Annotated in this window: 418 protein-coding genes, 1 tRNA gene, 1 other RNA gene, 2 pseudogenes and 4 riboswitches; of the genes and pseudogenes, 63 read left to right on the top strand and 359 right to left on the bottom strand. The window is 35.3% G+C overall.

Features of this window, described 5'->3' with window-relative positions; translation table 11 throughout:
- Positions 1-143: 143 nt before the first annotated feature.
- The gene (locus LC095_RS02950) at positions 144-410 is read right to left on the bottom strand and encodes a phosphocarrier protein HPr (protein WP_026562603.1); all 267 of its coding nucleotides are present in this window, start codon (positions 408-410) and stop codon (positions 144-146) included.
- A 683-nt stretch (positions 411-1093) separates the two neighbouring features.
- Here LC095_RS02950 and cspD point away from each other — a divergent pair.
- Complete coding sequence (gene cspD, locus LC095_RS02945; protein ID WP_026562601.1) at positions 1094-1294, top strand: cold-shock protein CspD; 201 nt, start codon at positions 1094-1096, stop codon at positions 1292-1294.
- Positions 1295-1371: 77 nt separating this feature from the next.
- Here cspD and LC095_RS02940 read toward each other — a convergent pair whose 3' ends face one another.
- Complete coding sequence (locus LC095_RS02940) at positions 1372-1563, bottom strand: hypothetical protein (RefSeq protein WP_026562600.1); 192 nt, start codon at positions 1561-1563, stop codon at positions 1372-1374.
- 199 nt (positions 1564-1762) lie between these two features.
- Here LC095_RS02940 and LC095_RS02935 point away from each other — a divergent pair, with 199 nt between their 5' ends.
- Entirely contained in the window at positions 1763-2029 is a 267-nt protein-coding gene (locus LC095_RS02935) for a DUF2564 family protein (RefSeq protein ID WP_226526716.1), read from the top strand.
- A 44-nt stretch (positions 2030-2073) separates the two neighbouring features.
- Here LC095_RS02935 and LC095_RS02930 read toward each other — a convergent pair whose 3' ends face one another.
- Together LC095_RS02930 and LC095_RS02925 are read right to left on the bottom strand one after the other, a co-directional pair.
- The gene (locus LC095_RS02930) at positions 2074-2250 is read right to left on the bottom strand and encodes a zinc-finger domain-containing protein (protein ID WP_216774135.1); all 177 of its coding nucleotides are present in this window, start codon (positions 2248-2250) and stop codon (positions 2074-2076) included.
- The gene (locus tag LC095_RS02925) at positions 2243-2920 is read right to left on the bottom strand and encodes a ribonuclease H family protein (protein ID WP_226526715.1); all 678 of its coding nucleotides are present in this window, start codon (positions 2918-2920) and stop codon (positions 2243-2245) included. Before LC095_RS02925 ends, LC095_RS02930 begins: the two co-directional genes overlap by 8 nt.
- Before the next feature lie 192 nt (positions 2921-3112).
- Between LC095_RS02925 and LC095_RS02920 the strand changes: the two genes are divergently transcribed.
- Both LC095_RS02920 and LC095_RS02915 read left to right on the top strand, forming a co-directional pair.
- Positions 3113-3499: a reverse transcriptase-like protein gene (locus LC095_RS02920; RefSeq protein ID WP_226526714.1), complete on the top strand. Its 387-nt coding sequence runs from the start codon at positions 3113-3115 to the stop codon at positions 3497-3499.
- Positions 3500-3537: 38 nt separating this feature from the next.
- Positions 3538-4434, top strand: coding sequence for a DMT family transporter (locus LC095_RS02915; RefSeq protein WP_226526713.1), 897 nt, complete (start codon positions 3538-3540; stop codon positions 4432-4434).
- A gap of 68 nt (positions 4435-4502) precedes the next feature.
- On the opposite strand, the gene LC095_RS02910 is transcribed toward LC095_RS02915, so the two are convergent.
- On the bottom strand, positions 4503-4769 hold the full coding sequence (locus LC095_RS02910) for a DUF6123 family protein (protein WP_226526712.1): 267 nt from the start codon (positions 4767-4769) through the stop codon (positions 4503-4505).
- 171 nt (positions 4770-4940) lie between these two features.
- Here LC095_RS02910 and sspL point away from each other — a divergent pair, with 171 nt between their 5' ends.
- Positions 4941-5081: a small, acid-soluble spore protein L gene (gene sspL / locus LC095_RS02905; protein WP_226526711.1), complete on the top strand. Its 141-nt coding sequence runs from the start codon at positions 4941-4943 to the stop codon at positions 5079-5081.
- 89 nt (positions 5082-5170) lie between these two features.
- Here the strand turns inward: sspL and LC095_RS02900 are convergent, their stop codons facing one another.
- The 10 genes from LC095_RS02900 to LC095_RS02860 all read right to left on the bottom strand — a co-directional run bounded on the left by LC095_RS02900 (position 5171) and on the right by LC095_RS02860 (position 14293).
- Entirely contained in the window at positions 5171-6070 is a 900-nt protein-coding gene (locus LC095_RS02900) for a 5'-3' exonuclease (protein WP_226526710.1), read from the bottom strand.
- 174 nt (positions 6071-6244) lie between these two features.
- Positions 6245-6379 carry a hypothetical protein gene (locus LC095_RS26715; RefSeq protein ID WP_264144522.1) on the bottom strand — a complete coding sequence of 45 codons (135 nt, stop codon included), beginning with the start codon at positions 6377-6379 and terminating at the stop codon, positions 6245-6247.
- Positions 6380-6500: 121 nt separating this feature from the next.
- Positions 6501-6767, bottom strand: coding sequence for a DUF2533 family protein (locus LC095_RS02895; protein ID WP_226526709.1), 267 nt, complete (start codon positions 6765-6767; stop codon positions 6501-6503).
- Positions 6764-6949, bottom strand: coding sequence for a hypothetical protein (locus tag LC095_RS02890; protein ID WP_226526745.1), 186 nt, complete (start codon positions 6947-6949; stop codon positions 6764-6766). Before LC095_RS02890 ends, LC095_RS02895 begins: the two co-directional genes overlap by 4 nt.
- A gap of 53 nt (positions 6950-7002) precedes the next feature.
- Positions 7003-10611 (bottom strand): dynamin family protein, encoded by a 3609-nt coding sequence (locus LC095_RS02885; protein ID WP_226526708.1) that lies wholly within the window; start codon positions 10609-10611, stop codon positions 7003-7005.
- Between the two features lie 356 nt (positions 10612-10967).
- On the bottom strand, positions 10968-11519 hold the full coding sequence (locus LC095_RS02880) for an isoprenylcysteine carboxyl methyltransferase family protein (RefSeq protein WP_226526707.1): 552 nt from the start codon (positions 11517-11519) through the stop codon (positions 10968-10970).
- Positions 11519-12619 carry a type III polyketide synthase gene (locus LC095_RS02875; protein ID WP_226526706.1) on the bottom strand — a complete coding sequence of 367 codons (1101 nt, stop codon included), beginning with the start codon at positions 12617-12619 and terminating at the stop codon, positions 11519-11521. The genes LC095_RS02880 and LC095_RS02875 overlap by 1 nt, the downstream gene beginning before the upstream one ends.
- 321 nt (positions 12620-12940) lie before the next feature.
- A complete protein-coding gene (locus LC095_RS02870; RefSeq protein ID WP_226526744.1) occupies positions 12941-13468 on the bottom strand; it encodes a GNAT family N-acetyltransferase in 528 nt (175 codons plus the stop codon).
- 78 nt (positions 13469-13546) lie between these two features.
- Positions 13547-13954, bottom strand: coding sequence for a VWA-like domain-containing protein (locus LC095_RS02865; RefSeq protein WP_226526705.1), 408 nt, complete (start codon positions 13952-13954; stop codon positions 13547-13549).
- A 123-nt stretch (positions 13955-14077) separates the two neighbouring features.
- A complete protein-coding gene (locus LC095_RS02860; protein ID WP_226526704.1) occupies positions 14078-14293 on the bottom strand; it encodes a methionine aminopeptidase in 216 nt (71 codons plus the stop codon).
- Between the two features lie 234 nt (positions 14294-14527).
- On the opposite strand from LC095_RS02860, the gene LC095_RS02855 reads away from it, so the two are divergent.
- Positions 14528-14974 carry an SHOCT domain-containing protein gene (locus tag LC095_RS02855; protein ID WP_226526703.1) on the top strand — a complete coding sequence of 149 codons (447 nt, stop codon included), beginning with the start codon at positions 14528-14530 and terminating at the stop codon, positions 14972-14974.
- A 97-nt stretch (positions 14975-15071) separates the two neighbouring features.
- Here LC095_RS02855 and LC095_RS02850 read toward each other — a convergent pair whose 3' ends face one another.
- The 3 genes from LC095_RS02850 to LC095_RS02840 all read right to left on the bottom strand — a co-directional run bounded on the left by LC095_RS02850 (position 15072) and on the right by LC095_RS02840 (position 16113).
- Complete coding sequence (locus tag LC095_RS02850; RefSeq protein WP_034333065.1) at positions 15072-15269, bottom strand: hypothetical protein; 198 nt, start codon at positions 15267-15269, stop codon at positions 15072-15074.
- A gap of 157 nt (positions 15270-15426) precedes the next feature.
- Complete coding sequence (locus tag LC095_RS02845) at positions 15427-15684, bottom strand: HPr family phosphocarrier protein (RefSeq protein WP_226526702.1); 258 nt, start codon at positions 15682-15684, stop codon at positions 15427-15429.
- A 96-nt stretch (positions 15685-15780) separates the two neighbouring features.
- Entirely contained in the window at positions 15781-16113 is a 333-nt protein-coding gene (locus LC095_RS02840; protein ID WP_226526701.1) for a hypothetical protein, read from the bottom strand.
- A gap of 469 nt (positions 16114-16582) precedes the next feature.
- Here LC095_RS02840 and LC095_RS02835 point away from each other — a divergent pair, with 469 nt between their 5' ends.
- The 3 genes from LC095_RS02835 (at position 16583) to LC095_RS02825 (ending at position 17927) form a co-directional block, all read left to right on the top strand.
- Complete coding sequence (locus LC095_RS02835) at positions 16583-16783, top strand: cold-shock protein (protein ID WP_026560151.1); 201 nt, start codon at positions 16583-16585, stop codon at positions 16781-16783.
- A gap of 360 nt (positions 16784-17143) precedes the next feature.
- Positions 17144-17461: a TM2 domain-containing protein gene (locus LC095_RS02830; RefSeq protein ID WP_226526700.1), complete on the top strand. Its 318-nt coding sequence runs from the start codon at positions 17144-17146 to the stop codon at positions 17459-17461.
- 313 nt (positions 17462-17774) lie between these two features.
- Positions 17775-17927: a hypothetical protein gene (locus tag LC095_RS02825; protein WP_226526699.1), complete on the top strand. Its 153-nt coding sequence runs from the start codon at positions 17775-17777 to the stop codon at positions 17925-17927.
- A gap of 187 nt (positions 17928-18114) precedes the next feature.
- On the opposite strand, the gene LC095_RS02820 is transcribed toward LC095_RS02825, so the two are convergent.
- From LC095_RS02820 to LC095_RS02750, 16 genes are all read right to left on the bottom strand, one after another.
- Complete coding sequence (locus LC095_RS02820; RefSeq protein ID WP_226526698.1) at positions 18115-19428, bottom strand: nucleobase:cation symporter-2 family protein; 1314 nt, start codon at positions 19426-19428, stop codon at positions 18115-18117.
- The gene (xpt, locus tag LC095_RS02815) at positions 19425-20018 is read right to left on the bottom strand and encodes a xanthine phosphoribosyltransferase (RefSeq protein ID WP_226526697.1); all 594 of its coding nucleotides are present in this window, start codon (positions 20016-20018) and stop codon (positions 19425-19427) included. Before xpt ends, LC095_RS02820 begins: the two co-directional genes overlap by 4 nt.
- Before the next feature lie 271 nt (positions 20019-20289).
- A riboswitch (purine riboswitch) is annotated at positions 20290-20391 on the bottom strand.
- Between the two features lie 99 nt (positions 20392-20490).
- The gene (locus LC095_RS02810; protein WP_226526696.1) at positions 20491-21996 is read right to left on the bottom strand and encodes a carboxypeptidase M32; all 1506 of its coding nucleotides are present in this window, start codon (positions 21994-21996) and stop codon (positions 20491-20493) included.
- Between the two features lie 128 nt (positions 21997-22124).
- Positions 22125-24047, bottom strand: a complete 1923-nt coding sequence (locus tag LC095_RS02805) for an ATP-dependent DNA helicase (RefSeq protein ID WP_226526695.1) — start codon at positions 24045-24047, stop codon at positions 22125-22127.
- A 169-nt stretch (positions 24048-24216) separates the two neighbouring features.
- The gene (locus tag LC095_RS02800) at positions 24217-24429 is read right to left on the bottom strand and encodes a hypothetical protein (RefSeq protein WP_226526694.1); all 213 of its coding nucleotides are present in this window, start codon (positions 24427-24429) and stop codon (positions 24217-24219) included.
- A gap of 202 nt (positions 24430-24631) precedes the next feature.
- Positions 24632-24811: a hypothetical protein gene (locus LC095_RS02795; RefSeq protein WP_226526693.1), complete on the bottom strand. Its 180-nt coding sequence runs from the start codon at positions 24809-24811 to the stop codon at positions 24632-24634.
- Positions 24812-24879: 68 nt separating this feature from the next.
- The gene (locus tag LC095_RS02790; protein WP_226526692.1) at positions 24880-26022 is read right to left on the bottom strand and encodes a THUMP domain-containing class I SAM-dependent RNA methyltransferase; all 1143 of its coding nucleotides are present in this window, start codon (positions 26020-26022) and stop codon (positions 24880-24882) included.
- A 164-nt stretch (positions 26023-26186) separates the two neighbouring features.
- Positions 26187-26578: RNase P RNA component class B (gene rnpB / locus LC095_RS02785), an RNA gene on the bottom strand.
- A gap of 67 nt (positions 26579-26645) precedes the next feature.
- The gene (gpsB, locus tag LC095_RS02780) at positions 26646-26945 is read right to left on the bottom strand and encodes a cell division regulator GpsB (RefSeq protein ID WP_226526691.1); all 300 of its coding nucleotides are present in this window, start codon (positions 26943-26945) and stop codon (positions 26646-26648) included.
- A 102-nt stretch (positions 26946-27047) separates the two neighbouring features.
- Positions 27048-27608, bottom strand: coding sequence for a DUF1273 domain-containing protein (locus LC095_RS02775; protein ID WP_226526690.1), 561 nt, complete (start codon positions 27606-27608; stop codon positions 27048-27050).
- Between the two features lie 177 nt (positions 27609-27785).
- Complete coding sequence (locus LC095_RS02770) at positions 27786-28067, bottom strand: spore coat protein (RefSeq protein ID WP_026560162.1); 282 nt, start codon at positions 28065-28067, stop codon at positions 27786-27788.
- Between the two features lie 90 nt (positions 28068-28157).
- Positions 28158-28253, bottom strand: coding sequence for a hypothetical protein (locus tag LC095_RS27225; RefSeq protein WP_394184262.1), 96 nt, complete (start codon positions 28251-28253; stop codon positions 28158-28160).
- Between the two features lie 123 nt (positions 28254-28376).
- A complete protein-coding gene (locus LC095_RS02765) occupies positions 28377-29642 on the bottom strand; it encodes a ribonuclease H-like domain-containing protein (RefSeq protein ID WP_226526689.1) in 1266 nt (421 codons plus the stop codon).
- Positions 29626-31917, bottom strand: coding sequence for a DEAD/DEAH box helicase (locus LC095_RS02760; RefSeq protein ID WP_226526688.1), 2292 nt, complete (start codon positions 31915-31917; stop codon positions 29626-29628). Before LC095_RS02760 ends, LC095_RS02765 begins: the two co-directional genes overlap by 17 nt.
- Entirely contained in the window at positions 31907-32062 is a 156-nt protein-coding gene (locus LC095_RS02755; RefSeq protein WP_226526687.1) for a hypothetical protein, read from the bottom strand. Before LC095_RS02755 ends, LC095_RS02760 begins: the two co-directional genes overlap by 11 nt.
- A gap of 20 nt (positions 32063-32082) precedes the next feature.
- The gene (locus tag LC095_RS02750) at positions 32083-32580 is read right to left on the bottom strand and encodes a PTS glucose transporter subunit IIA (RefSeq protein WP_226526686.1); all 498 of its coding nucleotides are present in this window, start codon (positions 32578-32580) and stop codon (positions 32083-32085) included.
- Between the two features lie 108 nt (positions 32581-32688).
- Here LC095_RS02750 and LC095_RS02745 point away from each other — a divergent pair, with 108 nt between their 5' ends.
- From LC095_RS02745 to LC095_RS26710, 5 genes are all read left to right on the top strand, one after another.
- On the top strand, positions 32689-33171 hold the full coding sequence (locus LC095_RS02745) for an Hsp20/alpha crystallin family protein (protein ID WP_226526685.1): 483 nt from the start codon (positions 32689-32691) through the stop codon (positions 33169-33171).
- 360 nt (positions 33172-33531) lie between these two features.
- The gene (locus tag LC095_RS02740; RefSeq protein ID WP_226526684.1) at positions 33532-33717 is read left to right on the top strand and encodes a hypothetical protein; all 186 of its coding nucleotides are present in this window, start codon (positions 33532-33534) and stop codon (positions 33715-33717) included.
- 6 nt (positions 33718-33723) lie between these two features.
- Complete coding sequence (locus tag LC095_RS02735) at positions 33724-33972, top strand: sigma-G-dependent sporulation-specific acid-soluble spore protein CsgA (RefSeq protein ID WP_226526683.1); 249 nt, start codon at positions 33724-33726, stop codon at positions 33970-33972.
- Between the two features lie 20 nt (positions 33973-33992).
- Positions 33993-34253 (top strand): hypothetical protein, encoded by a 261-nt coding sequence (locus LC095_RS02730; protein ID WP_226526682.1) that lies wholly within the window; start codon positions 33993-33995, stop codon positions 34251-34253.
- Positions 34240-34371 (top strand): hypothetical protein, encoded by a 132-nt coding sequence (locus LC095_RS26710; protein ID WP_264195884.1) that lies wholly within the window; start codon positions 34240-34242, stop codon positions 34369-34371. Before LC095_RS02730 ends, LC095_RS26710 begins: the two co-directional genes overlap by 14 nt.
- 159 nt (positions 34372-34530) lie before the next feature.
- Here LC095_RS26710 and LC095_RS02725 read toward each other — a convergent pair whose 3' ends face one another.
- On the bottom strand, positions 34531-34980 hold the full coding sequence (locus tag LC095_RS02725; protein ID WP_226526681.1) for a YppG family protein: 450 nt from the start codon (positions 34978-34980) through the stop codon (positions 34531-34533).
- 176 nt (positions 34981-35156) lie between these two features.
- Here LC095_RS02725 and LC095_RS02720 point away from each other — a divergent pair, with 176 nt between their 5' ends.
- The gene (locus LC095_RS02720) at positions 35157-35321 is read left to right on the top strand and encodes a hypothetical protein (RefSeq protein ID WP_169908195.1); all 165 of its coding nucleotides are present in this window, start codon (positions 35157-35159) and stop codon (positions 35319-35321) included.
- Between the two features lie 24 nt (positions 35322-35345).
- On the opposite strand, the gene LC095_RS02715 is transcribed toward LC095_RS02720, so the two are convergent.
- Together LC095_RS02715 and LC095_RS02710 are read right to left on the bottom strand one after the other, a co-directional pair.
- Positions 35346-35726, bottom strand: a complete 381-nt coding sequence (locus LC095_RS02715) for a YppE family protein (protein WP_226526680.1) — start codon at positions 35724-35726, stop codon at positions 35346-35348.
- 55 nt (positions 35727-35781) lie between these two features.
- Positions 35782-36033, bottom strand: coding sequence for a hypothetical protein (locus LC095_RS02710; protein WP_226526679.1), 252 nt, complete (start codon positions 36031-36033; stop codon positions 35782-35784).
- A gap of 174 nt (positions 36034-36207) precedes the next feature.
- On the opposite strand from LC095_RS02710, the gene LC095_RS02705 reads away from it, so the two are divergent.
- Positions 36208-36306 (top strand): hypothetical protein, encoded by a 99-nt coding sequence (locus LC095_RS02705; RefSeq protein WP_034332300.1) that lies wholly within the window; start codon positions 36208-36210, stop codon positions 36304-36306.
- Between the two features lie 65 nt (positions 36307-36371).
- On the opposite strand, the gene LC095_RS02700 is transcribed toward LC095_RS02705, so the two are convergent.
- Positions 36372-37355: a DUF2515 domain-containing protein gene (locus LC095_RS02700; RefSeq protein ID WP_226526678.1), complete on the bottom strand. Its 984-nt coding sequence runs from the start codon at positions 37353-37355 to the stop codon at positions 36372-36374.
- 137 nt (positions 37356-37492) lie between these two features.
- On the opposite strand from LC095_RS02700, the gene recU reads away from it, so the two are divergent.
- Positions 37493-38083 carry a Holliday junction resolvase RecU gene (gene recU / locus LC095_RS02695; RefSeq protein ID WP_319005750.1) on the top strand — a complete coding sequence of 197 codons (591 nt, stop codon included), beginning with the start codon at positions 37493-37495 and terminating at the stop codon, positions 38081-38083.
- 73 nt (positions 38084-38156) lie between these two features.
- A complete protein-coding gene (locus tag LC095_RS02690; protein WP_413467445.1) occupies positions 38157-40826 on the top strand; it encodes a PBP1A family penicillin-binding protein in 2670 nt (889 codons plus the stop codon).
- An 84-nt stretch (positions 40827-40910) separates the two neighbouring features.
- On the opposite strand, the gene LC095_RS02685 is transcribed toward LC095_RS02690, so the two are convergent.
- From LC095_RS02685 to LC095_RS02605, 17 genes are all read right to left on the bottom strand, one after another.
- The gene (locus LC095_RS02685; RefSeq protein WP_226526675.1) at positions 40911-41447 is read right to left on the bottom strand and encodes a YpoC family protein; all 537 of its coding nucleotides are present in this window, start codon (positions 41445-41447) and stop codon (positions 40911-40913) included.
- Positions 41437-42102 carry an endonuclease III gene (gene nth / locus LC095_RS02680; protein ID WP_226526674.1) on the bottom strand — a complete coding sequence of 222 codons (666 nt, stop codon included), beginning with the start codon at positions 42100-42102 and terminating at the stop codon, positions 41437-41439. The genes LC095_RS02685 and nth overlap by 11 nt, the downstream gene beginning before the upstream one ends.
- A gap of 33 nt (positions 42103-42135) precedes the next feature.
- On the bottom strand, positions 42136-42840 hold the full coding sequence (locus tag LC095_RS02675) for a DnaD domain-containing protein (protein WP_226526673.1): 705 nt from the start codon (positions 42838-42840) through the stop codon (positions 42136-42138).
- Positions 42841-42971: 131 nt separating this feature from the next.
- Positions 42972-44264 (bottom strand): asparagine--tRNA ligase, encoded by a 1293-nt coding sequence (gene asnS, locus LC095_RS02670; protein WP_226526672.1) that lies wholly within the window; start codon positions 44262-44264, stop codon positions 42972-42974.
- A 126-nt stretch (positions 44265-44390) separates the two neighbouring features.
- Positions 44391-44888, bottom strand: coding sequence for a DUF5590 domain-containing protein (locus tag LC095_RS02665; RefSeq protein ID WP_226526671.1), 498 nt, complete (start codon positions 44886-44888; stop codon positions 44391-44393).
- Between the two features lie 14 nt (positions 44889-44902).
- Entirely contained in the window at positions 44903-45073 is a 171-nt protein-coding gene (locus LC095_RS02660) for a YpmA family protein (RefSeq protein ID WP_226526670.1), read from the bottom strand.
- 242 nt (positions 45074-45315) lie between these two features.
- Positions 45316-48123, bottom strand: a complete 2808-nt coding sequence (gene dinG, locus LC095_RS02655; protein WP_226526669.1) for an ATP-dependent DNA helicase DinG — start codon at positions 48121-48123, stop codon at positions 45316-45318.
- A gap of 237 nt (positions 48124-48360) precedes the next feature.
- Positions 48361-48744 (bottom strand): aspartate 1-decarboxylase, encoded by a 384-nt coding sequence (gene panD / locus LC095_RS02650; protein ID WP_226526668.1) that lies wholly within the window; start codon positions 48742-48744, stop codon positions 48361-48363.
- A gap of 55 nt (positions 48745-48799) precedes the next feature.
- Entirely contained in the window at positions 48800-49642 is an 843-nt protein-coding gene (gene panC / locus LC095_RS02645; protein ID WP_226526667.1) for a pantoate--beta-alanine ligase, read from the bottom strand.
- Complete coding sequence (gene panB, locus LC095_RS02640) at positions 49639-50478, bottom strand: 3-methyl-2-oxobutanoate hydroxymethyltransferase (protein ID WP_226526666.1); 840 nt, start codon at positions 50476-50478, stop codon at positions 49639-49641. The genes panC and panB overlap by 4 nt, the downstream gene beginning before the upstream one ends.
- A 410-nt stretch (positions 50479-50888) precedes the next feature.
- The gene (locus LC095_RS02635; RefSeq protein WP_226526665.1) at positions 50889-51869 is read right to left on the bottom strand and encodes a biotin--[acetyl-CoA-carboxylase] ligase; all 981 of its coding nucleotides are present in this window, start codon (positions 51867-51869) and stop codon (positions 50889-50891) included.
- Positions 51839-53056 (bottom strand): CCA tRNA nucleotidyltransferase, encoded by a 1218-nt coding sequence (locus LC095_RS02630; protein WP_226526664.1) that lies wholly within the window; start codon positions 53054-53056, stop codon positions 51839-51841. Before LC095_RS02630 ends, LC095_RS02635 begins: the two co-directional genes overlap by 31 nt.
- Complete coding sequence (bshA, locus tag LC095_RS02625) at positions 53040-54194, bottom strand: N-acetyl-alpha-D-glucosaminyl L-malate synthase BshA (protein WP_226526663.1); 1155 nt, start codon at positions 54192-54194, stop codon at positions 53040-53042. Before bshA ends, LC095_RS02630 begins: the two co-directional genes overlap by 17 nt.
- On the bottom strand, positions 54194-54904 hold the full coding sequence (bshB1, locus tag LC095_RS02620) for a bacillithiol biosynthesis deacetylase BshB1 (protein ID WP_226526662.1): 711 nt from the start codon (positions 54902-54904) through the stop codon (positions 54194-54196). Before bshB1 ends, bshA begins: the two co-directional genes overlap by 1 nt.
- 52 nt (positions 54905-54956) lie before the next feature.
- Positions 54957-55367 (bottom strand): methylglyoxal synthase, encoded by a 411-nt coding sequence (gene mgsA / locus LC095_RS02615; protein ID WP_226526661.1) that lies wholly within the window; start codon positions 55365-55367, stop codon positions 54957-54959.
- 20 nt (positions 55368-55387) lie between these two features.
- On the bottom strand, positions 55388-56185 hold the full coding sequence (dapB, locus tag LC095_RS02610) for a 4-hydroxy-tetrahydrodipicolinate reductase (RefSeq protein ID WP_226526660.1): 798 nt from the start codon (positions 56183-56185) through the stop codon (positions 55388-55390).
- Positions 56186-56198: 13 nt separating this feature from the next.
- Positions 56199-56513: a nucleotide pyrophosphohydrolase gene (locus LC095_RS02605; RefSeq protein WP_226526659.1), complete on the bottom strand. Its 315-nt coding sequence runs from the start codon at positions 56511-56513 to the stop codon at positions 56199-56201.
- A 159-nt stretch (positions 56514-56672) separates the two neighbouring features.
- On the opposite strand from LC095_RS02605, the gene LC095_RS02600 reads away from it, so the two are divergent.
- Positions 56673-57545 carry a YitT family protein gene (locus LC095_RS02600; RefSeq protein WP_226526658.1) on the top strand — a complete coding sequence of 291 codons (873 nt, stop codon included), beginning with the start codon at positions 56673-56675 and terminating at the stop codon, positions 57543-57545.
- 48 nt (positions 57546-57593) lie between these two features.
- Here the strand turns inward: LC095_RS02600 and ypjB are convergent, their stop codons facing one another.
- From ypjB to LC095_RS02415, 38 genes are all read right to left on the bottom strand, one after another.
- Complete coding sequence (gene ypjB / locus LC095_RS02595; protein WP_226526657.1) at positions 57594-58391, bottom strand: sporulation protein YpjB; 798 nt, start codon at positions 58389-58391, stop codon at positions 57594-57596.
- Between the two features lie 132 nt (positions 58392-58523).
- Positions 58524-59117, bottom strand: coding sequence for a DUF1405 domain-containing protein (locus LC095_RS02590; protein WP_226526656.1), 594 nt, complete (start codon positions 59115-59117; stop codon positions 58524-58526).
- Between the two features lie 103 nt (positions 59118-59220).
- A complete protein-coding gene (locus LC095_RS02585; protein ID WP_026560194.1) occupies positions 59221-59988 on the bottom strand; it encodes a menaquinol-cytochrome c reductase cytochrome b/c subunit in 768 nt (255 codons plus the stop codon).
- Between the two features lie 67 nt (positions 59989-60055).
- Entirely contained in the window at positions 60056-60730 is a 675-nt protein-coding gene (qcrB, locus tag LC095_RS02580) for a menaquinol-cytochrome c reductase cytochrome b subunit (RefSeq protein WP_026560195.1), read from the bottom strand.
- Positions 60731-60735: 5 nt separating this feature from the next.
- Positions 60736-61242 (bottom strand): ubiquinol-cytochrome c reductase iron-sulfur subunit, encoded by a 507-nt coding sequence (locus LC095_RS02575; RefSeq protein ID WP_026560196.1) that lies wholly within the window; start codon positions 61240-61242, stop codon positions 60736-60738.
- Positions 61243-61383: 141 nt separating this feature from the next.
- The gene (locus LC095_RS02570; protein ID WP_226526655.1) at positions 61384-61839 is read right to left on the bottom strand and encodes a YpiF family protein; all 456 of its coding nucleotides are present in this window, start codon (positions 61837-61839) and stop codon (positions 61384-61386) included.
- Positions 61840-62036: 197 nt separating this feature from the next.
- Positions 62037-62582, bottom strand: coding sequence for a ReoY family proteolytic degradation factor (locus tag LC095_RS02565; RefSeq protein WP_226526654.1), 546 nt, complete (start codon positions 62580-62582; stop codon positions 62037-62039).
- Between the two features lie 81 nt (positions 62583-62663).
- The gene (locus LC095_RS02560) at positions 62664-63932 is read right to left on the bottom strand and encodes a tetratricopeptide repeat protein (protein ID WP_226526653.1); all 1269 of its coding nucleotides are present in this window, start codon (positions 63930-63932) and stop codon (positions 62664-62666) included.
- Between the two features lie 71 nt (positions 63933-64003).
- A complete protein-coding gene (locus tag LC095_RS02555; protein ID WP_226526652.1) occupies positions 64004-64909 on the bottom strand; it encodes a hypothetical protein in 906 nt (301 codons plus the stop codon).
- A gap of 209 nt (positions 64910-65118) precedes the next feature.
- Complete coding sequence (gene aroA / locus LC095_RS02550) at positions 65119-66414, bottom strand: 3-phosphoshikimate 1-carboxyvinyltransferase (RefSeq protein WP_226526651.1); 1296 nt, start codon at positions 66412-66414, stop codon at positions 65119-65121.
- Between the two features lie 42 nt (positions 66415-66456).
- A complete protein-coding gene (locus LC095_RS02545; RefSeq protein ID WP_226526650.1) occupies positions 66457-67560 on the bottom strand; it encodes a prephenate dehydrogenase in 1104 nt (367 codons plus the stop codon).
- Positions 67561-67676: 116 nt separating this feature from the next.
- On the bottom strand, positions 67677-68759 hold the full coding sequence (gene hisC / locus LC095_RS02540; protein WP_226526649.1) for a histidinol-phosphate transaminase: 1083 nt from the start codon (positions 68757-68759) through the stop codon (positions 67677-67679).
- 98 nt (positions 68760-68857) lie between these two features.
- Positions 68858-69661 carry a tryptophan synthase subunit alpha gene (gene trpA / locus LC095_RS02535; RefSeq protein ID WP_226526648.1) on the bottom strand — a complete coding sequence of 268 codons (804 nt, stop codon included), beginning with the start codon at positions 69659-69661 and terminating at the stop codon, positions 68858-68860.
- Positions 69658-70854 (bottom strand): tryptophan synthase subunit beta, encoded by a 1197-nt coding sequence (trpB, locus tag LC095_RS02530; RefSeq protein ID WP_226526647.1) that lies wholly within the window; start codon positions 70852-70854, stop codon positions 69658-69660. The genes trpA and trpB overlap by 4 nt, the downstream gene beginning before the upstream one ends.
- Positions 70835-71488 (bottom strand): phosphoribosylanthranilate isomerase, encoded by a 654-nt coding sequence (locus LC095_RS02525; protein WP_226526646.1) that lies wholly within the window; start codon positions 71486-71488, stop codon positions 70835-70837. Before LC095_RS02525 ends, trpB begins: the two co-directional genes overlap by 20 nt.
- Positions 71481-72245 (bottom strand): indole-3-glycerol phosphate synthase TrpC, encoded by a 765-nt coding sequence (gene trpC, locus LC095_RS02520; protein ID WP_226526645.1) that lies wholly within the window; start codon positions 72243-72245, stop codon positions 71481-71483. Before trpC ends, LC095_RS02525 begins: the two co-directional genes overlap by 8 nt.
- On the bottom strand, positions 72238-73254 hold the full coding sequence (trpD, locus tag LC095_RS02515; RefSeq protein ID WP_226526644.1) for an anthranilate phosphoribosyltransferase: 1017 nt from the start codon (positions 73252-73254) through the stop codon (positions 72238-72240). Before trpD ends, trpC begins: the two co-directional genes overlap by 8 nt.
- Entirely contained in the window at positions 73226-74767 is a 1542-nt protein-coding gene (gene trpE, locus LC095_RS02510; protein WP_264195882.1) for an anthranilate synthase component I, read from the bottom strand. The genes trpD and trpE overlap by 29 nt, the downstream gene beginning before the upstream one ends.
- Before the next feature lie 304 nt (positions 74768-75071).
- A complete protein-coding gene (aroH, locus tag LC095_RS02505) occupies positions 75072-75443 on the bottom strand; it encodes a chorismate mutase (protein ID WP_226526643.1) in 372 nt (123 codons plus the stop codon).
- Between the two features lie 11 nt (positions 75444-75454).
- Positions 75455-76534 (bottom strand): 3-dehydroquinate synthase, encoded by a 1080-nt coding sequence (gene aroB / locus LC095_RS02500; protein WP_226526642.1) that lies wholly within the window; start codon positions 76532-76534, stop codon positions 75455-75457.
- Positions 76534-77706, bottom strand: coding sequence for a chorismate synthase (gene aroC / locus LC095_RS02495; RefSeq protein ID WP_226526641.1), 1173 nt, complete (start codon positions 77704-77706; stop codon positions 76534-76536). The genes aroB and aroC overlap by 1 nt, the downstream gene beginning before the upstream one ends.
- Positions 77707-77783: 77 nt before the next feature.
- Positions 77784-78560: a CheR family methyltransferase gene (locus LC095_RS02490; RefSeq protein ID WP_226526640.1), complete on the bottom strand. Its 777-nt coding sequence runs from the start codon at positions 78558-78560 to the stop codon at positions 77784-77786.
- A gap of 170 nt (positions 78561-78730) precedes the next feature.
- Positions 78731-79177, bottom strand: a complete 447-nt coding sequence (ndk, locus tag LC095_RS02485) for a nucleoside-diphosphate kinase (RefSeq protein ID WP_226526639.1) — start codon at positions 79175-79177, stop codon at positions 78731-78733.
- Positions 79178-79288: 111 nt separating this feature from the next.
- A complete protein-coding gene (hepT, locus tag LC095_RS02480; RefSeq protein WP_226526638.1) occupies positions 79289-80251 on the bottom strand; it encodes a heptaprenyl diphosphate synthase component II in 963 nt (320 codons plus the stop codon).
- A 225-nt stretch (positions 80252-80476) separates the two neighbouring features.
- The gene (locus LC095_RS02475) at positions 80477-81196 is read right to left on the bottom strand and encodes a demethylmenaquinone methyltransferase (protein ID WP_226526637.1); all 720 of its coding nucleotides are present in this window, start codon (positions 81194-81196) and stop codon (positions 80477-80479) included.
- Between the two features lie 2 nt (positions 81197-81198).
- Positions 81199-81966 carry a heptaprenyl diphosphate synthase component 1 gene (locus tag LC095_RS02470; protein ID WP_226526636.1) on the bottom strand — a complete coding sequence of 256 codons (768 nt, stop codon included), beginning with the start codon at positions 81964-81966 and terminating at the stop codon, positions 81199-81201.
- 404 nt (positions 81967-82370) lie between these two features.
- A complete protein-coding gene (mtrB, locus tag LC095_RS02465) occupies positions 82371-82595 on the bottom strand; it encodes a trp RNA-binding attenuation protein MtrB (RefSeq protein WP_026560218.1) in 225 nt (74 codons plus the stop codon).
- A 122-nt stretch (positions 82596-82717) separates the two neighbouring features.
- Complete coding sequence (gene folE / locus LC095_RS02460) at positions 82718-83284, bottom strand: GTP cyclohydrolase I FolE (RefSeq protein WP_226526635.1); 567 nt, start codon at positions 83282-83284, stop codon at positions 82718-82720.
- A gap of 229 nt (positions 83285-83513) precedes the next feature.
- Complete coding sequence (gene hbs, locus LC095_RS02455) at positions 83514-83792, bottom strand: non-specific DNA-binding protein Hbs (RefSeq protein WP_034332307.1); 279 nt, start codon at positions 83790-83792, stop codon at positions 83514-83516.
- A 450-nt stretch (positions 83793-84242) separates the two neighbouring features.
- Positions 84243-85721, bottom strand: a complete 1479-nt coding sequence (gene spoIVA, locus LC095_RS02450; RefSeq protein WP_226526634.1) for a stage IV sporulation protein A — start codon at positions 85719-85721, stop codon at positions 84243-84245.
- Positions 85722-85935: 214 nt separating this feature from the next.
- Positions 85936-86658 (bottom strand): hypothetical protein, encoded by a 723-nt coding sequence (locus LC095_RS02445; RefSeq protein ID WP_226526633.1) that lies wholly within the window; start codon positions 86656-86658, stop codon positions 85936-85938.
- A 27-nt stretch (positions 86659-86685) separates the two neighbouring features.
- Positions 86686-86886, bottom strand: coding sequence for a DUF2768 domain-containing protein (locus tag LC095_RS02440; RefSeq protein WP_226526632.1), 201 nt, complete (start codon positions 86884-86886; stop codon positions 86686-86688).
- A gap of 255 nt (positions 86887-87141) precedes the next feature.
- Positions 87142-87270, bottom strand: a complete 129-nt coding sequence (locus tag LC095_RS26705; protein WP_264195881.1) for a hypothetical protein — start codon at positions 87268-87270, stop codon at positions 87142-87144.
- A 210-nt stretch (positions 87271-87480) separates the two neighbouring features.
- Positions 87481-88512 carry an NAD(P)H-dependent glycerol-3-phosphate dehydrogenase gene (locus tag LC095_RS02435; protein WP_226526742.1) on the bottom strand — a complete coding sequence of 344 codons (1032 nt, stop codon included), beginning with the start codon at positions 88510-88512 and terminating at the stop codon, positions 87481-87483.
- Between the two features lie 113 nt (positions 88513-88625).
- The gene (gene der, locus LC095_RS02430) at positions 88626-89936 is read right to left on the bottom strand and encodes a ribosome biogenesis GTPase Der (protein ID WP_226526631.1); all 1311 of its coding nucleotides are present in this window, start codon (positions 89934-89936) and stop codon (positions 88626-88628) included.
- A 376-nt stretch (positions 89937-90312) separates the two neighbouring features.
- Positions 90313-90501 carry a capping complex subunit for YIEGIA gene (locus tag LC095_RS02425; RefSeq protein ID WP_226526630.1) on the bottom strand — a complete coding sequence of 63 codons (189 nt, stop codon included), beginning with the start codon at positions 90499-90501 and terminating at the stop codon, positions 90313-90315.
- Positions 90502-91392: a YIEGIA family protein gene (locus tag LC095_RS02420; RefSeq protein WP_226526629.1), complete on the bottom strand. Its 891-nt coding sequence runs from the start codon at positions 91390-91392 to the stop codon at positions 90502-90504. It abuts the gene before it with no gap.
- A 1-nt stretch (position 91393) separates the two neighbouring features.
- Positions 91394-92002, bottom strand: coding sequence for a hypothetical protein (locus LC095_RS02415; RefSeq protein ID WP_226526628.1), 609 nt, complete (start codon positions 92000-92002; stop codon positions 91394-91396).
- Between the two features lie 132 nt (positions 92003-92134).
- Here LC095_RS02415 and LC095_RS02410 point away from each other — a divergent pair, with 132 nt between their 5' ends.
- Entirely contained in the window at positions 92135-92266 is a 132-nt protein-coding gene (locus LC095_RS02410) for a YpzI family protein (protein ID WP_078432765.1), read from the top strand.
- A gap of 77 nt (positions 92267-92343) precedes the next feature.
- On the opposite strand, the gene fni is transcribed toward LC095_RS02410, so the two are convergent.
- The 9 genes from fni to prsW form a co-directional block, all read right to left on the bottom strand.
- A complete protein-coding gene (gene fni / locus LC095_RS02405) occupies positions 92344-93405 on the bottom strand; it encodes a type 2 isopentenyl-diphosphate Delta-isomerase (protein WP_319005748.1) in 1062 nt (353 codons plus the stop codon).
- Positions 93406-93408: 3 nt separating this feature from the next.
- A complete protein-coding gene (rpsA, locus tag LC095_RS02400) occupies positions 93409-94557 on the bottom strand; it encodes a 30S ribosomal protein S1 (protein ID WP_226526627.1) in 1149 nt (382 codons plus the stop codon).
- Between the two features lie 170 nt (positions 94558-94727).
- Positions 94728-95303 (bottom strand): lysophospholipid acyltransferase family protein, encoded by a 576-nt coding sequence (locus LC095_RS02395; RefSeq protein ID WP_226526626.1) that lies wholly within the window; start codon positions 95301-95303, stop codon positions 94728-94730.
- Between the two features lie 4 nt (positions 95304-95307).
- Positions 95308-95976, bottom strand: coding sequence for a (d)CMP kinase (gene cmk, locus LC095_RS02390; RefSeq protein WP_226526625.1), 669 nt, complete (start codon positions 95974-95976; stop codon positions 95308-95310).
- Between the two features lie 199 nt (positions 95977-96175).
- Positions 96176-96352: a YpfB family protein gene (locus LC095_RS02385; protein ID WP_169908183.1), complete on the bottom strand. Its 177-nt coding sequence runs from the start codon at positions 96350-96352 to the stop codon at positions 96176-96178.
- A 51-nt stretch (positions 96353-96403) separates the two neighbouring features.
- Positions 96404-97063 (bottom strand): flagellar brake protein, encoded by a 660-nt coding sequence (locus tag LC095_RS02380; protein ID WP_226526624.1) that lies wholly within the window; start codon positions 97061-97063, stop codon positions 96404-96406.
- A 166-nt stretch (positions 97064-97229) separates the two neighbouring features.
- Positions 97230-98570 carry a germination protein YpeB gene (gene ypeB / locus LC095_RS02375; RefSeq protein WP_226526623.1) on the bottom strand — a complete coding sequence of 447 codons (1341 nt, stop codon included), beginning with the start codon at positions 98568-98570 and terminating at the stop codon, positions 97230-97232.
- Between the two features lie 15 nt (positions 98571-98585).
- Entirely contained in the window at positions 98586-99776 is a 1191-nt protein-coding gene (gene sleB / locus LC095_RS02370; protein ID WP_413467441.1) for a spore cortex-lytic enzyme, read from the bottom strand.
- 142 nt (positions 99777-99918) lie between these two features.
- Entirely contained in the window at positions 99919-100581 is a 663-nt protein-coding gene (prsW, locus tag LC095_RS02365; protein ID WP_226526622.1) for a glutamic-type intramembrane protease PrsW, read from the bottom strand.
- 174 nt (positions 100582-100755) lie between these two features.
- Between prsW and LC095_RS02360 the strand changes: the two genes are divergently transcribed.
- Positions 100756-101727, top strand: a complete 972-nt coding sequence (locus LC095_RS02360) for an asparaginase (protein WP_226526621.1) — start codon at positions 100756-100758, stop codon at positions 101725-101727.
- Positions 101728-101767: 40 nt separating this feature from the next.
- Here LC095_RS02360 and LC095_RS02355 read toward each other — a convergent pair whose 3' ends face one another.
- From LC095_RS02355 to LC095_RS02310, 10 genes are all read right to left on the bottom strand, one after another.
- Positions 101768-102733: a YpdA family putative bacillithiol disulfide reductase gene (locus tag LC095_RS02355; protein ID WP_226526620.1), complete on the bottom strand. Its 966-nt coding sequence runs from the start codon at positions 102731-102733 to the stop codon at positions 101768-101770.
- Between the two features lie 190 nt (positions 102734-102923).
- Positions 102924-104195: a Glu/Leu/Phe/Val family dehydrogenase gene (locus LC095_RS02350; RefSeq protein WP_226526619.1), complete on the bottom strand. Its 1272-nt coding sequence runs from the start codon at positions 104193-104195 to the stop codon at positions 102924-102926.
- A gap of 275 nt (positions 104196-104470) precedes the next feature.
- Positions 104471-105061: a genetic competence negative regulator gene (locus tag LC095_RS02345; protein ID WP_226526618.1), complete on the bottom strand. Its 591-nt coding sequence runs from the start codon at positions 105059-105061 to the stop codon at positions 104471-104473.
- Between the two features lie 103 nt (positions 105062-105164).
- On the bottom strand, positions 105165-106094 hold the full coding sequence (locus LC095_RS02340; protein WP_226526617.1) for a MerR family transcriptional regulator: 930 nt from the start codon (positions 106092-106094) through the stop codon (positions 105165-105167).
- Between the two features lie 127 nt (positions 106095-106221).
- On the bottom strand, positions 106222-107013 hold the full coding sequence (locus tag LC095_RS02335) for a metallophosphoesterase (protein ID WP_226526616.1): 792 nt from the start codon (positions 107011-107013) through the stop codon (positions 106222-106224).
- A gap of 185 nt (positions 107014-107198) precedes the next feature.
- Positions 107199-107660 (bottom strand): YpbF family protein, encoded by a 462-nt coding sequence (locus LC095_RS02330; protein WP_226526615.1) that lies wholly within the window; start codon positions 107658-107660, stop codon positions 107199-107201.
- A gap of 88 nt (positions 107661-107748) precedes the next feature.
- On the bottom strand, positions 107749-108441 hold the full coding sequence (locus LC095_RS02325; RefSeq protein WP_226526614.1) for a LysM peptidoglycan-binding domain-containing protein: 693 nt from the start codon (positions 108439-108441) through the stop codon (positions 107749-107751).
- On the bottom strand, positions 108438-109028 hold the full coding sequence (locus LC095_RS02320; RefSeq protein WP_226526613.1) for a CPBP family intramembrane glutamic endopeptidase: 591 nt from the start codon (positions 109026-109028) through the stop codon (positions 108438-108440). The genes LC095_RS02325 and LC095_RS02320 overlap by 4 nt, the downstream gene beginning before the upstream one ends.
- Positions 109029-109031: 3 nt before the next feature.
- Complete coding sequence (locus LC095_RS02315) at positions 109032-110522, bottom strand: RecQ family ATP-dependent DNA helicase (protein WP_226526612.1); 1491 nt, start codon at positions 110520-110522, stop codon at positions 109032-109034.
- Positions 110519-111580: a helix-turn-helix domain-containing protein gene (locus LC095_RS02310; protein WP_226526611.1), complete on the bottom strand. Its 1062-nt coding sequence runs from the start codon at positions 111578-111580 to the stop codon at positions 110519-110521. The genes LC095_RS02315 and LC095_RS02310 overlap by 4 nt, the downstream gene beginning before the upstream one ends.
- Before the next feature lie 304 nt (positions 111581-111884).
- Here LC095_RS02310 and LC095_RS02305 point away from each other — a divergent pair, with 304 nt between their 5' ends.
- Positions 111885-112133: a ferredoxin gene (locus LC095_RS02305; RefSeq protein WP_026560247.1), complete on the top strand. Its 249-nt coding sequence runs from the start codon at positions 111885-111887 to the stop codon at positions 112131-112133.
- A 135-nt stretch (positions 112134-112268) separates the two neighbouring features.
- On the opposite strand, the gene LC095_RS02300 is transcribed toward LC095_RS02305, so the two are convergent.
- From LC095_RS02300 to LC095_RS02230, 15 genes are all read right to left on the bottom strand, one after another.
- Positions 112269-113159, bottom strand: coding sequence for a M23 family metallopeptidase (locus tag LC095_RS02300; RefSeq protein WP_226526610.1), 891 nt, complete (start codon positions 113157-113159; stop codon positions 112269-112271).
- A gap of 172 nt (positions 113160-113331) precedes the next feature.
- Positions 113332-114519, bottom strand: coding sequence for a hypothetical protein (locus LC095_RS02295; RefSeq protein WP_226526609.1), 1188 nt, complete (start codon positions 114517-114519; stop codon positions 113332-113334).
- Positions 114497-115048 (bottom strand): RNA polymerase sigma factor SigX, encoded by a 552-nt coding sequence (gene sigX / locus LC095_RS02290; RefSeq protein ID WP_026560250.1) that lies wholly within the window; start codon positions 115046-115048, stop codon positions 114497-114499. Before sigX ends, LC095_RS02295 begins: the two co-directional genes overlap by 23 nt.
- 240 nt (positions 115049-115288) lie before the next feature.
- Complete coding sequence (locus tag LC095_RS02285) at positions 115289-115867, bottom strand: cob(I)yrinic acid a,c-diamide adenosyltransferase (RefSeq protein ID WP_226526608.1); 579 nt, start codon at positions 115865-115867, stop codon at positions 115289-115291.
- A gap of 164 nt (positions 115868-116031) precedes the next feature.
- On the bottom strand, positions 116032-117837 hold the full coding sequence (locus LC095_RS02280) for an ATP-binding protein (RefSeq protein WP_226526607.1): 1806 nt from the start codon (positions 117835-117837) through the stop codon (positions 116032-116034).
- A complete protein-coding gene (locus tag LC095_RS02275; protein WP_026560253.1) occupies positions 117834-118556 on the bottom strand; it encodes a response regulator transcription factor in 723 nt (240 codons plus the stop codon). Before LC095_RS02275 ends, LC095_RS02280 begins: the two co-directional genes overlap by 4 nt.
- Before the next feature lie 218 nt (positions 118557-118774).
- The gene (ccsB, locus tag LC095_RS02270) at positions 118775-119950 is read right to left on the bottom strand and encodes a c-type cytochrome biogenesis protein CcsB (RefSeq protein ID WP_226526606.1); all 1176 of its coding nucleotides are present in this window, start codon (positions 119948-119950) and stop codon (positions 118775-118777) included.
- Between the two features lie 18 nt (positions 119951-119968).
- Entirely contained in the window at positions 119969-121591 is a 1623-nt protein-coding gene (locus LC095_RS02265; protein WP_226526605.1) for a cytochrome c biogenesis protein ResB, read from the bottom strand.
- Between the two features lie 17 nt (positions 121592-121608).
- Positions 121609-122130: a thiol-disulfide oxidoreductase ResA gene (gene resA / locus LC095_RS02260; RefSeq protein ID WP_026560256.1), complete on the bottom strand. Its 522-nt coding sequence runs from the start codon at positions 122128-122130 to the stop codon at positions 121609-121611.
- A gap of 91 nt (positions 122131-122221) precedes the next feature.
- Entirely contained in the window at positions 122222-122956 is a 735-nt protein-coding gene (gene rluB, locus LC095_RS02255; RefSeq protein WP_226526604.1) for a 23S rRNA pseudouridine(2605) synthase RluB, read from the bottom strand.
- 380 nt (positions 122957-123336) lie between these two features.
- Positions 123337-123867 carry a spore maturation protein gene (locus LC095_RS02250; protein ID WP_026560258.1) on the bottom strand — a complete coding sequence of 177 codons (531 nt, stop codon included), beginning with the start codon at positions 123865-123867 and terminating at the stop codon, positions 123337-123339.
- A gap of 6 nt (positions 123868-123873) precedes the next feature.
- Entirely contained in the window at positions 123874-124461 is a 588-nt protein-coding gene (locus LC095_RS02245) for a nucleoside recognition domain-containing protein (protein ID WP_026560259.1), read from the bottom strand.
- Positions 124454-125605 carry a D-alanyl-D-alanine carboxypeptidase family protein gene (locus LC095_RS02240; protein WP_319005747.1) on the bottom strand — a complete coding sequence of 384 codons (1152 nt, stop codon included), beginning with the start codon at positions 125603-125605 and terminating at the stop codon, positions 124454-124456. The genes LC095_RS02245 and LC095_RS02240 overlap by 8 nt, the downstream gene beginning before the upstream one ends.
- A 169-nt stretch (positions 125606-125774) precedes the next feature.
- Positions 125775-126368 carry an SMC-Scp complex subunit ScpB gene (scpB, locus tag LC095_RS02235; protein ID WP_226526602.1) on the bottom strand — a complete coding sequence of 198 codons (594 nt, stop codon included), beginning with the start codon at positions 126366-126368 and terminating at the stop codon, positions 125775-125777.
- Positions 126369-127115 carry a segregation/condensation protein A gene (locus tag LC095_RS02230; RefSeq protein WP_226526601.1) on the bottom strand — a complete coding sequence of 249 codons (747 nt, stop codon included), beginning with the start codon at positions 127113-127115 and terminating at the stop codon, positions 126369-126371.
- A gap of 209 nt (positions 127116-127324) precedes the next feature.
- On the opposite strand from LC095_RS02230, the gene LC095_RS02225 reads away from it, so the two are divergent.
- Both LC095_RS02225 and LC095_RS02220 read left to right on the top strand, forming a co-directional pair.
- Complete coding sequence (locus LC095_RS02225) at positions 127325-127417, top strand: YjcZ family sporulation protein (RefSeq protein WP_226526600.1); 93 nt, start codon at positions 127325-127327, stop codon at positions 127415-127417.
- A 126-nt stretch (positions 127418-127543) separates the two neighbouring features.
- Complete coding sequence (locus LC095_RS02220; RefSeq protein WP_226526599.1) at positions 127544-128095, top strand: DUF309 domain-containing protein; 552 nt, start codon at positions 127544-127546, stop codon at positions 128093-128095.
- An 89-nt stretch (positions 128096-128184) separates the two neighbouring features.
- Here LC095_RS02220 and LC095_RS02215 read toward each other — a convergent pair whose 3' ends face one another.
- From LC095_RS02215 to LC095_RS02195, 5 genes are all read right to left on the bottom strand, one after another.
- The gene (locus LC095_RS02215) at positions 128185-128541 is read right to left on the bottom strand and encodes a GNAT family N-acetyltransferase (RefSeq protein WP_226526598.1); all 357 of its coding nucleotides are present in this window, start codon (positions 128539-128541) and stop codon (positions 128185-128187) included.
- A gap of 217 nt (positions 128542-128758) precedes the next feature.
- Positions 128759-129226: a 6,7-dimethyl-8-ribityllumazine synthase gene (ribE, locus tag LC095_RS02210; protein ID WP_026560266.1), complete on the bottom strand. Its 468-nt coding sequence runs from the start codon at positions 129224-129226 to the stop codon at positions 128759-128761.
- 23 nt (positions 129227-129249) lie between these two features.
- Entirely contained in the window at positions 129250-130443 is a 1194-nt protein-coding gene (locus tag LC095_RS02205; protein WP_226526597.1) for a bifunctional 3,4-dihydroxy-2-butanone-4-phosphate synthase/GTP cyclohydrolase II, read from the bottom strand.
- Positions 130444-130517: 74 nt separating this feature from the next.
- Complete coding sequence (ribE, locus tag LC095_RS02200) at positions 130518-131165, bottom strand: riboflavin synthase (protein ID WP_226526596.1); 648 nt, start codon at positions 131163-131165, stop codon at positions 130518-130520.
- A 197-nt stretch (positions 131166-131362) separates the two neighbouring features.
- Positions 131363-131511: riboswitch (FMN riboswitch) on the bottom strand.
- 169 nt (positions 131512-131680) lie between these two features.
- Positions 131681-132115, bottom strand: coding sequence for a peptidylprolyl isomerase (locus LC095_RS02195; RefSeq protein WP_078432731.1), 435 nt, complete (start codon positions 132113-132115; stop codon positions 131681-131683).
- Positions 132116-132318: 203 nt separating this feature from the next.
- Between LC095_RS02195 and LC095_RS02190 the strand changes: the two genes are divergently transcribed.
- Complete coding sequence (locus LC095_RS02190; protein WP_226526595.1) at positions 132319-133203, top strand: DUF1002 domain-containing protein; 885 nt, start codon at positions 132319-132321, stop codon at positions 133201-133203.
- Between the two features lie 41 nt (positions 133204-133244).
- Here the strand turns inward: LC095_RS02190 and lysA are convergent, their stop codons facing one another.
- From lysA to LC095_RS02085, 21 genes are all read right to left on the bottom strand, one after another.
- Positions 133245-134567: a diaminopimelate decarboxylase gene (gene lysA / locus LC095_RS02185; RefSeq protein ID WP_226526594.1), complete on the bottom strand. Its 1323-nt coding sequence runs from the start codon at positions 134565-134567 to the stop codon at positions 133245-133247.
- Between the two features lie 187 nt (positions 134568-134754).
- Positions 134755-136233, bottom strand: coding sequence for a spore germination protein (locus tag LC095_RS02180; protein WP_226526593.1), 1479 nt, complete (start codon positions 136231-136233; stop codon positions 134755-134757).
- On the bottom strand, positions 136230-136796 hold the full coding sequence (locus tag LC095_RS02175; protein WP_226526592.1) for a stage V sporulation protein AE: 567 nt from the start codon (positions 136794-136796) through the stop codon (positions 136230-136232). The genes LC095_RS02180 and LC095_RS02175 overlap by 4 nt, the downstream gene beginning before the upstream one ends.
- Before the next feature lie 6 nt (positions 136797-136802).
- Entirely contained in the window at positions 136803-137153 is a 351-nt protein-coding gene (gene spoVAE, locus LC095_RS02170) for a stage V sporulation protein AE (RefSeq protein WP_026558937.1), read from the bottom strand.
- On the bottom strand, positions 137153-138175 hold the full coding sequence (spoVAD, locus tag LC095_RS02165) for a stage V sporulation protein AD (protein WP_226526591.1): 1023 nt from the start codon (positions 138173-138175) through the stop codon (positions 137153-137155). The genes spoVAE and spoVAD overlap by 1 nt, the downstream gene beginning before the upstream one ends.
- A 15-nt stretch (positions 138176-138190) precedes the next feature.
- On the bottom strand, positions 138191-138640 hold the full coding sequence (spoVAC, locus tag LC095_RS02160; RefSeq protein ID WP_226526590.1) for a stage V sporulation protein AC: 450 nt from the start codon (positions 138638-138640) through the stop codon (positions 138191-138193).
- A 12-nt stretch (positions 138641-138652) separates the two neighbouring features.
- A complete protein-coding gene (locus LC095_RS02155; RefSeq protein ID WP_226526589.1) occupies positions 138653-139075 on the bottom strand; it encodes a stage V sporulation protein AB in 423 nt (140 codons plus the stop codon).
- Complete coding sequence (locus LC095_RS02150) at positions 139062-139688, bottom strand: stage V sporulation protein AA (RefSeq protein WP_226526588.1); 627 nt, start codon at positions 139686-139688, stop codon at positions 139062-139064. The genes LC095_RS02155 and LC095_RS02150 overlap by 14 nt, the downstream gene beginning before the upstream one ends.
- 253 nt (positions 139689-139941) lie before the next feature.
- A complete protein-coding gene (gene sigF / locus LC095_RS02145) occupies positions 139942-140703 on the bottom strand; it encodes an RNA polymerase sporulation sigma factor SigF (RefSeq protein WP_226526587.1) in 762 nt (253 codons plus the stop codon).
- A 13-nt stretch (positions 140704-140716) separates the two neighbouring features.
- Complete coding sequence (gene spoIIAB / locus LC095_RS02140; RefSeq protein WP_026558931.1) at positions 140717-141157, bottom strand: anti-sigma F factor; 441 nt, start codon at positions 141155-141157, stop codon at positions 140717-140719.
- Positions 141154-141507 (bottom strand): anti-sigma F factor antagonist, encoded by a 354-nt coding sequence (gene spoIIAA / locus LC095_RS02135; RefSeq protein WP_026558930.1) that lies wholly within the window; start codon positions 141505-141507, stop codon positions 141154-141156. Before spoIIAA ends, spoIIAB begins: the two co-directional genes overlap by 4 nt.
- 97 nt (positions 141508-141604) lie before the next feature.
- Positions 141605-142768 (bottom strand): D-alanyl-D-alanine carboxypeptidase family protein, encoded by a 1164-nt coding sequence (locus LC095_RS02130; protein WP_226526586.1) that lies wholly within the window; start codon positions 142766-142768, stop codon positions 141605-141607.
- 399 nt (positions 142769-143167) lie between these two features.
- Entirely contained in the window at positions 143168-144469 is a 1302-nt protein-coding gene (locus LC095_RS02125; protein ID WP_226526585.1) for a pyrimidine-nucleoside phosphorylase, read from the bottom strand.
- Positions 144470-144492: 23 nt separating this feature from the next.
- Positions 144493-145314 (bottom strand): purine-nucleoside phosphorylase, encoded by an 822-nt coding sequence (locus LC095_RS02120; protein WP_226526584.1) that lies wholly within the window; start codon positions 145312-145314, stop codon positions 144493-144495.
- 13 nt (positions 145315-145327) lie between these two features.
- On the bottom strand, positions 145328-146512 hold the full coding sequence (gene deoB, locus LC095_RS02115) for a phosphopentomutase (RefSeq protein ID WP_226526583.1): 1185 nt from the start codon (positions 146510-146512) through the stop codon (positions 145328-145330).
- 294 nt (positions 146513-146806) lie between these two features.
- Positions 146807-147700 (bottom strand): site-specific tyrosine recombinase XerD, encoded by an 894-nt coding sequence (xerD, locus tag LC095_RS02110; RefSeq protein WP_216774262.1) that lies wholly within the window; start codon positions 147698-147700, stop codon positions 146807-146809.
- A gap of 6 nt (positions 147701-147706) precedes the next feature.
- Entirely contained in the window at positions 147707-147934 is a 228-nt protein-coding gene (locus tag LC095_RS02105) for a YqzK family protein (protein WP_216774263.1), read from the bottom strand.
- A 124-nt stretch (positions 147935-148058) separates the two neighbouring features.
- Positions 148059-148517, bottom strand: a complete 459-nt coding sequence (locus LC095_RS02100) for a Fur family transcriptional regulator (RefSeq protein ID WP_026558923.1) — start codon at positions 148515-148517, stop codon at positions 148059-148061.
- A gap of 117 nt (positions 148518-148634) precedes the next feature.
- Positions 148635-149291, bottom strand: coding sequence for a stage II sporulation protein M (spoIIM, locus tag LC095_RS02095; protein WP_226526582.1), 657 nt, complete (start codon positions 149289-149291; stop codon positions 148635-148637).
- Between the two features lie 157 nt (positions 149292-149448).
- Entirely contained in the window at positions 149449-150615 is a 1167-nt protein-coding gene (locus LC095_RS02090) for a TIGR00375 family protein (RefSeq protein ID WP_226526581.1), read from the bottom strand.
- Positions 150616-150641: 26 nt separating this feature from the next.
- Positions 150642-151193 (bottom strand): NUDIX hydrolase, encoded by a 552-nt coding sequence (locus LC095_RS02085; protein WP_226526580.1) that lies wholly within the window; start codon positions 151191-151193, stop codon positions 150642-150644.
- Between the two features lie 77 nt (positions 151194-151270).
- Here LC095_RS02085 and mciZ point away from each other — a divergent pair, with 77 nt between their 5' ends.
- Positions 151271-151444, top strand: a complete 174-nt coding sequence (gene mciZ, locus LC095_RS02080) for a Z-ring formation inhibitor MciZ (RefSeq protein WP_226526579.1) — start codon at positions 151271-151273, stop codon at positions 151442-151444.
- Between the two features lie 99 nt (positions 151445-151543).
- Positions 151544-152452, top strand: coding sequence for an aldo/keto reductase (locus LC095_RS02075; protein ID WP_226526578.1), 909 nt, complete (start codon positions 151544-151546; stop codon positions 152450-152452).
- Between the two features lie 48 nt (positions 152453-152500).
- Here LC095_RS02075 and LC095_RS02070 read toward each other — a convergent pair whose 3' ends face one another.
- Positions 152501-152734 (bottom strand): YqkE family protein, encoded by a 234-nt coding sequence (locus LC095_RS02070; protein WP_226526577.1) that lies wholly within the window; start codon positions 152732-152734, stop codon positions 152501-152503.
- 412 nt (positions 152735-153146) lie between these two features.
- Between LC095_RS02070 and LC095_RS02065 the strand changes: the two genes are divergently transcribed.
- Positions 153147-154070 carry an alpha/beta hydrolase gene (locus tag LC095_RS02065; protein ID WP_226526576.1) on the top strand — a complete coding sequence of 308 codons (924 nt, stop codon included), beginning with the start codon at positions 153147-153149 and terminating at the stop codon, positions 154068-154070.
- A 35-nt stretch (positions 154071-154105) separates the two neighbouring features.
- Here the strand turns inward: LC095_RS02065 and LC095_RS02060 are convergent, their stop codons facing one another.
- The 8 genes from LC095_RS02060 to LC095_RS02025 all read right to left on the bottom strand — a co-directional run bounded on the left by LC095_RS02060 (position 154106) and on the right by LC095_RS02025 (position 161026).
- Entirely contained in the window at positions 154106-154348 is a 243-nt protein-coding gene (locus tag LC095_RS02060; RefSeq protein ID WP_226526575.1) for a DUF2552 family protein, read from the bottom strand.
- A gap of 12 nt (positions 154349-154360) precedes the next feature.
- On the bottom strand, positions 154361-154684 hold the full coding sequence (locus tag LC095_RS02055) for an iron-sulfur cluster biosynthesis family protein (RefSeq protein WP_226526574.1): 324 nt from the start codon (positions 154682-154684) through the stop codon (positions 154361-154363).
- A gap of 90 nt (positions 154685-154774) precedes the next feature.
- On the bottom strand, positions 154775-155932 hold the full coding sequence (locus LC095_RS02050) for a Ger(x)C family spore germination protein (protein ID WP_226526573.1): 1158 nt from the start codon (positions 155930-155932) through the stop codon (positions 154775-154777).
- Positions 155929-157386 (bottom strand): spore germination protein, encoded by a 1458-nt coding sequence (locus tag LC095_RS02045; protein WP_226526739.1) that lies wholly within the window; start codon positions 157384-157386, stop codon positions 155929-155931. The genes LC095_RS02050 and LC095_RS02045 overlap by 4 nt, the downstream gene beginning before the upstream one ends.
- Before the next feature lie 9 nt (positions 157387-157395).
- Positions 157396-158475 (bottom strand): endospore germination permease, encoded by a 1080-nt coding sequence (locus LC095_RS02040; RefSeq protein ID WP_226526572.1) that lies wholly within the window; start codon positions 158473-158475, stop codon positions 157396-157398.
- A 164-nt stretch (positions 158476-158639) separates the two neighbouring features.
- A complete protein-coding gene (locus LC095_RS02035) occupies positions 158640-158972 on the bottom strand; it encodes a YolD-like family protein (protein ID WP_226526571.1) in 333 nt (110 codons plus the stop codon).
- A gap of 24 nt (positions 158973-158996) precedes the next feature.
- Positions 158997-159647, bottom strand: coding sequence for a GDSL-type esterase/lipase family protein (locus LC095_RS02030; protein ID WP_226526738.1), 651 nt, complete (start codon positions 159645-159647; stop codon positions 158997-158999).
- A gap of 116 nt (positions 159648-159763) precedes the next feature.
- Positions 159764-161026, bottom strand: coding sequence for a DNA polymerase thumb domain-containing protein (locus LC095_RS02025; protein WP_226526570.1), 1263 nt, complete (start codon positions 161024-161026; stop codon positions 159764-159766).
- Between the two features lie 173 nt (positions 161027-161199).
- On the opposite strand from LC095_RS02025, the gene LC095_RS02020 reads away from it, so the two are divergent.
- A complete protein-coding gene (locus tag LC095_RS02020; protein ID WP_226526569.1) occupies positions 161200-161394 on the top strand; it encodes a YqzH family protein in 195 nt (64 codons plus the stop codon).
- 39 nt (positions 161395-161433) lie between these two features.
- Here the strand turns inward: LC095_RS02020 and LC095_RS02015 are convergent, their stop codons facing one another.
- The 3 genes from LC095_RS02015 to LC095_RS02005 are packed head-to-tail and all read right to left on the bottom strand — an operon-like array spanning position 161434 to position 163810.
- Entirely contained in the window at positions 161434-162402 is a 969-nt protein-coding gene (locus LC095_RS02015) for a TRM11 family SAM-dependent methyltransferase (protein WP_226526568.1), read from the bottom strand.
- A gap of 39 nt (positions 162403-162441) precedes the next feature.
- Entirely contained in the window at positions 162442-162972 is a 531-nt protein-coding gene (locus LC095_RS02010; protein WP_226526567.1) for a GNAT family N-acetyltransferase, read from the bottom strand.
- Between the two features lie 43 nt (positions 162973-163015).
- Positions 163016-163810 (bottom strand): SDR family NAD(P)-dependent oxidoreductase, encoded by a 795-nt coding sequence (locus LC095_RS02005; protein ID WP_226526566.1) that lies wholly within the window; start codon positions 163808-163810, stop codon positions 163016-163018.
- A 649-nt stretch (positions 163811-164459) separates the two neighbouring features.
- Here LC095_RS02005 and proC point away from each other — a divergent pair.
- Positions 164460-165302, top strand: coding sequence for a pyrroline-5-carboxylate reductase (gene proC, locus LC095_RS02000; RefSeq protein WP_226526737.1), 843 nt, complete (start codon positions 164460-164462; stop codon positions 165300-165302).
- Between the two features lie 45 nt (positions 165303-165347).
- Here the strand turns inward: proC and LC095_RS27220 are convergent, their stop codons facing one another.
- A complete protein-coding gene (locus tag LC095_RS27220) occupies positions 165348-165536 on the bottom strand; it encodes a cysteine-rich CWC family protein (RefSeq protein WP_226526565.1) in 189 nt (62 codons plus the stop codon).
- A gap of 528 nt (positions 165537-166064) precedes the next feature.
- Here LC095_RS27220 and namA point away from each other — a divergent pair.
- On the top strand, positions 166065-167081 hold the full coding sequence (namA, locus tag LC095_RS01990; RefSeq protein WP_226526564.1) for an NADPH dehydrogenase NamA: 1017 nt from the start codon (positions 166065-166067) through the stop codon (positions 167079-167081).
- A 37-nt stretch (positions 167082-167118) separates the two neighbouring features.
- Here namA and rnz read toward each other — a convergent pair whose 3' ends face one another.
- Positions 167119-168057, bottom strand: a complete 939-nt coding sequence (gene rnz / locus LC095_RS01985) for a ribonuclease Z (protein ID WP_226526563.1) — start codon at positions 168055-168057, stop codon at positions 167119-167121.
- Positions 168058-168474: 417 nt separating this feature from the next.
- Here rnz and zwf point away from each other — a divergent pair, with 417 nt between their 5' ends.
- The gene (zwf, locus tag LC095_RS01980) at positions 168475-169956 is read left to right on the top strand and encodes a glucose-6-phosphate dehydrogenase (RefSeq protein ID WP_226526562.1); all 1482 of its coding nucleotides are present in this window, start codon (positions 168475-168477) and stop codon (positions 169954-169956) included.
- 403 nt (positions 169957-170359) lie between these two features.
- On the opposite strand, the gene gndA is transcribed toward zwf, so the two are convergent.
- The 19 genes from gndA to mce all read right to left on the bottom strand — a co-directional run bounded on the left by gndA (position 170360) and on the right by mce (position 188263).
- A complete protein-coding gene (gndA, locus tag LC095_RS01975; RefSeq protein WP_226526561.1) occupies positions 170360-171772 on the bottom strand; it encodes an NADP-dependent phosphogluconate dehydrogenase in 1413 nt (470 codons plus the stop codon).
- A gap of 207 nt (positions 171773-171979) precedes the next feature.
- A complete protein-coding gene (locus LC095_RS01970; RefSeq protein WP_226526560.1) occupies positions 171980-173236 on the bottom strand; it encodes a DNA polymerase IV in 1257 nt (418 codons plus the stop codon).
- A gap of 74 nt (positions 173237-173310) precedes the next feature.
- Positions 173311-173775 carry a chemotaxis protein CheW gene (locus LC095_RS01965; RefSeq protein WP_226526559.1) on the bottom strand — a complete coding sequence of 155 codons (465 nt, stop codon included), beginning with the start codon at positions 173773-173775 and terminating at the stop codon, positions 173311-173313.
- Between the two features lie 113 nt (positions 173776-173888).
- Entirely contained in the window at positions 173889-174674 is a 786-nt protein-coding gene (locus LC095_RS01960; protein WP_226526558.1) for an urease accessory protein UreD, read from the bottom strand.
- Positions 174675-174697: 23 nt separating this feature from the next.
- Positions 174698-175315, bottom strand: coding sequence for an urease accessory protein UreG (gene ureG / locus LC095_RS01955; protein ID WP_026558897.1), 618 nt, complete (start codon positions 175313-175315; stop codon positions 174698-174700).
- Between the two features lie 30 nt (positions 175316-175345).
- Positions 175346-176032 carry an urease accessory protein UreF gene (locus LC095_RS01950; RefSeq protein ID WP_226526557.1) on the bottom strand — a complete coding sequence of 229 codons (687 nt, stop codon included), beginning with the start codon at positions 176030-176032 and terminating at the stop codon, positions 175346-175348.
- Positions 176025-176471: an urease accessory protein UreE gene (gene ureE, locus LC095_RS01945; protein WP_226526556.1), complete on the bottom strand. Its 447-nt coding sequence runs from the start codon at positions 176469-176471 to the stop codon at positions 176025-176027. Before ureE ends, LC095_RS01950 begins: the two co-directional genes overlap by 8 nt.
- 9 nt (positions 176472-176480) lie before the next feature.
- Positions 176481-178187 carry an urease subunit alpha gene (gene ureC, locus LC095_RS01940; RefSeq protein WP_226526555.1) on the bottom strand — a complete coding sequence of 569 codons (1707 nt, stop codon included), beginning with the start codon at positions 178185-178187 and terminating at the stop codon, positions 176481-176483.
- A 2-nt stretch (positions 178188-178189) separates the two neighbouring features.
- Complete coding sequence (locus tag LC095_RS01935; protein ID WP_226526554.1) at positions 178190-178507, bottom strand: urease subunit beta; 318 nt, start codon at positions 178505-178507, stop codon at positions 178190-178192.
- Positions 178508-178530: 23 nt separating this feature from the next.
- Positions 178531-178833 carry an urease subunit gamma gene (locus tag LC095_RS01930; protein ID WP_078432683.1) on the bottom strand — a complete coding sequence of 101 codons (303 nt, stop codon included), beginning with the start codon at positions 178831-178833 and terminating at the stop codon, positions 178531-178533.
- A 14-nt stretch (positions 178834-178847) separates the two neighbouring features.
- Positions 178848-179549, bottom strand: a complete 702-nt coding sequence (gene urtE, locus LC095_RS01925) for an urea ABC transporter ATP-binding subunit UrtE (RefSeq protein ID WP_226526553.1) — start codon at positions 179547-179549, stop codon at positions 178848-178850.
- Between the two features lies 1 nt (position 179550).
- Entirely contained in the window at positions 179551-180294 is a 744-nt protein-coding gene (gene urtD / locus LC095_RS01920; protein WP_226526552.1) for an urea ABC transporter ATP-binding protein UrtD, read from the bottom strand.
- The gene (gene urtC / locus LC095_RS01915) at positions 180269-181342 is read right to left on the bottom strand and encodes an urea ABC transporter permease subunit UrtC (protein ID WP_413467444.1); all 1074 of its coding nucleotides are present in this window, start codon (positions 181340-181342) and stop codon (positions 180269-180271) included. The genes urtD and urtC overlap by 26 nt, the downstream gene beginning before the upstream one ends.
- Before the next feature lie 15 nt (positions 181343-181357).
- Positions 181358-182260 carry an urea ABC transporter permease subunit UrtB gene (urtB, locus tag LC095_RS01910; RefSeq protein WP_226526550.1) on the bottom strand — a complete coding sequence of 301 codons (903 nt, stop codon included), beginning with the start codon at positions 182258-182260 and terminating at the stop codon, positions 181358-181360.
- A gap of 166 nt (positions 182261-182426) precedes the next feature.
- A complete protein-coding gene (gene urtA, locus LC095_RS01905; protein ID WP_226526549.1) occupies positions 182427-183671 on the bottom strand; it encodes an urea ABC transporter substrate-binding protein in 1245 nt (414 codons plus the stop codon).
- A gap of 292 nt (positions 183672-183963) precedes the next feature.
- On the bottom strand, positions 183964-184995 hold the full coding sequence (locus LC095_RS01900) for a CAP domain-containing protein (protein ID WP_413467440.1): 1032 nt from the start codon (positions 184993-184995) through the stop codon (positions 183964-183966).
- Between the two features lie 153 nt (positions 184996-185148).
- Entirely contained in the window at positions 185149-186270 is a 1122-nt protein-coding gene (locus tag LC095_RS01895; RefSeq protein ID WP_226526548.1) for a M20/M25/M40 family metallo-hydrolase, read from the bottom strand.
- A 21-nt stretch (positions 186271-186291) separates the two neighbouring features.
- Positions 186292-187845, bottom strand: coding sequence for an acyl-CoA carboxylase subunit beta (locus LC095_RS01890; protein ID WP_226526547.1), 1554 nt, complete (start codon positions 187843-187845; stop codon positions 186292-186294).
- On the bottom strand, positions 187835-188263 hold the full coding sequence (mce, locus tag LC095_RS01885; RefSeq protein WP_226526546.1) for a methylmalonyl-CoA epimerase: 429 nt from the start codon (positions 188261-188263) through the stop codon (positions 187835-187837). The genes LC095_RS01890 and mce overlap by 11 nt, the downstream gene beginning before the upstream one ends.
- Positions 188264-188423: 160 nt before the next feature.
- On the opposite strand from mce, the gene prli42 reads away from it, so the two are divergent.
- Positions 188424-188516, top strand: coding sequence for a stressosome-associated protein Prli42 (gene prli42 / locus LC095_RS01880; protein ID WP_156931818.1), 93 nt, complete (start codon positions 188424-188426; stop codon positions 188514-188516).
- Between the two features lie 132 nt (positions 188517-188648).
- Here the strand turns inward: prli42 and LC095_RS01875 are convergent, their stop codons facing one another.
- The 17 genes from LC095_RS01875 to LC095_RS01795 all read right to left on the bottom strand — a co-directional run bounded on the left by LC095_RS01875 (position 188649) and on the right by LC095_RS01795 (position 209494).
- Positions 188649-189173 (bottom strand): L,D-transpeptidase, encoded by a 525-nt coding sequence (locus tag LC095_RS01875; protein ID WP_226526735.1) that lies wholly within the window; start codon positions 189171-189173, stop codon positions 188649-188651.
- 37 nt (positions 189174-189210) lie between these two features.
- On the bottom strand, positions 189211-190164 hold the full coding sequence (locus LC095_RS01870; RefSeq protein ID WP_226526545.1) for an aromatic acid exporter family protein: 954 nt from the start codon (positions 190162-190164) through the stop codon (positions 189211-189213).
- A gap of 202 nt (positions 190165-190366) precedes the next feature.
- Positions 190367-191089: an amino acid ABC transporter ATP-binding protein gene (locus LC095_RS01865; protein WP_226526544.1), complete on the bottom strand. Its 723-nt coding sequence runs from the start codon at positions 191087-191089 to the stop codon at positions 190367-190369.
- Positions 191082-191744, bottom strand: a complete 663-nt coding sequence (locus LC095_RS01860) for an amino acid ABC transporter permease (RefSeq protein ID WP_026558879.1) — start codon at positions 191742-191744, stop codon at positions 191082-191084. The genes LC095_RS01865 and LC095_RS01860 overlap by 8 nt, the downstream gene beginning before the upstream one ends.
- 132 nt (positions 191745-191876) lie before the next feature.
- Entirely contained in the window at positions 191877-192671 is a 795-nt protein-coding gene (locus LC095_RS01855; RefSeq protein WP_226526543.1) for a transporter substrate-binding domain-containing protein, read from the bottom strand.
- A gap of 261 nt (positions 192672-192932) precedes the next feature.
- Entirely contained in the window at positions 192933-193370 is a 438-nt protein-coding gene (locus LC095_RS01850) for a BrxA/BrxB family bacilliredoxin (protein ID WP_026558877.1), read from the bottom strand.
- Positions 193371-193439: 69 nt separating this feature from the next.
- Positions 193440-194450, bottom strand: coding sequence for a methylmalonyl Co-A mutase-associated GTPase MeaB (gene meaB, locus LC095_RS01845; protein WP_226526542.1), 1011 nt, complete (start codon positions 194448-194450; stop codon positions 193440-193442).
- Entirely contained in the window at positions 194447-196594 is a 2148-nt protein-coding gene (gene scpA / locus LC095_RS01840; RefSeq protein WP_226526541.1) for a methylmalonyl-CoA mutase, read from the bottom strand. The genes meaB and scpA overlap by 4 nt, the downstream gene beginning before the upstream one ends.
- A complete protein-coding gene (locus LC095_RS01835; RefSeq protein WP_226526540.1) occupies positions 196591-198489 on the bottom strand; it encodes a methylmalonyl-CoA mutase family protein in 1899 nt (632 codons plus the stop codon). The genes scpA and LC095_RS01835 overlap by 4 nt, the downstream gene beginning before the upstream one ends.
- 246 nt (positions 198490-198735) lie before the next feature.
- On the bottom strand, positions 198736-199974 hold the full coding sequence (locus LC095_RS01830; protein WP_226526539.1) for a dihydrolipoamide acetyltransferase family protein: 1239 nt from the start codon (positions 199972-199974) through the stop codon (positions 198736-198738).
- A 39-nt stretch (positions 199975-200013) separates the two neighbouring features.
- Positions 200014-200997, bottom strand: a complete 984-nt coding sequence (locus LC095_RS01825; RefSeq protein ID WP_226526538.1) for an alpha-ketoacid dehydrogenase subunit beta — start codon at positions 200995-200997, stop codon at positions 200014-200016.
- Positions 200998-201009: 12 nt separating this feature from the next.
- Complete coding sequence (locus LC095_RS01820; RefSeq protein WP_226526537.1) at positions 201010-202002, bottom strand: thiamine pyrophosphate-dependent dehydrogenase E1 component subunit alpha; 993 nt, start codon at positions 202000-202002, stop codon at positions 201010-201012.
- A gap of 264 nt (positions 202003-202266) precedes the next feature.
- Positions 202267-203688 (bottom strand): dihydrolipoyl dehydrogenase, encoded by a 1422-nt coding sequence (lpdA, locus tag LC095_RS01815; protein ID WP_226526536.1) that lies wholly within the window; start codon positions 203686-203688, stop codon positions 202267-202269.
- Between the two features lie 125 nt (positions 203689-203813).
- Complete coding sequence (gene buk, locus LC095_RS01810; protein WP_226526734.1) at positions 203814-204920, bottom strand: butyrate kinase; 1107 nt, start codon at positions 204918-204920, stop codon at positions 203814-203816.
- Positions 204921-205088: 168 nt separating this feature from the next.
- On the bottom strand, positions 205089-206186 hold the full coding sequence (gene bcd / locus LC095_RS01805) for a Leu/Phe/Val dehydrogenase (protein WP_226526535.1): 1098 nt from the start codon (positions 206184-206186) through the stop codon (positions 205089-205091).
- Between the two features lie 21 nt (positions 206187-206207).
- Complete coding sequence (yqiS, locus tag LC095_RS01800) at positions 206208-207104, bottom strand: phosphate butyryltransferase (protein WP_226526534.1); 897 nt, start codon at positions 207102-207104, stop codon at positions 206208-206210.
- A gap of 317 nt (positions 207105-207421) precedes the next feature.
- Positions 207422-209494, bottom strand: coding sequence for a sigma-54 interaction domain-containing protein (locus tag LC095_RS01795; protein WP_226526533.1), 2073 nt, complete (start codon positions 209492-209494; stop codon positions 207422-207424).
- A gap of 253 nt (positions 209495-209747) precedes the next feature.
- Between LC095_RS01795 and LC095_RS01790 the strand changes: the two genes are divergently transcribed.
- Positions 209748-209990 carry a DUF2627 domain-containing protein gene (locus LC095_RS01790; protein ID WP_216774314.1) on the top strand — a complete coding sequence of 81 codons (243 nt, stop codon included), beginning with the start codon at positions 209748-209750 and terminating at the stop codon, positions 209988-209990.
- A gap of 36 nt (positions 209991-210026) precedes the next feature.
- On the opposite strand, the gene LC095_RS01785 is transcribed toward LC095_RS01790, so the two are convergent.
- The gene (locus LC095_RS01785; protein WP_226526532.1) at positions 210027-210767 is read right to left on the bottom strand and encodes a glycerophosphodiester phosphodiesterase; all 741 of its coding nucleotides are present in this window, start codon (positions 210765-210767) and stop codon (positions 210027-210029) included.
- A 238-nt stretch (positions 210768-211005) separates the two neighbouring features.
- Here LC095_RS01785 and LC095_RS01780 point away from each other — a divergent pair, with 238 nt between their 5' ends.
- The 3 genes from LC095_RS01780 to LC095_RS01770 all read left to right on the top strand — a co-directional run bounded on the left by LC095_RS01780 (position 211006) and on the right by LC095_RS01770 (position 212631).
- Entirely contained in the window at positions 211006-211152 is a 147-nt protein-coding gene (locus LC095_RS01780; RefSeq protein WP_226526531.1) for a YycC family protein, read from the top strand.
- A 191-nt stretch (positions 211153-211343) separates the two neighbouring features.
- A complete protein-coding gene (locus LC095_RS01775; RefSeq protein WP_226526530.1) occupies positions 211344-212318 on the top strand; it encodes a ketoacyl-ACP synthase III in 975 nt (324 codons plus the stop codon).
- Positions 212319-212412: 94 nt separating this feature from the next.
- A complete protein-coding gene (locus LC095_RS01770) occupies positions 212413-212631 on the top strand; it encodes a helix-turn-helix domain-containing protein (protein ID WP_226526529.1) in 219 nt (72 codons plus the stop codon).
- Positions 212632-212771: 140 nt separating this feature from the next.
- On the opposite strand, the gene spo0A is transcribed toward LC095_RS01770, so the two are convergent.
- The 27 genes from spo0A to LC095_RS01635 all read right to left on the bottom strand — a co-directional run bounded on the left by spo0A (position 212772) and on the right by LC095_RS01635 (position 236489).
- A complete protein-coding gene (gene spo0A / locus LC095_RS01765) occupies positions 212772-213560 on the bottom strand; it encodes a sporulation transcription factor Spo0A (RefSeq protein ID WP_078432654.1) in 789 nt (262 codons plus the stop codon).
- 324 nt (positions 213561-213884) lie between these two features.
- Positions 213885-215162 carry a SpoIVB peptidase gene (gene spoIVB / locus LC095_RS01760; RefSeq protein ID WP_226526528.1) on the bottom strand — a complete coding sequence of 426 codons (1278 nt, stop codon included), beginning with the start codon at positions 215160-215162 and terminating at the stop codon, positions 213885-213887.
- A gap of 289 nt (positions 215163-215451) precedes the next feature.
- On the bottom strand, positions 215452-217152 hold the full coding sequence (gene recN, locus LC095_RS01755; protein ID WP_226526527.1) for a DNA repair protein RecN: 1701 nt from the start codon (positions 217150-217152) through the stop codon (positions 215452-215454).
- Between the two features lie 28 nt (positions 217153-217180).
- Positions 217181-217630, bottom strand: a complete 450-nt coding sequence (gene ahrC, locus LC095_RS01750) for a transcriptional regulator AhrC/ArgR (protein ID WP_026558860.1) — start codon at positions 217628-217630, stop codon at positions 217181-217183.
- A gap of 223 nt (positions 217631-217853) precedes the next feature.
- A complete protein-coding gene (locus LC095_RS01745) occupies positions 217854-218702 on the bottom strand; it encodes a TlyA family RNA methyltransferase (protein ID WP_226526526.1) in 849 nt (282 codons plus the stop codon).
- Positions 218699-220600, bottom strand: coding sequence for a 1-deoxy-D-xylulose-5-phosphate synthase (gene dxs, locus LC095_RS01740; protein WP_226526733.1), 1902 nt, complete (start codon positions 220598-220600; stop codon positions 218699-218701). The genes LC095_RS01745 and dxs overlap by 4 nt, the downstream gene beginning before the upstream one ends.
- A 328-nt stretch (positions 220601-220928) precedes the next feature.
- Positions 220929-221813, bottom strand: coding sequence for a polyprenyl synthetase family protein (locus LC095_RS01735; protein WP_226526525.1), 885 nt, complete (start codon positions 221811-221813; stop codon positions 220929-220931).
- Entirely contained in the window at positions 221810-222064 is a 255-nt protein-coding gene (locus LC095_RS01730) for an exodeoxyribonuclease VII small subunit (protein ID WP_226526524.1), read from the bottom strand. Before LC095_RS01730 ends, LC095_RS01735 begins: the two co-directional genes overlap by 4 nt.
- Complete coding sequence (xseA, locus tag LC095_RS01725) at positions 222057-223409, bottom strand: exodeoxyribonuclease VII large subunit (protein ID WP_226526523.1); 1353 nt, start codon at positions 223407-223409, stop codon at positions 222057-222059. Before xseA ends, LC095_RS01730 begins: the two co-directional genes overlap by 8 nt.
- A 97-nt stretch (positions 223410-223506) precedes the next feature.
- The gene (locus LC095_RS01720) at positions 223507-224364 is read right to left on the bottom strand and encodes a bifunctional 5,10-methylenetetrahydrofolate dehydrogenase/5,10-methenyltetrahydrofolate cyclohydrolase (RefSeq protein ID WP_226526522.1); all 858 of its coding nucleotides are present in this window, start codon (positions 224362-224364) and stop codon (positions 223507-223509) included.
- An 18-nt stretch (positions 224365-224382) separates the two neighbouring features.
- The gene (gene nusB, locus LC095_RS01715; RefSeq protein WP_078432647.1) at positions 224383-224775 is read right to left on the bottom strand and encodes a transcription antitermination factor NusB; all 393 of its coding nucleotides are present in this window, start codon (positions 224773-224775) and stop codon (positions 224383-224385) included.
- A 355-nt stretch (positions 224776-225130) separates the two neighbouring features.
- Positions 225131-225514: an Asp23/Gls24 family envelope stress response protein gene (locus tag LC095_RS01710; protein WP_078433519.1), complete on the bottom strand. Its 384-nt coding sequence runs from the start codon at positions 225512-225514 to the stop codon at positions 225131-225133.
- 48 nt (positions 225515-225562) lie between these two features.
- The gene (accC, locus tag LC095_RS01705) at positions 225563-226915 is read right to left on the bottom strand and encodes an acetyl-CoA carboxylase biotin carboxylase subunit (RefSeq protein ID WP_226526521.1); all 1353 of its coding nucleotides are present in this window, start codon (positions 226913-226915) and stop codon (positions 225563-225565) included.
- Between the two features lie 12 nt (positions 226916-226927).
- Complete coding sequence (gene accB, locus LC095_RS01700; RefSeq protein WP_226526520.1) at positions 226928-227431, bottom strand: acetyl-CoA carboxylase biotin carboxyl carrier protein; 504 nt, start codon at positions 227429-227431, stop codon at positions 226928-226930.
- A 271-nt stretch (positions 227432-227702) separates the two neighbouring features.
- Entirely contained in the window at positions 227703-228422 is a 720-nt protein-coding gene (locus LC095_RS01695; RefSeq protein ID WP_226526519.1) for a SpoIIIAH-like family protein, read from the bottom strand.
- The gene (spoIIIAG, locus tag LC095_RS01690) at positions 228423-229082 is read right to left on the bottom strand and encodes a stage III sporulation protein AG (RefSeq protein WP_226526518.1); all 660 of its coding nucleotides are present in this window, start codon (positions 229080-229082) and stop codon (positions 228423-228425) included.
- Complete coding sequence (gene spoIIIAF / locus LC095_RS01685) at positions 229072-229725, bottom strand: stage III sporulation protein AF (protein ID WP_226526517.1); 654 nt, start codon at positions 229723-229725, stop codon at positions 229072-229074. Before spoIIIAF ends, spoIIIAG begins: the two co-directional genes overlap by 11 nt.
- A gap of 15 nt (positions 229726-229740) precedes the next feature.
- Entirely contained in the window at positions 229741-230952 is a 1212-nt protein-coding gene (gene spoIIIAE, locus LC095_RS01680) for a stage III sporulation protein AE (RefSeq protein ID WP_226526516.1), read from the bottom strand.
- 68 nt (positions 230953-231020) lie between these two features.
- The gene (spoIIIAD, locus tag LC095_RS01675) at positions 231021-231419 is read right to left on the bottom strand and encodes a stage III sporulation protein AD (RefSeq protein WP_026558845.1); all 399 of its coding nucleotides are present in this window, start codon (positions 231417-231419) and stop codon (positions 231021-231023) included.
- Positions 231420-231427: 8 nt separating this feature from the next.
- A complete protein-coding gene (gene spoIIIAC / locus LC095_RS01670; RefSeq protein ID WP_026558844.1) occupies positions 231428-231634 on the bottom strand; it encodes a stage III sporulation protein AC in 207 nt (68 codons plus the stop codon).
- 19 nt (positions 231635-231653) lie between these two features.
- Positions 231654-232169 carry a stage III sporulation protein SpoIIIAB gene (spoIIIAB, locus tag LC095_RS01665; protein WP_226526515.1) on the bottom strand — a complete coding sequence of 172 codons (516 nt, stop codon included), beginning with the start codon at positions 232167-232169 and terminating at the stop codon, positions 231654-231656.
- The gene (spoIIIAA, locus tag LC095_RS01660) at positions 232170-233087 is read right to left on the bottom strand and encodes a stage III sporulation protein AA (protein WP_226526514.1); all 918 of its coding nucleotides are present in this window, start codon (positions 233085-233087) and stop codon (positions 232170-232172) included.
- 106 nt (positions 233088-233193) lie between these two features.
- Positions 233194-233475 carry a YqhV family protein gene (locus LC095_RS01655; protein ID WP_226526513.1) on the bottom strand — a complete coding sequence of 94 codons (282 nt, stop codon included), beginning with the start codon at positions 233473-233475 and terminating at the stop codon, positions 233194-233196.
- 199 nt (positions 233476-233674) lie between these two features.
- Positions 233675-234232, bottom strand: coding sequence for an elongation factor P (gene efp / locus LC095_RS01650; RefSeq protein ID WP_226526512.1), 558 nt, complete (start codon positions 234230-234232; stop codon positions 233675-233677).
- A gap of 92 nt (positions 234233-234324) precedes the next feature.
- Positions 234325-235386: a M24 family metallopeptidase gene (locus tag LC095_RS01645; protein ID WP_226526511.1), complete on the bottom strand. Its 1062-nt coding sequence runs from the start codon at positions 235384-235386 to the stop codon at positions 234325-234327.
- Entirely contained in the window at positions 235383-235826 is a 444-nt protein-coding gene (aroQ, locus tag LC095_RS01640; protein ID WP_226526510.1) for a type II 3-dehydroquinate dehydratase, read from the bottom strand. Before aroQ ends, LC095_RS01645 begins: the two co-directional genes overlap by 4 nt.
- Before the next feature lie 141 nt (positions 235827-235967).
- Entirely contained in the window at positions 235968-236489 is a 522-nt protein-coding gene (locus tag LC095_RS01635) for a YqhR family membrane protein (RefSeq protein ID WP_226526509.1), read from the bottom strand.
- A gap of 530 nt (positions 236490-237019) precedes the next feature.
- Here LC095_RS01635 and LC095_RS01630 point away from each other — a divergent pair.
- Positions 237020-237967: a DUF1385 domain-containing protein gene (locus LC095_RS01630; protein ID WP_226526508.1), complete on the top strand. Its 948-nt coding sequence runs from the start codon at positions 237020-237022 to the stop codon at positions 237965-237967.
- A 44-nt stretch (positions 237968-238011) separates the two neighbouring features.
- Complete coding sequence (locus LC095_RS01625) at positions 238012-238392, top strand: SA1362 family protein (protein ID WP_026558835.1); 381 nt, start codon at positions 238012-238014, stop codon at positions 238390-238392.
- Here LC095_RS01625 and LC095_RS01620 read toward each other — a convergent pair.
- The 12 genes and pseudogenes from LC095_RS01620 to LC095_RS01565 form a co-directional block, all read right to left on the bottom strand.
- Positions 238389-239276 (bottom strand): patatin-like phospholipase family protein, encoded by an 888-nt coding sequence (locus LC095_RS01620; RefSeq protein WP_226526507.1) that lies wholly within the window; start codon positions 239274-239276, stop codon positions 238389-238391. The genes LC095_RS01625 and LC095_RS01620 overlap by 4 nt on opposite strands.
- A gap of 156 nt (positions 239277-239432) precedes the next feature.
- Entirely contained in the window at positions 239433-240332 is a 900-nt protein-coding gene (gene nikC / locus LC095_RS01615; protein WP_226526506.1) for a nickel transporter permease, read from the bottom strand.
- Positions 240333-240350: 18 nt separating this feature from the next.
- Positions 240351-241358 carry an ABC transporter permease gene (locus tag LC095_RS01610; RefSeq protein WP_226526505.1) on the bottom strand — a complete coding sequence of 336 codons (1008 nt, stop codon included), beginning with the start codon at positions 241356-241358 and terminating at the stop codon, positions 240351-240353.
- 185 nt (positions 241359-241543) lie between these two features.
- Positions 241544-243157: an ABC transporter substrate-binding protein gene (locus LC095_RS01605; RefSeq protein WP_226526504.1), complete on the bottom strand. Its 1614-nt coding sequence runs from the start codon at positions 243155-243157 to the stop codon at positions 241544-241546.
- A 45-nt stretch (positions 243158-243202) separates the two neighbouring features.
- On the bottom strand, positions 243203-244171 hold the full coding sequence (locus LC095_RS01600; protein ID WP_226526503.1) for an ABC transporter ATP-binding protein: 969 nt from the start codon (positions 244169-244171) through the stop codon (positions 243203-243205).
- Positions 244146-245165, bottom strand: a complete 1020-nt coding sequence (locus tag LC095_RS01595; protein WP_226526502.1) for an ABC transporter ATP-binding protein — start codon at positions 245163-245165, stop codon at positions 244146-244148. The genes LC095_RS01600 and LC095_RS01595 overlap by 26 nt, the downstream gene beginning before the upstream one ends.
- A 325-nt stretch (positions 245166-245490) precedes the next feature.
- The gene (gene mntR, locus LC095_RS01590) at positions 245491-245913 is read right to left on the bottom strand and encodes a transcriptional regulator MntR (protein ID WP_026558828.1); all 423 of its coding nucleotides are present in this window, start codon (positions 245911-245913) and stop codon (positions 245491-245493) included.
- Between the two features lie 132 nt (positions 245914-246045).
- A pseudogene (locus LC095_RS01585) lies at positions 246046-247164 on the bottom strand (hypothetical protein); the annotation flags it as partial.
- Positions 247165-247226: 62 nt separating this feature from the next.
- A complete protein-coding gene (locus LC095_RS01580; protein WP_226526501.1) occupies positions 247227-247859 on the bottom strand; it encodes a restriction endonuclease in 633 nt (210 codons plus the stop codon).
- 105 nt (positions 247860-247964) lie between these two features.
- A complete protein-coding gene (locus tag LC095_RS01575) occupies positions 247965-248159 on the bottom strand; it encodes a hypothetical protein (RefSeq protein ID WP_226526500.1) in 195 nt (64 codons plus the stop codon).
- Positions 248160-248366: 207 nt separating this feature from the next.
- Positions 248367-249809, bottom strand: a pseudogene (locus LC095_RS01570) (vitamin B12-dependent ribonucleotide reductase); the annotation flags it as partial.
- 364 nt (positions 249810-250173) lie between these two features.
- Positions 250174-251010 carry a biotin/lipoate A/B protein ligase family protein gene (locus LC095_RS01565; RefSeq protein WP_226526499.1) on the bottom strand — a complete coding sequence of 279 codons (837 nt, stop codon included), beginning with the start codon at positions 251008-251010 and terminating at the stop codon, positions 250174-250176.
- A gap of 181 nt (positions 251011-251191) precedes the next feature.
- Between LC095_RS01565 and LC095_RS01560 the strand changes: the two genes are divergently transcribed.
- Positions 251192-251575 carry a rhodanese-like domain-containing protein gene (locus LC095_RS01560; RefSeq protein WP_216774345.1) on the top strand — a complete coding sequence of 128 codons (384 nt, stop codon included), beginning with the start codon at positions 251192-251194 and terminating at the stop codon, positions 251573-251575.
- 200 nt (positions 251576-251775) lie between these two features.
- The gene (locus LC095_RS01555; RefSeq protein ID WP_226526498.1) at positions 251776-253020 is read left to right on the top strand and encodes a CNNM domain-containing protein; all 1245 of its coding nucleotides are present in this window, start codon (positions 251776-251778) and stop codon (positions 253018-253020) included.
- A 33-nt stretch (positions 253021-253053) separates the two neighbouring features.
- On the opposite strand, the gene LC095_RS01550 is transcribed toward LC095_RS01555, so the two are convergent.
- From LC095_RS01550 to gcvT, 4 genes are all read right to left on the bottom strand, one after another.
- A complete protein-coding gene (locus LC095_RS01550; protein ID WP_226526497.1) occupies positions 253054-253785 on the bottom strand; it encodes a MerR family transcriptional regulator in 732 nt (243 codons plus the stop codon).
- A gap of 323 nt (positions 253786-254108) precedes the next feature.
- Positions 254109-255566: an aminomethyl-transferring glycine dehydrogenase subunit GcvPB gene (gcvPB, locus tag LC095_RS01545; protein WP_226526496.1), complete on the bottom strand. Its 1458-nt coding sequence runs from the start codon at positions 255564-255566 to the stop codon at positions 254109-254111.
- Complete coding sequence (gene gcvPA / locus LC095_RS01540; RefSeq protein WP_226526495.1) at positions 255559-256905, bottom strand: aminomethyl-transferring glycine dehydrogenase subunit GcvPA; 1347 nt, start codon at positions 256903-256905, stop codon at positions 255559-255561. Before gcvPA ends, gcvPB begins: the two co-directional genes overlap by 8 nt.
- Positions 256906-256953: 48 nt before the next feature.
- Positions 256954-258054: a glycine cleavage system aminomethyltransferase GcvT gene (gene gcvT / locus LC095_RS01535; RefSeq protein ID WP_226526494.1), complete on the bottom strand. Its 1101-nt coding sequence runs from the start codon at positions 258052-258054 to the stop codon at positions 256954-256956.
- Positions 258055-258258: 204 nt separating this feature from the next.
- A riboswitch (glycine riboswitch) is annotated at positions 258259-258351 on the bottom strand.
- Positions 258352-258670: 319 nt separating this feature from the next.
- On the opposite strand from gcvT, the gene LC095_RS01530 reads away from it, so the two are divergent.
- The 4 genes from LC095_RS01530 (at position 258671) to LC095_RS01515 (ending at position 262198) form a co-directional block, all read left to right on the top strand.
- On the top strand, positions 258671-260356 hold the full coding sequence (locus LC095_RS01530) for a DEAD/DEAH box helicase (RefSeq protein WP_226526493.1): 1686 nt from the start codon (positions 258671-258673) through the stop codon (positions 260354-260356).
- A 15-nt stretch (positions 260357-260371) separates the two neighbouring features.
- Positions 260372-261172, top strand: coding sequence for a YqhG family protein (locus LC095_RS01525; RefSeq protein ID WP_226526492.1), 801 nt, complete (start codon positions 260372-260374; stop codon positions 261170-261172).
- 321 nt (positions 261173-261493) lie between these two features.
- A riboswitch (cyclic di-GMP riboswitch) is annotated at positions 261494-261578 on the top strand.
- Between the two features lie 33 nt (positions 261579-261611).
- A complete protein-coding gene (locus tag LC095_RS01520; RefSeq protein ID WP_226526491.1) occupies positions 261612-261761 on the top strand; it encodes an anti-repressor SinI family protein in 150 nt (49 codons plus the stop codon).
- A 101-nt stretch (positions 261762-261862) separates the two neighbouring features.
- The gene (locus LC095_RS01515) at positions 261863-262198 is read left to right on the top strand and encodes a helix-turn-helix domain-containing protein (protein ID WP_226526490.1); all 336 of its coding nucleotides are present in this window, start codon (positions 261863-261865) and stop codon (positions 262196-262198) included.
- Positions 262199-262446: 248 nt separating this feature from the next.
- Here LC095_RS01515 and LC095_RS27215 read toward each other — a convergent pair whose 3' ends face one another.
- The 13 genes from LC095_RS27215 to galE all read right to left on the bottom strand — a co-directional run bounded on the left by LC095_RS27215 (position 262447) and on the right by galE (position 274578).
- Positions 262447-262557, bottom strand: coding sequence for a DUF5658 family protein (locus LC095_RS27215; protein WP_226526731.1), 111 nt, complete (start codon positions 262555-262557; stop codon positions 262447-262449).
- An 80-nt stretch (positions 262558-262637) separates the two neighbouring features.
- Positions 262638-263531, bottom strand: a complete 894-nt coding sequence (locus LC095_RS01505) for a metallophosphoesterase (protein WP_226526489.1) — start codon at positions 263529-263531, stop codon at positions 262638-262640.
- Positions 263532-263583: 52 nt separating this feature from the next.
- Positions 263584-265374, bottom strand: coding sequence for an ABC transporter ATP-binding protein (locus LC095_RS01500; RefSeq protein ID WP_226526488.1), 1791 nt, complete (start codon positions 265372-265374; stop codon positions 263584-263586).
- A 10-nt stretch (positions 265375-265384) separates the two neighbouring features.
- Positions 265385-266554, bottom strand: a complete 1170-nt coding sequence (locus tag LC095_RS01495; protein ID WP_226526487.1) for a nucleotidyltransferase family protein — start codon at positions 266552-266554, stop codon at positions 265385-265387.
- Complete coding sequence (locus LC095_RS01490; RefSeq protein ID WP_051475379.1) at positions 266532-266978, bottom strand: lasso peptide biosynthesis B2 protein; 447 nt, start codon at positions 266976-266978, stop codon at positions 266532-266534. The genes LC095_RS01495 and LC095_RS01490 overlap by 23 nt, the downstream gene beginning before the upstream one ends.
- A gap of 62 nt (positions 266979-267040) precedes the next feature.
- Complete coding sequence (locus LC095_RS01485; RefSeq protein WP_226526486.1) at positions 267041-267334, bottom strand: lasso peptide biosynthesis PqqD family chaperone; 294 nt, start codon at positions 267332-267334, stop codon at positions 267041-267043.
- On the bottom strand, positions 267327-268265 hold the full coding sequence (locus tag LC095_RS01480) for an aldolase (protein WP_226526485.1): 939 nt from the start codon (positions 268263-268265) through the stop codon (positions 267327-267329). The genes LC095_RS01485 and LC095_RS01480 overlap by 8 nt, the downstream gene beginning before the upstream one ends.
- Positions 268266-268345: 80 nt before the next feature.
- A complete protein-coding gene (locus LC095_RS26700; protein WP_319005745.1) occupies positions 268346-268516 on the bottom strand; it encodes a paeninodin family lasso peptide in 171 nt (56 codons plus the stop codon).
- 22 nt (positions 268517-268538) lie between these two features.
- Positions 268539-270485 carry an asparagine synthase-related protein gene (locus LC095_RS01470; RefSeq protein WP_226526484.1) on the bottom strand — a complete coding sequence of 649 codons (1947 nt, stop codon included), beginning with the start codon at positions 270483-270485 and terminating at the stop codon, positions 268539-268541.
- 293 nt (positions 270486-270778) lie between these two features.
- The gene (locus LC095_RS01465) at positions 270779-270916 is read right to left on the bottom strand and encodes a paeninodin family lasso peptide (protein ID WP_026558800.1); all 138 of its coding nucleotides are present in this window, start codon (positions 270914-270916) and stop codon (positions 270779-270781) included.
- Between the two features lie 4 nt (positions 270917-270920).
- Positions 270921-272861, bottom strand: a complete 1941-nt coding sequence (locus tag LC095_RS01460) for an asparagine synthase-related protein (RefSeq protein WP_226526483.1) — start codon at positions 272859-272861, stop codon at positions 270921-270923.
- Between the two features lie 110 nt (positions 272862-272971).
- Positions 272972-273151: a hypothetical protein gene (locus LC095_RS01455; protein ID WP_226526482.1), complete on the bottom strand. Its 180-nt coding sequence runs from the start codon at positions 273149-273151 to the stop codon at positions 272972-272974.
- 377 nt (positions 273152-273528) lie between these two features.
- The gene (galE, locus tag LC095_RS01450) at positions 273529-274578 is read right to left on the bottom strand and encodes a UDP-glucose 4-epimerase GalE (RefSeq protein ID WP_226526481.1); all 1050 of its coding nucleotides are present in this window, start codon (positions 274576-274578) and stop codon (positions 273529-273531) included.
- A gap of 398 nt (positions 274579-274976) precedes the next feature.
- Between galE and LC095_RS01445 the strand changes: the two genes are divergently transcribed.
- Positions 274977-277076 (top strand): right-handed parallel beta-helix repeat-containing protein, encoded by a 2100-nt coding sequence (locus LC095_RS01445; protein WP_226526480.1) that lies wholly within the window; start codon positions 274977-274979, stop codon positions 277074-277076.
- Positions 277077-277659: 583 nt separating this feature from the next.
- On the opposite strand, the gene LC095_RS01440 is transcribed toward LC095_RS01445, so the two are convergent.
- The 20 genes from LC095_RS01440 to LC095_RS01345 form a co-directional block, all read right to left on the bottom strand.
- Entirely contained in the window at positions 277660-278154 is a 495-nt protein-coding gene (locus LC095_RS01440; protein ID WP_226526479.1) for a serine O-acetyltransferase, read from the bottom strand.
- Between the two features lie 189 nt (positions 278155-278343).
- On the bottom strand, positions 278344-279885 hold the full coding sequence (locus LC095_RS01435; RefSeq protein ID WP_226526478.1) for a lipopolysaccharide biosynthesis protein: 1542 nt from the start codon (positions 279883-279885) through the stop codon (positions 278344-278346).
- 24 nt (positions 279886-279909) lie between these two features.
- Positions 279910-281169, bottom strand: coding sequence for a peptidase (locus tag LC095_RS01430; protein WP_226526477.1), 1260 nt, complete (start codon positions 281167-281169; stop codon positions 279910-279912).
- Positions 281170-281197: 28 nt separating this feature from the next.
- Positions 281198-282166, bottom strand: coding sequence for a polysaccharide pyruvyl transferase family protein (locus tag LC095_RS01425; RefSeq protein WP_226526476.1), 969 nt, complete (start codon positions 282164-282166; stop codon positions 281198-281200).
- A gap of 87 nt (positions 282167-282253) precedes the next feature.
- Positions 282254-283447, bottom strand: a complete 1194-nt coding sequence (locus LC095_RS01420) for a glycosyltransferase (RefSeq protein WP_226526475.1) — start codon at positions 283445-283447, stop codon at positions 282254-282256.
- Between the two features lie 39 nt (positions 283448-283486).
- Positions 283487-284638 (bottom strand): aminotransferase class I/II-fold pyridoxal phosphate-dependent enzyme, encoded by a 1152-nt coding sequence (locus LC095_RS01415; RefSeq protein ID WP_264195875.1) that lies wholly within the window; start codon positions 284636-284638, stop codon positions 283487-283489.
- Between the two features lie 9 nt (positions 284639-284647).
- On the bottom strand, positions 284648-285364 hold the full coding sequence (locus tag LC095_RS01410; protein ID WP_226526474.1) for an HAD family hydrolase: 717 nt from the start codon (positions 285362-285364) through the stop codon (positions 284648-284650).
- On the bottom strand, positions 285354-286328 hold the full coding sequence (locus LC095_RS01405; RefSeq protein WP_226526729.1) for an ATP-grasp domain-containing protein: 975 nt from the start codon (positions 286326-286328) through the stop codon (positions 285354-285356). Before LC095_RS01405 ends, LC095_RS01410 begins: the two co-directional genes overlap by 11 nt.
- 1 nt (position 286329) lies before the next feature.
- Complete coding sequence (locus tag LC095_RS01400; RefSeq protein ID WP_319005749.1) at positions 286330-286938, bottom strand: sugar transferase; 609 nt, start codon at positions 286936-286938, stop codon at positions 286330-286332.
- Positions 286939-286982: 44 nt separating this feature from the next.
- The gene (locus LC095_RS01395) at positions 286983-287129 is read right to left on the bottom strand and encodes a hypothetical protein (RefSeq protein WP_226526472.1); all 147 of its coding nucleotides are present in this window, start codon (positions 287127-287129) and stop codon (positions 286983-286985) included.
- Between the two features lie 70 nt (positions 287130-287199).
- On the bottom strand, positions 287200-288339 hold the full coding sequence (locus LC095_RS01390; RefSeq protein ID WP_226526471.1) for a glycosyltransferase family 1 protein: 1140 nt from the start codon (positions 288337-288339) through the stop codon (positions 287200-287202).
- Positions 288340-288380: 41 nt separating this feature from the next.
- Complete coding sequence (locus LC095_RS01385) at positions 288381-289451, bottom strand: EpsG family protein (RefSeq protein WP_226526470.1); 1071 nt, start codon at positions 289449-289451, stop codon at positions 288381-288383.
- Positions 289452-289479: 28 nt separating this feature from the next.
- A complete protein-coding gene (locus LC095_RS01380; protein ID WP_226526469.1) occupies positions 289480-290361 on the bottom strand; it encodes a glycosyltransferase family 2 protein in 882 nt (293 codons plus the stop codon).
- Positions 290362-290366: 5 nt separating this feature from the next.
- Positions 290367-291476, bottom strand: coding sequence for a glycosyltransferase family 1 protein (locus tag LC095_RS01375; protein ID WP_226526468.1), 1110 nt, complete (start codon positions 291474-291476; stop codon positions 290367-290369).
- Positions 291461-292615, bottom strand: coding sequence for a glycosyltransferase family 4 protein (locus tag LC095_RS01370; protein WP_226526467.1), 1155 nt, complete (start codon positions 292613-292615; stop codon positions 291461-291463). The genes LC095_RS01375 and LC095_RS01370 overlap by 16 nt, the downstream gene beginning before the upstream one ends.
- Before the next feature lie 48 nt (positions 292616-292663).
- Positions 292664-293545, bottom strand: coding sequence for a UTP--glucose-1-phosphate uridylyltransferase GalU (galU, locus tag LC095_RS01365; protein ID WP_226526466.1), 882 nt, complete (start codon positions 293543-293545; stop codon positions 292664-292666).
- A gap of 16 nt (positions 293546-293561) precedes the next feature.
- Complete coding sequence (locus LC095_RS01360) at positions 293562-295385, bottom strand: polysaccharide biosynthesis protein (RefSeq protein WP_226526465.1); 1824 nt, start codon at positions 295383-295385, stop codon at positions 293562-293564.
- 16 nt (positions 295386-295401) lie between these two features.
- A complete protein-coding gene (locus tag LC095_RS01355) occupies positions 295402-295557 on the bottom strand; it encodes a hypothetical protein (protein ID WP_226526464.1) in 156 nt (51 codons plus the stop codon).
- Positions 295558-295786: 229 nt separating this feature from the next.
- On the bottom strand, positions 295787-296455 hold the full coding sequence (locus LC095_RS01350) for a CpsD/CapB family tyrosine-protein kinase (protein WP_226526463.1): 669 nt from the start codon (positions 296453-296455) through the stop codon (positions 295787-295789).
- Entirely contained in the window at positions 296445-297185 is a 741-nt protein-coding gene (locus LC095_RS01345) for a YveK family protein (RefSeq protein ID WP_226526462.1), read from the bottom strand. The genes LC095_RS01350 and LC095_RS01345 overlap by 11 nt, the downstream gene beginning before the upstream one ends.
- A gap of 410 nt (positions 297186-297595) precedes the next feature.
- Here LC095_RS01345 and LC095_RS01340 point away from each other — a divergent pair, with 410 nt between their 5' ends.
- Positions 297596-297979 carry a helix-turn-helix domain-containing protein gene (locus LC095_RS01340; protein ID WP_226526461.1) on the top strand — a complete coding sequence of 128 codons (384 nt, stop codon included), beginning with the start codon at positions 297596-297598 and terminating at the stop codon, positions 297977-297979.
- Entirely contained in the window at positions 297972-298112 is a 141-nt protein-coding gene (locus tag LC095_RS01335) for an anti-repressor SinI family protein (RefSeq protein ID WP_226526460.1), read from the top strand. The genes LC095_RS01340 and LC095_RS01335 overlap by 8 nt, the downstream gene beginning before the upstream one ends.
- A gap of 52 nt (positions 298113-298164) precedes the next feature.
- Here LC095_RS01335 and LC095_RS01330 read toward each other — a convergent pair whose 3' ends face one another.
- Positions 298165-298392 carry a hypothetical protein gene (locus LC095_RS01330; protein ID WP_226526459.1) on the bottom strand — a complete coding sequence of 76 codons (228 nt, stop codon included), beginning with the start codon at positions 298390-298392 and terminating at the stop codon, positions 298165-298167.
- A gap of 148 nt (positions 298393-298540) precedes the next feature.
- Between LC095_RS01330 and LC095_RS01325 the strand changes: the two genes are divergently transcribed.
- The gene (locus tag LC095_RS01325) at positions 298541-298855 is read left to right on the top strand and encodes a DUF3889 domain-containing protein (RefSeq protein WP_226526458.1); all 315 of its coding nucleotides are present in this window, start codon (positions 298541-298543) and stop codon (positions 298853-298855) included.
- A gap of 49 nt (positions 298856-298904) precedes the next feature.
- On the opposite strand, the gene LC095_RS01320 is transcribed toward LC095_RS01325, so the two are convergent.
- Genes LC095_RS01320 through comGA form a run of 9 tightly spaced genes read right to left on the bottom strand, consistent with a single transcriptional unit; the run spans position 298905 to position 303645 of the window.
- Positions 298905-299099, bottom strand: a complete 195-nt coding sequence (locus LC095_RS01320; RefSeq protein WP_226526457.1) for a YqzE family protein — start codon at positions 299097-299099, stop codon at positions 298905-298907.
- Positions 299100-299134: 35 nt separating this feature from the next.
- Positions 299135-299650, bottom strand: coding sequence for a shikimate kinase (locus tag LC095_RS01315; protein WP_226526456.1), 516 nt, complete (start codon positions 299648-299650; stop codon positions 299135-299137).
- A gap of 41 nt (positions 299651-299691) precedes the next feature.
- The gene (gene comGG / locus LC095_RS01310; protein WP_226526455.1) at positions 299692-300072 is read right to left on the bottom strand and encodes a competence type IV pilus minor pilin ComGG; all 381 of its coding nucleotides are present in this window, start codon (positions 300070-300072) and stop codon (positions 299692-299694) included.
- Positions 300069-300605, bottom strand: coding sequence for a competence type IV pilus minor pilin ComGF (gene comGF, locus LC095_RS01305; protein WP_264195874.1), 537 nt, complete (start codon positions 300603-300605; stop codon positions 300069-300071). The genes comGG and comGF overlap by 4 nt, the downstream gene beginning before the upstream one ends.
- On the bottom strand, positions 300496-300798 hold the full coding sequence (locus LC095_RS01300; RefSeq protein ID WP_226526453.1) for a hypothetical protein: 303 nt from the start codon (positions 300796-300798) through the stop codon (positions 300496-300498). The genes comGF and LC095_RS01300 overlap by 110 nt, the downstream gene beginning before the upstream one ends.
- Before the next feature lie 10 nt (positions 300799-300808).
- A complete protein-coding gene (gene comGD / locus LC095_RS01295) occupies positions 300809-301255 on the bottom strand; it encodes a competence type IV pilus minor pilin ComGD (protein ID WP_226526452.1) in 447 nt (148 codons plus the stop codon).
- Entirely contained in the window at positions 301245-301547 is a 303-nt protein-coding gene (gene comGC / locus LC095_RS01290) for a competence type IV pilus major pilin ComGC (protein ID WP_226526451.1), read from the bottom strand. The genes comGD and comGC overlap by 11 nt, the downstream gene beginning before the upstream one ends.
- A 9-nt stretch (positions 301548-301556) precedes the next feature.
- Positions 301557-302609: a competence type IV pilus assembly protein ComGB gene (comGB, locus tag LC095_RS01285; protein ID WP_226526450.1), complete on the bottom strand. Its 1053-nt coding sequence runs from the start codon at positions 302607-302609 to the stop codon at positions 301557-301559.
- Complete coding sequence (comGA, locus tag LC095_RS01280) at positions 302578-303645, bottom strand: competence type IV pilus ATPase ComGA (RefSeq protein ID WP_226526449.1); 1068 nt, start codon at positions 303643-303645, stop codon at positions 302578-302580. The genes comGB and comGA overlap by 32 nt, the downstream gene beginning before the upstream one ends.
- A 212-nt stretch (positions 303646-303857) precedes the next feature.
- Here comGA and LC095_RS01275 point away from each other — a divergent pair.
- Positions 303858-303929: transfer RNA gene (locus LC095_RS01275), tRNA-Gln, on the top strand.
- Between the two features lie 42 nt (positions 303930-303971).
- On the opposite strand, the gene LC095_RS01270 is transcribed toward LC095_RS01275, so the two are convergent.
- On the bottom strand, positions 303972-304352 hold the full coding sequence (locus LC095_RS01270; protein ID WP_319005744.1) for a Spx/MgsR family RNA polymerase-binding regulatory protein: 381 nt from the start codon (positions 304350-304352) through the stop codon (positions 303972-303974).
- A 349-nt stretch (positions 304353-304701) separates the two neighbouring features.
- Here LC095_RS01270 and LC095_RS01265 point away from each other — a divergent pair, with 349 nt between their 5' ends.
- Positions 304702-304950, top strand: a complete 249-nt coding sequence (locus tag LC095_RS01265) for a DUF2626 domain-containing protein (protein WP_026558763.1) — start codon at positions 304702-304704, stop codon at positions 304948-304950.
- Positions 304951-304995: 45 nt separating this feature from the next.
- Here the strand turns inward: LC095_RS01265 and LC095_RS01260 are convergent, their stop codons facing one another.
- Positions 304996-305628, bottom strand: a complete 633-nt coding sequence (locus LC095_RS01260; protein ID WP_226526448.1) for an MBL fold metallo-hydrolase — start codon at positions 305626-305628, stop codon at positions 304996-304998.
- A 262-nt stretch (positions 305629-305890) separates the two neighbouring features.
- Here LC095_RS01260 and LC095_RS01255 point away from each other — a divergent pair, with 262 nt between their 5' ends.
- Positions 305891-306064, top strand: a complete 174-nt coding sequence (locus LC095_RS01255) for a DUF2759 domain-containing protein (RefSeq protein ID WP_026558761.1) — start codon at positions 305891-305893, stop codon at positions 306062-306064.
- A 49-nt stretch (positions 306065-306113) separates the two neighbouring features.
- Here LC095_RS01255 and LC095_RS01250 read toward each other — a convergent pair whose 3' ends face one another.
- The 6 genes from LC095_RS01250 to LC095_RS01225 form a co-directional block, all read right to left on the bottom strand.
- Positions 306114-306428, bottom strand: a complete 315-nt coding sequence (locus LC095_RS01250) for an MTH1187 family thiamine-binding protein (RefSeq protein WP_226526447.1) — start codon at positions 306426-306428, stop codon at positions 306114-306116.
- 20 nt (positions 306429-306448) lie between these two features.
- Complete coding sequence (locus LC095_RS01245; protein ID WP_226526446.1) at positions 306449-307570, bottom strand: hypothetical protein; 1122 nt, start codon at positions 307568-307570, stop codon at positions 306449-306451.
- 246 nt (positions 307571-307816) lie between these two features.
- Positions 307817-308743 carry a M14 family metallocarboxypeptidase gene (locus LC095_RS01240; RefSeq protein WP_226526445.1) on the bottom strand — a complete coding sequence of 309 codons (927 nt, stop codon included), beginning with the start codon at positions 308741-308743 and terminating at the stop codon, positions 307817-307819.
- A gap of 131 nt (positions 308744-308874) precedes the next feature.
- Positions 308875-310776, bottom strand: coding sequence for an LTA synthase family protein (locus LC095_RS01235; RefSeq protein ID WP_226526444.1), 1902 nt, complete (start codon positions 310774-310776; stop codon positions 308875-308877).
- A gap of 349 nt (positions 310777-311125) precedes the next feature.
- Positions 311126-312082: an ROK family glucokinase gene (locus tag LC095_RS01230; RefSeq protein WP_226526443.1), complete on the bottom strand. Its 957-nt coding sequence runs from the start codon at positions 312080-312082 to the stop codon at positions 311126-311128.
- A 98-nt stretch (positions 312083-312180) separates the two neighbouring features.
- Entirely contained in the window at positions 312181-312375 is a 195-nt protein-coding gene (locus tag LC095_RS01225) for a YqgQ family protein (RefSeq protein ID WP_226526442.1), read from the bottom strand.
- Positions 312376-312789: 414 nt separating this feature from the next.
- Here LC095_RS01225 and LC095_RS01220 point away from each other — a divergent pair, with 414 nt between their 5' ends.
- A complete protein-coding gene (locus tag LC095_RS01220; RefSeq protein ID WP_226526441.1) occupies positions 312790-314220 on the top strand; it encodes a carbon starvation protein A in 1431 nt (476 codons plus the stop codon).
- A gap of 47 nt (positions 314221-314267) precedes the next feature.
- On the opposite strand, the gene LC095_RS01215 is transcribed toward LC095_RS01220, so the two are convergent.
- A complete protein-coding gene (locus LC095_RS01215; RefSeq protein WP_226526440.1) occupies positions 314268-315731 on the bottom strand; it encodes a spore germination protein in 1464 nt (487 codons plus the stop codon).
- Positions 315732-315882: 151 nt separating this feature from the next.
- On the opposite strand from LC095_RS01215, the gene LC095_RS01210 reads away from it, so the two are divergent.
- The gene (locus LC095_RS01210; protein ID WP_226526439.1) at positions 315883-316755 is read left to right on the top strand and encodes a hypothetical protein; all 873 of its coding nucleotides are present in this window, start codon (positions 315883-315885) and stop codon (positions 316753-316755) included.
- On the opposite strand, the gene LC095_RS01205 is transcribed toward LC095_RS01210, so the two are convergent.
- From LC095_RS01205 to LC095_RS01175, 7 genes are all read right to left on the bottom strand, one after another.
- On the bottom strand, positions 316752-318290 hold the full coding sequence (locus LC095_RS01205; protein ID WP_226526438.1) for a rhomboid family intramembrane serine protease: 1539 nt from the start codon (positions 318288-318290) through the stop codon (positions 316752-316754). The genes LC095_RS01210 and LC095_RS01205 overlap by 4 nt on opposite strands.
- Before the next feature lie 124 nt (positions 318291-318414).
- Positions 318415-318582, bottom strand: a complete 168-nt coding sequence (locus LC095_RS01200) for a hypothetical protein (protein ID WP_169908045.1) — start codon at positions 318580-318582, stop codon at positions 318415-318417.
- A gap of 55 nt (positions 318583-318637) precedes the next feature.
- Complete coding sequence (locus tag LC095_RS01195) at positions 318638-319414, bottom strand: DUF92 domain-containing protein (RefSeq protein ID WP_226526437.1); 777 nt, start codon at positions 319412-319414, stop codon at positions 318638-318640.
- A complete protein-coding gene (locus LC095_RS01190) occupies positions 319415-319972 on the bottom strand; it encodes a 5-formyltetrahydrofolate cyclo-ligase (protein ID WP_226526436.1) in 558 nt (185 codons plus the stop codon).
- A 60-nt stretch (positions 319973-320032) separates the two neighbouring features.
- On the bottom strand, positions 320033-320182 hold the full coding sequence (gene rpmG, locus LC095_RS01185) for a 50S ribosomal protein L33 (RefSeq protein ID WP_026558749.1): 150 nt from the start codon (positions 320180-320182) through the stop codon (positions 320033-320035).
- Positions 320183-320279: 97 nt separating this feature from the next.
- Complete coding sequence (locus tag LC095_RS01180) at positions 320280-321485, bottom strand: glycosyltransferase family 4 protein (RefSeq protein WP_226526435.1); 1206 nt, start codon at positions 321483-321485, stop codon at positions 320280-320282.
- Positions 321478-321942, bottom strand: coding sequence for a hypothetical protein (locus LC095_RS01175; RefSeq protein ID WP_226526434.1), 465 nt, complete (start codon positions 321940-321942; stop codon positions 321478-321480). The genes LC095_RS01180 and LC095_RS01175 overlap by 8 nt, the downstream gene beginning before the upstream one ends.
- Before the next feature lie 178 nt (positions 321943-322120).
- Between LC095_RS01175 and LC095_RS01170 the strand changes: the two genes are divergently transcribed.
- Positions 322121-322480, top strand: a complete 360-nt coding sequence (locus LC095_RS01170) for a hypothetical protein (protein WP_226526433.1) — start codon at positions 322121-322123, stop codon at positions 322478-322480.
- The gene (locus tag LC095_RS01165) at positions 322477-322992 is read left to right on the top strand and encodes an endolytic transglycosylase MltG (RefSeq protein ID WP_226526432.1); all 516 of its coding nucleotides are present in this window, start codon (positions 322477-322479) and stop codon (positions 322990-322992) included. The genes LC095_RS01170 and LC095_RS01165 overlap by 4 nt, the downstream gene beginning before the upstream one ends.
- 66 nt (positions 322993-323058) lie before the next feature.
- On the opposite strand, the gene phoU is transcribed toward LC095_RS01165, so the two are convergent.
- From phoU to LC095_RS01115, 10 genes are all read right to left on the bottom strand, one after another.
- A complete protein-coding gene (gene phoU / locus LC095_RS01160) occupies positions 323059-323715 on the bottom strand; it encodes a phosphate signaling complex protein PhoU (protein WP_078432555.1) in 657 nt (218 codons plus the stop codon).
- Positions 323716-323833: 118 nt separating this feature from the next.
- Entirely contained in the window at positions 323834-324661 is an 828-nt protein-coding gene (gene pstB, locus LC095_RS01155) for a phosphate ABC transporter ATP-binding protein PstB (RefSeq protein WP_226526431.1), read from the bottom strand.
- A gap of 20 nt (positions 324662-324681) precedes the next feature.
- Positions 324682-325566 carry a phosphate ABC transporter permease PstA gene (pstA, locus tag LC095_RS01150; RefSeq protein WP_026558742.1) on the bottom strand — a complete coding sequence of 295 codons (885 nt, stop codon included), beginning with the start codon at positions 325564-325566 and terminating at the stop codon, positions 324682-324684.
- Between the two features lie 2 nt (positions 325567-325568).
- Entirely contained in the window at positions 325569-326474 is a 906-nt protein-coding gene (gene pstC / locus LC095_RS01145) for a phosphate ABC transporter permease subunit PstC (protein ID WP_051475377.1), read from the bottom strand.
- A gap of 181 nt (positions 326475-326655) precedes the next feature.
- Entirely contained in the window at positions 326656-327648 is a 993-nt protein-coding gene (locus LC095_RS01140) for a PstS family phosphate ABC transporter substrate-binding protein (RefSeq protein WP_226526430.1), read from the bottom strand.
- Between the two features lie 491 nt (positions 327649-328139).
- Positions 328140-329429: an MFS transporter gene (locus tag LC095_RS01135; protein WP_226526429.1), complete on the bottom strand. Its 1290-nt coding sequence runs from the start codon at positions 329427-329429 to the stop codon at positions 328140-328142.
- A 157-nt stretch (positions 329430-329586) separates the two neighbouring features.
- Positions 329587-330195 carry a superoxide dismutase SodA gene (gene sodA / locus LC095_RS01130; RefSeq protein ID WP_026558739.1) on the bottom strand — a complete coding sequence of 203 codons (609 nt, stop codon included), beginning with the start codon at positions 330193-330195 and terminating at the stop codon, positions 329587-329589.
- Positions 330196-330348: 153 nt separating this feature from the next.
- The gene (locus LC095_RS01125) at positions 330349-330834 is read right to left on the bottom strand and encodes a DUF456 domain-containing protein (protein WP_226526727.1); all 486 of its coding nucleotides are present in this window, start codon (positions 330832-330834) and stop codon (positions 330349-330351) included.
- A 196-nt stretch (positions 330835-331030) separates the two neighbouring features.
- The gene (locus tag LC095_RS01120; protein ID WP_226526428.1) at positions 331031-332824 is read right to left on the bottom strand and encodes a methyl-accepting chemotaxis protein; all 1794 of its coding nucleotides are present in this window, start codon (positions 332822-332824) and stop codon (positions 331031-331033) included.
- A 242-nt stretch (positions 332825-333066) separates the two neighbouring features.
- Positions 333067-334737, bottom strand: a complete 1671-nt coding sequence (locus tag LC095_RS01115) for a Na/Pi cotransporter family protein (protein WP_413467439.1) — start codon at positions 334735-334737, stop codon at positions 333067-333069.
- A 199-nt stretch (positions 334738-334936) separates the two neighbouring features.
- Between LC095_RS01115 and LC095_RS01110 the strand changes: the two genes are divergently transcribed.
- The 3 genes from LC095_RS01110 to ispG all read left to right on the top strand — a co-directional run bounded on the left by LC095_RS01110 (position 334937) and on the right by ispG (position 337434).
- The gene (locus LC095_RS01110; RefSeq protein WP_226526426.1) at positions 334937-335716 is read left to right on the top strand and encodes a DUF1189 domain-containing protein; all 780 of its coding nucleotides are present in this window, start codon (positions 334937-334939) and stop codon (positions 335714-335716) included.
- A 141-nt stretch (positions 335717-335857) separates the two neighbouring features.
- Positions 335858-336181, top strand: coding sequence for a hypothetical protein (locus tag LC095_RS01105; RefSeq protein ID WP_226526425.1), 324 nt, complete (start codon positions 335858-335860; stop codon positions 336179-336181).
- Positions 336182-336321: 140 nt separating this feature from the next.
- Complete coding sequence (gene ispG, locus LC095_RS01100; RefSeq protein WP_226526424.1) at positions 336322-337434, top strand: flavodoxin-dependent (E)-4-hydroxy-3-methylbut-2-enyl-diphosphate synthase; 1113 nt, start codon at positions 336322-336324, stop codon at positions 337432-337434.
- A gap of 60 nt (positions 337435-337494) precedes the next feature.
- On the opposite strand, the gene LC095_RS01095 is transcribed toward ispG, so the two are convergent.
- Together LC095_RS01095 and LC095_RS01090 are read right to left on the bottom strand one after the other, a co-directional pair.
- The gene (locus LC095_RS01095) at positions 337495-337683 is read right to left on the bottom strand and encodes a hypothetical protein (protein WP_226526423.1); all 189 of its coding nucleotides are present in this window, start codon (positions 337681-337683) and stop codon (positions 337495-337497) included.
- Between the two features lie 100 nt (positions 337684-337783).
- Entirely contained in the window at positions 337784-338173 is a 390-nt protein-coding gene (locus LC095_RS01090; protein ID WP_078432546.1) for a hypothetical protein, read from the bottom strand.
- Positions 338174-338314: 141 nt separating this feature from the next.
- Between LC095_RS01090 and LC095_RS01085 the strand changes: the two genes are divergently transcribed.
- Positions 338315-338884 (top strand): hypothetical protein, encoded by a 570-nt coding sequence (locus LC095_RS01085; RefSeq protein ID WP_226526422.1) that lies wholly within the window; start codon positions 338315-338317, stop codon positions 338882-338884.
- A gap of 40 nt (positions 338885-338924) precedes the next feature.
- Here the strand turns inward: LC095_RS01085 and LC095_RS01080 are convergent, their stop codons facing one another.
- From LC095_RS01080 to LC095_RS01070, 3 genes are read right to left on the bottom strand one after another with little or no spacing between them, the layout of a single operon-like run.
- Positions 338925-339338 (bottom strand): Fur family transcriptional regulator, encoded by a 414-nt coding sequence (locus LC095_RS01080; RefSeq protein ID WP_226526421.1) that lies wholly within the window; start codon positions 339336-339338, stop codon positions 338925-338927.
- Positions 339335-340177 carry a metal ABC transporter permease gene (locus LC095_RS01075; protein ID WP_226526420.1) on the bottom strand — a complete coding sequence of 281 codons (843 nt, stop codon included), beginning with the start codon at positions 340175-340177 and terminating at the stop codon, positions 339335-339337. The genes LC095_RS01080 and LC095_RS01075 overlap by 4 nt, the downstream gene beginning before the upstream one ends.
- Positions 340178-340192: 15 nt before the next feature.
- On the bottom strand, positions 340193-340954 hold the full coding sequence (locus tag LC095_RS01070; protein WP_226526419.1) for a metal ABC transporter ATP-binding protein: 762 nt from the start codon (positions 340952-340954) through the stop codon (positions 340193-340195).
- 178 nt (positions 340955-341132) lie between these two features.
- Between LC095_RS01070 and LC095_RS01065 the strand changes: the two genes are divergently transcribed.
- A complete protein-coding gene (locus LC095_RS01065; RefSeq protein ID WP_216774450.1) occupies positions 341133-341387 on the top strand; it encodes a DUF2624 domain-containing protein in 255 nt (84 codons plus the stop codon).
- A gap of 129 nt (positions 341388-341516) precedes the next feature.
- Here the strand turns inward: LC095_RS01065 and LC095_RS01060 are convergent, their stop codons facing one another.
- Positions 341517-342410 carry a deoxyribonuclease IV gene (locus LC095_RS01060; protein ID WP_226526418.1) on the bottom strand — a complete coding sequence of 298 codons (894 nt, stop codon included), beginning with the start codon at positions 342408-342410 and terminating at the stop codon, positions 341517-341519.
- A gap of 11 nt (positions 342411-342421) precedes the next feature.
- A complete protein-coding gene (locus LC095_RS01055; protein ID WP_226526417.1) occupies positions 342422-343738 on the bottom strand; it encodes a DEAD/DEAH box helicase in 1317 nt (438 codons plus the stop codon).
- A gap of 205 nt (positions 343739-343943) precedes the next feature.
- Between LC095_RS01055 and LC095_RS01050 the strand changes: the two genes are divergently transcribed.
- Together LC095_RS01050 and LC095_RS01045 are read left to right on the top strand one after the other, a co-directional pair.
- Complete coding sequence (locus LC095_RS01050) at positions 343944-344591, top strand: YqfQ family protein (RefSeq protein ID WP_226526416.1); 648 nt, start codon at positions 343944-343946, stop codon at positions 344589-344591.
- 149 nt (positions 344592-344740) lie between these two features.
- A complete protein-coding gene (locus LC095_RS01045; protein ID WP_226526415.1) occupies positions 344741-345685 on the top strand; it encodes a 4-hydroxy-3-methylbut-2-enyl diphosphate reductase in 945 nt (314 codons plus the stop codon).
- 44 nt (positions 345686-345729) lie between these two features.
- On the opposite strand, the gene LC095_RS01040 is transcribed toward LC095_RS01045, so the two are convergent.
- From LC095_RS01040 to lepA, 36 genes are all read right to left on the bottom strand, one after another.
- Positions 345730-346851 carry a Nif3-like dinuclear metal center hexameric protein gene (locus tag LC095_RS01040; protein WP_226526414.1) on the bottom strand — a complete coding sequence of 374 codons (1122 nt, stop codon included), beginning with the start codon at positions 346849-346851 and terminating at the stop codon, positions 345730-345732.
- A 2-nt stretch (positions 346852-346853) separates the two neighbouring features.
- Positions 346854-347564 carry a tRNA (adenine(22)-N(1))-methyltransferase gene (locus LC095_RS01035; RefSeq protein WP_226526413.1) on the bottom strand — a complete coding sequence of 237 codons (711 nt, stop codon included), beginning with the start codon at positions 347562-347564 and terminating at the stop codon, positions 346854-346856.
- Positions 347565-347662: 98 nt separating this feature from the next.
- Positions 347663-348025: a cytochrome c550 gene (cccA, locus tag LC095_RS01030; RefSeq protein ID WP_226526412.1), complete on the bottom strand. Its 363-nt coding sequence runs from the start codon at positions 348023-348025 to the stop codon at positions 347663-347665.
- Between the two features lie 330 nt (positions 348026-348355).
- The gene (locus tag LC095_RS01025; RefSeq protein ID WP_226526411.1) at positions 348356-348892 is read right to left on the bottom strand and encodes a hypothetical protein; all 537 of its coding nucleotides are present in this window, start codon (positions 348890-348892) and stop codon (positions 348356-348358) included.
- 128 nt (positions 348893-349020) lie between these two features.
- Positions 349021-350139: an RNA polymerase sigma factor RpoD gene (rpoD, locus tag LC095_RS01020; RefSeq protein ID WP_026558718.1), complete on the bottom strand. Its 1119-nt coding sequence runs from the start codon at positions 350137-350139 to the stop codon at positions 349021-349023.
- Positions 350140-350275: 136 nt separating this feature from the next.
- Positions 350276-352102, bottom strand: coding sequence for a DNA primase (gene dnaG / locus LC095_RS01015; RefSeq protein WP_226526410.1), 1827 nt, complete (start codon positions 352100-352102; stop codon positions 350276-350278).
- Positions 352103-352134: 32 nt separating this feature from the next.
- A complete protein-coding gene (locus LC095_RS01010) occupies positions 352135-352587 on the bottom strand; it encodes a YaiI/YqxD family protein (protein ID WP_226526409.1) in 453 nt (150 codons plus the stop codon).
- 323 nt (positions 352588-352910) lie between these two features.
- A complete protein-coding gene (locus LC095_RS01005; RefSeq protein ID WP_226526408.1) occupies positions 352911-353726 on the bottom strand; it encodes a pyruvate, water dikinase regulatory protein in 816 nt (271 codons plus the stop codon).
- A gap of 26 nt (positions 353727-353752) precedes the next feature.
- Positions 353753-354382, bottom strand: a complete 630-nt coding sequence (locus tag LC095_RS01000; RefSeq protein WP_226526407.1) for a helix-turn-helix transcriptional regulator — start codon at positions 354380-354382, stop codon at positions 353753-353755.
- A 244-nt stretch (positions 354383-354626) separates the two neighbouring features.
- The gene (glyS, locus tag LC095_RS00995; RefSeq protein WP_226526406.1) at positions 354627-356681 is read right to left on the bottom strand and encodes a glycine--tRNA ligase subunit beta; all 2055 of its coding nucleotides are present in this window, start codon (positions 356679-356681) and stop codon (positions 354627-354629) included.
- The gene (gene glyQ / locus LC095_RS00990) at positions 356674-357561 is read right to left on the bottom strand and encodes a glycine--tRNA ligase subunit alpha (RefSeq protein ID WP_226526405.1); all 888 of its coding nucleotides are present in this window, start codon (positions 357559-357561) and stop codon (positions 356674-356676) included. The genes glyS and glyQ overlap by 8 nt, the downstream gene beginning before the upstream one ends.
- Positions 357562-357866: 305 nt before the next feature.
- Positions 357867-358622, bottom strand: coding sequence for a DNA repair protein RecO (gene recO / locus LC095_RS00985; protein ID WP_226526404.1), 756 nt, complete (start codon positions 358620-358622; stop codon positions 357867-357869).
- Between the two features lie 33 nt (positions 358623-358655).
- Positions 358656-358799 (bottom strand): YqzL family protein, encoded by a 144-nt coding sequence (locus tag LC095_RS00980; protein WP_078432371.1) that lies wholly within the window; start codon positions 358797-358799, stop codon positions 358656-358658.
- A 130-nt stretch (positions 358800-358929) separates the two neighbouring features.
- The gene (gene era, locus LC095_RS00975; protein WP_078432372.1) at positions 358930-359841 is read right to left on the bottom strand and encodes a GTPase Era; all 912 of its coding nucleotides are present in this window, start codon (positions 359839-359841) and stop codon (positions 358930-358932) included.
- Positions 359831-360232, bottom strand: a complete 402-nt coding sequence (locus tag LC095_RS00970) for a cytidine deaminase (RefSeq protein WP_216774466.1) — start codon at positions 360230-360232, stop codon at positions 359831-359833. The genes era and LC095_RS00970 overlap by 11 nt, the downstream gene beginning before the upstream one ends.
- A gap of 183 nt (positions 360233-360415) precedes the next feature.
- Positions 360416-360799: a diacylglycerol kinase family protein gene (locus tag LC095_RS00965; protein WP_226526403.1), complete on the bottom strand. Its 384-nt coding sequence runs from the start codon at positions 360797-360799 to the stop codon at positions 360416-360418.
- Entirely contained in the window at positions 360771-361253 is a 483-nt protein-coding gene (gene ybeY / locus LC095_RS00960; protein WP_226526402.1) for an rRNA maturation RNase YbeY, read from the bottom strand. Before ybeY ends, LC095_RS00965 begins: the two co-directional genes overlap by 29 nt.
- Positions 361253-363379: an HD family phosphohydrolase gene (locus LC095_RS00955; protein ID WP_226526726.1), complete on the bottom strand. Its 2127-nt coding sequence runs from the start codon at positions 363377-363379 to the stop codon at positions 361253-361255. The genes ybeY and LC095_RS00955 overlap by 1 nt, the downstream gene beginning before the upstream one ends.
- 255 nt (positions 363380-363634) lie before the next feature.
- Positions 363635-364603, bottom strand: coding sequence for a PhoH family protein (locus tag LC095_RS00950; RefSeq protein WP_226526401.1), 969 nt, complete (start codon positions 364601-364603; stop codon positions 363635-363637).
- 3 nt (positions 364604-364606) lie between these two features.
- Positions 364607-365794, bottom strand: coding sequence for a sporulation protein YqfD (gene yqfD / locus LC095_RS00945; protein ID WP_226526400.1), 1188 nt, complete (start codon positions 365792-365794; stop codon positions 364607-364609).
- A 146-nt stretch (positions 365795-365940) separates the two neighbouring features.
- Positions 365941-366228: a sporulation protein YqfC gene (yqfC, locus tag LC095_RS00940; protein WP_026558703.1), complete on the bottom strand. Its 288-nt coding sequence runs from the start codon at positions 366226-366228 to the stop codon at positions 365941-365943.
- A gap of 68 nt (positions 366229-366296) precedes the next feature.
- Positions 366297-366800: a hypothetical protein gene (locus tag LC095_RS00935; protein WP_226526399.1), complete on the bottom strand. Its 504-nt coding sequence runs from the start codon at positions 366798-366800 to the stop codon at positions 366297-366299.
- A gap of 79 nt (positions 366801-366879) precedes the next feature.
- A complete protein-coding gene (gene floA, locus LC095_RS00930; protein WP_226526398.1) occupies positions 366880-367872 on the bottom strand; it encodes a flotillin-like protein FloA in 993 nt (330 codons plus the stop codon).
- Between the two features lie 28 nt (positions 367873-367900).
- Positions 367901-369223 (bottom strand): NfeD family protein, encoded by a 1323-nt coding sequence (locus tag LC095_RS00925; protein ID WP_413467438.1) that lies wholly within the window; start codon positions 369221-369223, stop codon positions 367901-367903.
- A 275-nt stretch (positions 369224-369498) separates the two neighbouring features.
- Complete coding sequence (locus LC095_RS00920; protein WP_026558699.1) at positions 369499-369945, bottom strand: GatB/YqeY domain-containing protein; 447 nt, start codon at positions 369943-369945, stop codon at positions 369499-369501.
- 14 nt (positions 369946-369959) lie between these two features.
- Positions 369960-370133 carry a 30S ribosomal protein S21 gene (rpsU, locus tag LC095_RS00915; protein WP_015595024.1) on the bottom strand — a complete coding sequence of 58 codons (174 nt, stop codon included), beginning with the start codon at positions 370131-370133 and terminating at the stop codon, positions 369960-369962.
- 212 nt (positions 370134-370345) lie between these two features.
- Positions 370346-371014, bottom strand: coding sequence for a deoxyribose-phosphate aldolase (gene deoC, locus LC095_RS00910; RefSeq protein WP_226526397.1), 669 nt, complete (start codon positions 371012-371014; stop codon positions 370346-370348).
- A 164-nt stretch (positions 371015-371178) separates the two neighbouring features.
- Positions 371179-372540, bottom strand: a complete 1362-nt coding sequence (mtaB, locus tag LC095_RS00905) for a tRNA (N(6)-L-threonylcarbamoyladenosine(37)-C(2))-methylthiotransferase MtaB (RefSeq protein ID WP_226526396.1) — start codon at positions 372538-372540, stop codon at positions 371179-371181.
- A 6-nt stretch (positions 372541-372546) separates the two neighbouring features.
- A complete protein-coding gene (locus LC095_RS00900; RefSeq protein WP_226526395.1) occupies positions 372547-373302 on the bottom strand; it encodes a 16S rRNA (uracil(1498)-N(3))-methyltransferase in 756 nt (251 codons plus the stop codon).
- An 18-nt stretch (positions 373303-373320) separates the two neighbouring features.
- Positions 373321-374259: a 50S ribosomal protein L11 methyltransferase gene (gene prmA / locus LC095_RS00895; RefSeq protein WP_226526394.1), complete on the bottom strand. Its 939-nt coding sequence runs from the start codon at positions 374257-374259 to the stop codon at positions 373321-373323.
- A gap of 40 nt (positions 374260-374299) precedes the next feature.
- Positions 374300-375421, bottom strand: coding sequence for a molecular chaperone DnaJ (gene dnaJ, locus LC095_RS00890; protein WP_226526393.1), 1122 nt, complete (start codon positions 375419-375421; stop codon positions 374300-374302).
- Positions 375422-375668: 247 nt separating this feature from the next.
- Positions 375669-377501, bottom strand: coding sequence for a molecular chaperone DnaK (gene dnaK / locus LC095_RS00885; RefSeq protein WP_226526392.1), 1833 nt, complete (start codon positions 377499-377501; stop codon positions 375669-375671).
- A 30-nt stretch (positions 377502-377531) separates the two neighbouring features.
- Entirely contained in the window at positions 377532-378113 is a 582-nt protein-coding gene (gene grpE / locus LC095_RS00880; protein WP_226526391.1) for a nucleotide exchange factor GrpE, read from the bottom strand.
- 103 nt (positions 378114-378216) lie between these two features.
- Entirely contained in the window at positions 378217-379248 is a 1032-nt protein-coding gene (gene hrcA, locus LC095_RS00875) for a heat-inducible transcriptional repressor HrcA (RefSeq protein ID WP_226526390.1), read from the bottom strand.
- Positions 379249-379359: 111 nt separating this feature from the next.
- Positions 379360-380496, bottom strand: a complete 1137-nt coding sequence (gene hemW / locus LC095_RS00870) for a radical SAM family heme chaperone HemW (RefSeq protein WP_226526724.1) — start codon at positions 380494-380496, stop codon at positions 379360-379362.
- Positions 380497-380602: 106 nt separating this feature from the next.
- Positions 380603-382426: a translation elongation factor 4 gene (gene lepA, locus LC095_RS00865; RefSeq protein WP_226526389.1), complete on the bottom strand. Its 1824-nt coding sequence runs from the start codon at positions 382424-382426 to the stop codon at positions 380603-380605.
- Positions 382427-382713: the final 287 nt, after the last annotated feature.

Raw genomic sequence — 382713 nt, 5'->3', positions numbered from 1 at the left:
ATCATCTGAACACCACCTAGAGTTTATATATTTATTTTAAATGAAAATAGCGAAGACTTCCTCGATAAAATCGAGAAAGCCTTCGCTTAAAACGATATAGAGACTTTTTCAGTGGCCTCCATGAAATGTCGCTCTTTTTCTAGTTACTCTCCTAAACCTTCAGTTGTGATCGCTCTTTCTACAGCTTCTAAAGCCGCTTCCTCGTCACTTCCACTTGCAGAAATTTTCACTTGAGTTCCTTTAGAAATCCCAAGAGACATAACACCCATTATCGATTTTAGATTTACAGTTCGTCCATTCGCTTCTAGGTTTACATCTGCAGTGAATGAATTAACCGCATTTACTAATGCAGTTGCTGGTCTAGCGTGAAGGCCTGCTTCACTTGTAATTGTAAATGTTTTTTCTACCATTTTTCAAAAACCCCTTTCAAGATAGCCAATGCAGCTTTAAATATAAATGCGATGATTATGTATCATTCATCTATGATGCAGCCAATATAAGCTACATATCGTATTACCATTATTATAAACTTTTTTTAAAAAAAGGGAACTAGTTTTCTTTTAACTTATTGTCTGATTTTCAGTTAATTTATATACTCTCTGTTTATAAATAACATAATGGACATGTATTGTATAGGTGTCAGTATTCATTCTTTCTACTACATAGTTCTCTTCATTACCTTGAATTAAGAAGACAGAGGATTTTTCCAGGTGAAAAATGTCATTACCTAATTGTAAAATCAAATGACATATTTTATCGAATTTTATATGATCTATTTTTCGATGGCACGTCACAAAAATAACTTTGTTTCCTATTTTAATCTTTCTCACAAAGACCATCCTCTACTCGTTTTAGCCATTATATGCTTGTACATACGAATCTATTATAAACTTTCAGAAAGTTATGTTAAAATATGCTACTTTGCCTTGACGTATATCTTGAGATTAGTGTATAGTGAAATTATCATTAAGATGAGTATATATTGGTAACAACCTAGTTTTCACATCATGTCTACACCTTACATATCATATTCTTAAATGATAAAATTTTTTTTAGCACCACCTGTGCTACAGTATTAGGAGGATTAAGTACTATGCAAAACGGTAAAGTAAAATGGTTCAATAACGAAAAAGGTTTCGGATTTATCGAAGTTGAAGGTGGAGACGATGTATTCGTACACTTTACAGCTATTCAAGGCGAAGGATACAAATCATTAGAAGAAGGTCAAGAGGTTTCTTTTGAAATCGTTGAAGGTAACCGCGGACCACAAGCTGCTAACGTTACAAAGTTATAATCACTAGTGTAATTGTGATTTAACATAAAACAAAACTTAAACAAAAAGAGGTTGGATTATTTCCACCTCTTTTTTTCTTATAATGACTTTTGACTTATTAGTAAATACTCAATTGCTTTTACATTTTGTTTAATACTTTTCTCGATCCGGGATACTTCATTATGGTTGAATACATTCGCGTTGTTCGCTATAAAGACCAATTTGTCAATATCTTTATAAATTTCCTGAAAAGCTTCTTTTATTGATGAATCTAATGGACCATTCGTCAAGTCCTTAACCCCCTCTCCCCTTATTTATAAATCGACAATTTCTAGTAAATATGTTTTATATTTGTTCTATTTTTTTACAAGATGAATTCTATTTTCATTTTAACACGACATTTAAAAATGTGATATAAAAAATAGAATGTTTTTTTTAACGAATATTATTAATAATTAAACAAAAACTATCTTTGGAGGTGGTATTAACATGGACCAAATTAATCACACAGGATTAATTAGTGGAATGAATGAAATCGCACAGCTGGAAGCATCAGTTAAAGCTGCACAAAAAATGGTTGGAGCAGCTACAATGCAAATGGATCCTGAAGCAATTAAAAATGCTGAGAATGCAATTAATGATGCTAAAGCACTAATGAATCTAACTTCCAATACAGGTTTTGACCAGGACTTTTTAACAAAACAACAACAACTGATAGACCAGTGTCAACATCAGTTGTCAGAAGCTAAACATTAATGCTATTTTTAGGTTTAAAAAAATCCGCTAAGAAGCGGATTTTTTTAGATCAATTTTTTGCCAACACTTTTTATTTTTTCTCCAACAGTACAACTTTTTATACAAAAAGTATGAGCATATGTTTTACCAAATTCTTCTCTAAAATGTTTTTTTAATAAACAATTTGAACAGTAGGTGTCAATAATTTCACTTAACTCTTGTAAGGTTTGTTTTTTATTCATCCATTTCAACGCCCTCATCTATCGTCATCTTACTTTTAATTTCAATACCTTCCAACGCTTGAGTGGCCAATTTATCAGCCTCGGTATTTTCTTTTCTTGACACTGGTTCATATTCCGGAGTTATTCTTAGTAGATTAAGTTTAGCTTCAATTCGATCAAGCCATAGATTAAATTCCGGTTCATAACACGGCCATTCACCGGAAAGTTGGTTTAATACCACCTGTGAGTCACCTTTAAATAATACCTTTTGTCTTGATATTCCATATTCTTCAAGAACTTTAATTAAATAAGCAAAAGCTGCATATTCCGCCTCATTATTAGAGTCAATTTCATTTGCTTTTTCATTCATTCTTATTCTATGCCTATTTCCACTTTGGGTAAAATAGATCACTGCTCCAAATCCAGCCAGTTTAGTATTTTTATGAAATCCGCCATCAAAGTATGCAACGACATCGTGAGGTTCATCTTTTACAATATCTTTTAACTTTTTTAACTCTTTAAGATTCCATGTTTGTCCATCTTCTGAAGTATACGTAATGTCCTTTACTCTTCCCGTTTGTAAAATATCTTCTGATATCATAATCACTTCATTTAATGAAAGAAAATCAGATACAAGCTCTGTTTGCATTTTCTTTTTAGTTTGATACATCCACTCAATTCGATATTTCAACTACGTCCACTCCTGAACATGAATTATTATAAGGTAATTAAAAGTAGTCTTTATATTTATTAATGTAATCAATATGCTATAATCATATTCGATTTATTATAATAATGATTCCTATGTTGTGTGAGATCAATGGTAATTATTTTACCATCGTTTGCTGATTTATAAAAGGATTAGGTATGAGGAGGTAAATTATTGATTGAAATATATGTTGACGGAGCCAGTGCCGGTGATCCCGGTCCATCAGGAGCAGGTGTATTTATTAGAGGACATGGAAAAGCCGAGGAATTCTCTATACCACTAGGCTTAATGACAAATCATGAAGCGGAATACCATGCGGTTATAAAGGGTATGGAGATTTGCATTCAAAATGGGTTTAAAGTTGTATCGTTCAGAACAGATTCACAATTAGTTGATCGTGCAATTGAAAAGCAATACGTAAAAAATAGCCAATATTCCCCCCTTTTAGAAAAAATACTTGAACTCGCTAAGGAGTTTGATTTATTTTTCATTAAATGGATTCCAAGTAAAGAAAACAAAGTAGCTGATCAACTTGCAAGAAATGCCGTACGTAACCAATAATTTATTAAAAAATGATTGTATTTGAAAGAGTGAATGTAATGAAAAAACTATTTGCAGACGGAAGTCTATTATTTGTTGCTTTTATTTGGGGTTCCACCTTTGTCATTGTACAAAATGCGGTTCAAACATTACCGCCACATTTATTTAATGGTATTCGGTTCCTTATAGCAGCCATTATCCTCTCATTGTTTGTAGGGAAGAATGGAAACAAGTTCTTTACACTGAAGTTAATGAAAGCAGGCACTTTCTTGGGATTCTTTTTATTTATAGGCTATGCCTTTCAAACAGTAGGTCTTATTTATACAACATCTTCTAAAGCAGGTTTTATTACTGGATTAAGTGTGTTGATTGTTCCCATACTCGCTATCTTCTATTTAAAAGAACCACCAAAACTCATCATTTTCATTAGTGCTGGTTTTGGCACAGTTGGTCTTTATTTTTTAACATTAGCAGGTATATCACAGATAAACTTTGGGGATTTACTTATTTTAATATGTGCAATCGGATTCGCTTTTCATATTGTGTTTACAAGTAAATATACTGACCAACATCCTGCACTACCTTTAACCATTATTCAATTATTGACGGTATCTTTACTAAGCTTTCTAAGTTCATTTACGTTTGAAAAAACCTCGGTTTCTTTTAATAAAGTGTTACATGGAGACGTTATCTTGGCATTGTTCATAACATCCATTTTTGCAACTGCTATTGCCTTTTATATCCAAACTAAATTTCAACAGTTTACAAGTGCGGCAAGAGTCGCCATCATTTTTGCAATGGAACCTGTTTTTGCAGCAATAACAGCATTTTTTGTTCTCAATGAACGGTTGCCCATGTATGGATTAATCGGATGCTGTTTCATTTTTACTGCTATGATAACAACCGAACTCCCCAAGCTGCTTAAAAGAGAGCTGAAACAAACTAATCATATCTAAATGGTGTTAATTGTTGAGTATGATATTCCAAGCTATTTCATCCCTAGAAATAGCTTCACATTCACATCTCATATTAAGTGTAAGGATTCAATGAAAAGAAGAGCTTGTTTACGATTGTTTATTTTTTCTGATTTAAAATTTTCAAGCAGGGAAATAAAAAATGAGCCGTCAAATTCCTTTTGAATCTTTAATGTTAATTCAATCGCTATTATAACTACTTCATCTACTGTATCTGTGTACTGTTGACCAAATGCTATAAACCCATTTGCATCATCCCCTAATACAAATCCTTTGCTTATTAAGTGATCAACATATTCACTAACCGTTCCAATCATATTAAAATTCATCCTTTGTTTACGTTGTCCTCCTTTGATCTTATCTAAAAACGTCGACAAATTCTATCATTTTTTTCATTTTTCGTTACCAATCTTTGCTACTTTTATCACAATTATTCAATACGTATTTTTTAGGTAGTAGGTCATACTAGTATTGGAGGTGGCTATCACATGAGTAGTGAAAAAAGAGGAAATAATCGAGGAAAAAAAGCCCCAAGTGTAAATCCCCAAGGACACGCAGCAGATGTTGAATTCTCTATGGAACCGAAAAGCAAACTAGAAAATGCTGCCAAGAAGAAAAACACAAAATAAAATAACATGCATGAGTCGAAGGCTCTCTCTCTTACTTCGATATCATGCATGCTTACGTGTATAGCTTTGATTACATATTCAATCCTTTTTTATATAGCTTCCTCTTGTGAAAACATGATGTTTTTAAGTATAGCCTGTATCCCTCTTAATTCATGCTCCTTAATGATAGAAAGTGCTTTTTCTTCATCAATTAGGAGAAGCGAATCATCCAGTATACATTCTAACGGAGCTGTACAATTAATTTCAGCTAATTTTCTTGAAAGATGGAGCATTTCTAAATCATTTTCAATTTTCATCTTTTGACTCTTTGAAAGTTCGGATAAACATAGAAGTAATTCGTCAATTGATTTGTATTGAGAAATAAGTTTAAAAGCTGTTTTCTCGCCAATCCCCTTTACGCCCGGATAGTTGTCACTTGAATCTCCCATTAAGGCCTTTACATCAATTAACATACGTGGTTCAATTGCAAATTCTTCAATATATAGATCTCTTGTATAATGCTTATAATTTCCTATCCCTTTTTGTAAGATTAAAACATCCACTTGATCATTTAATAGTTGAAGGATATCCTTATCTCCTGTAACGATGGATATTTTCATTTCAGTTTCAAACTTCTTTGTTAATGTTCCAATACAATCGTCAGCCTCAAAGCCTTCTATACCAATATTTGTTATGTTTAGTGCTTCTACTACTTCTTTTGCCAAGTTGAACTGAGGCTGTAATTCAATTGGGGCTTCAGGTCTATTCGCTTTGTAATCAGTAAATAAATCATTACGATATGTTTTACTGCCCATATCCCAACAACAAATAATATGTGTTGGTTTTGTATATTCAATAACAGCAAATAAATGCTTTAATAAACCAGTAACTGCATTTGTCGGAATCCCTTTACTATTGATCATAAATTGACCGTAAACAGATGTTGAAAAGAACGAGCGAAAAAGCAAAGCCATTCCATCCACGATTAATAAATGCTGATCTTTTTTCAATTTATCTCCCTCACAATCAGTAAAATACTTATCGAATCATACTTCTTCTTAATCAAAGAATAGTATATCATAAAAAATGAGGCCTTGTATTTGGTACTTCAAGTCAATTTCTAATGTTTATAAACACATAAAAAACCTGTAGAGAACTTATCTCCACAGGTTTTCATAAATTGATTACTCTTTATTTTTACTGCTTAACTTAAGTGCTTCATTTTGAGCATATGAAGCAAATTCAGTATTAAAATCATTTTTCTTTTTCTTATTATTATTACGTTGTGCATTTGCATTACCTAATTTTGTACGTCCCATAAGATCCTCACCTTCCACTAAAGTTAAGAGAAACATTTATAGTTTTTCTCAGGAGAGGTTTTTTGAATCAAATAGGACCTTGGTAATGTCTAACAACTTTTCACTACACGTTAAGAAATAATTATTTTCCATATTTTCTTTCCACAAATTCCTGTACCATTTCCTTTGTTACCAGTTTACGCATTGGTACAATCCCTTCTGAAGCCAACCTGTTCATTTCAGATGTTACTTGATTAATTTGCTCAACTTCAAATGGCTTAGAATTTACACAGAGAAATATAGCTTCTTCTATTAATGATTCTCTTTTCGCTTCTAATTTTAGAAAAGATTGAATGTGTTGATGCTGATTGTTACTGTGCTGACTTATTGCTTCATGTACGTTACTCATGTCGTTCCACCTCGTTTTTCCATTAACCTTTTAACGTGTTCTTTTGGGTTCCAGCAATTAAACGAATAAGTTGGCTTCGTTTCGTATTTTAAACGACTGCAATAATAGATCATTTTTTTATCCTCTCGCATCGCCTCAAAATGTATACACGTTGCACAAACTTGATACGTTTTTGAATCCAATCTTTTTCCCCCTGCACATTAAATGAGTTTTATCAGTAAATTGTATCATAAAATTAATGATGTTGAAGATTATTCTCTTCTATTAATTGAACACTTTCTGTGATGACAGCTACCTCTGTTTTTAAGTGATCTGTGTCTTCATGCCGGATATCCAACAAAGCTGAAAAGCATTCCTCTGTTTGTTTCTTTACCTCTTGAATTAGAAGCTGATGAGAAGATCCCATTGCATCACTATAATAACTCGAAAATTTCTCAAAGTATTCTTTTAAGATACTTGAAATAGGGCTATCCATTCGTTTAGATAAGTCTTCAGACATGATCTTTTTCTCATTGCGCTCAAAGAAAGATTTCGTATTCTTAAATAACTTCAAAGCCGGCTGTATAGTCGCCAGCATACTTGTTGAAAATTCAACAGCAATTGTTGGTGTTTGAATTTCGGGAAACTCAATTGTAGCAAGTGTAACATTTTTAGACCTTTTCTTTATGAGCTGTACAATACGATTGAACTCACTATCTAAGGTATTGTTAATGATATTTTCGATCCTTAACGATGTAGCTTGCAGTTCTTGGATTAATTCAAATTCTACCGTTCTGACGAGCTCTTCTAAACAAATTTTTAAAGCTTGTTGAATGTCAGCATTTTGGTTAAATATGCTCGGATGAAAGCTCTCCTTAAAAAAGTCATTAAATCGGAAGAATAGACGCTGCTTCACATAAAAAATCAGCTCTTCTATTTCTTTAGAAATAGATGTAACAATATGGTCATGAGATATATTTGCTATTTCATCGTTGACATTCATTTGCTCTTGCAGAAGGCTTTCTCTTCTCTCCTCTTTTTCCTTTCCACTTAACTCGTTAGCATGAATAAGAGCTTGAATCCTTTCCTTGCAACGATTTAAATCTTCCTTAATTGAAAAAAGAGTTGTATTCATTAATTCCTCTTTAATAAATGTATTAAACTGTTTTTGAAATTCAATATAATCTTTTTCTTCATCTACTTGGCCTGATAAAACATTTAAACTAGATACTCCAAATAGACGTACATTTCTAATCTCATGTTTTAAAAACTGATCATTAATATAAGTCTTAACAACATTCACTTCTTCTTCATCTTTAGCTAAATCCACTGCATTGATAATGAAGAACATTTTATCTAGTGTAAAAGAATCCTTAACCCTTCCTAATTGTCTTAAAAATTCCCGATCACCTTTTGAGAATGGGTGGTTGTAATAGGTTACATAAAGAATTGCATCTGCCTTTTTAATATATTGAAACGCTACATCTGTATGTCTTTTATGCAAGGAATCTGCTCCTGGCGTATCCACCAATGTTATACCTGCCCTTGTAATCGAGCAATCAAAATAAACAATTACCTCTTCAACTAAACATGCCTTTTCTTCCTTAGCAACAAAGTCCTTAAATGATTTCGTATCCGATTGTACGGTAAGTCCTTCACTTGTTAAAGTTTGATAATCCAATATCGCTTTTTGATACTTTGCTATCTGTTCAGTTTCGTTTTTATTTTGGCCTTGATAGTTCTGAAAAATTTCTGTTATGCTTTCGATCGAAAAATCCTTATTATTTAACGAAGGAATACTAATCATTATGTCCTTCATTAACATCTCTTTTGATTTCAATTTCACTTCAACTAACCCATGTGCTTTTTCATGTGTTGGTGGAGCTATTTTATTTATCGTCGCTGTTGTCGGATTAGGAGATGAAGGTAACAGTCTTTCTCCTATAAGTGCGTTTGCAAATGATGATTTTCCTGCACTAAAGGCGCCGAATAACGCAACAGTATAGGTGCGGTTTTTAAAACTGTTGATCTTCCTTTCGAGTGACTCTGTAAATTGCTTAAACCCATGGATGTTATCAAGACGTTTAATAACCTGCTCTGCGTTCTTAATAAATATCTCTCGATTATTATAACGAGTATTGGATAGAGGTTTTGATAATTTATCATCACTTGATTCTTCTGCATTTACTACCTTTTCTTTTATTTGGATTTCTTTTGTTACTTTCTTATATGTCTGATGATTGTTTAACCATTTTTCTTCATTTATAGTTGAATCAGGTATTCCATTAGGAAGTTCTTGCAGCGAATGTCTATATTGCCTAAGTGTCTCGAACTTAAATAAAATCCCTTTATAATGATCAATATTTTCATTTTCACTGTTTATTTTTACATTTATTTCATCGATTTGATCTTGAATTTCTCCATTTATACCATCCATCATCTTTTTAAATAAGCTCATAACTTGATGTTTACTTTGCTTTTTGATTAATTCGCTAACATCAGAGGAATACGTTAAAACATACTGATTATTAAAAGAAGCACCTGTTTTTATTGCGTCAGATACGAGTTGTTCTGAAACGTTGATGGAAAACGATTGAGCTTCTTGTATAAGCTTGGGATCATGAATTTCGTATGATTGAATAAATTCTTTAAGTAATGTAATAAAGTGCCAGGATACTTGAGTTTCTGTAGTTTTCATCAAACTGTCATATAATTCTTTTTTTCTCTTTTCACGCTCTTGATCGGTTTTAGACTTCGAAAAAAGTAAACCGATCTTAAATGAAGGATCTGCTGCCTCAATAAAAGCTGAAGCCTTCTCCCTAGTTTCAAATGGAATTAAATTTGCACTTTTTAATATTGACGATACTTTTTCTTCTGTATCTATGACAAGCTTTTTCATCTTTTCTTCTTTCTGCTGAATTTGCATAAGTAATTGATTCAATTTGTTTGTATGTTCATCTAATCTCTCACGAATCTCATCCTCGTTTAGATCTATTAGACCAAGCTGCTCCTCATATTTGTCAACATGCTCCGACACAACTTGTGTGATTGATTGAGAAATATTTTGATCCAGAAATCTGTTTTTATCCTGAATCACCACTCTGATTAACTCTTTCACTTTTTCTAAATCATTATAAGGGTGTTGATCGTTTCTTAAGGTTGTAAAGAACACGTCTTGCGGATGTAGTCCGACTTCTGCAAATGATCCCTCAATGTTTTGTCTAAAGTCTTGGAAACGAATTTCCTTTTCTTCATGTTTATCAATTTGATTGACAATCAAGAAAATCATTTTATTTCGACTCTTCATTTCTTGGATGAATGAAAGATTCTCTTCTGATTGAACATGATTGTAGTCGGTTACATAAAAAATGACATCCGCTAAATGAAGCATTGATTCTGTTGACAATTTATGTGCTGCATCTGTGGAATCAATACCAGGTGAATCCATAATGACAACATCTTCTGCTAAGTTGTCATAAGGTTTTTTAATACGGATCCTCTCAATATCGTCTCCTTGTTTACAATATTCTTTGATTTGTTCTATTGAGTAGTCACCAGATAATTCAATGCTTTCTTTTGCGGCAGAATATAAGGTTACCTGCTCTATCCCTTTTTCTAACAAAACAAGATTTGCACTTGTAGGAATTGGACTTGTGGGTAAAATTTGCTCATCCAATAGTTTGTTTATCATGGATGACTTCCCTGCCGAAAAATGGCCGGCAAAAGCAATATACAGTTTTTCTTGTTCAAGCTTATGAGCCATTTCGACTAATTTAACTGCATTTTCATGATCTTTTTCATAGATTATTTCATGAAGATTAATAATGGTTTGCATCAATTCTTTTGATTTTACAACAGTTGTCATGTTTATCCCCTTCACTTATGGCACTTGCAATTTATTAACTTCATTTTACAGAATTATATGCAAATTTTCTATCGTCGTTTTGTAGAAAAAAGAATAAAGGCTCACAACAATTAGCTGTGAGCTCTAAAATTCTACTATATAAAATGATTAGAATGATTATGCTTTTTGGGTATCAATATTTTTTAATATGTAGCCAATTAAAAAGCTATACGTAACAACGGTACAACCGACAAATAACATCGTCATATTCGCAGCAGACCTCCATATTATGAGAATGATTTTCAACACAAATTCATTTTATCACCAATGATAATCATTTTCAATAAAACTTTTGATATTTTCCGAAAAATCTTTCACTACTTCTTTTTTGATGTAAATATTGACCTAATCGAAAAGACCTCATGATAATTTGTATATGTTTGAAGTGCGGATTCTTCAGCAGGAATTCTTATCGTCATCATAATTACATTTAAGATAGTAAATAAGATTGCCGTTATATACGCATGAAATAATAAAGGAAGTATTAAAATTTCAATTGCAACAACAATATAATTCGGATGTTTTACAAATTTGTATGGCCCCCTTGAAATGACCACATCACCTGGAACTATCATAATTTTTGTATTCCAATAATTTCCCAGAGAAAATACTGCCCAATACCTCAAAAGCTGGGTCAGAAAAAGAATTGGAAACATAACAAACCATATTTCTGTTAATTCTCTTCGAAAAACTTGAACTTCTATAAAAAAGGAGACTAAAAAGAGGATATGTAATGATACGATATAAGGATAATGGTCCTTTCCATGCTCAATTCCTCCTCTATTCCTCATCCACTTTTCATTTTTCCTTGCAATAAACAGTTCTGTTACTCTTTGTACGATTATAAATATAAATACCATATAAAACATTACTCAGCATCCTCCCATTGAACAAGCAACATTTCAGAGCTAAATCCAGGTCCAAGAGCGCCGATTAAGCCATATTCATACCCTTTACCTATTGCCCTTAGTAGATACAATTCCAAAACGTACATAACCGTTACAGATGACATGTTACCGTGGTTAATTAATACTTCTTTTGAAATTTGTAAATGTTCGTCTGAAAAGCCAAGTCCCTCTTTGTAAGCATCCAATACTTTTTTTCCTCCGGGATGGGCAATGAAATGGTTTATTTCATTTATATCGATTTCATTTTCTTCTAAGAAATTATTAACTTGTGGGCGAAGCCACTTTTTAATAATAGAAGGAATATCCCTTGAAAAAATAACATAAAGGCCATTGTTTCTAATATCCCACCCCATTACATCCTCAGAATTTCGCATTAATGTTGAACGAGTACTAAGGATTTTAGGGATAAATTTTAATTTGGATTTTGCTTTCCAATCAACATGATTTCCAACCACACACGTGCAGGCAACACCATCCGCAAACAAAGAAGTTCCGATTAAATTACTTTTTGACCGGTCATCATGTTGAAAAGTTAAGCTGCATAATTCTACTGAAATAACCAGCACTGTTGAATCAGGATATGCCTTACAATATTCATAAGCACGGGACAAGCCAGAAGCACCGCCTGCACAACCTAGCCCCCAAATTGGAATTCGCTTTGTCGTTTCTTTAAAAGGTAAGGCATTCATTAATTTTGCATCGATACTTGGTGTTGCTAGCCCGGTTGTACTTACAAAAAAAATAGTATCAACTTCTTCATATAGGATATCGTTATGTAATAAATTTTTATTTGAAAGACAATTTTCTACTGCTTCAATTCCATGTTTTACTGCCATCTTAATATATAAGTCATTTTTATCTTCGAACGTATGTTTCTTTTTGTACCATTCAACTGGTTGTGAAAACTGTCGTTTTTCTATTTCGCCATTTTTAAAAACGGGTAATAGACGGTCAAAATCTTTAAATGAACCCTCAAATACTTCTCTTGCAAACTCAACTGTTGATTCTTGGTCCAGTTCATATTTAGGAACAGATTTTCCAACCGAAATAATATAAGCCAAAGTCATTTCACCTCAGATTCTCCAAAAGTAAGCATTATTCCTATATATATACCTTTACCAATAAAGCTAAATTTATCCAAAATAAATAAAGCCCGCCGATTGGCGAGACATTTCATACATTTTATAATCATTTGGTCAAAAATATTTTTTCTCACATTAATAGTAAATAGTAAGATATAAAAAAAGCCTTTCCCTTGAAATGGGGAAAAGCAACGTTTTAAAGGAGTTGTTGTTGTGCTATTTCATTATATATCATTCACAAGAAATACTCACCTCTGAAAATTCTGGAAATAACTTATATAATACTAAAATTTTCAATTTTTACTTATTTAAAAAATAGGCCATGAAAATTTCATCATCATACATTCCATCTATTTTCACTTGTTCTTTCTGAACACCTTCTTGTATAAAGCCATAACGTTCATACAATTTATGTGCCAACCCATTTGATGCAAATACTGTTAAACATAACTTATGTAAATTGTGTTTCCTACACCATTTAAGCGTGTATTTCATTATTTCGGAGCCTATCCCTTTTCCTTGTGCGGATTGAACTAACCATGTTCTAAATAATCCAGTGTGCCGTTTCATTTCAAGTTCTCCTCTAATGACACGGGCAATACCTACAATTTCATGATTAATGATTGCAGTCATATACATATTATCTAATTCGATCATGTTTTCAATGAAGATCTGCTCTTCTTCTACACTACGTGGAGATTCTTTTTGAATATAAGCTCCAGATTTAATAATTTGTGCAACGGCATGAATGATTTTTTCTGCATCCTCAATTTGAACAGGTCTAAGTAGTACCTTTTCTCCGTTTTTGGCCGTGAATTCTTTCATCATATCCACGTTAATATACACTCCTTTAAAAACAGATCTTCGAACAGAGGCTGAAATGTTTATCAGCCTCATAGATATTAATTATGCAACTCGAATCGCCTTGCCAAAAGGAACCTTTGGAAGAAATTCATCAGGCACTAACCAAAAGATTTCATTATTTACTTTTAACTCTTCATAAAAATAACCAGTAACATCTGTAATATAGAATAAGGTATCAATTTTTTCTTGATCAGCCCATTCCAACACTTCTGTATACGATGACTTTCCATGTGTATAATACGAAATTTGATCTTCTTTTATTGAGGTAATTTTTCTAATTTTAAAGTCCGCTTGCACTAAAAGTGATTGAGGGGCAACCTCACCAAACAGCTTTATTATATTCTGGATGAGTAAAGTATTAGCTTGTTTGGTTGATGTGTCAACTGCAAGTGCAATTTTCTTTCCGTTTCTTTCTTGCAATTTTGATAAAAGCAGCTTTTGCCATTTCATCCTGTCGATCTCCCCCTCACATTTTTTGTGAAGCACATCTATTTTTACTCAATTGAAATGATCCTATCCCATAGATTGATTTTTTTTCATTAATAAAAAACTATTTCTACTTTGAAAATTAACTTATGTATTATTTCCGCACCAATCTTCATATAGTCCACTACCGTTACAACCTGGACAATCAAAAATAGCATCATATGTTGGTAAATATACACTTGTAAAAGACGATGTAAATCCTCTTCCTCTGCAATCTGGACATCTTCCTACAGACTCCATATCAGCTCGTACTTTTTCTACTCTTGTTTGCTTCCAATCTGAGATACCACGAAGAAAATCCAAAATTTATCACCTCATATATCCTTTTTATTCCTTAATATCAGGCTAATGCTATTATTTTAAACATGTTGTTACGTAATTTCTTTCATTTTAATATTCGTTACAAAATTTTAATCGGAAAAGCAGTGAAATTTAGTTAAAAATTTTGTAAAATAAAAGCAGATTATTATGTCCTTATCTGGACAAGTCTTATATGAAGGAATAAATTTGCATAATTAATTTAAAAGGAGATAAACGGTGGCCGAATTAGCATTCAAAGAATACAACTTTAAAAAAGGAAGTAAAACAACTGTATACCTGTATCAAAATAGTATTGAAATCATTCAAAACAGATTTCTTGGTAAATTTAATAAAGGGAAGCTATTCCAGTATAAGAATGTATCACAGGTTTCTTTAAAGGAACCAGGCTTTGCGTCAAATGGACATCTCATAATAGATTGTGGAACCACTGATAGTAAAAAAGAAAAAAACGTGTATACTATTGAGTTTTCAAAACAAGAAAAAGATCTCGCTCTTGAATTAAAAGAAATGATTGAAGACAAAGTTGATGAGGTTAAAAATCAAAGGGTCGACTCTGCTGTTGACAATTTTGAAAAACTAAAGAAAATAAAAGAACTTTATGATTTAGAGATTCTTTCAGCAGAAGAATTCGAAGACCAAAAGGAACGACTATTAGAAAAGTAATGGAAATAAACTAAAAAAGGACAGTTCCTACCGAAACCTGGAACGACAAATTACTAATGTCATTTCTTAGAGGTTTCGAAAGGTACTGACCTTATCACTATTGTTTATGTTTTTCCCATTCTGAATATTTTCCTGTTCCATTACATTTATAACACTCTATATTGCTACCGGCATAATGAATAGGTACAATGACAACTCCATATCCACGACAATCAGGGCATTTACCAAGCTTCATCATTTTCTCTTGATGAACTTTTTTCCTTTTTTCAAACCAATTCATAAGTTTTGTTTTCATGCCATTCACCTGACCTCGATATCATTGTTTCTATAATGTATTCAAGAATTAAGGACAAGGTGAATAAAATCTACAATTTTTAATTAGAAAAACGAAGGCTTATCGCCAAAGTACTAATGGCGAAAGCCTTCGTTTTTTTATGCTTTAATCCTTTACTTTAATTAAACTTTTTTAAAGTATTAAAAAACTGTATGCACGCTTTTATTGCTTCTTCCTCATCCTCTCCACTAGTTAGAATCGTAATTTCATCTTCCACTCTTAATGTAGCTAATAATCCCATTAGGCTTTTTACATCAATTTTATAATTTGGCCCAATCATAAAAATATCTGATTCAAACCTATTAGCAAGATTTGACAGTTGAATAAACTTATCTACTGTAAGCGATTTAGAAACTCTCAGCTCTTTTACTCTCATGCTCTACTCCCAACGATTACTTTATAAAAATTCTATTTACGTTTTGTTTCCTTCATGACAAATTTTTATAACAAGAAATCGTTTCAAAACGGTTATCTAATTCAATTCTTCTTTATGCTCTGTTACAACGAGTCTATTTTGTTCATCGGTATGAATGATAAGCTCTTTTTTCTCTAAATACTTCTCATGATCAAACACAAGTTTAATACCATTTCTCATCACAACATGGTCAGACAGGACCCAGCCACATAACTGTGACACATTATCGACCGTTGTTTGTATCCGCTGTTTTTCACTTTCACTTATTTCATGATGATTATGTTTCAGATCAATTTCTTCAGTTAGTTCTAATAAATAATGTTGATCCGCTTTTAATTGTTTTTTTAGTTGATATTCACTAAATGATTTAATTTTATCATCATCCTTCATAACTAAACTCCTCCTTGTCATTTTTCACCAGTATTGCACAAACTCATTGTTTTTCTACATTACATAGTGATTTAAAAGAAAAAATGCTTCCCCTACTATTCATATGCTAAGAATGAATATAGAGAAAGCACATTTCATTATGAAGTTTGACTTTGAATAACAGGTTTGTTTCCTTGTTTTTGTTTTGAAGATGATGAAATAATAGTAAAGATAATATTTAAGATAATAGCAGTTATACTACCTGCCCAATTCCATTGTTTGTTAGAAATTTCACTGATTCTGGAAGACCTGCAAACATTTCGGTTTACTTCCCCATTTGCTTTTCCAAAATTTATCTGTTAAGATATAGAAGAATTATTTTTGTTCGGTCTGTAAGGAAAGAATAGTATTTAAACTCTTCGCCTTTGATATCTAATTGGACAACTATAGTAATAAATTGTGGAATTGATCCACTCAGGAGGCAACAATTATGCAACAAGGTACAGTAAAATGGTTTAACGCAGAAAAAGGTTTCGGATTCATCGAAGTTGAAGGTGGAGACGACGTATTTGTACATTTCTCGGCTATCCAAGGCGAAGGATTTAAATCATTAGATGAAGGTCAAAAAGTAACTTTTGACACTGAGCAAGGCCAACGTGGTCTTCAAGCAACTAACGTAAACAAAGCATAATTAACGAGGACTCTTTTCTAGAGTCCTTTTTTTTGGTAAAAAGGACTGAAACAACATAAAACCCCACTCAATAATGAATGGGGAGAGGCTAAACATGTAAAAGGTACTAAATGGTTAGTTAAAGCATAACACACTATTTCAAGATTACCTAATATTATTAAAAATAATTAAAATTTTATCTTTTTAATTTGTTACAGCAACTAATATATTTACAATTGATTTCTAATACCTATTGTATGTTAATGAACATTATTCCATATTTTCTACAAAAAGTTATTGTTGGATTTAACAGGAAATTGTATAATAGTCTCTGTTATTATAATTCTAATAGTATCTTAGTACTAGAACGGAGAGAGAGAAATGAGTCAGAATATCCATTTGAAACAGAACTTGGATCCACAACAGCAAGCCATTTTAGCATCAGAATTTGATAAAAGGAAAAAATCTAAAGTTGTGACCTTCTTATTATGGTTTTTTCTAGGTACATTTGGAGCACATCGCTTTTATACAGGTCAAACTGGTTATGCTGTTGCAATGTTACTTTTAGGTTGGGCAACACTAGGACTTTGGCCACTTATTGATGGCATTGTTTGTTTGGTCAGCAAAGTTGATCAAATTAATGAAGAAATCGAAAGAGGTATTATTGCACAACTTTCAACAATCAGTAAAGCAGGATAGGTTTGTAACACACGATTTAATTAGTCGTGTGTTTTTTTATTCTCTCATAGATATTTTCTGACCCAAATTTACAAATAGGATATACAGTTCGCGAAACCACTGGAAGACATTTGCATGAGGATGTCTGTAAGCATGTTTAAGCTTAAGTCATGAAATTTAATTTATATTTGTTTATCCATTTACATTTATCTATGGTACACTTTTTAAAAATGAACATTTTGTTAATAATTTCCTTTATTAGTGTTTTCGACAACATTTTTGAACTCACTATTATACAATCAAGTAGTGTTTTTCATTAACACTAATTTCTAAAATGGGGATGATTAGTCAAATGAAACAATTTGTCTTTACAATTGATTCTAAAGAAGTTGTAATTTATGCAAATGGTATACTAAATGCTTCATCTGAAATTTTAAGAATTGCAGATAGCAAGTCGAAAATTAAATTTGTCGGTGTTAGGTATTGAGTAACTAATTAAAACCCAAGAACACATAGATAATAAACTCATTATACGTAATCTTTTCTTTTTCTCTTATAAAAAAAAACGCTACCTCCAAATGCATGTCATAGACATGAAGAAGGGTAACGTTTTAACATTTTTTATTAACAGAATATTGGGTATTTTATGTTAATTCAGAGCATTACCTTCTTAATTATGAAGCTTGGCTTTGAATAACAGGTTTGTTTTCTTGTTTTTGTTTTGAAGATGATGGAATGATATTAAAGATAATATTTAAGATAATAGCAGTTACACTTCCAGCCACAATTCCACTGTTTGTTAGAATTTTCACTGATTCAGGAAGACCTGCAAACATTTCAGGTACAACTGTTACACCTAACCCTAATCCTACTGAACATGCGACAATTAACAAGTTTTCTTGAGAGGCAAATTGAACTTGTCCCAACATCTTAATGCCATATGCTACAACCATACCGAACATTGCCACCATTGCTCCACCTAAAACAGCGGATGGGATAATAGTAGCTAATGCTGCAATTTTAGGAACTAATCCCAAACCAATTAACATCACAGCTGTAATATAGATTACTCGATTCGTCTTAATTCCAGACATTTGAACAAGACCTACATTTTGCGAAAATGCTGTATATGGAAATGCATTAAAAATTGCTCCTAGCATATACGCAAGACCTTCTGCACGATATCCTCTCGCCAAGTCTTTTTCAGTAATTTTTTTGTTACAAATATCTCCTAATGCGAAATAAACACCTGTTGATTCTACCATACTCACGATTGCTACAATGGTCATCGTTAAAATAGGGGTTAATTCAAAGGTAGGTGTTCCAAAATAAAATGGTTTTCCAATATTAAACCAAGAAGCCTCTTGAACAGGTTGTAAATCAACCATTCCCATTAGCCCTGCAGCAACAGTACCTGCCAGGATTCCGATTAAAATTGAAATAGCCCGTATAAATCCGGTAAAGAAACGATTTAAAAGAATGATTAAAATTAGGACACCAAATGCTAAAAGCAGATTTTCATTTGAACCAAAATTCGGGCTGCCTTCACCACCTGCCATATTATTCATTGCAACAGGAATTAATGTAATCCCAATAATTGTAACAACAGACCCTGTAACAACAGGGGGGAAAAACTTTACTAATTTTCCAAATACTGAGGAAATCAAAATAACAATTAAGCCGGAAGCAAGAATTGCCCCATAAATTGAAGAAACACCATAATTACTCCCAATCGCAATCATCGGTGCAACGGCTGTAAATGTGCAACCTAAAACAATTGGTAAACCTATCCCGAAAAAGCGATTTTTCCAAACTTGTAGAAATGTAGCTATTCCACACATAAAAATGTCAATGGCAACTAGATACGTTAATTGAGATCCCGATAATCCAATTGCGTTACCGACAATTAAAGGTACAACAACTGCACCTGCATACATGGCTAGCACATGCTGAATTCCAAGTGAAATATTCTGAGCTGTTTGTTTCATTGTGTAACCTCCTCAAACTGTTCAACAAAGGTAAGTTGCCCTTCTTTTAAAGAAGATATTTTTGCTAAAGATTCTACTCTATGCCCTAGTTCCATTAACTCTTTTGCCCCTTTTTGAAAGGACTTTTCAATTACAATCCCAATTCCAATAACTTTTGCACCTGATTGCTTCACAATGTCAACAAGACCTTTTGCAGCCTCACCATTCGCTAAAAAGTCATCTATGATAAGGACACGATCCTCTTGACTTAAAAATTGACTGGAAACAGCTATATTGTTTTCTTCTTGTTTTGTAAAAGAATAAACAGAAGAGACCAGTAAATTATTTGTTAATGTTAATGATTTTCTCTTTCTAGCAAAGACAACTTTTACCCCTAACTCCAATCCAGCCATCACTGCCGGAGATATGCCGGAAGATTCAATTGTAACAATTTTTGTTATGCCATCAGCTTCAAAGCGTCTTGCAAACTCTAATCCTATTTCTTTCATAAGGATCGGATCAATTTGATGATTAAGAAATGAATCAACTTTTAATACACCGTCAGAAAGAACTATACCTTCTTGTTCGATTTTTTCTCTTAGTAGTCTCATTTATTAGTATCCTCCTAACGTTTTACCCCATTAATTTTTTAGTAACTATGCTGACATCAGAATAAGCATAAACCTAGTTAAAATGACATCTAACCAAGCAATTAGAAAAACTTGGCTTATTCCTAATGAGAAAGCCTTAGTTTTTCTTATACTATCATCCTTAAAATCTAATACTTTCTGATAGTACAACAAAAAGACGACATTGCTTCAACTAAAAGTGGAAGCAATGTCGTCTTCGATTTACAATATCTAAAAAATCATAAAATGAAAAACAACTATTAAATCCACTCATAGTCGAACAATTTACGGTTGTTCGGTAGAAACTTGTAGGCCATATCCCTACGATTATATGAGTGCTATGCAATTAATTAAAATTATATCAACTTATGCAATATTTTCAAGAGTTTTTTAATGAAAACACGAACTTTATTCAGTTTACTTGTTTGAATATTCGTAAAATAATATATATTTGTTATAGTTTATAAATCTTTTGATACTTTTCTTCGAGATATTCAATTAAATGTTGTGCATTTAATTCTTCTCCCGTAACATCATTCATAATTTCTAATGGCTGCTTCGTTCTTCCGAATTGATGAATCTTATAAGTTAACCAATCCTTTATTTCCTCAAATTGACCTGTTTCTATAAGTTCATCAAAATTAGGTAGATCCTTTAACATGGCATTTTTTATTTGGGCAGCATACATATAACCTAATGCATAGGAAGGAAAATAACCGAAGCTTCCTCCTGCCCAATGAACATCCTGTAATACACCTTGAGCATCGTTTGGTGGAGTTATTCCTAAATATTCTTCATATTTCTCATTCCATATCCGCGGTAGGTCTTCAACAGAAATCTCATCGTTAAACAGCCCTTTTTCTATTTCATAACGGATCATAATATGCAGACAATATGTTAATTCATCTGCTTCAATCCTAATTAATGAGGGCTTTGATTCATTAATTGCCACATAATACTCATCAAGACTTACATCATTAAACTGTTCTGTTGAATGATCTTTTAGTTTTGTAAAATAGCGGCTCCAAAAACCTTTATTTCTCCCAACAAAATTTTCATAAAATAATGATTGTGATTCATGAATCCCCATTGATGTTCCACTACATAATAATGTCCCCTCATATTCCTGAGATATATTCTGCTCATAGATCGCGTGACCGCATTCATGTATTGTTCCAAAAATAGCCGTACGGAAATCAAGTTCATCATACTTTGTGGTTACCCTTACATCATTTCTATTTAACGTTATTTCGAATGGATGAACTGTCTCATCTAATCTTCCTGCATCAAAATCATAACCAAGTTCACTCAATAAAAACTCACTTAATTGTTTTTGGGCTTCTTTAGGGAATTTTTTAAAGATGAAGTCTGTACTCGGTTTTAAGGATGCTTGCGAAATTTTTTTCACAAGTGGTACGATTCTATCTCTAACCTGCGAAAATACACGATCCAATGTTTCGACAGTTATACCTGGTTCATATTCATTTAAAAGAGTATTATACTTATTGCCTTCATATCCCCAGTAATTGATTAATTTTTTATTATAATCAACCAGCATTTGCAAATATGGAGCAAATAGTTGAAAATCCGACTTTTCTTTCGCTTCTTCCCAAATGGACTCAGCCTTAGAGCAAAGAATAACATATTCTTTATATTCTTCAGGTGGAATGACTTTATTTTTTTTGTATTCTTTTTTCAGTATCTCGATTGCTTTTTTCGTTTTGAATTGTAAGTTTTCATAAACATCATCATGTGATAAGTCTGTAAGATATTCATTCATTTGATCTGAAACGAGCATTTCAAATGCTTCTGTTGATAGCATTCCAATCACTTCTGATCGCTGTTGCACTCCTTTTTTAGGGGCACCTGTACGTAAATCCCAGTACATTACATTAATAGCTTCTTCATATGCTTGCATTTTTCGAATATAATCTAAAAACTCTTGTTCCATATGATTCATATTATTATCACTCCCAATAATTAGAGTACTTTTTTTATGTATATACCTAGGTTTATTCTATGAACAAACAGATTGGAACAGAATAGTTCCCTGCTAGAAACTCATCTAGCAGGGAGAATATTAAGGTGTTATTTTATTGATGGTTTAACAGGAAGTACTGATTCAATCATCGACAATATACCTTTGTCTTTTTTCGTATGGAAAATCGTAATTGAGCCTTGATCATTACTTGTACGAATTAGTCTTCCAATACCTTGTCGTAATCTTAATATCATATAAGGAATATCTACTTCTTTGAAAGGATCTTGTTTATCAGATCTTTTCGCTTCAAATACAGGGTCATCAGGTGGGTATGGCAATGTCCATATCACAACATTTGATAAGGATGGACCAGGAATATCAAGACCTTCCCAAAGATGCACAGCACAAAGTACAGAATGTTCATTTTCCTGGAATTCCTTCACTAACGAACTAATTTCTTTATCACCTTCAAAGATGATCGAATATGGGAAGGATATTTCTGAGACTTTTTGTTTAAACCGTTTCAATTCTTTTAATGAACGAAAGAGTACTAATCCTTTCCCTTCCGATTTCGTTAACTCTTGGATTGTTAGTTGAAATTTTTTCTCAGTTTCATCTTCTTCCACTACTTGGATTTTCATCTGCTCTTTATAATCAAAAGGAGAATCAACAGAAAGGGACAAATAATCTTGAATTCCTAAGCTTTGAGAAATAAAATCAAACGATTTATTATCAGATAATGTTGCTGATGAGAATACAATTGGTATTTTTTTCGAGAAGACTTTTTCCTTTAAAACCTCCTCTACTTTTCGAGGCATTATGACTAATGTATAATCATCACTTTTTTCTTCAACCCAACTTACTGCGTTTGTGTTTTTATTAAATAGTGAGAGAGAATATTCCATTTGATCAATGAATTCTTCTACAATTTTCAGTTCATATTCACCAATGGTATATAATTCACCTTCAAATACAAGTGCTTCACTAATTTCAGACAATTTGCCCTGCAGACTTTGAGCTGTTTTTTGAAGCTTTCCTTTTCGGTCAATTCGTAAGCGATTAGAACCTTCCACACTGCTCGTGCATTCTTTTAAATCATCAAAAAATAAATCATTAACAGAAAGTGTGTCTTCTACTAAATAAGCCAATTCTTCACGAATTTCATTTTGCAATAATCTTTCTAAGAATATTTGCAAAGTACTCTGTTTTACACGATATGTTAAGGCTTTTTGCGCTGCATATTCCAACAGATGTCCTTCATCAAATACGACACTGCTATAATCAGGAAGTAAAGGCATTTGTCCTTCTCGTTTACGGGACTCAAATGTCCAAATATGTTCCATAAAATAATCATGTGAACAAACAATGATGTCTGTTGCTTTACGATAATAATCTCTTGTTAACGTTAAACCACAACGATGTCTCTGAGAACATGTGGAACAGTCTTGAAAAGAATCCCATCCTACATTTTCCCATTCTTCATCTGAAAGATGGCCAAATTCTTTTCGATCACCATAAGCAGAAAATTGTTGCATTCCTCCTGGTTCATGAACAAAAGAAGGAAGTGATTGATAAAGGTCAAGATACTTTTCTTCACCGGTTTTCTTCATGGTTTCATCTAGCTTATTTAAACAAAGATATTGACTATGTGTTTTGCCTAGCCTGACATCCATATCAATATCTAAATGCTCAGACAATTTGACAATATCGCCTTCTTGTTTAACTAGTTGTTCTATTAATGTTTCATCTGCACAAGCAATTATTGCCGGTTTACCAGTATATCTAGCATAAGATAAAGCATAAAGCAGGTAAACAATCGTTTTCCCTGTTCCTACACCTGCTTCTGCGAACATGACTTTTTTTTCTTGAAATGCTTTTTCCAGCTGAAAAGCCATAAAAATTTGTTCATCTCTCAACTCAAAGCCCTTTTCAGGAAGAATATCGTAAAACACATCTCCTATCCAATTGCTTAAGGCTTGGTAAAAGCTCTCATCCTTTGATATGGTAAAAGGCAAACGTGATGATACCATAAACGCTACCTCCATACTTTAATTTCAAAATTACTGCAAATAATAATTATCATATTGAATTGATAAAAAGTCAAATAATATTCATCAAATTCAGAAACAATCGTTGAATGGCACTGTCGTAGTTTTTTAAATCTAATCCAAAAAAAAGAGGCAGCCGATATGGCTACACCTAGTTATCCTTATCCTTAACTTCATCGTACATTGTTTCAAAAATTAATTGGTGGTCAATTGACGTTACATGAGATAAAGCTCGAATCATATCTTCCTTTGCTTGACCAATTTGCATTACAGCATGTGAGTCATGACCAATTTCATTTTCTATTGATTTTTTCGTTGAAAGTAAAGCTTTATTAATAAGGTGAAAGTCTTGGTTTTCATACACTCTTTTTCCCCTCCTCTTTAGGGAATAAAATATGGATAATTAAATATAATCCACAATTCATTAATTATTCCATCATTTCGAAATCCTCATATAAATAATATAATTAACAATTTGGAGGTAATTTATTCCCGAGAAAAAAGAGAAATCGGGCTATCAAATAAAAAAGGAGATTCGAACCAACGGTTGAATCTCTTTTTTTTGTTTATTCTTCTACTTTTATAAATCCTTGTTCTTCTAAATCAGTTGTTAAATTTTCAGGTGTTACAATATAGTATGTATTTCCCTCATCATTTGTAATAATGATTTCTGTAGGACTGGCATCCACACGTGCTGCTTCAAGAGCAAAATATTTAGGTCCTAAAACATCTGATAATGATGACAAACAAGCCACCTCCTTTTTCAACTAGTATAACATGTTGAATCAATTCCTTTTTGTGAAGGATAAAAAAATTATTTATTTCTTGGCGGTCGTATATTTGACCAATACTGGTAATAATCCGTCTTAATAAAACCGTTAAAAAGTTTTCGTTTCTTAGTAGCCGGTTTGCCATAGAACTGTTCAAATTCTTCATGTGAAGTAAGCATATAAATACTCCATGTATCTAATTTAGAAAATGCCTGTCCCATTTCCTTGTACATATGCTCAACTTCTCTTTTTTCACCTAATCGTTCCCCATAAGGAGGGTTACCGACTATTACACCGAATTCTTTTGTTGTTGTAAAATCTTTTACTTGCATTTGTTTAAAAGAGATAATATCACCAAAGCCAGCTTCTTCTGCATTTCCTTTTGCGATATTGACCATTCGATGATCAATATCTGAACCGAGTATATCCAACTGTCGGTCATAATTCGCTTTTTCTTCGACCTCTTGTCGAGCTAAATCCCATTTTTCTCTTCCAATCCAGTCCCATTCTTCAGATGCAAAGTCACGGTTAAATCCGGGAGCAATGTTTTGACCGATAAGTGCTGCCTCAATTGGAATAGTACCTGAACCGCAGAAAGGGTCAACAAATGGTTTATCAGGTGTCCATCTTGTCAGAAGTACAAGTGCAGCTGCTAATGTTTCCTTTAGTGGTGCGCCACCTTGTTCAATCCGAAATCCTCGTTTATGTAACCCTGCTCCACTGGCATCTATTGTAATTGTTGCCACATCTTTTAACAAGGCAACCTCAATACGGTATAAGGGTCCATCCTCATTAAACCAGCCTGTTTTTTTATAATGTAATTTTAGTTTTTCCACAATTGCTTTCTTAACGATTCCCTGACAATCAGGAACACTTGCTAATGTTGATTTGACAGATTTTCCGATAACCGGAAATTCAGCATTTTCAGGAAGGTAGTCACCCCAATTTAAGGCTTTTGTTTTTTCAAACAACTCATCAAATGTTTTTGCCTGGAATTCACCTACTTTTATTTTAATGCGGTCTGCAGTCCGAAGCCAAAGATTGGAACGACAGATTGCCAACTCGTCAGCTTCATATGTTACCTTCCCATTTTCAATTTTGCATTCATATCCTAAATCCTTTACTTCTTTCCCGACTATGGCTTCCAGCCCCATTGCCGAGGTTGCGATTAATGTTAAATTCTTCATTTGTGAACCCTACCCTTATGCAGAAAATTCTTGTAAATCATTATATATATTCGACCATATTCTTCGTATATATCCAAGTATATCCAACAAAATTAATTAAATAAAAAGGAGCTGATATGATCAGCCCCCTGTTCTTTATCAAATGATACTGATTTCAAATAACGTTCGATAAGCCATGTTTTGTTCCATCGTACTTCAAACGGCATAAGCCTCGTACTCAGGTGGTAATCATCTATCTACAAAAGCTATAAAACTTTTGTCCTTCTCTTTGTTCAATTCCTCCAAGAAGGTGCCCCTACCATAATTTGGGTTTCTCGCTCGTGGGGTTTACCTCGTTCCACTCTTACGATTTCTCGTAAGACTCCGTCACTGTGGCACTTTCAAGGTATTCAGGCCATATCCAATTGGACTTAGGCCTTTTCCCTGCCGTCAGCCAAGCGAACTCGGCTGCCCTAGCTTATGAATTCGCTAGGCACGAACACTACGTGCATCTCAGCACCGTGCGAGCATGGACTTTCCTCTACAATCCTTAAGACTGCAGCGATTACCTGAACGTTATTAACGAAACAGTAACACTAGTATACCTAATCATTACACACAAAACAAGTGGAAATAATTAGTGATCAATCATACAATTTACTACCAAATACATGCTTTTCTAAATTTGATAATCGCTTTAAAATATCAAAATTTGTGGTATTTGTTTGTACAGGTGTTTGTTTTTTGTATGTATCATCCAATTGCTTTTTTAAGCGTAAATTTTCCTGCTGAAGATCTTCATATTCTTGGTGGAATGTTTCATAATCCTTTATAATTTGATCTAAAAATTTGTCTACTTCTTCTTGCTTGTAACCTCTAACACCTGACTTAAATTCTTTTTCTAAAATTTCTTTAGCTGTTAACTTTAATTTATCGGCAAGCATTTCTTTCACCTCATTATAACGAAGTCCTCAATTTATATTTTTTCAGAAATTTTGTAAATTGTCAATTTCATTGTCATGTAAATTTAGTAAATTACCTGTTATTTACCAAAAATCATTATTTTTCATTGTTTCTTCCTCGACAACACTTTGTAAATCTAAGAAATTAATCGTACTGATCATATAGGATGTTACTTGCTGTTTTTTTCTTGCTGTTTCCAAAAGGAATTTAGGAGTCCCTTCTTTTTCTTCATCATATAAAAGTAATAATCCATCACTTTTGTCTACAAGAAATTGATTTTTTTGTTTAAATTGCAGTGGACTGTCATATTCTCTTTTTGAGATACTATCCACAAAATCTGCTTGTGAAAGAATAAATTCATAGTATTCCTGGTTTTTCTCATTCCACTTTGATTCTTGATTTAGAAATGGAGTGAGGATGGCAAGTTTTAGCTCCGGATATTGCAATTGAAGTTCAAAGACCACATCTGCAGCCCATAGTTCCACACCCATTTGTCCACTAATGATCACCCATTCTAATCCTTCCTCTAAATATCCTATCAAAGACTTTTCAATCGCCTTTTTAATATACTCAACAGCTTTATCATCTTGCTTAAAGACCCCTAATTCATGAGATTTATATCCTGAAACAGTTAAAACTTTCATTCAATCACCTTTATCATTATACAAACTTTTTTGCTAATTATAACGAACATGTTAGTAATTATATTATACTCCCAGCTGATCTGAACATGTAATTGTTTTGTATAAAGATGTTGTTTCCTTCATCATTTCATAAATAAACAGAAAGGAGCCGAAATTCAGCTCCTTAGTGTTTTTCTGTTATCTGAAAAATGGTCCTGGACCAAAACCCGGACGTGGAACTGGACCTGCTCCCGGTCCAAAACCTGGTGTTGGGCCGTACACATTAAAATGTTGGTGTGTAACCTCATTTTGTACAGACTGAGTTTGAGGGAAATAATGTTGGTGCTTATAAAATTCATGGTTTACAGTTGTTGTGTGTTGTGGATGAATGTGTGGTACGATTGTTTCAGAGTACGTATTGTTAACACAACATTTAGTTGGGTGTACGATTGGTGCCATAACTTTTGGTCTACAATGCATGTTGCATTCTCCTTTCATCTTTTTATCATGTCTTACACTTTTAGCCTATGATGAAAGGTACATACATGTACTAATTCAAAAACCTAATTTTTATAGAAACGTTAAAAAGCTATCTTTAAAGTTAGTAAATATGAAGATGGTCAATACAATCACGATGAAAAATAAGTATAAAACACTTTTATACACAGCGGTCTTCTCCCTTATAAAAAGTAAACTACAGTCCCTTATTTTACATCGTTCCCTATAATCCTACAATTCCTATTTATAACTTTCAAAAAAGTTCATGATTTCGTCAAAAAAATGGCGAAATTACTCATTTTTTGCGCTTGCCCGGGCAATATATCGATAATATTTCCTTTCAATTCTTTCTTTCCTTTTTTTTATTTCCTCAGCATTTATTAACTCATTCAACTCGATATATTTTTCAGATCGTTGTCTGAGTATATCTGTGTATTTCATCGCTTTTAAAAAATCTTTTTCCTGATGCTCATAAAATTTAGCTAGTTCTACAGTGGCCTTAAAAGATACCTCATTTGAGTTTGATTCACTCACTATTTCTTCCCAAAGTGTGACAGCTTGTTTCCAACTCTTTTGCTTTTTGTAAAGAAGGGAAAGAGCAAATTTTGCTTGAGGTTCCTGGCCTGATTCTTTTTTAACAAATGAAGAGTATGCATGAAGTGCTGAATCTTTTTCACCTATATAGTCTAACCACCTTGCAATTTCATAATGTTCAGAGTTCGTTGTTTTATTATTTATATCTAGTAATTTAGTAGAGAGATGAGTATATAGTGTGATAAGTGATAAAACATCAATTTCATTATGTTTTAGTACGCCTGCGATAATTTCCGGATTTTGCTGTTTAACAAATTCGAAATAGATCATCGGCGCTAAAAACCCAGGAATATCATTTTCGCGTTGTATTCCTAATATTTCACTTTCTACCTTCGAAAGTTTTACTGATTCCAACTCATTTTTCCATAATCTTCGTGCAGCATGAAATAAATCAAAATGACCAAAAGGAGGGAGACTAGGAACTTGTTCGCGAATTAAAGTATGTCTTGTCTTGACCTGAGGCCAGTCAAACGCTTTGCCATTATAAGTAACAAGAGTTTTGCTATTAATCCCTTTTAAAAAGCTTTGATAAAGTGCAACTTCATTGCCTGGTTTAGGTAATAGATGTTGTTTAATAACTACACAATTATCCAACACTTGGGCTTGCCCCAATAAAAATATGGTATTTCCAGTTCCTCCTCCTAAACCTGTCGTTTCTGTATCAAAGAAAAATAATTCATCAGGATGGTGATTCTTCGAAGAAAGCGGATGCTGGAGTTCACTTTCATTCCATCTTGCCACAACTTCTTTAAATTCTCTTAATCTATAATGCCCATGTTTGTAATCAAGTGGATAAACTACTTCTCTTATCAAACAATACTGGTTATCATAAGTGAAAACAGTTGTTTGGTAATCCTCCCAAAGATCGGTATTAAGATCTTTAGCAGGTTTTTCAGGAACAATCTCTCCTTCTTCTCGAATCACGTGTTTTTTTAATCGATTTAATTTATGTTTTACTGACATTTGCTTCATCCTTTAATATGCCTAGAAGTAAATAAGCATCTTTTTTCATTGTATCAGATGAACCTTCAACCCCAATACATGATGGACAGCCTGAATAACAAGGACACTGTTCTATTAATCTCAATGCCTCTGAGAGGACAGGTCTCATCGTTTCATGAATTTTTTTAGAAAGACCTACACCACCTGGATAACGGTCATATAGGAAAACAGTTGGTTTACCATTATGAATAGCCTTGATTTGAGCTACAACATGTAAGTCAGAAGGATCACACATAACTTTTAATGGTGCAACATGTTGCAATACATTTGCAACACCTATTAATGATTCCTCCATACGTTTTTCACCCAGATCTTCTATCATGTTCGATTGGAAACTCATCCAAGCTGAATTTGTATGGAGTTCTTCTTCAGGTAAATGAATAGGTCCTGAACCTATGTTTTCGTGTGTATCAAACTTTATTTTCTTGAAAATAGTTGCCATTGCTTGGACAGTCACATCTCCATAACCAAAAACCGCACGGTCTTTTACATATGTTTCATCTTCTTCAAGAACCTTTAATTGAACAGCTAAATTTGCGTCAGTAAAATAATCTACATTTACTTCTCTTACAAATGCTTTTTTCTCTTCCCAATCCAGTTTTTCAACTTGAAATTGGACACCTTGGTGCAAATAAATGGCTTCATCATGAAGTAGAGTCATTGCACTAAAGCGATCCATCTCACCAATCACCTTAATATTGGCAATATCCGATTGATCTATAATAACTACATTTTCTTGTGATGCAGAGCGAAGACTGATATTGTGCGCCGGAAAAGCGTCATTCATCCAATGATACGTTTGATTATTGTAATACAACACTCGTTCTTCTGCTAAAAATTGCAGGATATCTTCAAGTTCCAACCCATCAAATGTATCTCCTTCTTTAAACGGCAATTCAAACGCTGCACACTTTAAATGGTCTACCAGCACAACTAAATTATCCGGGTTAATGATAGCTGTTTCCGGATTTTGTTCAAAGAAGTAACGAGGATTTTGAATGATGTATTGATCAAGAGGGCTGGAGCTCGCCACCATTAGAATAACCGCTTCACCTTGTCTTCTGCCAGCCCTACCGGCTTGTTGCCAAGCACTCGCAATGGTTCCGGGATATCCTGTCATAATACACACCTGAAGACTTCCGATATCTACACCTAATTCAAGTGCATTCGTACTAACGACACCTAATATCTCGCCATTTCGGAGACCTCTTTCTATTTCTCTTCTCTGCTTCGGTAAGTATCCTCCACGATATCCTCGAATTGATTTTTTTGTAAGCTCATTTTTTATTAATTGTTGTAAATACGTTAAAATGATTTCCACTCGAACCCTACTACGGGCAAACACAATTGTTTGAATCTTATTTTTCAAAAATTCCTCTGCTAGCCTTCTTACCTCTAATGTAGCACTTCTTCTAATGTTTAGTGGCTTATTCACGATTGGAGGGTTATAAAAAATGAAATGCTTTTTACTTGAAGGTGCACCATTTTTAGCAATTAGATTCATGGTCGTTCCAGTTAAGGTTTCAGCTAATTCCTGCGGGTTGGCAATTGTTGCAGATGTACAAATAAATTGTGGAGTACTTCCATAAAACTCACAAATTCGTTTTAGTCGACGAATAACATTTGCAACATGACTTCCGAATATGCCTCTATAAATATGTAATTCATCAATAACTATATACTTAAGATTTTCAAACAAAGACACCCATTTTGTATGATGAGGCAATATAGCAGAATGTAGCATATCTGGATTAGTTATAACGATATGACCTGCTTTTCTAACTTTTTGCCTAATAGCAGGTGATGTATCTCCGTCATATGTATAAGAGTTAACCTGAACACCCATTTCTTCAATAATTTCGTTTATTTCAGATTTCTGGTCCTGAGCTAATGCTTTTGTAGGAAATAAATAAAGAGCTCTGCTGTTTTCATCTGTTATTATCTGTTGTAAGACTGGAAGATTATAACAAATTGTTTTACCTGATGCTGTCGGAGTAACTGCGACAAAGTTGTTACCTTGTTTAGCTAACTGATACGCTTCATGCTGATGTGTATAAAGTTGTGAAACACCTCTTTTTTCAAGTGCCTCCTTTAAGCGCGTATCGATATCGAGTGGGAAATTTACATATTCAGCCTCTCTGGAAGGTATTGTATGCCAATGAACAATCTGCTCATTAAATTCCTGACTGTTTTTCAATGAATGCAGGATGCTTTCTAATGATTTCTTAAATTCCATTAATTTCACTACCTTTTGCTTGAATGTAGCCCTTATGTTCTATTTTACCGAATAAACGTTCGTAAATAAAGTGGAATTGTTTAGAAACAACTGTTTCGTTCTTTTTTAGAGGCTCAGAGATTGCAAAAAGAAAAAGCAGATTCATTCTGCCTTCACGGGAATTATTTATTTAGTATGTACATTTGCAATATGTGTTGAGCCTTTTATTACATTCTCAACTTCTAGGCGTTCAATTCTCTCTACAATATCGGAATTCGTAATAATAATAGGAGAGATCGTACTTGCTGCCTTTTCTTTAATTAATTCGAGATCAAATGTCATTAATGGATCCCCTTCTTTAACTTTCTGACCTTCTTTAACAATTACATCAAAACCATTGCCATTTAAACCTACAGTCTCAAGCCCAACGTGAATAAGCAATTCTATTCCTATTTCAGAACGGAGTCCAATCGCATGCTTAGTGTGGAAGACTTGAATAACATGTCCATCAAATGGTGCCACAAGTTTACCTTCAGCTGGTTCTATGGCAATTCCTTCGCCCATTAATTTTTGAGAAAAAACTGGATCAGGAACGTGCTCAAGTTCAATTATATTTCCAGATAACGGCGCAAAAAGCTGTTCAACTGTACGTTTATCTTTTTTACCAAAAATCGACCTCAGCATAACATTATCTCCTTTTAACATATGTAAGGTAATATTTTACAATTAAATAACACTTAGATCTTCCTCAACATATAATACTCTGACATAACAAGGCAAGGAGGTTACATTTTGAGAAAGAAAAATGATTTGACAAATAATAATAAACAAGACTATCAAAATGAACAATTGGATTTTTTTCAAATAGTTGATCATTTCTTTCGTTCTGAACCAATCAGACAATTTATGAATGAGTTTGATTCTATGTTTGAAGGTTCATTTCCACAAAAATCGATACATGTTAATACTTTTGAAACAGATCAAACATGTGTAATTGATATGCAGATTCCACCAGTTAAAAAAGAGCAGATAAAACTGGAGCTCATGGATCAATATTTGACGATTTCCATTACAAATCGGGAAGAAATCAAAGAGTATAACGAAAATTCTTCAACTTTTAGAAGTTACTCATCACTTGACAGTTTGTCAAAAACCATTGTTCTTCCTTATAAGGTAGAAGAACACGAGATAAAAACCAAATATAAAAACGGATCTTTGCTTGTGACAATTCCTAAGAAATCTACACAGATATTACTTGAAGATGATTCTATATAAATATTCTACAATGTTTAATTAAATTTCGTAAATAGGTACGCTTAAGCAAATTTCAAAACAAAATAAAAACGCTTGACTCTCTTTTAATAGGCGCTAAAACGAGAGCTGGCGTTTTTTTATTTAACTATTTTTGTGAGATTTACTCCCGTATTTTGGATTTTCTTCAGGAGTTGGATCCTTCGCTAAATCCTTGGCTGATCTTGTAACTTCTTGATTTTTGATAGTATTTTTCTTCATCTTCATCACCTCCTTCTTATGATGACTTTAATGACACGGATTTACACGTTAAAAAAAATCCAAAAATTGTCGTGAGAGAAAAACGATTTACATCAAACAATAAATTAAGGAGGTGCATAGAATATGCCTAATAAAAATAATAAATTACCCGATTTCAAAGAACTTGATGACCGTTTAATTGCTGAGGCATCACATTCACCTTCTCTCGTAATTAAAACGAACTTGGACAAGGATAATGTGAAAGAAGATAATCCTTATGCAACAGATCATTCAAATTCTCCTGCATTTGAAAAATTTTTTAAGGAATGATGAAAGATGGACTTTACTCTCGGATACTTAAGAGAAGCATTATCAAATTACGATCGAAGCTCAGTATGTAAGAGAATCACTAACAAGTTAACAAATGGAAAATTCCATTCTGAATTAGAATTTGTTCGAATACTTGAAGAAGATGAAATTCAATTTTTAAATAATGTTTTACCTGATGAAATTAAATATGCGTTTAATGAACAAGATTTTATAAGAGGTAATCAGCTTAATGAAGTTTATGAGCTGCTAATATAATCTTTAAACAGGAGGTTCTAATGAATAGAAATAGTAATCATTACATTAATATCAAGTTCCAAACTGGGGCAATTGATCGTGAAGGTGTGAATGGCTGTCAAGTAGAAGATGTTATTAGCGTTCTCGTAGAACAATTAAAATCTCATCAAAACGGTGATTTTGCTTGCCCGGAAAACTCGATCGCTATTTCTAATCTTCAAACAGCGAACTATGCATTAAGAGTTAGAAAAGAACGGATGGAAGACAAACATAGAGGTAATGAAACACATGCAACATTTTAACACGAAGAAATATTCAAATACAGATGTAGAAGAAGTTAAAAGGTTAAATGCTAATTCAGGACTATCTTATCGTGAAGTAAAAGAGCTTCTTGCCAAGAAATATAGTAGAAAAACTTGACTTGTCGCCAAGTCCTAATGGCGAAAGCATTAGTTTTTCTTATACTATCATCCATAAAATATATTTACTTTCTGATAGTATAAAAAATAACTCATGATTTAAAGGGGCTGTCTCAACTTGACAGTCCCTTTAAAATAGGCTTCTATGTTATGTTACACATTATTTAAACATGGATGTTACACCTTTAAAAAGCCCGCCCATTTGATTAACAGCATTCATCATTTGACCTGCTGTGTCCATCATTTTATTAAAATCTAACTGTCCGTCAGATTTCTTAAATTGTGATATGACGTTTTGAAATCCACTAGGCTGAGGCTGCTTAAAATAAGGTAAGGGCTTTGGATATGGCGTAGGATAAGAATAATTCATAAAAGTATTTTCAACATTTCCATTATAACTACCATTACCATATGGCTGTTGGTAGGACTGAAATGGTTGTTGATATCCATTTTGATGGAATAAAAATTCATGTGCTTGAGACAACATTGGGTTTATATATTGCTGATTTTGATATCCAACAGGTTGGTGTTCATAGTATGGAAATGTTTGAAAGTATTCATTTTCTCTTCTCCGGGACCTTCTATTGAAATACGGGTATGTTTGGTGCATGTAGTTAAACCTCCCTATAGCTCTTTAATGGTACTGTATTATATGATTCATTTGCCTATAATGTGAAAGGAAAGCCGCTTTATCGAAAGGATTCACTAATAATTTATCTATGTTCATACATGAATATCGTTAGGTTAGTTCATATTAGGAAAGAGTCATGAAAAGGAGGTCATACAATGGCACGAGGTAAACATTTTAACCATAAAGAAAAAGGACATGCTCCTACAATTCCAAATCATGGTCAGGAAGTTACAGCTAAAAATACAGAACATGTAGAATATGACATAAAGACCGTTGGGACCGAAAACGAACGTCCTGTTAGTATAAAGGTTGATGAGTGATATAAAACGAATAAGGACGTACTCTTATTGAGAGGCGTCCTTTTTTTCTATTTCATCCATAATTGTATTTAATACATATTCAACTGAGTGATGTAGATTATGAAATCGTTGTTTGTTTACGTCTTTATAAAACGATTGGAGTACTACTTGCTCTATATTTTCCATGGCGGACTCAATTTGTGTTTGATGGATATATTTAGGTTTCTCCTTTTTTATCCAATCTAAAGCATGTTGTTCCCAACCATTTGCTTTATGTTTAACCTGTTCAAAAGTTGGTTTCACCTGCTCATAAAAGTATATGTCTGTTTTTTCAGGCTTAGATTGTAAAGAGTCAAATCTGCGCTTACATTCAGTTAAACATTTTAACAGATGAAGTGAGGATTTGATTAGATTTATATAGCTCAATTTGTTCACCTCAAGCTAATCATATCAAATTCTCCTCTATATTACACTTTTTTCATTACGCATTCGTTGCAACGACAGGGAATTGATATTGCTTATAATGATCTTGTTTATGATGTGTATTGTTTGTAATTGATGCATTTGATATTGATGTTAGTTGACGATCTATTTGATTAACTTTCTCCATGATCTTATTCTCAAGTATGGCTGGATTTTTATGGTGATCTAAGGCCATCTCTAGTTTTATTAATTCAGTTTCCAATTCTGCTAACTTTTCCTCAATTACACTTTTTTCAATCATATTTTTCATCATTCTCCCTCCTCTATTGCTATGTATTCGTCGTTTCATTCTTTCCCCCTTCAGGCTTGACAAAACTAGTTTCTATTCGGCAAAGAAAGTGAATTTATGCATTTTTCGACACCTTCTTTTGACCTGTATGGAAATGAGGATGATCGCACAAAATAACAGTAGGAGGTGCTAAAGATGGCAAAAAAACCTAAAGGTAAACAACAAACAGCTGAAGACAAAACAAAAATCCCTACTGATAAAAAGTTAGACGGTCCGAATCGTCCTTCTACATAAGGGCAACTAATCATTTAAAAAAGCAAGGCTCAATTGCCTTGCTTTTACCTATTTTCAAGTTCTTTTTATCCATTCCTCCAATACTCTTGCAATAGAGTCAAAAGGTGTAATTGATCTTGTTTATGTTTAAACCAATCCGTTACCTCATAATTTTGTGGTATTTTCTTTTCCTTAAACCATTTTTTTGTATTCTGACCATGAAACCAATCTTTTCTTTTTCCGTCTAATGTATGGGAGACAATTGGATATGCCACTCGTAACAAAGGAGTTTCTCTTCTTCTCTTTTCGGGAAAGTATTTTTCATAATCATATCTTGATCCAGTGTGAGGAACAATTTTTGCAAATGCTTCAAACTGCTGATATAAACCAGCGTGAAATAATAGCCAGCCTAACCGTTTTCCCAAGTCAATCCGATTAGTTAGGCTATGAAAGTTGTACACAGAAAAACCATATAATTTTCCTTGTAAAGTTGGAAAAATGACTGTACTGAAATGAAACAAATCTTGAAGTTTATACGGGATTGAATGAAAGACATGTTGGTTATAAATTTTTTGTTTAATAACAGGTTGTTGTATAACATTTTGTTCATTAATAATAAGTGAAATCATAAGGCGTTCCATTGATTGATGGTTCCAAAAATATTCCCATTCTTCTACCATAAACTTTGAGACACTAAAATGGGATAAAAGATAAAATAATGGTTTCTTATATCGTTTTGAATATTTATAAATAAGTAACTGGGGATAGGCATCTTGAAAAATGGTCCAGTTTGCGCGTTCATATGTCATAAATAATAAATTTCTTTTCTCTGAGTTAAGTGCTTTTCTAAACCAATTACCTTCAAGGTCTGTCATATTCCAACCGGCATTTCTGGAGACCATGCTTGCCAAGAAAGCCCATTTTATTTCAGGATGGCTAAAATAATACTTTTCATAGGCACTTGTTCTTGTAATATTGTCAATATTATATATTTTCGTTTCATGATGAATATGAGCAAGCAATGATGGTTCATTTACTAGTGTTTCTTTACTGTTTTTAATCATTTTCATCCTCTACACTCCTCATACTTCTATTGTTACCCGATAAAGAAGTATGTACGCATTAACAAAATTGAAACTTTTTTATCATTCCTTTTTCATTTTTTTTGGTATGATAGGTAGTAGTTTTAAAGAGGAGGTAAAGTATGATCTTTCGTTATCCTAACGGAAAGCCTTATGAACCAAAGGTTGAACAAAAGAAAAAACAGCCACCTTCTATTACCTACAGCAATCGTGGTATGTCACTTGAAGATGATTTAAACGAGACAAATAAATATTATCTTGAAAATCAAGTAGCTGTCATACATAAAAAACCAACACCTGTGCAAATTGTGAATGTGGACTATCCCAGAAGAAGTGCCGCTGTCATTAAAGAAGCATACTTTAAGCAAAGTTCAACTACGGATTATAATGGAATTTATCGTGGAAAATATATTGATTTTGAAGCAAAGGAAACAAAAAATAAAACATCATTTCCTTTACAAAATTTCCATGCCCATCAAATTGAGCATATGAAAAATGTCCTATTTCAAGATGGAATATGTTTTGTTATTTTATCTGCATTCAATCAATTTTATTATTTGGATTCTAAACATCTGTTAACCTTTTGGGAGCGGCAATTAAATGGCGGTAGAAAATCTATCACTTTAGACGAATTAAATGAAAATGGCCATATCATCCCTACTGGATATCAAGCAAGGATTGACTATATCAAAATAATAGATAAACTATATTTTTAAAGATCCTTAAATTTGAACTAAATTTGTAGTGAGAGAAAAATGAGTAAAGCCTATAATGAAAGGTTGGAATTACATGTCTGAACAATATAAGAGTCGTGAAGAACGAAGAAGAAAACAGGCTCAACAAAGTTCAAAGAAAAAAAAGAATAAAAAACCAAAAGCTGGATTATGGAAAAAGATCCTTATAAGCCTTTTAGCAATTGGTATTGTCGGTATGTTGGCCGGCGGTGTTACATTTGCTGTAATGGTTGCTGGGGCACCTCCACTAGATGATAAAAAACTAAAAGATTCATTTTCATCGAAAATATATGATATGAATGGTGAGGAAATCACCGAATTTGGTCAAGTTAAGCGTACATATGTACCGTATGATGAGATTCCAAAAGTTCTTGAAAATGCTGTTTTAGCAACTGAGGATGCACGATTTTACGAACATAATGGTGTTGACGTCATACGTCTTGGCGGAGCCGTTGTTGCCAATATTCAAGAAGGTTTTGGTGCAGAAGGTGCAAGTACGATCACACAGCAGGTTATTAAGAACTCTTTATTAACTCCAGAAAAAACAATTTCACGTAAAGTTCAAGAATTATGGCTGTCTTTTCAACTAGAACAAAAATATTCTAAGCAGGAAATTCTTGAGATGTATTTAAATAAAATTTATTTTCCTGGTAATGTTTATGGAGTAGCACAAGCTGCACAATCATTTTATGGTAAAGACTTAAGTGAGTTAGAACTTCATGAAGCAGCAATGATTGCAGGTATTCCGCAAAGTCCAAATAACTACAATCCAAGGACAAATCCTGAAAGTGCTGAAAAACGTCGTAATATTGTGTTAACACTAATGGCTAAGCACGGTTTTATTACACAAGCTGAAGCTGATGAAGCAAAAAGTATCCCTGTTCAATCAACTGTAATTGAGGATACTGAAAAAGCGAATCCATATCATGCATTTGTAGAAGAAGTAATCGAAGAAGTAAAAGAAAAAACAGATATTGATGCAGGATCAGCCGGATTACAGATTTATACGACACTGGACCCTGATGCACAGGATACGGTTGAGAATGTTATGAATGGTGATGCAATTGATTTTCCTGATGATGAACTTCAAGCTGGAATCGCCTTAATCGACACAAAAACTGGTGAAATTCGAGCAATTGGTGGAGGTCGAAATCAGCCTGTAGGCGGTTATAACTATGCTACTGATACAAGACGTCAGCCGGGTTCAACAATTAAGCCTGTATTAGATTACGGCCCTGTTATTGAACATGAAAAATGGTCGACCTATGAACAAATTACTGACGAACCATATACTTATAGTAACGGGACTCCTATTAATAACTGGGATCGGAGCTATAAAGGTACAATGTCCATTCGTGATGCTTTAGCAGATTCACGTAATATCCCAGCATTAAAAGCATTACAGAAAGTTGGGTTAGAAAAAGCCCAAGACTTTGCACAAGGATTAGGTATCCCACTGGAAGAAATCTATGAATCCTATGCAATCGGAGGATTTGATCATGGAGTATCCCCTCTCCAAATGGCAGGTGCTTTCAGTGCATTTGGAAATAACGGGATTTTTAATGAGCCATATGCCGTAAAGAAAATCGTGTTAAGTGATGGTACAGAAATTAGTCTAGCTCCAGATCCGGAACCGGCTATGAGTGATTATACTGCTTTTATGGTGACGGATATGATGAAATCTGTTGTGGAATACGGCACAGGTAAATCTGTTCAAATTTCAAGAGTGAATATCGCAGGTAAAACCGGAACAACCAATTTCTCCGAAGATGATAAAGCAAAATACAATGTTCCATCTGGAGCCTCAAAGGATGCCTGGTTTGTAGGATACAATCCGAATTATACAGCCGCTGTTTGGACCGGGTATAATATTACAGAAGACAGTGAGAAAGTATACTTAGATTCTTCTGACCAACGACTAGCAAGAGCGATGTTTAGAGAAGTATTCCAAGAAATAGCCGGTGATGATGAATCTGATTTTGAACAACCAAACAGTGTTGTTAAAAAAGCCATTGAAAAAGGCTCAAATCCGGCCAAATTAGCAAGTGAATACACGCCATCCAGTAATATTACGTATGAATACTTCGTAAAAGGCGATGAACCAACGACTGTTTCTAAGAAATTTGAAAAAGTTGAAGTTGATAAACCATCAAATTTATCGATTAACTACGATCAAGTAAATAATTCGATTAGTTTAAATTGGGAATATGGAGACACAGAGAATGTTTCATTTGAAGTGAAACAATCGATTGATGAGGGTCCATATGAAGTTGTAAACAAATCGAAAGACAAGAGTTTTACAATTGATGATGTTATTCCTGGAGCTATTTATTCATACCAGGTTGTAGCTGTAAGTGATGAAGATGAAAGTAATCGAAGTGCTGCTGCAGCGACAAAGGTACAGGTACCTGAACCTGAAGTTGATATTCCTGAATTACCTGAAGATGGTACTGACGAAGAGACTCAACCAGACGAAGAAGGTAACGAGGAAAATAACGAAAATAATCAGGATGAAAACAATGGGAATAACGGAAATAACGGCAACGATCAAAATGGCAATGGAGATAACAATAATCAAGATGGTAACCAAGACAACCAGAACGAAGATGGTCAGGGTGAAGGAAATGGTGAAACACCAACTGCACCAGATGTAGAAACAACTGTTCCTCCTACTAACTCAAATGGAAGTAACGAAGAAGAGGAAGAACCTGAAGAAGGACAATAACAATAGTTCTAAAGAACCGATTTATGATCGGTTCTTTTCTTTTTGGTTTCACAAAAGAAGATTACTTCATTTGAAATAATCTCCTTAAATTTGTTTAAGTGCAATTGCCTTTGCATATATTTTTTCACATTCATCAAAAAGTTGTTCTAGCTGAATAAAAGCGTGATACTGAGTTGGTTTTGACATAATAAATAAAAGCCGTTCTCTGCAATTTACCGGCTTTCTATAAAAATCATCCAGTTCCATATCGGAAGGATGCAGTCCAGGTACAGGTGAACGGTTTAACCAAAATAAACATGCTATAAAAAGAGAAACACAATGGACAAGTAAACGTTCCGATTTATTGGATCTTTCTTTTTCCTTGTATATCTCTCTTGCATTTCCCTTTAATTGTTTCCACTCACCAAAAATTATTGAAACAAAATCCTTAGGATTTTCCCAAGGATTAACTTCTAGTGTTTCTTTAAGAGCATATAACATATCAAAATAAAAAGGTTCATGTGAGAGGACTTGTGAAATAACGCTTATATCATCATGTTGTTGGAAGCTATTCTTATTGGGATAAAAAAGAGGATTGCGAAATGGTACAGGAATTTCCCATATTTCTTTCCTATTTTGCATTTATGATTTTTTCCTTTTTCATTCGCTTTTGTCCTTCTCTGCATATGTGTAATAATGGACAACTCTCACATTTAGGAGATTGAGCCTTACAATGATACCGTCCAAAAAAGATTAATCGATGATGTGTAAGTGACCATTCCTCTTCAGGTACTTTTCTCATCAGCGTCTTCTCAACTTCTAAGACGGAATCCTTCCACTTGCATATACCTAGTCTTTTACTCACTCTCTCAACATGTGTATCCACAGCAATAGCCGGTACACCAAAAGCAACAGACATGACCACATTTGCTGTTTTTCTACCTACTCCGGCAAGTTTCGTTAACTCTGTATGATCATTTGGTACTTCACCATTGTAGTGTTCAAGCAAAGTCTCACATAGCTTACGAATATTTTTTGCTTTGTTTCTAAATAAGCCAATTGACTTAATATCTGTTTGTAATTCTTCCAGAGAAACAGCAAGATAGTCTTCAGGAGTTTTATATTTCTTAAACAAGTTTTTTGTTACTTTATTTACAAGTGCATCTGTACATTGGGCTGATAACGCAACAGCTATTACTAATTCGAACGGATTTTCATGTACCAATTCACAATGTGCGTCAGGAAACATTTCCCCTATCGCATCTAAACATTCTCGGATCTGTACCTTTGTTAACAATTTTTTCACCTTCTTTTGATATAAACTCCTACGTTAGTTTTCAAGCCAATTATAAAAAGGTACCTTTCTTTGATACTCCTCTTGCTGGTCTGGCTTATTTCCTTGATTCCCCTGATGTTGACGGAATTTTCTGGAATGAGTACGAGCTTGATCTATCGTTCTAATGCCGTTTTTCTTCCATTCAAAAAGAATCCGGTCTATATACCGAAAATTAAGCTTTGCTGACATAACGGCTTCTCTTAACGCTGCTTTAATAATAACAGGGTCATAATCTTCTTGATCAATCCAAATAGACAGTGTTTCACATTCAAAAGGAGAAAGCGGACGACCAAATTCATTTTCAAAAACAGTATATAGGCTTTCGTCCTCTTTTTTGTTTTGCTCCTGTATTTTTCGGTTGCTTTCATTAATTAGAAAAGTATAAAGCTTATCCCATAGCGGCTTTAATGAGTAATGCTCAAAAAGAATAGACTCATGTTGATGTTCTTCTATCATTAAAAAACCTTTTTGAATTAAGTTTCTGAGGATTCCGGTACACTCTCCAGTTGAAATGAACATATGCTCTGAGAGTTCTGTTGGAGTAGGAAATTGATTTCCGGTTTCTTTAAATTTTTTTACTTGAAGAAGCAAAATAAGTTCTTGCTCGTTTAAACCTAGCTTTGCATAGTAATTTAATAAAATAACCGGAACAGATATATTTCCTGTTTCTTGTAGATCAATAAATTGCTCTTTATTCATTAAAAACACCCCTTACCTTATGGTAGTATACCATGTCATTTCTTCACATTGTATATAATAAGCTTCGGTTGATATTGCCAATTAATGAAAATGAAAAACTGACCCACATGAGAGAGTCAGTTTTCTTTATATTACGGATAAAGTCGATTTAATAAACGCGGGAATGGAATGGTTTCACGAACATGCTCTACACCACTTAACCAAGCAACTGTTCTTTCAAGACCCAGTCCAAATCCTGAATGTGGAACAGATCCATATTTTCTTAATTGAAGATACCAATCATATGCTTGTTCATCCAGCTTGTGTTCATCAATTCGCTGTTTAAGTAGCTCGGCATTGTGAATACGCTCTGAACCGCCTATGATTTCTCCATAGCCTTCAGGTGCAATTAAATCAGCACATAGAACCACATCGTCACGGTTTGGATCAGGTTGCATATAAAACGGCTTTAGGCTAGTAGGATAATGTGTAATAAACACCGGTTTTTCATAACTTTCTGCAATTGCCGTTTCATGTGGTGCTCCAAAATCATCGCCCCATTTAATTTCAGAAAAGCCTTTTTCATGAAGAAACTTGATCGCTTCATCATAAGTAATTCTAGGAAATGGCGCTTTAATTTTTTCTAATTTAGCTACATCTCTTCCTAAAGTATTAAGTTCAAGGGAACAATTTTCTAAAACATTTTGAATGATAAACGATACATATTCTTCTTGAACTTTAAGATTATCCTCAAATTCATAAAAGGCCATTTCTGGTTCAATCATCCAAAATTCAATTAAATGACGACGTGTTTTGGACTTTTCAGCCCTGAAAGTCGGACCAAAAGAGAAAACTTTCCCTAATGCCATTGCTGCTGCTTCCATATATAGCTGTCCACTTTGAGAAAGGTATGCATCTTCATCAAAGTATTTGGTATGGAATAACTCAGAAGTACCTTCTGGAGCACTTCCCGTTAAAATAGGCGGATCCACTTTTACAAACCCCTCATTATTGAAGAATTCATATGTGGAACGGATGATTTCATTTCTAATTTTCATTACAGCATGCTGACGTTTTGAACGAAGCCACAAATGACGGTGATCCATTAAGAATTCTGTTCCATGTTCCTTCGGTGTTATCGGATAATCGACAGATTCTGTAATCACTTTAATATTTGTGATCCCGAGCTCATAACCAAACGGAGAACGCTCATCTTCTCTAACTATTCCAGATATATATAAAGATGTTTCTTGGGTAATTGATTTTGCTTTATTAAATATTTCTTCCTCTACTTCTGCCTTTACGACGACACCTTGGATAAACCCTGTACCATCTCTAAGTTGAAGGAATGCAATTTTACCACTGGAACGCTTATTTGCAAGCCAAACTCCAATCGTTACCTCTTGTCCAACATATTTTCCAACTTCTGCAATTGTTGTTTTCACTTTATTCCCTCCATCAAGCAACGATGTATATCTCTTTTATGTACTTTACATCGTATTATTATACGTTTTTTTCTGAAGTGCCGCAATATAACGGAGATAAGGCGAAACTTTCGGATAATTTACATGCTACGATTTTTTTAAGGCCATATGCTTGATGATTTTCCCATCATAAAAGTTGACATAATCAAATGTATATCGATCTGATTCGTCTTGGTATTTTACTTCCCAAACAGGTATTCCCTCGTCCATACCAAGCTGGACACTAATAATATCTGAGGGATTATGCTCTTCATTTACACGTTTCAATGCCTCATTTTTTGTTATTCCAGCTGATTTTTTCTTTACTATCATTTTTCTTTCTTTTTTGATATTTGAAATCCATCCATATACTGGTTCATTTTCATTGGTTGTGGCTGTAATGATATGGTATTTTTGATCTGAACTAAATGTGTTAATTTTACTGATGTTTTTAAGGTTTGCTTCTTCTATAGCAAACTGCTTGGACTGTTCATGTCCATCCTCATACTGCCCTCTTGCAGTTAAATAACTTGATGTTAATATCCAAATTCCGGATATGATAAGAACTCCCAAGATAATTAATGGTATAACAATTTTTTTCTCCATTGTCATTTACATCCTTATGTACGGTATATTGTAAATACTGCTTTAGATTGGTCCTCTTGATCAAGTGCAAGCCCAAACATTAAGTCATTTCTTTTCAATGTTCTATTTAATACGTCAACAATTTTATATAGATCATCAGAATGATCAACAGTGACCGTTGAAACAATTTCAATTTTACTTTCCATGTAATATTCCTCCTGTCAAACACAAATATTGTAACTTATATGTCAGTTAGCTCTGGACACAATAACATTACAACAACCTATATTTTGTTGTATATTGATTAATTATAAAGTGAAAACATGTATGTGAACATAATTTTCTCCTAACTCACACCACATTTTATATGGCTGATCCTTTTATCAGCCATTTTTTTATTAAAAAGAGTTCATGTGTAAAGATCAAAACGTAAAGTCACAATAACATGCTACTCATTAATCCAATTATCGATTGCATGAGTTAAAAGGTGCATCGGTTTATGTTCAATTTCTAATTTAGGAATAGATGTGATAAAATCTCTTCCATATTTAGTCGATAGGATCCGATTATCTAATATAAACAAAATCCCCTTATCCTTTTCATTTCGAATTAATCTTCCAAATCCTTGTTTAAATCGTAAAATAGCCTCCGGAAGTGAATAGTTGTAAAAAGAGTTCATACCTTTGCTTTCTAAATGTTGACATGTAGCCGCAACGGTTGGTTCATCTGGAGAGGCAAACGGAAGACGCACAATCATTAAGGCTTTTAGTTGATTACCGGGAAAATCAACACCTTCCCAAAAACTGCTTGTCCCTAATAAAATGGCTTTATCAAACTGACGGAAGTTTTTGGTTAACTTACTTCGGCTTCCACTTCCTGTACCCTGTCCCATGATAACAAAATCCTCTAGTGTTTCATCTTCCTTTAACAGGGCATACGTTTTTCTTAACATTTCATAAGAAGTAAACAATACAAGCAACTTACCTTCTGTTATCTGTGAAACAGTACTTATATGTACAGCAATTGCTTCTGAATACTCCTCGATTGTAACATCATTTACATTTGGCATATCACTAGGAATAAACATTTTAACTTGATTTTCATAGTTAAATGGGGTTTCTATTCGTAATTGCTTTGGGTAAAAATCTGACAGGCCTAGAGTTTGCAACATGTATGTAAACGATTTTTTTATTGTTAATGTTGCAGATGTTAAAATTGCACTTTGAATGTGTGAAAAAAATTCATCAGCCAAATAATCATTTACTTCTATGGGTTGTGCATATATAGACACAGCATTTTTCGCACCTTTAGTATCTATTTCTATCCACCTTACGACTAAATCATTATGTTCAAAAAATAAAAAATCAAAGTGATTTTTATACCTTTCCAACAATGAAATACTCTGCTTAAAGTCTTCAAGAATTAACTTTTCCTTTATAGACTTAGACCTTATATAAGATTCATCAATTCCCTGACTTTCTTTTTCCATTAAATGAATGATATCTTTCATCATGAATTGAAGTCTTTTAGCTAACTCTAATAATGAATCCCAAGTTCGGTTATTCTCCTTATTTGGAAGATATCGATAGGATGCTCGATTTAATGGGCTATCCTTTCTCTGTTTTAATACATATGAATGCAACCCTGCAAAAAATTGGTGGTTTTCCTCTTGTAACTGAACAAGTAGATCGTCAATTTTATAAAATGAAGCTGAGAATTTATGTTCATTTTGAATTTTGACAAACTTTTTTAATAGTCCTGTTGAATGTGTATTTCCAAGGTTATGTATCAAGTGATGCAAATCTAAATAATGAAATCTTACACCAAGCTGTTCAGTTGCTACATGTTGAAAGTGATGTGCTTCATCAATGATTACTTCCTGATACGTTGGTAAAATCTTTTGGTCACGGGATAAGTCTGATAATAACAGAGCATGGTTCGTAATAACTATATTTGCGGATAAAGCCTTTTCCTTTGCTTGTTGATAAAAACAATACGTTTGAAAAGGGTTGTTTAAAAATGATGATTGATCAACATGTAGATTATCCCATATTGTTTTACCTCCAGAGGGTAAATTTAATTCATCCAAGTCTCCGCTGACAGTTTCTGTTAACCAAATTAATATTTGAGCTTTAGTTAATATATAGTCATAATTATCATCAGAATCTTTTAACGATTGTTCAAACTTTTGCAAGCATAAATAATGACTTTGGCCTTTTAAAAGTGTTGCTGAAAAAGATACTGGTAAAAGTTTCTTTAAAATGGGAATTTCCTGCTCCATTATTTGCATCTGTAAGTTATTCGTATACGTACTAATAACAATGGGTCTTGATTCTTGTAGAGAATAAAAGATGGCTGAGACAAGGTAAGCCATCGTTTTTCCGATTCCTGTTGCTGCTTCAATTAATACATGTTGATGAGTTAAGAAGGCCTCAATGATATCTTCAATCATTTTTATCTGACCTACCCTTTCATGAAATAAAGGGAAAGCTCTTTTTATCTCATCATTTTTATTCGAAAAAAGGTCCAAAAATTGTTCCTTTGAGAAATCGAGAGTCGATGATGCTTCATTTACTTTCATTCTTTTTCTCAATGCCAATGTTCTTACAATCTCAATTTCAGGATGTATTTGTTGTTCTAAATTCACTAATTTTTCTGAAAGGATCTGTTCAAATACTTCTTCCATATCACTAATAAATGACCTTGACAGCCTTGAAAGCTGTTGAAGTGTGATAATTGGTAACTCAGTAAATTTTGTTATAATATGTAAAAACAGCAAGGCTGTGGCTTCGGCATCACTATCAGCGCGATGGGGGTTTTCGTGATCCATTTTGAACTCTTCACTTAAATCCGAGAGTTTATAACTTTTCTCAGTAGGAAATGCCATTCTCGATAATTCCACTGTATCAATTACCGGTCCTGAAAATTGGTATCCGCATCTCATAAATTCTTCCTGTAAAAATGATAAGTCAAAATACACATTATGTGCTATAAAATACGAATCCTTGAGTAAAGTATGAATATCCTTTACAATTTCATCAAATGTTGGTGCATGACTAACCATTTCGTTTGTTATACCTGTTAATTGTTCAATAAATAAAGGAATGCTTTGTAATGGATTAACAAAGCTCATATATCGATCAACAATTTTATTATTCTCAATGACAACAGCCGCAATTTGTATAATTCTATCTCCCTTTTTAGGAGAATTCCCTGTCGTTTCTAAGTCAATAACAACATAACGTTGTACTTTCAAATTAAACACCTCTATTATTTCAAAAAGCTTCTCCGAATAATATACACCGAAGGATCTTTTTCTCATTGCCTGTTGTAATAGTTTACCCTAATCTGAAGGAGTTTTGAATAACTTTTCAAAAATGTAAAGGGCAGCTTATCTATAAAATGATGTAAAAAATAAATAAGACCTATCTATAAAAGACTTTTTCGAAGGTTTCTGTCCGAAAGAGCCAATTATGAGGTAGGTCTTTTACCTTTACATGATTGTAGCAGCTGGTTCCTGTCCTAAGATTTCAACAATTTTATTATTCTCATCCATAATTGCTATTTTTGGCTGGTGAGTTGAAATGTTCTCTTCAGCTATCATTGTATAAGTTAAGATGATGACAATATCACCTTCTTGAACAAGTCTTGCTGCTGCCCCATTAAGACATATTACCCCGCTGCCTCTTTCTCCAGGTATGATATAGGTTTCAAGGCGGGCACCGTTGTTATTGTTCACTATTTGCACCTTTTCATTTGGAAGCATACCTACTGCATCAATAATATCTTGGTCAATTGTAATACTGCCAACATAGTTTAAATTCGCTTCTGTTACTCGTGCACGATGAATTTTACCATTCAACATTGTACGAAACATCCATTTTTTCCTCCAAACAATTTTTTTGTCTATATTGTCATAATTGTATATTTCATTAAATTTCAATCGTTATATTATCAATTAGTCTTGCATTTGTAAACTTAACTGCTATTGCAATAATGATTTTACCGGTAATTACCTCTAGTTCCTTAAGCTCGGGATACGATAAAACTTCAATATAATCAATTATACCGGAAGTTTCTGTTTTAATTAATGATGAAACTTGCTCAATGATTGCCTGTTTATTTCGTTCTCCATTTAAAATCGTTTCCTCGGCTATTTTTAAGCTTTTATATAAGATAGGTGCCTGTGATCGTTCTTCTTCGTTTAAATAAACATTGCGAGAACTTTTTGCTAAGCCATCTTCCTCTCTAACTGTCGAAACAGGTACTAAGTCAATTGGAAAATGAAATTCTTTGATTAATCCATCAATAACAGCAACCTGCTGAGCGTCTTTCATTCCAAAATATGCCCGATTAGGCTGCACTAAATGAAATAGCTTTGTAAGTACAGTTGCTACTCCATCAAAATGCCCGTTTCTGGATTTTCCACATAGAACATTTACGCGATTTCGAACAGAAACTGTATATGAAGGTTTATCGGGATACATTTCTTCTACTTGAGGTCGAAACAGCACATCGACACCCGCTTGTTTGGCAATCGCTTCATCGTGTTCTGCATCTCTTGGATATGAGTCAAAATCCTCATTAGGGCCAAACTGCAGAGGATTAACAAAAATACTCAAAACCACAATATCGTTTGTCTCCCTCGCTTCTTCAATAAGCTTTACATGTCCTTCATGTAAAAAGCCCATTGTAGGTACAAATCCAATAGTTTGATGACTTTGATAGCTATTTAATTTATCTTTAAGATCTTGTTTTGTTTCAACGACAATCATTTACTTATTCCTCCATACAAGCTGTGCAATACTTCCTCTTTCATATTAAAAGAGTGTTTTTCTTCAGGAAATGATCTATTTTTAACATCTGCTATATAATGACTAATTGAGGTCTGAACTGTCTCTGAGATTGAAACGTATTGTTTGACAAATTTTGGGACATATCCAGATCCGTAGCCTATTAAATCATGATACACCAATACTTGACCATCTGTTTGACGTCCAGCACCAATTCCGATAGTAGGGATTGTTAGAAATTTTGTAATCTCTTCCGCTAATTGTTGCGGAACACACTCTAATACGAGAGCAATTGCACCTGCTTCCTGGCACCTTTTAGCATCATCAATTAATTTTTTCGCTGCTTCCGCATCTTTTCCCTGCACTTTATATCCACCGAGGACATTAACTGATTGTGGTGTCAAACCTAAGTGGGAAATAACTGGAATCCCTCCGAAGGTAAGAGCTTCGATAACAGAAGTTACCCCATCAGCTCCTTCTAATTTAACAGCATCCGCCCCACCTTCCTGCATAATTCTAGCCGCATTTTTCATTGTTTCATCCTTTGAAAGATGGTAGGACATAAACGGCATATCGGTTACAACAAAAGTGTCCTTTGCACCACGTTTAACAGCTTTTGTATGATGAATCATATCATTAACGGTTACCGGGATTGTAGAGTCATAACCAAGTACAACCATCCCCAGTGAATCTCCTACAAGGATCATATCTATTCCTGCAAGTTCAGCTTGCTTAGCACTAGGAAAATCATATGCTGTCAACATGGTAATCGGCTCATTTCTTTCCTTCATTTTCATAAAATCTTGTCTTGTTTTCATGGTTTCCCTCCAAGTCAATAGATGTGGAACTTATGACTTTAACAGTATTGTTGGGTAGTACATTAAAAGAAAAACTAAGGAGAGAAGATGAATGACCTGATTATTTGGTAATATACATATTCCCATATCGCATTACTTAATTAAAATAAAAATCCTTCATATCAACAAAGATAGAAGGATTAAAGGTTTTTATAGTCAAATTCATCCCTCTGTCCTAGTCCATTCATGGATCAAGGCAGGTTAAATTAACGAAATTTGTATTCTTATTATTACTGATAACAAGCAATTATTACTCAATCTTTTTCTTTTAACGGTGTAGTTCCAATTTAGATACTACCCATAGAAAAGTATAGCAGAAAAATTTGCTAAACACCATTGTGATATATCATAAAAAACATTCATTATTTATATTACTGAAGTTCAATATCTGCGGAATAAATTTGTTTTACCGAACCGTCACTTGTTTGAATTAATAAAACACCAGCATCATTTATTCCAATCGCTATACCCTCAATAGTGCCATTTATTGTTCTTGCCGTAATTGGCTTTTGTAAGCTAACAGCATAGCCTTCCCAAAGTAATTTAATTGGTCTAAAACCTTGTGCTAAATAAAGTGAGTAGAGATTCTCAAATTTCAAGAGTATCTCTTGAATCAATTGGGCTCGATCCCATTGTTTATCAGTTTCTAATTGAATGGACGTTGCGACATGACGTAGCTCCTCTGGAAAATCAGTTATGGATTGATTTACATTTATTCCTGTTCCAATTATGATCGAATGTACCCTATCAGCTTCTGCCTGTAATTCTGTTAAAATACCAACCAGCTTTTTTCCGTTAATTAATATGTCATTGGGCCATTTTATATCAGGCTTTAGTGGTGTAATCTCCTCAATAGCTTGTACAATGGCTACGGCCGTTAAAAGTGTCAACTGTGGCGCTGCCTGAACAGCTATATTTGGTCTGATAATAAGACTCATCCAAATCCCTGTCCCGCTGGGAGAATACCATTGTCTCGCCATTCTTCCTCTACCATTTGTTTGTTGTTCTGCAACTACAATAGTTCCTTCCTCCGCTCCTTCATTTGCTAATGTTTGAGCTATTTTTTGAGTAGAAGATACGGTTTCTTCAAAATGAACATGGTGCCCCATTTTCCTAGTCTTAAGTCCAATTTTAATTTCATTACCACTAATTTTATTTGGCTTTTTTGTTATACGATAGCCCAATCTCCTTACTGCTTCTAATTCGTATCCGTCTTTTCTTAGGTCCTCTATATGCTTCCATACTGCTGTTCTAGAGCAGCCAATATAATCGCTAAGTTTTTGACCTGATACAAAACCGCCTTCTGCGTTTGAAAAGGCTTCTAATAATTTTGATCGAAGTCCTGACTGCATGTTAATAGCCACTCCTTTATTTCTGATCTTTTATTTTCTATTCTCTTCAACAAAACTGCTTTTTCAATTTTTCCCATTACTTGTGCGACCCAAGGACCCGGTTCTTTATTTATCCATTGAATTAAATCATGACCATTAACCGCTATTTCTTTTTTTGTTTTGATAGGTAATTGATTAAAAGAAACTTTTAATTTATTTACATTTTCATTTATTTGTTGAGAATTTAGTAAAATAGACCGGATCCTTTCAACAGCAATTGCTGTACCAAGACCAGCCTCATATAATAATAAATCTGTCCATTCTGGATTTTTCAATTGTAAAGTAAGAAAGGAAAGATTTTTTCGTACAGATTTTATTAATTTATTAGATAGTTTCCATTTTCTTAAGAAAATTTCAACTGCAGAAGGGCTTATATAATATGTTAATACAGTCCAAAGTTCTTCCCTTGTAGTAAGGTATTTAAATGGAAAGGAGGAAAGCTTTTCTAACATCACTTTTCCTCCAACAAAACCTGGTAAATAGTTATATACCTTGCATTGAATAACAAGATGTAAAGCTGATTTAACATTAACACCTTTTAACAACTTCTCTATTTCAGTTGTCTTTCTTTCAACTGAGATTGCGTCGAGCAAATGAACGTGATGTTTGATTGCTTCTTCTGTTTCTACAGACAAAGTGAAATGTAATTGACTTACAAATCGAAGAGCTCTCAACATTCTTAAGGCATCCTCATTAAATCTTTCTTTGGGCGAATCTACTGTATGAATCAACTTTTGTTTCATATGATCTTTTCCGTGAAAATAATCAAAAACTTCACCATTAATGTTCATAGCCATTGCATTAATGGTGAAATCTCTTCTACGTAAATCCTCTTTTAATGAGGTGATAAATTGGACATTGTTTGGACGCCTGAAATCTTCGTATCCTGATTCCGCCCTATATGTCGTGACTTCATACTGCTCTTTTTCATGCATAACAATTATCGTGCCATGCTCTGCTCCAACATCTATCGTTTTAAGGAAGATGTTCTTAATATCTTCAGGTTTAGCAGAGGTTGCGATATCTACATCTCCAATTTCTCTTCCTAATAAGAAATCACGGACTGCTCCACCAACAAAATAGGCCTCAAAGCCTGATTGATGTAGTTTTTCTAAAATCGGTTTGGCTTCATCAAATGGAGTCTCCAATTTTTACACCTTCTAGTAACTTATAGTAAATTGATTCATATTGAGAAACAATTTTATCAGAATGAAAACGTTCCTTAGCAAGAGTTGTCGCGCTTTCTGCCATTCTGCTATGTAAATCTTGATCAGATAATATTTGAATTGCTCTAATAGCAATGGTCTCAATATCACCTACGTCACATATGTATCCTGTTTCACCTTCAAGGATTACTTCAGGTATTCCCCCTGCATTTGTTCCTATACATGGGACACCACACGCCATAGCTTCTAAGAGCACCAAGCCAAAACTTTCCTTTTCTGATAATAATAAAATTAAATCACTGATTGAGTAAAGTTCTTCTAAACTGTCTTGTTTACCAAGAAATAATACATGTTCAACAAGACCTAATTCTCGTACCAGTCTATTCACATATGTCATTTCAGGACCGTCTCCAACCAGAAGAAGCTTTGACTTTACTTTTCTATGTATTTTTTGGAAAGCGTAAACAACATCTTGGACCCGTTTAACTTTTCTAAAGTTTGATACATGGATAATAACCTTTTCATCTTCTTCAATTTTGTACTCTTTCTTCAAATGCATGGCATCGTTTTTATAATAAACACGATCATCAATAAAGTTGTAGACTGTTTCAATTTTTTTATCGGGATGGAGCAAATCATATGTTTGATTAACCAATGCATTTGATACTGCCGTAACTTGATCTGAGGATTCAATCCCAAATCGAATCATATCAGCCAGTGATTGATCGTACCCGAGCACCGTAATATCGGTACCATGTAATGTTGTGACTATTTTTAAATCTTTTTTCACCATTTGTTTAGCTAAATATGCACAAATTGCATGAGGAATAGCATAATGGACATGAAGGAGGTCTAAATCCTCTCTGTTTGCAACTTCCGCCATTTTACTCGCTAATGCTAAATCATAAGGTGGATATTTAAAGACTGAATATTGATTAACCTCTACTTCATGAAATGTAATATTACAATATACTTTATTTAATCGAAAAGGAAGACTTGAGGTAATAAAATGTACTTCGTGTCCTTTTTCGGCTAATAATTTTCCAAGCTCTGTTGCTACAACACCTGACCCGCCAACAGATGGATAACATGTTATTCCTATTTTAAGTTTCTTTTTCATTATGCATCACCAATCAAATCATTAGAAAGTAGGATTGGCTTTCTTGATAAAAACCCCTCAGCAAACATGACACCAACCTCTTTTCCATATATTCGTTCTCTACTTTCTACAGCTTCGATATAACCATTTGTTAAAGGTGTATCTGTTGAACCATCTACTTTTTCAAATTGACTATCATATGCACGTAAACTATTTAATTTGATCTCAATAGTCTCAGATATATCAATTACAAAATTCGGTTTAAGAAATCCGTTAATCATATAAAAATACACATGTTGAACGCGATGGGCAGGTAAACCCTGACTGTCTTGATAATTTTTGATCCCTGCTGAAAAAACCGCTTCTTCAACCAGTCTCGAACAATTCCCATGATCCGGATGACGATCTTTAAAATAAGGAGCGAAGACTATTCGTGGTTTGTATGTTCTAATAATTTCAACAATTTCTTTTATGGAAGAATCTGATAAATAGAGACCCCGATCTGGAATCGATAGCTGAATTCTCTCTGTAATACCCAAAATTTCACCAGCATGTTTGGCCTCTTTTTGTCTAGTTAAAACTGTGCCATTTGACGATAATTCAGCCTTAGTTAAATCACAGATCCCTATCTTTAGTCCTTTTTGAGTATACTTAGCAATTGTTCCCCCCATCCCGATTTCGACATCATCAGGATGGGCACCAATCGCAAGGAAATCCAATTGTTTACTCATTTTCCTCTCCTTGTAACATAGTATATAATCATTCTAATACTATCTATAATGTTTATTTTTCTTTCTTTTCATGAATGATATTACGCCATTGGAAATCTCCACGATCCAATCCACGTACTAATATCTCCGCTGTCCCCATATTTGTTGCTAGTGGTATTGAATAAACATCACAAAGACGAATTAATGCCGTAATATCCGGTTCATGTGGTTGTGCTGTTAAAGGATCTCTAAAGAAAATAACCATGTCCATTTCATTTTTTGCGATCAAAGCCCCTATTTCTTGATCTCCTCCAAGAGGGCCTGATTGAAAACGATGAACAGGTAAGTCAGTAGCCTCATTAATACGAAAACCTGTAGTACCTGTAGCAAACAGTTGGTGCTCGGAAAAAATCGGTTGGTAAGCCATCACAAATTGAACAAGATCGTTTTTCTTTTTATCGTGAGCTATTAATGCAATTTTCATGAACATTTCCCCTTTATCTGTTATTCAATAATATTTTCTAATCCATATACTAATAAATCTATATTCATAACATTTTCAACAGCTAATTTAACTCCAGACATAAATGAAGCGCGGTTATAGGAGTCGTGACGTATTTTTAATGTTTGACCATCGCCTCCAAAAAGAACCTCCTGATGAGCAATTAAACCCGGCAGGCGAACACTGTGGATACGAATACCATTCATATTCGCCCCTCGTGCACCTGGTAAGATTTCTTGTTCATTAGGATGGCCTTGTTGTTTTTCTTCTCTTACTTCAGAAATCATTTCCGCTGTTTTTAACCCAGTTCCTGATGGAGCATCTAACTTTTGATCATGATGTTGTTCAATTATCTCAACATCTTGAAAATACTTCGCAGCCATTTGTGAAAATTTCATCATCAAAATAGCCCCGATTGCAAAGTTAGGAGCAATAATCGCACCAATCCCTTTTTCTTCTGTCAGTTGTTGAAGCTCCTTTAAATCTGCTTCAGAAAAACCAGTTGTGCCAACAACCGGGCGTACACCATGCATTAGCGCTTTTTTTGTATGTACCTTCCCAATTTCAGGTGTAGTTAAATCAATTAAAACATCGGGATTTGTTTCAAAGAAACATTTTTCTATATCTGTATAAACCGGAACATCTGCATTAAAGCCTTCAATTTGATTAAGTCTCATTCCCTCGTATTTATGGTCGACAACTGCTACTAGGTGAAAATGTTTTGTGTCTTCTACTAGTTTTACAGCTTCACTGCCCATTCTCCCACGTGCACCAGCAATAACAATCTTAATTTCTGACATAAATAAATCTCCTTTAATTTTCTTTTCTTGTCCAACGATCCTTATCTCTAGTATTGAACTTTTCCAAAACTAGATTATGGGCTTGTTCTAAATCTATTTGTAAGGAATTAGCAAGGCAAATCAGGACAAATAATACATCCCCAATCTCTTCCTCAATCTTTTTCTCTTCTTCCGATGTTTTTTTCGGTTTTTCACCATAGGAGTGATTTATTTCTCTTGCTAATTCTCCAACTTCTTCAGTAATTCTAGCCATCATGGCTAATGGTGAAAAATAACCCTCCTTAAATTGACCTATGTAATCATCTACTTCTTTTTGAAGGTCCTTCATAGATTTATTCTCCACTATTATCACCTCATTCTTTTCTATTCAATGTTAGCTAAATCATCATTAATTTACAATTATTTCGTCATGAATTTCTCAAAATTTGCACCTTGACATTCTATCAACTATAATATTTACGCTGTGATGTATTAGCGGAGGTGGAATATGCTGCAAGATCTTAGGATAAAAAACATCGTATTTATTTTGATTGGTTCAGGTATTTTTGGTTTTGGTCTTGTTCATTTTAACATTCAAAACAACCTAGCAGAAGGCGGATTTACTGGTATAACACTTTTGCTTTATTTTCTTTTTCATATTGACCCTTCTATATCTAACCTGGTCTTAAACATCCCACTTTTCATAATCGGTTGGCGGGTACTTGGGAAGACTTCTTTTGTTTACACAATTATTGGAACAGTTAGTCTTTCTTTATATTTATGGATATTTCAGAGATATCAAATCCAAATGCCATTGAAAGATGACCTTACTTTGGCCGCACTATTTGCAGGTGTTTCTATTGGAATTGGCCTTGGAACAATTTTCCGATACGGAGGAACAACTGGTGGTGTAGATATCATTGCAAGGTTGACTCATCGATATATTGGTTGGAGTATGGGAAAAACAATGTTTTTATTTGATTTATGCGTAATCACGATATCCTGGGTAGCATACCTTTCTTATAAAGAAGCTATGTATACACTTGTGGCTGTTTTTGTTGGAGCCAGAGTAATCGACTTTATGCAGGAGGGTGCATATGCTGCAAAAGGTGCAACGATTATTTCAAATCTTCCTGAAGAAATTGCTGCTAAAATAATGAAGGAAATGGATCGTGGAGTTACAATTTTAAAAGGGCAAGGATCTTATTCTAAACAAGATCGAAATGTCCTTTATTGTGTTGTTGGAAAAAATGAAATTGTTCGTTTGAAAAATGTTATTACTTCGGTAGATCCTCATGCATTTGTTGCTGTGAGCGATGTTCATGATGTGTTAGGTGAAGGTTTTACCTTAGACGAAAATAAAAAACCCTTATCAAGGTAAGCATGCTAAAAGAGAGTGATAAAAAGTCACTCTCTTTTTGGTGATACTTTATTTCATACTATTGTCTTTTTCACGTTTTATAAGCTTTTCTTTTTCTCCTCTATACTTTCTAAAACCAGAGTAGGATAATGCTAATAAGATAATACTTCCTGTTGAGATCATAACCCATAATAATGATGGGTCTGCTTCATCCTCTTTGACTCTTTCAAAAATTGCTTTTAATTCTTCTTCCATCACAGCTAATTGTTTTGCTTGACTCGTTTCCGATATTTCTTGAAAGAGTTGATTTTCCACAACAGAGATATGTTCATCCATACGTTTTATGCGTTGTATATCCAGATCCACTTGAATACTGGGATATATAACCTCATATAGTGCAAGAAACTCATTAAAATCATGTTGAAAAGATTGATTATCTCCTTCTTGTACATCGCTTTTCATTTGAGAGAAAGTTTCCATTATGGATGTTTCCATTGAACTCCATAATGGTTGATGCTCAGATACCATTGCATCGACCACTAAACGAAATTTTGTTAAAGATCTTACCTTTTCGGTTGTACTTACTTTATCGTCTAATAATAGCTCGTGTGCATTTTGATGGGTATTCGAAAGAGTCCGGTAATGATCGAGTGATAGTTCTTGTCTGTCAATTGGTATTTCTTCAAATTTGACAGCAAAGTACTCTAGTAGTTGGACAGACTCGTTAAACCGTTCCTGCTTTGCTAGTTGCAGGGCCGTATCAGCTATCTCATTAAGTGATTTCCAGTCGTACGATTCATCTGCAAATGCTGGTTTTATATGTAGAAGCAACATACTAAAAATAATGACGACTAATAATTTCTTCATCCTTGTCCCCCCTAGAACATCTATTAAAACGTATGTTCATTGGGACAAGGTTAGACCAACAATTTGCCTTGGATGTCTGTAATATTTGTTATACATTTATTAGAATAAGTAAAAACCTAGCAGCAAAAAGTGCTAGGTTATTTCGAGTTGCTTTAGTTGATTTCTTATCACTAAATAGTAAGCTATTCCTACAGATATTATACTTAACCAAAATGTCATATAACCGATTTCATTTAAATATTCCATTAAAACACTATAACGGGGCATCATTTCAAAGACATAGTCTATGACATCATTATGTAACGTCCAAATTGCAGCTACAATCAAATGCCATGCTTTAAACCGGTAATATGAGGCATACAATAACCCCTGAACAGCCATGCCAAAATGAGAAGCGATAAGCATGTAACCTTCCCTAGGCAAAGTACCATTTACCGCTAATACAAGCAGATTCATAATAACTGCCCAAATACCATATTTAAATAACGTAACAATTGCTAAAGCTTCTATAATTGGTAAATTCCGCTTAAATAAGAAAGCAAATAAGACAATCGTAAAAAACAGACTTGCTGTTGGACTATCAGGAACAAATATATAAAAATGAGCAGGTGTTTCTGCCAATTGATATCTGTACCAATAATATCCGTAAATCGTACCAAACAAATTAATGATGAACATAACAAATATGATTGGCCTCTGTCCTAATAGATATTGGAATACTCTCATTAAGTTCACACACCAAACTTAGTATTTTTTTGATACTTGCTCGCTAATTTCTTCCACAAAATTATATTATTTTTATCAAAAAAAAGCTGACAAATGTCAGCTTTTATTTTGAAGTCACACCAGAGATAAACTCTGAAAGTACTTTTAATTCTTCATCAGTACCTTTAAATACTCCAGCAGGCATACTACCTTGACCATTCTTAGCAATATCTGCAATAGCATCAGGCTCTAAACCATTGTCAACAAGAGCTTTACCGGCAGCTCCTCCTTCAAGGTTATCACCATGACATGAAATACAGCCTTGCTCCTGGTAGATAGCATATCCTTCAGATTCTTTATCAATATCCGCTTCAGCTTTTATTTTCCCCTGTTCAGCTGCTGCTTCCCAGTCGTGTGTTGCAACAGATTCCCAAGTTAAGAAGAATGTTGCCGCAACACCAAGAATCATCATTCCTACTGCAACAGGACGCTTAGCAGGGCGACGTTCAGGCCCTCGATCTAAGAATGGTGCTAACATTAATGCACCAAATGCAAGTCCCGGAATCACGATTGCTCCGATTACTGTATATGGACCAGATGCAAACGAATATTTTAACAATTGGTATAAGAATAAGAAGTACCAGTCTGGTAATGGAATATAGCCAGCATCCGTAGGATCTGCTACACGCTCAAGCGGTGATGGATGCGCTATGGTTAAACATAAAAATCCGATTAAGAAAACAGCACCAACTAACCACTCCTTGAGGAGGAAGTTCGGCCAGAATGCTTCTGTTTTCCCAGGGTATTCCGAATAATCCTTCGGAATGTTAGGTTTTCTCTCGGCTGAAATACGAGAGTCACCGACAAATTTCATACCTTTTCCGCGATGCATGATTTCCCCTCCTTACTAAGGTGGTTTCCGATATAAATAAAATTACAATGATTAATCATATTTCTTCTTATAGTGGACCAGAAATACCTTGCTTACGAATCATAATAAAGTGAGCTGCCATTAGACCGAATAATGCAGCCGGTAAGAAAAAGACATGGATAGCAAAGAAACGGGTAAGTGTTTGAGCACCTACAATATCCGGGTGTCCTGATAACAATGTCTTAACTGTTGGTCCAATTAATGGAACAGATTCTGCAATTTGCAGAGTAACTTTTGTAGCAAATAATGCTTTCATATCCCATGGTAATAAATAACCAGTTAAACCGAGTCCAAGCATAACAAAGAAAATAAGTACACCAACTACCCAGTTTAATTCACGAGGTTTTTTATAAGCCCCTTGGAAAAAGACACGAAGTGTATGTAGGAACATCATGACAATGACCAAACTGGCTCCCCAGTGGTGCATTCCACGAACAATTTGTCCGAAAGCTACTTCATTTTGAAGATAAAAAACGGATTCCCAAGCATTTTTAATGTCCGGTACATAGTACATCGTTAAAAACATACCAGAAAGAACTTGGATAACGGTAACAAAGAACGTTAATCCGCCAAAGCAGTATACAAAGGCAGAAAAATGATGTGCAGGGTTTACGTGCTCTGGAACTTCATGGTCAGCAATATCGCGCCACATAGGCGTAATATCTAACCGTTCGTCAACCCAATCATAAATTTTGTTAAGCAATTTGATTACGCCTCCCCTCGTGGTTTCGCTTTACCTAAGAATAAATAGCCATCTTTCACTTCATGTACATAAACATCAAGTGGTGCAAGAGGCGGTGTACCAGGAACATTTTTACCATCTTTTTCATATAATCCATAATGACATGGACAGAAAAACTTGTTCGGATTTCCTGGATCATTATTCCATCCTACTGTACATCCAAGATGCTTACAGATTGGTGAAAGGGCTGTAATTTTATCGCCTTCCTTAAAAACCCAAGCTGATTTTGTTTCTTCTGATTCATACCAAGCATCTTTTTGTTTGATTTTAAAGTCAAAGCGTTGAGGTTCTTCAGTGATTTCGTCAACCTTTACTACTTGAACCAAATCGGTTTCCTCTGCTGGTCGGAGCACAGGGTCAAGTGCAAAGCGAACCATTGGCATTAGCATACCTGCAGCCATGAAACCGCCTACACCGGTAAGCGTATAGTTCAAGAATTGACGTCTAGAAACTCGATGTTTTTTCTCGCTCATCATTTTCCCCCCTCTATCTTAAGCTCTGTCCGTTATGGACATACGGAAATGATATATAAAACTAGGACATACTCATGATATATCAATCTTTCCATGAGGTCAATAAAATCCTGTTTTCTAATCCTGGAAATGAAAAGGTTTTTATGATTTGTTCCAAGATTGTAATAAAATGTTCAAAATTTGTTCGACTTGATCTTGTAACAGCTTTCTTTTTAAATTTTCATCCATATTCTCAAGAGGTATTGTTGGAAGCCAAATTAATTTCCCCTCCAATTGTTCATTCTTTTCTTCCTTTAATTCCGTATCACTCGTTAAGAAGACTACATGTTTAAATTCTTGTTGTAATTCAGTTTTCCACTCTATTAAATTTTCAATCACATTTTCTGATTTTTTTAAGTAAGAATACGTTGGAAATAGAAAAACTCTCCCCTTCAACTGTCTTTCAAGGTCCATACTAACCAAATTGATAAATTCACCTTTTGACACGGTGTTCTTAAAATCTGAACCAACTGAAATAGCCACCAGCGGTACAACCGCCGTATCAATATATTCCTTCGTTTGATTATATAAGTCAACATCATTTGAAACCCACTTCATTATCCACAACTCCCTATTGGCATATTTATATATTGTTATTATAAAGCTTGTACGAACTATTGTTAAATGATTAGTAAAGTATGTAGTTTGAAACATGTTTTAAAAATAAAAAGGGTAACTCACTTTAAGTCAATCACACACTGGACATCAACATTCTTTTGTCCCGGTGATCCTTCTAAATGAGTTACCAATATAGATTATTTTTCTTTTAATTGCTTTAATTGATGAGTTAACGTTTGAAACATTTCTTTATCTTGTTGATCAAGTGCTTGATCAATTAAATGTAGAAGCTTTTCTTTTTGATAACGCTGAATAGAGTATTCAAGAATTTGTTCTGCTATTTCTTTATCTTTTTCATTTTCATTTAAATGTTCCGGCATAAAAGGATTTGATTCGAGAACTGCAGCATATTGTGGTGACTGATAAGCTGACCTGAAATTAAGCTGAATAAAAAGCTCTTCGTCTTTATTTAGTCTTATATCGTGAAAAGACTTCTCAGCATCTGTCGTCATCACATTTTCTTTATAAAAGCGGAATGGAACTTCTTCAACACAATGCGTGGACATAATAATCCCTCTTGGGCAATATTGAGCCTGCTCGACAAAATGTACCTTTTCCATTAGAGTGTCATGACTCATTAAATAATTTAATATCCATACGCATTCTCTTCTTTTTAATTGATAATGGTTTAGAAACCACCTGATGAAGTCTTTCTTTTCATGGACAGATACAGGGGCCACCATACTATTCCCTCCTCTGCAATATCGAGTATATTCTTACTTTGATAATTCCACAAAATAAAAATAAAATCCTTCTCTTTTTCATTAAAATTCATCTTCTAATTGTAGCAAGATCTCATCGATTTCGACATTTGATGGGTCTTGTTTAAGGATTTCTTGAAAAACTGCCTTCGCCTGCTGTATTCTTCCTTCTTCTAACAAGAAATAACCGTATTCGTGTAAGAAATCTCGTTGATCCTTGAAAAAAGTATATGCAAGGTCATAATGTTTTAATGCCTGTGTATATTCTTCTTTTTGATGATAAGCTCTGGCTAAATTCCACTCAAATTGAGGATCATCTTCACCATATCTTTTAATTTCAGTAATAAGATCAACCACATCATCATATCGTTCATCCTGGAGGAAAACATGGGATAAGGTTATCGCAGCTTCGATATGACCAGGATCTATTGCCAGGGACTCACGTAATAAATTTTCTGCAGTTGGAATTTGCCCAACTTTTATCGCTATCTTTCCACCAAATAAGTATAAGTCCTTATTGTATTCATCTACTTTTATGCCTTCTTGAACCGACTCAAGACTTTCTTCTAAAAGACCTTCTTGTTCATATGATTTTGCTAAGTATAGATAAAGGGAAGTATAGTAAGGATCCGCTTCTTTTAAGGTTAGGAATTGTTGTATAGCTGTTTTGTAGAATCCCCCTTGGTAGGCGGTAAATCCATAACCAAACAGTGTATCAGCATCTTCTTGAGACTCAATTGTTTGCTTATAATGATCAAGTGCTTCTTCAAACTGTCCATTTGCACTTAAGCATTCTGCCAATCTTTGATGCAAATTAACGCCGGAAATCAGGTCATGTTCTTCTAAAAGGCCCTGGTAATATGGAATAGCATGTTTATACTTTCCTTGGTGAAAATAGAGCTCCCCTAATGCAAAGTCAAGTACCGGTTCCTGGGGTAATATTTCTTTGGCCTCTTTTAATTTTTGCTCACTCACCTCTGGCAAACCCTGCATTTGGTATAAGTCTGCTAACAAGAGTAAAGCGTGTGGATATGATTCATGTTCTTTAGAAACCATGTTTAAAAGTTCTATCGCTTCTTCTTCATTTTCCAAATCAATCTTAAGCTCTGCTAAAAATAAAGTGATTTGAATCTCATCAGGGTATAGGAAATGAAGTTCTTCAATTATTTCATGTGCTTTATCAATTATACCCCACTGATAATACTGATCTGCTAATTGAAGCTTTTCTTCATCATGTAATGTAGGTATTATGTTTTCTAAAAGAGTCAGTCCTTCTTCTGTTTCTCCTTTATTTACGAGGTTTATTGCTTCATTTAATACTTGATTAAACATAAACGATCCTTTCCTTAACCATCACTGGTTTTATGTTCTCTATCAATATTATATTCTGTCTATATCATACATCAAAATGAAGCTGATTGTGGTATAAAACGACTTGAAATGGAAATAAAACATTCCTCTCCTTTTCCAGGGAGAAATAAAATATCACCATTAATATTTATAAGCTTGCCATTATGAGAAGTAAAAGTAGGTGAGATTTCATCATCTTGAATAATTGGTTTCCCATCTATATGGTATTTAAGTTCCTCTAGTTTGTACAAATTATAATTCAATTTATTACCTACTCGAATATCTCCTTTAACCGGATAAATGCCTAATTTCATTAGTATTTCTTTTGAAAGAGGTGTTCCTTCTTCTAGGAATTCATATACAGAGGATATTCGATGCTCTCTAACGATTCGATTCCATTCCTGTAAGAGTCTATTTTTTTTAATTGGAGACAACGACTCATCACTCGTGTATGGAATAAGAGTTATCGGATTTGAAAACATCGCATCTCTTATCCAACCCCAAGAAGTTAAATCCAGTCTATCATCCTTGTTTATTTCAACAAAAACAATTGAAACTTGTTGTTGCTTGCATTTTCTCAGCACTGATTGATTTAAACTTTTTAACGAAAGTTTAATTGCCATATAATAATCAATCGGGGAATTAATCATTAAATGTCTTCTTTTTCTCACATGTGATACTAACTCTTTTTCATACTTAATGTCCACAACAGTTAAAAGAGAAGTACAGCCTTTTTTTAAATACCTTATGAATTGTTGTTTAAAGTCTTGAAAAGGAAGTAATGAATGAAGAGAAAAATCGAGCATAACATAGCCAGGGGTAATCAGATACGAACTTAAATCCATCCTCATAAACTTGATATTATCCATCGACTGCCGCATAAATTCAATTTTATTTTGGTTTACTAGTAGTGTGGTCTGTTCAATACGATCACTCTTCAGTATACCGACTTTGTCCATTATATAACACATAATCTTAAGTCCCCTCCTTTCAACCTCTTAAGACAAGCTATGATGAAAGACGAATATTTATGTCATAACAATGGGTTTGCAAGATGGGGATAATTGGATAAAGACAAATACATCGATGGATGGATGCTTAAGGGATATTTAGCATAGTAATTTATGTTCGAAAAGGCCTTTCACTTAAAATGTGAAAGGCCTTTTTATTATTTTGCTAATGAATCTAAATGTTCAAAAAATGTAGGGTAAGAAACATCAATTGCATCCCCATTTTCCAATTCAATTGGTTCTTCCGTAATACATGATGCAATTGCAAGCATCATGCCAATTCGGTGATCACCATGACTGGATACTTTAGCATTTCCTGTTAGTTTAGTTTTACCGCTAATAATCATTCCATCGTCAGTTGCTTCGATTGAGGCGCCAATTTTCTTCAATTCACCAACAACCGTATCAATTCTATTGGTTTCTTTAACTTTTAATTCACTCGCATCCTTAATGATGGTGTCTCCTTCAGCTTGTGAAGCTAATAAAGCAATTACTGGTATTTCATCAATTAATTTAGGAATAAGGTCTCCACTAATTGTCGTACCTTTTAAAGAAGAAGTTTTTATAACAATGTCAGCTACAGGTTCAAAAGTGTGACCTTCTTTTGGTGTAATTTCAATTGAAGCACCCATTTGTTCCAGAACATCCAAAATGCCGGTTCTCGTTGGATTAATGCCAACATTTTTTAATAAAATTTCACTATTTGGAACAATGGCTCCAGCGACAAGGAAAAAGGCAGCAGAAGAAATATCACCTGGTACAAATATATTTGTTGCTTGTAGGCTTTGTCCACCAATAATTGAAGCAGAGTTTTCGTCTTCCTTCACGTCTACACCAAACGCTCTTAGCATTCTTTCAGTATGATCCCTGGATTTATGAGGTTCAGTTACCGTTGTTTCCTCATTTTTAGTATTTAAACCAGCTAACAATATAGCTGATTTTACCTGAGCACTTGCAACTGGTGAATGGTAATGTATTGCTTGCAAGTTTCCACCTCTAACAGATAGTGGTGTATACTGTCCATCTTCTCTTCCATCAATTTTTGCTCCCATCATTCTTAGTGGGTTTGTTACACGGGACATTGGTCTTTTAGCGATGGATTCATCACCTATAATACACGAATGAAAAGGTACTCCTGCTAATATTCCCATCATTAACCTGGTTGTTGTTCCTGAATTTCCAACATCCAATATATCTGAAGGTTCCTTTAAACCATCAAAACCATTTCCTTCAACAGTAACATGTCCTTCTTGAATATCAATTGATACTCCCATTTTTTTAAAGCACGAAACCGTACTTAGGCAATCGGCTCCCATTAAAAAGTTGGAAATTTCTGTTTTACCATTTGCAATCGATCCAAACATAACAGCACGATGAGAAATAGATTTATCACCAGGAATCTCGATTGTGCCTGTTAGCTGATTGATCTTCGATAGTTTTTTTGTCTCTACCATGATTCCACCTCATCCATTCATCCAATTGGATATTTTAACTTGTTACATCATAAACGTTTCATAAGAAGAGTATTTATTAATACATTTAATAGCAAGCTCCCGGTCCTTCTCAGTTTGAAAGCTCAATACTAGAACACCATAGATTTCTTCACGTGTTTCAATAATACGTATATTCGTTAAACTAATCTCTTCCTTCGCCAAGTATCCAGTAATTTCTGAAATAATTCCCGGATAATCAGGAACATCTACATATAAATCATAGAAGGAAGGAATTGCCCCTTTTTGTTTTTCAGGAAGTCCATCCCTATATTGTTTAGCTTGTTGAAAATAAGTAAATAGATTCTCTGCTTCTTCCTTTGCAACAAGATTCTTTATTCTTTCCATTTCTAAGATCCACTCGTCAAATAAATGTAATAATGGACCTTTATTGTGAAGCAAAATATCACGCCACATTGAAGGATTACTTGAAGCTATCCTAGTAATATCCCGGAAACCACCAGCGGCTAATCTCTTAACAAGTGGAAATTCCTCCTCATGATTCTTTGCTTGATACACCAGGCTGGCAGCAACAATATGTGGAAAATGACTAATTACTCCTGTTACTTCATCATGTTCCTCTGGAGTCATTTCAATAAAATTAGCTTTTGTCCCTTCAAGGACATCTTTTAAGCTTTGTACATCATGGGGGGTTACATATTTAGAAGGAGTTAATATGTAAAATGCATTTTCAAACAAATGTGGTTTTGCTGCTAAAATCCCTGATTTGTGTGAGCCGGCCATTGGATGACCGCCTATAAACTTTATTTTTCCATTCAGATGTTTGTTTGCACACTCTACAATCTTTACTTTCGTACTCCCAACATCTGTCACGATCACATCTTTTTTTAAGTTTTGTAATTTAAGTTCTTCAATAATGTTTATTGTTTGTTGAACTGGCGTAGAAAGAAAAATCATATCAATTGTTGAAAGGTCAGGAAATAGCTCTGTAGATACCTCATCAATGGCACCTATTCTCCTGGCAAGATTAGCCTGTTCTACATTTATATCAAAACCGATGATATGAATAGACGGATTTTTTTGTTTTATAGATAATGCTATTGAGCCTCCTATTAACCCAAGGCCTATTAAATAAACTCTATTTACCATTCTGTAATCACCTTTTTTGGCCTATCATCAAAGAGGCTATTCATTCATTTATGTTACATTTAAAAAGAGGGTACTTCTAAGCTTATACTAAATTTAGACTAGTACCCTCTGGATTATTATTGAACAAAATCTTTTAATGCTTCAATGATTTCTTCATTTTGCTGCGTATTTCCTACTGTAATACGTAAGTGTGTTGGGAAACCAAGAGCATTACCTGAGCGAACAATATATCCCTTTTTCAGTAAAGCTTGAAAGACCTCATCAGAATCTCGGTTAAAGTTAATTAAAATAAAATTTCCTTCTGATTGATAGTATTCTAGTCCAAGCTCTTCACAGAAATCGTAAAATTGCTTTAAGCCTTTTTTATTCTTCTCGCGACAATCAGCTACAAATTCTGCATCATCTAATGCAGCTATTGCAGCAGCCTGGGCAACTCTGCTTGTATTGAAAGGCTCTCTGGCAGGTTCTATTTTTCTTATTAATTCTGTATTCCCAATTCCATAACCTACACGTAATGCAGCAAGTCCATACGCTTTAGAAAATGTACGCAGGATCATAAGGTTTGGATAATCATTAATCCATTCTATTGTTTGTGGATAATCATCTGCTATTACGTATTCAAAATAAGCCTCATCTACAACTATTAGTACATGTTTAGGTACCTTATTTATGAAATCCAATAAATTTTCCCTGTTTATATATGTACCCGTTGGATTATTAGGTGTACATACCCATACAACTGTTGTTTTTTCATCAATTTGCTTAAGCATTGCGTCTAAGTCATGATGTCCTTCTACTAATGGAACTTCTCTAATTTGAGCTCCTTCTATCACAGCATTATGTTTATATTGCGGAAATGTTGGAGCAGCCATAACTGTGTTTGTTTCTTGGTTTAATAGGGCACGACAGATTATTTGAACAATCTCATCTGATCCATTTCCAAAGATCAATTGTTCCTCTTTTACACCTAGATGGTCAGCCAGCTTCGTACGAAGCAATGCACTATATCCATCAGGATAAATTGCCAACTGCTCCAACTCATCTACAATTGCTTGTTTAGCTTTTGGTGAGCACCCATATGGGTTTTCATTTGAAGCAAGCTTTACAACCTTAGATAAATTAAATTCTTTTTTCACCTCTTCTATAGGTTTACCAGGCTGATACGGTTTTAAATTTAATAACTGTTCTTTTACATGCAAAGCAAACACCTCTTTTAAGTAAGTAAACAATATTTGAGTTCAATTACCTATTAAACACTCTTATTGTTTACTTTCATGAAATTATCATTCTATGAAAATCATTTCATTTCATTGACCAAAACAAATGTTTTGGCGAACTGTTGAAAGTCTTCAATTGCTTGTTGACGCCCCTCTTTGTCCATTAGAGTTGTTTGAAGGCGTTCAATTTCTCGTACTAAAGCACTTCCAACTACAACTCCGTCAGAAATGTTTGAGAGTTGTTCTACTTGTTCCCGTGAAGATACACCAAAGCCAACTACAACAGGAACAGAACTGTAGCTTTTTACTTCTTTAAGAAACGATGTTATTGATTCATCAAAATTCTTTCTAACACCTGTTACCCCTAAAGATGAAACACAATAAATAAACCCTTCTGCAGCCTCTGCGATCATCTTAATTCTACTTGATGATGTAGGAGCTACTAACGAAATAAATGAAATAGATTGTTCCTTACATTTTTGTCTTAATTCTTCACTTTCCTCAAATGGAATATCGGGAATTAATAGACCGTCTATTGTATTTTCCCGCAGTAAAGCGAAAAAGGATTCCTGATTTAATTGTAACACAGGATTATAATACGTAAAGAGTATTATTGGAATGTTCAGCCCTTTTTTTCTCATTTTCGGAACTAGTTTCATTGCTTCTATAATGTTCATTCCATTTTTCAACGCACGACTAGATGCTTTTTGAATAACCGGCCCGTCTGCAACAGGATCAGAATACGGGATACCTAACTCAATAGCTGATGCTCCAGCATCTTGAAGTGCAATAGCCAAGTCAACAGTTACGTCAGAATGTGGATCACCCGCTGTAATAAACGGGATGAATAATTGGCTGTTTACAGACTGTTTAAAAAGGGTCATGCTTTTCCAACCTCCTTATAATGAGCCATTAATGTATGAACATCCTTGTCTCCTCTTCCAGATAAACAAATCAATATACTTTCGTCCTGGTTCATTTGCTTTGCATGGCTAAATGCGGTGGAAAGAGCATGTGCTGATTCTATTGCAGCTAAAATACCTTCCTCTCTTGCTAGAAGCTCTAATGCATCGAGTGCCTCTTGATCTGTAACACTTTCATATTTCACACGCCCTGTACTTGCTAAATGTGCATGTTCAGGTCCTATACCTGGATAATCCAATCCGGCTGAAATTGAATATGGTTCGATAATTTGTCCATATTCATCTTGCAGGAGATATGTTAATGAGCCGTGGAGAACACCCCTTGTCCCTTTTGTGATTGTTGCAGCATGTAGATCAGTTTCCACACCTTTTCCTGCTGCTTCTGCACCTACTAATTCAACTTTATCTGGTAAGAATGCAGCAAACATTCCGATCGCATTACTTCCACCACCAACACAAGCTATTACCTTTGTTGGTAAAGATCCCTCGATATTATAGAATTGTTCCCTTGCTTCATCCCCTATCACGCGTTGAAATTCTCGAACGATATATGGATAAGGATGTGGTCCTACAACAGAACCAATGATATAAAAATGATCTGAACAATGCTGTACCCAATAGCGCATCGCTTCATTTGTTGCATCTTTTAACGTTTTATTTCCACTTGTTACAGGTATTACCTCAGCACCTAGAAGTTGCATTCTAAACACATTTAACTCTTGACGTCTAACATCTTCTTCTCCCATAAATACTTTACATTCCATGCCAAACTTTGCTGCAACTGTTGCGGTAGCCACTCCATGCTGTCCTGCTCCTGTTTCAGCAATAACTTTTGTTTTTCCCATGCGTTTAGCCAATAAAACCTGCCCGATTGCATTATTAATTTTATGTGCTCCAGTATGGTTTAAATCTTCACGCTTCAGATAGATTTTTGCTCCACCCAATTTATTTGTTACATTCCCGGCAAAAGTAACCGTTGTTGGTCTACCTGAATACTCTTTTAGCAAATAATGATATTCCTCTAAAAATTCAGGATCATTCATTGCTTCTTTATGCGCTTTTTCAATTTCCGCTAACGGTGTCATAAGAGTTTCCGGAACAAAACGTCCTCCAAAATCACCGTACCGACCTTTTTCATCTGGATATATTGACATACTGTAACACCCTTTCTTCGATCTTATTGACCTTTTCGCTACTCTTCTTATGATCTATTTCAATTCCGCTGGATAAGTCAATTCCTTGTGGATGTAGGGATAATAATTCACTAATATTTTTTTCATTCACACCACCGGCAATCAAACAAAGCTTTTTAAGCCGGTTTGTCAAATCAATGTATTGTGGAACAGCATCCCAATCAAACCTTACACCCGTTCCACCCCACTGACCCTTCGTTCTAGAGTCGATAACAAAACCATCAATAACTGAATGATAATGCTCCATCTCCTCTATTGTTTTGTCATGATGATGAAGTGCCTTCCAAAGTTGACCATCGAAGGAACGACCAATCCGTCTGATTTGATCTATTGTTTCGTTACCATGAAATTGAATAACATCAACAGGTATATGTTTCAAAACGTTCTCAATTTCTTCATCAGTAGGATTTACAAAGACTGCGACAACTTTCTTTGATGTGTCTACTTCCTTTAACCATTCGGAAACTAATATTGGCTCGACCTTTCTCTTGCTTTCAGCAAATATAAATCCGATATAATCAGCAAGAGAATGACAGACCACTTTAAGATCATTTAGACTTTGAACGCCGCAAAATTTGATAACAGGTTTATTCATAAACAGGTTCTCCGAATAATTCCTTTATGGCGGTTGTTTGATCTTCTTTTCTCATTAATGATTCACCGACCAAAACAGCTTTTGCCCCAAATTGTTGGACCAAGTCCAAATCATCATTTGTGTAAATACCACTTTCACTAACAAGAAGTGTATCTTGTGGAATAGATGAAATCATTTCACTTAATTGATGAATATTCGTTTCAAATGTTTTCAAATTTCGGTTATTTACCCCTAGAATTTTTGGCTTAATTACCTTCAAAACCTGTTCAAGATGATGTTGATCATGTACTTCCACAAGAACGTCCAGTCCGATTTCCTCTGCATGGATATATAATTCTTTTAATAAAGCCGGCTCTAGTGCTTCACCTATTAACAATACAGCATCGGCACCGATGTGCTTTGCTTCGATTATTTGTTTAGAGTTAATGATAAAGTCCTTTCTTAAGACAGGTAAATTCACAGCTTTTTTTACTTCTGTAAGGAATTCTTTTTTCCCTTGAAAATATGGGGTATCGGTAAGAACGGATAAACAATCCGCTCCTCCTCGTTCATATGCTTTTGCAATGGTAACCGGATGGAAATCAGGTTTAATTAATCCTTTTGAAGGCGATGCTTTTTTCACTTCAGCAATCAATGCTAATCTACGATTTGGTTTGGTTAAAGCCTGTAAAAAGGAACGATGCGGCAGCCCTTCATTTTCCGGGATGATTAACTGTTTAATTTCCTCTTTTTTTGTTTCAAGAATTTGTTCAAGCATAATGCTCCTCCTGCTGATGACGTAATGATCTTAATTGCTTGTATGCAGAACCATTTTTTATTGCTTCCTTCGCTAAAATAACACCCATATCTAATGTAGGGACTTGGTTAGCGACATATAGTGCTGCACCGGCATTAAGTGCAACTATATTCTCGGCACTAACTGGTCCTTCTCCTTTTAGGATTTGTTCGATTAACAACGCACTTTCTTCTGCATTAGACACTTGAATTTCATCTATAATACCACTATTTAACCCCACATCTTCGGGTTGAAGAACATACCTCTTAATCTCGCCATTTTTTAATTCCACAATATCTGTTGCAGTTGTTATCGATATTTCATCTAGCCCATCACGGCCTGTGACAAGCATGACATGCTCAGCACCTAATCGCTTTAATGCTTCTGCCATTTTCTCCGCATATTCTGTAGAAAAAACGCCGATGACCTGTCGTTTAGCATTGGCCGGATTAGAAAGAGGTCCTAACAAATTAAAAACAGTACGGAACCCGAGCTCCTTTCTTGGAGCTACTGCGTGCTTCATGGAAGAGTGAAACATTGGTGCAAAGAGAAAACTCATGTGACGTTCTTCTAAACTTTCCAACGCTTCATCTTTTGATGTCTGAATATTCACACCAAGTTTCTCGAGAACATCGGCACTTCCGCTTTTTGAGGAAACTGCCCTGTTACCATGCTTTGCTACTTTCACCTTTAAAGACGATACAACAATTGCTGCTGCAGTTGAAATATTAAATGTAGAAGCACCATCGCCACCAGTACCACATGTATCGATGACATCACTTTTATACGATAAACTGGACATATGTTTTTTCATTGATTTTGTAAATCCTACAAGTTCATCAACAGTTTCTCCTCTAAATCGCATGATAGATACTAAACTAGCAATCTGACTAGGGGTGGCTTCACCCGTCATAATTAAGTCCATTACATCTTCCGCTTGTCTTTCTGTTAACGTATTCCCCTCAATACATTTTGCTAGAAGCTCTTTCATTACTTTTCTCCTCCTTTGAAAAGACTTTCTCAGCTAACTGTATAGCCTTTAACATTGCACTAGCTTTATTGCATGTTTCCTTCCATTCAAGCTCAGGTACACTGTCTACAACAATACCTGCTCCTGCTTGAACATAAGCAATATTATTTTTCACTGTAATGGTTCTAATTGTTATACAAGAATCTACATTGCCGTCAAACCCTACATATGCTACGCAACCAGCGTAGCTGCCTCTTGCTGTAGGTTCTAGCTCCTGTATGATTTGCATAGCTCGAATTTTAGGTGCACCGGAAACGGTCCCGGCCGGAAATGATGAAAGAAGAGCATCCATCGGATGTATATCATCTTTTAATCTTGCGGTTACCTTTGAAATTAAATGCATAACATGAGAAAAACGGCCAACTTCCATTAAAGTTGGAGTGGTAACAGATCCATATTCTGCAACCCTGCCCAAATCATTTCTAGCTAAATCAACAAGCATATAATGCTCTGCTTTTTCTTTCTCGTCATGTTTAAGTTCTTCCTCAAAGTACAAATCTTCTTCAATCGTTTTCCCGCGTCTTCTTGTACCTGCAATTGGGTGAATCTCCAGATGCTTATTCTGAATATAAATTAATCTTTCAGGTGAGCTTCCAACAAGCTCTGTATCATTTATTCGAATATAGAAAAGGTATGGGGATGGATTAACGATCCTTAAAATTCTGTAAAGTGAAAACCCATCTGTTGAAATAGGTATTTCAAATCTTTGTGAAAGTACCCCTTGAAAGATATCCCCGGCTCTAATGTATTCTTTTACTTTCTCTACATCCTCTAAGAACTTTGATTTTTCATAGTTTGATTTAATTTCATCAAAATTAAGATCAAACTGATCTGAAACTGCAAGCGGCATGTTCTCTGCTTGGGGCTTTTGCTTCAGCATGCTTACGTATTTATTCAATTTGGCTTCAGCAAGTTCATAAGTAGCTTTTAAATGCTCCTCAGATTCTGTACCATTCACCCGCTCAAAGTGAATAAAATAAAGCTGTTTCTCTTGATGATCGAATGCAATAACGGTTTCACATACAAAGAACATACAATTTTGTTGATTCAAATCATTTAGCTTATGTTTTTCAACCTTTTCTATAACGGATACTGTATCATATCCAATATATCCGACTGCTCCACCAACAAAAGGTATATCAAGCTCTGGTAATTTTATTGATAAGTGTTTTTGGAGTTCTTTAAACATTTGTGTAATGGATGCAGACTTTGTAATTGTTTTACGCTGTTCATTTAATAATGAAAATTCACCATGTGTTTCTTCAATAAATAAAAACGGATTCAAGCCGATAAAAGAATATCTGGACCATTCTGATTCAGCATCCTTACTCTCCAGCAAATAAACAGCTTCTTCCTTAAATAATTGAAATAATTGAATAGGTGTGAAGGTGTCCACAATATACTTTTTTACAATGGGGATCGTACGAAATTGCTTGCTATCTTCACAGAAAGTGGAAAATGAAGAAAAATTCAATATAACTCACTCCTCCAAGAAATTTTGGAGAACGAGCATTTAGGAGGTTGTAAAATTTGAAGATTGTTTTAGCACAATATTTAATATTTTCAAATAATGAAAATATAAATAAAACCCAAAAACACGAACGGTTTTTGGGTAGACTTGTGCCTTTTAGAAAAAACCTCAACTAAACTCACTCATTCTCGGCTACCCTAATCTAAACTCTTCTACTCATCTACTAATCAATCTTCTCCAACATGTTATTATAAATCTAATCAACCTGTCAAGATTGGATGTTATACTGTTTGAAATTTTCAAATAATTATTGAGAGGAAACGGACAAATCCGGGCGAAGGACAGTTGCTCCTTCTAAATAAACGTGATTGACTTTATCCTGCTCAATGTCTGTATTCACAGTCATCATAACTCTTATACACATTTTCAGGCTTCCTTTAACAGGTATTTCCTGCATACACATAACAGGAACATACGTCCACCCTTCGATGTTTCTCAATGCCTTTGCAGGAAAAGTCGATATAAGATCCTCTGTTACCGTTATTATAACTTGTGCTACTTGTTCCGGGTGAATACTATTATTTTTAATCATTTCCTTTAATAACTCATTTGTTGCCTTCAAGATTTGCTGTTCATTATCTTCTGTAACAGTGGTAGCTCCTCTAATCCCCCTAATCAAGCGACTTCCTCCTATTCGATAGATCTCCATTCATTTACCAATGAGTGTAGTTCCTCAGCAGTAAATGTCAAAGATGTCGTTTCTCCGATCCTTTTAAGCAAAATCATTTTAATTTGATTCGCTTTTGTTTTCTTGTCTTTAGTCATTCTTTTAATCAAATTTAGTGTGTCTTGTGAAACCGGTATGGTTGTTGGAAAACCTATTTTCTTAAACCATGCTTTTAATTCTTCATATGGTAATGATATGTTTAAAGATTTCATGCTTAGCCAAGTAGCAAATAACATTCCAGTTGCAACACAGTCTCCATGAGACAGTTTTCCATATCCGGCTTCAGCCTCAATTGCATGACCTAAAGTGTGACCAAAGTTTAAAATTTCCCTTATCCCTAGCTCTTTTTCATCTTTTGAAACAACATCTGCTTTAATCTTAATTCCTTCAAGAATCATTTTTTCTAGTCGCTCATTATTCACATCCTGCAAATCATGTATTTCGTATTGTAAATATTGGAATAATGATTCACTTCGAATTAGTGCATGTTTTATAACCTCTGCAAAGCCGGATCTCATTTCTTCAATTGGCAGACTTCCTAAGAAGTGACTGTCATAAACAACTGCTTTAGGCTGATAAAATGCACCGATCATATTTTTCCCTTCCGGATGATTGATCGCTACCTTTCCTCCAACAGCACTATCATGTGCTAAAAGAGTGGTTGGGATTTGTATGTAAGGAATTCCCCTCATAAATGTAGCTGCTACAAATCCGGTTAAATCTCCGACAACACCACCACCAAAAGCAAGAATGACAGACTTTCGGTCCAACTGCTGTTTTAATGCATAAGTCTGTAATTCATAAAACACATCAAAAGATTTTGCTTCTTCCCCACTAGTAATAACATATTTATAAGTTGTGAAATGAGGACATATTGTGCTTACTAATTTCTCACCATAAAACTTGTCAACATTTGAATCTGTTACAATCAAAACCTTTGAAGGAGATAAACCGTTTAGTATCGTTGTAAGTTCACTTATAACGTTATCTCCCACAAGGACGGGATACTCTGATTCTGTTGTTTTGATTTTAATTGATTTCATTAGAAATCCCTCGTGTGTTTTCTCATTGCTTCAACGTTTTCCTTGATTAAATCCATCCGATCAATACCAAATTGTTCCACTATAGCATTTGCAATTTCCCATGCTACAACAGCCTCGGCAACTACACTTGCTGCTGGTACTGCACAACTATCTGAACGTTCAATACTTGCAGTAAATGGTTCCTTTGTTTCAATATCCACACTTTGCAGCGGCTTATAAAGAGTTGGAATTGGCTTCATAACGCCTCTGACAATAACAGGCATTCCAGTTGTCATGCCTCCCTCAAAACCGCCAAGGCGATTCGTTTTTCTTGTATAACCGCCCTCTTCGGACCAAATGATCTCATCGTGAACCTGGCTGCCAAATTTACGGGCAGCTTCAAATCCAATTCCAAATTCTACACCTTTAAATGCATTAATACTAACAATCGCACCTGCTATTTTACTATCAAGTTTACGGTCATAATGTACATAACTACCAATACCTGCCGGTAATCCTTCCACAACAACCTCAACTACACCACCAATTGAATCGCCATTTGACTTTGCATTATCGATAGCTTCCATCATTTTTGATTCTGCTTCACGATCATAGCATCTTACTGGAGATTCCTCAGTCACTGCTAATAAATCGTCAATATTATCATAATTTGTATTTTCAGCACGTACTCCACCAATTTCTAGAACATGACCAACAACTTTAATGTTCAGCTCTGCTAGAATTTGCTTAGCTAAAGCTCCAACCGCTACTCTTACAGTCGTTTCACGTGCAGATGAGCGCTCAAGTACGTTCCGCATATCTCGATGACCATATTTCATTGCACCGACAAGGTCTGCATGACCAGGACGTGGACGAGTAATTTGGCGTTTCACTTCTTTTTCTTCTTCTTCCGAAATTGGCTCTGCACCCATAATCTTTGTCCAATGTTTCCAATCGTTATTTTCCACAACTAAAGAAATAGGAGATCCTAGTGCTTTTCCATGTCTGACTCCACCTAATATTTGTACCTGGTCTTTTTCAATTTGCATTCTTCTGCCTCGACCATACCCCTTTTGTCTTCTTGCTAAATCAATATTTATCGCTTCTGCTGTTAAATTTAGTCCTGACGGTACACCTTCTACAATAGCAGTTAATTGAGGCCCGTGAGATTCACCAGCTGTTAAATATCTCATTGTTCTCTCTCCCTTCAACGCACTAACGCTTTTAAGTATAAATATAACATAAGTTATTCAAATAAAATAGCAAGTTTTTACTTCTTTTGATAAAAAAATGTATCCGCAGATTTAAAACCAAAACGATCTGCATTAAAAATTTGTTCAGTACTTCCAACGAAGAAAATCCCATCTCTTCTTAAAGCTTGGCTAAATTTTGAGTATAAAGTTTCCTTAGCTTCTTCTGTAAAATATATTAAAACGTTTCGACAAACAATTAAATCAAAGTTTGTATCAAACGTATCTGACAATAAATTCTGTTTTTTGAATTGGACTGTTTTCTTAATATCCTCACTAACTACAAAATTAGCGCCATCTTTTTTAAAGTATTTATTCTTTATTTCGGCAGGTACTTCATTTAAGGAACGCTCAGGGTATATTCCCAACTTTGCTCTTGCTATAACATTTTCATCAATATCAGTTGCTAACACCTTTACTTTGGTTAACGGCATGAACTTTGACAGTATCATGGCAATTGTATAAGGTTCCTCACCCGTTGAACAGGCAGCACTCCAAACTTTTATATGACCGTTTTTTTCTAATAAAAAGGGAAGAATCTTTTCTTCAAGAACCTGCCATCTTTTATAGTTACGATAAAATTCTGATACATTAATTGTCATCCGATCTAAAAATTCATAATATAATTCATTCTTTTTAGATATCCCTTCAAAAAATTGACTAAAACTTGTAAATCCTCTTTTTTCATAGAGTGATATTAACCTTCTTTTCATTTGGGCTTCTTTGTATAGAGATAGGTCAATTCCTGTTTTCCTTTTGATGTTTTTTATGAATATTTCATAATCTTGGTCAACCATTGTCAGCTCTCCTAAAACTTGTCAAATATAATCATCCAATATTACTTTATAGTATATCTTAAATTTGTTTGAATTTGCTCAATTTTTAAAGAAAATTGCCGAAACTTGTTTTGTAATAGAAAATAGGGGTTCGAATTGGCATCCGAACCCCTGTGTCTCCTATGAATCTGTTAATAAATCCAACTATTTATTGCTTTATTATAGCTCACAAGTTCATTATCATTAAAAAATAGGCTTATTTCTCTATCAGCACTTTCCGTCGAATCTGAACCATGAATAATGTTTTTACTAACATACATGCAGTAATCTCCACGTATTGTTCCTGGTTCTGCATCCTTAGGGTTTGTTTTTCCCATCATTTTACGTGTTAATTCCACTACATTCTCACCTTCCCAAACCATTGCAAAAACCGGTCCAGAAGTGATAAATTGCACTAAATTATCATAAAATGGCTTCCCTTTATGCTCTCCATAATGTTTTTCAGCCAATTCAACAGGAATTGTCATCAACTTTGCGCCAACTATTTGTAAGCCCTTTCTTTCAAATCTACTAACAATATCCCCTATTAGTTGGCGTTGTACCCCGTCAGGTTTTACCATTAAAAATGTTTTTTCCATAATATATTCTCCACCCCATAGAAAATTTATGTATAGGCTTTCACACTCAAAAAAATAATATCATGTAGGGGAAAAGATTGCAATGATAGGGTGGAGATATCAATAATTAATTTAAAATTTTCTTTTTCCAATATACTTCGAAATACTGTAAAGAGTTGATCTTGCCCGATTTTTAGGAAGCTCTTCTAATATTAGAAAGGCTTTTTGGAGATAACGATCACTTATTTTTACAGATTTCTCTATAACTCCGGAGGATTGGATCATTTCTAGTATTGGTTTTATATCTTCTGCTGTCGTATTCATCGTAATTTTTTCTATCTCTTTTTTAATAGTTGGGTCTTCAAGGGCATACAACACAGGCAGAGTGATGTTTCCTTGTAAAAGATCACTGCCAACCGGTTTACCAAGTTCCTCAGCAGTCGAGGTGAAATCTAAAATATCATCTGTAATTTGAAACGACATGCCTACATAGTATCCGAACCAGAATAATTTTTTATGGATTTCCTCTGGTGCTCCTGAAGAAATGGCCCCAAGCTGACAACTTACTGCGATTAAGAGTGCTGTTTTACGCTTTATTCGCCTTAAATAAGTTCGAATTGATTGGTCAAATCGATACTTATCTTTTATTTGTTCTATCTCCCCTAAGCATACATCCACGATGGCTTTTGATAAGATTTTATGTGCTGTCGTATTATCTATTTTTGTCATCACTTCTAGTGACCTTGCGAGTAAATAATCCCCTGTATACATCGCGATCCGATTGTCCCATCTTGCTTTTACAGTGGGTTGACCTCTCCTTAACTCAGCATCATCGATAACATCATCATGAACAAGTGAAGCCATGTGTATTGTTTCTAATGCAACAGCCACATGTTTAACTATGTTTATATCATAGTTTCCGAACATAGAAGACAATAATACAAATACTGGGCGAATTCGTTTCCCACCTGCTTTTAGTAATTCTACATTCGCTTCACGCAGTAAAGGGTATTCAGAAACAGCTGTTATTTCCAGTTCTTGTTCAATTATATTAAGGTCATTATTTAAAAAAGAGTACATTGCTTTTAATTTCATACGAATTCACCTTAAACTCCGATTAATTGTTGTGGATAAGAGTACCCGGTAATAATGAATGACCACTTCAAGAAGAACACAACTTCCGTTAATAATAAGGAAGTCGATGTCTTTACTAATACTCTAAACCTTTAATAAAAGGAAATTTTCTTAAAGTACAAAAAAAGTTTGTTAATTTACCTTACTTAAGCCCACTTTTTAAGAAATTGGTCATACCTATCATTATTATTCATTCTCTTCTTTTGGCTTACTTCCGAGGTGCATCGCTGCTACACCACCTGTAAAGGGTTTTACTTGTATGTCTATGAAGCCCGCTTCCTTAAACATTGTAGCTAGTTCAGACATTCCAGGGAAGTCACGTGCGGATTCCTGCAGCCATGAATATTCATTATAGCTTTTAGCGAAAACTTTCCCAAATAGCGGCATGACATAGCGGAAGTAAATAAAGAAGAATTGCTTAAATACCGGTAAAGTTGGTTTAGAGGTTTCTAAACAAACCGCCTTTCCACCAGGTTTTAATACACGATTCATTTCTTTTAATACTTGCATATAATCAGGAACATTTCGGAGACCAAATCCAATTGTAACAAAATCAAAACTATGATCTTTAAAAGGAAGCTGCATTGCATTTCCATGGATCAAACTTACATTTTGTAACCCCAGCTGTTCTACCTTTTGCTGACCTACCTTTAGCATATTTTGACTAAAATCAAGCCCTGTTACACTACCTTCGGATCCTACTGCATTTGCTAAAGCAATGCTCCAGTCTGCAGTACCACAACAAACATCTAAAGCAGATTGTCCCTTCTGCACATTCATTCTTTTCATCGTTTCCTTACGCCATGCTTTGTGTCGTTGGAAACTAATGACAGAATTCATCTGATCATAATTTTCATAAATCTTCTCAAAAACACCATGGACTCTATCTTCTTTCGACTGACCCATACTTATAAACCTTCTTCCACTGTCTTTTTCTCATGTAGTAATGCATCGTGAAAACGGATTGAATGAAGTCGATCCGACAACAGTTCCCTAAAGGAAGATCTTTTTAAAAATCCTGAATTAAGAAGAGAAACAGACTTTTCAAAATACACATTACACGTTTCTGTCAAATAATTAATTGTAAATGGACTACGTACTATTCCATTTACATGCTGAAATTTTTCATGAGATAGTCTTTTATAAGTTAGGAAGTCTATACTAAATGACTTATGAGAATAAAGCTTAAAGTGATTGGCTACATGTTGAAACAGGCTGGTTTCAACAATTTGAAAACTATTCATCATTGAGGGCAAATTCAGATTATGTTCATGGTATAATCTTATTTTATGTTCGTTAATCTCTTTAATTGCCAATGCTAACGTTCCAACCATCTTGATATCCTCAATTTCAGAAAGCAATAAATAATACAACCCGCTAAAGTAATCTCCAGCTAAGACTGTTAGTTGTCTCTGTACAAATTCTTCGGAATTAATATGAAGATTCGTTGTAACATTATCATGTGTGTCAAGGGCAATTTGAACAAACATAGCCGTCATAATATAGCTTCTCTTTACTTCATCAGAAAGATCCATCTCATCAAAAATCGCACATAACAGTAGCAATTTATCTTCATCAATTTTGGGTGAAGGTAAATGCTTGACTAAAAAAGGATGTTCGAGCTTTTCCTCTAAATCTTTCTTTAATTTAGCTAAATGTACTACTAAGTCCTGCAAATATATCACCCTTGTCCCCAAATTAACATTATCTCTATCCTATCACTTACTAGCCTGCTCTCTGCTAAAATGGATTTACTCAACTAGTAAGAACCTGCCATATGTGGAAAAGGGGACAAATTTAAATTACTTTTTAATGGCCTCTACTCCACTTATTTAGTAGGTTTATGAACAAATATAAATTAGATCTATATGTACTATTTATATATTAATAAACATATTTTATTATATCATAACCAAAAATGGATTTTTATTTTAAATATAGTTTATTCTTTATGCTTAAAATCATTTTAGACTGTTCAGAACGCCTGCTGTCTCCTGGATTCAAATCGTATAAACTAGAATTAGAACTATCAGAAGACAAGCGTATCCAACAGTCATCAGATCCATAATACAAGGAATGTTTATTTGCGAGAATCACTTTCCAATTCTCCAATAGCCGTTTGAATTTGAGCTTTACCTCTTATTTTAATGGCAGAAGTATGCTCTGTGAATTGAGCTATCATCACTTCACCTTTGTCCAGTTTCTCAGAGTGGTGGAATCTTGTATCAGAACCTCTTGTTAAGCCAATTACGTGAACTCCGTCTTCAATTGCCTTAATTACTACAAAATCATTTTTTTGATTCATCCTTACACCTGCCTGTTTTTACAGATTAACTATATGTATTCTCCTATACATCATACCATTTTCTCTTAGAGAAAGCTCATAAAATTGTTCGTGGGATAGATAAGCATTAGTCGGCATTATAACTACCCTTTAATTAGTGACAGCACTTCAGACCTGGATGTTTCATCCTTCCGAAAAATCCCTCTTACCGCTGATGTAACTGTCTGTGACCCCGGTTTCTTTACACCTCTCATTGTCATACACATATGTTCTGCTTCAATAACTACCATGACTCCATGAGGTTCAAGTGATCTCATAATTGAATCAGCAATCGTTGACGTAATTCTCTCCTGGAGTTGTGGTCTTTTCGCAACAGCCTCTACTGCTCGAGCAAGTTTACTTAATCCTGTTACCTTTCCACCTTTAGGGATATAAGCAATATGTGCTTTACCGAAAAATGGAACTAAGTGATGCTCACACATTGAATAAAAGGGAATATCCTTTACCAGCACAAGTTCTTCATGATCTTCTCCAAAAATTGTTTTAAAGTGTTCACTTGGATCTTCACCTAAACCACTAAAAACTTCAGCATACATTTTAGCTACCCTTTTTGGCGTATCTATCAACCCTTCTCTTGAAGGGTCCTCTCCAATTGCTTCAAGAATTAATGTAACGGCTTGTTCAATTTTTTCATGATTAACATGCACCATCGATTTAGCCTCCTGGTCATTTATTTGATACAGATTCTAGCATATACACACTAAGAAAAGCAAAGTAAGACAAAGCAGGCAATATTAGTTAATTTCCGTTTAAATCATTTATTTTGAGGAAAAAACGAGCATGATCACATAAAAATTTTATCCCAAATGAAAAGCCCCTTATAAAAAGGGGCTTTCATAAAGAAGCTTGTATGTAATAGTTATTACATGACAAATTAACTTATTTTCCTGCAACAGCGTCTTTTAATGCTTTACCTGGTTTGAAAGCAGGCACCTTGCTTGCAGCAATTTCAATTTCTTCACCAGTTTGTGGGTTACGACCTTTACGAGCCGCACGCTCACGAACTTCAAAGTTACCGAAACCGATAAGTTGTACTTTATCACCATCTTTTAGTGCATCTAAAATTGTATCGAAAACAGCATCAACTGCTTTTGTTGCGTCTTTTTTAGATAATTCACTAGCTTCTGCTACTGCGTTGATAAGTTCTGTTTTATTCATGCCTTTCACCTCCTCCCAAAGGGATGGAACTCTTATTAGTCTTCATTTCTTCACAGTTTTCATCAATTGTATACATGATAAATTCATAATTTTATTTGTAACACGCTTATCTTAAACGATTTTTCAACATAATTCAATCATTTTCATCATGATAAATGGATATTTAGGAAGAATCGACCAACAGAGAAAAGAATTTCTGTAAAAAGATTAACATAATCATTCATGTGAATCAAGAGAAAACAAAATAAAAAACCAATGGTACCAAGGCTTTCCAACTCCAACACGATCATTCGTTCTATTTTTTGACTAAATCTGTAAAATTTCACGTTGGAATAATCGGATTCCTGTTACGTTCTGATGATATCAACTACTGTTTTACTAGTCCATTTTACTTCATAAATTTATGCTTTGATCGCACAAAAAAAGACCCCTTTTTAAGAGGTCAAATCATTATAAAATGATAGCAATTAATCCACCGGAGCCTTCATTGATTATTCTTTCTAATGTTTCTTTTAATTTATATCGTGCATTTTCCGGCATCAACGATAGTTTTGCTTGGATACCTTCACGAACGATTGAGCTTAAGCTTCTTCCAAATATATCTGAATTCCAAATCGATAATGGATTATCTTCAAAATCCTGCATCAAATATCGGACAAGCTCCTCTGATTGCTTTTCTGTTCCGATAATCGGAGCAAATTCTGATTCCACATCAACTTTAATCATATGAATCGATGGAGCAACTGCTTTTAGTCTTACTCCAAACCTTGATCCTTGGCGGATAATTTCAGGCTCATCTAGACTCATATCAGCTAATGCTGGCGCTGCAATTCCATACCCTGTTTGCTTAACCATTCGTAAAGCATCAGCCACTTGATCATATTCGGCTTTAGCATATGCAAAGTCCTGCATTAATTGGAGTAAATGGTCTTTCCCACGAATTTCTACTCCTACAACTTCTTTTAAGATTTGATCATATAGGTCATCCGGAGCATATAAATCAATCTCCGCAATACCTTGCCCCATCTCAATACCAGCCAAACTAGCTCGGTTAATGAAGTCATACTCACTAAACTGTCCAACAACTCGATCAACATCTCTTAATCTTTTAATATCTTTTACAGTATCTTTAACCGCTTCTTGGTAGCTCTGTCTTAACCAATGGTCTTCCCTTAGTACCATCACCCAGCTAGGTAGATTCACATTTACCTCTAATACCGGGAACTCGTATAAAGATTCTCTAAGAACGTTGATTACATCTGTTTCTCTCATACTCTCAACGCTCATTGCTAATACAGGGATATCGTACTTTACATTTAATTCTTGACGAAGGGCTTCTGTTTCAGGATGATGCGGATGCACCGTATTAATAATCATAATAAACGGTTTACCGACTTCTTTTAACTCTTCGATTACTCGTGCTTCAGCTTCTAAATAGTCTCTGCGCGGAATATCTCCGATAGAACCATCAGTTGTAATTACACAACCGAGTGTCGAGTGCTCTTGAATAACTTTACGTGTTCCAATCTCTGCTGCTTCATGAAAAGGTATTGGTTCTTCATACCATGGAGTATTAATCATTCGAGGGCCATTTTCATCCTCATAACCTTTAGCACCAGGTACTGTGTAGCCGACACAATCTACTAATCTAATATTGACATCAAGTCCTTCATCAACATGAATGGAAACAGCTTGATTAGGGACAAATTTTGGCTCTGTTGTCATGATGGTTTTACCAGCAGCACTTTGCGGTAATTCATCTTGAGCTCTCGCTTTGTCAGATTCATTGTCAATGTTAGGTAGTACAACTAATTCCATGAACTTTTTAATAAAAGTAGATTTACCTGTTCGTACTGCACCAACTACACCTAAATATATATCGCCACCGGTTCGTTCAGCGATATCCTTGAAAATATCTACTTTTTCCAAGTGATCCCCTCCCGATCATACAATTTGGGATAAAGCTTATCCGTTTTCTAATAGGACACTATATATGTATGACATTGTCCTATTTATTTATGACTTTGTTTCGAAATTTTTTTCAAGTATCGCCTTATTAAGAATTGGTTTAGAAAAAGCGAAAAAGAAAACCCTTCTTTCAGAGTTTATTCTCTTATGAAGGGTTCATGACTAAAATTTTCATTTAATTATCTTCTGTTAAAAAAACAGGCTCTCCCTTTTCATCGATTGTATACGGAAGGGAATATGCGGGCACAAATTGGTACTTCATAACTAATATTTCTCTAATATCGTCGCCTTGCTTAAAGCTATGTTCATGTTCTTTTAGGGCATTATTAAGATCAATTCGATAATCTACATATATCTGTGCATTTTTATCAATGACCAATGGCAAAAATTCACCCGAATAAGGACTCTCAACCATTGGATCTTCCTTATAACCAAGTTTTTCATAATCTAACGAGTATATTTCATCTGTAATAACATCTTTAAAAGGAGGATATCCATTCGCCTGACGATAAACATTCAGTTTTACATTGAGCTCATGGATTTCTTCAGCCATTCTTAAATCAATTAATTTAACAGTTGGATCCTTTTCAACATCAACTAAAACATATTGATAAATACCGCCAGTTTCATAAGCAGTTCCAGGCGGTTCAGCCATATATTTTGGAGTTAAGACAGAAAAATCTATAGGATACTTTTGATAAATCGGAGTTGACATATCTCTTGTTTTTATCGGCAATAGACCACTCGTATCTTGCTGATATTGATCAATTGAGGTTTGTACCGCTTGGATTTGATCATTATACGGTATTGTATTTTTTTGAAGCTTTTCTTCAGGATATAAACATCCTGTCAATAAGAAACAGCTTATTATGATCACAAGTGTATTTGACAATTTCATAGTCAATAACTTCCTTTTAATATTTATTTATTCTGAAACAGGTCCTGTAAAAACGACAAAGATAATAATGATTCCTGCTAGAATCATAAAGATGTAGGCTAAAATTGTCACAATAGCTTTGAGTACACCTTTCAGCTTAAAACGACTTAAATAAATAAGTATGATAGAGATAAACATGAATCCCATTGATGCAAACGAAATCCACATCTTCATTAATGCTGGACTCACCAAGATTCCTCCTTTGTGGCAACGCTTAAATCACGTCTTAGTTGAACTTAACATTTCAATTGAACTACCACTCTTTTTTATGCACCATTATGTAATTTTAAAAATTCCTCTGACTCATCGTAGATTATATTACACTTCCAATTGCTTGTCCAAAAATCACGTTAATCATAACAATACATACCCTAACTAATTAACAATAGTAATTGAAAAACAAATTTTCCGCCATTCCTTATGTAATAAGTTTTTATACAGTATCTATATATACAGCCTTTTTGACATTAAAAAATACTGAAGTAAAGAGGGGACGATCTTTACTTCAGCAAATGGTAAACCGACTAAATAGTACCCAACAATAAGAACAACTCTTATTTGACTACGATGCATTTTATGCGGAAGAGGAAGCTTTTGTATCCTCTAATGCCTATTGTCGCCATTAATCTTTGTTATTTCCGATAATGAACTGGCTTTTAGGAATCTGAGGTTTGAAAACCTACCAACCACTTTATGCAGGTAGAAAATACCTTATAGGATATTATGTTCTTTTGTTTTATTTCTTGGTATTTTATGCAATATCACTGGCGAATGTCACATCAATTACCGATTCTCCATAATATTTACAAGGTCTTCCATTTCATGAGTTTTAACACGAGCCATTAAAGCATCCACGGCTTCCTTAGGTGCCTTTCCATTAAATAAGACATCATACAACGCTTCAGTTATTGGCATTTTCACATTATACTTTTTGGCTAATTGATAACCGGCTTTTGTCGTTCTAACACCTTCAACAACCATCCCCATATTTTGTAATACTTCATCTAAGTTGTGGCCTTTACCTAACAAATTACCTGCACGCCAGTTTCTTGAATGAACACTTGTACAAGTGACAATTAAATCACCTATCCCAGTTAATCCTGAGAAAGTGAGTGGGTTTCCCCCCATTATGCTGCCTAAACGGGCAATTTCCGCTAGACCGCGTGTAATAAGTGCCGCTTTGGCATTATCCCCATAGCCGAGTCCGTCTGTAATCCCTGCAGCCAATGCAATGATATTTTTAAGTGCCCCGCCGATTTCTACCCCAATTATATCAGGGTTTGTGTATACTCTAAAATTTTGATTGATAAAGAGATCTTGTATGTATTCCGCTGCTTTCATATTCTTGGAGGAAGATGTTACTGTTGTGATATGCCTTTTGCTCACTTCTTCAGCATGACTCGGGCCCGAAAGTACCACAACATCTGTTAGTAATTCCTGAGGCATTTCCAATTCAATAATTTCTGAAATTCTAAGTAAGGAATCCGGCTCGATCCCTTTACTAACATGAACAATTGTGACAGGTTTCTTTATGATTTGTCGCATATCTTTCAAAACATCTCGAATCGCCTTCGTTGGAACCGCCAAAACAACTGTATTAACATCCATTAAACTTTCTTTGAAATTAGAGACCCCTTCAATATTTGACGGAAGTTCCACACCTGGTAAATACTTTTCATTCTTTTTGGTAGCATTAATTTCCTTAATTAATTCAGGACGATGGCCCCAAAGTTTGACAAGATGTCCATTATCAGCTAGTACAATAGCAAGTGCTGTTCCCCAGCTACCTGCACCTAATACCGTTATTTGCTCCATAATTTCACGCCCTTTATCTGTAAATAGGTGACTAGATGCAAAGACAAATGTACATGTTGAAATGAATCGACATTTCTTCAACATGCACTTTTAAGTTTATCATAATAAATTTATTACTTTCTTTCTCTTGCGAAGATCTTTATCGGCGTACCATCAAACTCAAAGGCTGCTCTTATTCTATTTTCTAAAAATCGTTCATATGAAAAATGCATTAACTCAGGCTCATTTACAAATACCACAAAAGTTGGCGGTTTTACTGCCACTTGAGCTGTATAGAAAATCTTTAGTCGTTTCCCTTTATGTGTAGGTGTTGGATTCATTGCAACAGCGTCCATCACAACATCATTTAATACATTTGTTTGTACTCGTCTTGAGTGATTTTCACTAGCTAATATGATGTGTGGCATTAATGTATGAATTCTTTTTTTCGTTTTTGCTGATAAGAAGACAATTGGAGCGTAATCTAAAAACTTAAAATGGTCACGAATATTGGCCTCAAATTCCTTCATTGTTTTTTCATCTTTTTCAACAGCATCCCACTTGTTTACAACGATAACAACAGCCTTACCAGCTTCATGTGCGTACCCGGCAATATGTTTATCCTGTTCAATGATTCCTTCTTCTCCATTAATAACAACCAAAATAACATCCGATCGATCAATCGCCTTTAATGCACGCATTACACTATATTTCTCGGTCGTTTCATAAACTTTTCCTTTTTTCCTCATACCGGCTGTATCAATAATAACGAACTCTTGTCCTTCATATTTATAGACGGTATCAATTGCATCCCTGGTCGTTCCTGCAATATCGCTAACAATTACCCGGTCTTCTCCTAAAATTGCATTAACAAGTGAAGATTTCCCGACATTTGGTCGACCAATTAGAGAAAATTTAATTGTTGATTCATCATAATCATCTGATCCCATATTTTTAAAATGCTTAGCCACCTCATCTAATAAATCCCCTAATCCTAAACCATGGGAACCTGAAATAGGAAAAGGCTCTCCAAACCCAAGAGAATAAAAATCATAGATATTTGCACGCATTTCCGGATTATCAACCTTGTTAACAGCCAAAACAACCGGTTTATTTGATCGGTATAAAATTTTTGCAACTTCTTCGTCTGCAGCTGTTACCCCTTCTCGAACATTTGTTAGAAACACAATCACATCCGCTTCTTCAATGGCAATTTCAGCTTGATGACGTATTTGTGCTAAAAATGGTTCATCCCCAATATCAATTCCACCTGTATCAATGATATTAAATTGATAATTTAACCATTCACCTGAACTATAAATTCTGTCTCTTGTAACACCAGGTATATCTTCAACGATTGAAACACGTTCACCTACAATTCGATTAAAAATCGTTGACTTACCTACATTTGGTCTTCCTACAATTGCTATTACTGGTTTTGCCATACAATACACCTTCCCTGACTATTTAAACTCAATTTGCAAATAAGAGCGACATTATGGTGATGTTTCTATACAAAAAGTTCTGAATTGATCTTACATTTAACATGAGACATTTCTTCATCTCAAACCAAATTCCATCCACCGAAACTCTATATATGTATTCATTAGCTTATTTTACGAATAATAAACAATCACTTCAATGCAAAATATTTCTCTTATCAAAAACCTGACTTGCTTTACCAAGTCATAGTTGGATAACACATTCATTTTCTTCATAATTTCTTCATAACTTTGACTGATTCTTATAAAAGAAACCCTTCTATATAAACAAGAAGGGCTTAACTTTTATATATTATCAAACATTTCCTAAATTCACAACTTAGTGCTTGACGATGACATACATATCATCACCAATGCCGTGTGCGATACCATCAAGTATTGCTTCAAGATTTTTAGCAAAAAAATTCATTTCTTCTGTTGTTTTGCATATGAAAATGGCTGTCCCACCTGCAGCCTTTGTTTTATCGGTTGTTATAATAGCTAGTATATATTTTTCTAGTGCACTCAATTAATTCCCTCCTCGACGATTTGCTTTCGCTTCAGACGGCATTCTAATGGCATTTTCCAGAGTTGGTACATTTCCGATAACACGAATCGCTTTATCAACATCACGGTCTTGTGGCAGTACAAATACTCCCAGACGACCATCACCAAGGTCACGCTTTGCTAGTGGAACTAAAGAAGGTTCACCCGAGTCCCGAACAACCCCCATTGCAGTCGACACATCATGTAAAATCGCTTGACGCTGACCTAGATTCGCAATTGTTGTTCGAGAATTTTCATTTTTGGGTGTCAAGACAAAACCCATCCCATATTTTAAAACTGCTTCTTGTTTATCTGGTATCCCAATATTCATAATATAAATATTATCTACATATAATCCAGCACCTTCAAAATGCGGTTCTACAAATTCAATGTCAACCAGGTCTTTTATTCTGCTGCCTGACATTAACTTACGGCATATTAAAAAGCAGACAATTCCAACGATAATGGCTACATACACATTTACGACTAAATAGGTAAAAGTCGTAAAAAGGGATGTAAAAATAACAAGGTAGTTTCTACTTTCGAACGCTATCGCGATTCCTTCAATATATGTATTTCCCCTTGGAACCAGCTCATATTCGTCTAACACAGTTAACGTATTTCTCTCCATATTCCTAACATCCCGGAATTGTGACGCGGCAACAGTTAAAAATGTGATTGCTGTAAAATCTTCCTCCATAATTGAAGGGACGGCAACTGTTCCTAAGCCTGCAGCAATAAAGCCAAGAGCTACATGAATAATTTTCCCGTGCAAGTATGTTGGATATTGCCTGTAATCAGTTCTTAACATATGTAACCTTGTAAGAACTCCAACAATTACACCAAATAAAACAGGTAATGTGTATTCATTCATTTTATCCTTGTTTCTCCTTTGTTGGTTTTTGCAATTTTATTATGGAGTTCTCAACCACCATTGTGAAATGTTCAATACCACTCCATAAAAAGATTATGAAACAGCCTATTGATAACATATCTAAAAAAGATTCTGTCCCAAATGTTATTTCATTATGAAATTGCCCTAATACAATCCAATAAAGAACTTCCCCTTGACAGAGCGCAATAATATACAATGAATAACGTTGTAACGATGCACGACCTAAATAAATGGCTAATATACTTATGAAAGCGCCAATGATAAAGCGTATGTCTAAGATAAACCATACTGGATCATAGATCCTAAACAACATGATTCCTGCATACGCAAATGTAATCGTTAAGCTAGTTAAATAAAAAGAAATCAATTTAAATTTACCTTCGTTTACAGCTAGATAATATCCCAAAAATAAAGATAATAACAATGTCATATTGATAGAATAAGTTGAAAAAATGACATACCATTTACTTAACAGTATAGAGACTAAAATACATATACTTACTTTAAGACGTTTCTTGCTCTTATCCATCATGAATGTTGTGAAAATCCAAGCTATCCACATAATCCAATAAAAAAAAATTCCTTCCATCTCACTCCTCCTACTATTCCCATTATGTCTATTTATCATTAGCTTTAATCGAATATTAGTAAAAAATAGCAAGTATAGATGGACGAAAAACTACAAAAAATGAACTATACAATAGTAAAGGGGGAAAAATAAATGGGTAAAGACCGCCAGGAGAAAAAACTAAGAGAAAGTAAACGAGTTGAGTCAGATCGTGATCAATCATTAAATTATCCTGGAGCAACAACTTTAGAAGGACCAGAAGCAGCTCGAAAACGAAATAAATAATAATAAAAGACGAACTTTTGAATTAATGTAAGACAAAAAAGAGGAGACCTTTAATTAAATGGTCTCCTCTTTTTTGTTTATCTATTACTGTATGTTGTAGTTTGTATACCTCTTTCGGTTAACCAATGATGTGTCTGTCCATTAATAACCAATGGTGCCTGTTTAAGCTCTTGAATGGTCCTTACTCCCAAAGCTGTCATAATGATTGTTAGATCTTCTAAAATATCAATTATTTCTTGTACTAAGTCATCATAACTTCCTTCAATAAAGATTTTCAATAAATACCCTGCCATACCAACCATTGATGATCCTAACGCAATAGCTTTTGCGACATCAAGAGCATTTTGAATACCTCCCGAACCGATAATGGAGATATCCTGATTTTCACTATGTATTTCAGCGATTGAAGCAGCTGTTGATATTCCCCATACATTAAAAAAAGAAAGAACCCGTTCTCTACGAAGGTTTTCTATTTTTGAAAAATTCGTCCCTCCATAACCTCCAACATCAATGGCAGTAATGCCAACTTCCTTCAATTTAAAAGCAATTTCACGATTTATCCCAAAGCCAACTTCTTTAACAATAACCGGCACAGAAATATGTTTAGTAATATTTTCAATTCTTTTTAATGCATTTGTAAAATCACGGTCTCCCTCCGGCATGACAAGTTCTTGAACAACATTTAAATGTATTTGTAAGGCATTTGCATCAAGCATGTCGATTGCGACTTTTGCTTGTTCAACAGTTGCTTCACTACCAAGATTCGCAAATATCACTCCGTTTGGATTTACCTTTCTCATAATTTCATATGAAGGCCTCTCACTTTTGTCTTTTATCGCAGACATTTGTGAACCAACAGCTACTGCAATATTCGCATCACCTGCAGCCTTAGACAGCGCCTCATTAATGATCCTTGTGTCTTCACCGCCACCGCCTGTCATCGCATTTATTAAAAGAGGCGAACTTAGAAAAAGTTCGCCAACTTGGGTTGATAAATCAATATCGTTAACAGACAAATTTGGTAAGCTTTGATGAACAAAGGTTATATCTTCAAGTCCATTTGTAAGTTGTTGTCCTGTAGACATGGCATGTTGAATATGCTCAATTTTTCGCTCTGCTCTTTTACTCACCTTAATCACCGTTTATTTTAATTTTTTTAATTGATCTCCAATCATTTCTCCTAATTGGAAACCTGAAGAAGCATCTTCCTGGGCTTGATACTGACTAACATCTTCATCTGAAGCTTTTGTTGTCTCTTCAAGCTCACGGATACTTAATGATATTCTTTGTTCAGATTCATTAATATCCAAAACTTTTACTTTTACTTGTTGATTTTCGTCTAATACTTCATGAGGTGTACCAATATGCTTGTTAGATATTTGTGAAATATGTACAAGCCCTTCAACACCTGGAAGTATTTCTACAAATGCTCCAAAGGAAACTAAACGTTTTACTACACCATCGACAACATCACCAACCTGAACTTTTTCTTTAATGTTGGCCCATGGTCCAGGTAATGTTTCTTTGATTGATAACGAAATTCTTTCATTATCACGGTCAACTGCAAGAATTTTCACAGAAACCTTCTGTCCTTCCTGCACAACATCAGATGGCTTATCAATATGTTGATGTGATAGTTGTGAAATATGCACTAATCCATCAATACCACCGATATCTACAAATGCACCAAAATCAGTTAAACGTTGAACGGTCCCTTCAATTGTAGATCCAACTACTATAGAATCTAAAAGCTCAGATTTTTTTTCACTTTGCTCTTTTTCTATTACTGCTCGATGCGACAAAATCACTCGGTTTTTCTCTTTATCTAGTTCAACTACGATAAGAGAAAGAGTTTTTCCCATATACTCTGAGAAATCCTCCACGAAATGAGCTTCTACTAATGATGCTGGAATAAACCCTCTGACACCTAGGTCAACTACAAGACCGCCTTTTACAACATCTTTAACATCAGCATGAAAAACTTCTTTTGTTTCAAATTTTCTCACTAGTTCATCCCATGCTTTTTCTGCATCAACGGCTCTTTTTGATAGAACTAGTGCTTCTTCCTCAACTTTTAACACTTTTAATTCAAGTTCATCATTTTCGCTTATGACATCAGAAGCTTTTTCAACATGTAGGCTTGAAAGCTCACTGATTGGAATGATACCGGAATGCTTACAATTTTCAATTTCTACAATTACCTGTTTTTCCTCTACCTTTGTTACGATTCCTTTTACGACATCACCAACTTCAGGTGTTTCCACTTGAACACTGTTTAATTCTTCTACCATCTCAATTACCTCCTTGTCAAAACCTGCGCTACTTTTGATTAACTATATGTAAGATTTCATTTTATTAAAAAACAAAGAGTTTTTCTTCCCCTAAAATAAAATGAAAAATTCCTTCATTTTAAACTTCTAATAAATGCTACTTTTTGTCAAGCATGAAGACTTCATTTCTTTTATTTTTGAAGCAGTTTATTTATTTCTTCCATAATAATACTTGTCATTTCTTCTGCGTTTATTTTTTTCTCACGATATTCTTCCATATTTATAGGTTTACCATAAACAACCCGAAGAGGTCGAAATGATTTATATGGTCCTATTATAGCACATGGAACTACAGCAGCAGTAGAACGAAGTGCAAAGAATCCGGCACCAGCTTGTCCTTTACCTAATTTACCATCTTTACTTCTAGTACCTTCAGGAAACAATCCTAAAACATGACCCTCTTTTAATACCTTAAGACCCGCACGGATTGCTTCACGATCTCCCCCACCGCGTTTCACAGGGAAAGTCCCGAAATTAGTTAACAATTGCTTAAGGACTGGTACGTTAAAAAGTTCCGCTTTTGCCATAAATAATACTTTTCTCGGCGCTGTTACCCCAACTACAGGAGGGTCAAAATTACTTATATGATTTGTACATAACAACACTCCGCCTTCTTTAGGAAAATGTTCCAACCCTTCCACTTTAATTCGGAATGTTGGTCTTAATAAACCTGCAACAACTGACCTTGCAAAAGGATATAATGACACAGTATCAAAGCCTTTCTTCTATATAATCTTCTATTTTTTTTACGACTTGTTGAATTGTTAAAGCAGTAGTGTCAAGTTCAATTGCGTCTTCTGCCTTTCTAAGTGGAGCAACCTCTCTTTCCGAATCAAGCTTATCACGGTTTGCAATTTCTTGTTTCAGCTTTTCAAGATCAGAATCAAATCCTTTTTTTAGATTTTCATCATGTCGTCTTTTTGCTCTTTCTTCAACAGATGCCCGTAAAAAGACTTTCAGTTCAGCCTCTGGTAATACATGTGTACCAATGTCTCTCCCATCCATTACCACTCCACCCTGTGAAGCTAGTTGGCGTTGACGTTTTAACATTTCTTCTCTTACTAATGGATGCATAGCAACATATGATACATGATTTGTTACTTCGCTTGTTCGTATCACTTCAGTAACATCTTCAGAATTCACCTTAACTATTTGTCCATCCTCTGAAGGGAAAAGTTCAATTTTAATTCTGGAGAGCACATCGGCTACTTGCTGTTCATTTTTACAGTCCACATTTTCCTGTAAAGCTATATATGTAAGTGCACGATACATCGCACCAGTATCAATATATATATATGAGTAATCCTCTGCGATGATTTTTGCAACTGTACTTTTTCCTGCTGCAGCTGGTCCATCTATTGCTACCGAGATTTTTTTCAATGTTATAGTTCCTCCAAATAGGTTTTTAGTCTAGTAGTTTTCTTTGTCGCATCATCAGAACATATTTGGTTATCAATAAGTAACTGTTCTATACGATTACTGTTAGTAACAAGTTCGAGAGCTCCCTATCATTCCTATTAACTACTCTTCCATAAAGAAAGACAAACAAATGAAGCAGGTCAAAAGGCACCTGCATCATTTATTGGCTAAATGTTTCAAGCCATTCAGTTATCGTAATTTTATTCACACCTTCATACTGAACAACACGGGAAAGATAGGGTTGAACATGCGAATTTTGAATTAAAAGTTGTGCACAAACAAGTGCTATGAATTGGATAACTATTAATTTAATTAATATTCGTTCAACACGTTCCATTACAATTCAACTCCGGTATTTTCTTACTAGTATGGTTAAAAATACCGAATATTATTCTTCGACAAGACCTTTTCTACGCAACTGAATTTGTTGATTAAAACAAAATTGAAGCAAAATTTGTCTTGTTTCTTCGTCAATATTTATAAATTGTATAGGAGCTTTCACATATAACTCATGATCTGCTGGTATTACCCGAATAATTTTCCCCTTAACACTTATATATTCCATTTGATCTTTATGAAAAGGAAGAGCAAACCATATTAATATCTCCTGATCTTTCTTTAGATTCGTCGTACGAGGAAGAAGAAGAGCTGTCCCACCAGCACTTATATCTGAAGTTACAGCTGTGAAAGCCTGAAATTCATTCCCAATCGGGTGTATTGCTACATCTAAGTTTGTATCAATTCTAACAAACTGTCTTCTTTGTATACGAATAAGCTGATGATCACCTGGATATGTTAGTGAAATCATTGGAATATTTTCCTTCGTTCGACCTGTTACTTCTGTCTGAAATCGATAAACATTATCATTTGTTACAAATGAAGCAACCAGCTCAGTTCCAATGATTAAAAAAGCCGTACGGCCGGTATCCAGGTTAATAGGATAATCAATAAAGAGCTTATTATCTTTTCTTTCAACTAGTTTACATTTTAATTTTTCTAATTTTTCACCTTTTGTTTCTAACGTAATGGCATCCCCAATTTTCAGCACATTATCACTCTCTCTAAGTACTCTCATTCTTATTAAAGCATGGACAATTCCGTTGTGCAAGAGACAATTCATTATTAAACATATGTATAATATCGTTTTTTTGTGTAACACAAGATATAACAATTAAAAGAAGGATACCCATTTTTAAAGGCATCCTTCTGCTTTCTTATATTTCTTGGAAAATCGGCTCTGGATTTTTCAACATTTCCACTTTTTCTTCTGTATTATTGTCAGCATTAATAAATATCCGATACGTATCATTTTCAATTGTTCCTAAAAACTCATAACATAGTACTTCCTCACCAAATTCATTTACAATGATAGCTAACCGATCTTCCTGAACATCCAGGCTAGGATTAAGCTTATTAGCAGCTTCGTCTTTTGAAATTTTTGCACTTGGTATTTTCCGTTGTTTATGAGCAGCTAGGTAGTCTCTAGCTGAAAAGCCAATTACTTCACCATTATCTAAAGCTACCTTCATTCGAATTGCATCCGGGTAGACTCTTACACCATCTAGAATGGATACAAATGTGAAAACACCAATATTATCATATTGTGCACTTTCAAAAAGATCCAAATCTTCAAAGCCGTGTTTTTTTAGAAATTCAGTTGCATGATCTGTTGCTTGATTAAGGCTTATCTCTTTATTTTTAATTTCTCTATTTTGTACTAAGTAAATGGGATATCCTCCTTTTTTTGTGATATCCATGTTAATATCAACTTTTTGCTCCTTATCATCCATTGACACGCTATAAAAGCCAAAATCGGAACCTTCCCCATTTTCGGTTACTTTAATATCAGTTACCTCATTTTCAACAAACTTTTTAGCTACTTCTTTAGCTTCTTTTTTACTTATTTCCTTTCCCTCTAGCTTTTCAAAGCCATTTTCAGTCTTCATTGATGTTTGAGTTGCACCAAAATCTGCCTCTGAGTAGCTCTTCACATTTTCTTCCACCGTTTTTAAACCATCGATAATTGTATTATCTGCTTGTTTTTGTCCTGATGCTAAAGCAAGTTCTACATCCATCCATCTTAAATTATTATCTAATACAAGATTTTGAACACTACGTAACTCTTTCTGAATATCAGCGGCTTTTGTATACATAGATTTTAACGTTCCATATTCTTTTTCTGTTAATGGATCTTTTTCAAGGTCACGAACAGCTGCACGATAACTAAATTCACTTATTCCTGCTAAAAATTCTTCAGTCTTGTTAAATGGCATTAATGCTAATGGGAGTTGTCCTACATCAGATTGTGCTTCTGAAGTTATTCTCCAAACATCCGCAAGTGCAGGAGATAGGGACTGCCTTGTATTCATTGCAAGTGTAGCACCTATTTTGTCATGTAACTGATCCACCCGATACGATAAATCATGAAATGCACGTTGATAATTGTTTTCTGCCTGAATGAGAACTGCATTTTTCTCTTGATGTTCTTTATATCCCCAATATGCCGAACCGAGGACAGCTACTGATAAAACTCCAATTAAAATTCCACGTATCATAAGTTGTCACCCCTTCTATTTGCAAAAAATGTGTTTCCCAATCCGTTTAATTTGTGGTCTACCCCATATCCAAGAACTTGTTGCTGTATTTGGATTAAAATAATAGATCGCATTTTCCGTAGGGTCAAACCCATTTATTGCGTCGAGTACTGCTTTTTTAGCATTTTCATTTGGTGTTAGCCAAATTTGTCCATCAGCAACTGCAGTGAAGGCAAGAGGTTCAAAAATCACTCCTGAAACAGTATTTGGGAATGTCGGGCTATTAACACGATTAAGGATAACCGCTGCAACCGCAACTTGACCAATATACGGCTCTCCCCTTGCTTCTCCGTAAACTGCATTAGCCATTAACTGAATGTCATTTTGAGAAAATCCACCTGGCATGTTAACAGCAGTAGATTCATTTTGTTGCTGATTATTATTTTTTTCCGGTTGTGAAGGTTGTTTGGCTTGTTCATTTTTATTATTCTGTTGTTGATTTTGTTGTGCTTGTTGCTGTCTTTGCTGTTCTTTTTGTTGATTCTGTTGAGCCTGTTGTTGCTCTTGTTGTTTTGCTTGTTGGTTCTGCTGCTGTTGTTGCTCTTGTTGTTTTTGTTGGGCCTGTTGCTGTTGTTGCTCTTGTTGCTTTTGTTGGGCCTGTTGCTGTTGCTGCTCTTGTTGTTGTTTTTGTTGGGCCTGCTGCTGTCTTTGCTGCTCTTGTTGTTTTGCCTGCTGGTTATTAGCTCGTGCTTTGTATTGCTTTTCCGATTCTATTTTTCTTTGCTCTGCAATTTGTCTAGCTCTCTTTATTTCCTGATCAGTTGGTGCTGATTGAATTTCCAAAGGCACTCCACCATAATGAGTAAACTTTCGCCCTTTATTAATTTGTTCATAAACAAAGTCACTATAAAATTTTGTTGATGTTGCTAACATATCCTTAGTTTTCTGTCCAACCAGTCCATCAACTTCCTCTAAACCAAACATATCTTGAAAGTTTTTTACCGCCCAATACGTACTCCATCCATAAACACCATCAATAGGTCCATGATAATATCCGTTATACTGTAATCTTGCTTGTAGTTCGATTACATCACTGCCCGTTGCACCTCTTTGTATAATTTGACCTGAAAAAGCATGTGCCGCTGGGGAATGGTGTAATATAAACTGGTATGTGATAGTAGTAAACGTCATGACGACAACCATCATCATTATGCGCATGTTTTTCATGTTGCTGCCTCCTCAAATAGATGTAGTTGCTTGAATGTATTTTTTGTAGTCTTTGGTATTTTATTCATCTAAAAACGAATAACCGATTTCAAGATAAAACTTGATATTATATTTTTTTAAAGAGCAAAAAAAATAAGCTGCTCTAGGGCAGCTTAGTATCTATTATTTTTATTTTTGCCTTTTTTGCTTTGTGAAGAGCGAACCACCAAAGAAACAACATAAATGGAACCATTATATATTTCCAGTTTAGATAACTTAACAGGATAGAATCATAAATTGAATGCAGTAAAATCGGAATTGAGCATGACAAAACGATCCATTTAAAACGGTTCTCTTTTGACGTAAACTTTCCTTTTCCTAAATAATATCCCATGATAACACCAAATAAAGCGTGACTCGAAACCGGCAAGATGGCGCGTCCAAATGCGTGTTCAACCCCATTTGCAAATAAATACAATATATTTTCTAGTGTTGCAAATCCCAATGAAACAGAAACTCCATAAACAATACCATCGTAGTGCTCATTAAAATGAATATGTTGATAAATAGTAAAAAATAAAATAAACCATTTAAAAAATTCCTCTAAAAACCCAACTGCTACAAAAGTATATAAAAATTGGGATGAAAAAACAGCTTCAACGTCCAACACATATTGGATAAACATAATGGGAAATACGAGCAGAGCCCCGAAAATAAACGAGCGCAGTACTAATGATATTGGCTCAGATTCATATTGATCTTTTAAATAAAAATAACTTAATAAAGCAAGACCTGGGGCAATGCCCGCAGAAATAATTGCAATCATTCACAGGCCTCTTTTCCAATAATAACGTTAAAATCCATACTATTTAGTATTTAAACAAATTTGATAATATGATAGAAATCACTTTATTTATCGTATCATGATATCGTAAAATTGAAAATGTCAGAATGTCGTAAACACAAGATTTTTACTATTTTTTGAAGGAGTTTGACATCTATGAACAAAAACATACTACTTATTCATACAGGTGGTACTATTTCAATGAAAGAAGACCATGAAACAGGTGAAGTGAAGCCGGGAGAAACAAATCCTCTTATGGATCATCTTAAAGAATTACCAGACATCAATCTAATAACCACTGAATTATTTCATTTACCTTCACCCCATATTACACCAGAAAACATGCTGCATCTTAAAACATATATTGAAGAAAAAAGCAAAACTATGCATATAGATGGAGTTGTCATTACGCATGGAACTGACACTCTTGAAGAGACTGCTTATTTTCTCGATGTCACCCTATCATTGACAATACCCGTTGTATTAACAGGTGCAATGAGATCCAGTAATGAATTGGGATCTGATGGACTTTATAATTTACTTTCAGCAATAAAAGTGGCGGTAGCAGATCATGCAAAGTCTATGGGCGTTCTTGTCGTAATGAATGATGAAGTTCACACGGCAAAAAATGTGACGAAAACACATACCAGTAATATTGCTACATTTCAAAGTCCCCAATACGGCCCAATTGGAATTGTGAATAAAGCCGGGGTATTCTTCCATCACAAACCTATTTTAACTAGAGCCTTACATGTATCAAAACTGGATAAAAATGTATTTCTAATAAAAGCTTTTGCTGGAATGGATAGTAGCCTTTTGAAAGGAATAGAGCAGTTAAATCCTGATGGTTTAGTAATTGAAGCTTTAGGTCAAGGGAATCTGCCACCGATGATGTTACCCGGCCTTAAAAACCTCCTTGATAAAAACATACCAATTGTGCTTGTTTCCAGATGCTTTAATGGAATTGCACAAGATGTTTATGGCTATGAAGGTGGCGGTAGACAATTAAAAGACATGGGCTTAATTTTCAGCAATGGTTTAAACGGTCAAAAAGCTAGAATTAAATTAATGATTGCTCTTGAAACATCAACTGAGAGAGAGGAATTAGAAGCTATTTTTTCAACTTAAAATTGGCCATAAATAAAGAGAGAGCTGTACTCTCTCTTTATTATTTATTACTATGTAAAGCATCATAAATTAATTCCCCGTGAAAACGTCCATTTTCAATAAATATCTCATTTGCGTTATTTCCTGCTGCAATTACACCTGCAATAAATATCCCCTTTATATTCGTTTCCATCGTTTCAGGATTATATAAGGGTCTTCCTGTTTCTGTATCTATTGTTACTCCCATTTTTTTTAGGAAATTGTGATCGGGATGGTATCCAGTCATAGCAAAGACAAAATCATTTTTAATCGTTTTTGTTCCCTCAATCCCTCTATATACTACTGAATCTTCTAGGATTTCAAGTAGGTTTGCATGAAATTCCATCGTGATCGTACCGTTTCTTACAAGACTTTCGAATTCCGGCAAAATCCATGGCTTAATACTTGGTGAATACTCACTTCCACGGTACAAAACTGTTACTCTTGCTCCTGCTTTTACAAGCTCCAACGCAGCGTCAACACTCGAATTCTTCCCACCTATGACGACAACATCTTTATCAAAATAAGGGTGTGCCTCTTTAAAATAATGAAAAACCTTTGGCAAGTTTTCACCTGGAATATGTAAATAGTTTGGATGATCATAATAGCCAGTTGCTATGACAACTTGTTTGGCTTGATAAACTTTTTTATTTGTTTTTACAACAAATTGGTGTTCATCTATCTTCTCGACCATCTCAACTTGTTCAAAAGCATTAACTCTTACTTCTTTCCTTTTAACAACTTCCCGGTAGTATGCTAATGCTTGATTTCTAACCGGCTTACGATTTTCAGTAATAAATGGAACTTCTCCAATTTCTAGTTTTTCACTAGAACTGAAGAAAGTTTGATGTGTTGGATAATGATAAATTGCATTTACAATATTGCCTTTTTCAATAACTAATGGTTTTTTGCCAAGCTTTGAAAGAGCTATTGCGGCAGATAACCCACAAGGCCCTCCACCTACAATAATCGTTTCCTCATTAATCAAGACAATTCCCTCCAGTACCCTATTATGTTAAACTCATGGCGCTGTGTAGTAGCTAATCTTAAAAATAAAAAAGAGACAGACTGTAAGTAACATCAGGCTTTATTCAATTTTTGGACCAAATTAATGATCCAAAATTAAATAAAGTAGCTAGACATTCTAAAGTCTCGTCTCCACTTCTAAAAACCTAGGTTTAAATCCAGCCTCTAAATCTTGACGCTTCAGCCATTTTTCTTACTCCTACCATGTAGGCAGCTAAACGCATATCAACCCTTCGATTTTGACTTGTCTCGTAAATATTATTAAATGACTTAACCATCACGTGTTCAAGTTTTTCATCTACTTCTTCCTCAGACCAATAATACCCTTGATTATTTTGAACCCACTCAAAGTAAGAAACAGTTACACCGCCTGCACTTGCTAATACATCTGGAACTAGCAATATTCCTCTGTCAGAAAGTATTTTTGTTGCTTCAAGAGTCGTTGGACCATTGGCTGCTTCTACAACAATACTTGCACGAATATTTGCTGCATTATCCTCTGTAATTTGATTTTCAATTGCTGCAGGTACTAAAATATCACAATCAAGCTCAAGTAGCTCTTTATTTGTAATCGTATCATTAAAAAGCTTCGTTACTGTGCCAAAGCTGTCACGACGATCTAGGAGATAATCAATATCCAATCCATCCGGGTCATGCAAACCACCATATGCATCTGAAATCCCAACGATTTTAGCCCCTGCATCATGCATAAATTTAGATAGATAACTACCAGCATTTCCAAAGCCTTGCACAACAACTCTTGCACCTTCTAAGTTAATTCCCTTTTTCTGTGCAGCTTCACGAATACAGATCGTTACACCCTTAGCAGTAGCAGATTCACGACCATGTGATCCTCCTAAGACAAGTGGTTTACCTGTGATAAATCCAGGAGAATTAAATTCATCTATACGGCTGTATTCATCCATCATCCACGCCATTATCTGTGAGTTTGTAAAAACGTCAGGGGCAGGAATATCTTTTGTAGGACCTACAATTTGACTGATTGCTCGAACATAACCGCGACTTAAACGTTCTAATTCTCTAAATGACATGTCTCTTGGGTCACAAACTATACCGCCTTTACCTCCACCATATGGTAAGTCAACGATACCACATTTTAAACTCATCCAAATGGAGAGTGCCTTTACCTCTTTTTCTGTCACATTCGGGTGAAATCTTATCCCACCCTTTGTCGGGCCAACTGCATCATTGTGTTGAGCTCTATAACCTGTAAAAATCTTTACAGATCCGTCATCCATACGAACCGGTATCTTCACTGTCATTAATCTAATTGGTTCTTTCAATAATTCATATACTTCTTCAGGATATCCAAGTTTGTCAAGAGCATTATGTATCACCGTTTGAGTTGATTTTAACACATCTAATTTATCATTTTGTGCATCGGTGTTTTTCTCGGCTACCATTAAAGTTAACCTCCTAAATCTAATCAGTAAATGAAAGAATGTCCACCTTTCATGACATAGTATACACTTTCAAGACACTTATGCAAAGCAGAAAAACGATAATTATTATAATTTCATCACAAATATGAAAACGATACCATACCGAGAAGAAAATAAAATATTGATTTAATCGTAACAACAAAACTTTCTCACATATAATTAAAGGTGAATTTAACCAATGTGGTCTCATTGATCTTCTTAAAGAGACTAGAGGTTAAACTCACCATTTCAATAATTTATTTATCCAAAAAGTAATGAAATATGTCCTTCATTGCATTTTCCTCTACGATAATTTTACCATATTCTTTTAATCTATGGACTGTTAAAGTTGAGGGGCTTCCATATTCAGCTAAGATCGAAACAAGATCATCAATATCAACTGGCTGTTCATCATTTAACAATAAGTAATAACGTTCTTGAAAGTAAATAACCATACCGTCATGAATGTTTTGACGATTTGTGTAACGAGAAAGTTGAATTAACGCTTCGAAAGTTTCAAATTCGAAAATAATATCAAAACTTTCATCCACTTTTACCTGCATCTCAATATATTCATCCGAAAAATCATTGTCAAGCTCCTCGGTTTCAAGGGCTTTTGTGACGATGACGACCATCCCTTGAGCATGAAGCGAATATACTTCAACTGCAATAGGACCATTCACCTCAAAACCCAGTTCAACACTGGCTTCATTCATCATGTCCCTAAATAATTGATGAACTTTCAATGAATCCTTCCACAGATCATCTTTAGTTAATCCTCTGTCTCGTAAGTCATCTGTTGTTAAAAAGATTTTTATTTTATCATAGTTCAGTCGCTCTAGCCGCATCCCATACCCTCCTGCCGTGAGACCGCTCTATATAGATCATAGTATGATTTTTAGATGAGATGGTTCAAAAATTTTTCTGACCGTGTAGATGACGATACGCCTTTTAATTGTCCTTGATTTCCAATATCTCTTTTAACCACCTTTCCCATTGTGGTTTGTCATCACCTACTAAATACCTGATATATGGTTCAAGGATAGGAGCTGTTACTTTACTAAACGCCTTGCCTCCAATTCCTATTTTCAATTGTTCAAATCTTTCTGAAAGATGATCAACAAGGTCCAAGGTTTTCTTTACATTTTTAACTAATGTACAAGACAAAAATAAAAAATCCGGTTTCACTTCTTTTAAGACGATATCGATATCTCCCTCAGCTATACTGCCGCCAAGGTAAATGACTTCAAAGCCTTTCCTTCTTAAAAATAATGTGAAAATTAACAAACCTAATTCATGTGATTCATCTGGTCCACAAACAGCAATTACTTTCGGCAGGAAACCAGCTACTGGTAATGTGTGTAAGATCATTCCTATACGGGATCGTAAGAAAGAAGAAGCAAAATGTTCATGTGCAGACGTAATTTTCCCTGTTTCCCATTTGTCACCAATCTTCACCAATAGTGTCCCTAATATGTCAATAACAACCTTATCCACTGAATAGAGGCTAAATGCTTCATTTAACAGGTCATGTGCCTTATTTTCATCAAAATGAAGAAGCGCATGGAGAAGCTCGTCCATTAAGTTCAATGAGCGATCTATCGGTTCATCTCCGTCAACTATTTCAACATTATCGTCTAACAGAACTTGGTTTGTTTCAAGTAAATTTACAGCTTGACTTATAGAGAAACCATTATTTACTTTACTGATCAACCATTTAAGTATTTTTATATGCTCATCAGTATACAAGCGATGTCCTGATTCATTTCTGACAGGCGCAATCATGTTATATCTTCTTTCCCAGGCTCTTAATGTTCCAGCTTGAATGCCAAGCATCTTTGAAACTGCCTTTATATTGTATTTTCCTTCTTGATTTGACACAATTAATCCCCCATAAAAAATCTATAAACAAAATTATATCGAATGTTTTAATTTGTGTAAACTTTGTATAACAATTGAACAACCATGCTTAAGAAAGCATGGTTGTCTACGTATATAAATAAGCTTATTAATGATCTTTTCTCGTCAATTGAAGATAATGAGCCTCTGCTGGAGCTCCTAATCTTAGTGGTAATGCTGTTGTTCCATATCCATTACTAACTAAAAGGGTTGTATTCCTTAGATGATGTAATCTTCCTTTTTTATATAAACCAAAACCAAGAAAGCGGATTTGTCCACCATGAGTATGCCCACTTAGCACTAAGGAAATACGATCAATTTGACTAATTTTGTGGTAAATATCCGGATTATGACTCAATAATATTCGAAAGTCTGTTTCTGACTTCTTGGGATCATTCAATGCCAAATCTAATCGATCTCTCTCACCGCTCATATCCTCTACACCTAATAGTACTATTCTACCGTTTGGTGACGATGAAAGCTCTTTATATGTATTCTTTAAAACACATACATTATTGGTTTCTAAGAGTGTCTCCAGTGTTTTTTGGTTAACTTCATAATCATTGTTTCCATAAACAAAATAAACAGGAGCCAACTTTTTTAGTTCTCGTATATTTTGTTCCACTCTGGAAAACGGAACACCTGATTCAGTTAAATCTCCACCGATCATTACAACGTCAACTTGATTTGGAATTTTTTTCAATAATTCATCTGAAACCGTTCTCCTATGTATATCAGATATAAAGAAAATTTTCAAAGAATCCAAATGTGCAGGGAATGTATCAAATTCAATATGATGAATCGTTACACGATTTTCTTTTGCTTTCAAATACATGACGAGTATCATCAGAATAGCAAAGCTCATGACGATAACGAACATGACCAGCATAATTTCCAACATCATCACCTCTCCTTCTTAAACATGCAATATCCCTATTATATATTAGAAAAACACAACTTACCGCCAAGAATGGCAGAAGTCGATGTCTTTTCTTATACTTTTAGCCTTTAATATAGTTAAACAATCTTAAAGTACAAAAAAAACCTTCATTTCTAAAATTCGAAAGAAGGAGACATATCGGTTTATTACTTACTTTCATGAAATAAATTTATATCAAACTCTTTTTTCATCATGGTAAAAACTTCGTGTCTATTTTGCCACTGTGCGGGCTGTGGCCATAGTTCTGTGCTTTTTCTAATCACTTCACATCTTAAATTATGATATTCAGTTTCTGCTTTATCTTCTTTTTTCTTAAAATATTGTGCTGTTGCATAACCTGCTACAATAAGCAGGATAAAAAAGATATGCATTTCATTATCGAAAATCATATGAAGAACCACATCCATTTGTCCACCGGTTGGTTTTATAATAAATGCATAAAGATACACGATAAACCCCATTATTAAGACGAACGTAAAAAATTGAGTTCTAAAACATTTCAATTTATATTTTTCAAATTTGCGTTTACGATCAACCAAATGATCGAGCATCTGTTTTGTCGGCTCATCAGTATGATTTCTTAAAAATTGAATACTTGGTTCGATCATGCTCACTTCCCCTCATACAACGAAATATTATGTATTACATTGTATGAGGTCGTCCATACACTTATGAACTATATCATTAGGCTTTTCTTTATTTGATAGGAATTTTTAATAGTTGACCTTCGTATATCTCGTTTCCGGAAAATTGATTATACTGTCTAATTATTTCTTCACCGGAGCGGTTATTATAATACTTTATAGCTATGCTGAACAGTGTTTCTCCAGCTTCCACTTTATGTGTTTTAATCTCACTATATTGCTTCTCGCTACCTCTTTCATTACTCTCTGATTGAGTCTCATCATTGGTAGTTGTTCTCGTTGAATTGACAGGTTCTGACTCGTTTTGTTTTTCTTTTGTTTCGATAGTAGGAGCAGATTCGTTAGCAACCTCGTTTTCATCACTTGCGTCAGCGTTTCCCTTAGTTTCTAACTCAACATCCTCATTATCGTTCTGTGTTTGTTCTGTTTCAATTGATTGGTTATCAGACTGTTTAATTTTAGGAATATATACTCTATCTTCTCCTATATTCAATTTCTCAGTCGAGCTTTCATCTTCTCGTGAGCCATAGTAAAGATTAAAAGACAAAATAAGTATTGGAAGCAGGATAAAAAATAAGGCCAAAATACTAATAATGGGATATTTCAATTTTGGTTTGGTTTTTTTGTCTTTACCTTTATGAATCTCACTTCGTGGCGGATATTTCCCATTTTCCTGTTTGTATTCGTCGATCATCCTTGTTCTTAAACCTTCAGCTTGATCTGAACGTTTTTCAAGATCATTCATATGTTTTCACCTCTCACATATTGCACCCTTATTTGAATGGCAAAGATTAAATCAATCAAAAAATGAGCTAGAATGGTTGTATAGAGGTTCTCTGTTATTTCATAAACAACTCCTAATAAGAAACTAATTGATATAACCATAATAAATAAAAGCCACTTGGAAAGATATCGAAAATGCAAAACAGCGAAAATGAGGCTGGCAATCCATAGTCCAAAATGAGTTTGAATGACACCTCTAAACAAAATTTCTTCTGAGACTGCAATTAAAGCAGTTAAGAAAATAATATGTGGAATAGACCTTTTTTGAAATATTTTTTCATTTATACCCCCATCATCAACAAGGTCCTTTGGTGCCAGTTTAAAGATGATATAATCTACGATAATAACGAATAAAGCAGTGCCTATTCCATAATAAATAAATTGGAAATCTCGTATATGATAAAGTTGAAAGAATTCATATACATCATGAAACAGGAAGATCCCCAACACAAAAGAAAAACAAATCAGTAATAATTGGGTAAAATACAAATTTTGAACAATTTGCTTATCTGTTAATTGTTTTATTAACTCATTCTGGTTTTTAAACAAATCTTAATCACTCGCCTTGCCAAAAATCAACTTTAATTCTTCTTGCCAATTTAAATCTTGCTTTTCAATATCCTTATCTTGTTCTTGATGATAACAGTCAAAATCAATCCCACAAGTATCACAACAATTTTTCACTTGATCGGTCAGAATATCATCAAAATAGGCAAGCAGTTTTTTTCGTCTACATCCATCATCGCTTAACCACTTACACATTTCTGATAACTTTTGTTGTTTTATTACTATTCTCTGTTCAATTTTCTTCCAAATAGTTGATATTATTTGTTCAGTATCAATGGAAGAATTTGAAAGATTTTCATAAGCATGTTCTACATATCTCCATTGCGTTTCCGTTAGACCACACCACTGTTGGATGAATTCAAAGGAAGGTTCATGCTTATTACGTAAAAAGTGAATCGTCCTGCTTAAATCATCATAGGAAGGAAACTCCGATTCAACTAATGACTTAGGTATTTCATAATCCGTATCAGTTATTAATGTGATGGCAACACTTTTATGACCGTCACGACCTGCTCTCCCGATTTCCTGCATATAAGACTCTAACTGAGAGGGAAAATGAAAATGTATAACATAACGAATATTACCTTTATTTATCCCCATTCCAAAAGCATTTGTACAACATACAATGTTTAACTGATCATACAGAAATTGTTGCTGAATTAATATACGTTGTTCTTGATCCATACCACCATGATAATAAGCAACCTGGTCCATTCCGGATTCGATTAGTATATGTGCCAGTTTTTCCGTCCAAATTCTGCTTGAACAATAAATAATTCCCGGACCTTTTAAAGTATGCACAATTTGTTGTAATCGATTTATCTTATCATCAATGGATTGATGCTTTTCGACCGACATTGCGATATTTGGACGGTTAATAGAGTAAATGAATGTATTAACATCATGATTTAAACGAAGAATTTGCTGGACATCTTCTAAAACCTGTTTAGTAGCTGTTGCTGTTAATGCCAAGCACGGAGGATTATGAAGCTTCTCTCTTAGCTCACCCAGCTTCGAATAATCCGGTCTAAAATCATGTCCCCACTGTGAAATGCAATGAGCCTCATCCACAACAAAAAGTGATATATTTGCTTCTGTTAATGCCTCTATCACATAATCAATTTGTAAAATTTCCGGAGAAGCATAAATGTACCGGTACTTCATTAGTTGCTTTAAAATTGGTTTTCTTTTCATAAAAGAAACTGAGCTGTTTAAAGCTACCACATTCTTTTCACCCCTCTGCTTGATTTGCTCTACCTGATCTTCCATAAGAGAGAGCAAAGGTGAGATGATAAGAATAGGTCCTTGTAGTATATAGCCCGGCAGTTGATAACAAAGCGATTTTCCTCCACCGGTCGGAAGCATTGCTATCACATCTTTTCTTTGTATAACAGCTTCAATAATCTCTTTCTGACCTGTACGAAAATGCTTGAGATTAAAATGTATGTGAAGGACGTCCTCTAATTGCTCGATCATTTTCTCCTCCCATTTAAAGCAAACGCCAGCCTGATTTGAAAATAGCTATATTTATGACCTAAATATTCTTTAACTTTTTTTAGCTGATGTGTTTGTAACTCTTCAATTGCTTTCATTATTTTACTGCAGTCATTTTCCTGCAAAAAAAATGACGGATAATAATGAGGATCATGTAATGTTAATTCAACAATATGATCCTCGATTGTACTCTCTTTTAATTTCCTCATAGTAGCTATTTCTTTGATGTTCTTTCCCTGTAACACAAATGATCTTGTCACTTTAGTTGAGGTCGTCAATGCAGCCTGATTAGCTTTATCCTTAATGATAGTATTTAAAATTTCAAAGCTATTTTCCCGGCTTTGTTGCAATTTTATAATGGAATGAATGATATTCCAAAACACCAAATACACATAAAATGGATCCTCTTCATGCTTATATGCTATTTGCTCAAAAGTTAGCCCGATTTTCTTGCAGGATGTCAGCCTTTGAATAACAATTGTTGCTTCTTTAGAAGAGTGTAGTTTCAAAACAGTTTCAAGTTCTTTATAAAGCTTTTCCGTTAAAACTTCCCTCTGTACATTGCTCTGTTTTAAAAATCCCTTTACCCATTGAAGGTCTTCTTGGTTTTTTGTTATAGGTAAATACCCTTTCCTTGCGTATGCCAAGTTTGATACTACTTGAACTAATAAAGACAATCTTTTCCAAAAAACTCTACTTACATCTCCATATTGCCATCCATCCAGCGAAGAAGGTATTGGTTTTTCTTCAAGTTTTTTCAAAAGTACTTCTTTCCCTTTTGGTGTTATGAAGCAAAGATTATCGGGCAAGATGTCAATAAGTTCTTCTTGATTGAGTAATTCCCATGCTGCATCGATTTGCTTCCTAGTTAGTTTAGGAATTAATCCAAACAAATGAGTAAGATTAAAAAGTTTGCCATCTTGAATCGTTTGTGAAGATTTTTTTCCTTTAAGTAAATGATAAATAGCGGAGACAGTTCTTTCTCCATTAAGTTGGTTTACACAATTAAGCAAAACTGTATGAAAATAATCTAGCTTCATTATACCACCCTACAATGTTTGACAATATTCGATTACATTCTCTATTTTAACAAATTTATGGACATTCGTTTACCATAATTACTCGTAAACACACATCTATTAGCAATACATTTGTCAAAAAGATATGGAATTTCAGGACTTCAATGGAGTAAAAGAAGAGTTTTTTATTGAAAAGTCGAAAAATCCGATTTACAATACTATGTAGGGCAAAGAGAGAATGATGATATTCAATGGAAGTCACTCATTTAATCAGTAATACCATATAATAAATAATATGGTATGATTTTTTCAGGAGGTTTGTATAATGGCAAAATACACAATTGTTGATAAGGATACATGCATCGCATGTGGTGCTTGTGGAGCAGCAGCACCGGATATTTATGATTATGATGACGAAGGTATTGCTTTTGTAACATTAGATGATAATCAAGGGATTGTAGAAGTACCAGATGCCCTTGAAGAAGATATGATGGATGCTTTTGAAGGTTGTCCAACCGATTCAATCAAAATCTCCGATGAGAAATTTGACGGCGATGCATTGAAATTTGAATAATTGTATGTAAAAAGATGGCTTATAGAACTGATCCATCCTTCCCTTATAGAACTGCTAAATTCTCTATAAGAAGGATGTGGGATCGGTTTCAAGCCATCTTTTTTTTTGAAAAGAACTAACTTTTCATTGTTTTTATTATTTATTTATCACTAATACCTGCTCCGGATAGATCTTTTCCGAAGTTATATCATTAATTTTCTTGATTGCCTCTGGACTTGTACTAAATTCTGCTGCAATTGATTGTATTGTATCACCGGGCTTCACCACATAATTTGCACTGTTTTTTATAAAAATAATCAGTTTCTGATTAGGAAAAATCACGTCATTCTTTAGATTATTCCATTTTTTTATAGATGAAACGGATACATTAAATGTATCTGATAACCTCCACAACGTATCGCCTTTCACAACTGAAATCACATTTTTTTGTGAGGGTTCTTCATGTTTGTCGGTTGTTGTTTTTGACAAACTGCCTTGCGCATTTGTTTCAACTGAATCATTGCCACTATCTTCAGCATACACAGTTTGCTTTTCATCCTCTTTAAATACAAACAATGGATCTACTGCATGTTCCTTTTCAAAAGTCCATTCCCCTTTATGTACTTCAAAGTGCAAATGTGTTCCTGTTGAGACTCCTGTATTTCCAATTATACCCAGAACTTGTCCTTTTGTTACGTTTTCTCCTTGTTGAACATTTCTTTCCCTTAAATGTGCATAGACTGTTTCATAACCTTCAGGATGTTGGATAAATACAACATGTCCGTATGTGTCTGAGTAATATGATTTCACTACCAAACCTGAAGACACTGAGATAATTTGTGCTCCTTCAGGTGCAGCAATATCAATTCCCTTATGTTTTCCATTACGAGTGCCAAATGTATCAGTTATTGTGCCTTGAACAGGTTGAATCCATGTGTGCTCGAGTTCCTTTATGTGCGACTCTGCCTTTGCACTATTAGTAACAACTAAAAATAGACCAATGAAAACACAAATCGTACATACAAAAAGATTTTCCCTAGATTGCATTCTTGTCCCCCATTTTTGTTTTTTTGACTATTTCCTTACGTTGCTTTACTTTTAACTATGGAAAAACAAAGTACAAATTTAAGGATTTACCATTTTGGAGGAGCATATACTATATTTTTCTTTTGAAAATAGATCCCATGCATCAGAAAAAGAGACTCAACTCCTGAGTCTCTCATTCATTTTCATCTATAGGATTGGGTGAAAAAGGTACTTCTAATGGCCTTGAAACATCCATTACACCAATTTCTTTTTCTTTCGTACCATTGAATTGAACGGTTTCATATCCAAAATCTTTAGCAGTTAATAATATAGATTCTAACATAATAATGCTTTCTTCATTATTTTCGACATTTGCATTTTCCGTAAAGTCAATTTCTAGTCGCTCTCCATCTTCTTTAATGTCAATTTCCCCTATATGTTCCTGGATAGAGGGTTTTAGTTCCTGCTCATCAATTCCCTTTTTCATTATGTCTATTGCCTCTTCAATTGTCGGAAGCGATTCCGGGGTAGGGACAAGTAATTTTGCTTTTGACTCATCATATTGATAGACAAGATATGCTTTATTTCTCGTTTCTGTAATTTCTAATTCCTCTTCTTGACCATAATTGCTAAATTCAATTCCCTCTACACCATTGGTGAACAAGTTTGCCTTTTTATACCCCAGCCATCTAAATGTTTCAATTATAGACTCTTTATAAGCAACTTCAGAACCAGAACCTGTGATATTACCATTATTAGATTTATAATTAATTATAATTTCATCATTGTTTTCTTCCTCGAGATCTGTATTTGTCAATGCTATCCTTAAAGGTCCAAGTTTTTCTGCAAATCTGTCCGGATTGAACGTTTCAATTTGATCAAGTTCCTCCTTTCCTGCTTCCTCCTTGAAACTGACCGGAATGATATTTTGTAAACTCTCATCTGTTAATCCAACTGTTATAATATTCGCCGAATCATCTGCATTTGTTACAAATGTTTCTTGTTCAATTTCTTTTCTGCTAAGTTCAACCTTTTCATTATTCCTATCTTCAGCTATTGATGATTCCGTCATTTGAAGCTCTTGCCCGGAATTGTTTTCAGCTTTTATTGACTCTGAGGAAGAGGTCGATGCCATATCCAGTGCATTTTTCTCATTTGTTCTTGTAATACTTTGAAAGAGAATGGGTGATATTAAAGCTAAAATAAATAATACGGCAATTGTGGCGACAGTTGGAGCAACCCAAATTCGCCGTTTCTTTTTATAATGATCTTTGTAATAGATATTTTGATATAATTCTTTTTTGCTTTGTTTATCTCTAACAGAGGGTAATTGTTGTAAAAGTTGCTGAAGTTGCTCCTCATTCCACTCCCGTTTTTTCAATCGAAAGTCCCTCCTTTTCCGTAAGGTTAATCATTTGTTTTTGTAATTGTTTAATCGCCCGATGTTGAGTTGTTTTAACTTTACTCACAGACCAACCTAAAACATCCGCCGTTTCAGTTATTGACATCTCTTGAATATATCGCAAAATAATAACAGCGCGTTGGTCAATGGAACAAGCATTCAAGGCACGATATATCCATTGAACCTGTTCATTTTGTATAGCAATTTCTTCAGGTAGCGGCTGTCCATCATCTTCAATTTGATGTTGGTCCCATTCAAAACGTTCTAATATTCTTTGCCGAATCGTTTTCTGCTTTCTAAACCAATCAATTGCAACATGTCTCGCAATTGAAATTAACCAGGTTTTCTCGCTGCTTCTACCTTCAAAACGATCATATGATTTCAGGACACGAATATAAACTTCTTGAACTAAATCCTCCGCTTGTTCACGACTTTTCACCATATAAAACAAAAACTGAAAAAGATCGTGATGATATTTTTCATATAGTTGGTGAAAGGTATCCTCCATGAATAACCCTCCATTCATTTATTTAGTCGAAAAAAATATAGTAAAGTTGCACTTTTTGTAAGTTGAAATATATTTGAAATATATATGTAATAATCGACAACCACTATCTTCTACTTTAACATATTGGAGGTAAATCTATTAGTCTAATTTCCATTAAAAAATCACCGGAACCATTTTACTAACATGATCCCGGTGATTTTAGTTATGTTCTATTGTTTTTTAAAAAACCTATAGTATTTTTCACTGTTTATCTTTCGGATTTGTTTTAAAAACAAGTGCACTTCGTTCATATTCTACATCTTTTACACCTAAACGGAAATTTATCACTCTAGCAACAGCAAAAAGATAATCTGATAATCTGTTTAAATATTTGAGGACCACATCATTAATCTCCATTTCTTTTTGAAGTGAAACTGTACATCTTTCTGCTCTTCTTGTGACAGTTCTTGCGATATGAATGACAGCAGCAGCATTACTTCCACCTGGTAAAATAAATTTTTCCAACGGTGGAGCTTCTTTTACATAATGGTCAATACGCTCTTCCAGTATAGTAACCATCTCTTCTTTTGCTTTATATGGAAACTTTTCTTTTACAACTGCTAAATCTCCTCCACAATCAAATAACTCATGCTGAATTTTCTCTAACTCCTGATAAATATCTTGAAATATTGAATCTGTAAGGAATGTCATGGCTTGACCAATAAAGCTATTCGCTTCATCTATTGTTCCATATGCTTCTACGCGTAAATGATCTTTATCGACTCTTCCACCAATAATACTTGTTTTTCCACTATCTCCAGTCCGTGTATACAAATTCACGATTATCACACTCCATAATTTTATAGCATTCCATTAACAGGCACTCTTTTTATTACCGTATTTTGGAATTTCTACTGATTTTAAAAGCTTACTATCAACAAAATTTTGATAATAAGCTTCATATATCATGTGTTTAGTTGTTTCGCATGGAACAAGATTGTTCGTCAATTATATTCAGATTCCAGCTTTTTTCGAGGTAAAAAGAAGCTAAATGTCGTACCCTCGTCTAATTTACTATGAACACTTATCTTACCTTTATGTGCTTCAATAATATTTTTTACAATCGCTAAGCCCAGACCTGTTCCGGCTCTTCCTCTTGTTCTTGCTTTATCTGCTTTATAAAATCGTTCAAAAACAAATGGCAGATCTTCCTCAGGAATTCCAGAGCCGGAATCTCTGACATCTATTACCACACCATCTATATGATCTTTAACTTCAATGACAACTGAACCCTTTTCTCCTGTATGGCGTATTGCATTATCTATCAAATTTGTTAAAACTTGCTCAATCCGATCCGGATCAATTACTTGTGTAGGTTCTTTAATGTGAACTTGTGTTAAAAGTGAAATGTCTTTTTCTTTTGCAAGCCCCTGAAACTTTCGACCAACCTTCTCAACAAAATCATTCAATGATATTTCTTCTAAATTTAATGTAATATGGCCTGCTTCCATTCTTGCTAAATCAAGCAGGTCGTTTACCAATCTTCCCATTCGCAAAGATTCATCATGAATTACTTTTGCAATATCCTTTTTCTCTTCTTCTGTGCTGGCAATATCATCGACAATCGCTTCACTATAACCCTGCAGCATCGAGATTGGTGTTCTTAGTTCATGACTCACATTTGCAATAAAATCTTTACGCAGTTTATCCAGTCGCCGCTCTTCTGTCATATCACGAAGCACAGCAACAGCTCCACGAACATGTGATTGATTATATAAAGGAGTCATTAAGATAACCCAGCTTCTTCCTTGAATGATGATTTCAAGCATTTGTTCTTTTTCAGTACTCACTACTCTTTGGAACAACGCTTTCATCTCAGAGGGAAGCTCCCCACCAGATTCTACATTTATGCCCTGTTCATAATAAAAAGATGTAAGGAATCTTTCTGCAGGTGGATTTGTTACTAATATAGTTCCATCAATATTTAATGTAATAACACCATCAGCCATACTGCTTAAAATATTTGTTAAATGTTCTTTTTCCTGGCTAAGAGCATTAATATGAAACTTGAGCTGCTTCCCCATTTGATTAAAAGCAACACCCAATTCTCCAATTTCATCGTTCGACATGATCGGAACTTTTGATTCAAATTTCCCTCTTGCTAACTCTTGAGCTACCTCTCTCATCTTTCTTAATGGATAAGTAATCCTTGTTGATAAGAAAAATGCAAAAATCGTTGTTAAAATAATGGCAATTCCGGCGGCTAGAATAATGTATTTTGTCGTTTCTTTTGTTGTTTCATGTACGGCCTTAAGAGACTGAGAAATAAACACAGCACCTGTATTCGTTTCTGACACCTTATAAGGTACTCCTACAATAAGAACTTCATCTTCCCCGTTAGCAAAAACATCATTTGGCTGCTCAAGATTTGTTCGTTTACTGATTTTTTGCTGCTTTGTTAATGGTAGTGAAAGCTCATCATCCTCTTCAATGTCTTCCATTGTTAAATGAGGTAATTCTTTATCTTTAATAGGTGAGTTCGAAACGTTATTTTCGTTTTCTACAATAATAATATGAGTAAGTTCATCAGCTAATTCCCATGAAATAGACTTTGCAAGCTCCTGGTCTTCATGACTTTCAATAATCAGAGACACTTTAGTAGCAAGTTGTGTGAGCTCATCCTCAGCTTTATCTACATGATAATTTTCGATAAATTCAAGCATTAAAATTGTTAAGACAAATAAAACAAAGGAAACGAGCAAAAGAATCGTTCCCCATAACTTTCCAACTACACTTCGCCACAAAATCATGTATTGCTTACCTCAAATTTATATCCAACTCCCCAAACTGTTACAATCATTTTTGCAGCCTCAGGTGATACTTTGCTTAATTTCTCTCTCAATCGCTTTACATGGGTATCTACTGTTCGTAAATCACCAAAAAATTCATATTGCCACACTTCTTTTAATAACTTTTCACGATCATATACCTTATCAGGAGTTTTTGCTAAAAAGTATAATAACTCGTATTCCTTAGGTGTTAAGCTGACCTCTGTTCCATCTGCTGTTACACGGTGTGCATCATGATCAATTGATAAATGAGGAAACACAATCACATTTTTGGCTGTAGTTTCGGTTTTTAAGAATGACGTTTGGGAAGACCTTCTAAGTAATGCCTTTACTCTGAGAACAACCTCTCTTGGACTAAAAGGTTTGACAATATAATCATCTACACCGGCTTCAAAACCTTGAACACGATTTGCCTCCTCCCCTTTTGCAGTCAGCATAATAATTGGGGTTGCTTTTTTATCACGTAATTGCTTACACACTTCTATTCCATCAATCCCCGGCATCATGACATCTAGCATAATCAAATCATATTCATTATTTAATGCGAGCTCTAAAGCTTCATCACCATTTTCAGCTTCTTCAATTTCATAATTTTCTCTTTCTAGATACATTCTAAGTAATCGACGAATTCGATCCTCATCATCTACGACTAAAATTCTGGCAAATTGGTTCTCTTCCATAATAAGAACCCTCCTTCATAAGTAAGTTTTTTCTAAGGGTGATGATTTCATTATGTATAGAATAAAGTTTTGGCATGGTCCTTTTAACATAAGCCCTACATACAAACACAAAGCCTTCACTGCATAGAGTGAAGGCTTTGATAGCAGTGTTTATACTAATTGTACGCTAGTCACACATTTTTATCTACTTTTGAAATAAGTTGGAGCTTTTTCCACGTTTATGCGTACGAATGTAAGCCTGCAATTACTAAGTTAACAAAAATAAGGTTAAACATGATGATGGCAAAGCCGACAACGGCCAGCCATGCTGATTTTTCACCGTGCCACCCCTTGGACAAACGAAGATGTAAATAGGCTGCATAAAATAACCAAGTAATCAGTGCCCATACTTCTTTTGGATCCCATCCCCAAAATCTTGTCCATGCAATTTGCGCCCAAATCATTGCAAATATTAGTGCTCCCAATGTAAAGACAGGAAAGCCTATTGCGACAGAACGATACCCAATTTCATCGACCAGGTCAAGGTTTACATTTTTGGTAAATGGCTTAATTACTGCCCCCAATCGTTTACGTAAGATCAGACGGAGGAGACCATATAGAATAGAACCAACAACTACTGACCAAATGACCGTGTTAAGCTTGCTTGCAGAAATGATAGCAGGCATTTCGACTAAAGGTTCAAATTTCCCATCTGTTATGAGTTCCCCTTTATGCGGGCCAACTAAAGCTGGTAAATTAAAAGTCATAACTGCTTCTTGATCATTTTTATCAATCCAGTTAAAATCAGCTTGATAATCCATACCTCTAAATGTACTAGTGACAATAATAAAGCCTAAGGTCACGACTAATACATACATAATAAATTCCAACCAAAACGTTTTCTTTGACGATTTTGTTTGATCAACAACTGTTACGAGATGGATTATTCCGGCAACAGCACTTATGGCCAAGATAGCTTGTCCCAATGCAGCCGTTGTTACATGAATATACAACCAATGACTTTGCAATGATGGTATTAACGGACTTATATCATTTGGAAACATACTACCGTAAGCAATAATTAATACAACGATTGGAAGAGTAAACAAACCTAAAATCGCTACTTTATATATAAAGAACAAAATAATAAATGCCAGAACAAGCATCATACCGAACGCTGTCGTAAATTCAAATAAATTACTGACAGGTGCATGTCCTGATGCAATCCACCTTGTAATAAAGTAGGCAAGTTGTGATACAAACCCTAATATAGTAGCTGCCATTGCAGCAATTGTCCACTTACTTATGTTCTCTGATTTATTGCGCTTATCTCGAATTGAACCGCCGAATAAGAAAATGGCAATTAAATAAATAATAAAAGCTATTTCAAGAAATGTACTACTAAGTGATGCCAAAATTCTCCCTCCTTTACCTTATTCTTTTTCCTTTTGATCTTTCGGTGCAGAAAGTGCGGTACCTTCTACAACAATCTCAATCTCTTTAGCTAATCCATACCAATTTTTATTTGTATGTCCTGCTATTAAAATTTCATCATCATGTTGTTTTATCCATATACGACGGTGATTCCAATACATACCTTGTATCACACCTATCATGAATATAGCTCCACCTAGAGCAAGAATCCACAAGGTTAAATCTTTTCTCACTGTCAAAGCAGTTAAGTCTTTTGTTTCAATGCCTTCAAATTTCATCTTGTACTGATTTTCACCGGATGGCTCAATTGTTTGCTGGATTGCTACAAAACTTGATTCACCTTCTGGAGTCTGAGGTGTATACATTTTGAAAACAAATGCAGGATTGTTCGGGATTCGTGTTTTAGTTGCAGGAACCCCTTCTTCGTCAAAATAAAAGTCAGGTAAATACGTGGAAATTTCCACTTTAATTTCATTCCCAAGATCATATTCTTTTTTAGGATCTAAAAGATCTACTTGTATTTGACCAAAGCTTTCCTCTGTTTCCTTATTTATTAAACTAAACGTCATTTTATTTAATTCATTTAATTTATAGTCAACTTGATAGAGAGAGAAGGATTCAAATTTTAACGGTTCATTTACTCTTATCTCTTCTTCTTTTACTTTGTTTAACTTCGGCTCAGCGCCGTGAACAATTTCCCCTTCTCTTTCATAAAGGATAACGTTAGATTGGAAGTTTTTCACAACGCTTCCATCACCTACTCGGGTGATCGCTTCTTCAAACACTTCGTCTTCTTTATCTTTCTCATACACTTCCATAATAAAGTCTTTGTTTTCTAAATAGTAGCGTCCTTCCGTACCTGGAATAACAGCAGTTTCACCTTCTCTAACCCAAAGAACTTCATCAATATACATGCCCGGTACGAACCGCAGCATTGCTCCAATTAAAAAAATAATAAGTCCACAGTGATTTACATATGGGCCCCATCTGGAAAAACGGCCTTTTTCAGCTAAAAGGTTTCCATTTTCCTCCCGCACATGATAACGACGGGAAGCAAGACGTTCTTTTACTAGTTCTAGATCATACTCATTAGTTTTAGTTGAGCTATATAATCGTTGGCGCTTCATAAACGTATGGTGTCTTGATACACCTTGTTTTTTTAATGCTCTATGTAACGGTACAAATCGGTCCAAACTAGCAATGACAAGAGAAATACCAATTGATGCAACTAATATCATATACCACCATGAGCCGTATAGATTATGAAAGCCAAGTTCATAATATAGTTGACCGAGTAATCCGTATTCATCTTTATAAAATTGACTTGCTGTTACTGAAGGCGGTATGTACATTTCTTGTGGGAAAACGGTACCTAATGCCGAAGCAAGCAAAGTTAAAAAAATTAACCATACACCAACTTTTACTGATGAAAAGAAATTCCAAATTTTATCAACAAAGGTTCTCTTGTACGTTTGAGACCGTCTAGCAGAACCTTCGTACTTCATATCCAATAAGTGTTTAGTATCTTTTTTCTCTTTATCTCCCAGCGGATTTCCACATGATTCACATAAAATAGTACCTTCCGGATTTGCATGACCACACTCGCAATTGACCTTATTCATGCTGAAAACTCCCCATTTTAAGGTTTAATCTGTTCCATATAATCTCTGATCATTCTTTCTGTTAAGGTTCCTGAAGTAATATCAACAACTTCCCCTTCAGGATTGATCATAAAGGTCGTCGGTAACGGGCCGACTCCGTAAGCGTTTAACACTTGACGGTCCTTATCGAGAAGTATAGGAAAGGTTAATTCATGTTTGTTTACGAAGCTTTGAACTGCAATATTCGATTCAGCAATATTGACAGCCAAAACCTCAACTCCATGATTTTTATAATACTCGTATTGGTTGTCCATATAAGGCATTTCCCGCTCACAAGGCTTACACCATGTTCCCCAGAAATTTAAGAAAACGCCTTTTCCCTTATAGTCAGATAACTGATGCTCATTTCCTTCTAAATCTGTTAAAACAAAGTCTGGAGCTTTTGAACCTTCTTTCACCTTTTCCTTACTAACAAAAAAGTTTGAATACAGCGTATATCCCAATGCACCAATTAATAAAATTAATATGATAGAGCGCATAAGTAAACGTTTTTTTTTCATTTACATACTCCCCTACTTCTTGAACATTCTAGGTCATTATAACACTATCCAAATCCTTGGAATAATCTATATTTTGAAGTTTATGTGAAAATTACTGAGTCTGTTTCCCATGTTGGGCAAGGGCTCTAAGCTGTTTCACTTCATGAGGCGATAGTTCTCTGGAATCTCCAGTTGCTAAGCCGTTTAAATTGAGAAATGCAAATTTTTCCCTTTTCAACTTTACTACCTGATGTCCAATTGCTTCAAGCATACGTCTGACTTGGCGATTTCGTCCTTCATGGATCTTTAATTCAATGATGCTAGTTTGTTTCTTTTTGTCAACTGATAATACCTTTACTTGAGCAGGAGCTGTTTTCCCATCTTCAAGCTGAATTCCACGTTCTAACAGTTTAATTTTATCTCTGGCTGGAATTCCCTTAACTTTTGCTACATAGGATTTTTCCACCTCATAGCGGGGATGCATAAGAATATTCGCAAATTCACCATCATTGGTTAATAATAAAATACCGGATGTATCGTAATCCAGCCTGCCAATAGGATAAATTCTTTGCTTAATATATGGAAAAAAGTCAGTAACAACCTTTCTGCCCTTATCATCTTTTACAGCCGAAATTACTCCTGTTGGTTTATAAAGAAGTAAATAAACAGGTTCTTCACGTTCAAGTGGGATACCCTCGACTTCAACCCGATCCTGATCTGTTACTTTTACCCCTAATTCTTTCACTACTTTTCCGTTTACTTTTACTTTTCCATCTACTATTAATTCCTCTGCTTTTCGTCTAGAAGCTATACCAGCATGAGCAATTACTTTTTGTAAGCGTTCCATCTCGGTCACCTCGATAACATATTACTGTTTTCTCTATTTTTTCACAAGTATCGACAATAAAATACCATTTATAAATTTGTCAAAATGTGCTTACTCATCATACCATAATTTTTTCAGATGTTGTAATTTACGTGATAATGTGAAAAAATAATTCTTTTCTCTCTTTATAAAAGAACAAAAGCGCAAGCGCCTTGATCAGCCCCGACAAGCATAAGACGCAAATGAATAGAAGACATTCTTTGTCTTCAATTCATTTGCGTCTTATGACTCGAGGGGCTAGGCGCTGGAGCTGGATGTCGAAGCGCTTATCCACAGTTCAAGAATTTTATAATTTCCTAAACGATAAAAAACTTGGCATCCACCAAGTTTTAAGGAATCTACTATGAAAACATAATTGTGACAATGACAATTGCTGCGATTATCCCGACTAAGTCTGCCAACAACCCAACCTTTAAAGCATCTCCCATTTTCCTGATTCCTACCGCTCCAAAATAAACTGTGAGCACATATAATGTTGTATCTGTACTACCTTGCATTGTCGCAGCTAACATGCCTATAAAAGAATCAGGTCCATATGTTGCAATAATATCAGAAGTTAATCCCAACGCAGCCGTTCCGGATATTGGCCGTATGAATGCCAGGGGTACAATTTCTGCAGGTATATTCAAAACTTCCAAAGCAGGTTTCATAAAATTCATTAGAAACTCTAATGCTCCTGATGCACGGAAAACGGAAATGGCAACTAACATACCTACTAAATAAGGTATGATTGAAAAAGAGATACTAATTCCTTCCTTACCACCTTCTACGAAGGTTTCATATGTTGGTACCTTTTTGATTGTTCCGTAAATCAGAATAAAACCTATGATAACTGGTATGATCCATAATGATATAACGCCAATGAGTCCCATATTCAATCACCCTTTTCTCTTTCTCCTATAATAGAAGAAACGATCTATTAAAATAGCTCCTAATGTTGAAAGAAATGTTGCAATCAATGTAGGCCCAACGATACTGGTAGGTGATGAAGATCCATAGGTCATCATTATTGCAATAACCGTTGTAGGAATTAATGTTAAACTTGACGTATTTATGGCTAAGAATGTAATCATGGACCTACTCGCTTTGTCAGATCCACCATTTAATACTTTTAACTGTTCCATTGCTTTAATACCCAGGGGTGTAGCAGCATTTCCCAAACCAAAAAGGTTTGCCATCATATTTGAAAGCATATATCCCATTGCTGGATGTTCAGGTGGCACTTCAGGAAATAATCTAGTTACAATTGGCTTAAATAAATTACCCAACTTCTCTAATAAGCCAGCCTTTTCCGCAACTTTCATTAACCCAAGCCAAAAGACTAAAACACTAATAAAACCGATCGCAATCGTAACAGCTTCTTTTCCTCCTTTAAATATGGCTTCATTTACTTCATCCATCGTTCCATTAAACATCGCAAAAACAATACCGATAACCGTCAACATCACCCAAATGATATTAACCATAATGTTTTACCCCAACAGATGCAAAAAAGATATTTCTAAACATGTCCCAGAACGAGCCTTTTGGTTTTTCCACATTTCCATTGTCAAAGTAAATAGGAATGTTGGCAATTGATTTTTCGTCAATTTTAATTGACATTTCACCTACAACATTTGGTACCTTTTTTACATCTTCCCAATCTTTTTTAGGTTTTTGTAATGAAATATCAATCTTCACCTTTTCTTGCTCTTCTTTATTTAAGGGATAAAGAACATTTCGATCTATGAATACATTCTTCTTATAAAAATCGTGTTCAATCCCATCTAGTGTTCCTTCATTTTTCAACTTGACTAGTTCATAATTGTTAAAAGCAAAATTGTGTAGATTCATATGATCCTTCCAATCATCCGGATCATTTAACGTGACAACGATGGTGTTAAATCCATCTTTTGATGCAGTTGAAACCAATGTTCTTTTTGCCCTAACAGTATATCCTGTTTTTCCGCCGGTACTGTATTCATAAAGGGTTGTTAAAAGTTTGTTCTTATTATGCCAGACTCTGTCCCATTTTTCGTTAGGATTTGGTGCCCGGTGTGTTTCAGTACCCGATATCTTTTGGTAAGTCTCATTTTGCATAGCATACTTTGTTAATATCGCCATATCATAAGCGGTTGAATAATGATTTTCATGATCATCTAATCCATGAGGATTTGCGAATACCGTGTTTGTCATTCCGATTTCTTCAGCCTTTTGATTCATCATTATCACAAATCCTTCCAGACTCCCCCCAACATGTTCAGCGATCGCTACAGCAGCATCATTTCCAGATCTGAGCATAAGTCCGTACACCAGATCCTCGAGTTTAATTTTTTCCCCTTTTTGCAAATAAACAGAAGATCCCTCTGCCTGGAGTGCTCTCTCACTTACTGTGACCATTTCGTTTAATTTACCGGATTCAACCGCAAGGATTGCAGTCATTATTTTTGTAATGCTTGCAATTCTCATTTTTTGATGTGCTTGTTTTTCATATAAGACCCTTCCAGATTCTTGATCTATTAAAATGGCAGTTTGAGCACTTACACCAATACCGGAGGTCTGCTTGGGTATACATGCAAGTAATAAGATAATGATGAAAAACACTGTTGTTATTTTCTTCATGTGCAGCATAAAGCAACCACGTCCCCTACTCGTTCGTTTTGTACAAGTTTATGCACGTGGACAAAGCTTATGAATGAAAAATAAAAATTGTGACTGTCCCCTTTAAATCAGTTACGATCCTTCCTATGTATTTTTTTAAAAAAATACTGACCTAAAAGTATTTTCAGGTCAGTCAAAATTAGCTCAAGTCTTCTAATGTTTCGTTAAACTTTTCAAAGAAAAGATCTGCTTCTTCTTGTTCAAATTCGTTATCTTTTTCGGGAAGTGGCGGGAGTTCCTTTATCGAGTTCAGCCCAAAATATTCCAGGAATTCTTTAGTAGTTCCATACAATATTGCACGTCCTGTTCCCTCAGCTCTCCCGACTTCTTTAATAAGGATTTTGGTTACCAGTGTTTGAATTGGCCTCTCTGTTTTCACCCCGCGGATTTCTTCAATTTCTGCTCTGGTGATTGGCTGCTTATATGCCACAATCGCTAATGTTTCTAATGCAGCCTGTGAAAGAGAGCCATTTCCAGGTGATTCAACTAATTTTTTTAAATACATAGCATGTTCTTTTTTCGTTGTAAGTTGATATTGACCTGCAACTTCTACTAGCTCAATACCCCGGTCTTTCTTTTTATAACTTTCAGCAAGTTCTTTCATAATATCCACGACTTCCTGTTCTTCTACCTCTAAAACCATCGTTAATTGTTTCAGGGAAAGACCCTCGTCGCCGGAAGCAAATAATAATGCTTCTACGATTGAATTCCAATCAATCACACCTAAGGCCATTTAATTTTCACTCCCCATAATAAAAATATCTGAAAAATTATTCTCCTGCTCGATAACAATAGAATGTGTCTTCATTAGTTCTAAGATTGCCAAAAAAGTCACAACTAAGTGCTCTTTACTATTAGAAGGAAATAAATCTTGAAATTTTCTCCGGCCTGGTTTTAACCTTAAATCAGTTAATATTTCTTCCATTCTTTTTTCAATCGGAATTTCCTGACGTGCAATTTTGGTTTGAACCGGCTTTTGAATTTTCTTTCTCCGTAGCATTTTTTGAAAAGCACCTAACATATCATAAATTGATACATTTAAAGATTCCATATGAGCAGGTGAATCAGTCACAAATTCACTTAAATCACTTGGAGCCTTTGTATAAACTTGTGAGCGGTCTTCTTCTAGTGATCTAAGATCCTCTGCAGCCTCTTTATATTTACGATACTCAATTAATCGCCTCATCAACTCATCGCGCGGATCTTCCTCAGGCTCTTCTCCATATTCATCCTCAAAAAGTTCTTCTTCTTGTTTCGGAAGCAACATTCTGCTCTTTATCGACAATAATGTTGCTGCCATAACTAAATATTCGGAAGCAATATCAAGCTGGAGTTCTTGCATGGTATGAATATATAACATATATTGCTCTGTTATCTCTGACACAGGAATATCATATATATCAATTTCTAAACGGTTTATTAAATGAAGTAATAAATCTAAAGGTCCTTCAAATGCGTCTATTTTTACGTGATACTGCAATTTCTATCCCACCATTCTTACTACTAGCCACCATATAGTATAGATTAAATTCTTAGCATGTCCAATAGTTATTTCTCGTTTGTATGGTTACTGGTAAGATATTCAAATAACGAAAAACTTAAAAAATTAGACTTCTGCCTATACAATTTAATCTTTCACTCATATATTACAAGTGTATAAAAGCTAAACATGAAGGAGGATTCAAAAACATGGGTGATCATGGTTTTAACTACGGTGCAGGCTTTGCGTTAATTGTAGTATTGTTCATTTTGTTAATTATCGTAGGTGCTGCTTGGTTATAATAGCAAAATGAGGTTGCTGATTTCTCAGCAACCTCTCAACCTTTTAATAAGTCATCTTTAAATTCTTTTCTTGTTTTATGTTACACTGTCATTAAGAAATGATGGGATTGAAGGTGTTAACGTACAATGTTTGACAGAGCATATATTGAATATCTTGTCCATTTTCATTGCGATCGAGATTATTTTGAATGTCATGAAGTTCTTGAAGAACACTGGAAAAAAGATGCACTAAATAATAGAAAGAAATATTGGGTCGGGTTAATTCAAATCGCTGTTGCGCTTTATCACCAAAGAAGAGGAAATTTTAGTGGAGCTCTAAAAATGATTTCAAATGCCATTAAGATTATAGAAAAAGAAAAAGACCATATCGAACAATTAGGATTACATAGTGATCAGTTACTTGAATTACTTGTGAACAGAAAAGAGGCTATACAACATCAACTTCCTTATACAAGTATAAATCTTCCGATAATAAATAAAAGCCTAATGAATGAGTGCCTGTTAATTTGCCGTAAAGAGGGAAAGGAATGGGGAATTGAGAGTAACTTAAGAGACCTCGATCTAATTCATAAACATACGAGAAGAAATCGAACTGACGTCATTAAAGAACGTTTAGTTGAATTAGAAAAAAGAAAAAAAAAGCGAGCTGTTCATACAAAAAAAAAGTCTAATTTGTAAGGGTCAGACCTCCGAACTTTCTCCTACCTTCTATCTACTATGAAGGTATTGAGAAATGATAAGGAAGTCTGACCCTTTTCATTTAACAATTACTCTTTACAATCTTTACATTTTTCAAAAAAAGCTTCTGTTTCGTCATTTGGAATCACTGTTTTGTTCTTATAAAGATCTGTTACCGCATGTACCATTTGCTTACCAATCCCTTGTTGTCTGTGAGACGGGTTAACGGTAATATGTTGAATTTCAACAAGGTCTTCTCCTTTAAAAACGACACCAATAGCACCAATGATATCTTCGTCCTGTTTCCATAAAAACAATTGCCACTCAGCTGATGTTTCATATTGTTTTATTGTTTGTTGTAATTGCTTTAAGTCCTTTTCTGCCGGCATAAATGACAGTAGACCCATAGCAATTTTTTCAAAACTTTTTTTAAAGCGAATTAACATAGATACCCCTCATTAACGAATTAGCCTTCAATATGAAGACAAAAGTGTTTAAAACCGTACAAAAATTAGCTGGTTTACCTTGCTTTAAGGTATAAACAAGGTTTAACACTAGCCAAATTCACAAATAAATACAATTATATATATGATTCAAAATGATCTTTTGTTCTCAATCATTATAAACAGTTTTTCGACGATTTTAAACACCTTTTTTGGAAAATTAATCAAGAGTCTTTAATAAATTTCCCATTTCAATTGCTGTTACAGCAGCTTCATAGCCTTTATTACCTGCTTTTGTTCCTGCTCTTTCAACTGCTTGCTCAATCGATTCAGTCGTTAATACACCGAAAATTACCGGTACACCTGTTGTTAATGATGCTTGTGAAACTCCTTTTGCCGCTTCATTACAAACATAATCATAGTGAGTCGTTGCACCGCGAATGACAGTACCTAGAGTAATAACTGCATCATATTTGCCGGACTCAGCTAATTTTTTTGCTACCAATGGTAATTCAAATGCACCTGGAACCCAAGCTACGGTTACATCAGATTCTTCGACACCATGTCTTTTTAGAGCATCCTCCGCTCCTCCTAGTAGCTTAGAAGTAATAAATTCATTAAAACGCGCTACCACAATTGCAACTTTTAATCCACTTCCAATTAAATGACCTTCAAATGTTTTTTTCATTCTTAATTCCTCCAATTTTCTACTTAAAAATGTAAGTAATGACCTAGTTTTTCAAATTTAGTTCTTAAGTATTGCTCATTTTCTTCTCTTGCGGGCATTTCAATTGGTACTCTGTCTATAATCGTTAAGCCATAGCCTTCAAGTCCAGCAATTTTGCGAGGATTATTTGTTAAGAGCTTCATTTTTTCAATTCCTAAATCTTTAAGTATCTGAGCACCAATGCCATAATCTCTTAGATCTGGACCAAATCCTAACTTTTCATTTGCTACAACGGTATCATACCCTTGTTCTTGAAGCTTATAAGCTCTCATTTTATTAATAAGACCAATACCTCTTCCTTCTTGTCTCATGTAGAGTAATACACCTTTACCCTCTTTTTCAATTTGAGAGAGTGCAGCATGTAATTGTGGTCCACAATCACATCTGTAAGAACCAAATACATCTCCTGTAAGACATTCTGAATGGACTCTTACTAAAATAGCCTCTTCGGGGTTAATCTCACCTTTTACAAACGCAACATGTTCTTTTTGATCTAATACATTAGAATAACCAATTGCTCTAAAAGAACCAAATTCGGTTGGCAATTCAATTTCAACTTCTTTCTTCACCAACTTTTCTCTACGGTTGCGATATTGAATTAAGTCCTTAATCGTAATAATCTTAAGGTTAAGCTCTTCAGCCAGGATTAGAAGATCAGGTACTCTTGCCATTGCTCCATCTTCTTTTATGATCTCACAAATAACTCCACCAGGCTTGGCACCGCATAGAAGAGACAAATCTACCGCTGCTTCTGTGTGGCCTGCCCTACGGAGAACTCCACCTTCTTTCGCTATTAACGGAAAGGTATGTCCCGGTCTTTTAAAATCTGAAGGCTTAGATTCATCTGATAAAAGTGCTCTTACAGTGTCAGCACGTTCAAACGCACTAATTCCTGTTGCATTTGTTTTATGATCTACACTCACTGTGAAAGCTGTTCCATGTGGATCTGTGTTATGGGTGACCATAGGGGAAAGATCCAACTTTGCTGCCTGTGTTTCAGTTAATGGAACACACACAAGTCCTCTGCCATGCTTTATCATGAAATTAATCGCTTCAGGAGTCACTCTATCTGCAAGTGAAACAAAATCCCCTTCATTTTCACGATCTTCGTCATCAACTACAATGACTACTTTACCCTCCCTTAAATCTGCTATCGCCTCTTCAATTGTATGGAACATGATATAACTCCTTTCATATATATTACATGTTTAAGGCTATTAAATCAGCTAGTTAGCTTATATCTAAACCTGTCTTAAACAAATCCGTTCTCTTCCAAAAATGATTTACTTAATGAAGGAGACTTTGTATGCACTTGCTGAGAAACAAATTTTTTTATATATTTCCCAACCATATCACATTCAATGTTCACAATATCGCCAACACCTTTTGTACCTAAAATAGTTTCCCCTAAAGTGTGAGGAATGATTGAGATAATAACTTTTTCTTTATCTAACCCAAAAATTGTCAAGCTAATACCATCCACTGTAATAGAACCTTTATGAATCAATGTACTTGTCAATTCTTCCGGTACCTGTATTTCATAGTAAACCGCGTTGGACACCTGCTGTTTTTTTGTAATTTTTCCGATTCCATCAACATGACCGGAAACAAAGTGACCACCGAATCTTCCATTAGCTGCCATCGCTCTCTCTAAGTTTACTGGTGACCCTTTTTTCAATTGCGATAAGGAAGTACTCCTAACTGTTTCCGGCATTACATCAACTGAGAATGATTCAGTTGAAAATCGTGTGACTGTTAAGCAGACTCCGTTTACTGAAATACTGTCACCTAAAGAAACATCGTGAAGAATATGCTTCGCCCCTATTGTGAAGACGATCGCTTCTTTAGAGTTTTGTACACTTTGAATTGTGCCAATCTCTTCAATAATTCCTGTAAACACTTAATTTCCTCCTTTCCTGTGTAAAGATGTCATATTTACGTTTACATTGCTTTGCTTGTTTTATGCAAAGCCAAAAAAGCCCATTGTCAAAAAGACTAGGGGCTTTGGTAAATGTCAGAAATTGATATTTGAGTATGCCAAATAAGAGTATGAAATGTCTGTTTTTTCACAGACTTTAATACACCGCAAAAATTCACGCAATTCTTCTCCCATCCAGACTTTCACTGTCGGCTCTAGAATCTCACTAGATCCACCGTTAACAAATATGCTAACGGGTCACGGACTAAGAGGGGTCATCCCCTTCATCACCGCCGGTAGGGAATTTCACCCTGCCCCGAAGAATGTAATACGAAATATGAAATTATAAATTATATTTTATCCGTATAATGAGAATGTTGCAATCTTTATGTTTCTTTTTTTTAGAATTAAAGGATTGGAATGATGTTAGAATGTCTCATAGAACAAATAAAAAGAACTGTCCCTAAATTAGAGACAGTCCTTATTTAGATTAGATTTTATTCTTCAAAAACCTTTACTTCTTTCATTACATCATTCGGTTTAATTTTATAAACCGCTTCAAGATTATCAACTACTTTACCAAATACAGTGTGAACTCCATTTAAGTGAGGCTGTGGCTCGTGAACGATAAAGAATTGACTTCCACCAGTGTCTTTCCCAGCATGTGCCATTGAAAGTGAACCTGCTTCATGCTTATGTGGATTGCCTTGTGTTTCACATTTAATTGTATAGCCTGGACCGCCAGTTCCAGTTCCATTTGGACATCCACCTTGTGCTACAAATCCAGGAATTACACGATGAAAAGTTAAACCATTATAGAAACCTTCATTAGCAAGCTTTTCAAAGTTAGCTACAGTTCCTGGTGCTTCATTCGAGTAAAGTTCCAATGTCATGATATCTCCGTTTTCCATCGTAATTTGCGCTTTTTTCATATGTATGAAACCTCCAATATGTTTTGTACGTCTAATAGACATGAATACCTACCTATTCTACTATACTCAAGGGAGGAATACCAAATAGATCGCATTTAAATAATATTAAGAAATTCTTAATTTCCATTAACCATGTATTGACTTTTACAAAAAAGCACTATAATAGATGGGAAGAGTCATTGTTTTAATAAGGAGGCATTATCTTGAAAAAATATATAATAGGTTTCATTGCTTTACTTTTATTTGCTTTTCCATCTTTAACCTATGCTGATGCTGTAGTTGGGGATATGACCATTACTCTTGGAGAAAATTTAACAGAAGAGCAAAAACAAACCATTTTAAAAGAAATGAATGCGACATCAGATGATCAAATCATTACTGTGTCTAATGAGGAGGAACATCAATATTTAGGTGACTATATTCCAAAAGCTACTATAGGAACGAAAGCAATTTCATCTACAAGCATTACGATTGAAGAGTCCGGTTCAGGGCTAGAAGTAAAAACAAAGAATATTAACTGGGTTACAGATGAAATGTATTTAAACGCCCTTATGACAGCCGGTGTTAAAGATGCATCTATTTACGTAACTGCTCCTTTCGAAGTTTCAGGTACTGCTGCTTTAACTGGCCTGATAAAAGCTTATGAGATTACTTCCGAGGAAGCTATACCTGAAGATGTAAAACAGGTTGCTAATGAAGAACTTGTCACAACAGCTAAACTTGGAGATGAGGTTGGAGCGGAAAATGCATCTGCTTTAATGGCAAAAATCAAAGACGAAATTGCTCAAAATGGAATTCCTGAGACAGATGCGGACATACGTACAATGATCGAAAATGCAGCGAATGAATTAGGAATTACTCTGTCTGAAGAACAGATCAATAGTTTAATTGATTTATTTAACAAAATGAAGGATATTAATATTGATTGGAATCAAGTCGGTGACCAACTTGACCAAGCAAGAGATAAAATATCAAACTTCCTTAATTCTGAGGAGGGGCAAACTTTCTTAGAGCAAGTAAAAGAGTTCTTCATATCACTGTGGAATGCTTTCATTTCAATTTTCACAAACAATGAGCAGTCAACATAAAAACGAGAGCAGTGATACACTGCTCTCGTTTTGTATTACCTTTATTTATTAATTACTTTTGATTGTAACGGTAAGTCATTGACAATCAAATCTTCAAAACTCTCTCTTTTCACTACAAGTTGTGCCTCACCGTTTTCAACAAAAACAACTGCTGGTCTAGGAATTCTGTTATAATTATTTGCCATTGAATAACCATAAGCACCTGTACAGAAAACAGCCAAAATATCATTTGATTTTACTTCTGGTAATGGTAGGTCCCAAATTAACATATCTCCGCTTTCACAGCATTTTCCTGCAATCGAAACTGGGACATCATGCTTTTCTAATGCCCGATTTGCTAATATCGCTTCATATTTTGCTTGATATAAAGCCGGGCGAATATTATCACTCATCCCACCATCAATCGCTACATATTCTCTAATATCAGGAACGGTTTTTGTAGAACCAGTTGTATACAATGTTGTTCCCGCATCACCTACTAGTGAGCGGCCTGGTTCAATCCATATTTCTGGCATTGCAATACCCATTTCATTTACTTGATTTTTTACAGCCTCAACAATTTTTTCCACATAATAAGTTGCCGGAAGGGGCTCATCTTCTGCTGTATAGCGAATTCCAAACCCTCCACCCAGGTTCACAACCTCGGGGATAAATGAGAATTGGCTTTTCCATTCCTTAATTTTCATAAATACTCTTTCGGCTGCTAGGACAAAACCAGCAGTATCGAATATTTGAGAACCAATATGGCAATGAATTCCCAGCAATTGAATATGACTTGAATCCAATACTGTCTCGATTGCCTTTTCAATTTGTCCATTTAATAAACCAAATCCAAACTTTGAATCCTCTTGTCCTGTTGTAATATAATCATGTGTATGTGCTTCAACACCTGGTGTGACACGAAGAAGAACCGATATTTTTTGACCAGATGTTTTGGTGAGGTCTTTTAAAAGTTCAATTTCATAAAAGTTATCTACAACAATACACCCGACACCGTGGTCTAATGCCATTTTAAGTTCTGCTTTGCTTTTATTGTTACCATGTAAATGGATTTTTGAAGCAGGGAATCCTGAAGCAATGGCTGTATATAACTCTCCGCCGGATACAACATCCAATGAGAGCCCTTCTTCATCAATAAGTTGAAACATGGCAATTGATGAAAATGCCTTACTAGCATAAGCAACTTGTGCTTTAACGCCCATTTTTTCAAAAGCTTCTTTAAAGCTTCGAGCGCGTTCTCTTATTAACGCTACATCGTAAATATAAAGAGGTGTACCATATTCATGTGCCAATTGAATGGTATCCACTCCGCCTATTTCTAAATGCCCTTTTTCATTTATCTTACTAGTACCATGTAAGAACAAAATGTATCCCCTCTTTCTACAACTAGGCTTTTACGTTTAACTTATCTTGCCTGCAAAATATTTGATTAATTATTCAAGAAAAAAGACAGTTAACACCAGCTGGTCATTAACTGTCTGTTATGAAAATTCTGCATGAAATTAAACATACAATATCATAAAAGAGGGGTTCTTTCAATGTCACTTTACCCTATTCCGGTTGTTTTTTTATGTTTTGAGGATGAACAATACTCGGTCTAAGCTTAGCTCCCGGGACAGATGTTCGGATAATGATTTGCCATAATGCCTTCGCATTAAATGGTAGAAAGGGCCATAGGTAAGGAGTGTTTAGTGATTTTATTCTTACAAGTGAGATGATAAAAAGTGTACACCCAATAACAAAGCCTTCTAATTTAAAAACAGCGACTGCAACTAACAATATTAACCTCGCCATTTTATTTGCAACACTCAATTCATAACTTGGTGTTGCAAAGGTTCCGATTGCAGCAACAGCTACGTATAAAATTACCTCCGGAACGAATAAACCAACATCAATCGCAATTTGACCAATCAATGCAGCAGCGATTAGACCCATCGCAGTAGAGAGTGATGTTGGAGTATGTATCGCAGCCATTCTTAAAAATTCGATCCCAAAATCAGCTAAAAATATTTGTATGACAATCGGAATATTTTTTTCTTCATTAGGACCAATAAAAGCTATATTTTCAGGTAAAAGGGAAGGTTCCAGAACAAACAAAAACCACAATGGTAAAAGAAAAATGGATGCAATGATTCCTAAAAACCTGACCCATCGTAAAAACGTACCAACTGCTGGTGCTTGGCGATATTCCTCCGCATGCTGAACATGATGAAAGAATGTAGTAGGAGTGATAATGACACTCGGCGATGTATCCACAATAATTAATACATGCCCCTCTAATAAGTGATTAGCCGCAACATCCGGTCTTTCTGTATACCTAACTAAGGGATACGGATTATAGCCCTGCTTGACTAAAAATTCTTCGATTGTTTTATCAGCCATTGTAATTCCATCAACTTTGATTGTATCAAGTTCTTTTTTAATGGTTTTAACTAGCCCGGGATCGGCCACATCTTTGACGTAAGCTAGACAAACATCTGTTTTCGAGCGTTCACCTATTTTCATCATTTCATAACGCAAACGTTCATCTCTAATTCTTCTGCGAATTAAGCCTGTGTTAACGATAATATTTTCGACAAATCCGTCCCTTGCCCCACGGACAATTTTTTCTGTATCAGGCTCTTGAGGTTGTCTGCCGGGATAGCTTCTTACATCAACAACCAATCCATAGTCCGAACCTTCCATAAGAAAAACAATTAACCCTGATAGTACTTGGTCAACCACTTCATCCAATGTTCTTATCTTTTGGACTGATTGGTTAACAATTCTATTTTCTAATATTTCCTTGAATTTTATATGATTTACTTCACTATCATTTATTAATGATACATTCTTTAATATTTGAGTAATATAATTCGTATCACATAGACCATTTAAATAATACATATTTACTTGAAAGTCTAGTATGGTCAATTTCCTTACACCTAAATCAAAGCTTGTATTAAGTCCAACATGTTCGGTGAAAAACTTTTCACTTTCTGCTAAGTTTCCCGTTATCGGATATTGTTTAGCTTCCGTCTCTGAAGTCAATCATAACCGCTCCTTTCTAGTATTAATTCAACAGCTTTCATTGTAATTGGTGATCCAATTTTCACACTATCTTTTCTAGCCATTTTGCCAATGTCCCCAATTCCAACAATAATAGGTACCTCTAATTGATCTAAACAATATACCGTATCACCGCTTATTCTTCCGAGTTCGAGATCTTTAAGTCCACTTTTATCTACACCGTATTCGGTTAATTCACCAAATCTGTCAATACTCACATCAACTCTCGTCCACTCTGTTTGATGTGTTTTGGACGCCACCGCAATGACACCAAGGACCTCTATTTTGGGATGTTCTGCAACATATTTTAAAGCTACTTCACCAGCGCCTTCTCCTAATAATCCACAATCATCAAACATGACAAAGACAGGGTCATTTTTTGCCTGAAGAATAAGCTCAACTATTTGGGTACCACTAAGAATAGTAGGATTTCCCTGGGTTTGCGAAATGGTTCTTCCCCCTATTTGAGCTGCTACATATTCAATTGTTCTTGCTGCATATTCATCCCCATCAGTAACAATAATGACCCTCGCTTTTTCTGCCAATGTAACCTATCCTTTCGGTTTAAAGATAAGTGCCATAATGAATGCAAATAAAATTGCTGCTGAAATACCTGCTGAAGTTAATTCAAATATTCCAATTCCTATCCCAATAAATCCATGCTCCTTAGCCTGTTCCATTGCTCCATGTAAAAGAGAGTGTCCAAAACTAGTGATAGGTACAGTTGCACCCGCTCCGGCAAACTTTATTAATTTATCATAAAGTCCAAATCCATCTAATATTGCCCCTGATACTACAAAGGAGCTCATGACATGAGCTGGGGTTAATTTAAATACATCTAAAAGGATTTGACCTATTACACAAATAGCCCCTCCGACAACGAATGCTAATAAATATTCCATTAGCTATTCACTCCTCCATCCGCTCTTTCGAAAACAACTCCATGTGCTATTGTTGGAATCGATTCTTTCTGTTGAATCATTGTTGGGCTAAGTAATGCACCCGTCGCTACAACAAAAACTCGCTTTAAATTTCCTGCATTAAGTTCATTAAAGATATGTGAATATGTCACGACAGCAGAACAACCGCATCCACTACCACCAGCAAATACTTTTTGATCAGGGCGATAGACCATTAAGCCGCAATCATTATGCTTATCGTGAACATCGTAGCCTTCTTCCTTCAATAACTCTTTTACAATTGGACTGCCAACACCGGATAGATCTCCCGTTAAAAATAGGTCATAATCATCTGGAGTTCTATTTAAATCTTTTAGATGCTGTGCAATGGTATCCGCTGCTGCTGGTGCCATGGCAGAACCCATATCGAACGGATCCTTAATCCCTAAATCTGCTACTTTTCCTATTGTCGCAGAGGTAATTTTAATATTACTTACTTCTTTATTAATTAATACAGCACCTGAACCAGTTACTGTAAACGTTGCAGTATCAGGCTTTTGCCCACCGTATTCCGTTGGATAACGAAACTGTCTCTCTGCAGTGGCATTATGACTACTTGTAGCAGCAATTACTTGACTAGCAAAGCCTCCATCAACTAAAGCAGATCCCATTGCGACTGTTTCCATTGATGTCGAACAAGCACCAAACATACAAAGAAAGGGAAGACTGAGATGTCTTGCTACATAATTTGCCGTTACATTTTGATTCAGTAAATCTCCTGCTAAAAACAAATCAATATCATCTATCGTTTTATTTCCTTTTATAAGACATTGTTCAACTGCCTGCTCCATTAACCTTCGTTCTGCTAGTTCCCAGTTATCTTCACCACAGTGAAGTTCTTTATGCTTTATATCAAAATACTGGCCAAGTGGTCCGTCTGCTTCTTTTGGACCAACAGCTGTTCCACTTGAATGGACAAATAAAGGATTCTCAAATTGCCATGTTTGCTTTCCAGTTAGTTTCAATTGATCCACCCCACCTTAAAATGCTAGTCCATAAAAATATCGAATCATTCCTACGATATAGGCAGCCACAACACCAAAAACAATGACACTTCCTGCTAACTTGAACATATTGGTGGCAACTCCTAATACAACTCCTTCACTTCTATGCTCAATTGCTGCACTTGTCATTGAGTTAGCAAACCCAGTAACAGGTACAGCAGATCCTGCTCCCGCAAATTGACCAAGCTTATCATAAATACCAAACCCTGTTAGTAAGGCAGATAGTAAAATCAACGTGGCAACAGTCGGATTTCCTGCATCTTTTTCTGAAAAGTGAAAAACATTCATATAAAAATTTTGAATTCCTTGGCCACATAAACAAATAAATCCACCTATTAGAAACGCCTTTAGGCAATTAATAAAATATGGTGGCTTTGGTTGATAATCTTTAATTTTATTCTTATAATCTTCTTTCATTTTCGCCATATCCAGACCTCCTTAATGATTCACAAAATACATCCAATGAAATAATGAACCGGCAATCTTACCAAACACAATAGCCATTAACAAAACCAGAATCTTTTCACCAAGCCCGACCCTTTTAGCCAGAATAGGGAAAACATTTAATACCTCTGTCAGAGCTGCTGCCAACATCCCTATAAATATTCCACAAAAAAGACCAATTGGAATTAACCAAAGCTCTGATTGAAACAACAAACTATTACTTAAACTAGCCCACCCTACCAAAACAGTGCCTAATATAATTGCCCACTCATAGACATGGATAAACTGATAGGTCTTTGTTAACTGTGTTAGTCTGGGAATAATCCCCAAAACAGCCAAAAATGCTACAAAGCCTGAACCGACAACAAGTCCCCCGGATAATCCGATTATAATGAGAATGAAACTATTTATTATCATGATCATTCGTATTTATATTTTCTTTATTTTCATTCATCGCAACATATTGATCTAAATCAAGTTGATAATTAAATATTTCCACTTCTAAGGGACTTGGTTCTTCATTAATTCTCTTTTTGAATAAGTGATTGAAAAACAATATCATTCCTAATCCGAGACCTAGTGAATAAGGTATCTGAAGGATTAGCGGCTGTTCATTCTCTCTTCCTGTTACAATCTTGTATATACGTTGGTGGACAGCCTGCATGCTCACATCTTCGTGGAAATTCATAATGGCCAACCCTGCTCCAATAAAGAGTAAAAGCCATACGATACAAAATAATAAAGGTGATAGTTTCTTCTTTTTGTACATAATTTCAACAATGGTCTGGTTTGATCCCAATGCCTGAATGTCAATTTTGCGATCAAATTTTCTTATTTCCTTTAAGACATGCATAATATCGATAACAACCATATTTTTATCCCTTAATTGGACTTTATGAATGACAATTTTCTTTAGTTTATCTGTCAACTCCTTATCGCCTACGATGAGTGCAATTTTTTCAATAGTAATGACATCGTTAGGATGTACTTGAATTCGGTGACGAAGTCTGATATATACCGTCTTATCCATCAAGGTTCACTTCCTAATGATTGTAATTGTTGAAACCTTTTCCTTTACATTACTCCTTGTAACAAGTAAAACATTTGATTGTATATGTAGTATGCATTGCCTTAATTTTAATCATGCAGTCCTGTAAGAAAGTCCAACAATTACCATTGGATTGTAAATGAGAAAAAGCAGTTGAATAAGCAAAAAAAAGAGGAAGAATACTCATTATCCTCCTAAAAATGAAAATGGAGTGATAATCATTATTCTTCCTCTTTTATATTTGATTCATCTTATCTTTCATTTGTTGCAAGATCTTTTTCTCAAGTCTCGATACTTGCACTTGAGAGATTCCGAGCCGATCAGCTACCTCTGACTGTGTTTGATCTTTATAATATCTCAGGTACACAATAAGTCTCTCTCGCTCATCTAAATCTCGAATGGCGTCCTTCAATACAATTTTATCAAACCATTTTGTTTCTGTATTGTCAGCTATTTGATCTAGTAATGTAATAGGATCTCCATCATTTTCATAAACAGTTTCATGGATAGATGAAGGTGCTCTTACAGCTTCCTGTGCAAGTACAACATCTTCAGGAGCAATATCTAGGTAGGAGGCTATTTCAGCAACTGTCGGTACTTTTCCCATTGTTTTGGATAATTCATCTCGTGCCCGTCTGATTTTATTTCCTAGTTCCTTTAGGGAACGGCTCACTTTTACTGTACCATCATCGCGAATAAAACGTTGAATTTCACCAATAATCATCGGTACAGCATACGTCGAAAATCTAACATCATAAGATAAATCAAATTTATCGACAGATTTTAATAATCCTATACTGCCAATTTGGAATAAGTCATCAGGTTCGTATCCACGATTTAAAAAACGCTGGACAACAGACCATACTAATCTCATGTTTTTTTGGATAATTAAATCTCGTGCTTCTTGGTCACCTTCTTGACTACGACGAATTAATTCCTTAACCTCATGATCCTTTAACTGTGTATTCGATTGATCGTTCTTGACCTCCACATCCATAGCAAGTCTCCCTTTAATTGCATAAAGCTTTACTTTTCGATAAGTGTTTTACCAGTCTAACAGTTGTTCCATTTGATTCAGAGGACTCAACTGAAATTTCATCCATGAAGTTCTCCATGATCGTAAACCCCATCCCGGATCTTTCGAGTTCAGGCTTTGTTGTATAGAGAGGCTGTCTTGCCTCTTCAACATCAACAATCCCCATTCCTTCGTCACGGATTGTTAATTGAACCATTCCATCCTCTAACGTGACAGAAATATACACAATACCATTTGGGTCATTATCATATCCGTGGATGATGGCATTCGTAACTGCCTCCGAAACTACCGTTTTAATCTCTGTTAATTCATCCATTGTCGGATCTAACTGAGTAATAAAAGCAGCTACTGTTACCCTTGCAAATGATTCATTTTGACTTAGCGCTGAAAATTGAAGGTTCATTTCGTTTTTCATGATGCCACCCCCAAAGTCTGGAGCGCTTTGTGCTCATTCTCTTCTAATCGAATAATTTTAAATAAACCTGACATATCAAATAATCGTTTGACTGCCGGAGAAATTGCACATACAACCATTTCTCCGCCGGTTGCTTTAATTTGTTTATATCTTCCTAAGATGACTCCCAATCCTGAACTATCCATAAACGATAGTTGTCCAAGATTTAATACAATATGCTGAATTTGATTTGCAGCTAAAGTGTCTGTTACTTTTGTACGTAATTCCTCTGCTGCATGATGATCAAGTTCACCTGAGAGTCTTATACAAAGTACAGATTCTTTTACATCAAGTTCAATCGCTAGACTCAAGGTTTTTACCCCTCCTTAAATTCTGGATAAAGAGTCAATTCTTGATTGAACTTTGATTTTCCTGCCCGATGACAAAACTAGTGGTATTTCGTCAACATCAGCCAGCCTTTGTAAAGTTACCCATTACTCTCTTAAACATTGTCCACCAGCTTGCTTCGTCAATATCTTTTTCCGCAACAAGTTTACTCTCTGCAATCAATTTGCCATCTTTCTTTAATTGGAGAGTTCCAAGCTCATCTCCTTTTTTCACAGGAGCTTTAATATCATTTTTCATTAAAATTTCTTGTGTTACATCATCGACCTTTTCACCTTTTTTCGTTAATACAGAAATAGGCTCTGACGTCATAAGATTTACTTCTTTTTCACTGCCTTTACTAACTTTCAATTGTGATAACACATGATCTTTTTCGAATAAAGGATGTGTTTGATATTGGCTAAACGCATAGTCAAGCATTTTTGTAACTTGTGCATTACGATCTTTAGGGGTATCTGCTCCAAATACTACTGCGATAACACGCATATTGTCCTTTTTAGCAGTTGCTGTTAAACAATATTTCGCTTCATTTGTAAAGCCTGTTTTCACTCCATCTACTCCAGGATAAAACTTTACAAGCCGATTTGTGTTCACAAGCCAGAATTTTTTATCTGTTCCTTCACGTAAATAGTCTTCATATTTCCCAGTAAAGTTCGTAATTTCTTCATATTTTAATAATTCTTTCGCCATTAAAGCCATATCATGAGCTGAACTATAATGATCTTGTTCCGGTAAACCTGTTGGGTTTTTAAAATGCGTATTTTTCAAATCCAGTTCTTCTACTTTTTTATTCATCATATTGACAAATTCATCAGCAGATCCTGCGATTTTTTCAGCCATTGCAACGGAAGCATCATTACCTGATCCAATTGCAATTCCTTTTAGCATTTGCTCCACAGTCATTTCTTCTCCAGGCTCAAGAAAGATTTGTGATCCTCCCATAGAAGCAGCATATTCACTTGTACGGACCTTTTCATCCCATTTAATTTGTCCTTTATCTAGCGCTTCCATAATAAGAAGCATTGTCATTATTTTTGTCATACTTGCTGGAGGAAGTTTTTCATTACTGTTTTTATCATACAAAATGGTTCCGGTATCCCGTTCAATTAAAACAGCAGACTTCGCTTTATCTGCAAGCTCGACAGTTGTTGATTCTTTAGCTAAAGCCATTGGTGTTACAGAAAGCAGCATTGTTATAAGCGTTAAACACGATATCACTCGTTTCATTTCATAAGCCCTCCATTCTTTATACTTTCCATTTTTTCCAGTAGGAGGGAAAATATACAAGGGTTGGAAGAAATTTTTGAAGCTGCTTACATTTCAATACAATAAGTGAGATTACACATAGTTCCAGAGGAGTTGAGATTTAGTGAAGAAAGTAATGTTTATGAAGTCGTTCTTGATTTGAGGTTAGTAAATGTTCTGAATTTCATTGGTAATTGAAGGACCTATCAAATAATAGTAGTCTTTTAATGCTTGAAGAACCTCAAATCATGAAAGGTATAATAGTCTTCATTAAGAAAATTCAGGTAATACTCGAATGACTTTTCTCCTTTGTATGCGTCACTTCAACTATTGCAATTTCCAACTAAAAAACCACAGCCTCCGGCTGTGGTCTCCTACTAACTATTCAACAGTTGCATAAATTAATTTCGGTGCTTCTACCTTTTGTTCGCTAATTGAAATACTTGCATAAAGCTTTTCTTTTACATCTTCTACATTTTCGCGATTACTATGGATTGTTACTAAGGATTCACCCTTTTTAACTGTATCTCCAATTTTTTTATTTAAGACGAGTCCTACGGCCAGGTCAATTTGGGATTCTTTTGTTGCGCGACCTGCTCCTAGTAGCATGGCGGCTGTTCCAATTGAGTCAGCAATCATTTCAGATAGGTAGCCATCTTGTTTTGCTTCAAGCTCAATTTTATATGTTGATTGTGGCAACGTTTCAGGTTTATCTACAACTGATCCATCTCCACCCTGAGCCTCAAGGAACGTTTTCATCGCCCTTCTCGCTTTCCCATTGTTCATAACTTCAATAAGCATAGATCTGGCTTCTTCTAAAGTCTGAGCTTTTTCAGCCAAGAGTACCATATAGCTTCCAAGTGATAAGCAAAGTTCTGCTAAGTCTCTTGGACCTTTGCCGCTTAATGTGTCGATTGCTTCTTTTACTTCTAACGCATTGCCGATTGCAAACCCGAGTGGTTGACTCATATCAGAGATAATGGCCATCGTTCTGCGGCCAACTAAGTTTCCGATATCAACCATTGCCTTTGCTAATTCTTTTGAGTCATCAAGATCTTTCATAAAAGCACCTGCACCTGTCTTGACGTCAAGAACAATAGCATCTGCTCCTGCTGCAATTTTTTTACTCATAATGGAGCTTGCTATGAGAGGTATACTGTTTACTGTAGCGGTTACATCTCGCAATGCATATAAGCTTTTATCCGCAGGAGTAAGATTCCCGCTTTGACCAATGACTGCAATTTTATTTTTGTTCACTAATTTAATAAATTGCTTGTTTTCGATCTCAACATGAAAGCCTGGTACTGATTCAAGCTTATCAATTGTTCCACCGGTATGTCCAAGTCCTCTTCCTGACATTTTTGCTACAGGTACACCTACTGCTGCTACCAATGGACCTAATACAAGGGTAGTTGTATCACCCACACCGCCTGTACTATGTTTATCAACTTTAATACCTTCTACTTCACTTAAATCAATGGTATCTCCGGAATGTACCATCGCCATTGTAAGTTCAGCCCGTTCATGATCTGTCATTCCTTGAAAATAGACCGCCATTGTAAAAGCACTCATTTGGTAATCAGGTATGTCTCCTGAGGTGTAGCCTTTTATAATATGATGGATTTCTTCCTTTGTTAGTTCTTTTCCATCACGTTTTTTTTCAATTAGATCAACCATTCTCATTGCATATCACCTTTTTATTCAGATTAGGAGTTGATTTTTTCTACAATGCTTTTCACCAAGTTCAAAAAGTTAACACGGACTTTCTCTGTTGTTTCTATTACTTCATCATGTGATAGAGGCTGATCGAGAATTCCTGCAGCCATGTTTGAAATACATGAAATACCTAATACTTTTAGTCCGGCATGTTTTGCTATAATTACTTCCGGAACTGTAGACATACCTACTGCGTCACCTCCAATAATTCGGAGAGCACGTACTTCAGCCGGAGTTTCATAGGATGGGCCTGTATTTCCAACATAGACTCCTTCCTGCAACTTAATATTTAACTCACTTGCAACACTTTTCGCTAATTCTCTTAATGTCATATCATAGCTCTCAGACATATCCGGGAATCGGGCACCAAATTCCGAAACATTAGGACCAATCAATGGGTTTGTGCCCATATTATTAATGTGATCACTTATTAGCATTAGATCTCCCGCTTCGAATGTTTTATTGATTCCTCCTGCAGCATTTGTCACGATTAATGTATCAACACCTAACTCCTTCATAACACGAACCGGTGCAGTTACTTTCTCTAAGCTATAGCCTTCATAGAAGTGAAATCTTCCTTGCATGGCTACTACTTTTACACCTTTTAACTGACCAAAAACGAGCTGACCTGCATGTCCTTCAACAGTTGACACAGGAAAATTAGGAATCTCGTTGTATGGAATTTTTACAGGGCTTTCAATTTCATCTGCCAAAACACCTAAGCCTGAGCCCAAAATTAAACCAATGCTTGGCGTATCTTTATATTTATCTTTTAAGTAATTAGCTGCTTCTCTAATTTTTTCAATATTCACTATGTATCTCCTCCTATTTCAACTCTGACAGAAAACTTTTACCATATTCAGGTAGTTTCACTTTGAAATTATCGGCAATTGTTGCTCCTATATCAGCAAACGTTTCTCTTAATGGAAGCTCTTTTCCTTCAGTAAAGCTTGGACTATAGACTAACAATGGTACATACTCTCTTGTATGATCAGTGCCATGGTGTACCGGGTCATTTCCATGATCAGCCGTAATCATTAGCAGATCGTCTTTCTTTAATTTATCTAACACTTCTGATAGCCTTTCATCATATTCTTCAAGAGCTTTACCATATCCTTTTGGATCTCTTCTATGGCCAAAAAGGGCATCAAAATCAACTAAGTTCAAGAAGCTCAATCCAGTAAATTCCATATCTAACGTTTCATTTAACTTATCCATACCATCCATATTTGATTTTGTACGTAAGGATTGGGTAATTCCTTCTCCATCATAAATATCAGCAATCTTCCCAATTGAAATCACATCGAATTTATTGTCTTTTAGTTCATTCATTACAGTTCGATCAAAAGGTTTTAGAGCATAATCATGGCGGTTTGCAGTACGAGTAAATTCACCTGGTTTTCCAAGGAATGGTCTTGCAATAATTCGTCCAATCATATATTTATCATTCATCGTCATCTCTCTGGTCATTTCACAGATTTTATATAATTCATCAAGAGGGACAATTTCTTCATGTGCTGCGATCTGTAGAACGGAGTCAGCTGAAGTATAAACAATGAGACTACCTGTCTTCATATGTTCTTCACCTAGTTCATCTAAGATTTCAGTTCCAGAAGCAGGTTTGTTTCCAATAATTTTTCTTCCGGACTTTTCCTCTAACTCTTTTATTAAATCATCTGGAAATCCTTCCGGGAATACTTGAAATGGCTGCTCTATATTTAGACCCATGATTTCCCAGTGACCTGTCATGGTATCTTTACCATTTGATGCTTCTTGCATTTTTGTATAAAAAGCAAGTGGATGAGGTTGTTTTGGTATTCCTTTAATTTCGCGAATGTGACTTAAACCTAATTTCGCCATATTCGGCATGTGTAAGCCGCCCATATGTTCAGCAATATGTCCTATTGTATCCGCACCTAAATCGTTGAACTTTTCTGCATCAGGTGCTTCACCAATTCCTACAGAGTCTAATACGATTAAAAATACTCGCTTATATGTATACTTCTCCATACCATTAATGTCCTCCTTTACTTCATACCTTATTATACTTTTCCATTTATCATAACATTCCATTCTATAAGAGGAACTTGTCAGAAGTCTGACAACTATTTCAATTCCATTATATACTTTATTAGCGTATATTGACAACTTAACTCCTCTACTATTCTATTTTTTAAATGTTAGAAAAACATGGCTTTCCGCCAAGTCAGAATGACGAATGCCTTTGTATTTTTATCCCATCATCAATAAAACCTTATACTTACTGATAGTAAAATAAAAAAGCACCTCCTTCCTGGAGATGCTTTAAGCACGAGGATGAAATTGATTGTAAACATCCTTAAGTCTTGATTTTGTTACATGTGTGTATATTTGAGTGGTAGATATATCAGAATGTCCAAGCATCTCTTGAACTGCTCGTAAGTCTGCACCATTTTCAAGTAAATGTGTGGCAAATGAGTGCCTTAGAGTATGAGGGGTTATTTCATTTTTTATGTTGGCCTCAAGGGCAATTTTCTTTAAATTTTTCCAAAAACCTTGCCTTGTTATTCTCTTGCCATGATGGTTGATAAATAAGGCTTCTGTTGGTTCCTTTTTATTCATTAGCTTTGAGCGGCCACCTTCAACATAATTCATAATCGCATCTGTCGCGGTTCTGCCTATAGGAACAATTCGTTCCTTGTTACCTTTTCCATAGCAACGAATAAAGCCCATAGTCAGGTGAGCATCTGTTAAATTCAAATTAATCATCTCACTTACACGAATACCTGTTGCATACAGGAGCTCTAACATGGCTTTATCCCGTAAGCCAAAAGGAGTTGTTGGTTTTGGAGTTTCAAGGAGCTGTTCTACCTCCTGAAGCGAAAGAATTTTAGGTAAATTTCTTTCTAGTTGCGGTGATTCAATTAACACGGATGGATCTTGGTCTGCCTGCTTTTCTCTCAACAAAAATTGGTGAAAGTTACGAATAGATGCTGTATGCCTGGCAATCGTTTTGCTCGATTTCCCGGATTCTTTTAAAAATTTTAAAAATTGAATGATATGAAGACGGGATACATCATTAAAAGAAACAATTTTTTGAACTTCATTTAAATGCTTTTGATAGCTTTTCAAATCTCGCTCATAGGAAACAATTGTGTTGTTTGATAATCCTCTTTCTACGATTAGGTAATGGATAAAATCTTTTATTTGATCCTTCAAATTTGTCTACTCCCCGTTATCAATAAAGAATATCAATCTGTTTAACCAGCTTTCTTCCTCATTCTTAATCATTTTTGTTACCTTCAATGCTGCACCTTCCGGTTGATCATAACGATGCATTTGTTGATATTCTAAGTTCACCCAAATAATAGCATAATAGAACAAAATCGTAAATCCAGTAAAAAGGACAAAAACTTTGATCATATCCTTTACCGTTTTTAGCCACCTAATCATAGCTACCTCCAATAATCTTTTCTACTTTTTTATGTGATTATTAGAAGATATGCCAAAAAGGACAAACTTTATACATGCTTTTTCAGAAAATAAAAAGCCTAACAATTTGTTAGACTTTTAGGTTTTATTCTTCTTTGTTCTCGCCTTTTTCCTGACATTTCACACAAATTCCATGAAATGTTAAGCGATGATCTTTTATTTTGAATTTCCAGTCGCGTTCAACTATTTCCTCTACATCTTCAAGAAGATCTTCTTCAATTTCTGCTACTGATCCACATTCTATACAAACTAAATGATGATGAAAGTGTGCTGCACCTTCTTTACGAAGGTCGTATCTGGAAACACCGTCACCAAAGTTAATTTTATCGACTACTTTTAATTCAGTTAATAATTCCAATGTACGATAAACAGTGGCTAAACCTATTTCAGGTGCCTTTTCTTTAACGAGAAGGTAGACATCCTCTGCACTTAAATGATCTTCTTCGTTTTCAAGTAATACCCGAACAGTTGCTTCACGCTGTGGTGTTAGCTTATAGCTTGCCGTATGCAACTGCTTTTTAATCCGATCAATGCGGTTTTCCATAACACTTTTCCTCCCTCGCCGCGTTCCCAAAACTATTATATATCATAGGTGAGGAAAGTGTCCAACTAAAATGATTTTAATGTAATAAAAATAAGTATTTTTATTTAATAATAATTATTATTTACTGACGAATTCTACAATATTTTTCATTAAAAACGGTGATGCATATGCCTCAAAACCTGATGCAAGTACAGCTATTACTCCTATAAAGACAAAAACGGACGCATATCGCATAAAAAGTGTCAATGGAGCCTCTAATGTACTTGACTTCTTCACAAAGAGCTGCCTAATAATTTTTAATGAAAAGGAAATTGCTACAGAACACATAATGATAAAGGCTGGAATTAGCAAGATATTTTGTGGTAAAACCGTAACAAACGATAACAGAAAACCTTTTAAGCCTAACTGATTAACTAAAAACCCAACTGTAAACCCTACTACCATACCTTTTATAAAAAGCATAACAAGAATCACAGGTAATCCAATGATTGAAATTCCTAGTAACCACATTAAACCTAGATATTTTAAATTATGAAAGAAGCTTTGATGAAACATATCGCCTGCACTTGCAACTTTTCCTTCTGCTACTTGTCCAAAAAAACGATTTAAATAATAGTATAAATCCTCTTTTTGACTTAAATTCATGCTGTTGACAATAATAGCCCCAAAGATGACTCCCATCAAAAATAAAACAAATACAAACAAATATATCGAAGAATACTCCTTAAGATGCTGCTTTATCATTGCACTAACTGGCAGTTGTTGTCTTCGCATAGATTATTTCCTCCCGTCCTTCACTTACTAGAGTATATGAGAGGAAACGTAATCTATGACTTAAAAAATGCTTTCTTTTGGTTGATAGATTTTAGTACGAATGGGCGGATAGACAGGCTGCTTCTATCTATTATATTCGATTTTTTCTCCTATCTGTTTACACCCCAGTTACTTTCCCGTACGTTCCTCCTCCTCCTGAGCTAACCTGCAATCGGCCTTCCCGAGCTGCCACAATATAATTTGCCACTTTTTCTGTTACAACGTTCTGAAGCTCGTGTTTTGGTACTTCATGCAAAATATTCATTTCAGTCCCAAACAGGTCTTTTAATTTCTCAAGGGTTTTGGGTCCGATTCCCGGAATAAACTGTAGTGGAACCTGATGGATATATGGAGGACGATCACACTTATTTTCAATACCACTTGCTAACTCCTGTAATCGATTGAACACTCCTTTTGTAAATCTTATGCTTCCGCATTTTGAACATCTCGTTTGATGTTTTTCCGGCTTTTCACCACATTTTTCACAGGTGGTATCATAGTACTTACCGAGGTATGGATTCAACCCGTAATTGGCTTCAATTTGGCAGCCATCTTCCTTTTTCAACACCTTTTTCAGATCCAGGAAACTCGGTTCTTTCATCGTAAGTTTCTGATATTCCCTCCCAATCTTAGGTAAAGAATGTGCATCTGAATTTGTTATATATGTGTACTTATGTAATTCAGTGATTTGATCAGCCATTTTCGTATCTGAGCTTAAACCTAACTCAACCGCATCAATTAAATCTGCTTCAAAAACTTCAGTTAAGGAACTTACCACACCGCTCCCATATAGACTCTTATGTGGAGTGAAAACATGTGCAGGAATAAATAGCCCATCTCTCTGTTTTACAAAGCGTTGTAGAGTTTTCCCGTCCTCATAAATCCGTTGAGAGCTAAGTGTTATGTTTGTAAGCCGAGAGGAAAGCCACAATGATAATTCCTTCATTTTTTGAAGAGTCGGCATAAAAACCAACACATGAATTGGGCCTTTACACGTTTTATCGTATATTTCAAGCTCACTACCTAAAATAAGCGTGGTATTTTGAAACCGAATTCCTCCATCTTTTAGTTCTATGCACTCACCGGAATCGATAAGATGTTGAAGTGTGACAATGATTTCAGGCACATGACAATCAATAATACCTACCATATCGATCCCTTTGTGTTCACTTGCCTCTATCAATATGTTTTCTAAGGTGAGGTTTCTAGAAGCAGTAATTTTCACTGGCTTCCCGGAGCTTGTTTGTCCAATATGAATATGTAAGTCAGCAAAATAACTGTTCATTTATGTAACATTCCTTTTTAAGTCTACTACTTTTTTAAAGCATCTTTTAATAGTAAGTATTGTACTGCATATGCTGTTTTTGCATCATAAATTTTATTGTTTTGAATCATTTCTTGAGCTTCCTCTAGTGTTACCTCCAATACCTCAACAAATTCATCTTCATCTAATTCTGCAGCCTCAGTCAGTTTCTCTAAATTCTCAGTAATAAATAAATGAACTAATTCATTTGCAAATCCGGGAGAAGTATAAAACGAAATAAGTGGTTTTAAATCCGCACAAGTATATCCTGTTTCTTCCTCCAGTTCCCGTTTAGCTGTTACGATTGGCTTCTCACCTTTTTCCAGCTTTCCGGCAGGTATTTCTACAATCGTTCTCCCTAATGGTTTTCTGTATTGCTCAACCATAAGGATTTTATTTTCAGGGGTTATCGCAATTACAGCCACTGCTCCTGGGTGTTTTACAATTTCTCTTGTACTCGTATTTCCATTTGGAAGCTTAACTTCCTCTAAATATAAATCAATGATTCGCCCTTTAAAAATTTCCTTTGAAGTTAGTGTAGTTTCTTTTAAATGATCCATTTTCTCACTCCTGTTCTATAAACTTTCGTATCTTCATACATTCTATCATATCTTAATGGAAGGGAATGGAACCTTGCATGAAAATCTATCGATTGGATAAAGGGATAGTTCTAGTTGGAAAAGCGTGGGAAATTCGTACAAAATTAAAAGAATATAGCCATTTTTACGGAACTGTCTATGAATGGATCAACGATGAAAACAAGCCAACTTTAAAAAACACTTCACCTTTTCATCTTAAAAACCATAAGTAAGCATGCCTTAAATACCTATCAAATACCTATCAGTTGACCTTTGGTAAGCTTTATACTACTCTCGATGATAAGAATACTCAAATTTAAGGAGTGGTATTTTTGCAAAAAAGACAACTCGGACATTCAAATTTATTTGTTAGTGAAGTCGGACTTGGCTGCATGTCACTTGGTACGGAAGAACAGCATGCACATTCACTTATTGACCAGGCGATTGACTTGGGTATTAACTATTTCGATACTGCAGATTTATATGATGCAGGTGTGAACGAGGAGCTTGTCGGTAAAGCCATTAAAAATCGTAGGCATGACATCATCTTAGCAACAAAAGTTGGCAACCGTTGGAAAGAGGATCGATCCGGATGGACTTGGGATCCTTCAAAATCCTATATTAAACAAGCAGTCAAAAGCAGTCTGCACCGTCTTCAAACAGACTATATCGATCTCTATCAACTACATGGCGGGATGATTGAAGATCATATTGATGAAACAATCGACGCCTTTGAGGAATTAAAACAAGAAGGTGTAATTCGGTACTATGGCATTTCTTCTATTCGTCCGAATGTCATTAAAGAATACTTAAAAAAATCCAATATTGTTTCTATCATGATGCAATATAGCCTGTTAGACCGCAGACCTGAGGAATGGTTTTCGCTCTTAAAAGAACATAATGTCAGTGTGATTGCACGTGGTCCTTTGGCAAAAGGACTTCTAACTGAAAAGCCCCTTGTAGAAAAACTGAAATCAGAAAGTTACTTATCCTATTCAAAAGAAGAACTTATACAGGTTTTATCTAAACTCGAGACTGTTGATTCAACCCAATCAATGACTAGGTTAGCCCTACAATATTGCTTATTTGATGAGGTAGTAGGCGCAGTTATTCCCGGGGCTAGTAAGGTACAACAATTAATAGAAAATGTGAATGCCGGATCTGCAGAAAGACTATCTCCTCACGTTTATCATCAGCTTCAAGATCTTACTAAATGTGAAAAATATGAGCAACATCGCTAAAATTTATTCATATTAAAAGCGGAGCCTTATGCTCCGCTTTATTAGGGTCTATTTAAAATCCTTCCAAGTTAAAGAACTTTCGTTTAAGAGCTCTTCAAAGCTTTTATTTTTTTCTCGTTGTTTTCTCTCTACTATTCTTTGCTGTTCAAGAGCCGCCTCTTTCTCTTCTTGCTCCTTTGTTAAATTCTTTTTAACAGACTTTAGCTGCTCTAATAAATCACTGTTTAAGTGATCTGATAATGAGACTGCTTGATCGTCCTTGCTTTTCTTTGATTTTTTCATCTTAGTTGCCTCCTCTTACCGACTGTCTTTATCAAATTATAGTCAATATATTCATGGAGATTCAAGTATATTTTCTTGTGTTTGTCTTTTGTATAATTTCTGATGCAATATGACATTTTAAGATGGAGATAGGAGGGATTTCAATGTCAAAACAGCGTGGTCAAAAAGGGAAGCCGAATGCTGACACAACCAATAATAAGATGGCAGCCGAGGAGATGGAAAAAGCGATTCACCCAACAAAAAGACAAAATTCTCCCCAATAATTAAGAAGACAGGCAACCTTGCTTGTCTTCTTATTCTATTCCTGTCAGTAAAATCGTGCATTTCTACTGTGGTTAGTTGATGTCTTACTTGGATGGAACCTCATCGTTCATGTACAATAAAGGAAATGCTTATTCAAGGAGGTAGCCAAGTGAAAAAATCTTTTATTCCACTCCTTATTCTTCTATCCTACATATTGATTGTCGGCTTTTTCTTCACAAATAAACTGATGTTTATCAAAAAGAAGGATAATAAGGACATTATTGATCGTGATAGTAAGTTTGGTCTTTTTAACCAACAAGAATACGACTCTCTTGATAGAAGAGATTTCTCGATTGAATCTCAATTTGGTTATTCAATTAAAGGTTCTGTTTTCGAACCCCATGCTTCGAACAAATATATGATTATTTGTCATGGTGTCACCGTAAATCGGTTGAATTCTGTCAAATACATGAATTTATTCCTTCAAAAAGGTTGGAATGTTCTCATTTATGACCATCGCAGACATGGTGAAAGTGGTGGAAAAACAACCAGCTACGGCCATTATGAAAAATTTGATCTTCAATCGGTTGTTGATTGGTTAAAAAAAGAGGTTGGAGACAACATTGTTTTAGGTGTTCACGGTGAATCCATGGGAGCTGTTACAACACTTCTTTATGCTGGAATGGTTGAAGACGGTGCAGACTTCTATATCGCAGACTGCCCTTTTTCCGAACTCGAGGCGCAACTATTATATCGACTTAAGGTTGAGTTTAACATACCTAGTGTTTTAGTTATGCCAATTGCAAAGCCGTTTGTTCAGCTGCGCGACCGTTACTCCATTAAAGGAGTCTCCCCCCTACAAGCTGTTCCAAACATCAAAAGCCCTATCCTTTTTATACACAGTAAAGATGATGATTACATACCTTCAGACATGTCAAAAATACTTTATGAGAAAAAGAAAGGTGCCAAGAAACTATTTTTAGCTGAAAAAGGCTCTCACGCCATGTCATATGCAGAAAACCGCGAGGAATACTCTAAGGTCATTGATGAATTTTTTGTAGAAATAGGCGTAACAGAAGAAAATAGAGGATGACTCAAAAGTATTATTACTCTTGAGTCATCCTCTATTTAACCTAAAATATCCGAAATATTTTCCATGTTTTTTTCCATCCATTGAATAGCTTCATCAATTGTCGGAAATTCTTGTGCTTCAAACGACATTTCATCTTGAAGCAACCATACATCCTTTGTTTCATCATGAACTCCGCCTATTGACCAATGGAGAAGACTGTACGGGTGGTTTTCATGTAAAAATGACACCCATGTTTTGTTTAATGCTACATTTTTTATCGCCTTTAATCGATCCTTCATCTATTCAATCCCTCACTTTACAAGTAAACTCATCCGTGGATTTAGAATTTGTGAAGGACTTTTTAACATGAAGCTGTTGGCTGTTTCATTATAAGAAATAGTTAGTTGTTCATCTAAAAAGACCATTTTGTTTTTTTCTACTAATAGAGGTACGAGATTTGTATCAAGCTTTACATCTCCTTGGTCCTCTTTCTCCACTAGCCACATCGCTGTTACTCCGCTCATTACACATCCGCAACCATCTGTATCGTATTTTAATTTTAATAACCTGTCTTTATTGTCATGTAATTTTGGTGTTAACTGTTCTATTGCTTCTTTTGAGAATGTTACTTGCATGATAAAAACTCCTCACTGCATCTTTTGAGCTTAGTGTACCATATGGAGTTTTTTTCTGCATGTTATTTATTAGGTTACAATCATTCAATTTTATTCTCTCTTTGTGTTGGCATCATTTTTTATGCTTTTGTATTTATCAATGCTGTATAATGTTTGAACATTTACAGTAACATCGGAAAGGTTTATGTTTTTTTGTTCTTCTTTATATTTTCTCCAATCTTTTAAGTGATACCGATATGCATGATCCTCTAGTTGAAAAATATCTGCACCTAACTTTTTAGCTGTTTTATACGTTTTTTCTATCTCTTCTTTAATAAGGTTCTCGATTTCTTTCTTTATATTATTTTGGGTAACATGTTGGTCGACACTTTCTTTTATTAATGCCGTTAAATCGACCTCAATATTGTAACTTCCTTTTGCCTTTTCTGGTATCAGCTTCAAATTAGGTTCCAGCAATTCCACAGCTAGAATCTTCCCCTTTTCCGGCTCAAATTCAGTAATAGATCTTTCTGATTTGTTGTTCGTCCAAATAAATCCTGTTAATTCTTGTATTGAAAGCCATCCCTTATATGTTTTGTCCTTGAAAAGATGTGCACCATTGATTACTGCTGCTGGTTCTTTTGTCTGTTCCTTCATCATTAGATCTTTATTCAATTCGATTGAAGGAACAATCGTTGTTTTCGTTTTTTCGTTTAATTGCATAACAAATTCTCTTAGTGAGATAGCTTGAACGGTTGCACTTTGTTTACTTCCTTCATCCGGTTGGTTTAGCCTTGAATATGAAAAAGGAAAATCAAAAATTATCGATGACGTAAAAACATCCTCCAGTTTTTCCTTTGTTATATAACTCCAGGCTGTTAAACGAACGGTAAAGCTCGAAGTAAATGTATTAAAAGCCTCTTCAAGTTGCTCTGTCGAGGCAATCATATTCTCTCCAAACAAGACCAAATTTAATTGTTCGAAATTTACTCTCATTTGAATTGTATTAAATATATCATTTAATGCTGTTTCTATTGTTCTACCTTTCCCCTTTGCCATCCAGACGGGAACCGGTTCTGCACTTTTTTGTTGATCTGTTTTTGCTACATTACTAAAATCTAAAAACTGTAAGATTATATGATATTCACCCTCTACATAGTCGACCCCCATCCCTACTGCATAGGCTTGATTATGTATTTCTTTTACATTATGACAACTTGTTAATACTGCTAACAAACTAACCAAAAATAATGCTCTTATCTTCTTCATTGCCTGTCACCTTGTCTGGTCGAATCATTTGTGTCCAATTCCGGGGCCCGTTTATCCTTTATTACCTCTGGAAGTTTCACAAAGATTGAAAATAAGTCTTTCCATGTGAGATCTTGATAATAGGATAAATACGGGTAGCCGAACGATCTGATTGTTGACAAATACATGATAATCGAGATAAATCCAATAATAAATCCGAATATACCGGCAAAAAAACTTAACACCACAATATATAAACGTACAACAAAAAGATTTCCAGATAACGATTGATTGACTAAAGTAAAACCCGAAATCGCGGTTACTCCTATTACAACGAGCATTGTCGGAGATGTAATACCTCCTCGAATGGCCGCATCCCCTATAATTAACCCTCCCAAAACAGCCACTGTTTGCCCTACTCCCTTAGGAAGGCGGGCACCTGCTTCTTTAAATAACTCAAACATCACAAGCATAAGGATAACTTCAATAAATGATGTAAAGGGTAATCCTATTCTTGAAACCGATATGGTTGCCAATAGTGGTAGTGGCAGCTGACCTACATTATGTGTGGTTAACGCTGTAAATAAGCCTGGTAAAAAAACGGTAATAAACAAGCCTATTGCGCGGAGCAATCTTTCCACAGATGCAAAAATAAAGCTTGTATGCTGATCTTCAGATGTTTTTATTAAAAAGGCCAGATTTGCAGGTGCAATTAAGGCTGTTGGTGCTCCATCTACTAATAGAGAAAACCTTCCTTGATTTAGCGAATCTACAACAAAATCAGGTCTTCCTGTGTGATTTACCAAAGGGAACAGAGAGAAAACTTGTTTATCAACAACTAACTCTTCCATTTGTGAACTGCCTGTTAAAACATCAGTTTCGATTTTGTTTAACTTGTCTTTAATATTCTTTAATAGCTCTACATTTATTATGTCTTTTATATAGAGAAGCGCTACCTTTGTTTGTGACCGCGTGCCAACAATGTATTCTTCTACAATAAAAGAAGAGGTTTTTAACCGTTTCCTTACTAGTCCAAGATTTACATTAAGTTCTTCAACAAATCCATCTTTTGGTCCTCTCACTGAAACCTCTGTTACTGATTCATCAGGTGACCTTGTTGGTACTTTGCTTATATCATAAAAATAAATCAGATCAATTTCGTTTGTTGTCATCATAAGCTTCCCCGAAAAAATAGAATTGCTCAGATCTTCACTTGTTATATCTTTTTTATCTTTTTTTTGTACCTGAATCAAACTGCTTATGTTTTCTAAAGTTTCCTCTATAAAATACTGATTTACCTTTGGCAAAACAACTTCATCTAGAAATACAGAGTCAATTAATGGTCCACAGTATACTAATAGAAACGTTTCTTTACTGTCACCTTTTTCCATTGTTTTAATGGTGATATCAGAGGATGAAGAAAATAACTGCTTCATTCCTGCCATTGTATACTCAATGTCTGAGTGTTGAAGCACTTTTTCCAACTACCCTACCTCCTCAATCTTCTTTTTTCGATTTTTAATATGCAAGTAGACAAATATGATTGTTATATGAATAACTAATACCCCTAATGCAATCGGCATAAAATAAACGTAAAGAAGTTCATAAAATGTATTCTGATCAACTCGATATAAACAAAATATGACAAGACAAAGATAGCAGATAATGACGGAATATTTCCCTTTTTCTTTCCTTACGAGCAGTTGATTAGCTAACAAAATGTATAAGCTGGTTCTAAGTACTCCCCCTGAGAGCCATTGATAAATAGCAAAAAAATCCACATGTGAAAAATAATTACCTATTGTTAGAATTCTCCACTGTTCAAACGCTGGATACCTAAATTCAGAGGCCTGCAATGGACCGAATTCTGCTATTGCCCCAATTGTCGGTCCAAGCATTAGTCCTATTATAATGCCCCCTACAATGAATAGTTTTCCAATTCCAATTTTGTGTTTATGTATAGAAGGTATAATTAAAAGAATAAATAATTCCACTATAGGAAGTAATGTATATATTAAACCTTGAAATACGGGGGGCCACCCATGCTCAATAAGTGGTAATAGTTGTTCATAATCTTTTTTCTTTACATTAACGGTCATAACAAAGAAGCCTAATGCCGAAACAAGCGGCAATAAAATCCCACTTAATATCGCCAAAGACTTAACTCCTGACCTTGTCCCAATAAAGCATAAAAACAAAAATGCAACAACGATTATGCTGTAGTTGATATCCGGAATGTATGATATATGGCTCCACATGACAATATCTTTTGTCGTTATATACGCTGATAGGAATAGGTACACAATAAGAGGACTAACAAGGAGATAGTATTTTACCGGTGATAGTGTTCTCTTCCATTCCGTCACACTTATTTTTTCCATTAATTTTAATAGCTTGCTTAATCCGAATAGCCAGATGACCGTTGGTACAATCGTTATGATGATTGTCAGCCAAGCATCTCGCCCGGTAACAGATAATAAAGCAGGGATGGTTTGGACATGTGCAAATAAACCTATTGTCAGCATCAGCATAAAAACTAATAACGGAAATTTTATTGGTCCCAATTTCTTCCTCACCCACTTTCATCGTTATTATTTGTACTGTTTTTTTTTCTATACTATGAAGTTGTTATTACAATGGGGAACTATGTGTTTCAAATGAGGAAACGTCTTTGAAAGTAATATGTTAAGTGAGAAAATGAGTCAGAGGATGATTCGGATTCATCCTCTTATTTTTGTTTGACATCAATGATGTCGTGAAGAGGTAATGTAAGTTGATTTCCTGATTGTTCATCAACAATTCGTAATATATGCCGAATAGAGTCTATATAGTGCACATACCCTGAGCATGTATGAAAAAAATGATCTTTATAGTAAGTAAAAACAAGCTCCCTATGCTCCTCCATCGCCATGCAAATTGTTTCGTTAAACTGCTCTAACTGTTGTTCATCAAGCTCCGGCCTTTCTTGATACGTATCTTCTTCAGACCAGTCTCTTAGCAATTTAACATGTTCGGGAAGCATCATCGATGTCCATTTGATATTCCCTCTATCTCGTATCATGGTTTACCCCTGCCTTCACTACTATTATTCATTAAATTCTTTTGGATAGCCTAATTGAACCAATGTATTTGCCATCTCTTGATATCCCAAACTATTTGGATGAATACGATCTCCAGATAAAAGCTCTTCCTGTCTATCTTTAAATACTGTATAAATATCAATAACTCTAATTGTTTTTTTGTTATCAAAGCTGCTTAACTGTTGATTAAACAACCGAACCCACTTATCTGCCAATGTGATTTGTGGTAACGGATTGTATAGATTAAATAAATACACGATAAATGGTACACCACAATCTTTTTTCAGTTCATGAATTGTCTCCATTATTTTCATCATATTGCTGTGACACTCTTTGACTGATTGTGCAATTTCTGTTTGATCACGTGATTCAATAAAGTCTTTACTTGCTTGGATAAGATCATTTCCACCGGCAGTGATGGTGATAATATTGGCACGATTTATTTTGTCATGTAGTGGTTCACTGCTTACAATATCCAGTACACCACTACTTTCAATTCCCGATTTTGCAAAGATATTCGTTATCACACGTCTATCTAGAGTTTCTTCAGTTAATCTCACATACCGCCCGACAAATCCGGGTGTTAAAAATGATGCTCCAACTCCGACTGTCAAGGAATCACCTAAAGCCACATATGATAAACACGATTGATTCATTTCCACTTGATATCCTCCCTCAAAAGCGAATACATTTTTATACAATATTCGAAGGAGAGACAAACGCAGCTTTTCCTCTGGTGAAATAGGCGAAAGCCATATCAGCTGGTTTCTACCTATGCTTTATGGCCTCCAACAAGCTTCGCGCGATGCTTCGCTGTTCCAGCCGGAGTATAAGATACAGCACGTAAGATAGCATCTGAGCCATACTTATGACGAATTGAATCTACAACATACCCCAGTGTTCGCTGATTTGCACGGTTTGGCCGGAACAAATCAAGCTGCATTTCACAGTCATTTTCAATGTTTGAAAGCGCAATTGAAATTTTTCTTACTGTTTTGTTTGCATAAAATTTTTCAAACAATTGCAGGCATGTTTCATAAATATCCATGGTGATGTTGGTCGGCTCATCAATTGTTTTAGAACGGTAAAATCCTCCGCCAAACTCATCACGGCTATATCCAATTCCAAGACTAATTGTTCGGCCCGCCTTTCCATGCTGACGTGCTCTGCGGGCAACCTCTTCACTGATTTCTAATATGACATGCTTTACTTCTTCCGGATCCGGGTAATCACGAAGTAAAATTTGACTTTTTCCAAAGCTGATTTGCCCTTGCATGATCGGGGCTCCAATTTCAGATAAATCCACGCCCCACGCATGATAGTAAAGCTGGTTTCCCATTACCCCAAACTTCTTTTCAAGCAGCTCAAGAGGATAATTTGCAAGCTGGCCCACATTAGAGATTCCCATTCGGTTTAGTGTTTTTTGTACTCTTGAGCCGATTCCCCACATTTCGCTTAATGGCTCGAGCTTCCAAAGCTTCTTTTTCACATCATCGTATGTCCATTCTGCCACACCTTTCTTTTTCGCTTCAGTATCTAGACAAACTTTAGCTAACAGCATATTAGGACCGATACCAATTGCACTTGGAAGGCCAAATTCACGCTCCATATCATCGCGAATTTTTTTCGCAATTGTCTGTGCGTCCCCCCAAATATGCTCCACACCGTCTACTTCAATAAAGCTTTCATCCACACTATAAGTATGAATAGCATCCTTTGGCACATAGCGGTGAAACAACTTTGTTAATTCTGTTGAGATCCTGATATACATCCCCATTTTCGGGTCCACAATGGTGATACGGGGATCATTTGGTACTTCAAAACGTCTTGAACCTGTTTTAATGCCAAATTCCTTTTTTAGTCGTGGAGAAGCTGCCAAGACAATGCTTCCCTGCCGATCCGTATCTCCTACAACAGCTAAATAGCAAGTTAATGGATCTAATCCCAGCAAAACAGCAGCACAGCTTGCATAAAAGCTTTTCATATCAATGCAAAGAATCTTTCGTTTCGGCAATTGATCGTAGTTTTCAATCATAGCCACTTCTCCTAAAAATAGAATGTATGTTCGCGTTTATTATATTCTATATACTAAGGGAATATACGTTCGATTTCAATGGTAGTTTTCCCCAAGAAAACGACAAATTTCAATGTTAAGCACGATCGAAAAACTCATACAAAAACGGTATACTACCAGTAGTGAGGTGAAAAATGGAAGACAAGATATTAAAAAAGATGCTTAAAAAAAGCTTTCTCCAATACGGCCGAAATCTGGATGTAGACCCTCTTTCAGAGAAGGATAACATTTACTTAATACAGAAAATTACAGTTGATAAAAACGAGGAAAGTGAATGGTATGAGGTTGTAGAGGATGTTGTATATAGCTATTTAACGAATCAAGAATAGAAAATAAGAGCCTATAATGAGATTATAGGCTCTTTACTGTTAACAACAAACAAGAATTTGTCTCGAAAAACTTCCTTTTTTAGCCACACACCGATCTGTGATAGTAAAACCTGCCCTTTCAATTAAAGGGTCAATTGTTTCAGTTGTAATAACAACAACTTTTCCGGCAAATCCCCTTGCACTTTTAAGCATTTCAAGCTGTGTTTCCGGCTCTAAAACAGAACAGAGATTATAAGGCATGTCAATAATTGCAATATCATACCTTTCGGTCACATCTCGTATATCTCTTAATAAAACCTTTGCTTTATAACCAAAATGAGCAATGTTTTCACGAGCAGGTCGGGTAACAAGAGGGTTCAAGTCACTTCCTACGATATCAATCCCCATCGATAATGCTTCTATCATCACAGTTCCGGCGCCACAGCAAGGGTCAATGACTTTTTTATCCGCAATCGTTGGAACAGCAATGTTTACGACCGCTCTAGCCACCCGGGTACTAAGAGCTGTCGAATAATGATTAGGCTTTTTTTGATGGAATAACCAAATGGATTCACTTTTTGTATAATGTCCGAACACCCAGTTATCTTTTACCTTTATAACTGCAAAAATCTGCTCAGGATTTTGTAAATCTATTTGCCCTGATAATTGCAATCCAATTTCCCGTTCAATTTTACGTCTTTGCTCAAAACCTATTTTTTGCAAACCGGTAGCTTGACTATGTTCAATTACAATTACTTTAAACGTCTTTTCAGCCTGATAGCCACTCACCTTCTGAACAAGATCGTCTAAACAATCTGCCTTATAAATGACATCAATTCTTTCTTTTATAAACGGACTTCGGCTTGAATTAATTTGCACAGAGCTTTCAAGTACGTTAGTTTCTGTGTGAAACCCAAATAATGACCGCATTTCTAATTGACATAAAGAAATCTCGTCTTCATGACATGAAAATGTGTAAATAAACTTCTGTTTCTGATCAACCAAGCGTTTTCCACCTTTACTAGCCATTTCTCCTGAGTTAAGACAGTGAGTGTCCTAACTTAATACTTAATAAGTTTTCTGCCATTCATGAGCTAATATACTCATCTCCCAAAGGCTCCAATATTGATTTCCAATTTTTCTACACTCACGAAGTAAACCTTCCTTTTTAAACCCTGCTTTTTCATAACAAACAATAGCTGACGTATTAAAGTCAAAAACGCCTAGACTTACTCGATGCAAATCCAACTGCTCAAAAGCAATTTTCAATACTTCTTTCATCATCAAATATCCAATCCCTTTACCACGGACACGCTGATCTCCAATTAATACTTTTCCCACTCGGGCAGACTTATGCTCTCTATCAATATTCGTTAAAGCAATATGTCCAATTACTTCGCGGGTTTCTTTTAACAAAACGCTGTAAATAAATGAAGTAGAGCGATCTGAATTAGCATTCTCAATGTACTTTTCAATTTGCTGTTCAGTCAACGGAAAGCGAAACGTCGGTCCTGCCCATTGGAGTAGAAACTCCGGTGTCTCAATCCAGCTTATTAGCTGAGGTATTTGCCTACGGTTAAAATAGTGTAACTCAATCATAGAAGAACTCCCTCTCCTTATGTAGCTGTTGAAAAACCAAAAGTTATTTCTTAAAAAACGCATTTCCAGCAAGTTTTTCAAACAGATTTGGCATAATTTGATAGATTGTACTGCCCGCATTCATCCATCCAGGCAAATTTATTTCCCGCTTTGGGGAAAGCATTGAAGCAACGATAATACGCGCAACCTTATCAGGATCAAGCATCCAGCGTTCTACATTTTTCACATAATTTCCTTCCTTATCGGCAATAGTGAAAAAATCTGTTTTAATTGGCCCCGGGTTAACCGAGGTGACGAACACATTGTGTGGCTTTACCTCCATACGAAGACTGTTTGTAAAACCCAATACTGCATGCTTACTCGCAGAATAAAGACTTGATTTAGGTGTAGCAATTTTAGCAGCTTGTGAGGCAATATTCATAATATGACCTCTTCTTCTTTTCACCATTGAAGGCAACACCATCTTCGTACTGGCAATTAAGCCAAACACATTTACTTCAAACATGCTCTTCATTTCATCAAGTGAAGAATGAAGAACTTCATTAAAAATACCGAATCCCGCATTATTGACAAGTACGTCAATTTGTCCGATCTCTGATTCAATGGTTGAAAATACTTGTTGTATCGAGTGAACATCCTGAACATCCAGTAGATAATAGTAACATGATACACCATAATCATTCTGAATCCGTTCAGAAAGTTTGGCTAAAAGCTCTTCTCTTCTCGCTAATAAAACTAAATGTGCCCCATGTCTCGCACATTCAATTGCAATCTTTTCTCCAATTCCGCCGGAAGCACCAGTAATTGCAACATAGCAGCCTTGTATACGTGCATTCAAATGGATCACCTCTTACCGCTTTAGGTAGCATAATAGTATAAATATTTTTCATTTGTTTCATCGATTTTAATTTGACCGATTTCTTGTAAATAGTCAAGCTGTCCAGCAGTTTCCGACATTATCATTAGAAGCTGCTTTAACGTAAAAGACAGATGCAAACATTAAAACCAATTATCAGTTTGTCAACTAAAAATTCATGTAGTAGTCCCTCTAAAACAATCAAACCTTTAAGACATTCATCTTTAACTAAAAACGTAGGATAGACATATTTTACAATGAAGACACTCTTCAGTCATTATATTCACATAATTTGCAGATCCATACACCTTTAAAAAGCTTGACAAGGACCTGTCCATCACTGCATAATGAATAAAAATTTAATTTAATGTGTAGAAAATAAGTTTAGCGTTGATTGGGACTAGTAGAAAAAATGGCGTAATAGAGATTGGAGTTCTAAGGCTGGAAAACTCCATTGCCCACCATTTTTTTGAACCTGCCCCAGGAGCTGTTAGGTAAACCTAACCGTATGTCTGCGATAAAGACTTCAAAGCTGGGAGTATGATTCACTCCAATCAAGGTGGTACCGCGGAGCCATTCCGTCCTTATGTTGTAAGGGCGGAATGGCTTTTTATTTTAAACGTAAGGAGTCATAAAAATGGATAAAATAGGGTTTATCGGAGCGGGTTCCATGGCTGAGGCTATGGTTGCAGGACTTATTAGAGGTAAAGTATTTACTGCTGGGCAAATAATAGTGGCAAATCGATCAAATTCAGCAAGATTAGATGAATTTTCTCAAAAGTATGGTGTTGAAACAACCCATGATAAACAAAAATTAGTAAAAGATGCATCAATTATTGTTCTAGCCATGAAGCCTAAAGATGTGAAAGCTGGACTTGATGGTGTTCAGCATTTGATCGATAAACAGGTTATTGTGTCTGTATTAGCGGGTATCTCTATCGATACAATTGAAAATATACTTGGAAAAGAAGCAGCAATTGTTCGGGCGATGCCAAATACTTCTGCAGCCATTCTTAAGTCAGCAACCGCCATTGCCGGCAGTCAAAATGTTACACCTAACCAAATGAATAAATGTAAAACTCTCTTTGAAGCAATTGGCATGTGTAAAATTGTCGAAGAAAAACAACTTGATGCTGTTACAGGTCTGTCAGGCAGTGGTCCTGCTTATATTTACTACCTGGTAGAAGCAATGGAAAAAGCGGCAGTTGACGTAGGATTAGATCCTTTTGTTGCTCGTGATTTAATAGTTCAAACATTACTTGGGGCATCTGAAATGATTGCTGTGTCAGACAAACATCCTTCTCAGTTAAGAAAAGAAGTAACGAGCCCAAATGGGACAACAGAAGCCGGCATCTCCATTCTCCAAGAAAGACAGGTTGAGGATGCGTTTATTTCATGCATAAGACGTGCTACTGAAAGATCAGAAGAGTTAAAATCCATGTTTTCAGAAGAACTTATATCGTCTAAAAAATAACGGAGTGCTTACAAAGCACTCCGCATTTATTATTCCAGTATTGTCTCACTCTTCAGATTTTTCGTTTGATCCCAATTCTTTCAGAATACATGTTAAACATATGCAACGATCCTTATTACTTCCAGAAAGAGCAAGTACCTTTTCTGGGATCGTTATGTTCATACACCAACAAGATTCCTTCCTATCCAAAATTCCACAGTTATTTTCACCATTACATATCGGACATTTATTCATTTTTTACCTTTCTTCCATACTATTAGTATTTTTCCTAAAAATAAAAGTTGAACATATTCATTCTTCCGCAGAGAATTGACCTTAGTCTCTAAGGAAGAGAATAAATCAAATTCGATAGAACAAGCTAACTATAGTGTTATATTAACACTATTCTTAATGTGGAGGGATCGAAGATGAATATTTTATTTAGCTTATTAACTACACTGTTTCTTGCAGGGCATAAGGCATCTTCAACTTACCGGCATTTACTTACAAGAATAAAAAGTCTGGTTAGTGTGCCTCAGTTTATATAAGCAAAAAATATTCATTACGTGTCTCAGGTTTCACATTAACTTAGAACAGGATGGTAAGTACTTTACTGCTTACTATTCCTGTTTTATTTTTTCTCAACTTTTCATCTGATAGAATTACACCAACCTCCTCCCTAAAAACCATTAGGAGAAATTAATCAAGCAAGAAACATGCTGAACAGCTGCAGCAACTGTTATAATTTTTTCAAACAAAGTATTTATAATGGGAGGATAAAAGATGAAGACGAAACTATTCCAGCCTTATCAAATAAAGAATGTTATCCTTAAAAACCGTATTGTTATGTCCCCGATGTGTATGTATTCATCAATAGGTGAACAGGGGTTTATAGAGGATTTCCATTTCACGCACTATATAAGCCGTGCAGTAGGGCAAGTTGGCTTAATAATGGTTGAAGCCACTGCTGTTACACCTCAAGGCCGTATATCTGCACAAGATCTTGGGATTTGGAGCGATGACCATATTCCAGCCCTTCAAGAATTAGTATCAAGAATTAAAGAATACGGTTCAGCAACAGCTATACAGCTGGCACATGCAGGGAGAAAATCGACCGTTGATGGAGAAATTATTGCACCATCATCTATTCCATTTGACAATACATACAAAACTCCGAAAAGCATGACAAAGGAAGAAATTAAAGAGACTGTTCAAGCTTTTCAAGATGGAGCTAAAAGAGCAAAGAAAGCAGGCATCGACATAATCGAGATTCATGCAGCCCACGGTTACCTTATCAATGAATTTTTATCACCTCTTTCTAATAAGCGAGATGATGAATATGGTGGTTCTGAAGATAATCGATACCGATTTTTAAGCGAAGTGATTGATGCTGTGAAAGAAGTTTGGGATGGACCACTATTTGTTCGGATTTCAGCATCGGATTATCATCCCGAAGGATTGGATATAAAAGATTATGAAGGTTATGCAAGTAAGATGAAAGAACAAGGAGTTGACTTGATCGACGTTAGCTCAGGAGCTGTTGTCCCTGCAAAGATTAATGTATTTCCAGGCTACCAAGTAAGATTTGCTGAAAAAGTTAAAGAAAAAGCAGGTATTGCTTCAGGAGCTGTTGGATTAATCACAAGCGGCATACAAGCAGAAGAAATTTTGCAAAATAATCGAGCAGACCTGATATTTATCGCAAGAGAACTTCTTAGAGACCCGTATTTCCCCAGAACTGCAGCTAAAGAGCTGGGAGAAAAGATTGAAGCTCCAAAGCAATATGTTCGGGGATGGTAATCACAAAAGAGAGTTGATCGGATTCAACTCTCTTCTCTTATATATTTGAACGTTTTTTTGGAATGTCAATTTGCATGAAATCTGCTGCAATAACAGTTGGCGGAAAAACTGATTTCGCTTCCTCAACTAGTGCATCGAGTTGTTCAGGTGATTGATATCTCGAACTAATATGGGTTAAAACTAATTTCTTCACATTTGATGCTTTAGCGATATTGGCAGCATCTTCAGTTGTAGAATGGTAATAGTCATAAGCAAGGTGATGATCCTCTCTTGAAAAAGTTGCTTCATGAATTAATAAGTCGGCATTTTCTGCAAGCTCCACACTTCTATCTGTGTACCGAGTGTCACCAAGAATAGAGAAAATTCTTCCTTTTATTGAGGGTCCGATGAAATCACTTCCATGAATAATCGAACCGTCCTCTAATTGGACAGATTCTGCATTTTTTAGTTTTTGATAAACCGGTCCTGGTCGAACACCGATCTTTTTAAGTTCTTCGACTAGCAGTGTTCCGGGTAAATCCTTTTCTATCACGCGATAACCATACGATTCAATGCCATGTTCAATTTTCTTTGCCTTAACTTGAAAGGATGAATCTTCAAAAATAATTCCTTCCTTTACATTTACAAATTCAATTGGATATGTGAGATAGGTGTGACTAACAGATAAAGCAGTTCTTACAAATTGCTCTGTGCCTTTTGGTCCATATATGGTTAACGGTGTTTCTCCTCCTTGAAATGAACGACTGCTAAGTAGACCAGGCAAGCCATATATATGATCACCATGCAAATGGGTAATAAAAATTTTTTCAATTTTCCTCGGTTTTATAGAGGTATGTAAAATTTGATGTTGAGTTGCCTCCCCGCAATCAAATAACCATATTTCATTTCTCTCTTCTAATAATTGAAGAGCGATACTTGTCACATTTCGGGCTTTGGCAGGGATTCCTGCACCCGTTCCAAGAAATGTTACATTCACTTTGCACTTTCCTCCTGCGTCATTTTCTTTAAGCATACACGAATGCTTAAAATAGCGAAATAACAATGAATTTATTTTTTTGAAATTCTATAACAAAATCATCACATCATCTTGACCAAATTCAATATTATGTCTAAAATAGACTGAATTATAGAAAGATTTCTACAAAATAGGTGCATAATAGACGATAATTTTTTTATAATCGTTTATAATAAACTATGTGGAAAGACATTATAGGCTATAATGTTTGATTTAAGGGGAAATTACCTTTAAAATTAAGTATTTGTATAGGAGTAATTTCCAATCAGTATAAATAAGAAATTCGATGCCATTATTTATTTTCTTTTTCAACGATCGATTTCAATTCAAAATACTGATGAAAAAATAAATGCATTAATGACAAAGTGAGGTACGAACGTGAATACACAAGAACATCCTAAATCAGTTATTGTCATCTTTGGAGCAACTGGTGATCTGGCGAAACGAAAATTGTTTCCGTCTATTTATCGCCTTGTTCAAAACGAAAAAATCGGTAAAAATTTTGCTGTTGTAGGGGTTGCAAGAAGACCTTGGACTACTGAAGAGTTTCGAAGCAACGTATCAGATTCTATTCAAACATCGATGAAGGAATCAAAAGATTTAGAAGAATTCACTTCTCATTTCTATTATCATCCTTTTGATGTAACAAATCCTTCCTCCTATTTAGAATTAAACGGACTGTTAAATGAGCTTGATGGCACCTATCAAACAGAAGGAAACCGTATCTTTTATTTAGCAATGGCACCGGAATTCTTTGGTACAATCGCTCAAAACTTAAAAAAAGAAGGCTTAACAGCTACTCCAGGCTGGAGCAGACTTGTCATTGAAAAGCCTTTTGGACATGATCTGCCTTCTGCACAAAAATTAAATCAAGAAATTCGCGAAGCATTTAACGAAGATCAAATCTATCGTATTGACCACTATTTAGGAAAAGAAATGGTACAAAATATTGAGGTTATTCGTTTTGCCAATGCTCTGTTTGAACCATTATGGAATAATCGTTACATATCTAATATTCAAGTTACTTCAAGTGAAATATTAGGTGTCGAAGATCGAGGAGGCTACTACGAAAAATCCGGGGCACTTCGAGATATGGTTCAAAATCATATGCTTCAAATGGTTGCTTTACTTGCGATGGAACCACCGATTAAATTAACAACAGATGAGATTCGAAGTGAAAAGGTGAAGGTACTAAGAGCCTTAAGACCTGTTAGTGACAAGCAAGTTGCAGAATATTTTGTGAGAGGTCAATATGCCGCAGGAAAATTTAATGATAAAGAATTCATTGGTTACCGTGAAGAAGGCAATGTTGATAAAAGTTCTGAAACAGAAACATATGTAGCAGGCAAGTTAATGATTGATAATTTCAGATGGGCTGGCGTTCCTTTCTATATCCGTACAGGAAAACGCATGGCTGCTAAATCAACGAAAATTGTTGTACAATTTAAAGATATTCCAATGAATCTTTACTATAACAAAGGTGAAACAGTACCACCTAACTTACTAGTTATTAACATTCAGCCAGAGGAAGGTATTACCCTTCAATTGAATGCAAAAAAAGATGAATCTGAAGGTGGTTATTCAAAACCAGTTAAATTTGATTTATCAAATAACCTCTATGACGGGATCAATACACCTGAAGCTTATGAAAAACTATTATTTGATTGCATGCGTGGCGATGCGACAAACTTCACACACTGGGATGAAGTTGCACTGTCCTGGAGCTTTGTAGATCCAATTTCTGATGCATGGAAAAATGGTAAAGCATCACTTGCAACATATCCTTCCGGTTCTATGGGACCTAAAGAAGCTGAAGAACTTCTTGAACAAGACGGTAACCAGTGGTGGCCTGTTAATTAATTGTATTGAAATCGATACCTTATTTTATTTCTTATTTTGCCAATTGAGTCCTTGTATTCAATTGGCTTTTTATTTATTTCTAAAAATTGTGCGAATGAGCTCGTCTATTTGCCTCATACAAAATTTGTTCAGAAGAATAAACTAGTTAGTGCAAGAAGCAACCCCTTGTGTCTCCTTAACTTTAAGCTATCACATTTGTGGTAGCTTCTTTTTTATCCCTCTTAAACACGTTTTAAATGTCGCAGATTCACCTGTACTCTCTATATCCTCCTATACACCCCTTAACCCTTAATCGATCCTCATCTTGCCCTTTAAAGCATTATACAGTTCCACTTGATTTTATATATCTTCAATACAAAAAAACAAAGCTCAAATTTGAGCTTTGTTTTTTTTTGTTAAACTATTATTTTTCCATCCACTCAGTGTGGAAGACCCCTTCTTTGTCAACACGTTGGTAAGTGTGAGCACCAAAATAATCACGTTGAGCTTGAAGTAGATTTGCTGGTAACGTTTCAGTACGGTAGCTATCATAGTATGCAAGCGCAGAAGAGAAGCATGGTACTGGAACGCCATTTTCAATCGCAACCGTTAAGATTTGGCGAAGCGCACCTTGGTAACCTTCAACGATTTCTTTAAAGTAATCATCAAGTAAAAGGTTTGCCAATTGTGCATCTTTATCATATGCATCTTTAATTTTTTGAAGGAAAGCTGCACGGATAATACAACCGCCACGGAAGATCATTGCAATATCACCGTATTTTAAATCCCAATTATACTCTTCTGACGCTGCTCTCATTTGAGCAAAACCTTGAGCATAAGAACAAATCTTACTCATATATAATGCTTTACGAACTGCTTCAATAAGCTCTTCTTTGTTTCCTTCGTAAGATTTTGCAGAAGGTCCTGAAAGAATTTTACTAGCTTTTTGGCGTTCTTCTTTCATTGCAGAAATAAAGCGGGCAAAAACAGACTCTGTAATAATTGGAAGTGGTACTCCTAAATCAAGAGCACTCTTACTTGTCCATTTTCCAGTTCCTTTTTGACCGGCAGTGTCAAGAATGACATCAACCATAGGTTTGCCAGTTTCTTCATCTTTCTTCGTGAAGATGTCAGCAGTAATTTCAATTAAGTAACTATCAAGTTCACCTTTGTTCCACTCTGCAAACACTTCATGAAGCTCGTCAGCTGTTAAACCTAATACATTTTTAAGTAAGAAATATGCTTCAGAAATTAATTGCATATCTCCATACTCAATACCATTGTGAACCATTTTTACATAGTGACCTGCACCATCCGGACCGATGTAAGTACAGCATGGATCACCATTTACTTTTGCAGAAATTGCTTCAAGAATCGGTTGTACTAAGTCAAATGCTTCTTTTTGACCGCCAGGCATGATAGAAGGTCCTTTTAATGCTCCTTCTTCTCCACCTGATACACCTGTTCCGATGAAGTGAATTCCACTTTCCGCCAACTCTTTATTACGACGCTGTGTATCTGTATATAATGTGTTACCACCATCAATTAGAATATCACCTTTATCAAGATGTGGTAAAAGCTGTTCGATTGTAGCATCAGTTGGTCCACCCGCTTTAACCATTAATAGAATTTTGCGTGGAGTTTCCAATGATTGAACAAATTCTTCAATGCTGTAAGTTCCAACCACATTTTTCCCTTTTGCTTCAGTTAAAAATTCTTCTGTTTTTCCTGCTGAACGGTTAAAAACTGAGACTGAAAATCCACGACTTTCAATATTTAATGCTAAGTTCTTACCCATTACAGCCAAACCAATAACTCCAATTTGTTGTTTCGACATTCCCTTACGTCCCTTCTAATCCTTATAGTATGTAAAACTAAACAAATGAAAAACTCTTCTATCATTTTGTGATAGCAATAAAAAGTTTAGTTTTCCGCCAATAACTGCTAAATTGACACATAATTCGAATTATTTCATTTGACTACAACTTTAAAAATACACATTTTTCTGTAACATTTCAAGTGACTTAACTTATGTAATCGTTTTCTATGTAAAAAAATCTTTGCTAAAGCTCGTTCCTGGAGTTGGAGATTCTTTTCCCTTCCCTTTGAAACCTTTTTTTAATAGCTGTTCTCCGTATTTTTGATTAATTTGATCAATAATCGAAAGAATCGGCTCATCCTTTGCGTCTTGTTCATATGAAAATAAGTCTAACTGTTTAAAAGCATCATCCTTTTCCACTAGATCTTGTCCCGTAATACCCAATAATCGAATTGGTTCATCATTCCAATGAGAAAAAAAGAGCTCTGTTGCTTCATGAAATAAATCTTCTTCTTCACCGATCGGATTATTCAGCTTTTTACTTCTTGTTATCGTCTTTAAATTTCCATAACGAATGGTTACAAGTAATTTTGTTGCAAGAACTTCTTTGCGCTTCAAACGAACAGACACTGAATGAGATAATTTTTTTAATACTTCTCTTATTTCATTTTCTTTCGTTGTATTTTTAGCTAAAGTTGTGGAATTCCCTATGCTTTTAAAATCATAAATGGCATTAGGATTAACCTCTCTGTTATCAACACCATTTGCTTTTTGTATAAGTTTTTCTCCGTTAACCCCTAACAGTTTTTTCACCTGCACCTCATTAGCATGAGCTAAATCATAAATAGTATGAACACCAATTGTGTGAAGTTTTTCAGCTGTTTTCCCTCCGACTCCATGCATTTCATGGACTGGTAGAGGCCATAAGGTCTTTGGCATATCTCTTTTTCTTAATATGGTAATCCCGAGTGGCTTTTTCATATTTGAAGCCATTTTAGCTAAAAATTTATTCGGAGCTACCCCGATACTACAAGGTAACAATAATTCATCAAGTAATCGTTCCTGAATTAACTTCGCTATTTCCAAAGGTCTGGAGCCTTCAAATTTACTTAGATCCATATATCCCTCGTCAATAGAAACAGGCTCAACTAAATGAGTATATTCTCTAAGTAATTCAAACATCGCTTGTGAGGCTGTACGGTATCTTTCAAAATTGGGCTTACGTATGATAAGGTCTGGACAAAGTCTACGCGCCTGCCAGAGTGGCATTGTCGCCGTCACACCCTTGGCACGTGCTTCATAGCTGCATGTCACAATAATTCCTTTTCTCTCTTCCACATTACCAGCAATCGCTAAAGGCTTTCCCTTTAAAGATGGATCATATGCCATTTCCACTGATGCATAAAAGCTGTTCATATCAACATGTAAAATAATTCTTCGACTTACCTGCTCCACAAGCCACACCACACTCACATCGTTCATTCTCTTACTAGTTTACCATTTTTTCTGTAAGAAATGCTTTTTAAAAATAACATTAGAAACAACAAAAGCCACCTCTATTGGTGGCTCATCATCTCTTCCTTCACAATAGCAAAATTATCAAGGCTTTCCAATAACAGATTCGGGTTGATAATGGTAATCAAACGCTCATCTAAGCTTGCTACTGCAGAAAAATATTTAGTCGATTGAAATGCACCGACCGCAATTGTCTTTAATTGACTCTCTTCAATATCAATAATTTCTTTTGCTTCTTTTACAATTAATGCTGCTGAAATCTCATCTGATTGAATGACAATTAATTTCACGTCGTTATCAATTGGTATATTTTGATGATAAAAAATCTGATACGTATCAAGTACAGGTATCAGTTCTCCCCTTACCTTTACGACACCTTTCATATAAAAGGGCATATTGGGAATGGCATTTATATCTTCCAATTTCTCAATCGAAATGACATGTTCAATAGGAATACCATATTCTTCATTACCTGTTCGGAAAACGACTAATTTTGAGACATTCATGTTATCATCTCCTCCATCAATACTTGAGGTGAAATACTAAGACTATCATACTATGAATGTTTTAGTATTTAAAGCTACTATTAGTATTTATTCCGGTTTGTCATGAAAAATGGTTACCACTTCCTCCATTCGATCTTCTCTTTGTTTTCTAAGTGGTGACGAATAACTCCTTCACATATAGAAAAGACTTCTTCAATCTCTGGGGTACTAAATGCCAGAACCCTCACTGATAGTCCTTTTGCACTAAGTGTGCTAATACCAAATCGCGAGTGATTTACTGAGTGTAATTCAACTCTTATTTTTTCAACTAAATTTTCATCAACCTCAGGATGAATCATAAACAATGTTCCAATATGAGTATAGCCTTCAAGCTGCATCAATTGTTGCAAATTTTCTCCAGGCATCAATAATTGATGATCAAATACTTGTAATTCACCATCAATAAATAGTTTCAGTTTAGACGAGATCTTCTTATACTGAAATAACTTCCCATCTTCAGACCAACCTGGTGTAATAATATCTGTATAATAAAAAATCGATGTTGACTCCATATAGACATTCGTAACTTGAGAAAATTGTGCGTCTTTATATGCTATTAATGGATCTTGTTTAACAAGTAATTCGCTTCCAGCTTGTAAAAAGTAATCCATTTCCTGACGAACACCCAATTGAAGCGACTTGTAAATTTTAGTAGAAGCTTGTGTAGTTAAAGCGAGTTTCGCACCCTCTCCAACAACTATCTCTGTTTTATATGAGTCTCCATCAACATAACCACCACCAACATGGATAAGCGTTAATAAAGGAAGACCTTCAGGCAGGTATGTTGGTCTCGTAATTTTTAAAACTCCGTCAAAAAAGCTATTGCTTACGACAGAACGGTTATGCTTTTTTTCTACCATTAACTCCAGGTAGCCGGTATATGTCATGCCTCAAGACCAACTAAAAAGGCCTCTTTGCGTATCCAATCAACCACTTCCTTTACCCCGGTACCGTCTTTTAGATTTGTAAAAATATAAGGGCGGTCACCACGAGATACTAATGTATCTTTCCGCATCACTTCAAGATCTGCACCTACATATGGTGCTAAATCAATTTTATTTATAATAAACAAGTCAGATTTAATCATCCCCTGACCACCTTTACGGGGAATTTTCTCTCCCTGAGCCACATCAATTATATAGATGGAAAAGTCGACTAATTCCGGACTGAAGGTGGCCGCCAAATTATCTCCACCACTTTCCACAAAAATTAGATCAAGATTCGGGTGGCGTTCATTCAATTCGTCAATGGCATCAAAATTCATTGAAGCATCCTCACGAATTGCTGTATGTGGACATCCACCTGTTTCAACACCTATGATGCGATCTTCTGGCAGTGCACCATTTTTGATTAAAAATTGAGCATCCTCTTTTGTATAAATATCATTTGTAATAACCGCAACCTCAAGGTCTTTCATGAGCTCTCTTGTCAACTTGTCAACTAATAACGTTTTCCCTGCCCCAACAGGGCCCCCTATTCCTATGCGTATTGGTTCACTCATTTTTTTTCATCCTTCCTTTACATTCTTTTTTTATGACATAAATAAACGAACAGAAAGCTGTTCATGATGCATTTGGGCTATTTCAAGGCCTGGTGCACCTGCTCCAAAATCTTCTTCATTTAAAACCAAAACTTCATTCACTTTTTCTATTAAGTATGGTTTCAATGTAACTAATATTTTTTGCCCATCTGTCTGGCCAATCGGAATTCCTCTTATTGCGTTTTGAACAAGTGATGAAGTGGTAGCAAAGAGATAAGCAGAAAGGGTTGTTTCTAAATCAATATCCAGTTCCAGACAAACCATTGCAAACACAACTGAGCTGTGACCATAAACTTGTTTATTTTTGACTTTTACTTGGTACATATTCAAATGCTCATTTGGGAAGAGCTGATTCATGACCTTTACCATTTGTCTGCCAACTCTCCGATTACCTTCACGAGTTTCTCTCGCCATCGCAAGTGCATTCAGTTCTCTATCTATCATCCAAACCGGTTCAATTTTGTTTGCTTTTATAGATTCATAGACTAACCTGCATGCCAGACCGTCAGTGAATACAAATTGTGTTTGTAAGTATTGTTTTAATGCCGCCAGGAAGGTTTCTTTATCCATTATTTTATTTTCCTGGATATACGTTTCTAACCCGAAGGAATGCGAAAACGCCCCTGATGGAAAATTGGAATCGCAAATTTGCAGAAGGTGAAACAGTTGATTAGTCATGGGAATGTCCGATATGTTTAAATGCTTTGCTCATTTTACGTTCTTCTCTTGTGTACGGTACTTCCAACTCTACTAATAATCTTTCTACAAGATAATCATATTGAACAATCATTTCATTTTCTTCAAATTGTGCAGGTAAATGTCTGTTGCCAAGTTGATGAGCGATTTCTCCCATTTGCAAGATACTAGTTGGCTTAATGACAATGACATCATCTGCAAGCACACTTATTATGATCGAATTTTTTTGGTCTTGGTACAGAATGTCACCGTCTTCCAACTCTTTTCCCTGTTTAAGTCTTATACCAAGCTCTTTTCCATGATCTGTTTTCACACGCTGGATTTTCTTCACTAAGTCATCACTTCTTAAATACACACGTTCTACATGATGTGGAGCTTTTTCCAATTCTTTTACGTTTCCTATAATTTGTTCAATAATCATCTTTTCACCTCAAAATAAAAAATATCGTTGCGCCAATGAAACCTTCTCATCTGGCTCACAAGTAATTAACTCACCGTCAACCATGACCTCATAAGTTTGCGGATCAACTTCGATAGTTGGTGTTTCTCCATTTAATTTCATATCCTTCTTTTTAAGTTGGCGAATATTTTTGACAACACCAATCTTTTTTTCAAGCCCAAGCTCTTCATGTATGTTATTGTCAAATGCTACTTTTGAAAGAAATGTCATTGATGTTGAATGCTTTGCCTTGCCGAAATTCGCAAACATCGGGCGATATAATACTGGCTGCGGTGTTGGAATAGATGCATTCGGATCTCCCATTACACTCCATACAATCATCCCACCCTTCACAACTAATTCAGGTTTTGCACCAAAAAAAGCCGGATTCCACAAGACAAAGTCAGCCATTTTCCCTACCTCTATTGATCCAACATATTCAGAAATCCCATGTGTGATAGCTGGATTAATCGTATATTTGGCAATATATCTTTTCGCTCTTGCATTATCATTTTCTTCTCCTTCAACAAGGTTACCCCGTTGGCGCTTCATCTTATCTGCTGTTTGCCAAGTTCTAGAGATGACTTCACCAACTCTGCCCATTGCCTGAGAATCAGAGCTAATCATACTAAAAACGCCTAAATCGTGAAGAACGTCTTCAGCTGCAATTGTTTCTTTTCGAATACGTGAATCTGCAAAAGCCAAATCCTCAGGAACCGACGGATCTAAATGGTGACAGACCATCAACATATCTAAATGTTCTGCAATCGTATTAACTGTAAAGGGACGCGTCGGATTTGTTGAGGACGGAAGTATATTCGGGTACGATGCCGCCTTTATGATGTCCGGTGCATGCCCCCCACCGGCACCTTCCGTATGGTATGTATGTATGACACGGCCATCAATAGCCTTTAATGTATCCTCTACAAAACCACCTTCATTAAGGGTATCGGTATGTATTGCGATTTGAACATCATATATATCAGCAACTGATAATGCTTTATCAATGTTTGATGTCGTTGTTCCCCAATCTTCATGAAGCTTAAGTCCAATTGCCCCTGCTTGAATTTGTTCAATTAAAGCCACTTCATTGGAAGCGTTACCTTTCCCGAGGAAACCTAAATTAACTGGAAACTCATCAGCAGCTTTCAGCATTTGGTGAATATTCCATGCCCCAGGAGTGCAAGTTGTCGCATTCGTACCGGTTGCAGGACCAGTTCCTCCTCCGATCATCGTTGTAACTCCTGATTCAATCGCCGTCCGAATTTGTTGAGGGCAAATAAAATGAATATGTGCATCAATTCCCCCTGCTGTAACAATTAGTCCTTCGGCAGCGATTACTTCTGTAGAAGCTCCAATGACAATATCAACATGATCCATTATAAGAGGGTTTCCTGCCTTTCCAATCGATGTGATCACTCCCTCTTTGATACCGATATCCGCCTTATATATCCCTGTATAATCAAGAATTAGAGCATTCGTTACAACAAGGTCAACAGTTTCTTTCCTTGTTGCTAAAGGATGCTGTCCCATTCCATCACGTATTACTTTACCACCACCAAATTTCACCTCGTCACCGTAAGTCGTATAATCCTTTTCTACTTCAATGAAAAGTTCCGTGTCTCCTAGTCTCACCTGGTCGCCAACTGTTGGACCAAACATGTCTGCATATTGATGTCTCGACATACGAAAACTCATATCTACACTCCTTTATCTAGTGCATCATTTGTTAAATTATTAAGTCCGTAAACTTTTCTTTCTCCCGAAAAGGAAATGAGCTCGATAATTTTTTTATCACCAGGTTCAAATCGAACAGCCGTACCTGCCGGAATATTCAATCTTTTTCCATAGGATTTCTTTCGATCAAACTCAAGTGACCTATTAACCTCATAGAAATGAAAGTGGGAGCCAATTTGAACAGGACGATCACCATTGTTTATTACTTCCAATTGCATCGTTTGTTTATGTTGATTACAAATGATGGGTTCTTGTTTGAGCTTAAGCTCACCAGGTATCATTTTTCCACACTCCTGACTAAAAACTATTGTATTGGTTCATGAACGGTCACTAACTTCGTTCCATCGGGAAACGTTGCTTCAACTTGTATGTCATGAATCATCTCCGGAATCCCCTCCATCACATCATCTCTCGACAGTATTTGACGGCCATACTGCATTAGTTCCGATACTGTCTTACCATCACGGGCTCCCTCTAGTACCTCATAAGTTAAAATGGCGATAGCTTCCGGATAATTAAGCTTTAAGCCTCTATTTTGTCTCCGTCTGGCTAAATCTGCCGCAACAACAATCATCAGTTTTTCTTGCTCACGAGATGTAAGCTTCATCTTACCTTACCTCCTTATACCGCTAAGTGCCTTTGAAGATCCTCTTCTTTTATTTCATCACAGCTTCCACTCATCACCATTCGCCCTCTATCAAGTATATAAAATTGATCTGCACAGGATAATACTGCATCTAAATTATGTTCCACCAGCATAATTCCCATCTCTTTTTCCTTAGCAATTTGAACAAGCACATCTTGAATCAACTGAACAATAGAAGGTTGAATCCCCTCCATCGGCTCATCTAATAACAATAATTTCGGATTTGAAATTAAGGCTCTAGCTATAGCCAGCTGTTGCTGTTGCCCCCCACTTAAATCCCCGCCTTTTCGATCAATCATTTCTTTTAGAACCGGAAACCATGTGAAAATTTCCTCAGGTACGGTTGTCAAACGATTAGATTTCGGTAATGCTTCCATTCCTAGTAGAAGATTCTCTCTAATCGTTAGATCAGAGAAGATTTCCCTACCTTGTGGTACATAAGCAATTCCGGATCTTGCACGATGTTCCGGTCTTTCCTTTTTTAGTTTTTTCCCTTCATACTGAATGTTTCCTTCCTTCATAGGCAACAGGCCCATTAACACTTTCATTAAAGTGGTTTTCCCTACACCATTACGTCCAAGAAGACCTACAATTTTCCCTTTAGGTACTTCAAAATCTACATCCCTTAAAATAATGGTCTCATCATATCCCGCTTGCAGGTGTGATACGTGAAGCATTTTACCCGCTCCTTCCCAGATATACATTTTTCACTTCTTCATTTTCCTGAATATCCTTCATCTCACCCTGACAAAGTACCTTCCCTTCATGCATAACCACCACTTGAGAAGAATATTTCCGCACAAAATCCATATCATGTTCCACAATTAAGACAGAACATTCTTTTGAAATTTCTAAAATTAATTCACCTGTTTTTGTTCTTTCTTCACCAGACATTCCTGCGATCGGTTCATCTAGTAATAATAATGTCGGTTCCTGTATTAATTGCATTCCGATTTCCAGCCACTGCTTCTGCCCATGTGATAAGGATCCGGCTTTTTCATGTCTAACTTCAAATAATCCAATTTTCCTTAACATCGTATTAATTTTGTCTTTTTGTACATTTGTCAATTTAGCAAAAAGAATAGCAAATAATTTTTTCTTTTGTTTCATGGCAATTTCTAAATTTTCAAAAGGAGTCAGGTGTAAAAAAATACTTGGAGCTTGAAACTTACGAGCAATACCTGCTTCAACAATTTTCTGTTCTTGAAGTTTTACTAATGAAATCTCATCCTTAAAGGTAATTTCTCCTCCTGTGGCTCTGGTTTTTCCACAGATCACATCTAATAACGTTGTCTTCCCAGCTCCATTTGGACCAATTAAAAACAAAACTCCGCTGTTTTCCACATCCAAATTAACTCCTTGCAAAGCCTTAAAGCCCGAAAAATCAACCACAACATCATGACACGAGAGTATCGGCTTCACTTTGTTTCGCCCCCTTTACCTTCTCTTTTTTAGAAAATTTCATCTTCAATTGTTCAACTAAACCAGCTAAGCCATTTGGTAAATATAGAACAACAATTAAAAATAATGCACCTAGGAAGATCGTCCAGAAATCCGGATATGATTCACTCAAAAAGCTTTTGGCTGTGTTTGTCAAAATAGCACCAATAGCGGCACCTAAAATGGAATAACGACCTCCAATTGCTACCCACAGGACCATTTCTATTGAAGGGATGATCCCCATCATTTCCGGGGTTATAATGCCAACTTGTAAAACAAAAAGTGCTCCGGCCACTCCTGCAAATGCTGCTGATAATGCGTAAATAAACACTTTATAAAATGTAGGGTTATACCCGAGGAATCGAAGGCGGTTTTCTCCATCCCGGATCGCTATAAGCAACCGTCCAAATCGAGACTTTGTTACCAATAGTGCTACCGCCATAGTGATGGCTAGTAAAGCCACTGTTACAAAATATAGAGTTTTCTTCGTAGCTGGATCTGCTAATGGCACTTGAAAGACTGTAAAAAAGTTCGTCAATCCACTTGTACCGCCGGTAATGTGTTGTCCCCCGATAAATAAAGTAACAGTTACCACAACAACAGCTTGAGAAATTAGTGAAAAAAATACTCCCTTAATACGATTTTTAAATGTAAAATATCCGATTACAACAGCAATGATAAACGGCAACAATACCGCTGCTAATATCGCAAAAACAGGATTTTTAAACAACGTCCACACAAAAGGTACTTCAGTAATCCCGTTCCATTCCATAAAATCCGGGATGCCTGAAGGTGACGCTTCAAGCTTTAAATACATAGCCATACAATAAGCACCTAACCCGAAAAAAACACCATGACCTAAGCTTAAAATACCTGTGAACCCCCATATCAAACTTATTCCAACTGCGATAATTGCAAAGCATAAAAACTTTGCCAACAAACCCATTCTAAACTCGGAAAGAAGCAATGGAGCTACAAGTAACATGAGGAAAAAGACTCCATAATAAGCACCTTGACTATATTTTTTAATCATACTGCACCTCCGTTAGTCTAATGCCCGAACCTTTACATTGACGAGACCAGTTGGCTTCCACTGTAGGAAAATGATAATAAATGCAAAAACAATTACTTTTGCGATCGTTGCACTAGTAGATAACTCGACAAATGTACTTAAAACACCTAACATAATGGCTGCCAGGATTGTTCCTTTTAATTTTCCAACCCCACCTAAGATAACAATCATAAAAGCATCTACTATATATGACGTTCCAAGCGTTGGACCAATTGAACCAATTAACGTCAATGAACATCCGGCAATCCCGGCAAATCCACTTCCCAGAGCAAAAGCTGTACTATCTACCCTTCTAGTTGAAACCCCCAGACAAGACGCCATTTCACGATTTAACGTTACTGCTTTCATTCTTCTTCCTGATGAGGTCTTATATAAATAGATAAACAACAAAAGAATACTAATGAGTACAAGAGCAATAATAAATAGACGTTTGTACGGAAAAGTAAGTCCAGCTACAGCAATGCCTCCATTTAACCAATCTGGAGCTACAACCGCAACATTTGGGGCACCAAAAATCGACCGGGCTGTTTGCTGTAATATAAGGCTGACTCCCCAGGTCGCCAGCAGGCTATCAAGTGGCCTTTCATACAGAAATCTTACAATTGCTTTCTCCATAATAAGACCAATAAGCGCAGCAACTATAAAGGACATTGGTATGGCTAGAATAAAATAATAATCAAATAAAGATTTCGGAAGGTATTGAACAAACACTTGTTGGAGTACATATGTTGTGTATGCTCCAATCATGATAAATTCTCCATGAGCCATGTTTATAATATTCATAAGCCCAAAAGTGATCGCAAGACCTAGAGCAATCAATAATAAAATCGATCCTAGGCTTAGCCCGTTAAATAATTGTGAAATAATAATCGACAAGGATTTTTCCTCCTTTACTGTGAAGATAACAGATAAGTATGACAATGATGAAGCCAGATTATCCCATGAGGATGCGTGTCATTTCTCCGGTCCTATTTCGCTTGTTACCTTCTTGTGATTTTTAGATACCTAGCAAATCTTGCAAGCTAGGTATCTATTACTTTACTTATTCTTGACTCAAACCTTCAGCCCAGTCATACGACTTTAAGTATGGATCAGGCTTTACTTGCTCACCTGAATTCCAAACCTCTTTGAAAAGGCCATCAGCCTGAACTTCTCCGATTCGGACAGTCTTATAAATATGCTGTGTTTCACCATCAATTTTCACAACACCACCAGGTGCTTTGAATTCAATTCCATCAGAAGCTTCTTTAACTTTATCCACTTCAAATGATCCAGCTTTTTCAACAGCTTCTTTCCATAAATAAACAGCAATATAAGCAGCTTCAATCGGGTCACCTGTTACTCGGTCTTCACCGTATTTAGCTTTATAATTTTCTACAAATGTCTTGTTTTCGGGAGTATCCGTTGTTTGGTAATAGTTCCAAGCAGCATAATGACCTTCTAATACATCTGTACCAATCCCGCGTATTTCTTCTTCAGCAACACTTACTGACATAACCGGAATATCTTCTGGAGTAATTCCTGCATCTTTAAGTTGCTTAAAGAATGCAACATTACTATCTCCGTTTAATGTATTAAAAATAGCATCTGGTTTTTCGGCTTTAATTTTACTAATAATTGTGTTGTAGTCTGTGTGTCCAAGAGGTGTATATTCTTCAGCAACTACTGTTCCGCCTTTTGCTTTTAATTGTGCATTTACAATTTTATTTGCTGTACGGGGAAATACATAATCAGATCCTACCAAGAAAATATTCTTCCCTTGATTTTCTAACATCCAATCAATTGCAGGAACGATTTGTTGATTCGTTGTAGCTCCTGTATAAAAAATATTTGGAGATTGTTCCATCCCTTCATACTGAACCGGATACCATAGTAAACCGTTATTTTGTTCAACAACTGGAAGCATCGCTTTACGGCTTGCAGATGTCCATCCGCCAAAAATGGTAGCTACTTTATCTTGTTGAAGAAGTTTTCTAGCCTTCTCAGCAAAAGTAGGCCAATCAGAAGCACCATCCTCAACTATTGGTTCAATCCGCTTTCCTAGTACTCCTCCTGCTGCATTAATTTCCTCAATTGCCATTAGCTCTGCGTCACGTAAAGAAACCTCACTTATTGCCATTGTTCCGCTTAACGAATGCAAAATTCCAACCTGAACTGTATCACTTTCAGTACTCACAGTTGCAGATGAATCACTCGTTCCATTTCCTGAAGATGGTTCACTCGTTTGGGCTGCACACGCACCGAGCATAAATACAGACATCATCATTGCCAAAAAACCTTTTTTCATTTTCAACACAACAACACTCCTTCTTTCCTTATTCTTTACACTAAACGTTATAAACACCAACCTTTTATGTAAGAAAAGTTAACATCTATATATTCAAATTATACATAATTTCCCTAACTTAACAATATTTTTTTGAAAATTTTAAAAACTTTTTATTGCAAACGCTATTATTTATGGTCCTCGTATCTGCTTTCATTCGTATTAAATATGGTTTTTATCGTTAATTTTTCCATTGTTAGATTTTATAACATAATAAAAAAGGCTATCTATATTTAGATAGCCTCAAGAGGTGTTATTTTCCAATAAACATTTGAGTCCAGTGATGTCCATTAGAGTCATAACCAATTCCAATATGAGTAAAATCTTTACTTAAAATATTCTTTCTATGCCCTTCACTATTCATCCAAGCTTGAACGACTTCTTGCGCTGATCGTTGACCTTGAGCAATATTTTCCCCAGCCGTTTTGTACGTCACACCAAAATCTCTCATCATATCGAACGGTGAACCGTAGGTAGGACTTGTATGTGAGAAATAATTATTTTGTCGCATATCTTCCGACTTTTTCTGAGCAACACCGCTTAATTGTGTGTCAGCTTTAAGAGCTGGTAAACCATTCTTTTTTCTTTCAGCATTTGTTAAGTCAATAACCTGTTGTGCAACTTGACTAACACCTTGAGCCTGAGGCTCATCTTTCTTTGGTGCTTCAGCAGCTGGTTGTTGTTGTTGAGGTTGAGCTGGTTCTTGTTTTTGCTGCTGATCAGTCGCTTGCTCTTGTTGCTCAGCAGGAGCTTGATTTTGCTGTTGTTGATTATTTTGTGCTTGCTGTCTATCAGTAGGTGCCTGCTGTCTGTTTGCCGACTGTTGTTGCTGTGATTGATATTGTTTTGCAATTTGATTTCCATATTGAAGAGCTTGCTGCTTTTGCTGATCAATAAATTGTCTTGCCTGCTTTTCAGCTTCTTCTTTTGAATTTGCTTTTATAAATTTATATTTAGCTTCTTGAACAGCAATGGCTCTTGTATGCGGATAATCTTTACTTGATAACTCTGTTTTTGAACTTGATATTGTCATACCATTTGGATCTTTCGTTAGCATCCGGTCTGGTACATTACTGAAATCATCGTCGTTCATGTTGTTGTCAGGATTTCTCGTATCGATATCCCGAGCAAGCGGACCATAGCTACGCCCATGGTAATTTACATTTTCTGCAACATCAACGTTATCTCTATATTCACCATCTAAAGCACCTTCATTGTTGTTACATGCTACTAGACCAACAATCATTACACTAGTTGCCACTAATCCAAACTTCTTTTTTATCAACACAAACCCCTCCTTTTATATAATCACCTACCCCTTTATTTTCTTTCTTTTTCTTAAAAGTATGATGGTAATAAACTTGTGTAATGGAGGAATTCATACATTTCGGGTAATAAACACCAAAAAGACTGTCTCATATAAGACAGTCTCTTTGTGTTATGGTTGTGCCACTTCTTGAATGATAGCCAAAACCAGTTCAGCGGTTTTCTCAAGTTCTTCAATTGGCATTTTTTCGTTTGTTGTATGAATCTCTTCATACCCAACAGCTAAATTAACAGTTGGAACACCATTCCCTGCAATGACGTTTGCATCACTGCCGCCACCACTTGTTTGAAGCTCACTTTCACGACCTATTTTAACTGCAGCTCGTTTTGCCACCTCAACAACATGATCGCCATCACCAAATTTAAATCCAGGGTACATAACATCCACTTCTACTTCAGCTCTTCCACCCATTTCAGAGGCAACACTTTCGAATGCTTCTTTCATTTTTTTCACTTGTGCTTCCATTTTTTCCGGTATAAGCGATCTTGCTTCAGCTAGAATATGAACAAGGTCACAAACAATATTAGTCTGTGTCCCACCCTCAAAGCGACCGATGTTCGCTGTCGTTTCATGATCAATTCTGCCTAACGGCATTTTGGCAATAGCCTTTGCAGCGATTGTGATAGCAGAAACACCTTTTTCCGGAGCTACACCGGCATGTGCAGTTTTTCCATAAATCGTCGCTTTTACTTTGGCTTGAGTTGGTGCAGCTACAATGATTGTACCCACTTTGCCATCACTGTCGAGCGCATATCCATATTTTGCCGTCATAAGGCCAGGATCCAGCGCTTTAGCACCCACAAGCCCTGACTCTTCACCAGCAGTAATTACAAATTCAATTTTACCATGTGCAATATTTTGTTCCTTCAGGGTCTTGATTGCTTCAAGCATAGCCGCTAGTCCAGCCTTATCATCTGCACCTAGAATAGTCGTTCCATCTGTCACTACATACCCATCTTTAATGCTAGGTTTAATGCCTCTACCTGGAACAACTGTGTCCATGTGTGATGTGAAATATATTGTATCGATATTTTCAGTTGTTGCTTCAAGTGTACAGATTAAGTTTCCAGCTCCATGACCTGTTGTTTTCATGGAGTCATCTTCAATCACTTCTAAGCCTAGTTCTGTGAATTTAGTTTTAAGCACTTTTGCAATTTCTGTTTCAAATTTTGTTTCCGAATCAATTTGAACAAGCTCTAAAAATTCATCAAGTAATCGTTGTTTATTGATCATCATTCATTACCTCCAATTAAGTTAAAGGGGAATATTCCCGTGTTTTTTTGCTGGTCTACTTTCTTTTTTTGTTTTTAACATGTCGAGAGCCTGAATAAGCTTAATTCTAGTATCCCGCGGATCAATGACATCATCAACCATTCCTTGACTTGCAGCAACATAAGGGTTTGCAAACTTTTCTCGATACTCTTCGATTTTTTGGGCTCTGGTTAATTCAGGATCTGAACTTTCCTCAATTTCCTTTGCAAAGATAATATTAGCTGCTCCTTGAGGACCCATTACCGCTATCTCTGCATTAGGCCAAGCAAAAACAAGATCTGCTCCTATAGATTTGCTATTCAATGCAACATATGCACCACCATAGGCTTTTCTCAGGATAACTGTTAATTTCGGAACTGTTGCTTCAGAGTATGCATATAAAATTTTCGCACCATGTCTGATAATTCCACCGTGCTCCTGTTTAACGCCCGGAAAAAAACCTGTAACATCTTCAAATGTAATTAACGGTATTTGGAATGAGTCACAAAAGCGAATAAATCTGGCCGCTTTATCAGATGAATCAATATCTAAACCGCCTGCCAAATACTTTGGCTGATTACAAACAAGACCAACGACCTTTCCTTTAACCCTCGCTAACCCAATCACAATGTTTTTGGCAAAGTTTTTATGTATTTCAAAAAAAGATCCACTATCAACTACCTGTTCAACAACAAGGCGAACATCATAGGGACGAACAGTATCAAATGGGATGAGCTCCGTTAAATCCGGGCGATAATCAGATTCCCCACTATACTGAGAAACAGGTGGCTTTTGTTCATTATTTTGTGGTAAATAACTTAATAATTTTCGTACTTTTAGTAAGACGTCTTCTTCCGTAACTCCTGAAAAATGAGCATTACCACTAATTGTATTATGTACATTAGCTCCGCCTAAATCCTCAGAGCTGATTTTTTCTCCTGTGACAGTTTCTATCACTTTAGGCCCTGTAATAAACATCTGACTAGTCTTTTCTACCATAAATACAAAGTCAGTAATGGCCGGCGAGTAGACCGCTCCACCAGCACAAGGTCCAAGAATGACAGAAATTTGGGGAATCACTCCTGAATAGATCGTATTTCGATAAAAAACTTGTCCGTATCCATCTAATGATACCACACCTTCCTGGATTCTCGCACCGCCCGAGTCATTTAGACCGATAAAAGGTGTTCCATTTTTTGCGGCAAGGTCCATGACAGCAGTGATTTTTTTTGCATGCATTTCTCCAAGCGCTCCACCAAAAACAGTAAAATCCTGTGAAAACAAATAAATTGGTCTTCCATTTACTTTACCATACCCGGTAACAACACCATCTCCGGGACCTTTCTTAGAAGAAAGTCCAAAATCATTGCATCTATGCTCGATAAAAGGATTTATTTCCACGAAAGATCCCTCATCAAGTAATAGGTCAATTCTCTCCCTCGCTGTTAGTTTTCCCTTTTCGTGTTGTTTTTCTACTTTTTTATCCCCTCCACCAAGCTCTACTTCACGTCTTTTATCATATAATTCATTAATTTTGTCATAAATATCATGATTCATCTCGATCACCACCATGGCTTTTTTCACATAACTCAACTAATACATTTTTAGCTGCTTTAGGATGGAGAAAAGCAATTCGGTTATTATCTGCTCCTTTTCGTGGAACTCCATCAATAAGCGGAATGCCGCGTGTTTTTAGTTCTTCCAGCCGAATAGAAAGATCATCCACTCCGAATGCTATATGATGAATACCTTCTCCTTTGTTTTCCAAAAATTTCGCAATTGGGCTATCAGCTGACATTGGTTCGAGTAATTCAATCTTTGTTTCTCCTCCAGCTGATAAAAAAGCGACCTTTACTTGTTGAGCATATACCTCTTCCATTCCCAAAAAATGTAGTTGTAAAATATCTTTATAGAAAAACAATGCTTCTTCAATTGAATGCACAGCAATACCAATATGATCAACTTTTCTTACCATTGGTAACATCCACTCCTTTTTTGCAAACGTTATCAAGATATAATAATCTTCTCTTTCTTCAAAAGAAATCCCTCTATTTTTGACGAATTAATTTCACATTTTAACGGTTGTCCGAACGATCCATTCACGATAGAATAATACTTACAAGGAGTGAAGAAAAATGTCCCGTAAAACACAAAAAGTTGTTGTTTATTTAATGATTGGAGTTATGCTGATTACGACATTACTTGCAGGAGTTTCTGTTTGGTTTTAGGAAATTTCATATCCATTACTAATGAAAAAAATTAGCCAATCTAACTTAATTAAGAGAGCCTACGTTTACTTATACGATCTTATATAAAGTTTTAGACTATCTGAGCATTCAAAAAAGAGTCTGCACCTCAATTTATTGAGGTGCAGACTCTTTTTGTATAGCTCCATTTTCGATAGCTAGCTGTTCAAACGATCGGTCAGAATTTGTAATGAAAACTTTTGTACCTAGAGGAACATTTTCATATATATCTTCCACTTTTTTGTTTTGCAATCTTACACAGCCCTGCGTAACATAGGAGCCTATTGATTTATCATTGTTTGTCCCGTGTATTCCATATGTCCGTCCATCTGTTCCTTCAGCATCAAACCCAATCCACCTGGTCCCAAGCGGATTTCTTTTGTCACCGCCAGGGATGTCCTTCTTACGATAATATGGATCAACCGCTTTAACGGTTACGGTAAATTCTCCTTCAGGAGTAAGCTCTTCTGTTATACCAGTCGCCACTTGATAGATCTCTTTTATTTCATTTTCATGAACAAATGCCATCTCATTTTTATGTTTATTTATAATGAGATACGGATCACCAGGCACGGGATTTTCTCCAAGAGGCCAAATTGGGGATTGAACGATAAAAAGAAAGAGAAGCAAATACCTCATTTCATCAGCATCCTTTTCCCTTAATATGATCATTACTTTAAGGTTCCATTCCTTTAAAATGACTTTTAATAATAAGATATTGCTCCATCTCTCTTATAAAGTGATACAAAGCTGCTCTTGCTTCAAATTCCTCTCTGGTTTTCGGTAAATCCATTTCTTCAAAAGACTTCTTCATGTTAAGTAGCTGGACTAAATACTTATGAGCAGTATTGCCCGGATGGATATTTACCTTAAGTTCATGTAGAAAGTCAGCAATCATTTTACTTTGCTCGACTGCAATATGTATAGACGTAATACTGGGAATGACGCGCTCGATAATTTCAAATTGTTTTTCTCTCATTTTAAAATAGTGATAATATGAATTTTCATGCCGTAAAAAATGGTTTTCCACATCACGAAACGCCAATGTTTTTGCCTCATTTATCAGCTGTGCTGTTATGGTAATTTCTTTTCCATCCCACCTTCTATCTTTTTGAATGAGATAAAGTTCAATTTCGTGAAAAATACTTGCTAAATTCTCTTCAATTTGAATTTGATAGTTTTTTAATTTCTTCTCAACACTCGGCATATACAAATTCATCACTAGTGCAACCCCAATACCTATTGTCACTAGTAATAATTCATTCCCGATAACTTGAAAGGTTATGTGATTTGTACTAAATAGATGAAAAATAACGACCGTACTTGTTACAATGCCTTGAGTTGCTTTCACGATGACAGTAGCAGGTATAAATAGTAGTAATAATAAACCTATAATTAACGGATGATAAGCAATTCCCTCAAAGAAAATAAAAGAAAAGATCATGGCAAGGGAACAGGCTAGGAATCGTTCCCACGAACTCCTGAGTGATTTCTTCTTTGTCACTTGTATGCATAAAATGGTGATAATTCCTGCAGATGTATAATATTCTAAGCCGATAAACTGTGCCAGTATAATCGAAATCGTAGTACCTAATGCAGTTTTTGCCGTACGGTAACCTATTTTAAACATAAAAAACTCCTTAACATATCATTCTGTTGAATAGTTTACACTAATTAACAAGAAAAGATTAGAAACACTTGGCTTATCGTCAAGTCCTAATGGCGAAAGCCTTAGTTTTTCTTATACTATTATCCATAAAATTTATATACTTTCTGATAGTACGAAAAAAGATGATCAATTTGACCACCTTTTTTCAAATATATTCATCTTTTTAAAGCATCTTCTCCAGGAATTCCCGTGCGCGTTTTGTCTTTGGCACTGTGAAGAAATCACCAGGAGGTGCATCTTCTACCAGTAATCCTCCGTCTAAGAAAAGAACTCGATCTGCGACTTCTTTTGCAAAGCCCATTTCATGTGTAACAATCGCCATCGTCATTCCGGTTTGCGCTAAATCCTTCATTACTTCCAGAACCTCTTTTACCATCTCCGGATCTAGCGCAGATGTTGGCTCATCAAATAACATAACATCCGGATTCATCGCAAGTGCTCTCGCAATGGCCACCCGTTGCTTTTGCCCTCCGGATAAACGATTAGGATATGCATCAGCCTTTTCCAGAAGACCTACTTTTTTCAATAAATCGTTCCCTTTCTCCTCAGCTTCTTGTTTGGAGAGACCCTTGACCGTAATTGGTGCATACGTAATATTATCCAGTACGGTTTTATGAGGAAAAAGATGAAAATGCTGAAACACCATTCCTACATTTTGTCTAACTTTCGCAATATCTGTTTTACGATCCGTTATATCGATATTATTTATATGAATTTTACCATCAGTAGGTTTTTCTAATAGATTCATGCAACGTAAAAAGGTTGATTTTCCTGAACCAGAAGGACCAATGATGGCAATTACCTCACCTGAAGCAATTGTCGTTGATATTCCTTTTAAAACGTCTAATTTTCCGTATGATTTATGCAAATTGTCTACTTTAATCACTTCGTCTCATTCTCCCTTCTATTCCTTTACCAAGAAGTGTTAAGAACATGACTAATAGATAATAAATTAATCCTGCAAAAATTAATGGCGCAAAATAATTATAAGAATCTGCCCCCACTTGATATGCTCTTCTCATAATATCTTGTACACCGATTACCGTTACAATAGCGGATTCTTTAGTTAGTGTAATAAATTCATTCATTAATGCAGGCAAGATGTTTTTAAATGCTTGTGGTAAGATAATGTCCTTCATCATTTTTGAATACGGAACACCTAATGCCATTGATGCCTCTTGTTGACCTTTATCTATAGCATTAATTCCAGCACGAATAATCTCTGAAATATATGCTCCCGAATTTAATGTAAAGGCAGCAACCGCAGCTGGATATGGGTCTATTGGAAACCCGAGAATTTGCGGTAAACCAAAATAAATAATCAATAATTGCAGAACTAGAGGAGTCCCTCTAAAAATGGATGTATACGCATCTGCAATCCACATTAATGGCTTAATTCGACTTATCTTAAATAAAGCAAGGATAATTCCCCACACAAATCCAAGCAACAATGATAAGACAACAATTTTTAAAGTTACCCAGATTCCCTCAAGAATAAAGGGAAGTGAAGGAACAATTGAAGAAAAATTCAAAATATCCATTTCCTTCTCTAACTCCTTTCCAATTCAATAATTAGTTCTGATAAAAGAAACTGTCATCCATAAAAAAGGGCTGACTCAAGCTTAAGGGAATCCCTTCTGAGTTAGCCTCTCTCTATCAATTCCAATTTACCCTTATTCCTGCCCACCGAACCATTTTACGATTAACTCGTCAAGCTCGCCGTTTTCTTTCATTTCATTTAATGCTTTATTAAACTCTTCTGTATATTCGCTTCCTTTTTGGAATGCAATCGCTGAACCAGCTTCTTCAGCTGAATCAAGTGTAAATCCTGTTAATTGATCATCTTTTGAAAAATAACCTTCAGCAACTTTATCTTCAATAATAGCAGCGTCAATTCTGCCTGATTTCATTTCTTGAACTAATTCAGAGATTTTATTGCGATTTTCGATTTTAACATCTACTTCTTCTGAAATTTCAGTTGCTTTTTCTTCTTGAATCGATCCTAATTGAACTCCAATCGTTTTACCTTCTAATTCCTCAACTGTTTTTATTTCCTTGTCTTTAAGTGAAACGATCATGTGTTTTGCACTATAGTAAACATCTGAGAAATCTACATTTTCTTCACGCTCTGGTGTTGGTGTCATACCTGATAGAACAATATCAATTTGTTTTGCTTGTAATGCAGGAATCAAACTATTAAAATCCATATCTTGAATTTCAACTTCATATCCGGTTTTTTCTGCTAGAGCATTTACTAAATCAATATCAAAACCAATGATGTCACTGCCTTTTGCCGTATCAATATATTCAAAAGGAGGATAATCTGCAGATGTTGCCATCTTTAATACTTTTTTGTCCTCTCCTTCTGCACCTGATGAAGTATCATTTCCTTCCTTTTCAGCTGTTCCGCAAGCAGCTAGTAAACCTACAACTAATAAGCTTATAATGAATAACGAAAGTTTCTTCATTTTAGTTTCCTCCTATAATGTATTATCTTTTTAGTATTATCTACATATGTACGATAATCTATCTAATATTTATTCGATAATTTGTATTTTATCACAGGTTAATATTTATGCAATCAATATTTATAAAAATGTATTTATAAAAATTTTTTGACGATTAACACTTTTCCAAAAAAGTGAATAAACCCGCAAAAACATTGTATATATTATCCAAAAATAAAGAGACATGTGACGATCACCATGTCTCTTTGACTTTTTTATCTATTATACCTCTTCACAATACTCGTCAAAAGCTGATTGCAACTTCGCTACAACTGACATCGGATCATGGCCTTCAATTTCATGACGTTCAACCATTGTCAGCAGCTTTCCATCCTTCAATAAAGCAAATGATGGAGATGAAGGCGGGTATCCTGTGAACATTTCACGTGCCCTTGCAGTTGCATCCTTATCTTGACCTGCAAATACAGTAACCAGCTGATCAGGGCGTTTGTCATAATGAACAGCATGTGCTGCTGCTGGTCTCGCGATTCCGCCAGCACAACCACAAACACTGTTAACCATTACAAGTGTTGTTCCTTTTTTATTCAGTACCTCATCAACCTCTTCCGGACTTGTAAGCTCTGTATAACCTGCTGCAACGATTTCTTTACGAGCTTGTTGCACAATATCATTCATAAATAAATTAAAATCCATGTTCAAAAAAATCTCTCCTTTATCATCAATAAAACTATTTTACCAAGCTTTCTATTAATTGGGCAAATAGATCGCTTATCGTTTATGTTCTAAATACATTTGCACTAATTCCAACGCGGTACTGCTTACATGTTTTGTCCCTGTTTTAACCGTTTGTTCAGCTACATTAAGCTCTTTTTTTATAAGCGGTTGATCGTAAAAATGACGAAATAACTCTTGTTTGATTAGGTCATGAAGCCAATTTAATTGTTGTTCACTGCGTCTTTGATAAAAAAGATTGCTTTTTTTTGTTTGCTTCTCAAAGTCTTTCACGATTTCCCATATGTCCTCGACCCCTGTTCCCTCCAATGCTGAAGCAGTAACAGCCCTTGTTTCCCAGTCTTTTGTATAGGATGTTAAAAAGTGAAGAATAGAGTTATACTCACTTTTTGCTTTGTTAGCCCTGGACATATTTTCTCCATCTGCTTTGTTCACTACAACTAAATCTGGTAACTCCATAATTCCTTTTTTCATCGTTTGTAATTCATCACCGGCTCCGGTTAATACAAGTAGAAGGAAAAAATCAACCATTTCCCGTACAAGAAATTCCCCTTGCCCTACCCCCATCGTTTCAACAAGAATTATATTATACCCGGCGGCTTCACATAAAATGATCGTTTCTCTTGTTTTCCTACTAACTCCACCAAGATTTCCACCGGAGGGAGAGGGTCTTATATAAGCATTTGGATGCTTTGATAATCTCTCCATCCTCGTTTTATCTCCCATTATACTTCCTTTAGAAACTTGACTTGTCGGATCAATGGCAAGAACAGCCACACGGTATCCTTGTTCACAGAGATACATTCCAAACGAGTCAATGAATGTACTTTTACCTGCACCTGGTACACCTGTTATTCCGATACGAATTGTAGAATGGTTTTTTTGAAGCAATGATTCAATTATATTCTGTGCTTTTTCAAAATGTTGTTTTGCATTACTTTCTACCAATGTGATGGCTTGTGCTAGTAAAACTCGGTCTCCTCTTTCAATTCCTGATATAAGCTGTTCTACAGGAGTGTCCGTTTTTTTCTTTACGAACTTTTTCATTCGCCGACTTCCTCATATCCAAGTCTTTCAAAAATTTTGTTCACTACTTTTGTGGCAGCAACAGGTATGACCGTTCCTGGTCCGAAAATTTCTGCAGCTCCTTTATCCATTAATTCTTCATAATCCTGGTATGGGATTACTCCGCCAATTATAACAAGTATATCTTCCCTACCAAGCTTTCTTAATTCATCCACTAATTGCGGTAATAACGTTTTGTGACCTGCCGCTAATGAGCTCAAGCCCACCACATGAACATCATTTTCTACAGCTTGTGCAGCTGTTTCTTCAGGTGTTTGAAAAAGTGGACCAATATCAACATCAAAGCCCAAATCTGCAAATGCTGTTGAGATTACCTTTGCTCCTCTATCATGACCATCCTGACCCATTTTGGCGATTAAAATCCTTGGTCGTCTTCCTTCAAGTTGATAGAATTGATCCGTTAATTCTCTTACTCTCTTTATTTCATCTTCATTAGAAAATTCGGAACTATACACACCACTAATACTGCGTATCATCGCTTGATGACGTTTTGAAACCTTCTCAATGGCGAAGGAAATTTCACCTAAAGTGGCCCTTTGTCTTGCCGCTTCAACAGCTAATTCCAACAAATTTCCCGTTTTTGCAGCAGCACATTTAGTTAATGCCTGCAGTGCCTTTGTCACTTTTCTATCATCTCGATTTGCTTTTAATTGCGTAATCTTTGCAATTTGCTTATTTCTTACTTCTTGATTATCGATTGATAGTATATCGATTGGTTCCTCTTGATCTAACTTAAATTTATTTACACCAATGATTGCTTCTTGACCCGAATCAATTTTCGCCTGTCTCCGGGCAGCAGCTTCCTCAATTTTCATCTTGGGCAAACCTATTTCAATTGCCTTCGTCATCCCGCCCAGCTCCTCAATTTCTTTCATATGCAGCTTCGCTCTCTCGATTAAAGAATGGGTGAGTGATTCAACATAATAAGAACCACCCCAAGGATCAATCACATCACAGATCCCGGTTTCATGTTGAAGGTAAAGTTGTGTATTTCGAGCAATCCTTGCTGAAAAATCAGTCGGCAATGCAATTGCTTCATCTAATGCATTGGTGTGAAGAGACTGGGTATGCCCCATTGCAGCTGCATGGGCTTCGATACACGTACGAACAACATTATTATAAGGATCTTGCTCTGTTAAGCTCCATCCTGATGTTTGAGAATGGGTTCTTAAGGCTGTTGACTTAGGGTTTTTCGGCTGAAATTCGTTTACAATCGATGTCCATAAGAAGCGGGCGGCCCTCATCTTTGCTACTTCCATGAAGTAATTCATTCCTATTGCCCAGAAAAATGACAACCTAGGGGCAAACTGGTCAATATCCAGACCGGCTTTAAGACCGGTACGAATATATTCAAGGCCATCTGCAAGTGTATAAGCAAGTTCAAGATCTGCAGGTGCTCCCGCTTCTTGCATATGGTAACCGGATATACTAATGCTATTGAACTTTGGCATGTTTTTCGATGTATATTCAAAAATATCACCTATAATTTTCATAGACATGTCAGGTGGATAAATATAGGTATTCCGAACCATATATTCTTTTAAAATATCGTTTTGGATTGTGCCACTAAGCTTTTCTATTGGAACTCCCTGTTCTTCTGCTGTCACGATATAAAAAGCCATGATAGGTAATACCGCACCGTTCATTGTCATAGAGACAGACATCTCATCTAATGGTATGCCATCAAATAATTGCTTCATATCTAAGATTGAATCGATCGCGACACCTGCCTTTCCAACATCTCCAGTAACCCGCGGATGATCAGAATCATAGCCCCTATGTGTTGCCAAATCAAACGCAACAGATAACCCTTTTTGTCCCATCTCTAAATTTCTTCGGTAAAATCTATTACTTTCTTCAGCTGTTGAAAATCCGGCATACTGTCTTATCGTCCATGGCCGATTCACATACATTGTCGAATATGGACCTCTTACAAAAGGCTCTATCCCGGGAAAAGACCCTAGATGTTGAAGAGAAGTTAAATCACGATCATCATAGTGACTCTTTATTTTAATTTGCTCATTTGTTAAGAAGGGTTTAGTTTTTGTATTTTGTTCCTGTTTAACTTGAACGAATGGAGAATTAGATAGATCACGTCTTTTCATTCTTTACTAACCCCCAAAATATTATGGATGTTTAGCAGAAATTGATAGATATCATCATGCAAAGAAATCACTCCAGATAGGTTGAGGTTATCTGTCATATCTTCCTCATTCCCCATGATATAAATGTAGAGGGATGGATTATCTTTCCTTAACTGTTGAATATAAGCGGAATCTACAACTTGAACATCTTCTTTTTTACCGCATAGAATCACAACTTGTAGGTTATGTATAGCTCTTAGGTCATCCCAAGAGGTAAGTTCAATTTCAATTCCTCCTGCTGCTAAGATTCCGCTAATTTGATCAAGGCTTGGCTTATAGTTCTTTAACTTTCCAAATGTAATGATTCCAACTTTGTCAAGACGACCTTTTTCTTTTGCTTTTTCAGCCTGAAAACGAAGCCTCTCAAAATGCTCAACTAATCTTTGACATTGAATGGGGTTAATTTGAAGTTTTTCTTTTTGATCGTCACCTTTCATTGTCGGAACTCTTTTCTCTTTATCAATATAGGTTAACACTTCCTGGAATGAAGGCTTAATCTCATTTAGATTGTTAGATATTTTTCCTTTTTCTTCCTTCTTAACCATTACTTTTTCATTTGTTAGAGCATATGCATTTGTTCCGATTACAAATTTTTCTCTATTATTTACTACCGCCATTCGTATTTCCCTCATCTTCTCGAGTTCATGCTGAATGGTTCCCTGTTTTAATTGAGGTAAAAACCCTCCATCGCGGTCAATTTCTTTTATTTTCTCCCATGCTTCCATCCCAAGTTGTTTCGTTATTGTTTCAACATAATAAGAACCAGAAGATGGATCAACAACCTTTGATAGTAAACTTTCTTCATTCAATATAAAGTATGTGTTCCTTGCTATTCTTTCTGCCAGAATACTAGATTGATTTAACACATGATCAAAAGGTAAAATAGTTATCTCATTAACTCCAGCAAGAACTGCAGAAAAACTTTCCGTTGTTGTACGAAGCAAGTTGACATGAGCATCAAATGCGGTTTTGTTAAAGGTTGTTGTAATAGCATGCAGGTTAACTTTATGCTCATGTGCATTTCCACCAAATGCTTGAACAATCGAAGCCCATATATCCCTTGCCGCTCGTAACTTAGCGATTTCCATAAAAAAATTTGATCCTACACCAAGGGAGATCGTTAATGAGTTCGCAATACTTTCAAATGAAATCCCCCTATTTATAAGCTCATTAATCAGATCAATCGCTTGAGAAAAAGTAAAAACTAGCTCTTGAAGTGCATTTGCTCCCGCTTCATTATAGATATGTCCTTTTATTACTAGACAGCGAACATGTCCTTCATTTGCGGCAGACCATTTAATCGTATCAGCCAAAAAATCCATTTTAGTTTCAAGTGAAACCTTACTTTCCCCTTCATGTAAAAGCTCCTCATAAGGATCAAAGCCAATCGTTCCAACAACATGTTTAAATTGATGCTGCATCTTGTGGTGGTGAAAGAACAAAGGCGTAAACCCTATGTTTTCTCCCACATCAATAAAAACAACATCCTCAGTCCAATCTATTGAAGAAAAAGCCTCAACCATGTCTTGATCTCTTTCTATATAATCAATATTTGTCATATAGAAGGAGTGTTGACCTCTTTTTTTTGCGTAGATTATTTTTTCTTTTAAATCTTGGGAATCTTTTGCTGATATTAATTGACTGATTTTTAACTGATGATTTTTTCCTTTTTGATGTATTCTACTCGTTTTATTATCATCTAGATCAAATTCATCGTATAACGCTTTGATAGCTATTCCTTCATCAGACATTTTTATTAAATTTTCTATGGGTTTCCCTCTTAATGATTTTTCCACTTCTTTTTCCCATGTTTTATGTTTCTCTCTAGTTACAGATGTTTTCTGTTCCTCCTCCATATTGCACCTCCAAATTGGAGGCCCACACCCCCTTTGAACTTTTACCTCATATCATATTATGCGGGCTTCCTTGTAGATAGTTACTTTACAGAAATCGCAATCACAACAAAAAGTATGCGCTTACATTTATTTATAATCTTATTCTATTATAATTTTCCCATCACAGCAATGAACATGCCTATGTTTTTTTGTTTCTTTATTATTAAAAAAAGTAACCGAAATATCGATTACTTTTTTCATGATGTGTTAATAAATTGGCGTTGTATCTTTAGTTGTATGTTCAAGGATTTCTTTGACTCTTGAAAGGAAACGACCGCTTACTAATCCATCAAGAATCCTATGATCTAAGGACATACATAAATTTACCATGTCTCTTACTGCAATCATCCCATCAATAATAACTGGGCGTTTTACAATGGATTCAACCTGAACAATCGCTGCTTGGGGATAATTGATAATTCCCATTGATTGAACAGAACCAAATGAACCGGTATTATTAACTGTAAAAGTACCTCCCTGCATATCTTCTGAGGTTAACTTTCCGTTTCTAACCTTGTATGCTAAATCAGTAATATCTCTTGCAATTCCTTTAATTGTTTTTTCATCTGCATGTTTTATAACTGGCACATATAAGGAATCCTCAGTTGCGACCGCAATTGATATATTAATATCCTTCTTTTGAATAATTTTATCCCCAGCCCACATTGAGTTAATTTGCGGGAATTCTTTTAAAGCTTGTGCAACAGCTTTTACAAAGAAGGCAAAAAAGGTTAGATTATATCCTTCATTTTTCTTAAAATCATCTTTAATTGAGTTTCTATACTTAACAAGCTCAGTCACGTCTACTTCCATCATCATCCAGGCATGTGGAATTTCTTGTTTACTTCTTACCATATTTGAAGCAATTGCTTTTCTTACACCTGATACTGGTATTTCACGATCACCTGTTTGAGCTATAACTGGTGCTGAGACTTTAGAAGATTTTATTTGTGCAGGCATTTCTTCTTTTGCAACTGGAGCAGGTATTGAGCCTGATTCAATTATTTTTAATAAATCTTTTCGTGTAATCCGTCCACCCGCACCGGTACCATTAACTTGTTCAAGATTTATATCATGTTCTTGTGCAAGTTTTAGGACTGCAGGGGAATATCTTTTTTTGTTTTGATTGTTTTTGGGTGACTCACTTAACTGTTCATTTTGTTCTTTTATTTTCGAAGGTTGATCTTTTATTTCTACTGACTCACCCTCAACTTCGATGTGACAAATAACATCTCCCACATCTAAAGTGTCCCCTTCATTAGCAACAAGCTCCTTAATGACACCGCTAAATGATGAGGGTACTTCTGCATTAACCTTATCTGTCATGACCTCTGCTAACGGGGCATACTTTTCTACCTTTTCACCAACAGAAACGAGCCACTTACTAATGGTACCTTCTGTTACACTTTCCCCTAACTGGGGCATTTTAATTTCTTCTATAGCCACAATGGAACCTCCTCGGTTAAAAGGCTTTTCTACAAATTATTAAAACTCAGCTAATTTACGTATCGCTTCCTCAACTTTGTCAGGATTCATCATAAAGAATTTTTCCATCGTCGGAGCATAAGGCATCGCGGGTACATCAGGACCTGCCAATCTCATAACCGGAGCGTCCAAATCAAATAGACAGTTTTCTGCAATGATGGCTGATACCTCACCAATAATACTTCCTTCTTTATTATCTTCTGTGACAAGTAATACTTTACCGGTTTTGGAAGCTGCTTCAATAATTGTTTCTTTATCTAATGGGTATACTGTACGTAAATCAACTACATGAACAGAAATACCATCATTTGACAAGCGCTCAGCAGCTTGAAGAGCAAAGTGGACACATAACCCATACGTAATAACAGTTACGTCATCTCCTTCACGCTTCACATCTGCTTTTCCAATTGGCAATACATAATCATCAGTTGGTACCTCACCTTTTATTAAACGATATGCACGTTTATGTTCAAAGAAAAGAACCGGGTCATCATCACGTATCGCTGCTTTTAAAAGCCCTTTGGCATCATATGGTGTTGACGGAATAACAATCTTAAGTCCTGGTTGATTCGCGAATATCGCTTCGACAGATTGAGAATGATATAATGCCCCATGCACTCCACCACCAAATGGTGCTCGAATTGTTATAGGACAACTCCAATCATTGTTCGATCGATACCTAATTTTTGCCGCCTCTGAAACGATTTGATTTACAGCAGGCATAATAAAATCAGCAAATTGCATTTCTGCTACTGGTCTCATCCCGTACATAGCCGCACCAATACCAACACCAGCAATGGCCGATTCAGCAAGTGGTGTATCTATTACCCGAGCTTCTCCGAATTGGTCATACAGACCTGCAGTTGCTTTAAAAACACCACCTTTCTTGCCAACATCTTCGCCTAATACAAAAACATTTTCGTCGCGCTCCATCTCTTCACGCATCGCCATTGTAATGGCTTCAATATACGATATAACAGCCATATTTTCTCCCCCCTACTCAGCATACACATATTTTAAAGCGTGATTTGGATCCGCATATGGAGCCGCTTCTGCATATTCGGTTGCCTCATTCACAATTGTCATTATGTTATCGATGATTTCTTTTTCTTTTTCATCTGTTAAAATTCCATGTGATGTTAAATACTGGGCAAATGTTAAGAGCGGATCATTTTTCTTTGCTTCAGCAACTTCGTTTTGCTCCCGGTAACTTCGATCATCATCATCACTTGAATGTGGTGTTAATCGATAAGAGATTGTTTCAATTAATGTAGGACCTTCACCGCGACGTCCCCGATCTGCTGCTTCTTTTACAGCACGATACACTTCAAGCGGATCATTACCATCTACAGTTTCACCGTGCATTCCATACCCTATTGCTCGATCTGAAATCTTCTCACATGCAACTTGTTTATCATAAGGAACAGAAATAGCATACTTGTTATTTTCACACATGAAAATAACAGGCAGTTTATGAACTGCTGCAAAATTCGCCCCCTCATGGAAATCACCCTGATTTGATGATCCTTCACCAAAGGTCACAAATGTAACAAGGTTCTTTTTTTGCATTCTTCCCGCAAGTGCGATACCGACCGCATGAGGAACCTGAGTTGTAACAGGTGAAGACCCAGTAACAATTCTATTTTTTTTCTGACCAAAATGACCAGGCATTTGTCTTCCACCTGAGTTGGGATCTTCGGCTTTTGCAAAACCTGAAAGCATTAGATCTTTAGCGGTCATCCCGAATGTTAAAACAACTCCCATATCTCTATAGTAGGGAAGCACATAATCCTCATTACGGTCTAGCGCAAAAGCAGCTCCCACTTGAGCAGCTTCTTGTCCTTGACAAGAAATAACAAATGGAATTTTGCCGGCACGATTTAAAAGCCACATCCGTTCATCAATTTTTCTTGCTAACAACATTGTTTCATACATATTTAATACATCTTCATCAGTAAGGTTTAACATTTGATGACGATTTTCTGTCATTTGTATACCTCCTAGTTTAAAAGCGTAAGCGCCCGTTCAGCGACGTATGAACTGGAGCACTCCGTATGAGATAAAGGAAACACGAAGAGCGTTAGCGATTCGATGTTGACTTATCGTAAGGAGGAGTGTGAAGTTCACTAGTCGCTGGGCGCTGGAGCTGGACACAGAACTAAGTAAGAAAATATTAACTTATTACAATACTTCCAAAAGCGTAAGCGCCCGTTCAGCGACCACCGTCTCTGTTCTTGTACTTACACTTCACTATTAAAAATGAATAGCTTTGCCTTCAACGGCAAGTGCAGCTTCACCAATTGCCTCTGATAATGTCGGGTGTGGATGAATGGTGTGTGAAATCTCCCACGGTGTGGCATCAAGAACTTTCGCAAGACCTGCTTCAGATATCATATCTGTTACATGTGGTCCAATCATATGGACTCCTAATATGTCATCTGATTCCTCTTCTACGACAAGTTTGACAAATCCATCTGTTTCGCCAAAAACAAGGGCCTTCCCAATCGCCTTAAAAGGAAATTTACCAATCTTCACTTTATATCCTTTTTCTTTCGCTTCATCTTCAGTAAACCCTACACTAGCTGCCTCAGGCGAACTGTAAATACATTTAGATATCAATGTCTGATCCATAGGGATTGGATTCTTTCCTGCTATATGCTCCACAGCAATAATCCCTTCATGTGAGGCTACATGTGCTAACTGTAGTCCCCCAATAACATCTCCAATTGCATAAATGTGAGTTTCCTTTGTTTGATAAAGCTGATTAGTGCTGATAAAACCTTTTTCTAATTGTATATCTGTATTTTCAAGACCAATTCCCTCGACATTTGGGTTTCGACCAACAGATACGAGCATAATTTCTGCTGCAAATTCTATTTGTTTACCCTGATACTCAGCGAGAATGGTTACACCGTTTTCTTTTTTCATTGTTTCCGGTAGTACCTTTGTACTTGTATAAATGTTTACACCCTTTTTTGTCATTAATCGAGTCATTTCTTTTGAAATTTCTTTATCTTCTGTCGGAAGGATGCGGTCAGCATATTCACAAAGAGTTACACTAACTCCAAAGTCTGAAAGCATTGAAGCCCATTCAATACCGATCACACCACCTCCAACAATGATGACTGATTTTGGTAGGGATGTTAATTCCAAAGCTTCATCAGAACTTATAATCGTTTTACCATCGATTTCTAGTCCATCAATACTTCTAGGCCTTGAACCCGTAGCAATAATGACATTCTTAGGAATAAGCATTTCATTTTCCTCTCCATTGTTCATCTCAACCGAAATCGTACCGGGCATTGGTGAAAAAATGGAAGGGCCAAGAATTCGACCGAAACCTTCATAAATATCAATTTTTCCTTTTTTCATTAATTGCTGAACACCTTGGTGCAATTGATTAACAATTGCTTGTTTTCGCTCTTGTACCTTCAAAAAATTAAGCTTAACATCTAAAGTTTCTACACCGAATTGATCACCTTTTTTTGCAGTGGTGAAAACTTCTGCGCTTCTTAATAATGCTTTACTAGGGATACACCCTTTATGGAGGCAGGTTCCTCCAAGTTTTCCCTTCTCCACAATCGCTGTTTTAAGTCCAAGCTGTGAAGCCCGAATTGCAGCAACATAGCCACCGGTCCCTCCACCAAGAATAACCAAATCGTAATCAGTAGCCACTTTCATACACTCCTTCGTTTGTAGGAAGCAACAAATATTTTTTATAAAGAACATCTGCTGTTCTACATCTTTTCTACCACTTCTTTATGCCAGGTAGGCTAAGGTGCCCTATGTTGTTTTAACATTTAAAAAACCTTTGACACCATTTTCTCATTCGGATAATGTTTGGCTTCCTCTTCTTTTCTTAATACTCGGAGTGCACCTTCAGCTAATGCCTGCAGCTCATTTTCACCCGGAAACACATAAACATCTGCAATCCAATCAACATACGATGAAATCTTATTAACAAAGGTTTTTCCATATGCTAAACCTCCAGTTAATACGATTGCATCAACCTTACCTTTTAAAACTGCACTTGCAGAGCCAATTTCTTTTGCAATTTGATAGGCCATTGCATTATAAATTAATGTTGCTTTTTGATCCCCTGCTTTAATCATTTTCTCTACCTTTGTTGCATCATTCGTGCCTAAATATCCGACTAATCCACCTTGTCCTACAAGCTTCTTCATCATTTCTTCCCGGTAAAAGTCTCCAGAATAGCACATTGCTACAAGGTCCCCTGCTGGTACAGTCCCTGCTCTCTCGGGACTAAATGGTCCATCACCGTGCAAACCGTTATTCACATCAATAACACGACCGTTCTTATGAGCACCAACAGTGATACCTCCACCCATATGAGTAATGATTAAGTTTAAATCTTCATATTTTTTATTGAGATCTGCCGCCACTCTACGTGCAACTGCTTTTTGATTTAATGCATGAAAAATACTTCTTCTTTGAATAGAAGGGATACCTGATATTTTCGCGATTTCTTCCATTTCATCCACAACCACCGGATCTACGATATAAGCTGGGATATTTAAGCCAGCAGCAATTTCAAAAGCTATAATGCCACCTAAATTAGAGGCATGCTGTCCAGCAAAACCTTTTCTTAAATCTTCAATCATCTCGTCATTAACAGTGTAAGTGCCGCCCTCAATTGGACGAAGGAGTCCACCCCGAGCACAGACCGCATTTAATTTGGAGATGTTAATCCCTTCTTCATCAAGTGTTTCAAGGATGGTTTGTTTCCGAAATTCATATTGGTCAATAATAGACGAAAACGTATTAAGTTTTTCAGCATCATGCCGAAGTGTTTTCTCAAAAATGGATCTTTTATTGTCAAAAACACCAATTTTTGTTGAGGTTGAACCTGGATTTATGACAAGTATTCGATATTCATTGCTCAGCAATTGGCCAAAACCTCCGTAGTCATTCAATCATTTTATTTATTGCTTCGATATGTACAGCTTCTTTCTGAGGTTTTTTGAGATGAAGAGTAACGCACTGAATTAACCCCGACAAAATAACATGGACATTTACGGTGTTGTTGAGGTTAATTCCGAAAATTTTGTTCATTATTACGATCTTCTACTTAAAATATGGTGACCGTTTTGTAAGAACTGGCTACGTGAGTTTCTCATTCTCTCAATTCTTTCTTCTGCTAAGCGATCAGCAGCCTTGTATGTTGGAATTCCATCTCGTTTTGCTATTTCAATAACCCGGGAGATGTTATTGTAAATTGTTTCCACTTTTTTGAGCGCTCTTTCACTATTGTAACCATACAATTCATCAGCAACATTGATTACTCCACCAGCATTAATCACATAATCAGGTGCATATACGATTCCCAATTCATGAATAATATCACCGTGCTTTGAATCTTTTAATTGATTGTTTGCCGCACCTGCAATAACTTTTGCTTTCAATTGAGGAATCGTAACATCATTTATTGTTGCACCCAATGCACAAGGTGCATAAATATCGCAATCAACACTATAAATATCATTCGGTTCAACAGCCTTAGCATTAAAATCTTCTACAGCTCTTCGAACAGCTTCTTGATTAATATCTGTTACAATTAATTTTGCTCCTTCTTCATGGAGATGCTTGCAAAGATTATACGCAACATTCCCTACACCTTGTACAGCCACAACTTTTCCTTCTAGAGAATCTGTACCAAAAGCTTCTTTTGCAGCAGCCTTCATTCCCCTGTAAACTCCAAAAGCCGTAACTGGAGATGGATTACCCGAAGAACCAAATGCAGGAGAAATACCTGTTACATAATCTGTTTCCTCATGAATGAGATCCATATCTGCAACAGTAGTCCCAACATCTTCAGCCGTAATGTATCGTCCATTCAGTCCTTGAATATAACGTCCAAATGCTCTGAACATTTCTTCATTTTTATCTTTTCTTGGGTCACCAATTATAACTGTTTTTCCGCCTCCCAGATTTAAACCTGCAGCAGCATTTTTATATGTCATCCCACGAGCAAGACGAAGTGCATCCTCTATTGCTTCTTCCTCTGAAGCATATGTCCACATTCGTGTTCCTCCTAGTGCTGGGCCTAATGTTGTATCGTGAATAGCAATAATGGCTTTTAATCCTGATTGTTTATCTTGGCAAAATACCAATTGTTCATAGTCGTATTGCTCCATATATTTGAAAATTTCCATGATGTGTTTCCTCCTAAGGTTTTACTTTTCTGAAGAACATAGAGCCAAGGCTAATGAATAAAGTTTACTTTCAGAACTGTCAGATCGGCTTGTTAGGACAATTGGAGCCTTTGCTCCTGCGATTACTGCTCCCACCTTTGCTTTTGCAAAATAAATCAATGATTTATATAGAACATTTCCTGCTTCAATGGTAGGAACCAAGAGGATGTCAACTTGCCCTGCAACTTCACTTGTGATTCCTTTATGTTGTGCCGCAAGAAGAGAGACTGCATTATCAAGTGCTAAAGGGCCATCAATCACACAATTTTGAATTTGACCTCTCTTATACATCATTGTAAGTGCTGCTGCGTCAAGGGTTGCTTTCATTGATGGATTAACAACCTCTACAGCGGCAATTGCTGCGACCTTTGGTACAGAAACTCCGATTGACCGCGCAACATTTATAGCATTTACAACGATCTGCTCTTTTTGTTGTAAATCCGGTTCAATGTTCATTGCTGCATCTGTCACAAAAACCGCTTTAGAAAACCCTGGAATGTCAAACATAGCAACATGAGATAAAACTCTTCCAGTTCTTAAGCCATATTCCTTATTTAAAACAGCCTTTAAAAGAATGGATGTTGGGATATGACCTTTCATAAGAACTGATGCCTCATTTTGATGAACAGCTCTTACCGCAAGCTCTGCAGCTTGTTGTTGAGATCGAGATTGAATGATTTGAACCATTTCTTTTTTTATTCCTTTTTTGTCCAACAAAAGTTCAATTTCATCTTTTTGGCCAAAAAGCATGAAATGAGCTAAATCACGATTAATTGCCTCTGCTACCGCCTCAATGACCTCTTCATCCTCAGCTGATGCCACAGCTACACTTTGACCTTTTATTTTTGCTGCTTCTATAAGCAGATTTTCCAACTTCATTCACATTCATTTCCTTCCAAAACATCAGTTTGACCATCAACTAATTGTTTCTTAAATATAAGCAAGAAGTGTGCCAAAAAAGTAAACCTTGTCCCCATTTTAAGTTGAGTGATTAAAAATATACTCCATCACATTTATGTATGAAAAAAAGAGTAGAAAAACCGTGGCTTGCCGCTAAATTCTATTTGCGAAAGCCAGAGTTTTTCTCAAGCATAATCCATTGTTTTCTTACATTTTCAAATTATGCAAAGAAAGACTTTTTCATTTATCCTTCTTTATCATATAACGATCATGCACCTTTTTGCAAACTATGAATTCTATTGCATGCTATTGTTTGCAAGATTATATTTTTCCATTTTGTAATAAAGACTTCTTAATGAAATTCCCAAAGCTTTTGCTGTTTGTGTTCGATTATATTCATGGAACTCCAAAGATCGTTTTATAACATCTGCCTCAACTCGTTCAACTGCCTCAGCAAGTGTTTCTTCATTATTATGGACAAATGCTTTATTTTCTTGTACTTTTCTTTCAAGTCGAGAAAGTTGAAGCATTGGAATATGCTTTTCACTTATCGTAGTTTCATGATATTCCATAAAGATAATTGCTCTTCCCAGGACATTTTCAAGCTCTCTTACATTTCCCGGCCAATGATACTGAATAAGCTGATTGATGGCATGTGAAGTTAAGCCTTCAATATTCCTTCCATAATCTTGATTTAATTTTCGAAGCAACCGTTCACATAATGCCGGTATATCTTCCTTACGATCTCTTAATGGTGGAATGGAGATTGGATATCGATTTAGTCGATAATATAAATCCTCCCTAAAGCTTCCTTCAGCCATCGCCTTTTCAATATTTACATTTGTAGCTGCAATTACACGTACATTTACAGCAATTGGCTTAGTTCCTCCAACCCTGACAATTTCATTTTCTTGCAATACCCGTAATAGCTTTGCCTGCATATTAGCTGAAAGCTCACCTATCTCGTCTAAAAAGATACTTCCATTATTTGCTTCTTCGAAGAATCCCTTTTTTCCGCCTCGTTTAGCTCCTGAAAAAGCCCCCTCATCATAACCAAACAGTTCGCTTTCAAGAAGATTCTCGGAAATCGCGGCACAATTAACTCGAATAAACTTATTGTATTTCCTGTCACTTGCATTATGGATGGCATGGGCAAATAGCTCTTTTCCTGTTCCCGATTCCCCTCTTAGCAAGACAGTTGCAGGTGTTTTGGCTCCTAATTTCGCTTGTTCAATTGCCATTTTCATTTCGTCACTTACACCAATAATATCTTCAAATGAATATTTTGCTTCTAACGTTCGAATGATTTGTCGAGCCCGGTTTAGTTCAGTTGTTAAGGTCTGTATTTCAGACATATCATGAATAACCCCAACACTTCCTTTTAGCTTACCGCTAACAATAACGGGTGCAACATTAACAATCACATCTTTTTTAGCGGGTCCAACTTTCATTCTTGCCCCGCGGACAGCACGCCTCGTTTGTAATACCTTCATATGCATACTCTCACCCTCTGAAATATCGGCTGTTGCAGGTTTACCTATTACTTGATCTTCAGTTAGCCCCGTTAACCTTGAATATGCACGGTTAATAAGAATTCCTCTACCTTCCTCGTCAACAACCGAAATAGCTTCTTCAGAAGATTGAATAATCGCTTCAAGCATCATCTGTATATCTTTTAAATTTGTGACTTCCTCTGCTAAATTCACAACCTCAGTAATATCTTTAAACAACGACAATGCACCTAGCAGATTTCCAGATTCATCGATCATTGGAATTCTCGTTGTAATAATCTTCAAACCATTTTCCAGGACTTGCTCTTGATTTATTTCAACTTCACGGGTTTTTAATGTTCTACCAAGCTTACTTGATGAGATTACCTTTTTTATATTCAAACCTATTGCTTTTTCGCGGGGAAAACCGGTAATTTTTTCAGCCATTTTATTGAACAAAATGATCTTTTCGTTCATATCAATAACAATCATTCCATCATTTGTCGAATTAAAGATCGTTTGCTGTTTATACGTTTCTTCTTTAAGTCTTGCAATCAATTCCTCTTTTTCTTCAACAAGCTCAGAAATGATTAGTGCTACAGATCCGGGAATGATCATCATATCAGAATGCTTTACATTTTGTAATTTTTGCATCACTTCGTTAGAACCTGTTGCCTCAATAATTATATTGAGGTTAGAATTCATGAACGGTTCCCATTTAGTACTTGTTTGTATGCCTCGCTTTTTTGCATATTCTATCCCTGGCGCTAGCTCATTTTGGTCAATAACAGCAACTACTTTCATAATTGATGTTTCAACCATTCTCTTTAATAGCGCTAAACCAGCTTTACCTGCCCCAACTATCATAACTCGCTGCATAAAAATCTATCCCCTTTGTACACATCGGAATGACCGTACTCTTTCATTCAAACATTTGCAAATTTTTGCACACCTTTATCATATCGCATAAGAATGCTACTTGACAAACAAGGTAAAGAAACAGACAATTATTTATAGTTTTAGAAACTTAGCTTGTTGCCAAGTTCTAATTGAGGATACCCTTAGTTTCCTTATACTTTCATCCATAAATGTATATAATTTCTGATCGTATAGAAGAAAGGACGCCTGTTTTATGTCAAGAATCATTGCTCTAATTATTATGGTTATTCCAGGATTAATTGCTGCTTTCGGTATTAAACTTATGCGTGATATGACATTTGGAATTCTTCAGCCTCCTATCCCCTTTTTATGGGTACAGTTTTTAATAGGACTACTATTTTTTCTTGGCGGTCTTTCATTTGTCGCAGGATTTATTTTTTACAGAGATCGAAAACGAAATAAAGTTCAGAAAAAATTCAGCAGAGTCCAGAAATAGAATTTCAATCAACAAAAAGAGTGAACCCAAAATGGATCACTCTTTTCGTTTGTATTTTTCCCTTTGCTCGACAGCCCTGTCGGGAAAGTCCGTAATAAAAGCAGTACACTCATTTTTCATTAAATTGATCATTACCTTCTCTTCATTGACTGTAAATGGTCTTACGGAAACTTGATGAAGTTTAGAATTCTCAATGATCTCCCGGTTTACAGCGTAAAGATGCGGATGTAAACCTGAAGCACCAACTTGCTTTGCGTAATCCCAAGGTTTATACAGACCTTCCATATACAAAATAGCTGTATCGATTTCGCCTGAAAGCTCCGCACACTTCGCTAAGCTATAATGATTAAATGAGGATATAATCGTCCGTTTTTCAAGATTAAATTTTTGAACTAGTTCAATCGTTCTTTCCTCAATCATCGGATATTCAATTATTCCATTCTTTAATTCGATATTGATTATAAATGAAGGAAGAGTCGCTACCCATTTTAACACTTCCTCGAGGGTAGGAATTCTAGCTTCTCCAATGAATTGTGAAAATGTAAAGCTCGCATCTAACTTTAAAATGTCAGATAAAAGCATCTCCTTTACAAATCCGGAACCATCTGTTGTTCGATCAACTGTTTCATCATGAATAACAACCAGTTCACCGTCTTTTGTCATTTGAACATCTAACTCAATACCATCAGCACCAGCATGATACGCTGCAATAAACGAAGACATCGTATTTTCAGGGTATGTACCAGCTGCTCCCCGATGTCCAAAAATTAATGTCATCTTGAATACACCTTCTTTTCATGTAAAAATAAAGTGAGACTTCCATCAGAGGGGGTTTTCTTCATCCCCCACTGATGGTTAGCGAAACTTATCACGCTCAAAACGCCACTTCCTGTGGCTTCACCTGACTTGGACGTCCTGTCCTTCGTCGGTTCTTTACGGGCAGTAACTCTCTCGAATTTTGCAGAAAAAGTATTACTGACCGATAAGAATGGGATAAATAAAGGAGGTTGATCTTATGAAACCATTGCAAATTTCTGCTGAGACAGCTCAGAAGCTGGCCAAATCACTTAATGTTCCTCTCGAACAAATTATGCATATGCCTCAGCATATCCTTATTTCAAAGCTTGCTGCACTTAACAAAAGCGAAGAAGAAAAGAAATAATCCTGCAAACCCCTTATTTTTCTAATAAAAGTAAGGGGTTTGCTATACATTCCTTCCTCATTTTATTACCTTATAACATTCTCCGTACATATCATCTTTTCCTTTATGACAATAATTAATATCGAAATTAGTACCAAGTATTAGAAATAGATGTTATGATAAGGTTATTAAAACCCGATGAGGTGAATCAAATGTTTTCAAAGGCTCGAATAACAGCTATTGGATCTTATGTACCTGAGCGAGTGATAACAAATCATGATTTCGAAAAAATGATTGATACAAATGATGAGTGGATAACAAAGAGAACAGGCATTAAAGAGAGAAGATTCGCAGCAGAAAATGAATTTACAAGTGATCTTTGTATGAAGGCAATAGAAGATTTAAAGATACGCTACAACAAAGAAATAAGTGATGTTGATTTTATAATCGTAAGTACCATTTCACCAGATTATCAAACCCCAAGTGTAGCTTCCTATATACAAGGAAAATTAGGCATTCGAAATGCAGGAGCAATTGATTTAAATGCAGCTTGTGCTGGTTTTACCTATGGACTTCATATGGCAAATGCATTAATTACTAGTGGAATTCACAAAAAGGTTCTTGTTATTGGGGCAGAAACCATCTCAAAAATGACAGATTTTTCTGATCGGACTACTTGCATCTTATTTGGAGATGGTGCAGGGGTAGTACTTGTAGAAGAAGATCAAGATGGGTATTTCCTTGCCTCCTCTGTTCAATCCGAAGGAGAAAAAGCGATTCACCTTTATAGTACAAACTTATCACATACTATGTTTCAACAAAATCTTGAACATAAAAGACAACTTGTCCAAAATGGAAGAGAAGTATATAAATGGGCTGTTACAACTGTCCCTAAGTATATGAATACCCTGCTTTCAACAACAAACCTTACCATAGACGATATTGATTGGTTTATTCCACATAGCGCGAATTTGAGAATGGTCGAATCCATCTGCGAAAAAAGCGGATTTAGTATAGAAAAAACTATTTACAGTATGGTCAATTACGGAAATACATCAGCAGCTTCAATCCCATTATCTCTAGATTTAGGAATTAAAGAAGGACAAATTAAAGTTGGAGATACATTATTACTCTACGGCTTTGGTGGTGGTCTTTCTCATTCCGGTCAGGTAATAAAATGGGGTTAGGTTTAGAAAAATTACAAAAAATGTAAAAGTACCATATAAAAGTTTCAATTTATTTCGTATTGTGCTATGCTTGACTAGAAGCGAGGTGTCAAATTTGGCAGCATATAAAGCAAAGAAAAGTAATTTAAAAGCACTTTTAACCAAAAGTAACACTAAGCTTGATGTTTTAGCGGCAAATACAAACATTCCACTGGAACAATTACATGGCTATTTAGACAAAAAAGTCATGAACTTGAACAATGCAATGACAATCTCGAAAGCACTAAATTGTAATATAGAAGACCTTTATGATTGGAAGGTTGCCGGAGAGTGATTAGATTCACTCTTTTTTTATGCAAAAAAAGGCCTCCTTATTCCTGAATCCTTCGATCAATAGGAGACCTTCAATTAGTGAGTATTAAAATGTATTCATCGCACCCATGTATATTAACTTCAACCGCTTAATTGGCGAGATTAGCTTGCTTTATGTTCCAAACGAAGCTTATCAGCCACCATTGCAATAAACTCTGAATTTGTCGGTTTTGCTTTTGTCATGCTTACCGTGTAACCAAAAAGAGATGAGATTGACTCGATGTTTCCACGGCTCCATGCTACTTCAATTGCATGGCGAATGGCACGTTCTACTCTGGAAGCAGTTGTATTATATTTTTTCGCAATGTCTGGATACAATACTTTTGTAATTGAACCTAATAATTCAATATCATTGTAAACCATAGAAATAGCTTCACGTAAATATAAATACCCTTTAATATGCGCAGGAACTCCAATTTCATGGATAATACTTGTAATACTTGCATCTAAGTTTTTTCCTTTAGATTGAGGTTCACTCGTTCTTATAGACGAACTTGATCGTTTTATAATTGGTGCTGCATTACCACTGACTTGACGGATGTGACTTGCCAGCCCTTCCATATCAAATGGTTTTAAAATAAAGTAAGCAGCCCCTAAATCAACAGCTTTCTTAGTCACATCCTCCTGACCAAATGCTGTAAGCATGATGACATTCGGTTGGGGACGATCCATTTGTCTAAGTTTTTCTAAAACACCTAAACCGTCTAAGTGAGGCATAATAATATCTAATACTAATACATCAGGATCTTTGTCCTTTAACATTGTTAAACATTCTTGACCATTATATGCTACACCAAGAACTTCAATATCATCCTGACTTGAGAGATACTCCTCTAATAAACCTACAAGCTCTCGGTTATCATCAACTATACAAACTTTTATTTTTCCCACAAAAACTTCCTCCTCAGTGTTGATTTGCCAATATGTCTGATATCTATACATATGATTACATAATAAATAATTTCGACAACCCTATAAAAAACCCTTTATTTTTTTCAAAAAAACTTTAAAAAATGGAGGAAAACTACGATTTTCTTCATTTTACTTCGTTTTTCGACTTATTGCATCATTTGACATTTAATTAAACACATGTATTTGTCGAAAAATCTTTCTCTTTTATTGTACATAAATTTGTCAAAAATGAAAAGGTTAAATTAGGGAGTACTAAAAGAATAAAAAAACTGTCAAGAAATTAAATTTCTTGACAGTAAAAGTTTAGCTCGCTTTTTGTTCTTGATTTCCATAGATATCTATACCTGCTTCATTTAACATCCATTCTATATGAACTCCATATCCTGAAGTTGGATCGTTAACAAAAACATGTGTCACAGCTCCTATTACTTTACCGTTTTGGATAATAGGACTACCGCTCATTCCTTGAACAATGCCACCTGTTTTATCAAGTAACCGTTGATCGGTAATCTTTATAACCATTCCTTTTGTTGCCGGAAATTTTTGAGGAACAGAACTAACCACTTCGACTTCAAATTCCTCAACTTTGTCTTGATCAACTACAGTTAAAATTTTTGCCGGTCCTTCTTTCACTTCATTTGATAAGGCAATCGGCATCGCTTTATCCATAACACCATTATTAATCCCCTGATTTAATTCACCAAAAATCCCAAAAGGGCTGTTTCTTGTAATATTCCCAATTACTTGACGATCACTTGAAAATCTTGCTAATTTCTCACCAGGATTACCGTTGCTTCCTTTTTCAATTGAGGTAACTGTAGAACGTACAATTTGTCCATTGTCTACAACAATCGGTTTTTTCGTATCCATATCAGATATAACATGTCCTAATGCACCGTATTTTTTTGACTTAGGGTCATAAAATGTCATTGTTCCAATTCCAGCTGCAGAATCTCGTATATATAATCCAATACGATAGGAATGATCATGTTCGTCTTTGAGAGGATACAATTTGGTCTTTACTTCTACTCGTTCCCTGTTTAAAACTAAGTCAAGAGGTTCTCCGGTTTTTCCAGCTTTTTGAATAAACGGGGTGACATCACTCATCTGTTCAATTTTTTTCCCATTAATATGAGTAATTATATCTCCTATTTCAACACCTGCTAGTTCACCGGGAGATTTTTTACCATCAGTTGTATCAATTTGATGGTGGCCTACCACCAATACGCCAAGAGTATTTAGTTTTACACCTATTGACTGCCCACCAGGTATAACCTTAAAATCAGGTAAAACCTTTACACCGGCTTTTTTCACAGGAAAGCCTGCAAGATCAAAAACAACTTCACCTTCACCCGCTTGTTTCCCATGTATATCAAGTGTTTTGCCATCATTATTTTTTTGAACAGTAAATGCTTCCTCAGAAGGTTGATTAGCATTTACAGGAAAAGAATTGTCAACACTCACTGTTTGAGACTCAAATACTGTTACCGTTTTTGGCATCTTTACATATTCTTGAACTTCTTTTACAAAACCTAGACTCATTACTAACACAAGGAGAAGTACACCAACTAATTTTCTCATTTTATCTGTCTGCAAAAACCTTCACTCTCCTCGCTCCTAACCCACACCATAAAGTCTTTATGGCTACAGTTTTAATGTAGCCTTTTGGAAGCTTATTTATAACTTGAATAACTAGAAAAATGAAGGATTTGTTGCAAGTTTTAGCAGGATTTTACGTATATCCTCTTGAAGATTTTTTTATTTGGCAAAATCCATTCACATCGAATAGTCTTTTACCGAGTTGGCAATGTTAAACTTGGTCGTTACTTAATAATAAAAATGGCTACCATAAAAGTATGGTAGCCTCACTTTATCGTTTTGCCGTGTGTGCAAGAGAAAGAAGTTCTTTAGCATGTTCTTTAGATAATTCAGTCACCTCTACACCTGCGATCATACGACCAATTTCTTTAATTTTTTCTTCTTCATTTAAAGGTTTTACACTTGTTTTTGTTCTACCGGCTTTTGTTTCTTTTGCGATATATAAGTGGGTGTCTGCCATTGCTGCAACTTGTGGTAAATGTGTGATACATAATACTTGTGAACCACTTGAGACACGATAAATTTTTTCCGCTATTGCTTGGGCAACACGCCCACTTACACCTGTATCTACTTCATCGAATATAATCGAAGTAATCCCTTGGTGTTGGGAGAAGATACTTTTCATCGCAAGCATAATTCTTGAAAGCTCTCCACCTGATGCTGTTTTACTAAGCGGCTTAAGCGGTTCCCCCGGATTTGTTGATATATAAAATTCAATTTCATCGACACCGTTAGAACTATATTTTAGTTCATGTGACGGTGTACGCCTCTCGTCAATATTCACATCAAAGCTTGTTTTTTCCATATACAGTTCTTTTAATTCTTGATGTATTTCATCAATTAATACCTTCGCGTGTTTCTTGCGTATAGCTGAAATGTTTTTTGCTTCAACAGAAAGGTCTTCCAGCACTGATTCGAGTTCTTTTTGCAATTTGGTCAAATGACTATCTTTGTTTTGAATTGTATCAATTTCATCTGCGATTCTCGCAGAGTAGGTTAAAATCTCTTCAACTGATTGTCCATATTTACGTTTTAAATGATTAATTTCATTTAAACGACTTTCAACATAGTTTAATCTCCCCGGATCAAATTCCAATGAGTCTAATTCATTCCGAACTTCATATGAGAGATCTTCTATCATATAAAACGCATTCGAAATTGTCTCGGATAATTCTTTTAATTTTGTATTTATATGACTTACATTTTCAAGATGGCTCATTGCTAGGCCAACCCAGTCCAACCCTCTCTGCTCACCATGCAATGCATTATAACTGTTGTTTAATGAATCATAGATTTTTTCATAATTTGAAATTTGATGCTTCTCTTCCTGAAGCAGTTCATCTTCTTTAGGTTGTAATTCAGCATTTTCAATTTCTTCAAGTTGAAATTGAAGTAAATCAAGGCGATGAGCCATCTCTTGCTCATTTTCCGAAAGCTGAATAATTTTTCTTTTTAACCCATCGTAACGTTGATAAAGTTCTAAATAAGCAATAAGAGCACTTTTGACTTCCTTACCACTATATTGATCTAACAATGATAAGTGATTTTCCTCATTCATTAGCTCCTGGTTATCATGTTGTCCATGAATATCAACTAATAACTGACCTATCTCTCTTAATACTGCTATAGTCACGAGCTTTCCATTTATTCGACAAATACTTTTTCCAGAGGAACTCATATCTCTGCGGAGAATAATCATACCATCACTCACATCAATGCCAAATTCTTCACAACGTTCATAAACCGGATGTTGATCCTCATCTAATAGAAAAAGCGCTTCTAACTCTGCCCGTTTTTCACCATAACGCACAAATTCTGAAGAGCCCCGTGCTCCAGCCAATAAATGAATCGCATCTATTATAATTGATTTACCTGCCCCTGTTTCACCTGTTAAAACAGTTAAACCTTTTTCAAAAGAAACAGTCAAAGATTCAATAATAGCAAAGTTTTTTATTGATAATTCCGCTAACAAACAGAATCCACCTCTTATATATATTCTTTTAAAGCATATCTAAAAATCGCTGTGTAATGTTCTCGGTATCAAGCGGTGTTCTACATATAATCAGAATCGTATCATCACCACAGATTGTACCTAGTACTTCATCCCAATCAAGATTATCAATTAGTGCTCCGATAGCATTGGCATTACCTGGTAGTGTTTTCATGACAAGCATATGTCCTGCGGAATCAATTTTCACAAAAGCATCCATTAGCGCCCTTTTCAACTTTTGTAACGGATTAAAACGCTGATCTGCTGGTAAACTATACTTATAACGGCCATCCAACATGGGAACCTTCACTAAGTGAAGCTCTTTTATATCTCGAGAAACAGTGGCTTGTGTAACATTAAAGCCCATTCCTTTTAATAAATCAACTAATTCATCTTGTGTTTCAATATCATTATTCGTGATAATTTCACGTATTTTTATATGTCTTTGTCCTTTATTCATCTTAGGCACCCCTTTTTTCGTTGCTGCTAATCAATTTATCTCTGTATGTTTATACTTTTTATCTTATATTAAATCCCTTTAATTGTACAGATTTATTCAAACACACACTGAAAAAGTGCATAAAATAAAACATATGAAAGATAATGGATGTAAAACTTACCCTAAGTTTTGCATGAATATACAGACTATTCTTTCATCAAAAAAACAGGAAATAGCGATCCTGCTACTCCTGTTTTTCAGTTTGTTTCTTTTCTTTTAATATTGAATGTGCCTCATCGACAATTTGTCTTTCTGTTTTTTCAAGATATGTTGTCCCTTCCGCTTGGCTTCCTTCCCATCTTAAGTGAAGAAGAAACTCAATATTGCCATCCCCGCCTGTAATAGGTGAATACGAAAGATTATGAACATCGTATCCTTGCTTCAATACAAAAGCCAACATCTCTTTTAAAACAAATTCATGAACAGAAGGATCACGGACAATCCCTTTTTTTCCAACAAACTCTCTCCCCGCTTCAAACTGTGGCTTAATTAAAGCAACTACATCACTCTCAGGACAAAGTATTGTTTTTAGAACAGGGAAAATTAATCGTAATGATATAAAGGATACATCAATTGATGCAAATTCCGGCATTCCTTCTTGAAAGTCAGAAGGTGTGACATAACGGAAGTTTGTTCTTTCCATCACAACTACACGATCATCTTGACGTAATTTCCATGCTAGTTGGTTATAGCCAACATCGAGTGCATATGACAGTTTTGCACCATTTTGGAGGGCGCAGTCTGTAAATCCTCCTGTAGAAGATCCGATATCAATCATAATTTTATCTTGAACATTAACATTGAATTCTTTTATTGCTTTTTCTAACTTTAATCCTCCACGACTAACGTATGGAAGAGTTTGTCCTTTAACTGTTAGCACTAAATCCCGTGATACTTTTTCACCAGGCTTATCAAGCCGCACTTCATTACCGTATACTACACCTGCCATAATAGCACGTTTTGCTTTTTCTCTTGTTTCAAACAATCCATTTTCAACTAGAAGGATATCTAGTCTTTCCTTTTTATTACTCATGATCGTAAAACTCTTTTCTCTTGTTCAGGTAACAATGTCATCAATTTGTCTACTACCTGCTCTGTTGTCATTCCTATTTCTTCAAGCAATTTTGATACACTTCCATGTTCAATAAATTTGTCAGGAATTCCAATACGAGAAATAATCGTTTGAGTGTAATTATGCTCTTGGGCAAATTCAAGGATTGAACTTCCAAATCCTCCTTGCAATACGGCTTCTTCAATTGTTAGGATCGGAATCTTTTCCGCGAATATTTTGTGAAGCATTTTTTCATCTAAAGGTTTAATGAAACGAGCATTCACTACCCGGATAGACTTTCCTTGTTCAGCTAATCTCTCTGCTGCTTCCATTGCCATCTCAATTGTCGTTCCAAATGTAAGGATAACTGCATCTCGACCTTCTTTTAACACTTCCCACGTACCAATCGGTATCACTTTAAGATCTTCATCCATAGGTACTCCAATACCGTTTCCTCTTGCATATCGAAGCGCAATTGGTCCATCCTCATATTTTAATGCAGTATTAACTAAATGTTGACCTTCGTTTTCATCTTTCGCCATCATTATGACCATATTCGGTAAATGTCTTAAGAAGGCAATATCAAATACACCCTGATGTGTTTCTCCATCAGCACCCACAAGTCCTGAACGATCAATACCTATAAATACATTTAAATTTTGGCGGCAAATATCATGAAGCACTTGGTCATATGCCCTTTGAAGGAAGGTAGAATATATCGCTAAAAACGGCTTCATATTTTGCGTTGCTAAGCCTGCAGCCATTGTTGTAGCATGCTGCTCAGCAATTCCGACATCGAACATTCGATCCGGGAATTCTTCTGCGAAAGCTTCAAGTTTAGATCCAACAGGCATTGCCGGTGTAATGGCCACTACCCGTTTATCTTCACGTGCCACTTTTTGAACGGTATCACTTACTAATTTACTCCAAGCAGGCCCAATGACCTTAGGTTTTACAAAATCACCTGTTTCAATTTTGTAAGGACCTGTTCCATGCCAAGTTCCAATTGTATCTGACTCAGCGGGCTTATATCCTTTTCCTTTTTTCGTAATAACATGAAGTAGTACAGGTCCTGATGTTTTTTTTGCGTATTGAAGGTTTTCAAACAAATTATCATAATTATGACCATCTACAGGACCTAAATAAGTAAACCCTAGTTCTTCAAAAAAGATTCCAGAGACAAGCATATATTTTAAGCTGTCTTTTACACGCTCGGCTGTTGAAGCAAGCTTTCCTCCAACGGCTGGAATCTTTTTCAAAAGGTATTCGAGCTCATCTTTTACCCAATGATACTTCCCTGCTGTTCTAAGTCTGCCAAGCACATTATGAAGAGCACCAACATTCGGCGCAATAGACATTTCATTATCATTGAGGACCACAATAACATCCTTTTGTTCATGTCCAATGTGATTAAGAGCTTCAAGTGCCATACCGCCTGTTAATGCACCGTCTCCGATAATCGGGATAATATGCTCTTTCGTTTGTTTAATATCTCTTGCTATAACCATCCCCATGGCAGCGGATAATGATGTAGAGCTATGACCGGTTTCCCACACATCATGAGGACTTTCATCACGCTTCGGAAAGCCCGATAACCCTTTATATTGACGTAATGTATCAAAATCACCAGCTCGTCCAGTTAGGATTTTATGTACATATGATTGATGCCCAACATCCCATATAAATTTGTCTTTTGGACTGTTAAATACTTTATGAAGTGCAATAGTTAATTCAACGACACCCAGGTTAGGACCAATATGTCCACCTGTTCCAGATAATTTTTCTATAAGAAATTTTCGAATGTCCGCACTTAATTGTTCAAGTTCATTATTTGATAATTTCTTCAAAAAGCTTGGGTCTTTAATGGATAGAAGATCCAAATGGATCACTCACTTTCAATTCAGTTTACTTCTCTACTATATACTTTAGTTCTATTATATTCTTATCTATCTATTTTAACGTATAAATCGCCAGGATTAAAATATTTTTAAAAACAATTGCTTATGATGACATTTAGTAAGCAAAAAAAACTTACCATAAAAAAGCACTAATTACAATGTTTTATGTATAACATTACCTGAGTCGCTATCATATACCATGATTATGTATACAACTTTTCATATATGGTTTACCCGTCATTACAGGTAAAGAAACTCCTAATAAGAAAACCGTCTCCAAATGGAAAACGGTTAGATGGTACATCATAAATTAATGATCTCTTTTGGCAATTAAATCACAAAACTGTTCCAATAAATCGGTTTTTGTTGACAGGTGCAAAAGCAGTTCTTTCGCTTGCTTAATATGATCTTGAAGTTTTTCTTTTGCCCCCTGCATAGAAAGAATAGAAGGATATGTTGTTTTTTCATTAAGGGTATCTGATCCTACAGGCTTCCCAAGCTTATCTTGACTGCCCTCAATATCCAAAATATCATCTCTGATTTGGAACGCAATTCCAATATGATAAGAAAATTCTCTTAATTTTTCAATATCTTCTTCTGGCGCTTCTGCTAATATTGCTCCAGCAAGAATACTAAAGCCTAATAATTTAGCCGTTTTATTTTCATGGATATATTGAAGTTCCTCAAGGCTTAGACTTTTTGCTTCACCTTCCATATCTGCAACTTGTCCGCCAACCATTCCTTCTGCACCAGCTGCTTTAACAAGTTCAGATACTAGTCTTAACTTATTCTCAGCTTTTACAGCAGGATCATCCACGATCAGAGAAAAACTCTGTGTTAATAAACCATCACCTGCTAAAACGGCCACTGCTTCTCCGAATACTTTATGATTAGTCGGCTTTCCTCTTCTCAAATCATCATCATCCATACAAGGTAAGTCATCATGGACTAATGAGTATGTATGAATCATTTCAATTGCACAGGCAGTCGCAATTCCTATGTCCTCAGACTTTTTATACGTATGAAGTAAAGCCAAGACCAGCACCGGTCGTAAGCGCTTCCCACCTGCTTTTAATGAATAAAGCATTGATTCTTTAATGGATTGAGGAGTTGATAAATCATTAATAAATAGCGGCAGAGCTTCTTCAATTTTCTTTTTACGAGAGATTAGAAAATCGTTCACATTAATATTCACGATTTCTCTTCCTCCTGAAGCTCAAACGGCTTTAATTCACCATCTTCGCGCAAGATATAATCCATCTGTTTTTCAACATGCTGCAGCTTATCATGACAAAGCTTTGAAAGTTCCATACCATTTTGAAAATATTCGATTGCTTTTTCTAACGGAACATCACCTTCTTCAAGTTTTCCAACAATCTCCTCGAGCTGTTGCATGGCCTGTTCGAATGATAACTCTTCTTCTTTACTTTGTTTTTCATTACTCATGAATCGTACGCTCCTCTATTCCCTGAACTTCACAATCAAGTTGTCCATCTTTTAATTGCACCTTTAGTACTTGACCTTTAGAAATTTGATTTACGCTTTTGATCAGCTTATCTTCTTGGTAAACTAGGCTATACCCGCGGTCCATAATTTTTAACGGACTTAATGCATTTAGTTTATCAATTGTAGCATGAAATTGCGAATGTTTATGTGTGATAATTGATGACATTTCCCTATTAAGCTTTTTTAACAAAGTCTCATACGCTTCATTCGAGCGTTTTACCTGATCCTTTGGATGAACTTTTTCAAGTCGGTTTTTAACATATGTATACGTTTCTTTTTTACGAAGGATCACTCTTTCTCCTTCTTTATGCAATCGATCAATTATGTTGTCAAGCTGTTGTTCCTTTTGCAAATAAAGCTGTTTAGGATATCGAAATGCATAGGATGTTCTATAATGATTCAGCTTTTCCTTTTGTGCAGACAATTTTTCCGTCATTGCTCTTGTTAATCGGTTTTTTCGTTCTAAAATTCTTTCCAACAATTCTGTAGAATGTGGAACAGCCATCTCTGCAGCACCAGTAGGTGTGGGTGCACGTAAATCGGCTACAAAATCTGCAATTGTAAAATCTGTTTCATGTCCAACTGCTGAAATGATCGGCACTTGTGAAGAGAATATCTCACGAGCAACTATTTCTTCATTAAATGCCCATAATTCCTCAATTGATCCCCCGCCACGACCAACAATTAATACATCAAGGGTTCCTAATCGGTTTGCCTTTTTAATTGCTTCAGCAACGGATGCACCTGCTTGAATACCTTGAACAAGTGCTGGAATTAATATGACCTTCGCCATTGGATATCTTCTATTTATTGTTGTTAAAATATCACGAATTGCCGCTCCGGTTGGTGAAGTGATAACCCCGACTTCATTAGGATATCTTGGTATTGGTTTTTTATATTTCTCTTCAAAAAGACCCTCTTGTTGAAGCTTTTTCTTTAATTCCTCATAAGCCAGATAAAGACTGCCGATCCCATCCGGCTGCATCTCTTTCACATATACTTGATATCCGCCACTTTGTTCATATACAGTGATTTCACCTCGCAATAGAACCTTCATACCGTTTTCTGGCTTAAATTTCAACGATTTATTAGCTCCGGCAAACATAACAGCTTGGATTCTTGCTTTTTCATCTTTTAGCGTAAAGTACATATGTCCCCGACTATGAAGATTAAAATTTGAAATTTCTCCTTTAATCCATATATCAGTCAAATGAGGATCAACATCAAATTTACGTTTTATATATTTTGTAAGTGCTGTAACTGTCACATACCTAGGTTCACTCATATAGTTGCCTCCTTTCCAATCGTGTAGATTCAAAAAAAAGTTAAGGACAGAATGCTAAGCCTCATTCCGCCCTGAACTTTCTTAATTAATAGAAGGCTTATTTGCTTTCTAAGTAATTTTTTGCTGATTGTACAGTATTATGAGCAAGCATTGTGATCGTCATTGGACCTACTCCCCCTGGAACAGGTGTTAAGAAACTAGCCACATCCTTTGCCTCATCAAATACTACATCTCCAACCAATTTCCCAGTATCTAATCGATTTACACCAACATCAATTACGACTGCTCCAGGTTTGATTTGGTTTCCTTTAATAAAATTAGCTCGTCCAACAGCTGCAACCAAAATATCCGCTTCTTTTGTATAAGAAGTTAAATCTTTTGTTTTTGAATGGCAATAAGTAACTGTTGCATGTTCGTTTAATAGTAATTGACCTACCGGTTTACCAACAATATTACTTCTTCCAACTACTACTACATTTTTTCCGGCTATTTCAACACCTACTGATTTGATCATTTCAACAATACCTGCAGGTGTGCATGGTAAAAATGTATCTTGTCCAGTCATCATTCTACCGATATTGATTGGGTGGAAGCCGTCAACATCTTTTAGAGGTGATATTTTTTCCACAACAGCAGTTTCATTAATATGTCCCGGTAATGGAAGTTGAACTAAAATCCCATGATATTCATTATTGTTATTATAGCTCTCAATAACATCAAGAAGTTCATTTTCACTTAGAGACTCGGGGAAATGTTCCAATTTAAATCCAACACCGATTTCTTCAGCAGCTTTTTGCTTTCCTCTAATGTAAGAAACAGATGCAGGGTTATCTCCTACTAAAATAACAACGAGCTTTGGTAGTAATCCCCTTGCCTTAATTTGTTCTACCTCTACCGCCAGCTCACTTCTTTTTGTTTTTGATAATTCTTTACCATCAATGATTGTTGCAGCCATTCCTAATTCCTCCTAAAGTTATCTCTCTAGATTTTGTTTAATTTTAGAAAGTACACCATTAACAAACTTACTTGAATGGTCATCACCAAATGCCTTTGCTAATTCAACAGCTTCATCAATCGCTACATTTGCTGGAACATCTTCTGCAAATTTCAGTTCATATGCAGCCATACGTAATATCGTTTTATCGATATTTGCTAAACGCTCAATTGTCCAGTTAACAAGGTGTGGAGCAATGAGCTCATCCAACTCCTTCTGATGTTCAATTGTTCCGAATACGAGCTGGTTCAAAAACGCGTCTGATCGTTCCTCTTCCAACGCATGCTCAATTGCTTCATTTGGGTCTGTTTGGCTAACATTCACTTGAAATAGTGCTTGCAGTGCCTTTTCCCTTGCTGTTCTACGCTTCATTCTATACTTGCTCCTTTAATGTTTAAAAATGTCGAATGTCATAAAGTGATCATACCATATCTACCTAGTAGATTCATTCGTAATTTCATATGTTTTTTGTTATATCCCGAATGAAAAGGCTTTTATCCAAATAAACATTCGTTGTTTGTTTAAATATATCCTCTTAACAATATAACCAGTGATAACTATACTATAAACCAATTTAACTAAATACTATGTCATTAGAAAAACTTGGCTTATCACCAAGCCCTTATGTCAAATGCCTTAGTTTTTCTTATACTATCTGATCTGACACAAAAAAAGAAACCAAAGGCATAACCCTTGGCTTTTTTGTAACTTAATTTCTATTCATTATCTACATTTCTTGATCTACTTCAACATCTTGAGTTTTTGTTTCAAATTGAACACCCACAACGTGAATATTCACTTCGTTCACTTCTAATGCTGTCATATTCAATAATGCTTGACGAATATTATCTTGAATTTTTTGAGCAACAGTCGGAATTGATACACCAAAGATCATCACACAGTATACGTCGATAATGATTCCTACGTCAGTTAAATCAACTTTTACACCTTTACCATGATTTTTCTTTCCCAGACGCTCTACAACGCCGGCTGCAAAATTGCCTCGCATTGAAGCAACACCTTCAATTTCAGAAGCAGCAATACCTGCTATCACTTCAATTACTTCCGGAGCAATTTCAACTTTACCTAAACCATTATTCTCAGGATTCATTTCTAACACATTATTTGTCTCTTTCAAGAATCGCACCTCCGTGTATTTTTATGATTCCATCACTTTATGCAGTTCTAAAAATTTTGTATTAAACTCTCCGCTAACAAATTTTTCGTGATCAAGAAGTCTTAAATGGAATGGAATTGTAGTAGAAATACCTTCTATCACAAATTCACTTAATGCACGTTTCATACGAGAGATTGCTTCTTCTCTGGTAGCACCATATGTTATTAGCTTTGCAATCATTGAATCATAATATGGCGGAATTGAATATCCGGGATATGCTGCTGAATCCACTCTTACACCCAAACCTCCCGGAGGTAAGTACATCTCAATTCTGCCGGGAGACGGCATGAAGTTCTTTTCTGGATTTTCTGCATTAATACGACACTCAATAGACCAGCCATTAAATGTTACTTCTTCTTGTGATACAGACAATTTCTCACCGGAAGCTACTTTAATTTGTTCTTTTATTAAGTCTATGCCCGTTACCATTTCAGTTACTGGATGTTCAACTTGGATACGTGTATTCATTTCCATAAAATAATACTTCTTATTCACATGGTCAAAAATGAATTCAACTGTTCCTGCACCAGTATATTGAACAGCTTCAGCTGCCTTAACTGCCGCTTCTCCCATTTGCGAACGAATATCTTCGTCAAGAGCTGGTGATGGTGTTTCTTCTATTAATTTTTGAAGTCTACGTTGAATTGAACAATCACGTTCACCTAGATGTATTGTATTACCATGGGTATCAGCTAACACCTGAATTTCTACGTGACGGAAATCTTCAATGTATTTTTCAATATATACTCCAGGATTTCCAAACGCAGTTGCTGCCTCTTGCTGGGTGATTTCGATTCCTTTTATAAGTGCCTGCTCGTCTTGAGCAACACGGATACCTTTACCTCCTCCGCCAGCAGTTGCTTTAATTATAACAGGATATCCCATATCGTTGGCTAATTTTTTCGCTTCATCAATGTTCTCAATAATTCCTTTTGAGCCCGGGACAATCGGAACACCGGCCTGGCGCATCGTTTCCCTTGCAACATCTTTTGTTCCCATTTTCGAAATTGCGTCAGCGCTAGGACCTACGAAGATAATATTGCATTCTTTACAAAGCTCAGCAAAGTCGGCATTTTCTGCTAAAAAGCCGTATCCGGGGTGAATCGCATCACTTTCCGTTAGCTTAGCTACGCTAATAATATTCGTAAAGTTCAAATAGCTGTCTTTTGAAGATGTTGGCCCAATACAATAAGCTTCGTCAGCTAACTGTACATGCAGGGCTTCTCTGTCCGCTTCTGAAAAAACAGCAACTGTTTCAATATCAAGCTCTTTACATGCTCGGATTATTCGAACAGCAATCTCGCCTCGATTGGCTATTAATAATTTCTTAATCATCATTTTAGCTCCTTACTCAGGCTTTACAAGGAATAGAGGTTGACCATACTCAACAAGTTGTCCATTTTCTGCGAGTATTTCAACAATCTCACCTTTTACTTCTGCTTCGATTTCATTAAAAAGTTTCATCGCTTCTACGATACAAACAACTGAATCATTTGTTACTTTAGAACCAACTTCAACATAATTTCCTGCCTCAGGTGATGAAGCTGCATAGAATGTCCCAACCATTGGAGACGTAATTTTATGTAAATTTGCAGTGTCTGCTTTAGACTCCTCTATCGGTGCGGAAACCTCAAGTGTAGCTGGTTGTGCAGGTGCTGCTTGTGTTTCTATCTGCTGCACTTGGGCAGCTTCAGCTGGTGGAGCAGCCACTACGTTACGTACAACTGTTTCAACCTCATTTGTTTGTTTTTTCATTTTTATTTTTGAACCATCTTGTTCAAATGTAAATTCATTAATAGAGGAATGATCAATTAATTTAATAATTTCTCTGATTTCCTGGATCTTTAGCATGCTTAAGCACCCCTTTAATTCATGTGACCATGGTAAAACTCATGATCTTTTATTTTATAATCTAGTACTAAAACTTAGTCCCATAATACCATCTTACGATACATAATAGAAGAAATTCAACATTAATTCTTCCCATTTATGAGCAATTCTACAGAAGGAGCGTAAATTTTTTTCTTCTTGGATGATCTTTTTCCATAAAAATTTGAAGATTATGGATAGAATAGGAAAAGGATCAACCCTTTATGGATTGATCCTTCCTATTATACCATCTTTATTGAGCAGGCTCGAAAGTTACAATAACATCTTCCATGTTTTCCATTTCATCTCTTACAAGTGTCATGATTTGGTTAGCCGAAGATGCATTATGTTCTTTTGCTTTTACAGTAATTTTCACATTATTCCCATCTGCTCGAACAAGTGCATCGTCAAATCCTTTTGATTTGATTAACGTTTCAAGAAGCATTTCCTTTCTTGCTGCATCATTCAATGCTTCCATTTCATCATAAGCGTCGCTTTTCTCTGTTGCAGATGCATCATTACTTGCAACGATCGTTTGTAATTGTTCTTTTAACTCATTTCGTTGATCATCTAATTGCATACGAAGTTCAGTAAATAACTCATCACTTGAAACACTGGAGCTTGAGATAACAGTTCCATCTTCTAACTCTTCAGTTTGTACTTCACCTTCTTCGCCAGCTTCAGTACCTTCAGTTTTTTCTGATGTTTCATCTGTATCAGTTGCTTGGGATTCTTCTGTTGCTTCTGATTCTTCTGTTGTTTCAGTAGCTTCAGCATTTTCTGCTTCTGCCCCCTCTTCTTTCGCTACCTCCTGACCATCCTCAGTTTTTGCATTTTCACTCACTTTTTGATCGTCACCAGTCATAACAACATTACTTGATCCACCCTCCGGAGAAGTAACATAATATACAGATAATACCACCACTAAACTTAGCATTGTTAATAACCAAACCGTTTGCTTTTTCAACATCATCTATTCATCCTCCTTCATTTTTTTCGATGCTACAGCTACTCGGTGGCTGGGTACTCCCAGCACTCTCGTAACCGATTCTACAATGGTCTTTTTTATGTGAATGTTGTCAGCACCACCGGCGACGACTAAGACACCGCGAATTTCAGGCTTTTTTGTTTGAATGACAATGGGTGCCTCTTTTTCACCATCTTGGATAATGACAACTTGTTCATCTTTTGAAGAATCCTCTACTTCACGTTTACCACCCTCACGATCCGTCTCGGTAGTTGTTTGGCTCTGCGTGACGGTGTTTTTTTCAACAATCTTCTTTGAGGTGGAATCCACATTTACAACGACATGTACCTCACCAACCCCTGATATTGACTCTAGCACTTCCTTTAATTGATTCTCATATTCTGCTTCATAATCAGAGATGGAGTCAGCCTTATCACCATTTGTCTGTTTGAATACCTCTGTTTCTTCATTTGCTGAGGTATTAGCGGATGTTTGTATTGAATTCTGTGATTGTTCAGGACTACTTGTAAAAAGATTGCTTACTAGCATAAAGGCAACTCCTAGAACAAACACTAGAATAAAATAATGATATTTTGATGGTTTCTTCGAGTTTGACTGACCAAGAATTGATTTAAGTTTATCTATAAAGCTTTCTTTATTGCTCATTTAATGACTCCTCCCCCCTTTCCAGATCCAATGTGATTTTTTCTTCTTCGACTTCCCAAATTTTTGCTAACGATGCTGCGATTACTTCTTTATGAATTTTATCTACAGATTCATTTTTTGTTATGTCTTTAGATGCATCAATTTTGACAGGCTCAATAACTTCTACTGTTCCATCCCCTGCTACTTCTGTTACTTCATTTGGTTTTAAGATTACCTGAATATGTTGCAAATCCTTTTGAGAGGCAATGTCTCCTACATTTTCTGATTCGGAAAGAAGGATTGATTCAATCATCACATCATATTTTTGCACCAGCTCCTCTTCTGCCATCGTTTTCATTTGGACAGCCATTTGTTCTAAAATATATGCACGTTGTGAGGCTTGTATTTCTTTTTTCTGAAATTCTATTAAATTTTTTCCGTTTTCATCTTCTGAAGCCGCTTGAAGATTGAATTCCGCTAGTATGTCATTCATATCTGTTGAAAAAATTTTAAAAATCGGATTGATAATAACAATGATTAACAGTAAACTAATGACCATTTTTGCGTATTTTTGCATGGAGGAATTTGGTAATAACAGGTCGATAACGACGGCCAGTAAAATAAAAACAATGATATTGGTTATCCATTCTGTTAGAAACGACACTTTATCTCCTCCCTCTTAACGCATCATGATTGTTAAATTACTGGCAGCGATAATAACTGTTAAACTTAAGAAAAACATTAACGACACAATAGCCAATGCAGCAAATATATAAATGACACTTTTACTAATAATATCTAAACAGGAAATGACAGGTCCCCCGCCAAGTGGTTGTAGAATTGCTGCCGCAAACTTATAGATTAATGCAAGAGATAATACTTTAATCGCAGGGAAAGCAACGATAAACAACAGCACAGCTACTCCAAGTACACCAACCGTGTTTTTCAATAAAACAGATGCACTTATGACTGTGTCCGTAGCATCAGTAAACATTCTTCCCAGGACAGGAATAAAATTTCCCGTAATAAATTTTGCCGTTCGGATCGTAATTCCGTCTGTCACAGCCGCCGAGGCACCCTGGACAGATATGACACCTAGAAAAATTGTAAGAAAGGAAGCTAATAAACCGATGCTTATATTTCTTAACAAGTTAGCAAGCTGGGTGACTTTGTATTGGTCTGTTAGAGTGCTTACAATATTCAAAAGGGCAGATAAAAATAATAGCGGCAACACAACATTCTGAATCAATAGACCGCTTGTATTCATAAGAAAAATGATGACAGGGTGAAAAAATGCTGCAGAGGCTAGTCCCCCTGAAGAAGCCATTAATGCTAATAAAAGTGGAATCAGTGCCAAAATAAAGTTCGTCATTGCATGGATCGCTTCATTTGTATACTCAATGGCCACATGAAAACTATTTAGGGCAATAATGATTAACACCATATACACTAAAGCATATGCCACTTTGCTTACAGCGCTCTGATTGAAGGCATTCTGCAATAACTGCAAAAGCATACTAAAAATTGTTAGCAAAATAAGTGTGCCCAGTAATTTTCCATTCGCTATTAATTCATGAAACATAAATTTCAAAAATGCTTTTATCCACTCTTGAAAAGAAAGTTCTTTTTCACCATTTAGGAATTGAAGAAGACTACCTTTTTGACTTTCGGGTAAAAACCCTCCGTATTTTGTCATTACTTCATCCCAATAGGTTTTGATATCTGAGATTTCAAGATTTTCAACCTGTTCATTAACAAAGGTCTCGGCATTTATTTCTAAATCCGAATTGGCTTCTTCTGATGTTTGCTGTGGAGTCGTGGAGGCTTGTACATTTATTGGGACTACTAGAAAAATAGAAACAAAGAATATGAAAGTAAGTATTTGCCGCATTCACACACCTCCAGCTTATTCAGCTTCTTTCTTTCTTCATTCATTCCTTACTTCTTGATAAGAATGAATTATGTTCCTGGTATCATTCCTAGAACCGTCTCAATGATAACCGTTAAAATTGGGATAGCCATGGTAAGAATAAGGATTTTCCCTCCTAATTCAATCTTAGAAGCAATGGCACCTTGTCCTGCGTCTTTTGTAATTTGCGCACCAAACTCTGCTATATAAGCGATGCCGATTATTTTTAGGATCGTTTCTACATAAATCAAATTAACATTTGCATTTAAAGCAATCCGTTCAACCATTCGGACAATTTCATATACTTGATCAATTAAAAAAAGAAAAATCACACACCCAACAAATACAACAAGCATAAATGCAAAGGTAGGTTTTTGCTCCTTTACAATAAGGGCAAGAAAGGTTGCAATTAATCCTAGTCCGACAATTTGGATGATCTCGATAAAAATCGCCCCCCTTACCCTTGAAAAAGAAAGACTGATTTAATCTTCTTAAATAAATCATCTACAATTGATGCCACCATAAACAAAATATAGATGAATCCAATTAATGTGACCCATTGTGCATACTCCTTCTTGCCCATTTGATCTAAAATTGTGTGAAGGAATGCAACGACGATTCCTATCCCCGCAATTTGAAAAATGGTGTTTATATCTACGCCCATTGCGACAACTCCCTTTCACCTACATCAATAAAATGACTAATAACAACCCCGTTAAGACTCCCAAGCTTTTGACCATGCGTTCATATCGGTTTTGTCGATCAATCGCATCTGCTTCTTCTCTTTCTAAATGGGTAAGTGCGAGTCTAATATGCTTTTGCTGTGAAACTCGATCATGCTGACCAAGCGTTTCACCAAATTGCTTTAACACTTCATATTCTCCCTGTTTAAAAGCCGTTAAGCGCCATATCTCCTTTAAACTTTCCTCCCATGCACCCTTTACACTTGTGTGTCCTTTTATTAGCTTTTCAGCAAACTGTTCAAAGAAGCCTGATAGTGGCTTCGGAAGCTGTTTTGAAATATTCTGTGCTGCCACAATAAGCGAGGTATGACCATACATAATCTCTGCCTCCAAGGATTGAAGGGCAACTTTTAGCTGACGAAGTTGTCTTGTTCGTTGATTTAAATGTTTCGCTGCTTCAAAACCAGCCCAAGTTGTCGCAATAATAATGAGAAATGCACCCATCCATTTGATCATTTACGACACACTTCCTTCTTTTAGTAAGTGCTTACCCTGATGATTTAGGATTTGCTGGACAGTTCCCGGTCCATCTCTTCTTGATAATTCAAGATACCGATCAAAAACATTTGCCTCTACTAACGATTTGATGCTTGGACGATTCATTAATTCACTAGCTTTATATCCATGTACAGAAACAAATAACTGAACACCTGCATGTACGGCTTCTAAAACAGCTTCCGCATCTTCAGCAGTACCGATTTCATCAACCACCAGTACGTCCGGACTCATCGATCTGATCAGCATCATCATTCCCTCAGCTTTAGGGCATGCATCAAGGACATCCACTCTATCCCCTAATTTGTGCTGTGGTACCCCCTTAACACATCCTGCTATTTCAGATCGCTCATCAACAATCCCGACTTTTCTTGAAGGAATATGTTGATAGCCGCTGCTAATTAATCGGGCAAAATCGCGCAACAAAGTGGTTTTTCCAGTTTGTGGTGGACCAATAATAAGGGTATTTAACCACTTTTGATGGTAGACATATGAAACAAATGGTTCCGCAATTCCCAGCTTCTCTCTTGCAATTCGAATATTAAAAGATGTTACATCACGTATCGCTTTAACTCGTCCATTTTCTGTAATCACCCGGCCGGCTAACCCGACACGGTGACCACCACGAACCGTGATATAGCCCTTTTTCAATTCATCCTCTAATGTATAAATTGAATAATGGCTTAGCTCGTTTAATAGATTGATTGAATCTTCATATGTTGTCATCGATGAGAGAAAAATGGGTTTCCCGGCTATGATGACTTCAACCTTTTTCAGTATACGAATACGAATTTCTTCTACTCGAGACAAACTTGCAGGATGAAGCTTTAAGATTTCTTTTCTTATGGATTCCGGAAGCATTTCTAGCAACTCTTTCATACCGCTTCCTCCTATTAACCTATTCGTTACTTTAATCTATGCATGCTTGACCACATTCATGACATAAAAGCCCGGAGATTTATTGTGAAGCATATGGGCTATTCATCTATTTGTAGATTCCAAAGAGGATAAAAAAAACACCTAATCCAATAAATAGTAATTTTGCATAAGACAGTTGATCGGCAATATGAAAAATCCCTATTGTCATCGTTACAATAAAAATAACTGGACCAACAATCGCCAATAATGAATTAATCGTTACTGCTTTTTTTACATCATTAAAAACCAACATTAAAATTGCAGCTGTTAATTCAATTCCTGCTGATAAAAATCTAAGACCTGCCATAGCGAATACTGTTGAATCAATATGTGTAAATAAACGTTTCATGTTGTCCTCCTAAAAGCATAAGTTTGTACACCATATGCCAAAGAGAAGTAATTTAGACAGAAAAGATGGAAGAAGATAAGAGCAAAACGAATGAATTTCTATCATGGGGTTTGTTACATTGCTATTTATATTGGGGATAAAGGCAGAAGACAATAAAAAAAGATGCTAACAAAAGTAGCATCTTTTTTCAGTAAAGACATTACGCACGTGATACGTACGTGCCTTCAGTTGTATTAATAATTAAACGATCACCTTGGTTAATAAAGAATGGTACTTGTACAGTTAAACCTGTTTCAAGGGTAGCTGGTTTAGAACCACCTGAAGCTGTATCACCTTTAATACCAGGTTCAGTGTCTGTTACTTCCAACTCAACAGTGTTTGGAAGCTCTACGCCGAGTGTTTCTGTACCAAACATCATAATTTGAACTTCCATATTTTCTTTAAGGAATTTCAATTCATACTCAATTTGAGATGATGGTAATTCAATTTGATCATATGTTTCTGTATCCATGAATGCATGCTGATCACCATTTGCATATAGGTATTGCATTCTACGAGTTTCAATTTGAGCTTTCGCTACTTTTTCACCCGCACGAAATGTTTTTTCTTGAACCGCTCCGGTACGTAGATTACGTAATTTTGAACGAACAAAAGCAGCACCTTTTCCAGGTTTCACGTGTTGGAAATCCATTACACGCCAAATACCGTTGTCCACCTCAATCGTTAATCCTGTACGAAAGTCATTTACTGAAATCATGAAATAGTCCTCCTAAGTTGGTAAATAAATAAGGAAACTTGAGCATTTCACTCAAAACCTCATTCTTATATGTAAAGAACATGTCTTCCCTATTATAAAATAATAAGATCTTTTGGCGAATGTGTTAAAGACTCATTGCCATTAGCCGTGATGACTGTATCGTCTTCAATTCTCACCCCGCCAAGACCAGCTACATAAATACCTGGTTCAACGGTCACAACCATCCCTGGTTCTAGAATTGTATCAGATCTAAAAGATAAAGCCGGCCCTTCATGTACTTCCATTCCAAGACCATGTCCTGTTGAATGACCAAAATACTCACCATAGCCTTGATCTTTTATGTAATCACGAGTCAAAGCATCCGCTTGCTTGCCTGTCATTCCAGGTTTGATACCATTCATTCCGCGCAATTGTGATTCAAGTACGACAGAGTATATATTTTTCAGTTCATCACTCGGTTCACCGACAGCAAACGTTCTCGTAATGTCTGAGCAGTATCCTTTGTAGTATGCACCAAAATCAAGTGTAACAAAATCACCTTTTTCAATTTCTTTTTCGCTTGCAACGCCATGTGGTAATGCGGAACGATACCCCGATGCTACGATAATATCAAAAGATGAAGAAACCGCTCCGTTTTTTCTCATAAAAAATTCTAGCTCATTTGCTACGTCGATCTCCTTTAAACCCGGTTTGACAAAAGTAAGAATATGTTTATACGCAGCATCAGCAATCTCTGCCGCTTCCTTTAATATCTTAATCTCTGAAAGAGACTTTATCAAGCGTAACTTTTCTACTGCACCAGATACCGGGATAAACTCTGTATTTTTCAAGGCATTTTTATACGCTGTATAGGTTTGATATGTAACATGATCTTGCTCAAATCCCAATCTCTTAATTCCGAGTTTATCAACTTGAGTTGCAACTTCCTCAACAATAGGACCCGTATGTTGAACAATTTCAAAACCATCTATCTCTTTTGCAGCTTGTTCTGTATAACGGAAATCTGTGATAAATACAGCTTTTTCTTCGGAAATAACGACTACTCCAGCAGTACCTGTAAAACCTGTCATATATCTTCTATTGTAACTACTTGTTATAACAAGCCCTTCAATGGATAACTCTTTAAAGCGTTTGCGGATATTTTCTAATTTCATGTTCTACTGCCTCCTATCTTGTCTTTTATTGCAAGAATGGCTAATTCATACCCTTTAAACCCTAACCCAATAATTTGACCGGCTGTAACAGGAGCTGTAACTGATGTATGGCGGAATTCCTCTCTTGCATGAACATTTGAGATATGGACTTCAATAACTGGAACAGAGATACTCGCAATTGCATCCCGAATGGCATAACTGTAATGTGTAAAAGCACCAGGATTGATCACAATGCCATCATACTGTTCATCTGCTTCATGAATCGCGTCAATTAAATCACCTTCATGATTTGATTGAAAACAAGTTACTTCACAGTTGAGCTTTTCACCAAATGTTAAGAGTTCCTTTTCAAGATCTGTTAATGTATTTGACCCGTAAACTCCCGGTTCACGTACACCTAATCGATTTAAGTTCGGTCCATTTATAACTAACACTCTCATATATGATTTTACACCTCTTTTCATAAGCAAGGATGTAGTGCCTAAATGTGATGTGTACTTATATTATTAGATATGTTTTTAATTACATAAAAAAGAATGTTCATCACATGAACATTCTACCATATCAAGCTATTGTTTTCCTTAGCTTTCTAACCTGGTATTGAATTCTTTATAATCAAACGAAATCGAGTATCCGATAAACAGTCCGTACAATATATAAAGGCATATTGTTGTTACTATGGTTCCACGAGATAATTCTAAAACAGTTTCTACATTTGGAAAAATCGGATTTAGAACAAAAAATACCAGCGCCCACAATGCGACTCCGTAAGCAAGACCAAGCCATACGCCATCGAAACGTCTTAAGATTGCATAATACACTAATGCTGCTCCAATCGAAATTAATCCTATAATAATAATACTTATTAAATTACCAACAACGCCATCTTTCCAGTTTCCTAATGCGAACGGTTGTAATATCAGGTTAGGACTTACTTCTGTGAAATTCAAAATGTAAGCTAGATAGGCCAATGCACTCCAAAAAACTCCACCAATAAATCCTGTTACAATCGACTTTCCCATCACAGACATCGGTTCTTCTTTTTTATTCTGCTCTAAATCTGGTTGATCTTTTTTCTTTTTCTCTTCTTCTTTAGCTGCCATTTTCCAACACCTCCATTCTTACTATGTCCATTTTTTGCGTATGCATGTTTCCTTAAAGATCTTGTGGATAAAGTGAGACTTCCATCAGTGGGGGTTCTCTTCATCCCCTACTGATGGTTAGCGAGACTTATCGGACCTTTACGGGCAGTTATCTCCAACTTATCTTCTTTTCTTTTCTCGAATCATGAAGTGGAAGTTTTACTGCCCGTTAAGGTGGGATAAAATTTACACTTTTTCATCTTAATCATGTCTAGTAAAAAAATGCGTGGGTATAATGTTAGTATAGGAATAATTTCCAACAATTCGTTTAAACTAAGCGTTAGAAAAAGGAAGAATCACGATCATTTGTCCATTATTACCATCCAAATAAACAGTTTAATCGTTCCTTGCAAATTGCTGGCTCTTATAATGTTTATTTCTAAACATCACTGTAGAGGTTTCTTTCTAAATTCTGTATTATAGAGATAATAGCTAAACTCTGATTAAACATTGTTTACTTCCATAATAAGAATTAGATAGGTTGGTGTCACATGGCAAATGAAAAAAAACCTGCATATGGTGGGCAAGCTGTTATCGAAGGCGTTATGTTTGGTGGAAAACACCACTACGTAACAGCCATTCGTCGAACAGACAACTCCATTGATTATTTCCATTTACCTAGGAAAAGTCAGAAAACGTTATCTTCTTTGAAAAAGATTCCTTTTTTACGGGGAATTGTGGCAATCATCGAGGCAAGTGCTAACGGGTCTAAGCACTTGAATTTCGCTACTGAGCGCTTTGAAGTTGATCCGGCGGATGACGAGCAAATGATTGAAGAGCAAAAGAAAAGTGATTCAAAACTAACAATGTGGCTCGGCATTGCAGCAGTAGGGGTTCTTTCCTTTTTCTTTGGTAAAGTTATCTTTACGCTTTTACCTGTTTTCTTAGCAGAATTTTTCCGTCCCCTTATCTCTTCGGATTTCGGGCAAATTCTCATAGAAGGTGCTTTCAAACTCGCGTTACTTTTAGCATACATATATGCTATCTCATTTACACCTTTGATAAGACGCGTGTTTCAATACCACGGGGCAGAGCATAAAGTAATTAACACATACGAAAATAATCTAGAGTTAACAGTTGAAAATGTTCAAAGCCAATCACGATTGCATTACAGATGCGGCAGTAGCTTTATTCTCTTTACAGTCATTGTTGGTGTTTTTGTTTACACACTTGTTCCGACAGATCCATTATGGTTAAGAATCGTAAATCGCTTGGCTTTAATACCTGTCGTACTTGGTATTTCTTTCGAAGTACTACAGCTCACAAATAAGGTTCGCCACATTCCGGTTTTACGATTTTTAGGGTATCCGGGTTTATGGTTACAACTTTTAACAACAAAAGAACCTACAAATGACCAAGTTGAAGTAGCAATCGCAAGTTTTAATGAACTTCTTCGGATGGAAAAAGAGACTCAGACATCCGCAGAGCAAATCGTGTGATTTGAGCGTATTTTGATTGGTATCTTTCCTTGGAGGTGGTCAGGATGACTCGTCGTACTAATTGGATCGTCATGGTTATTATTTTACTAGGAGTAATAGGTTTTGTCACAACCCTCGTGTCAGAGCCTCTATGGCTTTTAAAACAAATTGCAATCTATGCAGCAATCGCCGGGTTAATTTACCTTATTTATCGATTAGTTTCTAGAAGAAAAATGGGAAAAGAGCAATCTTCCTATTTAAAAGCTGCGAAACAATCCAAAAGACGTTTTGACGACCGAAGCAATAAAGGTTCAAATGTAAGAAACATTTCTCAAGTAAAGAAAACAAAAAAAGCCTCTGCCATAAAAAAGAAAAAGCAACAACCTTCACATTTAACAGTGATTGAAGGAAAGAAAGGAAAAAAGAAAAACCGAGCGTTTTTCTAATATGACCAATTTTTTAAAAATTCGTTTGTTCGTCTTCGACCTAGCTCTATTAGAGCTAGTTTTTTTTGTTCATTTATTTCGAATTCTGTTGTGACAATGTTTTCAACAGGAATAAACACAATATCTTTTTCATGTCTTTTGGAAATATGCCTGCTATCATGTGCATCTTTCATTGTTTCAAATAGAGCATTAAACATATCAATTGCATTATGAATTTCTTTAGCGGGTCTTTCCTGTTCACTAGAACTCAATTTTATACCTAGAACAGGCCTTTTTTTGGTATGTTTACTTTTTTGCTGAAAAAGCCATATTGGAAAGTTACTAAGTACACCACCATCAACAAAAATATTAACCCCTTTTGACGTTGTTAATTTTACAGGTTCAAAAAAATAAGGGAGGCTGCAGCTCATTCTCACTGCTTTTGCTACTGAAAAAGATAATGGCTCGATTCCATATTTAAGAAGATCATCAGGCAACACGATTAACCGACCATTTGTTAAATCTGAGGCAACAACTCTTAAACTACCTACTGGCAGATCCGCAAATGTAGAAATCCCTTTGTTTTTTAACTTTTGACAGATCCATTCTTCCAGTTTGACTCCACGATATAAACCCAAATTCCAATAAAGTGAAATCCATTTTGTAAATGGGAGCGGTAGAAATGATTTTCGGGCGTCTAATAACATTTTCAGGTCTAATTCGTCCATCATTTCTAATATTTCATCACTTCTATAACCAGCCATAACAAAGGCACAAATAATAGATCCTGCACTTGTACCTGCAAGACGTTTAAACTCGAACCCTCTCTTTTCAATCACCTCATACGCTCCAATAAGAGCAAATCCCTTTATTCCACCACCTGAAAATACACCATCAATTTGCATAGCTCCTCACCTTCCTCCTTTTATAGTGTAAGAGATGGGGTGGAAAAATAGACCAATCGAATTGTCATTAGAAAGCAATTTGGTTTCGATTTTTCTTGGAGGAAAAATAAAAAACTCCCGCAACTTGGAGTTTTTTGAAAACTAATCATGTGTATTCTATTGTTTCATTTTTGGATCCAGAACGTCTCGTAAGCCGTCTCCCATTAAATTAAAACCTAAAACGGTTAGCATAATGGCTAAACCTGGAAAGAACAAGGTCCAAGGAGCCTGCATAAGGTATTGCTTTGAATCTGATAACATTTTTCCCCATTCCGGATTTGGCGCTTGAGCTCCTAATCCGAGGAAGCCTAGTGCTGCCGCCTCAATAATAGCTGTTGCAATGGCTAATGTCCCCTGCACAATAATTGGTGTCATACTGTTCGGTAAAATATGCCGAAAAAGAATTCTATTATCACGCATCCCTATCGCTTTTGCTGCCATTATGTATTCCTCCTGTTTAACACTCAGAACTTTTGATCTTACAAGTCGACCAAAATTTGGAATATTGATAATAGCGATTGCAATCAGTGCATTTTGCAAGGAGGGTCCAAGAATAGCTACAACTGCAATAGCTAGCAATATGCTAGGAAATGCTAACATAATATCAAATATCCTTGAGATGATTGTATCAACCCATCTTCCGTAATAACCTGCAATAATACCAAGAAACGTACCAATTATCGCAGATCCTAATACTGAAAAGAAACCAACCCAAAGAGATATTCTTGCACCGTATAGAACGCGGGAAAAAATGTCTCTACCGAAATCATCAGTCCCAAACCAGTGTTCACTTGATGGGGCAAGTAATCGTTTTGACAGTTCTTGGTCCTTAAAACCATATGGAGCAATAATTGGAGCAAGCAACGCCAGGATAAGGAAAAAAATCACAAGACCTAATCCAACCAAGGCTAATTTATTTTTACAAAAGGTTTGCCATGCCTCTTTCCATGGTGGTGTAACCTGTTCTTCTGCTATCTTATTCAAAGTATGAGGTTTATTTTTAGCAACCTCTGCCATTGATATCCCCTCTTTTCGTTATTGATGATATTTAATTCGCGGATCGATAACGGCATATAATAGATCAACAACTAGATTAATAAAAACAAAAATCGCTGCAATCATTAAAATTCCTGACTGAATAACCGGGTAATCACGGTAACTAATGGCATCATAGAGATAACGTCCAATACCAGGCCACCCAAAGATTGTTTCAGTCAAAATTGCTCCTCCTAAAAGGAGACCTGTCTGCAACCCAATAACTGTTAAAACGGGTATAATGGCATTTTTTAATGCATGTTTATATACAACCCAAAACATGTTTAATCCTTTTGCTTTCGCAGTTCGGATATAGTCTGATTTCATAACCTCAAGCATGGTGGAACGTGTCATTCTTGCGATAATAGCCATTGGAATGGTCGCAAGGGCAAGGCTTGGAAGAATCAAGTGTTGAATAACCTGTACAAATTGATCTGCTCTGCCTTGAAGAATTGTATCAATCATATAAATATTCGTTATCGCCTCAACAGGATTTCTTACATCTTCCCTTCCTGTTGACGGTAACCATCCTAATTCGATCGAAAACACCCATTGCTCCATTAAACCAAGCCAGAATATAGGCATTGACACACCGATTAATGCTAAAATCATCGCAAGGTAATCAAACCATGAATTTGAAAACCACGCACTGATAATTCCTGCATTGACTCCAATAAAGATCGCTATAATCATGGCGACCAGTGTAAGTTCAATGGTTGCAGCCAGATATGGCCATATTTCTTCATTTATCGGCCCTCTTGTCCGTAATGATGTACCAAGATCTCCCGTAAAAAGAGCTTGTAAATAATCGACATATTGAATATACCACGGTTTATCTAACCCTAATTCTTTCGTTAAAGTAGCAATCGCCTCTTTTGTAGCCTTTTGCCCGAGAATAACTTGTGCAGGGTCACCGGGAATTGCCCGTATAATGGCAAAAACAACCAATGTCATTCCAAACAAAACAGGTATAAGTGAAAACAGTCGACGAACCGTATAGGACAACATATGCTCACCTCTTTTTTATTAACATGTAGGTTTAGGTATCTTAACGCCCCCTTTTTATAGAGGAAAAGGAAATCAAGCAGCTAGCCTTAAAGTTCACATAGGGATTAGGTTTACTAGGAGAGAAAAGTGCCAATTCAATATTTCCAGTCGAGATAAGGGAGACTATGTCTCCCCATCTAACAACTTTATTTAAATTCAACTTTTGTCAATGCTTCCGAGCCGGTAGGATGTGGGAAGTAATTAGCAATATAACTCGTTCCAGCTAATAAAGGTGTAGAGTGAACAAGTGGAACCCAAGGTGCATCTTCATGAATAATCTCTTGAGCCTGCTTATATAATTCATTTCGTTTATCTTGTTCTGTCTCTTTTTGAGCATTAATTAATACATCATGAAGTTCATCATTACTATAGTAAGAATAGTTGTTGCTTCCGATACTATCTTTATCTAAGAGGGTATATAAGAAGTTATCCGGATCACCATTATCACCGGTCCAGCCTAACATGTATGCATCGAATTCCCCTTTTGCTGCTTTTTCCAGGTATGTTGCCCAATCAACCGACTGAATTTCTGCTTTGACGCCAATTTCTGCAAAAGATGCTTGAATAACCTCCGCAACCTTCATTCCTTCTGGCATATAAGGCCTTGCTACCGGCATAGCCCACAGGTCCATGTCAAATCCGTCTGGATACCCAGCTTCCGCCAACAACTCTTTCGCCTTTTCTAAATCATAAGGATAGTCTTCAATTTCATTGTTATATCCTTCAATTGAAGGTGGCATTGGATTCTTCGCTGCCTCCGCTTTTCCACCATAAAACGCATCAATTATTCCTTGCTTATCAATCGCATGATTTAATGCTTGACGAACAAGCTTATTATCAAATGGCGGTCTATTTGTCGTAAAACCTAAGTATCCAACATTCATAGATGGTCGCTCAATTAATTGTAATTGATCATTATTAGTAACCGTCGCTTCATCAGAATTATTAACTCCATCCATTAAATCAATTTCTCCGTTCGTTAAAGCATTTAGCCTTGCCGTATTTTCAGGAATAACTCTGAATATTACTTGATTTAACTTTGGGAATCCTTCCATCCAATAGCTTTCATTTTTTTCCAAAACAATTCGATCATTCTGCTTCCATTCTACAAATTTAAACGCACCTGTTCCGACTGGATTTTTCCTAAAATCATCACCATATTCCTCAACAGCTGTTGGACTCGCAATACCAAATGGAGACATGGCTAAATTTTTCAGAAATGGAGCTTGGGGACGGTTAAGTGTAAATTCAACTGTATACTCGTCTAGAGCTTTAATCTCTTTAATAACATGACCTTCTTCTCCCTTAAATCCGCCAAACATCGTGTAGTAAGGAAAATCATCTGCATTCCCACTCATCCAACGATTAAAGTTAAATACAACAGCATCTGCATTAAAATCTGTCCCATCATGGAACTTCACACCCTGACGGAGCTTTAAGGTGTAAGTTAATGCATCATCTGATACCTCCCACGATTCAGCAAGACCAGGATGTAAGGTCGTATCTTGCTCACCATACTCTAGTAGTGTTTCAAAAATATTTTCCGTTACTTTAAAGGTTTCTCCCTCAGTCGTTGTAATAGGATCCAGTGATGTAGAATCCCCTCCACGCCCAAACACCAGTGTGTCCTTTTTGGTTTCCGCATTGTTTGCGGGCTGTTCTTTTCCACCTGCTTCTTGATTTGAATTTCCACTACAACCAACTAGCAGCATGCTTAGTGCTAACAATGAAACTAGTAACCACTTCATATTCTTTTTCATTTTCCTTTCATACCCCCATTAGTTATTTATCATCAATGTTGCTTGTCATCGATTGTATAGATGACAAGCAACAAAATGACCATCTATGTTTTGATCATTAGGTCTAATCGATTTACAAATGTCCATACCTTCTGAACATCGAGTATGAAAAGCACATCCTGAAGGCGGGTTTGAAGGACTTGGCATTTCTCCTAATAAAGGAATGTTATGACGAATAACATCAGGATCAGCGCTTGGAACAGCAGATAAAAGTGCTTTTGTATATGGATGCATAGCCTTTTTATAAAGTTCCTCACTATCCGCTAATTCAATCAATCTACCTAAATACATCACTCCTACCCTGTCACTGATATGACGAACAACACCAAGGTCATGTGCAATAAAAATATAGGTAAGTTGGAATTCCACCTGAATATCTTTCATCAGGTTTAATACTTGGGCCTGAATTGATACATCCAGAGCTGAAACAGGCTCATCCGCAATAATTAATTTTGGTTTTGTCATAAGGGCTCTCGCTATCCCAATTCTTTGTCGTTGCCCACCACTAAACTGGTGTGGATACCTTCTAGCATGGTGACGACCCAATCCAACAATTTCCAACATCTCCTTTACCCTTTTCTTTCTTTCCTCCTTTGTCCCTATTTGATGAACAATCAATGGCTCTTCCAAAATTTTTTCAATCGAGTGTCTTGGATTTAAGGAGGCATAGGGATCTTGAAAAACCATTTGGATATCTCTCCGTATCTTTCTTAATTCATTCTTTGACATTGTTGTTATCTCTTTATCTTCAAATACAATTTTTCCATCACTTGCCTCTATTAATCTCATTAGGAGACGACCTGTAGTTGATTTCCCGCAGCCACTTTCACCAACAATGCCTAAAGTCTCTCCTTTCTTTACATAGAAGGATAGATCATCAACTGCCCTCACTTCCCCCGTTTGTTTCCCTAGTAATCCATTATTGATTGGGAAGTTTTTTTTCAATCCATCAACTTGAAGAAGAAATTCGGTCATTTTTATCAACCTCCCCGCTCTTTTTATGTAAAAAGCACCGCACATTATGTCCTTCCTTCATCATTTTATATAAGCTTGGTACTCCTTCTAGGCATTCACCATATGCCTCCTCACATCGCGGGGCAAAACGGCACCCTTGATGTGAACTCCCATGACTCTGAATTTGGCCAGGTATACTATATAAGCGCTCTATTTTCCCTCTAATATCCGGGATGGATTTTATTAACCCCTTCGTGTAAGGATGTTTTGGATCTTTTAAAATAGTCTTAACATCACCTTGTTCAACAATTTGGCCTGAATACATAACAAGTACCCGATCACAAATCTCTGCAACTACACCCAAATCATGTGTGATGAAAATAATCGAAGTATTCATGTTTGTATTTAGTTCTTTCATAAGTGTTAAAATTTGCGCTTGAATCGTAACATCAAGAGCTGTTGTGGGCTCGTCTGCTATTAAAACACGGGGATTACAAACCATCGCCATAGCGATCATAACTCTTTGCCGCATTCCGCCGGATAGTTGGTGCGGATACTCATTTATTATTTCTTCTACTCTAGGAATCCCTACTAATTTCAATAATTCAATTGCTTTCAACCTGGCACCCTTTTTTGTTACATCAGTATGTAATCGTAGTGCTTCTGTTAATTGATTTCCTATCGAAAACAAAGGATTTAACGAGGTCATTGGTTCTTGGAAAATCATTGAAATTTGATTCCCTCTAATCTTTCTCATATTTTTCTCATTTAGCTTGGTTAAATCTTTTCCCTCAAACAAAATTTCACCGGTTTCGATCAACCCTGGAGGACTGGGAATTAACCCCATTGCTGCTAATGATGTTACACTCTTTCCGCTACCAGACTCTCCTACAATCCCTACTATTTCTCCCTTGTATACATCAAAACTAATATTTTTTACAGCTGGCACTACCTTTTTTTCAGATCTAAAAGATATACTTAATTTTCTTATTTGGAGTATTGGTTGTATACTCAATTTCTCACCACCATTATTTTATTAAAATGATAAACTATTAAAATATAATGAAAGTACTGAATATTATTGCATAATATGTTAATGCTCATTGTCATAATCGGTCGTTTACACTTAAGTTTCGTTCGACAATGATTTCGCTCCCTCGTTTAACGCATTAAAGCTGATGCATATTAAAGGATTAAAACCTATCATTCTAGTATGGAACATGTGACTTGTATATCCCTCTGTATACTTTTTATTAAAATAATAATTGATATAATTTTCCTCTTAGTTCGACGATATAAAAAAAGCGATGGGTCGTAGTGGTTCTACTTCCCATCGCTTTTTATGATTCTTCATTATTCTTTTGTATTTTACGCAGAGTATTGACTCTTTCTTCATTTTCCTCGAAGTACTGAACTAAGTCTCCAATTCGGTCAATAGCATTCCAACTTAAATGATGTTCAATCCCTTCCACATCATCATAAATCTTATCTTGATCAACACCGATTATTTGAAGAAATTGCTCCAAAAGTTCATGTCGGTAAACTAAACGCTTACCTGTTTTCTTCCCTTTATTTGTTAATACGAGACCTCGATATTTTTCATATATGAGATATTCATCTTTATCAAGTTTTTGAACCATCTTTGTAACAGAGGAGGGATGTACAGCCAATGCTTCGGCTATATCTGAAACTCGAGCATATCCTTTGTCTTCAATAAGTAAATAAATCTGTTCTATATAATCTTCCATACTAGGTGTTGGCATGTTGGTCCCTCCATATTCGCCGAACTTTTTAACGACATCATTACAATTTTACATGAGTTTATTGTTCATGACAAGGTATGGTTGTATTGCAGGAAAGAAAAGGACCTGACAATGTCAGATCCTTCAAACTGATTACAGTCCACACTTTAATTGTGCGCCACAGCTCGTACATGTATTACAGCCGCCCAAATCTTCAACTGTACCTTCACGACAAACCGGGCAAGTATTACCAACTTCATTCCCAATTGTTACATCTGTTGAACGAAGATCATTAATTGTATCAACAAGAACAACTTTTCCTTTTTCTTTTGGTTCTACTTCTTCATTTTCATCAAATGTATTTTCTTCAGCTTTTAGTGTCAATACCTGCGTATCACGGCTACCGTCTACATAGACTGTACCGCCTTTTGCTCCACCTTTGTAAAGACGCTCATACACTTTTTCTACCTGATCAACAGTATATCCCTTTGGAGCATTAACTGTTTTACTAATAGAACTATCAATCCAACGTTGGATGACACATTGTACATCTGCATGTGCCTCAGGAGCTAATTCCATTGCGGATACAAACCATGACGGTAGGTTGTTTGCATCTGCTTCTGGATGTGAATCTAAATATTCCTGCACGATATCTGCCTTTACTTCGATAAATTTACCAAGTCTTCCACTACGGAAGTACGAGAATGAGAAGTAAGGTTCAAGTCCTGTTGCAACACCAACCATTGTCCCTGTCGATCCAGTAGGAGCAACAGTTAATAGATGTGAGTTACGAATTCCGTACTCTTTTACACCTTCTAAAATATCTGCAGGCATTTTTTGCATAAATCCTGTTTGTGTAAATGCTTCACGAAGGCGGTTTGTTTCACCATCTTCTTCTCCAACTAAGAACGGGAAGCTTCCTTTTTCCTTCGCTAATTCGATTGATGCACGGTATGCTGTGGTAGCAATTGTTTCAAAGACCTTATCAACTAATACATTTCCTTCTTCAGAACCATAGTTTGTTTCACAGTAAATAAGAAGATCATGTAAGCCCATTACACCTAGTCCAACACGGCGTTCGCCAAGTGCCTGGTGTTTGTTTTCAGGTAAGAAATATGGAGTTGCATCAATGACGTTATCCTGCATTCTCACGCCAACTTCAACTGTTTTACGAAGCTTATCAAAGTCAACTGTTTTTGTTTCTTTATTTGCCATTTCGGCAAGGTTTACTGCTGCTAAGTTACAGACAGAATATGGTGCAAGTGGTTGTTCCAGTAGTTTGTTATCCTATTGGCTTTTTATCCAATAGTTCTTACAGTTTTATTCCTGCAAGTTCAGCATACATTTTCATTACAAATTCTTTTCATAAACATAATTAATTCTTTTCTCCCACGATCTTCTCCAAAAACTGCTTTTGAAATTACTCTAAAGTCCTTTACATCAAATAATTGATGAATCTCCTCAATTAGAGATGCAATAGTTGTTTGAATTCTATTTAAAGGCGTAGCTAAAACTAGTTCCATATTATCGATTGACCACTTTATAATGTATTCTTTAATACCCTGATGCAAAATCTTTCGTTTCTCTACATACTGAGAAGTCGCATTTTTAATTACATTTTTTCCAGAGCATGTTCGGTTACAATATTTTTGTGAAGATGTCTTAATTACTTCAAATTCTTGTTTACACTCTTGACATTTCCTTTTCTCTCTCGGAACTCGAATATATCCCTTTTTAATACCACTCTTTTTTAATCCCTCAATCATCTTTTGTTTCGCGACAGAATCTGATTCCCAGAGCTTCCTAGTCCGTTCACCAATCTTCTTTTTAGCACTATCACTATGTTTAAGATTAAAATGTCCATTTAACTTTCCAATTGCTGCTTTATGGATAGTTGTGTGATCCGAATTTATCCATTCTGTTATTATTGAGGTTAAAGAAAAAGGTAATGTCTCGTATAAGTTCAAGAGTTGCTTGTATGAGATTATTTCACAATCGATATGATGTTCTTTTTTTATTACATCTAACGCCTTTTTAGCTTCAGTTATCGCTTTTTCATTCCTGGACTTTATTTATACTATTTTCTCAAGCTTTCCATCTTTATCGTAGAAGAAGAAATCAGGCTTGTATGTTTTGAATCCTACATCAAAATTAGTGTCTTCATAACTCCATGGTATATCATGATAATCAAGGTATTTTGCATAAGCATACTCATATGAGCTTCGAAGATAATGCTCACCATAAAAACCAGCATAACCTCTGTTCATGATTATCACCTCAATAACCTTCGTAATTGCCTGATATGTTTACAAATTTGTAATGCTGCGGCCTCGTGGATGGATTATATTCTCTTGTGAGGTTCACCATCTATGCGTTGCCCCTGACTTAGATTTTACCTTAGCCTTCGGTTCGGATTAGCATCTCAGCCTTCCCGCTTTATTCCGCAGTTTTTTACGTGAGGCAAACTAAGCCACTTTACCACACGGATTTGTTGCTACGACCTGTTGACCATATGCTTTAGCATTTGTCATGTCGTTTGCATTATCAATAAAGAAAATTCCCGGCTCTGCTGAATATGTTGCACAGATATTGACTAGGTTCCAAAGCTCTTTTGCTTTAATTTTACGGTACGTACGTACTTTATAGCCTTGCTTCTTCCATTCACGTACATCTCCAACCTTGTGCCAGTTTTCATTGTATTCAGTCATTTCCTTTTCATTATAGCTTTCTACATCAGGGAAACGAAGTTCATATTCAGCATCGTTTTCTACTGCATCCATAAAGTCTTTTGTTAACGTAACAGAAATATTCGCACCTGTTAAGAACTCAGAGTTGTGAACACTGTAAGTACCGCCAGTACGCAGCTTTAATTCAGCATCTTTTATGATTTTTTCACTAAATCCACCTGTTCCTGGAATTTGTTTGTAGTTAACTATTCCTTGGTACATATCAATTTCCTGTTGTGTAAGAGGTGTGAATTTTAATTTATCCTGTGCATATTTTTTAATCGCTTCATCATTAGTGTTTTCAATAAGGAAACGTAGAATTCTAGGGTTTTGCATTTTCGAAATAATGAACTCAATAATATCCGGATGCCAGTCGGCCAGCATGATCATTTGCGCTCCACGCCTTGAGCCACCTTGTTCAACTAGATGTGTTAGCTTCGCAATATCATCCAACCATGATACAGATCCTGATGATTTTCCGTTTACACCTTTTGCTAATGTGTTACGAGGGCGTAATGTTGACCCGTTCGTTCCTACACCGCCACCGCGACTCATGATCTCCATTACCTGTTTACGATGCTCAGAGATCCCTTCGCGTGAATCCTTCACAAATGGCATAACATAGCAGTTAAAATAGGTTACTTCTGTTCCAGCACCTGCACCATATAAAACACGTCCTGCCGGAATAAAGTTTAAGTTAACAAGCTCTTGATAAAACTTTTCAAACCATTCTTGACGTTTCTCTTCTGTTTTCTCAACCGATGCCAATCCTGTTGCATTACGCTTCGCGATTTGTTCGTAAAAGATTTCAAGTGGTTTTTCAATGACATCTAACGAGCGTTTTACGATCCCTGTCTCCACTTCCTCAGGTTTATCTAATGAGTGTCTATATTCTTCATCAACTAGCACATTTGCTGTTTTTGCTTCCCAATCAATACTTTTGATAAACCCAAGCCCTCTTGCCGGGAATTTAGGGTCTTCCTTGATCGTTAAAACAACAAAGTCTCCTTCAGATAACGTAATTTTTTCCGTGTCTTTAAATGTATAACGGTCAAGCATAACAAGTCTCGAAACACCTTTATGTGTTAATTTCATATCGTTAGTAATAGGATGAACCTGCGGAAATGCAGAAATATCTTTGTTAAGCTTCTCCACATCAACGCTCATCTTTTGCTCAGTAACAACTGTCATTGTAACAACTCCTCTATCTATCTTTCTTGTAAATCTCCTGATTTAATTTATCATATACAACCCTATAATTCAATATATAGTGTTTACTTTTTGACGAATAATACTATATATAGTTTTAAGGTCAACTATTTCTCTTTTTGTCAAATGGATAACTTATTAAAAAAAGAAGCTTTAAAGAGATTTATGATGGTTTCGACTCGTAAAAGGGGGATTTTGAAGAATTTTGTCACTTGCATCTGTTTGAATGTATTGAAATCCTTAGAAATCAACGTTTTTAAATTAGATCGATAAAAAATTTCTTTCGTCAAATTTCTACAAACACACCCTACTAGATGAAAATAGACGTAATCCTAAGATCACGTCCCTATCTTTTGAAATTCCATCCATCACTTTCATATTTATTTTTCGCAAGTTGATTTACATACTCTAGTTCTTCACCTGTTAACTTATAAGGCTCAAGGTCAATATCTAGACCTTTTTCAAAACCTTCCTTAAAAGCTTTTTTTGCTTCTGCAATAGTAACCGGCTCTTGTCTAAGACTATTCGTTGCAACGGCCTTGTTTTTAAAGGCCCTTTGCATTCTTTCTTTTACACGGTCGTTCGGATATTTAAATAGATCGAAAAGCATATCCTCATCTAGATCTAGTAATATCGATCCGTGTTGTAAGATAACCCCTTTTTGTCGGGTTTGTGCACTTCCTGCAACTTTACGCCCTTCGACAACAAGCTCATACCAGGAAGGAGCATCAAAGCACACAGCTGACCTAGGTGATTTAAGACCTGCTTTTTCTTCATCAGTACGAGGAATAGCGAAGTATGCTTCAAGACCGAGATTTTTAAACCCCTCCAAAACTCCTTCTGAAATAACCCGGTAAGCCTCTGTTACTGTCTTGGGCATTTCAGGGTGTTCCTCTGATACAATGACACTGTATGTAAGTTCTTGATCATGAAGAACTCCTCTGCCCCCTGTAGGTCTCCTAACGAAGCCTAAACCATATCTTTTCACTGCTTCTAAATCTATTTCTTTTTCAACTTTTTGAAAGTAACCGATTGAAAGTGTTGCTGGATTCCAGCCATAAAATCGAATGGTAGGCGGAATCTTGCCTTCGCTATGCCATTCTAAAAGCGCTTCGTCCAATGCCATATTAAATGCTGGAGAGCAGTTTCCAGAATCAATATATCTCCATACTTCTTTCGCCATGTTGTAACCCTCTTTGTTATTTTTTTTACATCCTAAGTCTAGCAGAAGTTTATTTGGAAGAAAATAATAATGCATACAACCTGATGACAATTTTCATAAGCTCTTATATAATAATAGAAGTCTGTATATGAGTTCTTATGAGCTTACAATGATATAACCTATAAAAAAGGGGTCGAGGATATTGACAACATCAACCATTTTACTAATCATCGTAGCAGTTGCCCTGATTGCCTACATTACGTTTAATTTTTTCTATCAACGAAAAATTATGAAGCAACTTACAGAAGAAGAATTTCGTGCAGGCTATCGTAAAGCACAATTAATCGATGTTCGTGAACCGAACGAGTTTGAAGGTGGACATATTTTAGGTGCTAGAAATATACCGCTTTCTCAGTTACGTCAACGCTACAAAGAAATCCGTCCTGACCAACCAGTTTACTTCTATTGCCAAAATACGGTACGAAGTGGCCGAGCTGCTCAAATGTTAAAGCGAAAAGGCTATAATAATCTTCATTGTCTTAAAGGCGGTTTTAAAGGATGGACAGGGAAAGTAAAGAAAAAATAACTAATTAATGTATACAGGAAGCAACTACAACCTCATCTTCTTTCATGTGGGTGAAATTGGGAGTTGCTTTTTCCTTTTCATGAATTCTTTTTTCTGTTCAAAATTTATAATATGTATCACATTTATCGACTTCAAAACCAAAAATAAGGTAAGATAAGAGATAGAAATAAAAATGTATTTGTTGTTGGAGGAATCAAGTCTTGATTATTGCCATAGTGTTTTTTCTATTGATGTCGTTCTTCTTATCCGGCAGTGAAACAGCACTTACTGCTGTAAACAAAATGAAATTAAAATCAAAAGCGGAAAACAATGATAAGAAATCACAAAAATTACTGAATTTTGTCTCAAAACCAGATGAAATTATCACAGGTATCTTAATCGGAAACAACATCGCCAACATCATGTTGCCAACCCTTGTTACAGTCATTGCAATTGAATATGGTATTAGTGTAGGTGTTGCTACAGGGATCTTAACGGTTGTGCTGATTATTTTTGCTGAAGTTTTACCAAAGTCTATCGCTGCCACTTTTGCGGACAAGATCGCGTATATGGTTTTCCCGGTTATTCGTATGATCATTTTCATTTTAAAACCATTAATTTTTCTCCTATCAAGGTTCACAAGAATGGTTATTAATATCCTCTCAAAAGAAGAAGGCAAAACCGCTTCAATCTCAAGAGAAGAACTGATTACAATGGTAAATATCGCTACATCTGAAGGAATCCTGCAAACAGATGAAACGAAACGGATTAAGGGTGCAATCGATTTTTATGATCTGGATGTTCGTGACGCACTAAAAGTACCAAGAACCGAAATACAAGGGATTGCATCAGGTTCTACCTATGAAGAAACGCGAGATATTGTATTAGAAGGTCGTCATACACGATATCCGGTATACAAAGAAAGCATGGATGAAATCATCGGTGTTCTGCATGCAAAATCATTGTTAAACTGGTCTTTAGAGCCACATAAAAAACTGGAAGATTTTATGGATGATGATCCGCTCTTTGTTTTTGAATTTCACTCGATCGAAACCGTATTCAAATTAATGTTAAAAAAGCAAAGACACTTAGCCATTGTTCTTGATGAATATGGTGGAACAAAAGGGATTATAAGCCATGAGGATATCATTGAGGCGATGATTGGCCAAGAAATTAAAGATGAAACAGATCAGGATGAAGAGATCCTAATTGAAGAAATAACAGAAGATCATATTATATGTAATGGAAAACTGGCATTAAGACGTTTAAATGAAGTTTTCAAAACGAAGATCCCTGAGCAGGAGGACATTGTGTCAGGATTTCTTCTAAAAGAATTAGGACGTTTTCCTGATGAAGGGGAATCCCACGATTATGAGAATCTGCACTTTATTATCATGAATGTTGAAGACAATAAGCTAAAACGAATTAAAATTGAGAAAAAGGTAGAAATGCCTGAATATACATAAAAAAGGGTCGCGATTTAAAGCGACCCTTCTCATTTATCTGGCAAAGCTTAATATTTGTTTTAAAAATCCTAATCCGGATTTATCTTGCTTCATTTTCTCTTGCTTGTATTGATGCTCTCTTACAAACGCCAAGAACCGCTCTTCACGCTCATCTGTTTTTCGTTGTGCTATTTCTCTTTCCTGATGAACTTCTTCTTTAAAAGACTCCCTATCCGCCTCAGCTGTCACTTCTAAACTTGTAATCATGTCTTGAAGATCTGAAAACTCAATCCGTGCTACCTCTGTTTGCAATTTAGCTGTTTCACTTATTTTCTCTGAAACGGATGAAATCACGTTTTTCTCAAGAGAATCAAGTCGATCCTCCATTTGGAAGACAGTCTGAACTTGTTTGGATTCAATAAATGAAGTAATTTTTGACAGAGTTGCTTTCAGCTCAGCAACTTCTGCCTGACCCAAGCTTTCTTGAATTGGTGAACTTACGGATTGCTGCTGCAGTAGTTGTTTAATCGTCTTATTATCTAAATTTCTATCTTTATATGCTTTAATTTTTTGAAAAAATTCAATGTTTTCTCCAGTAAATAACCGCATATTTCTTTCATCTCTTTTTATAGTGATAAGCTCACAAAAATCATCCTCCCACTGCTTTAACACAAATACTTTTTCGCCGATTAATGCGGCCGCTTTTGAAATTGTTATATATTTTGCTGCCAATCTAAACACCAACCTTTGTCTATTTTTCTTAATACTACTAGTTCTACTAATCATGTACTCAATTCCTCCCTCTCGACAAAGGTTCTAAAAAGTAGTCATAAAGTTTGCAGATTATTATTATTTCGGCATGAATTGTATGTTAAAGACAATGTACGACCGCTAAATACATTCTTTAGTAAACCAAAGCAAATGGAAAAATCAATTAAGGAAAATGAGTAAGTTCTGAAGTAATCAAGCAACATCCATGCAGCAACTTTTCAAATCAATAATGGAGATTGAACAGCTCTCAAAACGTCTGAATGAACATGCGCATAAATTATAATGACTTGAAAAACATGACAAAAAATGACCTACATTCGAGTAGGTCATTTTCACATTTATCGCTGATATTTTAAGATTGGCTTTCTCGCTGCAGTTGTTTCATCCAGTCTTTTTACGACAGTTGTATGTGGTGCTTCCTGTACTACTTCTGGTGTTTCTTCTGCTTCTTTTGCGATCTGAATCATTGCATCAACAAATGCATCAAGCGTTTCTTTTGATTCTGTTTCGGTTGGTTCGATCATGATACATTCCTCAACATTTAACGGGAAATAAATGGTTGGAGGATGGTAACCAAAGTCGAGTAATCTCTTTGCAATATCAAGTGTGCGAACACCTAATTTCTTCTGGTGTCTACCTGATAAAACAAACTCATGTTTACAATGCTGATTAAATGGAAGGTCATAATATGGTGCGAGACGGCGCATCATATAGTTCGCATTTAACACAGCAAATTCTGTTACCGCCTTTAAGCCGTCAGGTCCCATTGTACGGATGTACGTATATGCTCGAACATTGATCCCAAAGTTTCCGTAAAATGGCTTTACCCGACCGATTGATTGAGGACGGTTGTAATCAAAATGATAGCCTTCTTCTGTCTTTATTAATACCGGCTTCGGCAAGTATGGGATTAAATCAGCTTTTACACCAACCGGACCAGAACCAGGACCACCACCACCGTGAGGACCTGTAAATGTTTTATGAAGATTAAGGTGAACAACGTCAAATCCCATATCTCCTGGTCTTGCTTTACTTAAAACAGCATTTAAGTTAGCTCCATCATAATAAAGCTTACCACCGGCATCATGAACAATTTGGGCCATTTCTAAAATGTGCGCTTCAAATAATCCCAGCGTATTTGGGTTTGTTAACATTAATGCAGCCGTCTGATCATCAACTACACGGCGTAAATCCTCCAAATCCACTAATCCATTTTCATCTGACTTAACTGTAATTGTTTCAAAACCAGCTACCGTAGCAGATGCTGGATTGGTACCATGTGCTGAGTCAGGAACAATGACCTTTGTTCGTTTCGTATCATTGTTTGCTTCATGGTAGGCACGAATCATCATAAGACCAGTCCACTCCCCATGAGCACCTGCCGCAGGTTGAAGAGTAACTTCATCCATTCCCGTAATTTCTTTTAAATGCTCCTGTAGATCAAATAGCAACTCCATTGCTCCCTGTACTGTTGACTCGTCCTGTAGAGGGTGGATATGTGCAAGACCTGCAATTCGCGCAACATTTTCATTGATTTTAGGGTTATATTTCATCGTGCATGAACCTAATGGGTAAAAACCGGAATCAACTCCATGGTTCCGCTTCGATAAAGCTGTGTAGTGTCTCATAATATCCAGCTCTGACACTTCAGGGAGCAATGCCTCTTCTGTACGAATATAATCAGCAGGAATTAGTTCATCTAACGACAATTCATCGACTTCAAGCTCTGGTAAGCTATACCCAATACGTCCTTCTTTGCTTAATTCAAAGATTAATGCTTGATCTTGATTACTCATTGTCATCCCCCAATTCCTTCACAAGTGTGTCAATTTCGTCCTTTGTTCTCAGCTCTGTCACCGCAATCAGCATATGATTTTCAAGTTCAGGATCGACTTTCCCTAAATCAAATCCACCGATGATGCCCTTTTTTAAAAGCTGTTTGTTTACCTCTGAAACCGGTTTAGAAAGCTTTACAACAAACTCATTAAAAATTGGTTGATCAAATGGAATCTCTAAACCAGCTTTTAAACAGGCTCTTTTTGCATAGTTTGCTTTTTGGATATTTTGAATCGCCATTTCTTTAACACCTTGTTTCCCTAAGGCTGTCATAGCGACAGAGGCAGCAAGAGCATTTAACGCCTGATTTGAACATATATTAGAAGTCGCTTTATCTCGTCGAATATGCTGTTCACGTGCTTGAAGTGTTAAAACAAACCCGCGTTTTCCGTTTTCATCTGTTGTTTGACCGACAAGTCTGCCTGGAACTTTACGTAATAATTTCGTTGTTACAGCAAAATAACCGCAATGTGGCCCTCCAAATGCTGTAGGAATTCCAAATGGTTGTGCATCACCTGCAACAATATCAGCACCAAACGCTCCCGGAGGAGTTAATGCACCTAAAGCAAGAGGGTTTGATGAAACAATAAACATACTTTTGCCAGTATGTGCAACCGGCTCAATTTCTTTTAATGGCTCAATAGAACCAAAAAAGTTTGGATATTGAACTAAAACCGCTGCTACATCCTCATCCATTTCTTGCTTTAATGCTTCTATATCTGTTACACCGTTTTTAACAGGAATTTCGATCACTTCAATGTATTGACCTGCCGCATATGTCTTTACCACATCACGTGTTTCCGGATTAACAGCCTTCGAAATAATGACTTTCTTCTTTTTGGTTTGTCCTGCTGCAAGCATTGCTGCTTCAGCCAATGCTGTTCCTCCATCATACATAGATGAGTTCGCCACATCCATTCCGGTTAGCTCACAAATCATCGTTTGAAATTCAAAGATTGCCTGTAGTTCACCTTGAGAAATCTCAGGTTGATAAGGAGTATACGCCGTGTAAAATTCCGAGCGGGATATCACATGATCGACAATAATTGGCATGTAATGATCATAAACTCCTGCACCTAGGAATGAAGCATTCTTGCGTAAATCTTTATTTTTTGCTGCAAGTTGTGATAATTCTTTAAGGAGCTCTGTTTCAGATTTTGCTTGTTTAATCTTATACTCTCCCTTAAAACGAACACTCTCAGGAATATCCTGAAAAAGCTCATCTACTGATTGAACACCAATTACTTGAAGCATTTCCTGCTTGTCTTGATCTGTCATTGGTAGGTAACGATGATTCATAGCTAAAATCTCCTCTCAGATTCCATACGGATATATAAGTTAGCATAATTATTTGGATCTTTTATAAAAAGGTGTGGCAATCACTTTAGCCTTTAATCGTTTTTTCCTTATTTGCACTTCGATCTCTGTACCTAGTTGTGTAAATTCAGATTTTAGTAGAGCTAAACCAATATTCTTCTTTAAAGTCGGTGATTGAGTTCCTGTTGTGACAACACCTATTAATTCATCTTCTGCAAAAACCTCGTAGCCATGGCGTGGAATCCCTTTTTCCAACAACTCAATTCCAATTAACTTACGAGCTGTTCCCTTTTCCTTTTGCTTCATTAAAACGGCTTTTCCGTTAAACTCTGCTTCTTTGTTCGTTTTCACCGCAAATCCAATACCCGCTTCTATCGGTGTAATATCTTTTGATAGCTCTTGGCCATATAAAGGTAACGCTGCTTCAAATCGCAATGTATCTCTAGCACCAAGTCCACATGGTATAACTCCTTTATTTTTGCCTGCCTCAAGGATGTTTTTCCATAACGTCACAGCATTATTTGAATCACAATATAGCTCAAACCCATCCTCACCTGTATAACCTGTTCTTGAAATTAGCACATCAACACCGGCAACTTTTATACCATTCTTAAACTTAAAGAACTTGATCTCAGATAGGTCAGTATCAGTTAATGTTTGGAGAACATCTTCAGCAGCTGGCCCTTGCAGAGCAAGTAGTGCATATTCTTCTGATTTGTTTTCGATTGAGACATTTCCATTCTTATTGAATAGTAGCCACTCAAGATCTTTTTCGATGTTCGAAGCATTAATCACTAGTAAATAATCATTTTCAGCTTTTTTATAGATAAGTAAATCGTCCACTGTTCCACCATCTTCATAGCACATAGCTGTATATTGAGCGTCGCCAGCCTTAAGAAGAGACACATCATTTGTGACAACCTTTTGTAAAAAAGCTAAACTATCTTCACCTCGAACCTCGACCTCTCCCATATGGGATACGTCAAATAACCCTGCTTTTGTTCGAACTGCTTCATGTTCATCCTTAATAGAAGTAAATTGAACAGGTAAATCCCAGCCTCCAAAATCAATTGTCTTGGCACCATACTCTTTATAAAGATCGAATAAAGGTGTTCGATGTAGTTCTGACATGTGGACTACTCCTTCCGTTTTTAAAAAATGGCATCAAAAAAAGGACATAGCACTCCCAATTACATAATGGAAGTCTCTGTCCTTTTCACCTGAAAGTTTACCTTATGCATGCTAATAGATGTCTTGTAAAGAGACATCTACCACCCCATACGGCTTTCCCCTTTGGTAGTTTACGTGAACTCACGCAAACACTCTCCAGAGTCGCGTCAAATAAGAGTCTTTTTGCCTGAGAGATTCACACAATTGTTTGCTCCTTCGGCGCTATACTTTAGCTATAGTCTCTCCCCTTATTCTCATCCGCACATATTTTGTTTTTGTGTTGGTTATACTACTAAAACCTGAATTATGACATTTGACATTTTAAACATCAGCATTTTATACCGAATGAAAGCGTTAAGCTGACTGAAAGATATGAAAATGATGAACTTTCTTACTAACATCCTACCATGTGAGCAGACTTTCGACAATCATTTTTTATCTTAACATTAAAATTATTTTTAAGTTAAACGTTCGGTTTTTATCGATCAATTCATATTTTTATATTATTTTTCACATATTACAAGAAAAATCGTGAACATTCTAAATAAGTAATTATCACGAAAGGACTGTCTTTACAATGAATATAAAGACGAACTTCGATTCTTCCTGGCAGAATGGATTTCTAGAAAAATTAGACAATGATGGTCCATGGTCAAATTGGGAGTTGTATAAGCTTGCCTATGAAGTACAAACACACACACAAGTATCATCATTTGAAGGCTTACAAGCCCCTAAACACTTGCCACATTTTACACCTCTTCCTCATCAGTTGGAGGTAGCACAACGTGTCGTTGAACACATGAATGGAAAAGCGATCCTTGCTGATGAAGTCGGGTTAGGAAAAACAATTGAAGCAGGTCTCATTTTAAAAGAATATATGATTCGGGGATTGGTCAAAAAAGTACTCATTCTCGTCCCGGCATCACTTGTTTCCCAATGGGCCCGTGAATTAAATGAAAAATTCTTTATCCCTGCTGTAGAACAAAAGAAAAGCTATGTATGGGAAGCATGTGATGTTGTTGTTTCGTCTATTGATACAGCAAAAAGAAGCCCACATCGAGACATTGTCTATAACCAGAACTATGATTTAGTCATTATTGATGAGGCACACAAGCTAAAAAATAATAAAACAAAAAACTATGAATTTGTTCAAAATTTAAAGAAGAAATATTGTTTACTATTAACAGCAACCCCTGTTCAAAATAGAGTAGAAGAAATTTTTAATTTAGTATCTTTATTAAAGCCGGGTCATCTCGGAAACGAAGCGTATTTTTCAGATGTTTTTTCTGCGAAGGAACGTTCAATCGAAGACCATGAGCAATTACGCGAGCTCATTAATAAGGTTATGATTCGAAATCGACGCGGTGACACAGGTATTGATTGGCCAAAGCGCAATGTTGAAACAGTGCCGATCGAATTTTCTGAAACTGAACAACATCTTTATGACACAATCACTGCACTAAAGTCATCGTCTCAATATGCTGCAAACACCTTCTCCATCATGACCTTACAGCGAGAAGCCTGCAGTAGCCGCGAAGCAGTCTATATGACGCTAAAAAAAATGCTTGATCGGCCCGAGGAAGAGGAATCAGTCCTTCCTAATAATGTGATGAAAGAAATTATGATGGCCATTGACGGTGTTACTCAAAACTCAAAAGCATTGAAGGTAGTAGAGTTGATTAAGCAACTGGATGATAAAGTCATTATTTTCACTGAATACCGTGCAACACAATTTTATTTACAGTGGTTTCTTCAGCAGCATGGCATTACATCTGTCCCTTTTCGTGGGGGCTTTAAAAGAGGAAAAAAAGATTGGATGAAGGAACTCTTTAAAAATCGTGTTCAAGTACTGATTGCAACAGAAGCCGGTGGTGAAGGAATCAACCTTCAATTTTGTCATAATATTATCAATTATGATTTACCATGGAACCCAATGCGATTAGAACAACGAATTGGCCGTATCCACCGTTTAGGACAAGAACAAGACGTTAACATATACAATATGGCAACTAAAAACACGGTTGAAGAACATATATTAACTCTTTTATATGACAAAATACATTTATTTGAAAAAGTCATTGGTGACCTTGATGAAATTCTCACTCGATTAGAAATAAAAAACTTCGAAGAACATATACAAGACATTATGTATCACTCAAAAAATGACAGAGAAATGAAAATTAAAATGGAGAACTTAACATCAATTCTTGATTATGCTCAAGCTTCACAAGAACAACGTAAAGCAGCAAGCGGAGATAAGTAGAAAGGCGGCTAAAGTATGCAACAAGAGCAAATTCATCACTTTTTAGAAAGTTTTTTCACATCCAACTCCTGTGAAGTTCTTGAAAACAAAGAAGGATATATAACTGTACAACTTACAATTGAAATGGATAAGCTATTAATGAACAGACCTTTTTACTGGCATTACCTTGAAAAAACAAACGGGGTCCCAAACCCAATGAAGCTTACGCTCATCACAGACCAGAATCGTGCACCAAAAGACCTAAAAGGTGAGGTTATGCACTTTGGAGCCCCTCGCCTTCACCAAATTTTTCATGCGACAAAAGAGCTAGGAAGCTATATTAGACTTTTTGAGTACGTCAAACCACATGGAGGAAATGTTCCCCTCCACCCCTGGATCGGAGTCAATATCATGGTTTCCTATCAATGTGATATGAAAAAAGATCAACTCTATTCCATCGGGTTACACTTAGTAAGTGGAGTGCTAGTCGAAAATTTCCAAGAAAAACTTGAAAAATTGGAGTTAACACCAAAAATTCCAGACCTTTGCTTTACCATGACACCTCTCATAAAGCCACAAAGCGGGTTAAAACGGATTGAACAATTCATATTACAAGATATACACAATCACGATCATACCTGGGCAGACAAAGCGCGGGAAAGATGGAACAAAGATTTAGAACTATTAAATCATTTTTACGAAGATCTTGAAGAAAAACCCGAATGCTACGAAGTTGAAAAACAAGCATTACAAGAGTTGTATGAACCACAAATCCATATTTCCATTCAAAATGGCGGCATCTTTTATTTGACTCCTGAAGGAATGTTGAACTCCTAAGTAATGATACAAATTACTTAGGAGAAACACAAATGATGAAAATGGAATTTTCGTTCGACAAATTTAATTTTTATCATTTCTTTTCTTTATTAATTTTTTGTAAATTTCATGTAAGAAAAACATATAAAAACTATACTTCCCACTTACGTTTGTAAATTCATTGTAAAAATTACAGATAAATGAAAAAAATTTATTTCGTCGACAAAGTTCTGCAGACATTGATAACAGTTCTCTTTTATAATAAACATTGTCAATAGTTAAATAGTTATACATAAATAAAGGACAATAGAAATATAATATTAACAATTGATGCCAACTTAATCAGTACAAAGGCAAACCTATTGAAAAGTAGGGACGCAAAGTCACGGGTCTTCAGGTTGACAACTAAGACGGCTGGGCTGCCTGAAATACAGATTAGTATTTTAGGAGGAAAAAAATAATGGGAATAATTAAAGGAATCACACACGATGGGCAGCTAGATCAAGAATGGGTTGAGCTCATATTAGAGGCACTTGAACTAGGAATCAGTGTAGAAGAGATTAAAGAGTTCTTATCCAAAAAGTCAGATGCTGTTTTAAAATCATCATAATAGTATTAAGTAATTGTAAATTTTTTTGTTTTTGTGTTCTGCATATAAAACAAACCCTTCTTTATATGTTATAATGGCTTCATTAAGGAAGGTGACTTGACGTGATTGGTCCGAGAATAAAAAAATATCGCACACAAAAAAATCTATCACTGTCTGAACTAGCAGAACGAGCAGGAGTCGCAAAATCCTACCTAAGTTCGATTGAGCGAAATCTCCAGTCAAATCCTTCTGTGCAATTTCTAGAAAAAGTCTCATCTGTTCTTGGTGTATCAGTAAACACTCTTCTAAATGAACAAAACGAAACCGACCCAGAAGAGCTCGATTTAGAATGGACAAAACTGGTCCAAGATGCAATGAAATCAGGTGTATCTAAGGAGCAGTTTAGAGAGTTTTTGGAATTTAATAAGTGGAGATTACAGAATGAGAATGATAAATAAAGCATGATCGGCGGCTTGATGGCTGCTGGTTGTGCTTTTTGTTTTTAGCCTGATTATCCTTGTGTAATTATCAAATCCTATAGACAGCTATTTTCAAATTAATAACGAAATGAAAACCCAGTATGCGTGCATAAACATTACAATTGTATAAAGAGTAGCACCGACCAATGAGAAAAAACCAAGTATTTTACTTGTAGTGATATTCGTATAACAAAGAATCAATACTAAAAAAACGGAAAGTGAATATTTTATAGAAGAAAATAAGCAGAGTTGTGTTCATATAGTAAACTCATAGCTGGATTTCCTTCATCAATGAAATTTAACTTTAAACCAATATATGTTATTGTACCATCGACCATATTTAATATTGCAAGGTAAAAACAAACAAGTCTTGTCATAACCTACCATCTCACTCATATAGTAATGATGTTAATATTTATCATTTCTTTCTTAGAGTAATTACATTTATCTCCGGAGTATTTAAAAAACGGAATTTTAGGAATGGTATTGCATTACTACTCCCTAAGCCAGCACTAACATATTGTTTTGTACCATTGTATTCCCACAATCCTTTTACTCGATCTTGAGGTGGAAATAGCCCATTATTAGCATAGTATGGTTCGGGTATAAATAAGGCACCGACAAATGGAACTCTAATTTGCCCACCATGATAATGTCCTGCTATCATTAAATCATTCTTGCTAAAATATGAATGTGGGTCTTGGTTTAACTGGTCAATTCTTTTATCTACTATTGGATAGTGATTCAATATGACAAAAAGATCATCCTTTTCAAGCTTAGCGAACTGACTAGTAGTATCAGGATTAGATATATCAAAATGCCCAAAATAAATGGAGGTATTTCCTTTTTCAATTGTATATACTGAATCTAATAAGTGTACTCCTCGGTCCTCCATCCCCAAAAGGAATGTGTTCTTTGAAATAGATTTATCAGGATTAACAACATAAGGAATTGGGTCGGTATTACCAGGAACAAATAGAATATGTTCTTTATTATCAATACTATCTAGCAACTCATAAGTTGGAGAGTAATTTTCACTATCACTATTACTTAAGAGATCACCAGTTAGCGCGATAACATCATAATTAATAGAATTTATTTTTCTTATGAGTGTTTCTTGTTTCGAGCCAAATGTCTTTTCATGCAGATCAGATATTTGAAGGATTTTAAAACCGTCAAATTCCCGTGGTAAATCATCAATTTTGATTACTTGTTCGACAATCTTTATTCTATTATTATCCCAAAAGGTATAAATAACGATCAAAAAACATAGACCCAGAACCAAAATTAGAAATAACCTCCCCTTTCCCATAAAGCCTCCTTAATTTGTACACCTACTGTAGTTTTTGTTAGTGTGAAAGTTTTTATAAACTAGCTTCGATTTGACTTTCCAATAGATGTCCAAGTATACCTTGCTTATCCTTAGCTAATCTCCCAAACTCACCGTTTTGAATAACTGAACCTTTATCAAGAACAACTACTTGATCAGCATTCCTTATTGTTGACAATCGATGTGCGATTACGACAATGGTCATTCTTCCTTTTAACTTATCCAGTGCGTGTTGGATTTTAGCTTCATTTTCTGTATCAAGTGCGCTTGTTGCTTCATCTAATACAAGCATCGAAGGTTTGCGTAAAATGGCTCTTGCTAAAACGATCCTTTGTCGTTCTCCTCCAGAAAGTCGGATACCTCTATCCCCAATAATCGTATCTAACCCATTAGGTAACTCACGTACAAACTCAGCAGCTGAAGAAAATTCTAATGCATCCCACATTTGTTCTTCTGAGGCATTGGGTTCAACAAGTTCCAAATTTTCTTTTATACTTATATTAAATAAAAAAGGTTCCTGTGGAACATAGCTAATTGACTTACGAAAAGATGGGATATTCTTTTGCGATAAAAGGATCCCATCTAATAAAACTTTGCCTCTCTCAGGCTGATTTAAGCCCATTAACATGTCAATCAGTGTACTCTTCCCTGCACCAGAACGACCTACAAAAGCTGTCATTTTATTAGCAGGTATAACAATATTTATGTTGTTTAAGGCATATCCAGTTGATTGATTACTTTCATAACGGAAAAATACATCTTCCAGTTCTATTTGTCGGTTAATATGTAGGGGTTTATTTTCTATTCCTAGTTGAAATTCTCTAGATTTCTTACATTCTTCTTGAAAATTTTTCAATGCTTTAAAGGCAGGTAATATAGTTGCAATTTGTTCAAGTGACCCTTGAATTCCTGCAACTCTTGGCCAAAGTCTAGAAAAAATCACGATAATCAACATTAATTGGCTTGCCTGTGCATGAAATGCGCTTAGAGCAATGAAAATAAATAAGGCAATTAAAACAGCCGAAGCGACTTTATAATTCATTTGTGAAATGGTTTTTAATTTTGTATATTCAATCTGCTCGTCTTGCATCCCTTTCGTAATTTTTTTAAACCATTCCATACGGGATTTTTCTAATGAATTACTCTTAATATCTTTTATCCCGTTTATTTGGTCCGTTATTCCAGCTAAATATTCTCTACCCATCGTGTAATTTTTTTGTCCCAATTCTACAGATTTCTTTAAGAATTTTCTATTAAAGAGGATTAATACAAGCCCACTTAACAAAACAAACATTGTTATACTTGAGGATAACCAAAGGGCAATCCCTATCTGGATAACTGTAAAGACTAAGGAAGTCATAAATTGTAAGAATGAATGTGTACCTGCACTTGAACGGGCAATTTCAGCAGTTAAAAAATTAATAAGATCTGATTTTCGATTCTTTATAAAGAAATTCCAATTTGCATGAAGGAGAGCTTCGTAAGTTTCAATTCGAATATGTCGGAAAAAGCCATGTTGAATTTTAGTATTCCGAATCGTAATGGATCTTTGTAGTACATTTTGTCCAACAACAATTAAAACATAAATGACTAAAATGACTGGCAAACCTATATTACTAGGAATATTATTTAAAAATGAGAATACGTTTGAAAGCATCTCATTCGCTTCAATTTCTACGATTCCGCTCATACTAATCATCGGGATGAGCAGTAAGATACCTGCACCATCTAGTAAACTTATAAACATCATGGCAAACAGATTTATATATAAAACCTTCCCTGCATAATGGTGGATTTGTTTTAAGAAGTATATTAAATCTGACATTTCCTTCCTCCTAAGGTAACGCGTGTTTCCTTACTCTCCTCCAAGCCCAAATAAATGGTCGTAGAGGGAAATATAAAAAATGAAGTTTTTTTGGTAGTGGTAATGCATCGGCATCCTCAGGCAATGGGTGTAATATGCTTAACGTATACCATATCTTTTGTTTAAAAGACATTAATGAAAATAAATGACGTGAATGATAGCGAAATACCTCTTCAGGTACGGGATCTGTATGTAAATTAACCATTTTTTCAAAATAAAAAATGGCCTCTTGTGCTAGTTTTTGAGAATGTTTATTAGCTAGTATAGGCATCATTTCCGCTGAAATATTTGAACCCAATAACTCTGAAGTTAAAGCAAGTGCCTGAGCTCCTGCTTTGTGAAATTGATAGATTTTTAATAATTCATTTACTTTTTTCCAATTAACCTGTTGTTCTGTCAACTGATGAATATCAAGTAACCACCTTAGACGCGACCACCCATGTCTAGCCCCATGTGAAACGAGGAATAAGAAAAGGTCCTCTTTTCCAAGGAAATAAACTGGATAATTTGTTAATTCACTTTTTAGTTTTCGATTCCACAATTGATCAAATTTAGGTTCAACTCCAGGTCCGGGATTTAGTCTCCAATGTATTTCTGCTTTCATCCGTTTTAAAGGATGAAAATATGTAACATGGTGATGTCTCCATCTCCAATCATTTAAAACTGTTTCAATGTAGTCAACTTTCTCATACCCTTGTTTTATTAAAATGGCTTCTGCCTTTTCAAGGTCTTCAATTGAAACCAGAAAATCTAAATCGCTGGATGTACGAAGTGAAACATCACCATAAAGATCATGAGCTATAACAGGTCCCTTTAAGAATAGAAGACGAATGTTATCCTCTGTATAAAGCTTACTTATCCGTTCCATCTCTGAACTTAAATAAAGCATGTTAAATGTGTTTCTTTTATATTGAACTGAAAGATGATTCATTACTTTCGTTGGTATTATTCCTTTGTCTAAATGGATTAAAATTGAATGTAGTACAGGATATACACGGTGATGCATTGATTGCTCAATAAAATGATCCCAATCAATGCCCATAAAAAGGTCTCTATTAACAGTATTTTTCTTTATTATCTCAAGGATCACTTTAAGTTCTTCAGGAACATTCGCTAGATTAAGGTGAACTTGATTTTGCATGGTGCTTTCCCCCAGTTTTTTTGGCAAATTTCCCTACAACTGTAAACTTTTCCATTCCTTCAAATCCAGTAATATAATAAGGTCCACTTCGCAGCCAAGCATGTGCAATCATCTCACCGGATTCATCTCTAGCTGTCCCTAAGTATAGGGTACTTTCAATATTTCGTTTCTCTAACATTTTCATCGCGGCAATCGCTTTTACAAGACATTGACTTTCCCAAAATGTATAACGGCTCATCATATGAATAGCCTGGGAAATACTTGATAATACTCTTTTATTTGATAATGTTTGCTCAAACGACGTTTCTTTCATATGCTCCCCTAAAGAGGGTGCTATTTTTGCAAATGAAATGCTTTTCAAATAGCGTCCAATCGCTAAATAGAAATAAGCTTCAACCAAGAGTAACTTCATCTTCCAATCCATTTTTAGAAAGATCTTTAGTTTATTCAAGCTAATTATTCCCTTCTAGATACAAAAACTATAATTTAACTTTCTACTATTAATAAACCTTCAGCGTTTAATTGCTTAATAAACTTCATTACTTGTACTTCACATTCATTTTGTTCAACTTCATAATGAGAAACTAAATGGGTGACTAGTTTTTCAATTGTGATAGGTTTTTTTGCTAAATCCCATACTACTCCACCTATTTCACCTAAATTGTAATATTTCCCATTCCCGATACTTAACATTACTTTTTCTCCACCCATATCACTTACAATATTACCTTCTCCTTGACTGACAATATGTGTTGACAAAAGCTCTTTTGTTTTAACCATAAAACGTTTCCTCCTTCTTTACTGTTGATAAAATAATGTCTGCTAAATCGAGTGCTGAAAATCTAGATACAGGTCGACACAATTGGTATAAACTGATACTTTCACAAATTTTTGCTGTTATGTTAAAATGCCAATCCAATAAACCTAACGGATGAATAAAGAAATTTCGATAGGTATGTGAATATAAAGTTTGAAGGCACTGGAGATTCTGTATTGGATTAACTTCAATCACGTCATTTTCTGTCTTAACTAATTCGAACACACCCGCTAGAGGTAATTGTTTAGAAGCAAATTGATTTAAAACTGGAACAGCATATTTACTTTCTCTTTCAACGATTGGACGGTACTGGCTTGATTCAACATTAAAATGATCCAGACTCTCTTGCCATAACTTCTGTTGAGGATATGCGGGTGTTATCATAGGAATGTTTTTTTCATTTAGAGTGACAGGAATAACATCATCACTTATAAGGTGATATCCTTTATTTAAAAAGACAGAAGCTAAAGTTGATTTACCAGCACCAGAATCTCCAACGATTGCATATGCCTTCCCATCTATTTCTATTGCACTACCGTGAAGTGGAAGGATTTTTCTCTGCATTAATAGTGCTCCCATACAGGTGCCTAGTAGATATAATCGAATTTGGTCTTCAGTGGTGTTATTCATTGGGGAATAATAGATTTTATTTCCGTTTTTAATCATAAATATTGCCTTTTCAGGTAGGCGGAAAAGAATTTGGCCCTTTTTCAGGACAAAATATTCACTTCCCTCTGATAGCTCCTCCCAAGTGGATGTTAGGTTTTTATATTCTATGAAAATATCTGCTTCTCCATCATTTTCCGGATCTGGTAATTCTGGAAGAAAGATATCGCTCAAAATATTAAATCCAAATGCTTTGTATGATGTTTTTTGTTTAATAGATGTTTTCACCCAATGTCCTCCATAATGTGTTTAATACTATCCCTTATACTTTTTTAGATATAAGGGATTTTTACTTATTTTGCAGGATATTAGCTATCTAAACTACCTTTTGGTAAGCAAGAAGCATTAGATCTTCCTTCGTGAGTTTCACTTTTTCCATCAGAAACATCAAAACAATCGGCATTTGCGTTACCAGGACCATTCATTGTCATGCTAATATCAAGTATCTCTAGTACTGGAACTTTCCAAGATTTTTTCACCTATATCACCTCCTTTCGAACTCTAACCAACCTTTTTTAAAAATCGATACACAATTAAACTACGAACTACTATTCTAAAATTCTCTTCGAATACCATTTCAGGTTTTGGCTCTTTACCTAATTTTGAAATTGCCTCATTTACCATTCTTGTGTTAATCAAAGATGACATGATGGAATCATTGAGAAGGGTATTTACTTCTTCAATAAAAATATCCCAATTTTTGGTCATTCTGTGAATTGTGTCAGCTCCTTGTATGCCCCTTTGTCTTTGATTTAACCTCACAGAATTAGGTAAGTAGTTTTTAGTGGCCCTTCTTATTAGAGAACGTTCTAACCCTTTTGTCGTATATTGTTCATCAGGAACAGACAAGCAAAAACGAATAAGTCTTATATCATTAGTGGGATCCCTATCCCATAAAGAGTAGCGTAAGGACATTTTGGTGTTTGCTACACCACTTTTGTTCCAAACATATAAGTGTTGATAATAGTTTTTTCGATACTGATTTACATCCTTTATTGGATTGCCATAAACATCTAATCCAAAATCTTTTAATTTATCAAAGACTTTTGTTTTACTAGCTAAATGAGGATTTATTAAGAAATTACTTAGATTTGAGTTAGAATTGTTCGTCTTGGTTTTAATTGAAGTAAATGCCCTTTTGAAAATGAATGGAATCATTACTGATTTTCCTGTTTTAAAGTTCTTACAATAATCATCCAATTCATTATATAATTGTACCCACTTAGCCTTTTTAAGTAAGGATACATAATAACTATACGTTAAGTTCATAGAGCCCCATGAAATAGAGTGATTACCCCTTGCACCATTTAAAAGCACTTTTATCCCTTTTTCTTGTGCTTCTTGGTTGATACCATTTAACCAAAAGGCATTTTCAAAGAATTTATAAGGCATCTCCATTACGTCAAGGAAATCATCTATTACATCCAAAGGACTTTCTCCAGAAAAACTTAAATATTGATCTTTTATATTTCCTACGTATTTAACTGTTTCTTTTATATAAGGCTTTTCATTTGGTAAATAATACTTATCTGTCCAATCAATAAAGCTTTCTTCTGGTATATAACTAAATGTATGTAGTGTTTTATTCGTTTTCTTCAATTCTCTGGCAGCAAAACTTACAACTGAGCCTGAATCCAGACCCCCACTTAAGTGTGATCCAACTTCACCAAACGTTCTAAGTCGATCGGTCACAGCCTTTTGCAGGACTTCTCGAAAAGCTTCCTCATATTCTTCATTAGACTTAAGAATTAATTTTTCAGTTACTACTATTTTGCAAAACCTTGTTAATGCAACTTTTCCGTTTTTTACAGAAATACTATGAGACGGCGGGACTTGTTTAATATTCTTATAGACAGTAGAATTCATATCAACACTTTCAACCATATTTGGAATAGCTAAGAACTCTGCTAACCATTCTTCATTGAGACTCTTCTTTACATTTTGTAAAGAAAATAGAGGTTCTATTAAAGTTGAAAAGGCAAACTGTTCGCTATTGTAAAAATAATATAAAGTTCTTGCACCAGAAAAATCTCTCGCACCAAAAAACTTTTTCTGTTTTTCATCCCAAATCATGAAAGCAAAATCACCGATTAAATACTTTGGAGCATTTTCTCCCCACTTAGAATAAGCTAGTAATATGATTTGACTATCAGGTATTGACCTCCATTGTGATTTTCCAACTTGTAGCCGATCTAAAAGCTCTTCTCGATTATCTATAATTGCATCAGCGGTTATTGCTAATTGTCTATGATAATCATAATATGGCAGTGTTTCTCCAATTGATTCAGGAGTGATCCATTGAAAGTGGCAGCCGAGGAATATATTGTCTTTTTGCCAGATTTGAATGTTATCTGCAGGGAAACCTTTATAAGCATTTAATAAAGGATAGAGTCCTATTGAATTTATGGGTTTATTATTAAAGGTTTCTATTCCTACGATTGCACTCATACTTAATATTCTCCTGACAAATAATTTAGACTTATGAATGTAAATTATGATAAAACTAATACCCGAATTTTAGTTCATTATAAAGAACAATCTATTATAAATAAAATGGTAATAATACAAAACACTGCACAGATGATCTTTATAAAGAACACCACTAAGATAAAAGTACCATCTTTATAAAAATGTGTCAATCACTAATAAATACTATTTATTTTTTATTAGTAATAAAGAAGAAATAGCTCTTACACAAAAACGTATAAGAGCTTCTTATGTCCATTTTCAATTCGCTAGCATTAGCTATAATGAACTACATCATTTTCATCAGCATCCGGATCTGGCTGAACTGCATCTGGAGTTTTTATTCCAGGACCAGCCATCGTCATACTAATATTAAGCACTTCTAACTCTGGAGCTTTCCATTGTTTTTTCATCTCGTCACCTCCCTTCAAACTGTTTTAGAAACCGAAATAAAATTAAACTCCTCATTAATATCTTAAATTCGAACTCATAAATGAATTCAGGTTTTGGATTATTCTTAACTTTTTCTAACGAATCTCTAAAAACGTCGATATTAATAAAATTTGACATTATCGAATCATTTGAGAGCATATTTAGCTCCTCTATAAACGATTGCCAACTTTTTTTCATTCGGTGGATGCCATCTGCACCTTGAATTCCCCTAGTCCGCTGGTTAAGTCTTATGTTATCTGGTAATAAATTTTCCGTAGATCGACGAATTAACGACCGGTCAAGACCATTTTGAACATACTGATCCTCAGGTACTGAAATACAAAAATTAATTACTCTAAGATCATTCGTAGGATCACGCTCCCATAGGGAATGTCGAAGAGATAATTTTGTGCCTATTGTGCCATTTAATCCCCAAAAGTGTAATTGTTCAAATTGTTTTTCTCTGATTTTATATACATCAGTAACTGTGTTTCCCTTAATGTCTACTCCCTGTTCTTCAAGCTTTTGGAAGACATTTGTTCTTGCAGCAAAGTCTTGATTAATCCATATTGGAAAGATATCTTGATTTGGTGATGAAAAAGGTCTATTTAACAATGGAAGTGCTTTTTTCAAAACAAATTTCATTGTACGCTTTTTATTTACACCAAGATTTTTACTATATAACTTCACTTCTTTATATAACTTTATAAATTTCAATTTCTTTAATAAAGTTCCATAAAAATGTAAAGCATGACCCCAAGACACAGTCCAATTGCCTCTTTGCCCGTTTAAAAGTATGCCAACATCTTGTTGGTTAGCTTGTTCATAAATCCCTTTTAACCAAAAAGAATTTTCATAAAATTTATAGGGCATTTCCATCGTATCTAACCAATCATCAATTTCTGAAAAAGGATTCTTCTCTGGAAAACTTAAATATTGGTCAGAGATATTTCCTACATATTGAACTGTCGATTCTATAAATGGTCGTTCATTCGCTATCCTAGTTCTATGTGTCCAATCTATGAAGTCATCTACTGGTACATAACTGTAAGTATGTAACTTTTTATTCTTTTCCTTAAGAGTTTTTGATGCAAAGCTTACTACAGATCCTGAATCCAAGCCTCCGCTTAGGTGTGACCCAACTTGCTTGTAGGTACGCAACCTATCTCCGACTGCTCTGTCAAACACCTCTTTAAATGCTTCCTCATATTCATTACTCGATTTTAGCTTTAATTTTTCTCCTGAGTTAATCATTGAATATCTTGATAATTCAACTTTTCCATCCTGGACTTTTATCGTATGAGAAGGTGGTATTTGCTGAATATCTTTATAAACTGTTGTATTTATTGATACTGAATCTGCAGTAACCGGAATCGCAATAAACTCGGCAAGCCACTGTTCATTTAAGTTTTTTTGAATGTATGGCAATAAAAACAAAGGCTCTATAACAGTACAACAAGCAAACTTCTCTTTATTATGAAAAAAGTACAATGTTCTTGTTCCTGAAAAGTCCCTAGCTCCAAACAGATGCTGATTTCTTTCATCCCAAATCAAAAAAGCAAAATCACCAACTAAGTATTTTGGCACATCCTCTCCCCATTTTTCATAGGCAAGTAAAATTAACTGACTATCAGTGATCGCTGAAGCACTAGTGAATATTTGTAACTTCTGAAATAATTCTTTTCGATTATCAATAATCGCATCTGCTGTAATAAGCAATTGTCTTTCATAATCATAATAAGGAATTTGTTCACCAACTGATTCTGGTGTTATCCACTGTGCATGACAACCGAAAAATATTCTCTCATTATGCCAAACCTGAATATCATCAGCAGGATATTTTTGTAAAGCTGACATTACATTATTCCCTTGTTCTAGATTTATTGGCTCATCTTTCAGATGAACAATACCTGCGATTGCACTCATATTTACCTCTCCTATGCATTAAAAAGAACATAAACCCCTCTAGATCATCCTTTAAGTTCTTATTAAAGAACCTGCAAACATGCAAAATTATAACATTTTTCACCTTTTATTTAATTTCTTTTACTTATAGAAAGTTGTCGATATGTATTGATGCCCCTTTGCTGCTCTAGTCTTTTTTTCATTAATGGTATATTAATTGTATGATCAACTTTTTTCGCTTTTTCTTTTGTTAAGTCATTTGCACAATGTGGACATAGCCAATTTGCAAGATCTGAACTACTATAAGACATGCACATACAGCGTGAGCATAGTTTTTTATACATCATATCCCCCTAAAAACCATAAAGGTCAACTTACCAATTGCAATTCACTAAAAGTTAAAGAAGCTGCGAAATTTAAGTGAAAATGAGATTTCTAGAAACAATTTGAATTCAAACAAAACATCGTTCTTTATTAAGAATATATAAATATGATTAATAAACTACACTTTTTAAAAGTAGGAGTTTCATTTCATTTTCAAGAACAAAATTATTCTATATAAAGAACAATACTATACAATCTTATGGCATGCAACAGTTTTTATTACGTATTTTCAATATTTGCTTTGTTTAACCTTCATGTAATTATTTTAGTGGTCACTTCAACCATGAACATAGTTTGAGCCTAATTATTTAACAATATTTAAAACCGCTTGTTCTTTACTAGATACCTCATAACCATTGGGATTATTAGACTGCCATCGCCAGGAATCTAAGCACATTTCCTCAAGCCCCTTTTTTGCTACCCAATTTAATTCTTTTTGTGCTTTCGATGGGTTAGCATAGCTAATTCCTATATCCCCTGGTCTACGGTTACTAATATGATAAGGTATAGATCTACCAGTTACTTTTTCAAAAGTATGAATCATATCCAAGACACTATATCCCGTACCCGTCCCAAGATTATAAGCACTTACACCTGAAGATACCATTACTTTTTCAAGTGCTTTTAAATGGCCGGCTGCAAGATCTACGACATGGATATAATCTCTAACACCTGTTCCATCATGAGTAGAATAGTCATTCCCAAAAACTCTAAGTTCAGATAATTTTCCAACAGCTACTTGAGTTATGTACGGTACAAGATTATTTGGTATACCATTAGGATCTTCCCCCATAATTCCGCTAGAATGAGCTCCTACCGGATTAAAGTATCGCAATATAGCTACACTCCAATTTTTATTTGAAACATAAACATCTTGTAATATTTCCTCAATCATCAGCTTTGTTCTTCCATATGGATTTGTTGCTTGAAGAGGTAATTCTTCAGAGAGTGGGACCTGTTCTTGTATACCATACACGGTTGCTGACGAACTAAAGACCATGTTATGAACGCCGAATTGCTCCATTACATCACACAGAATTAGTGTTCCAGTAATATTGTTGTGGTAATAATGCAATGGGATAGAAACCGATTCTCCAACAGCTTTTAATCCAGCGAAATGGATAACAGCTTCTATGTTGTTTTCAGCAAAAATGTTTTGCAATTCAGGTTTGTTCAGTAAATCAGTTTGATAAAATTTAAAGTCCTTTGAGGTAATTTCTCTAATACGATCAAGCGAATCCACTTTACTGTTTGATAGATTATCTAGTACCACAATTTCATATCCTGCGTTTAATAATTCTACGCATGTGTGGGAGCCGATATAACCTGCTCCGCCTGTGATTAAGATGGACATGGACTTTGCCTCCGAAATTTTAATTTTTAGTTATATATATTTAAGAAGTGGGGAAATTCTAAGCATTTTCTTAATAAAGAATCCAATCGCTGTAACATTTAAATGAATTTAATCAAACTTTATTCTCTTTTATTAGATGAAATAAGTCTAATACACTTTAAAAATCGAAAATTTAATCCGTTCTTTATAAAGAACCTACATTCATTTTACACCCCTGCTTACTATTAATCAACCACTTCAAATATTTAATGTAAAATTCCTAAAAAACACAATTTTATTATTTAATTTTTATACGCATTCATTTATTTTTTTTACCATTTTGTCCAAGCATATTGATAGCTACTAGAATTTAATAAATTGAAAGTACTTTTATAATAATTTATGGAGATGATATTTTTATGGTTAGTTCTAATGCAACCTATGTAGTAGAACTTGATCGTTGGGGAATGAAAAAAGATGGAACCGATGCTGTAAATACGACTAAAGGTCTAAATGATGCAATAGTTTGGGCAGCACAAAACAATTTTATAGAAATTATTTTACCAAGAGGGACTTATTTAATAGATGAGTACAATACAATAGAGCCGCAAAGTTTTATGACATTAAATTTAAACGGTTCAACATTAAAAGTAAGAGATAACAATCGAATACACTATGCAATAATAAGTTTTCAGAGAAATCAAAGGTTTTCAAGGGTAACAAATGGCATAATTGAAGGAGACAAGGAAACGCATGATTATTCCTCTGGAGGAACTCATGAGGCTGGTTATGGTATTCAAGTCGGTAGCTTTACTCCTCCATCGAACGGGGGAAATAATACTAGATTTATTACATTAGATAACCTTGAGATACTTAATTGTACTGGAGATGCTATAACTATAAATAGTACATTCGGGCAGATTTTTCCTACACCTGTAGATTTTGCTAGTTCATGGGAACAAGGTAGTATAAGCACTATTGATGGGACTTTAATCCAAAACCCTAGTAAAATACGTTCCACCTTAAAAATTGACATGAATCAATTAGCAATTAAGAAATATGGCTATTTTGGATTGTATGGTAATGGATACGGAGATTTAGGGTCTGATATAATAACGGACTATTATGACGTTTTTTTTTATAATAGTGATAATACATTCCTTTCATCAAGAAAACAAGTACAATTTTTCGATGAGGTAGAAGTACCAATAAAGGCAGATTATGCAAAAATTCAATTACACCAAAGTAAAATACCAGTAAGTAATAATTGCTTAATAAACGTAAGAGTACCATCTTTTCCACAGCACACCTATATTAATAAATGTGATCTACATCATTGTAGAAGGCAGGGAATAAGTATATGTGGTACAAAATATATTTATATTAGAGAAAATGAGATACATCATATAGGTGGAACTCCTCCACAAGCAGGAATCGACATAGAGGACGGATATGATTTGAATCAATTCATCTATATCAATAGCAATAACTTTCATCATAATAATTTTTATGATGTAGTTGTTGTAAATGGGAAATCAATATTTATAGCAGAGAATAAAATTTCTTATACACTGAGTGAAGGAGCATCATTAGCAATTAATGGAGGTGCAGATAAAGTTTCCATAACTAGTAATATCTTATACAAAGCAAAGGTCATATTATCTGGTGAGGTTATTTTTGCAAATAATAATCTCTACGGAACACAGTTAAATGTTCTAGGCACTTATAAAAATAGACCTCTAAATCTATATAATAATCTTTTTCATAACAGTAAACTGGTCGTCAATAATCCCTTTGCCTATCTTGTTAAGATAGATGGTTGTAGATTTTACAATGATTCTGACAAAATTAATGCCTTCTCCAATTTACAATGGACTTTAGAACTTATTAACGAGCCTCAAGTTATATCAAACTGTACATTTGAAGGACACGACGTGTATTATTTAACCTATGCCAATTCATCTAAATTTAAAGGGGGGTGGATTTTTGAAAACATAATTTTTAATAATGTAAAAAATCCTGCCTTATTTGCAGGAAGGTATATTAATTGTACATTTAAGAACGTTGATTTTCTTGATATTATATCTAATGAAAATGATGGACTTGAACTAATAGATTGTAAAATTAGTAGTGAAGATATTAACAACAGTCTACTAATATTAAAAAACATCAAATCATTTAAAATGAAAAATTGTATTTTTAACAAATCGAGCGGGACAATTCTGAGGTTACAAAATATAGTAGATGAAGTAATCATGAAAGATAATATAATAAAAGTTACCAATGACGTTCATCCTAGACCTATAATTCTAATAGAATCTTCCTTTTCTGGTAATTTAATTATAATTGAGAATAACTTCCTTTCTGCCACAAAAATAAATCAAGTGGGGATACAAAACTCCACTACAAATAACGCTGTAATAGTTATTAAAAATAATATATTAAGGATGGCTAGTATTAATTCCATTAATAAATCTATAATTGAAAATAATATAATTAATGGTATTATTGAACCCTAAAATTAACTATTTTAATAACCCGAATGGGTTATTATAGATTAGGTAATCTAATATTTTTGAGGGCTATATAGGCTGCTTTTATAAATGAAAGGTTGCAAGTAATAATCCTTGAGATCATATAAATGTATGTCTGAGGCACAAGTGGCTCTGAATCCCCTCCCACTAATTAGATACAGTTATTCTCTGCACGATTACTTTAAAAAATGTAATTGAGAGAAAGCAACATTCAAACAATACGAATGAACAAAAACTTAACTTAAAATAAATATATAGAAATGTGAAATGACAAACTTAATTTTTGACTGCTTAATTATATATCAATAAATACTGATGTTCAAAATATAGATAATAGAGCGCAAGGGCATTCCTAGTCGAATAAGGCGAGTAGTATAAAAGGTGTGTTTTGTATATCAAGAACAGACTTTGTTGTTGAACCAACTCATTACCAGACTCTTGTTAAATGTTTTGGTTGAATCAAAAAAAACGTGTCTGGCAAGTAATAAGCACAGACACTCCCCTCAGATTAAAAATCACAAGCTATTCATAGTACATTTTTTGTATGATTGATTATGCAAAACTCATTTTAGTTTTTCGTTAATATTCTTGCCGGTACACCAACAGCAGTAGAATTTTTGGGAACATTTTTTATAACAACAGCATTGGCTCCGATTTTGGATCCATCACCAACAATCACGCCACCTAGAATTTTAGCACCAGCACCTATAAATACATTATCACCTATTTTTGGAGATACTCCAGCATGATTATTGATTCCAAGTGTGACTTGATGATAGATTGTAACATTATCCCCTATTACTACATTTCTTTCGATTATAATTCCTTTACCTCCATGCGGAAGTTTTAGATTCTTGCCAATTTTAGCTTGAGCTGGGAACTCTGATCCAAGAAATGTTCTTACGAAAAAATAATCAAATAACCTATATATAATCCAAAAGATATTTTTCATTATTGGGACATTACACTTGTAGAATAGCCAATTACCAATTCGATAATTATTCAAGGCAATTAGACCATGAATACCTCCTATATTAAAAAATTTAATCATAAGTTTTTTCAAAAATAAATCCTCCATCCTAAATAAGAAGATACATTTGATTACATTTTCTAAATTCCTATCTAATATCATTTCTTGAATTTATGGTTTTTATAAATTTGATAGAATTACAAATATGTCCCCATAAATAAGTAACATTTTTATTCATAGAATATAGCTCAATAGTAAAGGTCGCATGTAAACACCTAGCATCTAAGCATTTTTAGCCAACTCCTTAGAATTCAATTTGTTAGGTAATGTACTCACTATACTCCATACATATTTGAATTCTTCTGTACTTTTAAATATAATCCAGAAAAGCATATTGGGAATAATCAAACACAAAATCCCTCGTACTACTAAGTTAATATATACATTGTTATCAAGTACATTTCCTAGACTATCAGTAATTACTGTAGATATTAAAACTAACACTAAATACAATAAATATCTAAAGAAATATGTTTTAACCGACTTTTTAAAAACAAATTTAAATATAACATAAGGATCATACCAAAAATATGTACATAATCTACTAATAACAGTACCAAAAAGTACACCCGCCAACCCTATTTGTTTTGCAAGGATTATAGAAACAACAATATTTATAACAGCTGCAAATATTGGTCTGTATTTACCTTTATTAAATAGTCCAGTCGTTTCTCTAAAAGTTGAAGAAGCATCTTGCATTCCAGCAGTAAAAAAATTCAATATTATTGCAAAGACTATATACTTATCAAACACATATTGTTTACCTAGCCATATTGATATAAAAGGGTCGATTAAATTCCAAAGACATACAGCAAAAAAGCCGTAAATCCAAAAATTAGCAAAATTCAATATGCGGAATATAAAATGTTTTTTCTCTTCACTCTCTTTTACAATTAAATTCCCAACGCTGGCAGTAATAGAATAAAAAATATAGCTTAAAAAAGTAGTTATTGTACCTATAATTAACAAATAATTTGAGTAGATTCCTACCGCAGTTACTCCAACAAATATAGAGATAATAATATTGTCAGTTCCATTTATTACAACACCACTAATTTTATATAACATTAATGCGTATAAATTTTTAAAAAACGATTTTTTCTCTTTTTTAGATAACTTTGCCTTATTTTTTTCTTTTATAAATGGGTATAACGTATTTGCCTTTTTTGCAATGTATCCATTCTCAATAATTCTAAAAAATATTTGAGTAGTAAGTACCACGATATAATTTTCTATACTTAATAATATTATTATTTGCGCAATGTTAGATAGAATGATAAAAACAGCGTGTATCTTAGAAATAATATGATTACGTTGATCTGCAATAATAATAGAATGTTTATAGACAAAATAATATGATGAAACAGAATTAAGTAAAAATAAAATATAGATAATATTTAAATTATTAATTGTAGTTTGACTATTTATTAAATATGGAAGAAATGGTAATAGTGATAATCCTATTAATAAAATAATTATCCCTATAAGTCTATATGCCTTTTGATATAAATTCATAAGTGCCTGAATTTTGTATGTATCCTTTTCGGCAATGGGCTTATATAAACTATAAATCATGGCTGTGTCAAAACCTAAGTTCGCAAGTGATAACATAGTCAATATGCTTGTAAAAAGACCTTCTATGCCTAAGTATTCTATACCAAGAGTATAAATAAATACCGTTCTAACAATAAAACCCATAATTGCGCTAATTATTTGTCCAGACACACCAAAAAACATATTCCTTAGCGAATTTTGTACTCTCATAACAATACCTCTGTTTTACATATTTTATGCAAACATTCTATTGACTTTGTTAGAAATCTTTCTTTTTAAAATTGGGAAAAACTTTGTAACTCGATATTTTAGTAACGATTTTTTACGTTCTGTCATGAAATCATAGTCTAAAAACCAGTCTAGCAAATCTCTATACTTTATTTTCGTATAATTTTCTTTCATTCTTTTTTGGATTAAAGTCCAATAAATGTTTATAAATGTGTCAGTGAAAAATTTTACCTCTTGGTTTAAATATGTTTTAACATGTTCAGAAAGGTTATTAGGGACATTAAAGCCATAGGCGGAAGGATTTTTCCCTTCTGCAACTATTCCTAAAATAGTTCTTAAACATTTTTCACATTTACAACAATTTTCTTCATTTTTAAAACATACCCTTATATTTACAGTTTTTTTTCTCTCATAGTAATAATCCACTACAACTTTAACCTTATCTTGTCTTGTAAGTTCGTATGCATCATGAAATACCATACCAGACGCAAATTTTATTTCATTATCTACCGTAGGATCTGATGCGCAAGTTACTTTATGTAATGGAGTGTTTGAACTTGCAATATATATACACTTAACCTTTAACATGTAAGCTAGGGGTATTGCAGCTGATATAATAGCTAAACTATGATGTAACCCATGCCACCATGAATCTCCTAATTTTTTGTTAAAATCATGGTCAATTTCAGAAGCTCTCATAAATGTGCCATAATTCGATTGAATTAGAATGTTTCCTAATCCATAACTTTCTCCAAATCGCTCTGCGTTCTCTTTATCCGCTTCCCAAACTTCACTAAATTGAATGTCCTTCTCATGCCAACCATACTCTGTTATTAATAATGGATTTTTATCTTTTATTCTTATAAAAGTTGTATGAGCATCAAGGCCTCCACTGAATAAAGATGCTGCCTCTCGTTCAGGGACATAGATATTAGTAACTATTTTATTTACGGAAATCGAACCTTTAAACTCAATATTAGGAAACATATCTTGATACGCATCTCTTATATTATTTAAACAATCAAAAAATGATTTATCTAGTTGGTCAATTCGTATTGTTGAGTCAGTAATCCAGATTAAGGGAATTACATTTGATACAAATGGAATTGATAAAATGCTTTTTGGAATATCAGTAATATCATAGTTATATTCAAAGAACATATGATTTTCTGATTTAAAATACTTTTGTATATTACCTGTAACACTAAAAAAATAATCAACCCTGTTTCTATTCACAACTATTTTATCAAGTATTATACTGTTCATTTAATCCTCCGAATTTCATTTCATATTTTTAGATTTCAAATTGATCTAACCACTCATTGACCACGTCAAAGTTAACATTAACATCTGTTATTATTTCTGAATTGATCATACTTTCAAGTTTATTGAGTTCACTTCTATCAATAATATTAAGATTATATGTTTCGTTCATTCCTCTAGCTCTCTCATCTATTGAAATAATAATTGAACGTTTTTTATGACGCATTGCAAAAATACCGCCATGTAATCGTGTGCCTATGTAATCAACATCTGTATTAAGGATTTTTTCATATTCTTCTACAGTTGGAGGAATAATTTTTATCTTATTAATATCATTTAAAGTTTTAAAATATTTTAGATCTTTAGCATCTTGAATCCAAAAATATACATTTTTGTAATTCCGATTTAATATATCTATTAATAATTCATCATTAATAATGTCTTTAGAATGATGAGTTAGTGTAAAAATAACTGAATCTGATTTTGTTTTAGGTATTTTTTCACAAAATTCTGGAGTAAGAGACCACATTGTTGCACAACCTGTATTCAAAGCTTTAAATCCCATTTCTTCCAAAAACCTTTTTGTTCTTTCATCTCTTACACTATGTACATGTTCATGTGACAAAACTTTTTTATATAGTATTTTTGTATATCCATTTATCTTACTACCTTTACCTGCACCTACACCAACCAGAATACTTCCTTTTAAAGGTCCATAATTAAATAAATTAATATTCCACTGTGGAAAGTGTGTAAGCATATCCATTGTTAACAAATTAGAACCACCTACAAATTTATACTTGGCATTACTATAAACCTGTACCCTGTTGGAATTTCTAGCTACCTGATACCAATGAAACGGAGAAACATGAGTGGGTAATGTCAAAACATATGCATTTTGAGTTTTATCTGACAGTTGATTTCTTACACACTTCATTATAATGTCATCTCCCTTGTTAAGTGACCCTACTGATGTATCTAACAACAAAACATTATCCATTTATCTAATACTCCCTTTAATCTATTTTTATATTTTACATTTTTTATGGGAGTTTTCAGAAGAGAACTTCCCATTACCTTAGTTCATTTAATATACGACACTATATAACTTCTCTAATTCCACCCGATTATTAAAATCAACGTTTGAGCAGTTTTCTATTAATTTATTTTTCAGTTCAGTATCCTTATATAACTTTTCAATCCCATCCACTATTCCATTTATAGATAATTCAGTAATAAATCCATTAATTCCATCATCCACCTGGCTGGATGCAGTTGTATAATTAGTTATTAAAACAGGTTTAAATAGTACTTGCGCTTCCCCGACCGTCACTGCTTTTCCCTCATATCTAGACGGTTGTACATATAAATCCGATTCTTTCATATATGGATATGGATTGGTTTTCTTTCCTAATAGGATAAAACTATCATCAAGATTAGATTCTCTTATCAATTTTCTAATCATAGATTCATCGCCGCCATACCCCACTACATACCAAGCAATATCAACATAACCTTTATCTTTCAAGATTTTCAAAGCTTTTACAGCATTATCAATTCCCTTGGCATGAGATAGTCTGGCAACCGTTACAATTTTAAATCTATTATCCCTCACCATCGGATTATCAACTTTTTCATTAGCCATCTCTCTAATGAATTCAGGTGACATTATATTTTCTATTACAATAACTTTACTTTCTAATTCACCATATTTATTCAAAAATGATGTTTTACATGCTTCTGATACAGCCACTATATGATCGAATTTCTTCCACATTTTTAAGTCCAATTTAATATCTGTTTCAACAGTAGAATAATCTGTATGAATCCATGCGATTTTCTTTTTGGCTTTGACTTTTTCAGCAACAAAATAATGCGGCCATAGATAACTAATCGCTACATCATATTCTTTCTCTAACTTCGGTAGATAAGATAAAGCATATTTCCACATTAGTTGCATTTGGTAGTATCCAGGTTCAGCGATTCTATTAATTTTCCCTTTTAAATCAGCACTTAATTTAGAAATAATTCTTGAGAATCCGATAGCAAATTGTCTTTCTCTCAAGATTTCACTTATTGATTTTCTAAAAGTAGTATATTGTTCAATTTCTTCTAATAAAGTTGTTTTTTTTGAGATTAAACTCATCAAATCACCTTGCTGTCTATATAACATCAAATCAACTCGATAATTTTCATAATCAAAATTATCAAGCATGCTAATAAGGCTTCTTTCTACTCCACCAACTTCCATATCAAAAGAAGCAATTAATACATTTTTCATATATACCACCTAGGATTCTGAATTAGTATCTAAGAATAATCAAACCATTAACTTCAAACTTTCTTTAAAACAACTAATTATCCTTAATTGTTCCACTTCCGTCATATTTGATCCAGAAGGGAGACAAATACCTGAGGTAAACAACTGTTCAGATATACTATTATTTTCACAATGAGGATAGTATTGAGTACCTTTAAAAACTGGTTGAAGATGAAGTGGTTTCCAAACAGGTCGAGCTTCAATATTTTCTGCAGCAAAGTTTTCTAATAATGATGTTACTGAAATTCCTGTTATAGTTTCATCTACTGTTAGCGCTGTAAGCCATCGATTTGATCTAGTATTCTCTAATTCAGGCATAAATTGAAAACCAGGAATATGTGAAAGTTCTTGATAGTACTTTTCAAATATTAACCTTCTAGTTTGTACTCTTTCCTCTAATACCTCCAGCTGTCCACGTCCAATCCCCGCTAATACGTTACTCAGCCGATAATTAAATCCTGTTTCACTATGTTCATAGTGAGGGGCCGGATTCTTTGCTTGAGTCGCTAAGAAACGAGCTTTATTAAGAACTTCAGTATCATCTGAAATTAACATTCCTCCTCCAGAGGTTGTAATGATTTTATTACCATTAAAAGAATAAACTCCAAACTTTCCAAATGTACCACTCGCTTTTCCTTTATAAGTTGATCCAAGTGATTCTGCAGCATCCTCAATTATTGGGACATTATATTGATTACATAAGGAAGTAATTTCATCCATCTTAGCGCTTTGTCCATAAAGGTTAACAACGATAACTGCTTTAGGTAACTTACCTTTTTTAGCAGCATTCTTTAATGCTCTTTCTAGAGCTTGAGGTGACATATTCCATGTGTCACGCTCTGAATCTATAAAAACTGGTTCAGCTCCTTGATAAATTATTGGGTTAGCGCTTGCTATAAATGTAAGGGTAGAACAAAAAACATTGTCTCCTTTTTTTACATCTAATAAAGAAAGAGCCAGATGAATTGCTGCAGTACCCGAACTTACGGCAACAGCTTCACTGACTCCTACATAATTGGTTATTTCTTTTTCAAAAGCATCAACGTTTGGTCCTAACGGGGCAATCCAATTCGTTTCAAATGCTTCATTAATATAATTGATTTCGTTACCGCTCATATGAGGAGCAGATAAATAGATTCTCTTCTTAATCATATTCCCCTCCTAAGAGTTAAAAGCTTCAACATATTTAGTAATAAAAAGATGTTGAAATTCCGGTATGCCCGATAATTCTTTCAAGTTCTTGATTTTATAATGTGCCATGAATTCCTGTTTTTCAGTAATATTTGCGTATATGCCAAATTCTCTTTCAATATGAACTGTTTTCCACCCAAGTTTCTTCGCTGTTACAAAGTCTTTAGAAACATTGTCGCCTATATATACACATTCATGGTGCGTCACTTGTAAATTTAAGCAAGTTTGTTCATACGGCTTATAACTTGGTTTCCAATGGTTTCTTCCAAATTGGTCTGTTAAAATAATTGAATGAAACTTTTCTTTTATTCCTAATGAATGAACCTTGTTTATTTGGGCACCATAGTATCCATCCGATATTAGACCGATTTTTACATTTTCATCCAAATGATCTAATATCCATTTTGAATCATTTAATAATTGTATAGATGGTCTATGTGAACGATAAATATTAACTATACTTTGAATTATTTTTTCGTTGTATGGAATCTTTAATAGATCAAGTGTTTTATTAAAGATATATTTCTTTTCTCCAGTTTCAAAAAAATTCATTGCAATTTCATAAAATCCAACAATATTATAGTTCTCAATAACCCATTTCTCCAATTCTTGCATTCCGCTTCTTACATAATCACGTTCAGAATAAAGCGTATCATCCATATCAAACACAACGGCTTTAATTGGCATATCGAATTCTCTCCGTAAAGACAGCTTCATCAAACCGGAGCATTGTTAGATTTTCTTTCCAAGAATAATTTTGATCATTAAAAACTTCTCCTTTTGTTGCCTGAATCGCCCATAATGGAAAATTTGCACCTGCTTCAATAGACAATGGAATTCCACCACCAAACCTAGGATTAATTTCAATAAATGTTATTTCATCATTAGTCTTCTTAAAGCACTGCAAAGTTAAGCAACCAACTGGTTGTGGTAATAAATTTACTACTTCCTCAACTGCATTAATGATTAAGTCATTTTTCACAGTAACTCCTTTACTCACTTCACCTGCTCTTGTTTCTATACGCATTCTAGGCACAATCGTTTTAATATTCCCTTGAAAATCAATCATAACGTCAACAGTATACTCAGTACCCTCGACAAACTCCTGCACCATTGCATTTTGAACATAATCAATAAAGAAATTAAGCTCTTTTTCATTGTGAATTTTTGTAACACCATTACTTGAACTACCATCAAGAGGTTTAATAAGTAACGGAAACTTATAAGCTTTGTTTTTAAGTTCGTCACTAGTATAAACTTGAGGAGTTGGAATCCCATTCTCTACAAAGAATTGAAAGGTTTTTATCTTATCAGATGCGATCTCGTTTAATTCAACACTCGAAACTAATACCTTTACACCTACCTCTTCAAAAAGTTGCTTATTTTTTGCTAATAAGGTTAATTCAGTATCAATTAAAGGGATTATTAAGTGTATTGATTCTTGCTTACAAATTGTTAATAATTCTTTTAAGTAGTTAGGACTACTTACTCTTGGGACAATGAAGTGCTTGTCACTAAAATAAGCTGATGGAACATTATTTTTTAAATCGGCTGTTATAATTTTCCCATTTATATTTTGCTGCTGATAAACCTGTTTAAAATAGTTTAATAATGCAACTCTTCTTCCGGAACTTGTAAATAATATATTCATATCAATATTCTTTTTCATTGTTCAAACTCCCTTTAAAAACTGGCATTGTTGCATGATCGCCATGCTTTATTCCCTCTGAATTTATTACCTTTTTTATTGTTAAAAACAAAATCTTTAAATCTAATAAAAAACTTTGATTTTCAACATACCAAACATCTAATTTAAACTTTTCTTCCCAAGTTATTGAATTTCGACCATTAATTTGTGCCCATCCTGTAATACCTGGCCTTACTTGATGTCTTTTATATTGCTCCTTTGTAAAGAGTGGTAAATATTCCATTAACAAAGGCCTTGGACCAACTAAACTTATATCACCCTTTACAACATTAATAAGCTGAGGAAATTCATCTAAACTATATTTCCTTAAAAATTTTCCAAACGAAGTTAACCTCTTACCGTCAGGTAATAATCGACCATTGTCATCTTTCTCATCAGTCATTGATCGAAATTTATAAAAATAAAAAGGCTTTCCATTTAAACCTGGTCTTTGTTGCTTAAAAATGATCGGAGAACCTAATTTTTTCTTAACTAAACATGCAAGTATAATATGAATTGGTGAAAGAAAGATTAATAAAGCCAGCGACACTAGTAAATCAAAACTTCGCTTAATGCCAATCACCTCCTAAAACATTTAATTTTCATTTTATTTCCACATTATTCTTTTACTGCTAATATAACCTGACGTTTAATATCTTCTATTAATTCTGTTACCCTTAAGTTTTCTTTTTCTTGCCCTTTTTCATAGCTGTTTATTAAGATTTCTTGCAATTTCTTTTGTGTTAAATTCGCTGAAATATTCATTATTCAACCACATCTTCTTTCTTGATCCAAAATAAACAATTCTTTATAAAGAACATTTTTATAGAATTAGTTATCTTATGTCATATAAAGCTAACCATTCAGGAATACTATCTTTTATATCAAATCCTAATTCAGAAATATTCCTGGTAATAATTTCTTGTGTTGGTCTTTTTAATGTGAATGCATTATTTATTTCCTTTAACCACTCTTCATTGTCTTTTTCAATACTAAGATATTTAATTAACCCTACTCCCACATCTGTCTTAGTAGTGACTCTATCAGATACAATGCAAGGTATTCCTAAACTTTGTGCTTCAATCGTTACTATTCCAAATCCTTCAAAAATAGATGGAAATAAAAAAACATCAAACGCATTCATAAGTCTTGATATATCCGATCTCACCCCTAAGAATTTTACATTATCTTCTATTTGAAGTCTTTTCGCCTCAAACTCTATTTTCTTTTTTAAAGGACCTTCTCCAACAAAGACTGTATAAATGTCTTTTCTATTTTCAAGCAAGTTCTTTAAGATTTTTAAAACAAATATCTGATTCTTTGACTCTGAAAAGGTACCTACATGCCCTAAAATCTTTGCATCATTTGGAATTTCTATTTCATTCCTAACACTAAAGTAATCTTCAAAGTTTTGACTGCTAAAACGAGTAACATCAATTCCATTCTTTAATACTTTTATTCTCTTTTGTTCTATTTCATCTCCACCAAAAAGAAATTGACCTGCCTCTTTGCTACATGCACAATAGTGATTTGTATTTTTTTTAATAAGCATTTGTAAAGCTCTAAGTTTTATTTTTGATTTTAAACTGTTACCTAGTCCCCAATTATTGCTGTGAGAATGAGCAATTCTTTTTTCCACACCAGACAATTTTGCTGCTAATACTGGAAATCCACATTGGTAGTCTGTATGTGCATGGACAGCAACATACTCATTCTTTTCAATAATCCTTTTTAATTCCCTAACATAACTAATTGGACCCACTTTACCTAAACTAGCAATTTGGAATACCTTTCCTCCTAGCGATTCTATTTCATAATCATAGTGGCAAGCTTCTCTTCGATGAGATATAAAATCAAATTGTAATTTCGTTCTATCAATATTCCTATAAACATTCATTAATAGTGTTTCTGCACCGCCACGGTTCATTGCACTTACAACATGCAAAACTCTTTTTGGATTTGAAACCATTATCATATTTAATCCTCGCTATCACAAAAGATATCTCTTCTCTTATACTAGAATTTTATAAAATCACTACCGTAAAAAAGATTAATTGAAATTACTTGTTCATAATAAAAATAAGCAAAATAACAAACTAACAAACTAAAATAAACAAATTTTCTGTTATTTTCTTTAAATAAATAGATTATCCAAGAAATTAAGATTATATTGTATAAACTAAAATAAATATTGAATCTTGCGAATATCCAATTTTGTGTTGCAATAATTGTAAACAGTAATCCTATAATTGACATATTTACTATAATGTCACTTTTTGGCCACATTTCTTTTAATTTATGTCTACCAAGATATGCGATTACAATTGGAACTGCATCAACAAGTACTCTTATAACGTTTGCACCTCCCTCCTCAAAATTACTGTAATGTCCGTATTGTGAATCTCCTAGTGTAGAAAATAATATTCTAGAGAACTGATCAAAACTCATTACAATTAATATAGCTAACGTTAGTAATAAAAATGTAACCTTTGTCCAAGCCTCTCTTCGTACAATAAAATAAATTGGCAATAGAATTAGTGCACTTTCATGAAAAGTAGATGCAATTAACACAACTATTAAATAATGTTTAAATTGACCACCCAACAAATACTTAGTTGCCCAAAAAATAATAGAAGCTGCAAGAAATTGACGAACACCATTCATTGATACAATAAACATTCCAGAAGTGATGAATACATAAAAACTAATTTCTATCATTCTTGAATATTTATATAATGTAATAACGATTAATAAATTTGTGAACATTGCAGTTATAATTAAAAGTAGTTGTGGGTCATGTGATACATTCTTTAAATACATTTGTAAAACACTAAACCCTGGATCTTTATTCTCTAGTGCGTATTTCCATGTAAAATCAATGGTTTCATATGCATGCATATAAAAGTAAGTATCGCCAATGGTGTTTCTTAAACCAGAAACTAGTACCAAGCATATTAAAACAATAAAAATCATAAAATTATTAGGTTTAACATATGAAAAGTCAACTGCAGCACTGTTAACTGGTATATACCTTGATAAAAAAGCAAAAATAAACACAATGAGAATTGTAGCCCATAGTACCGTCATTTTTTATCCTTTCATTTCACTAATTCAACTAGGTTTTCGTTTTAGACATAATTAGAAAGTATAAAAGTAACCCTAATGGAGATGCAAACACTGTTACTATTTTCAAAGGAGATTCTTTTATAAAATTTCTATTTTTAGATATCAGACTACTAGATACATAGTGAATAGCCTGTCTAAATTTGAATTTCTTATTTCCAAATGGTAACTTCATTAACTCTTTTCGGTAGAACGCAAAACCTCTTGGGTTAACCCGATACTGCTTTAGCATATTTAATGAAGAACCATCAGGTAAATATTCAACAATACAGAGGACTTCATCCATTAATAACATTGGATAATCTTCGTCTAACTTATGGTATTTGTAAGCTAGACCAACATATTTTTCATTTTCAAAGATTGGATATGGGTATTTTTTTGTTAACTCAGACCTATAAACAAGCTTTTTATCTCCAGTTACACCAAATTTATTGTAAAGATCAAAAAGAGTTGATTGATTAATATTTTCTGGCATTCTTGTACCTATAACATCACCGTTCTTAAATGCATCAAGACCGATCATCCCACTAACTTGATCATTACCATTCTTTCTCCAGAATGAGAGAATCTTTTCTACAGCATCATCTGGCATGTAGTCGTCTGAATCAATACATACATTTAATTCAGTATCAATATGTTCATATGCTGTATTATGAGCACCATGCATCCCTTGATTTTCCTGTTTTATGTACCTTATCTCAACAGTGCCTTCTTTTTTCCACTTATTTACTAATTCTTGTGTATTATCACTTGACCCATCATCGATAATTAGCCATACAAACTCATTGTTTGTTTGTGACTTTAAACTTTCATAGCAAATATGAAGACAATACGCTCGATTATAGGTTGGAGTGAATACAGTTAATTTCTTCAACTAATTCACCTCACCATTTCCAAGTAGAAATCACTCATAAAATGAGCAGTATTTTTCACATCATATCCTTGTTGATAAAGAGCTTGATATGGAATTTTTCGGTTTCGAGCCCTAGTTGGGATTTCTCTTATTTCTTCCACCCATATATTTTTATTGTTGATCGGTAAAAATTTCACGAGATCCACCTTCATATCAACTTCATCTGTAATATTTTCCGAAATTAAACACGGTAATCCTGATCCCTGTGCCTCAATTAAAGTTACAGGTAAGCCCTCATGAAGAGACGGGAAAACGAATACATCAAATGCTTGTAACAAGCTATTAATATCACTCCGAACCCCTAGAAACGTTACCTTTTCTTCTAATCCTAATTCTTTCACTTTTTCTTCTATGTCAGACCTAAGAGTGCCATCACCAACTAAAACTAAATAAGCTTTAGGTTCAACCTTATATAGCTCATTAAAAATCTCAATTAAAAATCTATGATTTTTTTGGTGATTAAAGCGTCCTACATGTCCTAGAACTAAACTATCTTCCTCTACTCCAAGCTCCTCTCGCACTTTATCTCTAATTTTCTTCGAAAATGAAAATTTCTCCGCATCAATACCGTTTTTTAACAACTTGGATAAATTAGCTTTGTTTTTATATAGCCATTTTGCAGCTGAATTTGAACAAGCTAAATAGTGAGTTGCTGCTTTTTCAATATTGCTACCTGCATATTCTTTATAAAGTTTTGCAGCAAAACCACCTTCACTCTGTGTATTATGACTATGAGCTATCCTAACCGAAATTCCAGCTTTCTTAGCAGCCTTAAGAACAAAACCACTCATTTTATCCATGTGAGAATGAACAATTTTATACTGGTCATTTGCTTTAAAGAATTGTTTTAAACTCTTTATGTAATGAAAATGTCCGCCATCCGTAATGTAAGGGATGCGATGGATTTTCCCACCCAAGTCTAAAATTTCCTGATCAAATACTCCTTCTTTACATGTCAAAAAGTCAAATTGTACCTTTGAGCGATCGATGTTACGATATAAATTCATAATAAGTGTTTCTGCTCCGCCACGATTCATATTGACAACGACATGTAATACTCTTATTGGGCTACCCATCTTATCCCCTCCATTTCTTCCATGTATTTTTCATATAGTTGACTTTTTTCATTTACTATTGTGTTAACACTGTATGTCTTTTCAATTCTGTCTCGGCCATTCTTACCTAAAGTATTAAGGAGATGCTGTTCATTCGAAAGGAGCACTATTTTTTCAGCCATATCATTTATATCTTCTGAATCCACAGTCCAACCATTATTTTGATTCACAATCAGTTCATTGTGTCCCCGATTCTTAATTGCTACCACCGGCAACCCACAAGCCATCGCTTCCATAATATTAACAGGCAAACCCTCCCGTAAGCTCGATGCCACAGCAACATCACACATCGGAAGGATGTTTACAATATCATTTCGATATCCTAAAAAATCCACCATATGATTAACACCTAGTTCAGAGGCTAATTTCTTACAGGAATCTTGTAGTAGTCCTTCACCTGCCAACAAGAGTCTCGCATTTGGAATTGAGTCCTTTATTTTAGCCAATGCTTTTATTAAAAATTGCTGATTCTTATTTTTGTTAAACTCAGCTGCGTAAAACATTAAAAAGTCATCGTCTTTAAAACCAAATCTTTCTCTTCTCTCTCGTCTATCTTCCTTATCAATAGGCTTAAACCGGGTTGTATCTACTCCCACCCCATGAACATGCTCAATCTCACTAGCCCTAAATCGATGCGAAATCGCTAGATTGTAATCTTCTTCATTGATCGTAATTAAACAATCTGTATATCTAGCAAGGGCTTTCTCAATCGGATAGTAAAGCAGCCAATTCATAACCGGGCTTCCCTTACAAAAATGAAAACCGTGTGCTGTATAAAAAACCTTTGTTCCATTTTTTCTTGCTTGCTTTGATGCCATCCTTGTAAGAACACCGCCCATTGGAGTATGACAGTGGATTATTTTATAATCATTTTTGTTAATAACTTCCTTTAGCTCCTGAAAAGCCGTAATATTCTTAGTTTGAAAAGGTGAGCGCTGAATTGAGATATTAAATTTTTGATCTACAAACGGAAGTTCCATCTCACCACTTGCTGCAATGTGAACCTCCCAGCCTTTTTCTTTGAACCACTTCAAAATAGGAAGGTGGAAGGCTTTAAAATGATAATCAACAGTAGCGCAAAATAACACTTTATTTACCATTGTTTTCACCCTTTTTTTAACATGAAAAAACACCCAAAGGTTAGGGTGTTAAATTTCTGTTACTTCTTTTTCTATGACATTGCATAAAAAGTCTAGTAAGTCATGTTTTAGATCTTCACGCTGCAGAGCAAGTTCAATTGTTGTTTGGATGAAGCCCATTTTTTCTCCTACATCATAACGTTTGCCTTCAAAGTTATAGGCATAAATGGCTTCAAACTGATTTAGTGTTGCGATTGCATCTGTTAATTGAATTTCTCCACCAGAACCTGGCTGTTGTTTTTCTAACATTTCAAAGATTTTCGGTGTAAGGATATAGCGTCCCATAATGGCTAAGTTTGAAGGTGCATTCTCTTGCTTTGGCTTTTCCACCAGATTGCTAACATTATAGAATCTTTCCCCAATCTCCATTGCATCTACAATTCCATATCGAGATACTTCTTCATCTTTTACATGCTGAACTCCAATGATCGATGCATTGTAACGCTCATATTGATCTATCATCTGTTTTAAGCATGGCTTTTCTGCTTTGACAATGTCATCACCTAGAAGAACTGCAAATGGTTCATCGCCAATGAATTTCCGTGCACACCAAATGGCATGCCCTAACCCACGTGGTTCCTTTTGACGTATATAATGAATATCAACAAGTTTGGATGCCTTTTGAACCTCACTAAGTAGCTCCATTTTCCCTTTTTCCAATAATGTGTGTTCTAATTCAAAAGAGTGATCAAAATGATCTTCAATCGCCCGCTTTCCTTTTCCAGTTACAATGATAATATCTTCAATTCCTGATTCAACTGCTTCTTCAATAATATATTGAATTGTTGGTTTATCGACAATGGGCAGCATTTCCTTTGGCATTGCTTTTGTTGCTGGTAAAAACCTTGTGCCTAATCCTGCTGCTGGAATAATCGCCTTTCTAACTTTCAACCTTAACCCTCTCCTCTTAAACAGATACTAATTTCTTCTGGTATTCTACTCGCTCATTAGCTAAATTTAATAGTGTCTCTCTTAAAAGTTCTCGATCCAACGTTTTAAAATTTTTAATAATATAATCAATTTCTTCTATATATAATTGCGAGGTTTTGCCAATATAAATTTTTGGATAGATTTGCTCTTCGTGGACCTCATCCTTATTTAAAAGCTCTTCAAATAGTTTTTCACCAGGTCTCATACCAGTAAATTCGATTCCGATCTCATCTATATTATTTCCTGTAAGCTTTATCAAGTTTTTGGCAAGATCTACGATTTTTACAGGTTCTCCCATATCAAGAACAAAAATCTCGCCACCTCTTGCTAGTGCTCCAGCCTGAATCACTAATCTTGACGCTTCGGGAATTGTCATAAAGTAGCGGACCATATCAGGGTGTGTCACTGTAACAGGACCACCATTTTGTATTTGCTTTTTAAAAAGTGGGATAACACTGCCTCTGCTTCCTAACACATTCCCAAATCGAACAGCAACAAATCTTGTTGAACTAATTTGATCAAAGTGTTGAATCAGCATTTCAGCTAATCTCTTGGTTGAGCCCATGACACTCGTTGGATTAACTGCTTTATCTGTCGAGATCATGACAAAGATTTCAACATTATGAACACTTGCTGCTTGTGCAACATTCTTAGTTCCGATAATATTATTTTTCACTGCTTCCTCTGGACTTCGTTCCATCAGAGGCACATGTTTATGTGCTGCTGCATGATAAACCACATGCGGTTGATAAATATCCATTACCTTTAAGAGCTTATCAAAATCTTGAAGGTCAGCAATTTCAGTTATGAATTCGATCCCATTATTTTTAAACGCTTCTTTTAATTCCATTTCTATTGTATAAATGCTATTTTCACCATGTCCTAGTAAGACCAATGCTTTAGGATGAAACTTTGAAATTTGGCGGCATATTTCCGAACCAATAGAACCTCCAGCACCAGTTACAAGGACAACCTTATCAGACACATAATCACTTATACTAGTAATATCAAGTTCAATTGCTTCACGTCCAAGCAGATCCTCTACTTGAACATCACGAAATTGATTGACGGATACCTTACCTGTCATTAAATCCTCGAGCATTGGTATCATTTGGGTTTTTGCATTTGTTTTGGCACATTCTCTAAAAATATGGTTGAGTTGCTTTTTATTTAATGATGGAATACAAATAACAATATTTGCAATAGTAAGCTCTTTTGTAATTCTCTCTATTTCTTTTACACCACCAGCTACAGGAATACCTAATATATCCAGTTTTTGTTTATGCACATTATCATCAACAAAAGCTACTGGTATAAGCTCTGCATCACGGTTATGCAGAAGCTGCCTTGCAACCATTGTTCCAGCTGATCCGGCTCCAATTATAAGCGTGCGTTTTTTATTTATTGGGTGTTTCAGGTAGGTATCTCGATAGATTCTCCAGAAAAATCTTGAACCACCTATTAATAAAAGATGAATCATCCATGTTATGGCTAAGATCCGAAAATCAATTTGTTTTTGTACAATTTGTTGCACAACCGCTGTTACGATAATTGTATAAGTTATGACTTTAAATATAATGATTAGTTCGCCAATACTGGCATATTCCCAGGCCTTTTTATAAAGCTTAAATAAAAATGAAAATAGATGATGACTTATTAATAAAGTTATAGAAATAACAAAAATAGAAAGAGTTAATGCCTGTAAACTCGGGTTAATTAGTGCATTGCTGAAATAGATGGTGGATAAAACAATTAGTGAATCTAATCCAATAAGCAACCATATGCGACTTCGATAAGACACGTTCTCACCTCCTTATTTAGTTTTCTGTTGTTTTCTGTAACATGACAGTTCTTTTTTCCATTGCGTGGTCAAGCTCCTTTTTGAATTGCTCCAGCTGTTCTAAAGTTGCCTCCTGTTTTATGTATCGCACGAGCTTCTTCATTACCTTAGGAAAGCGATCAAATTCTTTCATAAGTTCAGCTCCTTTATAAAATAATCACTTATAAGTCTCGATCATGTAAGATTTATAAGTGATTATTTTAATTAATAGGGCATCTAACCCTTCCTCACACCATGCTAATGACGACTCGCGTCTAAGGTTAGTTTCAACCCACAGCATGGCCGAGTGCCTCCATTGATAAAGGCAAGGAGACATCGCCTAACAAACAATTATTCTTTATAACGAACAACAAAAGACCAAATTATGATCTTTCATTTAATATAACTCCCAATACCTTTGCCCTGACAAGCTTTAATAACCGATTTGCTTCAACTGCCTTTTCTCTATCAGTCTTTCCACCCTTTACGACCATCACAACACCGTCACATAGTCCTGCTAAAAGCTTTGTATCCGTTGTTTCTAATACTGGTGGACTATCAAAAATAACTGTATCATATTCCCCTTTTATATCTTTAAGTAAATACTTCATTGCATCTGAACCAATAATTTCAGTAGGGTTTGAGGGAATAATACCACTTGTTAACAAATCCAGCTTACCAATTTGAGTTTGAAAAATAGCTTCCTCTAATCCCACTCTTCCAATTAATACATCAGTTAGACCATGATAATCTTTAAGATTAAAAGAGATATGTAATTTAGGTTTCCGAAGGTTTGCATCTATTAAAAGGACCCTTTCGCCCTGTTGAGATATTGAAATGGCTAAATTGATGGCAGCTGTCGTTTTTCCTTCTGAAGAAGATGGAGAAGTAATGATCAATGTTTTATATTTTTCGTCAATTGACGAGAATTGGATATTCGTTCTTATTGTTCTATACTGTTCTGCAATTTCTGAACCAGGATTTGTGTATGTAACAAAATGGCGCTTAGTCATTTCTTTAAGTGCCTTTTTCTTATTCAGTTTAAGAACCAAGTGTCTCACTCCTCTGTTCAAAACTTGTTTTCTTTCCTTTTTTCTTCTGCATGTTATTCTTTTTCATTTTATCTACGGATCCAAGAACAGGGATACCGAGTAATTCTTCCACTTCATGTTCCTTCCTAATGCTGTTATTCAAAGAATCCAGTAAAAATGCAAGCCCAATTCCAATGATGATACCACCTATAGCTGCGATCATAATGGTTCTGTTTTGATTTTCGTTTATCGGGAATGGAATTTCTTTTGCTTCAGACAGTAATCTAACATCCTTAAAATCCATTATTGCTGGGATCTCATCTTTATAGGTTTCTGCAACAGCATTAGCTATCGTAGCAGCTTGCTTAGGATTAGAGTCAACAACACTGATGGTTACAACTTGTGAATTCTCTATACTTCCCACACTAATTTTCCTACTAAGTGATTCTGCAGAGTAAGGGAGATTTAACTTTTGCACAACTTTTTCTAGTACAGTAGAATCCTGAATGATGACTTTTAATGTTGTTATCATATTACTATCTGCGCCAATAATAATCCTAGCTGTTGATTGATACAAAGGACTGTAAGTTGACACAGAGTAAAAGGCACCAGCTGAAGTTGATAGGATTGTAATAAGGAAAATGATCCAACCGTACCTTTTTATAATCATGAAAACTTCTTTCAAATCAATTTCTTTTGACTGCTTAAATTCATTTAAACGTCTATCTTCAAGCTTATGAAAGCTAGACATACACCCGCCACCTACTTTTCTTAATTAAGAACACACATTTAAATAATCATGAAATCATGTTCTCTTAAACTAGGATAGTTCACTATAAAGAACAAGTCAATCCTTTTTAATGAATTTTATAGTTTTTCCAGTTTTTTTAAGTTCTAGTCTTAATCTTTTACTTTAAAGCATTATAAATTAACTCTATACATAAAATATAGAATATTACATTCATTACAAATATATGATAATTTACCTAAATAAAAAAACTCTTAAATTTGTCATTTTTTCGTTAAAAAGAACACTTATTGCACTTTTTCTTTAAATACCTCTTATTTCCACATGTTTACGTTATTTTATTAAGAACAAGATGTTTCATATAATGAACCTTGTGAGGAAAATTTTTGTAATATAGACAAGGAGACCAAAGCATGGTTGGAGAACGATTAAGGGAGTTGAGGCAGGAGAAGGGTTATTCTATTAGTGAATTAGCCGAGTTGGCAGGTGTGTCAAAATCTTATTTAAGTTATATTGAACGAGATGTACAAAAAAACCCCTCGCTTCAGTTTTTAAAAAAGATTGCTTTAACTCTGGAAATAGAGGTAGAAGACTTATTAGGATCATCGCCTACTGCAGCTAATTACTCAAAAGAGTTTATTTTTGATGAAGAGTGGAGCAAGTTGTTACATAAAGCCATTGAAGAAGGCATGAGCAAAAATGATTTTAGAGAATTTCGGGATTACCTGAAATTTCAAAAGTGGAAAAATGCAAAAAATCAAAACATCCTAATTCAGGAGGACAAGCCGAATGACTGAAATTTCAAAGAATTATATCAATAATCAAATTGATATGGAATGGTTGGAATTGATACTAGAAGCAAAAAAGATCGGATTATCATATGATCAAATTCAATCATTTCTTCAACAAGGTGGAACTTCTGAGAAATAAAAGGGCGTCTATTGACGACCTTTTATTCCACCGGTAGATGAAAGAGGTTGAATCAATCTCCTCCACTTCCGCCACCACCATCTCCACCGCCAAAATCTTCATACCCATCTGAAGAATCATCATGATCCCTCTTACCATGAGAATCACCAATAAACTGCGGTGGAACGAAAGTAGAGTTATCCTTACGAACCTTTGAATGTTCTTTTGCGTTTCTACTAATAACCGATGCACCAACAATAACTGAGAATGTAATAATGAACAATAAAATTAATCCTGTCATTAACGAAGCCCCCCCTATTACAATGATAAACATAATTAAGTATGGCATCAATTCATTGTACAGATGTTTTGTCTAGTCCACTTTTTCTCCATCAATGTATGAATTTTTTTCCATTGGTAAAAATAATTCATAAGGATGGTGTTCATACGTGAAGAAATGGATGTTTTTGCTTACTGTTTTATTCGGATTTACAGCCATACAAGTTTCATTTACTCCGGAGGTTCAAGCAGTTTCTCAAAAAACATGGGAAGATGTGGCGGTAAAAGAGACGAAAAAACGATATCCGCTATCACAGGTATTGTTTTCGCAGAAGATTTGGGATAAAAAGAAAAAGGATATTACGGTGAAACAATACCGATTTACATTACGCGAGGGTATGCAGGACTTTGCCGTATATACGACAATTACGTTTGATTCAGAGACAGGTGAAATTAAAAAAGTTCAAGTTATTCCCGAGGCGTAAAAAAGCTGACAAAATCTATTGTCAGCTTTTTTTGTTGATTTGATTTCAATTAATGATTCTTCTTTTTATTCATTAGAAGTTTAAGGGCGAATGGTAACACACCGAACCAGCGGTTACTATAATACGATGTTGTTAAATCTTGGTGTTTTCGTTCTTCTTTTTGCAGTTTTCTTGTTTCTTTTGGGGTATCCATGTATTTTACCAGTTGCTGTGTTACATATTTTACATAGTCGTTTGTAGACAAGGTAAAAACACCTCATTATATATTGGTTTCTACCTCTATCTATTTCCAATTTCGCTTTCTTTTAGTCGTTCTTTGATTTCTTTCACAATCTCTTCAATATTTTTATGGTCTGTCTCAATTAGTAAAGAACAGTCTTTGTAGAAGCTTTCGCGAGACTTATAAAGTTGATATAGCTCGTCCTTTGATTTTTTGCTTGCTAATGGACGGGTCTGATCTGAGTGCACTCGATCATAAATAGTATTAAGGTCAGCGTGTAACATGACGATGTGACCATTTTCTTTCATCCAAGCTCTATTTTCTTCTTTTATTACGATGCCTCCACCTGTTGTAATAATGATATTATCAGTTGGTAGCTCTTTTAACATATTTGTTTCTTCACATCGAAAATAATGTTCACCTTGTTGTTCAAAAATATCTTTAATACTTTTGTTTAATTTCTTCATGATCTCTTGGTCTGTATCCAGGACTGGAAGATTCATTTCAGCTGCCAGTTTTTCTCCTACAGTTGTCTTTCCCGCTCCCATAAAACCTGTTAAATAAATTGCTTTCAACACTTGGTCCTCCATGTTTTCTTTCTACAATACCATATTTCTTAATATTCAGACCAGAAGATCATTTCATTTTTTGATTTATCGAATTTGTAAGATGCTGTGTATTCTTTTGTTTCATTTGTGTTGCATGATAATTGAACCTCATATATCGCATCATCACTAGTTGTCACTGTATAAGAAAAATATCCATTACTTGTTTGATAAATATCACTATTATGGTCAACAGTATTTCCACTCTTTAATTCCTGTAATGATTTCTTCACAGCAACATTCATCAGATTTTCTAAGATATAATATTGCTTTGTTTCTTCATAAAACGTCTTTTCACTGATTAAGATTGTTGAGATATGAGCGACGATTAGTAAACAAAATAATGCAATGACCATGATACTTGGAAGAATGAACCCTTTTTGATTTTTCATATTTGGACTAATTCCTTATAAGAGCGAAAAATATGTGTATACCTTTTTCCGGCTTCACTAACAACGGCTAATTCAAATCCTGATTCATTTTGTCTAAATGTAGCAGTTTTAACTTTTAATAACATAATTTCATGACCTAAGCCCCCTACCTGTCTTCTAATTAGATTTTTGTATTTATTTATACTAATCTGTTGACCATGTTTATTCTTGAAAGTAATGTTGGTTTCGTTGACGACAACATCACTTGATTCTTTGATTTCTTTATGAAGCTGAATAACAAACAACTCCCATTCAAATGGTTTCAAGTCCTTAGGATGCTGAGAATGAGAAACCAGAAAATGAAAGACGATAGTGACCGTGGATATGATGAAGGTGTAAATAAAAAACGTAAGTAACAAATTCAATATAGTATACCCCCGTTCATTATGAAACAAGCAGGCAAACTGACTTTGTTTTTTTATAGTAGTTTTCCCATTCCAAACAAGCCTTTTGATCAGACATGTCCTCCTTCCATGTGAGGTGATAAGCCACATTGTCTTTCATAATCGTCTCGTTTACTTTTTCAGTATTTTGAAAAGATACACCTTGGACCTTTTCATGTAATAATTTTATTGCTGTTAAAGACTGCCTATTATTAGCTCTTTCTTGTGTAAGTAAAACAAGATGAGGGATGAAAACCGTGATGATTAGTAGCCAAATGCTAAATGCTGTCATGGTTTCAGCCAATGAAAAGCCTCTACAATTTTTGAATATCGAAACGTCCCTTTCCAAGATAATAAACCACCTTATACGTTTGGTTTTTATATGAGATATGAATTGTCCCCCCTTTTCGGATTGATCCGTTAGCATTAAAGACGACTCGATTTGAAAAGTTAGTAGCTTGTATGATTATTTCGTTATTGTATTCTCTCTGGAGCAGTGGCAAGGTTATTCGATTTTCTCCGACAGTGTATCTATATTCAGTTGGTACAAACAGGATGGTTGTTGCTTGTTTATTTACTATCGCGTACTGTTGAGCATACATCATATCTTTTTCAAATTGATGTAAGAAAGTATCAATGACCTTTTGATTGTATATCGGGACAATATTGATGATTAAAACAAAGCTCATTATACTGACAATAAACAATACTATAATCGATTCAATTAAGGTAAAACCATTTTTTTCATACTCATGACCCAACCTCAGAAACCTCACCAGTTGAAGAGATGATAACGTTGTTTCCATTTGGACAAACCGGGAGTTCGCGGAGATAGCCATTATCTTTTAAATCTTGCATTGTGGGAATTTCCTGATTATCAATGTGATAGGAGGTAGCTTGTGCTTGGACCATATTAATTAGCCCTTCACATCCCTTCTTTTGAATACCTTGATTATGTTTTGTCACATTTGGAATCGTAATAAGCAGTAAAACAGAGATCACGAGCAAAACGATCAGCATTTCAATTAATGTAAATCCTTTTTCCTTTTTCATTAGATCCTCCTATAAACTTTCCATCATTTTATACATCGGCAGTAGCATCGATAAGTATACGAACAAGATGATTACTCCAACAAAACCGTAAATAACCGGTTGGATAATGGTCATCATTTTAATGATTGTTTGCTCAAGTTTTTCGATAATAAGTTGGCTGTAAGTATAAAGCTCTCTTGAAAGTTGACCATTTGCTTGTCCATGTAAAATCACTAATGGCAGCTCTTTCTCATAAAAACCTCGATTCTCAATAATTGTGTGCAATTGTTCTCCAGCACTTAACCGATTGATTAAGTAAGATCCCTCGACTTTAAAGAAAGATAAAATATCTTGATTCTGAAAAACTTTCAAACTCTCAAAAGTTGACATACCTCCTTTTAACAAATTACTAAGCTGCAAAGAAAAAAAATAACTATTAAAAATAGTAAAAAACCTTTTTATAACTGGAATTTTTATGACTAGCTGCATTCGCTCCTCAACTGGCATTTTTCGAAAGAAAAAATAGTAATAGATAAGTAAACAAACGAATAAAACTGCCGCAAAAAAGCTACACCATTTCAGAGCTGTAAAGGATACAATGAGGAAAAGGGAGAAAAAGCTTGCTTCAATATTCATTGACTGATACAGTTGTTCAAATTGAGGACTTATAATAAAGTGAACAATTGATAAGATGATGCCAACAGTAATTATTAAGAATATGGGGTATCGTAATAGCTTTGCAAGTTTTTCCATTTGAGTAATTTTTTTTTGCAAAATATCACTACATTCCCGTAAGGAAAATTCCAAATCACCATGTTGCTCTGCAAAATAAAGATAGCTGATCACATCACGATGGAAATGAAGCTGACTTAATGCTAAACGAAGAGAAACACCGGATGAAAGCTTTTTTAAACATTGAAGTAAATCAACTTTCTTGTAACCATGTTCATTTAGAGAGAGAAAGTTTAATGCTTCATTTAATGTATACCCTTTGTCTAATAAATCACTTAACCTTTTTAAAATCATTGTTTGATCATGTAATGTCCATCTTTTATTCTTCATGATGAAATACCCAACGATCATATGAATTCGGATATAGATACCCTAGTGCTATTCCCTTCTTAATTACATCCTTAAGTGTTGGATAATGGTATTGGCTGACTTCACCCTGTGCCTCCTTTATAACAGCTGAAAGATTCCTTCCATATAGTAATTCATAAATACTTAATCGCCTTTTTTGCCTAAGTTTTTTACAAAAGGGGGAACATTGACCCTCACAAAACGGGCATTTTAATTGAACTAATCTTTGTGCTGACACCGCTATTAATGTTTGTTCGATTTCTGAAAGGCTGACATCAAATTCCAACAGCCGGTATATAGCTCCTTTCGCATCTCTGGTGTGCATTGTCGAGAGGACCAAATGTCCGGTTAGGCTCGCCCTTATGGCAATTTGCGCTGTCTCTCGATCTCTTATTTCTCCAACCATAATAATATCGGGATCATGTCTTAATATTGCTTTTAGTCCAGCTGCATAAGTAATTCCTGCTTTTTCGTTAACTTGAACTTGCAGTACCTCCTCACTTTTTGTTTCAACTGGATCTTCAAGGGTGATAATATTACGGTTAAAATGTCGCTTGGCATAGTGAATGAGTGAATACAATGTTGTCGTTTTGCCTGAACCGGTCGGACCTGTAAAAATCATTAATCCATGTGAGTGATTTAAGATAGATAACAGTTTTTTTGTTGTGGAAGGAAACAAAGATATGTGAGTAATTGGCGGAATTTTTTCTTGAGGCAGTATCCGTATTACAAGACTTTCTTCATGAATTGTAGGTAGTGTTGAAAGTCTTAGATGAACATTGATATTCGTTGTTGAGAGTGATAAGGCTCCATTTTGCGGTCTTCTTCTTTCCCCAATATCCATTGATGCAAGAAATTTCAAATGCGAGATCATACGATCACAGGTTTGTTTTTTCATTGCGTGTTTTTCAATTAAATCATCGTCAACTCGAAACTGAATGAGGGTTTCATGTTCCCTTGGTATGATATGTATATCTGAGGCTCGTAATGCACAGGCTTCCTCTATAATACGCTCACTAATTTGTTCAATGGACTGCAACTTATTTTCTCCTTTCCTTAAGCTAAAATCATTGTACAAAACTTTCAAGTAAACTGCACATGAGCAAAATCTCGTTTTGGTTTAAATATGGCTATTTATTTTTAAAAATTAGTAGAGGAACATATGTTTTTTTCGATCTATTTTTGAATATAATATGGAAAATTACACATAATATATTTGTACTTATGAACAAGCTATACAAAAGAAATTATTGGGCTATAGCCAAGCGGTAAGGCAACGGACTTTGACTCCGTCATGCGTTGGTTCAAATCCAGCTAGCCCAGCTTAAGAAAAAGACGTCTACTTAAACAAGCAGACGTCTTTTTCTATGATACTGACCGTTGCACCTCCTTCTTTTTCACAACTTTTCTAAGTTCATGAAGGTTATATCCAACGACCAGTTGCTTACCGTCAGTTATAATAGGGCGGCGAAGTAACTTAGGGTCCTGATTTATAAGTTTGAGTAATTCAGATAGTGACAGTTCATTAACATCAAATTCTAGGTCTTTGTATGTTTGACTTCTTGTTGCTAAGATTTCATCTATTCCTTCTGTTGTAAGCCTTAGCAAATCTTTTAGTTCATCAATCGTCGGTGGATCACGGAAAAGATGTCGTTCTTGAAAGTCAACATTTTGTGTTTTTAACAAGTGTTTTGCTTTTCTGCATGATGTACAACTTGGATAGCTGTAAAATGTTAGATGTTTCACAATACTTCCTCCTCGGGTATTTATTAATGATTTACTATTAGTCTCAGATCGTCGTTGTCTCAATTGTACAATATTTGTATAACTTATGTATAGTTATTTGCTTCATTTTTAACCAAACAATCTTACACAGCTATATTTTCTTTTTAGATTGTGAATACTACGTTGTAAACGCTATTTACAATTATATAAAGGGTACATTATAATGATTAGAGTGGTGGACTTGTATGTCATACTAATATTTGTCAAAAGCTAACATATGAAGATGATTTTTTATGCACTTTTAGGATCAGATTTTTGTCGTTATGACTCATTTTCAAGCCGAGGCAAAGTCAACAAAGGAGGGATACATATGGATCGTATGTTCCGGGTATTAGGTTTCTGGACAGGAATCTTCGCTGTTATGTTTTATCTTGGTGACATGAAGACTACTTCCTTACTCTTTTTCGGACAAACCGGATTTTTTGTCTTCTTATCTTACTTAAAATTATCCGAGCGTATGTACATTTACATTTTTGGTGCTTACCTCACGATCTTCTTTGTCGGATTTACGTACTGGACAACATTTATGATGATTCCAGGACAAAATATGGGACATTAATTTCATCAAAAAACAGGCAGCTAATTGGCTGCCTGTTTTTTGATATTAAAATCCATTTAAGAAAGGATTGGTTTCCATTTCCTGTTCAATACTTGTATCAGGTCCGTGTCCTGATAATACAATTGTTTCTTCGGGTAAGATAAGAAGTTTATTATGAATACTCTTTATTAATTGTTCATGATTTCCACCCGGTAAATCAGTTCGTCCAATACTGCCTGCAAAAAGTGCATCCCCTGAGAACACAACATCAGCTTCTTTCGCATAATAAGAAACACTCCCTGGTGAATGTCCAGGTGTTTCAAATACTTCGAGAACAAAACTGCCTATTTCTAACCGGCCTTCACCTTTTATCAATTCATCAGGGTCTGACACTGATACTGCTCCTGCCATGAATAATTGTGATCCGTTTTTTGAAGGATCAGAGAGCCAATCTTTTTCATTTTTATGTACATAAACCGGAATATTCCATTGCTTTCGAACATCATCTACAGCACCTATATGATCAAAATGAGCATGAGTAAGAAGAATGGCAATTGGTTTTAATTGTTGTTGCTGAAGAATACTAATTAATTTATTTCCATCCCCGCCCGGATCAATAACTAAGCATTCCTTTTGTTCATTTGAGTAAAGATAACAATTCGTTTGAAACGGTCCTAACGGAAGTTGTCTCCATTTCATTGTATATTCCTCCAATTTTCACAGTTATTTTTATTGTACACTATTCTATCCAATGTTGATAATCAGACAAATGCTTAAGTTTAGCTAAGATTGGTTATGATAATAAGACATGGATTGTATTTGACAGATATGGAAAATAAGCTCGACAAACGCTATGAAACCGATTAAAATATTAGAAGGACTTGTTATTTTGTATATTTAAGTTTATGAAAAATCTAACATGATTTTACGAAAATGATCTACATAGTAAGGGGGCTTTTTAATGGGCTTAGTTATCATCTTCGCACTTGTTACCATTCTTGCGATCTTCGGATTTATTCGTTCACTAAAAGACAAGAACCTTCTTGGTGCATTCTTTGCATTTGGTACATTAGCTGTATTCGGATGGTTTGCTGTCATGACATTTATCCATCACGGCTTTCCGACTGCGCATTAACAAGAAATGCAAACCCCTTAGCTGCGGCTAAGGGTTTTTTTACTTTCATTCATTTTAGTAAGTGTTTTTCAACACTTTCCAATTTGCCTTCCATCGTTGTTTTTTTGTCTCTACGATCATCAATTCTAATATTTGTTGCAACCCTTTGAATTCCTTTTTGAAATGGTGCCTCATGAATAGCTGATATTACTTGAAAAAGAGTAGGTAGTTCTCCCTCAATAATCGTATTCATTGGTGTTAACTTATATTTAATTTTTCCTTCTTCTTCAAATTTCTTTAAGATGTGTTGAATATCAGCAACATATTCACTAACACTTGGTGTCGTGGTTCCTAAAGGAATTACCGTTACATCTACTATTGCCATAAAAATTCGTCCTTTCAATCTCAGTTTAGGTTAATGAGTTCTTTTACCGACTGATTATTTAAATCTAACATCTTTTCAAATCTTGGGCCATAAAGAGCAAATTCTCCATTAGGTGAGAGTTTTATTTGAAAATTTTCAATACTTTCAAAAATGACCTTCTTCTTAGATGTATCCGGTGAGAAAGAAACAAGAGTAAAATCATTTTTTTCTTCATTTACTTCAAATATGTAAAATAAGTTTTCTTCCTTGTCCAAATCATGATACGGAATAGACCAATCAGAATAAAGAGCAACCAATCTTGTAGACATCTCTGCTAATTTCTCCTGACTATCACTATCATAAAAACGGACAACAGCTGTCCCTTTTTCATCAATTAATTCTATTGCCGTTATGAGATTTGGAAAATTTGTATTCGCTACAACTTGTTCAGATAGTAACGTCTCTGTATGGTCTTTTAGATTATACATATACAATGGTGCAGTCAAAGAAGGTTCTTCCTGATCCCATTTTATATAGGAGACCTGATTATTGTTAACCCATTGGATAAAAGGAATGTCTACAGGATTTTCCATGACCTGATCATTATGTATATCAATGAGTTTTGTAGAATATGACCAGTCTTCATTAAAGCTTGTGACAAAAAGCTGATCAGGATTAACTTGATTCCATGTAAATGAAAGTTCATAAGATTCAATCTCTGTTTGATACTGAATATCACCCTCACGATTAAGAAAAAGCAATTCCGCCTCATAGCTAGATGGACTTGTTTGGACAAAGAACAAACTATTGTCCTCGTTTGCCTTCATTTGAACAATTGGATCTTCGGATTTGTAAAATAATTTAGTATCCCCTGTATATAAGTTGTATGTATGGACTTCAGAGCCTTCTGCATTATTTACAATATATAGAACTGTTTCGTCATCCAACCAATCAGCAACAGAGTGAAATAATTCCTCTTTAATGTCCAATTGCAGGTTCATTTTCTTTTCTTCAGGTTGGTTTTCCGATTCTTTTTCTTCTTGAATGATTCTCTCTCTGCTAGGTTGTGGTTCTTGGTTATTCTCCTGTTGATGAGATGGAATACATCCTGATAAAAAAAGCTGGATTAACAACATGATGGAAAATAACTTTGTTAATCTCATCAACATTTTCTCACCTTGCTCTCCTAAAAATCAATTATAATTCTTGTCCTACTAAACTATACGTTTGAATATAGAAGATGTTTCATTTTTTCTCCATTCATTCACAAAAAAGTGGTGAGCATACCTCATATAAAGTAACATACTTTTTATTTAAAAAGCTATGTCAATCCTCGTAATTTCATCTTAAATTTTATATTTTTTTTGAAAGAAGAGTGGCAAAGTTGATACAAATACCACTCTGGGACTTCACATATAAAGTGCTGAATAAAAGATTCCTTTACTTTTTTTATAGATTTCATCAAACTGATCAAATGGAAGAGGGTTTACGCCATTTCCTAGTTCAATTGTAAAACCTGGCTTTCTCCACTTATTCACATACCAATCTCTAAATCCTGCATGACTGTCAATATCACGCACAGCTTTATATCCACTTAGCTTTTCGAATTCTTTTACGATGTGTTCAGCTTCCTCTGGTTCCTTACGTAAATATCCCCAGTAAATTTCTTCCCCTTGTGTGTGAAATGCCAGGACACGATCAAAATTCGCTTTTTCTACTAATTCTGCAAGAGCAATTGCTTCTGGCTCTGTAAGAGGAGCATCTCCTGGATAGTCCCGTGGAGCAGGAGCTTTTGGTATTTTTCGCTGTTTCTCGATCTCCCAATTAACCGGATATTGATTATTCAAATCTATACCTCTAATATTGGCTTTCCATTGTGAAAAATCAATACTTAAGTCATTCATCTGCAAAAGTGCTGCTTCATACTCAGTTACATCAGGAATCCCATTTAAAACAAGATCAACTCCATCAGGATTTACCATTGGAACAAATGATAGTGTCGTGTTTTTATAAAGAGCGATCATATCCTGTTCTTTATCGGATGAGTTTTTACTTACTAATTCAAGATACTCATGTAACCAATGCATCATAATACTTGTCGTAATCCACTCATTGGCATGAAAGGATCCATTCATATGAATTTTCTTAGGTCCATTCCCGATCATGACCTCCATAATTGGTTTACCTAATACACTATAACCAATAATGTTTCGTTTAATAAAAGGGTACATATTTTCTAGTTTAGCAAGATCATCATACAATTCATCAGAGCTATAAGGCTTTTTTGTATGAAGAGGGTTCCCTTCAATGTTTTCAGTATTTTTTTGAATGGTCATCATCAAACCTCCATTACCTAATTACTTACTATAGCCTATGACTGATTTGACCAATTGTTGTTTTAATCTTATCTATTTATCAATAAATGAAATAGAAAAGGACTGACTTGGAATAAGTCAGTCCTAAAGTGTCATTCCTCTTTAGACCCAGCAGCCTCTGTTTCCTCTACTTCTGTAGGGTTATCTCCGTAAAATCGGAGTAAATCTCCATAGATCACTTCATCAGAATAATTTAATTCTTGTTTGGCTTTTTCCATATATGGTTCACAAACAGATTGATCTGTCGGCTCACCGGTTTCTTTATCATAACAGAAACCTTTTGTGTAAATATTATTCTCTGTGATGAAGCTTCCATCTCTAAGGACCGTAAATGATAATTTATCTTCGGAAAAAACATCTGTACCAAATTGAATTTGATCGCTTGCGTCGATACCAAGTAAGCTCATGATTGTTGGACGGATATCAATTTGTCCTGCAACCTTTGTAAAAGTTTGAGGTTCTTTATCAGTAACACCCGGTATATGAACAATAAATGGAACACGTTGTAATTGAATGGACTCAAATGGCGTAATTTCTTTTCCTAGGAATTTCTCCATTGCCACATTGTGATTTTCTGAAATTCCATAATGATCACCATACAAAATGATAATTGAATTTTCATATACGTCTGTTTTCTTCAGTTCTTCGAAGAAACGTTTCACAGATTCATCCATATAGCGAACTGTCGGGATATACTGATTTAATGTTTTACTGTTTGAATCAAATTCGTCTATTAATCGGTCTTCTTCCCCTAATTCAAATGGAAAGTGATTCGTTAGAGTAATTAATCTCGTATAAAATGGTTGTGGTAATTCATCCATGTGCTTAACAGATTGTTCGAAGAAATCAATATCTTTTAATCCCCAACCAATTGAATTTTCTTCTGTGACTTCATAATCATTCACATCGTAGAAACGATCATACCCGAATGCTTGATACATTAGATCACGATTCCAAAAGCTTTTATTGTTTGCATGAAATATCGATGAGTAATATCCATGTTCTTTTAAAATTTCAGGTGTAGCAGTATACTCGTTATTACTATTTGTGAAGAAGACAGCTCCTCTTCCTAATGGATATAAAGAATTATCCACTAAAAACTCCGAGTCAGATGTTTTACCTTGACCCGTTTGGTGATAAAAGTTCTCAAAGTAATAGCTTTCATTGATTAAGTCGTTTAAGAACGGAGTAATCTCTTCTCCATTTAACTGCTCATTAATAACAAAGCTTTGTAACGATTCAAGTGATAATAATATTACATTTCGATCTTTTGCAATTCCAAAAAGATCATCTTGGGGTTCTTTACGATTTGCATTCACATAGTTCTCAATCTCAGTTAAGCTGTCACTATCTGCTAAGGCACGTTGAGCAGACGTTTTAGATTGAAGGACAGCATCATAGATATGAAAGTTAAATACACTTATATTTTTCACAAGCATTTCGCGGTCAAATGAACGTGTTAAAAGCTGTGGGCGTTCCGCTTCAGCTAACCCTAAATTAAAGAAAAAAACGGAAGCGACTAAAAGAAAGTAAGCTGATTTTTCTTTTTTGGTTAGTACCGACAATGTTCTAAACGCTGGTTTTCTTAATAACCAATATAGAATCACAATATCAACAAACATTAAAATATCTGTTGGTAAAAATAGGTTTGTAATACTACTTCCTAAATCTCCCATGTTGCTTGTCTGAAATAATACCGGTATTGTTAAGAAATCATTAAAAAATCGATAGAAAACCATATTTGCAAGTAAAAGTACTGTTACAAAGATACTTGCTCCAAAGATATATCGGTTTCTATTCTTTTCTTTCAAGAACAACCCAAACCCGAATAGTAATAATAAAAAGCTTAAAGGGTTTATAAACAGAATAAACTCTTGTGTGAAATTTTCAATTTTAATATCGAAGCTAGTTTTATAGACAATATACGTTTTTATCCAAAGAAATAATGTTGCTAAGAGTAAAAATGAGATTTTCGAAAAAGATTTCTTGCGCACAGCTACTACCTCCTCATCCCATAGGGCAGACACGCTTATCTCTTTTATATTTTCCAATTATTAGGTTAAGTGTTGCACACTAAAACATATCTTAATACTTTCTTTACAAAAAATCAATGCTTTTTAATATTGTCATTACAATAGCCTGATAGAATTATAATGTTTAGCATATTCTCTATACCCTACTATTAGACGTTTCAAAACCTAAAAAGTTTCGTTTGTATGCAAAGTTTAAAGATTCTGAAAAATAAATGTCATAAATTCGCCCTTATCACTAAAACGATATGATGAAATGAAAAAGGAGCATCATCATCAAATGAAGCTCCTTTTTACTATTACCTATTTACATTTAATTATTTAAAAGTTTGGTTTTTACTAACCATGCTCCACCAATCACACCTGCATCATTTCCAAGTGTTGCCACTGAAATAGAAGCTGCCTGAGCCACACGTGGGAAAGCAAATCGTTTAAAGTAGTGATCCACTTTTGAAATGAGAAGATCTCCTGCTTTAGACACTCCGCCACCAATAACAATCTTTTCTGGATTAAGCCCATTAGAAATATTAGCTAAAACTAGACCAAGCTGGAAAGTAACGTAATCTATTACTTCCTCCGCAAGTGCATCACCTTGCTCAACAGCGTCAAAAACATCTTTTGAGCTCAAATCTGATTTATTTCGTAAAATACTTTCTTCATCTGAAGATTGTAGTTTTTCTTTTGCTATTCTAACTATACCAGTTGCAGAAGCAATTGTCTCAATGCAGCCTGTTTTTCCGCAACCACATAAAGCTCCACCATCAGGAACAACAGTAATATGGCCGATTTCTCCACCTGCACCATTTATGCCGTGTATAACTTCTCCATTGGAGATGAGCCCTCCACCTACACCAGTACCAAGTGTTACACATATTAAATCTCTAGCTCCATCTCCTGCTCCCTTCCACATTTCACCAAGTGCAGCAATATTGGCATCATTGTCAATTACAGCAGGCAGCCCTGTTTCCAGTTCAATATGGTCACGAAGGGGGAAATTTTCCCAACCAAGGTTTGGTGTTTCATAGATAAGACCTTTTTCTAAATTAACCGGGCCAGGTGCTCCCATTCCTATTCCACCAAGCTTTGCCTTTGTTAGTCCCATTTGTTCAAGTTTTGTATCAATTGCTTTGGCAATATCTGTTGTAATGGTTTTACCTGTTTTATCAGTTGGAATTTCCCATTTTTCAACAATTTCACCGTAATAATTAATAAATGCCATTTTAATTGTTGTTCCGCCTAAATCTATACCTACTAACCATTGTTCATTCATTTCTATCACCTTTTCCTACTATTATATATGGATCCTCCGGCAAGCGTTTTCACATTTCTTTTTGGAATGTTACTCTCATAATAAATGATCTCTTTTTTCTACCGTTTCAAACTTTGGATTTCTTGTCTAAGAAGAAGGATAGCCATTTGGTAAACCTTTGTTTCAATAAGACCAGATTGATACAATTGCTTAACTTCATCCTCCATAAGCTCTAAATCCGCTATACGGTCACCTATGTATATGATCGTGCCGAACTTTTTCAACAGTTGTTGTACATCATAAATGGTATTCACATGATCACCTACTTCAATCTTTGAAAAACACGACTTACTGACAAGAGTGGCGGAAGTCGATGTCTTTTCTTATACTTTAATCCAGTTAAACTTTCTTAAAGTATAAAAATCACTTTACACTATTAATTTAGTACTACTATAAAGTATAAAGAAAAACAACGAAGCGTCAAGAAAACGTTTAAAAATATCCTTATTAATTGATGAATATATTTTTATGATTTCCTTTTAATAATATTTCGATATACAAAAAAACTCCACGATCTGTACAAAGCCAAATTTTCGACATCAATAAACATAAGCATCTATAAATTTTTCTGAATAATTTATTTTTTCTAAAAAATATATTGAATTTTAATAAATACAAGTTTAAAATAATGTTACTTATTACAACGTGTATCGTGAGGGGGAACACAAATGGCTACATTCCTATTATCAGTAGTACTATTAATTTCAGGATATTTCATATATTCAAAAGTGGTTGAAAGAGTTTTTGGAATAGATGACGCTCGGATCACACCTGCTTTTACAAAAACTGATGGCCTGGATTATATGCCAATGAGCTGGTGGAAAGCTTCTTTGATTCAACTTTTAAATATTGCGGGGCTTGGACCTATCTTCGGAGCCATTATGGGGGCTTTATATGGTCCAGTTGCATTTATTTGGATCGTAATTGGTTGTTTATTTGCAGGGGCTGTACATGATTATTTTTCCGGAATGCTTTCAATTAAACATGGTGGAGAGCAGTATCCCACACTGGTTGGTCGTTATTTAGGAAAAACGGTAAAAACAGTGATTAATATTGTTTCAATCATTCTGATGATATTAGTTGCAGCTGCATTTACAGCTGGTCCAGCACAATTGGTTGAACAGCTTACTCCTTTAAGCTATTCAACTTCATTATTGCTTATCTTTGCTTATTTTGTTTTAGCTGCTATACTTCCAATAAACAAATTGATTGGAAAGATCTATCCTATTTTAGGTTTCATTTTAATTATTATGGCTGTGTCAATTGGCTTTGCCTTATTTTTTATGGATCATTCGATACCTAACCTTACTTTCGAAAATCTGCATCCTGGAGAAATTCCTGTTTGGCCTCTTTTAATGGTCACAATATCTTGTGGTGCAATATCCGGCTTTCACAGTACACAAAGTCCGATATTGGCCCGTACACTTAAAAAAGAAAGTGATGGGAGAAAAGTATTCTTCGGTGCAATGGTTGCAGAAGGGATTATCGCATTAATATGGGCTGCCGCTGGAATGACTTTCTTTGGAGGTACGGACGGGCTTCAAGGAGCACTAGCAGAGGGAGGAACAGCAGGTGTTGTCAATGAAATTAGCAAAACAACGTTAGGACAATTTGGAGGTATATTAGCGATTTTAGGGGTTATCATTTTACCTATTACAACAGGTGATACTGCTTTACGTTCATCACGAATGATGCTCGTCGAATTAGTAAGTAAGTTCGGTAACTTCGATTCAAAAATGAAAACAATTCTTATGACGATTCCAGTAGTTGTTCCAACTTATTTATTAACACAAATGGACTACACATTTTTATGGCGTTATGTTGGATGGACAAACCAGGTTGTTGCAACAGTTATGTTATGGACAGCAACGATGTATTTATTGAAAAACGGGAAGTTTCATTGGATATCCACTGTTCCCGCATTCTTTATGACAGCTGTCACAGGATCATATATCTTTTATGCACCGGAAGGGTTCCAACTTTCTTATCAAACTTCAATGATTTGCGGTGCATTCATCTTTTTAGCTGTATTTATCTGGTTCTTAATCCAACTGAAACGTCATAAAAGTAATCCTATTCCTTTTGAAAAAGCAGCTTAAACAAAAGGCAGGCTCATTATATTTGAGCCTGTCTTTTGCTATTTAAGTTACCTGTCCGGATCCTGGGGATGCAAGAAAGGTGGTCTTCTGTTTTTCAAGGGCATTGGGGAGCGAAATAATACATCCCGCATTGCCCGATAGTTAAAAGGAATAAATGGATATAAGTAAGGTACATTAAATGATTTCATACGTGAAAGCATAATGATCCACCCTGTAATTCCAACAACAAAACCAATTACACCCAACCAAGCAGTAAAAATCAATAAAATGATTCGATATATTCTATTAGCCAGACCTAACTCATAACTAGGAGTTGCAAATGTACCTATCGCTGCAATGGCCAAATACAATATAACTTCATTAGTAAGCAACCCTACCTCAACGGCTACTTGACCAACCATTAGGGCTGCCACTAATCCCAATGCAGTAGCTAAGGATGATGGTGTATGTATAGCAGCCATCCTCAGGATATCTATTCCTAATTCAATTAGCAAAAATTGCACAAGTAATGGGACCTGACCCGCATCCTCTATCCCGATATACTTTATATTATCGGGCAGTAGTTCCTGATGTTTCGCCAATAAATACCAAAGCGGCAAAATAAAAATTGATGCCCATACGGCAATAAATCGAACAATTCGCAAATAAGCCCCAACTATTGGTTTATTTCGATATTCCTCAGCATGCTGTAAATGATGCCAAAATGTTGTTGGAGTGATAAGGGCACTTGGTGAACCATCAACAAAAACTATTACATGACCTTCATAAAGATGTGCTGCCGCAGTATCAGGTCTTTCTGTATATCTCACAACAGGATACGGATTTAAATGCCTACCTGAAATAAACTCTTCTATTGTTTTTTCACCCATTGGAAGACCATCTGTGTCAATTGCCTGCAAAGAATTCTTTAGGTCTTCTACATGTGACAAATCTGCAATATCTTCTAGGTAACAAACAACCACATCTGTTTTTGATCGTCTTCCCACCTGTAAATATTCCATTCTTAATGACCGGTCTCTTACCCGTCTTCTAGTTAAGGCTGTATTAAATACAATTGTTTCGACATATCCATCTCTTGATCCACGAACAACACGTTCCATATCAGGCTCTTGAGGTCCTCGTACAGGATATGTTCGGGCGTCAATTAAGATGATTTGATCAATTCCATCGATAACAAGAGCTGTTGGACCTGCTAAAACTGTTTGCACAACAGTATTTAAATCATCTGTTTTATCAATTTCAACATAAGGAATATACGTTTTCAGTAATTTTTCTAGTGTATGTTCTTCAATTTGTTCCGGTGTCAGCTCTGATAAATACTTCATTAAGTAATGAAGAATATCATCCTTAACAAAGCCATCGACCATAAATAAAGCCATTTCACGCCCGGCATACTCAACATCTAATTGAATTACGTCAAAACTTTTTTTAACTCCCAGACGCTCACTTAAATAAGCTGTATTTTCTTGTAAACTTTTTGTCGCTATTTTTTTATCAACTTCATAAGACATTTGTTTACTCCATTTCGTTTCACTATTTGTTACTCATCATTGACGGAAATTTGGTAAAACATACCTGTATATTTTCTTTCCTGCTTGTACTCATATATTCGTACATTTGCACATACAATTTTAGCAACCTGTCTTTCCCGGAGTGATTGAAATGAAGAATAAAAAATGGATGTTATTAATCCTTCTTGCCTTATGTACATCTATGTTTCTATATTTTTTTAAAGGTCAAAATGCACGTGAAAGTATTATTTTTTTCCCTATTACTGATACAGTTTCATTTACAAAAGCTTCTACTCTATTACACTTTGTTGACAAAAAAGATGATGATGAGTACATGATTGAGTGGGACGTAACATCTATTACTGATAAACAAGCCTTTCTAAGACAAGACTTATCGCTTCTCTTTTCAGACGGAAAACTTGTAAAAACTTTATCAGAATGGGAAGACCAAAGCCAAAAGCTGGCACAGTTCAACAAAGTAAGCGGAGAAGACAGCAGCCACTACGAAGCGATAAGTTTGCATTACGGTGAAGTTCACTTGAATGAAGATGAAATAAGAAGTGTACAAAAAATGTCCACTGACCATTTGTATGTCATTGACTCAGAGTTTACCAAACTCTTTTCATTTAAAACACCTCAAACAGAAGAAGAACAAGAGTGGAAGGATATCCTAGATAAAGTAGCAGAACAACATTTAGAATTTAGTTGGAATGAATTACTTCAACATTTCAAAATTGATAAAAATCGATACAATCCAATTCCCCTTGTTGAGCTTTCTCATTATCAAACCCGTCCATTACCGGGATTTTCCGAAGAAAAAAGTCAAGAGGTAATTGGCAGTTTGTGGGAAGGTCTATATAAAAATTACTTTTTAGGTTTAAAAACAAAAGAAGGAAAGATCATTGAACCAATTGGTAGTACAATGCCTCTCCTTCTTTTCGCAAAAGATCGTTCTCATTTAATTGTTATCATTCAATCTGAAGATGGAACACCTTTTCAGTTCATTCAAAATATCAACAATTAGCGAGTTAATTCATCTTTCAACGCTTGATATCTTTTATTATCTGGATCATATTTTAATGCTTTTGTGACTTCTTCAATCGCTTGATCAATATTTTGCTGATTAGCGTATAAAAGAGCTAAATTATAATGGGCTTGATGATAACTGTCATCATCTGAAATGATACGTTGCAGATAATCCATTGCTTCATCATACTTTTGCAATTGGATGGCTGCTACAGAAGCTAAAAATATGACATCAGTTGAGTTATGATCATCAGAAATCGATTTACTAAGATATAGATAAGCTTCTTCAAACTTCTCATTTTGAATAAGTTCTTGACCTTGTAATGCAATATATTCGGGATATTGCTCCTTTGCTTGGCTCATTCCGTATTGAAACAATCCAAATAAGAGCACAACTGTGCCAACAATCCCAATTAGTCTAATTAATACTTTTTTCTGATGTGGTAGCTGTACAATAAGCGCAACTAAAAAGCCACCGATTAATCCTCCAATGTGGCCGGCATTATCAATATTAGGAATGACAAAGCCTAAGGCTAAATTAATCCCTACAACTATTAATAAGTTAGAGCCCATTGTTCTAAAAAAAACTTTCCGATTGTATACAGCAAGATATAACAATGCCCCAAAACAACCAAAAATAGCTCCAGAGGCTCCTGCTGATAAAAATGGACTAAATGCAAAGCTGACCATTGAACCTGAAACACCAGCAACTAAATAAATGAACAAGAATTTCCATTTTCCATATGCACGTTCTACAGCTGGTCCTATGTAAAACAAAGCAAAGCTATTCATAAGTAAATGTAAAAAACCTATATGTAAAAGAATCGGAGAAACAAAACGCCACCATTCACCTTCATAGATTAGAGGATTAAACTTAGCACCATACTGTATTAATGTTTCAGTATTTGTACTTCCTCCATTAAGCTCTAAAATAAGAAACATAACAATCTGGAGTGCTAAAAAAATGTTTGTGAAGAATGGTTTCCCATTTTGAAATAACTTTCTTTCAGCATCCCTCATATCTTTCTGATGAGTAATAACCTTTGTTCGTATAGACTGAATATCTTCCGCATTTATCTCTTTATCGGAGAGTATGGTTTCGATGTCTAATTGAATTGATATTGCTTGTTGAATCTTTTCCATACTTTCTTCAAGATTATCATTTCTAATCATCATGGAAGTAATATCAATATTCCCTTTACGTCCTCCGCTATATCCTTTTACAAAGACCTCAGGATAATCGTCTACCGGCGCTAAAGGTGAAAAGTAAATATTTAAAACTGTTATTGGTCCTCTTACTCCATTTTTTATTAGTTGTTCAAATCTCCTTCCAGCCTGTTCAATATCTACTGCAAGTGTATTTCCCCAGTCAACATCAGCTCTTCTTAATCGAATTATAGAATATTGTTTTCTTCGATAAGGCTGAAGGATCATTTCATTTCCATCCTGTGATATTGCTAACATCGAATAATTTTGGTCAACAACTAATTGTTCAACTAATGACCAATAGACAAAATCCTGTTCAAACGCCATATCATCGCTCCGTTATTTTTTCTTCATTATACCAATTCCCTAATTTGATTAAAAAGAAAACTGCTCCATGTTAATAACATGTAAAAAGCTGACATCTAAATAAACGTCAGCTTACAATGAAAACTTAATGGAATGCCCGATTAACAAAGCGATCTCGAATAAAAGGTACTCTCATTGATAAATTAATAAAGTATCTTCGCAGCTGCTGGTTACCCAACACAAAATTCACAATGCGGTATCGATAACGATAAATCGCAAATGAACCAGCTAAAAGCACAATTAATCGTCTCATTTTCATCCCTCCTATTTATATCTTTAGTAGGAGATGCAATTTTTATCCTTTTTATCTATAGAATAAGTAAGGATAAACATGTTGACAAGACAATGGATAAGATATTGACCGCATCATTATCCAAAAAAGAAAATGTACTTGTTTTACGTCCAAGTTGTTGACAATGTATTTTCTTTTCAGTTACTTTATGGCAAACTCTACAGGTATATTTAACCTGAACGGTTTGACCTAATATCGTATCAATAATATTTCCTAGGAAACCAAATATACAAATGACTAATAGATACTTGATTGATAAATCAAATAACAAAACCGCTATCGCTCCGATTAAACACGAGCCAACTAACGCTGCACATGTACCCAATAATGAAACAGCACCGGACGTGCCGCGTTCCACCTTTCTAGAAGTGAATAGCATTCTAGGTTGACCTTTGCTTAATGTTCCTATTTCTGATGCCCAAGTATCTGAATTAGCCGCAGCTAATGATATACTGAACAACACTGTATAAATAATAAAGTTACTAGGATCCACTATTGAAATCATCGCTATAAAAGCCGGAACTCCGCCATTTGCAAAAACTTGAATAATATCCCGCTCATTATGTTTTTTTACCATATCATGTAAAGAGTCTTTTTGTTTGGATTTTATTTTCCCCCACATATTAGATGTGACAAAGAAACTCCCTAGCAAAAGGATACCCTTCCATGAAAAGCCAACATAAATGGCTGAGCCAACAACCATCGCTCCAATCATCCCACTTTTTGTTAAGGTTTTTGATTTCCATGCAGCAACCGACAGAAAAATAATAAAAAGGACACCCAACACCATCATTTACTTTTCTACTCCTAGTTCTGTAATTATTCCACCGACAGGTACATCGTGTAATTCTCTTGGTAAACATTTAAATAGTTGACAGGAAAATGCCAATGAAATAGTATCACCAAGATATTCCTCTAAGTAACGATCATAATAACCGCCGCCAAATCCAATACGATATCCTTCTTGATCAAAGCATAAACCTGGAACAATCATGAGATCAATCTCTTCAGGCTCTACAGGTATCGTTTTGCTTACAATTGGCTCCCTTAAACCAAAAAACACTGTCTCTAATTGATTAAACGATTCAATTCTGCGAAATGTCATTGTATTTGATTTTGGATCACACTTAGGAACTACAACATGTTTCCTTTCTTTCCAGGCTTCTTCAATGATGTTTTTTGTATCAACTTCTCTTCCTCGAGAAATTGTTAAAGCAATCGTTTTTGCCTTGTTCCATTTGCTATATGTAAATAAGTGTCTATGTATGTCCGCACAGCCTTTTATGAAAGTATCAGAATGTAATTCCTCTAATTGTTTTTTAACCATTTCTCTTAATTGGCTCTTTTCCAATTGAGGAGCCTCCTTTTATGGGAAATAAACAAAAAACAGTAGGAATAAATATCCTACTGCTTACTTTGTTTCACGGTGTACTGTCATTTTTTTCTCTCTTGAGCAATATTTTTTAAGCTCAAGACGATCTGGATTATTACGTTTATTCTTTTTAGAAATATAGTTACGTTCGCCACAATCAGTGCAAGCTAATGTAATATTTACACGCATGTTTCTTTCCCTCCAAACTTAAAAAAACTATAAAACAAATCAGACTTTAATATAATACCATTATTAATTAACAAATTCCACATGTATTTTATTATTTTTACTTATTAATGAAATTTCTGTTGCTTACAACTTTGTTATACACGGAAATTGTTCTTCTTATAATAGAAAACCATTGATATTCATCGATCATCGCCTGGTAGCCCCGCAGTGCCACAGCCTCCACATCTTTTGGATGTTGAAGGCATATATGTAACCTTTCAGCTAATTGAACACTGGAAATCCCTTCTAACAAAATCCCACGTTTATCTTTTACTATTTCCTTTAACCCGCCCGTTTTAAAAGCTATAACTGGTCTGGAAGCCGCCAAACCCTCTAATGCAACAATACCAAAAGGTTCATACAAGCTTGGAATCACGACCATTTCACATTTAGATAGTAATGTATTTCGTTCTATTTTGTTTAGAAAGCCCACAAATATGACTTTTGAATCTAATCTGTATAATTTTGCGATTCTTTTTAGTTCATTTTCATATGGTCCGCTACCCGCTAACACAAGTTTTAAGTTTGGATACTGTCGGTGTATCTGTGAAAACGCCTCAATCAAAATCTGGAATCCCTTTTCTTTTACCAATCTCCCCATTCCTAATAAAAATGGTTTTACTATAAATGGAAACCTTTTTAATGCTTCATCCCTACCTAGCATCTCTGTAAAATCTTTAAGAATAATGCCGTTCGGTATGACGGATATAAATTTTTGTCTATTTGGTTTGCGTATTAACAAAATGTCTTTCATGTATTCACTACATACAATGATATGGTCAGAACATTGCAGTAACTGATCTTCATATTCTACTATTTGAGGAATAACTCTCCCATTATTAAATTGTTTTCGTTCTCGCTCAGTCGAATGAATTGTCGAGACGAAGGGTATTCCCAGCATCTTTTTAATCTGACAAGCAGTTGTCGCAAAAAACCAATCATGAACATGAACAAGATCAAATTGCATGTGGAGGTCTTGTAGAATAAATTGAGTAAATCGGAAATTAAGATTTCGAAAATAATCAGGGAAGCTTGCCGAATTCTCTTGCCAAGGAAGCAAACGAAATATATGAATACCACCATTAAATGAAAATGATTCTTTTTCTGTGTGAGAGATGGTCATAACTATAATTGTCAAATTTTCCTTTTTGCATGATTGTACAAGGTCATTTACGTGCCTTCCAAGCCCTCCTATCAACTGATCACCAAATTCAGTTGTAAGATGAAGGACAGTTGATGCATGTTTGGTTCCTAATTTATTCATATACTGTGTACCCGGAGAAAGAAGTATACCAACTATTAGTATTTTTCGTTAATACTTGCATCCAATCTTGATTCTTAGGTTCTATATGGTTAGTAGTAATAATAACTGATGTTGATTTTTTTATTGTAATTGTTTCATTTTGTGAATTTACTACTACTAACTCACAATAATATTTTCCTTTTACTAAAGAGCTAAACTCAATTATGCCATTACTTCCTCTAATATTAATCGTTAATCGTTCTTTATTCTTTTTTACTCTAATTAAATTAACCTTACATAATAAATCACGAAAGTCTTCATTTAGAATGTCTGTAAGGAGATTTTGAGTTGAGGAGATAATGTTCCATGAGATGATAATATGGTTTGGATATGGAATAATTTCAATATAATCGACAGAAATAGATGTCTGTTCACGTACAATATATTGTTCGACATTATCATAAGATCGGGAGCTCATATAGTACCTCTTCTTTCGTCATCATGTTCTCTTTATCTTAACATGATTAAAATATTACGGTTAAATGTTTAAAAAAGAAATATCGTCAAAAAACTACAATTTCTACAAAATATCACTTCTTTCAATTGCAGATTTATGATATAAAGGTAGAGGGAAATAATCTAAGAAGGTGAAAAGTATGATTATAATGATTATCATTTTGTTTATTATAAGCATTGCGCTTATCGGTGTATCTTTCTTCCAACGCGACAATGTAAAAGAACTTGAACAGGAATTGGACCATCTTCAATTGTCTGCTATGCAAGAGATCTATAAGCTTAAAAAGAAAATGCGAATTGTGGAAGAAGAGTTACTACAAAATGACGCACCATTAAAAGAACAAAACAGTTCGATCCAAGAAGAGGAAAAAGGAAACCCTACTCGTATACTTGCTAAGTATCGACAAGGAATGTCTATTGAAGCTATAGCATTATCAGAAGCAACTACTGTAGAAGAAGTAAAATTAATTGTTGAAAAGAATGAGAGGGTATTAACATGAGTAAGACAGGCTTTCAGGCATTTGCAGCAGGTATGATCGTAGCAACCTCTGTACTTGGTGGAACCTATCTTTTTTCAGGTGATCAACAAACAGAGGCTAACGCTGAACAAAAAGAGCTCTCCGAAAAGGAAGTTGAACAATTCTTAACCAGCAACCAGCAAACAGCCATTTCAATTGATGAATATGAAGAATTATTAGCAACAAAAAATGCTGAAGTAACTGAGAAAGCGACTGAAGAAACTCCTAAAGAAGAAACAACAGAAAATACAGAACCAACAAAAGAAACTGAAGAAAAGAAAGAAGAAGTTATAAAATATAAAGTAACAATAAAAGCTGGTATGACGACAAGTGAAGTTTCTGATCTACTAGAAGAAAATGCGATTATTTCTGACTCCTTTGAATTTGATCAGTACTTAATCAAAAATAATTATCATACACAGGTGCAGTTAGGAACATTTGAGGTTCAAAAAGGCATGACTTTCCAACAGCTTGCTGAAGCAATTACTAGATAAAAGCTAAGAAGAACATCTTCTTAGCTTTTTTTATTTTGGTTCATAAACCAATTTATATTTTTCTTATTAACTATTTAGGTCATATCTTTGACCTTTAATGAGATACATGATACTTTCAGAAATATTTGTTGCATGATCAGCTGTTCTTTCGATATAACGACATATAAAGGAAAGCTGAGTTAATTGTTGAAGATGATCTTTTTTCTCCATCAAATAAAGAATATCCTTAATCGTTTCTCCATAAAGGTCATCAACCTGGTCGTCCATATCAGCTACCTCTTTTGCTAATACAAGATCTTCTTCATTAAATGCCTTAATAGAAAGTGATAACATTTTTGTTGCTATTTCATGCATTTTTCTGATGTTATGAATAGGTTTAACTAATGGCTCGTCACCAATTCGAATTGTAGATTTTGCAATATTTACAGCAAAGTCCGCCATCCTTTCAATATCACTGGAAATCTTAATGGCTACGATGACTCGACGTAAGTCTGTTGCAACGGGTTGTTGTTTGGCGATTAAAAGAATTGCCAAATCATTGATTTCTTCGTCCAGATCATCCACTCTATAATCATCTTCAATGATTTGTAACGCTTCTTCAATATCTTGATTTTCAAGTGCATTTATTGATTTTGTTAATGCAACTTCTGTTAAACTACCTAATTCAATTAATTTATCTCTTAAATTTTTCAAATCAAAATCAAATTTCTCTCTGACACCCATATTCATTACCTCCTATATACATACTGTTATATATTTCCCAAACAGTACTATCATAAAACTACCAATAACTATTTAAAACAAAATAGTCGTGCACCTTCAAAAATGCACGACATTTTGTTTATCCAAATCGACCTGTTATATAATCCTCTGTTCTATTATCTTCTGGATTTGAAAAGATTTTATCGGTTACATCAAATTCAATAACTTCTCCATTTAGAAAAAACGCTGTTTTATCCGAAATTCGAGCAGCTTGTTGCATGTTGTGTGTAACGATGATTATACTATAATCTTTTTTCAAATCTTGAATTAATTCCTCTACCTTAAGAGTTGATATTGGATCAAGAGCTGAAGTTGGTTCATCCATTAATATTACATCTGGCTCAATCGCTAAACAGCGAGCAATACATAAACGTTGTTGTTGCCCTCCCGAAAGCCCATAAGCATTTTCTTTTAATCGATCTTTTACTTCATTCCAGATTGCTGCTCCACGTAAACTTCTCTCAACAATCTCATCTAAAATAGCTTTATTTTTTATACCATGAATTCGAGGTCCATATGCTATATTATCATATATCGATTTCGGGAATGGGTTAGGTTTCTGAAAAACCATACCTACCCTTGTTCTTAAATCTTCAACCGTATAGCTTTTATCTAATATACTTTTTTCTCTATACCTAATATCTCCTGAAATACGAACAACAGGTATTAACTCAACCATTCTGTTTAACGTTTTTATAAATGTTGATTTACCACAACCAGAAGGACCGATAATTGCTGTAACTTCATTTTCATAAATGGAAAGATTAATGTTTTTTAATGCCTGGTCCCCACCATACCATAAGTTTAAATCTTTCGTTTCATAAACAATTTTCTTATTATCTACTTGATTTACGTCTCTATCTATATTCGTTACTTTTTTCTTTTCACGTTCGGATAATACTGCCATTGTTAAAAACCCCCCGAAAATTAAAATCTATTTTGAAACTTATTTCTAATGATAATTGCAATTGAATTCATTAAGAATAATACGATTAAAAGAACAACAATTGTTGCAGCAGCAAGATTTGCATACTCAGCCACAAGTGCTGAATCAACAGTCCAGTAATAAATTTGCATTGGTAACACTGTGAATTTATCAAAAATTCCATCTGGGAGTGGAATTAACAAAGCTGGAATACCAATAACAACAAGTGGAGCTGTTTCACCTATAGCTCTTGAAAGGGAGAGTATTAAACCAGTTAAAATACCGGGAATTGCTGCCGGCAAGACAATGTTTTTTATTGTTTGCCACTTAGTAGCTCCCATTCCGTATGATGCTTCTCTTAAATACTGTGGAACAGCACGAATAGCTTCCTGGCTTGCAACGACAACGATTGGAAGAACCAATAAAGACATCGTTAGGCCACCGGCAAGCACTATGTTTCCTAATTCAAAACTACGTACAAACACAGTTAAGCCTAAGATACCGAATACAACAGAAGGTACACCGGCCAAGTTAGAAATATTCGTTTGAATAATAGATTTTAATTTTCCATTCTTTGCGTATTCCTCTAAATAAATGGCTGTTCCAACTCCTAAAAACATCGTAACTGGAGCAACGACAACCATTAACCATAAAGTCCCTGCAATTGCACCCATAATTCCTGCTCGTTCTGCGGTTGTTGAGAGCTTACTTGTAATAAACTGAAAATCGATCCATCCAATGCTATCTGAGTATACTCTATAGATTAATGTTAATAATATGACTAATCCGAAAAGTGTTGCTAATAGGAAAAGCCCTTTTGCAAGATTATTTGCAAATAGACGTGATCCCATTTTCTTTTGTACTTGTTCGACATTTACATACTTCATAATCAATACTCCTCCCTATATTTACGAGAAATATACTGGGCAACGAGGTTCATAATGAGTGTAAATACAAACAAAGTCATTGCGACAGCGTATAAACTATAGTAAATAGTTGAACCAGCAGGAGCTTCCCCTCCAGTTACTTCAACGATATAAGCAGTCATCGTCTGCATTGATTGTGTAAGATCAAACGTAAAGTCTTTGTTACTTCCGCTTGCTATAGCGACAATCATTGTTTCACCAATAGCACGAGAAATCCCTAATACAAATGAAGCAATCACTCCGGATATAGCTGCTGGAATAACAACTTTCCAAGTCACTTCAAGTTTTGTTGAACCAAGAGCAAGAGCTCCTTCTCGCATTGAGTTAGGGACAGAACTCATTGCATCCTCAGAAAGTGAGGCTACCATAGGAATAATCATTATCCCCATTACAATACCAGGACTTAGGATATTTGTTGGATCTAAAGCTGGAATAAAGGATCTCAATAAAGGTGTTACAAAAGTATATGCAAAGAAACCATATACAATTGTAGGAATACCAGCAAGAATTTCAAGTATTGGTTTTAATATTCTTCGTACTTTATCGGAAGCATACTCACTTAAGAAAATGGCTGCCATTAAACCAACAGGAATAGCCACAAACATTGCTATTACAGTAGAGTAAATCGTCCCTGTCAGCAATGGAAGTACACCAAATTGTGCATCATCACCTAGTGGATTTAATATAGTTCCTGTATAAAAGTCTAAAAAAGGAACATCTTTGAAAAAGTTTATTGTTTCAGTTAATAAAGTAATAACTATACCAAGAGTTGTAAGGATTGATATCGTCGCAATAGCTAATAAAAATTTAGGCATAACCTTTTCTGTGACAGAAGTTAGATTTGTAGAGCTTCTCTTTTTTTCAATCATGTCACGGATGCTTTCTTTGTTATCCAAGATCGAAAACCCCTTTCATCCTCCATTTATTTTATTTGGGGGAGGTGAAATTTTTTAGTAGTTTATATTAGTAGAGGAAACACATAAGAAGATGAGAAGCTAATCTTCTCATCAACTTCTCATCTTCTGTGAATAGGAAAAGCAATAATTATGATTATTTTAATCCTTCTAGGAAGCTGATAGACTCTTGAATTACTTCATCTTTTAATGGAGCGAATCCAGTTTCTGAAGCTACAGTTTGAGCATTTTCCATAGCATAGATTGCATAATCAAGCACTTGAGGCTTCTCTTTTGCCATTCCAACATTTAAATATGTGAAGACTGGGCGAGTAAATGGTTTATAAGCTGCTGCATCATCCAAACCGATAGTATCTAAACTTGGAGCAACAGGACCATTACCAAAGTCAACATTTACAGCATTTAGCTTGTCTTTATTGCTGTCGTAGTAACCATAACCAAAGAATGCAATAGCATTTTTATCTTTAGAAACAAGATCTACAAGAGTAGAATATTCTTGTTGTAAATTTACAGAATCAACAAAGTCTTTTTCTTCCATAATAGTTTCAAACATGAATTCGTTTGTACCATGGTTTTCGTTAGGACCCATTGGCTTAATTTCTTCAGCTGGCCATTCAGGGTTGATATCTGACCATTTAGTTACTCCACCTTCAGCAAGGAAGATCTTAACTACTTCTTCTTGAGTCATTTCTGTAGCCCAATCGTTTTCTTTGTTAATAACAAATGTTAAACCATCAAGAGCAACTTGGAATTCTTTGTATTCAATACCTAGTTCTTCTGCTTTAGCCGCTTCTTCATCTTTGATTTCACGTGATGCATCGTTGAAATCTGTTCCGTTTTCAGCTACTAGAAACTTTTCAAAACCAGCAGAAGTACCTGCACGGCTTACTTCAACGGAAACTTCTTCATTTTCAGTCATATAATTTTCTGCCATTTTTGCCATAAAAGGATAAACTGTACCTGATCCATCTATTACAACGCTACCTTCTAATGCAGTTTCTTCTTCATTTGAATCTCCTGATCCAGTGTTTGGTTCTTCTTCTGTAGATGCTCCATTGCCACATGCTGCTGCGAATACTACTAAAATTCCCATTACTAAAAGTAATACTAAGCTCTTAAAGCTTTTCATTGCCATATTCCCCCTAAAGAATGTTTTTTGTTTTGTCCTACGAGTAATAGAATAACGCTTGAGTATTAATGGCGTTTTAAGCAAATGTAAAGGTTTTGTAAATTCGTGGTGGAGATTGTCACATTTTGTTTGATAGGGGGCATGCACGTGTATTAAACATAAATAATGGAAGTTAATAAGAAAATGATTGTAGGAATTGTTTGACAGAAACACTTCAACTTGAGGAAAAGTCGGACGAAATTGGGGAAAAGAATTAATTGTAACTTTAGAAAGAAGAAATTTAAAAATGAAAAATAAAGCTGGATTATGAAGTATCTTCTTCACCTAAACAGCCGATAGATGATGAAGCAATAGGGGGAAATATACTTGTCTTAATCAAAAAGAATCTCATCTATAATTGAAGGGGGAAGAAGAAAAATTAATAACATTAAACAAAAAGTAAATACCCTGATGAATTTAACATAGGGGAAAATCGAATGTAAGTTTCCCCTTTACCCACTACTATCACCATCAACAAGATTGTTTTTTAAAACTGGTTTATGCCCTGTGTGCTCAATGCTTTTATCACTTTCTTTCAGATGAACATGTTTTACAAAAAAGTAGATAACAAAGTGTCCCGCACCAATAATTGCAAGTAAAACCGGAATACTTTGTTTTTCATCAAAGAAAGAAATAGCAATAATAAATCCAACTATTGAAACAATTCTTCCTGCATTAAGAAAAATCTCTTTTACGACAATATATTCAATTCTCGCCTTGGCAGCACTCCATGCTTTTCCTATAACGTCATATGTTAAGGACATGTATGGAACGAGTAACATTGGGTAGCCAATTGCAATAAGTGCTCCATAAATAAGTAATCTTTGATAGGTCACATCAAAAAGTATTAAGAAAATCGAAACATACAGTAACGTCCCACCAATTAGTATGAAACGTTTGCGCTTCGTTTTCTTTATCACTCTTGTCGCAAGATAATAGCCCAGAAAAGCAACCGCGGAATTAACCAAACCAAAAGTTCCTAATGCCAATTCACTTCCGGTAGAAATAAAAACAAATACACCAATTACAAAAGCAAAAGTTCCTTCACGTAAACCTTGAAAGAAATGTGCTCTGGTAATAAGCCCCCAATTTTTATTGGTTTTCCTTTCATGGAAAATTCGCGCTAATATATAATCTCCTTCTGCTTTTCTTCTCTTTAAAAAAAAGCTAAGCACTACTGCACCTGAAAACAAAATGAGAGAAATGGTGAAGATTGTTGTGTAACCAGTAAAATTTTTTAACCTGGAAATAACAAAGCCTGCAACGATCGGACCAACCATTCCTGCTGTGGAGTTCATGACTCCTAAAAATCCATTAAAAAAATCCCTCGTTTCAGGTTCTGTAATTTCAAATGTTAAAACATTGAATGCAAGCCAATAGAAACCATACCCTATCCCTAATGTACCACCTAAGAGAAAGAGAAACTTTGCAGCAGAGCCTCCAATCATGAGGACAATTAAGAAGAATGCAGCTAAGAAAATAACTCCAAGTCTTAAAACAATTACACGGTCAATTTTTTTAGCTAATCTACCTGCAAAGATAAATGTTAGAGGTTGCATGACCACTATTGATAAATTATATATGGCCAAGTCAATAAACTTTCCTGATTGTTTCCATAAGTAAACATTCACAAACGTATTAGAAAGCGCAATACTTAATGAATACAATCCACCAATCACCAATAATAAAACCAAATCCTTACTGACATCTACATCACCAATAATCTTCTTCATTTTTGACATAACAACTACTCCCCTTCAACTTCTAATACATAGTTTGTCTTATCGGATTGTAGTTATGTATTTAGATTGTAAATAGTCGCCGTCATTTAAGAGAAGATTTCAAATCAAAAAGGACTAACAAAATGTTAGCCCTCTCGGAAAAATTTTTTAATTATTATTATTTCGCTGCGTTAAAACGCTTAGAAACTTCATCCCAGTTTACTACATTCCAGAAAGAAGCAATGTAGTCTGGACGACGGTTTTGATAATTTAAGTAATATGCATGCTCCCAAACATCTAAACCAAGAACTGGTGTTTTACCTTCCATTAGAGGAGAATCTTGGTTTGGAGTACTAGTAACCTCTAGCTCACCATTATTTACTACTAACCAAGCCCAACCTGAACCGAAACGAGTAGTTGCAGCTTTAGCAAACTCTTCTTTGAAGCTATCATAGCTTCCAAATTTAGCGTTGATTGCATCAGCAAGCTCACCTGTCGGTTCGCCGCCGCCATTTGGTGATAAGATCGTCCAGAATAAGCTGTGGTTAGCATGTCCACCACCATTATTACGTACTGCTGTACGGATAGCTTCTGGAACAGCGTCTAAGTTAGAAACTAACTCTTCTACACTTTTCCCTGCTAAATCAGCATTGCCTTCTAATGCTGCGTTTACATTTGTAATGTAAGTGTTATGATGTTTTGTGTGATGGATATTCATCGTTTCTTTGTCAATATGTGGTTCTAGTGCATCATAAGCATAAGGTAATTGTGGTAATTCATAAGCCATTGTTAATTCCTCCTTAATATATGTACAAGTTAAAAGCCAATATAGGCTTCTCAATTCCTAGGTTACCAAAATTGTCCTATACTTTCAATTGAAAAGCCTTAAACACAAATAACAGTCTTCTCACAAAAAATAAATTATATGCAAGAGGTAATCCTACCTTAAAACCTGAAAGAGGAAATAAGCAATCATTATTAATTGAATTAGTCCTTTTGCAAAAACTCCGGAAATAAATCCTATTAAAGAACCAATACCCGCGTGAAGGGCATCTTTGAAGTTCTTTTTATGGAATAAAAGCTCTGCCATGACTGCCCCAATAAAAGGACCAATTATAATTCCAAATAACGGGATAATAAATGGACCGACTAAAAGACCGATTGTACTTCCCCAAATAGCCGCTTTACTACCTCCAAATTTTTTAACTCCTAATAGATTTGCAAGATAATCGGCTCCGAATAATAAAGCAATAAAAAGCCCTTGTACAATCCAAAATACCCATGTTAATTCAGTAAAAGTAAAGAACAAACCATATAATAAAAATCCTATGACAATAAATAACACACTTGGGATGATTGGGTAAATAAGTCCTATAAAAGCAATAACAAACATTAGAATGATTATTGACCAATAGATTATTTGTATGGCAAAAACCTCCTTGAAAAATTTTTTCACGGCTAATTAATACAAGTTTCTGTTCTTACTTAAAATTCCCCTCATTATCTTAAAGCTATTTTGATATTCTGTGCATACAACACCTTTTCCTCTAGCTTATATATATTGGACACAAATTATAAATGACATGTTGTATAAGTATAAAGAATTTATACAACATTCATTTTTAGTTTAAGTTAAATTGTTTGGAAATACCAGATAATGAATTGGATAATCCTTTTAATTGTAAGCCAATTTCATGAGTACTTTCCATCTGTTGTATTTGGTCATTACTTGTTGAAAGCATTTCTTCAGTACTGGCAAGGGTTTCTTGTGAAATGGATGCAAAGCTTAATGTTTGTTCCTCAAGGTCTGGAAGTACTAATTTTAATTTTTGAAGCTCACCTTGCATTCCTTGGAGCTTCTTACTAACTGTATCGATTTCTTTCATTAATTCATCAAATGATGCTTTTGAATCGTTTGCCGTTTCTAGATAGCGTCTTATCTTTATAAGCATTTCATCAAATTCATTTGTAGCACGTATAGTTACGTCTTCCATTTCGGAAATTGATTTGGAGATGTCTACAGTAGCAGAAGAAGATTGCTCAGCTAGTTTACGTACCTCGTTTGCAACGACGGCAAATCCTTTTCCTGCTTCTCCTGCCCTTGCTGCCTCGATTGTGGCATTAAGAGATAATAACTTCGTCTGATCAGCAACACCTTTTATTAAACCTACAAGATTTGTTATTGAAGTTGAATGTTCTTTTACTTCTTGTATGGTTGATGTCATGTGTTCAAAATCTTTCTCAAAACTGTTAATGGTATTAATTAAGTATGTATTATTCTTTTCTCCACGCTTAGCAGATATATTCATATCCTCAGAGCTTTGAAATACCATATCCATACCTGAGATTAATATTTGTATTTTTTGTTTCATTGATTGAAAGCCATTTACACTACTATCCGAGCTGCTTGCTGTTTGTTCAGCTCCGTGTTTTACAACATTAATGGCAGTTATTAACTGTCTGCTATAAGAAAGCGCATCTTCAGAAGAAAGACTCAATTTTTCACCGGTTGTTTCCAGCTCTGTTGTTGTTTCATTTATTTCATTTATAACGTTACTCATCTGTTCTATCATCATATTAAAGCTTACTTTTAGTGATTGAAGCTCTGGAATGGTTGTATTAATTAAAGCTTTTTTCTTTAAATTCCCTTCGCGTACCTCTGTCATAACATTTCGAAGTTCAGTTAAAGGTTTTGTTACACTTCGAACAAATAAAATTAGCAAGAAAATTGAAATAACTAAACTCACAACAATTACAGCGATCATAAATTGTGCCATTTCATTCACTGGCCCCAAATAAGATGCTGTTGGAACGATTAAAAGGTATTTCCCATTAACCTCAGGCATGTTAATAACAGAAATTGTATAGTCTTCCCCCTTAACTGTTTGGTGAAAGACCCCTTTTTCTTCTTTTGAAATTTTTTCCTTAAAAGCATCTGTGAAAGGGATATTTGAGTGATTACTTACTTTAAATGTGTTGATTTCTCCATTGGCATAATAATATAAATGAGATTGAATCCCGTCTGTTTCTAACTCTCGCTGTTGGTCACGAATACTAATCTCTAACTGCTGCATAAAATATGCATCATCACTTACATATAAAAACTTCAAGTTTTTAGCAACGTATGTCATAACTTCAGATTCACGACTTATACGATTTTCAATTGTTTCAATAGTTGTATCCTTCGCCTTAAGATAGGAACTAATACCTACAATAGTAACGGAAACAATTAATAAGAAAATAAATAAGAACAATAATCGATTTTGCAAATTAAACTTTTTAAATGCTTTATCAAATAAACGGTTGGATGCAGATACATTTTTATTAGTATTTTTCTTGTTCTGATTAAGCTTCTTCTGGTCAAACTTCTTATGTATAAAAATATTATTGATGTACTCAAGCCAATTCTTTCCCAAACCGAATCCTCCATCTCTCGTGTAATTTCGACTAATTATAACATCGAAATATTAAGCTAGTGTTAAGATTAAAAACACGTCAATAAGACAGATTACTTATTTTCAACCAAGGATTCATGACCTGCTATTGTCCTATCTTTTTTTATTGCTGAAATTATATAAAAGAAAAAGACTGTATTAAATTTACATTAACACAGCCTTAAAATAAGAAACCTTGTTTCCCTTATATATTCAATTTAAGATTAGTCTCTATAACCTAAAACAGCTTCTGCAATATTAACGGAATGATCTCCAATTCGTTCTAAATTGCTTATGATGTCAACAAAAACGATACCAGCTGAACCTGTACAGCTACCTTCGTTAATACGCATAATATGCTTTTTACGAAGGGTTCTTTCCATCTTATCAATTTGCTCTTCAGATTTTAATACTTTTGATGCTAACGCTGTATCTTTGTCATCAAGAGCTGTTACTGAATCTTTTAACGTTTGAATCGTTAATTCGAACATATCTTCTAAATCTTTTTTAGCTGAATCAGTTAGTTTAACTTTGTTTGTTAGTTGGTAACCAACTAATTCTACTACATTTTCAATATGATCACCAATACGTTCGATATCCCTAACTGTGTCCATTAGCATGCTATGTTCTTCAGACTCTGTCGGGGACATTTCACTTCTTGATATAAGTATTAAATAGTCTGTAATTTTTCGATCTAGGTTATTAATCGCATCTTCAAGTTGCATGGCGGTGTCTGCATTCTTCTGAGAGTATGTTGCTTGGTAATCTCTTGCTGCTTCCAAACCAATTGTTGCAAACTGTCCCATACGAAGGACTTCTTCCTTTGCCTGCCCCAGTGCAATAGATGAAGATTGTTCTATAAATATCGGATCTAAGTGTTTTGTTTTATACTCAATTACTGAATCTTCACCAGGAATTAACTTCGTCACAATAAACGCTAAGAAACCAATAAATGGTAATTGGATCAACGTATTCGTAAAATTAAAAGTACCGTGTGCAAAAGCAATCGTCATTTCTGGATTTAAATTTAATGCTCCTTGTAAATACAGCATAAAACTTGTAAATATAGGTAAGAAAATAAGAAAAATGGTTGTTCCAATTAAATTAAAAATAACATGTGTCAATGCTGCTCTTCTTGCTGCTATAGAAGCGCCAATAGATGCTAACACTGCGGTAATTGTCGTTCCAATATTATCTCCAAAAAGAACAGGAAGTGCCGCATTAATATCTATTAATCCCTGGCCAAATAACTCCTGTAATATTCCAATCGTTGCACTGGAGCTTTGAACAATAACAGTAAAAAGGGTTCCAACTACTACACCCAATAACGGATTGGTACTCATACTAACTGTCAAATCATGAAATGCCTCTAAGGTGCGGAGTGGTTTCATTCCATCTCCCATTAATTCCAATCCAAAGAATAAAGCACCAAACCCGAAAACAATTTGACCGATATTATGTATTCTTTTGTTTTTAAAGAAAAATAGTAATATTGCTCCAACAGCGATTATTGGCAGCGCGTAATCCGAAACTTTAATACCGATAATAAATGCCGTAACGGTTGTCCCAATATTAGCCCCCATAATTACACCGATAGCTTGTCTAAGACTCATAAATCCAGCACTTACTAAACCAACCGTAATAACAGTTGTTCCACTACTGGATTGAATTAATACCGTCACAATAACACCCGCTAAAACACCCATTAACGGATTTGTCGTAAACTTATCCAAAATGTCTCTCAACTTATCACCGGCTGATCGTTGAAGACCATCTCCCATATACTTGATTCCGAATAGGAAAATCCCTAATCCACCAATGAATTCAAATATCATCTTCTGGATATCTAATTCCAAAATTTCCAACTCCTCATTTCGTCTTTTGTCGACAAACATCTACAACCCTTACAATTATTAACGAAATACTGTTTTATTGTAAAGAGATTTATTAAAAATATTTACAAAAAATTTATAATATCTTTACAAAGTGAATTTTATATGATTATTGCTTTTATCTGGCCTCGATTCCTTGTCATTATCTATCAAGGGATATAAAATAGAGAGCGTAAACTTTTGAAGGATGTGTCTTCTTAGCATGAATATATTTAAGCAACTTTATGTAAGTATTTATTCTCCAAAATCGATTTCGAAATTTCGGTTCCAAGGAATAGGCAAAACGATTCTGTTCGTCTTTATTTTATCCTTGTTAAGCACCTTACCAACTGCTATTTATTTTTCAAGCAGCTTAAGTGAAGGCTTAAAAAGTTTTGATGAAACACTAAGTAATGATTTGCCTTCTTTTACAATTGAGAATGGTTTACTATCTACAGACTCAGAAAAACCTGTAGAAATAAAGAAGGATGGATTTTTCATCATTTTAGACGGTTCTGGAGCTTATGGTGTGGAGGAGATGGAAGCAAAAGAAAATGCAATTGGGATATTATCAGATAAATTTGTTTTTGCGGCAAATGGTCAAGCACAAACCTATGAATATTCACTGTTGAACATGACCATCTCAAAGGAAGATATCATGGAGATCACATCACAGTTCAACCAGCTGCTTCCAATCGTACTTACAATCATGATTCTTGTTATGTATTTATTTGGTGCATTCGTCAAATTTATTGAAATCACCATATTAGCTTTGTTTGGCTTGGCATTCAAAAACAGTCTGCAGCGAAAAGTTAACTTTAAACAATTATGGGTGATTGCAGCATACTCTACAACATTAGCGACCATCTTCTTTATCATCATGGATAGTTTGCAAGTGGTTGTTCCAAGCGGATTCTTATTGAATTGGTTTGTTCATTTAATTGTCCTATACCTTGTATTAAAAGAAATCCCACCAAACAAGAAGAAGAATGAAACCACTTAAAAAACGCGGAGAAATCCGCGTTTTTTAAGTTCCATGTATAATTTTTTTACATTTATATAGAAGATTCGAAAAAGCAGACATATTTAAATAGGACAAGCATAGGATCATTATATAAAATCCTTTCATTGGAGGATCTAAAAAATGAAGCGATTCTCAATTTTACTCCTATGTTTTTTTATTTGTTATATTATTTATTATGATTTAAAAGTTGGCACACTCCCAGTTATGAATAAAACTGCTATTGTATCTTCAGTACCCAACAAAAATAGTGAAGATAAACAAGCAGCTTTTTATGAACATTCTGTCAAACAAGGTGATACTGTTTTAACGATTACAGAGAAATACCATGGTACACTTCCAATTTCAATTGATCAGCTTGTTATGGATTTTGAAAAACTTAATCCTGGTGTAAAAGTGGAGGAAATTCAGGTTGGTACTTCGTACTTTTTTCCAGATTATAAATAATAGATCATCCTTGTCAATTCATAAACCGCCCTGTAAAATGAGGTTGGAAAGTAGAATTACTAGAAAAAAAGAAGAAACTCAAGTATCATAAAGGTATATGTTCATGAAATGCTTAAACTAATTTAAGGAGCGATTTACACGTGAGTGAAATCATACATCGTACGAAAACAAGACCTGTAAAAGTCGGGAATTTAACGATTGGTGGAAATAATGAAGTTGTTATTCAAAGTATGACAACAACTAAAACCCATGATGTTGAGGCAACTGTAGCTGAAATTAACCGTCTTGAAGAAGCAGGTTGTCAAATTGTACGTGTTGCATGTCCTGATGAACGTGCAGCTAATGCAATTGCTGAAATTAAAAAAAGAATTAATATTCCACTCGTTGTTGATATTCATTTTGACTATAAACTCGCGTTAAAAGCCATTGAAGGCGGAGCAGATAAAATTAGAATCAACCCTGGGAATATAGGGAGAAGAGAAAAAGTAGAAGCTGTCGTAAAAGCAGCAAAAGAGCGTAAAATTCCAATTAGAATCGGAGTAAATGCAGGCTCGTTAGAAAAACGAATTTTAGAAAAATATGGTTATCCAACTGCAGATGGTATGGTTGAAAGTGCCCTGCACCATATAAAAATTCTAGAAGATTTGGACTTCCATGATATTATAGTTTCAATGAAAGCTTCAGATGTAAACTTAGCCATTGAAGCATACGATAAAGCATCAAGAGCTTTTGACTATCCTTTACACTTAGGTATTACAGAATCAGGTACACTTTTTGCAGGAACTGTAAAAAGTGCAGCTGGTTTAGGAGCCATTCTTAGCAAAGGAATTGGAAATACGGTACGTGTTTCTTTAAGTGCCGATCCAGTTGAGGAAGTTAAAGTTGCCCGTGAACTTTTAAAATCATTCGGCTTAGCAGCAAATGCTGCAACATTAATTTCATGCCCAACTTGCGGAAGAATTGAAATTGATTTAATAAGCATTGCAAATGAAGTAGAAGAATATATCTCACAGATTAAAGCACCGATTAAAGTAGCTGTTTTAGGTTGTGCTGTAAACGGTCCTGGTGAGGCTCGTGAAGCAGATATTGGGATAGCAGGTGCTCGTGGAGAAGGTTTACTGTTCCGTAAAGGAGAAATCGTTCGCAAAGTTCCTGAAGCGACAATGGTTGAGGAACTAAAAAAAGAAATTGATAAAATTGCTGAAGAACATTATGCTAAGCAGGCCGCAGAGAAAGCTGAAGCAAACGCATAAATAAATTCATAAATGACAAAGGATATACCACAATCTGTGGATATCCTTTTTTCGTTGTCTTTATACATCTTCAGGTAAGATAAACGTTCCAAAATTGCTGCTATTGGACAATGAGAGAGCTGAATCCTCTTCCCTGCTATCATCTTTGTAAAACTGTTCCTGGAGCTTCATATTAGCCTCATATGCATCATTATTTATTTGACTGGATTTCACTGGATTGTGAATAGATTGTTTCTTTTTCATTTCCATGTGCCAAATCCCCCTATCGCTAAAACACTGATGATTGAAATAATAAATTGGGGATTGACCATAAAGATCAATCCCCAATTTCAATGTCTAATCAGCTATTCTAAAAGAACGGCATGATAAAGATCCCTAAGATAATTGAAACGACACCTATTCCAATTGCCCAAGCTCCTGTTGTAAGAGCCCCTCTTCTTCTGGCAATAAATCCAACAATTATACCTGCTGCTCCTAAAATGACAGGTAAGATAAATAGTGAAATGATGGATAAAGCTAAGGCCAGATATCCAATCCCTTTGCCTTCACCAACTCTTTCACCTCGATCAGTCTCAGTATCAGCTGCCTTATAGGTACCCCCCATATTAACCGGGGCTGCAATTTCAGCAGCTGCTTCTGTTTCATAATCTGTTTCTATTTCTCGATCTAGCGGCGTGATTCCCCTATAATCAGGATTGTCAAAACGATCTCGTTCATTGAACTTATTTTCGTCTGCCATGTAGATCCCATCCTTTCTTAAATAAAGGAGCATTCTTATTATAAACTTAGTGACAAAAAGTATAACTGTAAAACTTTTCTGTTCGATTAAAAATTTTGTATGGTACACTATGTATTAGGACTTCATGAAGGAGAGAAAAAAATGTTACGACTAGGAATCGACATAGATGGAACGGTTACAGATCCGCAAACCTTTTTACCTTATTTAAATCAGTCATTTAAAAAATCCTTGACATATCAAGATTTAACTCAATATGATTTAACAAAAATTTATAACATCACAGATGCAGACTTTTGGAGCTGGATGGACGAATTTGAGCCAATTATCTATAAAGAAGCACCACTTGCTTTACATGCAAAAGAAGTATTAGATGAATGGAAAGATATGCATCAATTAATGTTTATTAGCGCTAGAAGAAAGCATTTAATGGAAATCACAAATCAATGGTTCAAAGATAAAGACCTTTTTTATCACCATATTGAATTAATTGGGAGCCATGATAAACTTGCTGCTGTTAAGGAAAATAATATTTCTATTTTTTTTGAGGACAAGCATGATAATGCCTGTATGATAAATGAAGAACAAGGTATACCAGTTATCTTATTTAATACACCTTATAATCAAGATCCAATTCCAAATGGGGTTATTAGAGTAAATGATTGGCGTGAGGCAAAGAAATGGGTCCAGCAATGGACTGAAATAAAGATATAAGAAAAAGGAAGGCTAAAAAAATGAAGCCTTCCTTTTTTCTTTATATTTGACATTGAGGGCATCTTCCATATACTTCAAACTTATGGCCGCTTATATCATAGTTATTTAGGCTATCCGTTAGATTTCCCATTGGACAACCAGGAAGTTCTTTCGTTTTTCCACATTTCATGCAAATAAAATGATGATGATGGTGTTTTGTGCTACATGTAAATCGAAAGTGCTTTTCACCAGATAACTCTGTCATTTCAAAAATCCCAAGATCAGCAAATAGAGAAAGGTTTCGGTAAATTGTATCGAAACTTAAACCTGGATAATCACCTTTCAAAAATTCCAACACATCTTTTGCTGTAAGGTACTTATCATGGTCAGCAAAGAGTTGGAGCATCTCTTCTCTTTTACTTGTGTATTTGTATCCTTTTTCTTTTAATAAGTCGAGAGCTTCTTGAACGTTCATGAAACTTTCCCCTTTGTATATTTAGTCCATATTATTGTCATAATCAAAATAAGAACTGATAGGATGACAATTGTTCCCCCAGGTGCTAAATCTAAATAATAGGCTAGGAATAATCCAATAATAACAGATATTTCACCAAATAGTACAGAAAAGAAAATCGTTTGCTTAAATCCTTTAGCAATTCTAATACTTGCAGCAACAGGTAAAGTCATAAGAGATGAAACCAACAAAATCCCAACAATTCTCATTGAGCCTGCAATGACAAGCGCCAACATAAAAATAAAAATAAAGTGAATAACTTTGGCACTAATACCAGATGCTACGGCATGTTCTTCATCAAATGATAACAAAAAGAGTTCTTTGTATAGGAAAAATATGACGAAAATAACTGCAACTGTAATTGCTGAGATTACATACATATCTGTACGACTTACAGCACTTATACTACCAAATAAATAACTGAATAAATCGGTATTAAAGCCGTCAGCAAGCGAAATAAATATAACACTAATCCCCACACCTGCCGATAAAATAATTGGAATAGCCAATTCTTGATAATGTTTATAAACGGTTCTAAGTTTTTCTATGAAAAGGGAACCACTCACTGAAAATGCCATGCCTAAATATAGTGGATTAATTCCCACAAAAGCTGTTACTTTTTTTTCCAATAATAAACTGGCGGCAATTCCAGCCAATGTAACATGACTAAGTGCATCTGCGATTAAAGACATTCTTCTTACAACTACAAATACACCAAGTAAAGGGGCAATTAACCCAATAAGCATTCCAGAAATAAAGGCATTTTGTAAAAATTCATATTGAAAAAGACTACTTAACATTTCATATTTCCTCCATTAATGGGAGTGATCATGTGATAACACATGTAAGGAGTGTCCGTAAAAGTCGGACATCTCATCATCCTTTAGTGATTCAAATTCTTTGGAGTTCCCATGAAAATGTAAATGCTTATTAATGCATGCAACATGTGACACTTTGTCTGTAATCGTGCCTACATCATGAGTTACCAAGATTAGTGTGATACCAAGATCCTTATTTAAGGATAACAACATATCATAAAAGCTTTGAACCGTTTGAGCATCTACCCCAACGGTTGGTTCATCTAAAATTAACAATTTGGGGTTACTAACAATTGCTCTTGCAATAAACGCTCTTTGCTGTTGTCCACCAGACATTTCGCCAATATTGCGCTTTGCAAAAGCACTTAATCCAACAGCTTCAATCGCTTCATACACTTTTGTACGATCTTGTTTAGTCATAAATTTAAACAATCCCAGCCTCGACGTTAAACCACTTGACACCACTTCAAACACAGATGCTGGAAATCCGGTATTAAAGCTATTTGCCTTTTGCGAAACAAACCCAATTTCATGCCAATTTTTAAACTTTTGAATTTGATGGCCAAACAACTTTATTTCACCTTGCTGAGGTTTTAATAACCCTAATAAACATTTTAATAATGTTGTTTTTCCGGATCCGTTAGGCCCAACAAGCCCCAAAAAACTGCCTTGTCTTATCGTTAAATTTATATTTTCTAGTACTCTTTGCCGCTCATAAGTAAAGTTTAGATCTTTTATTTCTACAACCGGTTGATTCATTTGCATCTTCCTTTATGATTTAAGAATCGTTACGATTTATAATCGATTCCTATATGTTAGACTTTTACAACATAAGAATTGTACAGGAATCTTTATAAAATGTAAAGCAAATTGCGTTCTTAAAAAGCGGCACATTTTAATCAAACCTTCCATACATTGTTTTAGAGGAGGTTTAACTATGATCTTATTTCAAAAAATTATCAACCAAAAGCTTAACAATATTTCTGTTGAGGAACTCATGCAATATGCGAAGCAATTTAATATTACAATAGAACATCCCCAAGCGACTAAAGTTGTAAAAGCTATGCATGGAAAAAACATCAATATTTTTAATGTGAATGAAAGAAAAAAACTACTTACTCAGATTGCAAATATTACCTCTCCACAAACAGCTCAACAAGTAAATCAAATATTCCAGAAATTCACAAACTAACCATACTTATGAGGATATTCAAACTCTGAATATCCTCTTTTTCAAATTGTTTTTATGCTTTTAAATAAATATTGATAAGGTTCATTAAAAAGAGAACTACTTTTTTGAATGTAGTTCTCTCCTCTTTCCCTATTGATTTACTATCTTTTCCAAAAGTCCCTCATCAAACATTTTTTCTCTGAACATATTAATTTCATATTTATATGGAGGCTTTTTATATTTTTTATCTTCACCAACAAAAGGTGTTTCCAAAATCTTAGGAACATTCATTAGTGCTTCGTGATGAACGATTCGATTCAGTGCTTCAAAGCCAATATGACCGAAACCGATATTTTCATGGCGGTCTTTACTAGAACCCATTGGATTTTTGCTATCATTAATATGCAGCACTTTTATTCTGTCCAATCCAATAATAGAATCAAACTGTTTTAGAACTCCATCAAAATCATTTACAATATCATATCCTGCGTCATGTGTGTGGCATGTATCGAAGCAAACTGACAAGTGCTGATTATGAGTCACACCATCAATTATTTTTGCTAATTCATCAAAGGATCTTCCGCATTCAGAACCTTTACCAGCCATTGTTTCCAATGCAATCTGTACTTCCTGATCTTGTTCTAAAACCTCATTTAAACCTTCGATAATCTTTCTTATTCCTTCATCCACACCTGCACCTACATGTGCACCCGGGTGCAAAACAATTTGTTTAGCTCCAAGCGCTTTTGTTCGTTCAATTTCTGAACGTAAAAAGTTTACACCTAGTTCAAATGTTGCTGGATTTGTCGTGTTTCCTATATTAATGATATAAGGAGCATGGACGATAATTTCCTCTATACCATTCTCTTTCATATGAGCTTGTCCCGCTTCAATGTTAAGGTCTTCTATCTTTTTTCTTCTTGTGTTTTGTGGAGCACCTGTGTAGATCATAAATGTGTTCGCTCCATATGAAACGGCTTCTTCACTTGAAGTTAATAACATTTTCTTTCCACTCATTGAAACATGTGATCCAATTTTCAGCATTTTTACTCCCCCTATTTTTGTTTCTTTGTTAATCTTCTTTTTCTCTTTTTAATTTGTTCCATTTCACGATTCATTTTTTTCTTATAACCAGGTTTTACTTTCTTTGGTTTTTGAACGATACTTTTAGCTAATGCATCAACTTCATCTGTTACCCTTTTTCGATTTTGTCGACGTTTACGGTCATCTATATCCTTCCACTCTCCAGCGACAAAATCCTTGTTAACAAACTCAATTCCTAGTTTTTCCAGTTTATTAAGTGCGTCATCGTCAGAAGTTTCAAACAATGTTACTGCAATTCCAGAACTACCTGCCCTAGCTGTACGACCCACGCGGTGAATATAAAAATCCAACTCCGTTGTTGGAATCTCGTAATTTATAACATGACTTACTCCTTTAATATCAATACCACGGGCAGCCAAATCAGTTGCAACCACATATTGATATTCTAAATCATTTATCTGTTTCATCATCTTTTTACGATCACGAGGGGATAAATCACCATGTATTCTTCCAACTTTTAGCCCCTTCTCTATTAGGGCATCAGCAACAATATCAGCATTTTTTTTCGTATTAGTAAAAACGATTGCTAAAAAAGGATTAAAATCAACTAACATATCATATACGAGCTTTAATTTATCACGATGTCTTGCAGGTACAAGAACATGTTCTATTTTTGCGGCAGTTGCTTGTTTAGGAGCAACATGAGTAAATCGCGGATTTGCCAAATATTTTTTTAAAAAAGGCTTTAATTTTTCAGGAATGGTTGCAGAGAAAACTAAGATTTGCAGGTTTTCCGGCATTTGACCAGCTACCATATCCACATCCTTGATGAAGCCCATATCCAGCATGAGATCCGCTTCATCTACAACAAACGAACGAACTTTGTTAATGATCAATGCATTCTCTTTTACAAGATCATTAATTCTTCCGGGAGTTCCTACAACAATATGTGGTTGGTTTTTTAATTTTTCGATGGTTCGTTGCTTATCTGTTCCTCCGATATATAGCTTAGCCGAAATTTCATCGGGTGAATAAGTAATGATTTTCCCTACCTCTTGATAGATTTGAGTAGCTAATTCCCGGGTAGGAGCAGTGATCACAACTTGTACTTCTTTTTTCTCCGCTGCTATTTGATTTAATAAAGGCAATAAATAGGCATGAGTTTTTCCTGTACCAGTTTGAGATTGTCCAATTGCACTTTCCCCTTTTAGAATGGAAGGCATTAATCTTTCCTGAATTTCTGTTGGCTCATAAAATTTTAATTCCTTTGTCAATGCTTCTATAATAAAAGGTTTTAATGAAAAACGCTCAAATTTTGTTTGTTCCATCCGTATCTCTCCTTTTTGATAAAGCTTTCATATCAATCGATCATAGAATTTATTTTCGAATCACTTTATCAGTCCATCATTAGATTATACCTTAATAAAAGAAAAACTCAAATTCAATTTGTTTTACAGAAATACCTCAGAAACCAAATACCTCTCTTATGCATAGTCTAGGATAGAGGAACAATTATTGGAAAGGAGGAAAAATATGTTTCAACAAAGACCAATGCCTCCCATGAACACCAGAGGATTCTTCCCGACACAAGGTCAAATTCCTATGGGACGACAAGGAATGCCCGGGCCAGGTATGGGAAGAGGTCCTCAGTTTGGTTCGATGACACCAAGAGGAACAGGTGGCGGTGGATTAAAAGGATTAATATCCCGTTTTCTGCCAGGATCACAGGGTGCTGCTGCAAGTAACCCTCAAGGCTTTATTGGAGGAGCAAATGCAGTCACTAATGCAACCAGGGCTTCCGGAGGACTTCAAGGACTAATGAACCCTTCAAATATTTCAGGAATGCTAGGAAACGTTCAACGGGTTCTTGGGATGGCACAACAAGTAACACCTATGGTCCAGCAATATGGACCACTTGTCAAAAATTTGCCTGCCATGATAAAAATTTATCGTGAACTAAATAGTAGTGATGATTCTGACACAACCTCAGCTGAACCGGAATCTTCTTCTTCCGAAAAAGATGAAGAGTTAAACCAACAAACCAATACACAAACATCTAACAAGAGAAAGGCTACTCGGCCAATCGTAACTGAAGATAAACAGGAAAAAGAAGCACCGACAACAAGTAGCAAAAAACGAAAGCCTTCAACAAGAAGCTCACAACCTAAAATGTATATCTAATATTCTTCTTTGTAATATTCCCTATACTTCGTTATAATATTAAGAGATTGTTAGTGAAAAAGGCCGTATATACGGCTTTTTTGAGTGGAAACAGGACATGACTATTACTTTGCTCCTGCTCCTATTTGATCTCTTAAGGAGGCAGTTTAATGAACATAATTAAAATCGCACCACGTGGATATTGCTATGGTGTCGTTGATGCCATGGTTATTGCAAAGAACGCTGCTTTAGATAAATCATTACCAAGACCCATCTACATTTTAGGAATGATTGTTCATAATAAACATGTAACAGACGCATTTGAGGAAGATGGAATTATTACACTTGATGGAAAAAACAGATTAGACATACTGGAGAAAGTAGATCAAGGAACAGTTGTGTTTACAGCTCATGGTGTTTCTCCTGAGGTTAGACGAATCGCAAAAGAGAAAGGGCTTGTTACACTAGATGCAACATGTCCAGATGTAACAAAAACACATGACCTTATCCGCGAAAAGGAAGCTCAAGGATACGATGTTATTTATATCGGTAAAAAAGGGCATCCAGAACCAGAAGGCGCAGTAGGTGTCGCTCCACAGATCGTACATCTTGTGGAATCATCAGAGGATGTCGTAAAGTTAAACATTCAAAATGAGAAAGTCATTGTTACAAATCAAACTACAATGAGTCAGTGGGATGTTGCTGATATTATGGATTCAGTGAAGGAAAAATTCCCTCATGTAGAAGTGCACCGTGAAATCTGTTTAGCAACTCAAGTCCGTCAAGAAGCTGTGGCTGAACAAGCTAAAGATGCTGACTTAACAATAGTTGTCGGAGATCCTAAAAGTAATAACTCAAATCGATTAGCACAGGTATCTGAAGAAATTGCCGGGACAAAGGCATATCGTATCTCAGATTTAAGTGAGCTTAAGCTTGAATGGCTTAAGGATGTTCAAACTGTTGCTGTTACAGCAGGAGCATCTACACCGACGCCAATTACAAAAAAAGTCATTCAATTCCTTGAGCAATACAATCCGCAAGATGAATCTACTTGGAATGTAGATGATAAAGTACCACTGTCAAAAATATTACCAAAAGTAAAAATTAAAAATTGATCAAAAAGCGTCTGAACTCAGTCAGACGCTTTTTTAATGCACATTTATACAAATTTAAAAGGATTTGTATCTACCCGTGATCCAAACACATTTACATCAAAATGATGTTCTTCACACAATTCCCCTAACTTTTTAGCAACTCCTTCAATCATGACCTTTTCGACATGATGTCCAGGATCAATGACATTCAGATTTAACAGCAGTGCATCTTGTGCAACATGAAAATATAGGTCACCTGTTACATATACATCTGCACCCTTTATTTTTGCCTGGTGGATATATTTATTTCCATCTCCGCCTAATAAAGCTACTTTTTTCACCTTACTGGAAGGGTCACCTACCATTCTTACACGTTCAACTCCAAGGCTATTTTTGACATACACAGCAAATTCTTCAAGGCTTAATTCATTTTCCACAAAGCCTATGCGCCCTAACCCCATTATAGGTCCTTTTTGTTCTAAAGGGTAAATATCATAGGCCACTTCTTCATATGGATGAGCTTTTAACATAGCTTGAATAACCTTCTTTTGTATAGAAGCAGGGAAAATCGTTTCAACTCTTGATTCATCAACATATTCCACTTTTCCTCTTTCTCCAATAAAAGGATTAGCTTTATCAAGAGGTAAAAAGCTCCCTTCTCCTTCAGTAGCGAATGAACAATGGCTATACTCTCCAATATGGCCCGCACCTGCTTTTCCAAGTGCATTTCGCAGCTCTTTTTCATATGATGATGGGATAAACACAACCAGTTTCTTTAGCTGGTCTTCATATGTAGGAATTAACACTTCCACATCCTTCAATTGCAAGGCTTCTGCTAATAAATCATTGACACCGCCATTTGCAACATCCAGATTAGTGTGTGCAGCATAGACCGCAATATCATGTTTAATACATTTCTCAATTATCTTGCCGTATGCAGTATCTGTTGTCATATTTTTAATAGGTCTAAAAATAGGAGGATGGTGTGCAATAAGTAAGTCTACTTTTTTAGCTATCGCTTCATCGACAACTGACTCCACCACATCTAGTGTAACCATTACATGTTCAATTTTTTTATTAAGCGTTCCAATTTGGAGCCCTATTTTATCACCTTCAACAGCAAGAGACTTTGGTGAATATTGTTCAAATAATTGAATGACTTCATAACCGTTTGGAATTTTTGCCAATCTTACAATACCTCCTCAATCAGCTTTACTTGCTTACTCAATTCTTGGTATTTTTCGTTATTTTCATATGTATAACCTGCTTGTTCTAATTGTTGGATTATGGACTTTAGGTGCTTTAATTCACCTGTCCATTTTTTCAAGAAAATGTCCGATTGTTTTTGGGCTAAAAAAGGACCCAGAAGTAAATTCGCATCATAAGAGTATGTCTGATAAGGTCTCTTAGGATCTCCTTTTTCGGCCACTAGAACCTCGTATATTTTATGGTCCTCTTCCATAATTTCTTCCGTTATTAATTCCCAACCGTTTTCTACCAGCCATTGGCGAATCGAAATTGCATGAATATTAGGCTGTAAAATTAAACGAGTGACCTTTGATAACTTACCAGAACCTTCGTCTAAAATTTTACTAATGAGAGTTCCACCCATCCCAGCGATTGTTATACAATCAACTTCATCTTCCTTTCTAAGAACAGATAATCCGTCTCCTTTTCGAACAGATATAACATCAGAAAGTCCACATTTTCTCACTTGGCTGTCAGCTGATTCGTATGGACCATCAGTAATTTCGCCGGCAATTGCCCCACTAGCTTTTCCTTGTAAGACAGAATAGCAGGGTAAGTAAGCATGATCTGAACCTATATCTGCAAATACAGCTCCTTCAGGAATATAGTTAGCAACTGTTTCAAGTCTTTTGGATAATTTCAATTCATTCATCATTTCACCACAATTCATTTATTTACACTTAAGAGTGAAGTAACCTATTCATCAAGTATAAAAAAAGTCCTTCACAGATGCAAAGGACTTCTTTATAATTATTTAATTTGTGATACCCATTCAGCCATTTCGTCGAGCTTTTCGTCTGGTACAAGACCAGCTGGCATGATTCCTTTACCTTGCTGAATTGTTGTCTTAATTTCATCTACGCCAAGTTTATCACCAACACCTACAAGAGCAGGACCTGCACCACCCTCATAGTTTTCACCATGACAGGAAATACAGTTTTGTTGGTAAATCTCTTCAGGGGTAGCGTTTGCAACATCCTCAGTGCTTGGCTCTTCTTCTCCGCCGCTAGCTAGTTCTTCATGGTCGCCGATACCTTTAAATGATAAAAGGAACATAAGGCCGATTCCTAGAACAGCGATTAATAAAAATGGAATAAGTGGATTGCGATTCATCATGTAACCTCCCTTATGTAAATAGTAAACCTTTCCATTACTAGGCTCCATATCTAACCTACTAATGTATAGTAGAATTATCGTAAAAATTCGAGCAGCTCCACTCGATAATTCTAATTTCTATTTTCTGGTTATATGTTTTACTCTGCTGCCCGGTACTGCTGGATAATCAACATAAGTACAAATGTTTTTAAACAACCTCTATTTTACTGTAATTTTCCACTAAGGAAAAGACCTATCTTTTAACATCTCCATGTTTTTCACACTTTAGACAAAAAACAGACAAGAGTTTCGGATTATTCTAACAACCTGTTGACATTTCCCTTGAGGCTATATAAAGAGTGTCACCACAAATATTAGACTTGCTATTACTCCACTAATTAGTAGATAGTAAATCCGAAAGAAGCCACCTATTGTGATCCATAGTAAACAGTTTGTTACAACCGTCGTTGCAACCCAAAACGAATTTCCCCCTGTTGCAAATTCAACAAACGAAAGAGACGTTATTAACAGCTGAATAAATGTTATAACTAAAGGTATTTGAAACTTACCTTTTCTAACCAAAAGGTAAGCGGTAACAAGAATTGAAGCTAAAAGTAAAAAACCTGATGTAACTGTTTGCAAAACAAAAGACAATTCAGTAAAATAGGTGACAAGAGCACTGATTAGAAATAACACAAAAACTGTACTAGTCGAAATTATATTTGTCCCTGTTTTACTATTAGCGGAGGGAGCAGTTGTTTCTTCATAATGATTTCCTTCAGTATAAAGTGCTAGTAAAAAATCACAGTATGTATCTGGAAGTAGTTTATTTTCTTTCCAGTGATGAATCTCTTTAATGATTATTTCCTTTTTTTCTTTATTCATAAAAGCATCCTTAAATATTCTTTCTAATTGTACAAAAACAAAAAAAGCTTAAATATGTTATGTTATGATTCCCTTTTATCAACTGTTTTTTTATGAAGAAAAGACGGACATTTCGTCCGCCTATATCCTTACTCTAAGAAATCTTTAAGACGTTTACTACGGCTAGGATGACGCAATTTACGGAGTGCTTTTGCTTCAATTTGTCGAATTCGTTCACGCGTAACTCCAAACACCTTACCTACTTCTTCAAGTGTTCTTGTTCGTCCATCATCAAGGCCAAATCGTAAACGTAATACGTTTTCTTCACGATCAGTTAATGTATCAAGTACATCCTCAAGCTGTTCTTTTAAGAGCTCATACGCAGCATGTTCAGAAGGAGACGTTGCATCCTGGTCCTCAATGAAATCACCCAAATGAGAGTCATCTTCCTCACCAATTGGTGTTTCCAAAGAAACGGGCTCTTGTGCAATTTTAAGAATTTCTCTCACCTTATCAGGTGTGAGCTCCATGTCTTCTCCAATTTCCTCAGGAGTAGGTTCTCTCCCTAGATCCTGTAGTAATTGGCGCTGAACTCTAATAAGTTTATTAATGGTTTCAACCATATGGACAGGAATACGTATTGTTCGAGCTTGGTCAGCAATAGCACGTGTAATTGCTTGACGAATCCACCATGTAGCATACGTACTAAATTTATAGCCCTTTTCATAATCAAATTTCTCAACAGCTTTCATTAGTCCCATATTACCTTCCTGAATTAAATCAAGGAACAGCATTCCGCGACCAACATAGCGTTTAGCAATACTAACCACAAGTCGAAGATTGGCTTCTGCAAGTCGGCGTTTAGCTTCTTCATCGCCTTCTTCTATACGTTGAGCTAATTTAATTTCTTCATTAGCTGATAAAAGATCAACACGACCAATTTCTTTTAAGTACATTCTAACAGGGTCATTAATTTTAACTCCTGGAGGTACACTCAGATCATTCAAATCAAATTCTTCTTCTTTTGCAAGATCTTGAATATTAGGATCCGCTTCCGCTGCCTCACCAGCTTCACCAATTAATTCTACACCTTGTTCACCAAGAAATTCATAATACTCATCCATTTGGTCTGATTCAATTTCAAAGTTTGACATACGTTCAGCTATTTCTTCATATGTCAAAACCCCTCGTTTTTTCCCAATTTCTGTTAACTGTTCCTTCACCTGTTCAAAGGTTACTTCAGTTTCGTGGGTTTGTTTATCAGCCATAGGATCCCCTCCTTCCAAACTTACCATTGTAAGATAAGCTATCGGATTACTGTCTAGCAAGTACGTTACATATTTTGATGTGCCCTTTTTACACAATCTTATGCTACAAAATAATCGTCTATTATTAGCTTACTTATCATGATTTTAGAGCTTGTTTTAGTTGAATAATTTCCATTGCAATTTGGGCTGCTTCTTTGTATTGCTTATTTCTTTCAGCCTCAATTTTTTCTACTTCTTTTTCTTTTATCATTAACATTTTTTGATGATTCAACACCTGTTTTATATAATCTGAAAGTTCTTGTTCACTCACCTCAGAATTAAGGGTAATCATCGCAATGTTGGATACAATATGTTGTAATTCAGGACTCGGCAACTTCGATAAAAATGAACTAACATTTTCTTCATTTCCTTCTTCATAAAAAGCATATAAATAAGTAACAATTGCTTTATGTTCTTCGATATTAAATTGAAGTCCAAGTCGTTCCAAAACCTTTTCTGCCATATCTTTGCTTCTTAACATGTGACCGATTAACATTCTCTCAGCGGTATGAAAAGCAGGTAATAACCGCTTAGATTGGATCGGCTTTCTTTTTGGCTGTTCCTGAGTAGTGATTTTTTGCTGTTGCGGAGTTCTTTGCCTATTCTTCTGTTGTTCTTTCTGTAAAATCTGCTGATTTAAAACCTCCATCGATAAGTCAAATTCCGATGACAGTTGTTTTAAATAGATCTCCTTTTCAACTGCATTGTCCAATTGTGCTAGTTCACTAATGACATTTTCAATATACTGAAGCCTTTCACCTTCATTTTGAAGATTTTTGCCTCTCCTGTAATAGGACATTTTAAATGTCATGACCGGAACACTGGCCCCTATTACATCAAGCTTGAATTTTTCAGATCCAAACTTATTAATGTAGTCATCAGGGTCTAATCCATCAGGGATCATCGCAACCTTTAGCTTACAACCGGCATCTTTAAGGATTTTTGCAGCCCTATTTGTAGCCTCAATTCCTGCTGAGTCAGAATCATAACAGATAATCACCTCTGAAACATTTCTTCGAATGATCTTTGCCTGTTCCTCAGTAATAGATGTTCCCATTGTAGCAATTGCTTGCTCAACGCCGGCTCTGGTTGAAGAAATAACATCAGCAAAACCTTCAAACAATACAACCTGCTGATTTTTTCGAATATGTACTCTAGCACGATGAAAATTATAGAGTAATTTACTTTTATTAAATATTTTTGTTTCAGGACTATTAAGATATTTAGGCTTCTCGTCTCCAAGTACACGTCCCGAAAATGCAATCGTATTCCCATGGTGGTCCATGATCGGAAACATAATTCGATTCCTGAACCGATCAAAAAATTCTTCGTTTGAGTTGCTTTTTTTAACTAATAATCCTGCTTCCTCCATTAAGGATAAGGTAAATCCCCGCTTTTCTAAAAACTTTTTCACAAAGTCCCAGGAATCTAAGGAGTATCCAATCTCAAACGTATCAATAATGTCTTTAGTAAATCCCCTGCTTAAAAGGTAGTCTAATGCGTGCTGACCTTCCTTTGTGTTTACAAGTAAATGATGATAGAATTTTTTTAATAGCTCATGAGCTTCGATCATTTTCTCTGAGTCTTTTGAAATCGCAGGTCCTGTACCCTGCTCAAGTGAAGATATGCTTGGTAATTCAATATTAGCTTTGTCAGCGAGATGTTGAGCTGCTTCAATAAATGAATATCCTTCGTGTTGAATAAGAAATGAAAAAACATTCCCACCAGCACCACAGCCAAAGCAATGAAAAATCTGTTTGTCTGCTGAAACTGAGAACGAAGGGGATTTCTCGCCATGAAACGGACAAAGTCCAAAGTAGTTGCGTCCTTGTTTCTTCAATTGAACATATTCACTTATTACATCAACAATGTCAGAAGTTCTTTGTATTTTTTCGATTAATTCCTCGGGAATTCGATTTCCCATACTAACAACCCCGTATTACAGATATTCGATATTTATTTAAGATCTCCTGCATGTTTCGACAAAATCTTTTCAAATGTTGTGATAAAATTCAAGGTATCTTCATCTGTAAATTTTTTCGGACCTTTTGTAAATTTACCACTACGTCTTTCTATAGCAGATAAATAACGAAACTGAAGAGCTGTATCAATATTTTCTTCTGTATATTGCTTTCCCCTGGGTGTAATAAAACAAACGCCTTTTCTGATTAAAAGACCAGCTAATCCAATGTCTTGTGATATTACCATATCACCTCTGCTGACATGGTTAACTATGTATAGATCCGCTTCTTCTTTACCTGTATCAACAAATATCCATTGTCCTCCATAGGTCTTATCAGTAGTGTGGTTGTAGGAAGCTACAAACACAACATCCGTTTCGTATTTGTTGGCAATTAGCATGATCTCTTTTTTTACAGGACAAGCATCAGCATCGACAAAAATCTTCATCGTTTTTTCGCCATAATTCTCTATTCTACATCACTCCGCAATTTCCTTCTACCTAATGCACTTTTGTACTGAATACTATTCGTGAGAAAGACCTTAAATTCCTTTTTGTCGAAAATTATTTTATTTGTTCTCTTGACAGTTTACAAATAATAGTTTATTCCCATATGTCAAGTTCTAAACCTAAAAAAAGTATTTTTATCACAATTTTTTATTATAATACAAGTGTTTCTAAATTTCTATCATTTTTTCAAGAAATTAATCGACTCACCTAATTGAGAAAAGGATGACCTACAAAACCCCTTTGTTATGCCATCCTTTTAATCTCATCCATTTTGATTATTCATAAAGTTAGCAATTATATTAGCTGTTTCCTCAACTGCTTTGTTTGAAACATCGACCACTTTACAACCAATTCTTTCCACTACTTTGTCAAAATAGTTAAGTTCTTCTTTAATTCGATCTATGTTTGCATAAAAAGCTTCATCATTTAATCCAAGAGATTTGAGCCGCTCTCTCCTAATATTATTTAACTTTTCCGGCATAATACGCAGCCCGATGCATTTTTGCGGTGAAACTTTGTACAATTCTTCTGGTGGCTCAACTTCTGGTACAATCGGTACATTTGCTACCTTGAATCGTTTATGTGCTAAATATTGAGATAAAGGTGTTTTAGAAGTTCTTGATACACCTATTAATACGATATCTGCTTTTAATATCCCTCTTGGATCTCTTCCATCATCATATTTAACAGCAAATTCAATAGCTTCAACCTTTTTAAAATAATCATCATCCAACTTTCTAACTCGTCCAGGCTCATACTTGGCTGTTATTCCATATGAAGTTTCCATTTTATCAATTAATGGCCCAATGATATCGTAATAAACAACTCCTTTTTTATTCGCCTCTTCAATTAGATACGCTCTCAGCTCAGGGACAACAAGAGTGAAACATACTATTGCATTATCTTTCTTAGCTAAAGCAAGAACCTCCAGAATTGTTCCTTTATCCTCAACATAAGGAATGCGCTTTATTTTTGTGTTTGCTGAGACTCCATTAAATTGACTTGCCGCTGCTTTTACTACCAGCTCAGCTGTTTCACCAACAGAATCTGATAAAACATAGATCAATTGATAATTCATTTTCATCCCCATTTCTTATGCTATATTTAGTCATTTAGGAAGCTAACCAAAATTTTCGTCATATTTGTTTTCGTAATCCTCCCGATTACCTCATAGCCCTTTTCAGTTTCTTTGACAACAGGTAATGCATCAATCTGTTTATCTATTAGCACTTGTGCAACGTCAATAATGTAGTCATCAGGCTTGCATACGGTAATGTTCGGCATTCTTGTCATGATTATATTTACAGGAATTGATGTAAGTTCCTGCTTGCCAATACTTGTCCGCAAAAGATCCTTTCGGGAAAGCACGCCAACTAAATTAGATTGCTCATCAACAACAAACAACGTTCCTACATCTTCTAAAAACATCATGCAAATCGCATCATAGACTGATACATTGATACTGACGACTATTGGAATAGACTGATAATCCTTTACTTGAAGCTTTCTTAACTGTTCTGTAAGCATATGATTATTTGTTTTTCCTGTAAAATAATATCCTACTCTAGGTCTCGCCTCTAAGTAGCCAGACATTGTTAATATAGCTAAATCCGGACGAAGTGTTGCTCTTGTTAAATTTAATTGTTCAGCAATCTGTTCACCTGTTATTGGTCCATTTTCTTTAACAATTTCAACAATTTGCTCCTGCCTTTTATTCAGTTCTATTTTCCTCACCGCCTTGCATATTCATTTTTAAAGAGAAAATTTGTAAGCACAAATGATAACTTGTTTGTTAATAAAAATAAATAAAATTGTTATTAAATTATATCTCAGTTTAAATATTATAGATTTCAGATTAAACAGAGCCTAAACTAATTATATACTTTACACTGTTTTTGAAAAGGAATATGTTTTAAATCTAAAGACTATAGAAAAAGGGCTGACGTCTTTGTCAGTCCCTATTCATCTTTAATTTTACTTACTTCACCAAAATAACATTCATTTTTGCGAATGATTCAATTAGTTGAGATAATTTAAGCATTTGTGCCAATCGATTACGTTTTATTTCTTCATTATCTGACATAACCATCGTATGGTCAAAGTATTCGTTGATGACAGGCTTTAAAGATGCCAGTGCATTATACACATCCTCGACATTGTTTAAAGAGTCTATTTTCATGTTTGTTTCTGTATAGGCATTATATAATGATGTTTCATAATCACTTTCAAAAAGCTCACTATTAATGTCGCTTTCCGTAGCCTTTTTCGCTATGTTCATCACACGGGCAAGTGCCTCGATTGTTTCTTTGAAATCTGTATGAGATGAAACATCTTGAAGTACTTTTGCTCGAGCTACAATTGAATTAACCTCTAGCACTGACGACTCTAGCACAGCATCATTTAAATCATAGCGGATTTTCTCTTCAGCCAAACGGTATTTTAAACGTAATTTGAAGAATGAAACTAACTCCTCAACCGCCTCATTTGATTTCTTATCTTCATATTGACTAAGCGCCAGTTCAAACAATTGCGGTAAGCTGATTGTCCACTCTTTTGATAATAATATTTGCAGAATTCCACTTGCTTGTCTTCTAAGAGCATAAGGATCCTGTGATCCAGTTGGAATCTTACCGATCGCAAAGAATCCTACGATTGTGTCCAACTTATCAGCCAGTGCAACGATTGCACCTACATTTGAGCCCGGTGCAGCATCCTCTGCATGTCGTGGCATATAGTGCTCATTTATTGCAATCGATACTTCTTCTTTTTCTCCACTTAGACGTGCATATTTTTCCCCAATTTTCCCTTGAAGTTCAGGAAATTCATAGACCATATGAGTAACTAAATCGAATTTACAAATTGATGCAGCCCGTTCCACATTATCTTTTTCATCACTTTGCAATTGCACCATATCTGCTAATTGTTTAGACAGATTGACTATTCGGGTAACCTTTTCACCCAAAGTTCCTAGTTCTTCATGGAACACGATTTTGTCCAGCTTTTGCACAGCATCCTCTATCTTAAGTTTTTGATCTTCTTGATAGAAGAAATTTGCATCAGATAATCTTGCGCGTAATACTTTTTCGTTTCCTCTTGCTACATTTTCTAAATGGTTTTGATCTCCATTTCTTACTGTAACAAAGAATGGCTGTAGTTGTCCGTCATTATTTCGCACCGGGAAGTAACGTTGATGTTCCTTCATTGTTGTTACAAGCACTTCATCAGGTAAAGAAAGATATTCTTGTTCAAACGTTCCATAAAGTGCGGTTGGATACTCAACAAGATTATTTACTTCTTCTAGAAGGTCTTCATCCACTGGGATTACCCAATTTTTTTCGTTTTCTAAATCAACCAATTGTTGACTTATCGCTTCTTTTCGTTTGACAGGATCAGCAATCACAAATTGCTCTAACAAAGCAGCTTCGTATAGTGAGGGAGAGGCTATCTCTACTTTATTTCCGAGAAAACGATGGCCATATGTAAAGGAACCTGTTTTAGCACCGGCAATTTCAAACGGAATAACATTTTGACCAAAAAGTGCAACTAACCACTTAATTGGACGAATATACCGTAACTCCTGATCTCCCCAACGCATATTTTTAGGGAAAGTAAGACCTGTGATTAATTCACGAGTTTCTGACAGTAAATCTTTTGCTTCTTGTCCTTTAACAAATTTTTGGACATGAACATATTCAACACCATTGATTTCTTTAAAATAGATATCTTCAACAGATGCACCTTGTCCTTTTGTAAAACCAATAGCAGCTTTTGACCAATTTCCATTTTCATCTAGCGCTATTTTTTTCGCAGGACCCTTTGCTTCTTCCTCAATATCCGGTTGCTTTTCTAAAACATTCTTTACAAGAACAGCCAATCTTCTTGGAGTTGCATATGTTTTTACTTCTCCATGAGTTAACTGCTTTTCTTCAAGCCATTTTGTAAGCTTTTCAGCAAATTGGTTCATCGCAGGTGTTACATAATGGGCTGGTACTTCTTCTAAGCCAATTTCTAGTAATAAGTCTTTTTTACTCATGTTCTTTTCCTCCTTCCTGTAACATCGGGAAGCCTAATTTTTCACGCTCATCATAAAATGTTTTTGCTACTTTTCTTGCTAAGTTTCGAACACGGCCAATATAGCCAGTTCTTTCTGTAACCGAAATTGCTCCTTTTGCATCAAGTAGGTTAAAGGTATGTGAACACTTTAATACATAATCATAGGCAGGATGGACAAGACCTTCGTCCATTTGTCTCATTGCTTCTTTTTCATAGGTCGAGAACAATTCAAATAACATATCAGTATTAGAAGTTTCAAATGTATACTTTGAATGTTCATATTCCGGCATTAGGAAAATATCTCGTATTGTAAATCCATCTGTCCATTCTAAATCAAAAACATTTTCCTTATCTTGAATATATGACGCTAGTCTTTCGATACCATATGTTATTTCTGCTGATACCGGCTTACATTCCAAGCCGCCAACTTGTTGGAAATAAGTGAATTGTGTGATTTCCATCCCATCAAGCCATACTTCCCAACCAAGGCCGGCACAACCTAGAGAAGGATTTTCCCAGTTATCTTCAACAAATCGTATATCATGCTCTAAAGGATTGATACCCAAGGCACGTAATGAATCTAAATATAGCTCTTGTATATTGTCTGGTGAAGGCTTCATAATAACTTGAAATTGATGATGCTGATAAAGTCGATTAGGGTTTTCCCCATAACGGCCATCAGCAGGTCTTCTGGATGGTTCTACATAAGCAACCTTCCATGGTTCTGGTCCTATACTTTTTAAAAAAGTATATGGACTCATTGTTCCTGCCCCTTTCTCAGTATCATACGCCTGCATAAGCACACACCCTTGATCAGACCAGTGCTTTTGAAGAGTTAATATCATGTTTTGAATATTCATATCCAAACACCTCCGTGAATAGTAAATAATCTCTGACAAAAGACAAACAAAAAAGCTCTCGTCCCTATGTCAGATTAATGACATAGGGACGAGAGCTAACCCGCGGTTCCACCCTAATTGCTTATATGTATAAGCCACTTTAGAAGAATTTGCTCCGGAATGCCTTTCCTTACGATCCAATCCTTAGCTTTCACCATCCTAAGGTCGCTTTCATTTGGGTCTTTCGCAAGTACTTCTTTCCATCTACACAAAATGTTAAATTATAATTGCATCTTAATTGAATTTTTAAAGGATGTCAATATCCTCTATTTAAGCTTTCCCTTTAATGAGTCTAATTGATCAAGAAATCTTTTAGACTTAATTGTTAAACCTGAGTACTCTTGATAATACGCATCAATAACTATCTTTAGTTCGTTTTTTGTTTCTTGCTTTACTGAAATAGTACCCAATCTATTTAAGTCAAAATAAAAGAACAGTCGAAGAAGTTTTCCTGTCATAGGAGTAATTTTTATTCGATATGGGTCAATCTCAAAGCACCTGTGACAAAGGAAGCCACCTTCTCTGATCGAAAAATGAAAAGTACCATCTTTCTGCCCGCAATTTGTACAACAATCCAATTGAGGGTGAAGACCTAATACAGGGAGCATTTTCATTTCAAAGATATAAAGTAATATGTCCGGATCTACATCTTCATCTAAATAGGTAAAAGTTTGCATTAATAACTCAAATAGAAATGGATTTCTTTCCAGATTTTCTGTACTCTTGTCCAACAACTCTGCAATATATGAGGCATATGCTGTTAGAAAAATATCTTCTCTAATACTCCTTAAAGACTGTATAGTCTCACCTTGCTGAAGGCTTCCTAAACCACTGGATTTTTGAAATAAAAAGGAGCCATAAGTAAAAAGCTGGGTGATAGACGTAAGGCGACTACTTGGTTTCTTTGCGCCTCTTGCCATAACCCCAACTTTTCCTAGTTCTCTTGTATATAAGGTAATAATTTTGTTTGTTTCACCGTAATCAGTTGATCGGATCACAATTCCTTCACATTTTTGTAGCAAAATATCCCTCACCTTTCAAAGGTTCAGGCAAGATCAGGAAATTGGAAAATCTAATTCAGCTAGTTCATCTTCTTGAGAATCGGGTCCTTCATCATTCTCCTTTTCCAGTTCCTTAAAAAGAAGATACGTATCAATGCTACCTGTTTGCGAAAAAACTTTCCAGGTAAAATCCAACATATAAACCCCACCTTTCAGTTGTTAAGACTAGCAAGCATCAATCCAATTTCTTTATCGTTATCTTGACCTTTTCTTCTACTTTTCATGTTAAACAATTTTTGCTAAATGATAAGATGAATATTATCTTTGTTTAGTACTCATCTTCTCTAAAACCATAATCTCTCAGCTGTGAAGCTTTGTTCCGCCAATCCTTCTGGACTTTTACCCAAAGTTCCAAAAATACTTTTGATCCCAAAAGCGCTTCAATGTCCACTCGGGCTCTTTTTCCGACTTCTTTTAACATGCTTCCTTGCTTACCGATGACTATTCCTTTTTGAGAATTACGCTCAACAATAATGGTTGCCCCTACATAGATTGCAGCATTATTTTCCCTGCGTTCAAGGGTATCCATTACTACAGCTATAGAGTGTGGGATTTCTTCCCTGGTTAAGTGTAAGACTTTTTCTCGAATCAATTCTGTAATAATAAAACGCTCTGGATGGTCTGTTACTTGGTCTTCAGGATAGTATTGTGGCCCTTCTGGTAAGAGATCTTCAATCTGCTGTAATAATGTATCAATATTATTTCCTTGCAGAGCAGAGATAGGAACAATTTCTTTAAATGGATAAAGCTTTTTATATTGTTCAATTAAAGGTAAAAGCTCATCCGGGTGTATTTGATCAATTTTATTAATAATTAAAAATACAGGTGTATTGGTTTGTTTTAGCCTCTCAATGATAAATTCATCTCCGCGCCCGTAACCTTCTTCAGCATTGATCATAAATAATACTAAATCAACTTCTTTTAATGTATTCTGTGCTACTTTCATCATAAAGTCACCCAGTTTATGTTTGGGTTTATGAATGCCAGGCGTGTCGATGAAAATCGTTTGAGATTGGTTCGTCGTATAAACTCCTTGTATCTTGTTTCGAGTTGTTTGCGGCTTATCGCTCATAATGGCAATTTTTTGTCCGATTACTCGATTGATGAATGTTGATTTCCCAACATTAGGTCTTCCTATTATTGAAACAAATCCTGATTTATATGGTTGATTATGATTCATGTAGATCCTCCGCTGAAAATGCTCCCGGTAGTAATTCCTGTACTGTAAGTTCTGTAATATCACCATGGAGGTTTGTTAAAATAACTTTCATATCTTTTGGACAAAGCTCTGAAATAACTTGACGGCATGCACCACATGGAGGTACAGGTCTATCCGTATCTGCTACAACAGCCAAAGCAGAATAAACCTTATCTCCTTCTGAGAATGCTTTGAAAATAGCTGTTCGTTCAGCACAATTACACATGCTGTATGCGGCATTTTCAATATTGCATCCCTTATAGACTTTGCCATCTTGAGTTAATAAAGCCGCTCCTACTTTAAACTTTGAGTAGGGAGTATAAGCCATTTCCCTTGCTGCTTTTGCTTCATCGATGAGTTGTTCAATTTTCACTAAAAATTCTTCCTTTCTATCCTGGCTAATGACTTTACTCTTCTATATTTTACCTAATTTTCACAGTAATTTCACGCCTAATTCTGCATTTGTAATTTAATTGTAAGAATTTTCGAAAATTAATCAAAATAGACTAAAAATGATGTTCGAACTCCTTACAAGTATCTTGAAAACACTTTTGTTTTATGAGGCAAAAAGGTGATTGGTAATCAGGATTATTCCAATTATAAATGAAAGAATCGCGTAAACCAAAACAGCCCCTGCCGCTGCATCCTTAGCAACTTTAGCTAACGGATGCTTTTCACTTGTTATCATATCGACAACATGCTCTATTGCTGTATTAATCAGTTCAAGCGCAAGCATACCACCGATTAAAAACAGGACAATCATCCATTCAATTATTGAAAAACGTAATACCATGCCGGTTATAAACATAATAATTGATATGGCAACATGTATTTGAAAGTTTCGTTCAGATTTAAATGTGGATACAATTCCATTCCAGGCATATTGGAAACTCTTATAAAAACGTACCCATTCAGAATTCTTCTGATCTTTTGAGTCCATAATTATTTAATATTTCCTTTTGTTTTGTAAACATCACTTTTTCCTCAGAATCTGTCATATGATCATACCCTAGTAAATGTAATAAGCCATGAACTGATAAAAAGCCCAGCTCTCTCATGAAAGAATGACCATATTCTTCTGCCTGCTCTCTTGCTCTTGGAATTGAAATAATAATATCGCCAAGCACACGGGGCTGATCACCCCCTACTATTTCTAGTTCTCCCTCACTCATTTCTTCTAGAGCAAATGAAATAACATCTGTTGGTTGATCTTTATCCCGATATTCACGGTTCACTTCTTGTATACGTTCATTTGTTACAAATGTGACCGACAGCTCTGCACCTTCAGAAACGTCTTCCACATCAGCAGCAAATTGAAGAAGCTCTTCAACAGTCTTTATTTGTTCCTCTGTTAATTCACTTGTTTCATCATGACTGTCAATTGATAGTCTCATTATTTCACCTTCTGTTTTTTAGTTAATTCTGGATACTCAATCCGCGAATGGAAAATCCCTTTTAAAGATTCGCAGAATGATTTGGCAATAATATCTAATTCTTTTAATGTGATATCACATTCATCTAATTGATGATCTTGTAATCGATCAGAAATAATTGATCTGACCAACTTTTCAATTTTCTCTGGTGAAGGGTTTGCCATAGAACGTACTGCAGCCTCTACACTGTCCGCGATTGAAATAATGGCAATTTCTTTTGTTTGCGGCTTAGGTCCTGGATAGCGAAACTCTTCTTCATAAATAGAATCATTTGATTGTTTAGCTTGGTGATAAAAATATTTTAAAAGTGTTGTGCCATGATGCTGCTCGGCAATATCGATAAACTCTTTCGGCATTTTATGCTTTCTTAACATATCAACACCATCGGTTACATGAGCAATGATAATATTTTTACTAAGTTGTGCTGACAGTTTGTTATGTGGATTCTCAATATTCATTTGATTTTCTATAAAATACTGAGGACGCTTTGTCTTCCCTATATCATGATAGTATGCGGCAACTCTTGCAAGTAATCCATTTGCCCCAATGGCTTCACATGCTGATTCACTCAGATTGGCCACCATTACACTGTGGTGGTATGTACCAGGTGTTTCCGTGAGAATTTTTCTAAGTAACGGATGATTCGGATTTGATAACTCAATTAATTTCATTGTTGATAAAATACCAAACCCTGTTTCAAAAAATGGCATGAAACCTATTGTTAAAACAGAAGACACAAGCCCTGATACGCACGCCATAATAAAATAGGAGCTTATTTCTACATTTGAGTAGCCGCCGTTTCTGATTAACATAATTGCTGTTAAAGCAAGAATATTAACTCCGGCAACAAATAAACCAGCCTGCAGGATTTTTGAACGAAGATTGTGTTCTCCTAAAAATAATACTGCTGCCAAACATCCAAAAAGATAGTAAATTCCAATTGAAAAGTTAAAACTCCCTGTTACACCCTCATTAAAAATAACACTTCCGCAAACTGCAAAAATCATACTTGTCCATATAGCTAGTCGCTCATTTAACAATAATTTGACCAGCATGACTCCCATTGCAACCGGCACAATATAGCCAATATGCGTATAATCAATTTTCTGAAACAAGCTAATGATCTTCATTAGAAGAATGGTAATTGCAAATATCAAACAATATAATAACAAAAAATTATTCTTTTTAGAAATGGGACTATCTTTCTTCTCAAAGAAATACACAACGCCTGATATAATCAGAAGCACAAATATCCCGAGTCCTAAAAAAGGTTTAATGGATTGTTGATCATCCAGCAAACCAACAAGCCCTAACTTTCTGTATATCTCACGATTAATCAGCTCATTTTCTTCAACAAGAATTTGACCCTGTTTAATTTGTGCTTCTTTAACGCCATCAATGGCTAACTGCCGCTGTTCTTCAGTTGCGGTTAAATCAAATACATAGTTTGGTGTAATGGCAAAACGAGCTAAAAATATGGCTGATTCCATTATTTCAGTTCGCATAGACGTGTATTGCAGTTCTTCCTCGACCTGTTTTTTTGCTTCTGTCAGCTGAACAATAGGAATCTCTTTGCTCATGACATTGTTTACAACGGTTACAACAGCGTCTTTTGCCAAAACAACTTCATCTTCTGTAGTTTCTAGTAATGGAAGAAATGTTTCTCCAGGAATTTTTTTATTAATCGAAGGGGTTAGTTTTTCTTGTACTTTTTCAACTTGTTCCTCCACAGTTGGTTTTGCAGATTCTGAATTTGCCGCCTCTTCTTTTCGTACTTCAATAACTGTGTCAAAAATTGAAGAAATTAAATCGACTTGTTTTTCAGTTATTTCTTTTTTCAACACATATTGATCTTCTACAGAGTCATACGCTTCTTGGCGTTTCCGCTCTGTTTCAACCTTATCCTCGACAGTTGCTGGAGCATATATCGTTTCATCAGAAACTGTAAAAAGCTCAATATCAAGCGTCTCAGGCTTTACATTACTATATAAAGCAACAAATAATACGACAGCTAATATTGCATATAAAAAAACATATAAAAATCGATATTCTTTAAATTTCTCTACTATTCTATTCGTTTTTTTCACTTTTTTTGAGTTAGGTTTTTCCTTTTTCAACTTTGCACCACCCTCTAAACCCCTTCAAATGAAAGGCCTTTTTTACCGTTCTTCTTCCATTATTCAATTTTATCGAAAAATGTTCAACTATTAAGACAAAATATGACAAAAAAAGCTCTTCTTGCAAGCACTTTCATTTGTGTTGACTAATAAAATATACATCGTTCTCTTGTGATTTTTACACAGTCTGTGAAAAAGAAAGTGACCCGTTTCAAACTTCTCGGGTCACGATCCTTCTTTGGAATTTTCATATGCCGTAATAATTTTTGCAACAAGCGGGTGTCTAACAACATCAGATTGTTCAAGATGAACAAAAGACAAGCCACTTACATTGGTTAGAATGTCTTTCGCAACAGACAACCCTGATTTTACTCCTTTTGGCAAATCTACCTGTGTAATATCACCTGTTATGACCATTTTCGATCCAAATCCCAATCGTGTCAGGAACATTTTCATTTGCGCAGGTGTCGTATTTTGGGCCTCATCCAAAATAACAAATGCATCATCAAGGGTTCTACCTCTCATATACGCCAACGGGGCGATTTCAATCGTACCACGTTCTATTAAGCGTTGAGTATGTTCCATACCTAACACATCATGTAAAGCATCATATAAAGGTCTTAGATAGGGATCTACTTTCTCTTTTAGATCACCGGGTAAAAATCCAAGGCTTTCCCCTGCTTCCACTGCAGGCCGTGTTAAAATAATTCGTTTTACAGATCCCAGCTTCAAAGCATTCACTGCCATCACAACGGCCAAATAAGTTTTTCCTGTTCCGGCAGGACCGATTCCAAAAACAAGGTCTTTATTTTGAATAGCTGAAATATAGTGGCGCTGCCCTAATGTTTTGACTCGAATGGATTTACCTTTGGCTGTTTTGGCAATTTCTTGAATATAAAGATTCTCTAACTGATCTAACTTTTTTTCCTTTGCCATACTAATGGCATAAAGAACATCGCGTTCACTTATGTTTATTCCTTTTCGGATGATGAGGAGTAAGGATTTTAATAATTCATCTACTAGTTGTACATCTTCAGCATTTCCTGAAACATATACACCTTCTCCCCTTGTTACAATGGATACGTTTAGTTCTTCTTCAATTCTTTTTAAATGAATGTCATGGTTTCCAAAAAGCGCTATCGCTTCATTTGGATTTTCTACTTGCTGATTCATTGTCACTAATTCTTCTGGCATTCTTTAGTCTCCCTGAACAATTGGTGTGGTTTTCACAATATTTTCAATTGCTTGATATAGTACGGTTAACCTAACTTTACCATTCTCATTCGTTTGGTGCAAAACTTTTTCTCCAGTTACCATCTCTTTATCATCTAAATTTCCCTCTATATCCTTTCGACCACGATCTAATGCAGCCTCCTTGGCTTGTTCAACTGTATATTTCCTCGTAACTTCTTCTTTTTCAAGGTAGGTTTCATTTGCATATGCGATCGGTAACGTAAAATTCAAAAACTTCAAGTGATATACATCATCTTCCACTTCAAACGTTTTATACATATTTTTTCCAAATCCCCATATTGGAATCCTAAAATCTCCTATTTGAAGAAAATGCTTATCCTTAGTATTCCCAGTTAATACTTGAAAAGTCGTATTTAAGGGAACTGAAATTGTTGTTTTATACCAGGTCTCACCATATATTTCAGCTTTTGCTGGAACTTTCTTTTGGTCCTCTTCCTTACCAATCAAACCTGAAACTAAAACTTGTCCTTTTGTTACGTGTTCATTCAATGTAGTTAATGGCTGCCCCTGCTCAACAAACATTTTTTTAATGACTGCTTCTTTTTCTGCGACAATGTTTCTTGGACTAACAAGCTCTTCTTCTTCAGGTTGATTTTTTTCTACAACTTTTAAATGATAGGTTGTTCCCATCAGTTCAACTCCAACCCATGTAATTTGCTCAATATTATCGGTTAAGGATTTTTGTATATCATCCGGATTATCAACGAAAAATTGAAGCTTACCTGTTTTCACTCCAATTCTTGCTAATTCTTTTTTTATAATATGTTCTGTTTCGGGTGATGCACCCTCAACCTTAATTCCCCAGATCATATTTGATAAAACAAATATAACAATTAAAAATGCCAATAAACCGAGAACAAATCCGCTGTTTTTCCAAGACTTCCTTATTAAGAAAGGAAAACCTGCTCTCCTTTCAAACCGGCATTTACATTCATTTTTTCTTACAACTGAACGAAGGGCATGTACATCTCGGAGGCGAATAAAAAAACTTAAGCTATTATTTTTGCTGCGCTTTACTTTCCAAATAACGATACTTTCTCTCATACAGTCATTTAAAAACCTTTCTGTTCCTCTCCCCTCGATATTGACTTTTACAACACCATATAGATAACTAGTCCATTGATTTTTCATCCTTCTCCCCCTCGTAAACCACATTACACTTAAATGTTCTATTCTTTTTGTCTGCTGTGTTCTCTTAAATGATCCACAGCAGACGCCAGAGATCATGTCCCAAGATCTTTTGGTTTTTATCCTGAGTACATATAACAAAAAAGAAATTACGTTTCATCGAGATATAAAACTTGAACGATTTTTCCTTCTAATAAAATTTCTTCCGGTAGGATCGTCTTTATGACAAAGGCCTCGCCTTTAATTAATAATTGTCCCTGCTTGAGTAGTAGGCGAAGCTCAGTATCAGTAAATTTTAGGAGTCCACGATGATTTTCTATGTAAATATGAAGCTGTCCAACCATCGTAATTCTAGGAAGATCCATCATGACATCCGGCGGTAGTTCGATTGTGTTGGTGATCCATCGTGTAAGTTGCTGGCGCCATTTTTTTGCCATAAAAAAAGACCCCCTTTCATCTCATATGTATGAGAGAAAATGAAGTCTTATAACAGTTATTTGATAAGTTACGAATGTCTTCCCATTTTTGTATAATGTGGATTTTTGGCACGGGGCGGACCTAATATTTCACTCCAAATAACACCTTGGGCTGCCTTATTTTGATCAATGACAAGAGGATTTTGACGAACATTTCGATTAACTGAAAGTGTTCGTTCCTGAGGCATGACGGACTTTGGTTTAGGTTGCTCTTTTACAACCCTTACCTCTATTTCTTTTTCTGAAGAACGCTGCTTCATCTTCTCATATGCCTCTTGTACCGTTTGAAGAGGCGGCTTACTTCCTTCATTTCTTTTAGATTCAACAGTTGTCATGACAGGTTTAGGTACCGGCCTTGCAGTTGGTCTAGGGTTTTGCCTTGGGTTTTGCCTTGGTTCTTGCCGATTTTTTGGCTGACCAGGTACTTCCGGCTTGTTTTCTTCTTCATTATTTTTATTAGTAAAGAGTCTTGAAAACAACCATACAAGAAATGCCCATACGATTGGATTGGAAATGATATCAGTAATATCCATGTTTTCTCCCTCCTTTTGTGAGGAAAGGGAATAAAGCCGATTTTTTGATCGACTTCCATCCCTTATCATTTACAAATCTTTAAAATTGATCAGAATCGTTCTGGTCTTTATTTGTTTTTCCAATTGAATCTCTCATTTCAGTATCTGCTGTAATATTTTTAATGTTCATATAGTCCATTACACCGATATTCCCTGTACGTAGAGCTTCAGACATAGCTAGTGGTACCTGTGCCTCAGCTTCCACAACCTTCGCTTTCATCTCTTGAACACGGGCAAGCATTTCTTGTTCCTGTGCTACAGCCATTGCTCTTCTTTCCTCTGCTTTTGCTTGTGCAATTTTCTTATCTGCTTCAGCTTGCTCGGTTTGTAATTCTGCTCCAATATTTTTACCGATATCAACATCTGCAATATCGATCGAGAGAATTTCAAATGCTGTTCCTGAATCTAATCCTTTACCTAAAACTGTTTGAGAAATAAGATCCGGGTTTTCTAATACTTTTTTATGATTATCAGAAGAACCGATTGTACTTACAATTCCTTCTCCAACACGGGCAATAATCGTATCTTCTCCGGCACCACCGACTAATCGTTCAATGTTAGCTCTTACAGTAATTCTAGCTTTTGCTTTTACCTCAATACCATCCATTGCTACACCAGCAATAAATGGTGTTTCGATAACCTTTGGATTTACACTCATTTGAACAGCCTCTAATACATCACGACCTGCTAGATCGATTGCAGCACAACGTTCAAAAGTTAATTCAATGTTTGCACGTTCTGCAGCAATTAGTGCATTAACGACGCGGTCAACATTACCACCAGCTAAATAGTGACTTTCCAGTTGGTTCGTTGTAACATCAAGACCAGCTTTATGAGCTTTAATTAATGGATTCACTACGCGACTAGGAATAACTCGACGTAACCTCATTCCAATTAACGTAAATATACTAATTCTTACACCAGCAGCTAATGCTGATATCCATAGTGCGATTGGCACAAATGTAAAGAAAACACCTAAAAAGATTAACCCTAAAAGAACAAGACCAATTAATAGAATAGCAGATGCATCCATTGTTAAATTCCTCCTATTTACCTAAATATTAATCATTTAACTCTCTCACAACAATACGTGAGCCTTCAACTTTAATAACTTTAACCTTTTGACCTTTTATAATATATCCGCCTTCAGTTACAACGTCCAGTCGTTCATCATTAATAACTGCTGTCCCAGAAGGTCTTAATGTTGTTAACGCAATACCTTCTGCTCCAACTAATTCTCGTCTGGAAACATTTGACACATACCCACTTTCGGTATTTGTGGAGTCACGCAATATTAGCTTTTTAAAGATATTCATACGCTTTCCAAACACCTTTACTAATAGAATAGATGCTGCAGAAGCTACAGCAAAAGAAATCAATAATGATATCGTCATATGAACGAAATTCCCTGACGCAACATACAAACTGACAATAACGCTAGCAAACCCTAGTATACCTAATATCCCGCCAGGTACAAATAATTCAGCTATTAAGAAAATAACTCCCAATATAAAGAGTATAATGGCTTCCATCCCTGCCAGACCAGCTACTAGGTGCCCATAGAAGAATAAAAGCAGAGCAGAAATTCCCATAAACCCAGGAACTCCAAATCCCGGTGAATAAAGCTCCACAACTAAACCTAAGCTGCCTATAGATAAAAGAATTGGAACAACTACAGGGTTTGTAATAAATCGGGCTATTTTCTCTGCAAGGCTTTCCTCAGCTTCTATAACCGTTGCACTCCCAAGGTCAAGTTGAGTTAACAAGTCTTCTAAGCTGACAGCAGTTCCTTCTGAATAGCCAACTTCTAATGCCTGCTTTGTTTCTAGTGTTAACAAATCACCCTTGCCGGCACCATATTCAGGAATATCTACATCTTTATCAGCCATAGCTAACGCAAATTTAGGATCACGGCCATTTCGTTCGGCAGATTCGCGCATTTCAGACAGCCACAAAGATTGTGCTTTATCATCAGCTGCATTCCCATCACCTGTGATAACTGCAGCAGAGCCCATTTGACTTCCTGGCGCCATATAAATTTGATCGGCATTTAATGCTATATAAGCTCCAGCTGATATAGCGCGTCTATTTATATAAGCGGTTATTGGAATCTCGCTTGAACGAAGGGTATCTGAAATTTCCATGGCTCCGTCAACTGCTCCACCAAGAGTATCAATTTCCAGGACAATATGATCCACTTTTTGTGTTTGTGCTTCATTTATATTTCTTTTTATATATTGAGAAAGTCCTTTTTCAACAGTTTCTTCGACAGGAATGACATACACTTTTTGAGTCGAATCAGCTTTAGCTATTGACTGATACCCTTGATAAAAACTAAGTAATAAAGCGAAAGCAATCAAAAATAGAAAAAACTGTTTTTTCACTTATTTCCCTCCTTTCACTTTAAATGTTAACGGTTGGACCATACGCATATGGACTCTTGCCTCAAGCTCTTAAAAGGCCATATTGATCACTGAAAATCTAAAGCTTAATCAGATAATAGTAATACGAATGTAAGTGCAAAAGGTTTCATTTTATTTTATGTATACGTTATCTCACTTCTTATTAGTCTTTTTCTTATTTTAGTATGTCTTAAAATAAGAGATTTACTTTTGTAGATAGTAAAAACACCTTGCTAAGGCAAGGTGTTTTTACTCATTTATGATAGCTGTTGTTGCACAAGCTTATTAACAAGACTTCCGTCTGCTTTACCTTTTACTTTGGGCATAAGTGCTCCCATGACTTTCCCCATGTCGGCTTTAGAAGTAGCATTTACTTCTGAAATAGTCTGTTTTACAATTTCAGAAACTTCTTCCTCGGAAAGCTGCTCAGGCATATAATCGACAAGTATATCGATTTCTGCTTGTGTTTTTTCAACTAAGTCCAAACGATCAGCATTTTTGAATTCCTGGAGGGAGTCTTTTCGTTGTTTAAGCTCGCGAGAAAGAACCGTCAATTCTTCTTCAGCAGACAATTCGTTATTGCCAAGTTTGATTGCTTCATTTTGTAAAGCAGCCTTGACCATACGAATAACAACTAATTTGTCTTTTTCTTTGTTTTTCATCGCTTGTTTCATGTCTTGATTCAACCGATCAAGAAGACTCATACGTACACCCTCTTTTAGAATTTGCGCTTTCTAGCTGCTTCAGACTTTTTCTTACGCTTTACGCTAGGCTTTTCATAGAATTCGCGCTTTCTAGCTTCTTGTATTGTACCACTTTTTGATACAGTACGTTTGAAACGACGAAGAGCATCTTCAAGCGACTCGTTTTTACGAACGACCGTTTTTGACATTCTCTTTCCCTCCCTCCGAATACAACCAATCGACATCTTGTAAATAAAACATGTCTATAGTTAAACATGTACTTTGACATTATAATATAATGAATAATACAGGTCAACTCATATCATAAAAAGATCTTGATTTCTGAATAAGTTTAAATGTTAAGTTTATTTTATGCAGATTAAAATTGTTTGATTGTACAAATTGACCAAATGGTTTTGAATTAGTAATCTGATGTTGAAACTTCTCCTTTTACAATGGATACTCCAGAGCTTGCTCCTATTCGTGTTGCACCAGCTTTTATAAGTGCCTCTGCACCTTCTGTATCTCTTACTCCTCCTGAAGCTTTTACACCTATTGTAGGACCTACTGTTTTTCTCATTAGTGAAATATCCTCTACAGTAGCGCCTCCTGTTGAAAAGCCTGTCGAAGTTTTTACAAAGTCTGCTCCTGCTTTTACAGAAAGTTCACATGCTCTAACTTTTTCTTCTTCAGTAAGTAAACTAGTTTCAATAATAACCTTCGTTAATGCTTTCCCATTTGCAGCGTCAACAACTGCTTTTATGTCTTTTAGAATAAGATCATCGTTTTTATCCTTTAGTGCTCCTATATTAATGACCATATCCACTTCTGTAGCACCTTTTTCAATGGCATCCTTTGTTTCAAACGCTTTTGTTTCAGGTGTGTTTGCCCCTAGTGGAAATCCAATCACTGTGCAAACCTTAACTTCAGAGTTCTTTAATAACTGAGCAGCTGTTTCAACCCAAGTTGGGTTTACGCATACGGATGCAAATTGATACTCAGCTGCTTCCTGACAAAGCTTTTCAATAACATCTCTGGTTGTATCTGCTTTCAAGGCTGTATGGTCAATCATATTCGCTATTTTAGACATTATGTATCGACTCCTTATTATAGTTGTCCGACCTCTTACATCTTAACATTTATTCTGTGTAAAAACGAGTACAAAATTAATTTGTACTCCATCACTGCTTTTTATCACATTTTCATTATATAATTCAAAAGGGACAGCATTTTTTATGCTGACCCTTTTTGATATCATGATGTTAATCGAACTTTTTCAGTTGGTTTGTGAATGTCTTCCATTACTTTTACAAACTGCCCCTCATTGTAGGGATACCCGGCTTTCGTAATTTTCACTTTAACAATTTTCCCAACCATTTCTTCATTTGCAGGCAATACAACCTTCAAGTAGTTATCTGTATAACCTACATATAAATCTTCGTTTTGCTCTTCTTTATATCTTTCTTCAGGAATAACCTCTAACACTTCATTTTCAAATTGTGAAGAATATTCCTTCGCAAGTTGATTTGAAAGTTCAATTAATCGATGAACACGATTATTTTTAATTTCTTCATCTATTTGATCATCCATGCGAGCAGCAGGTGTTCCTGTACGCTTGGAATAAGGAAATACATGGAGCTCAGAGAACTTGTATTTTTTAATGAAGTTATAAGTTTCCATAAATTCTTCTTCTGTTTCACCTGGGAACCCAACAATAACATCAGATGTTATGGCTAAGCCCGGTAATGCTTCTTTTAAGCGGTCTAAACGTTCCGCAAAAAACTCCATTGTATATTTTCTGCGCATACGCTTTAATACTGTGTCAGATCCGGACTGAATTGGAATGTGCAAATGACGAACAACTTTGTCTGATTTCTTAAGGACCTCAATAACTTCATCTGAAATTTGACTCGCTTCAATTGAAGAAATACGAATACGTTTCAGTCCTTCTACTTGTTCGTCTAAATCTCTTAATAGCATAGCAAGATTATAATCTTTTAAATCTTCACCATAGCCCCCAGTATGAATTCCTGTTAGTACGATCTCTTTATATCCAGCGTTAACTAGCTGCTGAGCTTGTGCAACAACCTCTTTTGGATCACGAGAACGCATTAACCCACGAGCCCACGGAATAATACAGAATGTACAAAAATTATTACATCCTTCCTGAATCTTTAATGAAGCTCTTGTACGATCAGTAAAAGATGGTACATCAAGTTCTTCATACACACGCGTCTTCATGATATTTCTAACACCGTTAATCGGTTGTCTTTCTTTTTTAAATTGTTCTATATACTCAAGCATTTTCACACGATCTTGAGTTCCTACAACAATATCTACACCTGGTATCGCCATAATTTCAGCAGGTGAAGTCTGAGCATAGCATCCTGTTACGCAAATAACACCATCAGGATTTTTTCTAATCGCTCGTCGAATAACTTGTCGACTTTTTTTGTCACCTGTGTTTGTTACTGTACACGTATTAATGACATATACATCCGCAATTCGTTCGTATTCTGTCCGCTCATAGCCAGCTTCTTTAAATAGCTGCCAAATGGCTTCTGTTTCATAATGATTTACCTTGCAACCTAATGTATGAAATGCTACTGTAGGCATTATTTATCACCTCGATAGTTCGAAATAATAAGAAACAGCAGATAATAAATATAATGGTGCTGTTTCCGTTCTTAAAATTCTTGGTCCAAAACTGCATATATAAAAACCAGTTTGCTCTAATCTTTCAATTTCCTTCTCTGTTAGCCCGCCTTCAGGGCCAAATACAACCAGAAGTGAACTGCCTTCTTCTAATTTTTCGAAAGCTTTAGCCAGATTTTTCTTTTCACCTTGCTTTGCCGACTCTTCATAAGCGACGACCTTCACATCATAGCTTTTTGCTAACTCTATAATATGTTGAAAATCACAAGGCTCTAAAACCTCAGGTATTTTATTGCGGTATGACTGTTCAGAAGCTTCCTTAGCAATCTTATTCCAACGTTCAAGCTTTTTCCCGATTTTCTTTGCTTCAAGCTTCACAATTGAACGAGCAGCATTAAAAGGGATAAATGAAGAAGCACCTAATTCGGTGCCTTTCTGAATGATCCATTCAAGCTTATCCCCTTTAGGCAACCCGCTCGCAATGGATATAGATACAGGTAATTCACGATTCACTGACATCCATTCTAATACAAAACATTGAATCTGGTCATTGGTAATTTCAACAATTTCACAAAGAGCTTCAAAACCATCTTTCGTACAGCATATAATCTTATCGCCTGCTTGCATTCTCAAGACCCTCGAAATATGATGGACATCATCACCATTAACATAAATGGTTGTCTCAATATTAGTTTTATCTTCTTTAATAAAGTACCGTTGCAAAAGAAACGCCTTCTTTCCTTACTTCTTTTTTGCTATAAACGCTACCCAGTCTTCCATAACCATTGTTTCTTCAATGACAAAGCCTGCATTTATTAGGGCTTCTTTTACTTCCTGTTTTTTATTTTGAATAATTCCGGACGTGATGAACGTTCCGTTTTCTTTTAATACGTCATAAGCTTTGTCTATGAAACGAACAATAATTTCAGCTAATATATTTGACACAACTAAGTCAACTGGTCCTTCAACACCATCTAGTAAGTTCTTTTGTGAGACATTTACAACGTTTTGAACCTTATTTAGCTTCACATTTAGTTTTGCGCTCTCAACAGCTACTTGATCTAAATCATAGGCTTCAATTTGTGTAGCACCTAGTAATCCAGCTGCAATACTTAACACACCAGACCCTGTACCAACATCAATGATCGTGTCTTCCTTTTGTACGGTACGTTCTAATGCTTGAATACATAAAACTGTTGTAGGATGTGTACCTGTTCCAAACGCCATTCCCGGATCAAGTTCAATGATCAGTTCATCAGAACTTACCGGCTCATATATTTCCCATGTTGGAACAATGGTAAACTTTTCAGAAATCTTTACGGGATGATAATATTTTTTCCATGCCGTCGCCCATTCCTCTTCATTTACTTCACTGATTGTAATATGATTTCTTCCCAGATCAATATCATATAACAATAGATTGTTGATACCGGCTTTAATTGCATCAACAGTTTCCCCAAGAAAGCTATTCACGGGTAAATAGGCTTTTACAACAACGCCCTCTTCAGGATAATCGGTTGGATCAAGTTGGTAGATTTCACCTAGCGCGGTACTACGTTCTTTCATTAAATCTGCAAGGTCTTCAATGACTACACCACTCGCTCCAGCCTCATGCAGGATATTTGAAATAGGTTCAACTGCTTCTTGTGTTGTATGAACACTTAATTCTGACCACTTCATATCTACCAACTCCAATCCTAAACCATTAAAAATTCGTTAATTAATCACCTTTAAAGGCTCTTTTTACTTTATCAAAAAAACTTTCTTCATGTTCATCAGGTTTTGAACCGCTTATGTCAGCAAATTCTCTTAAAAGATCTTTTTGCTTTTCAGTTAAGTTTGTCGGCGTTAATACACGTAAAATAACGTATTGATCTCCCTGACCATACCCTCTTACATTTGGAACACCTTTCCCAGATAAACGGAATTTCTTACCAGTCTGTGTTCCTGCTGGTACTTTTAATTTTACTTTTCCATGCAATGTCGGTACTTGGATTTCATCCCCAAGTGCTGCCTGTGCAAACGTTAATGGCATTTCACAATAGATATCATCGCCATCTCTTTCAAAGAATTCATGATCTCTTACGTTAAACACGACATAAAGATCACCTGGAGGTCCACCATTTACTCCTGGTTCTCCCTGTGCAGAAACACGTAATTGCTGACCATCATCTACACCTGCAGGAATTTTCACTGATATTTTCTTGCGTTTTTTCACCTTTCCGGTTCCACGGCAAGTTCCACATTTATGTTTGATCATTTTCCCTGTACCTTCACAATGGTGACAGACCCGGCGATTTACGATACGGCCAAATGGTGTATTCTGTTCAACGCTTTGTTGCCCGCTACCACCACAATGTGTACATGTTTCGGGTTTTGTTCCCTTTTGAGCACCTGACCCATTACATGTTTCACAAGTTTCTTCTCTAGGAATTTCAATTGTTGTTTCTTTACCGAATACAGCCTCATCAAAATCCAATGTCATTGTATATTGCAGGTCCGCACCCTGTCTTGGTGCATTTGGGTCTCTTCTACGAGTTCCGCCACCAAAGATTGAGCTGAAAATATCTTCAAATCCAAAGCCGTCTCCACCAAATCCTGCACCGCCACCGAAACCTTGGTTCGGATCAGTATGACCGAATTGATCATAATGAGCTTTCTTTTGATCATCGCTTAATGTTTCATAAGCTTCCGTAATTTCTTTGAATTTTGCATCAGCATCAGCTTCTTTGTTAATGTCAGGATGATATGTTTTTGAAAGCTTTCGATAAGCTTTTTTTATCTCATCCTTACTCGCGTTCTTACTTAACCCGAGGACTTCATAGTAATCACGCTTGCTCATAATTTCTCACTCCCGATTTTCTCACATAAGGTAAATTGTATCACTCAAAAGAGATGAAAAGCAACATAATTATCCATCCATATAATGCTTTTCATTTTAATAAAAAAATCCGGCTTATCCCAGGTCTTAATGGGGAAGCCTTAGTTTTTCATATACGATCATCCATAATATTTTTGTATTTTCTGATCGTGCAAAAAAAGTCAAAGTCAAGACGCACCCTGACTTTGACTTTTTACCTTAGATTGACTTATTTTTTGTCGTCATCATTTACTTCTTCAAATTCAGCATCTACAACATCATCAGCTTTGCTGCCTGCATCTCCACCTTGTTGCTGTGCACCTGCTGCTTGCTGAGCTTGTTCATACAGCTTTACTGAAAGCTCTTGTACGATAGTTTGAAGAGCTTCTTTTTTCGCTTTAATTTCTTCTAAGTTATTACTTTCAATCGCTGATTTTAAAGCATCCTTCGCTTCATTCGCTTTTGCTACTTCAGCTTCGTCTACTTTTCCTTCAAGATCTTTTAACGTTTTCTCTGTTTGGAAGACTAATTGATCTGCTTCATTGCGAAGTTCCACTTCTTCTTTACGGGCTTTATCAGCATCAGCATTTTCTTCCGCTTCTTTTACCATACGTTCGATTTCGTCATCTGATAAACCGGTGTTTGATTTAATCGTAATCGCTTGTTCTTTATTTGTTCCTAAGTCTTTAGCACGAACATTTACGATACCATTTTTATCAATATCAAATGATACTTCGATTTGTGGTACACCGCGTGGTGCTGGTGGAATATCAGTTAATTGGAAGCGACCTAATGTTTTGTTGTCAGCTGCCATTGGACGTTCACCCTGTAATACGTGAATATCTACTGCTGTTTGGTTATCAGCTGCTGTTGAGAACACTTGTGATTTACTTGTTGGGATTGTTGTATTACGTTCAATAAGCTTTGTAAATACACTACCCATTGTTTCAATACCAAGTGAAAGTGGAGTAACGTCAAGTAATACAACATCTTTAACGTCTCCAGTAATAACTCCACCTTGAATTGATGCACCAAGTGCAACAACTTCATCAGGATTTACACCTTTATGCGGTTCTTTTCCTAATGCTTTTTTAATTGCTTCTTGAACAGCAGGAATACGAGTAGAACCACCAACAAGGATAACTTTATCAATTTCATTTGCTGAAAGGTCTGCATCACTTAGTGCTTGACGAACAGGTCCCATTGTTCTTTCTACTAAATCAGATGATAGTTCATCAAATTTCGCACGAGATAGGCTTACTTCTAAGTGAAGTGGACCAGCTTCTCCAGCTGTAATAAATGGTAATGAAATTTGAGTTGATGTTACACCTGAAAGATCTTTTTTCGCTTTTTCAGCTGCATCTTTTAAACGTTGTAATGCCATTTTATCTTTAGAAAGGTCAATGCCGTTTTCTTTTTTGAATTCAGCAACTAAGTAGTCGATAATAACTTGGTCAAAGTCATCTCCACCTAGACGGTTATCCCCAGCAGTAGAGCGTACTTCGAATACACCATCACCAAGTTCAAGGACAGATACGTCAAACGTACCGCCACCTAAGTCATAAACCAGGATTGTTTGATCTTCGTCTGTTTTATCTAACCCATATGCTAAAGCTGCTGCAGTAGGTTCGTTAATAATACGTTCTACTTCTAAACCGGCAATTTTACCGGCATCTTTTGTAGCTTGACGCTCAGCATCATTGAAATAAGCCGGAACAGTAATAACTGCTTTAGTAACTGGCTCACCTAAATACTCTTCAGCATAAGATTTTAAGTGTTGAAGAATGATCGCTGAAAGTTCTTGAGGTGTATAGTTTTTGCCTTCAACCTCTACTTTGTGATCAGTACCCATATGACGTTTAATTGAGATAATTGTATTTGGGTTAGTGATAGCTTGACGCTTTGCAACCTCACCAACTTGACGTTCACCATTTTTGAAAGCAACTACAGAAGGTGTTGTACGGTTTCCTTCTGGATTTGGAATTACTTTCGGTTCTCCGCCTTCTAAAACTGCGACACATGAGTTTGTTGTACCTAAATCGATACCGATAATTTTACTCATTGAATAGAACCTCCTAATATGTAAGTTTTTTTATTGATTTACTTTTACCATTGCAGGTCGTATGACCCTGTCCTTGAGTTTGTAGCCTTTTTGTAGTTCTTCTACTACAGTGTTGGATTCAAAGTTGTCATCCTCAACTTGCATAACTGCTTGATGCAGATGTGGATCAAATGGTTCACCAACAGATTTAATTGTTTCTACACCCTCATTTTGAAGGGCTTGAACTAACTGATTGTAAACCATATTCATACCTTGTAATAATGATTTTGTTTGTTCATTATTAGCTTCTATTTGTAACGCTCTTTCAAAGTTATCAAGAGCAGGTAAAATGTCAGAGACAATACTTTGAGCACGATACTTTTGAGCAGCTTCCTGATCTAAGCGAGTGCGGCGTCTAAAGTTATCGAAGTCCGCTTGATTTCGAAGCATTTTATTTTCTGTTTCGTCAAGCTTCGCTTGTAATTCAGCAATTTTTGCAGTTGTTTCATCAGCAGTTTCTTCAGCTTCTTCAACAATAACATCTTCTGCATCGACTACTTCAACTTCGACTTCTTCAGTGTCTTGTGTATCTACTGTTTCTTCTTGTTCTGCAACGTTTTTCTCATTTGACACGATGTTTCACCTCCCTTAAAGAAATCGTTATATCATATGATTTATATGCATAGGAATCGGATGGAATAGAGTATATCCCATCCATATATCAATATAACCAAGCTTATCTTTCGTGATACAATTCAGTAAGGGTTTTAGAAAGGTCACGGGTCATTCTTGTTAATAAGCTGATCACTCGTGAATACTCCATTCTTGTTGGACCTAATACAGCAATTGTACCAAATTGATTTTCCCCTAGAGAATATGTAGCTGTAATCAAGCTACAATTTTCCATTGCGGAATTATCATTCTCTTTACCGATTTTAATTGTTAATCCCGTGTTGTTGCTTTTTAATAGACCATACAATTCTTTTTCATGTTCAATCATCGTTAATAACGACCTGATTCTGCCGATATCTGAAAACTCCGGTTGGCTTAGCATATTAGTCTTACCGCCAAAATAAATCTTTTCAGCTGAGTCTAACTTTAATGATCCAGCCATGATCCTTAATAGCATATCATAGTTTTCAATATGATCTTTAAGAACTGTGACAACTTCTTTGAAAATTTTATTCTGCAGCTCAACTAGAGGAACCCCGACTAATCTTTCATTTAAAATATTTACCATTTTTTCGATATCACTAGGGTCAAGTGATCCTGGAAAGGTAATGGTTCGATTTTCAACATGACCGGTATTTGTCACAATGATAGCTACCGCTGTATCATGATTTATCGGGACTATCTGTAACCTTTTCAACCGATTTTCATTCACTTTGGGCCCGAGTACAATCGATGTATAATTTGTCAATTCCGACAAAATTTGCGCTGATTTTTGAACAACCTTTTCTAGTTCAAATATTTTCTCAGCATAAATTGATTTAATTTGTGATACTTCTGTTTTCGTTAATCTTTGTGGAGATAATAAATGGTCCACATAATAGCGATATCCCTTCTCAGAAGGAACACGTCCAGAAGAACTATGGGTTTTTTCAATAAATCCAAGGTCCTCTAAGTCAGCCATCTCGTTCCTAATAGTAGCCGAGCTAAACGTTATATCGTCTTTTTTCGCTAATGATCGAGAACCTACAGGCTGAGCTGAATGAATAAAATCATCAATTATTACTTGAAGGATTAACAATTGGCGATCTGTAAGCATTATTCATCACCTCTGTTAGCACTCTTCAAGAGCGAGTGCTAAATATATATAAAAAGTTATCAAAACCAAAATAAATTGTCAATTAATAAATACATGAATTTTTATCCAGATTTATGAGATCAAGAACTCTTGAAATACTTCATTACCCAATAATTTACCTTTTCGTGTTAAGAAAATAGACTTTTCAGTATCCACTAATAATCCTTTATGAACTAATTGCTTAATTTGTTCTCCAAATTTACTTTCTACTGTTAAATCAAATTTTTTAAAAAACCTTTCCTTATAAACACCTTCTACTTTGCGGAGTCCTAAAAACATTTCCTCTTCCATTGCCTCTTCGATACTCACTTGATGTTGGGATTGATAAGCATATCCTACTTCAAGCACATTTTCCATATATTTCTTAACAGGTCCGATATTTGATGTTCTAATCCCATCTTCATAGCCATGTGCGCCGGCTCCAAAACCATAATAGTACTCATTATTCCAATATGTGATATTGTGGTTACTTTCATAGCCCGGTATCGCATAATTACTAATTTCATATTGTTTAAATCCCTGTTTATTCATTTCTTCCATTGCCAGCTCATACATAATCGCTTCCTGCTCTTGAGGTGGCAATGATAATCTCCCCTTTTGCATGAGATTATAGAATACAGTTTTAGGTTCAATAATTAAGGAATAAGCTGAATAATGTTTAACATTTAACGTAAAAGCTGTTTCAAGAGTTTTCTTAAACTGCTCTACCGTTTGGCCAGGAAGAGCATACATGAGATCTAAACTTATATTATCAAAGCCTGACTTTTCAGCCTGATGGACCGTTCTAAACACATCTTCCGTTCGATGAACACGCCCAATTTTCTTTAATAACTCATCATCAAAGCTTTGAACTCCTATACTTAAACGATTTACACCTGCATTTTTTAATACGGACAACTTCTCTTCTGTTAACTCTCCGGGATTTGCTTCGACTGCAAACTCTACAAGTTGATTTTCAGGAAGTAATTCTTCCGTAATCCCCTCAAATAGCCGATCTAACTGTTTAGCTGATAACGCAGTTGGTGTTCCTCCACCTATAAATATAGTCTTAAGAGGGTGTTCCTGGCTAATTTTACTTCTATGTTGCATCTCTTTAATGACCATTTCAATATATTCATCAACAGGCTGTTGTTTAAAGAATACTTTATTAAAGTCACAATAGTGACATATATGATGACAAAAGGGGATGTGAATATAAGCTGATTGAATCATTATTTCACCTTCTAATTAAGAAGCCGCAGACATCGCTGCGGCATCAGTTTATTTCAATTTAATGGTATCAAGTATAGCACAGGCTACTTTTTGATGAAAAAGATCAGCTTTCATCCATTCGTAGTACTGCCATAAATGCTTCCTGTGGCACTTCTACTGAACCGACTTGCTTCATACGTTTTTTACCTTCTTTTTGCTTTTCTAAGAGCTTACGTTTACGGGAAATATCTCCACCGTAACATTTGGCAAGTACGTTTTTGCGCATTGCTTTTATTGTGGACCTAGCCACAATTTTTTGACCAATTGCTGCTTGAATTGGGACTTCGAATTGCTGACGTGGAATTAGTTCCTTTAGTTTTTCAACAATCATCTTTCCACGGTCGTATGCAGAATCACGATGAACAATAAATGAAAGAGCATCTATTTTTTCAGCATTTAACAGAATATCCATCTTCACCAATGTAGATGTCTTATACCCTATTAATTCATAATCAAATGAAGCATACCCCTTTGTGTTTGATTTTAATTGATCAAAGAAATCATACACAATTTCAGACAACGGAATCTCGTAATTTATGCTCACACGATTTTCATCCAAGTATTGCATGTCTATAAAGTTCCCGCGTTTTTTCTGGCAAAGTTCCATAACTGCACCAACATAATCGTTCGGTACCATAATTGCCGCCTTTACATAAGGCTCTTCAATATGGTCTATTTTTTGAGGGTCTGGCATGTTAGAAGGGTTATCTACTCTAATTGTCTCACCATCTGTTAAATGAACATCATAGATAACACTCGGAGCAGTTGTAATTAAATCAATTTTGAATTCTCGTTCAATTCGCTCCTGGATAATTTCCATGTGTAGTAATCCTAGGAACCCGCAACGGAACCCAAATCCTAAAGCTTGTGATGTCTCTGGCTCAAACTGAAGAGAAGAGTCGTTTAACTCAAGCTTTTCTAAAGCTTCACGTAAATCATTATATTTTGCCGTATCGATTGGATATAAACCACAGAAAACCATAGGATTAAGCTTACGATAACCCGGAAGTGCCTCAGTTGCACCATTTTTTGCATTTGTAATCGTATCACCGACACGAGTATCTCCGACATTTTTAATAGCTGCTGTTAAAAAACCTACGTCCCCGACATTTAATTCTTTTAACTGTACAGGCTTTGGATTAAATACCCCTACTTCAGTTACTTCAAATTCTTTACCTGTAGCCATCATTTTAATCTTTTGACCCACTTTAACCGTTCCTTCTACAACACGGATATAGGCAACTACTCCGCGGTAAGCATCATATAACGAGTCAAAAATCAATGCTTTTAACGGACCTTCAGGATCCCCCTGTGGTGCAGGAACTTTCTCAACTACCTGCTCCAGAATTTCTTCAATTCCAATACCAGCCTTAGCAGAAGCTAATACCGCTTCTGAAGCATCTAGACCGATAACATCCTCAACCTCTTGACGAACACGTTCTGGATCAGCGCTTGGTAGATCGATTTTATTAATAACAGGTAATATTTCTAAATCATTATCAAGAGCTAAATACACGTTTGCCAGTGTTTGTGCTTCAATTCCTTGAGCTGCATCTACAACAAGGATCGCTCCTTCACATGCTGCAAGGCTTCGTGAAACCTCGTATGTAAAGTCGACATGTCCTGGTGTATCAATTAAATGGAAGGTGTATTCCTCTCCATCTTTCGCTTTATATTTTAATTGAACAGCATTTAATTTTATTGTAATTCCACGTTCTCTTTCCAAATCCATAGAATCTAATAATTGATTCTTCATTTCACGCTGAGTTAATGCAGATGTTTTTTCTAAAATACGATCTGCTAGAGTTGATTTACCATGATCAATATGGGCAATGATCGAAAAATTCCGTATTTTCGATTGCCTATTTAACTTTTCTTCTCTGTTCATATTATGACTTCACTCCTACATAGCTTACAAATACACTATTTCTCATTATATCAACTGGCAAATCAACATTCAATGGATAATAAACGTGCATTGAACAAAGTTTATTCCATCAAGAAATGATTCTGTATAACTCGGTTGCAAAAAAGCTTAGAAAGCTGCAAGAAAAAATATAACCTGTAAGATTCTTGCACATTGCAAAAATTCAAACAAAGTCGCAAATAACCAATAGAATTTGCAAAATCGAGGGAACTGGCATTGGAATCGACAAATTAAAGTAGGTTAGAAAA

Source organism: Metabacillus niabensis, from assembly GCF_020524345.1.
GTDB lineage: Bacteria > Bacillota > Bacilli > Bacillales > Bacillaceae > Metabacillus > Metabacillus niabensis_B.
The sequence above is the reverse complement of the archived record's forward strand: the minus strand, read 5'-3'. Positions and strand labels throughout refer to the sequence as shown.

What these genes read in the sequence shown, in the direction of transcription:
- yqiS (WP_226526534.1), bottom strand. Translation starts at nt 207,104, where the DNA reads ATGAAGTTGGAAAATCTGCTTATAGAAGCAGCAAAAATAAAAGGTCAA.
- LC095_RS02010 (WP_226526567.1), bottom strand. Translation starts at nt 162,972, where the DNA reads ATGATTGAGTTACACTATTTTAACCGTAGGCAAATACCTCAGCTAATA.
- LC095_RS02910 (WP_226526712.1), bottom strand. Translation starts at nt 4,769, where the DNA reads ATGATTGGAACGGTTAGTGAATATGTTGATCACTTAATAAGCAAAGGA.
- LC095_RS02790 (WP_226526692.1), bottom strand. Translation starts at nt 26,022, where the DNA reads ATGAAGAATTTAACATTAATCGCAACCTCGGCAATGGGGCTGGAAGCC.
- LC095_RS01470 (WP_226526484.1), bottom strand. Translation starts at nt 270,485, where the DNA reads ATGAGTGCAATCGTAGGAATAGAAACCTTTAATAATAAACCCATAAAT.
- LC095_RS01405 (WP_226526729.1), bottom strand. Translation starts at nt 286,328, where the DNA reads ATGAATATATTATTTACAAGTTCCGGAAGAAGAGTTGCATTATTAAAC.
- aroC (WP_226526641.1), bottom strand. Translation starts at nt 77,706, where the DNA reads ATGAGATATTTAACAGCTGGTGAATCTCACGGGCCTCAATTAACTGCT.
- LC095_RS01370 (WP_226526467.1), bottom strand. Translation starts at nt 292,615, where the DNA reads ATGGTAAATAAAGTGTTATTTTGCGCTACTGTTGATTATCATTTTAAA.
- LC095_RS01565 (WP_226526499.1), bottom strand. Translation starts at nt 251,010, where the DNA reads ATGGCGAAAGAAGTATGGAGATATATTGATTCTGGAAACTGCTCTCCA.
- xpt (WP_226526697.1), bottom strand. Translation starts at nt 20,018, where the DNA reads ATGAGACTACTAAGAGAAAAAATCGAACAAGAAGGTATAGTTCTTTCT.
- LC095_RS02545 (WP_226526650.1), bottom strand. Translation starts at nt 67,560, where the DNA reads ATGGTAAATAGAGTTTATTTAATAGGCCTTGGGTTAATAGGAGGCTCA.
- LC095_RS02335 (WP_226526616.1), bottom strand. Translation starts at nt 107,013, where the DNA reads ATGTTGGAAATTATGCTGGTCATGTTCGTTATCGTCATGAGCTTTGCT.
- pstB (WP_226526431.1), bottom strand. Translation starts at nt 324,661, where the DNA reads ATGGCAGTATTATCCGAACGTGAAAAGAAAAAAGTAACGAATATAGAT.
- LC095_RS26710 (WP_264195884.1), top strand. Translation starts at nt 34,240, where the DNA reads ATGCAACATTTTAACACGAAGAAATATTCAAATACAGATGTAGAAGAA.
- LC095_RS01520 (WP_226526491.1), top strand. Translation starts at nt 261,612, where the DNA reads ATGGGAATAATTAAAGGAATCACACACGATGGGCAGCTAGATCAAGAA.
- LC095_RS01835 (WP_226526540.1), bottom strand. Translation starts at nt 198,489, where the DNA reads ATGGAGGAGGAACAGAAAACATCTGTAACTAGAGAGAAACATAAAACA.
- rpsU (WP_015595024.1), bottom strand. Translation starts at nt 370,133, where the DNA reads ATGTCAAAAACGGTCGTTCGTAAAAACGAGTCGCTTGAAGATGCTCTT.
- LC095_RS01035 (WP_226526413.1), bottom strand. Translation starts at nt 347,564, where the DNA reads ATGAATGAATTGAAATTATCCAAAAGACTTGAAACAGTTGCTAACTAT.
- LC095_RS02060 (WP_226526575.1), bottom strand. Translation starts at nt 154,348, where the DNA reads ATGAAGGATCGATTAAAGGCGATAAAAAATGTAGCATTAAACAAAACA.
- LC095_RS01655 (WP_226526513.1), bottom strand. Translation starts at nt 233,475, where the DNA reads ATGAAACGTTTATTTACACATATTGATTCAACAGTATTCGCTATGGCA.
- mce (WP_226526546.1), bottom strand. Translation starts at nt 188,263, where the DNA reads ATGGTAAGAAAAGTTGATCATATTGGTATTGCTGTGCATTCAATTGAA.
- LC095_RS02090 (WP_226526581.1), bottom strand. Translation starts at nt 150,615, where the DNA reads ATGAACAGTTATTTTGCTGACTTACATATTCATATTGGACAAACAAGC.
- prsW (WP_226526622.1), bottom strand. Translation starts at nt 100,581, where the DNA reads ATGATTGCAATTATTTCTGCGGGCATTGCCCCAGGTCTTGCTTTATTA.
- LC095_RS02435 (WP_226526742.1), bottom strand. Translation starts at nt 88,512, where the DNA reads ATGGAGCAAATAACGGTATTAGGTGCAGGTAGCTGGGGAACAGCACTT.
- LC095_RS01410 (WP_226526474.1), bottom strand. Translation starts at nt 285,364, where the DNA reads ATGCCAATTAAAGCCGTTGTGTTTGATATGGATGATACGCTTTATTCT.
- LC095_RS02345 (WP_226526618.1), bottom strand. Translation starts at nt 105,061, where the DNA reads ATGCGGCTAGAGCGACTGAACTATGATAAAATAAAAATCTTTTTAACA.
- LC095_RS02660 (WP_226526670.1), bottom strand. Translation starts at nt 45,073, where the DNA reads ATGGAAAGTAAAATTGAAATTGTTTCAACGGTCACTGTTGATCATTCT.
- LC095_RS01620 (WP_226526507.1), bottom strand. Translation starts at nt 239,276, where the DNA reads ATGCAAATTGATGGTGTATTTTCAGGTGGTGGAATAAAGGGATTTGCT.
- bshB1 (WP_226526662.1), bottom strand. Translation starts at nt 54,904, where the DNA reads ATGAGTAAACAATTGGATTTCCTTGCGATTGGTGCCCATCCTGATGAT.
- LC095_RS26705 (WP_264195881.1), bottom strand. Translation starts at nt 87,270, where the DNA reads ATGCATCGTAGTCAAATAAGAGTTGTTCTTATTGTTGGGTACTATTTA.
- LC095_RS01625 (WP_026558835.1), top strand. Translation starts at nt 238,012, where the DNA reads ATGACTCGTCGTACTAATTGGATCGTCATGGTTATTATTTTACTAGGA.
- nikC (WP_226526506.1), bottom strand. Translation starts at nt 240,332, where the DNA reads ATGGCAGAGGTTGCTAAAAATAAACCTCATACTTTGAATAAGATAGCA.
- LC095_RS02570 (WP_226526655.1), bottom strand. Translation starts at nt 61,839, where the DNA reads ATGAAGTGGGTTTCAAATGATGTTGACTTATATAATCAAACGAAGGAA.
- LC095_RS02225 (WP_226526600.1), top strand. Translation starts at nt 127,325, where the DNA reads ATGGGTGATCATGGTTTTAACTACGGTGCAGGCTTTGCGTTAATTGTA.
- gcvPA (WP_226526495.1), bottom strand. Translation starts at nt 256,905, where the DNA reads ATGAATCATCGTTACCTACCAATGACAGATCAAGACAAGCAGGAAATG.
- LC095_RS02600 (WP_226526658.1), top strand. Translation starts at nt 56,673, where the DNA reads ATGCTGCAAGATCTTAGGATAAAAAACATCGTATTTATTTTGATTGGT.
- LC095_RS01795 (WP_226526533.1), bottom strand. Translation starts at nt 209,494, where the DNA reads ATGCAGCGAGTTATGATAGTTGGGGCAGGTAAAGCTGGTTTAGCGCTA.
- LC095_RS02735 (WP_226526683.1), top strand. Translation starts at nt 33,724, where the DNA reads ATGGACTTTACTCTCGGATACTTAAGAGAAGCATTATCAAATTACGAT.
- LC095_RS02740 (WP_226526684.1), top strand. Translation starts at nt 33,532, where the DNA reads ATGCCTAATAAAAATAATAAATTACCCGATTTCAAAGAACTTGATGAC.
- LC095_RS02410 (WP_078432765.1), top strand. Translation starts at nt 92,135, where the DNA reads ATGGGTAAAGACCGCCAGGAGAAAAAACTAAGAGAAAGTAAACGAGTT.
- sleB (WP_413467441.1), bottom strand. Translation starts at nt 99,776, where the DNA reads ATGAAAAACATGCGCATAATGATGATGGTTGTCGTCATGACGTTTACT.
- LC095_RS01490 (WP_051475379.1), bottom strand. Translation starts at nt 266,978, where the DNA reads ATGGATTGGAAGATGAAGTTACTCTTGGTTGAAGCTTATTTCTATTTA.
- ndk (WP_226526639.1), bottom strand. Translation starts at nt 79,177, where the DNA reads ATGGAAAAAACATTTTTAATGGTAAAACCTGACGGGGTACAACGCCAA.
- accC (WP_226526521.1), bottom strand. Translation starts at nt 226,915, where the DNA reads ATGATTAAGAAATTATTAATAGCCAATCGAGGCGAGATTGCTGTTCGA.
- LC095_RS01415 (WP_264195875.1), bottom strand. Translation starts at nt 284,638, where the DNA reads ATGATTAAGAAGAGAATCTATTTATCTGCTCCTCATATGAGCGGTAAC.
- trpC (WP_226526645.1), bottom strand. Translation starts at nt 72,245, where the DNA reads ATGCTTGAACAAATTCTTGAAACAAAAAAAGAGGAAATTAAACAGTTA.
- xseA (WP_226526523.1), bottom strand. Translation starts at nt 223,409, where the DNA reads ATGAGTGAACCTAGGTATGTGACAGTTACAGCACTTACAAAATATATA.
- accB (WP_226526520.1), bottom strand. Translation starts at nt 227,431, where the DNA reads ATGCTAAAGATCCAGGAAATCAGAGAAATTATTAAATTAATTGATCAT.
- LC095_RS01175 (WP_226526434.1), bottom strand. Translation starts at nt 321,942, where the DNA reads ATGAGCTCCCGATCTTATGATAATGTCGAACAATATATTGTACGTGAA.
- LC095_RS02195 (WP_078432731.1), bottom strand. Translation starts at nt 132,115, where the DNA reads ATGAAAAAAGCGCAAATTACGATGGAAAACGGAGATATCATGACATTG.
- LC095_RS02275 (WP_026560253.1), bottom strand. Translation starts at nt 118,556, where the DNA reads ATGGAAGAGAACCAATTTGCCAGAATTTTAGTCGTAGATGATGAGGAT.
- mntR (WP_026558828.1), bottom strand. Translation starts at nt 245,913, where the DNA reads ATGCCAACACCTAGTATGGAAGATTATATAGAACAGATTTATTTACTT.
- prli42 (WP_156931818.1), top strand. Translation starts at nt 188,424, where the DNA reads ATGTCCCGTAAAACACAAAAAGTTGTTGTTTATTTAATGATTGGAGTT.
- LC095_RS02385 (WP_169908183.1), bottom strand. Translation starts at nt 96,352, where the DNA reads ATGGAACGTGTTGAACGAATATTAATTAAATTAATAGTTATCCAATTC.
- aroB (WP_226526642.1), bottom strand. Translation starts at nt 76,534, where the DNA reads ATGAAATCAATTAAAATCAAAACAACAGAATCAGAGTATCCCGTCCTT.
- LC095_RS01255 (WP_026558761.1), top strand. Translation starts at nt 305,891, where the DNA reads ATGGGCTTAGTTATCATCTTCGCACTTGTTACCATTCTTGCGATCTTC.
- LC095_RS01695 (WP_226526519.1), bottom strand. Translation starts at nt 228,422, where the DNA reads ATGATGTTGAAAAAGCAAACGGTTTGGTTATTAACAATGCTAAGTTTA.
- LC095_RS01220 (WP_226526441.1), top strand. Translation starts at nt 312,790, where the DNA reads ATGGCTACATTCCTATTATCAGTAGTACTATTAATTTCAGGATATTTC.
- LC095_RS01485 (WP_226526486.1), bottom strand. Translation starts at nt 267,334, where the DNA reads ATGGTTAAAACAAAAGAGCTTTTGTCAACACATATTGTCAGTCAAGGA.
- LC095_RS01385 (WP_226526470.1), bottom strand. Translation starts at nt 289,451, where the DNA reads ATGACGGTACTATGGGCTACAATTCTCATTGTGTTTATTTTTGCTTTT.
- LC095_RS01890 (WP_226526547.1), bottom strand. Translation starts at nt 187,845, where the DNA reads ATGAATCATGATATTTATGACAAAATTAATGAATTATATGATAAAAGA.
- LC095_RS00950 (WP_226526401.1), bottom strand. Translation starts at nt 364,603, where the DNA reads ATGCCAGAAGAATTAGTGACAATGAATCAGCAAGTAGAAAATCCAAAT.
- LC095_RS02585 (WP_026560194.1), bottom strand. Translation starts at nt 59,988, where the DNA reads ATGCATCGCGGAAAAGGTATGAAATTTGTCGGTGACTCTCGTATTTCA.
- LC095_RS02020 (WP_226526569.1), top strand. Translation starts at nt 161,200, where the DNA reads ATGGAAGACAAGATATTAAAAAAGATGCTTAAAAAAAGCTTTCTCCAA.
- LC095_RS01355 (WP_226526464.1), bottom strand. Translation starts at nt 295,557, where the DNA reads ATGAAAGAATTTGATCGCTTTCCTAAGGTAATGAAGAAGCTCGTGCGA.
- trpA (WP_226526648.1), bottom strand. Translation starts at nt 69,661, where the DNA reads ATGACCCTTTTTAAACAGTCTGTAAACAGCCAATTATTCATCCCGTTT.
- comGG (WP_226526455.1), bottom strand. Translation starts at nt 300,072, where the DNA reads ATGAAAAATCAAAAAGGGTTCATTCTTCCAAGTATCATGGTCATTGCA.
- ypjB (WP_226526657.1), bottom strand. Translation starts at nt 58,391, where the DNA reads ATGAAGAAATTATTAGTCGTCATTATTTTTAGTATGTTGCTTCTACAT.
- LC095_RS02765 (WP_226526689.1), bottom strand. Translation starts at nt 29,642, where the DNA reads ATGTCAGTAAAACATAAATTAAATCGATTAAAAAAACACGTGATTCGA.
- trpB (WP_226526647.1), bottom strand. Translation starts at nt 70,854, where the DNA reads ATGTCAATATATCCAGATGAAAAAGGTCGGTACGGTGATTTTGGAGGA.
- LC095_RS27215 (WP_226526731.1), bottom strand. Translation starts at nt 262,557, where the DNA reads ATGGTCGATGGTACAATAACATATATTGGTTTAAAGTTAAATTTCATT.
- spoIIIAA (WP_226526514.1), bottom strand. Translation starts at nt 233,087, where the DNA reads ATGAAAGAGTTGCTAGAAATGCTTCCGGAATCCATAAGAAAAGAAATC.
- LC095_RS01780 (WP_226526531.1), top strand. Translation starts at nt 211,006, where the DNA reads ATGAAACCATTGCAAATTTCTGCTGAGACAGCTCAGAAGCTGGCCAAA.
- mciZ (WP_226526579.1), top strand. Translation starts at nt 151,271, where the DNA reads ATGAAAATCTATCGATTGGATAAAGGGATAGTTCTAGTTGGAAAAGCG.
- LC095_RS01950 (WP_226526557.1), bottom strand. Translation starts at nt 176,032, where the DNA reads ATGACTAATCAACTGTTTCACCTTCTGCAAATTTGCGATTCCAATTTT.
- LC095_RS02930 (WP_216774135.1), bottom strand. Translation starts at nt 2,250, where the DNA reads ATGAATAAAAAACAAACCTTACAAGAGTTAAGTGAAATTATTGACACC.
- pstA (WP_026558742.1), bottom strand. Translation starts at nt 325,566, where the DNA reads ATGAAGTATGTAAATGTCGAACAAGTACAAAAGAAAATGGGATCACGT.
- sigX (WP_026560250.1), bottom strand. Translation starts at nt 115,048, where the DNA reads ATGGAGGATACCTTTCACCAACTATATGAAAAATATCATCACGATCTT.
- LC095_RS01060 (WP_226526418.1), bottom strand. Translation starts at nt 342,410, where the DNA reads ATGCTGAAAATTGGATCACATGTTTCAATGAGTGGAAAGAAAATGTTA.
- LC095_RS02105 (WP_216774263.1), bottom strand. Translation starts at nt 147,934, where the DNA reads ATGATTAGGTGGCTAAAAACGGTAAAGGATATGATCAAAGTTTTTGTC.
- LC095_RS01965 (WP_226526559.1), bottom strand. Translation starts at nt 173,775, where the DNA reads ATGAATGTCTCAAAATTAGTCGTTTTCCGAACAGGTAATGAAGAATAT.
- LC095_RS02305 (WP_026560247.1), top strand. Translation starts at nt 111,885, where the DNA reads ATGGCAAAATACACAATTGTTGATAAGGATACATGCATCGCATGTGGT.
- LC095_RS02015 (WP_226526568.1), bottom strand. Translation starts at nt 162,402, where the DNA reads ATGGCTAGTAAAGGTGGAAAACGCTTGGTTGATCAGAAACAGAAGTTT.
- LC095_RS01110 (WP_226526426.1), top strand. Translation starts at nt 334,937, where the DNA reads ATGAATATATTTAAGCAACTTTATGTAAGTATTTATTCTCCAAAATCG.
- LC095_RS01935 (WP_226526554.1), bottom strand. Translation starts at nt 178,507, where the DNA reads ATGATACCTGGTGAGCTTAAGCTCAAACAAGAACCCATCATTTGTAAT.
- LC095_RS02685 (WP_226526675.1), bottom strand. Translation starts at nt 41,447, where the DNA reads ATGCAAAATAGGAAAGAAATATGGGAAATTCCTGTACCATTTCGCAAT.
- LC095_RS02850 (WP_034333065.1), bottom strand. Translation starts at nt 15,269, where the DNA reads ATGAAAACAAAACTTATGAATTGGTTTGAAAAAAGGAAAAAAGTTCAT.
- LC095_RS01055 (WP_226526417.1), bottom strand. Translation starts at nt 343,738, where the DNA reads ATGGAACAAACAAAATTTGAGCGTTTTTCATTAAAACCTTTTATTATA.
- LC095_RS01105 (WP_226526425.1), top strand. Translation starts at nt 335,858, where the DNA reads ATGAAGCGATTCTCAATTTTACTCCTATGTTTTTTTATTTGTTATATT.
- LC095_RS01375 (WP_226526468.1), bottom strand. Translation starts at nt 291,476, where the DNA reads ATGGGTAGCCCAATAAGAGTATTACATGTCGTTGTCAATATGAATCGT.
- LC095_RS02055 (WP_226526574.1), bottom strand. Translation starts at nt 154,684, where the DNA reads ATGCAAGTAACATTCTCAAAAGAAGCAATAGAACAGTTAACACCAAAA.
- LC095_RS01825 (WP_226526538.1), bottom strand. Translation starts at nt 200,997, where the DNA reads ATGGCTGTTATATCGTATATTGAAGCCATTACAATGGCGATGCGTGAA.
- LC095_RS01525 (WP_226526492.1), top strand. Translation starts at nt 260,372, where the DNA reads ATGCAACAAGAGCAAATTCATCACTTTTTAGAAAGTTTTTTCACATCC.
- sspL (WP_226526711.1), top strand. Translation starts at nt 4,941, where the DNA reads ATGAGTAGTGAAAAAAGAGGAAATAATCGAGGAAAAAAAGCCCCAAGT.
- spoIIM (WP_226526582.1), bottom strand. Translation starts at nt 149,291, where the DNA reads ATGCGAAGACAACAACTGCCAGTTAGTGCAATGATAAAGCAGCATCTT.
- LC095_RS01170 (WP_226526433.1), top strand. Translation starts at nt 322,121, where the DNA reads ATGATTATAATGATTATCATTTTGTTTATTATAAGCATTGCGCTTATC.
- LC095_RS02415 (WP_226526628.1), bottom strand. Translation starts at nt 92,002, where the DNA reads ATGGAAGGAATTTTTTTTTATTGGATTATGTGGATAGCTTGGATTTTC.
- LC095_RS01530 (WP_226526493.1), top strand. Translation starts at nt 258,671, where the DNA reads ATGAATATAAAGACGAACTTCGATTCTTCCTGGCAGAATGGATTTCTA.
- dnaK (WP_226526392.1), bottom strand. Translation starts at nt 377,501, where the DNA reads ATGAGTAAAATTATCGGTATCGATTTAGGTACAACAAACTCATGTGTC.
- LC095_RS01505 (WP_226526489.1), bottom strand. Translation starts at nt 263,531, where the DNA reads ATGGGAAAGGGGAGGTTATTTCTAATTTTGGTTCTGGGTCTATGTTTT.
- LC095_RS26715 (WP_264144522.1), bottom strand. Translation starts at nt 6,379, where the DNA reads ATGGGACGTACAAAATTAGGTAATGCAAATGCACAACGTAATAATAAT.
- LC095_RS02590 (WP_226526656.1), bottom strand. Translation starts at nt 59,117, where the DNA reads ATGAGAGTATTCCAATATCTATTAGGACAGAGGCCAATCATATTTGTT.
- LC095_RS01420 (WP_226526475.1), bottom strand. Translation starts at nt 283,447, where the DNA reads ATGAAAAATGTATTAATTGCTTCTTTTGATATGGAAGTTGGTGGAGTA.
- LC095_RS02665 (WP_226526671.1), bottom strand. Translation starts at nt 44,888, where the DNA reads ATGGAGAAAAAAATTGTTATACCATTAATTATCTTGGGAGTTCTTATC.
- LC095_RS01610 (WP_226526505.1), bottom strand. Translation starts at nt 241,358, where the DNA reads ATGTTGTCCTATACGGTTCGTCGACTGTTTTCACTTATACCTGTTTTG.
- spoIIIAG (WP_226526518.1), bottom strand. Translation starts at nt 229,082, where the DNA reads ATGAGCAATAAAGAAAGCTTTATAGATAAACTTAAATCAATTCTTGGT.
- LC095_RS02150 (WP_226526588.1), bottom strand. Translation starts at nt 139,688, where the DNA reads ATGGATAAGACGGTATATATCAGACTTCGTCACCGAATTCAAGTACAT.
- LC095_RS02805 (WP_226526695.1), bottom strand. Translation starts at nt 24,047, where the DNA reads ATGGTATCATCACGTTTGCCTTTTACCATATCAAAGGATGAGAGCTTT.
- comGC (WP_226526451.1), bottom strand. Translation starts at nt 301,547, where the DNA reads ATGAAAAAGGAAAAAGGATTTACATTAATTGAAATGCTGATCGTTTTG.
- ypeB (WP_226526623.1), bottom strand. Translation starts at nt 98,570, where the DNA reads ATGATACGTGGAATTTTAATTGGAGTTTTATCAGTAGCTGTCCTCGGT.
- LC095_RS02525 (WP_226526646.1), bottom strand. Translation starts at nt 71,488, where the DNA reads ATGAATAAACCTGTTATCAAATTTTGCGGCGTTCAAAGTCTAAATGAT.
- mgsA (WP_226526661.1), bottom strand. Translation starts at nt 55,367, where the DNA reads ATGAAAATTGCATTAATAGCTCACGATAAAAAGAAAAACGATCTTGTT.
- panC (WP_226526667.1), bottom strand. Translation starts at nt 49,642, where the DNA reads ATGATTGTCGTTGAAACAAAACAAGATCTTAAAGATAAATTAAATAGC.
- phoU (WP_078432555.1), bottom strand. Translation starts at nt 323,715, where the DNA reads ATGGGTGTCAGAGAGAAATTTGATTTTGATTTGAAAAATTTAAGAGAT.
- LC095_RS02205 (WP_226526597.1), bottom strand. Translation starts at nt 130,443, where the DNA reads ATGTTCCATACAATTGAAGAGGCGATAGCAGATTTAAGGGAGGGTAAA.
- yqfC (WP_026558703.1), bottom strand. Translation starts at nt 366,228, where the DNA reads ATGGCAAAAAAATGGCGCCAGCAACTTACACGATGGATCACCAACACA.
- LC095_RS02840 (WP_226526701.1), bottom strand. Translation starts at nt 16,113, where the DNA reads ATGAAGGATGATGATAAAATTAAATCATTTAGTGAATATCAACTAAAA.
- LC095_RS01025 (WP_226526411.1), bottom strand. Translation starts at nt 348,892, where the DNA reads ATGAATAAAGAAAAAAAGGAAATAATCATTAAAGAGATTCATCACTGG.
- LC095_RS01010 (WP_226526409.1), bottom strand. Translation starts at nt 352,587, where the DNA reads ATGAAGATTTTTGTCGATGCTGATGCTTGTCCTGTAAAAAAAGAGATC.
- mtrB (WP_026560218.1), bottom strand. Translation starts at nt 82,595, where the DNA reads ATGAATCAAAAAAATGATTTTGTAGTAATTAAGGCAATTGAAGACGGA.
- LC095_RS01465 (WP_026558800.1), bottom strand. Translation starts at nt 270,916, where the DNA reads ATGAAAAAACAATGGAAAGCTCCAGAGTTAGAAGTGCTTAATATTAGT.
- comGF (WP_264195874.1), bottom strand. Translation starts at nt 300,605, where the DNA reads ATGTGGCTTATCACCTCACATGGAAGGAGGACATGTCTGATCAAAAGG.
- LC095_RS02555 (WP_226526652.1), bottom strand. Translation starts at nt 64,909, where the DNA reads ATGGACAAAGTCGGTATACTGAAGAGTGATCGTATTGAACAGACCACA.
- LC095_RS27220 (WP_226526565.1), bottom strand. Translation starts at nt 165,536, where the DNA reads ATGAATAAATGTCCGATATGTAATGGTGAAAATAACTGTGGAATTTTG.
- LC095_RS01335 (WP_226526460.1), top strand. Translation starts at nt 297,972, where the DNA reads ATGACTGAAATTTCAAAGAATTATATCAATAATCAAATTGATATGGAA.
- LC095_RS01200 (WP_169908045.1), bottom strand. Translation starts at nt 318,582, where the DNA reads ATGAGACGATTAATTGTGCTTTTAGCTGGTTCATTTGCGATTTATCGT.
- LC095_RS02220 (WP_226526599.1), top strand. Translation starts at nt 127,544, where the DNA reads ATGTTTGACAGAGCATATATTGAATATCTTGTCCATTTTCATTGCGAT.
- LC095_RS02310 (WP_226526611.1), bottom strand. Translation starts at nt 111,580, where the DNA reads ATGAAGCTAGATTATTTTCATACAGTTTTGCTTAATTGTGTAAACCAA.
- LC095_RS01115 (WP_413467439.1), bottom strand. Translation starts at nt 334,737, where the DNA reads ATGTTTGTCGACAAAAGACGAAATGAGGAGTTGGAAATTTTGGAATTA.
- LC095_RS02265 (WP_226526605.1), bottom strand. Translation starts at nt 121,591, where the DNA reads ATGAATAAGGTCAATTGCGAGTGTGGTCATGCAAATCCGGAAGGTACT.
- hbs (WP_034332307.1), bottom strand. Translation starts at nt 83,792, where the DNA reads ATGAATAAAACAGAACTTATCAACGCAGTAGCAGAAGCTAGTGAATTA.
- LC095_RS01960 (WP_226526558.1), bottom strand. Translation starts at nt 174,674, where the DNA reads ATGGTAGAAAAAAAGCATAACCGTTCTGTCGTAAGCAATAGCTTTTTT.
- LC095_RS01135 (WP_226526429.1), bottom strand. Translation starts at nt 329,429, where the DNA reads ATGTCAAAAATGAAGAAGATTATTGGTGATGTAGATGTCAGTAAGGAT.
- LC095_RS01005 (WP_226526408.1), bottom strand. Translation starts at nt 353,726, where the DNA reads ATGAATTATCAATTGATCTATGTTTTATCAGATTCTGTTGGTGAAACA.
- LC095_RS02750 (WP_226526686.1), bottom strand. Translation starts at nt 32,580, where the DNA reads ATGCTGAGGTCGATTTTTGGTAAAAAAGATAAACGTACAGTTGAACAG.
- LC095_RS01445 (WP_226526480.1), top strand. Translation starts at nt 274,977, where the DNA reads ATGGTTAGTTCTAATGCAACCTATGTAGTAGAACTTGATCGTTGGGGA.
- spoIIIAC (WP_026558844.1), bottom strand. Translation starts at nt 231,634, where the DNA reads ATGGGCGTAGATATAAACACCATTTTTCAAATTGCGGGGATAGGAATC.
- spoVAC (WP_226526590.1), bottom strand. Translation starts at nt 138,640, where the DNA reads ATGGCGAAAATGAAAGAAGATTATAAGAATAAAATTAAAGATTATCAA.
- LC095_RS00980 (WP_078432371.1), bottom strand. Translation starts at nt 358,799, where the DNA reads ATGTTGGATTTTACCTGGAAAGTTTTTTCGCAAACAGGTAGCATTGAT.
- LC095_RS02250 (WP_026560258.1), bottom strand. Translation starts at nt 123,867, where the DNA reads ATGGGACTCATTGGCGTTATATCATTATGGATCATACCAGTTATCATA.
- LC095_RS02280 (WP_226526607.1), bottom strand. Translation starts at nt 117,837, where the DNA reads ATGATTTTGTGGCGAAGTGTAGTTGGAAAGTTATGGGGAACGATTCTT.
- LC095_RS02050 (WP_226526573.1), bottom strand. Translation starts at nt 155,932, where the DNA reads ATGAAGAAGATAAGAGCATTATTTTTGGTTAGTTTGTTAGCAGTATTA.
- bshA (WP_226526663.1), bottom strand. Translation starts at nt 54,194, where the DNA reads ATGAAAAAGAAACTTAAAATAGGAATAACATGTTATCCATCTGTTGGC.
- LC095_RS01645 (WP_226526511.1), bottom strand. Translation starts at nt 235,386, where the DNA reads ATGAAATTAGAAAATATCCGCAAACGCTTTAAAGAGTTATCCATTGAA.
- hrcA (WP_226526390.1), bottom strand. Translation starts at nt 379,248, where the DNA reads ATGCTTACAGATCGCCAATTGTTAATCCTTCAAGTAATAATTGATGAT.
- LC095_RS02445 (WP_226526633.1), bottom strand. Translation starts at nt 86,658, where the DNA reads ATGAAATTGTCAAATACACTTGTGATCATAATAAGCTGTTTCTTATTG.
- LC095_RS01855 (WP_226526543.1), bottom strand. Translation starts at nt 192,671, where the DNA reads ATGAAGAAACTTTCGTTATTCATTATAAGCTTATTAGTTGTAGGTTTA.
- gcvT (WP_226526494.1), bottom strand. Translation starts at nt 258,054, where the DNA reads ATGTCAGAACTACATCGAACACCTTTATTCGATCTTTATAAAGAGTAT.
- LC095_RS01630 (WP_226526508.1), top strand. Translation starts at nt 237,020, where the DNA reads ATGGCAAATGAAAAAAAACCTGCATATGGTGGGCAAGCTGTTATCGAA.
- LC095_RS01970 (WP_226526560.1), bottom strand. Translation starts at nt 173,236, where the DNA reads ATGAACGATGTGAGTGTGGTGTGGCTTGTGGAGCAGGTAAGTCGAAGA.
- LC095_RS01635 (WP_226526509.1), bottom strand. Translation starts at nt 236,489, where the DNA reads ATGGCAGCTAAAGAAGAAGAGAAAAAGAAAAAAGATCAACCAGATTTA.
- LC095_RS01050 (WP_226526416.1), top strand. Translation starts at nt 343,944, where the DNA reads ATGTTTCAACAAAGACCAATGCCTCCCATGAACACCAGAGGATTCTTC.
- LC095_RS01790 (WP_216774314.1), top strand. Translation starts at nt 209,748, where the DNA reads ATGTCAAGAATCATTGCTCTAATTATTATGGTTATTCCAGGATTAATT.
- LC095_RS02690 (WP_413467445.1), top strand. Translation starts at nt 38,157, where the DNA reads ATGTCTGAACAATATAAGAGTCGTGAAGAACGAAGAAGAAAACAGGCT.
- nusB (WP_078432647.1), bottom strand. Translation starts at nt 224,775, where the DNA reads ATGAAGCGTAGAACAGCAAGGGAAAAGGCACTGCAAGCACTATTTCAA.
- LC095_RS01195 (WP_226526437.1), bottom strand. Translation starts at nt 319,414, where the DNA reads ATGATGGTGTTGGGTGTCCTTTTTATTATTTTTCTGTCGGTTGCTGCA.
- dnaG (WP_226526410.1), bottom strand. Translation starts at nt 352,102, where the DNA reads ATGGGAAATCGAATTCCCGAGGAATTAATCGAAAAAATACAAAGAACT.
- LC095_RS01230 (WP_226526443.1), bottom strand. Translation starts at nt 312,082, where the DNA reads ATGAATGAACAATGGTTAGTAGGTATAGATTTAGGCGGAACAACAATT.
- LC095_RS01425 (WP_226526476.1), bottom strand. Translation starts at nt 282,166, where the DNA reads ATGGATAATGTTTTGTTGTTAGATACATCAGTAGGGTCACTTAACAAG.
- LC095_RS01720 (WP_226526522.1), bottom strand. Translation starts at nt 224,364, where the DNA reads ATGGCTGCAACAATCATTGATGGTAAAGAATTATCAAAAACAAAAAGA.
- spoVAE (WP_026558937.1), bottom strand. Translation starts at nt 137,153, where the DNA reads ATGGAATATTTATTAGCATTCGTTGTCGGAGGGGCTATTTGTGTAATA.
- LC095_RS02865 (WP_226526705.1), bottom strand. Translation starts at nt 13,954, where the DNA reads ATGAAATGGCAAAAGCTGCTTTTATCAAAATTGCAAGAAAGAAACGGA.
- LC095_RS01730 (WP_226526524.1), bottom strand. Translation starts at nt 222,064, where the DNA reads ATGAGTAATGAAAAACAAAGTAAAGAAGAAGAGTTATCATTCGAACAG.
- rpmG (WP_026558749.1), bottom strand. Translation starts at nt 320,182, where the DNA reads ATGCGTGTAAATATTACATTAGCTTGCACTGATTGTGGCGAACGTAAC.
- LC095_RS01430 (WP_226526477.1), bottom strand. Translation starts at nt 281,169, where the DNA reads ATGAACAGTATAATACTTGATAAAATAGTTGTGAATAGAAACAGGGTT.
- mtaB (WP_226526396.1), bottom strand. Translation starts at nt 372,540, where the DNA reads ATGCCTACAGTAGCATTTCATACATTAGGTTGCAAGGTAAATCATTAT.
- glyQ (WP_226526405.1), bottom strand. Translation starts at nt 357,561, where the DNA reads ATGAATATTCAAAACATGATATTAACTCTTCAAAAGCACTGGTCTGAT.
- LC095_RS01075 (WP_226526420.1), bottom strand. Translation starts at nt 340,177, where the DNA reads ATGTTAAGTAGTCTTTTTCAATATGAATTTTTACAAAATGCCTTTATT.
- LC095_RS02705 (WP_034332300.1), top strand. Translation starts at nt 36,208, where the DNA reads ATGGCAAAAAAACCTAAAGGTAAACAACAAACAGCTGAAGACAAAACA.
- aroA (WP_226526651.1), bottom strand. Translation starts at nt 66,414, where the DNA reads ATGGTAGAGACAAAAAAACTATCGAAGATCAATCAGCTAACAGGCACA.
- LC095_RS02315 (WP_226526612.1), bottom strand. Translation starts at nt 110,522, where the DNA reads ATGATCGAGCAATTAGAGGACGTCCTTCACATACATTTTAATCTCAAG.
- LC095_RS02775 (WP_226526690.1), bottom strand. Translation starts at nt 27,608, where the DNA reads ATGAAAGTTTTAACTGTTTCAGGATATAAATCTCATGAATTAGGGGTC.
- comGB (WP_226526450.1), bottom strand. Translation starts at nt 302,609, where the DNA reads ATGATCGTTGGGTATTTCATCATGAAGAATAAAAGATGGACATTACAT.
- LC095_RS02560 (WP_226526653.1), bottom strand. Translation starts at nt 63,932, where the DNA reads ATGTTTAATCAAGTATTAAATGAAGCAATAAACCTCGTAAATAAAGGA.
- LC095_RS02880 (WP_226526707.1), bottom strand. Translation starts at nt 11,519, where the DNA reads ATGTTTTATATGGTATTTATATTTATAATCGTACAAAGAGTAACAGAA.
- LC095_RS00965 (WP_226526403.1), bottom strand. Translation starts at nt 360,799, where the DNA reads ATGGACTCAAAAGATCAGAAGAATTCTGAATGGGTACGTTTTTATAAG.
- LC095_RS01215 (WP_226526440.1), bottom strand. Translation starts at nt 315,731, where the DNA reads ATGTCTTATGAAGTTGATAAAAAAATAGCGACAAAAAGTTTACAAGAA.
- LC095_RS02350 (WP_226526619.1), bottom strand. Translation starts at nt 104,195, where the DNA reads ATGGTAGCCGAGAAAAACACCGATGCACAAAATGATAAATTAGATGTG.
- LC095_RS00935 (WP_226526399.1), bottom strand. Translation starts at nt 366,800, where the DNA reads ATGGATATTACTGATATCATTTCCAATCCAATCGTATGGGCATTTCTT.
- LC095_RS02935 (WP_226526716.1), top strand. Translation starts at nt 1,763, where the DNA reads ATGGACCAAATTAATCACACAGGATTAATTAGTGGAATGAATGAAATC.
- LC095_RS02700 (WP_226526678.1), bottom strand. Translation starts at nt 37,355, where the DNA reads ATGAAAATGATTAAAAACAGTAAAGAAACACTAGTAAATGAACCATCA.
- LC095_RS02835 (WP_026560151.1), top strand. Translation starts at nt 16,583, where the DNA reads ATGCAACAAGGTACAGTAAAATGGTTTAACGCAGAAAAAGGTTTCGGA.
- LC095_RS02240 (WP_319005747.1), bottom strand. Translation starts at nt 125,605, where the DNA reads ATGCTGCACATGAAGAAAATAACAACAGTGTTTTTCATCATTATCTTA.
- namA (WP_226526564.1), top strand. Translation starts at nt 166,065, where the DNA reads ATGAAGACGAAACTATTCCAGCCTTATCAAATAAAGAATGTTATCCTT.
- LC095_RS02830 (WP_226526700.1), top strand. Translation starts at nt 17,144, where the DNA reads ATGAGTCAGAATATCCATTTGAAACAGAACTTGGATCCACAACAGCAA.
- LC095_RS01180 (WP_226526435.1), bottom strand. Translation starts at nt 321,485, where the DNA reads ATGAATAAATTAGGAACCAAACATGCATCAACTGTCCTTCATCTTACA.
- LC095_RS01455 (WP_226526482.1), bottom strand. Translation starts at nt 273,151, where the DNA reads ATGTCTTATAGTAGTTCAGATCTTGCAAATTGGCTATGTCCACATTGT.
- LC095_RS01210 (WP_226526439.1), top strand. Translation starts at nt 315,883, where the DNA reads ATGAAGAATAAAAAATGGATGTTATTAATCCTTCTTGCCTTATGTACA.
- LC095_RS01775 (WP_226526530.1), top strand. Translation starts at nt 211,344, where the DNA reads ATGTTTTCAAAGGCTCGAATAACAGCTATTGGATCTTATGTACCTGAG.
- LC095_RS01785 (WP_226526532.1), bottom strand. Translation starts at nt 210,767, where the DNA reads ATGACATTAATTTTTGGACATCGGGGAGCAGCTGGTACATACCCTGAA.
- urtA (WP_226526549.1), bottom strand. Translation starts at nt 183,671, where the DNA reads ATGAAAAAAGGTTTTTTGGCAATGATGATGTCTGTATTTATGCTCGGT.
- LC095_RS02100 (WP_026558923.1), bottom strand. Translation starts at nt 148,517, where the DNA reads ATGGAAAACCGCATTGATCGGATTAAAAAGCAGTTGCATACGGCAAGC.
- LC095_RS02950 (WP_026562603.1), bottom strand. Translation starts at nt 410, where the DNA reads ATGGTAGAAAAAACATTTACAATTACAAGTGAAGCAGGCCTTCACGCT.
- folE (WP_226526635.1), bottom strand. Translation starts at nt 83,284, where the DNA reads ATGGTGCATGTTAATCATGAAAAAATTGAACAAGCCGTTACATTAATT.
- LC095_RS01600 (WP_226526503.1), bottom strand. Translation starts at nt 244,171, where the DNA reads ATGACCGAATTTCTTCTTCAAGTTGATGGATTGAAAAAAAACTTCCCA.
- LC095_RS00920 (WP_026558699.1), bottom strand. Translation starts at nt 369,945, where the DNA reads ATGAGTCTTCTTGATCGGTTGAATCAAGACATGAAACAAGCGATGAAA.
- glyS (WP_226526406.1), bottom strand. Translation starts at nt 356,681, where the DNA reads ATGAGTAAAAAAGACTTATTACTAGAAATTGGCTTAGAAGAAGTACCA.
- ureE (WP_226526556.1), bottom strand. Translation starts at nt 176,471, where the DNA reads ATGATTATTGAACAAATTATAGGAAACGTAAAAGAATTGGAAAAAGCT.
- prmA (WP_226526394.1), bottom strand. Translation starts at nt 374,259, where the DNA reads ATGAAGTGGTCAGAATTAAGTGTTCATACAACACAAGAAGCAGTTGAA.
- LC095_RS02825 (WP_226526699.1), top strand. Translation starts at nt 17,775, where the DNA reads ATGGGGATGATTAGTCAAATGAAACAATTTGTCTTTACAATTGATTCT.
- aroQ (WP_226526510.1), bottom strand. Translation starts at nt 235,826, where the DNA reads ATGAGAGTGTTAGTTATAAATGGACCGAACTTAAATCGATTAGGTGTA.
- LC095_RS01870 (WP_226526545.1), bottom strand. Translation starts at nt 190,164, where the DNA reads ATGTTTAAAATAGGTTACCGTACGGCAAAAACTGCATTAGGTACTACG.
- LC095_RS02125 (WP_226526585.1), bottom strand. Translation starts at nt 144,469, where the DNA reads ATGAGAATGGTTGATCTAATTGAAAAAAAACGTGATGGAAAAGAACTA.
- LC095_RS01085 (WP_226526422.1), top strand. Translation starts at nt 338,315, where the DNA reads ATGTTACGACTAGGAATCGACATAGATGGAACGGTTACAGATCCGCAA.
- ribE (WP_026560266.1), bottom strand. Translation starts at nt 129,226, where the DNA reads ATGAAAAAAACATTTGAAGGTCATTTAATTGGAAGTGGATTAAAAGTT.
- LC095_RS02675 (WP_226526673.1), bottom strand. Translation starts at nt 42,840, where the DNA reads ATGAATAAAGAGCAATTTATTGATCTACAAGAAACAGGAAATATATCT.
- LC095_RS01710 (WP_078433519.1), bottom strand. Translation starts at nt 225,514, where the DNA reads ATGAATCCTGAGAATAATGGTTTAGGTAAAGTTGAAATTGCTCCGGAA.
- LC095_RS02025 (WP_226526570.1), bottom strand. Translation starts at nt 161,026, where the DNA reads ATGATTGAAAACTACGATCAATTGCCGAAACGAAAGATTCTTTGCATT.
- meaB (WP_226526542.1), bottom strand. Translation starts at nt 194,450, where the DNA reads ATGAAAAAGTTCGTAAAGAAAAAAACGGACACTCCTGTAGAACAGCTT.
- LC095_RS01045 (WP_226526415.1), top strand. Translation starts at nt 344,741, where the DNA reads ATGAACATAATTAAAATCGCACCACGTGGATATTGCTATGGTGTCGTT.
- LC095_RS01345 (WP_226526462.1), bottom strand. Translation starts at nt 297,185, where the DNA reads ATGTCTAGCTTTCATAAGCTTGAAGATAGACGTTTAAATGAATTTAAG.
- gndA (WP_226526561.1), bottom strand. Translation starts at nt 171,772, where the DNA reads ATGTCGAAACAACAAATTGGAGTTATTGGTTTGGCTGTAATGGGTAAG.
- spoIIIAB (WP_226526515.1), bottom strand. Translation starts at nt 232,169, where the DNA reads ATGATCAAATGGATGGGTGCATTTCTCATTATTATTGCGACAACTTGG.
- LC095_RS02870 (WP_226526744.1), bottom strand. Translation starts at nt 13,468, where the DNA reads ATGATGAAAGAATTCACGGCCAAAAACGGAGAAAAGGTACTACTTAGA.
- rpsA (WP_226526627.1), bottom strand. Translation starts at nt 94,557, where the DNA reads ATGGTAGAAGAATTAAACAGTGTTCAAGTGGAAACACCTGAAGTTGGT.
- LC095_RS01435 (WP_226526478.1), bottom strand. Translation starts at nt 279,885, where the DNA reads ATGAGAGTACAAAATTCGCTAAGGAATATGTTTTTTGGTGTGTCTGGA.
- LC095_RS02565 (WP_226526654.1), bottom strand. Translation starts at nt 62,582, where the DNA reads ATGGTGGCCCCTGTATCTGTCCATGAAAAGAAAGACTTCATCAGGTGG.
- ahrC (WP_026558860.1), bottom strand. Translation starts at nt 217,630, where the DNA reads ATGAATAAAGGACAAAGACATATAAAAATACGTGAAATTATCACGAAT.
- scpB (WP_226526602.1), bottom strand. Translation starts at nt 126,368, where the DNA reads ATGGCCTTAGGTGTGATTGATTGGAATTCAATCGTAGAAGCATTATTA.
- LC095_RS01895 (WP_226526548.1), bottom strand. Translation starts at nt 186,270, where the DNA reads ATGATCAATAAACAACGATTACTTGATGAATTTTTAGAGCTTGTTCAA.
- dapB (WP_226526660.1), bottom strand. Translation starts at nt 56,185, where the DNA reads ATGTCAGAAATTAAGATTGTTATTGCTGGTGCACGTGGGAGAATGGGC.
- LC095_RS02770 (WP_026560162.1), bottom strand. Translation starts at nt 28,067, where the DNA reads ATGCATTGTAGACCAAAAGTTATGGCACCAATCGTACACCCAACTAAA.
- ybeY (WP_226526402.1), bottom strand. Translation starts at nt 361,253, where the DNA reads ATGAGACTATCAATTGACAGTCATGATGAAACAAGTGAATTAACAGAG.
- galE (WP_226526481.1), bottom strand. Translation starts at nt 274,578, where the DNA reads ATGTCCATCTTAATCACAGGCGGAGCAGGTTATATCGGCTCCCACACA.
- resA (WP_026560256.1), bottom strand. Translation starts at nt 122,130, where the DNA reads ATGAAAAAAAAACGTTTACTTATGCGCTCTATCATATTAATTTTATTA.
- LC095_RS01240 (WP_226526445.1), bottom strand. Translation starts at nt 308,743, where the DNA reads ATGACCATTCAAAAAAATACTGAAAACATTGAAGGGAACCCTCTTCAT.
- LC095_RS02420 (WP_226526629.1), bottom strand. Translation starts at nt 91,392, where the DNA reads ATGAATGAATACACATTACCTGTTTTATTTGGTGTAATTGTTGGAGTT.
- ureG (WP_026558897.1), bottom strand. Translation starts at nt 175,315, where the DNA reads ATGAGTGAACCAATACGCATAGGAATAGGGGGCCCTGTTGGGGCAGGG.
- LC095_RS02820 (WP_226526698.1), bottom strand. Translation starts at nt 19,428, where the DNA reads ATGAAACAAACAGCTCAGAATATTTCACTTGGAATTCAGCATGTGCTA.
- sodA (WP_026558739.1), bottom strand. Translation starts at nt 330,195, where the DNA reads ATGGCTTATGAATTACCACAATTACCTTATGCTTATGATGCACTAGAA.
- gcvPB (WP_226526496.1), bottom strand. Translation starts at nt 255,566, where the DNA reads ATGAGTAATCAAGATCAAGCATTAATCTTTGAATTAAGCAAAGAAGGA.
- LC095_RS01090 (WP_078432546.1), bottom strand. Translation starts at nt 338,173, where the DNA reads ATGGCAGACGAAAATAAGTTCAATGAACGAGATCGTTTTGACAATCCT.
- der (WP_226526631.1), bottom strand. Translation starts at nt 89,936, where the DNA reads ATGGCAAAACCAGTAATAGCAATTGTAGGAAGACCAAATGTAGGTAAG.
- floA (WP_226526398.1), bottom strand. Translation starts at nt 367,872, where the DNA reads ATGGATGCATCTGCTATTCTATTAATTGGTCTTGTTCTTTTAGGGTTA.
- LC095_RS02760 (WP_226526688.1), bottom strand. Translation starts at nt 31,917, where the DNA reads ATGGAATTTAAGAAATCATTAGAAAGCATCCTGCATTCATTGAAAAAC.
- spoIIAB (WP_026558931.1), bottom strand. Translation starts at nt 141,157, where the DNA reads ATGAAAAACGAAATGAACCTTCAATTTTCAGCGCTAAGTCAAAATGAA.
- LC095_RS01260 (WP_226526448.1), bottom strand. Translation starts at nt 305,628, where the DNA reads ATGAAATGGAGACAACTTCCGTTAGGACCGTTTCAAACGAATTGTTAT.
- LC095_RS02730 (WP_226526682.1), top strand. Translation starts at nt 33,993, where the DNA reads ATGAATAGAAATAGTAATCATTACATTAATATCAAGTTCCAAACTGGG.
- LC095_RS02330 (WP_226526615.1), bottom strand. Translation starts at nt 107,660, where the DNA reads ATGATCGAACCAAGTATTCAATTTTTAAGAAATCATACTGATGAGCCG.
- lepA (WP_226526389.1), bottom strand. Translation starts at nt 382,426, where the DNA reads ATGAACAGAGAAGAAAAGTTAAATAGGCAATCGAAAATACGGAATTTT.
- LC095_RS02215 (WP_226526598.1), bottom strand. Translation starts at nt 128,541, where the DNA reads ATGTTAATTCGCTTTAAAAAAAGTTTTGAAAAAATTGCTATGGGTCTA.
- LC095_RS02915 (WP_226526713.1), top strand. Translation starts at nt 3,538, where the DNA reads ATGAAAAAACTATTTGCAGACGGAAGTCTATTATTTGTTGCTTTTATT.
- dnaJ (WP_226526393.1), bottom strand. Translation starts at nt 375,421, where the DNA reads ATGAGCAAGCGTGATTACTATGAAGTCCTCGGGTTAAGTAAGAACGCG.
- LC095_RS01820 (WP_226526537.1), bottom strand. Translation starts at nt 202,002, where the DNA reads ATGACAGAAAATCGTCATCAAATGTTAAACCTTACTGATGAAGATGTA.
- LC095_RS02810 (WP_226526696.1), bottom strand. Translation starts at nt 21,996, where the DNA reads ATGAATCATATGGAACAAGAGTTTTTAGATTATATTCGAAAAATGCAA.
- LC095_RS02475 (WP_226526637.1), bottom strand. Translation starts at nt 81,196, where the DNA reads ATGGGTCAGTCGAAAGAAGATAGAGTCCATGGTGTTTTTGAGAAGATT.
- LC095_RS02895 (WP_226526709.1), bottom strand. Translation starts at nt 6,767, where the DNA reads ATGAGTAACGTACATGAAGCAATAAGTCAGCACAGTAACAATCAGCAT.
- LC095_RS01395 (WP_226526472.1), bottom strand. Translation starts at nt 287,129, where the DNA reads ATGAATATTTCAGCGAATTTAACACAAAAGAAATTGCAAGAAATCTTA.
- LC095_RS02720 (WP_169908195.1), top strand. Translation starts at nt 35,157, where the DNA reads ATGGCACGAGGTAAACATTTTAACCATAAAGAAAAAGGACATGCTCCT.
- LC095_RS02885 (WP_226526708.1), bottom strand. Translation starts at nt 10,611, where the DNA reads ATGACAACTGTTGTAAAATCAAAAGAATTGATGCAAACCATTATTAAT.
- LC095_RS02035 (WP_226526571.1), bottom strand. Translation starts at nt 158,972, where the DNA reads ATGATACGAGATAGAGGGAATATCAAATGGACATCGATGATGCTTCCC.
- LC095_RS01165 (WP_226526432.1), top strand. Translation starts at nt 322,477, where the DNA reads ATGAGTAAGACAGGCTTTCAGGCATTTGCAGCAGGTATGATCGTAGCA.
- spoIIIAE (WP_226526516.1), bottom strand. Translation starts at nt 230,952, where the DNA reads ATGCGGCAAATACTTACTTTCATATTCTTTGTTTCTATTTTTCTAGTA.
- yqfD (WP_226526400.1), bottom strand. Translation starts at nt 365,794, where the DNA reads ATGAAAAATCAATGGACTAGTTATCTATATGGTGTTGTAAAAGTCAAT.
- efp (WP_226526512.1), bottom strand. Translation starts at nt 234,232, where the DNA reads ATGATTTCAGTAAATGACTTTCGTACAGGATTAACGATTGAGGTGGAC.
- LC095_RS02155 (WP_226526589.1), bottom strand. Translation starts at nt 139,075, where the DNA reads ATGATAATAAATAGTTTCATTCTCATTATAATCGGATTATCCGGGGGA.
- sigF (WP_226526587.1), bottom strand. Translation starts at nt 140,703, where the DNA reads ATGGATGTGGAGGTCAAGAACGATCAATCGAATACACAGTTAAAGGAT.
- deoC (WP_226526397.1), bottom strand. Translation starts at nt 371,014, where the DNA reads ATGTCTAAAATAGCGAATATGATTGACCATACAGCCTTGAAAGCAGAT.
- LC095_RS02070 (WP_226526577.1), bottom strand. Translation starts at nt 152,734, where the DNA reads ATGAAAAAATCAAAGAAAAGCAAGGACGATCAAGCAGTCTCATTATCA.
- LC095_RS01930 (WP_078432683.1), bottom strand. Translation starts at nt 178,833, where the DNA reads ATGAAGCTTACATCTCGTGAGCAAGAAAAACTGATGATTGTTGTTGCG.
- LC095_RS02030 (WP_226526738.1), bottom strand. Translation starts at nt 159,647, where the DNA reads ATGAATCAATCGTGTTTATCATATGTGGCTTTAGGTGATTCCTTGACA.
- LC095_RS01095 (WP_226526423.1), bottom strand. Translation starts at nt 337,683, where the DNA reads ATGGAAATGAAAAAGAAACAATCTATTCACAATCCAGTGAAATCCAGT.
- panB (WP_226526666.1), bottom strand. Translation starts at nt 50,478, where the DNA reads ATGAAAACAAGACAAGATTTTATGAAAATGAAGGAAAGAAATGAGCCG.
- scpA (WP_226526541.1), bottom strand. Translation starts at nt 196,594, where the DNA reads ATGAAAAGACGTGATCTATCTAATTCTCCATTCGTTCAAGTTAAACAG.
- LC095_RS02725 (WP_226526681.1), bottom strand. Translation starts at nt 34,980, where the DNA reads ATGCACCAAACATACCCGTATTTCAATAGAAGGTCCCGGAGAAGAGAA.
- LC095_RS02085 (WP_226526580.1), bottom strand. Translation starts at nt 151,193, where the DNA reads ATGGATCATTTAAAAGAAACTACACTAACTTCAAAGGAAATTTTTAAA.
- LC095_RS02635 (WP_226526665.1), bottom strand. Translation starts at nt 51,869, where the DNA reads ATGCAGTCAGGACTTCGATCAAAATTATTAGAAGCCTTTTCAAACGCA.
- LC095_RS01330 (WP_226526459.1), bottom strand. Translation starts at nt 298,392, where the DNA reads ATGACAGGATTAATTTTATTGTTCATTATTACATTCTCAGTTATTGTT.
- LC095_RS01745 (WP_226526526.1), bottom strand. Translation starts at nt 218,702, where the DNA reads ATGAGTAATAAAAAGGAAAGACTAGATATCCTTCTAGTTGAAAATGGA.
- LC095_RS01070 (WP_226526419.1), bottom strand. Translation starts at nt 340,954, where the DNA reads ATGAATCAACCGGTTGTAGAAATAAAAGATCTAAACTTTACTTATGAG.
- rpoD (WP_026558718.1), bottom strand. Translation starts at nt 350,139, where the DNA reads ATGGCTGATAAACAAACCCACGAAACTGAAGTAACCTTTGAACAGGTG.
- bcd (WP_226526535.1), bottom strand. Translation starts at nt 206,186, where the DNA reads ATGGAAATTTTCAAATATATGGAGCAATACGACTATGAACAATTGGTA.
- LC095_RS02845 (WP_226526702.1), bottom strand. Translation starts at nt 15,684, where the DNA reads ATGAGAGTAAAAGAGCTGAGAGTTTCTAAATCGCTTACAGTAGATAAG.
- LC095_RS01550 (WP_226526497.1), bottom strand. Translation starts at nt 253,785, where the DNA reads ATGATTAGTAGAACTAGTAGTATTAAGAAAAATAGACAAAGGTTGGTG.
- trpD (WP_226526644.1), bottom strand. Translation starts at nt 73,254, where the DNA reads ATGAAAGAGCTTCTAGCAAAATGTATTGAGGGGAATACGTTAACAGAA.
- LC095_RS01250 (WP_226526447.1), bottom strand. Translation starts at nt 306,428, where the DNA reads ATGGCAATAGTAGATGTAACGGTAATTCCTTTAGGAACCACGACACCA.
- hepT (WP_226526638.1), bottom strand. Translation starts at nt 80,251, where the DNA reads ATGAAATTAAAAGCAATGTACTCTTTTTTAAATAATGACCTTAATATA.
- LC095_RS01605 (WP_226526504.1), bottom strand. Translation starts at nt 243,157, where the DNA reads ATGAAAAAGAATATGAAGTGGTTACTAGTTTCATTGTTAGCACTAAGC.
- LC095_RS01065 (WP_216774450.1), top strand. Translation starts at nt 341,133, where the DNA reads ATGATCTTATTTCAAAAAATTATCAACCAAAAGCTTAACAATATTTCT.
- spoIVB (WP_226526528.1), bottom strand. Translation starts at nt 215,162, where the DNA reads ATGAGAAAATTAGTTGGTGTACTTCTCCTTGTGTTAGTAATGAGTCTA.
- LC095_RS02490 (WP_226526640.1), bottom strand. Translation starts at nt 78,560, where the DNA reads ATGGTTGACCAAGATTATGAAATATTCATAAAAAACATCAAAAGGAAA.
- LC095_RS02300 (WP_226526610.1), bottom strand. Translation starts at nt 113,159, where the DNA reads ATGCAATCTAGGGAAAATCTTTTTGTATGTACGATTTGTGTTTTCATT.
- LC095_RS01205 (WP_226526438.1), bottom strand. Translation starts at nt 318,290, where the DNA reads ATGGCGTTTGAACAGGATTTTGTCTATTGGTCATTAGTTGAACAATTA.
- LC095_RS02605 (WP_226526659.1), bottom strand. Translation starts at nt 56,513, where the DNA reads ATGAAGGACCTTCAAAAAGAAGTAGATGATTACATAGGTCAATTTAAG.
- rluB (WP_226526604.1), bottom strand. Translation starts at nt 122,956, where the DNA reads ATGGAACGCTTACAAAAAGTAATTGCTCATGCTGGTATAGCTTCTAGA.
- LC095_RS02575 (WP_026560196.1), bottom strand. Translation starts at nt 61,242, where the DNA reads ATGAGCGAGAAAAAACATCGAGTTTCTAGACGTCAATTCTTGAACTAT.
- era (WP_078432372.1), bottom strand. Translation starts at nt 359,841, where the DNA reads ATGAATCATAATCAACCATATAAATCAGGATTTGTTTCAATAATAGGA.
- urtE (WP_226526553.1), bottom strand. Translation starts at nt 179,549, where the DNA reads ATGCTTCACGTATCACACCTGCAAGCGGGATATGATGAGACCATTATT.
- LC095_RS01875 (WP_226526735.1), bottom strand. Translation starts at nt 189,173, where the DNA reads ATGAGGTATTTGCTTCTCTTTCTTTTTATCGTTCAATCCCCAATTTGG.
- LC095_RS02710 (WP_226526679.1), bottom strand. Translation starts at nt 36,033, where the DNA reads ATGAAAAATATGATTGAAAAAAGTGTAATTGAGGAAAAGTTAGCAGAA.
- LC095_RS02755 (WP_226526687.1), bottom strand. Translation starts at nt 32,062, where the DNA reads ATGAATCTGCTTTTTCTTTTTGCAATCTCTGAGCCTCTAAAAAAGAAC.
- LC095_RS02325 (WP_226526614.1), bottom strand. Translation starts at nt 108,441, where the DNA reads ATGAATGATCTTGAAAAACGTTCAGATCAAGCTGAAGGTTTAAGAACA.
- cccA (WP_226526412.1), bottom strand. Translation starts at nt 348,025, where the DNA reads ATGAATCGCAATCCACTTATTCCATTTTTATTAATCGCTGTTCTAGGA.
- LC095_RS01080 (WP_226526421.1), bottom strand. Translation starts at nt 339,338, where the DNA reads ATGAACGTTCAAGAAGCTCTCGACTTATTAAAAGAAAAAGGATACAAA.
- LC095_RS01140 (WP_226526430.1), bottom strand. Translation starts at nt 327,648, where the DNA reads ATGAAAAGCTTTAAGAGCTTAGTATTACTTTTAGTAATGGGAATTTTA.
- LC095_RS02360 (WP_226526621.1), top strand. Translation starts at nt 100,756, where the DNA reads ATGAACAAAAACATACTACTTATTCATACAGGTGGTACTATTTCAATG.
- LC095_RS01860 (WP_026558879.1), bottom strand. Translation starts at nt 191,744, where the DNA reads ATGGATATTTTGAATTTTTCTTCAATTGTTCCTTCACTTCCCTTTATT.
- LC095_RS01575 (WP_226526500.1), bottom strand. Translation starts at nt 248,159, where the DNA reads ATGAACAGAGGTTATGCTGGTTTTTATGGTGAGCATTATCTTCGAAGC.
- LC095_RS01245 (WP_226526446.1), bottom strand. Translation starts at nt 307,570, where the DNA reads ATGAGATTAACAAAGTTATTTTCCATCATGTTGTTAATCCAGCTTTTT.
- LC095_RS02130 (WP_226526586.1), bottom strand. Translation starts at nt 142,768, where the DNA reads ATGAAACGAGTGATATCGTGTTTAACGCTTATAACAATGCTGCTTTCT.
- LC095_RS01340 (WP_226526461.1), top strand. Translation starts at nt 297,596, where the DNA reads ATGGTTGGAGAACGATTAAGGGAGTTGAGGCAGGAGAAGGGTTATTCT.
- panD (WP_226526668.1), bottom strand. Translation starts at nt 48,744, where the DNA reads ATGTTTCGTACAATGTTGAATGGTAAAATTCATCGTGCACGAGTAACA.
- LC095_RS01265 (WP_026558763.1), top strand. Translation starts at nt 304,702, where the DNA reads ATGGATCGTATGTTCCGGGTATTAGGTTTCTGGACAGGAATCTTCGCT.
- pstC (WP_051475377.1), bottom strand. Translation starts at nt 326,474, where the DNA reads ATGATTGAAAAAAAGAGAAGCTCTACAAATCTAACTTCTGTCACAGAA.
- deoB (WP_226526583.1), bottom strand. Translation starts at nt 146,512, where the DNA reads ATGGAGAAGTATACATATAAGCGAGTATTTTTAATCGTATTAGACTCT.
- LC095_RS01390 (WP_226526471.1), bottom strand. Translation starts at nt 288,339, where the DNA reads ATGATAATGGTTTCAAATCCAAAAAGAGTTTTGCATGTTGTAAGTGCA.
- LC095_RS01495 (WP_226526487.1), bottom strand. Translation starts at nt 266,554, where the DNA reads ATGCAAAATCAAGTTCACCTTAATCTAGCGAATGTTCCTGAAGAACTT.
- gpsB (WP_226526691.1), bottom strand. Translation starts at nt 26,945, where the DNA reads ATGCTTGCCGATAAATTAAAGTTAACAGCTAAAGAAATTTTAGAAAAA.
- cspD (WP_026562601.1), top strand. Translation starts at nt 1,094, where the DNA reads ATGCAAAACGGTAAAGTAAAATGGTTCAATAACGAAAAAGGTTTCGGA.
- LC095_RS01500 (WP_226526488.1), bottom strand. Translation starts at nt 265,374, where the DNA reads ATGTCAGATTTAATATACTTCTTAAAACAAATCCACCATTATGCAGGG.
- ureC (WP_226526555.1), bottom strand. Translation starts at nt 178,187, where the DNA reads ATGAGTTTTCGTATGTCGAGACATCAATATGCAGACATGTTTGGTCCA.
- LC095_RS01460 (WP_226526483.1), bottom strand. Translation starts at nt 272,861, where the DNA reads ATGAGTGCAATCGCAGGTATTGTTCATCTGAAAGATGAGCCAATAAAT.
- LC095_RS02245 (WP_026560259.1), bottom strand. Translation starts at nt 124,461, where the DNA reads ATGGTTAATATCATTTGGGTGATGTTGACGGTTATCGGTATTGTTTTT.